At 52.8% G+C, this 461,373-nt stretch carries 340 protein-coding genes and 6 pseudogenes; 182 read left to right on the top strand and 164 right to left on the bottom strand.

What is annotated here, in order from left to right; genetic code table 11:
* Positions 1-315: 315 nt before the first annotated feature.
* From KTH_RS14430 to KTH_RS14405, 6 genes are all read left to right on the top strand, one after another.
* Positions 316-702 (top strand): MerR family transcriptional regulator, encoded by a 387-nt coding sequence (locus tag KTH_RS14430; protein WP_111325925.1) that lies wholly within the window; start codon positions 316-318, stop codon positions 700-702.
* Between the two features lie 75 nt (positions 703-777).
* On the top strand, positions 778-1,611 hold the full coding sequence (locus tag KTH_RS14425) for an NAD(P)-dependent oxidoreductase (RefSeq protein ID WP_137686069.1): 834 nt from the start codon (positions 778-780) through the stop codon (positions 1,609-1,611).
* A gap of 294 nt (positions 1,612-1,905) precedes the next feature.
* Positions 1,906-2,259 (top strand): hypothetical protein, encoded by a 354-nt coding sequence (locus KTH_RS14420; protein WP_137686068.1) that lies wholly within the window; start codon positions 1,906-1,908, stop codon positions 2,257-2,259.
* 294 nt (positions 2,260-2,553) lie between these two features.
* Entirely contained in the window at positions 2,554-2,856 is a 303-nt protein-coding gene (locus tag KTH_RS14415) for a hypothetical protein (protein ID WP_111326964.1), read from the top strand.
* Positions 2,857-2,868: 12 nt separating this feature from the next.
* A complete protein-coding gene (locus KTH_RS14410; protein ID WP_497618324.1) occupies positions 2,869-3,012 on the top strand; it encodes a hypothetical protein in 144 nt (47 codons plus the stop codon).
* A gap of 88 nt (positions 3,013-3,100) precedes the next feature.
* Positions 3,101-3,232 carry a hypothetical protein gene (locus KTH_RS14405; protein WP_497618326.1) on the top strand — a complete coding sequence of 44 codons (132 nt, stop codon included), beginning with the start codon at positions 3,101-3,103 and terminating at the stop codon, positions 3,230-3,232.
* A gap of 171 nt (positions 3,233-3,403) precedes the next feature.
* On the opposite strand, the gene KTH_RS14400 is transcribed toward KTH_RS14405, so the two are convergent.
* Both KTH_RS14400 and KTH_RS14395 read right to left on the bottom strand, forming a co-directional pair.
* A complete protein-coding gene (locus KTH_RS14400) occupies positions 3,404-3,775 on the bottom strand; it encodes a hypothetical protein (RefSeq protein WP_137686066.1) in 372 nt (123 codons plus the stop codon).
* Positions 3,776-5,396: 1,621 nt separating this feature from the next.
* On the bottom strand, positions 5,397-6,323 hold the full coding sequence (locus KTH_RS14395) for an SDR family oxidoreductase (RefSeq protein ID WP_497618329.1): 927 nt from the start codon (positions 6,321-6,323) through the stop codon (positions 5,397-5,399).
* Between the two features lie 316 nt (positions 6,324-6,639).
* Between KTH_RS14395 and KTH_RS14390 the strand changes: the two genes are divergently transcribed.
* Positions 6,640-7,482: a helix-turn-helix transcriptional regulator gene (locus KTH_RS14390; RefSeq protein WP_497618330.1), complete on the top strand. Its 843-nt coding sequence runs from the start codon at positions 6,640-6,642 to the stop codon at positions 7,480-7,482.
* 364 nt (positions 7,483-7,846) lie between these two features.
* Here the strand turns inward: KTH_RS14390 and KTH_RS14385 are convergent, their stop codons facing one another.
* Complete coding sequence (locus KTH_RS14385) at positions 7,847-9,382, bottom strand: DDE-type integrase/transposase/recombinase (RefSeq protein WP_497618331.1); 1,536 nt, start codon at positions 9,380-9,382, stop codon at positions 7,847-7,849.
* A 391-nt stretch (positions 9,383-9,773) separates the two neighbouring features.
* Here KTH_RS14385 and KTH_RS14380 point away from each other — a divergent pair, with 391 nt between their 5' ends.
* On the top strand, positions 9,774-10,292 hold the full coding sequence (locus tag KTH_RS14380) for a hypothetical protein (protein WP_497618332.1): 519 nt from the start codon (positions 9,774-9,776) through the stop codon (positions 10,290-10,292).
* Between the two features lie 1,731 nt (positions 10,293-12,023).
* On the opposite strand, the gene KTH_RS14375 is transcribed toward KTH_RS14380, so the two are convergent.
* A complete protein-coding gene (locus tag KTH_RS14375) occupies positions 12,024-12,542 on the bottom strand; it encodes a hypothetical protein (protein WP_497618332.1) in 519 nt (172 codons plus the stop codon).
* A gap of 391 nt (positions 12,543-12,933) precedes the next feature.
* On the opposite strand from KTH_RS14375, the gene KTH_RS14370 reads away from it, so the two are divergent.
* Positions 12,934-14,469 carry a DDE-type integrase/transposase/recombinase gene (locus KTH_RS14370; protein ID WP_497618331.1) on the top strand — a complete coding sequence of 512 codons (1,536 nt, stop codon included), beginning with the start codon at positions 12,934-12,936 and terminating at the stop codon, positions 14,467-14,469.
* Positions 14,470-14,833: 364 nt separating this feature from the next.
* On the opposite strand, the gene KTH_RS14365 is transcribed toward KTH_RS14370, so the two are convergent.
* On the bottom strand, positions 14,834-15,676 hold the full coding sequence (locus KTH_RS14365) for a helix-turn-helix transcriptional regulator (protein ID WP_497618330.1): 843 nt from the start codon (positions 15,674-15,676) through the stop codon (positions 14,834-14,836).
* Positions 15,677-15,992: 316 nt separating this feature from the next.
* Between KTH_RS14365 and KTH_RS14360 the strand changes: the two genes are divergently transcribed.
* Positions 15,993-16,919, top strand: a complete 927-nt coding sequence (locus KTH_RS14360) for an SDR family oxidoreductase (protein ID WP_497618329.1) — start codon at positions 15,993-15,995, stop codon at positions 16,917-16,919.
* A gap of 1,621 nt (positions 16,920-18,540) precedes the next feature.
* Positions 18,541-18,912: a hypothetical protein gene (locus KTH_RS14355; RefSeq protein ID WP_137686066.1), complete on the top strand. Its 372-nt coding sequence runs from the start codon at positions 18,541-18,543 to the stop codon at positions 18,910-18,912.
* A gap of 171 nt (positions 18,913-19,083) precedes the next feature.
* On the opposite strand, the gene KTH_RS14350 is transcribed toward KTH_RS14355, so the two are convergent.
* The 4 genes from KTH_RS14350 to KTH_RS14335 form a co-directional block, all read right to left on the bottom strand.
* A complete protein-coding gene (locus tag KTH_RS14350; protein WP_497618326.1) occupies positions 19,084-19,215 on the bottom strand; it encodes a hypothetical protein in 132 nt (43 codons plus the stop codon).
* Between the two features lie 88 nt (positions 19,216-19,303).
* Positions 19,304-19,447: a hypothetical protein gene (locus KTH_RS14345; protein WP_497618324.1), complete on the bottom strand. Its 144-nt coding sequence runs from the start codon at positions 19,445-19,447 to the stop codon at positions 19,304-19,306.
* A 12-nt stretch (positions 19,448-19,459) separates the two neighbouring features.
* A complete protein-coding gene (locus KTH_RS14340; protein ID WP_111326964.1) occupies positions 19,460-19,762 on the bottom strand; it encodes a hypothetical protein in 303 nt (100 codons plus the stop codon).
* 294 nt (positions 19,763-20,056) lie between these two features.
* Positions 20,057-20,410: a hypothetical protein gene (locus KTH_RS14335; RefSeq protein ID WP_137686068.1), complete on the bottom strand. Its 354-nt coding sequence runs from the start codon at positions 20,408-20,410 to the stop codon at positions 20,057-20,059.
* Between the two features lie 294 nt (positions 20,411-20,704).
* Between KTH_RS14335 and KTH_RS14330 the strand changes: the two genes are divergently transcribed.
* Both KTH_RS14330 and KTH_RS14325 read left to right on the top strand, forming a co-directional pair.
* Positions 20,705-20,986 (top strand): hypothetical protein, encoded by a 282-nt coding sequence (locus tag KTH_RS14330; RefSeq protein WP_497618333.1) that lies wholly within the window; start codon positions 20,705-20,707, stop codon positions 20,984-20,986.
* Between the two features lie 65 nt (positions 20,987-21,051).
* Positions 21,052-21,405, top strand: a complete 354-nt coding sequence (locus KTH_RS14325; RefSeq protein ID WP_497618334.1) for a hypothetical protein — start codon at positions 21,052-21,054, stop codon at positions 21,403-21,405.
* Between the two features lie 265 nt (positions 21,406-21,670).
* Here KTH_RS14325 and KTH_RS14320 read toward each other — a convergent pair whose 3' ends face one another.
* The 10 genes and pseudogenes from KTH_RS14320 to pcaD all read right to left on the bottom strand — a co-directional run bounded on the left by KTH_RS14320 (position 21,671) and on the right by pcaD (position 30,354).
* Complete coding sequence (locus tag KTH_RS14320) at positions 21,671-22,456, bottom strand: MFS transporter (protein ID WP_497619598.1); 786 nt, start codon at positions 22,454-22,456, stop codon at positions 21,671-21,673.
* Positions 22,457-22,498: 42 nt separating this feature from the next.
* Positions 22,499-23,014: an MFS transporter gene (locus tag KTH_RS14315; RefSeq protein ID WP_497619597.1), complete on the bottom strand. Its 516-nt coding sequence runs from the start codon at positions 23,012-23,014 to the stop codon at positions 22,499-22,501.
* A gap of 195 nt (positions 23,015-23,209) precedes the next feature.
* A complete protein-coding gene (locus KTH_RS14310) occupies positions 23,210-23,668 on the bottom strand; it encodes a MarR family winged helix-turn-helix transcriptional regulator (RefSeq protein ID WP_497619596.1) in 459 nt (152 codons plus the stop codon).
* A 313-nt stretch (positions 23,669-23,981) separates the two neighbouring features.
* Complete coding sequence (locus KTH_RS14305; RefSeq protein WP_497623241.1) at positions 23,982-24,866, bottom strand: AMP-binding protein; 885 nt, start codon at positions 24,864-24,866, stop codon at positions 23,982-23,984.
* 387 nt (positions 24,867-25,253) lie between these two features.
* Positions 25,254-25,511 (bottom strand): condensation domain-containing protein, encoded by a 258-nt coding sequence (locus tag KTH_RS14300; RefSeq protein ID WP_497619594.1) that lies wholly within the window; start codon positions 25,509-25,511, stop codon positions 25,254-25,256.
* Positions 25,498-26,249 (bottom strand): annotated as a pseudogene (locus tag KTH_RS14295) (condensation domain-containing protein). The gene KTH_RS14300 and the pseudogene KTH_RS14295 overlap by 14 nt, the downstream one beginning before the upstream one ends.
* 46 nt (positions 26,250-26,295) lie before the next feature.
* Positions 26,296-26,688 carry an IS1 family transposase gene (locus KTH_RS14290; protein ID WP_497618926.1) on the bottom strand — a complete coding sequence of 131 codons (393 nt, stop codon included), beginning with the start codon at positions 26,686-26,688 and terminating at the stop codon, positions 26,296-26,298.
* A complete protein-coding gene (locus tag KTH_RS14285; protein ID WP_497618928.1) occupies positions 26,685-27,044 on the bottom strand; it encodes a helix-turn-helix domain-containing protein in 360 nt (119 codons plus the stop codon). Before KTH_RS14285 ends, KTH_RS14290 begins: the two co-directional genes overlap by 4 nt.
* A gap of 991 nt (positions 27,045-28,035) precedes the next feature.
* Positions 28,036-29,415: an IS4 family transposase gene (locus KTH_RS14280; protein WP_497619592.1), complete on the bottom strand. Its 1,380-nt coding sequence runs from the start codon at positions 29,413-29,415 to the stop codon at positions 28,036-28,038.
* Positions 29,416-29,565: 150 nt separating this feature from the next.
* Positions 29,566-30,354: a 3-oxoadipate enol-lactonase gene (pcaD, locus tag KTH_RS14275; protein WP_497619590.1), complete on the bottom strand. Its 789-nt coding sequence runs from the start codon at positions 30,352-30,354 to the stop codon at positions 29,566-29,568.
* Between the two features lie 193 nt (positions 30,355-30,547).
* On the opposite strand from pcaD, the gene KTH_RS14270 reads away from it, so the two are divergent.
* A complete protein-coding gene (locus tag KTH_RS14270; RefSeq protein WP_497619588.1) occupies positions 30,548-30,934 on the top strand; it encodes a winged helix-turn-helix transcriptional regulator in 387 nt (128 codons plus the stop codon).
* Positions 30,935-31,033: 99 nt separating this feature from the next.
* On the opposite strand, the gene KTH_RS14265 is transcribed toward KTH_RS14270, so the two are convergent.
* Entirely contained in the window at positions 31,034-32,236 is a 1,203-nt protein-coding gene (locus tag KTH_RS14265; protein WP_497619586.1) for an MFS transporter, read from the bottom strand.
* Positions 32,237-32,407: 171 nt separating this feature from the next.
* On the opposite strand from KTH_RS14265, the gene KTH_RS14260 reads away from it, so the two are divergent.
* Positions 32,408-32,800: a winged helix-turn-helix transcriptional regulator gene (locus KTH_RS14260; RefSeq protein ID WP_497619584.1), complete on the top strand. Its 393-nt coding sequence runs from the start codon at positions 32,408-32,410 to the stop codon at positions 32,798-32,800.
* Positions 32,801-34,035: 1,235 nt separating this feature from the next.
* Here KTH_RS14260 and KTH_RS14255 read toward each other — a convergent pair.
* The 4 genes from KTH_RS14255 to KTH_RS14240 form a co-directional block, all read right to left on the bottom strand.
* Complete coding sequence (locus tag KTH_RS14255; RefSeq protein ID WP_497619583.1) at positions 34,036-34,971, bottom strand: NADP-dependent oxidoreductase; 936 nt, start codon at positions 34,969-34,971, stop codon at positions 34,036-34,038.
* Between the two features lie 24 nt (positions 34,972-34,995).
* Positions 34,996-35,829 (bottom strand): NmrA/HSCARG family protein, encoded by an 834-nt coding sequence (locus KTH_RS14250; protein ID WP_497619581.1) that lies wholly within the window; start codon positions 35,827-35,829, stop codon positions 34,996-34,998.
* 396 nt (positions 35,830-36,225) lie between these two features.
* The gene (locus KTH_RS14245) at positions 36,226-36,582 is read right to left on the bottom strand and encodes a leucine zipper domain-containing protein (RefSeq protein WP_497619579.1); all 357 of its coding nucleotides are present in this window, start codon (positions 36,580-36,582) and stop codon (positions 36,226-36,228) included.
* A gap of 400 nt (positions 36,583-36,982) precedes the next feature.
* Complete coding sequence (locus KTH_RS14240; RefSeq protein WP_497619577.1) at positions 36,983-37,867, bottom strand: LysR family transcriptional regulator; 885 nt, start codon at positions 37,865-37,867, stop codon at positions 36,983-36,985.
* A gap of 230 nt (positions 37,868-38,097) precedes the next feature.
* Here KTH_RS14240 and KTH_RS14235 point away from each other — a divergent pair, with 230 nt between their 5' ends.
* The 4 genes from KTH_RS14235 to KTH_RS14220 all read left to right on the top strand — a co-directional run bounded on the left by KTH_RS14235 (position 38,098) and on the right by KTH_RS14220 (position 40,491).
* The gene (locus KTH_RS14235; RefSeq protein WP_497619575.1) at positions 38,098-39,375 is read left to right on the top strand and encodes an MFS transporter; all 1,278 of its coding nucleotides are present in this window, start codon (positions 38,098-38,100) and stop codon (positions 39,373-39,375) included.
* 176 nt (positions 39,376-39,551) lie between these two features.
* Positions 39,552-39,671 carry a hypothetical protein gene (locus tag KTH_RS14230; protein WP_497619573.1) on the top strand — a complete coding sequence of 40 codons (120 nt, stop codon included), beginning with the start codon at positions 39,552-39,554 and terminating at the stop codon, positions 39,669-39,671.
* A gap of 37 nt (positions 39,672-39,708) precedes the next feature.
* The gene (locus KTH_RS14225) at positions 39,709-40,161 is read left to right on the top strand and encodes a hypothetical protein (protein WP_497619571.1); all 453 of its coding nucleotides are present in this window, start codon (positions 39,709-39,711) and stop codon (positions 40,159-40,161) included.
* A gap of 153 nt (positions 40,162-40,314) precedes the next feature.
* On the top strand, positions 40,315-40,491 hold the full coding sequence (locus KTH_RS14220) for a hypothetical protein (protein WP_497619569.1): 177 nt from the start codon (positions 40,315-40,317) through the stop codon (positions 40,489-40,491).
* Positions 40,492-40,616: 125 nt separating this feature from the next.
* Here KTH_RS14220 and KTH_RS14215 read toward each other — a convergent pair whose 3' ends face one another.
* The 8 genes from KTH_RS14215 to KTH_RS14180 form a co-directional block, all read right to left on the bottom strand.
* A complete protein-coding gene (locus KTH_RS14215; protein WP_497619566.1) occupies positions 40,617-42,215 on the bottom strand; it encodes an MFS transporter in 1,599 nt (532 codons plus the stop codon).
* Positions 42,216-42,245: 30 nt separating this feature from the next.
* The gene (locus KTH_RS14210) at positions 42,246-44,075 is read right to left on the bottom strand and encodes an amidohydrolase (RefSeq protein ID WP_497619564.1); all 1,830 of its coding nucleotides are present in this window, start codon (positions 44,073-44,075) and stop codon (positions 42,246-42,248) included.
* 36 nt (positions 44,076-44,111) lie between these two features.
* A complete protein-coding gene (locus tag KTH_RS14205; protein WP_497619562.1) occupies positions 44,112-44,792 on the bottom strand; it encodes a hydrolase in 681 nt (226 codons plus the stop codon).
* A 286-nt stretch (positions 44,793-45,078) separates the two neighbouring features.
* Complete coding sequence (locus KTH_RS14200) at positions 45,079-45,990, bottom strand: glycosyl hydrolase family 18 protein (RefSeq protein WP_497619560.1); 912 nt, start codon at positions 45,988-45,990, stop codon at positions 45,079-45,081.
* 255 nt (positions 45,991-46,245) lie between these two features.
* Complete coding sequence (locus KTH_RS14195; protein WP_497619558.1) at positions 46,246-48,801, bottom strand: hypothetical protein; 2,556 nt, start codon at positions 48,799-48,801, stop codon at positions 46,246-46,248.
* A gap of 90 nt (positions 48,802-48,891) precedes the next feature.
* Positions 48,892-49,416, bottom strand: a complete 525-nt coding sequence (locus KTH_RS14190; protein ID WP_497619556.1) for a hypothetical protein — start codon at positions 49,414-49,416, stop codon at positions 48,892-48,894.
* 55 nt (positions 49,417-49,471) lie between these two features.
* The gene (locus tag KTH_RS14185; RefSeq protein WP_497619554.1) at positions 49,472-50,008 is read right to left on the bottom strand and encodes a hypothetical protein; all 537 of its coding nucleotides are present in this window, start codon (positions 50,006-50,008) and stop codon (positions 49,472-49,474) included.
* A gap of 243 nt (positions 50,009-50,251) precedes the next feature.
* Positions 50,252-51,349, bottom strand: coding sequence for an HBL/NHE enterotoxin family protein (locus tag KTH_RS14180; RefSeq protein ID WP_497619552.1), 1,098 nt, complete (start codon positions 51,347-51,349; stop codon positions 50,252-50,254).
* An 887-nt stretch (positions 51,350-52,236) separates the two neighbouring features.
* Between KTH_RS14180 and KTH_RS14175 the strand changes: the two genes are divergently transcribed.
* On the top strand, positions 52,237-52,734 hold the full coding sequence (locus KTH_RS14175) for a hypothetical protein (protein ID WP_497619550.1): 498 nt from the start codon (positions 52,237-52,239) through the stop codon (positions 52,732-52,734).
* Here the strand turns inward: KTH_RS14175 and KTH_RS14170 are convergent.
* A complete protein-coding gene (locus KTH_RS14170) occupies positions 52,731-52,868 on the bottom strand; it encodes a hypothetical protein (protein WP_497619548.1) in 138 nt (45 codons plus the stop codon). The two genes, KTH_RS14175 and KTH_RS14170, sit on opposite strands and share 4 nt — an antisense overlap.
* Before the next feature lie 424 nt (positions 52,869-53,292).
* Between KTH_RS14170 and KTH_RS14165 the strand changes: the two genes are divergently transcribed.
* From KTH_RS14165 to KTH_RS14150, 4 genes are all read left to right on the top strand, one after another.
* Positions 53,293-53,823 carry a dihydrofolate reductase family protein gene (locus tag KTH_RS14165; RefSeq protein ID WP_497619546.1) on the top strand — a complete coding sequence of 177 codons (531 nt, stop codon included), beginning with the start codon at positions 53,293-53,295 and terminating at the stop codon, positions 53,821-53,823.
* 765 nt (positions 53,824-54,588) lie between these two features.
* Positions 54,589-55,020 (top strand): NUDIX domain-containing protein, encoded by a 432-nt coding sequence (locus KTH_RS14160; protein ID WP_497619544.1) that lies wholly within the window; start codon positions 54,589-54,591, stop codon positions 55,018-55,020.
* 333 nt (positions 55,021-55,353) lie between these two features.
* A complete protein-coding gene (locus KTH_RS14155; RefSeq protein WP_497619542.1) occupies positions 55,354-55,626 on the top strand; it encodes a hypothetical protein in 273 nt (90 codons plus the stop codon).
* 1,113 nt (positions 55,627-56,739) lie between these two features.
* Complete coding sequence (locus KTH_RS14150) at positions 56,740-57,153, top strand: VOC family protein (RefSeq protein WP_497619540.1); 414 nt, start codon at positions 56,740-56,742, stop codon at positions 57,151-57,153.
* Between the two features lie 266 nt (positions 57,154-57,419).
* Here the strand turns inward: KTH_RS14150 and KTH_RS14145 are convergent, their stop codons facing one another.
* On the bottom strand, positions 57,420-58,436 hold the full coding sequence (locus KTH_RS14145; RefSeq protein WP_497619537.1) for a zinc-dependent alcohol dehydrogenase: 1,017 nt from the start codon (positions 58,434-58,436) through the stop codon (positions 57,420-57,422).
* A 448-nt stretch (positions 58,437-58,884) separates the two neighbouring features.
* Here KTH_RS14145 and KTH_RS14140 point away from each other — a divergent pair, with 448 nt between their 5' ends.
* Positions 58,885-59,955 carry a LacI family DNA-binding transcriptional regulator gene (locus KTH_RS14140; protein ID WP_497619535.1) on the top strand — a complete coding sequence of 357 codons (1,071 nt, stop codon included), beginning with the start codon at positions 58,885-58,887 and terminating at the stop codon, positions 59,953-59,955.
* A 1,095-nt stretch (positions 59,956-61,050) separates the two neighbouring features.
* The gene (locus tag KTH_RS14135) at positions 61,051-61,815 is read left to right on the top strand and encodes a thioesterase II family protein (protein WP_497619533.1); all 765 of its coding nucleotides are present in this window, start codon (positions 61,051-61,053) and stop codon (positions 61,813-61,815) included.
* A 72-nt stretch (positions 61,816-61,887) separates the two neighbouring features.
* On the opposite strand, the gene KTH_RS14130 is transcribed toward KTH_RS14135, so the two are convergent.
* The 3 genes from KTH_RS14130 to KTH_RS14120 form a co-directional block, all read right to left on the bottom strand.
* The gene (locus KTH_RS14130) at positions 61,888-63,087 is read right to left on the bottom strand and encodes a cytochrome P450 (RefSeq protein ID WP_497619531.1); all 1,200 of its coding nucleotides are present in this window, start codon (positions 63,085-63,087) and stop codon (positions 61,888-61,890) included.
* A gap of 62 nt (positions 63,088-63,149) precedes the next feature.
* The gene (locus KTH_RS14125; protein ID WP_497619529.1) at positions 63,150-64,994 is read right to left on the bottom strand and encodes a non-ribosomal peptide synthetase; all 1,845 of its coding nucleotides are present in this window, start codon (positions 64,992-64,994) and stop codon (positions 63,150-63,152) included.
* A 106-nt stretch (positions 64,995-65,100) separates the two neighbouring features.
* A complete protein-coding gene (locus KTH_RS14120) occupies positions 65,101-83,748 on the bottom strand; it encodes a non-ribosomal peptide synthase/polyketide synthase (protein WP_497619527.1) in 18,648 nt (6,215 codons plus the stop codon).
* 493 nt (positions 83,749-84,241) lie between these two features.
* On the opposite strand from KTH_RS14120, the gene KTH_RS14115 reads away from it, so the two are divergent.
* The 9 genes from KTH_RS14115 (at position 84,242) to KTH_RS14075 (ending at position 95,170) form a co-directional block, all read left to right on the top strand.
* A complete protein-coding gene (locus tag KTH_RS14115; protein ID WP_497619525.1) occupies positions 84,242-85,231 on the top strand; it encodes a phosphotransferase enzyme family protein in 990 nt (329 codons plus the stop codon).
* Between the two features lie 50 nt (positions 85,232-85,281).
* A complete protein-coding gene (locus tag KTH_RS14110) occupies positions 85,282-86,493 on the top strand; it encodes an MFS transporter (protein ID WP_497619523.1) in 1,212 nt (403 codons plus the stop codon).
* Between the two features lie 857 nt (positions 86,494-87,350).
* The gene (locus KTH_RS14105; protein WP_497619521.1) at positions 87,351-87,926 is read left to right on the top strand and encodes a LuxR C-terminal-related transcriptional regulator; all 576 of its coding nucleotides are present in this window, start codon (positions 87,351-87,353) and stop codon (positions 87,924-87,926) included.
* Between the two features lie 473 nt (positions 87,927-88,399).
* Positions 88,400-89,167 (top strand): thioesterase II family protein, encoded by a 768-nt coding sequence (locus KTH_RS14100; protein ID WP_497619519.1) that lies wholly within the window; start codon positions 88,400-88,402, stop codon positions 89,165-89,167.
* 79 nt (positions 89,168-89,246) lie between these two features.
* The gene (locus KTH_RS14095) at positions 89,247-90,593 is read left to right on the top strand and encodes an NAD(P)/FAD-dependent oxidoreductase (RefSeq protein ID WP_497619517.1); all 1,347 of its coding nucleotides are present in this window, start codon (positions 89,247-89,249) and stop codon (positions 90,591-90,593) included.
* 71 nt (positions 90,594-90,664) lie between these two features.
* Positions 90,665-91,945, top strand: coding sequence for a cation:proton antiporter domain-containing protein (locus tag KTH_RS14090; RefSeq protein WP_497619515.1), 1,281 nt, complete (start codon positions 90,665-90,667; stop codon positions 91,943-91,945).
* 327 nt (positions 91,946-92,272) lie between these two features.
* Positions 92,273-93,718: a sensor histidine kinase gene (locus KTH_RS14085; RefSeq protein ID WP_497619513.1), complete on the top strand. Its 1,446-nt coding sequence runs from the start codon at positions 92,273-92,275 to the stop codon at positions 93,716-93,718.
* Positions 93,715-94,371, top strand: a complete 657-nt coding sequence (locus KTH_RS14080) for a response regulator (protein ID WP_497619511.1) — start codon at positions 93,715-93,717, stop codon at positions 94,369-94,371. Before KTH_RS14085 ends, KTH_RS14080 begins: the two co-directional genes overlap by 4 nt.
* A gap of 412 nt (positions 94,372-94,783) precedes the next feature.
* Positions 94,784-95,170: a response regulator gene (locus KTH_RS14075; RefSeq protein WP_497619509.1), complete on the top strand. Its 387-nt coding sequence runs from the start codon at positions 94,784-94,786 to the stop codon at positions 95,168-95,170.
* A 104-nt stretch (positions 95,171-95,274) separates the two neighbouring features.
* On the opposite strand, the gene KTH_RS14070 is transcribed toward KTH_RS14075, so the two are convergent.
* Both KTH_RS14070 and KTH_RS14065 read right to left on the bottom strand, forming a co-directional pair.
* A complete protein-coding gene (locus KTH_RS14070) occupies positions 95,275-96,690 on the bottom strand; it encodes an acetamidase/formamidase family protein (RefSeq protein WP_497619507.1) in 1,416 nt (471 codons plus the stop codon).
* Positions 96,691-96,708: 18 nt separating this feature from the next.
* Complete coding sequence (locus KTH_RS14065) at positions 96,709-97,749, bottom strand: TauD/TfdA family dioxygenase (protein WP_497619505.1); 1,041 nt, start codon at positions 97,747-97,749, stop codon at positions 96,709-96,711.
* Between the two features lie 499 nt (positions 97,750-98,248).
* On the opposite strand from KTH_RS14065, the gene KTH_RS14060 reads away from it, so the two are divergent.
* The 3 genes from KTH_RS14060 to KTH_RS14050 are packed head-to-tail and all read left to right on the top strand — an operon-like array spanning position 98,249 to position 99,161.
* Positions 98,249-98,467: an MbtH family protein gene (locus KTH_RS14060; RefSeq protein ID WP_497619503.1), complete on the top strand. Its 219-nt coding sequence runs from the start codon at positions 98,249-98,251 to the stop codon at positions 98,465-98,467.
* Between the two features lie 36 nt (positions 98,468-98,503).
* On the top strand, positions 98,504-98,797 hold the full coding sequence (locus tag KTH_RS14055; protein ID WP_497619501.1) for a hypothetical protein: 294 nt from the start codon (positions 98,504-98,506) through the stop codon (positions 98,795-98,797).
* A gap of 28 nt (positions 98,798-98,825) precedes the next feature.
* Positions 98,826-99,161, top strand: a complete 336-nt coding sequence (locus KTH_RS14050) for an MbtH domain protein (RefSeq protein WP_497619499.1) — start codon at positions 98,826-98,828, stop codon at positions 99,159-99,161.
* Positions 99,162-99,236: 75 nt separating this feature from the next.
* On the opposite strand, the gene KTH_RS14045 is transcribed toward KTH_RS14050, so the two are convergent.
* From KTH_RS14045 to KTH_RS14020, 6 genes are all read right to left on the bottom strand, one after another.
* Complete coding sequence (locus KTH_RS14045; RefSeq protein WP_497619497.1) at positions 99,237-99,815, bottom strand: LuxR C-terminal-related transcriptional regulator; 579 nt, start codon at positions 99,813-99,815, stop codon at positions 99,237-99,239.
* 248 nt (positions 99,816-100,063) lie between these two features.
* The gene (gene ltaE / locus KTH_RS14040) at positions 100,064-101,116 is read right to left on the bottom strand and encodes a low-specificity L-threonine aldolase (protein ID WP_497619495.1); all 1,053 of its coding nucleotides are present in this window, start codon (positions 101,114-101,116) and stop codon (positions 100,064-100,066) included.
* Positions 101,117-101,135: 19 nt separating this feature from the next.
* Complete coding sequence (locus KTH_RS14035; protein ID WP_497619493.1) at positions 101,136-102,368, bottom strand: ATP-grasp domain-containing protein; 1,233 nt, start codon at positions 102,366-102,368, stop codon at positions 101,136-101,138.
* Entirely contained in the window at positions 102,343-103,395 is a 1,053-nt protein-coding gene (locus KTH_RS14030; RefSeq protein ID WP_497619491.1) for a PLP-dependent cysteine synthase family protein, read from the bottom strand. The genes KTH_RS14035 and KTH_RS14030 overlap by 26 nt, the downstream gene beginning before the upstream one ends.
* The gene (locus tag KTH_RS14025; protein WP_497619489.1) at positions 103,373-104,308 is read right to left on the bottom strand and encodes a GHMP family kinase ATP-binding protein; all 936 of its coding nucleotides are present in this window, start codon (positions 104,306-104,308) and stop codon (positions 103,373-103,375) included. Before KTH_RS14025 ends, KTH_RS14030 begins: the two co-directional genes overlap by 23 nt.
* Positions 104,305-105,834: an argininosuccinate lyase gene (locus KTH_RS14020; protein WP_497619488.1), complete on the bottom strand. Its 1,530-nt coding sequence runs from the start codon at positions 105,832-105,834 to the stop codon at positions 104,305-104,307. The genes KTH_RS14025 and KTH_RS14020 overlap by 4 nt, the downstream gene beginning before the upstream one ends.
* 446 nt (positions 105,835-106,280) lie before the next feature.
* On the opposite strand from KTH_RS14020, the gene KTH_RS14015 reads away from it, so the two are divergent.
* From KTH_RS14015 to KTH_RS13980, 8 genes are all read left to right on the top strand, one after another.
* The gene (locus KTH_RS14015) at positions 106,281-107,414 is read left to right on the top strand and encodes an acyl-CoA dehydrogenase family protein (protein WP_497619486.1); all 1,134 of its coding nucleotides are present in this window, start codon (positions 106,281-106,283) and stop codon (positions 107,412-107,414) included.
* Positions 107,411-108,910 (top strand): amino acid adenylation domain-containing protein, encoded by a 1,500-nt coding sequence (locus KTH_RS14010; protein ID WP_497619484.1) that lies wholly within the window; start codon positions 107,411-107,413, stop codon positions 108,908-108,910. The genes KTH_RS14015 and KTH_RS14010 overlap by 4 nt, the downstream gene beginning before the upstream one ends.
* Positions 108,894-109,160 carry an acyl carrier protein gene (locus KTH_RS14005; RefSeq protein WP_497619482.1) on the top strand — a complete coding sequence of 89 codons (267 nt, stop codon included), beginning with the start codon at positions 108,894-108,896 and terminating at the stop codon, positions 109,158-109,160. The genes KTH_RS14010 and KTH_RS14005 overlap by 17 nt, the downstream gene beginning before the upstream one ends.
* Before the next feature lie 57 nt (positions 109,161-109,217).
* The gene (locus KTH_RS14000) at positions 109,218-115,736 is read left to right on the top strand and encodes an amino acid adenylation domain-containing protein (protein WP_497619480.1); all 6,519 of its coding nucleotides are present in this window, start codon (positions 109,218-109,220) and stop codon (positions 115,734-115,736) included.
* Positions 115,729-118,434 carry a type I polyketide synthase gene (locus tag KTH_RS13995; protein WP_497619478.1) on the top strand — a complete coding sequence of 902 codons (2,706 nt, stop codon included), beginning with the start codon at positions 115,729-115,731 and terminating at the stop codon, positions 118,432-118,434. The genes KTH_RS14000 and KTH_RS13995 overlap by 8 nt, the downstream gene beginning before the upstream one ends.
* Before the next feature lie 16 nt (positions 118,435-118,450).
* Positions 118,451-121,813, top strand: coding sequence for a non-ribosomal peptide synthetase (locus tag KTH_RS13990; RefSeq protein ID WP_497619476.1), 3,363 nt, complete (start codon positions 118,451-118,453; stop codon positions 121,811-121,813).
* A gap of 537 nt (positions 121,814-122,350) precedes the next feature.
* Complete coding sequence (locus KTH_RS13985) at positions 122,351-123,745, top strand: serine/threonine protein kinase (RefSeq protein ID WP_497619474.1); 1,395 nt, start codon at positions 122,351-122,353, stop codon at positions 123,743-123,745.
* A 361-nt stretch (positions 123,746-124,106) separates the two neighbouring features.
* A complete protein-coding gene (locus KTH_RS13980) occupies positions 124,107-125,240 on the top strand; it encodes a hypothetical protein (protein WP_497619472.1) in 1,134 nt (377 codons plus the stop codon).
* Positions 125,241-125,366: 126 nt separating this feature from the next.
* Here KTH_RS13980 and KTH_RS13975 read toward each other — a convergent pair whose 3' ends face one another.
* Positions 125,367-125,615, bottom strand: a complete 249-nt coding sequence (locus KTH_RS13975) for a hypothetical protein (protein WP_497619470.1) — start codon at positions 125,613-125,615, stop codon at positions 125,367-125,369.
* An 83-nt stretch (positions 125,616-125,698) separates the two neighbouring features.
* Between KTH_RS13975 and KTH_RS13970 the strand changes: the two genes are divergently transcribed.
* The 3 genes from KTH_RS13970 to KTH_RS13960 all read left to right on the top strand — a co-directional run bounded on the left by KTH_RS13970 (position 125,699) and on the right by KTH_RS13960 (position 129,770).
* On the top strand, positions 125,699-126,043 hold the full coding sequence (locus tag KTH_RS13970; RefSeq protein WP_497619468.1) for a hypothetical protein: 345 nt from the start codon (positions 125,699-125,701) through the stop codon (positions 126,041-126,043).
* A 95-nt stretch (positions 126,044-126,138) separates the two neighbouring features.
* Positions 126,139-128,352: a flagellar export protein FliJ gene (locus tag KTH_RS13965; RefSeq protein ID WP_497619466.1), complete on the top strand. Its 2,214-nt coding sequence runs from the start codon at positions 126,139-126,141 to the stop codon at positions 128,350-128,352.
* 287 nt (positions 128,353-128,639) lie between these two features.
* Positions 128,640-129,770, top strand: a complete 1,131-nt coding sequence (locus KTH_RS13960) for a hypothetical protein (RefSeq protein ID WP_497619464.1) — start codon at positions 128,640-128,642, stop codon at positions 129,768-129,770.
* Between the two features lie 295 nt (positions 129,771-130,065).
* Here KTH_RS13960 and KTH_RS13955 read toward each other — a convergent pair whose 3' ends face one another.
* The 3 genes from KTH_RS13955 to KTH_RS13945 all read right to left on the bottom strand — a co-directional run bounded on the left by KTH_RS13955 (position 130,066) and on the right by KTH_RS13945 (position 131,548).
* Entirely contained in the window at positions 130,066-130,278 is a 213-nt protein-coding gene (locus KTH_RS13955; RefSeq protein ID WP_497619462.1) for an RNA polymerase sigma factor, read from the bottom strand.
* A gap of 721 nt (positions 130,279-130,999) precedes the next feature.
* Positions 131,000-131,203: a hypothetical protein gene (locus KTH_RS13950; RefSeq protein ID WP_497619460.1), complete on the bottom strand. Its 204-nt coding sequence runs from the start codon at positions 131,201-131,203 to the stop codon at positions 131,000-131,002.
* 21 nt (positions 131,204-131,224) lie between these two features.
* On the bottom strand, positions 131,225-131,548 hold the full coding sequence (locus tag KTH_RS13945; RefSeq protein WP_497619458.1) for an ATP-binding protein: 324 nt from the start codon (positions 131,546-131,548) through the stop codon (positions 131,225-131,227).
* A 579-nt stretch (positions 131,549-132,127) separates the two neighbouring features.
* On the opposite strand from KTH_RS13945, the gene KTH_RS13940 reads away from it, so the two are divergent.
* Positions 132,128-132,814 (top strand): dienelactone hydrolase family protein, encoded by a 687-nt coding sequence (locus KTH_RS13940; protein ID WP_111324658.1) that lies wholly within the window; start codon positions 132,128-132,130, stop codon positions 132,812-132,814.
* A 564-nt stretch (positions 132,815-133,378) separates the two neighbouring features.
* On the opposite strand, the gene KTH_RS13935 is transcribed toward KTH_RS13940, so the two are convergent.
* On the bottom strand, positions 133,379-133,756 hold the full coding sequence (locus KTH_RS13935; RefSeq protein WP_497619455.1) for a winged helix-turn-helix transcriptional regulator: 378 nt from the start codon (positions 133,754-133,756) through the stop codon (positions 133,379-133,381).
* Between the two features lie 136 nt (positions 133,757-133,892).
* On the opposite strand from KTH_RS13935, the gene KTH_RS13930 reads away from it, so the two are divergent.
* From KTH_RS13930 to KTH_RS13900, 7 genes and pseudogenes are all read left to right on the top strand, one after another.
* Positions 133,893-134,492: an NADPH-dependent FMN reductase gene (locus KTH_RS13930; protein ID WP_497619453.1), complete on the top strand. Its 600-nt coding sequence runs from the start codon at positions 133,893-133,895 to the stop codon at positions 134,490-134,492.
* A gap of 516 nt (positions 134,493-135,008) precedes the next feature.
* The gene (locus tag KTH_RS13925; RefSeq protein WP_497619451.1) at positions 135,009-135,959 is read left to right on the top strand and encodes a quinone oxidoreductase family protein; all 951 of its coding nucleotides are present in this window, start codon (positions 135,009-135,011) and stop codon (positions 135,957-135,959) included.
* Positions 135,960-136,077: 118 nt separating this feature from the next.
* On the top strand, positions 136,078-136,428 hold the full coding sequence (locus tag KTH_RS13920) for a MarR family winged helix-turn-helix transcriptional regulator (RefSeq protein ID WP_497619449.1): 351 nt from the start codon (positions 136,078-136,080) through the stop codon (positions 136,426-136,428).
* 553 nt (positions 136,429-136,981) lie between these two features.
* Positions 136,982-137,623, top strand: a complete 642-nt coding sequence (locus KTH_RS13915) for a hypothetical protein (RefSeq protein WP_497619447.1) — start codon at positions 136,982-136,984, stop codon at positions 137,621-137,623.
* Between the two features lie 96 nt (positions 137,624-137,719).
* Positions 137,720-138,134: pseudogene (locus KTH_RS13910) on the top strand (zinc ribbon domain-containing protein); the annotation flags it as partial.
* 829 nt (positions 138,135-138,963) lie between these two features.
* The gene (locus KTH_RS13905) at positions 138,964-140,322 is read left to right on the top strand and encodes an FAD-binding oxidoreductase (RefSeq protein ID WP_497619445.1); all 1,359 of its coding nucleotides are present in this window, start codon (positions 138,964-138,966) and stop codon (positions 140,320-140,322) included.
* Positions 140,323-141,881: 1,559 nt separating this feature from the next.
* A complete protein-coding gene (locus KTH_RS13900; protein WP_497619443.1) occupies positions 141,882-143,000 on the top strand; it encodes a hypothetical protein in 1,119 nt (372 codons plus the stop codon).
* Between the two features lie 808 nt (positions 143,001-143,808).
* Here KTH_RS13900 and KTH_RS13895 read toward each other — a convergent pair.
* From KTH_RS13895 to KTH_RS13885, 3 genes and pseudogenes are all read right to left on the bottom strand, one after another.
* Entirely contained in the window at positions 143,809-143,955 is a 147-nt protein-coding gene (locus KTH_RS13895) for a hypothetical protein (protein WP_497619441.1), read from the bottom strand.
* Positions 143,956-144,201: 246 nt separating this feature from the next.
* A pseudogene (locus KTH_RS13890) lies at positions 144,202-144,303 on the bottom strand (NAD-dependent epimerase/dehydratase family protein); the annotation flags it as partial.
* A gap of 35 nt (positions 144,304-144,338) precedes the next feature.
* Positions 144,339-144,653: a DUF8691 family protein gene (locus KTH_RS13885; protein WP_497619439.1), complete on the bottom strand. Its 315-nt coding sequence runs from the start codon at positions 144,651-144,653 to the stop codon at positions 144,339-144,341.
* Between the two features lie 658 nt (positions 144,654-145,311).
* On the opposite strand from KTH_RS13885, the gene KTH_RS13880 reads away from it, so the two are divergent.
* From KTH_RS13880 to KTH_RS13860, 5 genes are all read left to right on the top strand, one after another.
* On the top strand, positions 145,312-146,223 hold the full coding sequence (locus KTH_RS13880; RefSeq protein WP_497619437.1) for an NAD(P)/FAD-dependent oxidoreductase: 912 nt from the start codon (positions 145,312-145,314) through the stop codon (positions 146,221-146,223).
* 28 nt (positions 146,224-146,251) lie between these two features.
* Positions 146,252-147,982 carry a peptide ABC transporter substrate-binding protein gene (locus tag KTH_RS13875; protein ID WP_497619435.1) on the top strand — a complete coding sequence of 577 codons (1,731 nt, stop codon included), beginning with the start codon at positions 146,252-146,254 and terminating at the stop codon, positions 147,980-147,982.
* An 81-nt stretch (positions 147,983-148,063) separates the two neighbouring features.
* The gene (locus KTH_RS13870; RefSeq protein WP_497619433.1) at positions 148,064-151,978 is read left to right on the top strand and encodes a non-ribosomal peptide synthetase; all 3,915 of its coding nucleotides are present in this window, start codon (positions 148,064-148,066) and stop codon (positions 151,976-151,978) included.
* Complete coding sequence (locus KTH_RS13865) at positions 151,975-153,849, top strand: condensation domain-containing protein (RefSeq protein WP_497619431.1); 1,875 nt, start codon at positions 151,975-151,977, stop codon at positions 153,847-153,849. Before KTH_RS13870 ends, KTH_RS13865 begins: the two co-directional genes overlap by 4 nt.
* Positions 153,773-165,112 (top strand): amino acid adenylation domain-containing protein, encoded by an 11,340-nt coding sequence (locus KTH_RS13860; protein WP_497619429.1) that lies wholly within the window; start codon positions 153,773-153,775, stop codon positions 165,110-165,112. The genes KTH_RS13865 and KTH_RS13860 overlap by 77 nt, the downstream gene beginning before the upstream one ends.
* A 93-nt stretch (positions 165,113-165,205) precedes the next feature.
* On the opposite strand, the gene KTH_RS13855 is transcribed toward KTH_RS13860, so the two are convergent.
* Both KTH_RS13855 and KTH_RS13850 read right to left on the bottom strand, forming a co-directional pair.
* A complete protein-coding gene (locus tag KTH_RS13855; protein WP_497619427.1) occupies positions 165,206-165,373 on the bottom strand; it encodes a hypothetical protein in 168 nt (55 codons plus the stop codon).
* A 40-nt stretch (positions 165,374-165,413) separates the two neighbouring features.
* Positions 165,414-166,970 (bottom strand): hypothetical protein, encoded by a 1,557-nt coding sequence (locus KTH_RS13850; protein WP_497619425.1) that lies wholly within the window; start codon positions 166,968-166,970, stop codon positions 165,414-165,416.
* A 1,544-nt stretch (positions 166,971-168,514) separates the two neighbouring features.
* Here KTH_RS13850 and KTH_RS13845 point away from each other — a divergent pair.
* Positions 168,515-169,848: pseudogene (locus tag KTH_RS13845) on the top strand (thioester reductase domain-containing protein).
* A 220-nt stretch (positions 169,849-170,068) separates the two neighbouring features.
* Here KTH_RS13845 and KTH_RS13840 read toward each other — a convergent pair.
* Positions 170,069-170,491, bottom strand: coding sequence for a nitroreductase family deazaflavin-dependent oxidoreductase (locus tag KTH_RS13840; RefSeq protein WP_497619423.1), 423 nt, complete (start codon positions 170,489-170,491; stop codon positions 170,069-170,071).
* Positions 170,492-170,774: 283 nt separating this feature from the next.
* On the opposite strand from KTH_RS13840, the gene KTH_RS13835 reads away from it, so the two are divergent.
* Positions 170,775-170,966 carry an Lrp/AsnC family transcriptional regulator gene (locus tag KTH_RS13835; protein ID WP_497623239.1) on the top strand — a complete coding sequence of 64 codons (192 nt, stop codon included), beginning with the start codon at positions 170,775-170,777 and terminating at the stop codon, positions 170,964-170,966.
* Here the strand turns inward: KTH_RS13835 and KTH_RS13830 are convergent.
* From KTH_RS13830 to KTH_RS13800, 7 genes are all read right to left on the bottom strand, one after another.
* Positions 170,955-171,998 carry an ornithine cyclodeaminase family protein gene (locus KTH_RS13830; protein WP_497619421.1) on the bottom strand — a complete coding sequence of 348 codons (1,044 nt, stop codon included), beginning with the start codon at positions 171,996-171,998 and terminating at the stop codon, positions 170,955-170,957. The two genes, KTH_RS13835 and KTH_RS13830, sit on opposite strands and share 12 nt — an antisense overlap.
* A 68-nt stretch (positions 171,999-172,066) precedes the next feature.
* Positions 172,067-173,128 (bottom strand): 2,3-diaminopropionate biosynthesis protein SbnA, encoded by a 1,062-nt coding sequence (gene sbnA / locus KTH_RS13825; protein WP_497619419.1) that lies wholly within the window; start codon positions 173,126-173,128, stop codon positions 172,067-172,069.
* Positions 173,129-173,214: 86 nt separating this feature from the next.
* The gene (locus tag KTH_RS13820) at positions 173,215-173,964 is read right to left on the bottom strand and encodes a response regulator transcription factor (protein WP_497619417.1); all 750 of its coding nucleotides are present in this window, start codon (positions 173,962-173,964) and stop codon (positions 173,215-173,217) included.
* Between the two features lie 466 nt (positions 173,965-174,430).
* Positions 174,431-184,006, bottom strand: coding sequence for a non-ribosomal peptide synthetase (locus KTH_RS13815; RefSeq protein WP_497619415.1), 9,576 nt, complete (start codon positions 184,004-184,006; stop codon positions 174,431-174,433).
* Positions 184,007-184,055: 49 nt separating this feature from the next.
* Positions 184,056-188,300, bottom strand: a complete 4,245-nt coding sequence (locus KTH_RS13810) for a thioester reductase domain-containing protein (protein WP_497619413.1) — start codon at positions 188,298-188,300, stop codon at positions 184,056-184,058.
* The gene (locus KTH_RS13805; RefSeq protein WP_497619410.1) at positions 188,281-190,269 is read right to left on the bottom strand and encodes an AMP-binding protein; all 1,989 of its coding nucleotides are present in this window, start codon (positions 190,267-190,269) and stop codon (positions 188,281-188,283) included. The genes KTH_RS13810 and KTH_RS13805 overlap by 20 nt, the downstream gene beginning before the upstream one ends.
* Positions 190,259-191,524 carry a condensation domain-containing protein gene (locus KTH_RS13800; protein WP_497619408.1) on the bottom strand — a complete coding sequence of 422 codons (1,266 nt, stop codon included), beginning with the start codon at positions 191,522-191,524 and terminating at the stop codon, positions 190,259-190,261. The genes KTH_RS13805 and KTH_RS13800 overlap by 11 nt, the downstream gene beginning before the upstream one ends.
* Positions 191,525-191,841: 317 nt before the next feature.
* On the opposite strand from KTH_RS13800, the gene KTH_RS13795 reads away from it, so the two are divergent.
* The 16 genes from KTH_RS13795 (at position 191,842) to KTH_RS13720 (ending at position 235,145) form a co-directional block, all read left to right on the top strand.
* Positions 191,842-200,568 (top strand): type I polyketide synthase, encoded by an 8,727-nt coding sequence (locus KTH_RS13795; RefSeq protein ID WP_497619406.1) that lies wholly within the window; start codon positions 191,842-191,844, stop codon positions 200,566-200,568.
* A gap of 66 nt (positions 200,569-200,634) precedes the next feature.
* On the top strand, positions 200,635-205,335 hold the full coding sequence (locus KTH_RS13790; RefSeq protein WP_497619404.1) for a type I polyketide synthase: 4,701 nt from the start codon (positions 200,635-200,637) through the stop codon (positions 205,333-205,335).
* A gap of 6 nt (positions 205,336-205,341) precedes the next feature.
* Complete coding sequence (locus KTH_RS13785; protein WP_497619402.1) at positions 205,342-214,251, top strand: SDR family NAD(P)-dependent oxidoreductase; 8,910 nt, start codon at positions 205,342-205,344, stop codon at positions 214,249-214,251.
* A 31-nt stretch (positions 214,252-214,282) separates the two neighbouring features.
* Positions 214,283-215,140: a 3-hydroxyacyl-CoA dehydrogenase family protein gene (locus tag KTH_RS13780; RefSeq protein WP_111324073.1), complete on the top strand. Its 858-nt coding sequence runs from the start codon at positions 214,283-214,285 to the stop codon at positions 215,138-215,140.
* A 20-nt stretch (positions 215,141-215,160) separates the two neighbouring features.
* A complete protein-coding gene (locus KTH_RS13775; RefSeq protein ID WP_111324072.1) occupies positions 215,161-215,412 on the top strand; it encodes an acyl carrier protein in 252 nt (83 codons plus the stop codon).
* A 16-nt stretch (positions 215,413-215,428) separates the two neighbouring features.
* The gene (locus tag KTH_RS13770) at positions 215,429-216,565 is read left to right on the top strand and encodes an acyl-CoA dehydrogenase family protein (RefSeq protein WP_111324071.1); all 1,137 of its coding nucleotides are present in this window, start codon (positions 215,429-215,431) and stop codon (positions 216,563-216,565) included.
* A gap of 18 nt (positions 216,566-216,583) precedes the next feature.
* Entirely contained in the window at positions 216,584-217,642 is a 1,059-nt protein-coding gene (locus KTH_RS13765; protein WP_111324070.1) for an HAD-IIIC family phosphatase, read from the top strand.
* A 65-nt stretch (positions 217,643-217,707) separates the two neighbouring features.
* Positions 217,708-218,712, top strand: coding sequence for an ABC transporter ATP-binding protein (locus KTH_RS13760; RefSeq protein ID WP_111324069.1), 1,005 nt, complete (start codon positions 217,708-217,710; stop codon positions 218,710-218,712).
* Positions 218,681-219,469 carry an ABC transporter permease gene (locus KTH_RS13755; RefSeq protein ID WP_111324068.1) on the top strand — a complete coding sequence of 263 codons (789 nt, stop codon included), beginning with the start codon at positions 218,681-218,683 and terminating at the stop codon, positions 219,467-219,469. The genes KTH_RS13760 and KTH_RS13755 overlap by 32 nt, the downstream gene beginning before the upstream one ends.
* 43 nt (positions 219,470-219,512) lie before the next feature.
* A complete protein-coding gene (locus KTH_RS13750; protein WP_111324067.1) occupies positions 219,513-222,914 on the top strand; it encodes a non-ribosomal peptide synthetase in 3,402 nt (1,133 codons plus the stop codon).
* A 3-nt stretch (positions 222,915-222,917) separates the two neighbouring features.
* Positions 222,918-223,679: a thioesterase II family protein gene (locus KTH_RS13745; protein WP_111324066.1), complete on the top strand. Its 762-nt coding sequence runs from the start codon at positions 222,918-222,920 to the stop codon at positions 223,677-223,679.
* 140 nt (positions 223,680-223,819) lie between these two features.
* Positions 223,820-225,634, top strand: coding sequence for a fatty acyl-AMP ligase (locus KTH_RS13740; RefSeq protein WP_497619397.1), 1,815 nt, complete (start codon positions 223,820-223,822; stop codon positions 225,632-225,634).
* Entirely contained in the window at positions 225,627-225,839 is a 213-nt protein-coding gene (locus KTH_RS13735) for an MbtH family protein (protein ID WP_497619395.1), read from the top strand. Before KTH_RS13740 ends, KTH_RS13735 begins: the two co-directional genes overlap by 8 nt.
* 21 nt (positions 225,840-225,860) lie before the next feature.
* Positions 225,861-229,229 carry a non-ribosomal peptide synthetase gene (locus KTH_RS13730; RefSeq protein ID WP_111324063.1) on the top strand — a complete coding sequence of 1,123 codons (3,369 nt, stop codon included), beginning with the start codon at positions 225,861-225,863 and terminating at the stop codon, positions 229,227-229,229.
* Between the two features lie 35 nt (positions 229,230-229,264).
* Positions 229,265-231,739 (top strand): type I polyketide synthase, encoded by a 2,475-nt coding sequence (locus KTH_RS13725; RefSeq protein ID WP_111324062.1) that lies wholly within the window; start codon positions 229,265-229,267, stop codon positions 231,737-231,739.
* Between the two features lie 811 nt (positions 231,740-232,550).
* Complete coding sequence (locus tag KTH_RS13720) at positions 232,551-235,145, top strand: winged helix-turn-helix domain-containing protein (RefSeq protein ID WP_497619392.1); 2,595 nt, start codon at positions 232,551-232,553, stop codon at positions 235,143-235,145.
* 430 nt (positions 235,146-235,575) lie between these two features.
* On the opposite strand, the gene KTH_RS13715 is transcribed toward KTH_RS13720, so the two are convergent.
* A complete protein-coding gene (locus KTH_RS13715; protein ID WP_497619390.1) occupies positions 235,576-236,925 on the bottom strand; it encodes an MFS transporter in 1,350 nt (449 codons plus the stop codon).
* A gap of 769 nt (positions 236,926-237,694) precedes the next feature.
* Entirely contained in the window at positions 237,695-238,378 is a 684-nt protein-coding gene (locus KTH_RS13710) for a hypothetical protein (protein WP_497619388.1), read from the bottom strand.
* Between the two features lie 264 nt (positions 238,379-238,642).
* On the opposite strand from KTH_RS13710, the gene KTH_RS13705 reads away from it, so the two are divergent.
* The 7 genes from KTH_RS13705 to KTH_RS13675 are packed head-to-tail and all read left to right on the top strand — an operon-like array spanning position 238,643 to position 255,003.
* Complete coding sequence (locus KTH_RS13705) at positions 238,643-239,848, top strand: hypothetical protein (RefSeq protein ID WP_497619386.1); 1,206 nt, start codon at positions 238,643-238,645, stop codon at positions 239,846-239,848.
* Positions 239,849-239,868: 20 nt separating this feature from the next.
* Positions 239,869-243,876, top strand: coding sequence for a DUF6603 domain-containing protein (locus KTH_RS13700; protein WP_497619384.1), 4,008 nt, complete (start codon positions 239,869-239,871; stop codon positions 243,874-243,876).
* A complete protein-coding gene (locus tag KTH_RS13695; RefSeq protein ID WP_111324056.1) occupies positions 243,876-246,059 on the top strand; it encodes a hypothetical protein in 2,184 nt (727 codons plus the stop codon). Before KTH_RS13700 ends, KTH_RS13695 begins: the two co-directional genes overlap by 1 nt.
* 16 nt (positions 246,060-246,075) lie before the next feature.
* Positions 246,076-250,092 carry a hypothetical protein gene (locus KTH_RS13690; RefSeq protein WP_111324055.1) on the top strand — a complete coding sequence of 1,339 codons (4,017 nt, stop codon included), beginning with the start codon at positions 246,076-246,078 and terminating at the stop codon, positions 250,090-250,092.
* Positions 250,093-250,105: 13 nt separating this feature from the next.
* On the top strand, positions 250,106-253,555 hold the full coding sequence (locus tag KTH_RS13685) for a beta-propeller fold lactonase family protein (RefSeq protein WP_497619381.1): 3,450 nt from the start codon (positions 250,106-250,108) through the stop codon (positions 253,553-253,555).
* Positions 253,556-253,568: 13 nt separating this feature from the next.
* A complete protein-coding gene (locus tag KTH_RS13680; RefSeq protein ID WP_497619379.1) occupies positions 253,569-254,597 on the top strand; it encodes a hypothetical protein in 1,029 nt (342 codons plus the stop codon).
* Between the two features lie 19 nt (positions 254,598-254,616).
* Positions 254,617-255,003 (top strand): hypothetical protein, encoded by a 387-nt coding sequence (locus KTH_RS13675; protein WP_497619377.1) that lies wholly within the window; start codon positions 254,617-254,619, stop codon positions 255,001-255,003.
* A gap of 1,199 nt (positions 255,004-256,202) precedes the next feature.
* Here the strand turns inward: KTH_RS13675 and KTH_RS13670 are convergent.
* Positions 256,203-256,349: a hypothetical protein gene (locus KTH_RS13670; protein ID WP_497619375.1), complete on the bottom strand. Its 147-nt coding sequence runs from the start codon at positions 256,347-256,349 to the stop codon at positions 256,203-256,205.
* Positions 256,350-256,861: 512 nt separating this feature from the next.
* Between KTH_RS13670 and KTH_RS13665 the strand changes: the two genes are divergently transcribed.
* On the top strand, positions 256,862-257,806 hold the full coding sequence (locus KTH_RS13665) for an NAD-dependent epimerase/dehydratase family protein (protein ID WP_497619373.1): 945 nt from the start codon (positions 256,862-256,864) through the stop codon (positions 257,804-257,806).
* Between the two features lie 156 nt (positions 257,807-257,962).
* Here the strand turns inward: KTH_RS13665 and KTH_RS13660 are convergent, their stop codons facing one another.
* Positions 257,963-258,535 carry a TetR/AcrR family transcriptional regulator gene (locus KTH_RS13660; RefSeq protein ID WP_497619371.1) on the bottom strand — a complete coding sequence of 191 codons (573 nt, stop codon included), beginning with the start codon at positions 258,533-258,535 and terminating at the stop codon, positions 257,963-257,965.
* A gap of 66 nt (positions 258,536-258,601) precedes the next feature.
* Positions 258,602-259,726, bottom strand: coding sequence for an NADH-quinone oxidoreductase subunit D (locus tag KTH_RS13655; RefSeq protein ID WP_497619369.1), 1,125 nt, complete (start codon positions 259,724-259,726; stop codon positions 258,602-258,604).
* A gap of 231 nt (positions 259,727-259,957) precedes the next feature.
* Here KTH_RS13655 and KTH_RS13650 point away from each other — a divergent pair, with 231 nt between their 5' ends.
* Positions 259,958-260,146, top strand: coding sequence for a hypothetical protein (locus KTH_RS13650; protein WP_497619367.1), 189 nt, complete (start codon positions 259,958-259,960; stop codon positions 260,144-260,146).
* 58 nt (positions 260,147-260,204) lie between these two features.
* Here the strand turns inward: KTH_RS13650 and KTH_RS13645 are convergent, their stop codons facing one another.
* On the bottom strand, positions 260,205-260,399 hold the full coding sequence (locus tag KTH_RS13645; protein WP_497619365.1) for a hypothetical protein: 195 nt from the start codon (positions 260,397-260,399) through the stop codon (positions 260,205-260,207).
* Positions 260,400-260,476: 77 nt separating this feature from the next.
* Entirely contained in the window at positions 260,477-261,154 is a 678-nt protein-coding gene (locus KTH_RS13640) for a TIGR03560 family F420-dependent LLM class oxidoreductase (protein ID WP_497619363.1), read from the bottom strand.
* A 128-nt stretch (positions 261,155-261,282) separates the two neighbouring features.
* Here KTH_RS13640 and KTH_RS13635 point away from each other — a divergent pair, with 128 nt between their 5' ends.
* Both KTH_RS13635 and KTH_RS13630 read left to right on the top strand, forming a co-directional pair.
* Positions 261,283-261,621, top strand: a complete 339-nt coding sequence (locus KTH_RS13635) for a helix-turn-helix domain-containing protein (protein ID WP_497619361.1) — start codon at positions 261,283-261,285, stop codon at positions 261,619-261,621.
* 70 nt (positions 261,622-261,691) lie between these two features.
* Positions 261,692-261,916: pseudogene (locus KTH_RS13630) on the top strand (MmyB family transcriptional regulator); the annotation flags it as partial.
* A 295-nt stretch (positions 261,917-262,211) separates the two neighbouring features.
* Here KTH_RS13630 and KTH_RS13625 read toward each other — a convergent pair.
* Positions 262,212-263,051 (bottom strand): helix-turn-helix transcriptional regulator, encoded by an 840-nt coding sequence (locus KTH_RS13625; protein ID WP_497619359.1) that lies wholly within the window; start codon positions 263,049-263,051, stop codon positions 262,212-262,214.
* Between the two features lie 108 nt (positions 263,052-263,159).
* Here KTH_RS13625 and KTH_RS13620 point away from each other — a divergent pair, with 108 nt between their 5' ends.
* Together KTH_RS13620 and KTH_RS13615 are read left to right on the top strand one after the other, a co-directional pair.
* Positions 263,160-263,315 (top strand): hypothetical protein, encoded by a 156-nt coding sequence (locus tag KTH_RS13620; protein ID WP_497619357.1) that lies wholly within the window; start codon positions 263,160-263,162, stop codon positions 263,313-263,315.
* 58 nt (positions 263,316-263,373) lie between these two features.
* Positions 263,374-264,291, top strand: coding sequence for an SDR family oxidoreductase (locus KTH_RS13615; RefSeq protein WP_497619355.1), 918 nt, complete (start codon positions 263,374-263,376; stop codon positions 264,289-264,291).
* 775 nt (positions 264,292-265,066) lie between these two features.
* Here KTH_RS13615 and KTH_RS13610 read toward each other — a convergent pair.
* The 5 genes from KTH_RS13610 to KTH_RS13590 form a co-directional block, all read right to left on the bottom strand.
* Positions 265,067-265,930, bottom strand: a complete 864-nt coding sequence (locus KTH_RS13610) for an NAD(P)H-binding protein (RefSeq protein ID WP_111324084.1) — start codon at positions 265,928-265,930, stop codon at positions 265,067-265,069.
* A 143-nt stretch (positions 265,931-266,073) separates the two neighbouring features.
* Complete coding sequence (locus tag KTH_RS13605; RefSeq protein ID WP_111324042.1) at positions 266,074-266,901, bottom strand: MerR family transcriptional regulator; 828 nt, start codon at positions 266,899-266,901, stop codon at positions 266,074-266,076.
* A gap of 791 nt (positions 266,902-267,692) precedes the next feature.
* Positions 267,693-268,646 carry an alpha/beta hydrolase gene (locus KTH_RS13600; protein WP_111324041.1) on the bottom strand — a complete coding sequence of 318 codons (954 nt, stop codon included), beginning with the start codon at positions 268,644-268,646 and terminating at the stop codon, positions 267,693-267,695.
* Positions 268,647-269,351: 705 nt separating this feature from the next.
* Entirely contained in the window at positions 269,352-270,635 is a 1,284-nt protein-coding gene (locus KTH_RS13595) for an MFS transporter (RefSeq protein WP_111324040.1), read from the bottom strand.
* Between the two features lie 516 nt (positions 270,636-271,151).
* A complete protein-coding gene (locus tag KTH_RS13590; RefSeq protein WP_497619351.1) occupies positions 271,152-272,186 on the bottom strand; it encodes a MarR family winged helix-turn-helix transcriptional regulator in 1,035 nt (344 codons plus the stop codon).
* Between the two features lie 200 nt (positions 272,187-272,386).
* Here KTH_RS13590 and KTH_RS13585 point away from each other — a divergent pair, with 200 nt between their 5' ends.
* The 5 genes from KTH_RS13585 to KTH_RS13565 all read left to right on the top strand — a co-directional run bounded on the left by KTH_RS13585 (position 272,387) and on the right by KTH_RS13565 (position 275,974).
* Positions 272,387-272,518, top strand: coding sequence for a hypothetical protein (locus tag KTH_RS13585; protein WP_281279012.1), 132 nt, complete (start codon positions 272,387-272,389; stop codon positions 272,516-272,518).
* A 147-nt stretch (positions 272,519-272,665) separates the two neighbouring features.
* Complete coding sequence (locus KTH_RS13580; RefSeq protein WP_111324083.1) at positions 272,666-273,451, top strand: ATP-binding cassette domain-containing protein; 786 nt, start codon at positions 272,666-272,668, stop codon at positions 273,449-273,451.
* Complete coding sequence (locus tag KTH_RS13575) at positions 273,452-274,246, top strand: ABC transporter permease (protein ID WP_281279011.1); 795 nt, start codon at positions 273,452-273,454, stop codon at positions 274,244-274,246. It abuts the gene before it with no gap.
* A 138-nt stretch (positions 274,247-274,384) separates the two neighbouring features.
* Positions 274,385-275,563: a cytochrome P450 gene (locus KTH_RS13570; RefSeq protein ID WP_111324038.1), complete on the top strand. Its 1,179-nt coding sequence runs from the start codon at positions 274,385-274,387 to the stop codon at positions 275,561-275,563.
* A 96-nt stretch (positions 275,564-275,659) separates the two neighbouring features.
* The gene (locus KTH_RS13565) at positions 275,660-275,974 is read left to right on the top strand and encodes a hypothetical protein (RefSeq protein WP_137686320.1); all 315 of its coding nucleotides are present in this window, start codon (positions 275,660-275,662) and stop codon (positions 275,972-275,974) included.
* A 557-nt stretch (positions 275,975-276,531) separates the two neighbouring features.
* On the opposite strand, the gene KTH_RS13560 is transcribed toward KTH_RS13565, so the two are convergent.
* Entirely contained in the window at positions 276,532-277,881 is a 1,350-nt protein-coding gene (locus KTH_RS13560; RefSeq protein WP_497619346.1) for a family 43 glycosylhydrolase, read from the bottom strand.
* A 503-nt stretch (positions 277,882-278,384) separates the two neighbouring features.
* On the opposite strand from KTH_RS13560, the gene KTH_RS13555 reads away from it, so the two are divergent.
* Positions 278,385-278,567, top strand: coding sequence for a hypothetical protein (locus tag KTH_RS13555; protein ID WP_497619344.1), 183 nt, complete (start codon positions 278,385-278,387; stop codon positions 278,565-278,567).
* Positions 278,568-278,696: 129 nt separating this feature from the next.
* On the opposite strand, the gene KTH_RS13550 is transcribed toward KTH_RS13555, so the two are convergent.
* From KTH_RS13550 to KTH_RS13525, 6 genes are all read right to left on the bottom strand, one after another.
* Positions 278,697-279,617, bottom strand: a complete 921-nt coding sequence (locus KTH_RS13550; RefSeq protein WP_497619342.1) for a CPBP family intramembrane glutamic endopeptidase — start codon at positions 279,615-279,617, stop codon at positions 278,697-278,699.
* Positions 279,618-279,694: 77 nt separating this feature from the next.
* A complete protein-coding gene (locus tag KTH_RS13545; RefSeq protein WP_497619340.1) occupies positions 279,695-280,441 on the bottom strand; it encodes an ABC transporter permease in 747 nt (248 codons plus the stop codon).
* Positions 280,438-281,403 (bottom strand): ABC transporter ATP-binding protein, encoded by a 966-nt coding sequence (locus tag KTH_RS13540; RefSeq protein ID WP_497619338.1) that lies wholly within the window; start codon positions 281,401-281,403, stop codon positions 280,438-280,440. The genes KTH_RS13545 and KTH_RS13540 overlap by 4 nt, the downstream gene beginning before the upstream one ends.
* A complete protein-coding gene (locus KTH_RS13535) occupies positions 281,400-281,813 on the bottom strand; it encodes a GntR family transcriptional regulator (RefSeq protein ID WP_497619336.1) in 414 nt (137 codons plus the stop codon). Before KTH_RS13535 ends, KTH_RS13540 begins: the two co-directional genes overlap by 4 nt.
* Before the next feature lie 289 nt (positions 281,814-282,102).
* Positions 282,103-282,912 carry a sugar phosphate isomerase/epimerase family protein gene (locus tag KTH_RS13530; protein WP_497619334.1) on the bottom strand — a complete coding sequence of 270 codons (810 nt, stop codon included), beginning with the start codon at positions 282,910-282,912 and terminating at the stop codon, positions 282,103-282,105.
* 222 nt (positions 282,913-283,134) lie between these two features.
* The gene (locus KTH_RS13525) at positions 283,135-283,305 is read right to left on the bottom strand and encodes a hypothetical protein (RefSeq protein ID WP_497619332.1); all 171 of its coding nucleotides are present in this window, start codon (positions 283,303-283,305) and stop codon (positions 283,135-283,137) included.
* A gap of 88 nt (positions 283,306-283,393) precedes the next feature.
* Between KTH_RS13525 and KTH_RS13520 the strand changes: the two genes are divergently transcribed.
* From KTH_RS13520 to secY, 3 genes are all read left to right on the top strand, one after another.
* Positions 283,394-283,633, top strand: a complete 240-nt coding sequence (locus tag KTH_RS13520; RefSeq protein WP_497619330.1) for a hypothetical protein — start codon at positions 283,394-283,396, stop codon at positions 283,631-283,633.
* Between the two features lie 75 nt (positions 283,634-283,708).
* Complete coding sequence (locus tag KTH_RS13515; protein ID WP_497619328.1) at positions 283,709-284,956, top strand: hypothetical protein; 1,248 nt, start codon at positions 283,709-283,711, stop codon at positions 284,954-284,956.
* 178 nt (positions 284,957-285,134) lie between these two features.
* Complete coding sequence (secY, locus tag KTH_RS13510; RefSeq protein WP_497619326.1) at positions 285,135-286,463, top strand: preprotein translocase subunit SecY; 1,329 nt, start codon at positions 285,135-285,137, stop codon at positions 286,461-286,463.
* Here secY and KTH_RS13505 read toward each other — a convergent pair.
* From KTH_RS13505 to KTH_RS13495, 3 genes are all read right to left on the bottom strand, one after another.
* The gene (locus KTH_RS13505) at positions 286,453-286,614 is read right to left on the bottom strand and encodes a hypothetical protein (protein ID WP_497619324.1); all 162 of its coding nucleotides are present in this window, start codon (positions 286,612-286,614) and stop codon (positions 286,453-286,455) included. The two genes, secY and KTH_RS13505, sit on opposite strands and share 11 nt — an antisense overlap.
* An 82-nt stretch (positions 286,615-286,696) precedes the next feature.
* The gene (locus KTH_RS13500) at positions 286,697-287,104 is read right to left on the bottom strand and encodes a nitroreductase family deazaflavin-dependent oxidoreductase (protein ID WP_246046471.1); all 408 of its coding nucleotides are present in this window, start codon (positions 287,102-287,104) and stop codon (positions 286,697-286,699) included.
* A gap of 374 nt (positions 287,105-287,478) precedes the next feature.
* Entirely contained in the window at positions 287,479-288,912 is a 1,434-nt protein-coding gene (locus tag KTH_RS13495) for a zinc-binding dehydrogenase (protein ID WP_497619322.1), read from the bottom strand.
* A 190-nt stretch (positions 288,913-289,102) separates the two neighbouring features.
* On the opposite strand from KTH_RS13495, the gene KTH_RS13490 reads away from it, so the two are divergent.
* Positions 289,103-289,468 carry a winged helix-turn-helix transcriptional regulator gene (locus tag KTH_RS13490; protein ID WP_497619320.1) on the top strand — a complete coding sequence of 122 codons (366 nt, stop codon included), beginning with the start codon at positions 289,103-289,105 and terminating at the stop codon, positions 289,466-289,468.
* Between the two features lie 157 nt (positions 289,469-289,625).
* Positions 289,626-289,751, top strand: a complete 126-nt coding sequence (locus tag KTH_RS13485) for a hypothetical protein (protein WP_497619318.1) — start codon at positions 289,626-289,628, stop codon at positions 289,749-289,751.
* Between the two features lie 118 nt (positions 289,752-289,869).
* Here the strand turns inward: KTH_RS13485 and KTH_RS13480 are convergent, their stop codons facing one another.
* From KTH_RS13480 to KTH_RS13455, 6 genes are all read right to left on the bottom strand, one after another.
* Positions 289,870-293,250: a Swt1 family HEPN domain-containing protein gene (locus KTH_RS13480; protein ID WP_497619316.1), complete on the bottom strand. Its 3,381-nt coding sequence runs from the start codon at positions 293,248-293,250 to the stop codon at positions 289,870-289,872.
* 19 nt (positions 293,251-293,269) lie between these two features.
* Positions 293,270-296,041 carry a DUF1156 domain-containing protein gene (locus KTH_RS13475; RefSeq protein WP_497619314.1) on the bottom strand — a complete coding sequence of 924 codons (2,772 nt, stop codon included), beginning with the start codon at positions 296,039-296,041 and terminating at the stop codon, positions 293,270-293,272.
* Complete coding sequence (locus tag KTH_RS13470) at positions 296,020-299,526, bottom strand: helicase-related protein (RefSeq protein ID WP_497619312.1); 3,507 nt, start codon at positions 299,524-299,526, stop codon at positions 296,020-296,022. The genes KTH_RS13475 and KTH_RS13470 overlap by 22 nt, the downstream gene beginning before the upstream one ends.
* A gap of 810 nt (positions 299,527-300,336) precedes the next feature.
* Positions 300,337-300,474 (bottom strand): hypothetical protein, encoded by a 138-nt coding sequence (locus KTH_RS13465; RefSeq protein ID WP_497619310.1) that lies wholly within the window; start codon positions 300,472-300,474, stop codon positions 300,337-300,339.
* Between the two features lie 128 nt (positions 300,475-300,602).
* A complete protein-coding gene (locus KTH_RS13460) occupies positions 300,603-301,103 on the bottom strand; it encodes an arsinothricin resistance N-acetyltransferase ArsN1 family A (RefSeq protein ID WP_497619308.1) in 501 nt (166 codons plus the stop codon).
* Positions 301,104-302,120: 1,017 nt separating this feature from the next.
* On the bottom strand, positions 302,121-303,131 hold the full coding sequence (locus KTH_RS13455) for an MFS transporter (RefSeq protein ID WP_497619306.1): 1,011 nt from the start codon (positions 303,129-303,131) through the stop codon (positions 302,121-302,123).
* A 597-nt stretch (positions 303,132-303,728) separates the two neighbouring features.
* Between KTH_RS13455 and KTH_RS13450 the strand changes: the two genes are divergently transcribed.
* A complete protein-coding gene (locus tag KTH_RS13450) occupies positions 303,729-305,000 on the top strand; it encodes a hypothetical protein (protein ID WP_497619304.1) in 1,272 nt (423 codons plus the stop codon).
* Positions 305,001-305,515: 515 nt separating this feature from the next.
* On the opposite strand, the gene KTH_RS13445 is transcribed toward KTH_RS13450, so the two are convergent.
* Positions 305,516-306,184, bottom strand: a complete 669-nt coding sequence (locus KTH_RS13445; RefSeq protein WP_497619302.1) for a HAMP domain-containing protein — start codon at positions 306,182-306,184, stop codon at positions 305,516-305,518.
* A gap of 233 nt (positions 306,185-306,417) precedes the next feature.
* Here KTH_RS13445 and KTH_RS13440 point away from each other — a divergent pair, with 233 nt between their 5' ends.
* The 3 genes from KTH_RS13440 to KTH_RS13430 all read left to right on the top strand — a co-directional run bounded on the left by KTH_RS13440 (position 306,418) and on the right by KTH_RS13430 (position 308,602).
* The gene (locus KTH_RS13440; RefSeq protein WP_497619300.1) at positions 306,418-306,654 is read left to right on the top strand and encodes a hypothetical protein; all 237 of its coding nucleotides are present in this window, start codon (positions 306,418-306,420) and stop codon (positions 306,652-306,654) included.
* Between the two features lie 328 nt (positions 306,655-306,982).
* Complete coding sequence (locus KTH_RS13435) at positions 306,983-307,492, top strand: Lrp/AsnC family transcriptional regulator (protein ID WP_497619297.1); 510 nt, start codon at positions 306,983-306,985, stop codon at positions 307,490-307,492.
* Between the two features lie 582 nt (positions 307,493-308,074).
* Complete coding sequence (locus tag KTH_RS13430) at positions 308,075-308,602, top strand: HAD family hydrolase (protein WP_497619295.1); 528 nt, start codon at positions 308,075-308,077, stop codon at positions 308,600-308,602.
* Positions 308,603-308,660: 58 nt separating this feature from the next.
* Here the strand turns inward: KTH_RS13430 and KTH_RS13425 are convergent, their stop codons facing one another.
* The 3 genes from KTH_RS13425 to KTH_RS13415 form a co-directional block, all read right to left on the bottom strand.
* Positions 308,661-308,987, bottom strand: a complete 327-nt coding sequence (locus tag KTH_RS13425) for a hypothetical protein (protein ID WP_111324021.1) — start codon at positions 308,985-308,987, stop codon at positions 308,661-308,663.
* Between the two features lie 1,053 nt (positions 308,988-310,040).
* A complete protein-coding gene (locus KTH_RS13420; RefSeq protein WP_111324020.1) occupies positions 310,041-310,439 on the bottom strand; it encodes a VOC family protein in 399 nt (132 codons plus the stop codon).
* 478 nt (positions 310,440-310,917) lie between these two features.
* The gene (locus KTH_RS13415) at positions 310,918-311,892 is read right to left on the bottom strand and encodes an amidohydrolase family protein (RefSeq protein ID WP_497619292.1); all 975 of its coding nucleotides are present in this window, start codon (positions 311,890-311,892) and stop codon (positions 310,918-310,920) included.
* A gap of 193 nt (positions 311,893-312,085) precedes the next feature.
* On the opposite strand from KTH_RS13415, the gene KTH_RS13410 reads away from it, so the two are divergent.
* From KTH_RS13410 to KTH_RS13395, 4 genes are all read left to right on the top strand, one after another.
* The gene (locus tag KTH_RS13410; protein WP_170142727.1) at positions 312,086-312,640 is read left to right on the top strand and encodes a TetR/AcrR family transcriptional regulator; all 555 of its coding nucleotides are present in this window, start codon (positions 312,086-312,088) and stop codon (positions 312,638-312,640) included.
* Positions 312,641-313,456: 816 nt separating this feature from the next.
* The gene (locus tag KTH_RS13405) at positions 313,457-314,029 is read left to right on the top strand and encodes a PadR family transcriptional regulator (RefSeq protein ID WP_497619290.1); all 573 of its coding nucleotides are present in this window, start codon (positions 313,457-313,459) and stop codon (positions 314,027-314,029) included.
* On the top strand, positions 314,013-314,993 hold the full coding sequence (locus KTH_RS13400) for a BtrH N-terminal domain-containing protein (protein ID WP_497619288.1): 981 nt from the start codon (positions 314,013-314,015) through the stop codon (positions 314,991-314,993). The genes KTH_RS13405 and KTH_RS13400 overlap by 17 nt, the downstream gene beginning before the upstream one ends.
* Positions 314,994-315,102: 109 nt before the next feature.
* Positions 315,103-315,324: a hypothetical protein gene (locus KTH_RS13395; RefSeq protein WP_497619286.1), complete on the top strand. Its 222-nt coding sequence runs from the start codon at positions 315,103-315,105 to the stop codon at positions 315,322-315,324.
* A gap of 248 nt (positions 315,325-315,572) precedes the next feature.
* On the opposite strand, the gene KTH_RS13390 is transcribed toward KTH_RS13395, so the two are convergent.
* Together KTH_RS13390 and KTH_RS13385 are read right to left on the bottom strand one after the other, a co-directional pair.
* Positions 315,573-317,672 (bottom strand): WD40 domain-containing protein, encoded by a 2,100-nt coding sequence (locus KTH_RS13390; RefSeq protein ID WP_497619284.1) that lies wholly within the window; start codon positions 317,670-317,672, stop codon positions 315,573-315,575.
* A 397-nt stretch (positions 317,673-318,069) separates the two neighbouring features.
* Positions 318,070-319,908, bottom strand: a complete 1,839-nt coding sequence (locus KTH_RS13385) for a hypothetical protein (RefSeq protein ID WP_497619282.1) — start codon at positions 319,906-319,908, stop codon at positions 318,070-318,072.
* Positions 319,909-320,682: 774 nt separating this feature from the next.
* Between KTH_RS13385 and KTH_RS13380 the strand changes: the two genes are divergently transcribed.
* From KTH_RS13380 to KTH_RS13360, 5 genes are all read left to right on the top strand, one after another.
* A complete protein-coding gene (locus KTH_RS13380; protein ID WP_497619280.1) occupies positions 320,683-322,737 on the top strand; it encodes a hydantoinase/oxoprolinase family protein in 2,055 nt (684 codons plus the stop codon).
* A complete protein-coding gene (locus KTH_RS13375; RefSeq protein WP_497619278.1) occupies positions 322,734-324,488 on the top strand; it encodes a hydantoinase B/oxoprolinase family protein in 1,755 nt (584 codons plus the stop codon). The genes KTH_RS13380 and KTH_RS13375 overlap by 4 nt, the downstream gene beginning before the upstream one ends.
* A gap of 97 nt (positions 324,489-324,585) precedes the next feature.
* Complete coding sequence (locus KTH_RS13370) at positions 324,586-326,097, top strand: ECF transporter S component (RefSeq protein WP_497619276.1); 1,512 nt, start codon at positions 324,586-324,588, stop codon at positions 326,095-326,097.
* 181 nt (positions 326,098-326,278) lie between these two features.
* Positions 326,279-328,033, top strand: coding sequence for an ABC transporter ATP-binding protein (locus tag KTH_RS13365; protein WP_497619275.1), 1,755 nt, complete (start codon positions 326,279-326,281; stop codon positions 328,031-328,033).
* Positions 328,026-328,874 carry an energy-coupling factor transporter transmembrane component T family protein gene (locus KTH_RS13360; RefSeq protein ID WP_497619273.1) on the top strand — a complete coding sequence of 283 codons (849 nt, stop codon included), beginning with the start codon at positions 328,026-328,028 and terminating at the stop codon, positions 328,872-328,874. The genes KTH_RS13365 and KTH_RS13360 overlap by 8 nt, the downstream gene beginning before the upstream one ends.
* A 67-nt stretch (positions 328,875-328,941) precedes the next feature.
* Here KTH_RS13360 and KTH_RS13355 read toward each other — a convergent pair whose 3' ends face one another.
* Positions 328,942-329,100, bottom strand: coding sequence for a hypothetical protein (locus tag KTH_RS13355; protein ID WP_497619271.1), 159 nt, complete (start codon positions 329,098-329,100; stop codon positions 328,942-328,944).
* Between the two features lie 495 nt (positions 329,101-329,595).
* On the opposite strand from KTH_RS13355, the gene KTH_RS13350 reads away from it, so the two are divergent.
* From KTH_RS13350 to KTH_RS13340, 3 genes are read left to right on the top strand one after another with little or no spacing between them, the layout of a single operon-like run.
* Entirely contained in the window at positions 329,596-331,191 is a 1,596-nt protein-coding gene (locus KTH_RS13350; protein WP_497619269.1) for an ArnT family glycosyltransferase, read from the top strand.
* Positions 331,192-331,211: 20 nt separating this feature from the next.
* Positions 331,212-331,700, top strand: coding sequence for a GtrA family protein (locus KTH_RS13345; protein WP_497619267.1), 489 nt, complete (start codon positions 331,212-331,214; stop codon positions 331,698-331,700).
* Positions 331,691-332,683 carry a glycosyltransferase family 2 protein gene (locus KTH_RS13340; protein ID WP_497619265.1) on the top strand — a complete coding sequence of 331 codons (993 nt, stop codon included), beginning with the start codon at positions 331,691-331,693 and terminating at the stop codon, positions 332,681-332,683. The genes KTH_RS13345 and KTH_RS13340 overlap by 10 nt, the downstream gene beginning before the upstream one ends.
* 409 nt (positions 332,684-333,092) lie before the next feature.
* Here KTH_RS13340 and KTH_RS13335 read toward each other — a convergent pair whose 3' ends face one another.
* The gene (locus tag KTH_RS13335) at positions 333,093-334,631 is read right to left on the bottom strand and encodes an exo-alpha-sialidase (RefSeq protein WP_497619263.1); all 1,539 of its coding nucleotides are present in this window, start codon (positions 334,629-334,631) and stop codon (positions 333,093-333,095) included.
* Positions 334,632-334,636: 5 nt separating this feature from the next.
* Positions 334,637-335,176 carry an RNA polymerase sigma factor gene (locus tag KTH_RS13330; protein WP_497619261.1) on the bottom strand — a complete coding sequence of 180 codons (540 nt, stop codon included), beginning with the start codon at positions 335,174-335,176 and terminating at the stop codon, positions 334,637-334,639.
* Between the two features lie 229 nt (positions 335,177-335,405).
* On the opposite strand from KTH_RS13330, the gene KTH_RS13325 reads away from it, so the two are divergent.
* Positions 335,406-335,537, top strand: a complete 132-nt coding sequence (locus tag KTH_RS13325) for a hypothetical protein (protein WP_497619259.1) — start codon at positions 335,406-335,408, stop codon at positions 335,535-335,537.
* Between the two features lie 299 nt (positions 335,538-335,836).
* A complete protein-coding gene (locus KTH_RS13320) occupies positions 335,837-337,018 on the top strand; it encodes a glycoside hydrolase family 76 protein (protein WP_497619257.1) in 1,182 nt (393 codons plus the stop codon).
* 306 nt (positions 337,019-337,324) lie between these two features.
* Here KTH_RS13320 and KTH_RS13315 read toward each other — a convergent pair whose 3' ends face one another.
* Genes KTH_RS13315 through KTH_RS13300 form a run of 4 tightly spaced genes read right to left on the bottom strand, consistent with a single transcriptional unit; the run spans position 337,325 to position 339,972 of the window.
* A complete protein-coding gene (locus KTH_RS13315; RefSeq protein ID WP_497619255.1) occupies positions 337,325-337,948 on the bottom strand; it encodes a biotin transporter BioY in 624 nt (207 codons plus the stop codon).
* Between the two features lie 23 nt (positions 337,949-337,971).
* Entirely contained in the window at positions 337,972-338,979 is a 1,008-nt protein-coding gene (gene bioB / locus KTH_RS13310) for a biotin synthase BioB (protein ID WP_497619253.1), read from the bottom strand.
* A 56-nt stretch (positions 338,980-339,035) separates the two neighbouring features.
* Positions 339,036-339,410 carry a hypothetical protein gene (locus tag KTH_RS13305; protein WP_497619251.1) on the bottom strand — a complete coding sequence of 125 codons (375 nt, stop codon included), beginning with the start codon at positions 339,408-339,410 and terminating at the stop codon, positions 339,036-339,038.
* Entirely contained in the window at positions 339,391-339,972 is a 582-nt protein-coding gene (locus KTH_RS13300; protein ID WP_497619249.1) for an RNA polymerase sigma factor, read from the bottom strand. Before KTH_RS13300 ends, KTH_RS13305 begins: the two co-directional genes overlap by 20 nt.
* A gap of 453 nt (positions 339,973-340,425) precedes the next feature.
* Here KTH_RS13300 and KTH_RS13295 point away from each other — a divergent pair, with 453 nt between their 5' ends.
* The 5 genes from KTH_RS13295 to KTH_RS13275 all read left to right on the top strand — a co-directional run bounded on the left by KTH_RS13295 (position 340,426) and on the right by KTH_RS13275 (position 346,150).
* Positions 340,426-341,142 (top strand): YceI family protein, encoded by a 717-nt coding sequence (locus KTH_RS13295; protein WP_497619247.1) that lies wholly within the window; start codon positions 340,426-340,428, stop codon positions 341,140-341,142.
* Between the two features lie 320 nt (positions 341,143-341,462).
* A complete protein-coding gene (locus KTH_RS13290) occupies positions 341,463-343,289 on the top strand; it encodes a cellulose binding domain-containing protein (RefSeq protein ID WP_111324002.1) in 1,827 nt (608 codons plus the stop codon).
* 524 nt (positions 343,290-343,813) lie between these two features.
* On the top strand, positions 343,814-344,071 hold the full coding sequence (locus KTH_RS13285) for a hypothetical protein (protein WP_497619244.1): 258 nt from the start codon (positions 343,814-343,816) through the stop codon (positions 344,069-344,071).
* Positions 344,072-344,267: 196 nt separating this feature from the next.
* The gene (locus KTH_RS13280; RefSeq protein WP_497619242.1) at positions 344,268-344,642 is read left to right on the top strand and encodes a YybH family protein; all 375 of its coding nucleotides are present in this window, start codon (positions 344,268-344,270) and stop codon (positions 344,640-344,642) included.
* Between the two features lie 518 nt (positions 344,643-345,160).
* Positions 345,161-346,150: an alpha/beta hydrolase gene (locus KTH_RS13275; protein WP_497619240.1), complete on the top strand. Its 990-nt coding sequence runs from the start codon at positions 345,161-345,163 to the stop codon at positions 346,148-346,150.
* Between the two features lie 211 nt (positions 346,151-346,361).
* On the opposite strand, the gene KTH_RS13270 is transcribed toward KTH_RS13275, so the two are convergent.
* The 6 genes from KTH_RS13270 to KTH_RS13245 form a co-directional block, all read right to left on the bottom strand.
* Positions 346,362-347,144, bottom strand: a complete 783-nt coding sequence (locus KTH_RS13270; protein ID WP_497619238.1) for an SDR family NAD(P)-dependent oxidoreductase — start codon at positions 347,142-347,144, stop codon at positions 346,362-346,364.
* Between the two features lie 66 nt (positions 347,145-347,210).
* Complete coding sequence (locus KTH_RS13265; RefSeq protein WP_497619236.1) at positions 347,211-347,942, bottom strand: SDR family oxidoreductase; 732 nt, start codon at positions 347,940-347,942, stop codon at positions 347,211-347,213.
* A gap of 119 nt (positions 347,943-348,061) precedes the next feature.
* Entirely contained in the window at positions 348,062-348,481 is a 420-nt protein-coding gene (locus KTH_RS13260; protein WP_497619234.1) for an SgcJ/EcaC family oxidoreductase, read from the bottom strand.
* Positions 348,482-348,649: 168 nt separating this feature from the next.
* Positions 348,650-351,781: a winged helix-turn-helix domain-containing protein gene (locus KTH_RS13255; protein ID WP_497619232.1), complete on the bottom strand. Its 3,132-nt coding sequence runs from the start codon at positions 351,779-351,781 to the stop codon at positions 348,650-348,652.
* 327 nt (positions 351,782-352,108) lie between these two features.
* Positions 352,109-352,423: a putative quinol monooxygenase gene (locus tag KTH_RS13250; RefSeq protein ID WP_497619230.1), complete on the bottom strand. Its 315-nt coding sequence runs from the start codon at positions 352,421-352,423 to the stop codon at positions 352,109-352,111.
* A 261-nt stretch (positions 352,424-352,684) separates the two neighbouring features.
* A complete protein-coding gene (locus KTH_RS13245; protein ID WP_497619228.1) occupies positions 352,685-353,035 on the bottom strand; it encodes a nuclear transport factor 2 family protein in 351 nt (116 codons plus the stop codon).
* A 206-nt stretch (positions 353,036-353,241) separates the two neighbouring features.
* Between KTH_RS13245 and KTH_RS13240 the strand changes: the two are divergent.
* From KTH_RS13240 to KTH_RS13230, 3 genes and pseudogenes are all read left to right on the top strand, one after another.
* Positions 353,242-353,316, top strand: a pseudogene (locus KTH_RS13240) (WYL domain-containing protein); the annotation flags it as partial.
* The gene (locus KTH_RS13235) at positions 353,305-353,685 is read left to right on the top strand and encodes a WYL domain-containing protein (protein ID WP_497623236.1); all 381 of its coding nucleotides are present in this window, start codon (positions 353,305-353,307) and stop codon (positions 353,683-353,685) included. The pseudogene KTH_RS13240 and the gene KTH_RS13235, both read left to right, overlap by 12 nt.
* Positions 353,686-353,868: 183 nt before the next feature.
* On the top strand, positions 353,869-355,899 hold the full coding sequence (locus KTH_RS13230; RefSeq protein WP_497619226.1) for a tetratricopeptide repeat protein: 2,031 nt from the start codon (positions 353,869-353,871) through the stop codon (positions 355,897-355,899).
* A gap of 72 nt (positions 355,900-355,971) precedes the next feature.
* On the opposite strand, the gene KTH_RS13225 is transcribed toward KTH_RS13230, so the two are convergent.
* Together KTH_RS13225 and KTH_RS13220 are read right to left on the bottom strand one after the other, a co-directional pair.
* Entirely contained in the window at positions 355,972-356,667 is a 696-nt protein-coding gene (locus tag KTH_RS13225) for a hypothetical protein (protein WP_497619224.1), read from the bottom strand.
* The gene (locus KTH_RS13220) at positions 356,636-357,016 is read right to left on the bottom strand and encodes a PadR family transcriptional regulator (protein ID WP_497619221.1); all 381 of its coding nucleotides are present in this window, start codon (positions 357,014-357,016) and stop codon (positions 356,636-356,638) included. Before KTH_RS13220 ends, KTH_RS13225 begins: the two co-directional genes overlap by 32 nt.
* 441 nt (positions 357,017-357,457) lie before the next feature.
* Here KTH_RS13220 and KTH_RS13215 point away from each other — a divergent pair, with 441 nt between their 5' ends.
* Positions 357,458-358,060 carry a YdeI/OmpD-associated family protein gene (locus tag KTH_RS13215; RefSeq protein WP_497619219.1) on the top strand — a complete coding sequence of 201 codons (603 nt, stop codon included), beginning with the start codon at positions 357,458-357,460 and terminating at the stop codon, positions 358,058-358,060.
* 469 nt (positions 358,061-358,529) lie between these two features.
* On the opposite strand, the gene KTH_RS13210 is transcribed toward KTH_RS13215, so the two are convergent.
* Positions 358,530-358,658 (bottom strand): hypothetical protein, encoded by a 129-nt coding sequence (locus tag KTH_RS13210; RefSeq protein WP_497619217.1) that lies wholly within the window; start codon positions 358,656-358,658, stop codon positions 358,530-358,532.
* Positions 358,659-358,698: 40 nt separating this feature from the next.
* On the opposite strand from KTH_RS13210, the gene KTH_RS13205 reads away from it, so the two are divergent.
* Positions 358,699-359,709: a GlxA family transcriptional regulator gene (locus KTH_RS13205; protein ID WP_497619215.1), complete on the top strand. Its 1,011-nt coding sequence runs from the start codon at positions 358,699-358,701 to the stop codon at positions 359,707-359,709.
* Positions 359,678-360,271 (top strand): DJ-1/PfpI family protein, encoded by a 594-nt coding sequence (locus KTH_RS13200; RefSeq protein ID WP_497619213.1) that lies wholly within the window; start codon positions 359,678-359,680, stop codon positions 360,269-360,271. The genes KTH_RS13205 and KTH_RS13200 overlap by 32 nt, the downstream gene beginning before the upstream one ends.
* An 89-nt stretch (positions 360,272-360,360) precedes the next feature.
* Here KTH_RS13200 and KTH_RS13195 read toward each other — a convergent pair whose 3' ends face one another.
* On the bottom strand, positions 360,361-361,152 hold the full coding sequence (locus KTH_RS13195; RefSeq protein ID WP_497619211.1) for an amidohydrolase family protein: 792 nt from the start codon (positions 361,150-361,152) through the stop codon (positions 360,361-360,363).
* Positions 361,153-361,938: 786 nt separating this feature from the next.
* Between KTH_RS13195 and KTH_RS13190 the strand changes: the two genes are divergently transcribed.
* Positions 361,939-363,495: an NB-ARC domain-containing protein gene (locus KTH_RS13190; RefSeq protein WP_497619209.1), complete on the top strand. Its 1,557-nt coding sequence runs from the start codon at positions 361,939-361,941 to the stop codon at positions 363,493-363,495.
* A gap of 54 nt (positions 363,496-363,549) precedes the next feature.
* On the opposite strand, the gene KTH_RS13185 is transcribed toward KTH_RS13190, so the two are convergent.
* From KTH_RS13185 to KTH_RS13170, 4 genes are all read right to left on the bottom strand, one after another.
* The gene (locus KTH_RS13185; protein WP_497619207.1) at positions 363,550-366,750 is read right to left on the bottom strand and encodes a lantibiotic dehydratase; all 3,201 of its coding nucleotides are present in this window, start codon (positions 366,748-366,750) and stop codon (positions 363,550-363,552) included.
* Positions 366,751-366,769: 19 nt separating this feature from the next.
* Positions 366,770-368,077, bottom strand: a complete 1,308-nt coding sequence (locus tag KTH_RS13180; protein WP_497619205.1) for a lanthionine synthetase C family protein — start codon at positions 368,075-368,077, stop codon at positions 366,770-366,772.
* A gap of 148 nt (positions 368,078-368,225) precedes the next feature.
* Positions 368,226-368,435: an FDLD family class I lanthipeptide gene (locus tag KTH_RS13175; protein ID WP_497619203.1), complete on the bottom strand. Its 210-nt coding sequence runs from the start codon at positions 368,433-368,435 to the stop codon at positions 368,226-368,228.
* 403 nt (positions 368,436-368,838) lie between these two features.
* Positions 368,839-369,009: a hypothetical protein gene (locus tag KTH_RS13170; RefSeq protein ID WP_497619201.1), complete on the bottom strand. Its 171-nt coding sequence runs from the start codon at positions 369,007-369,009 to the stop codon at positions 368,839-368,841.
* 468 nt (positions 369,010-369,477) lie between these two features.
* Here KTH_RS13170 and KTH_RS13165 point away from each other — a divergent pair, with 468 nt between their 5' ends.
* Both KTH_RS13165 and KTH_RS13160 read left to right on the top strand, forming a co-directional pair.
* Positions 369,478-370,050: a hypothetical protein gene (locus KTH_RS13165; RefSeq protein ID WP_111326728.1), complete on the top strand. Its 573-nt coding sequence runs from the start codon at positions 369,478-369,480 to the stop codon at positions 370,048-370,050.
* Positions 370,051-370,112: 62 nt separating this feature from the next.
* A complete protein-coding gene (locus KTH_RS13160) occupies positions 370,113-370,550 on the top strand; it encodes a hypothetical protein (RefSeq protein ID WP_111326726.1) in 438 nt (145 codons plus the stop codon).
* A 303-nt stretch (positions 370,551-370,853) separates the two neighbouring features.
* Here KTH_RS13160 and KTH_RS13155 read toward each other — a convergent pair whose 3' ends face one another.
* Positions 370,854-372,149: an MFS transporter gene (locus KTH_RS13155; RefSeq protein ID WP_497619199.1), complete on the bottom strand. Its 1,296-nt coding sequence runs from the start codon at positions 372,147-372,149 to the stop codon at positions 370,854-370,856.
* A 172-nt stretch (positions 372,150-372,321) separates the two neighbouring features.
* Between KTH_RS13155 and KTH_RS13150 the strand changes: the two genes are divergently transcribed.
* Positions 372,322-372,930: a PadR family transcriptional regulator gene (locus tag KTH_RS13150; RefSeq protein WP_497619197.1), complete on the top strand. Its 609-nt coding sequence runs from the start codon at positions 372,322-372,324 to the stop codon at positions 372,928-372,930.
* 339 nt (positions 372,931-373,269) lie between these two features.
* Here the strand turns inward: KTH_RS13150 and KTH_RS13145 are convergent, their stop codons facing one another.
* Positions 373,270-373,851 carry a hypothetical protein gene (locus KTH_RS13145; protein WP_497619195.1) on the bottom strand — a complete coding sequence of 194 codons (582 nt, stop codon included), beginning with the start codon at positions 373,849-373,851 and terminating at the stop codon, positions 373,270-373,272.
* 639 nt (positions 373,852-374,490) lie between these two features.
* Here KTH_RS13145 and KTH_RS13140 point away from each other — a divergent pair.
* Positions 374,491-375,894, top strand: coding sequence for a GH12 family glycosyl hydrolase domain-containing protein (locus tag KTH_RS13140; protein ID WP_497619193.1), 1,404 nt, complete (start codon positions 374,491-374,493; stop codon positions 375,892-375,894).
* 424 nt (positions 375,895-376,318) lie between these two features.
* Positions 376,319-376,918 carry a hypothetical protein gene (locus tag KTH_RS13135; RefSeq protein WP_497619191.1) on the top strand — a complete coding sequence of 200 codons (600 nt, stop codon included), beginning with the start codon at positions 376,319-376,321 and terminating at the stop codon, positions 376,916-376,918.
* A gap of 107 nt (positions 376,919-377,025) precedes the next feature.
* Here KTH_RS13135 and KTH_RS13130 read toward each other — a convergent pair whose 3' ends face one another.
* The gene (locus KTH_RS13130) at positions 377,026-377,235 is read right to left on the bottom strand and encodes a hypothetical protein (RefSeq protein ID WP_497619189.1); all 210 of its coding nucleotides are present in this window, start codon (positions 377,233-377,235) and stop codon (positions 377,026-377,028) included.
* Positions 377,236-377,383: 148 nt separating this feature from the next.
* On the opposite strand from KTH_RS13130, the gene KTH_RS13125 reads away from it, so the two are divergent.
* Positions 377,384-377,794 (top strand): PPOX class F420-dependent oxidoreductase, encoded by a 411-nt coding sequence (locus KTH_RS13125; RefSeq protein WP_497619186.1) that lies wholly within the window; start codon positions 377,384-377,386, stop codon positions 377,792-377,794.
* 225 nt (positions 377,795-378,019) lie between these two features.
* Here KTH_RS13125 and KTH_RS13120 read toward each other — a convergent pair whose 3' ends face one another.
* From KTH_RS13120 to KTH_RS13105, 4 genes are all read right to left on the bottom strand, one after another.
* The gene (locus KTH_RS13120; RefSeq protein ID WP_497619184.1) at positions 378,020-378,970 is read right to left on the bottom strand and encodes an ABC transporter permease; all 951 of its coding nucleotides are present in this window, start codon (positions 378,968-378,970) and stop codon (positions 378,020-378,022) included.
* A complete protein-coding gene (locus KTH_RS13115; RefSeq protein WP_497619182.1) occupies positions 378,967-379,899 on the bottom strand; it encodes an ABC transporter ATP-binding protein in 933 nt (310 codons plus the stop codon). Before KTH_RS13115 ends, KTH_RS13120 begins: the two co-directional genes overlap by 4 nt.
* 56 nt (positions 379,900-379,955) lie before the next feature.
* Positions 379,956-380,360, bottom strand: a complete 405-nt coding sequence (locus tag KTH_RS13110) for a GntR family transcriptional regulator (protein WP_111325103.1) — start codon at positions 380,358-380,360, stop codon at positions 379,956-379,958.
* A 260-nt stretch (positions 380,361-380,620) separates the two neighbouring features.
* Positions 380,621-381,796, bottom strand: coding sequence for an MFS transporter (locus KTH_RS13105; protein WP_497619180.1), 1,176 nt, complete (start codon positions 381,794-381,796; stop codon positions 380,621-380,623).
* Positions 381,797-382,078: 282 nt separating this feature from the next.
* On the opposite strand from KTH_RS13105, the gene KTH_RS13100 reads away from it, so the two are divergent.
* The 3 genes from KTH_RS13100 (at position 382,079) to KTH_RS13090 (ending at position 385,129) form a co-directional block, all read left to right on the top strand.
* Complete coding sequence (locus tag KTH_RS13100; protein WP_111325100.1) at positions 382,079-382,672, top strand: TetR/AcrR family transcriptional regulator; 594 nt, start codon at positions 382,079-382,081, stop codon at positions 382,670-382,672.
* Between the two features lie 650 nt (positions 382,673-383,322).
* Positions 383,323-383,940: a TetR/AcrR family transcriptional regulator gene (locus tag KTH_RS13095; protein WP_111325099.1), complete on the top strand. Its 618-nt coding sequence runs from the start codon at positions 383,323-383,325 to the stop codon at positions 383,938-383,940.
* 238 nt (positions 383,941-384,178) lie between these two features.
* Positions 384,179-385,129, top strand: coding sequence for an NAD-dependent epimerase/dehydratase family protein (locus tag KTH_RS13090; RefSeq protein ID WP_111325098.1), 951 nt, complete (start codon positions 384,179-384,181; stop codon positions 385,127-385,129).
* A gap of 240 nt (positions 385,130-385,369) precedes the next feature.
* Here KTH_RS13090 and KTH_RS13085 read toward each other — a convergent pair whose 3' ends face one another.
* Positions 385,370-386,239 carry an SDR family oxidoreductase gene (locus KTH_RS13085; protein WP_111325097.1) on the bottom strand — a complete coding sequence of 290 codons (870 nt, stop codon included), beginning with the start codon at positions 386,237-386,239 and terminating at the stop codon, positions 385,370-385,372.
* A 231-nt stretch (positions 386,240-386,470) separates the two neighbouring features.
* On the opposite strand from KTH_RS13085, the gene KTH_RS13080 reads away from it, so the two are divergent.
* Positions 386,471-387,163 (top strand): hypothetical protein, encoded by a 693-nt coding sequence (locus tag KTH_RS13080; protein WP_111325096.1) that lies wholly within the window; start codon positions 386,471-386,473, stop codon positions 387,161-387,163.
* A 611-nt stretch (positions 387,164-387,774) separates the two neighbouring features.
* On the opposite strand, the gene KTH_RS13075 is transcribed toward KTH_RS13080, so the two are convergent.
* Positions 387,775-388,221 (bottom strand): MarR family winged helix-turn-helix transcriptional regulator, encoded by a 447-nt coding sequence (locus KTH_RS13075; RefSeq protein WP_111325095.1) that lies wholly within the window; start codon positions 388,219-388,221, stop codon positions 387,775-387,777.
* A gap of 113 nt (positions 388,222-388,334) precedes the next feature.
* On the opposite strand from KTH_RS13075, the gene KTH_RS13070 reads away from it, so the two are divergent.
* Positions 388,335-388,700: a VOC family protein gene (locus tag KTH_RS13070; RefSeq protein ID WP_111325094.1), complete on the top strand. Its 366-nt coding sequence runs from the start codon at positions 388,335-388,337 to the stop codon at positions 388,698-388,700.
* Positions 388,697-389,593: a DNA-3-methyladenine glycosylase family protein gene (locus tag KTH_RS13065; protein ID WP_497619176.1), complete on the top strand. Its 897-nt coding sequence runs from the start codon at positions 388,697-388,699 to the stop codon at positions 389,591-389,593. The genes KTH_RS13070 and KTH_RS13065 overlap by 4 nt, the downstream gene beginning before the upstream one ends.
* Before the next feature lie 258 nt (positions 389,594-389,851).
* Here KTH_RS13065 and KTH_RS13060 read toward each other — a convergent pair whose 3' ends face one another.
* Positions 389,852-390,316: a MarR family winged helix-turn-helix transcriptional regulator gene (locus KTH_RS13060; protein ID WP_137686313.1), complete on the bottom strand. Its 465-nt coding sequence runs from the start codon at positions 390,314-390,316 to the stop codon at positions 389,852-389,854.
* A gap of 83 nt (positions 390,317-390,399) precedes the next feature.
* On the opposite strand from KTH_RS13060, the gene KTH_RS13055 reads away from it, so the two are divergent.
* Both KTH_RS13055 and KTH_RS13050 read left to right on the top strand, forming a co-directional pair.
* Complete coding sequence (locus KTH_RS13055) at positions 390,400-392,652, top strand: LLM class flavin-dependent oxidoreductase (RefSeq protein WP_111325091.1); 2,253 nt, start codon at positions 390,400-390,402, stop codon at positions 392,650-392,652.
* Positions 392,653-392,684: 32 nt separating this feature from the next.
* A complete protein-coding gene (locus KTH_RS13050) occupies positions 392,685-393,584 on the top strand; it encodes an LLM class flavin-dependent oxidoreductase (RefSeq protein WP_497619173.1) in 900 nt (299 codons plus the stop codon).
* 131 nt (positions 393,585-393,715) lie between these two features.
* Here KTH_RS13050 and KTH_RS13045 read toward each other — a convergent pair whose 3' ends face one another.
* Positions 393,716-397,135, bottom strand: a complete 3,420-nt coding sequence (locus KTH_RS13045) for a tetratricopeptide repeat protein (protein WP_497619171.1) — start codon at positions 397,133-397,135, stop codon at positions 393,716-393,718.
* Positions 397,136-397,667: 532 nt separating this feature from the next.
* Here KTH_RS13045 and KTH_RS13040 point away from each other — a divergent pair.
* Positions 397,668-398,717, top strand: coding sequence for a hypothetical protein (locus KTH_RS13040; RefSeq protein WP_497619169.1), 1,050 nt, complete (start codon positions 397,668-397,670; stop codon positions 398,715-398,717).
* 104 nt (positions 398,718-398,821) lie between these two features.
* Here the strand turns inward: KTH_RS13040 and KTH_RS13035 are convergent, their stop codons facing one another.
* Positions 398,822-399,757, bottom strand: coding sequence for an NADP-dependent oxidoreductase (locus KTH_RS13035; RefSeq protein WP_497619167.1), 936 nt, complete (start codon positions 399,755-399,757; stop codon positions 398,822-398,824).
* 12 nt (positions 399,758-399,769) lie between these two features.
* Positions 399,770-400,702, bottom strand: coding sequence for a TIGR03560 family F420-dependent LLM class oxidoreductase (locus tag KTH_RS13030; RefSeq protein ID WP_111325087.1), 933 nt, complete (start codon positions 400,700-400,702; stop codon positions 399,770-399,772).
* 429 nt (positions 400,703-401,131) lie between these two features.
* Between KTH_RS13030 and KTH_RS13025 the strand changes: the two genes are divergently transcribed.
* The 4 genes from KTH_RS13025 to KTH_RS13010 all read left to right on the top strand — a co-directional run bounded on the left by KTH_RS13025 (position 401,132) and on the right by KTH_RS13010 (position 403,649).
* On the top strand, positions 401,132-401,710 hold the full coding sequence (locus KTH_RS13025) for an RraA family protein (protein ID WP_497619165.1): 579 nt from the start codon (positions 401,132-401,134) through the stop codon (positions 401,708-401,710).
* Positions 401,711-401,891: 181 nt separating this feature from the next.
* Positions 401,892-402,233, top strand: a complete 342-nt coding sequence (locus tag KTH_RS13020) for an ArsR/SmtB family transcription factor (RefSeq protein WP_497619163.1) — start codon at positions 401,892-401,894, stop codon at positions 402,231-402,233.
* Positions 402,220-402,717, top strand: a complete 498-nt coding sequence (locus KTH_RS13015) for an SRPBCC family protein (RefSeq protein WP_497619161.1) — start codon at positions 402,220-402,222, stop codon at positions 402,715-402,717. The genes KTH_RS13020 and KTH_RS13015 overlap by 14 nt, the downstream gene beginning before the upstream one ends.
* A 125-nt stretch (positions 402,718-402,842) precedes the next feature.
* Positions 402,843-403,649 (top strand): alpha/beta fold hydrolase, encoded by an 807-nt coding sequence (locus tag KTH_RS13010; protein ID WP_497619159.1) that lies wholly within the window; start codon positions 402,843-402,845, stop codon positions 403,647-403,649.
* 147 nt (positions 403,650-403,796) lie between these two features.
* Here the strand turns inward: KTH_RS13010 and KTH_RS13005 are convergent, their stop codons facing one another.
* Positions 403,797-404,750 (bottom strand): GlxA family transcriptional regulator, encoded by a 954-nt coding sequence (locus KTH_RS13005; RefSeq protein ID WP_497619157.1) that lies wholly within the window; start codon positions 404,748-404,750, stop codon positions 403,797-403,799.
* Between the two features lie 169 nt (positions 404,751-404,919).
* On the opposite strand from KTH_RS13005, the gene KTH_RS13000 reads away from it, so the two are divergent.
* From KTH_RS13000 to KTH_RS12980, 5 genes are all read left to right on the top strand, one after another.
* A complete protein-coding gene (locus KTH_RS13000; protein WP_497619155.1) occupies positions 404,920-405,576 on the top strand; it encodes a DJ-1/PfpI family protein in 657 nt (218 codons plus the stop codon).
* Positions 405,577-405,601: 25 nt separating this feature from the next.
* Positions 405,602-405,916, top strand: coding sequence for a hypothetical protein (locus KTH_RS12995; RefSeq protein WP_497619153.1), 315 nt, complete (start codon positions 405,602-405,604; stop codon positions 405,914-405,916).
* Positions 405,916-406,290, top strand: a complete 375-nt coding sequence (locus tag KTH_RS12990) for a DUF3817 domain-containing protein (protein WP_174843949.1) — start codon at positions 405,916-405,918, stop codon at positions 406,288-406,290. The genes KTH_RS12995 and KTH_RS12990 overlap by 1 nt, the downstream gene beginning before the upstream one ends.
* Positions 406,291-406,292: 2 nt before the next feature.
* A complete protein-coding gene (locus KTH_RS12985; protein ID WP_497619150.1) occupies positions 406,293-406,727 on the top strand; it encodes a hypothetical protein in 435 nt (144 codons plus the stop codon).
* A 114-nt stretch (positions 406,728-406,841) separates the two neighbouring features.
* Complete coding sequence (locus KTH_RS12980; protein ID WP_497619148.1) at positions 406,842-407,621, top strand: VOC family protein; 780 nt, start codon at positions 406,842-406,844, stop codon at positions 407,619-407,621.
* A gap of 120 nt (positions 407,622-407,741) precedes the next feature.
* Here the strand turns inward: KTH_RS12980 and KTH_RS12975 are convergent, their stop codons facing one another.
* Positions 407,742-408,461 carry a B3/B4 domain-containing protein gene (locus KTH_RS12975; protein WP_497619146.1) on the bottom strand — a complete coding sequence of 240 codons (720 nt, stop codon included), beginning with the start codon at positions 408,459-408,461 and terminating at the stop codon, positions 407,742-407,744.
* A 519-nt stretch (positions 408,462-408,980) separates the two neighbouring features.
* On the opposite strand from KTH_RS12975, the gene KTH_RS12970 reads away from it, so the two are divergent.
* Positions 408,981-409,409, top strand: coding sequence for a VOC family protein (locus tag KTH_RS12970; RefSeq protein ID WP_111325076.1), 429 nt, complete (start codon positions 408,981-408,983; stop codon positions 409,407-409,409).
* A gap of 107 nt (positions 409,410-409,516) precedes the next feature.
* Here the strand turns inward: KTH_RS12970 and KTH_RS12965 are convergent, their stop codons facing one another.
* Positions 409,517-410,374, bottom strand: a complete 858-nt coding sequence (locus KTH_RS12965) for an SDR family oxidoreductase (RefSeq protein ID WP_497619144.1) — start codon at positions 410,372-410,374, stop codon at positions 409,517-409,519.
* A gap of 266 nt (positions 410,375-410,640) precedes the next feature.
* Between KTH_RS12965 and KTH_RS12960 the strand changes: the two genes are divergently transcribed.
* Positions 410,641-411,021, top strand: a complete 381-nt coding sequence (locus KTH_RS12960) for a DUF4180 domain-containing protein (protein WP_497619141.1) — start codon at positions 410,641-410,643, stop codon at positions 411,019-411,021.
* Between the two features lie 99 nt (positions 411,022-411,120).
* Here the strand turns inward: KTH_RS12960 and KTH_RS12955 are convergent, their stop codons facing one another.
* From KTH_RS12955 to KTH_RS12930, 6 genes are all read right to left on the bottom strand, one after another.
* Entirely contained in the window at positions 411,121-411,723 is a 603-nt protein-coding gene (locus KTH_RS12955) for a hypothetical protein (RefSeq protein WP_497619138.1), read from the bottom strand.
* Between the two features lie 309 nt (positions 411,724-412,032).
* Positions 412,033-412,680 carry a GntR family transcriptional regulator gene (locus KTH_RS12950; RefSeq protein ID WP_497619136.1) on the bottom strand — a complete coding sequence of 216 codons (648 nt, stop codon included), beginning with the start codon at positions 412,678-412,680 and terminating at the stop codon, positions 412,033-412,035.
* A 7-nt stretch (positions 412,681-412,687) separates the two neighbouring features.
* Positions 412,688-413,212, bottom strand: a complete 525-nt coding sequence (locus tag KTH_RS12945) for a peptide deformylase (RefSeq protein WP_497619134.1) — start codon at positions 413,210-413,212, stop codon at positions 412,688-412,690.
* Positions 413,199-414,347 carry a threonine synthase gene (locus KTH_RS12940; protein WP_497619132.1) on the bottom strand — a complete coding sequence of 383 codons (1,149 nt, stop codon included), beginning with the start codon at positions 414,345-414,347 and terminating at the stop codon, positions 413,199-413,201. The genes KTH_RS12945 and KTH_RS12940 overlap by 14 nt, the downstream gene beginning before the upstream one ends.
* Positions 414,348-414,662: 315 nt before the next feature.
* Positions 414,663-415,400 carry a hypothetical protein gene (locus KTH_RS12935; protein ID WP_497619130.1) on the bottom strand — a complete coding sequence of 246 codons (738 nt, stop codon included), beginning with the start codon at positions 415,398-415,400 and terminating at the stop codon, positions 414,663-414,665.
* Between the two features lie 12 nt (positions 415,401-415,412).
* Positions 415,413-415,991 (bottom strand): NADPH-dependent FMN reductase, encoded by a 579-nt coding sequence (locus KTH_RS12930; RefSeq protein WP_497619128.1) that lies wholly within the window; start codon positions 415,989-415,991, stop codon positions 415,413-415,415.
* 162 nt (positions 415,992-416,153) lie between these two features.
* On the opposite strand from KTH_RS12930, the gene KTH_RS12925 reads away from it, so the two are divergent.
* Positions 416,154-416,735 (top strand): TetR family transcriptional regulator, encoded by a 582-nt coding sequence (locus tag KTH_RS12925; protein ID WP_497619126.1) that lies wholly within the window; start codon positions 416,154-416,156, stop codon positions 416,733-416,735.
* Positions 416,736-416,785: 50 nt separating this feature from the next.
* On the opposite strand, the gene KTH_RS12920 is transcribed toward KTH_RS12925, so the two are convergent.
* Positions 416,786-416,998: a hypothetical protein gene (locus tag KTH_RS12920; RefSeq protein WP_497619124.1), complete on the bottom strand. Its 213-nt coding sequence runs from the start codon at positions 416,996-416,998 to the stop codon at positions 416,786-416,788.
* A 136-nt stretch (positions 416,999-417,134) separates the two neighbouring features.
* Here KTH_RS12920 and KTH_RS12915 point away from each other — a divergent pair, with 136 nt between their 5' ends.
* From KTH_RS12915 to KTH_RS12905, 3 genes are all read left to right on the top strand, one after another.
* Positions 417,135-417,644, top strand: coding sequence for a DUF6624 domain-containing protein (locus tag KTH_RS12915; protein ID WP_497619120.1), 510 nt, complete (start codon positions 417,135-417,137; stop codon positions 417,642-417,644).
* 193 nt (positions 417,645-417,837) lie between these two features.
* Positions 417,838-418,812: an ATP-binding cassette domain-containing protein gene (locus tag KTH_RS12910; RefSeq protein ID WP_497619116.1), complete on the top strand. Its 975-nt coding sequence runs from the start codon at positions 417,838-417,840 to the stop codon at positions 418,810-418,812.
* Positions 418,809-419,657: an ABC transporter permease gene (locus tag KTH_RS12905; RefSeq protein ID WP_497619113.1), complete on the top strand. Its 849-nt coding sequence runs from the start codon at positions 418,809-418,811 to the stop codon at positions 419,655-419,657. Before KTH_RS12910 ends, KTH_RS12905 begins: the two co-directional genes overlap by 4 nt.
* Before the next feature lie 74 nt (positions 419,658-419,731).
* On the opposite strand, the gene KTH_RS12900 is transcribed toward KTH_RS12905, so the two are convergent.
* The 5 genes from KTH_RS12900 to KTH_RS12880 form a co-directional block, all read right to left on the bottom strand.
* Complete coding sequence (locus tag KTH_RS12900; RefSeq protein WP_497619108.1) at positions 419,732-420,028, bottom strand: hypothetical protein; 297 nt, start codon at positions 420,026-420,028, stop codon at positions 419,732-419,734.
* Positions 419,973-420,827, bottom strand: coding sequence for a hypothetical protein (locus KTH_RS12895; RefSeq protein ID WP_497619106.1), 855 nt, complete (start codon positions 420,825-420,827; stop codon positions 419,973-419,975). The genes KTH_RS12900 and KTH_RS12895 overlap by 56 nt, the downstream gene beginning before the upstream one ends.
* Before the next feature lie 226 nt (positions 420,828-421,053).
* Entirely contained in the window at positions 421,054-421,824 is a 771-nt protein-coding gene (locus KTH_RS12890; RefSeq protein WP_497619103.1) for a 3-hydroxybutyrate dehydrogenase, read from the bottom strand.
* A complete protein-coding gene (locus tag KTH_RS12885; protein WP_111325063.1) occupies positions 421,821-422,540 on the bottom strand; it encodes a response regulator transcription factor in 720 nt (239 codons plus the stop codon). Before KTH_RS12885 ends, KTH_RS12890 begins: the two co-directional genes overlap by 4 nt.
* A 12-nt stretch (positions 422,541-422,552) precedes the next feature.
* Complete coding sequence (locus KTH_RS12880; RefSeq protein WP_497619099.1) at positions 422,553-424,367, bottom strand: PAS domain-containing sensor histidine kinase; 1,815 nt, start codon at positions 424,365-424,367, stop codon at positions 422,553-422,555.
* A gap of 111 nt (positions 424,368-424,478) precedes the next feature.
* Between KTH_RS12880 and KTH_RS12875 the strand changes: the two genes are divergently transcribed.
* Positions 424,479-425,789, top strand: coding sequence for an MFS transporter (locus tag KTH_RS12875; protein ID WP_497619096.1), 1,311 nt, complete (start codon positions 424,479-424,481; stop codon positions 425,787-425,789).
* 38 nt (positions 425,790-425,827) lie between these two features.
* Here KTH_RS12875 and KTH_RS12870 read toward each other — a convergent pair whose 3' ends face one another.
* Entirely contained in the window at positions 425,828-427,234 is a 1,407-nt protein-coding gene (locus KTH_RS12870) for an MFS transporter (protein WP_497619094.1), read from the bottom strand.
* A gap of 157 nt (positions 427,235-427,391) precedes the next feature.
* Positions 427,392-428,294 (bottom strand): AraC family transcriptional regulator, encoded by a 903-nt coding sequence (locus tag KTH_RS12865; RefSeq protein WP_497619092.1) that lies wholly within the window; start codon positions 428,292-428,294, stop codon positions 427,392-427,394.
* Positions 428,295-428,503: 209 nt separating this feature from the next.
* Here KTH_RS12865 and KTH_RS12860 point away from each other — a divergent pair, with 209 nt between their 5' ends.
* Entirely contained in the window at positions 428,504-430,024 is a 1,521-nt protein-coding gene (locus tag KTH_RS12860) for an alpha-glucosidase/alpha-galactosidase (protein WP_497619090.1), read from the top strand.
* Positions 430,025-430,358: 334 nt separating this feature from the next.
* The gene (locus KTH_RS12855; protein ID WP_497619087.1) at positions 430,359-431,150 is read left to right on the top strand and encodes an alpha/beta hydrolase; all 792 of its coding nucleotides are present in this window, start codon (positions 430,359-430,361) and stop codon (positions 431,148-431,150) included.
* 53 nt (positions 431,151-431,203) lie between these two features.
* Here KTH_RS12855 and KTH_RS12850 read toward each other — a convergent pair whose 3' ends face one another.
* Together KTH_RS12850 and KTH_RS12845 are read right to left on the bottom strand one after the other, a co-directional pair.
* The gene (locus KTH_RS12850; RefSeq protein ID WP_111325056.1) at positions 431,204-431,599 is read right to left on the bottom strand and encodes a VOC family protein; all 396 of its coding nucleotides are present in this window, start codon (positions 431,597-431,599) and stop codon (positions 431,204-431,206) included.
* A 340-nt stretch (positions 431,600-431,939) separates the two neighbouring features.
* Complete coding sequence (locus KTH_RS12845) at positions 431,940-433,214, bottom strand: MerR family transcriptional regulator (protein WP_497619084.1); 1,275 nt, start codon at positions 433,212-433,214, stop codon at positions 431,940-431,942.
* 516 nt (positions 433,215-433,730) lie between these two features.
* On the opposite strand from KTH_RS12845, the gene KTH_RS12840 reads away from it, so the two are divergent.
* The 3 genes from KTH_RS12840 (at position 433,731) to KTH_RS12830 (ending at position 436,001) form a co-directional block, all read left to right on the top strand.
* Positions 433,731-434,414 carry a TMEM175 family protein gene (locus KTH_RS12840; RefSeq protein ID WP_111325054.1) on the top strand — a complete coding sequence of 228 codons (684 nt, stop codon included), beginning with the start codon at positions 433,731-433,733 and terminating at the stop codon, positions 434,412-434,414.
* 323 nt (positions 434,415-434,737) lie between these two features.
* The gene (locus KTH_RS12835; protein WP_497619081.1) at positions 434,738-435,286 is read left to right on the top strand and encodes a hypothetical protein; all 549 of its coding nucleotides are present in this window, start codon (positions 434,738-434,740) and stop codon (positions 435,284-435,286) included.
* A 433-nt stretch (positions 435,287-435,719) separates the two neighbouring features.
* Positions 435,720-436,001, top strand: coding sequence for a hypothetical protein (locus KTH_RS12830; RefSeq protein WP_497619079.1), 282 nt, complete (start codon positions 435,720-435,722; stop codon positions 435,999-436,001).
* A gap of 100 nt (positions 436,002-436,101) precedes the next feature.
* On the opposite strand, the gene KTH_RS12825 is transcribed toward KTH_RS12830, so the two are convergent.
* The 7 genes from KTH_RS12825 to KTH_RS12795 all read right to left on the bottom strand — a co-directional run bounded on the left by KTH_RS12825 (position 436,102) and on the right by KTH_RS12795 (position 444,808).
* Entirely contained in the window at positions 436,102-436,938 is an 837-nt protein-coding gene (locus tag KTH_RS12825) for an ABC transporter permease (RefSeq protein WP_497619077.1), read from the bottom strand.
* A gap of 11 nt (positions 436,939-436,949) precedes the next feature.
* Positions 436,950-439,295 (bottom strand): ABC transporter permease, encoded by a 2,346-nt coding sequence (locus KTH_RS12820; protein ID WP_497619075.1) that lies wholly within the window; start codon positions 439,293-439,295, stop codon positions 436,950-436,952.
* Positions 439,279-440,238 carry an ATP-binding cassette domain-containing protein gene (locus KTH_RS12815; RefSeq protein WP_497619073.1) on the bottom strand — a complete coding sequence of 320 codons (960 nt, stop codon included), beginning with the start codon at positions 440,236-440,238 and terminating at the stop codon, positions 439,279-439,281. The genes KTH_RS12820 and KTH_RS12815 overlap by 17 nt, the downstream gene beginning before the upstream one ends.
* 251 nt (positions 440,239-440,489) lie before the next feature.
* Positions 440,490-440,846, bottom strand: coding sequence for a DUF2690 domain-containing protein (locus KTH_RS12810; protein ID WP_497619071.1), 357 nt, complete (start codon positions 440,844-440,846; stop codon positions 440,490-440,492).
* Positions 440,827-440,976 (bottom strand): hypothetical protein, encoded by a 150-nt coding sequence (locus KTH_RS12805; RefSeq protein WP_497619069.1) that lies wholly within the window; start codon positions 440,974-440,976, stop codon positions 440,827-440,829. The genes KTH_RS12810 and KTH_RS12805 overlap by 20 nt, the downstream gene beginning before the upstream one ends.
* A 284-nt stretch (positions 440,977-441,260) precedes the next feature.
* Positions 441,261-442,076 (bottom strand): sugar phosphate isomerase/epimerase family protein, encoded by an 816-nt coding sequence (locus KTH_RS12800; protein ID WP_497619067.1) that lies wholly within the window; start codon positions 442,074-442,076, stop codon positions 441,261-441,263.
* A 215-nt stretch (positions 442,077-442,291) separates the two neighbouring features.
* Positions 442,292-444,808: an APC family permease gene (locus tag KTH_RS12795; protein WP_497619065.1), complete on the bottom strand. Its 2,517-nt coding sequence runs from the start codon at positions 444,806-444,808 to the stop codon at positions 442,292-442,294.
* Between the two features lie 228 nt (positions 444,809-445,036).
* Here KTH_RS12795 and KTH_RS12790 point away from each other — a divergent pair, with 228 nt between their 5' ends.
* From KTH_RS12790 to KTH_RS12780, 3 genes are all read left to right on the top strand, one after another.
* Positions 445,037-445,507: a P-loop NTPase family protein gene (locus KTH_RS12790; RefSeq protein WP_111325045.1), complete on the top strand. Its 471-nt coding sequence runs from the start codon at positions 445,037-445,039 to the stop codon at positions 445,505-445,507.
* A gap of 68 nt (positions 445,508-445,575) precedes the next feature.
* A complete protein-coding gene (locus KTH_RS12785; protein ID WP_111325044.1) occupies positions 445,576-447,432 on the top strand; it encodes a tetratricopeptide repeat protein in 1,857 nt (618 codons plus the stop codon).
* A 454-nt stretch (positions 447,433-447,886) separates the two neighbouring features.
* Positions 447,887-448,054 (top strand): hypothetical protein, encoded by a 168-nt coding sequence (locus tag KTH_RS12780; protein WP_170142850.1) that lies wholly within the window; start codon positions 447,887-447,889, stop codon positions 448,052-448,054.
* A 62-nt stretch (positions 448,055-448,116) separates the two neighbouring features.
* Here the strand turns inward: KTH_RS12780 and KTH_RS12775 are convergent, their stop codons facing one another.
* Both KTH_RS12775 and KTH_RS12770 read right to left on the bottom strand, forming a co-directional pair.
* Positions 448,117-450,537: a tetratricopeptide repeat protein gene (locus KTH_RS12775; RefSeq protein ID WP_170142849.1), complete on the bottom strand. Its 2,421-nt coding sequence runs from the start codon at positions 450,535-450,537 to the stop codon at positions 448,117-448,119.
* Positions 450,538-451,138: 601 nt separating this feature from the next.
* The gene (locus KTH_RS12770) at positions 451,139-451,882 is read right to left on the bottom strand and encodes a class I SAM-dependent methyltransferase (protein WP_111325042.1); all 744 of its coding nucleotides are present in this window, start codon (positions 451,880-451,882) and stop codon (positions 451,139-451,141) included.
* 220 nt (positions 451,883-452,102) lie between these two features.
* Between KTH_RS12770 and KTH_RS12765 the strand changes: the two genes are divergently transcribed.
* The 5 genes from KTH_RS12765 to KTH_RS12745 all read left to right on the top strand — a co-directional run bounded on the left by KTH_RS12765 (position 452,103) and on the right by KTH_RS12745 (position 455,666).
* On the top strand, positions 452,103-452,498 hold the full coding sequence (locus tag KTH_RS12765) for a Het-E N-terminal domain-containing protein (protein ID WP_111325041.1): 396 nt from the start codon (positions 452,103-452,105) through the stop codon (positions 452,496-452,498).
* Between the two features lie 511 nt (positions 452,499-453,009).
* Entirely contained in the window at positions 453,010-453,165 is a 156-nt protein-coding gene (locus tag KTH_RS12760) for a hypothetical protein (RefSeq protein WP_170142848.1), read from the top strand.
* A 98-nt stretch (positions 453,166-453,263) separates the two neighbouring features.
* The gene (locus tag KTH_RS12755; protein WP_137686305.1) at positions 453,264-453,725 is read left to right on the top strand and encodes a hypothetical protein; all 462 of its coding nucleotides are present in this window, start codon (positions 453,264-453,266) and stop codon (positions 453,723-453,725) included.
* Positions 453,726-454,642: 917 nt separating this feature from the next.
* Positions 454,643-455,200, top strand: a complete 558-nt coding sequence (locus KTH_RS12750) for a hypothetical protein (RefSeq protein ID WP_111325039.1) — start codon at positions 454,643-454,645, stop codon at positions 455,198-455,200.
* 31 nt (positions 455,201-455,231) lie between these two features.
* A complete protein-coding gene (locus KTH_RS12745) occupies positions 455,232-455,666 on the top strand; it encodes a hypothetical protein (RefSeq protein ID WP_111325038.1) in 435 nt (144 codons plus the stop codon).
* On the opposite strand, the gene KTH_RS12740 is transcribed toward KTH_RS12745, so the two are convergent.
* Together KTH_RS12740 and KTH_RS12735 are read right to left on the bottom strand one after the other, a co-directional pair.
* Positions 455,653-455,808, bottom strand: coding sequence for a hypothetical protein (locus tag KTH_RS12740; protein WP_497619057.1), 156 nt, complete (start codon positions 455,806-455,808; stop codon positions 455,653-455,655). The two genes, KTH_RS12745 and KTH_RS12740, sit on opposite strands and share 14 nt — an antisense overlap.
* A 159-nt stretch (positions 455,809-455,967) precedes the next feature.
* On the bottom strand, positions 455,968-456,432 hold the full coding sequence (locus KTH_RS12735) for a hypothetical protein (RefSeq protein ID WP_111325036.1): 465 nt from the start codon (positions 456,430-456,432) through the stop codon (positions 455,968-455,970).
* A gap of 320 nt (positions 456,433-456,752) precedes the next feature.
* Between KTH_RS12735 and KTH_RS12730 the strand changes: the two genes are divergently transcribed.
* From KTH_RS12730 to KTH_RS12715, 4 genes are all read left to right on the top strand, one after another.
* On the top strand, positions 456,753-457,031 hold the full coding sequence (locus KTH_RS12730) for a hypothetical protein (protein WP_111325035.1): 279 nt from the start codon (positions 456,753-456,755) through the stop codon (positions 457,029-457,031).
* A gap of 98 nt (positions 457,032-457,129) precedes the next feature.
* Positions 457,130-457,504, top strand: a complete 375-nt coding sequence (locus tag KTH_RS12725) for a VOC family protein (protein WP_111325034.1) — start codon at positions 457,130-457,132, stop codon at positions 457,502-457,504.
* Positions 457,505-457,650: 146 nt separating this feature from the next.
* Positions 457,651-458,676 carry an NAD(P)-dependent alcohol dehydrogenase gene (locus tag KTH_RS12720; RefSeq protein WP_497619051.1) on the top strand — a complete coding sequence of 342 codons (1,026 nt, stop codon included), beginning with the start codon at positions 457,651-457,653 and terminating at the stop codon, positions 458,674-458,676.
* A gap of 39 nt (positions 458,677-458,715) precedes the next feature.
* Positions 458,716-459,741: a zinc-dependent alcohol dehydrogenase family protein gene (locus KTH_RS12715; protein WP_111325032.1), complete on the top strand. Its 1,026-nt coding sequence runs from the start codon at positions 458,716-458,718 to the stop codon at positions 459,739-459,741.
* 51 nt (positions 459,742-459,792) lie between these two features.
* Here the strand turns inward: KTH_RS12715 and KTH_RS12710 are convergent, their stop codons facing one another.
* Complete coding sequence (locus tag KTH_RS12710; protein ID WP_111325031.1) at positions 459,793-460,692, bottom strand: NAD(P)/FAD-dependent oxidoreductase; 900 nt, start codon at positions 460,690-460,692, stop codon at positions 459,793-459,795.
* Between the two features lie 71 nt (positions 460,693-460,763).
* Entirely contained in the window at positions 460,764-461,210 is a 447-nt protein-coding gene (locus KTH_RS12705; RefSeq protein WP_111325030.1) for an RrF2 family transcriptional regulator, read from the bottom strand.
* Positions 461,211-461,373: the final 163 nt, after the last annotated feature.

Genomic DNA, 461,373 nt, shown 5'->3' with positions numbered 1-461,373 from the left:
GCAAGCTCTCCATGAGACAAGGAGTGGAGAAAGGAACGTGCTTTGAACGCTGAAGCGGGGAGGGCAAAGGGGGAAGCATGAGCAGGAACTGAGCTTCTGTTTCTCTCCTCCTATGGCTTTAGGGAAGGCAAAAAGAACCGCGCCAAAGCGTTGATGTATCAAGACTATCGCTATCATCTTCGTATGTAGATTGTGTTGAGCAGCGGTATCTGGATTTCAGACGTGTGAACCCCGGGGAGAAAGGTCCTTGACAAATCCTCGCTCACGGTCTATCATATCAACATGACGTTAACGTAACATGTGAGTGGGTGAGCGATGAACGATCGGATGCGCATAGGTGATGTGACGGAACGAGCAGGGGTCACTGCGCGCACCGTCCGCTATTACGAGAGTATTGGGCTGCTCCCTCCTGGTGAGCGTGAAGGCCGTGGCCAGCACTATTACACCGAGGAGACGCTGTATCGTCTGCGTAAAATTGATCAGTTAAAGAAGCTTGGACTCAGCCTGGATGAAATACGTGACGTGATTGATCTCTATTTCACTGATCCAGGTGGAATACAACCAAAACAGAAAGTCCTTGCCATCCTGCGCCAGCATCTGGCCGAGGCAGACCGGAAGATTGGAGCGTTACAACAATTTCGTGCTGACTTACAGGCCACTATTGAACGCTTCGAGCGCTGGCTTGAGGAAAGAGAACCGTAACGAGGCTTTTTTTTATCCAAAACATGACGTTAACGTCACATTTTAAGTGCAAATCATTCAGGAGTATTGAGAAAGATGAATGAAACGATTGGATGTATTGGACTCGGCAATCTAGGGTTGCCACTGGCAAGGAATCTCCTCAAAGCCGGGTATGCGCTGCGGGTGTATAACCGCACGGCGAGCAAAGCGGAACCTCTGGTTGCTCAGGGTGCACAACAGGTGAGTCGACCCGTTGACGCGGTGACAAGCGGAGGAATTGTTGTGACCATTTTGTGGGGTGATGCGTCAGTGGAAAGCATCGTCACGAGTGAGGGCTTTTTAGAGCAATTGGGACCAGGTGGTATCCATCTTGCGATGAGCACGATATCGCCTGAAATGACAAAGAAGCTGGCGGCGATGCATGCGCAACATGGCAGTGTCTATGTTGAGGCTCCCATCTTTGGAGGATCTGAGGCCGCTGTCGCCCAACGGCTCTGGATTCCGTTTGCGGGTCCGCAAAGAGCCAAAGAACGCGTCCGACCACTCCTGAAGGCGATGGGGGGGCAGGGTATTGTTGATTTTGGCGAAGAGGTTGGTGCGGCAACGCTTGTCAAACTTGTGGGCAACTTCCTGATTGTTTCCGCAGGACAATCTTTGCGAGAAGCGCTCTCGGTGGCTGAGAACAATGGAGTCGATCCGAAAGCAGTACTTGATATGCTGACGACGGCCCCCACGCTATTCCCCTCTCCTATCTATCAGGGGCATGGGAAGAGAATTGTCGAGGATACCCAGGCTGCGCCTTTCAGGCAGAGTAAGATTCCGCTGAAGGACGTGACTCTCTTCACGAAGACTGCACAACAGGTAGAGTTGTCTACACCCATTGCACACCTTTTGTCTGATCTCTTGAGAAGCGATGAGGCAAGAGCGTAGACGCTTCCTTCAGCCCATCCCTTAATCTTCTCAACATGTTGACGGGAAAGAGGGATGAGTGCTTGCCTTCTTAAGGGACCTTTTCCGGGAGAGAGAAATGAGCGTTAGCCGACAGTAATAGGAGGTGTAGATCTGCTCCTCCAGTTGCCTGACCGAGCGTATGTCGTTGAGTCCTATCACGGCCCGCTTGCCATGGCTCCACCTGGGTGCAATGGGATTGAGGCAGGGACTTTGGATGGGCAGAAACAACGGCAGAATGCGCACAGGAGTGCCTGAGGGTTTGACCTGCCGGTTGTGTTGGCGAATCCAGGTGCGCACGAGCTTACTGGAATCTCAGGAGCACTCTCCCAGATCAGCGGCCAGGCGCGTTGGCCCGGGGAGGATGGCAAGGATGAGGGCACAAAGTGGAAGCAGTGGACGTTTCTTCAGCAGCAGTATGTGTGGGGCGTCTTGAGAGGAGGCAGAGGGAGCGGGAAGATCATCGAGGGGGGGAAGGGGAACGGGAAAGAGGAGGGAGGGTTGCGGTTTCACAAAAGCGGGAAGTGGGAGGGATGGCAGGAGACAAGAGAGGGAAAGCGGGAAAAGGGAGGGAACGAGCCGGGAAAGAGGGGGGAGGGTTGCGGTTTCGCAAAAGCGGAACGTGGGTGAGATTGTTGGTGCAGTAAAAGCAGAGAAGGAAAAGGCGGGAGCGAGCCAGCAGAGGGAGGAGAGAGGGAGTGACCCAAGCAGGCACGCCGTCGCGGTTGTGTCTGGGAGGTGGAGCCGGTGGAGGATGAGGGGTGTGGTGGTTTGGAGCGTGTCCCCCACCACTCGTCTTTGCGGCGTCGTTGAGTTCGCGAGCGCATTGGTGTTGTGGTGCTGGGCTCCATGCTCAGACACGGCTTCCCTCCCGCAGGTTCCTCCGAAGCGGAAAGCGGGGTCCGTCTGCCCGGCCTGTTGAGGATGCCAAAAATCGGAACAAAGCCGGAGCAGGTACCTGTCCCGGGAATGGAGCAGCAGGTCCGGGTTTGGTGGAAAGAGGGGGGGGTGTTGCATCTTGTGGGGGAGCGTGCGATAGGGCATATGTTTCCGTTGCGAGAGAGGGATCAGGATGCTGTGGAAGCATATCTTTCATCCTCTGGGGAGCAGGTTGGTGCCAACGCAGATGACGAGGAGGAGACGTCATCGCAGGTTGCGGTCGTGCGTGACGGGGGGCTCTCTTCATCCGCTTGCGCGGAAAGTTTGCTTCCGCGTGGCATGAGATGAGAGGGTGCTGGCATGCGCTTTCAAGAGGAGGTGATGGACAAAAAGCGCTTTCAGAAGCTGGTGGCTGGAAGCGGGATCATCGGAGGAGGGTGGGACGGAACCGGGAGAGAGGGGGGAGGGTTGCGGTTTCGCAAAAGCGGAACGTGGGTGAGATAGTTGGTGCAGTAAAAGCAGAGGAGGAAAAGGCGGGAGCGAGCCAGCAGAGGGAGGAGAGAGGGAGTGACCCAAGCAGGGACACATAGGAGTGGAACAGCTTTTTGTGCTGATTGCTGAAGTGTTGAAGAAGGGATTGGTGAAGCTTGTTGGACGAGCGTCCTTGCAGAGTAAGAAGAGAAGCAGTGTGCATCGCGAATCGGGTAGAGGCAGCCTCTGGTAATGTGCAGAGAGCTGCTCGTTTTATTACCAGGCAGGAATGGGTGTCTCTTTGAGAAGAGACGCGAAGAGTCTGCTGGATCGGAGAAGTGGAATGGAAAGAAAGGCTTGTGGGATGATGTTGCCTCTTTAGCGCCGCTGGTTGGAGCTAAAGAGGAGCAACATGGTTTAACCTCTATGGCCAAGGCCAAATTTTTCTGGTGTGGCGGCGACTCTTTCTCCTTCGAACAGAGAAGTAATAGCCGAAGACGCTACCAAGAATGATGCTAGAGATCGTTGTTGACTGGAGGAGAATCGGTTCACGCGTGAGCATAAAGACAGAGAGAAGCAAGATGGCGATGGCAAGAGCCCCCCCTCCTAAAAGGCAGCGCATAAACGCTTCGCTGTTAAAATTCTTTTTAGGTGTTGGGGGTACTTTTTTCGGTTTGCGCGAAGACGCGGATTTCCTCTGTTTTTTTTGAGGAGAAAGGGAACTGTTTCTCCTATCTGTAGAAGAAGAGGTATCAAACTGGTATAGAATGTCGTTATACATGTGGTGGTCATCCATATGCCACCTCCTTTGTACTAAACGAGGGGAGCAGCACTTCTAACGCAAGCTCCCCGGACAACGGGACGCTACAGATGCGGCAACATCTGTAGCTTCTTTTTTCCTCAAAGACGATTTTTCCTGTATTCGAAGAAGAGCTGAACCCTCACGGAGGTAAAAAAATTGGGCTTGCTTGCCAGGAAGTTGAGAAGAGTAAAAAAAAAGACTGGGGAGAGTTTTCCCCGCTACCTCTCCGATCAGTAACAACATGTGACGCTTGTGAAATAATAACGTATAGGAATAGCTGTGAAAATAGGATAAGTACTTTCGTAATGATTATGTACTTACTTATCTTTGAATGAGATAGTAATGCTACAGAGTTTTATTAGAAAAAGGTGCTTGCTAAGCTGACATATCCCATTATGTACTATCTCATTGCTTTCACAGTACTTCCTCCCTCAACAATACTGCCTAAAACGGAAGAAGGAAGAGATATTCAAAGCCTTTCTCCAAAAAGTCCTCTGCTTGACGTCAAGCAGAGGGGCATGAAACCTGTTTGCTATCGCAGTGTATACGCGAGATTGCAGAATAAGAGTACAGAGGTTATAACCGATAATCCTGAAGGAGTCTCTCCTTGAGATGAGGGAGAGCAGAATCTGGAAGAGAAAGGAGGTCTGGCAGAAAGAAGTTAGCGAGGCGAGACTCCTCAGACCAGTGGCCCTAGAGTCTCTTTGGGCCGCTGCACTCTTCACAGAAGAGCGGATCTAGCTTTGCGGGCTCTGTGTGAGGGTGTGGTGCATCTTCAGGCGAGCCAGGGCCGGCCAGGTCGAGCAGGATGAGCTGCGTTGTCTGTGCGTGGTCCTCAGACCGGAGAGGTGCTCAGAGGGATGCCGGGGAGGGAAAGAAAGTGCTTGGTGTACTTGTCCGATTACGTGTCTCCCTCCTGTTTCCCTTGCGTGCGGGATGCTCCTTGAGCAGGCATCGTTGTTGCAAACGGATGCCTGCTTTTGCGCGAATCGACTGCGCTGAGCATGGAAGCACGAGGTTCGCGCAGAAAAGCGCAACAGGGGGAAGGGGCTTCATCAGCCGGGAGAAAGGATCTGCTGTGTCAGGTTCGTGTGGAAAAAGAGGGGAGGCTCAGGGGAGGTTCGCGCAGAGGGGATTTGGCAGTGGCGTGCCAGGCGCTCTCAGCAGAACCAGGGTTGCAAGGGCTCAGTGAAGACGTTGAGGATTGAAACATGTCGAGATGTGCGCGGCCGCGCTGCCTCTGCCACGTGGCAAGGGCTCAGTGAGGTTGTTGAGGATTGAAACGTTTTGGGATAGGGCCATCCTTCTACGACCAATTCTGTTGCGACGGCAGGGGGTATTGAGGGTGATCGCTGTTGTGAAACGCGGCTCGAAGCGCACGAGCGTATTCGCTTCCTTGCGTCTGACCCCTCGCATCTCTGCTTTGACCTGGGTTTGGAGGGGGAGGACCCCGACCGATATGCAGGATGACCCATATGGAAAGGATCCATTGCGAGAAAAAAGTGACTGGAGAAGAGGGGGAGGAGGGAAGAGGGAGCCGGGGTTTTCCGTGGCCCGGCAGCACGGACATGGAAAAGAACAAAGAGTTTCTTGAGCAATTCCGTGTGTGAAACGGTCAACGCGATGTTGAGCATGGCTCGTTCGTGAAGTAGTAATCGCCGTCGAGATCCGCCAGGAGAGCAGGTTGTACAGGATGCCACCCCACCCATTGTTGGGTCAGTGTGCTCGAGGCTGGGTTGTCTTGTGAAAAGAAGTGCCCGAGGAAGCCGAAGTGTGCGCTGGCCTCCTCGAGAGGCAGGGAGACGACCGGAACATTGAGGCGGCGACCAATGACGCTGGCAATGGCGCGTACTGGTATCCCTTCGTCGGCAACTGCGTGCAGCACTGATCCCGCTGGGGCCTTCTCTAGCGCTAATCGGAACAGATGTGCGGCATCAAGCCGGTGCACAGCGGGCCAACGATTCGAGCCGTCGCCTGGGTACGCCGATATGCCTTTGGTACGAGCAAGGCTGATGAGGGTCGGGACAAACCCGTGGTCGCCCTCGCCATGGACCGTCGGTGCAAGTCGCACGATTGACGTGCGCACGCCGCGCTTGGCCAACGCGATTGCCGCGTTCTCCGATGCGATACGGGGTGCGGTTGACCCGGCGTCGGCCACGTCCTTCTCCGTCCCGAGCTGCCCCTGCGGGAGAAAGAAGGTGAGCATCAATGTTCCCGAGGTGATCACGAACGGCTTGTCGGAGCCCTGCAGTGCAGCTCCGATGGTCTCGACTGCCCGCAGATCTATTTGCCCGGCAGCCACGTAGTCGGAGAAGTCGTGCATATATGCGAGGTGGATGACGCCGTCGGATGCCGCGGCTCCGCTTCGTAGACTGTCCAGATCATCAAGCGCCCCTCGGTGCACATCTGCACCGATAGCGGCAAGCGACGCAGCACTTGCGTCTGAGCGAGCGAGACCGAGGACCTGGTGCCCGGCAGCTAAAAGCTCACGGACGACGGCCGAGCCGATATAACCAGTGGCGCCAGTAACGAAAACTCTCATAGGAAAATCCTCCATCAAGAAACGTAGGGGTACGGCTTGGGTTGTGTGGCCACACGCATCACGTCAAGCGATACCCTATGACTGGTCGTGTGTTCAAACGGCGCATGCGCCGGGACGAGCAGCAATGAAGCCAGGACCTATCCCGACGACACGCGTTCCTTGCGCCAATACGCCTCGATACAACATCCTTGCAGGAAACGTTGTTTTCACCATATCGGAAGTGTATACGACGAGTGATCCCAGAACAAGATGAGTGTTGATCCTAGGAGTGAGACTCCTATGGTTCCGCAAGAAGGCGGATACAAGAGAGAGAGGAATGATGGGACGAGAACAAGAGACCCAGCGCTTGCAAGAACTGGGAGATTTTCTGCGCACCAGGAGGGCTTGGTTGGCTCCCGAAGACGTGGGCATGCCGAGAGGAAGCAGACGGCGAGCCCCAGGACTCAGACGCGCAGAAGTCGCCCAATTGGCAGGCGTCAGCGTGGACTGGTATACCTGGTTGGAGCAGGGACGCCCAATGAACGTTTCGACGCAGGTCTTAGAAAGTCTCGTGCAGGCCTTACGCTTGAATGCCGATGAGCGAGCGCCCCTCTTCTTCTTAGCGCGCCAACAACCTCCTCCAGCGAGGGCCATGGAGCCTGAAACCGTGAGTCCGGCGTTACAGCTCTTCCTCGATCATCAAGGTCTCAGTCCAGCCTTTGTGACAGGACGACGATGGGATGTGGTGGCCTGGAACGAAGCTGCCCGCGTCGTCTTTGGCGATTATGAGCAGATGAGCGCCCACGAACGCACCTCTATCTGGCGAATGTTCACCTCACCAATGTATCGGCAACTGCTTGTCGATTGGGAAGGGCATGCGCGACGGCTCTTCGCCCAATGGCGTGCCACGTGTGGTCGCTATCCTGGTGATCCCTGGTTGACAGAGTTGATCCAAGATCTGATGATTGCCAGCCCTGAATTTCGGGCCTGGTGGCCCGATCATGAGGTGCTCAGTGCGTCAGAAGATCACAAAATATTCAAGCATCCACAAGGAGGCTCTCTCGTGTTTGAGCTTGTCACGTTTCAGGTGTTTGACGCCCCAGATCTCACAGTGACTGTATACATCCCGTTGGACGAAGCAGATACACCAGCCAAGATCTCCCAACTGCTCTCTTCGTGATCAAGCGTCTCAAGTGGGTTCTGAGCAACCTTCCACGGTCAGGAGGTCATTGATCAGCCATCCTGCACGGGTTGAGCACAGAACGTGCCACGAGACCCTGCTCAAAGCGCAGGTTCCCTCAATTTCCAGGTGCCGATCAGCGCGATCCGCCGACTTTCGCCACAGTCTCAGATAACGGATCAGGGATGTTCACCATTCGGGGCATTTCCCACAAAGAGTTCCATACCCTACCAGAATCCCTTTATGACACCTCAAACAACGGTGGCTGGAGAACCAGCATGCGGCTTTTGCGTTTACGGCGACGAGACCGAGGCGGATCACGGATGATCACAAACCATTCGACATCGCCAGGTTACCACAGCTCTCATTGTGCAGACAGGGACCGATGATCATAGAGACGCGGATAGCCGACACGGGGAAAATGGTGATCATCTGGTGCCCACTCCACTGAGTGCCGTGAGAGCCGCTCCTGGTTGGAGTCAAGCATGAGCCCATCTTGCAAGCTATCGACCTGGACAGTTTCTTCGGCCAGATTCCGCTCACCATAAAGCAAGAAGTTGCGAAATCGCGCATAACCCGCCTTGTTCAAGCGTCGGGTTTCGCACATGGCAGAGAATGCCTGCTCCCCCAGCTCTGGCTCTGGTTGCACTCCATTCATCCATTGGAGGACAGCAGCAGGACTATGGCAACCATCGTCGCGCTTTTCATGAGCGAAAGGTCGCTGGTAGTTGTCGTCACGCATCCATTTATCATGAGCGGCAAGGAAATCTTCCCTGGTTTGTGCGCTTTCAAACGACCAGTCCGCCATGCGTCTTTGCATACCAAACGCCGCTGCTCTGGAATTTTGATAGGGACGCCCTTGCTTGATTTCCCTTTTCTCGATGTCAAGGTGCTCACACGTCCAGCGCGTATCGTGGGAGGTGAAAATCGTTCCATTGTCCGAAACGAGCGCCTCTGGAAGCCCAAAGTGGCGTATGGCATCATACACAACCGCAAAGAAAGCCTCGTTCTCTTGCTTGCGAGAAATGGCCGAGGCGAGCATGGCCCTTGAGAAGTTCTCCAGCACGCTAATACAATACACCATTCCTCCGCCTAAACGATGCATATCAAGGTCACGAACGTCCACAGACCAGAACTGCTGTCTCCGTTTGGCTCTGAATGGCATAGCAGCCTTTGGTCGTGGTTTGCGCGGCACTTGGAGATGATACCGTTTCCTCTTCATCGAACGATATCGACCACACGTGCTCCGCGAGAGTTTGATGCCCATCTGCTCCGGGGCTGCACTGACCCGATACGCGCCAATGTTCGGGTTTTCCGACCGCTTTTTGATTGCTTGGATCGTTGAAATAGCCACTTTCCTGGGGTGCTTGCGTGCGTGTGATTTGTCAGGCATTCCTGCGAACTGTTCTGCGGCAAATCGCCTGAGAATGGCGTGGCTGGTCGTTCTACTCACATCGAGATACTCAGCGATTGATTGAGCGTTCCCCCCGTCTCCATGCGACCTGATAACGGTTCGCCGTCGCGTCTCCCCATCCTCGATTTCTGAAGAGCGAGGAGAGCGGCGTTCTGTGGTTGTGGGTTTGGATCCAGAGGCTCGTATGAGCTTCATTGTCGCAGGAGCAGGCTTGCGATTGAACATCATAAAACAGATCGTTGCAATCTCATGAGGATGAAAGGCCGGGTATTGAGCGTGGAGGTCTATGATTTCCTGTCGGATATCAGGAGGAAGCGAACGTTTCTCTCCTTTCGGAACTGGCGGCGGTGGCCCTGCTGGGAGTCGAGAAGCCATTCCCGCTTGGCCAAAGAGATTGGCGCGATAGGAGCTGGTGCGTGGCGAAACGCCTGTTTCCGCACCTCGCTCCTTTGGGGTCTGGCCCCACAGGACGACGGGTCTTATCACTTCGTAATTCCTCTACGCCGTATCTTTACGGAGTGGTCGGATCTGTTGCCAGCCATGGGTTGGTTCGTGACGCTCATACCGACGTTGAGGCATGGAAGATCCCTCTTCAGAGAGGCGAGATGGGTTGAACTCCCTCTGAAGAGGATAGTTCATGGTTTCTCTTGTCCAGACAAGGAACCTTTGTCCACATCCGAATTTTTCTCGCAATGGATCCTTTCCATATGGGTCAACCTGCATATCGGTCGGGGTCGAGCTCTTCTTGATTGGGTGGAAGGGCCTGACCCGAGAGGCAGAGGATTTCAGGGAATGGGCAGCACAAGCAGGGATCGTTTGGTCCCTGGACAACAGGTGAGCCAGGGAAAGCGTCTGCTGATGCATCCAACAAGCCGACGTGGCGTTCCGCAAGGAAGTGGTATTCACGGGAGTTGCGCCTTCTTTCAAACGACAGGAGGAACTGACACGGATGCTGGTGTTGTGTCTGCTTGCGCAGGGGTGGCATGAAGCGGGGCCTGTGGTTGCCCCTGTGGGTGTGGCTGCGGTGGAAGCGACCTGGCTCTGTTGGGCGGAGGAGGGGAGCCCAGGCGGATGTGTGGCGAACGAGGAGCAGGCGCTCTGCCAGGTGGTTTTCCGGGTGTGGGTCTCTCTCATTGCGGCAGAGGAGGGAGAGGTCAGGAAGAGGAAGGGGGAAGCGGACGCAGCAGAGAAGAGGTGTGTATGTGCTGGAGAGGATGAGCGTGACGAGAGGGAGGCGGTGCCGGTGCGTTGCGGATCACAGGAACAGGGGAATGTTCCCATGAGGTCGAAACCAGCAGACAGGAAGTGTGCGTGCGGCCAGGCGGATATGAGTGATGGTCAGGAAGAGCGGTGGGGCGTGTGCCTGTGCGGGTGTTGGGAGCTGCATGGGGAGTGAGAGGCGCTGTGCTGACGGGGCGCAGCGAAGGAGTGCCGTTGCCTGCTCAGCGCAGATTGAGCTGGAGAGGGGGAGCAATCCGCGCTGGGGGCGCTGCACTGGCCATCCGCTGTCTGAGGACCCTGCATGCAGGAACAGAGGGCAGCGGAGGGCTGTCTGCCCCCCGTTGCTCGGGCGGTGATGTGCGTGAGTCGCGCGAGACTTCCTCGGTTGAGCGCCCCCTTTTCTGTCGTGCGAACGTGTTCTGCGTGTGAAGGAGACGCTGTGGAAGAAGAGAGCCTCTCTTTCCTCGTTGAGAGGTGTGAGCAAGGGTCGTTTGCGACCGGAAGGCGCTGTGTAGGGTGCTTTTGCCTTCTGATCTGCGGAGCGGTTCCCAAGAGAGCGATCCGAGAGAGGAGCGAGCGAGGCTGAGCTGTTGAAGGGGAAGGTTGTTCCTGGTGTTGCGGTGTCGGAGTGCGCTTGAGTGTTGCTGTCTATCGAAGGCGATCATCCTGATATCCGGAACAGAGATGTCTAAAAGGAACATTGCCCTACTCTCTTGTAGTAAAAGGAACTTTGGCTTCTTGTCATTTTGACTTGTAGTAATCGGTACTTTGCTGTTACTGCGTAACAAGCATGTGTTCCCTGGATGGTAGTAAAGCGAAAGAAGCAAGAGCTGCCGGGGTGGGTTGTTGAATTGCTCCGGGTATTGGGTGGTACGGTGCGCTGTGCAGGGGGTTTGAGCGGGTCTGGAGCGTTCTCCGTGCACCCTGTTCAAGGCACCGTGTCTTTGTCTCTCCTTCTGGCGGGCTGTTACTCCTACTACAATATGATGGCACGGGTCGGTTGTTCCCGCGGTGCCCCCTATGTTACAAGAATTACTTTCTGAAAGTAATTCTTGTAACATAGGGGGCACCGCGGGAACAACCGACCCGTGCCATCATATTGTAGTAGGAGTAACAGCCCGCCAGAAGGAGAGACAAAGACACGGTGCCTTGAACAGGGTGCACGGAGAACGCTCCAGACCCGCTCAAACCCCCTGCACAGCGCACCGTACCACCCAATACCCGGAGCAATTCAACAACCCACCCCGGCAGCTCTTGCTTCTTTCGCTTTACTACCATCCAGGGAACACATGCTTGTTACGCAGTAACAGCAAAGTACCGATTACTACAAGTCAAAATGACAAGAAGCCAAAGTTCCTTTTACTACAAGAGAGTAGGGCAATGTTCCTTTTAGACATCTCTGTTCCGGATATCAGGATGATCGCCTTCGATAGACAGCAACACTCAAGCGCACTCCGACACCGCAACACCAGGAACAACCTTCCCCTTCAACAGCTCAGCCTCGCTCGCTCCTCTCTCGGATCGCTCTCTTGGGAACCGCTCCGCAGATCAGAAGGCAAAAGCACCCTACACAGCGCCTTCCGGTCGCAAACGACCCTTGCTCACACCTCTCAACGAGGAAAGAGAGGCTCTCTTCTTCCACAGCGTCTCCTTCACACGCAGAACACGTTCGCACGACAGAAAAGGGGGCGCTCAACCGAGGAAGTCTCGCGCGACTCACGCACATCACCGCCCGAGCAACGGGGGGCAGACAGCCCTCCGCTGCCCTCTGTTCCTGCATGCAGGGTCCTCAGACAGCGGATGGCCAGTGCAGCGCCCCCAGCGCGGATTGCTCCCCCTCTCCAGCTCAATCTGCGCTGAGCAGGCAACGGCACTCCTTCGCTGCGCCCCGTCAGCACAGCGCCTCTCACTCCCCATGCAGCTCCCAACACCCGCACAGGCACACGCCCCACCGCTCTTCCTGACCATCACTCATATCCGCCTGGCCGCACGCACACTTCCTGTCTGCTGGTTTCGACCTCATGGGAACATTCCCCTGTTCCTGTGATCCGCAACGCACCGGCACCGCCTCCCTCTCGTCACGCTCATCCTCTCCAGCACATACACACCTCTTCTCTGCTGCGTCCGCTTCCCCCTTCCTCTTCCTGACCTCTCCCTCCTCTGCCGCAATGAGAGAGACCCACACCCGGAAAACCACCTGGCAGAGCGCCTGCTCCTCGTTCGCCACACATCCGCCTGGGCTCCCCTCCTCCGCCCAACAGAGCCAGGTCGCTTCCACCGCAGCCACACCCACAGGGGCAACCACAGGCCCCGCTTCATGCCACCCCTGCGCAAGCAGACACAACACCAGCATCCGTGTCAGTTCCTCCTGTCGTTTGAAAGAAGGCGCAACTCCCGTGAATACCACTTCCTTGCGGAACGCCACGTCGGCTTGTTGGATGCATCAGCAGACGCTTTCCCTGGCTCACCTGTTGTCCAGGGACCAAACGATCCCTGCTTGTGCTGCCCATTCCCTGAAATCCTCTGCCTCTCGGGTCAGGCCCTTCCACCCAATCAAGAAGAGCTCGACCCCGACCGATATGCAGGTTGACCCATATGGAAAGGATCCATTGCGAGAAAAATTCGGATGTGGACAAAGGTTCCTTGTCTGGACAAGAGAAACCATGAACTATCCTCTTCAGAGGGAGTTCAACCCATCTCGCCTCTCTGAAGAGGGATCTTCCATGCCTCAACGTCGGTATGAGCGTCACGAACCAACCCATGGCTGGCAACAGATCCGACCACTCCGTAAAGATACGGCGTAGAGGAATTACGAAGTGATAAGACCCGTCGTCCTGTGGGGCCAGACCCCAAAGGAGCGAGGTGCGGAAACAGGCGTTTCGCCACGCACCAGCTCCTATCGCGCCAATCTCTTTGGCCAAGCGGGAATGGCTTCTCGACTCCCAGCAGGGCCACCGCCGCCAGTTCCGAAAGGAGAGAAACGTTCGCTTCCTCCTGATATCCGACAGGAAATCATAGACCTCCACGCTCAATACCCGGCCTTTCATCCTCATGAGATTGCAACGATCTGTTTTATGATGTTCAATCGCAAGCCTGCTCCTGCGACAATGAAGCTCATACGAGCCTCTGGATCCAAACCCACAACCACAGAACGCCGCTCTCCTCGCTCTTCAGAAATCGAGGATGGGGAGACGCGACGGCGAACCGTTATCAGGTCGCATGGAGACGGGGGGAACGCTCAATCAATCGCTGAGTATCTCGATGTGAGTAGAACGACCAGCCACGCCATTCTCAGGCGATTTGCCGCAGAACAGTTCGCAGGAATGCCTGACAAATCACACGCACGCAAGCACCCCAGGAAAGTGGCTATTTCAACGATCCAAGCAATCAAAAAGCGGTCGGAAAACCCGAACATTGGCGCGTATCGGGTCAGTGCAGCCCCGGAGCAGATGGGCATCAAACTCTCGCGGAGCACGTGTGGTCGATATCGTTCGATGAAGAGGAAACGGTATCATCTCCAAGTGCCGCGCAAACCACGACCAAAGGCTGCTATGCCATTCAGAGCCAAACGGAGACAGCAGTTCTGGTCTGTGGACGTTCGTGACCTTGATATGCATCGTTTAGGCGGAGGAATGGTGTATTGTATTAGCGTGCTGGAGAACTTCTCAAGGGCCATGCTCGCCTCGGCCATTTCTCGCAAGCAAGAGAACGAGGCTTTCTTTGCGGTTGTGTATGATGCCATACGCCACTTTGGGCTTCCAGAGGCGCTCGTTTCGGACAATGGAACGATTTTCACCTCCCACGATACGCGCTGGACGTGTGAGCACCTTGACATCGAGAAAAGGGAAATCAAGCAAGGGCGTCCCTATCAAAATTCCAGAGCAGCGGCGTTTGGTATGCAAAGACGCATGGCGGACTGGTCGTTTGAAAGCGCACAAACCAGGGAAGATTTCCTTGCCGCTCATGATAAATGGATGCGTGACGACAACTACCAGCGACCTTTCGCTCATGAAAAGCGCGACGATGGTTGCCATAGTCCTGCTGCTGTCCTCCAATGGATGAATGGAGTGCAACCAGAGCCAGAGCTGGGGGAGCAGGCATTCTCTGCCATGTGCGAAACCCGACGCTTGAACAAGGCGGGTTATGCGCGATTTCGCAACTTCTTGCTTTATGGTGAGCGGAATCTGGCCGAAGAAACTGTCCAGGTCGATAGCTTGCAAGATGGGCTCATGCTTGACTCCAACCAGGAGCGGCTCTCACGGCACTCAGTGGAGTGGGCACCAGATGATCACCATTTTCCCCGTGTCGGCTATCCGCGTCTCTATGATCATCGGTCCCTGTCTGCACAATGAGAGCTGTGGTAACCTGGCGATGTCGAATGGTTTGTGATCATCCGTGATCCGCCTCGGTCTCGTCGCCGTAAACGCAAAAGCCGCATGCTGGTTCTCCAGCCACCGTTGTTTGAGGTGTCATAAAGGGATTCTGGTAGGGTATGGAACTCTTTGTGGGAAATGCCCCGAATGGTGAACATCCCTGATCCGTTATCTGAGACTGTGGCGAAAGTCGGCGGATCGCGCTGATCGGCACCTGGAAATTGAGGGAACCTGCGCTTTGAGCAGGGTCTCGTGGCACGTTCTGTGCTCAACCCGTGCAGGATGGCTGATCAATGACCTCCTGACCGTGGAAGGTTGCTCAGAACCCACTTGAGACGCTTGATCACGAAGAGAGCAGTTGGGAGATCTTGGCTGGTGTATCTGCTTCGTCCAACGGGATGTATACAGTCACTGTGAGATCTGGGGCGTCAAACACCTGAAACGTGACAAGCTCAAACACGAGAGAGCCTCCTTGTGGATGCTTGAATATTTTGTGATCTTCTGACGCACTGAGCACCTCATGATCGGGCCACCAGGCCCGAAATTCAGGGCTGGCAATCATCAGATCTTGGATCAACTCTGTCAACCAGGGATCACCAGGATAGCGACCACACGTGGCACGCCATTGGGCGAAGAGCCGTCGCGCATGCCCTTCCCAATCGACAAGCAGTTGCCGATACATTGGTGAGGTGAACATTCGCCAGATAGAGGTGCGTTCGTGGGCGCTCATCTGCTCATAATCGCCAAAGACGACGCGGGCAGCTTCGTTCCAGGCCACCACATCCCATCGTCGTCCTGTCACAAAGGCTGGACTGAGACCTTGATGATCGAGGAAGAGCTGTAACGCCGGACTCACGGTTTCAGGCTCCATGGCCCTCGCTGGAGGAGGTTGTTGGCGCGCTAAGAAGAAGAGGGGCGCTCGCTCATCGGCATTCAAGCGTAAGGCCTGCACGAGACTTTCTAAGACCTGCGTCGAAACGTTCATTGGGCGTCCCTGCTCCAACCAGGTATACCAGTCCACGCTGACGCCTGCCAATTGGGCGACTTCTGCGCGTCTGAGTCCTGGGGCTCGCCGTCTGCTTCCTCTCGGCATGCCCACGTCTTCGGGAGCCAACCAAGCCCTCCTGGTGCGCAGAAAATCTCCCAGTTCTTGCAAGCGCTGGGTCTCTTGTTCTCGTCCCATCATTCCTCTCTCTCTTGTATCCGCCTTCTTGCGGAACCATAGGAGTCTCACTCCTAGGATCAACACTCATCTTGTTCTGGGATCACTCGTCGTATACACTTCCGATATGGTGAAAACAACGTTTCCTGCAAGGATGTTGTATCGAGGCGTATTGGCGCAAGGAACGCGTGTCGTCGGGATAGGTCCTGGCTTCATTGCTGCTCGTCCCGGCGCATGCGCCGTTTGAACACACGACCAGTCATAGGGTATCGCTTGACGTGATGCGTGTGGCCACACAACCCAAGCCGTACCCCTACGTTTCTTGATGGAGGATTTTCCTATGAGAGTTTTCGTTACTGGCGCCACTGGTTATATCGGCTCGGCCGTCGTCCGTGAGCTTTTAGCTGCCGGGCACCAGGTCCTCGGTCTCGCTCGCTCAGACGCAAGTGCTGCGTCGCTTGCCGCTATCGGTGCAGATGTGCACCGAGGGGCGCTTGATGATCTGGACAGTCTACGAAGCGGAGCCGCGGCATCCGACGGCGTCATCCACCTCGCATATATGCACGACTTCTCCGACTACGTGGCTGCCGGGCAAATAGATCTGCGGGCAGTCGAGACCATCGGAGCTGCACTGCAGGGCTCCGACAAGCCGTTCGTGATCACCTCGGGAACATTGATGCTCACCTTCTTTCTCCCGCAGGGGCAGCTCGGGACGGAGAAGGACGTGGCCGACGCCGGGTCAACCGCACCCCGTATCGCATCGGAGAACGCGGCAATCGCGTTGGCCAAGCGCGGCGTGCGCACGTCAATCGTGCGACTTGCACCGACGGTCCATGGCGAGGGCGACCACGGGTTTGTCCCGACCCTCATCAGCCTTGCTCGTACCAAAGGCATATCGGCGTACCCAGGCGACGGCTCGAATCGTTGGCCCGCTGTGCACCGGCTTGATGCCGCACATCTGTTCCGATTAGCGCTAGAGAAGGCCCCAGCGGGATCAGTGCTGCACGCAGTTGCCGACGAAGGGATACCAGTACGCGCCATTGCCAGCGTCATTGGTCGCCGCCTCAATGTTCCGGTCGTCTCCCTGCCTCTCGAGGAGGCCAGCGCACACTTCGGCTTCCTCGGGCACTTCTTTTCACAAGACAACCCAGCCTCGAGCACACTGACCCAACAATGGGTGGGGTGGCATCCTGTACAACCTGCTCTCCTGGCGGATCTCGACGGCGATTACTACTTCACGAACGAGCCATGCTCAACATCGCGTTGACCGTTTCACACACGGAATTGCTCAAGAAACTCTTTGTTCTTTTCCATGTCCGTGCTGCCGGGCCACGGAAAACCCCGGCTCCCTCTTCCCTCCTCCCCCTCTTCTCCAGTCACTTTTTTCTCGCAATGGATCCTTTCCATATGGGTCATCCTGCATATCGGTCGGGGTCCTCCCCCTCCAAACCCAGGTCAAAGCAGAGATGCGAGGGGTCAGACGCAAGGAAGCGAATACGCTCGTGCGCTTCGAGCCGCGTTTCACAACAGCGATCACCCTCAATACCCCCTGCCGTCGCAACAGAATTGGTCGTAGAAGGATGGCCCTATCCCAAAACGTTTCAATCCTCAACAACCTCACTGAGCCCTTGCCACGTGGCAGAGGCAGCGCGGCCGCGCACATCTCGACATGTTTCAATCCTCAACGTCTTCACTGAGCCCTTGCAACCCTGGTTCTGCTGAGAGCGCCTGGCACGCCACTGCCAAATCCCCTCTGCGCGAACCTCCCCTGAGCCTCCCCTCTTTTTCCACACGAACCTGACACAGCAGATCCTTTCTCCCGGCTGATGAAGCCCCTTCCCCCTGTTGCGCTTTTCTGCGCGAACCTCGTGCTTCCATGCTCAGCGCAGTCGATTCGCGCAAAAGCAGGCATCCGTTTGCAACAACGATGCCTGCTCAAGGAGCATCCCGCACGCAAGGGAAACAGGAGGGAGACACGTAATCGGACAAGTACACCAAGCACTTTCTTTCCCTCCCCGGCATCCCTCTGAGCACCTCTCCGGTCTGAGGACCACGCACAGACAACGCAGCTCATCCTGCTCGACCTGGCCGGCCCTGGCTCGCCTGAAGATGCACCACACCCTCACACAGAGCCCGCAAAGCTAGATCCGCTCTTCTGTGAAGAGTGCAGCGGCCCAAAGAGACTCTAGGGCCACTGGTCTGAGGAGTCTCGCCTCGCTAACTTCTTTCTGCCAGACCTCCTTTCTCTTCCAGATTCTGCTCTCCCTCATCTCAAGGAGAGACTCCTTCAGGATTATCGGTTATAACCTCTGTACTCTTATTCTGCAATCTCGCGTATACACTGCGATAGCAAACAGGTTTCATGCCCCTCTGCTTGACGTCAAGCAGAGGACTTTTTGGAGAAAGGCTTTGAATATCTCTTCCTTCTTCCGTTTTAGGCAGTATTGTTGAGGGAGGAAGTACTGTGAAAGCAATGAGATAGTACATAATGGGATATGTCAGCTTAGCAAGCACCTTTTTCTAATAAAACTCTGTAGCATTACTATCTCATTCAAAGATAAGTAAGTACATAATCATTACGAAAGTACTTATCCTATTTTCACAGCTATTCCTATACGTTATTATTTCACAAGCGTCACATGTTGTTACTGATCGGAGAGGTAGCGGGGAAAACTCTCCCCAGTCTTTTTTTTTACTCTTCTCAACTTCCTGGCAAGCAAGCCCAATTTTTTTACCTCCGTGAGGGTTCAGCTCTTCTTCGAATACAGGAAAAATCGTCTTTGAGGAAAAAAGAAGCTACAGATGTTGCCGCATCTGTAGCGTCCCGTTGTCCGGGGAGCTTGCGTTAGAAGTGCTGCTCCCCTCGTTTAGTACAAAGGAGGTGGCATATGGATGACCACCACATGTATAACGACATTCTATACCAGTTTGATACCTCTTCTTCTACAGATAGGAGAAACAGTTCCCTTTCTCCTCAAAAAAAACAGAGGAAATCCGCGTCTTCGCGCAAACCGAAAAAAGTACCCCCAACACCTAAAAAGAATTTTAACAGCGAAGCGTTTATGCGCTGCCTTTTAGGAGGGGGGGCTCTTGCCATCGCCATCTTGCTTCTCTCTGTCTTTATGCTCACGCGTGAACCGATTCTCCTCCAGTCAACAACGATCTCTAGCATCATTCTTGGTAGCGTCTTCGGCTATTACTTCTCTGTTCGAAGGAGAAAGAGTCGCCGCCACACCAGAAAAATTTGGCCTTGGCCATAGAGGTTAAACCATGTTGCTCCTCTTTAGCTCCAACCAGCGGCGCTAAAGAGGCAACATCATCCCACAAGCCTTTCTTTCCATTCCACTTCTCCGATCCAGCAGACTCTTCGCGTCTCTTCTCAAAGAGACACCCATTCCTGCCTGGTAATAAAACGAGCAGCTCTCTGCACATTACCAGAGGCTGCCTCTACCCGATTCGCGATGCACACTGCTTCTCTTCTTACTCTGCAAGGACGCTCGTCCAACAAGCTTCACCAATCCCTTCTTCAACACTTCAGCAATCAGCACAAAAAGCTGTTCCACTCCTATGTGTCCCTGCTTGGGTCACTCCCTCTCTCCTCCCTCTGCTGGCTCGCTCCCGCCTTTTCCTCCTCTGCTTTTACTGCACCAACTATCTCACCCACGTTCCGCTTTTGCGAAACCGCAACCCTCCCCCCTCTCTCCCGGTTCCGTCCCACCCTCCTCCGATGATCCCGCTTCCAGCCACCAGCTTCTGAAAGCGCTTTTTGTCCATCACCTCCTCTTGAAAGCGCATGCCAGCACCCTCTCATCTCATGCCACGCGGAAGCAAACTTTCCGCGCAAGCGGATGAAGAGAGCCCCCCGTCACGCACGACCGCAACCTGCGATGACGTCTCCTCCTCGTCATCTGCGTTGGCACCAACCTGCTCCCCAGAGGATGAAAGATATGCTTCCACAGCATCCTGATCCCTCTCTCGCAACGGAAACATATGCCCTATCGCACGCTCCCCCACAAGATGCAACACCCCCCCCTCTTTCCACCAAACCCGGACCTGCTGCTCCATTCCCGGGACAGGTACCTGCTCCGGCTTTGTTCCGATTTTTGGCATCCTCAACAGGCCGGGCAGACGGACCCCGCTTTCCGCTTCGGAGGAACCTGCGGGAGGGAAGCCGTGTCTGAGCATGGAGCCCAGCACCACAACACCAATGCGCTCGCGAACTCAACGACGCCGCAAAGACGAGTGGTGGGGGACACGCTCCAAACCACCACACCCCTCATCCTCCACCGGCTCCACCTCCCAGACACAACCGCGACGGCGTGCCTGCTTGGGTCACTCCCTCTCTCCTCCCTCTGCTGGCTCGCTCCCGCCTTTTCCTTCTCTGCTTTTACTGCACCAACAATCTCACCCACGTTCCGCTTTTGCGAAACCGCAACCCTCCCCCCTCTTTCCCGGCTCGTTCCCTCCCTTTTCCCGCTTTCCCTCTCTTGTCTCCTGCCATCCCTCCCACTTCCCGCTTTTGTGAAACCGCAACCCTCCCTCCTCTTTCCCGTTCCCCTTCCCCCCCTCGATGATCTTCCCGCTCCCTCTGCCTCCTCTCAAGACGCCCCACACATACTGCTGCTGAAGAAACGTCCACTGCTTCCACTTTGTGCCCTCATCCTTGCCATCCTCCCCGGGCCAACGCGCCTGGCCGCTGATCTGGGAGAGTGCTCCTGAGATTCCAGTAAGCTCGTGCGCACCTGGATTCGCCAACACAACCGGCAGGTCAAACCCTCAGGCACTCCTGTGCGCATTCTGCCGTTGTTTCTGCCCATCCAAAGTCCCTGCCTCAATCCCATTGCACCCAGGTGGAGCCATGGCAAGCGGGCCGTGATAGGACTCAACGACATACGCTCGGTCAGGCAACTGGAGGAGCAGATCTACACCTCCTATTACTGTCGGCTAACGCTCATTTCTCTCTCCCGGAAAAGGTCCCTTAAGAAGGCAAGCACTCATCCCTCTTTCCCGTTCCCGTCCCATCCCCCTCGATGTTCCCGCTCCCAAATAGACATGGCACCTCCCAACACCCCTCACACGAAGCTGCTGCTGAAACGCTTGCTGCTTCCACCTGCTGCTGTCGCCCTTGCCATCAACACATTCGCCACGCTCCCCGGCTCAATGACGCTTGCTGCTTCCGCTCCCACCGATACCCGTACCACCAATGACAAGATCATTCGCCTGCGCTCCTCAGTGCAGGGCCTGCTCCCACCCATCACGGTCCGGGTTCCCACCTTCAACACAACGCAGAAACTGGTACACTTGCATAACATGCTTATACTCATGCCAATATGAGGAATAGCTTGTATTCAACACTTTCAGACGAGAAGAAACAATGGTGTCCTCGTGTCTGAATCTGCATGGCGGTATACGACGAAAGCTCGCTGGCTTCAGCAACGCGCCATCTGCTCCGCCTGCATCCCAACTGGTCGCTGCTGCGGTCGGCTGCTTCCCCAGCATGGTCTCAACGTGGCGCAATCGCTTCGCTCACCCTCCCCCCGATGTCCTTTCGGGGCGCTGCTCGCGTCCTCACTCCCCCCCGGCAACCTCGTCGCTTACGCTGCTCTCAGCGGGGGCGCCGTCGGCTCCTGCAACTGCGTGAACAACCACCAGGCGGCTTGCAACGGGTACCTGGCCCCCATACCTTGCTCTTCGCGCGAAGCACCGTGACCCTGAACTGGCGGGCGGGCCGGTCCTTGTTCCAGCCACATTGATCTCTCGCATCTTGCGCGAAGAGGGGGTGTTCATCGCACCTGAGCAGCCTCTGAGGCTGCCCAGGCCCCACCACACGCCGTTGGAGGACGTGCAGATCGATACGCAAGGATGCTGGTCTCTCCTCATCGGAGGCAATACGCCTGGCATCGGGAAGAGGACGTGATGAAAGCATGTCCTTTGGTTCCCGGGGCCAGATAATCCTGATCCTTAAGAACAGTGAGGACAGAGAACGAAGAGATAGGTGTCAAACGTGCAGCACTTGACTCATCTCTGTCTTCTTCTCCCCATCTCATCATTCACCGGAGTTGTCAGGTCTTCTATTTTCGTGTTCCTCATAGGTATTCCTTCTCCACGTTTGCGCAACCGCACATCTTTGAGAAAAATCGTGATGATGAGAACCGCAACCCCTACCCCCAACGTGATCAGAAAAATGTGACCGAGACTCACCACGAGTCTCTGCCTTGCCGCCGGAGATACGTGAGAAGTTTGGGCCGAACGGGCCACAAGCGCGCCCAGCACCGCGGTGCCAAGTAACAACCCCATGGCACAGTTGATTGTCCCCGTCCCGGTTCCCAGGCGCTCTACAGGAATGGCATTCTGTCCTGCTATCGTGTAAATCGGCTGGAGGATACCAATGCCCAGACCAACAACGATCATATTTGCTGTAGCTGACAAAACGCTCGTTGTGATGTCCATGCGTGTAAGCAAGAAGAGCCCAACCAACAAAATCAGCGCGCCGATGATTGCCAGGATGTGATAGCGTCCTATCCTGGCAATCATCTGGCCGCCAATCATTGCACTAACAGCTAAGGGGAGAAACATGGGGGCAAGCGTCATGCCGGAATTTGTGGCCGTCTGACCGAGTACGCCCTGCATAAACAACGGCAGGTAGAAAATCATGGCGTAGATGATCATGCCAAGCGTCAACGCAAGCAGAAAACTGGCCACGAATACGTGATTGCGCAAGAGGTCAGGAGGCAACAGTGGCTCTTTCGCTCGGCGTTCGAGAACAAAGAACACCAGAAACAGAAGAGCAGCCACAGCCAGCACGCCAATGACCAGCGGCGAACTCCAGGGAGAGGTCGAACCGCCCTAGGTCAAAGCCAGTAAGAGACAAATGGTCGCGGCTGCCGCCGTGATCGCACCTACGAAATCAATGCGGAGCCAGGCCTCCCACCCACGATACGCTCTACGAGGCGCCGAGAGCCTGGAGGGAAGCCACACAGCGAGGAGCACCAAGGCGAGGCCGCCTACCGGCATATTCATGTAGAAGACCCAGCGCCAGCTTGCATGGTCCGTCAGCCAGCCACCAAGAGCAGGAGCGACAATCAGTACCAGTGAGAGGACGCTGGCAAAGAGACCTTGCCAACGTCCGCGCTCCGCAGGTGGAAACAGATCAGCGACGAGCGTAAAGGCCAATGTCTGCATGAAACCCGCTCCCAGCCCTTGCAGCCCACGAAAGAGAAGCAGTTGGATCATGGTCTGAGCAATCCCAGCCAGTGCCGATCCGAGCAAGAAGAGACCAATACCTGTCAGGACGAAGCCTTTCCGGCCAAACTGATCGGAGAGCTTGCCCACAAGAGGAACGACAGTGGTAGATGTGAGCAAATATGCTGTCATCACCCAGGAATACTGATCAAAGCCATGCAAGGCCCGGCAATGGTGGGCAACGCGGTGCTAACAATCGTCGCATCCAAGTAGAGAGGGCGAGCGTGAGCAAGAGCCTCTCACAAAGAGACACAGGGCCAACCCCGCGGATGACACATTTCAGCGGCTTCATGTGCCATGAGGTCAGGGAGACGATCAGTCATGGAAACCCTCCTCAAAGAGACCCTCGCTCTCTGCGAGAGCAAGGATGGTGGTGAGTGTGTTGATAACGACACTCAGTTGAGCATCATCCAGATCATTGAGGATGGCGTGTAAACGCTGCTGTCCCGCTCGTTGGCATCCCAACAAGGCTTCGCCAGCTTCGGTCAGACGCACGATGGCCCGACGACGATCATTCGGATCGTCGCTTCGTTCGACGAGATTGGCCTGAACAAGCTTAGCGACCTGCAAACTGGCAGCCGATTGACCAATATGCAAACGGTCGGCAACCTGGCCGATGGTCGCGGGCGCAAGATGAAACAGGACGAAGAGTAAACGAATCTGGGGCAAACTGAGCCCCAGGTCAGCCCAGTCCTGTGTCAGGCGTGCCAGCACGGCCTGAACCAGGCTTTGGAAAAGCACGTGGGCCTGGTCGACGTGTTCATCATGAGTCATGGATGTTTCTCCTTTCTCAATAATATGCGCATAAATAATAATTTTACATATGCCAATAATATTGGCAATGTCAATGTAAATAACCAAACCTGCCAGAACGCACGTGATGATGGCATGGAAAAGCAATGTGGGCCGAGTGCATACAGGCAAAAGTACAGCAATCATTCGCCTCTGTCGGCGTTTACGATGAAAAGAAAGGGAGAATGAAAATCGTCCGAAAGACGAAAAGCTCATATTTCTGGAGAGGGACGAAAGAAGAAGGAGCAAAGAGGTATGTTACCGGGGATTGTTGGCATCATTCTTTCTCGGCCTATTACGCTCTCTTGCCTCTTGCTATCTCGTTGCACAACCTGTGGGCACCTCCAAGATTGATAAAGCTAACTTGTTGCCCTGTTAGTTGCATCCAGTACTGAAGCGTTTTTACCGCCAAGTGCTCTCCTCCAGTAACACCAAGCCGAATGGTAGAAGGAACTAGCCAACGTGAGATGTAGAACACGTTCATTACCTGCTTCCAGTAGGCAGGCGACGTCATCAACACTGTCACTCCTAGTCGTTCGCCCAAAGAGAGTAAGTGTTCAGGCGAGAGGTGCAACGGCAGGGGATGAATCGCAACGGCTGCGCTACAGGCGAAAGCCGCACATATTTCTTCCAGGGAGGCATCAAAGCTGAGTGAATGAAAACATAATATTCGATCTTGGGACGTTAGCCCACATTGTTCTGCAAAGGCAATAATATGATTGACAAATGCCTCTTGCTGAACCATCACGCCTTTAGGATACCCAGTTGAACCAGAGGTGTAAATGATATAGGCCAGATGAGCAGGCTCGAACTGAGCGGCCGGCTCACTCTCCTGCTTATCTACCAAGTGAGGCTGATTACGATCAAGAGAAAGGACGACAAGATCGGTTTGTGGGATGCGATCCAGCAAGTGGAGCTGGGTAATGAGCACACTCGCCTGAGTATCTTCCAGAAGGAAACGTAAACGCTCCGGAGGGTATGCAGGATCAAGCGGAACATATACCCCTCCCGCTTTGAAAATGCCTAGTAACCCTATGAGCGCCTCTATCGAGCGCTCCACACATAGTGCAACACGCACCTCAGGAACAACCCCATAGGCTTGCAAGGCTTGAGCCAGTTGATTAGCTTGCCTGGTTACCTCATGGTAAGACAGTTGCTCTTGCTCGGTAATAACCGCTATCGCATCAGGTGCGCAAGGTACCTGTTAGTGAAAAGTTCAATAAAAGACGTGTGCGGGATACTCCGTTTCGTTGCATTACAGTAGAAGAGCAGATGCATCTGCTCTGGGTGTGTCAACAGCGCCGCTTCGTAACAGGGCGATCAGGGTGGATGACAAGGCTTTCCAGCAACGTTTGCCAGTGTGTAATCAGTTGACCAATCGTAGCTTTCATGAAAATTTCGCTACTGTACTCCACCTCGTATACCCTGCTCGGTCTCTATTAGCGAAAATGTTAGGTCAAACCTGGCTATGGGCAAATCAAGTTCTAGCGGGCGTATGCTTAGATCAGCAGCTTGAACCTCTTCCTGCGAAGCATGCTGCGAGACGAATAGCGCTTGAATAAGTGATCTATATATATATTAGGTCCCGCCCAGGATGTACTTCTTTCACTAGTTGTTCAAAGGACAAATCTTGATGCTGTTGAGCATTGAGCACCATAGCACGTACATGTGTCAGCAAATTCCGAAAACCAGGGTCACCAGAGATATTGACACGTAAAACGAGTGTATTTATAAAGAAACCAATGAGATCCTCCATCTCTGCTCGTGGACGCTTTGAGACTGGCAGGCCTATCACAATATCCTCCTGAGCGCTATAGTGATGCATAAGGCACAGAGGTTAGCAAAAAGGTCATAAAGAGTGTTACCTTCTCTTGCTCACTCAACGCCTTCAGGCGCGCAACGAGCCTCAGTGCCAATTCAAACAAGCAGTGAGCACCTTGAAAGTTCGGGATAGATGGACGAGGGAAATCAGTGGGAAGCTCCAAGACCGCAGGCATACCAGCCAACTGCTCACGCCAGTATGTTAGCAGATTCGCGAAGGTTTCTCCTTGCAAACGTTCACGCTGCCAAAGAGCAAAATCGGCGTACTGAACAGGCAGCTCAGGCAGCCATACAGGCTGTCCAGTACGGTAGGCCTTGTAGTACGTCGTGAGTTCGCGTAGGAAGATTGCTGTTGACCAGCCGTCAAAAATACAGTGATGCACGGTGACAAACAACAAATGATATTCTGGTTCAATTTTAAACAGATATAGGCGCAGCAATGGCTCTCCCTGAAGTTGAAATGGCTGTTGTGCAATCTGTTTTGCCTGCTGAAAGGCAACGATGACCTCAGTTCTGGATCATATACACCAAGATCAATAGAAGATAAGGAAAGATCCGCAGGGGGTGTGATCACTTGAACAGGGTTCCCCTCCACGAGAGCAAACTTCGTTCGCAATATCTCGTGACGGTTGATTGTCTCACGAAAGCTCCTGTGAAGTACAGCTACCTCTAGAGGGCCGCTGAGGCAAAGAAGGAGGGCCACATTATTGAGCGGGCGCTCCGGGACAAGTTGATCGAGCAGCCAAAGACGTTCTTGGGCGAACGAGAGTGGCAGTGTGCGGGAGTGGCTAATTCAGGAGAGGTAAACGTCCCCGATAGGAAGGATGGGTGAGATAGATGTGTTGCCGGTGGTTATAGTAATAGACAAAGAGCCGCACGGCCTCACGTAAGGCGCGCAGCGAGCGGCTAAAACACCGACTGCGGCGGGCAAGTCGCTTCAGATAGGTACGCAGGTTCGCATTCACGCTTTCGACGGTGAACGTCTCTTCCTTCCCTACCGAAAGGACGTGTTGGCCGCCTTCAGGCCAAATCGCTTCTTGATAGGCGGCGTGTCCATCACTGGCGTAGCGGTGAGCAGGAGGGAGCGAATCGATGAAGCTTTGCAAACAGGCGAGACTGCGAGTCTGGCTGACCAGGTGGCCTACAATCAAGCCACTGCCACGCTCGACCGCCAAGATCACGTAGACATCTTTTTTTTCTGCTGAAGATAGGTATACAGTTCATCGAGTTCGAGCGTCTCGATGGGGCCAGCAGGAGCGTCTGCGCGAGGGAGAGCCTGAGCAGCTTGGCTGATCCAGTTGCTCACGGTTTGATGATGAATCCCCAAAAGGCGGCCAATGGCACGAAAACTGGTGCCTTCCAGATACAGTTGGAGAGCCTGTTTGCGCAGAGAATCGCCATAGCCATGAGGCTTACGATCCAGCGTGAAATAGTGCTGGCAATGCTGACAGCGATAGCGTTGTGACCGGGTGTGATTGAGGCCACTCTTGATGACATACTGTTCCTGCTGACAAGAAGGACAGGGGGGATTCTTCATGTTGCCATTGTATCATATCTCTCTTAGCTTCGCCACTCCTCAGTGTGCCGCCTTGTTGACGACGTACAATCTGGTGGGGGCTGCAAGATTGTTTCCCTTGTCTGACAAGCAATTCTTGCAAAAGCGCACGCTTCGCTGCTGAGATCTCTTTTATATGGCAATCATCCATCTCTATACCCTCCTTTTATTTGTTGGTGGAACCATATGCTTGCTCCGACGCTCCGTCATAGTGTAGTAGTGGTTACTACTATTTACGTCACGTAACACACGTTCTCAAGCCGTCCCATGCTCTGCCATCCTCCGGTGTAGACACGCACGAAACGTGAAGGCAAGAACACACTCATTGCTGCTGGTGTTATGCAATCCTCCCCCAGGGGAAAACACTTTTCGTCCTATTCGTTCACGTTTAATGTTGCTTCAATAAAACACATGACGCTTTCCCCCTGTGGGCGTTACGAATGACGGAAAATGAAGTCAGTCTTTTCGTGCATCAGGCTCTAGCAGCCAGTGCTTCTTTTAGATAGAAAACACATTGTTTTCCGCCATTCACGATGCCTACAGGTGCCCAGGATCATTCGGCGAGGCTTCCTTGCTCCAACAGCTTTCTCAGTTGACCGACGCGCTGGAGAGCCTGAGTGTTCAGCGTTAAGAGCATATCAAGAACTTCGACTGTATAGCCCCCACTGCCTTTTGATCCTGTGGGACGAACTCGAAAGTTTTCGTCTGTTACTTTTTTGTGAGGAAAACGAAAACTCATGAGTGGGTGAAGCACTTCCTCCAGATAGCGGAGCGATCGCGCCACGGTTATCCGTAGTTTTCTGGAAGCGGAAAGATAACACGAAGCCTCCTCACAAGCTCGATGGACGAGCGAGGGCAAATGAAGCACGTTTGCAATAGCGTAGCGAAACGCGGGTGGCAAGTACTGACTGTTAGTATCAACATAGAGCCTTTGACACTCCCCAGGCCTGAAGGGCTGTCTTGTATACACATTTTACAAACGGAGGTGAGAAGCGAGATGAAAGCCCTCAAGCAGGGTCTGAACCCGGAGCCAACCCGCCCACAAGGTCTTCCAGCCTGCTGGCCCATCCCGGCGACGAGCCAGGTAGCCCCCCAGGCGAGCGACTTCTCGCCAGAAGACCTGGATGGTCATCCTGGCAGGGTCAAGGCCTGCTTGCGTGGCCACCACCGTCAGCACATCAGCGTCGATCACTTCACAGGCGAACCGATCAGGTTCACTGCGGGCAAGATCTCGCCGTTGCAACAAGCGAACGGCGACTGGCGAGAGCAAGCCCAGCAGCCGGAAGAAGCGTTCACCTGTTTGGAGTTGACGTTGTTCCAGGCGGCAGCCCGTTTTGAGGCATTGATGAGAGTCTTCCACGACCCATCGATGTCCAGACCAGGTGCCTCGCTCCCATGCCTCTTGCAGGGTCGCGGTCGGCACAGAGGTCAGCACAACCCATTCCAGAGGCTCTTCTCCTGCTGGAGGTTGCTCCTCCCAGAGGCGAATGACCCACAGAGGGAAGGGGTGTTTGTTCGCACGCGGCTCGTTGCGTGGCGGCAACCCTGTCATCGGGCCAAAGGAGATCTCAAGGAGCGTGGTGCGAGCCTGTCGGCCATGCGTCGGTGGAACCTCGAACGCACGACGCTGCCGACTGGGCCAGGCGCGGACCTGTTCCAGCAGATACCCCACCTCTTCCTCCTCGTTTTGGGCTCGCCGGTTCTGAGTCGCTCGGACCAGAAAAGGGGTGTGGGTTTCTCGAGAGGCATGGAAGAAGTCGAACAGGTCGGCCCCACGATCCCCCACATGCACGATGCTGGTTGTGTCGGGAAACGTGCCACCCTGTCTGAGCAGGCGCATCCACCCGTCCGTTTCTCGGTCCTGGCGAAAGCGATGCTGGCTGCGGCGTTCGCTCTTTGGGGCGGGAGTACGGACAAACGCTTCTTGCGAGGCACACCCCACAACGGCTCGGCTTTGGGGCACAACCGCCAGCATCGTTTGCAGGAAAAAGCCTTGCCCTCGCTCATTGCCGACCTGCCCCAAACCACTCACATGAAGACGATGACTCAAATCGACCTCGGTGGTATCCTGAAGCAGCAGAACCACTGGGTGCTGAACGATCTCTTCTCGCGTGTGCTGAAGATGTGGCTGCATCAGCGCTTCAAAGGAGACGTCTTCTTGATCCAACAAACGGTACAAGGCAATGACTTCTTTCCAGCCCTGCATCTGGGCAGGCAACGAAGCCGAAGCATTGGCAGCCATCTGCGCAGCCACCCGAACAGCTCGCCGGGTTCGACGTGCATCCTGCAGGTGACAAGCTCCAAACGTGCGTTCTGCCCACAGCTTCGGGTTCAACATCTCTTCACTTCTCATCGTCCTATGCTAGCAGTTCTCATTTGTGTATAAAAGACAGATCTGAAGCCCAGGAATCTTCTGGCGCGCTCAAGATAAGAATTGAAGGAACGAGCAGCTTCTGAGCCCCTCTTTTCCTACGAGGAGGCTTCAGAAGCTATCTCATATCTACTATTTTGAGAGCAAGAAGGAGAGCACCGCCTTCATAAACTCAGCAGTCTGCTCAACGTTCGCCATATGTACAGCCGGCAGCATGACCAGTTGTGCGTTCGGAATGGCCTCTGCAATCTGCTCTCCATGCTCGGGAAGCGTCACGGTATCGTTTCGACCGGCAATCACCAACGTCGGCACGGGGATCAGTGCGTTGGTTCGGCGCATATCCATATCGCGGACCGCTGCATAGTTGCCAGCGAAGCCCTGCGGATCCATAGAAAGGAGCATTGAGCGGAATGGCTCGACGACAGGGCTTTCCAACAAATGTGTGGGGAACCAGTTCTTGAGAAACCTGTTAGCCGTCTCCTCACGCGTCTCCTGTTTTACCTTGACAATCAGCTCATCCCACTGGTCGGCTGGTCCGAGATAGGGAGAAGTGTTGCTGAGAATCAAGCGGCCTATTCGCTCAGGCGCATGAATTCCGAGCCACTGACCAACCATTCCGCCAAGCGAAAGCCCCAGAAAATGCACCTGATTGAGTTGCAATGCATCAAGCAACTCGATGGCATCGCGCCCAAGCCGATCTATCGAGTAGGCACCTGGCGGGACATCAGAGGCGCCATGCCCTCGCATGTCATAACGAAGCACACGGAAGTGCTGTGTTAGCTCCTCTATTTGCCCATCCCACATATTCAGCGTGGTACCGATTGAGTTTGAGAGCATCAATACCGGCTTGTCTTCCGGCCCATCCAGACGATACGCGGTACGATAGCCATCACCGGTTTTGATAAAAGAACGATCCTGCATAGTACTCTAGCTCCTTTTGATATTTTCTTTAAGACATCAGGTAGTGCAGAGGTCATGCCTCTACAGCTAATCTCGCCAATGGCCTTGTTACCATCAGCGCTGAGAGAAGCATAACACGGGATAGGAGCAAGAACAAGTAGTGACTTTTTTATGATATAGTAACAAAAATGGAACCATCAACGAGGGTACTCTTATGAGCAACGAACCATATATGGTTTACGGGCCGCCACGTTGCCCTACTCAGGTCACGGTCGATATTATTGGCGGCAAATGGAAAACATTGATCCTGACCTTTCTGCTGTCTGGTCCGCGCCGCTTTGGCGAGATTTGTCGCTTCTTGCCACAGGCAAGCAAGCATATTCTGACGCTGCAACTCCGTGAGTTGGAAGCGGATGGCGTTATTCAACGAAAAATTTATCAGCAAATCCCGCCAAAGGTTGAGTACTCACTGACTCCTTGTGGTGAGACGCTCAGGCCGCTCCTGCTGCTTATGGCTGAATGGGGAGAAAAACATCTCAATAGTAAAGCCCACACAGAGGATTTGTTGGAAACAGCAAGTAGTCAGGCAAATCGAAAATAAAAGCGGCTATCCTGTCCTCTACAAACGGGACAGGATAGCTCTCTCTTCCATCAGCTTCAATATGACAACATGACGTCAATACATGCACTCTCCAAGAAGTCATACCGATTTGACGTCTTCTCGAAGTGCCTCATGCTCCTTGTTGATCGCCCCTTTACGATCGCGATACCAGGCATAACAGCTCACCAGAATGCCAAGCACCGTAATTGCAGCACCGACCGGATACATGGATCGCAGCCCAAGCCCGCTGTTCATCACCTGCCCACCAAGCCAACCCGCAAGCGCAGCCGCAAGCTGATAGGCGGAGGCATTCACCGCAATCGCAAGCGTCGGTGCAGCAGTTGCGGTTGTCAGCACGCGTGTCTGCATCCCGGGGATAACCGAGAACGCCAGTGCACCGACGACGAAGATCAGAACGGCACTGAGAACCATATTCGTGCTCACCAGCCACAGAAGCAGGAGTACCGCTGTAAGAATGGTAAGCAGGCTGATCTGCGAAGGCATCAGCGCCTTATCAGACAACCAGCCGCCCACAAAGTTCCCCACAGAGGCACCAACTCCATACACCAGCAACAGGATAGCAACAGCATCAGTCGAGAATCCCGTAATGGTGGTAAACAAAGGAGCAAAGTATGTGAACACTGTCAGCACCCCTATATTGCTTATGGCAGTAATGGCAATCGCAAGCTGCACATCACGGCTCCGAAACACCCGCAATTCGGATACAGCAGAGGTGGGAGACGCAGCCGATTGATCACGCGGCACCAACAAGAACACCAGCAATAGACCAAGTGCGCAACAGATAGCGATGGCAATAAAGGGCGCTCTCCACCCAAAACTATTGCCAATAAAGGTGCCAATCGGTGCCCCCAGGATGATCGACAGGTTCATCCCGAATGCAAGCCGTGATACGGCTGAAGCCTGTTTCCCGGGCTCTGCCGTCGATGCAGCAATCACAATGGCATTTGCAAAGAACGTCGATGTGACCAGCGCAGTGACAACACGGGCCACAAAAAGGATGGGATAATTTGGCGCAAATGCTGAAGCCAGGTTTCCAAGCACCGCGACCACAAGTAGCGAGACAATTAAGGGCTTACGTGGAAACCGTGTGGTCAGTGCGGTGAGCGTCGGGCCGCCAACAATCATCCCTATTGCGTATGCCGTAACCAGCAAACCAGCCGCTGGAATGGATACACTCAGATCTTTTGCTATATCCGGGAGAATGCCTGAAATGACAAATTCACCTGTTGTGATACCAAAGACACACAGGACAAGGGAGAGGATAATGATTCTTTTCTCCATATCCTTTCACACCTTTCATCTTTCCTCTATAGACTCTCACTGGATAGTGGATACCCGCCACCTACCAGAATCGATTGATATACCTATAGAGGGTACAGGCATCGTTACGAAAACACAAGAACGCACAAAATTGTGATATAGTATCAAAAAACATACCTGGAAGGACACGCAATGGAAAACAACGCTCCTCAATACAGTTGCTCTGCTGAAGTAACTCTTGACGTGATCGGAGGCAAGTGGAAAGGCATTATCCTCGCTCTGCTGGCCGAGCAACCCCGGCGCTTCAACGAACTCAGGCGCGAGCTTCCAGCAATCACCCACAGGATGCTCACACTTCAACTTCGAGAGTTAGAGGCTGATGGGATTGTGCATCGTGAAATCTATCAGCAGATACCCCCGAAGGTCGAGTATTCCTTAACAGAGTTTGGCGCCACCCTGAAGCCGATCCTACTTGCGCTACAGGCATGGGGAGACCGCTATATGGATCAGGTGATTGAGAAGAAGGCCCGAAAGGCTCCGCCCGTCTGTCTTTCGAAACCGGAGGCGCTCAACTCGAAACTATGAGACATCGACAACGATTGTCGGTTTAGCATAAGGTTTCCGATACAGGACGGACCACTCTGTTATGATATCTGTCTGCATCAGAAGCAAAAACAGCAATACGTACATTCACAGCTCAGACTTGCTTCACGCGACTACTATCTGAAAAAATGGCATAACCTCACTTGTTTCATCTATAAGCGCGGTTAATATTCTCTCACGGCTCTGGCATCAATACCAGAAACCTGCAAACCCGTCTATATCCTGCTATTTCTCCTTGCTACAAGCGTCACCATTGAAGCTGCCTTCCTTAATACAGGATGACATATCCAAATAGCAACCTCTTTCAGAGGCTGTATGTTTTGCTTGAGCTGTTCCGTTTCCTTATACCGTCTCTGAACTGCAAGCACCATTTCCAGATTATGTACATATTGTGCAATCTCGGGGTATCTCTTTCCAGAGCCATTCAGCAAGTGTGACAACTTCTTCGCCTGAAGACGGAGGCTTCTCAGGAAAAGCGGCACCTACCGGAGTACGTGAGCTCCTATGGCTGTGCCCCAACCAGGAAAGATATGAGTCTGTTTTTGGCTGTATTCACGTCGCGGTCAGCAATAGAGCCAGTGAGGACAGAGGTGAGTACGAACACGCAAGGTTTAACGAGGAAAGCCACCAGGAATCGCTTGGGGGGACGTGGAGAGGCGATCAGCCAAACAGTGAATCGTTGTGGTAGGAACGATTTGAGATCGGCCCTAAAAAGCAACCTCCAACGCATTTTTGTTGTAAAACATTTTCCTTTTTCATACTGCCCTTTAGCCATCTCAAGCATATTGTTATAGATCTCATGAGATTTAGCAAGGAACTGCATAAACAATCGTTGATATGCTTTATTATATGTATTAAATGTCTTCATTTAACACTATTCTATAGCAATAAGTAGAAGGTCCTTGACGGTGAAGAGATTCGGCACCACGAGCACTACCTGGGACGGCGTATCAAGCGCGGTCTATTCCGTTCGCACATTGGCACGCTCATCAATGCCAATGTGAACGGAGCCTACAATAGTATCAGGAAAGTAGCCCCTGCGACGTTTCTGCCAGGGGGTAGAGGGTGCGCAGTGCATCCCGTACCGCTCCGTGTGAGTGGGTACAAACGAGCCTGCTAGCATTTGCTAGTGGTTCTCGATACTGTCATGAGGCAATTCACCCCATGCATGAAGACAATGGGACTCTTGCCTCACATTCGTAGAACTTGAGAAAGAATCAATGTATCAGGAGCACAATGCGTCCGCGTCCGTGTCCTGTCTCGCTGAGTGCATGCGCCTGCGCCGCCTCGTGCAATGGGAACGTACGGGCTATCTCGGTCTTTACCCCTTCTTCGGTCATGAGCCGGGCAATTGTCTGTAACAGCTCAGTTGAGGGCCAGGGGAAAGAGGGTTTGTTAGACATTGCTCGAATACCCAATCGCGTCGCCTCTTCCTGCGAAGGCTCTTCCAGCAACGAAACCAGAATTCCGCCGGGTTTGACGACCTGCATAGAGCGAGTCAGGGTCTCGCCTCCGATTGTGTCAAGCACAACATCGACATCGTGAACGACATCTTCAAACCGCGTCTTCGCGTAATTGATGACTGTCTGAGCGCCCAGAGCACGCACAAACGCCTCATTCTGCGCCGAAGCCGTCGCGATAACCTCGGCGGCTCCTTTCCACCGAGCAAACTGGACCGCAAACAGGCCCACACCGCCAGCCGCACCATGAATCAGAACACGCTGCCCTGCTTGGAGTTTAGCGTTCTCAAACAGCGCCGAGAAGGCCACTGTTGCCCCACCTGAGATAGTTGCTGCGTCCACAAAGCTCAGTCCCTCTGGTTTGAGGGCCAGATTCTCGACGGCAGCGGTCGCGTACTCGGCGTAGCCGCCTTTACTGGTACGACCAAAAACTGCCTGACCAATGCGAAACGTCTCCACGCCCGGTCCAACCTGCTCAACCACCCCCGCGATAGCGCTCCCGGGAATATAGGGAAAAGTGAGCGGCATTCTCCCCTGAAAGAGGCCACGCCGAAGCTTCCATTCCATTGGCAACACACCCACTGCATGAACCCGAATCAGCACTTCACCCGCCTGCGGTTCCGGACGCGGCACCTCTTCCAGTTTAAGCTGCTCAGGCCCACCATATTGAGAAACACGAATAGCCCGCATCATTAAGTATCCTTTCTTGTCAACACGTTAGCGCATTGGCTGAAAGCCCATCTGCTGTAACCATGCTTCCAGCGTCATCAGTGAGGGATATATCTTGCGAAGAGAGGCGATATCTGCCTGAAAGCCCGACTCGTTAAACCACTCATACATACGCTCACCTCCCGACGGAAGCTCCACAAAACGGGTCGGTTTTCCGGTGATACGCTCGATGGTTGCCGCGATCTGCACTGGCGTGAGTTCATCACCGGCCAGTCCTACTTCTTTTCCCAGAAAGCGCTCAGGCTGATCGAAAGCGAGGGCAGCAAATGCTCCGATATCATCAGTAGAGACCATCTGTAAAACAGTATCTGCATAGATGCCCAGGGATAGTTCATAGGAGCCATCAGGCTGCGTCGTTGTCAAGAATGGAAGGTTGCTCATAAAGAAGACCGGGCGCAGGATGGTAGCAGGCAGCCCAAGTGCTCGAATATGCTGCTCAACTTGCCATTTGCTCTCGAAATGAGCGATACCACTTCCACGCTCCACCCCATCAGCTGATGAGTAGACCAGATGAGAAACTCCCATGTCATGCGCGGCATCAGCAACAGCCTTGCCCTGACGCGCCTCCGCCTCCAGGCCCTCCTCTAAAAATGTCTGAACACTAAAAACACCGTGCACACCCTCCATCGCCTGCCGCAATACAGCCGGGTCATTCAGATTGCCCTGTACCAGTTCAACTCCCCAGGCCTGCAACTGCTGTGCTTTAGCTGACTGGATATCACGCACCAACGCCCGTACCTGCCAGCCACGCTTCTGTAAATGGTGGACCGTCCCGCCTCCCTGTTTTCCTGTTGCTCCTGTTACCAATATTTTCTTATTCATCTCTTTAAATTCTTCTCTCTATTATTCAACTTTTGTTTGCTCAAGAAGATAGACATACTCTATCATCCGGGAAGAGCTCTGTATATGTCCCTTCGGGCGGTATTCTTCCTGGAAAAAGCAGCAAGCAGACACGGCAAAATGACCAGAACGCCACCCTGTCTATTTTGCCAGGGTGCGCTGTGGCTATTGAACTCTAATACACTATTTGGGGCATGTGAAAAGAAGAGCTGTATTTCTCCTCTCCTCATGCAGGTTAAGAGGAGGAATACAAGAAAGTTTTTTTCTGCGGCATAGTTCTAAGACGGCTCTGGCGCGACGAGTGTCCTCTACTCGCGCCAAGATGCGAGAGATCCGTGCGGCCGGAACGAGGGACACGGCTCGTCCGCCAACTCAGGATCACACTGCTTCGCGCGAAGAGCAAGGTGTGGGGGCCAGGCATCCGTTGCAAGCCATCAGGAGGCTGTTCACACAGTTCCAGGAGCCGACAGCGCACCTACAGAGAGAAGCATGAGGGTCAAGGCTGCCGGGGAAACAGGGACGCGAGAAGCGCACCGAAAGGCCATCCAGGGGAGTGTAAGCGAAGCGATCCCACCACGTTGTGACCTGACTTTGTGAGCAACCAACCGCATCAGTGATCTGCCGCAGCGACCAGTTGGACGCAGGCGAAGCACGGCACACGGCTGAAGCCAGCATGCTTCCACAGGATGCCTCATACAGATTCAGGCCGAAAACAATCTTTCTCTCATCTAACACTTGTATATTCAGACATCAAGATTTCATTCTTTTCTTTACACGTGATACTTGTTGTACAATCAGCACAGGAAACCACGCCGTGCCGAAAGCGGGAAACTATACACTCTCCTCTGGGTGTGAATATTCACAATCTGCCTGGTGCTTCCCATCCACAAGGGGAGTGAATCATACAACAGGGCCTTCTGGCTCATTCTGGTAAAAGCCTTAATTCAACCGCACTCCAGACTGATTAACAGAGCGTCACCTGCGGGTACACTGCCATCATTATTGCTTGGACTGTCATCCAGCCTCTTGCCTCACGGGTAAGGGACAAGCCTCCAGCTTCAGCCGGGGTACTTGACATACCTGTTCGCTGCTAGCGCTGACACGTTTCGCCCGGCCGTGGTACTTTTTGTATGCATTATTTCTGAAGATGGGTGCGCAAGAATGCCAGAAGCTCTTGTTGGGGACGGCCAAGATGGCATTCTTCGGGAGGAGAAACAAGGCCAACTGGCACACGTAAATCAACTCCCTGGAGCTTGCGTACAACTGTTTGACTGGGAGGTGGAGTCACTGCGATATCGGGAAGCAGTGCGATCCCTAATTCCCCTTGAACAGCGTGTTTGAGTATTTCTATACTTCCCATCTCGATACCAGAAAAGGGATTGATTCCCAGGGAGAGCAAGGCTTTCTCAATTACAGCACGATACCCACAACCACGGTCCGTTAAGAGTATTCGCTGACCTTTCAGATCTGTAGCCTCAAGAGGCTCTTTGTTGACCAGAGAATGGTGTGCTGGAAGTAATACTCGCAAATCCTCAAAAAAAAGTGGTTCGAAGGTTAACCCTGTCTGCGCTTCAGGGGGAGAGCTGATAGCAAAATCAAGCTCGCCAGCCTGTACACGCGGATTCACGAGGGCTGCATTGCCTACCTCCAACGCCAGTCGGAGTTTTGGAAACGTGCGCGAAAAGGTGATTAGCAATGGAGCCAAACGAAGGCTCGCTGTTGGTTCGATCGCTCCGAGGCGGATCTGCCCGGCTTCCCCTGTAATAATCTCTCGCATCGTCTGTTGTAACGCTACCGCGCGCTGCCTTAAAACCGCAGCTTGTTCCCATAAGACCTTTCCCGCCTCGGTCAACTGCATCTGTTTCCCCTGACGAGCAAACAGTTTTACGCCAAGCTCAGCTTCAAGTTGTTGTACATGAACCGTGATTGTGGATTGAGCATACTCAAGTTTCTCGGCTGCTTTTGCGAAGCTCCCTTCCTTCACGATAGTGAGGAATGTCTCTAGCTGGCGCAGTTCCATCCATTGCCCCCTTCTTCCTTCAATTTTTTTGAAGGATGCGTTCGTTTACTTTATGTTGACAAATATATGCTCTCCCTCTATGCTTTTCAAGAGGAAAGCGCGTTTCCGCATTCTATCCAGACAGGACACTGTTTGTGAGCAAAGCTCTTGGAGCGTGAGGTGTGGAAACGCCCGGTCCAGTAATGTGAACACCTATGAGTCGCTCACGATTGTCAGGAGAACAAAAATATATGGAAACATGTGAAAACAAAGTGAAAGTTGTCCCTGAGGAGACAGGTAGACCGGAAATCATGATGATAGGTAGAGCATTAAAGAGGTCTTCTGCTGTTCCTCCTCCCTCTTTGTCACATCTGGTAGTGATAATGCTGGCCATTACATGCGGTGTTGCTGTTGCCAATGTCTATTATGCTCAGCCACTTCTGGCTTCGATGGCACATGATTTCGGGATTCCCGAGGCATCCATTGGCGTTGTGATTACCATTACACAGCTCTGTTATGCGTCGGGATTGCTATTGCTTGTGCCTTTAGGTGATCTTGTGAATCGTCGTCTGCTGATTGTGTGCCAATTACTCCTGTCTGCATTGGCTCTGGTGGTGGTAGCTAGCCCCTCCATTTTTCCTGTGTGGTTGGTGGGCATCGGAATCGTCGGCCTGCTGGCTACTGTGACACAGACTGTAGTTGCCTGCGCGGCGGCTCTGGCTGCTCCTGCTCAACGAGGTCAGGTGGTTGGTCTGGTCACAAGCGGTGTCGTGATCGGTATTCTGCTGGCACGAACAGTCGCTGGCACGCTGGCTGATCTTGCCGGGTGGCGTTCGGTCTACATCGTCTCCGCGATATTAGCGCTGCTTATGGCAGGCATTCTGTTCCGAGCCCTCCCATCCGATAAAACGGCGAAAGCCTCTCTCTCTTATCCACAATTATTGCGCTCAGTCTTTGTGCTCTTTGGGCAAGAGCCGCTCTTACGTATTCGCGCCATCATCGCCATGCTGATTTTTGCCGCATTCAGTACCTTGTGGACTTCAATGACCCTTCCTCTCAGTGCTGCACCATTTTCCTTTTCGCACACCGTGATCGGAGCATTTGGCCTTGTCGGAGTGGCTGGCGCATTGGCGGCAAAGCGTGCAGGATCGCTTGCAGATCGCGGTTTAGAGCAATGGACGACAGGCATAGGGCTGGCTCTGCTGCTTGTATCCTGGTTACCCATCAGCTTGCTTAATCATTCTCTGCTGGCTGTGATCGTTGGAATCATCCTGTTAGATCTGGCAGTGCAGGCAGTCCATGTAACGAACCAGAGCATGATCTACCGTCTGCGACCAGAGGCGCTCAGCCGACTTGCGGCCAGCTATATGATCTTCTACTCGATTGGGAGTGGAACCGGCTCGATCGCCTCAACGCTGGTCTATGTTCGTGCCGGTTGGATTGGTGTGAGTGTGTTGGGAGCAGCAATCAGCGCCGTTGCCCTCCTCTTTTGGGCGTTGACGCGCTCTCGGGCCCGAGGATCGAAATAGAACAAGACAGCGTGCCCTGGCGCGGCCATCAACGGGCTCCGCCGCGCCAAAGGCACTGCTATCCCCGATCAGCAAAGCTGTCAAAGCTACTATCACTTGAGTGTCAACGCGATACAACCAACCAGTTTGCACGAAAGGCCATGGTGCCAGCATGAACGTTGCGTTTTTACGACAAAGTGGAACAGCTCTCCTCTTCTGCATCTACTGTAGCAGGACATCGCCCCTACACGGATGAGGATCAGTGGAGTTTACAGCAGCTTCTGTCGTTACAAGACCGGGGGCTCGCGCTTGCTTGAAGAAATCAAAGTGTGTCTGCAAAAGCAGCCGGAACGTTTGCAAGAGACACGCGCCATCCAGAAGAAGATCAGACAAGAGAAGCGCAGCCAGTTGGGCGCAGGCCTTCAGGCCCTTGAACAAGGAGCTGCTCGGAGGAACACCTTCGAGAATACAACGCAACCGAACAACACGCACACGCAGCTTCTCATCAAACATATTGGTCTTCAGTGGAAGTGGCAGGGCCATCCACGCTGGATCAGCCTGATCCAACATCAACTGTTGATCCGCCAGCAGGATAAAGCTGACCTGCCGATCATTCTTGAGGCGCTGTATAATCTCCTGCTCAACTGGCTGGGTAGTGGCCGCCTTGACCTCCAGATTGCGGCTGGTTTGTTGCGGAAAGATCGTCGCACGAGCCTTATTCGTCGCCTGAATAATCTTCGCAACTCCGACACTGTCGGCATTCAATCAGCGAATGATTCCCTGTCCGCATCAGCGCCCAGAGATTGACCCATTGCTCTTCTCACAGAACTCTGAGCAACAACTTGAAGCAACAGGTAGCGCGGTCGGTTTCCACGCCGCTTCACGCGTCACTGGCTTCCTGCTCTTCCAGCCGAGCTCCTTTCCTGTTGTATCTCTTCAGAAGAGAGAGGAACGCATTCAATGAAACGACTCTCATTTCTTGATCGCTGGCTCACCATCTGGATTGTGCTCGCTATGGTGCTTGGGGTTGCACTCGGCTCGCTCATTCCCAATGTTGCAGCCCTGGTGAACCGCTTTCAGTTCGGCACCACCAATATTCCGATCGCCATTGGTTATTATATATACATATATAAATAAAAGTCTCCTGCTCCGTTTTTTCACTCCTTGCTTTATCAGAGCCATAGACTCTTTAGCTGATTGGTCAAAAATGCACAAAAAAAAGAGGTAGGGCCATTCCCTTGCCTCTCTTTTCCTTCCTGGCCCTATTTGGGCGGCGGAGGTTGGGCAATAAAATGCGACACCTGTTCAGCAGAACGGAATAGCAGAGTATGCTCAAAAAGGGCACGATCAGAAGCAACCATTCGCTCATGTTGACGCAGATGTTCGATCCAGGAGTTCACAACAAAGCTCTCTAGATACCGCCCCGGCTCTCTGACATCCCGAAACAATCCCCACCGATAAGCGCCATCACGCAGACGGATCCGCTTCAACTTGTACAGGCTGCGTACAAAATCGTCTTGCTGGCTCTCATCAGGGTGATATTCGATCAGCACCAACACCGGCCCATCTTCGTATTGAGCCCGGGGCACCACATCCGGCTGGCTCTGGATTGCAGCAGGGGTAAAATCTAACTGTTCGTTCGCCGTAAAGCGCCAGCGTAAGGTGACAAGCAGGCTCAAGCACAGGCCTACCGCTGCGATGAACAAAGTGAGGGGGTTGCTCAAAATGCTCGCCACTACACCCCACAAAGTACTTCCCACTGCCATTCCTCCCTGAAAAACCAGCGTATACGTCCCAATAGCTCGCGCGCGAACCCAGGCGGGGGCTGTTGTTTGGGCCGCAACGTTCAAGCTGGATACACAGGCAATCCAGGTAATTCCTCCCAAAAACAAGGTGATACTCAGGATCGACATGCTCTTAATCACAGCCAGTGAGATGGTCGCCAGCGCAAACAGTAGTGACATGATGCTCAAAAGCGTGTCTAGCGAGAAGCGATGCCGCAGCCGAGGCAAAAAGAGGGCCCCAACCACCGCCCCGATTCCCAGTGCCGCAAGCAGCGCGCTATACCCTAAAACGCCCTGCCCTAAATCCTGTTTCACTACTACAGGCAACAACGCCCACAACGCACTGGCAAAGAGAATAAAAGCAGCACTTCGTACCAGCACAATCTGTTGTGCAGGCTCATACACCTCATAGCGCAAGCCTGTACGAATCGCCCCTAGCACATGCTCTGCTGGTAAAGCGCTCTGTCTTTTGTCGGTGGCAGGACGCCAGAATATGAGCACCAGAATCACCCCAACAAACGAAAGCATATTGAGCAAGAAGACCGCCGCCACCCCGAGCAATGCCACCACTACCCCACCAAGAGCTGGCCCTACTGCACGAGCCAGATTGATCGAGAGACTATTGAGCCCAACAGCAGAAGAAACCTCCTGCTGAGGGACGAGTTCCGGGATAATTGCCTGCCAGGCCGGGTTGTTCAACGCTATCCCCAGGCCTAGCAGAAAGGTTAATATCAGCAAGAGCCAGGAGTTCATAAGCTGAAAGAAGGTGAGAACAGTCAATAACGCCGTCACCAGCAACATTGCTCCTTGCGTCCCCAGAAGCAGCTTCCGCCGATCCACCACATCAGCAAGAGCGCCTCCCAGTAGCCCGACCAGAAAGATAGGCAGGCTGGTTGCCGTCTGCATCAATGCAACCAGCAGAGGCGAAGGGGTCAATGAGGTCATAAGCCAAACTGCTCCCACATTTTGCATCCACGTCCCAATATTGGAAGCCAGGGCAGCAATCCACAAGGCCCGAAAAACAGCGAAATGAAAGGGGCCCCAGGCCGAAAGGCCCCCTTGCTGAGTACCAGACATACACATCAACTCCTGGCATCGTGCCAACAACTACAAGACAAAGCAATCACACCCCAAATCACACCCCCGTCTCTGCAAACAGGCATGGTGATGGTGTCGCTCAACCCTACGCGAGAGACGAGCACTGCTCACTGATGTGGGCTGAGTATAGCCACCATATATCTGTGTCGGGGCCCAATCAGGACTCACGGGAAGCGCGGGAGGAGCCAGATGACGAAATGCTCCTGCTCCATAGACCACTTTACCTCCAACGATCGTGAGGAGCGACTCAATCCGCTTGATCCTTTCCTCTGGTATCGAGAAAAAGTCATCAGAGAGCACAGCGAGATCCGCAAACTTACCGACCTCAATTGAGCCTTTCAGATGCTCTTCCTGCGAAAACCAGGCGCTTCCAAGTGTATAGCGCTTGAGTGCCTCCTGGCGGCTGAGCCGATGTTCTTCAGGATAGAGTGTCGTTCCTCCAACTGTTTTCCCTGTCACCAGCCAGTAGAGGGAAATCCAGGGATTATAGGATGCAACGCGCGTTGCATCCGTCCCCGCGCCTACCGGAACCCCCATTGCGAGCATCGTCTGAAGCGGAGGTGCATGTGCTGCCTCTTGCTCTCCATATCTCTCAAGAAAGTATTCCCCCTGAAATGCCATACGATCCTGAATAGCAATTCCGCCACCAAGCGCACGCACCCGCTCAATATTCTCCAGCGTAATCGTTTCCGCATGGTCAAAGAACCAGCGCAGACCTGTAAAGGGAAACTCTCGATTCACCTCTTCAAAGACGTTCAAAAAGCGTGTGATCGACTCGTTATAGGTAGCATGCAGCCGGAACGGCCAACGATGTTGCACCAGGAACGAAACCACTGCCTTAAGGTCGGTTTCCATGCTGGACGCCAGGTCCGGACGAGGTTCGGGAAAATCTTCAAAATCGGCTGCCGAAAACGCCAGCATCTCCCCGGCCCCATTAACATGGTAGAACTCATTCCCGGCACCAGGATTGGTCATTGCGGTCCAGCGGGTAAAATCGTCTAATTCCTTCCCTGGTCGTTGGGTAAAGAGGTTGTAGGCAATACGCAGAGTGAGGAGCCCCTTTGCATTCAGATCTTCGATGACGGCATAATCATCCGGATAATTCTGAAAGCCCCCACCTGCATCCACAACACTCGTTAACCCAAAACGATTCAGCTCACGCAGAAACTGGCGTGTCGAATTGATTTGATCCTCATAGGAAAGCTTTGGTCCCCTTGCCAGCGCCGTATATAAAATCATCGCGTTCGGTCGGGCAAGCAACAGGCCAGTCGGATTCCCATTGCGATCGCGTTGTATCTCTCCTCCAGGTGGATCTGGCGTCTCTTTGGTGTAACCACAGGCGTGCAGAGCTGCCCGATTCAGCAACGCACAATGATACAGGTGCAGCACAAACACCGGAGTATCAGGGGCAATAGTGTTCAGTTCTTCCAGGGTTGGCATCCGGCGCTCCACAAACTGAAACTCGGACCAGCCGCCCACAACCCGAACCCACTGTGGCGGCGAGGTGCGCTCCACCTGCTTTCGCAGCATGTTAAGCGCATCAGAGAGTGAAGGAACCCCATCCCAACGCAGTTCGAGATTATAATAAAGCCCCCCGCGAATTACATGAATATGGGAGTCATTCAATCCCGGGATAAGCGTTCGCTTCCCTGCATCGATTACCTGCGTTGATGTGTCCCGATGTTTCAAGACATCTTCATTGCTTCCCACAGCCAGGAACCGACCATCTTTGATCGCCACCGCTTCAGCCGCTGGCAGCCTCTCATCCATCGTGGTAATGGCGGCATTCGTCACGATGAGATCTGCTTTCTCCTGTCCAACTGATGCATTGGCCCTCATACCTCTCTCTCCTTTCGCCTCTCAGAGCCAGAGGCATTAATGGGATCGGCCACGCGTTTTCGCTGAGACAGACGCAGCTTCGCTGGCATGTTCTCCGAGGATCGCCTTAGCATAGGTAATCCCGATGCCATAGGCTCCAGCATGCTGCTTCGCGATCCCCATCACCGCATCATAGGTCTGTTCCCGCGCCCAATCTCGCTGAAATTCCAGCATCACCTGTAGCCAGGTAACAGGAACAGCACCAGCCTGGATCATGCGCTGCATCGCCATTTCGTGGGCAGTATCGCTGGTTGCTCCACAGGCATCGGCCACTACATAGACCTCATAGCCTGCTTCAATTGCCTGAATAGCAGGAAAGACAATACAGACCTCAGTCCATAACCCTCCCAGAATGAGTTTCTTTCGCCCTATCTTCTTTACCTCGTTGAGCACGTTCGAATCTTCCCAACAATTCATGGTGGTGCGATCAATTGGCGTCTGGTTTGGGAAAATCTCCAGTAATTGTGGAAACAGCTTTCCACTAAAGCTCTCTGCTGCCACCGTTGTCAGAACGGTCGGCACCTGAAACACGCGCAGCGCACGGGCCAGCCCTACCGTATTATTCAGCAGCGTCTGATCGTCGATGGAATGGACAGCAAAAGCCATTTGCGGCTGATAGTCAACCAGGATCGCCGTACAATTCCCGGGAGTTAGCAAACTATGAACTTGATTTGGCATCTATTTTTGCACCTATTCTCCGGTTTTCAAAGAGGATAAACCTCATGACAATACATACTCCAAAATGGAATGTGTTGCTGAAGCCCGCAGCCGCGCAAGAGAGGAAGAAAGCGCCTTAAAGAGGAGAACATATCTCCTTCTCGCTCTCCTCTCACCGCGACACGTCTTTCTCCATTGAGAGAGAACCGTTTTTGTAGGTTCTCTCTCATCTGACAAACGGTTTAGCACAACGAACTATATGAAAAGCGAAGGGATAGTTGGTTGACTTCTTCTCTTCCTTATCTTCTCACCTTCTCTTCGCGGCCTGCTGCACCGCTTTTTTCTGCTCTTCACCCTGTGTGCTTTGATCCTTCAGCGCGTTCTGAAGCGCCGTCGCATACTCTTTGACAGTTCCCTTCTTATGCTTTTTGATCCACTCATACTGCCAGAGAAAGCCTCCTGAGATGCCCGAATACGTTTTTCTCAGGTTTTTGAGATCTGACAAGATATCATTTGGTGCTGCCTGATATTCTATGGTGTACCCCGGAACAAGAAAAGCCTGGGCATCGGTCACAACCTTCTTGACCTCTTTCTCCCAATCAGCGTAGTTGGCTCTACCATATAACTGCAAGTTCCACCAGGCAAATAGAGGCTTCTTTGATGAACTTGTTTGCTTGAGAATATCGAGCCAGTAATTTCGCTCTGTGTATGGAGCTGCGGTGACCGTCAACCCCTGCTTCGCTCCCCAGTTTACAAGGTCGACTAAGGTCGTCTTGCACTCCTCATAATCGTTCTCGATATCGATATCAAACCCATCTATTCCAAGCGTGTTCTTCCACGTCAGAAACTGCTGCTTAAACTTCGCAGGATTTTTCTTGATTGCCTGGAAATCTTCCGTTTTCCATCCGCCAATAGAAAGCAACACCTTTGATACTTTCTTCGGCTGCTTCATGGTTTTGATAATATTCGGCAGAAACGATTGTGTCTTTGCCAGCGATATATTGTTGTACCAGAAGGAACCATCATTATGGACATGTAGAAAGGCTAAAATGATCGTTCCAAAGCCAGCATCGCCCAGTTCCTTAGCAGCAGCTTCCATCTCCTTTAATTGGTCTGGCGACGGATTTTCTTTATCAAAGATATCTTGCACATACAGGGCTATTTTTTGAGCTTCAGCTTTGCGATTCTCTCCCTCGTTTTTCTGTGTGTTTACTGACACTGTTTCTTCCTTTCTTTTGACACATACACTGAACGAGAGCACTATTTCGCCGAGAATCCCGGTGCTGAGCATTCTCGCTTCCAGTGCCTCACACAGCGTCGCTACCAGCTTGCAACTCACTTGCTGGCAGCGAGAAGCGCTCCATACACACGTCTCCTCGCTGCCACTCTCGTTCCAATCAAGAAGGTCTTGCTGGTGAGAGCCTATACTTTTCCTTCAGACAGAGTCCTCTCAGGAAGAATCAACCCAATCCCCTCACTCACTCTCTTGAAGCATCTGAAAGATCACTTCTACCTCTTGCTCCATTTCTTGCTCACTACTCTTCCCCTTATCCCCGGCTGAAACCACCCATTCCAGACGAAGAGCTGAGAGCTGATCGAGGGGAAGGTCATTCTTATTCCCACTGAGTCGAAGATTCCAGGTAGTAAATGGCGTTGGTTGATAGTAATACTTCTGCTGGCTGACCTCTATTTCGCCATCTGTTGTAATGATCCGATCCAGTCCAAGTACCGTATCCCGAATCACCTTTGCATTAGGAGGATCGCTCTGCTCCTTCGGTCGGTATTCAAAGACCAAGCGCCAGGGAGGAACGGCAAAGGTATAGTAGTCTATGCCTGCATTCTGGTACTTACGATCCATCGACAGCCCGGCAACTTCCAGGTAGAGCTTGAGATGTTGCTTGACTTTAAGAGGAACACCTTCGAGAATACAACGCAACCGAACAACACGCACACGCTGCTTCTCATCAAACATATTGGTCTTCAGTGGAAGTGGCAGGGCCGTCCACGCTGGATCAGCCTGATCCAACATCAACTGTTGATCCGCCAGCAGGATAAAGCTGACCTGCCGATCATTCTTGAGGCGCTGTATAATCTCCTGCTCAACTGGCTGGGTAGTGGCCGCCTTGATCTCCAGATTGCGACTGGTTTGTTGCGGAAAGATCGTCGCACGAGCCTTATTCGTCGCCTGAATAATCTTCGCAACAGCACTCTCGAATTCACCGGCGCTCTGGAGGGCAGAAGGCGATTTCTCTGGCTGAGAGAGCGTCTCATAGGCAAAAGCAGACCGATATGCCTGGAATGCAAGAAAACACCAGACCGAGAGGTAGAGACGGCTCTGGAAGAGGCATTGCAGCAACAGCGTGTTATTCTTATTCTGCTCATTCAATTCATCAATATACTTCTGTAAGCGGCCCGATTCATTGGTATGCACCCGTTTTTCCAGGAGCAGCAGCAGTTCTTCCTGCTCAGCCTTAATCACCTCTGCCTGCTCTGCTAACCTCGCTTTGCCGTAAATGGCTAACTTCTCCAGTTCCTTCTGGTACGTCCCGACAATCTGTGGTGGACGGGGAGGACCAGGATCGTCAAGGATGAATTTCATCACCGCTTTCATGTCCACAACGAATGCATCCCAATCCGCCAGTCCCCCAATTAAATCGACCGTTGCTGGCGGCACTTCAGGAAGTCTGGTCTCCTTTCCTTTGATGACCTTTCTAGCATTTTCAATCTGCTTCATCATGACCGCAAGCTTCTTCAGCACATCAACGATCTTCGCAATGATCTCTTTCAATTGCTTCAATTTCTGAGCCAGCTCGTTTGTTTTCTTTGCCGCTTCCACCACTTTCTTGCCTGCCTCTACCCCTTTCGCTGCTGCCGCTCCACTGGTGGCACCACCCGTCACCGCCGCAGACGCTGCCGCTGCCGCAAAATCAAAGACCGCGCTCGCAGCAGCAATCAATGCTTCCCGCTTTCGCGCCTCCATCCATGTCTTAATATCTTTCTGAAACTGCTGATCCAGTGCTTTAATTGTCTTCTCCTGATCCTGGAATTTCTTTTTCATATTTTCCAGGTAACCTCGCTTTTGCTTTATCTCTCCCTGAATCGTCTTCAGCCGCTGGTCATATTTTCCCACAACATCCTTACTTTTCTCCAGCATCAAATTTCCTGCTGCTTTTCGATCGGCAACCGATTTCGCCGTATTCATCACTGTCTGGTAATAGCCTTCATAGGTTTTCAGAGCTTTGAGAATCGCTTCGACTTCTTCCTGCTGCGCCTGCTGCGAAAGTACCGGCACAAGGATGGTCTTCGTAGCAGCAAAGGGGGGATAGTTTGCCAGGAAGTTTGAGCTATGCAAGTAGAGGTCCTGGGCATCTTTGTCCTTACCCGCTTGATACAGAGCACAGATCCATTTGACGAATGCCTGACCGGCTTTCCACTCCTCCTGCTTCTCACTGGCACAAACAATCGCTGCGAGCTGAAAGAGGGTACTCGCAAAGCGAAAAAGTGGCTCTCCCCATTTCATGTACTCTTCGAGTTCATATTCCTTCAAGGTTTCCTGCTGGATCTTCCCATTGGCATAGGAGACCTTCACTCCCAGAGCAGTAAAGTCTTTCTGCTCCAACTTCACCGATTTGCTTCCCGCCTGAATCGTCAGGCTTCCTGTCAACTGCTGTGTATAAATTGAGTGCTCCGTATCGGGGTTGTTCTCAGGGAGCACCAGCGTTCCTCCCGCTTCCACCTCGATGGTGCGGCTACAGATCATCACATGCACATCCTTATCGATTTGGGGCACCGTTTTGGGAATCACCAGCCGATCCATATAGAGCACAATAGCGACAATCCCCGCCGCTTTTTGCTTCTCTTGCAGATATCGCTCATAGACTGGTTTGAGATTTCCTTCAAGCTGACGAAACACCAGGAGGCCTTCATGACTCCGAAAGATCTCCTCTGTTCCTGGAAGCTGATACTTCTTGACAAGCTCCTTGTAGTTGAGCGTAGGAGTTGTTGTCGTGGAAATGGTCGCAATGCTCATGCCAATCTCCTTCTCCATCTGCGACGCAATAGTCAGGAAAGGAGAGTTCCGGATTCGAGAAGCGGAACTCTCCTGCTTGCCCTTACAGTACTATCCAACGGCCTTGAGTAAGGCATCAATTGTGGGATACCAGGTAACCCCGGATGAGTAAGCATCATCGCGATACGCTTTCGCCTTGTCCCTCAGTGCTTCCCACTGCCTGATCGCGCTTTGTACTGCCAGCTTTGTGAGAATCTTGCTGATCTCCTTCACCCCCTTACTATTGAGGGTGTTAAGAAGGGTGTCAAAGTCCTTACATAGCGTACTCCAAATCCCCGCCATCGCTTCCAGTTCCTTCAGCGCCTTCCCAATAAGCGAATTCACCTGAGTGATGCTTGCATCAACCGCTCCCGATATCGTCAACGCTCGAAAAACTGAATTTTTCTCACTTTGAGCCTTTTCAAGATTCGCTCTACACGCATTCAGCTTATTGATGGCGTTTTTCACCTGTTGCGTGTATGCCAACGCTCCAATAGTCCCGGAGCCAACCAACTGAAGCCCTTTCCAGAAGCTCGGTTTCAGTGTTTCTAACGCCTTTTGGTTCTCGGCCTCTAACTCTTTTTGTGCTTTTTCCACCTCTTTATTCAAATTTTCTAATTCCCGGCTTTGCTTTGCCAGCTCTGTTTTATATTCACTTTCCCTTTTTTACGAGCGCTCCCTGGTCCTTTTGTGTCACACTTAAGAACGCCTGAACTCCATTATACACTTCTTCTGCTGCATTCTTAAATTTTTCTGCTTCTTTCCTCCTATCTTCAAGAATTTCCTTAATTTCGCTCTTTGCATCCTCCTCCTTCTTTTTTCCATCTTTCCATTCCTGAATTATATCAAGGATACCTCCATAGTAATCCTTCGCGTCATTCCCATACCCGACAATATCTCCAGCCAGGAAAACACTCTTATCATAGGTTCCGTTCTTCGGCTTCAAAAAGTCGCTACAATGTGTATTGATCCCCTGATATGTCCCTAGTAACAAGTTATGCTTACTGTTGACCTCTGCTTCTGAAATCCCAAGAAAGTTTGCCAGCAATTTGGCTGTATTCGGTAGGCTCCGCCCCTCATACAGGTAGATCAACAGGTTCGTAAATTTACCCTCTTGCAGCGGCAAATAATCCACCGAGGGACCAAGAATTTCTTTTTTCGTTTGCGTTTGGGTTTTCGTTTGAGCCATGATCTTTCCTTTCTTCATCCTTTTGTTTCACAGATTGTCTCTACTCGGGCACCGGTTTCATTTCAACCCAATGCCTGATGAGCAGACGAACGGACGAGATTTTTTACTTCATGCAGTCTCTTCCAGACCGCTCCTCCGCTTCCACCTCCAATATGCTTCATGAACAGCAAGAATGACGCCCTACTTAGCATCGGAAGGAAGGCTTCAAGCTCTCTGTCCTTGTTGCGACTAACATAGTCCCCCTTACCCGACAGCCTTGAGCAGGTCATCAATCGTGCTATACCAGGTCGCCCCATGTGAATACGCATTTTTGTAATACTTCTCTGCTTTATCCTTAAGCGCCTCCCACTGCCTGATTGCGCTCTGGACCGCCAGCTTCGTCAGAATCTGGCTAATCTCCTGCATCCCCCTACTGTTCAGCTTGCTCAGGAGAGTATCAAAATCCTTACTCAACGTACTCCAGATCCCTATCATCTTCTGCAATTCTGGTAATGCCTTTCGCAAGTTATTCTGTGCGTGCGTAACAGTTGCCACAATCATTCGCGAGAGCGTCAGTGCTCTAAAGTACTTGTCCTGCTCATCCTGGGCCTTCTTTAACTTTTCCTTTGCTTCGCTTAGCTTCGCTATGGCATCTTTGACCTCCTGTGTATACGCGTATACCCCCAATCCCCCAACACCTACAAAGCGTAATGCCTGCCAAAAGCTCGGCTTCACTTTCTCAAGCACAGCTTGATTCTTCTCTTCTATTTCCTTTTGTAGTTTTTTCACTTCTTCATTTAAATCAGCCAACTTCTTATTCTCCTTCATCAGTTTTTGATTATAGTGGCTTTCATCTGACTCCAGAGCCTTTTGGTCTTTTTGCGTAATGTCCAGGAAAGCATGCACTCCTTTGTACACAGCTTCAACGTCTCGCTGATATTTTTGAGATTCCTTTTTCCTCGCTTCCAGAATATCTTTCACTTTCTGCTTCTTTTCCTGTTCCTTACTCGGTTCTTTCCTCCACTCATCAATCAATTGCAAGACTTCATTGTAGCTCTTCTTCGCTTTTTCACTATAGGCCACAATATCTTTTGCAACATTCACACTTTTTTCGTAGGTTCTATCCTTACCCCCAAAATCTTCACAATGTTCCCTGATTGCCTTAAAGTCATAAAGCAAGGATGAGTGATAATAGAGGATTTCATTCTTTGTTGTCTTCATAAAAGAAGCCAACGATTCTGGTGTGTTGGGCAATTTCATCCCTTCATAGACGTAGGTCAGCAAATTCGGAAGTTTGCTCTCTTGTAGTGGCAAGGCCTCAACTGTGGGGCCAAGAATGACTTTCGTTTGTGTCAGTGTCATAACGTTCCTCTTTTCTTCTCGCTTCTACCTCATTAACCGAAAGCGAGCACTATCCATCGGACCAAACCAGAATAGCTTGCAGTGCTCTCAGCAGGGAGCAGCCTCCGAGGTGCCCGAGAGAAGAGGATCTGAAGCCAGTCCCACCAAGCATACGCATTCTTAGATAGCAAGAAATGACATGCGCCATCAAGGACATCCGTACATATGTACTACAAATCTCTCTTATCTCTGGACCATGTTGCAACAAGAAGCGCACCAGTGACAATTGCAATTTGAGCGCTTCTCATCCCCTCATTTCATCCAGGCACGCTGTCGTAGCCGCTCCTCGCAGAACAGACAGAATCTTCTTCAGGCAAGGAAGCCGAGACGCTCATAGACCTCTCCTTGCTCTGTTTTCCTCCTCAACTCTTTTCTCTCTACGCTCATCTCCCCTCTTTTCGTTTCGTTGAAAAGCTATGACCTGACATGCAAGAGAGACGCCGCGCTGCAACAGACACGCACCAAAATAGGATGCTAAAACGCGTAGCTTCGCTTATACCTCTTTTTTTATGTAAAGGATGCAGCCTTTTCGTCGAGAGGCCTGTTGATCCACTGCTCACAATTGGTGATTTGCGTCAGGCGTTAGACAGCGTTTTCTCCGATACGCACCATTGGGAAGCGCGACAGCGCTATTCCCTTCCCCTTCTCTTACTCCTGCTTCCTCATTCCCACTCCCTCTTTATTTTTGCTTCTTATCTCTCAATTCTCTTCTCTCCTTCTCTATTACCACCAATATGACACCGCACACACATCTCGTGCCTTCCCCTTCTCTTGTCCACTTCTCTCCCCTTCCTATCCTCGCTCACTTCACTTTTCTGAATGCTCAAGCATCTCTCGTGTCTCTTCCTATGGCTCGTCAGCATCCTCGGTTCGCACCTCGTCGTCGTCACCAGCACGTGACACCCGCCTCTCAGGGAGCATCATCGCCCCTGCGGCTGCTCGAAGCAGAACTCCACCGGCTCACTCAGCGGACGCGGGATCTGAAGGCTGCGTTGCAGCAAGCTCACCACCGCATCCAGCACGCCGAACAGGAGGCCCAGGCTCAACGCGACGCACAGCTTCTCGCGCTTCGTGAGACCGTGCACACGCTCTATGAGCGCCTGCACACGCAGATCCAGCAGGAGCACGCCTTCTGGCAATCCCGCCTGCGCCGGCCACTGGCCAGCACATGGCTCGCCTTCTTCTTCGGGAGCATCATCGGGGATCAGGGGAAGCCTGAACGCCCTCTGGGAACCCGCATGCGGGCACGCAGCACCCGGGGAGCGACCGGGACCATCTCTCAACGTCCGTTCTGGCCAGAGACGAACGCTGAAGAGCTTCCCATGTCTCTCCCTCCCAGATGCTAGCGAGAGCATGCGTGCTCATACTCCGGCGTGAGCCCCACTTGCATCTGCACAACCATCTCGTGTCCGCTCGTCTCGCGCACAGCGTCGCGACCATCTCGTCTGCCCACCCGGGTCCCTTTCTCCTGATCAGCCAAGCCACTGCTTCCTGTCTCCTGGCACAAGCAGCACTGGCATCTGCACGCTGGTCTCCTGCGTCCATCCCTCTCCAGAACCGGGCAGCATCCCTGTCCGGCTCTGGAGAGCCTTCCCTCCTCAACAAGACACCTCACCATATGAGACTTGAAAGGGGTACGCACTCAAATTGAGCAAAAGAAGTTGGTGTCATCGCCGAGATCGAGAGTGGGCCTCTTATCTTTTCCAGGAATGGGTGCTGACTGTAGGGAGCGAAGAGCAAGATCGGAGAAGTTTTTTTCGAGGGGAACGGGTAAGATTGGGAGAAGGAAACATCCACTTATACTCTGGAGGTGTTATGGGAAACGTTATTATCGGAACGACAATGCCTCTAGACAGGTTTATGCATGACCGCACGGATGTGCCGCGTGAAGAAAGGATGTAAATATGGCTAAGTTAGTGTTCGGAATGAACCAGTCCCTGGATGGCTACGTTGACCATATGAAGTTTGCGCCAAGCCCCACGCTCTTCCGCCACTTCATCGAGGAGGCTCAGGGGCAGGCAGGCAGTATCTACGGCCGCCAAATATATGAAATCATGCGTTACTGGGATGACGATCATCCTGAATGGGATGCAGAGGAACACGCCTTCGCGGCGGCGTGGCGGAACCAGCCGAAATGGGTCGTCTCGCGCTCATTGAAGTCGGTCGGCCCCAATGCCAGGCTTGTTGAGGGTGATCTTGAGCGCGCGATCCGCGAGCTGAAGGCCGGACGCGACGGGGAGATCGAAGTTGCTGGTCCGAACTTGGCGCATAGCCTCACCGAGCTTGGCCTGATCGATGAGTATCGAATCTACCTGCACCCCGTCGTACTTGGTCACGGCAAGCCATATTTCGCCGGCCCCCGACCACCGCTCCGCCTTATAGCTCACGATCGGATTGGCGAGGATGTGATCAGGTTGACCTATGTCCCTGCTTAATCTCGCGACTCGCCAGATGGAAATCGCCACTGAAGTCTGGTCTCGGGTTGAGCCCAAAGCGACGGGGACGACCCGCTTTTCAATACGAGGTTCCATAGCAATTGAACCTAGAAAGAAAATAACTCGCCGTTGAAGAATCTTTCCCTCTAAAGACTCGTCATGACTGGGAGTTGTACAGTATCTCGCAGCAAGGTTTGGGCTAGTTCTCACCACTGATGGTATTTCGTAACTCAGAAACCTCCCATGTATGAGCTAAAAAAACGTGTTTGGGAGAGCGGATGAGATCGGAGCGGCCAGCAGGCTCGCAGCGAGAGCGACAATGATAGTGGACGTGTAAGTCAAGGGGACCAGCCGAACCATGGTGGACCAGGGAGACGAGAGGAGGGCGAGGACGCGTGAAAAAAACAGAAAGACCCGACCCCAAAAGCGTTCCATGCTACTGCGTTTGCCCAATTCCTTCCTCCCTGGGCCTGCGGAGGATCGGGAAGGCACCAACGATACGTCAGATGCACAGCCAAGCGGCACAAAGCTAGCAGATGCAATGCATTGATGAGGGTGGGGCATCACTATGCAAGGCTGGACCGCGCCCTCGCTTGCGCTCTATGATATGCTGGTGGGACCACGGGTGCCGCTTGGTCGATGATCATAGGTATCATAAGCTGATCTGCCTTCAGGCGAGAGCAAGCCTCGTTTCTGATGAGCTTATCCTGCTCGGTCAAGTTGGAAGCACCCTCATCTAAAATAGAGACAGAAAGAGCATCCAAAATGGAGCAAAAGATTCGGGATCACCATATTGCCGTGGTGCTTGTCATAGATCAGCAGGGCCAGCTGTTGATGCAGCACCGTGATGGCACTGCAAATCCGTGGCCGCACAAATGGGGCCTGCCGGGAGGCGGAATTGAGCCGGGCGAAACCCCGGAAGAAGCGGCCCGCAGGGAGCTGGAAGAGGAGACAGGCCTCAAGGTACATGGCAATCTCAAGCTGTTCTGGGAGAGCATCCTTCCTGCTAGCCCACTGCCAGGAGTTTATCGTCAATGGCATGTCTATTCTGTCCAGACCCAGGCCTGCCAGGAAGATATTGTCCTGGGTGAAGGGCAGGCTATGGTTTTTACGCCGCTCGAAAGAGTGCTTGACCTGGATTTGATTCCTACTGTAAGACTGATTATAGAGCGCTTTCTGGAGCAAGCAAACCAGTAGGTAACCACGAGGAAATCTCTTCTTAACCTATGGCCAACAGGATCATTCCCGCCAGAATCACGCGCACGCTCCCCAACCTTCGCCAGCTCTATTTCTCCGCCAGGAACGGATTCCGTGCAAGCCCGCGCCGGCGTGCTCGGCGGTGCCATAGATCCACCAGCGGATACATGAACACGCGTGCCTGGCGTGCGGCTACTCGATCCGGCAACGGTCGAGAGGATGAGTGTCGTCCAGACCGACAAGACACGGATGTATGGGCTTCCACCAGAACTTTTTCTTCCGACAGACCGCTCCTTCTACATGTCGCTCGGGTTCTAGCGAGCCTGCCCACCAATGCCCTGGGTCGGACCCGCCTCGTTCGGTCACTCCGGCTCCGGCGGATCGGTTGCCTATGGCGACCCCGATGCCGGAGTCGGCATCGGCTATGTCACGAATCCGTGGTCATTCCGGGTTGGCAAACCACGGGCGGCAAGCCTGGCCGAGGCAGTCAAGACCTGTCTCCCGGTGACGGTTACCGCACCCGACACACAGATTTCCCTGGATCCTTTTTGGCCTATCGTTATGCTGGCTGGAACAGAGAGACTATCGGATTTGACAAATGATTAAGGTCGTTTCAGATGTTTTCCTCATTCCCATCTCATACACCTTCTACGCTCAATACCCTGGACTTTTTCAAAAGAAGCTCAGGGTATGCTTGCACATCGCTCTTATTCCCCCTATTTCATTATCCGGGAGATATCTCGAATTCATCGCCACCTCGGTCCTCGGGCAGAAGCACCATGCCCGATACTTTCCATATTCTGGTGTTTTTCACTCCGTCCTGACCTTCACTTCGGGCTATGTCTGCCTCTGTCTCCTCGAAACACGGACGAAAGGGGCAATGCACGATGCAAGCAAACAGTGGACTCCCTCTTCCTTCCAGAACGGCAACTGCTCTATCTATTCTGACAATTGAGTTGCTCACCACGCCTACCGTGAGTAGCATAAGCGTACCTTCTTGTATCTTGCACGATCAGAGCAGCAAGGAGTTCGATTGTCACATGATACTTTTCACTCCTGCTCAAGAGATGCATCAGAACCAATAAGAGCACACTAGCCAACACTGCTCACCATACTCTGAGAAGAACAGCAAATCTCCCTCATCCGTAGCCCCACCATCAAACAGCTCACTGAAACGTTTCTGAAACATATCGAAATCCCCCAGGAGCAGCCCTTCCCACTTGATAGCAAGGAACATATTTCCAGTTTGTGGGAACTTCCAATTTTTAGTCTCGCTTGAACCTCAATAGCTCTCGCTCCACATGTGTGGCACAAGCGTTTAGCGAAGCCAAACATCACAACCGATCTGAGTTTCAATCCCTTCATCGGAGACATTAGTACTGTTCTGATGTTCCTCACAAGTTCTCAGTTCTTCTGAAAATGAACTTCAATCCTTTTGGCCTCCTTGAAAACAAGAAAGTTGTGTAGAAAGTATTCCATATGATATACTCAACATATGTGGTTAGTTCTATTTTCTCCTCTTTACGGAATTAGCTGCTCAGGCCCTGAAAAAGATTTAGAATAAATCACATATATGTTACAAGAATAAGGCACATTTCTCCCTTCAAAAAATCCAGAGCTGTTCAACGAGAACAAGAAAATCTGGCGAGGAATCGCGGCACCTGGTGGCAGGTGCGTGTATGATCGAGATTGGGAACAAAGCATACAAGGAGAATCAAAATGAGTCTTCCTATTCTAGGGGTTGATAATATCCTCTTTGCCATCGGAGATCTCACGCAGGCACGAGCCTTTTATGAAAAGGGCCTCGGATTTCCAGTAAAATTTGTAATAGCAGAGGCTGGCGTGATCGCCTATCAACTGGGAAAAGAGGAACCAGGGCTCTTGCTACGTGTCCAGGATATTGATCCCGCCCCCCCACGCACCACACCTCGTGTATGGCTGGAGGTAGCCGATGCGCGTGCTGCTGCCCGACAGCTAGAGACCACCGGTATTCCATTGCTCAAAGAGCCCTGGGAGGTGAGCACTGGATGGATTGTTGAAATTGCCGATCCCTGGGGCAATGTGATTGGATTGACAGATTATCTCAAGGCGCCGCAAAAAGCAAGAAAAGCCTTTGGATCTGAAGAGGGGTGAACAAAGGTGTTTTGCGCGGCGGCGTTTCGGACGCTACAAGGTGATCGCTTTTCTCACAGTCCTCTTCGGCAATGCAATCATTGACACTCCCCGGGGCACAAGCCCGGGGATTCTTCTTTCAGCCAGCGTGCTTGCGAGCCGCCGCAGTGCGACGCCCTGTAGAGGCACGCAGCCCAGAAGCGTTCGACGAGGCTCCCTACTTGCTCTGCACGCAGTACAGAAACCGGGGTGTGCCGAAAGCAGAAAAACATCCAATGTGTCGGATATCATTCAGGAAGCGATGTCCAATCAAAGATTACCCCCATTGCGCTTTCTCGCTTCTGCAAAAGCAATGCATAGGCTTCTGGTGCCTGGGATGGAGTATATCGATGCGTTATTAGATCAGCAACACGCATATCACCGCGCTGGACATAGGTAAAAAACAATCGCGCCATCTGCTGATGATCCCAGTAAGCATGATCCGTTGAGAGCGCAGGAGGATTCGTATCATGGGCACCTATAATCTGCAAGCCTCGGGTAATCACCGCCCCGGTCAAATGCTGTCGGGAGGGCATCCCGGTATCACCAAGCAATACCAGCCGACCAAAGCGACACAGCAGCCCTTGAGCCGCCTCAAAGACAGCAGCCACCCCGGTCACATCATAGACGACATCTGCGCCCCGTCCCTCGGTCAGCTCAAGCACAGCCTCTCGCGCATTTGCTGCATCCATTGCCAGTGTCGTTGTAGCCCCGTGCGCCTTTGCCATCGTTAACCGCGCTTCAGCCATATCGATCGCAATAATATGGCGTGCCCCAAGCAAGCGCATATACTGTACTACCAACTGACCAAGCAGCCCTAAACCGATTACTACCACGCTCTCGCCAAGCACCTGGGAGGCTCTACGCACCCCATTTTGCACAATGTTCGCCAGACCAAACCAGGTCGCTTCCTCGTCTGAAATCCCATCCGGGACAAGGTAAAGGTTAGAAGCTTCTGCCAGCATATACTGCTGATGCGGCTGACGCAAGGCCACTCGCTGCCCTGGACGCACCCATGAAACCTGTTTACCGACCTCCACAACGGTACCAACCAGGCTGTATCCGGGAGCAAAGGGATAGCGCACCCAACGATCCCAATGTGAATCGGCTTCAAAGTTTCGGCTTAAACAGATCGTCTCTGTTCCTGTACTGATAAGGGACTTGCGTGCCTGAACAAGCACCTGAGCAGAGCCGGGCGCTGCAACCTCGGCATTTTGAATTTCAACTTGATTTTGTCCGGTAAAGAGAATACGTACAGATCGCATAGATTTCCTTTCTCATGATCCACTACTTATGAGCTCTCTACAGAAAGTACGTTCGACAGGATCTCCTTTTCTGCTTCCAAAGAACATCAATCATCCGGGGATATACCGGGCCGCGACAGACAGGCTCTTGCCAATAGAAAAGCACAACAATGCAGTCTTCCGATGTATTACCAACCAACTCACTACCACCCCAGCTCTTTTTCTTCTCTTTTTTACGCGAAGCCTTCCGCCTTTACAAAATGTTATCGATAACATATCCTACAATAGGAAAACAAAGCATAGGTTATCGATAATATCGAGTGTACAGAATTTCACTTTTCCTGTCAAGTCAGAGAATACAGGCAACAGAAAAAGTATCGGCAATAATCAGAGAAACACTCTATACAGCATAGCGCGTTTTTCTGTGAGATAAGCCTTCAATATAAGCCTACAGAATGAGACAGCATCTATGAATAAGAAACAAGTCACCTTAAAAGACGTTGCCCGGCTCGCCGGAGTCTCCACAGCAACTGTCACCCGAGTCCTCCGCAACGAGAGCCTCGTGACAGAAAAAACGCGGAAACGGGTCGAGCAGGCAATTCAGCAGACAGGCTACCGAATCAACATAGTTGCCCAGGGCTTACGGGCCCGGCAGACAAAAACAATCGGGCACATTCTTCAGGGAACAGCCCCCAATCCTTTTTTCATCGGAGTCGCACTGGGAGCTGAACAAGAGGCGCTATACCATGGCTGGTCGATTCTGGCCTTCAATGTTCAACACGATCCAGAGCGCGAGCGGTTAGGCATCGAGACCTTTATCCAGCGGCGTGTAGATGCAATTCTCTTCACCACTCCACTCTGTGAAGAAAATGTCCGGATCGCTTTAGAGGCGGGATTGATGGTCATACAGGTAGAGCGTCCTACAACGTTGTCTACACCAACAGTCACGGCTGATAACTATGCGGGCACAGTTGAAGCCATTGAGCATCTCATTGCCCTGGGGCATCGCCGAATTGCGTATCTTGGTGAAATCCCTCCCGGTCCAGCCGAACGCAAAGCCCAACCTCATCAGAACAGGATTGAGCACGAGCGCTTCTCTGGCTATTGCGACACTCTTGCACACCATCAGATCCCACTCGACACTGAATTGATCGTACTGGACCGCTTCTATACATCCGCCGATAATGGGCTTTTAGCGGGATATCATGCAATGCAAAAGCTCCTTCGGAGCGGGAAACGACCTGATGCCGTCTTTGCCACCAGTGATATTATCGCTGCCGGGGTCTTACAGGCACTCTACGCAGCACATCTCTCTATCCCTGAAGATATCTCTGTTGTTGGGTTTGATAATACCTATAGTCCATATCTTTCCCCCCCACTCACGACGGTTGAGCAGCCTATGGAGCAAATGGGAAGGGCCGCGGTGCAGATGGTGATACACCACTTTCAGCAGCACCAGCAGGAAGAGCCAACTCACATCCGGCTTACTACTCGCCTGGTTGTACGCGGCTCAACTGGACCCCGAAAACGTCTTTCGTGAAAGGAGCAAAATAACATATATTTACCATCGCGTCCCGCCATTTTGTCGCGAATAATCAGCCCTTTTTCTACCTCGCCGACACAGTTTGGAACGCCTTTGCTGTAGCCACAGAGAATGGGAAGAGTACGTAGCCTGTCGCAGCGGACAGGGCTTTACCAGGATGCGCCAATCTCGTGAATGGCAAGGATCGGGCCCATTGGAAGCGAGCAGGTAGTATTTGAGACCCACTTCCCTAATTGTCCGGTGTATGGCTTCCGCTTTCAGCATAGGGAACCGGGCTGTGCCGAAGGCGGAAAACCATACACTCCTCTGGACGTGTCCTTTCACGATGTGTTTAGCGCTTCCCATTCATGCTGGCGATGAATCACACAACACCCGATAATCCTGAATCCGGTCTTCTTGCCTGCCAAACATAAAACGTTTCCGACATTGCCGCCGTCGAGCAGACGGTCTGGCTATGGGGAGAAATGGCCAGGGTCACAGAGGTGGCAAGCCGGCTTTTCCATCAGTTTCCCACCGATCTGGTGGAAACGGTGATCTGGAAGGTGAGGCAGACAGCTAGGCCTTGGGACATCTGCTGCTTGATCTGGAGCAGTTCACGCCCTCATGTACACTCCTTTGACCCTGCTCCCACCTTGATACTCCATTGCTTGTACCCGCACGGCTTCCTGACCCCCTTCTGCCTGAACCAGAGACAACGCGGGCTGCAACCATCTCACGCACGCCCCTCCATTCCTGGTCCGACGTTTGATGCCTCGACGTTTCCAGATCCACAGCCTGAACAGTTGCACCGGAATCTGTGAGCAGTGAAACAAGAGCTGGCCAGCGCCTCCCAAAGCAGTGTTGCGGAAAAGGGAGGCATCCCGCATCTCTCAGAACCGGCGACTTTCTCTTCTCCCGGAGCTCCCCGAGAACAATTCCTCCTTCTTTTACCTATATTTATAATAAGCTACTTTTAATTTCATTGTATCAAAAACATTTTCCAACCATTGACTTATAAGATATTCTATATTATATTGTAATTAACAAATTATTCTATTTTACCTCTTTTCAGAAATATATCAGCAATTGACTCTTCAAGGGAGGGTAACAGTCATGGCATCCGAGTTTAACCCCTGGATCATCTGTCCAGAACCTAACCCACACGCCTCAATACGTCTGTTTTGCTTCCCCTACTCTGGCGGTGGAGCCTCCGTTTTTACGAGTTGGGCTGAGTATCTCCCTCCGGAGATTGAAGTATGTGCAATCCAGCTTCCCGGCCGGGAAAATCGCTTCGGAGAGCCGTTCTTTGAGAGTCTCTCCTCTCTTGTGCAGGAGCTAGGGCCATATTTTGAGCCTTATCTCGATAAGCCATTCGTCTCATTCGGCCATTGTATGGGCTCGGTTATCAGCTTCGAAATAGCTCGCTACCTGCGGAAGCACTACAAGAAGCAGCCCCTTCACCTGTTCGTTGCCGCCCACTGGGCCCCTCAGTGTATGCACGTCATTCGACCTATCCACAATTTAAGTGATGAAGATTTTATTAAAGAGCTTCATCTCCTCAAAGGCACGTCTGAAAGGGTACTACAGAATAAAGATTTGCTACAGCTCATGCTTCCAATGCTAAAAGCTGACTTTACCCTGGGTGAAACCTATCAGTACGTCCATGATGAGCCTCTTCAAAGCTCGATCTCCGCTCTGGGAGGTACAGAAGATAACCGGGTGAGCCCTGATGATCTTCTCCCCTGGAAGGAGCAAACAACCGGCTCCTTTTCCAGCTATATGTATCCAGGAGGGCATTTCTTTCTCCATACAGCGCGTCAGAAGATCCTGCAAACCATTTCACAGGCCCTCCAGAGCTACATTGAGCATCTGAAATAATCCCTTTACCTCCTCAGAGCAGTGGCGGAATGCATAGATCCAGCTCTTCTGTGCATTCCTCTTTTCATGTCCCTACAACCAGACCGGCAAATTGGCAGGGCCACGCAACCCCAAGTTATCCCGCCAGGCAATCTCCCCGTCACTCAACCTCAGATGGGGAAAGCGCCGGAAGACCGTCTGAATCACGATCTGCCCCTCAAGCCGCGCCAGAGGAGCCCCGAAACAAAAGTGACTCCCCCAACCAAAGGCAATATGCTTGTTATTCTGCCGGCAGATATCAAACATATCTGGATCCGGGAAACGCTCAGGATCGCGGTTTGCCGCTCCCACCATCGCAATGACAGCCTGCCGTTTCCGAATAATTTTTCCCCCGAGCTCCATATCGGTAGCGGCCAGCCGCGCCGTGTGCTGACTGGGGCTCTCGTACCGCAGCAACTCTTCAACCGCCGACACGATTAACTGCGGCTCAGTCTGAAGTTTCTTCAGTTGCTCGGGATGCCTTAAAAGCACATAGATACCATTCCCGATCAGGTTAATCGTCGTCTCCAGGCCAGCAACCAGTGTCAGAACGACATTCGCCAGAATCTCTTTCTCTGTGAGACGATCACCACTCACTTCCGCCGCAATCAGCCAGCTAATCAGATCCTCACGCGGCACACGACGTCTCTCCTTGAGAATCGCTAGCAGATATTCGCACATCTCCTCCGTGCTCCTGACCATTTGTTCGATGCGATCAGGATTGTGCTGAAAATTACCCAATATCTGTCCGAAATCGAGCGACCAGCGGGTAAGCGTCTGCCAGTCTGAAGCCGGCACACCCAGGATTTCAGCAATCACAATCGCCGGGAGCGGATATGCCAGGTCGGTAACGATATCCATTTGTTCCTGACCCTGTACCCTGTCTAACAGGTCATCGGCCACCTTCTGAATATGGCCGCGCAACTTCTCAATCCGTCGCGGGGTAAACGCAACGGATAAGAGCCCGCGTATCCGCCTGTGATCCGGGGGATCAAGGAAGATCACCTGTTTCACCATCAGGCGGGCAAGCGGAGTCAGTTCCTCTAAACCAAGCGCAGTGAGATAGTCCGGCGTCGGCGTTCGATCAGATGAAAAGCGAGTCAATACCGTTACGACATCCTCATATCGTGTTACCAGCCAGGCATGTAAAAACGGATCCCAGTACACCGGATCTGTGCTACGCAGTTTGTGATAGAGCGGGTACGGATTCGCAAGCACCTCTGGCTCCATAAGATAACTGAGACTCAGTGGCATTTCATTCCTGTTCAGATCGGGGTACATTGCTCTTATTCCTTCCTCAAAAAAAAGGCTCGCTCTTACTTCTTCTGACACATTTCGTCGACTAATGCCGCCAGCTTTTGAACGGTTGCCGACGCAAAGATTGCCCGCAAAGGAATATCGATCCCAAATTCGCGGGAAAGTCGAGTGATGATCTGGGTACCCAACAGAGAATTCCCCCCTAGAAGAAAGAAGTTATCCTGGATCGATAAACCCGTCAGGCCCAGAAGTGACGAGATGATCTCCATGACTTTCTCCTCCGTCGGGGTAACCGCAAGCGAGGAGGCTGTATCCTGTAAGATGTTTGCTTCTTCTGGCTCAGGAAGGGCAGCAAGATCAATTTTTCCGTTGGGCGTGGTTGGTAATGCCTCCATCTGGATGAAAAATGAGGGAATCATATAATGAGGCAGGCGCCTTGCAAGCGACCTCCGTAGCCTGGAAACCTGAGGCGTGCTGTCCTCTTGGGCCACCAGATACGCGACAATACTCTTTCCTTTTCCCTGCACATCACGCACGGTCACAATACAATCTCTGATCTCTGGCTGCCGATTCAGGGCCAGCATAATTTCGTTGAGTTCCACGCGGTAGCCCGCCACCTTAACCTGATGGTCATTACGCCCGATGAACATAATTTGTCCATCATCCATCAGAAAGGCTATATCGCCTGTTTTATAGAGCCTGGAACCAGGGATGTCGCTGAAAGGATCGGGGACGAAGCGGGCAGCGGTCAGTTCTACACGGTTCAGGTAACCAAGCGAAACGGAACTCCCCCCGATATAGATTTCGCCTGTAACTCCCACTGGCACTTCTGCAAGCCGCTCATCAAGGATGTATATCCGCGTGTTCTTGATCGGCTTGCCAATAGTAGGGATGTGCTCTGGCTGCTCAAGAGGTGGAACGATCCCCGATGTTGCCACTACCGTCGTTTCGGTTGGTCCATAGTTGTTTACTAACACAAACGGCAGCCCCGGTCGAGGATGATGCGTAAGCACATCCGCCCCTGTCAGCAGCGTGTGCAACCGCGTAAAAGAGGGCCAATTAGCCTGAATCAGTTCCCCGGCGAGCACTGTTGGCACAAACGCAATAGTGATATTATGCTTGATAAGCCAGTCGCGAAGCAGGGCCGGAACCGTACGCACATCATCTTCCGCAAACGTGATACAGGCGCCAATGCTCAGATACGGCCAGAGCTCCCAGACCATTGCATCAAAGGCTGGCCCGGCTACCTGTGAGGCACGATCTTCAGTCGTCACCTGAAAAGCTGTGATATGCCAATCAACCAGGTGTAAAAGGTTGCGGTGCGTCACCTGTACGCCTTTGGGGTAGCCAGTCGAGCCAGATGTATAGATAACATAAGCAACCTCATATATAAAGCTGGCAATCTCGGGATCGCTTCCATTATACTGCCTCCACAGCGCTCTATCCGCATCCAGACAAATACTTCGCGCCTGCTTCTCCGGTATGCGCATGAGCAGCTTCTCCTGCGTCAGCACGATACGTACGTTAGCATCTTCGAGAATAAAGGCCAGCCGTTCGGGAGGATACGAGGGATCCAGAGGCAAATAAGCACATCCTGCCTTGAGAATAGCCAGAAGCCCGATAACTGTTTCAATACTTCTCTCTATACATAGAGCAACGATCTCTCCTCTTCTCAGCCCCTGTGCCTGCAAGTAGCGGGCAATCTGGTTGGCTCTGAGATTGAGCTCCCCATATGAAATCATCTGCTCATCCTTTACAAGGGCTATAGCATCCGGCGTGACTGTTGCCCATTCTGTCACCAGCCGGGTAATGCACTCAGGGAACCCCTGGTGCTCATGGGTTTCGCTCGCTACCTGTTCTGCTGTAACAGCCTGTAAAGAATATTTCCCCCCGATACTGTTCATAGGTGTATCTCCTTTTCTGCCACGATTGAGCCTCTATTGCCTCATTTCCAGAGTGACCGCTCAGGTGCACCACTGAGAAGGAACGCGATACACCTGAGCAGACATATTACTGCTTCAGCACCGCATCAATACTTCGTCGAAGCGCTGTTGCCAGATGCTGTACAGCAGATCCTACAACAATTCCTTCGTGGTCGCCGGGAACAAGGTGCACGTCAATTCCTGCCGAGGTGAAATGCTGCCAGCCTCCCGCTAGCTCTGGAGCAGCCTCGCCCTGAGACAGTCCGTACGCTTCTGCATCCTCAAGCTCCAGGAGCTTCACGCTCTCCGTCGCCCTGAAGAAGGTAATCCTTCCACTATAGGTATGAGGCACATAGGTTCGCGCTGCATAGCTGCTCATTACGATCGTTGCAAGGAAGCGCCGCGCCAGCTCTACGTCAGCATCCGCTGGCAGCATATGGATCTTTATCATTTGCTGGCAGATATACTCCAGTTGCTCTGCTAGCGAGAGCCGTTCGAACTCGCTCATCTGCATCGCGTTCAACGCCTCAAGCATCCCTTTTGCTCTTGCAACAAGGACTGCATCATCAAGGGCTGGCTGCGGTGCCGCTGTTTCGCTGCGCGGAACGGCGCTATCGATAAGAGCCAGGAAGGCCACTTCCTCACCCTGCTGTTCGAGCTGTCGGGCCATCTCAAAGGCAACAATTCCGCCAAACGACCAGCCACCGAGCAGGTATGGCCCATGTGGTTGCACTGAGCGAATTGCTTCAAGATACATTGCAGCCTGTTCCGCAATGGCCGGATACTGCCCGGTTTTCGACCATTCGGGCAAGCGCAAGGCGTAGAACGGCTGCTCAGACCCGAGCAGGCGCGATAGGTTCGCGTAACAGAACGCGGTTCCGCCAGCAGGATGGACACAAAACAGAGCCGGGTTGCTCCCCTGCGTTTGCAGCGGCACCAACACCCGATCAGTGGACGATCCGGCTGTCCGATTACGCAGGGCAGTGGCAAGTTGGGCCACGGTCGGTAGCTGGAACAGCATCTCCAGCGCAATATCCTGCTCGAACTCCTGCCGAATGCGGGACATCAAACGGATTGCAGTCAGCGAATGCCCGCCCAGATCAAAGAAGTTGCTTGATACTCCGACCGGCTGTATCTGCAAAACCTCTTCCCAGATGCGCATGAGCCGGAACTCAATTTCATCCCAGGGCGGTACAAACAATTGAGCGTTGCTTTGCTGCAATTGCTGTTGCAGCCCCTCTGCCTGCATCCGCATCAACTCCCGCCGGTCGACCTTACCATTGGGAGTGAGAGGCAGGGCCTCCAACCAGAGGAAGTACGACGGAACCATATACTCGGGCAGCCGCTCCCGCACATACTGCCGCAATTCGTCATCCGCCGGCACCAGGGCAGGATCTTCGCCCGTCATGCAGGCAACCAGGTAGCTCTCGCCCGTCTCTGCCTTGCGCAGGATGACCACGCATTCATGCACCTGCTCATGTCGGGCAAGCACTGTTTCAATCTCTCCCGGCTCGATACGGAAACCACGTACCTTGAGCTGCTGATCGCGGCGTCCTACAAATTCCAGTCGTCCATCAATCAGATACCGGACCAGATCACCGGTTCGATAGAGACGCGCCCCGGGCTGCTTGCTGAACGGATCAGGGACAAAGCGTTCTGCCGTCAGTTCAGCCTGTTGCCAGTAGCCCCGGGCCAGACCGTCACCGCCAGTGTAGAGCTCTCCTACAGCGCCAACCGGTATCGGCTGCATCTCTTCGTCCAGAACATAGACGGTTGTGTTGCTGATAGGCCGCCCTATTGGCACTGTCTCCCCTACCTGATCTTCACTCACCATCGGGTAGCAGCAGGTGAAGGTCGTATTCTCGGTCGGCCCATAGCCATTAATAACCGTTTGCCGACCACCACCCTGCCTCAAGAGCTGGCGCACTAGACCCACATTGAGAACATCGCCGCCGGCCAGAACGGTATCTACTTTCGCCAGTATCTCTATCTGCGACTCAACCATTTGATGGAAGAGCCCGGCAGTAAGCCACAGAACATTGACTGCATACTGCTGGAGCACCCGGGCCAACTCATCCAGCGCAGGAAGCTGCGGCTCAAAGACGACCAGACGAGCGCCGGTCAGCAGAGTTCCCCAGATCTCCAGGGTTGACGCATCAAAGGCCAGTGGTGCGAATTGCAGCAGAATGTTCGTTTCCCGTAACGTCAGGAAGCTGTTCTCTTTCACCAGGCGGATAATCGCGCGATGAGGAACACCCACTCCCTTCGGCGTGCCTGTAGAACCCGAGGTATACATCACGTATGCCAGTTGAAGCGCACTGGCCGCTCCATCAACAACCTCCTCTTCAAAGTCCTCCTCCTCCAATTGATCCAGGCAGAGTACAGGTAGATGCAGGTGCGGCAATTGAGCCTCAAGGGCAGAGTGCGTGAGCAGGAAACGTACCTGAGCATCGCGTATCTGCCAATGCAGGCGCTGTACTGGCAACTGAGGATCTAAAGGCACATAGGTTCCTCCGGCCTTTAGAATACCCAGGAGCGCAACGATCATATGCAAAGAACGCTCGAGGTAGAGCCCTACGGAAACTTCCGCTTCAACGCCATAGCCACGCAGTACCCGAGCCAGCCTATCTGTCTGCTGATCAAGATACGCATAGCTCCACTGCTCATCGCCATACACCAATGCAATCGCATCAGGTCGTAAAGCGACCTGCTCGGTAAAGAGTTGCGGAAGCGTAGCCTCGGCAGGATATGCGCTCTGCGTAGCGTTCCACAGGGAAAGCTGTTGCTGACGCTCTTCTTCCGTCAGCAGGTCGAGCCATTCGTACCGCTCTTCCGGCTGCTCGGCCAGCGCAGTCAGAACGCATCGATAGTAGTGGGCCAGCGCCTCTACCTGCTCTCGCGGCAACTGCTGCGCGTCTGCGCGTAGGTTCAATTGCAGGAGATCTGTCTCAACATCCAGACTGAAGTTCGCAATCAAGGTAAAGTTCGTCTGCTCGAACAGAGCGCCCTCAATGACCTGAACCTGTGCTTCCTGCTTGAGTTGCTCATACACATGGAAGTGCGTATAGTTAAAGGCCACTTCAAAGAGCGGCTCTCCTCCATGCTCCTTCTGCATCTGAGCCAACGGATAGCGCCGATGTGGCAGGAGTTCGCGCTCGGCTGCAAAGGTCTCCTCGACCAGCTCCAGCCAGCTTCCCCCTTCCAACTTCAGACGGAAAGGCAGCGAATTGAGGAAGAGCCCAAGGACCCGCTCACCATCCTGCGTCTCCGGTCGCCCGTTGAGTACCAGGCCCGTTACGCATTCTCGTTCCCCTCCGAGTGCCTGCAACACCCGCATATGCGCTGCCAGCAATACGCTCTTCAAGGGGACTGCGGCCCGGTTCGCTACCGCTCTGAGCCCCTGTACCAGCTCGGCAGATACGGATACTGCAATATCCACGACCCGTTGCTGCTGCTCTTCAGGCGTTGGCACCCGCCAGCGTGGCACCTTCACCCGCGGGATCTCTGTGAGCTGTTTCCGCCAGAAGCGCTGATCCTCCTCGCTCTGTATACTGTGCAACTCCTGTGCCACAAAGTCGCGGAAGCTTACCTCGGGCTCCGTCAGCTCTTCTGTTCTACCAGCCAGTTCGGCAGGATAGCCCCGCATGAGTTCGGTCAGCAACGAGGCCACACTCCAGCCATCCAGAATCGCATGGTGGAAGCTCACGGTAAGCTGGAACGAGTTTTCGCTGCGCCAGTGAATCTGCCAGCGCAACAATGGTGCGCTCTCCAGCACAAAGGGACGCCCTTTCTCTGCCTCTAGCCAGCGTTCTATCACTGCTTCTTGCTGCTCAATCGGCAGATCGCGTACATCTTCGACCTGTAGAGGCTCCTCGACCTGACGCCAGACCAATTGCATTGGCGCTCCATAGTGGCTCAGTTCAAAGGATGAACGCAACACCGGGTGGAGCCGATGTAGCCGCTGCATGACTCGCCGCAGCTTCAATTCATCAAACGGCGCTTGCAGATGGGCCGTGAAGATGTCATGATAGATCGCCGATTCAGGAGCATACTGACTGTGGAAGAGCATTCCCGCCTGCAACATCGTCAGCGGGTACGCATCTTCTACTCCCTCTGGTAGTCGGCTTCGCTCCTCCTCCGAAAGCAGGCTCAGCGGCTCTGTCCGCTCAAAAGGCTCTGGCTGGAGCTCGTCATGAAGCACATGTTGCGCCAACTGAGCAATTGTCGGGTACTGGAACAGATGCGGCACTGAAATCGCTAACCCCTGCTGTTGCGCCTGCGAAACAACCTGAATACTGCGGATCGAGTCGCCGCCCAGGGCAAAGAAGTTATCGGTCACCCCCACCTGGTCCAACTCAAGCACTTGCTGCCAGATAGAGGCCAGGACCGCTTCGACGGCTGTGCGCGGTGCCACAAAGGTCTCTGCCACCTGCTCACGACTCCGTTCGGGCGCAGGGAGGGCCCGCCGGTCCAGCTTCCCATTTGAAGTCATGGGAAAGGCATCCAGCAGTACAAAGGCCGCCGGGACCATGTAGGATGGCAAATGTTGTTCCACATATTCCCGCAACATGCTGATCGAGAGGCTGGACGTTCCCTCCAGCACCGCCGGGATTACATAGGCAACCAGGTATGCATCCGTCTCTCCCCGGGCCAGTACCACACACTCGCGTACCAGCGGGTGCCGCACAAGCACTGCTTCGATCTCGCCGAGCTCAATACGGAAGCCCCGAATCTTGACCTGTTGGTCAAGACGGCCCAGATAATCGAGGGAGCCATCCGGCCGGTATCGTACCAGATCGCCGGTCTTATAGAGCCGCTGCCCCGCCTCCCTGCTGAATGGATGGGGGATAAAGCGCTCGGCAGTCAGCTCCGGGCGATTGAGATAGCCATTCGAGAGGCCCGCCCCGCCGACATAGAGTTCTCCAGCCACGCCAATCGGCACTGGTAGCAAGCTTTCATCAAGGACATACAAGCTGAGATCAGGGATAGCGATTCCTATCACGCTGTTCCCTTGCACATCCGCTTCAGTCAGTGGCCGATAGGTGACATGAACGGTTGTTTCCGTGATACCATACATGTTGACGAGTTGTGGTTGTTGGTCTCCGTGGCGAGCGAACCAGGGTGCCAGGCTCCGCATATCCAGGGCCTCACCACCAAAGATGACCAGGCGTAGCGCCAGATCCTTCATTCCCTGCACTTCCTCGGCGTGAATAAGCTGGCGGAAAGCCGACGGCGTCTGGTTCAGGACAGTGACCCCTTCACGATAGAGCAGCTCATAGAAGGCTTCCGGTGAGCGGCTTTGCAGATAGGGAACAATCACCAGCCTGCCGCCATAGAGGAGGGCTCCCCAGATCTCCCAGACCGAGAAATCGAAGGCATAGGAATGGAAGAGCGTCCAGACATCTCCAGCATGGAAGTGATACCAGTCCTGCGTAGCGGCAAAGAGGCGCTCCACATTCGCGTGCGTGATTTTTGCCCCTTTCGGCGTCCCGGTTGATCCTGATGTATAGATTGTATAGATGAGATTCTCTGCCGCCAGGTTGCTCTGCGGCTTCTCATCACTCTCTTGAGCAATTGTCGGCCATTCTGTATCCAGGCAGACCAAGCACGCCGGCTGGTCCGCTAAATGCTCCACAAACTGCTGCTGTGTCAGCACAAGCGTTAATCGGGCATCATCTATCATGAAGCGAAGCCGCTCCTGTGGATAGGCAGGGTCAAGCGGGATATATGCACCACCAGCCTTGAGGATACCAACCAGACCAACAATCAGCTCCAGCGAGCGTTCCATACAGAGACCTACCAGCACATCAGGCCCGACACCATGCCGCTTCAAGAACTGCGCTATCTGATTGGCCCGCCTGTTCAGTTCAGCATAGGTCATTTGCGAGCCCTGAAGGCAGAGCGCAACTGCATCAGGAGTCATCTGCGCCTGACGCTCAAACAGTTGCTCAATGGTCTCTCCATCGGCATGGGCAAAGCTCGCCTGATTCCACAGGGCAAGCTGTTGCTGACGCTCTTCTTCCGTCAGCAGGTCGAGCCACTCGTATCGCTCCTCAGGCAGTTCGGCTATAGCGATCAGCACCTTCTGGTAATAGCCGGCTATCGTCTCTACCTGTTCCTGAGGGAAGCGCAGCGCATCGGCTCGGACGTTCAATTGCAGCCCCGTCTCTACATCCCGGCTGAAGTTTGCAAGCAAGGGAATATTCGTTTGCTCAAACATCTCTCCATCCAGTACCTGGATTTGGGATTCCTGTTTGAGCTGCTTATACACATGGAAGTGCGTGTAGTTAAAGGCAGCCTCAAAGAGCGTCTCACCACCCTGTTCTTTCTGCATCTGGGCCAGCGGATAGCGCCGATGCGGCAAGATCTCCCGCTCAGCGGTAAATGCCTCCGTTATCAGATCAAGCCAGCTTCCCCCCATCAGCCGTAAACGCAGTGGCACTGTATTCAGAAACATGCCGAGCACTCGCTCGCCGTCCCGCGTCTCGGGTCGCCCATTGAGCACTATACCGGTCACACATTCCTGCTGCCCTCCTAACCCACGCAGCACTCGCAGATGAGCCGCCAGCAGTACGCTCTTCAGCGGCACAGCACAGCGTCTGGCAACCTCTTCAAGCTGCTTTTCCATCGCTGGCGATATCGGCACTGCCACATCCACAATACGCTGCTTCCGCTCTTCAGGCGTTGGCACTCGCCAGCGTGGAAGCTGTATACGCCACTGCTCAGCCAACTGCTCACGCCAGAAGCGACGGTCGTCCTCGTTTTGCAGACTTTGCATCTCTTGAGCTACAAAATCACGGAAGCTGACAGCCGATGGTTCCGCCGTGATCTCTTGTCCCAGTAATGCAGCCTGATACCCCTGCAATAGCGCAGTCAGCAGAGTTGCAGCGCTCCAGCCATCCAACATGGCATGATGGAAGCTCAGCGTTATCTGAAACGATTCTTCAGCACGCCAATGGACCTGCCAGCGCAACAACGGGGCCTGATTCAGAGCGAAGGGACGCCCCTTCTCTTCCTCCAGCCAGCGAGCGATCTGCTGCTCCTGCACATTGGCTGGCAAGTTCCGCAGATCTTCAACCTGCAAGGGCAGCAGCACCCGACGCCAGATCAGTTGCATCGGCGAGCGATACCCGGCCAGTTCCACAGAGGTGCGTAAGGCCGGATGCTCCTCATGGAGCCGTTGCAGAGCAATCTGAAGCGCCTGAAGGTCAAACCGTGCCTGCAAATGGGCCGTGAAGATGTCATGATAGATCGCCGATTCAGGAGCATACTGACTGTGGAAGAGCATTCCCGCCTGCAACATCGTCAGCGGGTACGCATCTTCTACTCCCTCTGGTAGTCGGCTTCGCTCCTCCTCCGAAAGCAGGCTCAGCGGCTCTGTCCGCTCAAAGGGCTCTGGCTGGAGCTCGTCATGAAGCACATGTTGCGCCAACTGAGCAATTGTCGGGTACTGGAACAGATGCGGCACTGAAATCGCTAACCCCTGCTGTTGCGCCTGCGAAACAACCTGAATACTGCGGATCGAGTCGCCGCCCAGGGCAAAGAAGTTATCCGTCACCCCCACCTGGTCCAGCTCAAGCACTTGCTGCCAGATAGAGGCCAGGACCGCTTCGACGGCTGTGCGCGGTGCCACAAAGGTCTCTGCCACCTGCTCACGACTCCGTTCGGGCGCAGGGAGGGCCCGCCGGTCCAGCTTCCCATTTGAAGTCATGGGAAAGGCATCCAGCAGTACAAAGGCCGCCGGGACCATGTAGGATGGCAAGCGCTGCTGTATGTAGTCACGCAAAACAGGTACGGAGAGCGAAGAGGGATTCTCGGCATGCTCAGGTATCACGTAGGCAACCAGTCGGGCATCTGGCTGGTCATCGCTCCGCGCCATGACAGCGCACTCTCGTACAAGAGGATGCTGAGCAAGGATTGCTTCGATCTCGCCGAGCTCAATACGGAAGCCCCGAATCTTGACCTGTTGGTCGAGACGACCCAGATAGTCCAGGGTGCCATCCGACAGGAAGCGGGCCAGATCCCCCGTCCTATACATCCGTTCTCCGACCTGCGTGCTAAACGGGTTCGGTACAAACCGTTCGGCTGTAAGTTCCTCTCGCCTCCAATACCCACGAGCCAGGCCTGTCCCGCCAATGTACAGCTCACCCGGCACGCCGATCGGCACTGGCTGCAAGCGTTCATCCAGAATATAGATCTGTGTGTTGGCAATCGGGCGGCCAATCGAGAGCGGGCCTTCCACCTGCTTGACCTGAGCAACCGCAGACCAGATCGTGGTTTCGGTCGGACCATACATATTCCACAACGAGGCACAGCGGGGAAGGAGTTGCTCCGCCAGATTTGGCGGGAACGCCTCACCACCACAGAGAATCACTAGATCGGGATCTCCCTGCCAGCCTGCCTCCAGCAACAGCCGCCAGGTTGAGGGCGTCGCCTGCATCAGTGTCACGCGATGTCTGCGCAGAAGCTCGACCAGCGCTCGTCCATCCTGCGCATCCTGGCGTTCTGCCAGTACCAGCCGCGCCCCACATAGCAAGGGGAGATAGAGCTCCAGACCCGCGATATCAAAGGAGAGACTGGTAACAGCTAGCAACGTGTCCTGAGCGGTGAGGCCAGGCTGTGAGTGCATCGAATAGAGAAAGTTCAGCAGCGCCCGGTGAGCAATCTGCACTCCTTTGGGCTGGCCAGTCGAGCCGGAGGTATAGATCATATACGCGGCCTGTTCAGGATGCTGCCCTGCTGATTGCGGAACATGCTCTTCCAGCGGCTCAACAAGCGTCGACCATGTCTCACTGTCCAGACAGATGACCGCTTCCAATTGAACTGGCAGGTGCTCACGCAGATGCTGTTGGGTCAGCAAAATGGGAACCCGGGCATCTTCTAGCATGAAAGCAATCCGCTCCGCCGGATACGAGGGATCAACTGGCACATACGCCCCACCCGCTTTCAGAGTGCCGAGCAGCCCGATCACCAGCTCAAGGGAGCGCTCCATACACACACCAACGAAAGTATCTGCCCCTACACCTCTGCTCTGTAACAGGCAGGCAAGCTGATTCGCCCGTTCATTCAGTTCGGCATACGTAAGCTGCTCATCCCGGAAACAGAGGGCAACTGCATCCGGAACTTGCTTGACACGCTGCTCAAACTGCTGATGCAGGATGTGAAGATCCGCGAATTGCTCATCTGTGCTGTTCCATTCAACAAGCTGTTGATGAAGCTCAGCCTCACTGAGCATCGGTAGCTGCATGATCAAGGCATCTGTTTGGGCCACAATAGCCCGGAAGAGGGTACAGAGATGCTCCAGGATACGCCGCACAACACCCTGTTCGAAGGCCGACGGCTGGTAAGTAGCGAGCAATTCAAGCTTGTCCTGCTCAAAGGAGCCCTGGATCAGCAAGGGATAATTTGTTTGCTCGACGATACGAATCTCATGCAGCGAGAGTTCGGGTGTTGGCTTTAAAACCGATGGCTCAACCGGATAATTCTCAAAAATCAGCAGAGTATCAAAGAGCGGCTGGCCTGAAGGCATCTCACTCCAGCGCTGCACCTCACTCAACGCCGTGTACGCATACTGCCGACTCTCTACCTGCTGCTCCTGGATCTCCCTCAGCCATGCTCCCACTTCTTTCTCTTCCTTCACCCCTATCCTCACTGCCAGCGTGTTGATGAAGAGCCCTACCATTGTCTCCACTCCCGCCAGCTCCGGCGGCCTCCCCGCTACCGTCGTCCCGAAGAGCACATCTTCTGACCCACTGTACCGGCTCAGCAAGACCGCCCAGGCTCCCTGAAGCAGGGTGTTGAGCGTAACCTGCTCGCGCCGCGCCCAGCGCTGGATCTCGGCCGTCTCCTCTCGGCTCATGCGCACTCTCTGCGTTTCTACTCGCTTCTCCGTCTCAACAGCGCTCTTTGGCTGCAAGACCGGTAATTGGGTTGGTTCACTCAGTCCTGCCAGATACCTGCGCCAGTACGCTTCAGCGACTCCCTGATCCTGCTCCTGCAACCAGCCCACATACTCCCGATATGGCGCCACCGGCTCCACTTGAGGCTCTGACTCTTCGTAGTACTGAAACACCTCTTTGAGCACCAGCGAGACCGACCAGCCATCCAAAATCAGATGATGGTGGCTCCACAGAAACAGATGCTCTTCCTCGCTCACTCGGATCAACGTGAACCGCATTAACGGCGCTTGTGTTATATCAAAGCCGTACTCACGATCTTCCTGCAGTAAGGTCTGAAGCTGTATCTCCTGTTCACTCGAGCTAAACTGACACCAATCCAGCAAGCGCCAGGCGGGCTGCACCGCTCGCATCACAAACTGAATCGGTCTCCGCAAGCCTTTCCACCAGAACCCTGTTCGCAAGCTCTCATGTCGCCCAATCACCTCCTGCCACGCCCGCTCAAACTTCTCGCGCTCCAGTGAGCCCCGGAATGTACAATACATCTGCTCGACATAGAGGCCAGGCTCTGCCAGCGTGTGGAACAACAACCCCTCCTGCAACGAGGTCAGCGCATAGATATCCTGCACTCCACTCGGCAGGCTCTCCCACAACAGGTCACACTGCTCCTGGGTCAACCGCGCCAGCGGATAATCTGAGGGCGTCATCCCTCCTGCCCCCTCTGCACGGCTCTGCTCTATCAGCCGCTCTGCCGCCTCCTCAAATCCCTGCGCCAGCCGCTGGATCGTCTCTTCTGCATACTCCTGCTGACTGTAACTCCACTCCATCCGCAAACGCCCGTTCACCACCATCCCATCAACCATCAGTCGATGGCTTCTATACCCCTGCGGGCTGTGCTCAAGAGCAGCATCTACCTGGGAGACATGGAACAACGCGAGCTCCTCTCGTAGAGCGTCAAACTGTCCGAGATAGTTGAAGCTGATCTCCGCCTGCGGCAACTCCGCAAACTTCTTCCTCACCTCCTCCTTCGGATGCAGGTACCGCAACATCCCATATCCCTGACCCTTCCCCGGAATACTCCTCACCTGCTCCTTCACTCTCTTCAACTCCTCTCCCTCTCCCTTCACTCCCTCCACATCCAATAACACCGGATATATCGTCGTAAACCACCCCACCGTTCTCGTCACCTCTATCCCTTCCTCCCTCTCCTCTCTCCCATGCCCCTCCACATCCACCAGCACCCTCCGCTCTCCCGTCCACGCTCCCACCGCCTTCACCAGCGCCGTCAACAACACCTCCTGTGGCTTCATCCTGTACACCTCTCCCACCTCCTGCAACACCCCCTTCGTCCTCTCCTCATCCAACTCCCTCACCACCTGTCGGCTACTCTCCTCTCTCGCCCTCCCTGCTCCCTTCTCCACCGGCAACCCCTTCACCTGCTTCCGCTCCTCGCTCAACCAGTACGTCAGCTCTCCCTCCAGCTCTCCCCTGCTCACCACCCGCTCCAGCGACTCCGCCCACCGCTGATACGAACTGCTGCGCGGCAAGCTCGCCGGCTCCTTCCCTTCTCCCATCTGCTCATAGGCATAGTGCAGATCCGAGAGCACCAACCGCCAGGATACGGCATCGATGATCAGGTGATGGCTCACACACAGCAACTCTTCCTCCTGCTCCTGCCGCAGGCTCACCAGCCTCCACAACGGCCCCTCACTCAGCTTCAGACTTCCCTGCGCCTCCCCGATCATCCTTCTGCGCTCCCGCTCCCTCTCCTGCCCCTGAAGCCCGGTCAGATCCACATACAGCAGCCCTGCCTCCCCCTCTTCGTAAGTTTGCTTCCATTCCCCCGCTTCCTGCCGGTATCGCAACCTCAGACTCTCATGCTGCCCATACACCCACCTCCACGCTCGCTCCAACCGCTCCGCTTCCAGTCTCCCCCGGCTCCGCAACAATAGCGACTGGTTGTAGTGATGCGGCTCCGGAGATCCCTGCTCAAAGAACCAGCGCTGGATCGGCGTCAGCATCACCTCCCCGCTCGGTCGCTCCTCAACGGACTGCTCCTCAACTGGCTTCACCACCGCTGCTAGCTGTTCGATCGTCTGGTACTGGAACAGCTCCTTTGGCGTGAGCGTGAGCCCGGCCTGGGCCGCCAGGCTGATCACCTGGATCGTCAGGATCGAGTCGCCACCCAGGGCAAAGAAGTTATCATAGATCCCGACCTGCTTGACACCTAGCACCTGCGACCAGATCCCCGCTAATGTTTGCTCCTCTGGCGTTCTTGGCGCGACGAATGCTTCTTCCAGATCCGGACGGATACTCTCAGGTTTGGGCAGGGCTCGCCGATCTACCTTGCCATTCGATGTTAAGGGCAGCCGCTCCAGCCAGACAAACCCGACAGGGATCATGTATTCAGGTAAACTCTGCTGTAAACGTGCCCGCACGTCATTAACGGTCAGCGGGGTCGTGTTCGCCTGCGCGACCAGGTAGGCAATCAGGCGTTTGTCGCCCGCTCGCTCCTCTTGCACCGTGACCACAACATCTTGCACCTCGGGCAGACCAGCCAGTGCCGCTTCGACCTCTCCTAACTCGATACGATATCCTCGTATCTTGACCTGATGGTCAACGCGCCCGACAAACTCAAGGATACCGTCTTCTCGATAGCGAACGAGGTCACCGGTACGATAGAGACGCTCCCCGGGCTTATCACTGAAGGGGTCAGGTATAAACTTCTCGGCTGTTAGAGCTGGACGATTCAGGTAGCCACGCGCTACGCAGATGCCACCAATGTAGAGTTCCCCGGTCACACCAACCGGCACAGGCCGCAGGTATCGATCAAGGACATAGTGCTGTACATTTGTGATTGGCTTACCGATCGGCATAGCTCCGCTGCTCGGCGCCGACGGCTCAATCTCGTAAACTGTAGAGCCTACAACTGTCTCCGTTGGCCCATACTCGTTAAAGATTCGCACATCGGGAGCATGCACACGCCAGAAATCAAGGCTCTCACCATTTAGTGTCTCGCCACCCGTAATAAAGGCCTTTGTTCGCTGCTGCACTTTATCAGGTGAGAGTAAGCTCGTGAGGAGCTCAAAATGTGAGGGCGTTAGCTTCACATGGCTGAGTTGCTCGCTTGCCTGGAACGTGTGAGCCAGCGCCTCAACATCATGTGTATCAGGCAGCAAGGTAACAGAGGAGCCAACCAGCAGAGGAGCAAAAAGATCGGTCAGCGTGAGATCGAAGGTCAGGGAAGAATGGACAAGCGTGCCGTTCCCCTCTCGTGTATGATAAAACTTGCTGGCCCAGCTCAGGTAGTTCACGATACCCTGATGGGGAATCATTGCTCCCTTGGGCCGGCCTGTCGAACCGGAAGTATAGATCACATAGGCCAGGTTATCGGGCTTCGTCTCACATTGCGGCTTCCGGGCACTTTCTTGAGCAATCAGCCTGCTCTCCCGATCCAGACAAATTACAGACAGGTTTTCAGAAGCAGGCAGCTTTGCAAGCAGGCGCTCCTGAGTCACAAGCAGTGTAATTGCCGCATCCTCAAGTACCAGAGCCAGCCGCTCCTGCGGGTGAGTGTGATCTAGAGGAACATAGGCACCTCCGGCCTTCAAAATGCCCAGTACGCCAACCAGCATCTCAATAGAGCGCTCGACAAAGAGGCCAATCAGCATATCAGGCCCAACGCCGCGCTTTTGCAGGTAATGAGCCAGTTGATTTGCCCATTGATCGAGCTCGGCATAGGTAATACGCCTCTCTTCAAAAGTAGCTGCCACTGCATCAGGGGTAGCCTGGACCTGAGCCTCAAACAGCTCATGCAGCCGCCGATCGGGCAGAGGGCGCCCGGTTTCGTTCCACTCAGCGAGCATTCGGGCAGCTTCGACCTCCGTGAACAACGAAAGCATCGATACTTGTTGCACGTCCGCGGTCATAGACCTGAGTATCTGTTGTAGATGCCGCAACATCTGAGCCGCCATAGTCGGGGCAACCCGGTTGGTATGGTACATAATGCTCAGTTGCAAGCAGTCTTCGAGCAGGATTCCCTCTACATCAATCGGGAAGTTTGTCTGTTCAAAGGTCTCGGCCACCTGCATCTTGAGTGCGTTCCTTGAGGCAAGCAGGTCAGGATCAATCGGGAAGTTATCAAAAATCAGGATGGTGTCAAAGAGCGGCTGGCCTGAAGGCATCTCACTCCAGCGCTGCACCTCACTCAACGCCGTGTACGCATACTGCCGACTCTCTACCTGCTGCTCCTGGATCTCCCTCAGCCATGCTCCCACTTCTTTCTCTTCCTTCACCCCTATCCTCACTGCCAGCGTGTTGATGAAGAGCCCTACCATTGTCTCCACTCCCGCCAGCTCTGGCGGCCTCCCCGCTACCGTCGTCCCGAAGAGCACATCTTCTGACCCACTGTACCGGCTCAGCAAGACCGCCCAGGCTCCCTGAAGCAGGGTGTTGAGCGTAACCTGCTCGCGCCGCGCCCAGCGCTGGATCTCGGCCGTCTCCTCTCGGCTCATGCGCACTCTCTGCGTTTCTACTCGCTTCTCCGTCTCAACAGCGCTCTTTGGCTGCAAGACCGGTAATTGGGTTGGTTCACTCAGTCCTGCCAGATACCTGCGCCAGTACGCTTCGGCGACTCCCTGATCCTGCTCCTGCAACCAGCCCACATACTCCCGATATGGCGCAACCGGCTCCACTTGAGGCTCTGACTCTTCGTAGTACTGAAACACCTCTTTGAGCACCAACGAGACCGACCAGCCATCCAAAATCAGATGATGGTGGCTCCACAGAAACAGATGCTCTTCCTCGCTCACTCGGATCAACGTGAACCGCATTAACGGCGCTTGTGTTATATCAAAGCTATGCCTCTGCTCTTCCCAGCGCAATGTATACAGATGGGTCTCTCGCTCGCCCGCGTCCAGATGCTGCCAATCCAGCAAGCGCCAGGCGGGCTGCACCGCTCGCATCACAAACTGAATCGGTCTCCGCAAGCCTTTCCACCAGAACCCTGTTCGCAAGCTCTCATGTCGCCCAATCACCTCCTGCCACGCCCGCTCAAACTTCCTCAAGTCGAGTCGACCATGTAAGAAACAGCACATCTGCTCGACATAGAGGCCAGGCTCTGCCAGCGTGTGGAACAACAACCCCTCCTGCAACGAGGTCAGCGCATAGATATCCTGCACTCCACTCGGCAGGCTCTCCCACAACAGGTCACACTGCTCCTGGGTCAACCGCGCCAGCGGATAATCTGAGGGCGTCATCCCTCCTGCCCCCTCTGCACGGCTCTGCTCTATCAGCCGCTCTGCCGCCTCCTCAAATCCCTGCGCCAGCCGCTGGATCGTCTCTTCTGCATACTCCTGCTGACTGTAACTCCACTCCATCCGCAAACGCCCGTTCACCACCATCCCATCAACCATCAGTCGATGGCTTCTATACCCCTGCGGGCTGCTCTGTGCCTCAACAGCGACCTCGCTAATCTGGAATAAGGAATTCTCTTCCTGCAAAGAATCGAGCTGTCCGAGATAGTTGAAGCTGATCTCTGCCTGCGGCAACTCCGCAAACTTCTTCCTCACCTCCTCCTTCGGATGCAGGTACCGCAACATCCCATATCCCTGACCCTTCCCCGGAATACTCCTCACCTGCTCCTTCACTCTCTTCAACTCCTCTCCCTCTCCCTTCACTCCCTCCACATCCAATAACACCGGATATATCGTCGTAAACCACCCCACCGTTCTCGTCACCTCTATCCCTCCCTCCCTCTCCTCTCTCCCATGCCCCTCCACATCCACCAGCACCCTCCGCTCTCCCGTCCACGCTCCCACCGCCTTCACCAGCGCCGTCAACAACACCTCCTGTGGCTTCATCCTGTACACCTCTCCCACCTCCTGCAACACCCCCTTCGTCCTCTCCTCATCCAACTCCCTCACCACCTGTCGGCTACTCTCCTCTCTCGCCCTCCCTGCTCCCTTCTCCACCGGCAACCCCTTCACCTGCTTCCGCTCCTCGCTCAACCAGTACGTCAGCTCTCCCTCCAGCTCTCCCCTGCTCACCACCCGCTCCAGCGACTCCGCCCACCGCTGATACGAACTGCTGCGCGGCAAGCTCGCCGGCTCCTTCCCTTCTCCCATCTGCTCATAGGCATAGTGCAGATCCGAGAGCACCAACCGCCAGGATACGGCATCGATGATCAGGTGATGGCTCACACACAGCAACTCTTCCTCCTGCTCCTGCCGCAGGCTCACCAGCCTCCACAACGGCCCCTCACTCAGCTTCAGACTTCCCTGCGCCTCCCCGATCATCCTTCTGCGCTCCCGCTCCCTCTCCTGCCCCTGAAGCCCGGTCAGATCCACATACAGCAGCCCTGCCTCCCCCTCTTCGTAAGTTTGCTTCCATTCCCCCGCTTCCTGCCGGTATCGCAACCTCAGACTCTCATGCTGCCCATACACCCACCTCCACGCTCGCTCCAACCGCTCCGCTTCCAGTCTCCCCCGGCTCCGCAACAATAGCGACTGGTTGTAGTGATGCGGCTCCGGAGATCCCTGCTCAAAGAACCAGCGCTGGATCGGCGTCAGCATCACCTCCCCGCTCGGTCGCTCCTCAACGGACTGCTCCTCAACTGGCTTCACCACCGCTGCTAGCTGTTCGATCGTCTGGTACTGGAACAGCTCCTTTGGCGTGAGCGTGAGCCCGGCCTGGGCCGCCAGGCTGATCACCTGGATCGTCAGGATCGAGTCGCCACCCAGGGCAAAGAAGTTATCATAGATCCCGACCTGCTTGACACCTAGCACCTGCGACCAGATCCCCGCTAATGTTTGCTCCTCTGGCGTTCTTGGCACAACCTTCCCGTTTATGGTCACCGGGAGCTGATCCGTCCAGATAAAGCTTGCGGGCACCATATATTCAGGCAGCTTCTGTAGAAGATAAGCGCGCAAGTCCTCGGAAGTTGAGGGTATGATATTTGCTTCAGCGACCAGGTAGGCAACCAGGCGTTTGTCGCCCGCTCGCGCATCCTGCACCGTGACCACGACCTCTCGCACGTCGGGCAGGATCGCCAGCGCTGCTTCGATCTCCCCTGGCTCGATATGATACCCCCGCACCTTGACCTGTTGCCTTGATCGCTCAGGCTGGAGAGGAACAATTTCACCAGTTTTTAAGAAGCGAACCGTCTCACCTGTATTGTAGATATATGCCCCTACTTGCTCGCTAAAGGGATGGGGAAGCAGGCGCGTGGGATCAACCATCTCATCCGTACTGCCAATATACAATATCCCCGTTGCGCCGACAGGCACAGGCTGCAAGCTCTCATTGAGTATATAGCGTTCCTGACCGGTTTCCAGCAAATGGTGAAGAGGGTGCTTCTCGGGGAAAGACAGCCGTGCTTGCCTCCATTGCGCAAACAATTGAACACACTCGGCCTCGGAAAGCAGGGGCACGGCCTGAATACGCTGTTCCGGCTGAGCAACGATCCCTTCTAACAGGGTTTGCCAGTGCTCAAGCAGACGTCTAATTGTCTCCTGCTCGAAGATATCCGTGCGATATTCGAGGGCACAAAGCAGGCCTTGATCTGTCTCCATGACGATTAACGAAATGTCGAACTTTGCGACAACTGTTTCCTGAGGAAGAGAATGGATTTGGAGCCCACCCACCTGAAAAGTCGGCAATTCCTGCTGTTCCGCAAACATCACCTGAAAGAAGGGAGAGTGATTCAAGCTCCGCTCTGGCTGAAGCTCCTCTACGAGCTTTTCAAATGGCACATCCTGATGTGCATAAGCTCCGACGGTCTTCTCTCTCACCCGTGCCAGCAATTGCAGGAAAGTCGGGTTATCAGCGACATCTACCCGAACGGACAGCGTGTTCGAGAAGAAACCAATGATACCTTCTAACTCGGGCAGCGTACGATTAGCGGTCGGAATGCCAACCACAATATCTGTCTGCCCGGAATAACGGGCTAACAAAACCTGAAATGCGGCCATCAAGACCATAAATTGGGTGGCCTGCTCCCGCTGCCCGAGTACCTTCAATTGCTCATGCAGAGCCGCCGGAAGCAGGTGTTTTTCATAGGAGCCACGCGGCGATAGCGTTGCAGGTCGGGGATTATCTGCAGACAGATGCAGCGGCTTCAGATCACGTAACTCATCACGCCAATATGCGAGCGACGTTTCTAGGGCGTCACCCTGCAATCGTTGCCGCTGCCATTGTGCAAAATCTGCATATTGTATGGGGAGCTCGGGCAGTAAAGGTGCCCTCCCTTCAAGCAACGCCTCATAGCAGGCCACCATCTCCCGCAAGAAAATCTCCTCAGACCACCCATCCGAAATAATGTGATGGAACGTCAACAGCAGAATATGCTTCTCCCGCTTCAAACGAAGTAAGCAGGTGCGCAGCAATGCCCCACCGCTGAGGAAGAAAGGCCACTGTGCCTCCTGCTGGATCAGCTCCCTGACCTGCTGAGTCTGCTGCACTGGCGTCAACAGTTCTAATTGAACCAGCGGGAGGTGATACTCAACGGCAGGCGCAATCACCTGAACAGGCTGCCCGTTCTGCACCGGAAAAGTTGTACGTAGGCTTTCGTGGCGCGCGATAAGCATCGCTATACTCCGCTCCAGAAGTGGCACATTCAAATGACCGTTCAACTGAATGGAGTAGGGGATATTGTACGCTGTACTATTTGGCTCTAACTGGTCCAGTAACCACATCCGTTGCTGAGCGAAAGAAAGGGAGAGAGGCTCGGTCTCTTTTCTGGGAGGGATATGCTGCCCTTCAAGCTTACTCTGAATACCTTTTTTCTTCAATCTTTCTTTGAAAAGTGCCGCACGCTTTGCAGACAAGTCACGAGTTGTCATTCTCATCCTCACTTTATGCATTTTCAACGCGACAGGTGTATGACTCTAGTTGTGCTTTTTGAGGTGTAAGGTTGTTGATGTGCTCTCACTTTCGCCCGTTGCAGTGCAAGGGCCCGGACCAATACAGAGCGGACAAGCCGTGAGCACACGCTGCTCCCACTTCCGCATCTGCTTCAAAAAAGTCAACAATTGAAGAGGTATGCTTTCCTGCGAAAGGCTCGGAACACCTTTACTGTTGCTCTTTATTAGCAAAAAGTATAGCCTTGAGTGCTTTAGAAAAACAATCGACGCCAAGGGTATTTTTAGAGTGTAATAAATCTACCTCAGTATTCCTCCCACTTATCCTCTGAGGGTATATTCTCTCTCTTCTAGCAGCCAGGAAAATCCTCTTCTTGAGGTATTGTTTTCTTCTTATACTAAAACTATACTTATATTCTACAGCAAAACCCCTAAAAACAACTTATCTAAGATAAAAATATCAGGAGAGCAAAGTATGTTACAGAACACTTTTCCAGTTCAGGCATCTATCCTTTCGGCTGAGGCACTAACCGAGCAGCTTCTCAGCCGGTATGCACTGCCCACACCGTTGCAATGTTACCTGCTGTATCAGGGCGACTACGACATCTATAGTGTCACAACCCCAGAAGCAAAATATATTCTGCGAATTTCCAGCAAGGAGCGCACATTCGAGGAAGTAGAAGCGGGCGTTCGAGTCCTCGTAAAGCTTATTCAGGCTGGCATCCCATTTGCCGCACCACTCAAGCAACTCGACCACACCTATGTACAGACGCTTGCCGCCCCCGAAGGTCCCCGCTATGCTGTTCTCTATGATTTTGCCGAGGGAGAACCGCCAGGGAACGCGATCACCGAAGAGCAGGGCTATTCCTACGGGCAACTCATAGCCAGGCTTCACAAGGCAAGCGATGTGCTTCCACAGACCGAGAAAAGCCCTCATCTGAACGAAAGCCTGCTCATCAAACAGCCTCTAGAGATTCTCCTCCCTTTTCTCCAGCATAGTCCGAATGATCGCCACTTTCTCGAAGATCTGGGCCAGACCCTCACATCTATCCTCCAGACACTGCCCCGCCAGACACCAGTATATGGCATCTGTCATGGAGATGCCCACAAAAGAAATATCCTATGTCGCCCGGCCCATGAACCGGTGTTGATCGATTTTGAGTGCTGTTATAGCTGGCGTCTCTATGATGTAGCTACCTTCTGGTGGTCACTCAGTCACACCCCTTTAGCTCAGGGTCAAATAGTCTGGCAGGCATACTTACAGGGCTATCAAAACATACGTCCCCTCTCCTCTCGGGAGACCGATGCGCTTCCTTTTGTTGTGCTAGCACGCGAACTCTATGCACAGGCCTTTATGTTCAAAAAAGTCCTGCTCGGGCTCCGGGGAAGAGGCTGGCTCAATGAAGCGTATCTGGAGCAGCGCCTAACATTTATCCGCCAATGGCTCCAACAGCATATAGCGTAGTAGCATCCAGAGAGTGGGGAACAGAGCGTTGAAAATGAAGGAGTGATACCATGATCAATCGAAACTTTACCCTCCTGATTACCGCCCAGACAATATATTCCATGGGGAATCAGCTCTTTGGAGCGACAATGCTTATCTGGGCATTTTCAATCATTGCCCAGAGCACCTCTGTCGGTATTCTCACCGCCCTACAATATCTGCCGACCATCTTCATAGGCCCGGTCGCAGGCATTTTTATAGATCGCTGGAACCGTCGACGAGCAATGATTATAACCAATTTCGGGCAAGCAGCAGCCCTCCTGTTTCCGCTTCTCGCGCCAGTCTCGCTTAAGCTCCCGGCAATTTACCTCAGCGCATCTATCATCTTTACGTTCTCCAACATCGTATCAACTGCCCGCTCTGGCCTCCTACAGGCGCTTGTCGAACAAAAGAAATACCCACAGGCCGTCTCGATCTCTCAAACCTCACTGACGCTCTCGTCTATCCTCGGCTTCTCGCTTACAACGCCGCTTTATACAATAGGAGGTCCCTACCTCATTCTGGGAATCATCGCTGTGATGTTCCTGCTGCCGACCCTCTGCTTATTAGCCATTCGCGCACCAGAAGTAGTGCTTCATCCATACAAACATGAGCCAGCCCCCCAGGTAAAGATCGGAGTGAAAGAGATATATCAGGACTTACAAGCAGGCCTACGCTTCATCCTGAAAACGCGTACTATCCTGATTATCTGCATCGTCACTTGTGTGGGGCTCCTCGGCATGGGCGCGATCCAGCCTTTGAACATCATCTTCCTCACCAAACACCTGCATATGAACAGTGAATTCGCCGGCATTGTGTCGTCGGTCCTGAGCATCGGGATGCTCACAGGGCTCACCGGAGGGGGCTTCATTGCAAAATGGCTCACCCCTCGCTACATCTTCGCTGGCAGCGTTGCTCTTCTGGGCATCTGCATTGCAATCTACTCTTTACAGACCAACTTTCAGATTGCAATGGTCGTCAATTTTATTATGGGTATTCAGCAAGGCGGCTTGCAGCTCGGGTACTTGTCGCTCCTTATCGGTACCACCCCACCGGCCATGATCGGACGAATCCAATCGGTCATTCAGATGTGTGTGGCCAGTATGGGGCTGATCTCGGCTGCCCTGGCAGGCTACCTCGGCCAGTTCCTTCCTGCTAATGTCATCTTCATAGGCTGTGGTGCTCTTGTTGGCAGTGCCGGTTTGCTTGCCTGGCTCTTGCTCGGCCTGCATCGAAAAAAGTAATTCAAGCCTAAAAATTACGGTGACGTCGAAAAAGCCCATCTGCTTCTCTTTTACAATGAAGATACTCTCTTCTGTTAAAGAGATAGCAGTATTTTTTCCACTTATTCTACTACCTAAAGTTTAACAACCTACCAGTAATCAGTAACTCCTAACATTGACATTTACGGCATAAATATGATAATCTATTATAGCATCGCCTATCCCTAAAGAAGGCATTTGTACTTTCCCAAGCACACTATTCCTGATAGCCACTTACAGAAGAGGTTATCCCTAACCCTTCATGAAGAGATATGTTCGCGTCATTGGCTCGAGATGCACGGAGGAGAGATTAGTATATTTCGATTCATCAACCTGAGTATCAAAATGCATCCCCTCTTCGCAAAATAGTTCACGCAGGGAATTCTGTTGCAATCAACGTTCCTCTCAGGATGTCAGGATAGAGGGCTAAAATTCCCCATCATAAACATATCTACTGTCTGATCAGGTAAGAGAGCTTCTTTGTACTGATCCCTCCATTCTTGCTGGAATTATGAGCGATACACAATGCCGCAACGTACGCAAGTAAAACAGCAGAACAAAACAATAGCATTTCTAGAGATAGAGAATGTATTCTATGTAACATTCAGGATACTGGATATGTCTCTGACGAAGCCTCAGTACAGGCAGAAGGGAGGTATAGCGTGAGCAGAAGCTCTCACTAGCTCTTCAAGAGTAGCATCCACATAGCCAGTAGCAAAGTGTGTCACACAAAATGCGCGTCACCGAGAACCAGCTACAGCATCAGTCTTCTGGCTCTGAATACCAAACGCCATTTTTCATGAGTACGCGGCTAAATGCGATAAGGAGATTGAAACTCTATGGGCCTAGTTGTTCTCATCGCTGAACCACATGATATTCTACGTGCAGGCATACGGGCAATATTCGCAGAGGATACGAGGGTAGAAGCTATTCTGGAAGCAGTCAATGAAGAAGAGGTTACAAGACATCTGCGGAAGGGACCACACCTGACAATTATCAACCAGCAGTTGATTCAGAATATGTCGTGCCTCCCTCCTGATAAATTTGTCGTGCTGACCCATCAGCCAGATCTAGAAATGCTCAAAGATGCCTTCAAATATAAGGCACGCGGCTATCTCTCCGTGAATACGCCCGCAGATATCCTACGTGCACTTCTCCACCCGCTCGAAGGTGCATTCTTTATCGGGCCAATGATCGCCCCCTGGATTATGAATCACATCATAGAAAACAGCCATTTTGCTATACAGGACGACTTACTGACCCCACGAGAAAAAGAAGTGGTTGGCCTCCTTCGTGAAGGCATTGACCGCTCCAGTATCGCACGCAAGTTAAACATTGCAGAAACGACCCTAAAAACACATATGAAGAATATTTCCAAGAAGACGCGCTCCTTGGAAAATGTAGAGAGGTACTAGGAAAGCAGAAAGCCATCAGCCAGTACCATTCTGTGTCCCTCGCTTCGCGCTGGCAGCGTTATCTGAGCCATACCTTCCTGCTAGCATCAGATACCTATACTCCTGCTCAAGCAGCGGGGGCACGTAACTCTTCTGGGATACCTCTTGCTTTGTCCCAGCTCATATTGACGCCCATCAATTCATATCAACCATAAACTCCAGGGCTTTTTTCTCATTTACATCTACTCCACAAGGAGAGCTCTCTCCCCTTCCAGAGTAATTTCTCTCCTCTTTTACCAATAAATTGCCGTTTTCTTCTACTTCTAAAAATATCCCCTATGAGGATAGCTTTTCAACTTTCTCTCAATATATACTTTTTCATGTCAGCAAATAGCGTTTTGCTTTCCTATCGGAACATCAACCGTAGGGCAGCTTGAGCCACACATTGGCTTTTCCCTGAGCAACCAAAAGAAACGTCTTTCAGAGGTCCCAATATGTTGAATACAACAACAGTTAACACATGGGTCAGATACTGGCAGCCTCGACCAGGAGCCAGATTACGCCTCTTCTGCTTTCCCTATGCCGGAGGAAACGCATCTATGTATCGTTCCTGGTCCGAGCAGCTTCCACCCGAAGTAGAAGTATGTCCTATCCAGTTGCCCGGTCGCGAAAATCGCCTGCTGGAGGCTCCTTTTACTGATCTCTTCTCACTCATTAACGCTCTCGGACCAATAGTACAGGAGCTGCTTGATAAGCCCTATGCCTTCTTCGGGCACAGTATGGGGGCAATCATCAGCTTTGAGCTTGCCCGCTTTCTCCGTCAAGCAAACAGGCAGGGACCGGTACATCTGTATGTCTCCGGCCATCGAGCGCCACACCTCCCGGACCCCGGTGCTCCTACCTATCATCTGCCAGAAGCAGAATTTATCAAAGAGCTCGTACGGCTGAATGGGACCCCCCAGGAGGTACTGCAAAACGCCGAACTCTTACAGTTACTGATCCCGCTCTTACGTGCAGATTTTGCGATCAGCGAAACCTACCAGTACATTGAAGATGCGCCCCTGGCCTGCAAGATCACAGCGTTGGGCAGTACACAGGACAGTGAAGTCTCCATCGAAGAGCTACAGGGCTGGAGCAGACAGACAACCAACGCTTTTCAGCAGCACATCTTCCCAGGCGACCATTTCTACATCCACACCCGGGAACAGGCCCTTTTGCAATTCCTGAGCTCCCGACTTGTAGAAGATGCGCTCTCAGTCTGAGAGCGGAGGCTCAGCGCTCGACGAAGCAGATAGATCCCCTTTATGGGACAATAGATTATGAAGTAAAGGAGATAGCACCATGAGCAGTTTTGATTTCGATATCGGTATTATTGGTGGCGGCCCGGCTGGCGCTTCAACTGCTGCGTATCTGCAAAAAGCGGGACTTTCCTGCGTCATCCTCGAACGCGAGCTCTTTCCCCGCCCCCATGTTGGCGAGTCCCTTGTTCCCTCTTCTACCCGCGTTTTCAAGGAAATTGGCTTTATGGACAAAATGGAACAAGGAGGCTTCGTCAAAAAATATGGCGCAGCCTGGACCTCGGCAGGCAGGGGGCCCGTGTATTCCGATAGTTTCGATGGCCTGGAAGCAGACTGCTATGCAGGCATTCGCTTTGATGAGCGAGAACAGCCCGGCGTTGATCGGAACTATACCTTCCACGTCGATCGTGCTAAATTTGATTTGCTGCTTCTCCAGCATGCCCACGAGCTCGGTGCGACGGTCTATGAAGGGGTGCAGGTCCGAAGCGTCGACTTCTCAGAAGCAAATCAACCACGGATCATCTTTTCACTTGGGAAACAGCAGATGAGTTTACGGGTCCGTTTGGTCGTTGATGCAAGCGGACGCAAAACCCTGCTTGGCAATCAGCTCAAGTTGCGCATTCAAGACCCAGTATTCGATCAGTATGCACTTCATACCTGGTTTGATAACTATGATCGCACCATCCTGAGTACCGACCCGGCACAGCAGGATTTCATCTTTGTCCACTTCTTGCCCGTCACCAACACCTGGGTCTGGCAAATCCCCATTACCGAGAGCATCACCAGCATTGGTGTCGTCACCCAGAAGCGCAACTTTGCCAGGTCACGCCAGGAGCGAGAACAGTTTTTCTGGCAGTGCCTGGAGAGCCGACCCGAGCTGGCAGCAGGCCTGCGCGCCGCCGAACAACTGCACCCTTTAAAGGAAGAAGGCGACTACAGCTATGCCATGAAACAAATCTGCGGGGATAACTTTGTGCTGGTTGGCGATGCCGCGCGCTTCGTTGATCCCATTTTCTCAACCGGGGTCAGTATTGCCCTCAATAGTGCCCGCTTCTCCAGCGCAGATATTATTAAAGCTGCCGAGATCGGGGACTTCAGCAAAAAGAGCTTTACAACCTATGAGACAACGCTTCGACGGGGAACAAAAAACTGGTACGAGTTTATTTCCGTCTACTATCGGCTGAACGTCCTCTTCACAGCCTTTATTCAGGATCCTCGCTACCGTATCGATGTCTTAAAACTCCTTCAGGGTGATGTCTATGATGAAGAAGAACCTCGCGTTCTTAAAATGATGAAAGATATTGTCTCAGAAGTTGAACGCAATGAGAATCATATCTGGCATCAGAATCTTGGGGAGTTAACCTCACATGCGTTTGCTCCCGCCTTCTAAATACCCCTGGCAAGAAGAGGGGGGATCTCCCTCTTCTTGTCCTGTACATCAAACCGAGAAGGAGGACCCAGATGTTCACAGGGCAAATTCTCTTGCAGCTTATTGTCATTCTGCTTACCGTGCAACTTTTTGGCATTCTTATGCGGTTTATTGGTCAGCAATGGGTGATCGGTGAAATGCTTGCAGGGCTGGCGCTTGGCCCGTCTCTTCTGGGTGGCCTCTTCCCGGGGCTTCAACAGCAGTTCTTTCCCCCCCAGAGCCTTCCTATCCTGCAGGTCTTAGGCGATATTGGCCTGATCCTCTATATGTTCTCTCTGGGAACGCGCACCGATATCCAGGAGCTTCGAGCGCAGAGCCGTACCGCAGTATTCGTCTCTCTCGGCGGTATTATTTTTCCCCTGCTCTCGGGCTGCATACTCGGCTATTTTCTCTTCCCGACAATGGCGGGAAAGAATGCCTCTGCGCTCTCCCTCTCGCTGCTGATGGGGGTTGCCATCTCTATTACTGCCTTCCCGGTCCTGGCAAGAATTATCATGGAAAAGAAGCTGCAAAATACCAGAGCTGGCATGCTGGCACTTGTCTGTGCTTCTATAGGTGATGTTTTCGCCTGGTGCTTATTAGCCGCTGTCGCTGCTATCTCCCGCGCTCAGAGCAGTGTCTCCATCGTCCTTATTCTGGCATATACGGCCCTCTTCATTGGCTGTATGCTCTTCGTCGTTCGCCCTCTCCTCAAATTTGCCATAAAGCAGCTTAAATCGCCACGGCTACTCGCGGTACTAGCCTTGATTACGCTGTTACTGGCCTCCTTTACCACCGATAAAATAGGGATCCATCCGATCTTCGGTGCCTTTCTCACCGGGCTCATTCTTCCCCGCACGATCGAATTTACCCGGCAAAGTCAGAGCATAGATCAGATTAATAATATGCTCTTTCTCCCGCTCTTCTTTGTTGTGAGCGGCTTACATACACAATTTGGCCTCCTTCAGGGTCCTCACCTATGGCTCCTCTGCCTGCTGATTTTCCTGATTGCGTGTCTGGGCAAAATCGGCGGCAGCATCCTGCCCGCCCGCCTCGCAGCCGAGTCTTGGCGAGATTCGTTCATCCTGGGTATCTTGATGAATACACGAGGCCTGGTCGAGCTTATCGTTCTCAACATTGGGCTCGAACTCGGAATACTTTCTCCAGCACTCTTCTCAATCATGGTTCTCGTGGCACTAGCAACGACGATCATGACCTCTCCTGGCCTTCAATGGACAGGACTTCTACCCAAGACGCGCCTTGCAACACTCGTAGAGCCGAATGGTTCATACGACAGGCAAAGCGAGCCCGTCCAGCAGAACCGGGGTGACTGACATACATGAACTGCCGGGCTCTCAGTTCAAACTCCCTTCGTAGCGCTATCTCATCTATCGCTACGCATGCTGTGATTCCCCGGCAGTATAGAGACTGCTATAACCTGGAGCAGCAAGATCACGAATTACTTCTAGCAGAGGATGTTATGCTCCTACTTGGGTCATTGCTATTTATACTTATCCCTCTATAGTGCAGGTAGTGTTGCTGGAAAGGTTGTGTTTATGCTTTGCGTCACTCAACTAAAAGAAATACAGAAATTGATGCCGTCTCTCTACAAGAAGTTTCTCTCCCTCCTCAGAAGAGGAAAAAGCAGTATCAAAACCCAGATGATCTACACCTACATCTGGGTAACTGTTGCTGTAATCTCTCTCCTGGGGCTGCTCAGTATCAGACTTGCTACTTCCCTCAAAATCACTGAAGATTTCCCCCTCAATACCAGGGAGATGATGCAAAACCAGGCTCTGCAACAGGCGCATATCTATGCTCAGGCGCTCTCTATCCGGAATGCAACGACGCTTGATGCACACGATACCGAGCAGTATAGCCGCTTTTTTCTGCCACCGGAGATGCAAAACGTTTCTGATACATTGCAGCCGCTTTCTGATAAAACTTCCTTTGTGATCTTCATCTCCTCCGATGGCACAATCGTTGCGACCTCTTCTCCACAGCACTACCCTCTGAAGAGTTCTATTTCGGCCACCCTTCCCTCTCAGCTTCGGTTCATCCAGAAGATACTGGCGGGCAAAGCGCCCCATTCGGTGGCAACAAATGCCCGAGAGCAGATATCGTACGCGGCCGTTCCGGTCTGGAATCAGGACCATCAGCTCATCGGCGCAGTCTATGTTCAGAAAAGCTGGAATTCGCTGCTTTCCCCAATCAGGGAGAGAATTATCTTTTGCATGTTCCTCAGCACTTTTCTCTTTTTCTTCACTGTCATTCTGGCAATTCCCTTCATCGGGATCTTCTTTGGCTTCAAAACAACTCAAGGTATTATCAAACGAGTCAATTCACTTATAAAAGTAACCGACCATGTCAGCCGCGGCAACTATAATCAACAGGTTTCTATCTCCCGGCTCGATGAGCTCGGCCAACTGGAACAACAATTTAATCATATGGCCCAACAACTGGAAAAAAGCATAGAGGAACAGCAAAAGCTCGCCAGACATAACGCCCGCCTTGAGGAGCGAGCCCGCATCTCCCGGGAGCTCCACGACGAGATTTTGCAGGATCTTTTCTCTCTGCGTATCCTGGTTGACGGTCTATACCGCATACAGGAGGAAAAGAAGCTACCAGAACATATAGCCGTCATTGAGCAGACCATTGTTCATATGACCCGCGAGATCCGGGCGCTCCTGCTAGATTTGCAGCCTGTCTGCCTTGAAGCAGGCGGCCTCTCGCCTGCCCTGAAAAACCTTGCAGATCTCTACCGCCGCAAACTGGATTGTACCATCACAACCAGTATAGAGGAACTCCAGCTTTCCCCGGAGATCGAGCATATGCTCTTACGGGTAGCACAAGAAGCTATAGCAAATTCAGTACGGCATGCTGATGCTTCTCTTCTTTCTTTGAAATTAGAGAAGCAGTATAATATAATACTATTAACCATCTGGGACAATGGGAAAGGGTTTAACTATGATGAAGCACTATACAAAGGATTTGGTTTAAGACATATGCGTGAAAGGGTACAGAAATTGAATGGTGACCTTTATATAGAATCTACAACTGCCGGTACACGTATTCAGGTTACAATCCTTACAGGGGCAGAAAAGTGATTCGTTTAGCAATCGTTGAAGACCATACACTAGTCAGACAGGCTCTTCGGACCTTGCTGGAGCAGCGTCCTGATATTCAGGTGATCGGGGAATACAGTGATGGGAAGCAGACGCTTGCTCAAATCCCACAACTACAGCCTGATGTGCTGCTCCTGGATCTGCTCTTACCAGATATGGATGGAGTCGAAATCATCCAACAGATCAAAAAGTTTGAGCTGCCTACACGCATCATCGTGTTGACGTCCCATTATAACGATATCCATATTTTGCAGGCAGTCAAAGCGGGGGCAGATTCCTGTTTATTCAAAGATAGCAGCCCGCAGGAGCTTATTGAGACCATCTCTTCTGTTGCGCAGGGCAAGAGCTCTATTCCTGCAACTGTCTCCAGCCGCATTCTCCGGGCCATTTCTGGACAAGAAAAATCCCCTCTTAATGCTCTCACCCCGCGAGAAAGAGAAGTGCTGATCTGCCTCGCTCATGGCTATTCAAACCGGAAAATTGCAACTGAGCTTGTAATCAGCGAGCCTACTGTGAGAACACACATTACCAGTATTCTTACTAAGCTACAACTTGCGGATCGTACGCAAGCCGCTCTTTTCGCCTTACAACAGGGTTTAGTTCGCATTGAAGACGTTTTGGGCTTCCTGGATTAGTCGAAAGGGAATGATTAAGAGTGTGTATATATTTGATCGCACCTTTCCACCTCTTCCACCCGGAAAGGAGCTCTCTGATCTATCCAGAGTGTATATATGGAGCAGTATCTATCAAACAAGCTCGGCTGATATCTCAACAAATTGATGATTCAATATCAGCGATATGTTAGCTGAGAGGAGATAGAAAACCTCTATAATCAATAATAGAGGATGCTCACAGAACAGAGCACTATCCTCTCTGAAAAAGATGGACTACAGGGTGCTGCTGTTTGGGACCTTTATCCTCATCAGAGTTTATCTTTATCGGAGCAAAAGGGTTTCTCAGAAAGGAACCAACAGGATGCTAGTAAAGAAGAAAAACACTTTGCACAATTACACAGACAATAGAACCATGACGAGAAGAAAAAGGGTTATGATTGTTGATTCGAGCGACATTTTCCGCATCGGACTCAAAGCTATCTTACATGCTGATGACAGTGATACAGAGATCTATGAAGCAACCACTTACAAGGAATTTGAGGACAATTCCTTCCACAACAACATCGATGTCCTGGTCATCAACCAGACGCTCATTCAGGATTTTGAGCGCCTTCCTGGCGCTGAAATTGTGGTCGTTGCTGAAAACCCTGATCTCTTCATTCTCACCTCATCATTTCTGCATGGGGCAAAGTGTTACCTCTTAAAAAGCTCCACCTCTACGCTCTTCAAAGCGGCTGTTAAGCTCTCAGAGCCCGACTTTTTCATCGATCCATCCTTGCAGGCCTGGGCAGCCAGAAATCTGCGTTGCTCTTGCCTCTAGGGAGCTCACAGCGCGGTCGAGTAAAGGAGGTAGACGTTGCCAGCAGAAAAAAAACATCCCTTTCCTGCTCTTTGTGTCAGCGAAAGGGATGTGACTTTGCTGGCTTATTCCTGCGCAGGATACACTTCAATCGCGCTGCAGATTGGCACGCCACTGAGACCGGGCAGAAAAACAATGGTTATTCTTCCCCTCGAATCAGCTCGTAGCGTCCATTCCTGAATGGTTACAGCTCCTTTCCCGCCGGCTACTGCATATATATCAAAGTTTCGCAATACCAGCCTGCTATTTATCATCACATCAAAACATCGCTTCTTTGCCTGCTCCCAGAACGGTTCTATAAAGTGAAGCCGCACCCTATACGGCTCCCTGGCTTGCAGACCAGGCAGAACGTAACTTATCTCTCCCGCCCGATAAGTCTTATATACAGCGTCAGGCGCAGCCTGCACGACCTGTTCTGTGGTTACGGGCTCCGCATATGCCCCCGTTTGCCCTCCCCCATAGAGGCCACCTCCGTAGCAGTATCCATCCGGCCGAAAAAAGTCAACCGCCTCTCCTCCGACATTGATATGATACGCGGTGGGATAGATAGGCCGACTCACGGCTTGATGAGGCAGAATGGCATGCACGCCACGTACGCCATTGACGATCTGTGTAATTCGCAGATCCACAACGACGCTGGCCAGGGCCAGGGCATCGGAGCGATGGAGCTGATATTCACTTTCAAGCAGGTCTAACATGGCATTCAAGGCAATCTGAATAGCCTTATTCAGGTCCTCATCAAAACCAAAGGTGATCCAGCCATGCGGCGTACAGGCCCGGGCAGTCTGTAAGTGCAGATCCGGGTGAAGGACAAGCGTAAGGTCTACCAGCTCCATCGGGCATTCAATCGCTGACCCGCCTACCTCTCCATCTCCCTGTAACGCATGCCCATCTCCGACCGAAAACAGCGCCCCCTCAACCGGAATAGGGAGAAAAAGGGAGCTGCCCACAACCAGCTCTTTACAATCGATATTTCCCCCCCAGATACGAGGCGCAGAGGTTGAATGGATGCCCGGGGCCGCTGGCGGCATCCCCAGAACCCCCATAAACGGGCTCAAACGCACTCGTTGCCCGAATTGATTGTATCCACAGCAGTTCTCTGCATCGAGCTGCCAGGTCGACAGAGCCTGCTGTCCGGCAACCCCAAGACTCTGCGTAAAGGCATCATCTACGGAAGCGCTGACAGTCCAACCCCAGGAGCCAACTCGTAGCTCATTGATACGCACTTCCAGCGTCATGCCTAGTTTGGCCCCTCGCACCGCAATCGGGCCACAGAGAGCATGCCCAAGATCCCGCTCCTTGTCCAGCGGGAAGATCTGTTGCCACATTCCCAGGGCAGCAGGGGGGCCCTTTGCCCAGGCCGCATCAATCGTGCTGAGACGAACGGTATCGCCTGAATCGACCGTCAGGATAGGCGCAAGCTCCGCAGAGAAATGCCCGTGCAGTGTCCGACGCTCCGGCTTGATTTCGTAGGTCGCCATCGCTCTTCCTCTCAAGCATTACGACATATGCTCAAGCTCTCGTACCGGTAAAGGGAGTAGCCCCTCAAGCGAGAACTCGATAGAGACCGGTGTGCATATATGCCCTCCATCCAGGCGGCTTTTGCGAGAACGGCGGAAGTCTTCAACAACGAAAAGACGCTGGAGCCAACGATCATGCCCATCATAACGCGGCGTAAAAGCGCTGCGCGTATGGGCCGCGGTACGATTATCAACGATTATCAAATCTCCGGGCTCCAGAGCGTGTTGTATCAGCACCTGTTTCAGGGCCTCCTTAAATATCTGCAGGGCAGCATCAGCAACGGGTGTCAGGGCCTCAGTGCTGAAAAAGTCAATGCACAGGTCAGGCTCAAAGTAGTCGCCCGTGAGGATCGGCAGCGGGGCAGAATAGAGAGGCGCAGACCCATTGTGCATAAAAGAGGGAGCAAGGCGATTCCGGTAGAGCGGCTGCCGCAACAGCTCAAGCACCCTGCTGGAAATCCTATTTATCGCTCTTCGGACTGAAGCGGTGCCCGTCTTCGCCTGCAAATCGTGATCTGGCCGTAAACAGTAGAGTCCCACATAATCGGGCTTGTAAGGGTGAAAGGCGTTCTCGGTATGAAACTCAAGCAGGACCGAGCCGGTATTCTCCTGTTTCTGTTCCTGACCCGGCACAGGGCAGATATTATGGATGATCTCGCCATCTTTCTCATCTGCATAGGCGATAAACTGTCCTAAAAAAGACATCAGGAATAGCAGACAACATTCACTTACATGGGTAGACTTGGGACAGATTTTGCCATCCTTAGGAGTAGGGGGCAGTGAGGCATCAACCGGCAAATTCCTGAGCAGAAGCGTGCCATAGTCGTTCGAGTTCTTCCTGAAATCGACCAGCGCTTTTGCAATGCGTACCGGAATATCTCTTTTGGCAATCTCAATCTCCAGTAAAAAATCACTGTCTTTTACCGGGAACGTCGAAAGCGCCGCAAACGGTTCAATCGCCTTCTCAACCTGGGTACGCTCCTCATCTGTGAGGGTGAGCATAAACTGATTCTTTTCCATTGTAACCTCCTCAAGGTTTCAGAGCACGAATATGCACACTGTCAACCTCTGTTCATCAAGCAGAGCAATAGAAAACAACCCATATTAGGAATGCGACTGCACTATTGTAGAACAGAAAGGGACAGTAATAGATAATAACATATTATATATGCAAGTATAGCTCAATTGCGCTTTACCATACAATAATATGAAGGGGTATTTTCGGGGTAATATTTTTATAGCTCAGAACAGCATGATATGTATGCAAACAGGGTATAAAATTATAGAAGGAAATGCGTTAAAAATACTCCAGATGAAGGATTGTTTTTCCGGGGCATCAAAGGTACACTAAAACCAGATATACAGACATCTGCGCTCCTGCATAGCACAAAGCTTTTCTCTTTGTCGGGCCTTCGTTCCCTTTAGAGCGCAGATAGCGCCCATATCTTCCTTGCCGCTGAAATAAAAGCTATTTTCAAACATTCGCTGTTGGTTTGTGCACTGATGAAAGGTTGAAACGATGAGTTACGAGGAAAAAGAGGATACCAGGCTTTACAAGGTGGTTGTCAACCACGAAGAGCAGTATTCTATCTGGTTCGCAGAGCGGACCCCGCCAGCCGGCTGGCGAGAAATCGGGTACCAGGGACGGAAGGAGGAATGCCTCTCCCACATCAAGCAGATCTGGACTGATATGCGTCCTCTCAGTTTGCGAAAACACATGGAAAAAACAGCCTCATAGCCACGCAGTTTGTACCATTTTTCAGGGAGGGAAACCATGCGGAAATATTGTAAAGCATATCATTTACGGGATCTACGCCTCTTCAGCGGCTGGACCGAGAAGAGATCCGAGGGAGAACCAGAACTGACCGATGATACCATTTGCTATCTCTGGGATGATCTCACAGTGGTGAGAAGCCCTGTACAGGAGCAAGAGCCCCTTTTTGCAGAGGTTACTCCCGAATGGGAGGCATTCTGTCGGAATACCCTGAACTTTGCTATTCCTGAAGATCTGCGCTATGCCTATCAACAGGCGGAGCGAGGCGAGTTGCTCTATAACGGCAAAAAGTAACTGGTATTCATGAAAGGAGATTGCTTCAGTGGATGATCTCGTACAGCGCCTCTCTCAGGGAGCCCATCCCGTTACTGTCGGCGGCCCCAAACCTTCGCTTCAGGAGCTGCATCAGCGCCTGACCGATATCGGCTATGCCTTTATCAAATTTACCGAGACCCGAGGCGGTACAGACCTTGGCATTCGCATCGATCAGAGCGCAACAGATACCAGTCAGGCGAATTTCGACCAGGGAACCGGCACCGTCCATATCGAAGGAACCCTGACACTCAATTATGTCAGGGTCCGCTGTATTGCCGATATCGACCTTGCTACACTGCGCGGTACCGGCCACCTGGTCGCTCTCGCGGACACCCACGCTTAACCCTGAGCCCACGAAGGGGACACAGGCCAACACCACACACTGTATCCCCTTCGTGGTACCATCTTATGTTCTACCCTACAGATGCGACGCTTTGGTACTCTCTTCTCGCTTCCTGATGATATTCTTGATATGTGTTTTGAGCGTTGCACTGCTAATACAGAGCATCTGCGCAATAGTGTTGCGGTCGATTCCTTCGCGCAGCAATTTGACAATCTCCCTTTCTCTTGGCGTCAGGATCTTCTCCTGAACATCAAAGCGTGCATCCTGCGTGAGACGATCGATAATCTCTCCTGTCAGGGCAGGCTCGATCAGGAAGGTTCCCTCCTCCTGCTGCAACACAACACGCAACAGATCGGGCAGGGTATTCTCCAACAGATACCCTCTCGCCCCTTGCTTCCGAGCCGCCTGGAATAACACCATATCAAGTTCGGGAGCCAGCACGATAAAACGGCCAGGTGGAAGGGCTGTTATATCTCCAATGAGAAGCTGATTGATGATCACAATGTCTATTTTGTTTGTCCTGAGCTGTGCCTGCAATTCCGCTTTTGTCGCAGCTTCATAGATGTGCACTACATTTTTCTCCATACTTAACATTGCTCTCTGACCTTTACGAAAGATGTCTCGCGGCTCTGCAATCAGTACGCTTATCTTCATTTTTCTCCTTTCAATGCCACTATGCGCCACAGGAGTATAAACGATGATAGAGTAAAGATAAATTCCCTCTCGAAAGTAAATAGAGAAAATTCTGCTTTTCCCTTTGGAGGTATCATCACTTTTCCTATCATCACAACCTGCTCACGCCCGCCCAGCGGCTGTTGTTCGCTCTTGGGCACAATCGGAGCAATCAAAGGGTGCAGCCTCAAAAGACAGACACCTGGCCTTTTGAAGCTGCCCGGCTCTCTCTATCTCTGAGCCGCTTCAAGATCAACCGTCAGTATGGTACGAATAATCTCCAGAGCCCTATCTACATCATCTGGCGTATTCCCATAGTGAAATACAGCGCGGAGCCGTCCGTATCCAAGTTCCCCGAGCCGCAGGCCACGATGGGCTGCTGTTTCTATAAACATTTGATAGCTGCATTGTTGGACTCTGAAAAGGACAATGTTAGTCTGAACTGTCTCCAGGTCTACCTGAACACCTGGCAGCTCGGCCAGCCCTTCGGCAAAGCGCCGCGCATAGAGATGATCTTCATGCAATCGCTCAACCATATGATCGAGAGCGAACAGCCCGGCAGCCGCAATGATCCCGGCCTGCCGCATCCCACCACCAAGCATTTTTCGCACTCGGCGCGCCCGCTGTATCAACGCAGCGCTCCCGACTAGCATGGAGCCGATCGGAGCAGCCAACCCTTTTGACAGACAGAATTGTAACGAGGTCGCATAGCGGGCAATTGCTGCCGGGGGCTGGCCGAGCGCAATTGCAGCATTAAAGATACGCGCCCCGTCCAGATGCAGTGGAACCTCCCGCTCCCGGGCAAACTGCGCCACCTCCTCCAGGTACTCCAGGGGAAGGACCGTACCGCCACAGCGATTATGCGTATTCTCCAGACAGATCAACGCTGGAAGGGCGAACTGCGGGTCCTCAACATCATCTGGAAAGCCTTTCGCCAGATCACTGAGCAACAGCCGCCCGTCCGGTTGGGTAGGGATGGGCTCATAGATAATCCCGCCACAGACAGACGCGCCACCGGCTTCATAGATGAAAATATCAGACTCGTTCCCAACAAGCACTTTGCCCCCCCGTGGACAGTGAGCCATAAGTGCCGTCAGATTAGCCATTGTTCCGCTTGGCATCAGACAGGCTGCCTCTTTGGCAAAGATCTCCGCTGCCCGCTCTTCCAGCTTGCGCGTTGTTGGGTCTTCGCCATATACGTCATCACCCAGTTCCGCCTGCATCATCGCCCGGCGCATCGCCTCCCCGGGCAGTGTAAAGGTATCGCTTCTCAGCTCAATCATGCTGCATGCTCCTCTACGCTTACTCATCAATCACCAGTATCAGGCGCTCCAGCGCCGCATCAAGCGCCCGGGCAACCGCTTCAGCAGTGGGTGCATGGGCAATCACATATCCCAGCCGCTCATAGGCACTCCTGGGCGGTAAAACGCGATCACCAACCCGGGCCGTCAGTGTGATCGTCCTGACATGCTCGACGGCCCGCGCCTCGGCAAGCCCCTCTATTGCTCGCAACCGCCCCTCTTTTCGGGCCAGCAGAAAGCGAATCCCCGCATACCCATGCTGCTGCCCATCGGGTAGGCGAGGAGTGCGGCCTGTAGCAGCCTGCAACTGCGCTTCCAGCATATCCACGTTTGTTACCAGACGCATTAATTCGGGGATCATGCCCCCGGCCAGTCGTGCGTTTACCTCGACCGGAATACATCCTTCTCGCGTCAACTTGACCTCGGTATGGGCAGGCCCTGAACGAAGCCCCAGGGCTGTGAGCGCCGTACGGGCCGTCGCAACCATCTCCTCGCGCACCTCGGCAGGCAGCGGGGCTGGGAAGATATGCTGTTCCTCGACAAAAAAGGGAAAGCCAGTCACTCGCTTCTCCGTCACGCCGATACAGTGAACCGTTCCATCCAGAGAGAAGGTCTCGACACTGTATTCAGGCCCATCCAGAAATGCTTCTAGCAAGGCGGTCCGGTCCGTCGGTTGCCCTCGTACATTAATGACGGTATCTAAGATCAGCCGGGCCTGACGCATGGCTTCCGCTTCATCCTGACAGAGCAGCACTTTATCTGAACCAGTGTCGTCAGCAGGCTTCACAATGCAGGGAACTCCTACCCATGGCAATTTCTCAGCCATTTCTTCTAGTGCCTGCACAGTAACAAAACGGGGTTGCCGCACCCCACTGGCCTGCAATACCTCACGCGTCAGAGCCTTATTTCGACAGCGGCGCACGGCCTCCGGCGGATTACCTGGGAATCCATAGGTTGCGACAATACGGGCGACCGCTTCGAGATAAAACTCACTGGTAGTTGTCACCCCACAGACCTGCGCAATATCAACTCCTCGCTCAATAACGCGCAGCAGGGCATCAAGATCGTTTGTATTACAGACAAGGATGGGACACACAATTGCTTCCAGGCCCCGATAGCGCTCCGGTTTGTTTGTCAGGAACAGAGGCACCAGACCCATTTGCAGCACTTTCTGCAAGAAGACCATACCCGTTCCTGTAGTGTTCGACTCAATGACCAGAAGATACTTCTGCACGCTTTTTCCCTTTCGACAACTCCATATAGGACCAGGATTCCACCACTGCATCAGCCGGAACCAGGCGGGGCGCGGCTGGAAGCTCCAGATTCTTCAAGCCCTTCTGCTCTCTATACTCTTCGCTATAGATGGTGGTAAAGTAGCGGTCACCTCGATCGGGGAGAAGCGCCACAATGTGCGTCCCATCGCGCTCTGTCTGGCTTAACCAGCGGGCCACTGCATAGACCGAACCAGAACTGTTGCCAGCAAAAATCTTCTCCTGCCGCGCCAGCTCCACCGTTGCTCCGAAGGCCTCGGCATCGCTTAACCAGTGTACTTCGTCAATAACCAAGACGTCCACATTGGCCGGATGAATGCTATTTCCCAGTCCTCCCTGTAAGCGTCCCGGCTTATCTGGCTGTCCGAAAATCACGCTGCCCACCGCGTCAACCGCAACGACCTTTAGCGCTGGATTCTGCCGCCGCAGTTCCCGCGCTGTCCCACAGAGAGAACCGCCACTCCCGACGCTCCCAACGACAATGTCTACCGTATCAAGCTCGTCCAGCAATTCCTGCGCCAGTTCCTGATAGGCATACGCATTTTCCGGGTTGTCATACTGACGCGGCCAGAACGCGCCCGGATACTGCTGAAGCAACTCGCGCAGTTTTTCCAGCCGAGCGCTCTGCCAACCATGGCCGGTCATCTTCTCAACTATATGAACTGTACAGCCAAGTGCTTTCAACTTTATAAACGTTAGCGGATCGATGCGCGGGTCAGTGACAATATGCACCTCAAGACCCAGATAGGTTCCGACCAGAGCCACGCCAAGCGCCATTGTCCCCGAGGAGCTCTCAATGATCGGTGCATGCTCGGCCAACTCTCCCCGGCGCTTCGCCTCCAGAATGATGCGTTTCGCCACGCGATCCTTCATTCCAAACGGGTTTAACAGCTCTAGCTTGGCATAAACAGGACAGACCGAGCGCTCATCCAGGCGCAACCGCACAAGAGGCGTTTTCCCAATACAATCAACGATCGTCTCTCGCAACACAACAGAACTCCTTCTTTAATGCAGGAAAATTCACCGCTTGCAGAAACAATATCTTCTCAGTCAAGGCGGAGAGGTAGCGATAGGCCAACGAAACCTGATGGTGATAGCTCGGGTCATTGCGGGCGAGCAGCAAGCCAATACAGGTACCACTATGCGCAACCACCACGCCCGGGCAACCAATCTCTTCGCTAATCCGCAAGAAGTCGTTGAGCGTGCTTTTGGGATTGAGCTTCTGATTGAGGATAGCGCTTCGAGTCGTGATCTGCCCTATCGTCCGTATATCGCGCCGCCGTACAGCGGTTGCCATATGGGTCAAGAGCTGCTGATACTCCCATTCATCCGCGGTTGTAAACGGCTTGGGACGAGCATTAAATGCCAGAGTGTCTATTTCGCTCCCCTCATCGATGCCCACAATAGTAAGCGGCGGCAGAAAACCCAGAAATTGTCGAAGGCACCCCTCCCGGTGATAGAAGGCGACAATTCCCGGATACATGACCCCATCCGAGGGCTCTATCTCGCTCATGAAGGTCGCCAGCAAAGGCAGGGGAATTGTTACCCGGAAACAAGAGCAGATGGCCCGAGCAGTGGCAACCAGATCAGCCGATGAACTGGCTAACCCCTTTCCAATCGGGAGCTCGCTCTCTATCCTGAGGGTTCCTCCCATTGGCAGCGAGAAGTAGTCAAGCAATTTTTGTGCCATGCGCCTCGACTTCTCTTTAAAGGAGGGATAGACAACGACCTCCGTATCATCGGGGTTCGCCACAAAGGTTGCATGAGCATAGCGCTCAATGGGCAAGGTAACCAGAAAATCGCGCCGCTCGCTTGCATCACGTCCTTGCAGGAGTTCGCCAAAAGTGCCAAAAGCCCTGCCCGTTCCCACCTGGACAGATGGGCTCTGTTGCTCGACTTTCACTCTATTACTCCTTGCTCTCCGAGAGACAATAATTCATTCACGCGCTGATAGGCCTGAATAACCTGCATTTTGAGGTCACGCCAGCCTGTACGAACAGCCGCTATCTCTTCTTTCTGCAGTGCAAGTAACCGGGTGACAGCAGCCGGAGAGGCAGAGCCAGCCGACCGTTTCTCTCTCAGGTTGCTCTCGGGATCGAAAAACTGAACCAGTACAGGACGAGAAATAGTTACTGTATAGCCATGCTCACGCCCCACTTCTTCCAGAAGCGCCGGCTCCCCTTTCAGAGGCTCCTGCCGCCGTTCCAGTGCTCTCGCAATATAACTACCCGCAATAACCTGAGCGGTTCGATAGGGGATGTTATACTGAAGCGTGAGGTAATTTGCCAGGGCAAAGCCTCCCAGAAATTCCTTCTTGCATGCCTGCTCCATCTGTTCATGACGAAACTCGACATGCTCAAGAAAGAGTTGAAATAGCTGGAGCGTTACCTGTACCGTGCTGAAAAGGGTTTGCAGGAAGGCTCCCGCCTCCTTTGAGACCTCAACCAGATTAGTATAGGCTGTATTTCGCTGGCCGAGCAGAAAATCGACATAGAGTGCAGATACATGAGCTGTTTTTCCGCGGATACGTTCCAGAATAGGAAAATTTTTCTTCTGCGGCATCGCAGAAGAGATAGCAGAGAGCCTGTCTGGAAGCGTGATAAAGCCATATGCGCTACTCCCCCAGGCAATGAAATCTGTTGCAAAGCGACTGAGCTCAGAGCAGAAGGCAGCCAGCTCTCCCGCTAGCTGTAGACTCCAGGCACACGAGGCCACCGCCACCAGCCCATGACGTTGAACCCGCTCACAGCCCAGATAATGGGCCAGCACCTCTCGATCCCAGGCCAGCGTCTGCCCGGCCATCGCGCCTGCCCCTAGCGGTGAGGCGTTGATATCGTGATACACGTTGAGCAGCCTCTTCAGTGTACTCAACAGGTGCTCAGTGAATGCGGCAAGATAGAAACCCGGGCTGATAACCTGCGCCGCCTGATAATGTGTATATCCCGGCATAAGCACTTCGACATGCTCCTGGGCTCTCGCGTGCGCCGTTTCAAAGACCGCAAGCAGAAACTCTACCGTTTCAAAGAGCTGATTCCTCGCGAAGAGCAACTGTGCGCCAGCCTGCAAATCGTTCCGGCTCCGGTCAACATGCCAGTACCGCTGCTTCCCTGTCCAGGAAATATGAGCGCAGACAAACTGTTCTATAGCGAATGCAATATCCGACATGTTCAAAGCCTGGTCGGCTACCAGCGTCTGCGGCGAAATCTGGTGCAGTACAGCTCCGATCTCGGTAATATCCTGCGCATCGAGGAGTCCCAGCCGCCTGTACTCAAGTAGAAGCGCCTTCTCAATCCAGATATAAAAAGGCAGGAGATGCCGCAACTCATATTGAAATTGAGGAGTCAGAACGGCATCATGGAGCAGCGTATCAGGCCCCTCCTGAATTCGTCCTGTCAGCTTTCCCTGCCCGGCTTCGTTCTGTCTTTCCATCCCGCGGTTAAACCTCATTTCTCATAAGCAAAAGCCAGTGACGCACAAACCTGATACAATATTCAGGTGTGCTAAAAGAGAAAAAAGAGAGGAAACACCAGTTTCAAAACAAGTATATCTGTATCGCTCTATACCACGCAATACTTTTATGTATGATTTATCAGCTAAAATTCTCCCCTCCGGGAGTATCACTCTTGTTCATTGATGTACCCCTCTTTTCCCATTTCTTCTACTTCTAAAATATCCCCGTTGCGTATTGTATTTTTATGTTCCCTGCATTTATACTTCCCTTAGCCAGTGATTAGCCAGAGCAGGCTATCGAGAAATATTGCACCCAATAGAGAAGAAACACAAACTATACAGCAGCATGACATGATGACATTTTCCTGAGTTCAGAAAAAGAAACGGGCACATAGCAGCGTTTCAGGTTGATTGGAGCAATACACATGGATTTTTCCTGGACACCCGAACAAGGGCGCCTCTATAAAGATATCCTGCACCGGGTCAGGGAAAACATCTCGCTTGAACAAGCAGATCGCTTCTGGACCCGCACACAATGGGAGCTCTGCGGAGCATTTGGCTTACTCGGGCTGAGCGTTCCTCAACATTACGGAGGAAGAGGCTATGATTGCCTGACCACGGCCCTGGCTATCGAGGCATTTGGTCGGGCCTGCCCTGATATGGGCCTGGTCTTCTCGGCCGCTGCTCACCTGTTTGCCTGTTGTATGCCGCTTGCTGAACACGGCAATGAAGAACAGAAGAAGCGCTGGCTCCCTGGCCTCTGTTCAGGCGAACTGATTGGGGCCAACGCAATTAGCGAGCCCGAAGCCGGCTCAGATGTCTTCGCGATGAAGAGCAGGGCCATTCGCGACGGCGCTTCCTATGTACTTCAAGGAGTCAAGAGCTACGTCAGCAATGCTCCCGTTGCCGATATCTTTGTTATCTATGCCTCCACAGAACCGGCTCATGGCTACCTCGGCATCACAGCATTCGTCGTAGAGCGCGGCACACCCGGCCTGGAAGTCAGCGAACCCTTTGCGAAAATGGGCCTGACAACGACCCCCGCCGGTCAGGTGACACTCCATAATTGTCGCATTCCTGATACAAACCGAATCGGAGCAGAAGGCCAGGGAGCGCAGGTTTTTCGCCACTCCATGCTCTGGGAACGCGCCTGTCTCTTTGCTGCTTACCTCGGTCAGATGGATCGCCAGCTAGAGCAGACGCTTGAGTTTGTTCGCTCACGCCACCAGTTCGGCCAGGCCCTGAGCAAGAAACAAGCGGTCACCCATCGACTCGCTGACATGAAGCTTCGGCTTGAAGCGGCGAGGCTCCTGCTCTATCGCGCCTGCTGGCAGCAGGCGCTGGGAGAAGATGCAACGCTCGCTATCTCTCTCTCCAAGCTGGCAGTCAGTGAGGCGGCAATTCAAGCGTCTCTTGACACACTGCACCTTCACGGGTCAAAAGGCTTTAATTGTGAGGCCGGTCTTGAGCGCATGCTACGCGATGCTATCCCTTCTACGCTCTTTTCCGGCACATCGGAAATTCAACGAGATATTATTGCACGTGAGTTAGGCCTATGAATTTGCACCATCTCCTGCTCGAATCTGCCCGCAAGTGGCCCGACAATATCGCCGTCCAGGACGCGCAGAAAAGCTACTCCTACCGTGAAATGGACACGCTCGCCGGACAATTAGCAAGCGCGCTGGCTGCGCGTGGCGTGCATCCAGGGGACCGTGTCGGCATCTGGCTGGAAAAATCAGCGCTCACGCTCGCCATGATGCAGGGAGCACTTCGTCTGCACGCCGTCTATGTCCCGCTTGATCCGCTCAGCCCTCCAGCGCGAATTGAGGCTATTATTCGTGATTGCGGTATTCGCATGCTCTGTACTTCGCCTCAGCGGGCCGAACTCCTCTCTTCCCGCAAAGAGCTGGCAGAGCTACGCTATCTTTTTCCCGAAGAAGCGATGGCAGCGGAACGAGCGCTGATCGCCATTCCCGCAGCCGATGATGACCTTGCGTACATCCTCTATACCTCTGGCTCGACAGGAACACCGAAAGGGGTCTGTATCAGCCACCGGAACGCGCTTTCCTTTGTCAACTGGGCCATCGAGGAGCTCCGGGCGACATCTGCCGACCGCTTCAGCAATCACGCGCCCTTCCACTTCGATCTTTCAGTGCTGGATATCTACGGCGCTTTTGCGGTCGGAGCAGCGGTCCTGCTAATCCCCGAGGGCATTTCCTATATGCCAGTTCAACTGATCGAATTTTTGCAGACAGCAAAACCTACGATCTGGTACTCTGTTCCTTCTGTCCTCACACTGATGCTGGAACAGGGAAACCTGCTGGAACACGAGCTGCCTGCATTGCGCGTCCTGCTCTTTGCAGGCGAACCATTTCCGATTAAGCATCTTCGACGCCTCTATCAGCACTGGCCCGGAGTTCGCTTTCTGAACCTCTATGGCCCGACTGAAACAAATGTTTGCACCTTCTATGAGGTGACACATATCGCAGATGATGAAACAGCCCCGGTTCCCATTGGCCGCGCCTGCTCTGGCGATCAGGTCTGGGGCCAAAAGGAGGATGGCACTCCGATTCAACCGGGCGAAACAGGCGAGCTGATGGTCTCCGGCCCTACGGTCATGCTTGGGTACTGGGGGAAAGAGCCACATGGCAAACGTCCCTACCCGACCGGCGACCTTGTCACCCTTGAACCTGATGGGAATTACCGTTACCTCGGGCGGCGCGACCATATGGTTAAGGTACGCGGCTACCGCATCGAGATCGGCGATATTGAAGCCGCTCTTCTGGCCCACCCTGCTATTTCTGCAACTGCCGTCCTCACCTATGGGGAGGGCATCTCGGCCCGGCTGGCTGCCTTTATCAGCTGCAATGAGTCCGAACCGCCATCCCTGCTGGAGCTGAAAAAGCACTGTGCGCAGCGGCTCCCGCGCTACATGATTATTGATGAGGTTCATCCCCTCCCGTCATTACCATTTACCCGTAATGGCAAAATTGATCGCCTTGCTCTCAAGACCATGCTGACACAAAGGAGTGAAGACCATGTTACACAGAGATGAGATTATCAAACGCCTGCAAATCTATGTTGAACAGCAAGTATTGGACGGCCGCTCACATGGCGTTGATGAGGATACGCCACTGCTGGAGTGGGGAATCATCAATTCGATGGAGATGGTTCGCTTGCTTGCCTTCCTGCGTGAACAATTTCAGGTAGATATCCCGCCCGATAAAATGGTTGCAGCGCATTTTGCCAATCTGGCCTCTATTGCAGATCTGGTTCTGAAAACAGCAAGCGAGCAACGGGTATAGTGCCCGCTTGCTCACTTCCCGAACTACACGTATCTGGAGATAGATGAGGAGGTAATCATGCATGCAGCACGTCATGAGCCCATTGCTATAGTTGGTATAGGCTGCCGTTTTCCCGGGGCGGACAGCCTTCAGGAATACTGGAAACTTCTGCGCTCAGGGGGAAACGCGATTCGAGACGTGCCCGAACAGCGCTGGTCAACCCAGGCGCTTGCGCAATTCGAGCAGACAAAACCGGGGTCCCTGACGAATTTCCGCGCCGGCTTCCTTGAACAGATAGACCGTTTTGACTGGCGGGCCTTCCGTCTCTCTCCCCGCGAAGCCAAACATATAGACCCTCAGCATCGCCTCTTGCTTGAACTTGCATGGGAGGCCCTCGAAGATGCCGGAATTCCCTTCTCACAGGTCGCAAACAGCGATACCAGCGTCTATCTCGGCATCAGCCGCGACGACTTCCAGGCCCTGCTGATGCGCCGCTGGTCGCAGATCAATGACTATACGGCAACTGGAAGCATCAACGGTTTCGCCGCTGCCCGCCTTTCACACTTTTTTGGCCTGAAAGGCCCGAGTATGACGCTTGATACCAGTTGTGCTTCCTCGCTTACGGCACTCTCACTCGGCTGTCAGAGCCTGTGGGCTGGTCACGCCAGCCTCGCGCTGGTTGGGGGCGTTAGTTTGATGCTCGCCCCAGAGAGCGCGATTATGGTTTCACGCACCGGTCTCCTTGCCACCGATAGCCAGACCAAAGCCCTTGCCAGCGACGCAGACGGCTTCTCGCCTGGTGAAGGAGCGGGCCTTGTTGTGCTCAAGCCACTCTCGAAGGTGGGGCCCACCGACAGAGTGTATGCCCTCCTGCACGGTGTTGCCATCAACCACAACGGGCGCAACGAGTGGATGACAGCGCCAGATCAGCAGGCCCAGGAAGCCCTACTCTCTGCTGCCTATGCAGATGCAGGGATAGAGCCAGCCGAGATAGACTACATAGAACTTCATGGAACTGGCTTTAAGCGTGGCGATCAGATCGAGACCGATGCGCTTGAGCAATTCTTTGCTTGTACTACCAGAAAACACGCCTGTCTGATCGGTTCGGTAAAAACAAACATCGGCCATCTGGAAGCTGCATCGGGCATGGCAAGCCTGATAAAAGTAGCCCTTTCTCTCTATCATCGTGAGATACCACCTACACTCAACATCAAGGAACTCAATCCCGGGCTCGCGCTGCACAACCTTGCCCCCGCCAACCAGTTGCAGCCCTGGCCCCAAAAGGAGGGCACTCCGACCGCTGGAGTAACAACGACAGCGCTCAACGGCACAAACGTGCATGCCGTGCTCACCGCCCATGCCGCGCGCACGCCCGGAGAGAGCAAACAAGAGGGCCCTCAGCTCTTTCTTCTCTCTGGACATACACCTGAGGCACTTTCCGCCCAGATCGAGTCCTACCGCCACTTCCTCCCGGAACAGCCAGCCCACTCCTGGCAGGATATCTGCTATACGGCCAGTGTACGCCGTGAGCATCACCCATACCGAACCGCTCTCATTGCCTCTTCACCGCAAGAGGCCGCGGCCCGCCTGGAACTTCAACAGCCCCCGAAACGCTCCTCCCGCTCGAATCACCTGACCTTCCTTTTTACCGATACCGGGGTTATCGAGCCAGAGGAGCGTACTCGTCCGGCCTATCAACAGGCGTTAGCCGAGTACAATCACATCTTTCAGCGTCTTACCGGTACATCACTTTCAACCTACCGGAAACGTGAGCCAGAGCGCGGACGCCGCATTGAGCAGCTTTTTCAACAACTCGCCCTGGTTGCTCTCTGGCGCTCCCTGAACATCGCTCCCGACGTGGTCGCCTGGTCTGGTTCAGGGCAGCTCGCAGCGGCCTGCGTAGCAGAAGCGCTAACGGTACAGGAGGCTCTACAAATCTGCCTCGCGCAGAACGCTCTTCCTTCCAGCAAGCGAGCTTCTCGCCTGCCTCTCTCGCCGCTGGAATCACTGACGCAGCCCGAGGAGCACAATCATCTGGTTCTGACATTCTCGTCTTCTCCCCTGACCCAGGACGGGGCCCCCTCTACCCTGCTCTCGGCACAGCAGACTCTGGAGGCGCTGGCACAGCTCTATACGTACGGTTATCGCATCAACTGGCAGCCCCTTTATCCTGACGCCTGCTCGCTGGTCAGCCTACCACCCTATTCCTGGCAGCGTGAACGGCTCTGGCCCGAGTGGCTGGATCTTGAGACAATCAATTACCCGCCGCAACAGTCAGGCGATACGCCATCCCAAACAGAGCCATCGTCAGAGGCCTCTCTCGAAGAGGCACTTATTGCGCTCTGGACCGAGGCTTTAGGATATCCTGAGCTGGACCGCGACGCAAACTTCTTCACTCTTGGCGGTCACTCGCTGCTTGCCGCCCAACTGCTGGCCCGCATCCAGCAGCGCTTTAACATACAGCTCACGTTGAGCCAGCTCTTACAGGCACCAACGCCGGCCCTCTGCGCCGCCACCATTGCCCTTTCTCGCGAGCAGCCAGAAGAGCAGCAGCCCCTTCTGGTCACAGCCGATCCTGCAAATCGCTATGCTCCCTTCCCGCTTACGGAGGTACAGCAGGGGTATTGGATCGGTCGGAGTGAAGCCTTTGAAATCAGCAACGTCGGCAACCACGCCTATGTTGAAGTAACCGCTCCAGCGATCGATTTCGCCCGGTTCGATGCCGCTCTTCAGGCCCTTCTGAAGCGACACGACATGCTACGCGCCATCCTGCTGCCCGATGGTCAACAGCAGGTTCTCCCTGAAGCCCCACCCATGTTGAGCCGGATTATCGACCTGAGCCAGCTCGCGCAGGCAGAGCAGGAGGAGATGTTGCTTCATTTCCGCCAGCAGATGGATCATCAGATCCTGCCGCTGGACCGCTGCCCTGCTTTTGAGTTGTTTGTTATCCGGCTGGATAATACCCACTTCCGCCTGCACCTCAGCGTGGAGTCCATTTTCTTCGATGCCTGGAGTATGAACCTCCTATTGCATGAGTTCCTGCACTTCTATCATTACCCGGATAAGCCCCTGCCGGAGCTGGAGCTGACCTTCCGCGATTACATTTTCGCCGAACAGGAATTCCGACAATCCGAGCTATATCGGCGCTCTCAGGCCTACTGGAATGAGCGTATCCCGCAGTTACCCCAGGCTCCTGAACTACCCCTTGTACATTCCAATCAGACGCTGGCCCATCCACGCTTTGTCCATCGCAGCGCAAGGCTAACTCGGGAGCAGTGGCAGCGCATCAAGGCCCGCGCCGCACAGGCCGGTATGACAAACTCAAGCGTCCTGCTCACAGCCTTTGCTGCTATCATCGCGGCCTGGAGTAAATCGCCTCGCTTCAGCATCAACCTGAGCATTTTCAACCGCCTGCCCCTCCATCCACAGATTCATGAGATTGTCGGTGATTTCACCTCACTCATCATCGTCGGTATGGATCTCTCTCAGATGCAAAGCTTCGAGCAAAAGGCACGGGAGATTCAGAAACAGCTCTGGGAAGATCTCGACCACCGCTACTATAGTGGCATACATGTACTGCGTGAACTGGCACGCCGCAAAGGAGATGTGACAGGGGCTGTTATGCCGATTGTCTTTACCAGCTTTCTGATCCAGGATACGGCCAGTCCCTATCCTCCGCTCTGGCAGGAGACACTGTATTGTGTCACACAAACCCCTCAGGTCTGGCTCGATCATCAGGTACATGAGACAGCTGGCGAGCTGATCTTCCACTGGGAATCGGTTGATGAGCTCTTCCCGCCCGGCCTCATTGATGCCATGTTTGAGGCGTACTGCCAGCTTTTGAACCACCTTGCTGCGGAGGATGACGGGGCATGGCAAGAGGTACCGCGCCAGCTCGTCTCGCCTGAGCAACTGACCGAGCGGCAACGCGCCAACGCAACCGACGCCCCTGTTTCCGATGGGCTTCTTCATACACTTTTTATCGAACAGGCCCTCAAGCAACCAGACGCCCTCGCGGTGATTACGCCTGAACGAAAGCTGACCTACCGACAGGTCTATACAGGAATGATGCAGCTCGCCACGCAGCTTCGGACGCTTGGAGCCTCTCCCGATCACCTGGTTGCAGTGGTGATGGAAAAAGGCTGGGAGCAGGTTGTTGCGGTGCTGGCTATCTTACAGGCAGGAGCGGCCTACCTGCCTGTTGATCCCCACCTGCCAACCGAGCGTCTGCACTATCTCCTGAATCATGGAAAGGTTACGCTGGCCCTTACTCAATCCCGGGTCGACGAAAGAGGAGACTGGCCACCGCATGTTCAGCGCATCCAGGTTGATACGCTGGATCTTGATCTACCCGCGGTTCAGCCGTTGGACTCCATCCAGTCACCCGAGAACCTGGCCTATGTCATCTATACATCTGGCTCTACAGGCCTGCCTAAGGGAGTAATGATCGATCACCGCGGAGCGGTCAATACGATTCTCGACATCAATAGCCGTTTTAAGGTCAGGAACACTGATCGCGTCTTTGCCCTTTCCGCACTGAACTTCGATCTTTCGGTCTACGATATCTTCGGCTTGCTGGCCGCTGGAGGAGCAATTGTCATTCCGCCCGACGGCTCGGAGCGTAACCCTGCGATCTGGCTGGAGATGCTTCAGAACGAGCAGGTGACGCTCTGGAACTCTGTTCCCACCCTGCTGCACATGCTGGCCGAGTTTACCGAAGGCACTACAGAACTTCGGCGTACCGCGCTTCGCCTCGCTCTCTTAAGCGGCGACTGGATACCGCTGGTTCTCCCGGAGCAGCTCCACAGGCAGCACCCCGATCTGGAGATCATCAGCCTGGGCGGGGCTACAGAGGCCTCTATCTGGTCAATTCTCTACCCGATTAACGGTATAGAGCCAGACTGGAAGAGCATTCCTTATGGTCGCCCGATGCTCAATCAGCGCTTCCACGTGCTCAACCACGATCTTGAGCCTGCCCCCACCTGGGTTCCTGGCGAACTCTACATTGCGGGAATCGGGCTGGCGAAGGGCTACTGGCGCGACGAGGAGAAGACACAGGAGCGCTTCTTTACGCATCCTCGCACGGGCGAGCGGCTGTACAAGACGGGCGATCTGGGCCGCTATCTGCCGGATGGCAACATTGAGTTCCTTGGTCGGGCAGACTTTCAGGTCAAGATTCAGGGCCACCGCATTGAACTAGGGGAGATTGAGGAGACCTGCATACAGCATCCCGAGGTGCAGGCAGCTATTGCGACTGCTGCTACCGATCCAAAAGGCGAGAAGCGCCTTGTGCTCTACGTTGTCCCACAGCAGAAAGAAGAGGCGGCTCAAGCCTTCACACCTGAGTTCCATAGCGATAACGCAAGACTGCCATTCCAGCGCCTTGAAGTCGCTTTTGGTCAGTCGAACATCCGCCAGGACAAGCATTTTCCGGTGATTCAGCTCACAGCCAATCGAGAGCTCGATACCTACCGTCAGCGGGTAAGCTATCGCTCCTTCCTGTCGCGGCCCATCCCGCTTTCACAGTTCAGCGACTTTCTTGCTACTCTGAGCCAGGTTGAGCTTGAAGGGCTGCCCAAATACCGCTATCCCTCAGCGGGCGGCATCTATCCCGTTCAGCTCTATATTACTGTCAAACCCGGCTGTATCGAGGGGCTCGAAGCAGGTGTGTATTATTACAACCCGCAGAAGCATCAGTTGTATCAGCTCTCGAAGCAGGATATCCACGCTCGCAAGGTACACGGCCTGGTCAATCAACCAATCTTTGATTCGGCGGCCTTCTCTCTCTTCTTGATTGGACGGATGCAGGGTATTCAAGAGCACTATGGAGCACGTGCCCATGATTTCTGCCTGCTCGAAGCAGGCTATATGAGCCAGCTCCTGATGACAGAAGCCCCTCGCTATAACCTTGGCCTCTGTCCGATCGGTGATCTTGATTTCACCGCGCTTCAGGGGGCCTTCGCTCTGGAAGATCAACAGGTACTGTTACATACCTTGCTTGGTGGCTCCATCGACCCCGCCTCTGCAACCGGCTGGTCACTCCAACCTTCAACCAACGGTGCCCGGGCCAGTGTTCCCGACCTGCGCGAGAGGTTGCACACATTCCTGAAGCAGAAGCTACCACAATATATGCTCCCTGCAAGCATCATCCTGCTTGACACGCTTCCGCTTACGGCAAATGGCAAAGTCGATCGGAAGAACCTGCCCACCCCGGATTTCCAGCGTCCAAGCCCGAACGGATCTCACTCGCTCCCCACGACCGGGGTCGAGAAGCAGATAGCCTCCGTCTGGCAGGAGCTCCTTCCCGCGGCAACCATCGGCATCCATGACAGCTTTTTCGATCTGGGTGGGAACTCGCTCTTGATGGTTCGCGCCTATACACGCCTGCGCCAGCTCTTCCACACAGAGATGTCTATTGTGGAAATGTTCTTTCAGCATCCGACAATTCAGACGCTGGCAAACGCGCTCACCAATGTACAGCCACAGCAGGACGAACCAGGCCAGCACATTCAGGAGACTCACAAGAACGCGATGCGGCAACAACGCAACGCGCGTAGACGGCACCGCCTGGAAGAGGATAAGAAAGAGTATGTATGAGGAATTGAACAGCACTGAAACCGATATCGCCATTATTGGTATGAGTGGCCGCTTCCCGCAGGCGCCGAATCTCAAGGCCTTCTGGCACAGCATCCAGGATGGAGCGGTAGGTAGTACTGAACTCTCTGAGGAGTCGCTCCGGGCTGCCTTGCACCAATCCCTGGGCTATGTCCCTGAAGAGCTTCTGACGCGCTGGCTGCAAGACCCGCTGTATGTCAGAAGAAGCTTCTCCCTTGAACATATCGATCGCTTTGACGCTGCCTTCTTCGGCTACTCTGCCTCTGAGGCAGAACTACTGGACCCACAGCACAGGCTCTTCCTGGAATGTGCCTGGGAGACGATGGAGGATGCAGGCTATGACCCCGAGCAGTACAGCGGACTGATTGGGGTCTTTACCAGTGCCGAACCGAGCACGTACCATCATATGTTGCATACCAGCATCCTTCCGGCCGACCGCGATTTCCTCACGCTGTTAGGCAACCAAACCGATTATTTACCGGCGCAGGTTGCCCACAAGCTGAATTGTAAGGGGCCGAGCTTCAGCATTCAAAGTGCCTGCTCATCCTCGCTGACCGCGCTACATGTGGCCTGCCAGAGTCTGCGAGCGGGTGAGTGTGATATGGCACTGGTCGGCGGTGTGGTGGCCTACGCAACCCAGAACGTTGGCTACCACTATACTGAAGGGGGGCTCTCCTCCCCTGATGGTCACTGCCGCCCGTTTGATAGCCAGGCGCAGGGGACAGTACTTGCTCTGGGAGGCGTTGGCGTCGTGCTTCTCAAGCCCCTCGCGGAGGCAATTGAGGAAGGTGACAATATTCATGCTCTTATCAAGAGCTCAGCAATAAACAATGATGGCGCACTTCGAACGGGGTTTGCCGCTCCAAGCATCCGGGGTCAGATGCGCGTTGTGGCTGAGGCCCTCGCTGTTGCCGAAGTGGAACCGGAATCTATCCGCTACCTTGAGGCTCACGGAACCGGAACCCCACTCGGTGATGCGATAGAGGTCAGTGCGCTTACGCAGGCATTTCGTCGGAAGACGAAGAAAAAACAGTTCTGCGCGCTTGGCTCGCTTAAAGCCAACTTCGGGCATCTGGGGGCAGCCTCCGGCATCGCTGCTGTTTTGAAGGCGGCGTTAGCCCTTGAACAGAAAGTGGTGCCGCCGCTCGCTCAGTTCTCGTCGCCCAATCCACAGCTCAACCTGCCCGAGAGTCCCTTCTTCATCCCGACCGCGCCTCAGCCCTGGGAAGAGAAGGAGTATCCGCGCCGCACAGGTATTCACTCGGTCGGCATCGGGGGCAGTAATGCCCACATGATCCTTGAGGAAGCACCGTCCTGGCATCCCGAACCATCCAGGCGCTCGCTCTACCTTCTGCCTCTCTCGGCACGAACTCCGAGCAGCCTTGAGACGGCAACCCGGCAGCTTTTGACCTGTCTGAAAGAGCCAGCTCAACACGATCTGGCCGACATCGCCTACACGCTTCAAGTCGGGCGGCGACACTTTGCACATCGTCGCATTGTGCGCTGTCACACCCATGAGGAGGCAATTGCGGCGCTGGAAAGGCCCACACCAGATCTAGCCGGCCAGGTACAGGAAGCTCCACAGGTTGCGTTTCTCTTTCCGGAAAGCTCGCCGGCCACTTCGTTCGACATTCCTTTATATAAGAGTGAACCTGTCTATCAGGAGTGCGTCGATACCTGTCTTGCATTCTTGCGGTCGCGCTTTGAGCTGGATCTGCGCACCTTCTTGCCACCAAACACGCAATACCATGCGCGACTTGTCAGCTTCGTTCAGACCTATGCACTGGCACGGCTCTGGCTCTCACGTGGTCTGCAACCAGTGGCAATGGCTGGCGAGCAACATGGGGAATATGTCGCGGCCTGCCTCTCGGCTACCCTGACCCTGGAAGAGGCGCTTACCTTGCTTGTCCTCTATGATCGGTCGGAAGCACTGCTCCAGGCGGCCCGGGCTATCCCGGCTCGCCCGCCGACTATTCCCTATGTCTCTTCGCTGACCGGGACATGGGTGACGGGCACTGGAAACGCAGTCACCTGGCTTCATCAACCGGGGCAGTCCTTCGCGCAAAGCATTCGCACGCTGCACCAGAAGGCCGATACATTATTTGTCGGGATTGCGCCACAGGAGCCACTGCAAATCCGGCCGGCCCTCTCGCTCCATCTTGCCAATGATCTGGAGGCAATGGGCCGACTCTGGCTGGCAGGCTGTCCCGTTCGCTGGAACACGCTCTACCTTCAGGAGCAGCGCAGGCGCGTCTCCCTCCCAACCTACCCCTTTGAGCGCGAGCGATACTGGATCTATCCGCCGCGTTCAAGCAATCTTACGGAAACCCAAAGCGGTACTCAGGTACAGCAGCCTCGCCCGCCACTCTCAACGGCTTATGTCGCGCCACGCAACGAGATCGAGCAAACGCTTACCACGATCTGGCAGGCGCTTTTCAAGTTGGAGACGATTGGCATTCATGACAGCTTCCAGGAACTGGGCGGTCACTCGCTGCTGGCGATGCGGTTGGCTGCTCGCATTCGTGATGCTTTTCCCTTTGATTTCCCGCTTTCTACCATTTTTACAATGAGCACCATCGCTGAACTCTCAGAATACATTGAAAACCAGCTCCTCCAAAAAGTGGAAAGTTTATCAGAAGCAGAAGCGCAACAGCTTATCCAGAACATGTCTCGTTCTTAACGAAGGAGGTAATTCTATGTCTCAAATGCACAACCGCCAGACAAGAGAGGCGCAACTCTCCCCGGCTCAACGGGAACTCCTCAAACTCTGGAAGCAAGGAAGCAGGAAGACAAACGATACGCCGCCACATATTACACCTCGTACCGAGGAAGGCCCCGCTCCTCTCTCATTCTCACAGCGGCGGCTCTGGTTCCTCGATCAGTTAGAACCGGGCAATCCCTTCTACAATATCAGTGTAGCCTTCCGCCTTGTCGGCCCCCTGCATGTCGCCTTCTTGAAGGAGAGCCTGAATCACGTCATCCTGCGCCACGAAATCCTGCGCACAACCTTCACCATTGCCGATGAGAAACCGCTTCAGCAGGTTCATGATTTCGTGCAATGTCCCTTCCAGGAACTTCACCTCTCCTCCGACCACAGTCAGACGGAGATACAGCGCCTACTTCGTGAGGAGGCACGCACCCCCTTCGATCTCCAGAAAGGACCGTTGCTGCGTACAAACCTGCTTCGCTTGAGCAAACACGAGCATATCTTGCAGATCAGCATGCACCATATCATCTCGGATGGCGGCTCGATGGACATCTTTCTTGCCGATATGGCACAGTGCTATAACGCGCTTGTCGCCGGGAAGAAGCCTGCACTCGGTCCACTCCCAGTACAATATGCCGATTATGCAAGCTGGCAGCAAGCCGAATTTACCGAAGAGAAGCTTGCTCCTCTACTCACCTACTGGAAGAATCGCCTGAACGACATCTCGCCACAGTCGGGGCTGCCAACCGATACCCAACGTTCGGCAACGCAGCAGTATCGCGGCTCGCTCCTCGAAATGCAGCTTCCCACTTCCCTTACCGAAGCACTCAAAGCGCTCTGCACGCAAGAGAAGGTCACACCCTTTGCCGCGCTTTTAGCGAGCTTCCAGGCCTTTCTGGCACAGTACACCGGTCAGAATGATATCGCGGTAGGCACGGATGTCGCGGAACGCGAACATGCCGAACTGGAAGAGGTCATTGGCTTCTTTGTCAATACGATGGTTGTGCGTACTACGATCAACCCGAGGCTGACGTTCCGCGAGCTTCTGCACCAGGTCAACCAGCAGCTTTTAGAGGATCTCTCGCACCGCCATCTCCCCTTCGATGTGCTGGTTGCGGAGCTTCAGCCCAGGCGCGATATCAGCCATAGCGCCCTGTTCCAGATCATGTTTACCCTTCAGAATACCCGCATTGACACGATATCCCTGACCGATCTTCGCCTTGAGCGTCTCGTTGTGGATAGCGAGATCTCGCGCTTTGATCTTATTGTTGATCTCTTCGATACCGGCCAGGACATTCGCGGGATAGTCGAATATAACACAGACCTTTTCCACAAAGAAACAATCATGCGTCTCCTCGACAGCTGGCAAACCTTTCTTACAGCGGCTCTCGCCACCCCGGAACGCCAGACAGGACAGCTTCCCCTGCTCAATGAGGCGCAGCGACATCGCATGCTTTTTGAGTGGAATACCACCTCACCACGCATTCCCTACCCGGAACAGTGCGACTTTCCCATGCTCTTCGCCCATCAGGTTGAGCAAACTCCCGATAGCATTGCGGTCATCTGCGAAGAGGAGCAGGTCACCTATGCACACCTGAAACAGCGAGCAGACCAGTTGACAGCACTTCTACAGCGGCATCGTGTCGGCCCAGAAAGTGTGATTGGTATATATCTTGAACGCTCGGTACCAATGCTCATCTCTTTGCTGGCAATCCTACAAGCAGGGGCCGCCTATGTACCGCTGGAACCGGAGTACCCTCCTGAGCGGGTGCGCCTCTTGCTCGAAGATACCAGCGCCTCCGTTATTCTCTCAACGCGTGAGCTCCTTCAAACCAGACAACTGAACGAGCAGGGCATACCAGTACTCTGCATTGAGGAACTCTTCGAACAACAACCATCCAGCCCGCAAGCGCCAGCCTCACCTCACCCGGATCAGTTAGCCTATGTCATCTTTACCTCTGGCTCAACAGGCCGCCCAAAAGGCGCGATGCTCTCGCACAGCGGAATGATAAACCACCTCTACGCCAAACTCGATATCCTGCAACTTGGGAAGCAAGATCGCGTAGCCCAGAGCGCCTCGCTGAGCTTTGACATCTCGCTATGGCAGTTTCTTGCCCCGCTGCTTGTTGGTGGTTCAGTCTGCATCCTCACCCCAACAATAATGCATACGCCCTTCATGCTCACGCAGGCCCTGCGCCGCTTCAATATCAACACGCTGGAACTCGTTCCATCCCAAATCCGTATGCTGCTTGAGGATGGAGAGCAGCGGAATGACAGCGAAGCGCTCCCCCTGCGCTGGCTCATCTCAACAGGAGAGGCGATACCTCCCCTACTTTGCCGCCAATGGCTACAACGCTTCCCTGTTGTGCCGATCATCAACACCTACGGTGCTACAGAGTGCTCCGACGACGTCACACACAAAATCATCAGCGAGCTTCCCGATGAGCGAAGCGTGAACGTAGCGGTAGGCCGGCCTATCGCCAACATGCAAATTTACATCCTCAATGATGATTTGGAGCCGGTTCCAGTGGGTGTCACCGGACACATCTACATCGGCGGTCAGGGAGTCGGGAGAGGCTATATTCATAACCCTCAGCGCACTGCGGAAACCTACCTTCCCGACCCCTTCAGCAAACAGCCGGGTGCTCGCTTCTACAAAACTGGCGATATCGGGCGTTACTGGCATGATGGCTCAATAGAGTGCCTCGGGCGCGATGATACACAGGTAAAGGTTCGCGGCTACCGCATTGAGTTGGGGGAGATAGAGACGCTGCTCTTGCAGCATGAGTATGTGAAGGAAGCTGTAGTAGTGGTACGCAATGAGGCAGATGACAAGCAAATTGTGGCCTACATCGTCCCACATGTCACAATGCTCTCGCCCCAGCTCTTGAGGCAACACTTACAGCAGAACCTCCCTGCGTATATGCTCCCTTCCCACTTTGTGCTGCTGGAACAGCTCCCGCTCAATGCCAACGGCAAGGTTGACAGGCGAGCGTTACCAGCTCCCACATCTACATATACTGAGGAGGAATATGTTGCCCCGGAGAGCCCGGCTGAAAAGCTGATCGCGCAAATCTGGGCTGACTTGCTGGCGCTTGAGCGCGTTGGCCTGCACGACAACTTCTTTACGCTCGGTGGTCACTCCATCCTGGCTACGCAGATAATATTACGCATTCGATCGATTTTTGAGGTTGATCTTCCTCTGCGTCACTTCTTTGAGCGACCGACCGTTGCAGGAATTGTAGAGGAGCTTGCCTTACTCTATGAGGATCGAGAGACAGTGAACGAGATAGCCTCTATCTATCAGGAGGTCGCACAACTTTCAGACGAGGAGCTTGAGCATATGATATAACCGATGGGGGTGAGTGCCACTCCAAAACAACAGTTCACGCACTCTCCTTCACAACGCTTTGCCTCTCTTGCATTTTCTCTTCTTCAGGAGTCTTTTTCTGGAGGCGGGGAAAGAGTAGGAGGGGCTTTTCTCTTGAGCTGAGAGCCTTCCGCCTATCTGGACACCCGATTCTGAATCTCACTAACATCTACGCCATCAATTAATAGAATAGAGAGAAGCAATAAAGAAGGATCACACAGACAAACACTTTTTCTTCTGTATGTATCCTTTTCTATCCTTATATCCTATTCTTAGCGATAGACATTCATTGTAATTGCTAACTCAATATGACACTCCTCTTCTGTCCTCGGATGACGTGCTCTTGTTTGCTTCAGATAAATTTCTATTCTCTTTATCCAGATATCTACTTCAACAACTTGCAATTCCATAACTTATAGCTTATCCTGGATAACAAGAATTAGAAAGTGAAATAGTAGCTGGAAACAAATAGCCAAAACTACTCGCCTGTAGTAGAGAAGATGCAAAGGAGTGCTCATCATGGACCGAATAGGTACTATTTTGGGGAACTATCAGCTGACTCAATTACTCGGGCAGGGAGGCTTTGCAGAGGTCTACCTTGCCAGACATCTTCACCTCAAAACGCAGGTAGCTATCAAAATTCTCTATGGGAAATTGTCAACGCAGGATATACAGGCGTTTACTAAGGAAGCTCAAACCATTGCAAGTTTGCAACATCCTCATATACTTCGCGTCTTCGATTTTGGCTTTATGCAATCCCTTCCTTTCCTGGTAATGGATTATGCTCCGGGTGGTACCCTGCGCGATCGCCACCCCGAAGGATCTCAGCTTCCACTCGTAATCATTGTTCGCTATCTTCAGCAGCTGGCCTCAGCATTGATATATGCACACAAAAGGAATTTGATTCATCGAGATGTGAAACCCGAAAATATGCTTGTTGATAACAACGGTGCTCTTATGCTCGGTGATTTTGGTATTGTGACAACTGCCCATAGTACTACCTCCATGAAAACCATAGATAAGAGCGGAACCGTTCACTATATGGCTCCTGAGCAGATTCAAGGTCATCCTCATCTTGCAAGCGACCAGTATTCTCTGGCAATTGTCATCTATGAGTGGCTTTGTGGACAACGCCCCTTCACAGGGAATAACCCTATCGAAATTGCAATGAAGCAACTAACTCAGGAACCACCAGAACTCAGGACGCTCAACTCGGCGGTTCCAGCAGAAATCGAGGAGGTCATATTACGGGCGCTCAGGAAAGATCCGAAACAACGCTTTCCCGACATTCTTGCATTTGCTCACGCATTTGAACAGGCCAGCCAATCCTATCAGGGAACGTCTACCAGGCCCGTCACGCCTCAGGGCCCGCAGACTGCCACTCCCTCGCCTCTCCCAACCCAACCAGTTCTATTTTCTCCCTCAGCGCAACAACCTGGAAATAACGCTCATCAAGAAATTCTTGCCTCCTATGACGAAGCCATCCGGAATGCGCATTACGGCGTCTCAAAAGAACGACTTATCCGGGAAAAACTCAACTATATTAAGAGCGTCGCCCATTCTCCACAGGAGATCCTGACCGCTTATGACGATGCTATCAGGAATATGCACTACGATACCTCAAAAGAACAACTTATCCGGGAAAAACTTAACTATATTAAGAGCGTCGCCCATTCTCCACAGGAGATCCTGGCCGCTTATGACGATGCTATCAGGAATATGCACTACGACACCTCGAAAGAACGACTTATCCGGGAAAAACTCAACTATATTAAGAGCATCGCCCATTCTCCACAGGAGATCCTGACCGCTTATGACGATGCTATCAGGAATATGCACTACGACACCTCAAAAGAACAACTTACCCGGGAAAAACTTCAATGGTTAACATCTTTGAGAAAAAAGGAGAAATAAACCTCTAGCTGCATCATATGCTACTCCAATAGTGATTCGTTTGGTCATCTATATAGTCGAGGGTGTGTCTAACCGGGAGTTGCCTCAATCACATCGCGAAGCCTTTGCGTTGGAACCCATACCTGAAGATAATAGACTCTCTTGCTTCATACTCTAGAAGAATGGCGATACTACCATAAAAATATCTTTTTGTCATTTTTACTTCATTACATCAGAAAAATATAAAACATGTGAATATGACTCTCCGCATCCATCAATAGAGATTACTCATTTTAGCTGTTCAGTACACTGTACTTTGTATGTTCCAATATGCAAATAAGTCACCAGTTCTGCTATAAAACATCTGAAAGGAAAGATCACCATGACTCTCAGGAGCTTCTTCGATCTCGGGCCTACTATTGCTGGCATGGAACACAAAGATGACCCGTTTGTGCTCCAGCGAGCAGAATGCTACCTGCTTCAGTGCGCTGCCGATGCTGGTCTGCGCCTTCCCACTACCCCACAAGAGCTTGAGAGGTGCACGGGCATTCAGGAACACGATGCAGAAACATTCAGTGATCTGCTCACCATCTTTAGCACTTTCAAGCAGCATTGCGCTGAATTCCTCACCTCTCTCTTTCCAACCGGAAGCACTCTCGCAACGGACGTCATCACCTATGCTCATAAAGCGACCATGTTTTATACAGAACTGGGCACTATCATTGAAGCGTACCAATACGCTTCAGCAGAGGACAAACAGCACAAACCGCTCCAGAGGCTTCAGAGGCTACTCAGAAGCTTGAGCGAGAATGTGCCTCAGTATATAGAACGAATCAGCACACTTTGTACGCAATACACCCGCTTCCTCAGTGTGATTGAGCAGGACGAATTTGTCTTTGTGCCTCTCTATGGGAAGTATCTTCTCCGCTACCGCCCGGAGATAGGGCACCTTGCAGACGTCTATGAGGAGCTTGAGAAGCTAACGAGAGAGCTGGTTCAGGCTCACAGAAACTATGTGCGAAGCCATGCCAGGACGTTCCAGCAAGCCGAAGCGTATGTCTGGCTTCCATTGCTCAAAATCTCGGTTCCTTTGAGCATCATGTGCGCAGGTGAACACGCTTTACAATGGCGTGACAGCATACAAACCAATCAGCAAAAGATAGCATCAGCCTCGCAGCAGGAACGCCAGGCCGAGCGCTTGCTTCACTGTCTGGAGCAGGCCGCGTTGTGCCTACGGATGTTCCGAACAGACATTCTTGAAGCAATCACAACTATGAACCGGTTGCGTACGTACTGGCAAACTCTCAATGACCTCATCTCTGAGCTGCATACAACGCTGGAACAGGAGCCCGAGACGCTTTGTAATCATATATGCAGCAAGGACATCGAGATCCTGATTGCAGCCTGGAAACAGGTTGAAGAAAAAGCCGAACGGTACTGTAAGGTCGCGCACATTGAGCTCGTACCATTAGAGGCAATGCAATTCTCCTGGAGCGCGGGACCCAGTATTGCTTAAAGAGCCCCAGGAGAGCCGCCGTATGCCTCTCTCCTCCGGATGACGTTCTCAGCATGCTCTTCAGCAACTTGCAAAAACGCTCTCACACGAGTCCGGGAGACTTCTCAGGCAGTGAGAAGTCTCTATTCACCATGCAATATGCCGTAAAATGTACAGAGTCATGTCTACTTCTTGCTCAGGAATTAAATCGATATAGGCAATCTGACGGTATTCATCTGCTCTTCGCGCTACGGAAGCCCAGCTCTCAATCATATACTCGACATTTGCTGCAATGAGCCGTGCGATCAATTCCTGAAAATGCTCATCGATCTGGCGAACAATCTCTGTCAGTTCGTCATCAAGTGCATGCCAGCTTCCACGCAACTTCCCAATCACAGTTAGCCATGCAACTGCGCCTAGCCACAGAAGCCACTCAACGCAACACCGTCCAGAGCCAGCTCAAGGAACTTGTCCAGACTATGTATACTGAGGTTCAACCCTTTCTTACACGGGTCAACGACCTCACCCAGGAGATAGAGACGTTCCGCCAGAATTGCCAGCGCTTAAAACAGCAACTTGAATCTGCATTCCAGGCGCATCGCTCACAGTTCCCTCGTGCAGGAAACGCTGATGAGGAGAGTGAGCGGGTCAGGCAACTACAAGCACAAGCCCTTGCACTCAACAGTGCCTATGAAAAAGAGCGGGCTCAGACCTCCCAACAGGCACGATATCACTACGATCACCCGCTTGATCTCTATCTGGCAGTCCATCAAAACCCTCAGCTTGCCAGCGAAGCTCAACGTCTACAAGAAGCCTCAACCTAATTTCTCTTCGAGCTGATCATGATAGGCGCTTTTATGGGGGCCTTGATGTCCCTGACCACCTATCACAAAACAGTGCTTTTACTACTCATCCAGATATGAAACGGGTCGAGATCTATGCAGATATCGTCCGTATTCAGCCCGCATCAGCGTCTCTTCCAGTGAATACCCGTACGGTGCTTATTGTTGCCCGCATGCTCGAAGTCAAAGAGGAAAGCATCATTGTGCTTGATGAGCGCAGCGCCGGCTTCTTCCTCTATGCCCAGAAGGTTGAAGGAACCCTCCATTTCTCGCATGAAGCTAACCCCTCAACGATCGCGTGGACCCTGGATCACATCCCTGTGCAGAGCGTCGGCGTGGAAGTCTACACCGAAACCGGAACCATTGGTCATGACCCCATCAACCGGCTCAATAACGAGATGGTCCGCTGGCTCCGTCCTACCCGGAATCTGCTCACCACCCAATTCCAGCTTGCCGCAGCACTCTTTACCGGGCATGTACAGGAAACTCATGATCTGCTTGACTGGATTCTCTTTCTCACCAAAGACATCAGCGATGGCAAGGATCTCTATCGTCAGGCCGAAACGCTCCTCGCACGCCTACTCTTGCTTCCCAGCACGGCGGTCTTTGTGCCTCCGCTTTCACTCGAAACCTATCAGCAGGAGGCCACGGCACTCTTTGGCACAGTGAAATCCTATGAACAGGAGTATGCCCGTTTCCAGGATATCAATTCGGACCTTGCAGACCGACAGGCCGCCGTTCGCCTGATGATCCAGCAGAATAACGCAACAATCGATGCGCACCACCAGCTCATCACTCAGGCCCAGAATCTCTTAAGCCAGGCACAGGAGCAAGCTGAGCAGGCCAAACAGAAGTGCGAAGATCAACAATATCAGACAAAACTTGCTAAGATCGAGTTCGAACGTGGTCTGGAAGAGTGGCAAGCCGAACAAAAGTGGAACGCGATGCGTCGGATGTTCCTGGCTATTGGAGATTTTGCGATCAGTGTGGGAACGGCTGCTGCTACTGGCGGCGGTAGCGCTGCCGAGGCGATTGCTAGCGGCCTTGATGCTCTCAAAGCCATGCTTGAACTCGTCGGGGAGACCAATGCTATCTATAAAGAAATGGCACGAGTACTTGAGAGCATGCAACATCTGGAAGGGCTGGTGCAGGAACTCGAGAATCTGATGAAAAGCCTCCTGACTCTGACCTCAACCGATCCAGATGCTATCATCGAATTCCCTGACTTTTCGCTCCCGAATCTGGATCACATTTCCGGCCAGGCCGAATGGGATGTTTTTCTTGCCGCAACCGATATCTACCTTCAGCAAGCACTCGATAAAAATATTGGTGGGGCGATGGCCTACAAATTGGAGTCCACGAAACTGGGCATCTATGGCAAAGCGTTTCTCGCCAGTCAAGCGGCTGTCGTAAAGGCGGCTCAAGAGCTCTGGCAACTGCTGGTTCAGGCACAAATCAGCCAGAGTCAGCAACAACCACTGGAAGATTACCTCAATGAATTGGAAGAACGCGAGGAGCTTCATACTGCTCTGCTGCAATTGCTCTTCCAGCAGCAACTCAATCAGAAATGCTGGCTTTTCCTGGCATTGCAGAATCTGATCTGGGCCTATCAATATGAGACGATCATTGACCGATTGGAGGTCCCTCCCATCACAGCGAGTGCCCTGGAACTGGAACAAGCTCTTGCTGATGTCGTGGTGAGGCTCAACAGAATTCTAGAAGAACTGAATCCACCGCCTCAGGCAGCTGATCCCCGACAACTTATTGAGGAGATAGAGGCTGAGCATAGCAACTATGATGGCGTTGTGGAGACATTCAAGCAGCATAAAGAGGTGACGATCAACGTTCCGCTGCACGATTTCAGCTTTCGGGGTCTGGACCGAGTACGAGTCAAACGCTGGCGCTGTGTCTTACAGGGGGTCCCAGTCCCCAAAGGAAGGCGTATCTCTTTGAGTTTAGAGAGCTCCGGTATTCATACCGATCGCTGGCAGCATGAGGCCTATCAGTTTGTCGCACGTCCCTCGATCCGCAGGTTCGTTTATGAGGAATGGCATTCAGGCGCAAATAAGACCATTGTCGATGATGTGCTTGGGGTAGAGCATGCCATCTTCGTTGATGGTGAGGTTGCGGAAGAGTATAAGAGCCATTATGCCCGTCCAACATCTTTCACCCAATGGACGCTGCGCCTCGATGATACAGAAGGCATCGTGGATCTCTCTACCTTGCAGTCCCTTAAGCTCCTCTGGCAAGTGGAGGCTGTGATTACTAATCCCACTGCTGCACAGACCTAAAACAATAGGCACAGCGAGAAGAGGCCTACAGAAACATCTTCTCGCTGGATACAGCAAGAATTCCTGTGAATTCTTGCTTGTCCTGCCTTGTCTGGCAGCAGATATTGATAACGCCATTCCTGATCTTGAATCAGGAGTGTATGAGGGAAAAGGCGGAAAACAGGAGGATGTTCCACTCCATGTCCTTTACACAAAGCGATGCGTTTGGGTCCGCTTTCAACTCAGGCAAAGTTGCTCTTTTTGCCAGGACACATGTTTACATAAATCATCAGGAAAAGGTGACAGGAATGATACAACGTGCACAGAGACCCTGGTTTGCTCCTGCTCTTGCCCAAGAAGAAAAAGCAGAGCAGCATTTTCCCCTCGAAAAAGAGGAGATGCTGGCCTTACAGGCAGCTCTAGAAACGGGTCGATATCTTCCCCGTTCGTTCGTCGAGCTTATCGCCTTGACATTTGAGCTCACCCCGGAAGAAGTCATGAATCCCATCGAAAACTATTCAACCTATGGCCCGTTTCTCCTTCCATATGGAGGCCCCTTCGCCTATGTCTTTGGTGGTATCGCGAGAAACAGCGAGACGTTCCTGACCCAAACCTTTCCAGAATATCTCCACCTGGCACGCGATGTGGTCGTTTACAGCACACGCATTGAGCAGCACTACGAGGAAATGGATCAGCTCGCACAGCAGGCGATCAACGCTCCCGATGCGGCACAACGTAGACCACCTTTTGAGCAACTACAACTGCTGCTTCAGATGATGTATGATGAGATCCAACCCTTTGCGCTTCACGCCGCTGAGGTGGAACAGCAAACCACTCTGCTGACCCGCAGCTTTGAGGAGTCTCAAGAGCTTCTGGAGACACGACAACGGGAATATAGCAACTTTATCCGACCTTCCAGCGGGATGAACTCCCTGGTAGAAGAGGGAAAGACGCTTCAAACCCGGGTAGTCGCCTTTAATGCGACCTATCAGCAAGAGGTTACACACGCATCACAACAAGCACACTATCAATGGGTTGAGCCATTAGGCGTGCTCGCTACACCCACTGATACGCAACGTGCCAGTGAGGGGCAACGGTATATGCAGGAAATGATGCGGCTGATGCAGGCCTATTATAATGCGGCCAACATCGAGCGTGCAAAGGCTATTGCAAACCTTGCGACTCATAAAACAGAGCTTTTAATGTCATCTGTTAGCGTGGATGTGGCCGTTGCTGTTCCCGCCATTCAGAAACTACGTGGCCTCTGGACCGCTTTACAGCAGGATATCGCCGTGTTGCAAGCACATCTGGAAGAGAATCTCGATGAGGAAAACTGGCGGTTGATTGATGCCGAAGTACGCCAGGCAATTCTACAGTGGAAAGATCTGGGTCAGCAGGCTCAGCGCTATCTCGATATTGCTACGATTCAGGTGACATAAGCAAGGTCAAACATTGTTCACCCTCTCCAGAGAATGGGAGAGCACTTCTTTAAAGCGTGAGGACATCTCTTAAGTTGGATGTCCTCATAACGGAAAAACTGTCCGACCTCGGTCCTTCGCTGTATCCCGCATAGAATACCAATAGCAGATAAACAGGATACCAGGAGCGATGAAGGTCGAGAAGAAAGCTGCAGCAATTCGTATTCGCCACGCACAACTCATTCACCCAAATATGAACTTAAAACTCTTAATAATCTCCATACATAAATTCCCTTTATTTATCGAAAATATGCTACTACTGCAATGCTGATCTTAACGCCGCACTTCGATAGGCTCGTACCGAATGAGGTGATAAACAGAGCGCCTGGGCAATTTCCTCATCCGTATACCCATCGAAGAAGCGCATCATGATAACCGCCCGCTGCATTTCGGGTAGCGCTTCCAGGCATTGATGAAGCACTTCATAGGTCTCCTGAACAGTGGCATCGTGTGCGTGCCTCAAACTCATTTCTCGTTTGATTTCTCTCTCTGAGCTGCTCCTTACAAAAATCAGCCCGGAGATGTTCCACAATTTTGTACAGGTAGCCAGTCACATTCTGTATCTGGTTTGTCGGAGTTCTCCCTCCCTTATGAAGAAGCAAGCGAACCGCGGCATCATGCGCTAACTGGGCAAGAGCACCGTCATCGACACACGCCACCCCTTCCTGTTTCTTTTTCAGCCAACCCCATGCCTTCTCGAAGGCAGCTTGATATTCTAATGAATTAGAATGAATCATGCTTTTCTCCTATTCTTCTTCTTGCAGAGTTTCTAAACCCTTCCTCGCTTGCTCCTTCTTCCATCTCTCTCTGCTACCCTTACGACGGCATTTTGAAGCACAATAGAGAGATATAGGATATTTCTCCTATAAAATCAATTAGAAATGTCATAAAGATATTTAAAATGTATTGAATGTTACAGAAGAAATACTGAAATGGCGTGCTCCATACTATGTGCACATCTTCGCCAGATGAGAGCAGATCACAGAAAAAGACAGGATGGCACAACACAACTCCTTCTGTTCTGAATCAAGAGGCTCGCGTTCCTCTCTCTGAATACTTCGGTTCTGGGGAGACCTCCCCCTCCAGAAGCCATCCTGTCTTTGTTCCGGTTTTCGCTCTTTCACCGATCCACAACACGTCTTTGCTTCCCCGCTTTTTGCGTTTTGGCCCCCTCCAGCCTGGCGCAGCAGCTAGCCTGTCGAGTGCTCCCGCTCTCCCAACGCCTGCTTTCCACTCTGGCACACCCGATACTCCTGCGCCTCATCCATGAGGATCTGTCTCACCAGCTCCCGATCATGCAAACGCGAGACAATCCGATGGTCTCTCCCCTCCAGCGCCATCCGATTCGAGGTGATCACCGTCGGCAGCATCGCGTTGTAGCGGTGATTGAGCACCTGAAAGAGCTTCTCATTGGCTCAGGGCGTCCGCTGCTCCGCCCCCCAGATCATCGAGCACCAGCAGCTCCACCTCCCGGACGCGCGCAAACAGCTCATCATAGGTTGTCGGCGCATTGGGCGCAAATGATCCGGCACCGTCAGAAACACCTCTCGTTCCCCGGCCGCCAGCCGCTCATGCGCAATCGCCACCGCCAGATGCGTCTTGCCACAGCCATTGGACCCCAGCAGGACTAGCCATCCCCCTGGCTGTTCGGCATAGGCGAGCGCCGCTGTATAGGCCTCTGCCGCTCCCGGCACACTCGCATCAAAGCGCTCAAAGGTCGCTTGCCTGTACCTCGGCACTGCGCACAGCGCTCCTCTGCGGCCCCCTGCACAAGCGAGAGCACCCTCACCTTCGGCGGCCGGGTCTGCCATGTTAAGCGCGCCACCAGCGCCCCCAGCGATTCCAATCCGTGATCTCGTCGTTCCATCCTCATGCACTCCTTCTCTGGGGTGCTTCACGTTCACGAGCGCTCTACGATTGCGCGTCTGTTCCTTTGACTCCTGCTGGTCCCAAACGTGCACCCGGTCATCGCTACCCATACAGCCACAGGCTCTTCTCCCGCCGTTGGCACAGAGCGCGACGGAATGGTCTACGAGTTGTTTGTCAGCACGCTTCCCTCCTTAGCGTTTGAAGTGGCGACAGGGGAGCAAGAACCACATTACACAGCAAGTTGCCAACAGCATTTGTGGGCACTGCTAGAATGCATTTGGACCAGGATATGAGCCGCGAGCCTGTTCAACCCATCTCAAGAGAAGACGTGCAATACTTGCCGGACTTTGCTCCAACAAAGTGCGAGCAATGCGGGCGTTTTTTAACCTGTTTTTCTGGTAGACTTAGAACTATGAAACGAGCTTTTTAAGATGAGTACAGGAGACAGTATGAGAGCATTTCAAAGTGAGGGAAGAACGATCAACGCCTATCTGGCCGAGCCTGAACATAGCAGCGGAGCAGGGGTCTTAGTCTTGCATGCCTGGTGGGGGCTGACACAGCCGTTTCGACAGATCTGCGATCGGCTCGCGCAGGCTGGCTTCGTTGCGCTTGCCCCCGACCTTTATCACGGCAAGACGACCACAGCAATCGAGGAAGCCGAGGCATTGGTCAATGCGCTAAATCAAGAGAAGGAGCGGGTGCGCGACGATATTGCGGGAGCAGTGCAGGTTCTGCTCCAACACGTTGCGACATCTCCAGCAGGTGGGCGGGAGCAGGACAAGCTCGCCGTCGTCGGCTTCTCGCTGGGAGGTGCCTACGCGCTCGACCTATCTATCAAGGAGGCCGAAAAGATCGCCGCAGTTGTGACCTTTTATTGCGCCTACCCTGGACTAGAATATAGCCGTGCCCGGGCTGCGTACCTCTGCCACTTCGCGGAAAATGACCCTTTCGATCCGCCTGAGGCGTTTGCGGAGATGGAGCAGGAGATCAAGGCTGCGGGCAGGCCGCTCACCAGTTATACGTATCCTGGAACGACACACTGGTTCTTCGAGGAGAATCGCCCGGAGTATGACGCCCAGGCTGCTCATGTGGCTTGGGAGCGGACTATTGAATTCTTGCACGAGCAGCTTGATTAAGCACTCCGGGCAACGCTGGATTTGGCTCTGCTGCGCAAAATCAAATCCAGCAAGCATTCATGTCCTTTGGAGCAATCTTGTCCAAAAAGGCTAAAATGATTGGCTAACCACACAAGCGCTTGAGATAAAGATAACGAGATACAACCCGGTAATCAGGTATCCCGATCATCATTATCTCTATATCTACTATATTACCTCAGTATAGGAGTAATTTCCAGATTACTGCGAAAATATTCTCTGCATGAACAAAAATCCCCATAGGAGTGATTCCCTATGAGATTCGCAATTCTACCACTTAGTGCAGATTCAAGCAAGCTGTTGTGTAAAAGCAAGCAAATATCCTTAGAGATCCTTGTGGTAAAGCAGGTTCACAAAACTGTCCGTTTTGGGGTGACATGCCGCATGTCTCTATTGAGGGAAGATGTCGCTTACCCTATGCAAGGAGAACACCACCAGAAGAAACATTCCATCCAATGGCGCAGGCAAGCAGCCTGGATACCTGCCATCTGCGGATATGAAACATAGAGCCCCACAACCTCAAATGGATAGCAGCCCTCTACCCGCTCACTTGGCCTCTTCCTCAAGCATAGGGAACTCGGCAGCATGAGTCTGGGCCCACTCGATAAGCTCACATAGCGTTGGAAGCAGTGTTTGAGCCAGTGCCGTAAGTGCATACTCGACACGCGGAGGAACAGTCGGGTAGACCGTCCGTGTGACAAAGCATTGTTTTTCTAACCGCTGCAACGTTTGACTGAGCATCTTGTGCGAAATCCCACTCACATCACGCTTCAGCTGGCTGTAGTGCCTGGGCCCGTCCGCCAGGGCCACAATCACCAGCATAGTCCACTTGTCGGCAATCAGATCGAGCAAGCGCCGGGATGGGCAGCGCATACTCCATACGTCAGATCCAGCAATCTTCCTGAGCAATTCTCCCGTTTTCATGACACTCACCTTCTGGTAAGTTATGCACACAAAAGTGCGTTCTTGTCTCAAAGCTTTTACTCTCTTATAGTGAGTATAGCACAAATAGAGAGTTATAACTCTGCTCGCTCATTCTACCAACAAAAGGAGAGAAAATTTGAGTACGAAACCCCATATCTTGGTGATTTTTGGGAGTACACGGCAGGGTCGCAGAGGTGAAGCCGTGGCAAACTGGCTTATGGATCGCCTCACATTGCGCACCGATGCAACTTTTGAGTTTGTTGATCTGCGTGATGTCTCCCTTCCTTTCTTTGATTCCCCTGCCTCGCCAGTGCACGGACATATCGCGCCAGAAGCTGAGCAGTGGGCAGTACAGGTTGAGCAGGCCGATGGCTTTATCTTTGTGACCCCCGAGTACAATCATGGCTATTCGGCAGTTCTCAAGAACGCCATTGACCATCTATATTCTCAGTGGGCACATAAGCCTGCTGCTATTGTCAGCTATGGTGGCTTCGCCGCAGGGTATCGAGCCGCAGAGCAGTTGCGCCAGGTCCTCATTGAGCTCAAAATGGTCCCTATCCGCGAGCAAGTAGGCGTCTCTCTGGTCCCCAACTGGGTTCCCAACGTCTCTGATGCCTCTACTTCGCCAGGTGGAGCATTTCTCAACCGGTCTTTCAATGGCATGATGACCGAGTTGCTGTGGTGGGCTACCACCCTTATTCCGGCTCGCGAACGTGATCGGCTGTCTCAAGACTAACAAGGCATTCGAGCACGATCAGCTCAGGGTGCCGGTGTCATCAGGAGCTATAGAATGGTTGAGCATGAGCCGGTTCCCACGGACAGCCACTATCTGCACAGCTAAACCGAGATCCATTTCTTCCATATAGAGTAATAGGGCACACTGGTGCAACAAACGGTTTGTTGCACCACATTTGTTTTTGCGCTCTTTTTCAGACAATACAAGACAGATTCTGAGAAGGCTGGAGTGAGGATTATACCCTGCTGGTTGCCGGTCAAGAGTCCGTGGTTGAACCACATCGAGCCAAAGTGGGTTCACGGTAAACGCGCCATTGTTGAACCTGCACGGGTTTTGCCCACGAGATACGCACCGAGGCTGTAGAAAACAGAAAACAAAGGACACTCCCTCCTCGACCTTCAGAAAGGATTGACTACTTCCTCTTCTTCGCCTATAATAAATATATCAATTATTAACTGGTTAATCATAGACGGGTTAAATATCATCCACGCATAAGAAAAAGAAAGGGATGTGCCGATGAAAGCTGCTGTCCTGCATACGCCTGGGAATCCTCCTCGCTTTGAAGAGTTTCCAGAACCAACAAGAAGGCAAGACGAGGTACTTGTACAGGTCAAGGCTGCCGCGTTGACCAACCTGAGCAAGATGAGAGCAAACAGTGCCCCCCGGTTTCCCGTTGTGTGTGGGGCGAATGGAGTAGGCCTGCTTGAGGACGGGACGCGAGTATACTGTGGCGGGTGTCGGCTCCCGTACGGCATGATGGCTGAGCGCGCCGTTGTCCCTCGCTCCGGGTGCATCCCCGTTCCTGATGAGGTAGATGACCTCACCGCTGCCGCCTTGCCGAACGCTGCCATGGCTTCTTGGCTGGCACTGGTCTTTCGCGCACAGTTCCAACCTGGGGACAGTGTCTTCATCCTCGGGGCAACAGGCGTTTCTGGCAAACTCGCCATCCAAGTTGCCAGGCATCTTGGAGCCAGACGCGTGGTGGCAGCCGGACGCAATGAAGTGATCCTCTCTACATTGGCAGACCTTGGGGCCGATGCTGTGATTTCCCTCAATCAGTCGGATCAAGCACTGACAGAGGCGTTCGTCAGCGAAGCAGATCACCACTCGTTTGACATTATCCTTGATTTTTTGTGGGGACATCCCGCTGAGGTGTTGATGAGAGCTTTGACCCGTCCAGAGTTCCAGGGAAAGGCATCGCGTATCCGCTTTGTCTCCATCGGGGAGATGGCCGGATCGACCGTCTCCGTTCCTGCCGCGGTCCTGCGCAGTTCAGGGGTGGAAATCTCTGGGAGTGGTGAGGGCAGCATTGCGCGACAGGCAATCTTTGAGACCTTTCCCCAGATGTTTGCGCTCGCCGCACAGGGAAAGCTGCGCATGGATATTGATCCGGTCCCCCTTGCCGAGGTGGAGAACGCCTGGCAGCGTCAAGACACTCCAGGCCGTCGCCTGGTTTTCCTCCCGTGAGGCTGCTATGAGATCAGAAGAAGAGCACGTACCGCAGGAACAAGAAACCGAGAATCCCTTTGTGGTTCTCACCCATCTGCATCGAGATATGTCGCGAGCATTCTCCAAACAGATAGGAATGAGCTTTTCTCGCCTGCTCGTCCTGCATGAACTCTGGCATACAGGGGAAATCAGCCAGACGGAACTGGCGAGCCGCTTGAGCATGGAAGGAGCATTGCTGACCCGGTTCGCCAAACAGATGGAGGCAGCTGGCTTGATCACTCGCCGGGTCGATCCTCGCGACAATCGTTTTACCCTGGTCTCCCTTGCGCCAGCAGGTCAGCAGGTCCTTTCAGAGATGGGGACCCATGCAGATACCTTCGAGGCGGGACTTCTGGAAGGGGTGAGCAAGGAAGACCTCGCGAGCATGGTGCGAACCATGAAGCAGATCCAGGACAACCTCTCCCGAAGGCTCGAACACGATGGATGAGGTATTCATGGCCCTCTCCGGACAAGATCACTTGTCTGCTCGCTCGGCGCTTTCTCGCTTCTTGCTACACTGGATCAAGCTCCCGTTGAGGCGTTGTGTATAACGTTTCCTGAAGGCGGTGGGGATGCAGCGGCCTTTATCCTCAACTCACAGCAAAAGAAAATGGCCCCGCAGGGAGACCTTCCCCACGTGGCCATTTGATTATCAAGCCATCACCACCCCCGTCCCCTTGCAATCAGGGCATATCGTTCCTTTGTCATCTACAGTTCCGCTACCGCCGCACATATTGCACGTATCGTCCTTGTACCGCTCACCGCTTTCCTGGTTCTTCATTTCTTCCATGATATTTCTCCTTTCCTGCATTTGTTGGCTATTTTATGATTCACACCACTTTCTACAGTTTTGATTCTACCTTCTTAATAGATATATTGCAATACATAATCATACTATTTTTACGAAAATCCTTCACATTTGACTAGCCTTTCCTGTTGATTGACGTTCTCTGGTAAAATAGCGAAAACGGTCTTTTATATCGTAAATCAAGGAGTGTCGCATGCAAACGTGGGACGAACTTGTAGCGCATTTTCAAACGGTGACTGATGGGTTGGGAAAGCGAATCGATGAGGAAATCTTTGAAACGGTAGTCGTGTTGAATGCCCTGGGGATCCCAACCGTGCAATCCTGCGGTGGACATCTAGATCAGCGAGGGCTGTTGTTGCCCTGGGTAGACATTGACCCGCCCGATCCAAGCCTTGAGGAACTCCGCCGGCAGGAAGAAGCACTTGTAGATGCGATAAAGGGGTACTATAAGGATATCGACAAGATGAGGGAAACCGGGACCAGCCCGGAACAGATTGAAGAGGTGAGAGGACAAGCGCTCGCCCTGGCTCCGACTCTCCACAGTCTTCAACGAGAGATGCGTAGGATGCAATTGGAGCCTCGCAAAAAATTAATGCACTACCTGAGTCTCTTTTATAAGCAGCGGCTGGTTCCCTTTGACCGCCACCTCGTTCTGATAAGTAAGGTAAGGACGCGCCTTCAGAACCAGGGAACAGCCGATTTCTTTATCACAGAGCCTGAAGCAGTGCAGAGGCAGAAACTTGAGGAGTACCAGGCCGAGATGCGTGAGTTTACGACATTTCTCAAACAGCTCTATTTTGCGCAGCACGCGTCAACACCTACTCCTGTAGGATAAAGAAGTGAGGCCGCGTCTCATTGGGACGCAGCCTTTTCCCTGGTGTGCTATTCCAGGCCGTGAAATACCTTAATGGGAACAAACTTCACTGCATAAAAGAAGGGCAAGCATGCCAGTCAGAAGCAGCGCAGAGCCAACGCAGTTTTCTCACAGTGGTCGTTTGCCCAGTTGCAGAGCCTGATCGCCTCCAAAGCGCTCAGACAGGGAGCCTGGCAATCATGGTCGACGCTGATTCCACCTCGCAGGCATGCCCGATGTGTGGGCATACTGCTAGAGAGAACCGACCGGGCAAGGGGTTGCGCTTTGTCTGTCAGCGCTGTCGGTACAGCTTGCATGCGGATCTGGTGGGGCCCGAAATCTGGTACTGAGAACGCTTCTCGTCCGGCAGGACTGGGCGAGAACGGGGCAGTTGTCACTTGTCCCTGATGTGTCGGACAAGGAAGCCAAAGCAGAGCGCCTGCACCGGTTCTCTGAGTTGTGGTGGAGTTCAGACACAAGCCTCCCCCTTTAGGGGGGTCATTGACAGGTGAACATTCCTCCCTCCCTAACCGTGCCGTTCTCCCTGCTTCGACTCGGGACGATAGCCAAGCCTTTCGAGAAAGAATGCTGATTCCTTCCTATCGACGGAGAAAGGGAATGCGACAAGCAAAATATTCCGGCAAGTTGGCAGTATATGCGAGCCGGCGTCAACAGGTCGAGATCGTGTTCACCACACAACACGGACTTTTCCGACTCCAAAGGAGCAACCACATCTCCTTGCGGGTCTGCATATCAGGCAGGCGGTCAGCATAGTGAGGCCCTTCACCAGTCTATGGCTTCATACCCGGCTCAGTCCCCCCTTGTTGGCCTTCGCTGACATGTTCATCTCGGTCCCTTTTTCATTGGCACCCATTATTCGACTAGAAAGAGCATCCAATCAAGGACAGGTTGAGACTACCACGTCACGACTGAAACAAAACAGGACGTTGCTGCTGGAAGCAGAACGTCTCTCATGATGGAGCAGGGGATCGTCACCATGTTAGAAGTTATAAACCCCATCATCTTCCTTTCTCTTCTCACCATACAGTGGCTCTCTCCACATTCCGAGCACGTCCTCCCAACTCACGCAGCTCCACATTCAACACGTTGGCTCAGCTCTCAACCGCAGATATCTCCATTGAGGCAAAGAAACCGCTGTTTTCTGTCACATTCTTGCTCTGTATTCTGTCAGAAGAGTAGAAAGCCAAACACAACAGATAAAGCAGAAACGAAAAGCAAATCAAAGACAGCCTGTTTTAAAAACCGTATGACCTGACGACAGTATGTCATTTTGAAAGAGCTGAGAAAGGATATATTCTTCCATGAATACACAGCTACTCACCGCGTTTCAGCAGCGCATTACAGGAAAGGTGATCCTCCCTGAGCACCAGGCCTATGAGGCCGCACGACATGTTTTCAATCAGAGCGGAAGCCCGGCTGTCATTGTCCGCGCCCACACCACGCTCGATATTGTGGAGACGCTCCGTCTCGCACGTGAGCAAAAGCTTCCCCTCTCTCTCCGCAGCGGCGGTCACGGCTTGAGCGGTCACGCCACCAATACCGGCGGCATTGTCCTGGATCTTGCAGCATTCAATCAGGTTACAATCCTTGATCCTCAGAAGCGCCTTGTCCGCATCGGCACAGGAGCACATTGGGGAGACGTAGCACGTATCCTGGGTGAGCATCACCTTGCCATCTCTTCAGGCGATACTAAACAGGTTGGCGTTGGTGGCCTGACACTTGGTGGCGGTATCGGTTGGCTGGTGCGCACCACTGGTCTCGCCCTCGACGGCCTGCACGCAGCCGAGGTAGTCACAGCAGATGGTCGCATCTTGCGTGTCAATACGAAAGAACATCCCGAACTGTTCTGGGCTATTCGGGGAGGTGGCGGCAATTTTGGCGTCGTGACTACCTTTGACTTCGTTGCAACCCCCTGTACAGCGGTGATTGGTGGAGCAATCCACTACGAGCCTACCGAAGCAGAAAGCGTGCTCTCTGGATGGGTAGAGGCCATGCGCTCAGCCCCCGAGGAACTCAACTCAACGCTTGTGCTCTTCTCGGGGTTTGGATCTCAGGTTCCGCCACGCATCTCCATTCTTCTCTGTTACGCTGGAGAGAATGAAGCTGCTGCGCACGCAGCTATTGAGCCACTACTTCATCTGGGAACGGTCCAGGCACAGGATATTCACAAGAAACCCTATGATGCAATGCTGGAAGACGCAACGGCACTTCCTCCGGGCCTCAAGCTGGTTGGGCATAACGGCTTTGTCAAAGAGCTGACCCAGGACGTTCTTTCCACACTGGCAGCCAACTACGGTCGCCCGGGCAAGCCAATTGCACAGATTCGCTACCTCGGTGGGGCAATGGCCCGGGTTGCTCCGCAGGAGACAGCTTTCGTCCACCGTGATAGTGAGGCACTCGTGATCGTGCCCGCATTCGCACCAACCACTGTGCCAGAAGAGCAGGCTCAACAGATCAGGCAAGCCGCCTGGAGCCCACTCGCAGCCTTCAGTCATGGGGCGTACCTCAATTTCTTGAGCGAGGCTAGCGAAGCCAGCCTTGCAGCTGTCTATCCTCCTGAGACTGCGGCTCGTCTGGCACAAATAAAAGCCCACTACGATCCGGACAATCTGTTCAATCAGAATCAAAACAGCAAACCAGTAGAAATCACCCTCCGGTAAAGACGAAACCGTGCGGAGCAGCTTTCAGAACGGCTTTTCTTTATGCAAGAGCTTCTGCACAAGCTGCTCTCGCTGTCTCCTCACGCATGTTCTCTCATCTCACCACCCTCACAGGAGATCTTCGTCTGCGAGAGAAGGGCTGACAGCCAGCAGGAACAGCCTCCACTCTCCCGCTCCCTCTCTCTTTTTTGCGTTATAGATCTCATCACCTGATTTGCTGATTTTGTTCGACTTTGCGATATTTTCTCAGGAAGAATAGATACGCTATGATTGTCCATATCGCCACAATGATGGGCGCAGTTTCGGTGAAAGGCGTATAATATAGGGCTTCGACATTCGTGCTTATGATCGCAAGACAAACCAGGATGAGAGCAAGAAGAAGGCAGATCATCTCTATTATGCTTCGTTTTCCAGGGTGTCGATACATCTGTCTCTTGCGTGACATATATGCACATCCACACACAATCATTAACATTCCCGTGAGCAAGAGCCGGGGGGTTCGTACTCCTGCGGGAAGGATGAGAATACCCAAAACGATGCTCACCCATGAACCCCAATACCTTACTTTCTTCTGCTTGGCTCCCGGTTTCATGCTTTTCGCCTGGGAACTTTGCATTCTTTTATCTGATTCGTCCATTGTTTTCCCTTCTATGAAGCAGTATGTCAGGCTGTACGAATCCAAATAGCAATTATTACAAAGAGGGCTTGAGCCAGTTCGTAGCACTTGTAGCTCTGTCCAGGCACGATTGTTCCTTTCTGATTGACAGAGCTCTATGACAGAAAAAGATTTCCTTATGAAGCTCTCTCCACAAAGTAGCTTACCTGGATTTTTTGCCTCTAAGCAAGGGTTTTTGACACAAATATTGCAGGAGCGGGAAAAAACTTGCCCCCCTGCACAGTGAGTAGTCCATACTATACTTCTCAGCCATGCTTACAAGCACTGTTTCAACTGCTGCAAGCTCTTGCTCTATGGGTTCGAGGAACTTTGCTGAGACGACGTTCGGATTTTCTGGAATATGGCCCTATACTTCCGCAATAGTAAGCTTCGACCAAGCAAGAGAAGATCCCGGACATTTCCTCAGCTCATGCAGGAAAGAGCTTGAATTTTTCGGTATACCTACGGCTTTGTCATGGGGTTTAGCACTTTAGAACACTTGAAAGCATACATACCACATCAGCGCATAAGCTTGCCAGCGCTGAATTGCTCCGTCTTTGCACACACATTCTTGATTTTAATCTCGCACATACTTAGCGAGGATGAAGGGAAAATGTACATCTTCACCCCCTTGCATGGCGGGGACAAGCATAAACATTGCAAAAGCACCAGCTTATCCGCTCCATTTCGAGCGGGAACCTGCACTGTTCATCAATTTGCTCCTCAAAGCACATCAAATCGTCCCCATTCATTGCCCGGCTTGAGCAGGCCACGACCCTGCAACAGCCCCGCGTAGAAATGAAACAGAGAACCTGGCTCCAAGCAATTTCCGGAGGCAATTTTTTTCTGGTGCAATGCTTGGCGAAGTATTTACGCAAAGCGCAGTAAAAACAATCACATTTGCTTGAGGATTGATCTTGTAGGTGACGTCCGTAACCAGGAACAAGACTTAGTTCAGGAATTTAAGGTTGTTGGTCATGCAACACCATTTCGGCGTGTCCAAGAGCCCAACAGGGCATCACATGCTTATTTCGGTCAGCGAATTCTTAAAGAAGGGCAAGTTTCCTTTGTACATATGAGGACGCTGGATTTATCCAACCATCCTAAAAAAGAAATATACGAGATCCGCCCCACAAAAGGGCACCGAACGACCTTGCTATATCACGATCTACGCCGTATCGATGAATGCATAGGCAAAATACTTTATGATTTTATTCGAGGGTATACTGCTTACCTCGCTAAATACGGGATTATAGCCACCTCAAAAGAACGGCTCTTTCAGCCTTTTACTCCACCTAAAGGTCTGGATCAGCTACCTCTCGCTTTGTTGCAAACAATTTACGTCTACGATAACCGCTTACAGCCAACTCATTCCCTTCAGGCCTATATCGATCTACTTTCAGAACTTCGACCTGATTTGCGCTTTCGTTCTCTCGATAGTTTTGATACTCTTCAAGATGGCGCTGTGCTAGTCATACAAGATTGCCGTAAGGAAGACTTCGAAGAAGATGGAGTCCTTTATGGGCATTTTAATGATCCATATCTTACTCTCTATGAGCAGTACCCATATATACCCAAACAATCCTTCAACGTTAATCTGAATGGTGATGAAGGAGCGAAAGCCACCTATTTCAAATACCCTCTTCTTCCCAAAGATAAGGAGCAACTAAAACTCTTCAAGCAAAAAATTGAAATGGCTCTTTCTCAGCTCTATCTCAAAGATGTCATTCTCAACCAACGAAACGTTCAGAAGCGTTTATCACTCATTCCTACAGGCTATATCTTTATTCGAAAAGAGAACAGTCATGAAACTCTTCTATACATCGATAAAGAGGAGCTACGATTTATTTGTTTGGATGAACCAGATGGTCCTGACCAACGTGATGAGCTGCTTCAGCAATTTGGTATATGCTGGGAAGAGATGTATAAACAGATGCTGCAAAAATATCACAAGTTAAAAGACGGTGAAACTGTCAAACATCTTACACGCTACGATGTTATCATTGGTCCGGGATTTTTGTAGAACTTGAAGGCCTAAATGAGCGAGCTTTGTATAACTATGACGAAATTACAAAACGGCAGGCTGAGCTTGAAAAACGCTTTCCTGTTAACGATTTTAAACTAGCTCCATACTATGAACGTTTACGATCAAAGAAGATGGCCTCTTATCAGGACCTGGTTAGCAAAGGATTGCTAAACGGTGAACACAAATCTATTGAGGAAGCAGAGATAAAAGCATTGGAGTTCTATCGCCGACTTGAACAGTATGAGACGAGACCAGACGAAGATAGGCCTCTAAGGCGTTTGTATCAGATGTCTGGGGGACCAATTGATGCGGTATTGACAGTAATTCAATAACGAAGCACATGCCGCAACATGGTTCTTTGGATCGCGATAATACTCCACCTCACTGGCTGCCGGGTTAGAAGTATCCACTCCCCCTGAAGTCATATTCAGCAATAACTGTACTTGATGTTATAGACACATATCCTTTATTTATTCACTTAAAAGAGACGAAAACTGTACAAGAGAGAATTACTATTTGCATCTCTCACTTCTGAAGAATGGCTCGATTTTCCAGAAGCAGGATCGTTCCCCTTCTGCACACAGCTCAATCGGCTCTTTGTCTCAGAGGCCAGTCGGGGAACACCTCGTGTCCGTTGTTTACGAATAGTTGCCCTCACTCGTTGCCACAGCGTACCTATGAGGAACGGATCAAGCCGCTCGCACCGGGTGAATGGTGTACATCGTTGTTGTCAATACGCAAGCATGAGCTCCAAGCTCGTCCTTAGGTAATTTGCCAGGGTGCTTTCATCAGAGTGTTGAGGGTCCTAGCGGGCACGCTCCTGACCGTACAGCAAGGTCCGGGCAAATGGCGCAAGATGCCCTCGGAGGCGATCCGCCGCATCAGCCTTGCAGTCAGAGGTATCGATCCTGACATAAATAGAAGTAGCGAAGACTGGAACTACTGTCATCATCTCATCCTTTTCTTTTTTGAAAAGGCTATCATGTCTCCTGCCGTCCTCATAACGCCCAGTTGAACGTTTTCTAGAATTTTTCTAGTGTAGTAGTATCTCTCTGCCAAGCTTATGCAACACTCTTTTAGTATTCTTCTCATATATCCTGTCACTCATACTAAAGTGCCTGCATTTTCCTTACTATTCGCTGATAAATTCACGATAGCAGTATTTATCCTGATTACTCTGATATCAGCAGATACTTCTTGTTCTGGTCAGCACTCGAACCTGATAACCGGCGCCGAGCAGTTGAGGGATCAAGTGGCGACCAAGCACGCCTGTCCCTCCTGTGACTAAGACATGTTGCATATTTACCTCTCTCATATCTACTTTGAAATTTTCTTCTATTCGCCCAGGATTTGCTTGTCTGGTAAGAAACGATAGCTCTGATCGTTGTGCTCCTTGTCCTTCTCAGAAGCAATTTCTTTTTCAGCTCTCCCTTGCAATGAAGCTACCTCTTGTGTCTGGAGAGAGAGCAAGGTCAAGCCCAGACTGTTGATTTTGAGCAGAACCTGATAGAGTGCTGCTTGATCGATCAAGTAACCATACAAGATCGTTGTGCCAGAGACCTGAGGAAGGATCTGAAGATCCTCAAACCATCCTTGCCAGGACGAATCCAGCTGTTCTTTGATACCAATGGAGCATCGAATGTTTAGCACTTGCCTCCTTTCGTTGAATTTGTAGGAAGCATAAAGCGCCAGGGGGTGAGTTGCCTTCACCCGATCGGATGATTGTGAGAGGGTGAGGGAAAAGGATTAGAGCGAAGATAAGCGACGAGCTACAAAGCTTGCCTCTACACGATTGTGGACACCCCATTCGCGATGGAGGCTATTCACCCTATTGACCGAAGCCACCAGGGCTCTTGCAATCTCTGGATTGGGCTGCCCGGCAACGAGGAGACGCAAAACTCAGGCTCTACCCCGATCCGTACTGCTTGCTTGTGGCTCTTTGCCAGAATAATTGGGGGGGTGCGCTGGTTTGATGAATCTCTTCACCTGCTTGAAACGACATCTGTCGAGAGGAAGCAGATGCAGAATGGCCCAGATGGTGTAACAACTTACCCTGGGTAGCAAACCGTTCATCAACCAATCTATTTTAGAAATCACAGACGAGCCGAGACCAGGTAGCTTGATCGCAGGTATAGAACAGGGCTGTATTTGTGGTTGAGGTGAAATGTTCCTTTGTTTTCGTACCTGGTTGACAGAAAGCGAAAAATTCGGTATGCTCTCCTTGTTGATACATCGTATCAATATAGAGATGGTGTACACGGCCATCAGATTGATCAGATTTGCGTCATTGAAATGGAGAATGGAACCAATGGACTATGAAGTGATTATTGTTGGCGGTGGAAGTGCCGGGTTGAGTGCGGCTCTGGTGCTTGGCCGATCGCGCAGGAAGGTTCTGGTCTGTGATGCTGGCAATCCACGGAATACCCCGGCAGCGGCTGCCCACAACCTGTTATCTCGTGATGGGATTGCGCCGCTAGAGCTGCTGCGTCTTGGGAGAGAACAGCTTACCCCCTATACAAGTGTGGAATATCGCCAGATCATGGTACAGGAGATTACGCCGCTTGAGCAGGGTTTCAAGGTGCGGCTGGATGATCTATCGGAGATTACCACGAAAAAAGTGCTTCTAGCAACCGGTATGGTTGACGAACTGCCTGATATCCCGGGAGTTCAGCAATTCTGGGGAAAAAGCGTGATCCATTGCCCGTACTGTCATGGATGGGAAGTTCAGGATCTCCCGCTTGCCGTCTATGCTCACGGTTCGGTAGCGGTGGCAGCCTCCCTGATGATTTTGCAGTGGACGAAAGATGTTGTTCTCTGCACTGGTGGGCCGGCAGAACTTAACGACGAGGAGCGTCAGCACCTTGAACGTGCTGGTATTCCCCTCTATGAGGAGCCAATAACCGCACTTGAGGGGAGCGATGGCAGACTTGAGCGCATTGTGTTTAAGAATGGCGATGTATTGACGCGCAAGGCGATGCTGCTTCATGCCCATATGCATCAACGCAGTAACCTCGTTGAGCAACTTGGATGTGAGTTGACGGAGCATGGATCTATCAAAGTCGATGAGATCAGGCAAACCTCCATCCCAGGTATTTTCGCGGCAGGAGATGCGGCAACGCACTTCACTATCCTGGCGCATGCCGTGTCTCAGGGGACACTGGTTGGCATGTTCATCAATACCATTTTGCAGGGCGAGGCAACCGGCTATCGCTTCATGTAACTGTTAGAAAGGAAAAGAGCAAATCCTTATGCAAGGACATACGCTTGAACGCATGTCGTTGACTATGCTTTTCCTTGTGCTCTTGCTGGCCGCCTGTGGCGGGGCTGCCAGCTCATCACCGACGGCACAGGGGAAAGCACCCGATGACAAGCAGATATTTATCAGCCCGCTCCCAGGAGCTTCTCAGGTCGATACGTTTGACCCTGCTCGTACACGGTCTATCTGGATGATCAATCCTTTGCGCATGATCTATACCGGTCTGGTGACTCTTGATGAACAGGGAAGCGTACGTAATCAACTGGCCGTTTCAGCTCAGGTCAGCGATGACGGTCTGAGCTATACCTTTACGCTGAAGGATGGCGTGACCTTTAGCGATGGAGCCCCGCTGACCTCCAACGATGTTGTGTATAGCCTTGATCGGGCGCTGCAACCCGCCACAAAGTCGCCAACGGCTCTGAGCACTCTTTCCATGATTCGCGATGCCGACCAGCTTGCAAGCGGAAAACTGAAAACGCTGATCGGGAACAGTTTGCTGACGCCTGATGAGAAGACGGTTATCATCAAGCTGAACCGAAAAACGCCTTCTTTTCTGAATGCCCTTTCGTCTATGTGTGCCTTTGTACTTCAGAAGAAGGTTGTCGAGCGCTATGGCTCTGATTCCTTTGGTCGGGCAGAACATGTGCAGCAAGGGGCGGGTATCGGCCCCTTTCGGCTGGCACAGTATGAAGAGGGGGTGAAGGTTGAGCTGGTGCCTGATCCTCGTTACTACGGGGAACAGCCACAACTGAAGAAGGTTCTCCTTCCTTTTTATAAGAATCCGGGCACGATCTATAAGGCATATGAAGCCGGACAGCTCTCGTTTACCTTTGTTCCTTCTGCTCAGACCGAACAGGCAAAAGCGCTACCCCAACAACAGTATCATCAGCAACCGCAACTGTTGACGCGCTATTATGCACTCAACTATCTGACAAAGCCATTCGATAACATCAAGATCAGGCAGGCGTTCGCCCTGGCGCTGAACAAAACCCAGATAGCGGAAAAGGTGTATAAGGGAACGGTTCAACCAACCAATCACATTGTCCCGCAGGGAATGCCCGACTACGACAACGAGACAGGCTCTGTTCCATCTAAGACTGAAGGAGATGAGCAGCAGGCAAAGAAGCTGTTGCAGGAAGGGATGAAGGAAGCAGGAATAACTTCCCTCCCGGAGATTACCTTTACAGTGGCAACCAGTGGCTATCCCGATTACCAGAACGAGTTCGCGGCTGCCCAGCAGATGTGGCAGAAGGTGCTTGGTGTGACGGTTAAGATCAACAATGTGGATAGCAGCCTGCATCTGAAAGAGGTGACAGCCAGCGTCAATAATCCTCGGGGATTGCAGATGTGGCCCGCTTTTCTGTCGCTCTCCTATGCGGACCCTCATGAGGCAACAACGGCCTACTTCGGGAAACATGCGCCTGGCAATACGATGAACTACGGCGCAAACTTCTCCGCGACTGTAAAGCAGCAACAGGACGTACAGGAGATGCTTGAGCGGGCAGACGTGACGACAGAAATCGAGGAGCGGATGAGGCTATATCATACCGCCGAGCAAAGGTTGCTTGAGGATACGGCCATTATTCCTGTCTATCAATATATGAATGTCTATCTGCTGAAGCCTTGTATCCAGGGCTTTACCGCGAATACAGTAGGCCTGGTGTCTCCGGAAACATGGGGAAAGGTCTTTGTCTCCAATACCTCACCCTGTGCCAGCGCGTAGCGAACAGACTGCAAGTGGATCGCATGGCGTAAGGAGTCCTCTGACGCATGGCGATCCCTTGCGAAAGAATGTGAGAAAGAAATGCCAATTGATATTCTGAAGAGTATACAATACAGTGTTGCCTCTCTGCTCCAGGTGTCAGAGGAACAGCTTTCCCCTGACCTCCCGCTGACACAACTGGGCCTGGAGTCAATCAGCGCTCTTCAACTTCAGAGCCTGATATGGCAGGAGTTCGGGGTGCAACTCCCTCTGCTGTTCTTTCTGGGGGAAACAACGCTCCAAACTCTGGTTGAGCGAGTGGTGCAGGAGCAGAGAGTCCATCAGGTTGCCACATTGCTGACTGCCGATCCCCAGCAGCGCTATGAACCTTTTCCCCTGACAGAGATTCAGCAAGCATACTGGGTCGGGCGGCAACGGGGCTTTGTGCTTGGCAACGTCGCAACCCATTTTTATCAGGAGTATGAACGGGAAGGCCTGGACATTGAGCGGCTTGAATATGCCTGGAATCGGCTTGTTGCACAACACGACATGTTGCGAACGGTGATCCAACCTGATGGGATGCAACGCGTTTTAAAGGAAACGCAGGTGCCTTTGTACCACTTTCGCGTATATGACATGCGAGATGAGGCACTACAAGAGCAGCAGCTACAGGATGTTCGTAATGAGTTGTCACATCAGCAGTTTATCACGGAGGCGTGGCCATGTTTTGATATTCGACTCAGCCGGCTCACTGAGCGGCGTTACCGGATACATCTGAGTTTCGATGCGCTCTTTCTGGATCTGACCAGCTTCTTTCTTCTGATGCGGCAGTGGAGCCAGCTCTATCAGCAGCCAGATCTGATGTTACCGACAGCGGCTATCACTTTTCGTGATTATGTTCATTTTCTTGAGCAGGAGCGACTTACAGAGCGGTATCAACGGGCGGAGGCATACTGGACTGAGCGCATTGCCACACTTCCTCCCGGGCCTGAATTGCCATATTGTAAGGCATTCTCGGCGGTTGAGCAGCCACACTTTACACGACGCGCCGAGGTGCTGGAACGGGAGCGCTGGCAACGCTTAAAAGCCCTGAGCGCCGGGTATGGGATTACGCCATCGGCGACGTTGCTGGCGGCCTTTGCTGCACTGCTTCAGCGTTGGAGCCGCAGTCCTGCCCTGACGCTCAATGTGACCCTGTTTCATCGTCCGGCTGTCCATCCTGATCTTGAACAACTTATCGGGGACTTTACTTCCACCAGTTTGCTGGCGGTGGAAACCAATACGGAGGACTTCGCTTCATTTGCTCGGATCGTGAACCGTCAGCTCTGGCAAGATCTGGAGCAAAGCAGCTTTAGCGGTGTGAGCGTGCAGCGAAGACTGGTGCAGCAGCGTGATGATCTATTCACAATTGCAACTCCCATTGTTTTTACCAGTGGTCTGCATACTCCCCAGTTCCTTGATGGTCCTTTCCCAACACAATGGCTCGGAGAGCAGATCTACGCAATCAGCCAGACACCACAGGTTGTGCTGGATCATCAGGTATTTGAGCGTGATGGAGCGCTTTTCTTTCACTGGGATGCGCAGGAAGAAGTCTTTCCGCCGGGCTTCCTTGATCGAATGTTTACCTGCTATTGTGCTTTACTTATCGCTCTTGCGGATGACGAGGCATACTGGCAACAGAAACAACTACCTTTGCTCCCGGACGAAGATAGAGAGCTGCAAGAACAGGCAAACCAGACACAGGGTGTACTCCCGCATCATTTGCTACAGCAGCCCTTTTTCGAGCAGGCGCAACGCTTTCCCCACCGTCCCGCGCTTTATACCATGCGTGGAACAGTGAGTTATACCCAACTGGCCCTACGAGCCCGGCAGCTTGCGGCTCATCTTCGGCAGGAGGGCGTGCGAAGCGGGGACCTCGTAGCAATTGTACTGCCCGCTGGCCCGGAACAGATCGCTTCAACGCTGGCGGTGCTCGCAGCAAGCGCTGTCTACGTGCCGCTTGATGCGCAGTGGCCCGCGCTCCGGCTGCAACAGGTTTTGCTGCAAGCAGAAATTTCAACGGTTCTGACAACAGAAACGCTTGTGACGGCCCTTTCATGGCCTGAAGGGATACGTGTGCTGGCAACGGAAACGCTCCCGGTTTCAGAGAGCGTACCCGTGCTCCCTGACGAGCGGACGCCTCAGGACCTTGCTTATATTATCTATACGTCTGGCTCAACGGGGACACCAAAGGGCGTGATGATTACGCATGAGGGAGCAGTCAATACGATTCATGACATCTCGACGCGCTTTGCTGTCGGGCCAGATGATCGGATATTTGCGCTCTCCTCCCTGAGTTTTGACCTATCGGTGTATGACATCTTTGGCCTGCTTGGCGCGGGTGGGGCGCTGGTACTGCCTGAACCAGAGCTACGGCGCGATCCTGCTCACTGGCTTGAGTTGATTCAGCGCCACAGAGTCACGATCTGGAACAGTGCCCCCGCCTTGATGGAGATGCTGCTGATGTACGCAGAAATTCGGGCGGAAGAGGTGAGAAGGGCACTTCAAAGTGTGCGGCTGGTGCTCCTGAGCGGCGACTGGATTGCATTAAGTTTGCCGCAGCGTTTGCGGGCGTTAGCTCCACAGGCGCAGATAATCAGTCTGGGTGGTGCAACTGAGGGCTCTATCTGGTCGATTGCCTATCCAATTACCGATGTACACCCCGATTGGAAGAGCATTCCCTATGGTCGGGCGCTGCGCAATCAGCATATGTGGGTTCTCAACAAACAGCTTGAACCGTGTCCAGTTGATGTACCGGGACACATCTATATTGGTGGTGCAGGGGTAGCTCTCGGGTACTGGAAGGATGAGGCACGAACGCAAGAGCGCTTTCTTGTGCATCCTGAGACGGGGGAGCGCCTCTACTGGACAGGTGATATGGGAGTGTGGCGCAGAGAAGGCTATATTGAGTTTCTGGGACGAGACGATCATCAGATCAAGCTTAGAGGGCATCGTGTGGAACTGGGAGAGATTGAAGCCGTGCTCAAGCGTCATGCAGAGGTTATTCAAGCCGTTGTTGATGCACCAAAAACAAGAGATGGGCAACGTCGGCTTGTAGCCTATGTCCAGAGTGAGGGGCCCTGGGAAGAGGTGCATGCACAACTGAAATCCCATGCACGGCAGTACCTCCCGGAGTATATGCTTCCGCTACAGTATGTTGCCGTCCAGCATTGGCCGGTGACTGCAAACGGAAAGCTGGATCGGAAGGCGCTTCCTGATCCCTTTTCCGGGTCAAAGATGGAGGCGAAGAGGATTTCAGCGCGAACTGCTCCAGGAGCAGAGCGTATCCTTGCTGTCATTCGGCGGGCACTGAAGCTGCCTCATTTTGATGCAGAGCGTAGCTTTCTGGCGCTTGGGGCTACCTCCCTGCAACTGATACAGGTTGCGAACGCTCTGGAACATGAGTTACAGCTTCGTCTCCCTATCATTGAACTGGTAGAAGCACCCAGCCTGATGGCTCTGGCTCATACATATGTCGAACGGCTGACGAATAGTCACAGCTCTTCTGTGAGGAGTGGACCCGGTATTCCGCTCTTACAGGATGTGCCAGAGGAGGTGTACCCCGCTCCTCTGTCATTGAGCGGCTTGAGTCGCTGGTGGCAGCTCCTGCGTGAAGCGATACCTGAAGCGGTGCAACTGCATATATCGCTCCCTGAGGATACAGGGGATGGCATTTGCGCAGGAAGCTATCTCTATGATGCAACCACCCATGCTTTGTGCCCGCTTCAAGAGAAAGTAAATGTACCACAACGTGACTGCTCGTTTGCGATTTACTTTGTTGCCAGCGAGGCTCATCATACCACCCGGGCATTGATGGAGGTCGGGCGCTGGACTGAGCGCATGCAACGAACGGCCTTACAACTTGGCTGGCGGGTTGATGAGCCTGATGAACTCCCTGATCAGTCGCCGCTTCTGCATGCACTGTTTGTCTACACCGAAAATGTTGTGTCAGATGCATGGGAGGAGGGAAGTCTGTGACTCTGGATCATGTGCTACATGCAGTGCAACAACGTGCTATTCAGCTCTGGGTCCAGCATGGCGAGCTTCGTTTTCGGGCTCCGAAGGGTGCTATGACGCCGGAATTGCGGGCAGAGATCCAGCGCTGGAAGCGGGAATTGATAGCTTTTCTTGAGCCACGACTTCTTTTATCTCGACCGGAAGCACGCTATGAGCCGTTCCCGCTGACTGATATGCAACTGGCGTATCTGTTCGGACGAACGGGTGCATGGGCCTATGGGAAAGTCGCACCTTATTACTACACAGAAATTGATGCCTATAATCTGGATCCGAAGCGACTTGAGCGTGCTATTCGGCGGCTGGTAGCACATCATGATATGTTGCGCGCGTTTGTGACTCTGGATGGTCAGCAATGTGTCGCAGAACGGGTACCTCCTTATGAGCTTCCTGTCCTCGATCTGCGCGGAAGGTCGGCGGCAGAGGTAGAGGAGCAGCTACGTATACGCCGGGAGCGTCTTTCGCATCAGGTGCTTGATCCGCATCGCCCCCCGCTTTTCACATTCTGTCTGACCCGACTTACTGATCAGCAGTATCGTCTGCATTTTGGACTGGATCTGCTTTTCTGTGATGCCTATAGCGCATTACTCCTTTGTCAGCAGCTTCGAGAGCTTTACGAGCGACCGGAGACGGAGCTTCCAGAAGCCGGCTTTCTGTTTCGCGATTGGGTTGAGCATCTGGAACGGCAAAAAGAGCAGGAGCGTTATCGCAAGGCCTATGCCTACTGGATGGAGCGGCTGGAACACCTGCCAGCAGGGCTGGATCTGCCATTGCGGCTTGTAGAGGGGCCAGCGCGGTTTCAGAGGCAGCGGCAGGAACTGGCAGTGTCACGCTGGCAACTGCTGAAGCGTCTGGCGGCACAGCAGGGGTTGACGCCTTCCGGGCTACTGCTTGCTGCCTTTGCAGAAGTGCTGATGGCCGGCATGAAGCGGCGGCACTTTCTGCTGACGTTGACGCTGTTCAATCGACCGAGCATATACGCAGGGATTGAGCGGCTGATAGGGGATTTTACCTCGACGTTGCTGATAGAGGTTGATGGGCAGGGCGCAACCTTTCTTGAGCGGGCGCGGTTACTTCAGCGGCGGCTCTGGCGCGATCTGGAACATGCTGCTGTTCCCGGTACGGTGGTTTTGCGCGAACTCGGGAAGCTGAGAGGCGAAACCATGATCGTACCCATTGTCTTTTCAAGTGGCATCTACGATCAGGGGGGTGTCAGTGGTGATGCCTCGCAGCTTCTCACAGCGTTTGGCAAGACGGTGTATAGCATCAGTCAGACGCCGCAAGTGGCGCTGGACCATCAGGTATTCGAGCGTGATGGAATGCTCTGCTTCAACTGGGATACTGTTGAGGCTGCCTTTCCCCCGGGCTTGCTTGATCGGCTGTTCAGCCGCTATTGCCGCCTGTTAACGCTCCTGGCCGAGGACAAACGGTCCTGGCAACAGAGCGAGTTCTCTTTTCTACAGGAAGAGGTCCTATGGACGCCTGCCTGTAAACAGCAACCCGCGCCGCGCCACAACGCTGAGCCACCTGTAAACGAGCTGGAAAAGACGCTGTATGCCATTTTTTGTGCTGTGCTTCAGCGGGAGGAAATAGGGGTGCAGCAAAACTTTTTTGAGATAGGGGCAAACTCGCTCTTGCTAGTGCAGGCGCAGGGCCAGATCTGCCGCCAGCTCGGGCGTGAGATCTCTGTCCTGATCCTGTTTGAATATCCCACCATTCGCAGTCTGGCCGCATTCCTGAGTCAGGATCAGGTGATAGATGAGGCGGCCCATACTGGTCAGCATCGTGCCGCTCGCAGACGGCAAGCACTTCAATATACCCGAAAGAGAGGATAAAATGTCATATCAGGACTCAAATAACTCCAATGCTATTGCGATTGTCGGGATGGCATGCCGTTTCCCGGGCGCTCAGAATCTACATGAGTTCTGGCAACTCCTGCGTGATGGCGTTGAGGCCGTCACCACGTTTACCGAGGAAGAATTGCGGGCCAGTGGAATTGCCCCCTCCGACTATACCGCGGAAAACTATGTCCCGATTGGCACGGTCATAGCAGATCAAGACTGCTTTGACGCCGCTTTCTTTGGCATGAGCGCAACGGAAGCAGCCTTGCTTGATCCACAGCATCGACTTTTTCTTCAATGTAGCTGGCACGCGCTGGAAGATGCCGCTCACCTTCCCGAACATTTTCAAGGCGCTGTAGGAGTCTTTGCGGGAAGCAGCCTGAGCGCGTATCTGCATAAGAATCTACATGAGCGCTTTGACCCCTATACGCATGCAAATCCAGCAGAGATGTTACAGGTTTCCATAGGAAATGAGCCAGACTATCTGGCAACGCAGGTCTCCTATAAGCTTGATCTGAAGGGGCCTGCTATCTCTGTGCAGACGGCCTGTTCAACCTCGCTGGTTGCTGTCCATCTGGCCTGCCAGAGCCTGCTGCTGCATGAGTGTGATTTGGCGCTAGCAGGTGGGGCAACGCTACGCGTGCCGCAGAAGCAGGGCTATTTCACGTTGGAAGACGGCCCATTCTCACCTGATGGACATTGCCGGACTTTTGATGCGGAAGCAGCAGGTACGCTGTTCAGTCAGGGTGTTGGCGTTGTGGCACTGCGTCGCCTGACTGATGCGCTGGCTGATGGCGACCATATCTACGCTATCATTCGTGGGACTGCAATCAATAATGATGGAGCCGGAAAAGTCGGCTTTACTGCCCCCTCGGTTGAAGGGCAGGTACGGGTGATTACCGAGGCACTGGCCGTCGCTGAGGTAGAACCGGAGAGCATTTCATATATAGAGGCGCACGGAACGGCCACACCCCTGGGTGACCCGATCGAGGTTGAGGCATTAACGCGGGTGTTTGGCAGACAGGCCGAGAAAAAGTGTTTGCTGGGTTCGGTAAAAACAAATATCGGGCATGCAGAGACCGCGGCAGGTATCGCAGGGCTGATCAAGACGGCGCTTGCTCTCCATCACAGACAGATCCCGCCCAGTCTGCACTTTAAGCGTTGGAACCCCCGTATTCAGGCGGAACAGACCCCCTTCGCCGTGAATACCGAACTCGTTGAGTGGCAGCATCATGATACTCCCCGGCGCGCGGGCGTCAGCTCGTTTGGTTTCGGTGGGACAAATGCCCATGTTGTTCTTGAAGAGGCACCGGAGTCCCGGAATACACAGCATGACGACTCACCAGAACTCTTTGTGTTCTCTGCGCGTACGCGGTCTGCCTTGCATAGAACGGTTGAGCAGTTTGCGGAGCATTTGACAGACAGCACACAGGCATACGGTGATATTGCCTGTACCTTACAGATGGGGCGAAGAGCGTTTCGAGAACGAAGCTTTATTGTTGCCTCCGGTCGTGAGCAGGCATTAGAAGCGCTCAGACAGGAGTCCGGGGCGCTCTGGGTACGAAGTGCACTGCAAGAACAACCAGAAGTCGTGTTTCTGTTTCCGGGTGGTGGCTCACAACATATTGCGATGGGAAGCGCGTTATATGCGCGTGAAACGGCCTTTCGGCACGAACTGGATCGTTGTGCAGAGATGCTCTATCCGTATATTCAGCGAGATATCAGGCAAGCTATCTATCAGACAGATAAGCACGGATTGCTTGATCCAGCAGTGGCGCTCCCTGCTCTCTTTGCCGTTGAATATGCGCTGGCCCGACAGTGGATGGCCTGGGGAGTAGAGCCTGCTGCGATGATTGGACATAGCCTGGGTGAATATACCGCTGCGACGCTGGCGGGTGTCATGAGCCTTGCAGATGCACTCAAGCTCGTTGCTGCACGCTCTCAATGGATGGCAAAGATTGCACACGGGGTCATGGCAACGATCCCCCTTCCGTATGAGGAAGTGCGCGTGCTCGCGCAATCCCTGGATATTGCGGCGGTGAATGGACCCGCTCTCTGTGTAGTCTCAGGAACCGAAGAAGAGATTGCAGAACTTGAGCGGCAGCTTCAAGCCCGAGATGTTCAGATGAGAAGGCTTCCGCTGGCTGCGGGCGCTCATTCTCGGTTGGTTGAGCCGTTTATGGCTTCGCTGGAAGAGGTTGCGGCAAGTCTTACATTGCGACCGCCTCAGATTCCCTATATCTCGAATGTGACCGGGACATGGGTTACTGCTGAGCAGGTGACACGGCCTGCCTATTGGGCGGAGCATCTGCGTTGTCCGGTGCAGTTTTCGCAGGGATTACAGGCGCTCCTGACAAGCCCCCGGCTCTTTCTGGAAGTCGGACCAGGAACGACGCTGACAACGCTGCTCAGGCAGCATCCCGAACAGAAAGCGGCAATTGATAGTATCGCATCCATGCGACATCCGAAGAGCGATGATGATGATTATGTCACGCTGCTCAATGCTGCCGGGCGGCTCTGGTGTGCGGGGGTTCCCTTGCAATGGGAGGCGCTCCACGGTGAGCGATGGCAGCGTGTCTCGTTGCCACTCTATCCGTTTGAGCGTGAACGGCACTGGATCGAGCCAGAGCAAGACGCGCCAAGCCGGATCCTGGTACAGGTGCCAGCATGGAAGGAGACTGCCCCTGTTCCGCTTCTTCCACCAATTCCACAGGAAAGTGTCTGGCTGATTGTCGGGAATCCCCATGGGCTCGGTGAGGAGCTTTTACGGCAGATTCAGCCAGCTCATGCCCTTCTGGTGCAGGAGGGAGACGCCTTCGGTGAGCATGAGGCTGGTTTTACGGTGCGTTCCGGACATGCTGCTGATTTTGAGCAGCTCTTTCAACGGCTCACGGAACAGCAGATCCAGCCGCGCTATCTGCTTTATCTGCCTGCTCTTGCTATCGAGGGGCAAGAAGCGATGAAGCGCCTGCTTGTAGACTTTGCCTCGCTCCTTGCCTCACAGGGACGCAGCAGTAGCGCGACCTGTACGCTCCTTGTCGCGCTACGGGGAAGTCAGAAAGTAGAGAGCAGTGATAGGATGCAGGCACTTTATACGCCGTTGCATGCGTTGAGTCGGATCGCACAACAGGAATATCCATTTTTACAGGCTCGTACAGTGGATCTCCCTGTAATGGCTGCTGACGCTGCTGCACGTCTGCTGATAGCCGAGGCAGTACGTGAGACCGAGGACACAGAAGTTGCATATCGTGGGCGGAGGCGTTGGGACCGGCAATGGGAGACACTAGAACTGCCTGTGGCATCGCTTCGTTTACGAGAGCAGGGCGTCTATCTGATTACCGGTGGCCTGGGAGATATCGGGTTGCAACTGGCGCAGCGTCTGGCACTGCGGGCCCCTGTGAAACTGGCGTTGCTTGGTCGGCATACAGTGTCTGCTGACGCGAAGAATGCGCAGCGCACAATGCAGATAATACAGCAAATACGGGAAAGCGGGAGTGAGGTCTTGCCAGTGACGGCAGATGTGGCCGATCTCCACGCATTACAGGAGGCTCTGGATCAGGTCAGGCGGCACTTTGGAGCGCTTCACGGTGTTATTCATGCGGCGGGCGTTATCGGGCACGAAACCTTTGTCCCGCTGGCAGATCTTTCGATGAACGAGCTAGAAGCCCAGTTTCAAGCGAAGGTAAGCGGCACGTTGAATCTTGACTGGCTGCTCTGGGACGAGGTACTTGATTTCCGTGTCTTGATCTCATCGGTTGCTACTACTGTTGGCGGCGTGGGATTAGGAGCGTATGCAGCGGCCAATGCATTTCTTGATGGCATGGCACAGGAAACAAATGGGCGCTGGCTCAGTATAGCCTGGGATGGTTGGCTGCTTGATAAGCCAGATGAAGACACAGCATTTTCTCGCGGCTTGATGCACCATGCAATGCGGCCTGACGAGGCGCTTGATATGTTTGAACGGATTCTGGCTCATGCAGGATCGTTTGGGTTGTCATCTGTAGCGGTCTCACCCTCGTCTCTCTCGCAACGAATGAAGCGTCGGGCGGAGAAGCGGCCCTTACCTGTGCAACCGATAAAAAGCAACGCCATACATGATACAAGTATTCCTCCTGCAAATGAGCTTGAGCGAGCCATGTGCGTCCTCTGGGAGGAAACACTAGGAGTATCACCAATCGGTCGGCATGATGATTTCTTTGAGCTAGGTGGCCATTCTCTCCTGGCTTCAGGCCTGGTTGCTCGCATTCGGGAGCGTTTCGGGATCTCGTTCAAGCTCAGCGATTTACTGCGTGCAACAACCGTTGCAAGACTTTCCGCCGCGCTGGCTGAGCTGCTCGAAATGCATGAGAGGAAGGCCGAAGTTCAGGTAGAACCCACAATCAACGCGGCACAACAGTCGGAGCCATTTCCGTTGACGCAGGTACAGCATGCGTACTGGGTCGGACGTGGTTCCACTTTTGATCTGGGTAATGTGGCCAGTCATGTCTACTTTGAGTTTGACTGCCCATCGCTCGATCTGGAGCGCTATACGCGGGCCTGGAATCGGCTAATTCAGCGCCATGAGATGCTGAGGATGGTTGTCTTGCCCGATGGGAGACAGCAGATTCTTCCGACGGTACCAGCATATCAAATTGCGGTGGAAGATCTTCGGGGGGTGTCAGATGAAGAGCAAACGGTCAGGTTGAATGCCAGGCGTGAACAGCTCTCTCATCATATGGTGAATGTGGAGCGTTGGCCACTGTTTGCCATTGAGGCGACGCGCCTGAACGAGCAGATAACGCGTCTTCACCTGAGCCTCGATGTGCTTATCTGTGACGCTGCCAGTTACGGTCTCTTACAGCAGGAACTCGCGGCGTTGTATGCTGATCCTGAACGAGAGCTTCCACCGTTGCGCTACTCCTTCCGGGACTATGTTTTAGCGGAGCAGGAACAGCGTGCATCGGCAGCTTTTGAGGAGGACGCACGTTACTGGCTCGCCAGGCTGGATGAGTTTGTGCCGCCACAACTGCCTTTGCAGCGTAGCCCGGCCTCGATCACACTGCCCCGTTTTGAGCGTCGAAGTGCCCGTTTGGAGGCTGCGCTATGGCAACGGCTGCAAAAGCAAGCCGCTCAGCTCGGCGTGACCTCAACTGTCTTCGTGCTGACAGCTTTTGCTGATGTACTGGGATACTGGAGCCGTTCAGCGCGTTTTACGTTGAATCTTACCCTGTTTAATCGCCGCCCGGTCCATCCAGATGTAATGAGGCTGATTGGTGATTTTACCACGTTAACACTGCTTGCGATCGATCATCGTGCTGGTGATGATTTTCAACACCGTGCAACGCGGCTTCAAGCGCGGCTCTGGGAGGATCTTGATCATAGCCTGTTCACGGCAGTGGATGTGTTACGCGAACTGTCGCGGGGTGAGGAACAGGTCAGCATGCCGGTCGTTTTTACCAGCACACTCGGGCTAACAGAGCAGTCTGCCCCGTCGGATTGGCCGGGTAAGCAGGTATATGCGTGCAGTCAGACACCACAAGTCTGGCTCGATCATCAGGTCTTTGAGGTTGATGGTGCGCTGCTCTTCAATTGGGACTCTGTTGAGGGCCTCTTTCCTCCTGGTTTCCTTGACGATATGTTTGAGGTCTATTGCACCTATCTGCGGCAGCTTGCAGAGGAGCAACCTGTTGAGTCGTTCGTGCCTCAGACATTCCTGCGCATCTGTAAGGAGACGAACGCGACACAGGAGCCGTTTGAACCGGAACTGTTACATATGGCCTTTCTGCGTCATGCCAGGCAGCAACCCGAGCGTATTGCTGTGCGTACATTGGAACGTGCCTGGAGTTATGGACAGCTTGAGCGCTGGTCTGGTGAGATTGCCCGCCGTTTACAGGAGCGTGCTGTGCACTCCGGGCAGCCGATCCCGGTGCTGATGGAAAAGGGCGTAGAGCAGATTGCGGCTATATTGGGAGTATTGAGAGCAGGTGCGGCCTATGTTCCCATTGATCCCTTTCTGCCTGGTGAGCGGATTGCGCGGCTGTTCAAAAATCTGGGGGCGACAGTCGCACTGACACAGCCTCGCTTTCGGGCTGAACTTCCTGTAGTGGAACACCTCCTTGAGATAGAGTGGATGGAGTTTGTGCAGTGCGAACGTGATGGCGTTCTACGAAAGCCAGAACCGATAGCCACGCGGCCCGATGACCTTGCCTATATCATTTATACTTCTGGTTCGACCGGTGAGCCAAAAGGAGTGATGATTGAGCATCAGAGCGCTCTGAATACCATTCTCGATGTAAACAGGCGCTTTGCTTTGACGGCTGAAGACTGTGTTCTGGGCCTTTCGGCGCTCAATTTTGATCTCTCCGTCTGGGATATCTTCGGGTTGCTGGGCACAGGTGGCTCGCTTCTCCTGCCTGATCCTGAAGGAGTACGCGATCCTGCTCACTGGCTTGAGTTGATGCAGCGCCACAAAGTGACCATCTGGAATACTGCACCGGCGTTGATGGAAATGCTGGTGATGTATCTTCAGCCGCGAGAGCTCGCCTCAAGCTGGACCGAACATCTGCGCCTGGTGTTGCTCAGTGGCGACTGGATCGCCTTACATCTGCCGGAGCGTGTTCGTTCGCTCTTCCCCCGGGCGCAGATAGTGAGCCTGGGAGGCGCGACTGAGGCTTCTATCTGGTCGATTTGTTACCCTATCGAGCAGGTAGAGCAGAACTGGAAGAGCATTCCCTATGGCAAACCAATGCAGAACCAGCGCTTTTATGTGCTCAATGAACGCTTACAGCCCTGCCCGTGTTTTGTAACAGGACGGCTCTATATTGGCGGGGTTGGGTTGGCACGGGGCTACTGGAATGATCCCCAAAAGACGGCAGAGCGCTTTATTATCCATCCGGAAACCGGTGAGCGGCTCTATGAAACAGGGGATCTGGGGCGCTATCTGCCTGATGGCACGATTGAGTTTCTGGGACGGGAAGATTTTCAGGTGAAGATCAACGGGCACCGTATCGAGCTTGAGGAGATCGAGGCCACACTGATGCAACATGAAGCGGTGAGCCGGGCTGTTGTGACCGTGATGGGCGAGCGCTTCGGCCTGAAGCAACTGCTCGCATATGCACTCCCGGAGCCGGTTGCAGATCCTGAGGGTGAAGAAAAGCAGAGGTGGCAGGAACTGATCCAAGAATGGGAAGCGGTAGTGCAGAGCTTACCTGTTCCACAGGGGAGTACTGGGATCACGGCAACGCTGGCCCGGCTGGAAGAAGTGCTACTCTTTTCTGTCTGTCAGGCACTGCGGGATCTTGGAGTGTTTACCGGGAGAAATGAAAGGTATACATTTGAGGAACTGATGCAACGGAGCACGATTCGTCCCCGCTATCGAAAATGGCTTCAGCGCAATATACACCTGCTGCACGAACGCGGCTATCTACACGTGCAAGGAGACATGATTCATGCTGAGGAGCCGCTTCCAGTGGTTTCATTGGATGAGCTATGGCAGGCATACCGGGATGAGGCTGCACGAGCCGAGGATGATGCGCTACGAGACATGGCCTGGTTGGACAATATCGCGCCTGTGGTCCCGGCTCATGTCAGAGGGCTTGCCGATGTGCTGACGGAACGGCTGCACTCTGCCGAGGTATATGCAACCGAGGAAATGGCGAACAGCTACCGCTTTTTCCACTACTGTAATCAGATGGCTGCGGAGGTCATGAGGCGCTATCTTGAACGACGCCCGACAGAAAAGCCGCTGCGCGTTCTGGAAATCGGGGCCGGATATGGCACGACAACGCGTTTTCTGTTGCCTTTGTTCCCACCCGAGCAGACAACATTCGTCTATACCGATATCTCCCGGTACTTCCTGGAGCATGCTCATAAACAGTTTGCTGCGTACCCATATGTCGAGTATCGTTTGCTCAATATTGAACAGAATCCACAGGTGCAGGGCTTTGATCTGCATGCGTTTGATATTGTGATCGCGTCCAGTGTGCTGCATGCAACGGCTGATATCGCGGAAACATTGCGCCATATACAGTCGTTGCTGGCAACTGATGGCGTACTGCTGCTGATCGAAGAGACGCGTTTCCACCGTGCCTTTGATCTCAGTATGGGACTTCAGCAGGGCTTTGATCGCTTTGAGGATCGCGATACACGGCAGGAGCATCCCTTGCTCTCCCGTGAACAATGGCGACAGATAGTGCAAGCGCATGGGTTTGAGTTGCCTGTGATTCTGAACAGGCAGGGTTCAGTGACTGACTTTTTCGGCTTTGATGTGATTCTGACACGTAACGCCCGGGCGGTCAGGCCACTTGATGCCACTTCTCTGCGCGATTTTCTGCGTGAGCGGCTTCCTGAGTACATGGTACCAGCATATATTATTCCGCTTGATATACTGCCGCTTACTCAGAACGGGAAGGTTGACAGGCGGATGCTACCTGTACCACATCATATCCAGCGGGATCACCAGAGTCGACCGCCGCAAAGCCTTATTGAGCAGTGCCTGGCCCACCTCTGGATAGAGCTATTGCATATCGATAAGGTCTCGCTGGATGATAGCTTTTTCCGTATGGGAGGCGATTCGCTCTCGGCTGTCCGTCTGGTATCTGGTATTCGAGATACGTTCAAGGTTGAGCTATCATTGCGCCAGATCTTCGCCTGTAAATCGCTGGAAGCGCTGGCTGCGACTATTGAGAAGCGCATGGGAGAGCAACATGTTTCTGTCTCTCAACTGGTAACCACAGAGGAAGACGAGCCGTTCCCCCTCGCCGATTTGCAGCAGGCGTACTGGATCGGACAGCAACATCTCTATGAGTTGAGCTACAATTCCGCTCATTTCTATATTGACTTTGAAACGCGCGGACTGGATGTGACCCGCCTTGAACGAGCATTGCAGCGGCTTGTTGCGCATCAGCCAATGCTGCGTTGTGAGATCCTGCCGGATGGTCGCCAGCGAATCAGGCCGGAGGTGGAACCCTATCGTGTGCTGGTGACAGATCTTCGCGCCTTGAGTGCCGATGGACAGCAGCGCGCTATCACTGCCTTACGGGATAGAATGATTCAAATGGGACCGAGGAATGAACAGCAATTACTCTTTGAGATCCGTGTACAACAGCTTGATGAGCAGCGTAGCCGGGTGCATCTCTGTTGTAGTTTGCTGATCGCCGATGGATGGAGCTTCTATATCTTCTTTTATGAGCTTTTCCAGCTTTACAATGACGAACAGCTTGAATTGCCGCCCTTGGAGGTGACCTTCCGCGATTACGTGTTAGCGCTTCAGCAGATGGAACAGGAGGAGCGGTACAAGCGGGCCCGGCACTACTGGCAAGAGCGAATCAAGGAGTTTTCGGAGGCTCCTCAATTACCGCTGGCCTGCGATCCTGCCAGTGTGACAAATCCGCAGATGACACGGCGCAGCTTCTCACTCGATGCCGCTCGCTGGCGGCGCCTGAAAGAGCGTTGTGGTTATTATGAGGTAACTGTCTCCGCAGTGCTGTGTGCTCTCTATGCCGAAGTGCTGGCGCGTTGGAGTCAGGAGCCCCGCTTTACCCTGAATATGCTCTACTTTAATCGGCAGCCGTTGCACCCCGGACTGGATCGAGTGCTTGGCCCATTTTCCTCGACGATGCCGATTGTTGCCGATTTGAGGCAGCGTGAGCGCTTTGTGGAGCGGGTGCGTCACTTTCAGATGCAGTTTGCTGAAGCCTTAGAGCACAGTCTGTACTCGGGTATTCGCGTCTTGCGTGACCTTGTGAGCCAGCGAGGCGGGACGCCACGGCCTCTTTTGCCGGTCGTCTTTACCAGTACGGTTGGTTTTGACTCGGCGTATAAGCACGTTCCAACCGACATGTTGACTATAGAGGATGTCTTTGAGAGAGTACGCACCCCGCAAGTCTGGCTTGATCAACAGGTGCTTGAGGAGGATGGTGAACTGCTTGTAAACTGGGACGCGGTTGAGGCCATTTTCCCGGCTGGAATGCTGGACGAGATGTTCGCAATGTATCAGGAGACTCTGCTACGACTGGTCGATGATGCGGATACCTGGGAAGCGCAGGAGCTGATCCAGAGAGCGGTGAGCAGCCCACCGCAGCGCAGGCCCTCCCCTGTTCATGGAGAGCTCAGGAGTGGTAGCAAACGAAAAGTTCAGAAGAGAAGAGATGCCGATGCGCTAGAGGAGCAGATTGCATCTCTATGCACGAAGCTGCTTGATGTGCCATCTCTTGGTGTCGACGAGAACTTTTTTGAGCGTGGTGGGAACTCGCTGTTTATTGTGCGCCTGCTGGTTGCACTTGAGCAACAGCTTCATTACAAGGTTCCAGCCGCGGCGCTCTTCCAGTCACCTACAGTTGAGGGAGTAGCTCAGGAGATACGCAATCGCTATATGGAGAAGAACGTTGATCCGGTTGTTCTCCTGCGCTCTGGTGAGGGTGCACCGCCACTTTTCTGTGTGCACCCTTCGGGCGGTGATGTGATGTCCTATCTTGAGCTGGCTCGCTTGCTTGATGGAAAGCGTCCCTTTATCGGGCTGCAAGATCCTGCTGTTTATGGAGCACATGAGGCAGCAGACTTACAGGAGATGGCAGCACGATATATGCAGGCACTGCGCCGAATACAGCCGCATGGGCCATACCTGCTTGGTGGTTGGTCAATGGGAGGAATGATCGCCTATGAGATGGCCTGTCAGCTTCAGGCAGAGGGAGAAAAGATCGCGCTTCTGGCGTTGATAGACTCACACGAGCCATCAATGGTCGTCCGCCAGTACCCGTGGAAAGGAGAGGATCGCACGCTCTTTCTGATGCTTGATTATGTACGCTCACTTGAGCTGTTTCTTGCCCATAGTAGAGAGGGTACAACGGGGGAGCGTTTCAGTGTGGCCGAAGCGGACTTCTTACGGCTTTCTCCAGATGAGGCGCAGGACAGAGTAATTCAGTGGATGAAACGAGTCGGGCTGGTTCATTCCAGGACCGCAGATGAGGACGTGGCACGGCGGATAAAAGTTGCTTGCCACCATATTCTGATGCTGCGTAAGTATATTCCTTCGCGGTTCCGCGGAGAGATGGTCTTGATTCGTGCTGGTGAGCGATCTCCAGTCAACTCACAGGTAGGAGTTGGTGTTGATGACAACTTTGCCGATCCCTATCTTGGGTGGGGATCATATGTACAGGGAAAGATAGTCATCCATACAGTGGATGGGCATCACTACACGCTGGTACGTCGCCCCGCTGTAGAAGAGCTTGCCACTATCCTGCGGCAGTACCTCTCCGACAAGACGATCAAGACAAGCTAGCGCTCGATCAAGAGCAAGGGGTTCCCTCATTCTCACAGGGGACCCCTTTGCTATGCAGCGGGGACAGAGCATGAATGCTGAGTCTGACGGGTTTTACGTTGCCTTCAGAGTGGGGAGGATGTTCCGGTTCTGGACCATACGACATCGACGAATATGCAAGGCGAGCAGATGATTGCCCTGCAAGCCAGTATTCGCTGCATGTAGTACGCCACTGCCATTGGGTGCCTCCAGAAGCTGCGTGAGGAATTGAAAAGAAGACATCAATCTCCTCTACTTAATGATCCTTCACTCCCATTATACACTATTTAGCATTTATAGTGCTTTTATCCTCATTTGTTACAAGCAAACGATCAATAATTTTATCCAGAGCAGCCTGTTTTCGATCCTCATCAGCGTAGATTGCACACATGGTCTGTGCAACAATAGGCTGATAAGTAGTATTCAATATTTCTAGAGATTTCTCAAATTGTTCTGCAACATGCATCTGAGTATTTGCACTTAATTTTCCCAGAATTGTTGCAAGAGTTGTTCCAATACCACCAATAGAGCCTAGAACAGCACTATAGGTAAATTGCTGGAAAAACAACATTACAACAGAAAGAACTAGACAAAACACGCATGCTATAGCCCCTAAAATATTGATAAATCTCACGACAGCAAATGCTTCATCAGCTTGTTTCTTACTGCTATTAAAAAATTCATTGATTAAGGACTGATGGTCCTTAGTAATTCTCTCGATTTGAGTAGACGCTCTCCTCGTTTTTACATTCATTGATGAGCCAGACAATACATCTTTTTTCGTACTATCTTGCTCCTCCTCTGGCTCGAGTAGTGCTATTATTTGCGCTAGTTTTTCCCTTATTTCTTGAGCTTCCACATTCTGTTTATCCTGCTGTGTAGATAGCAAGCCCTTAATAGAGGTGAGCCGCTCATTATCCTCTTGCAAAGTAATATACTGTTTTTCCATATTACTTTCTAAAACATCTAACTTTTGCATTATATCGTTGTTCCCATCTATTATTTCTTCCACATACCCTACACTTCCTGCATTTATTTTATTCTCTAACGAACGTATCACATCTCCTTGCAAAAGGGTAAGCTGTTGGCTTAGGCTCTCTTTGAGAGAATCTAATAAGAAAATGCTTTTTTGTTCTATAGTCTGAGATTGTTCACGAACAATTCTTTCCCTAGTTTCTTCAAACACTTCTTCTACCCGTTGCCATTCAGTATGTTGAGCGATCCCAGGCATTAGTTCTTCGATAAGTATTTTCTTTAATTGCTCCATAGTCTGAGACTGTTCATGAACAAGGGTTGCAGAAAGCTTTCCAATAGACTCTTCCAATTGCTGTACATTTACACCTAGCTGACGCTCTACTTCATTTAGGTGGTTCTCACTTTCCTGATGAAAATCACGAGATTGTTTTATCAGCCGGTTATAGAGCTCTATTGTTTGCATTTCAAGAGTGTGACGCAAATGATCATTGCTGGCCTCAATTATTTGCTGCAAATCTCTCTCTTCTTTGCCTGAAGAGGTATTTAGTAATAACGTCTTTTTATTATCATCAGATTTTTGATATCCTATCTCCCAATCCCTACACTCCCATTTCTCAATATAATTTAAAATATCAGCCAGATAATACACTTTCGGATATCTTTTACCACTTCGATCTATCAGCGTATCAATATCATTTTGTTCTTGATACTCATTTCCATGGCTTAACGAGAGAATCCACCCCCATTTTTGTAAGCGCACATCATCTAGAGGGACACGAGTAGCAATCACATTAGCTCCATCTTTTCTTACTGAATGAAGCACAGGTATGTTTACATCCAAAGCAATCTCTTGAAAATCTGTCATATTTTTCCTCCTAACTTACTCATTTGATACAAATATCTCTCTTCTCTTTTTAGAAACGCAAGAGATTTCTCACTTTAAAATATCCTCTACTACTACATGCCATATGTGTTAGTTAAAACACACTATAAAGGGCAAAGAGCTGCAATATAATAACAATGGTTCAGGAAGCTTGCCTTCGTCAAGTATCAGAGATACATTTATCATTAGCAAATTAAAAAGATCTTATTTGACGCGTAATGCTGGCTCTCCCGCTACCCAATGCACTTCATCAGCAATGAAGAAGACTATCTCCTCGCCAGTGAGCGGCAAGAAGAGCAAGTTCGAAAAGAACAAAAAGTGATGGAAGAAATGCAGGAAACAGTCAAACGGAATACGGGCCTTCTGGCTCTCAAAGTAGCTCGCCACTTACAAGCGTCCATTGCACAACGGCACAATCCCTTATGCTCTGGAAAAAAGCATTCTTCTGGCTATTGAGGCCTTCAGATACACGCCTACGGAGGACGTTTATTCCGTTCTACGCGATGGATTGGCCTTACTACCACGCCTTGTTGCTCGTCATCGCTGTACTGGAGAAGTAGATCACTGGCTTTTAGCGCCAATGGATATGTCTTCACCGCGACAGGTATCGAGATCCTCTGGACCTGTCATTACGATCTCTATCAACTCGAACAAGGATATATGAAACCAAGCAGTGTACCTGATCAGCAAGCGATAGCCGGAAGTATGATAATGGTACTGAGCGCAAACAGCGAATATCTCCTGACAGGCAACAGTAACGGCTATGCCTGTCTTCTTGAGACTGCTTCTGGACAGCCACTTGTATTCTTCAAACTTCAGAGAGCCATTTGCACCGCCCTTCTGCGCGAAACCACAACAACGCGGGCGATCATCGTCGAGCAAACAGACTGCTATTGGGTACCCCCAGAAGCCGCGTTAGGCGCGCAGACATGTAAGCACTTGCTCCGTTGTTGTAGGGCTCAACATGCTTTTCTTGCCATCGAGTGGTCTCTTTCTCTCTATGTCCATTGCATCACAAACCATGTATCCTTGAAATGATGGGCGTTCAGGTCACATGAATATATTGCTCCATGCACGGAAACAGAAAAAACGAGTGATTTCGATGTTTGAATCATTGCTCAGGTTACCGCGCATCAGTATGGATGCAAATTTTTACCGCATCGGAGGGAATTCACAGTAGCGGCCCAGGAAGCTCCCGTCTTCAGGCGGGAGAGGAATGGGTCTGCTGCAAAGGCTGCTTAAGCGTGCCAAAGCGAGAACAGCAGCGTCTCCCTCTCAAACATGACAAATGTTTCAGAATGCTTGACACGATCTTCATCGGATGATACGCTTCATACCATGGAGCGAGAGCGGACGCACAGAGAACGAAGAACGCTTCTCGCCCGGTCCTGCCGGACGAGAACGGAGCACCTGTCAATTGTCCCTGATGTGTCGAACAAGGAAGCCAAAGCAGAGCGCCTACACCGGTTCCCTGAGGTGCGGTGGAGTTCAGACACAAGCCTTCTCCTTCTGGTGGAGGTGATTGACTGCTTGCGACAACGGCTATTCTACAACTTCGGCGCATGTTTCACCTGGATATCCCCCTGCGCTCACTCTTTGATGCCCCGACCTTTGCCGATCTGGCACGTCATATTGACTTGCTCAAACTTGGTCTTACGCCGAAGCCGCAGGAAGGCACAGAGTATGCATGGTATAAAGATGCCGTTTTAGATACATCGATCGTTCCTGATGGCACGCTTGATCTTGAGGCTGCCCTTGCGCCGCGAGCTGTTTTCCTGACAGGCGCTACCGGTCTGCTTGGTTCAGCTCTGCTGTTTGACCTTCTTTGCAATACAAAAGCAACGGTCTACTGTCTGGTGCGAGCTGATTCACCGGAACAGGCTCGCAAGAAGCTTGAAACAAAGCTTGCTCCTTATACAGCGCTTGCCGCGGTCGATCACTCTCGCATTGTTCCGGTGATCTGGCAAAGCCGGAATTCAACCTTAGCATGAAGCAGTTTCAGCAATTAGCCGGACGGGTAGATGTCATATATCATAGCGGGGCCGCACTTCAGTACACAGCCTCATATCAGGATCTCAAGCCCATTAATGTGAAAGGAACGCAGGAGGTGCTTCGCTTTGCCTGTGCAGGACGGCGCATCAAACCTGTGCATTATGTCTCTACCCTGTCTGTTTTCCCGACATACACTGCGGATACGCCCCCAATGCACGAGGAAACATCTATAGAGTTTGGCTATGACGGTCTGGAAGGGGGATACGCTCAAAGTAAGTGGGTTGCAGAGCGCCTGATCATGCAGGCTCGAAAACGTGGGCTTCCTGTCACTGTCTACCGGCCCTCGCGGATTGTCTTCCATAGTCATCTGGGATTATGGAACCAACACGATTTTCTGGCGCGGGCAACACTGGGAATCCTGCAACTGGGCTCCGTTCCCGATATTACCGGTGATTATAATCTGATCCCTGTGGATAGCGTTAGCCGTGCTATTGTAGAGCTTTCCCGCCAGCCGGACACCCTGGGGCATACATTCCACCTCACTAATTCCCAACCGACGAGCCTGGAACACTGGGTAGCATGGCTTCGCTCATTTGGCTACTCGCTCCGGTCTCTCCCTTATCATGCCTGGTATGATGAACTGATCAATCAGGCGCAGCAAAATAGTGAGCTTATCCTTGCGTCGCTGCTGATGTGGTTCCCGTTGCCTTCAGAGATTAAAGATCGCCATGTCACCTACCCTGGTTTTAAAACAGTCATTGAAAATCAGCAGACAATGGAAAGGCTCAGGCGCTTGGGTATAGAGATACCTTCAGTTACAGAGCGAATGCTGCATCGCTTCCTCACTTTTGTGCAGCAGAAGAAGTGACTTCTCAGGGCAAGATCAGGGTAAGAACGGTCGTCGTCAATGGAAGCAGGATCTCTCGCTCTTTTCTCTGGCAATGTTTGAACTTGTTCGAGCAGCGAAGGCAGGAAACTCGCCTTCGCTGCTTCGCCATTTCTATCACACTTGTTGATAAGGCCTGTACATCACGAGAGAGCGGAACTGTGAGATACAGTAGCAGTATTGACCTTCAGGAGGCATTCATTCAACTGTCTATTCGCTCCAGCACAATCACTGGGATCTTGCGCTCAGTATTACGTTGGTATTCAGCAAACGCCGGCATCTGATCCGCCATCTGTGTATAGAGTCGGGAGCGTTCCGGCTCTTCTGCTATCACTGCTCGTGCCTGAAAACGCTCGGGACCTACCTCCACTGTTACGATGGGATGAGCAAGCAGGTTATAATACCAGTCAGGGTGAGAGCTACTCCCATTGTTAGATGCAATGAGAATAAACCGATCACGGTCGGTTGTATACGCCAAAGGTGTTGTCCGGGGCTGATTACTCCTGGCTCCAAGAACGGTAAGCAGAAGGAGCGGGACGTCAGCAAACTTCCCGCTGACCTTTCCTCCATTGGAGCGAAACTCCTCTATCAATCTCCGATTATATTCCTTCTGATTACTCATCATGCTTCCTTTCCTGAATATGTGCCCGTCTCTCTTCGTCCACATAGGCACCACTGCTTTATACACAGTTTCTGTATGGCTTATTTCTACATTCTCAGAAGAAGCAAGTGGATAAGCCTTCATGTTATTGTTCGTCTCTTGTCCGGAATAAACAACGCTCGCTTCTTCTGGACTTCAGGATAGCAGAGAAAAGATGGCTGGTAAATGACAAATAACAGGAAATATACTGCATTCACAAAACAACAAAAGGAAAAAAAGCCCGATGACTTTATGATCAAAAAGGCTACTGGATAGCACCGTCTGGAAGATTCTACGCGAACTTCAATACGACGCCCGGATCTCTTTCAATGCGTTGAGGCAACACGCTGGCCTGTCTACTCCTGATGTGGCGGAGCGCGTACGTAAAGTTGAAAGAGGCTGGTATTCTGACGGGCCGAAGTCCCTGGTCTTCTGGCCTTCTCAAGGTTCACAAGGGTAGCTTTCTCCCTGAACCAAGCTGACAGGCATGTCGATATACATGAGCAGCGAGAGCTACATCTTCGATGGCCAGGCCAAATGGATTCACCAGACAGATATCTTTTTTCGTTTTTCTCCCTACCTTCGTCCCGCACACCAGCTCTCCTAACTGGGCATCTACTCGGCGGCAGCGCCTCTCATCCTGCGGGAACGCTTCGTCAGGTCCAATGAGTTGCCCACTTCGATACATACGCCCGAGCAAACGCCGCGTATCAGCGCGCACCAGTTCCCAATCATCAACAATCACCGTATCCGCTTGCAGCACCACTTCCGGCAGAACATCATCCAGGGAAACATGTACGACAATCGCCCCGGGCTGTAACCACTCATACTGAATATATCCTTCCGTCACCGTGGTTGCCGGGATCACCACCTGTGCCGGGCGGATTGCCGCTTCTGCCGAATGCATCTCTTTCAACACAACGCCACGCCGATATAACTCGGGCTCTAACATATGCTGAACTCGCTCCACCTGTCCCGGGATCAGATCATAGACCAATAGAGTTCGTAGTGTGGGCAAATATCGCAGCATCAGTTCCAGATGCCGTTGCGCAATCACTCCAGCACCAATCACAGCCACTGTTTCCACAGGCGCTCCCTGTAGCAGTAAAATGGCCAGCATACTGACACTGGCGGTACGAACACTGGAAAGATATGCCGCTTCCATCACACACACCACCTGTGCTGTAAGCTCATCATATAACAGAGTAAGCCCACTGGCTCGAGGGATTCCACGACGTTGAGGATTCGCAATATTCCCGTTGATCACTTTTGTGCCAGCAAATTGAATCTCTCCCCCGACATAGGCAGGCATATTCAGGCTTCGCACATGTTCCCCTTCTCCATTCACCCACCCCAGATACGCTTCATCAGGTAGAATCGTCTGACCACTCCCATGTAACTGAAATACCTCGCGCATGATCGCAGTACTATCCAGGTCAGCACACACCCGCATCACATCCTCACGCGTGAGATATAAAAAACTGTTTCGCATATTTCACCTCTTTCATCAAAAAAAATAATAACAATCTCATTTCATCTGACTGGCAACAGAGCGTGAACCTATTCCCGGGATCTCACAACGCCTTTGCCCGGATCAACAGCCAGGCATGAAGGCACACAACGGGGCTGAGTCAGTAATGCTCCTGGTTTGTTATTCAGATCAAGACCGTTCTGTTGAATCCACTCATCATTGTAAATAGTGTTCAAGTAGTTTTCTCCCCCATCCGGGCAAAGGCAGACAACATGCTCCAGCTCAGCAGCCGCAGCCAGATAACTCGCACAGGCAAAAAGTACAGCCCCACTGGAACCACCGAGGAATATATCTGCCTCTCTGGCGAATAGCCGGCAGGTCGCAAAAGCCTCTTCATCCGAAACAAGGCGATACTGGCTATAGTGATGCGACTGAATGAAGTATGACCGTCTAGATGCTCCGATACCGGTTAGCTTGCGAGGAGCTGATACTGTATCAAAAATCACAGAGCCATAAGCATCGACCGCAATAATTCGGGTTTCCGGGCTCACCGCCGCAAAATAGTCCCCGATACCTGCCAGTGTCCCGCCAGTAGAGACCGCAACAAAAAGAGCATCAACCTGACGATCCATTTGTTGATAGATTTCTGGCGCAGTGGTGATAGCGTGGATACGAGGGTTGGCGGGATTCATATATTGATTCGTCCAGACATACCGAGGATGCATATCGCAGAGCTTTCTTACTCGTTCCAGACGGGACAGGAGATAGCCACCACTTTCATCAGGCTCCTCAACAAGCTCTAGTTGGGCTCCGAAGCGAAGCATTTTAGCAATGTTCTCCTCGGTTGTTTTTGGGTCAATGACAGCAATAAAAGGGTACCCTTGCTGCTGACAAAGATACGCCAGAGCGACGCCTAAATTGCCAGAGGTTGATTCAATAATCACGCTATCAGTTGTGAGCTTGCTTTCCTCTGCCAACGACTGTAGCAACCCCATTGCAGTTCTATACTTGACAGAACCGGTCGGGTTGGCTCCCTCTAATTTGAGATAGACGCGCTGACGTTTCCCATATATAGTTATGTCGACAGCCTGTAAAGGCGTATAGTTTTCCGTATGACCATCATGAGAATCTCTATTGATGAAAGCTTGCATGCCTCTCTCCTTTGTTTTGAGGTGTCCTTTCCTTCAGCTTCTCCACGCTCTATCACTGTTTCAAGCACAAAAAACTGGTTCTGGCCTTACGCCAAAAGTTTGAGGGATTGAGCACAGGCAACCGCCTGAGTACGACTCTTTACCTGCAATTTGGAGTAAATATTGTTCATATGCCTCTTCACGGTTCCTTCCGCAATACAACACTTCTGGGCAATTTCACGATTAGAAAAGCCTTGAGAAACATATGCGAGGATCTCTAATTCACGCTCGGTGAGTAATGGTGCATCTTCCACAGAAAAGTCTTCTCCACGCCTCCACTCATTTTCCCCGGGATACCCTGTAAAAAAGATTTCCAGTATGTCCTGTACCATCCCCATGAGCGCCTTCATGTTTGAAGCATGCTGCTGTAAAGTGATCTGTAAAAGGCGTCGCTCCTGGGGGAGGAACGAGAGACTGATACCCATTAAGGAATTCGAGGCAAGGAGATGAGTACGCTGTGCACCTTGCTGCTCAACATATGAAGGGGAAGAGCCTGCAAAGAGCTGTAACGATGGAAGGCCAACGGCTGCCAGTTTTCTATTATATTCCTGAAAAGCATCTTTCATCTGCTGTACCAAAACCTTGCTCTCCAACCAACCACACAATTGAATACTTATTGTGATTGAAATAGAAGATGAGCTTGTTTTTGCCTCTGACACCTCCACTGCCCTTAAAGACACGTCCAGGCTCTCCAGAGAAAAAAGATTGCAGAGCCGAACGAATAAATGAAAAACCGGCACAGGCAAAGCTCTTCGCCGAGAATCAGAAAACTGTACAGGGCTTCCGACATATTGCATATCTCTCTCCTTCATCTTCGTTAACCTGTGGAGGGAACAGGCTCTCTTTTCTCCGTACGGTGCTGACCGGTGGCTCTGAACTATGCTGTGGTGATTTCTCACAACCAAATCCTTGAACAACGTCGCGAAAAGGCCCGCATATTTTTCGTTTGAGTCGCAAACTCAAACCACCGCATCAGTCAGAACCAGCCTCCCCCTTCAGACACGGCGCTCTTGAATAGAAGAAAGTGTACAGGGTTTAGTCCTCTGTTGTCTCCACCAAACTGTAGGGTTTTTTAGCAAAAAGTTCGCGCCCCCCATAGAGGGGGGAACAGAGGGGCTGGCAAAGAGCTATTACGAACACATCCCCCCACCCCCCCTCTCTCCTCAGTCAGGGACGTTTAAACAGCAAAAGGCAAGGCCATGATAAGCCTTGCCTTCCTGGTGGTTATTCTCTCAGTTTCTTTCCACAGATGGGAAACGAGTATCAGTCATCCAGCAGCCTGAGATGCTCTTCCAGGGTTCTCTCGGGATAGTTGATGACGCTCTGAAGCAAGCGCTCATACCAATAAGCTAAACGAGCAATCACAGCTTCCGGAAAAAGATTGCTGTTATATTCCAGTGCTCCGTTAATTTCTCCGTTCTCCTCCCCTAATGAAAGAAACAATTCTACTCTGGCAACGGCTGATCGGAGATCAACAGGCTTCATTTCAAGCCCTATCAGTGTGGGGGGCTCCTGATAAGGAGCGGTGTGCAGGGCAAACATAGCACTATACAGCTTTCGAGCAGAAGGCCGAAGCGCGCTCATAACAGCATCAAAAGGGACATCCTGATGCATATATGCTTCTAACGTGACGGCTTGTACTCTGCGGAGAAAAGCATAAAACGATAATTCTTCTGTGAGTCGTGTACGTAATACAAGAGTATTGATAAAGCAGCCAATCAGCGCCTCAACTTCCACGCGTGTACGGTTAGCAACAAGCGTCCCAACAGCAATATCTTCTTGCTTTGTCCATTTCCTGAGCACCATCTGAAAGACAGCAAGCAATAACATAAAGAGAGTCACACCCTCACGGCGGCTGAACAAGCGGGCTGCCTCGCTCAGAGAAGGGGAAAGGCGAACAATAAAGGCCGCAAGGGGAGGATCCCCCTGCACCATATTCGTGGACAAGGGCAGGGGAGCCAGATCAGCGAGCTGCTGCTTCCAATACCCTAATTGCTCTTCCATCATATGCTGCTCTAAGCGACGAGTATGCCAGAGCGCATAATCAGCATATTGCACGGGAAGCGCGGGCAGCGATGGGGTGCTTCCTGAAACCAGTGCATTATAGAGTGTACAAAATTCCTGTAGGAATATATCAAACGACCACCCATCAGAAATGATATGATGCATCGTAACAAGCAGAATATGTTCATCACTACGCAAGCGAAGCAGTGACAGGCGAATGAGTGGACCCATACTCAATATAAAAGGCCGTTCTATTTCTGCTTGCAACGTCTGCATCACAACAGACTCCTGAGCAGCGCCCGGCTTATCACTGAGATCAAGCAGGGTGCAGGGCACATGAAGTTGTGCAGCAATGCGTTGAACCGGTTTTCCTTTCACCGTCGCAATGGTTGTACGCAGTACCTCGTGACGCTGCACCATGAGCTGAAGTGCTTGCTGGCAGTATGCCTCCTGCAATCCCCCCTTTATATGGAGGGCCAGAGGAATAGTATAAGCAGATGATCCAGGGTCCATACGATCTAGAAACCAGAAGCGCTGCTGAGCAGGCGCAAGCGGAATAAGCTCGGGACGCTTTTCTACCCGTAACACATCATCATATTCTGTTCCTGTATGATGCAGTGTCCGTATCTGCTCAGCAAGCGCTGCGACCGTCGGTGCTTCAAAGAGAGAGCGTATAGGGAGCTCAACGTGAAACACTTTGCGGATACGTGCAACGATCTGAATCGCGAGCAATGAATGTCCTCCGAGACTGAAAAAGTTATCAGTCACACTGATTCGTGGGAGGTCCAGCACCTCTGCCCAGAGAACTGCAAGCATCCGTTCCAGCTCACTTCTCGGACCGACATACTCGGTTTTCAGCATGTCTCGATCTCGCTGCGGCTCGGGGAGCGCTTTTTTATCAACCTTTCCGCTTGTGGTAAGGGGTACATGACTCAGTACCGTAAACGCTGAAGGGATCATATAATCAGGCAATCGGTGTTGTAGCCAGTTCCGTATTTCGTCCACAGAGAACTGCTCTGGGTCACGCAGTACAATATATGCGATGAGTTCAGCACTTTCACCAGAAGCAGTATAGGCAAGCACAACACATTCTTCTATATCTGGATGCTGCTGTAACACAGCCTCAACCTCTCCTGGCTCAATGCGACAGCCACGAATCTTTATCTGATCATCAATGCGTCCGAGAAACTCAATACATCCATCGGGCAAATAGCGGGCCAGATCGCCAGTACGATACATCCGCGCCCCCTGCTCCTCGCTGAATGGATCAGGAAGAAACTTCCAAGCGGTTAGTGCTGGCTCATTGATATAACCACGAGCAGGAGCAACACCACCAATAAAAAGCTCTCCTGGCACGCCTATCGGAACCTGTTGTCCGTAACGATCCAGCAGATAGATACGAACATTGGCAATTGGTTTTCCTATCGGCACCAGCTTCCGCCTATCAGTTCGTAGACAATCCCAGAAAGTAACTTCAATAGCCGCTTCAGTAGGGCCATAGAGGTTATGGAGTGTTGCCGTTTGTGTCTGGAAAAAGCGCGATTGCACAGAGGCTGGAAGCGCCTCACCACTACAGAAGACCCGGCGTAAACTTTTGCATGTTCCTGCTTCGGGTTCCTCAAGGAAGAGTGCCAGCATCGAAGGCACAAAATGAACTATTGTTATCTGCTGACCTCGAATCAAGGAAACCAGATAGGCACTATCCTTGTGCCCTTCCGGACGAGCCATCACCAGACATGCACCGGCTAACAACGGCCAGAAGAATTCCCAGACAGAAACATCAAAACTAAAAGGTGTCTTCTGAAGCACCTTGTCTTCCGGGCTCAGCGGATAGGTTTGTTGCATCCAATACAAACGGTTACAAATCGCGCGATGCGAGTTCATCGCTCCCTTTGGGCGACCGGTCGAACCAGAAGTGTAGATCACATACGCCAGATTCTCCGGCGCCACCCTCACCTGCGGATTCGTCACCGGCTGCTCCGCTATCCTCTTCTCTCTCCTCACGCTCCATACCTCCACTCCACACATCCTCTCTAGCTCTTCCCCTCCCTCATCTACCAGCACCACCCTCGGCTTCGCCTCCTCCACCATCCCTCTTATTCTCTCTAACGGATACTCCGGCTCCAGCGGCATATACGCCCCTCCCGCCTTCCAGATCGCCAGCATACTCACTACCTGCTCAATGCTTCGCCTCATATATACTCCCACCAGCTCCTCTGCTCCCACTCCTTGCCTCCGCAACAGATGCGCCAACCGGTTCGCTCGCTCGTTCAACTCCCGATAACTGATCCACTCCCCCTCCAGGCTGACCGCCTTCGCCTCCGGCGTCCTGCTCACCTGCTCCTCTATTAACTCATGCACCAGCTTCACCCCATACTCTACCCTCGTCTCATTCCACCTCCGCATCTCCTCTCGCTCTTCCTCTCCCCTCATCTCTATCCTCCATACCTCCTCCTCTCCTCCCTCTACCATCCTCCTCACCACCTCCCTGTAATGTCTCCACATCCTCCCTATCGTCTCTCCCTCATATAACTCACAATTGTACTCTATCACACCCTCTACACCCTCCTCTCCCTCCCGCAACGACCACGCCTGATCAAACATCGCCGTCTCTCCCTCTATCTCCCGCTCTTCACCCCTCACTCCACCCTCTAACCTCAACTCCTCTCTCTCCCTCCCCTCCAACGCAAAGAGCATCTGAAACAACGGCGCATAGCTCAGATCCCGCTCCGGTCTCACCGCCTCCACCACCTGCTCAAACGGCACCTCCTGATGCTCATACGCCTCTATCACCCTCTCCTTCACTCTCCTCACCACCTCCCTCAGCTTCCCCTCTATCCTCGCCCTCACCACCACTGTATTCACCAGAAACCCTATCACCCCCTCCATCTCCTCCTGTCTCCGGTTCGCTATCGGCGTCCCCACACTGATATCTTCACTCCCGCTGTACCGCGCCAGCACCACCATCAACGCTCCCAGCAACACCATAAACGGCGTCACCCCCTCTCGCTCACTGTACTGCTGCACCTTCCTGTACAGCTCTCCCTCCAACCGGAACCGCTCAACCGCTCCTCGATGCCGCTGCACCGCTGGCCTCGGATGATCCGTCGGCACACTCAGCAACGGTGCCGCCCCCGCTAACCTCCGCTTCCAATAGGCCAACTGCTCTTTCGCCTGCTCCGTCTCTCCCCATGCACGCTGCCAGCACGCATACTCCGCCATCTGATAGCCCAACTCCTCGCTCGTCTCCTCCTCTCCACGCACCCGCATACGATACCCCTCCTTCAGCTCTCTCACCAACCTCGGCACCGACCACCCATCAATGATGCTGTGATGCGCCACCAACAGCAACACCGTTTCTTCCTCCCTCACCTCCACCACATGCGCCCGAAATAACGGTCCTCGCTCCAGATCAAAGGGCCGCTCACGCTCCTGCCTGATATATGCCTCCACCTTCTCCTCTCGCTCCTCCTCTCGCTCCTGAAGCACGCTCACCCTCGTCAAAAAGGCTCCCGGCTCTTCCGCAATTCGTTGGACCGGACCCTCTCCCTCTTCGGGAAAGCTCGTACGCAGGCTCTCCTGACGCCGAACCAGCCGGTATAAGCTTGCAATTAACGCCTCATGATCCAGTGGCCCATACAGGCTCCACGCCAGCACAATCGTATAGGCCGATTGTCCCGGAGTCAGCCGATCCAGAAACCAGAGCCGTTGCTGCGCATACGACAATGGCAACCTCTCGGTTCGTGATACCCGCTTTAACACAGGCAAGCCCTCGGCGCTGGAAACAGCTTTCTGATGCTGTATATGTTCTGCCAATCCTGCAATCGTTGGCGACGCAAACAAATCTCGTACTGAAACCTCTTTTTGTAGAGCGCGCTGGATACGACTCACCAGGCGCACAGCAAGCAACGAGTGGCCTCCGAGCGCAAAGAAATTATCCTCGATTCCTACCTGTGTCACACCCAGAACCTCTCTCCAGATCTCGACTAAGGTCGCCTCCACTTCTGTTCTCGGCGCAACATAACTCGTCCCGGTCATCTGCCGGCTCTTTGCCGGGGCAGGCAGCGCTTGCCGATCAACCTTCCCATTACTCGTCAGCGGCAGTTTATCCAGCAACACAAAGCCGGCGGGCAACATATAATCTGGCAGGTATGCTTTCAAGAAATTGCGCAGAGATCCATCTGACAGAACAGATCCGCGCTTCGCAACAACATACGCAATCAAGACCGGAGGAAGGCCACTTTCCTCATAGGGATGAACAACGCACTCAGCAATTTCTGGATGCCGCATCAGCGCCTGCTCGACTTCTCCCAGTTCGATCCTGAACCCGCGAATCTTTACCTGATGATCGCTTCGCCCCAGAAACTCAAGGGAACCATCGGAGAGATAGCGCACAATATCCCCTGTTTTATACATTCGCTGACCGGGTTGTGGGCTATAGGGATTCGGACAAAAACGCTCTCCCGTTACAGCCGGGTTATTTATGTACCCTCTGGCCAGGCCATCACCACCGATATACAGTTCTCCTGGCACACCAACAGGCACCGGTGTGAGTGAACGATCTAACACATATAGCTCAACGTTATCAATTGGTCTCCCTATAGGCACAGATAAAGCATTGCTCCATGAACGCTTCAGATCCAGAGGATAGGTCGTTGCAGTAATTGTCGCCTCCGTCGGGCCATAGGCATTGTATAGCTGTATCCTATCGCCTATCAGCTTTTGCCAGCGAACAACCGCTTCAGGAGGAACCTTCTCGCTGCCAATCACAAGCAAACGCAGAGAAGACGATAGGGAAACGCTCATATCCTCCTGAACCAGATACTCAATCAATTCCTGCCAGTATGGTACGGGAAGATTCAGCACCGTTAACGCCTCCTGCTCTATCCATCGCAACATAGTAGCGGGAGCGGTTGAAAGGTCCCGAGAGCACATCACGACTGTAGCGCCACAGGTCAGAGCAGGAAAGAGTTCTTCGCAGGCAACATCAAAGCTGAACGAGGCAAATTGCAATACTTTATCAGTTGCCTGGAGCCCATATCGCTTCGCAATGGCGACACAATGATTCACAAGTCCTCGATGTGGAATCATTACTCCTTTTGGGCGACCGGTCGAACCAGAAGTGTAGATCACATACGCCAGATTCTCCGGCGCCACCCTCACCTGCGGATTCGTCACCGGCTGCTCCGCTATCCTCTTCTCTCTCCTCACGCTCCATACCTCCACTCCACACATCCTCTCTAGCTCCTCCCCTCCCTCATCTACCAGCACCACCCTCGGCTTCGCCTCCTCCACCATCCCTCTTATTCTCTCTAACGGATACTCCGGCTCCAACGGCATATACGCCCCGCCCGCCTTCCAGATCGCCAGCATACTCACTACCTGCTCAATGCTTCGCCTCATATATACTCCCACCAGCTCCTCTGCTCCCACTCCTTGCCTCCGCAACAGATGCGCCAACCGGTTCGCTCGCTCGTTCAACTCCCGATAACTGATCCACTCCCCCTCCAGGCTGACCGCCTTCGCCTCCGGCGTCCTGCTCACCTGCTCCTCTATTAACTCATGCACCAGCTTCACCCCATACTCTACCCTCGTCTCATTCCACCTCCGCATCTCCTCTCGCTCTTCCTCTCCCCTCATCTCTATCCTCCATACCTCCTCCTCTCCTCCCTCTACCATCCTCCTCACCACCTCCCTGTAATGTCTCCACATCCTCCCTATCGTCTCTCCCTCATATAACTCACAGTTGTACTCTATCACACCCTCTACACCCTCCTCTCCCTCCCGCAACGACCACGCCTGATCAAACATCGCCGTCTCTCCCTCTATCTCCCGCTCTTCACCCCTCACTCCACCCTCTAACCTCAACTCCTCTCTCTCCCTCCCCTCTAACGCAAAGAGCATCTGAAACAACGGCGCATAGCTCAGATCCCGCTCCGGTCTCACCGCCTCCACCACCTGCTCAAACGGCACCTCCTGATGCTCATACGCCTCTATCACCCTCTCCTTCACTCTCCTCACCACCTCCCTCAGCTTCCCCTCTATCCTCGCCCTCACCACCACTGTATTCACCAGAAACCCTATCACCCCCTCCATCTCCTCCTGTCTCCTGTTCGCTATCGGCGTCCCCACGCTGATATCTTCACTCCCGCTGTACCGCGCCAGCACCACCATCAACGCTCCCAGCAACGCCATAAACGGCGTCACCTCCTCTCGCTCACTGTACTGCTGCACCTTCCTGTACAGCTCTCCCTCCAACCGGAACCGCTCAACCGCTCCTCGATGCCGCTGCACCGCTGGCCTCGGATGATCCGTCGGCACACTCAGCAACGGTGCCGCCCCCGCTAACCTCCGCTTCCAATAGGCCAACTGCTCTTTCGCCTGCTCCGTCTCTCCCCATGCACGCTGCCAGCACGCATACTCCGCCATCTGATAGCCCAACTCCTCGCTCGTCTCCTCCTCTCCACGCACCCGCATACGATACCCCTCCTTCAGCTCTCTCACCAACCTCGGCACCGACCACCCATCAATGATGCTGTGATGCGCCACCAACAGCAACACCGTTTCTTCCTCCCTCACCTCCACCACATGCGCCCGAAATAACGGTCCTCGCTCCAGATCAAAGGGCCGCTCACGCTCCTGCCTGATATATGCCTCCACCTTCTCCTCTCGCTCCTCCTCTCGCTCCTGAAGCACGCTCACCCTCGTCAAAAAGGCTCCCGGCTCTTCCGCAATTCGTTGGACCGGACCCTCTCCCTCTTCGGGAAAGCTCGTACGCAGGCTCTCCTGACGCCGAACCAGCCGGTATAAGCTTGCAATTAACGCCTCATGATCCAGTGGCCCATACAGGTTCCACGCCAGCACAATCGTATAGGCTGATTGTCCCGGAGTCAGCCGATCCAGAAACCAGAGCCGTTGCTGCGCATACGACAATGGCAACCTCTCGGTTCGTGATACCCGCTTGAGCGCGAACTGTGTATCTTTCCCCTGGCTCTTCTGTTGCCTCTCGATAAAGCTCGCCATAGCACGAATAACTTGCTGCTCAAAGAAAAGATGGAGCGGGAAGACAATCTGAAACGCACTGTAGATTCGGGCTACTATCTGAGTAGCGTGAAGGGAATGCCCCCCGAGCGCAAAGAAACGATCCTCGACCCCTACCTGTGCCACACCCAGAACCTCTCTCCAGATCTCGACTAAGGTCGCCTCCACTTCTGTTCTCGGCGCAACATAACTCGTCCCGGTCATCTGCCGGCTCTTTGCCAGGGCAGGCAGCGCTTGCCGATCAACCTTCCCATTGCTCGTGAGCGGAAAGCTATTCAGCAGCACAAAGCCGGCGGGCAGCATATATGAAGGAAGCCGTTCCTGAAGCCATTGTTGAAGCTCTTCCAGAAAGTGTTCATCCTGCTGCCCCCCACGCGGTATCACATAGGCTACGAGTTCTTTTTGTTCGGGGATATCTTCTCGCGCTACGACCAGGCTCGTTTTCACCCCGTGATGCATGGCAAGTATCCCCTCAATCTCACCAGGCTCAATACGAAACCCGCGAATCTTTACCTGGTGATCGCTCCGGCCAATATACTCGAATGTGCCATCAGAAAGCGTGCGCACCAGATCACCCGTCCGGTAGATTCGAGCGCCAGGAGTAGACGAGAATGGATCTGGAAGAAAACGCTCCGCTGTCAACTCTGGCCGGTTGAGATACCCCGGTGATACGCCCTCTCCTCCGATATAGAGTTCTCCCACAGCGCCAGCCGATACCGGTTGCAAGTTTGCATCCAGAATATAGGCCGTCGTGCTGGCGATAGGATACCCGATATCGGGCATCTTCAAGTCTTTCTTCTTCCCGGCTGAAACGGTACCTGCCGTAGCTACAACCGTACATTCGGTAGGGCCATAGTGATTCACCAGACGGAAGGGCAAACCGGGTTCAGGATAAAGGCGGAGTTTATCCCCACCGGTGAGCAACGCACGCAATGGCACACGTTCCGGCCAGGAAAGTGCGAGTATTGTTTCTGCAAGCGGCGTGGGAAGAAAACAATAGGTAATGCGCTGTTCTAGAAGCCAATCCCGCAAGAGGTGCGACGAAAGGCGCGTCTCTTCATCAGGAATATGCAGGCTGGCCCCGACAACTAAATACGGCCAGATTTCCCAGACACAGGCGTCAAACGCAGGGCTGGCAAGCTGAGTGGCACGATCCTCAGGAGTAATCTCATAGGTCTGAATGTGCCAGCGAAGCAGATACAGCAGGTTCGCATGGGAAATCTGTACGCCCTTTGGCTTACCGGTAGAACCGGAAGTGTAAATTACATAAGCAAGTTCCTCCAGTTCTCGGCTTACATCCAGATTGGTCTTCGGCCATACAGCTCTTCTCACCACCTCCACATCAACCGTACTCACTCCCGGCAGGGCTTCCCCTCGCGTAAGCACAACCTTTACGCCGGCTTCTTCCATCTGTAACACGTTTCGCTGTGGAGGCGCCCCCGGATCAAGCGGCACATATGCCCCGCCGGCCTTCCAGATCGCAAGCAGGCTCACAATCAGATCAACCGATCTCGGTAAACAAACCCCTACCAAACTCCCTCTCCTGACTCCACGTTCTCGTAAGCAATGTGCCAGTTGGTTCGCCCGCTCGTTCAGCTCCCAGTAGCTCAGACTTTCCCGCTCATCGCTGACCGCAAGCCTCGCAGGAATACGTTCTACCTGCTCTTCAATCAATTGATGTACACAACGTTGAGCGCGTTCGGTCTGCTCATCTTTAATCACTCCCTCCTGGCGCAGAAGATGTTTTAGCAATTCCTGTTTTTGAAGAGAGAGCTGTTTCGATCTATCAGCCATTGGTTTTTCTCCTCATACTTCTCAACAATCTAATAGATCACGATTGTGTTTACAAACCATGTGAACAATCTCGGAGTATGTTCCCGGGAGCTGGTATCAATCCTTCATCTATCAGATAGTGAAGATACGTGCCTGGCAAATCAGCATCCACAGATGGGTAAACAATCGACGATCCTTTGAGCCTTTCTAGAGTCCGCTCGCACCCAAAGCGATTCCGTCTCCGCGTTCGATGAACAAACATGTTTGCGTCGGAAGCCGCCCCCTCCTCAAGCAATTGCAGAAGAAGCTCCGCATCTGGATCGGGCTTTACCTTCAGTGCTTCAATAATATCGGACTTCCAGATACTCAATGGAACCAGCTCCACCTGATAGCCAAAAGTACGCAGCCAATGAAGGACTTCCTGCCAGGGAATCAGTTCAGGGGAAACCAGATGAAAGACATCTTTCTCGGTATTCTGCTGCTGAGAGAGGTATACAATTGCTTTGCTTACATAATCAACAGGCAGGATCTCCATATACTCATCAAGCATAGGAGCTTTCCCCAGACGAAGACATGTCATAAGCAAACGCAGCCACACATCGCCACTGTTGCTGACACCAGTCTCACTATGTCCGGTAATAGTTCCGGGACGATAAATAGTAACGGGCAGTCCTCTTTCACGATACTGGAACACAATCTGCTCTGCCACCCACTTACTCAGGCTATATCCGTTGGCTGTTGCTATAGCTTCGGAACGACAACGCGGAATGATATGCTCCTGGAGAATCGTTTCATCATAGACATCAAGATCAAAAACGGAAACCGAAGAGATATAATGGAGCGGCTTTACACGTGTTCTGCTCGCAAGGCGTAGCACTTCCCTGGTTCCAAGCACATTGGTTGCTTTCAAGGTCTGATAGGGATAGAAGAAATTAACCTGAGCCCCATTGTGATAGATCACATCAAGGCTTTCGGCCAGTCGATCAAACTCAGCAGAAGGAAGCCCGAAACAGGGCAGCGCCAGATCCCCTTGAAGGGCAATAATCCTCGAAAGATCACACTGACGCGACAACGTGCGAGAGCTCAGGTTATTCAAAACTCGCTCCCTTGCCTGTGCAGGTGTAGATGCACGAACCAGACAATACACAGTAGCCTTTGTCCTCTGCAACAGCTCAGAAAGCAAAAAAGCACCTGTAAAGCCAGTCGCTCCGGTCAGCAGAATGGCTTTTGGCTCTTCTGGCGCCGCGACATGAGCAGGCAGCCGAATCTCCTCAGCAAGGACTATCTCTTTCCATAACGCCTCGGGGCCTGATGCATCTTCGTTTGCCGCTTGCCGATGCAGTTGTTCAATTGCCTCTGCCAGTGCCGCAATGGTAGGCTTTTCCAGAAGGTGCCGGACAGAAAGCTCTATCTGGCAGGCCTGATTAATGGCAGCGATCAACTGCGTAGCAAGCAGCGAATGCCCTCCCAGTTCAAAGAAATCATCATAGACCCCGATTTCCCGCAAGCCAAAGAACGTCTGCCAGAGAGTACATAGACGCTGTTCCAGCTCCGTACGAGGCGCTACATATGCTGTCTGCATCACTGTCGAACACTCGCCCTGAAATACCGCAGTATCTTTCACAGGAGAGGTAACCGAGTGTCCTGCATAGAAACCGGACGGCGCATCAAGCCAATACCGCTTTCGCTCAAAAGGATATCCGGGGAGAGGAACACGCTTTCGTCGCTCATCCGCATAGATTTTCTGCCAGTCGACATGTACGCCCGCCATCCAGAGTTTTCCTAGCGTTTGCAAGAGAAAATCAGTGTCCATAACGCACTGTTCTTCCCTTCTCATGGAGGCCAGAAAAAGATGAGGCGTATTGTCTAACTGCCTTTGTGCCGATACTTTCAGTACCTGTTCCGGACCAACTTCCAGCAGAATAGCCCCTTCAAAGCCCCTCAGAATGGTTTGCAGGCCAGCCGCGAATTGCACGGTCTGTCGGATATGCCTGACCCAATACTCCGGGTTGCTTGCCTCCTCTGCCATAATCCATGTCCCTGTGACACTCGATATATAGCGTTTTAGCGGAGGGCGAAAGCGAATACGCTGTACAGTATGGCGAAACTCGTTCAGTAGCGGGTCCAGCATCGGGGAGTGAAATGCATATACTGATTCCAGCAGATGACATTGTACGCCGCGTTCGCTCAGCAGAGCACGAAGTGTTTCAACCCGTTCACATGGTCCCGCGACGACACACTGAGTCGATCCGTTCTGTGCAGCAAGTGAAAGTTCAGCGGGAAGCAGAGGAAGCACTTCGTTCACAGATGCAGACACTGACAGCATACAGCCACCACCCGTTTTCTGCACCATCCTGCCATACAGAAGAGCCAGTTCAAGTCCTTCTTCCAGCGTTATGACACCAGCCAGACAGGCAGCAACATATTCACCTACGCCCCATCCAAGCATTGCATCCGGCTGTATGCCCCAGGTCATCCATAGCTGAGCCAGCGCGTATTCAAGCATAAAGAGGAGTGGCTGTGTGATCTGTGGCTCGCGCAGTCGCTCCTCCAGCCGGGAGGACTCATCAGCAAAAAGAAGAGCGCGCACATCTTCCCCCAGAAACTTCTGAAGCAGGACAGCCACCTTATCAACGTGCTGACGAAACAAAGCCTCTTCTTGATACAGGGTGCTGCACATCCCACCGTGCTGGCTTCCCTCTCCCGGGAAGAGGTAAATCACGGAGCGGCGTAACCCATCATCGACATGAGTTAAAAGCGTCGCTGGATTCTTGCCCTGTAACTCCTGAATCGCATCTATCCTATCACAACACACACATATACGCCTGTAGGGGAAATGCTTGCGTCCGACCTGAAGTGTATATGCTATATCTGCCAGCTCCTGTTCAGGGTGTCTCTCAATGTGGCTTGCGAGCTGAGCAGTGACTTCCTCTAAAGCGGAAGGCGTTCGAGCACTCAGAACCAGAAGTTGAACAGGCCGAGAAAAAGGGGCTGGATCGGCTTCAGGAGCCTCTTCCAGGATAACGTGAACATTTGTGCCTCCGACTCCCAGAGAGTTGACACCTGCACGACGCGGAAGCGCAGGCGTTTCCCACGGCCTGTACTGGGTGTTGACATAGAAAGGGCTTGTCGCAAAACCAATTTGAGGATTGGGTTGCTGAAAATGCAGACTGGGGACCATGCTTTTATGCTTCAGCATAAGAGCAGTCTTGATGAGACCTGCAACCCCGGATGCATGATTCAAATACCCGATATTGCTTTTCACAGAACCAAGTGCACAATAGCTCTTTTCTGCGGTCCTGCGTTGGAACGCTTTTATTAATGCAGTCAGTTCCAGTGAGTCACCCAAAGGGGTTCCAGCCGCATGAGCCTCTACGTAACTAATGGTAGCGGGATCAACACCCGCCAGAGCCAGTGCTTCCAGAACTGCTGTTGCCTGCCCATCCACACCCGGTACAGAATAGCTGGCTCTGGATGCTCCATCATTCGTGATTGCCCCTCCTTTAATGACGGCATACACCGTATCTCCATCTCGCACAGCATCCTCCAGCCGCTTTAACACCACCGCTCCCAGGCCATCCCCGAAGATGGTTCCTTGAGCTCGGGCATCAAAGGCCCTGCAATGCCCATCTGGTGATAACAGACTGGTTTCTTCGTAAAGATACCCCTGATCAGGGGCTGGATTCACGGAGACCCCTCCCGCAAGCATCATGTCGCATTGATAGCTCATAAGGCTCTGGCAGGCCATATAGATGGCGACAAGCGAACTTGAACAGGCCGAACGAATATTGAGACTTGGCCCTTTCAAATTCAACTTATAGGAAACTCGTGAACTGATATAATCGCCGCTGTTCAGGTAATCAATGGCGTTTCCGCCGATTGCTTTTTCTATATGGGGATGCGCATGAATATGAAGCACATAGGCATTATCACCTGAGCCAATATACACCCCGACTACTCCCGAACAGGTTTCCGGATTATAGCCAGCGTGCTCAAAAGCATGCCAGGCACACTCCAGGAATAGCCGGTGTTGCGGGTCCATAACCTCAGCCTCCCGAGGCGTGTAGCCGAAAAACGAGGCATCAAAAAGCTCTCTCTTTTCAAGCAGCGAGGCAGCCCGCACATAATTCGGCTGTGCGAGTTGCTCCGGATCAACCCCGGCAGCAAGCAATTCCTCATCTGTGAAAAACGTAATCCCTTCTCTTCCTTCACAGAGGAGCTTCCAAAAGGCCTCGACATCTGGCGCTCCCGGGAAGCGACAGGCCATGCCAATAATGGCAACGCCATCTAGAGATTCATGGGAGGGTTCCATCATGCTGTCTCCTCTCCTTCATCAGTGCTTTTCGTTTCTGCAAAGCCTCATTTTGCCGCTCTGCCCGCGTCGCAATCTGTTGTTCTTCCTCCTGTTCCTGCTGTTTCTCCTGGCATTCCTGCAAAAACACAGCTAATTCCCTGATAGTCGAATATTTCAAGAGATCAAGCACCGCGATAGGGAGCTTGAGCAGACTTTGAATCTCGTTGTGCAGTCGGATCATCAGGAGCGAATGCCCACCACGATCAAAGAAATTGTCATGGATGCTGATCTGCTCAACTTGTAACAGGCGGCACCAGATAGCGGCTATCTCTTTTTCCAGGTGGGTACGAGGAGCAGCCTCCACTCCTTGAGAGCAGGCCTCTTCTTCCTGTGGAAGGGCTTCATAACAAACGGCCCCATCAGAATCAAGCGGTACATCCTCAAGCAGGACAAGCGATACAGGTCCAAAGGAAACGGGAATATATTCCTGTAGTATGGCTTGAAGAGCAGGTTTGAGCGTCGCCCACTCAGCCTCCTTTTCTGGAACAACATAGACAACAAGTCGTTGTTTCTCACGCACAACGATAACAGCCTGATAGACCTCCCTGTGCTCCATCAGCAAAGTGGCAACAGCAGCAAACGAGAAACGCTCATTGCGAACTTGAATTTCCGGTCCGATCAGTTCAAGTCTTCCGTCTGGAAGTACTCTGGCCCTGTCGCCAGTTTGAGAGAAGCGTGTTCCCGCAATCATCACAGCGGTTTCTGATCGCTCTCCCGCAACGTATATCTCGCCAATAGCTCCCAGTGGCACCTGTTGCTTCTGCTGGTCCAGAAGAAGAAGCGGAACAAGAGGATAGCCAATAGGAGTGCAGCGACGCGGGGGTTTCGTTGCATCCAGCACATACAATGTCTGCCACGTTCCCGCCACGCCATAACCATGTATGATCTCTATGCCCGGCAAACGCTGCTGTAGCTCCTGTAACTTCTGCTCGGGAAATGTTCTACTCTGAGTCAGAAGCAGTTGCAGAGGACAGAGATATCCTTGACGACTCAGGCGCAGAAGCGCGGGCAAAAAATGTTCAGGAAGATAGGCACCGGTTATCTGATGTGTAGCCAACCACTCGCAATACGTTTTCCCCGGGAACCGATACGCTTCAGGAACAAGCCAGGCAGTCCCTCCACCAGTTAACGGGAGTAATAGTTCATACAGAAAGGTTGGTGAGGAGTGCAAGGACCAGACTCCCATGCTGACAGCTCTTTTTCCCCAACCATGCTGGACAGCATGCTGAAGGAACCGACAGAGCTGGCTTTGCGTTTGGTCTAGTGAAGGATACCATGCCAGAATATCCGTCTTTTCGCGTTCCTGAACCGGAAGCGGCGCAGGAGGTGCTATCAACTCATCTATACAGAGGCACGGAATATCACTGAAGTGGCCTCGCATCGCTTGTTCACAGATAACACATCTGATAGAAGGCATTCCCGCTCTTTGCGAAAAGGGTGGCTTTTCTTCTAGCGGAACAGAGCTGCACCCTGCTCTCAGGATTGCAAGCATCGCTATGACAGCAGCAAGTGACCGTTCCAGGACAAGCCCGATATATGAACCTGCCTGTATCCCCATTGCCAGCAGATGCTGTGCTACCCTCTCGATTTTACAGGAGAGCTCGCGATATGTATAGCTCTTTCCTTCATAGACAAGCGCAGTCGCGTCAGGGGAACGTTCTACCTGAGAAGCAAAAAGCTCATAGAGAGCATTGGCAGGAATCTCATCTTCTGGCGGGAACGCCAGCGGAGAAGCAAGCAAAGGAAGATCCTGAAGACGCTGTTCAGGATTGTCTACCAGGGCGGCCAGAAGCATGCGATAGCTCTCCATCATCTGCTCGATACTGGCTCGTTCAAACAGCTCACCATTGTATTCGAGCGAACCCTTCATCCCTTGCTCGCTCTCCTCTAACAACAAAGTAAGCTCAAATCTGGCTGTTTTATTCTCCATAGAAAGCATTGTCCTCTACTTCAAAGGGGAGACAGACAAGTCCGGTCAATTCCTGTTCCCGATAGGCGTTCTGAAGCGAAAACAAGACCTGAAACAGGACGGTTCGACCGGGGTCGCGCACCGGCCGCAATGCTTCAACCACTCGCTCAAAAGGGATATCCTGATTGCTATAGGCATCCAGTGCATCAGCCTTAACCCGCTGTAAGATGGTTCGGAAGGTCGGGTTCTCCTTCAAATCGGCACGTATAACAACTGTATTGACAAAGTTGCCAATCAGCGGCTCAAAGTCGGTCCGTGTCCGGTTGGAAACGGGCAACCCAACTGCAATATCTTCCTGTCCAGTGTAACGACTTAACAGGACCTGGAAAGCTGCCAGCATCAGCATCACCAGTGTCACCCCTTCGCGCTGACAAAGCGCAATGAGCTTCTCATGCAGGGCAGCATCTAGCGTGAAGGAAAAAGTATGCCCGCTATACCCCTGCCTTGCGTGGCGAGGATGATCTGTCGGCAATGCCAGCGGTGCAGGACTATCAGACAGACGCTGAAGCCAGTAGTGGAGCTGTGCATTCCCGCGTTCCCCCTGTACCCGCTCCTGTTGCCATTGCACAAAATCCGCATACTGAACAGCGAGGGGAGGCAATGGAGAAGGCCGCTCATTCACAAAAGCATCATAGAGCTGTGAAAGTTCTTGTGAAAGAATCCCCATTGACCAGGCATCGGCGATAATATGGTGGAGCGAGAGGAAAAGAATATGCTCATTCTCCCGGGTCGCAAAGAGATATACGCGTAGAAGCGGACCGCTTTCCAGATGAAAGGGCTTCTGTTTATCTTTCCGAATTGTCCGGATAATTTCCTGCTTCTGCTCCTGCTCTGAGAGGTTGACAAGCACTACAGGCTCTAACTTGAGCGTATAGGCCGGGCCAATGTGTTGCACAGGCGAGCCATGAACAACAGGAAAGGTCGTCCGCAAAATATCATGGCGTCTGATCATCTCATTCAAGCTGGCCTCCAATGCATCCACATGCAAATCTCCCAGAAGGCGAAGACCGGTAAGCATATGAAAATTGCTACTGGTTGGCTCTATCTGATGTAAAAACCATACCCGCTGCTGCGCAAAGGAGAGAGGAACAGTCTGTTCACGCTGAATAGACTTCTGCTCTGTCTGAGCGGTAAGCCCCTGTTGCTGCAACAGGCGTTGAAGGAGTGCCTGTTTCTCTGCGGAGAGCTTCATTCTTCCATACCGGGAGGATGCCATACTTGCTCCTTATCGTCTCTTTCCAATCATCATGTCAACGCTATATTGCCTCATTACACACTTTTCAAGTGTATGCCCTTCTCTTCTCCTCTGTCATGTGCCAAAAGATGTATTTCTACTGCCCGATGCTCTGAAACACAGGCAAGCGAAATGCTGAATGTACCTTTCGATACATGACTTTCCCTGAAGACTTGTTTAGACTTGCAGCAGAAAGAGTGCTTCTCACCCGGAAAAGTCAAAATGAACGCCAGCCTTCTCCTGTACAAAGCAAGCACACCTGGCTGGTGATATCTGGCAGAGTTAATAAGGAAGTATCAATGCGCAAAGCAAGCTTTCTCACAGAAGAGACAATCCAGGCCAGGCTGCAAGCGGAACTTGCACAGCTTCTGGACATTGATATTGCGGAAGTCGATATACATGATTCTTTCGCGAGTTATGGGCTGGTTTCGGCTGATGCGGTGCAGTTCGTCAGCTTACTGGAAGATTGGTTAGGAGTCAGTCTTTCTGATACACTCCTCTACGACTATCCAAATATAGCCGGGCTTACTCAGTACCTGATGACGCTAGAGACGCCACACACCGCAGCTCGCACACCCCGTGGAGCATCAAATGAACCGATCGCAATTATCGGTATCGGCTGCCGCTTCCCTGGCGGAGCAGATACACCAGAAGCTTTCTGGCGGCTCCTCTCTCATGGCGAGTGTACCGTAACAGAGGTTCCCCCTGAGCGCTGGAGTCTTGAAACATTTTACGACCCGGATCCCCAGGCTCCTGGCAAGATGTATACCCGCTTTGGAAGCTTTATCTCTGATATTGATAGCTTTGATACCAGCTTTTTCGGCCTCTCGCCTCGCGAAGCCTCGCGAATGGACCCCCAACAGCGACTATTGCTTGAAGTTGCCTGGGAAGCGCTGGAGCGCGCCGGTATCTCTCCTGAATCGCTCCAGGAGAGTCAGACCGGCGTTTTTATCGGCATGATGAGCAACCAGGAATACATGCAGCTCCAAATTCAGCACGGAAACGGCGACCATCTCAATGACCCCTACTTCGGGCTGGGCAGCGCGGCCAGTGTTGCCGCCGGGCGTCTCTCTTATCAGCTCAACTTAAAAGGGCCCGCGTTGACTGTCGATACGGCCTGTTCATCCTCCCTGGTGACTACCCATCTCGCATGTCAGAGCCTGCGGGAATATGAATCTGATCTCGCTCTGGTCGGAGGTGTGAACGTCACGCTGCTTCCAGAAAATATTGTCAATTACTGTAAAATGGGGATGCTTTCAGCCGACGGGCGCTGCAAAACCTTCGATGAGTCGGCCAACGGGTTTGTACTGGGAGAAGGCTGCGGGATACTTGTGCTCAAGCGCCTCTCGGATGCGCTCGCAGATAGAAACCCTATCCTCGCGCTTATTCGCGGCTCTGCTGTCAATCAAGATGGGCGCAGCAATGGCCTGACCGCACCGAACAAACACGCACAGGCCGCTGTCATTCGACAAGCATTGGCAAACGCAGGCATCACCCCTCAGCAGGTGCAATATGTGGAAGCTCATGGTTCCGGGACTGCATTGGGCGATCCAATCGAGGTCGATGCATTGATGTCGGTGCTGGGAGAGGAGCGTCATTCAGAACATCCCCTCCTGATCGGCTCGGTAAAAACCAACATCGGTCACCTGGCCGGAGCAGCAGGTATTGCAGGGCTCATTAAGACGGTTCTCGCTCTCCAATACCGTGAACTTCCCCCTCACCTCCATGTACAAAAGCCCAATTCGCGAATCAACTGGCAAGCATACCCGATCGAAATAGTACAGCAAAGGCGGGCCTGGCCTGAAGGAGCGCATATAGCAGGGGTCAGCTCTTTTGGCTGGTCCGGGACCAACGCACATGTCATAGTAGAAGAAGCGCCCATGCCGCCAGAAACCGAAGCACCTGCCACCGCACAATTGCTTCTGCTTTCTGCCAGAACCACAACAGCCCTGGAACAGGCAACAGAGCGCCTCACCACGTACTTACAGCAGCACCCCACCGCTCTTCTGGCTGATGTTGCCTACACCACGCAGGTAGGTCGTACCTCCTTCCAGAGGCGGCGGGCCATCATTGCCAGAAATAGAGAAGAAGCCCTGCGTACACTGACGGAACGCTCCTTCCTGACCGGTTTTCCTTCAGACAAGGGGCATCCAATCGCATTTCTCTTCTCACATCAAGAGTACCTCTCACTTGAACAGAGTACGGAGTTCTATCAGAACGAACCTGTTTTCCGCTCCATCATTGACCGCTGCCGCACGTATCTTCTGCATACCTTCAACAGAGATATCCAGCAGTGCCAGAAACAAACCCAATCCTTCATTGTGAAATATGCGCTTGCCGTACTCCTGCGCTCGCTAGGTGTCACGCCATCGGCTCTGTTCAGCTCAGGAAGGGATGAGTACATTGCGGCATGTCTCTCCGGGGTGCTCTCGCTTGAAGATGCTCTCAGGTTGAACATGGCACAGGACACAGAAAGCCCGGACCTTCTTTCTCAGCTTCCATGTCACCCGCCCGAGATTCCCTTTATCTCTTCCCGCACCGGAGACTGGATCTCGACGGAACAGGCTACTGATCCTGAGTACTGGATCACATGCGGACAGCAAACCGTTGATGAGATCAGACAGTCTCAATACAGCAAGCGATACTTCCTTGTACACATTGGAGGCCAAACCGAGCAAGATACTGCTGAGACGTCTATAGTGGCGCTTCTGCACTCGGCTGATGATCACCTCTCTGTTCAGGAGACTGTACTTACCTGCCTGGGTAAACTCTGGCTTGCCGGGGTTTCAATCAACTGGTCTGCTCTCCATGCAGGAACGCAACGAAGGCTGCTCTCATTGCCTACCTACGCTTTCGAGAAACAGCGCTGCTGGATAGGGAATCGCTCTGAAGAACGGCTCCCACAATCCGGGAAAAGAGAACTCGCCGATAGGTTCTACCTCCCTGAATGGATTCAACGTCCGGCGCCCCGGGCAAACGGGCTGACGGAAAGTGGCCCCTGGCTTCTTTTTCATGATCAAGCGGATCTGGGCAAGGCAATTACACAGCAACTCCTCCGGGAAAATCAGTCAGTTATCCAGGTTTATGCGGCTACACACTTCCATCGGCAAAATGACTATATGTATTCCATCCGCTTGGCATGCCAAGAAGACTACAGCAGGCTTTGTCAGGAGTTGCAAGACAGTGGTTTGTTCCCTGCAACAATTATTCACTGTGGAGGCTTTTCCAGACAGGATAGCGAAATGCCCTCCAGAGCTTCCTTTCAAGCCCTGCAAACCAATGGCTTCTATAGTGTGCTCTTCCTGGCGCAGGCATTACAGGCATACTCGCACCCTGTTCGGCTAAACATCATTACCAATCAACTTCAACCCGTAACTGATCGGGACCATGTGCATCCAGAGCATGCCCCCTTACAGGCAGCCTGTAAGGTGATACAACAGGAATACCCCGCTCTTCGTTGTACGCATATCGATCTGGCAGGCAATGCCTTACAGTATCAAAGCGACGAAGATACGATCAGGCAGCTTCTCATAGACTGTTGCACTGACAGTCCAGATCAAAGCATTGCATATCGAAACCAGCAACGTTGGGTCCAGCAGTATCGCCCTATCCATCTGGAAGCACCTCTGTATCCTGCACACCTACGAAAACAGGGCGTCTACCTTATCACCGGGGGGCTGGGCGGTATCGGTCTTGCTCTGGCAAAGTACCTCGCCAGAACAGTACAGGCTCGACTTGTCTTGCTCAGTCGCTCGGCTTTACCCGCACGAGAAACCTGGCCAGACCTGCTTCGCAGTGAAGACAGCACGAGTAAAACCGCACAGCGACTTCAACATCTGCTTGAGCTGGAGGCCCTCGGTGCAGAAGTCCTGCTACTTCAAGCCGATATTGCTGATCCGGCACAGACACAAGCAGCCATACAACAGACGCTTACCCGATTCGGTACACTGCACGGAGTCTTTCACGCGGCTGGCAACGTGGAGCAAGAGGCCCTCAAATCGATCCAGCATCTGACCCGGGCCGATTGCGAGCTTCATTTTCAAGCAAAGGTGTACGGAACCATTGCGCTCTATCAGGCACTGCAAGAAGTGCCTCTCGATTTCTGCCTGCTCTTCTCTTCTATCTCTGCTGTACTGGGTGGTCTGGGCTTTATCAGCTATGCAGCCGGAAATTGTTTCCTGGATAGCTTCGCCCGGCGCTATCGAAGTTTGGAACAGCCGTGGATCAGCGTCAACTGGGATACATGGCTAACGGACAGTATGAAAACAGCCTTCCAGGGGAAAGCACTTCTTAGCTATGCAATGGAACTCGATGAGGGACTTGATGCCTTGAATCGCATCCTGGCCTCTCCAGTCGCTCCCCGGATCGTCCACTCAACAGGGAAGCTTCAAGAGCGACTTCAGGAGTGGCTGCCACCTGTCAGCGAAACGCCTCCCTCACAGACTCCAACCATTGTCAGAGATTACGAGCGCACGATCACCACTATATGGCAGGAAGCACTTGGCCTGAACGAAGTCAACCCTGACGATAACTTTTTTGAATCAGGGGGGAACTCTCTTATTGGCATACAGGTTATCAACAAGATCAATAAAGCGCTGCAACTCCAACTACCCAATGTTGCGCTCTTTGAAGCGCCCACGATCAACGCCCTTGCCCGCTATGCTCGCAACACTCAACAGACAGCGACAACGGAAAGCAAACAACCGCAAAAAGCCAAACGCGCCACCCCCCAACAAAATGGTATCGCTATTATTGGCATGGCCGGGCGCTTTCCGGGCGCCAACTCTATTGAACAATTCTGGGAGAATTTGCGTAACGGCGTGGAGACTATTTCTTTCTTCTCAAAAGAGGAACTGGCAGAAGCCGGTGTCCCTGACCATCTGCTTCAGCATCCTGATTATGTGCGAGCACGCCCGATACTTGAAGACATCGCATCTTTCGATGCCGCATTCTTCGGCTATACACCCCGAGACGCAAGTTTACTTGATCCACAACACCGACTTTTTCTTGAGTGTTGTTGGGAAGCGGTTGAGCATGCGGGCTATGACACCCAGACGTATAAGGGGTCTGTCGGTGTCTTTGGCGGTTCCGCTATGAGTACCTACCTGCTATCGCATGCAAACACCATCCTGGGATCAATCGATGACTATCAGCTTGTCATCAGCAACGACAAAGATTCCCTGACAACAACCGTTTCCTACAAACTCAATCTCAAAGGGCCAAGCGTTGCGGTTCAGACCTTCTGTTCTACCTCTCTGGTCGCCGTCCATCTTGCCTGTCAAAGCATCCTTGCCAATGAATGTGATATGGCTCTGGCAGGAGGCGTCTCGGTTCGCGTCCCGACAAAGAGAGGCTATCTGTACCAAGAAGGCGGAATGGAGTCCATTGATGGACATTGCCGTACCTTTGATGCGAAAGCCACAGGAAGTATCTTCGGGGACGGCGTTGGCATTGTTGTCCTCAAGCGCCTTTCTGATGCTATCGCAGATGGAGACACCATTCATGCCGTCATCAAAGGCAGCGCGATCAACAATGATGGCTCATTGAAGGTCAGCTATAGCGCTCCAAGCGTGACCGGACAGGCAGAAGCAATCAAGGCCGCTCTGCTCAATGCAGACGTCTCCGCGGAGAGTATCAGCTATGTCGAGGCACATGGAACAGCCACAGAACTCGGTGACCCGATCGAAATTACAGCCCTTACAAAAGCGTTCCGCACAGACACAGAGCGTCAACAGTACTGCGCGATTGGCTCTGTGAAAACAAACGTAGGTCATCTTGATCGCGCCGCGGGCGTCTCCGGTCTCATGAAGACAACGCTGGCACTGGAACATGAAGAGATCCCCCCGAGCCTCCACTATCAATCACCAAATCCTGAGATCACTTTTGCCAGCAGTCCCTTCTATGTCAATTCCCGGCTGACTCCGTGGCCGCGCAGCAGTCGTCCACGAAGAGCGATGGTCAATTCGCTTGGTATGGGTGGAACGAACGCCCATGTTATTCTTGAGGAGGCGCCCATGCAGACGCCTTCATCGGCTTCTCGCTCCTCGCAGCTCTTTGTTCTCTCTGCCCGCTCGGAATCTGCCCTTCAGCAGAGTATCAGCAATCTGCAAAACTACCTGGAACGCCATCCAGATGCGAAGCTTGCAGATGTCGCCTATACCCTCCAGGTTGGGCGCAGACGTTTTGAACATCGTTGCACCTTCGTCAGTGGGACGCAGGCGGGAGCGTTACAGGCGCTCTCCACAGGAACCGGTCTCCATATACGGAAAGAACAGCGTACCGGACGCCCGCTCATTTTGTGCTTCCCGGCAACGGATCACTATCAGGATATCCAACTGCTTTGTGCTCAAGAACCCGCTTTTCAAGCCCACTTCGACCGAGGATGGGAAAGCGTGTGCTCCCTGACCGGGTCCCAGAGAGAGAAGCAACCCACCGGACAGGTTGCCCTTTTCCTGGCAGAATATGCGCTCGGACAAGCCCTTCTTCAATCAGGCATTACTCCTCAAGCCGTATTTGGCTCTGGCATTGGAGAATATGTAGCGGCCTGCCTGGCCGGGGTGCTGACACTTGAAGACGCTTTGTCTCTGGTACTGGCAGAAACCCCACAGGCTCTGGCAGAACAGGCCCGGAATATCGAACTCCATACGCCGAGTATCCCTTTCTTTTCAAGCAACAGTGAAACCTGGCTCCGTGATGGTCTTGCAATTCCTTCCTCCTACAGAGGAGCCCTGACAAAGCAAAACGTGTCCCTATCAGCCTCACTCCTGCAATGGATACAAGAGCCTGATTCGGTGCTTCTGACAGTAGGCACCGCCCAAAATCCTGAGCTTACCTCTTGCCTCAAGCAGGTTGATTCTCGCTTGCTTCCAGATATGCTGACAGCCATCCAACCGGGAAATGCATCCTTTCTTGCAATGCTCGGGCAGCTCTGGCTTGCCGGCGTCACAATCGACTGGGAACGCTTCTACAGTCAGGAACGGCGCCACCGACTGCCACTGCCAACCTATCCATTTGAGCGCCAGCATTACTGGATTGAAGCGGCACCGGCGCAGCCAGAGGTTTCAGCACAGCGCACAACAGAGCAAAAGCAGCCACTCAAAGACTGGTTTTATCTCCCCGGCTGGAAACAAGCACCGCCGGCTCGCATTGCTCGAAGGCAGGCACGTGAACAACAAGCCCACTGGGTGTTCTTTATGGACAATTGCCAGATCGGGAAACAGCTTATCACGCACCTACAGCTTCTTCCAGAGCAGGTCACGTGTATCTGGGCCGGTCAGGCCTTCCAGAAAAGAGAAGAAGGCATATATAGCATTCATCCGGGTGAGCGGGCTGATTACGAAATGGTCCTGAAGGAATTACAGGCGCAGGGAAAAACACCTGCTACCATCGTTCATCTCTGGTCACTCAATCGCGAAGAACGAGCAATAGAAACAGAGCTCAGAGAAGGCTTCTCTAGCTTGCTCTTCCTCGCTCAGGTGCTTGGCGACCTGGGAATTCAATCCTATTCCCTGAATGTACTTTCAAGCACCATTTATGCTATCACCGGACGAGAAACAATCCGCCCGGCCCTCGCGACACTCTCAGGCCCCTGCCGCGTGATTCCTCAGGAATATCCGAGCGTCAGTTGTCGCAACATTGATATAGAGTTGCCAGAGCCAGGAAGTCAGCAGGAGACCACGCTGCTCCATCTGATCAGCGCCGAACTCAGCAGTGAGACAGGAGAAAGCGTCGTTGCGCTGCGTGATAAGACGCGTTGGATACAGAGCTTCGAGCCGCTAGAACTCCCGGAAACGCAGCCGGATACCGTCAACCTGCGTCAGAATGGCGTGTATATGATAACCGGCATCGGTGGGCTTGCTCTGAGCATGGCAGCATACCTGACACAGAAGTTTCATGCCAAAATAGCACTTATCGGACGCAGCATGCTTCCTGCTCGTCAGGAATGGCCCCATATCCTTGCCAGCCAGGGAGATACATCCGGCATAGGCTGGAAAATTCGCACGGTTCAGTACTTAGAGCAAGCAGGCGCAGAGCTTCTCTTCCTTCAGGCCGATGTCTCAGATGAAGAACAGATGCGTGCAGCCCTTACTCAAACACTCTCAACCTTTGGCACACTACATGGCATCCTGCATACTGCCGGCGCGCCGGGCGTTGGTCTGATCCAGATCAAAAAACCTGCCGATGCGGCAACAGTGCTCGCTCCTAAAGTGGTGGGAACAGAGACACTCTTACGAATCATCAAGGAAAAACCAGATCTTTCGCTCGACTTCCTGGCTCTCTTCTCATCTATCACCTCGATTACGGGAGGCCCCGGGCAGGTCGATTACTGTGCCGCAAACGCGTTTCTCGACGCCTGCACCCGTTGTTCATACCCGCAGATAGGAACTCTTGTCTCGCTGAGCTGGAGCGAATGGCAATGGAACGCATGGGAGGCGGGTTTAGCAGGATACGATAGCGAAACACAGAACTTCTTCCGTACGCAACGCCAGATCTTCGGGATCACAGCGGAGGAAGGTGCAGAGGCTTTTGTGCGTGTCCTGGCATCTTCGCTTTCTCATGTTATCGTCTCACCTCAGCCATTCCAGGCACTGCTGAATCTCAGCACAACGCTTACAACCAGGACTGTGCTCCAGCGAACCCAGAAACAACAACAGAATCGGGTGAAACACCCGCGACCCAATCTCAGCAGTTCCTATGCTCCGCCAGCGACAGATCTGGAACGCCAGATTACCGCAATCTGGGAAGATCTACTCGGTATCGAAGCCATCGGTGTCAATGATAACTTCTTTGAGCTCGGTGGCAACTCTCTTATCGGCCTGGATCTGGTGACGCGCCTGAAAAAAGGGCTGAAACTGACAAACCTTGCAGCCTACATCATCTACGAAGCGCCCTCGATTCATGCCCTGGCACAGGTCATCCCGCAGGAGCAGGCTGAAACGGTCAGTGTCATACGCTCCGATAGAGGCACACGCAGGCGGGAGGCGCTTCGCCGTCGCATGCATGGAGGAGGACAAAAGAGCGAATAGCCCTCCCCAAGACACACATCTCATCGTGACACAGTTATTTCTCCACTGGAGAGGAGAGAGCGCAAGATGACAAATGATTCGTCCTACGATACAGCCTTAGCCATCATAGGCATGTCAGGAAAGTTTCCAGGGGCTGCAACCCTTGAAACGTTCTGGCAAAACATTGCCGGAGGGATAAAATCCATCCGCTTCTTTACTGATGAGGAAATGCTGGCAGCCGGAATTGATCCTGCTGAATTACGTAAGCCTGATCTGGTGAAAGCGGGAGGCTTCCTTGAAGACGTCGAGTACTTTGATGCAGCCTTCTTCGGGTATACGCCACGTGAAGCCGATATTATGGATCCTCAGCATCGGCTTATGCTGGAATGCGCCTGGTCCGCGCTGGAAGATGCAGCCTATGTACCAGACACCTATCAAGGGCTGATTGGCATCTTTGCCGGTTCGGCCACCAGTACCTATATGCGCCACAATATCTATGCTGATCCGGCACTCTTTGAGAACATCGGACAGGCACAGGTCAATGTCGGCAACGACCAGGATTCTCTGACAACGACTATCTCCTATAAGCTCAATCTCAGAGGGCCCAGTATTGCGGTACAAACCTTCTGTTCAACCTCCCTGGTCGCGGTCCATCTTGCCTGTCAGAGTTTGCTCAATGGTGAATGTGATATTGCACTTGCCGGTGGCGTCGCGATCAACCTTCCCCAGGAAAGCGGATATATCTATGAGGAAGGGGGTATTCTCTCTCCCGATGGGGAATGCCGCACCTTTGACGCGCAGGGGCAAGGCAGCGTTATGGGAAACGGGGCAGGTTGTGTCGTTCTCAAGCGCTTCCATGACGCCTTGAACGATGGCGATCATATCTATGCGTGTATTCGAGGAACCGCTATCAATAATGATGGGGCAGCACGAGTCAGTTATACCGCTCCCGGACTCGATGGACAGGCAAATGTTGTCGCTGAGGCCCTCGACAATGCTGATATAGATGTTGAGAGTATCGGTTATATCGAAGCCCACGGCACTGCAACTGCCCTCGGGGATATGATCGAGCTAGGGGCACTCCTCAAGGCATTTCGTGGAAGAACGGACAAACAGCGGTTCTGTGCCCTGGGTTCAGTGAAACCAAATGTGGGCCATCTGGACCGCGCAGCAGGAGTCACCGGTCTGATAAAAACCGCGCTGGCTCTTCAACATCAGCAGATTCCACCCAGCCTGAACTTCGAGCAAACCAGCCCTGATATTCAGTTAGAACAGAGTCCTTTCTTTATCAATACAACCCTGCGAGCCTGGCCCGCTGCCGATGCACCTCGCCGCGCAGGCGTCAGCTCCTTTGGCGTAGGCGGGACGAATGTGCATGTCATTCTGGAAGAAGCTCCAGAACATGTAAACGCGCCGTCAGCTCGTCCATTTCATCTCCTCTCGCTGTCGGCACGCACCGAGACCGCGCTAGAAGCGATGACGAAACAACTGGCAACTCATCTGAGCAAATATCCGGAACAGAACATAGCAGATGTCGCCTATACCCTACAGGTAGGACGAACAGTCTTTCCATACCGACGCGTCGTGCTCTGTGAGGAAAGAGAAGATGCTATCCAGGCCCTGCAAACCGGCAATTCGGCACAGGTCTTGACCACCCGGGACCCTTTTCGGGAGCGCAAAGTTGCTTTCCTCTTTCCCGGTGTAGGCGAACAGTATGGCGAACAGGCAAAAGCGCTGTATCGAGATGAGCCAGATTTCCGCGAGGCCGTAGAACGCTGTTGTTCTTTCCTCCGAGCCAGCTTCGACCTGGATATAAGCGAGATTTTTATGCAAGAGCAGCCGCCACACCAACCAATGTCCTCGCACATTGACTTTCGGGCAATGGTAGGACGCTCCAGGCGCGCTACAAACTCTTCGCTCTCTCGCACAGCTATTGCTCAGCCGGCGCTCTTTGTCTTTGAATATGCCCTGGTATGCTTGCTTCAACGGTGGGGGATTCAACCTGTTGCCCTGCTTGGCTATAGTCTGGGAGAATATGTAGCAGCCTGTCTGTCCGGCATCTTGAGTCTGGAAGACGCTCTTACCCTGGTTGTGCAACGTGCCCGGGCCATTGATGAGCTTCCGGCTGGCGCAATGCTTGCAGTCAATGCACCAGAAGCTCAGGTGCAGCGCTATCTCTCTTCCCACATCAGTCTCGCCGCCGTGAACAGCCCGATGACATGCGTGCTTGCCGGTTCTCCTGATGCAATCGAGTCTCTGGAGCAACGTCTGCATGAACAGGAAATTGCGTGCTTTCGCATCCAAACAACCCACGCCTTTCATTCCTTTATGCTGGAACCACTGCGCCCTATTGTCACAAAGTACGCCCATAGCGTGCGACGGTCAACACCCCGAATTCCTCTGATCTCGAACGTCACTGGCACCTGGCTGACAGATGAACAGGCGCTGGATCCAACCTATTGGGCCGCACATATGTGTCAAACAGTGCAGTTTGTCAGGGGTGTAGAACAGTTGCTTCATGATCCTGAATGGTTGGTTCTCGAAGTCGGCCCCGGCCAGGGTCTCAGCTCCTTTGTGAAGCAACATCCCGCATGTGGTTCGGCACGTCTGCCGCTGATACATCCTCTCCTGCCAGCCGCCTATGATCGGCAACCCACGCAAGCGTTCTTGCTGAAAACGCTTGGCAAGCTCTGGCTCGCCGGCGTGCCTGTGAACTGGGCAGGCTTTCATGCCCACGAACAGCGCTACCGTGTCTCATTGCCTACCTATCCTTTTGAAAGACAACGTCACTGGCTCACACCCGCCAAATCACCCTCGTCTCCAGGCCCCTCCATTCAGGTGATGAGTGTCGATCAACTGGCGCGACTGGAACATATCTCTGATTGGTTCTATCTCCCATCCTGGAAACAAGGTGCTCCCCAGCATCCCTTTACAAGGAGCAGAGAAGATGCTCCTCGCTGGCTTCTCTTTGCCGATGCGCAGGGTATCGGTGAGCGTCTCGCGCATATCTTACGTCATCACGGGCAAGCCGTTGCTCTGGTCAAACCGGGCGAAAGATTTGCAGTTTTACAAGATGGTTCCTATCGTCTCAGTCCGCCTGATCGCGCTGATTATGAGCAGCTCTTTCAGTCCTTGCCTGCTGTGCTCGGTGGCCTACCAACCGATATCGTTCACCTGTGGACGGTAGGCATGCCGGAGAAGCCTCTAGACTACGGCTTTTATAGCCTTTTAGCGCTGTCCCAATGCCTGGGCAATCTCGATGAGCAACCCTGTATGCTCTCAATCGTCTCTGACGAGACACAGGAAATTATGGAAGGGGAACGCCTCTGTCCTGCAAAATCCGCCGTTATGGGAGTCTGCCGGGTGATTCCCCAGGAGTATACCCACATTCGGTGTCGGACAATTGATATTGTGCTCTCCGAGACGCAGTCCAAAATCGCTCTCCTTCTGACTGAGCTAACAAGTGACTGCTCAGATCAGGTTGTCGCTCTTCGGGGAGGCAAACGGTGGCTGGAAACCTTTGTGCCATATCCTCTCCCCGAACCGACACAACCGATCTTCAGGCAGAACGGTGTCTACCTGATTACAGGCGGCTTAGGTGGGCTTGGTCTGGCAATGGCGGAGCGACTGGTGCAACAGTATCACGCGCAGGTGATCTTGACCTCCCGTTCGGCATTACCGCCCCGCCAGGAGTGGGAACGCATGCTCGCACTCCCGGATGAGACAAACAAGCGCAAGATCAGCGCCCTTTTACGCATGGAAGCGCACGGCGTTCAGCCTCTTGTCCTCTCTGCGGATGTCAACAATGAAGAACAGATGCAAAGGGTATTTCAGCGCATTCTGGAAACGTATGGCATGCTGCATGGCATCCTTCATACCGCTGCCGTCCCCGCCATCGGCCTTACACAGTTCAAAACGGCAGAAGCAGCAGCGCATGTGCTGGCTCCTAAAGTCAGCGGAACACTCATCCTGGAAAAACTGATCAGGCAAGATGTTCCCTCGCTCGACTTTCTTCTGCTCTTTTCCTCTATGTCCTCGATCACCGGGGGAGGGCCAGGGCAGGTCGATTATAGTGCTGCCAATGCCTTTCTGGGCACCTATGCGAAGGCGCAACGACATCAATACCCGCAAACGCTGGCTGTCGACTGGGGCGAATGGCAATGGAACGGGTGGGAAGCTGGACTTGAGGGCTATGATCCAGCAGCACAAGAGCTCTTCAAACAACATCGCCTCCATTTTGGCATCTCGTTTGATGAAGGCTTCGCCGCGCTCACGCGTCTTCTGGCTCAGGATCAGCCCCATGTTATTGTCTCAACGCAGGAATTTTGCACCTTCGCAGAGCTCAGCAAGGACTTCACAGCAAGTACCGTCATACAATACGAGCGAGAAAAGCAGCGAAAAACAGAGCGCCACCCCCGCCCGGCACTCAGCACATCGTACAGCGCCCCACGAAACAAGCAGGAGCAACAAATAGTAGCCATCTGGGAAGATATGCTCGGTATCACCCCTATTGGCATTGATGATAATTTCTTTGATCTGGGTGGCAACTCCTTAACAGGCGTTGCGATGATAGCCCGCTTGAAGAAGGCCTTTTCTCTTGTTCGTCTCCCTGCGGCCGCGCTCTATGAAGCTCCCTCCGTCAGCGCAATGGCTCAATACCTGCAACAGTATTCTTCAATGCAATCAGAGACGAAGGATCATGCACAAAACGAGTGGGACGAGCGCGGTATGAAGCGTCGAGCAGGGTTGCGACAGCGTCTTAACGAACGTCAGCAGCAAGAAAGATGAGATCTCATGACCAGTTCAGTATATTACACCGAAGAATATCAAACGGCCCTGGCTCTTATCGGTATGTCGGGGCGCTTCCCTGGAGCTCAGAATGTTACGGAGTTCTGGCAGAATATCTCACAGGGACATCAATCCCTGCGTCCGCTCTCAGATGAAGAGCTTCGCGCGGCGGGGGTTGATCCGGCGCTACTTCGCGATCCGAACTTTGTTCGCGTGGGGGCGATTGTCGAGCAGGCAGATACCTTTGACGCAGCCTTTTTCGGATATTCACCACGCGAAGCTGAAATTATGGACCCACAGCATCGCCTCTTTCTTGAATGTTGCTGGGAAGCACTCGAAGACGCTGCTTGTGATGTATCTACCTATCAAGGTCTCATTGGCGTTTTCGCGGGAAGTGCCGTCAGCACATATATGTTACGCAATCTGTTACCGAATAAAGAGTTGATGGATTTAATCGGACAGATGCAGCTCGATGTCGGCAATGATCGGGACTCTCTCTCCTCTACAGTGGCTTACAAGCTTGGGCTTCGTGGCCCGGCACTGGCAGTGCAGACCTTCTGCTCGACCTCATTGGTCGCCACACATCTGGCCTGTCAGAGCTTACTGAACTACGAATCTGATATTGCACTTGCTGGCGGCGTCAGTATTGTCTTTCCACAAGAGACAGGCTACCTGTACGAAGAGGGCGGCATCCTCTCCCCTGATGGAGTCTGCCGAACGTTTGATGCACGGGGCCAGGGCAGCGTTATGGGGAATGGTGTCGGAGTCGTAGCCTTAAAGCGGCTGCACGATGCTCTGGACGATGGCGACCATATCTATGCGATCATTCGGGGTTCGGCAATCAATAATGATGGCAGCACCCGCGTGAGCTATACCGCGCCGGGCGTCGATGGAGAAGCAAACGTTATCTCGGCAGCCCTGAGTTATGCCAACCTCTCCGCCGAAAGCATCAGCTATATGGAAGCACACGGCACGGCGACAGTGCTTGGTGATGCCGTCGAAATAGCAGCCATGCAGAAAGCGTTCAACCGCCAAACCAATAAGAAGCGCTTCTGTGCTATTGGCTCTGTCAAACCCAATGTAGGCCACCTGGATCGCGCCGCGGGCATCACTGGATTGATCAAGACCTCTCTGGCGCTCCATCATCGCCAGATCCCGCCCAGCCTTCATTTCGAGCGAACAAGCCCGGATGTTGATCTTGATAACAGCCCGTTCTATGTCAACACCACACTCAAGCAGTGGGAAAGCACGGATCATCCGCGACGTGCCGGTGTAAGTTCTTTCGGGTTGGGCGGAACCAATGCCCATGTGGTACTGGAACAGGCTCCAGAAGTGGTCTCTTCCCCTCACTCGCGCCCCTGGTCCCTGCTGCTGCTCTCAGCAAAAACTGAGACAGCGCTTGATGCCATGTGCAGAAACCTTGCTTCCTTCCTGGAAACCCATCCGGACCTCAACATAGCAGATGTGGCCTACACTCTTCAGGTAGGACGGAGCACCTTCAACTATCAACAGGCGCTTCTCTGCACCGATAGCATGGACGCCCTTCAAGTACTGCGCGACCGCCCTTCAGATCGGCTTCTCCGTCAGCATCAGGTGCATCGGAATCGTCCTGTTGCGTTTCTCATACCAGAAAAAGCGCATTACCCGTTCGCCTCTCTCCAGGTGCTCTACCAGGAAGAGCATGCATTTCGAGTTGAGGTTGAGCGCTGCTGCCGCTGTGTGCAGGAACAGTCTGGCCTGGCTCTTCAAGCACTTTTTGAAGGGCATGAGCAGCAGCTATCTGCTTCGGGACAGGCAGCCCTTCACTTCATTGTAGAATATGGACTTGCCCGGCTTCTCCAGCAAGGGGGCATACAACCGGCCTGCATATATGGATCTGAACCTGTCGCCGCCTGTCTCTCTGGTGTCTTATCTCTGGAGGATGCATTACGACTTGTCGTACAACGCGCTCGTTCTCTGGAAACAGGCGCATCAGTACTCTCTTCCGAGCAGGCAGCCAAAATGATACAAGGCATTTCATTGCAAAAACCCACTATCCCTTACGCTTCTCATCTCACCACAACCTGGATCACGGCAGAGCAAGCAACAAGTCCCCGGTACTGGCAGACGCTCCTGTGTCTGGAAGAGCACACCCCCCGGGAATGGAAGCAACTCCTCTCAGAAAGCGAATGCCTGTTCCTGGAGGTGGGACCGGGCCAGATGCTGGAAGCGCTTCGGCCTGGCGGAGAACTCAATGAGGAACTCCGGTTTTCCATCTTACCAGCAGATCCAGAGCAGTCCAGCCAGCGCCACCTGCTCATTACCCTCGGCCGTCTGTGGTTGGCAGGCATTTCTATCAATTGGCAGGGCTTTTATGCACAGGAACAGCGCTGCCGTCTCTCTCTTCCAACATATCCCTTCGAGCGTAAGCGCTACTGGCTCGCTGCTCCCGGGGCCCCGGCAGATTCGCCTGAAAATCTACGAAAGCCCGAGATCAGCGATTGGTTCTCTCTTCCCACCTGGGAGCCCGCGCCTCTCGCCGCCCAACAAGCAAAGAAAGCCACCTACTTGCTCTTCCTTGATGAGAACAAAGTCAGTGAAACGCTTGCGCGCACCCTTGAGCAAGCACACCATACGGTCATACGGGTCTATGCGGGAAACAGCTTTGAGCAGCTCCAGCCTCATCGCTTCCAAATCAATCCACGTCAACCAGAGGATTATATCCACCTCTTTCGTACCCTCACCGAGCTGCAATGCATGCCTGACAGCATCCTCCATGCCTGGAGCCTGACGGAAAAGCAGAGGGATGGATCAAGCCCTGAACAGGAACATTTCCAGACCGTGCAGCACAGGGGTTTCTATTCGCTCCTTTTCCTTGTGCAGGCCCTGAACAGCCTGTTCTATGAAAAAGAGCTACACCTTCTTGTGCTCTCAAATGCCCTTCATCTTGTTCGGGAAAAGGATCATATCGAGCCAGAAAAAGCGACGCTCCTGGGCGCGTGCATCGTGATCGGGCAGGAATATCCTCATATCATTTGCCGCTGCATTGATCTTGATCTGGCAGATAAACAGATCAACGCGTTCCTTGCTACGGAATGCCAGACTCGCCCGACAGAACGTGTTGTAGCATACCGGAATGGGCAGCGCTATACACGAACCTATAGGGCCAAACAACTTTCTGCTCCCACAGGCAATAGCCTCTTCCGTACCCGAGGGACCTATCTGATCACCGGTGGCCTGGGAAGAATCGGCCTGCTGCTGGCCGAACACCTGGCACGAACCGTTCAGGCCCGTTTGATTCTCGTGGGCAGAACCGAGTTACCCGCACACGATACATGGGCCGATTGGCTCAAAACGCATGATGCACAGGACACGCTCAGTCAGAAAATAAGAAGGCTCCAGGAGATCGAAGCATATAGCAGCACGGTGCAGTATTACGCGGCTGATGTCGCAGATGAGCGGCAAATGCAGCGTGTTGTTCAACAGGCGACCGCATTGTATGGCCCCCTGCACGGTATCTTTCATACCGCAGGCATCACTCCTGATACTGCCTTTTCTGAAATACAGACGACCGGGATACCACAGGCCGAAGAAGTGTTTCGCTCAAAGGTGCAGGGCCTCTATGTATTGGAACGCGTCCTGAAAGATCAGCCGCTTGATTTCTGCCTGCTCTTCTCATCTATTGCTGCTATTCTGGGAGGCCTGGGCTTCGTTACATATGCGGCCGCCAACAATTTCATCAACGCCTTTACCGAACAGCACAATCAACACGCTGCAACTCGCTGGATCAGCGTCAACTGGGATACCTGGCGTGTGGAGGAGAGAGAGCAGCATGCGATTGGCAGTACGGTTGCTGCATATGCTATGACTCCCACTGAAGCAATCCAGGCCCTGGAATATACGCTCACCTGTCAGGACAGCGTGCTTATCAATTCGACTGGCGATATCCATACACGTATTCGTCAGTGGGTAGAAATGGACAGCTTCCATCGACGAGAAGCTTCTGCGCCTGAAGCAGTCGCTGTAGCGACAAGTGCTGGAGACTATGAGCGTCAACTTGTTGCAATCTGGCAACAGATTCTTGGCCTTGATGAGATCGGCCTTGACGACAACTTCTTCGAACTTGGCGGCAACTCGTTAATCGCGCTTCAACTGATTGCTCGCATCAAGAAAACCTTTCGGGTACAGATCTCGGTTGTCACCTTGTTTGAGGCCCCCACGATCAACACCATGCTCAAGTATCTCCAGGCCAGTGCGGAGCCCCGGGGAGAAAACAAACAGGATATCCTCAAATCACGGCGTCAGCAGGCACGGGCGACAACAAAGCAGCAGGACATCGCCATTATTGGCATGGCCGGGCGTTTCCCCGGTGCCAGCACGGTCACGCAATTCTGGCACAATCTTTGTCATGGCATAGAATCCATTACCTTCTTCAGCGAAGAAGAGTTACTCGAAGCCGGGATTGATCCTGAACAACTCAAGCATCCTGCCTACGTCAAAGCGCGCCCGATTCTGGAAGATATCGAACTCTTTGACGCGGCCTTCTTTGGCTATAGCCCGCGCGAAGCCGAATTGCTGGATCCTCAACACCGGCTTTTCCTTGAATGTGCATGGCAGGCTCTGGAAAATGCAGGCTATGATCCGCAGCGCTATAAAGGGCTGATCGGAATGTTCGGGGGCTCCAATGTAAGCACTTACCTCTACTGTGCGCTTGCCAACATCCCCCATATCATTGAAGAGGTGGGCGGCTACCAGATTGCCATGAACACCGATAAGGATTCGCTTACAACCAGCGTCTCCTATAAGCTCAACTTGAAAGGACCCAGTGTCTCTGTCCAGACATTTTGCTCGACCTCTCTCGTTGCCGCCCATATGGCATGTCAGAGCCTTGCTCAGGGCGAATGTGATATTGCATTAGCCGGTGGCGTTTCCATCCGTGTCCCCTCCAAAGAAGGGTACATCTATGAAGCGGGAGGCATGGAATCCCCTGACGGCCACTGCCGTACCTTTGATGCAAAAGCGAAAGGAAGTATGTTCGGCGATGGAGCTGGCATTGTCGTGCTAAAACGCCTGGAAGAGGCACTGGCTGACGGTGACACGATCTATGCGGTCATTAAAGGGTCTGCCATGAACAATGATGGCTCCCTCAAAGTGAGCTATACTGCCCCCAGTGTCATAGGTCAGTCTGAAGTCATCATGGCGGCGCTGGAAAGAGCGGGCGTCTCGGCAGACAGCATCAGCTATGTCGAAGCACACGGAACAGCTACCGAGCTAGGAGATCCCATCGAAGTCGCAGCGCTGACCAAAGCATTTCAATCGCATACCAGGAGAACAAACTATTGTGCTATTGGCTCGGTGAAAACGAATGTAGGACACCTGGATAGAGCCGCAGGTGTTTCAGGATTAATCAAGACAGCACTGGCACTACAACACCGCGTCATTCCACCAAGCCTTCATTTTGAGAGTCCGAATCCGCAAATAGATTTTGTTCACAGTCCATTCTACGTGAATACCACGTTATGCGGCTGGCAGACCGACAAGCTCCCCCGAAGAGCTGGCTTGAATTCGCTTGGCATGGGCGGCACCAATGTACATATGGTGCTGGAAGAGCCGCCATCGCTTCCTGAGCGTCCTGCCTCTACTGAACCCCAACTGCTTTTGCTCTCAGCCCGCAGTGCTCAGGCGCTCGAACACGTCAATGATAACCTCCTGGCTTATCTACAGGAACAGGGTGATACGCTTGATCTGGCAGATGTTGCTTATACCTTACAGGTCGGGCGGAAGATATTTGAGCACCGTCGTATGTTCGTCTTTACAGATCGCTCCGAGCTGGTAACGGCTCTGGAACAAAAACAGGCAAATAAGGTCTTCAGTCACGCAGAAAAGCGAACTGAGCGTCCGGTTGTCTTCCTCTTTCCAGGTGTCGGCGAACAATATAGAGGACTGGCCCGGGACCTCTATGAGCATGAACCGGTTTTTCGTGAGGTCGTTGAGCAGTGCGCCCGCATCCTGGAACCGATCCTCGCCACTGATATTCGGGCTTTCTTTGTCAATCCCGAAGGGCACTCGACAGCCAGTAGGCCGGCCCTGGCAGGACGTGCACCGGTACGCACTCCTGATCCTCTGGCAAAAACAGAGGTGGCACAACCCTTTACATTTGTGGTGGAATATGCGCTTGCCCGACTCCTGATGCATCTAGGAATTACGCCCGCGGCGATGCTTGGCTATAGTGTCGGTGAATATGTTGCCGCCTGTCTGGCCGAAGTCCTCTCGCTTCAGGATACCCTGACGCTGGTAGCACGGCGGGCACAATGGATCGCACAGCAGCCAGAGGGCGCGATGCTTACAGTGATGCTTTCTGCCGAAGAAGTACAGCCATACCTTGAAGCCGGGCTTGATCTTGCGGTCGTAAACGGGCCACATGTGTGTGTGCTGTCTGGCACAATTCCTGCAATTGAGCGGCTGGAAAAGGTGCTTCAACGCGAAGGGATTGCAGGAAGACGTATTGACGCCACTCACGCCTTTCATTCTCGGCAGCTCTGGCAGGTGCAAGAAACACTGACAGCTCTCGCAAGCACCATGCAACACAAGCCAGCAAAAATCCCCTACCTCTCAAATGTCACAGGAACCTGGATTACTGCCGAGCAAACAGCCGATCCCACCTACTGGGCCCGGCACATGTGTGGAACCGTTCAGTTTGCTGCCGGTCTTGAGCAACTCTTACAGGAACCTGATTGGGCCCTGCTGGAAGTGGGAGCCGGACAAACCCTCGGCTCTTTCCTAAAGCAGCATCCCGCCTGTAGTCCGGCACAAAGAACACTCATACTGAGCACGTTGCCCTCGCGTCATGAGCAGCAATCGGCACAAATTGCCTTTCTCTCAGCATTGGGAAAGCTCTGGCTCACCGGAGTCTCTATCGATTGGGAACAGCTCTCAACCCGGCCACGAAGGCGCGTTCCACTCCCTACCTATCCTTTTGAGCGTAAGCGCTACTGGTGTCTTCCACCAAAAGCCACCCTATCGGGGCGCAACGCACCAATACAAGACAAGGATCCATTACGCAAACAGCCCGATATCACAGATTGGTTCTATCTCCCAACCTGGAAACAGGCACTACCCGGCATCGCGGGAAAACAGAGCACAGATACCGCTGCCCGCTGGCTGCTCTTTCTGGATAGTTGCGGCATTGGAAAATATCTCTCGGATCAATTACAGGCAGCCCACCAGGAGGTCATCACCGTCTCCCCTGGCTCAACCTTCGATCGAGAAAACCCGAATGCCTTTCGTCTGGTTCCCGAAAACCCCGAGCACTATAAAGCACTCTTTCGGGCGTTAGGCCAGCAGAACAAACTGCCCCGGCACATTGTCTATCTCTGGTCTGTTTCGCCCGACTCCCGCGGCGAGGCGACCGCTTCTTCATCTGACTTTTACAGGGTCCTCTCTCTGGTTCAGGCAGTGGGTGATCAAGGTCTTGAAAGCGGCAACTTCTTCATGGTCTCCAATGGCATACACAGCGTTACAGGGAATGAGCGTCTCTTCCCTGAAAAATCGCTCATCATGGGATTTTGCCGCGTCCTTCCACAGGAGTACCCTCAATATGCCTGTTGCAATATTGATATTGACCTGACAGAGCGAGCTCCTGAACGGCTCGCCCATATGCTCATGAACGAACTTCAGACGGGCATAACCGAAGGTGTGGTTGCATTGCGGGGCTCGCGCCGTTGGGTCCAATCCTTTGAACCTGTTCAACTTCCTTCCTGTGGGGCGAACGAAGCCGGTCTGCGTCAGAAAGGCGTCTACCTGATTACAGGCGGCCTGGGGGGGATCGCGCTTGGAATAGCGACCTATCTGGCTCGAACTGTTCAGGCCAGGCTCATTCTTGTCGGGCGTTCAGAGCTGCCGCCGCGTCGCGAGTGGGAGCAAATCCTGTCAAAGGAAGATCCAAACTCCCGTCTCTGTGACCGCATTCGCCAGATTCTTCATCTGGAAGAGCTTGGAGCAGAGGTTCTGATTCAGAGAGCAGATGTGACCGATGAGGTAGCCATGCAAGAGGTAATAAGCAAGACGCTTGCCAGGTTCGGCACGCTGCACGGCGTTCTGCATACTGCCGGCTTGCCCGGTGTGGGATTGATGCAATTAAAAAAACCAGAGGTTGCCGCCAGTGTGCTGGCCCCCAAAGTGCAGGGGACACTGGTTCTCGAACGCGTTCTTCACGCTATCCCTCTGGATTTTCTGGTCCTCTTCTCTTCCATGAATTCGACGACAGGAGGAGGCCCCGGGCAGGTCGACTACTGTGCAGCAAATACCTTCCTGGATGTCTACGCACAGGCTCGGATGGCGGAGGGAAAGCGGGTCATTGCTATAGATTGGGGAGAATGGCAATGGAATGCCTGGGCCGCCGGACTGGATGGCTATGACCCGGCAGTACAGGAATTTTTCATTGAAAATCGCCGACGCATCGGTATCTCTTTTGAAGAAGGTGCAGAGGCGCTGACGCGAGTGCTTGCCCAGCGATTTCCTCATATTGTTGTCTCTACCCAGCAGTTCCACGCTCTAATTGAAGCAAGTAAAGATTTCACCAGCGCGACGGTATTGCAGCAGGCCCGGGGAAATCAAGCACGCTATGAACGACCTACACTGGGGGTTGAATACCTTGCTCCCGCTTCTGAGTTAGAAGCAGGAATAGCAGATATCTGGAGCGAGCTGCTAGGAATAGAGTCCATAGGTGTGAATGACAACTTCTTTGAACTGGGGGGACATTCTCTTCTGGCAACACAACTCATCTCACGACTACGACGACACTATCAGATCGAATTACCACTCGCCACCATTTTTGAGGCTCCTACCATCGCAGATCAGGCCGTCGTCATTGAACTGGCTATGATTGACGAGATCGAGAGCCTTGACGCACAGAATCTCGAATCGACCATCTCATAGCATCAAGTTGAAACGTCTGGAGGAAACAACCATGCACATTCGTACCGTTGGCGTTATAGGGGCCGGAGTCATGGGCACCGGTGTCGCCCAGAACCTTGCACAAGCAGGGTTGCACGTTTTGCTCCTCGACCTCTCAACAGATATCTTGCAGCAAGCAAGAAAGGAGATCTTTCACAATATCCGCCTCGCACAGCTTCTCAAACGAGGTGCCGGGGCAAAAGAAGATACTGCAACCATCATTGATAGAATTACCTTTACGACTGAATACACCCCGCTTCAAGATGCTGATTTCGTGATCGAAAACGCAACCGAGAAATGGGAAGTCAAAAAGCCCATTTACGAACAGCTTGACACTGTCTGTCCTGCACACTGTATCTTTGCCGCAAACACATCCGCGATCTCGATCACCCGGATCGCCTCGGCGACCAGACGGCCTGGCAATGTACTTGGCATTCACTTTATGAATCCCGTCCCGATGAAGCCAACGGTAGAAATGATTCGCGGCTTCCACACCTCAGAAGAAGCTCTCACCAGCGCGGGTCAACTCCTGACCGCTATGGGGAAAAAGTGGGTGCAGGTACAGGATATGCCTGGCTTTGTCTCAAACCGCGTCCTGATGCTGACCATAAATGAAGCGATCTACCTGCTACAGGACCAGGTGGCCAGTGCAGAGGATGTAGACAGGGTCTTCAAGGAATGTTTTGGGCACACAATGGGGCCACTGGAAACTGCGGATCTCATCGGCCTCGATACCATTCTGTACTCAGTAGAAGTGCTCTATGAAAGTTTCAACGATAGCAAATATCGCCCCTGCCCGCTTTTAAAAAAGATGGTTGATGCAGGGCTATATGGACGAAAAAACGGTCAGGGCTTTTACACCTATAAATAAATGTACAGGAGAGGAACCACATGGAAGCAACACGCGCAAAAATTCGAGCATTTCTTGCAAAGTTCTTTCAGCATGCAGATCTCAAGGATAGCGATGACATTTTTGCTCTGGGCTTTGTCAATTCGCTCTTCGCGATGCAGCTTGTGCTTTTTATCGAGTCGGAATTCCGCGTTACGATCGAGGATGACGATCTTGATATTAATAATTTCCGTTCCATTGATGCTATGGCCCAACTGATTGAGCGCAAAACAACGTCACACCTCGCCATGTAGAAAGGCTGAGAGCAGCATGCAGACCACCCTTACAGATCAACAACAAAGCGCTCAGGCTCGCTTTAAAGCATTTGTTCGCACAGAGATTCTCCCGCACGCCGATCGCATCGATCAGGAGGAGTATACTCCACGAGAGTTGATCAGCAAGATGGCACAACAAGGCTTTTTCGGAACATTCCTTGCAGAGGAATGGGGCGGCACCGCAATGGATATGATCACTTCAGGCATTCTGCATGAAGAAGTCGGCTATGGCTGTTCCTCACTTCGAAGCCTGTTAACTGTGCATAGTATGGTCTCCTATGCAATCCAGAAATGGGGGAAGGCACACCTGAAAGCCAGGTGGCTCCCCCTCCTGGCCTCCGGTGCGCGTCTTGGAGCTTTTGCTCTGAGCGAACCTCATGCGGGCAGCGATGCCAAAAGCATCGAAACCACCGCAACGTTACAGGGCGGTTCCTACCGGCTGCAAGGGCAGAAAAAGTGGATCACGTACGGACAAATCGCTGATGTCTTTCTTCTGTTCGCACAGGTCGAGGGCAAGGTTTCGGCTTTCCTGGTAGAACGTGACACGCCAGGTCTCTCGATCATTCCTATTCGCGGCATGCTCGGTACCAGAGGCTCTATGCTGGCAGAGCTGCACCTTCAGAATTGCCGGATCCCGGCAGAAAACCTTATCGGAGGCACGGGGTTCGGTCTGGCCTCTGTTGCCACTTCCGCGCTGGACATCGGGCGATATAGTGTTGCCTGCGGGAGTGTTGGAATCGCGCAAGCGGCGCTGGATGCAAGCCTCCGTTTCGTCCACACCCGCAAACAGTACGGGGCCTTCCTCAAAGAACACCAGCTTATCAGAGAAATGATTACAAACATGCAGACAAATGTCAGCGCGGCCCGTCTCCTCTGCCGTCATGCAGGCTACCTCAAAGATATTGGCGATCCCACAACGTTGATGGAAACGTTTATTGCCAAATATTTTGCCTCAACAGCAGCGGTCAAGGCAGCAAATGATGCAGTGCAGATACATGGCGCACTGGGTTGTAGCAACGAATATCCAGTGCAACGCTATCTGCGAGATGCTAAAATTATGGAGATCATTGAAGGAAGCAATCAGATACAGCAGATACATATTGCCCAGTACAGCTACCAGCAGCATAGGTAGCGGCGAAAGGATTTCGTGATGTTGAAACAGGATGCAAGCATACAAAAAAGAAAGCAGCAAACCATTAAATGCGTTGTCTGGGATCTTGATAATACTCTCTGGGATAACGTTCTCCTTGAGGATGGCGCTATTTCTCTGCGTCCCGAGGCCCTTGAGGTTATAAAAATACTTGATAGCCGGGGAATATTGCACTCTATCGCCAGCAAGAATGACCATACGACCGCAATGCAAAAATTAGAGGAGCTTGGCATCAGTCAGTACTTCCTTTATCCTCAGATTCATTGGGATGCAAAGTCATCTTCATTGAAAGCGATTGCCTCCGCGCTCAATATCGGCCTTGACACACTCGCGTTTGTCGATGATCAGCCCTTTGAGAGAGAGGAAGTGGCGTTCTCTTTACCAGAAGTGCTCTGCATTGATAGTGCCTGCCTCTCCACTATTCCCGATCTGCCCGCGATGAAGCCCCGCTTTATTACAGAGGATTCTCAGAGACGCAGACAGATGTATCAAAGCGACATTCTGAGGAAAGAAGCGGAAAAGGAGTTCACGGGAACGAATGAGGAATTTCTTGCAACCCTGAATATGGTTTTTACCATCTCTCGGGCTCGTGAAGCTGATTTACAGCGTGCAGAGGAATTAACGGTCCGAACTCACCAACTGAATACGACAGGGCGCACCTATTCTTACGATGAGCTGAATCAGTTCCGCCTCTCTCCCGATCATCTCCTGCTGGTTGCAGAGTTACAGGATAAGTACGGGACCTATGGAAAGATCGGTCTGGCCCTGATTCACTGCCAGCAACATGCCTGGACGATCAAGCTTCTGTTAATGTCATGCCGCGTTATGTCCAGGGGCGTCGGCACTATCTTGATGAGTTATATCATGCAGGAGGCCAGGAAGGCAGGTGTTCACTTACTGGCCGATTTTCTGGTTACTGAGCGTAACCGTATGATGTATGTCACCTATAAATTCGGCGGATTTCGGGAGCGGGAGCGTAATGGCGACATGGTCTTGCTAGAAAATGACCTTTCTCATATCCAGGCATTTCCGGACTACGCAACTGTTCGCGTTGAATAGCAGAAGCCGGCATAGTGTGGGGGATTCTCTCTTTCATACTATGCCATCAGAAGAAGAGGAGCCGTATGGAGACAACACCAAACAAACCGGCTATCATAATTGAGCAGATCAGCAAGACCTATTACAAAGGCAAAAAGCAGGAGATCAACGCGGTCAGGCCACTGAATTTGACTGTTCCCGCCGGACAAATCTTCGGCTTTCTTGGCCCAAATGGGGCAGGAAAAACAACCACCATTAAAATGATCTGCGGCTTGATTCGTCCAACGACCGGACACATCTATGTCAATGGTTACGACGTCATTCGCGAACGCTGGAACGCAATGCGCCAGATCGGTGCCGTGCTTGAAGGAACCCGTAACATCCACTGGAGACTTTCTGCATGGCAAAATCTTCTTTACTTTGGGCGCCTGAAAGGATGCTATCCTCGGGAGATCAAACAACGCGGCACTGAACTGCTGCATGACCTGGACTTATGGGATCGTCGCCACACCGAAATACGTGAGTTCTCCCGTGGAATGCAGCAAAAGGTCGCCATTGCCTGCGCACTGATCGCAGATCCGCCCGTTATCTTACTTGACGAACCCACGCTTGGACTGGATATTGAAGCGGCCCGTGTGGTGAAAGAGTGGATATGGAAACTGGCACATGAACGCGGCAAAACGATTGTCCTCACCACCCACCAGCTCGATATTGCTCAGGCGCTCTGTCACCGTATTGCGATTATACAGAAAGGGAGCATCCTGGCAGATCAGCCACTCGATGTACTGCTTGATAAACTTGGCCCCGGAGAATTCTACAGTATAAAAATCAAGGGAACCCTTACCAGTCAGCAGAGACAGGATTTCCCCGCTTTCACAATTGAAACCGAGGACGAAAATACGATTCTCTCAGGTAGACTCGAAAATCAAACCATGCTTCAGGAGACCCTTGCACGCCTTATTCAGCTTAACTTGAACGTGCTTTCGATGAGCCGTGAAGAACCAAATCTGGAAGACATCTTTATTGATCTGATTGACGGTGCCAGGAAAGGGGACACGCATGAGCATCATCTTACAAGCGCTCTACAATGAGATTCATCGGCGCCTGATCCTTTTATGGAGCTATAAGTTTAACGTTTGTATGCAGGTGCTGGAAATTGTTTTACTCTACATCGGGATCAGCTTTTTTGTTGGGGGCGGTCGTCTGGAGGCACCGCAACTGGCGAACACATTACTCGGGTATGTCATCTGGTTCTATGCTCGTATCATGATTTTAAGCACTGGCTCTGAACTGATTGGGGAGGCTCAGGCCGGTACGTTAGAACAGACATATATGAGCCCGGTTCCACCAGCTATCTTGATGATCGGACGCATGCTTGCGATCCTGGTCGTAGCCACCATTATGTTTATCATACCGCTCTGTGGCATTGTTGTTGTCTTTCATATCCAGTACAACTTTCACTGGGAGGGCATCCCTGTTCTGCTGCTCACCCTGAGCGGGCTATTTGGCTTCTCTCTTGCGATCAGCGGGGCCGCGCTTGTGTTCAAACAAATCGATGCTCTGGCCGACCTCACCCAGAATCTGATGCTCTTTCTCACAGGCGCATTACTACCGGTTGCGCTCTTCCCCGATTGGCTGGCAGCGATCGCCAATACCCTTCCAATCACACAGGGCATTATTGTATTGCGCTCAGTCATGCTCAATAATAAGACGCTTGCAGCAGTCTGGGGAGATGGAAGTCTGATCGCTCTCCTGATCAATTCTGTCGCTTATATCATTCTCGGGAGCATTATCTTCTTCTGCTGCGACGCTATTGCCAGACGTAATGGCTCCTTAGGCCAATATTAACGCATGAACTTGAGTCTCCACAGAGAAGGAAGCAGAGCTACTTATGTCACTACGCGATGAACTTGCAAAACGCAAACAACAGTTATCGCTCTCTCAACAAGCCTCACTGCAAAAGCGCTTGAAAAGAGAAGAGAGCCCTGGCCCTCAGAGAGAAGCCATACCGAAACGGCCTCCCTCTCCCATCGTCAGCGCCTCTTCTGCCCAGAAACGTATCTGGTTCCTGCAACAATTGGACCCGAAATCGCCAGCATACAATGAGCATATAGCCCTTCGTTTTCAGGGCCCCCTCGATGAAGCCATAGTCGCCCACGCCCTGCGCACTATGCAGCATCGACATGAGATGCTACGCAGCCATTTTCAACTTGATATCGAGCATATTCAACTGGTTGTCTTCTCCGAAGAGCAAGCACCTTTTCCCTTTCATCTACTCTCCTGTGAGCAATCAACCCGTGAAGAACGAGAGTCCGCCGCGTATGCATACATCAGTAATGAGTCTCAGCGGCTTTTCTCTCTGACAGATGGTGTCCTCTGGCGCACAACACTGATTCGTCTGGACCTGGAAGACTATATCTTGCTAACGGTACTGCATCATAGCATCTGTGATGCATGGTCTATTGCTCTGTTTAACCGCGAGTTCCTTCACCTGTATGAGACGTTTCGGCAGGGGAAGGTATGCCAGCTATCACCACTGACCATTCAATATACCGACTTTGCTCACTGGCAACAGCAAGCCTTTGAACAGGATAAGCGGTTTCAACAGCAGCTCGCCTACTGGAAAAAACAGCTTGGTGGCCCTCTTCCTGTGCTTGAGTTACCCACCACACGACTCCGACCCGCCATACAATCAACCAGCGGGAGCCGCTATCCTATCACTCTTCCATACGCTTTGTACCGGCAACTACAGGCATTCAGCCGCCAGGAAGGGGCAACTCTCTTTATGATCCTGCTGGCGGCCTTTGCGCTCACGCTGTACCGATATACGCATCAGGAAGAGATCATTATAGGTACCCTTATCGCTGGACGAACTCGTCCTGAGTTTGAGCCTATCATCGGGTTGTTTGCAAATACCCTCGCGCTCAGACTTGATCTGCATGGCAACCCGAGCTGCCAGGAATTGATAAGGAGAACTCGGAACGTTGCGCTCGAAGCCTATGCTCATCAGGATATCGCCTTTGAACGCCTGGTTGAATACCTGCAACCCGGGCGCAGTACAAGCCACACCCCCATTTTTCAGACCATGCTTGTGCTCCAAAATGTTCCCCCTGTACATAATGGAATCGAGCATGTTCAGATTACGCCCCTTGAGGAGCTGGAACATACAACAGCCAAATTCGACCTTATGCTAAACCTTCGGGAAGGCCCACAGGGGATATCCGGCTATCTGGAATATACAACGGATCTTTTTGACGCCGATTTTATCGCCACTTTGTGCAATCACTTCTCCCGCGTGCTCTCTCTCATGGCAACAAGCAGCTCTCAGCATATTGCCTCGCTCCCCCTGCTCTCCGAGCCCGAAAGGGAGCGATTGCTTTCAACCTGGAACAGTACCACCCGGCCATATCCGTATCACACTGGCTTCATCCAGTTATTTGAAGCTCAGGTTGCAAAAACACCTTCCGCCCTGGCTGTTATGGATGGAGAGATACGCGTCACTTATGCGGAACTGAATAGCCGGGCCACTATCCTTGCCCATCATTTGCGGGCCTGCGGTGTCGGAACAGAGGTCATTGTAGCTCTTCTGGCAGCCCGAAGCTGGAAGTTTCTCGCCGCGCTCCTGGCAATCTTCAAGGCGGGAGGAGCTTATCTTCCACTCGACCCACATGCTCCAGCCAGCAGGCTTGCTCTCCTTCTTGAAAACAGTCAGTATGTCCTCACCACGCCCGAGTTGTTCCCGCAGCTTGAAGCGGTACAGCGTGAAAAACAGGCAATGACCATACTGGATATAGAAGCGCTTCTTTCCACCGCCCCATCAGGCAGAGCTCCCTCGGCTCAAACCACGGGTGAGCAATTGGCCTATGTGATCTATACCTCTGGCTCAACAGGCCAGCCTAAAGGAGCCATGCTAACGCAGCAGGGAATGATCAATCATCTCTACTCGAAGATTACGGATCTCCACATAACAGAGACAGATAGAGTAGCCCAAACGGCCTCGCACTGTTTTGACATCTCTATCTGGCAATTCCTCGCGCCGCTGCTGGTCGGGGCTCAGGTTCACATTTTTGAGGACTCGCTTTTACGCGATCCACATACCCTGTTTGAGCGGGTTCAACAGAATCAGATCACGCTGCTGGAACTTGTTCCTTCCCTGCTTGAAATAGCGCTGGACGTGTGGCAACGGCAAGGACCGAAACAGTTCCCATCTCTGCCATCATTACGCTGGTTGCTGCTGACAGGTGAAGCGCTGCCCCCCGCATTGACCCGTTCCTGGTTTGAACACTACCCTCACATTCCCCTCCTCAATGCATATGGACCTACTGAATGTTCCGATGATGTCGCAACAATCGGACTGACTGAACCTGTAGCAACCTCAACCATGTATACACCCATTGGACGCCCGATTGCCAATACACAGCTCTACGTCCTTACCCCACAGCTAGAGCCAGTTCCCGTTGGTGTCAGCGGAGAATTGTATGTCGGCGGCATTGGTGTCGGACGTGGCTACTTGAATAATCCGGCACGGACAGCCGAAGTCTTTTTGCCCGATCCATTCAGTCACCGGGAAGGTGCCCGCCTGTATAAAACCGGGGATAGAGTCCGATGGCAGGCCAATGGAACCCTTGAATACCTGGGGCGCCTTGATGCTCAGATAAAATTACGCGGGTATCGTATCGAGCCAGGTGAAATTGAGGCCATTCTTTCCCAACACCCCTCGGTCCGACAGAGTGTGCTGACGCTCAGAGAAGATGAACCCGGGAATAAATGCCTCGTCGCCTACATTATCCCTGCTCAGGGATGGCAACCCGAGCCCGAGCAGCTTCGCCAATTCCTGCGCCAGCGCTTACCATCGTATATGCTCCCCGCTTTCTTTATCTTTCTGGAAGCTCTCCCATTGAACGAGAATGGAAAAATCGACTATCGAGCGCTCCCGACCCCTTCACAGGTTGACCTGCCCCTCACGGCACTGGAACAGGTCCTGCTTACTCTCTGGCGGCAGGTCCTGGGAACCGAGCAGGTCGGCATCCATGACAACTTCTTCGATCTGGGCGGGCAGCCTTCACAACTCCCACTTCTCATGACCGGCATCTATGAAACCTTTGAGGTAGAGCTTCCACTACTCTGGTTGATAGAGCATCCAACGGTAGCACAACTCAGCCGGGTAATTGAGCAGGAATGTCAGGAGTACGGACGGATGAAAGCGATCGCAGAGCTCTTCCTGAAGGTCTCATGCCTCTCCGATGAAGAAGTGACAGGCTTCCTGCAAGAGCATAAAGAGAGGATTCCATAATCTATGAGAACCAGCACCCAGAATACAAAGTGGCTTCACTGCCTCAAGCCGAACCCGCATGCCTATTTACGGCTGTTCTGTTTTTCTTATGCTGGTGGCAGCGCATCTACATTCTATGGGTGGGAACGTATGCTACCTCCCGAGATCGAGGTGTGCGCCATTCAGCTCCCGGGCCGGGAGAATCGCCTGCGAGAGCCTCCTATTACCAATATGCAGACCCTGATCACCTCCCTGGAAGCAGCATTATCCCCCTATCTGCAAGACCCATACGCCTTTTTTGGCCATAGTCTGGGCGCATTGATCTGCTTTCTTCTGGCCAAACAGCTACCCGGGGCACCGGAATGTCTCTTTGTTTCCGCTCACCGGGCTCCGCATCTTCCTCCCAGGCATTCTTTTCTCCATCGTCTCTCAGATGCGGAGCTAATCGAGCAGCTCCGCACCTATCAGGGAACACCGGAGAGCGTCCTGCAAAACAGTGAGCTCATGTCTCTGCTATTGCCATCCATTCGCGCAGATTTTACCCTGTTTGAAACCTATCAGCATAAGAATGGACCTGCGCTCACCTGTCCTGTGATTGCGTTTGGCGGCGAACATGATCCTAAAGTCAGCCGTCAGGAGCTTCTGCTGTGGCGTATGTATACAAGCAATACCTTTGAACTCCATATGCTCCCCGGCACCCATTTCTTCCTTCAGGACAACAGGGCTGCACTGTTGCAGAGCATAACTCAAGCGCTTATCCCGATATTGAATCGACTACATATATAGAAAAACGGAATGGGCTTCAAGGAGCAAGGAAAATACACACTTTGATACATGACAGCCGGTGCGTTTCCTTTCTATACTGGGAAAGAGGCAATAGCACCGTGCTCACCTGCTAAATTGCTGCAACGAAGGGAAAAGAAAAAATGTACACACCAGAAAGACAGGCGTTCCCGAATACAGACATTACAAATCTGGTAGCACTGATGCGCTGGCGAGCGACAGTACAACCCGATGACATCGCCTGTACCTTTATGAACTTTAAAGCAGACGAAAAGAATGACGACATTACGTATCGACATATAGATGCGCAGGCGAGGGCAATTGCAGCACACCTTCAGGCATTGGGCCTCTCTGGAAAATCAGCAATCCTGCTATATCCGTCAGGGCTTCCCTATATTACTGCCTTCTTTGCCTGCCTCTATGCCAGGGTCCTGGCAATACCTGCCTACCCTCCGCATTCGGAACGCTTTGTTCCTCGAATTCAAGCTATCGTACAGGACAGTGAGGCAACTATCATCCTCACGACAACCCAGATTAAAGCAAATGTGAAACGCTGGTTCGCGGGTGTTCCTGCACTGGAACATCTCCAATGGTTGACAACAGACGATATCTCCATACAGGCCGCCGGGAGCTGGAAAGAGCTCGACATAGAAGCCAGGACACTGGCGTTTCTCCAATATACATCTGGCTCTACCTCGGCTCCAAAAGGCGTTATGGTCAGTCATGGAAACCTGCTGCATAATCTGAAGGGTCAGGCCAATCTCTGGCATATCCCGGATGAACCCGGCTGCTACGTCTCCTGGCTCCCTATCTTTCATGATATGGGCCTGATTGCCGGAATACTGCTCCCCTTCTATCTCGGCTCCAGAGTTTACCTGATGGCTCCTGCCTCCTTTCTACAACGCCCCATGCGCTGGCTTCAGACGATATCTCGCTATCACGCAACGCACAGCTTTGCCCCCAACTTTGGCTATGAACTCTGTGCCAGAAGAAGTACACCGGAATCACGCGCAGGGCTGGACTTATCCAATTGGCGCGTGGCAATGAACGGCGCGGAACCGATCCATCACGATACATTGGAGAACTTCTTGCGGGTCTTTGCGCCCTATGGCTTCCGTCGTTCTGCTTTTGCTCCCGCTTACGGGTTGGCTGAAGCGACCCTGGTCGTTTCCAGTATCTCCGCACAAGCAATCAGCTCTACCAAAACAGTGAATAAGTCAAAGTTTGAACAGCGGCAAATCGTGGAAGTTGAGCCAACAAGCAGCAATATCCATAGAGCAGTGAGCTGCGGTCGTGTGCTTGATGGGCAAAAAGTTCGGATTGTTCACCCTGAAACGAGAACAACCTGTCCTGACGGGATCGTCGGGGAAATCTGGGTTGCGGGCCCGAGCAATGCGCATGGCTACTGGCAACGTCCGACAGAGACCGAAACAACCTTCCATGCCTACCTGACAGAGAACAACGAAGGTCCCTTCCTCCGCACAGGCGATCTTGGCTTTCTCCAGGACGGCGAACTCTTTCTCGTCGGACGCCTGAAAGATGTCATCATCATCCGCGGACGCAATTTTTACCCTCAAGATATCGAAGTAACTGTTGAAAATGCACATCCCGCTATACGCCTGGGCACCTGTGCAGCCTTTTCTATTGAGGAGGACAATCAGGAGCAACTGGTTATTGTGGCCGAAGTCGATCACCGCTATCAAGCCAAAGAGGGTGAACCTGAGCAGGAAAAGTTGATGCAACCGAGCACGATTCAGAAGCGGATTCGAGAAGCAGTCGCCCTGGAACATGACGTACAGGTCGCCCATATTGGCTTACTCAAAGTAGGGGGAATTCAGAAGACATCGAGTGGCAAAATCCAGCGGAGCGCCTGCCGGGCCAAGTTTCTGGATGGTAGCCTCTCTCTCTGGAGTGGCCTGAAGCAGCAAGAAAAGAAGAAGGAGAATATCTATGGATGAAACGTTCGGCACAGAGACCTATAGAGTTGTCGTCAACCATGAAGAGCAGTATTCCATCTGGCCCACCACATTAGAGATCCCTCGCGGATGGCGGGATACAGGCAAACAGGGAACGAAAGATGAATGCCTGACCTATGTCAAAGAAGTCTGGACCGATATGAGGCCTCTGAGCTTGCGCCAAAAAATGTCACAACAAGCACAATAACAGACAAACAGAGAGGGCAGCGTGTCAATCAAAGACGAATTAGCAAAGAAACGAGCAAACCTGAACGAGAAGCAAGCCGCATTACTGACCAGGCGTCTCCACGGTACTTCTCACCCCCAGGAGGCGCGGTATGCTGGCATCCCCATCAGACCGAAGGGGGAAGCTATTCCTGCTTCCTTTGCTCAGCAGCGGCTCTGGTTTCTTCTCCAGCTCGAAGCAGACAGTGCAACCTACAACGAATTTACAGCAATGCGTATCAAGGGGCAGCTCGATATTGCAGCCCTCAAAAAGACGTTGGGCGAAATTCAGCACCGCCACGAGATCCTACGCACTTCACTTGTTGCAAAAGACAGGCAGGTACAGCAGGTTATTCATGCCCGGGCGGATCTCTGCTTGCGGGAAGTCGATCTGTGTGACCTCCCTGAAACGCTTCAGACCGCACAGCTTGAACAGCTTATTACGACAGAAATTCGCACACCTTTTGACCTTACGAAAAGCCCGCTATGGCGAGTAGCACTCTTCAAACTATCCGAGACCGAGCATTATTTTCTCCTGATCATGCATCACACCATCTGCGATGCATGGACGTTGCAACTTTTCCTTGATGAACTACTGACGATCTATCCCGCTCTGCAAAGTGGCCAGCACTCACCCCTTCCCATCCCGGACATCCAGTATGCGGATTATGCTTTCTGGCAACAGCAAACACTGACCGACAGCAAAATTGAGCAACAACTTTCCTACTGGAAGCAGCTATTAGATGGTCCTCTCCCTACATTGGATCTTCCAACGGACAGACCACGATCGGCAATACGGAGTAATCGAGGCAAACGTACCTATTTCACCTATCCACTCGAACTGTACAGGCGCTTGCAGCGTTTCAATCGGGAGGAGCATGTCACCCTCTTCATGACGCTCTTTGCCGCATTTAGCATTTTACTCTCTCAGTATACCCGCCAGGACGATATTATTATTGGCACATCGGTAGCCGGGAGAACCAGGCCAGAACTTGAGAAACTGGCAGGTCTGTTTACCAATACGCTGCCCCTGCGTACCATCCTGGACAGCCAGTGTAGCTTTCGAGAAGTCGTACGGGATACTCGGACGATGGTGCTGGAAGCCTTCTCACACCAGGATGTCCCGTTCGAGAAAATCGTGGCTGAACTCTGCCCTGAACGCAATTTGAGCCATAACCCGCTCTTTCAGGTGATGTTCTTGCTCCAAAATGGACCTGTAGCTCGAAAAGATCCGCCAGGCCTGACCTTTATACCTCAAGGGCTGGATAACCAGACAGCCAAGTTTGACCTGGAACTGGATATACAGGAAACCCCGCAAGGCCTTATGGGATACATGGAATACAGCACAGATCTTTTCGATGAGCGCACGATCAGGCAAATAGTAGGCCATTACCAGCACCTCCTACAGCAGATAACGGAATATCCAGATCTATCACTATCCCGGCTTTCCTTGCTTTCTGCTGAAGAGAAACATATCCTTACGACACGAAACAGAACCGAAACGGCTTATCCTGCTGATCGCTGTTACCATGCCCTGTTTGAAGAGCAGGTACGTCGAACCCCGGAGGCGCTTGCCATTCGAGACGGAGACGTGCATCTGACCTACCAGGAGCTGAACCAGCGAGCGGAGCACCTCGCCCGCTTCTTGCGTCAGGCCGGGGTAGGACCAGACAGGCTGGTGACGCTGATTGCTGAACGTGGCTGGAAACTGCTCACCGCCATACTTGCCATCTTTAAAGCAGGAGGAGCATACCTTCCCCTTGAACCGTCCTATCCTGGGGAGCGCCTGGCGTACATCCTTCAACAGAGCGCCTCCCAATTGGTGCTTACCACCTCTGAGCAGCTCCCATCTCTCCAGCAGTACGCCGTACCAATACACAATATTGACGCCCTTCTTCAACAGGCTCCACCACCGAGCAGCTCTCAACCTCAGAGCGAACCGAAGCAACTTGCCTATGTCATCTATACGTCAGGTTCAACTGGCCGGCCAAAGGGCGTGATGATCGAGCAGAGAGCCATGATCAATCATCTCTTTGCCAAGATTCGTGACCTTGAGCTCAAGCCAACCGACCGTGTAGCCCAAACAGCATCCCAATGCTTCGATATCTCTGTCTGGCAAATGCTAGCACCTCTCCTTGTGGGTGCCAGCGTTGAAATCTTCTCTGATGAAGTAACACATAATCCGGTCGAACTCTTCCGACAGATAGCCCAACAGCGAATAACCATTCTCGAAATTGTTCCAGCACTGCTACACACAGCACTGCGTTTCATAGATCCTTCTCTCGATCTCTCAGCGCTACGCTGGTTGATTCTGACCGGAGAAGCGCTGGCTCCTGATCTGGTTCGGCACTGGTTTGCCCGTTACCCTTCTCTCCCTATGCTCAACGCCTATGGCCCAACCGAGTGCGCCGATGATGTGACCCACTACCCGATTACTGCGCCGCTTCATGAGCAGAGAACAGTCACACCAATAGGCGCGCCAGTTGCCAATACACGGCTCTATATCCTCAATCAGGCGGGCGAACTCGTTCCAGACGGGATTATTGGTGAGCTCTATATAGGAGGTGATGGTGTTGGCAGGGGATATTTGAACAGTCCAGGACAAACAGCCGAAGCATTCCTTCCCGACCCTTTCAGTATCAGGGGAGGAGAACGGCTCTACAAAACAGGCGATCTTGCCCGCTGGCTCCCTGATGGGACACTCGAATATTATGGAAGAGTCGATACACAGGTGAAGATTCGAGGATATCGCATAGAACCGGGAGAAATTGAAGCAGTGCTCCATCAACATCCTGTCGTACGCCAATGCGTTGTTCTCGCTCAAGAAGATCCCTCTGGTCAGCAACAGCTTGTGGCTTTTATCACCTGTGAAAAACATCTGGTAGCGCCAGAGCCTACCGAGTTCTCCCATTTTCTGCAAGGGCGTCTGCCAGACTATATGGTTCCTTCATTCTTTAGCATACTTCCAACGATTCCCCTCAATAAAAATGGGAAAATAGATCGTCACGCTCTCCTTGCGCTTAGCCGGGAGACACCTCTGCCGCAGGAGCAGATTGAACAGCCGCGTACCCCACTGGAAGAGGTGATACAGCTTATCTGGTGCGAGGTTCTCGAAAAAGAGCAGATTGCCCGGAACAAGAGCTTCTTTGAGCTCGGGGGACATTCGTTGCTGGCAGCTCAGGCAATGGCACGCATAGGAGAAATATTCGAGCTCGATTTTCCCCTGCGCTGGCTCTTTGAGGCTCCAACGATCGCCGGACTGGCGCAAACAATGTTACAGGACTCCACCCGGCGCAAGCGGATCGAGAAGACTGCTGAGATTGTTTTGCAGGTGCTCAATATGCCCGATGAAGCATTCAGCGACGACGTATAGGGCATAGCGACGCAAAGAGAAAAAGGAGAAGGCTCTTGGAACCTATTGCCATTGTTGGAATCGGCTGCCGTTTCCCCGGTAACGCTAATTCACCGGAAGATCTCTGGACATTACTCAAAGAGGAACAAGATATCATTGAGGATATCCCGCAGGATCGGCTTGCCCAGATGCTCCCGGCCCATGCCACAGAGGCGCAAAGAAAACTTCTAACACGCCAGGGCGGCTATTTAACCGATATTGATAGATTTGCGGCTTCTTTCTTTGATATTGCACCAAAGGAGGCAAGGTATATTGACCCACAGCAACGTCTCCTGATGGAAGTCGCATGGGAAGCGCTCGAAGATGCCAATCAGGTGCTTGATGAGGAACTGAAAGCCCAGACCGGGGTATTTGTTGGCCTCTGGACAAATGACTATGAGACCTATATGTACAATACCCATCAGCCAGTAAATCTCTATATGACCACAGGAGGAAGTCACTACGCCGCTTCGGGACGCCTTTCATATGTCCTGGATGCACGCGGCCCCAGTATGACAGTGGATACAGCCTGTTCTTCCTCTCTGGTTGCACTTCATCTTGCCTGTCAGAGCTTACGGGCAGGTGAATGCTCATTGGCTCTCGTTGGAGGCGCGAACCTCATCCTCCAACCATATATTACGCTGGGATATGCACGCTCAAAAATGCTTTCACCAGACCATCGCTGCAAATTTGGTGATACGCAGGCAAACGGATATGTACGAAGTGAAGGCGTTGCAGTCGTTCTGCTCAAGCGGTTATCCCGGGCAATCGAGGAACAAAATACGATTTACGCGGTTATTCAGGGAAGTTCGATCAACAATGACGGGCAAGAAAGCGGGTCACTCGTTGCTCCCAGTCTGGAGGGACAGATTAGCCTTCTTCGCACGGCCTATCGGGTAGCAGGCATCTCTCCGGGACAAGTCTGCTATGTTGAAGCACATGGCACCGGCACCAAAGCAGGCGATTATGCGGAACTTCATGCGCTCGGCACCGTGCTCCGAGAAGGAAGAGCACCAGATAATCACTGTCGTATCGGATCAGTTAAGACAAACATCGGGCATACTGAAGCCACTTCAGGGTTAGCAGGCCTGATTAAAGTTGCTCTTTGCCTGAAACATCGGGCTATTCCTGCCAGCCTCCATCATCAAACACCTTCTGAGCGCATTCCCTGGCATGGCTTGCCACTCAAAATACAGCGCCATTTTGAAAAACTTCCGTCCGAAGAAGAATGCCTCTATGCAGCGGTCAACTCATTTGGCATCACAGGCACCAATGTTCATGTGGTTTTACGCACACCACCCGCGGGTAACACTGCTCCAACAGCGGAAACTCCTCGCCATTCGCTCCTCTTACTCTCTGCCCACAACAAGCACACCCTGCATATGCTGATAGATCACTATAGTGCTTTCCTTCAATCGGTCAGGCAAAACCAGAGCATCTCACTTGATGATATCTGCACTTCAGCCGGCCTGGGTCGCAAACATATGCCGTACCGCATTGCCCTGATAGCCAGCTCTAAAGATGATGCCATTGCGCAGCTTCAAACCCTCAATGAGGATAAAGAGGGAGTCTACATCAAGACCGCGCGCTTACCTCCGGTTTTCGTGTTCGGGGAAAGCGATGCAGATTTCCAGGTATTCAATTCGTTAGAGCAGGACCCTATCTGTTGGGATATATGCACCCGGTGCCATGCCCACCTGCGCAAATACACAAACTGGTCCCTGCTGGACCTGCTTTCAACCAACAGAAAGAAGTATCCTGTATGGAGTGCCAGCATGAAACGCGTTGTCACTTTTGTTTCCCAAGCGGCCTTTATCGCTCTCTGGCACTCCTGGGGCATCCCGCTTGAAATGACTATTGGGTATGGAGTTGGAGAGCTGGCTGCAAGCTATGCTACAGGGGAGTTACAGCTAGAAGATGGGCTCTTTCTTGCCTTTGCAGGGAAAAGACGCACGTCTCACATGCCTGAGCTCCTTCGCTCCTCTTCTTCCTCTGGTCTAGTCAAAAATGCTACCAATGGGGTATCTCAAAAAGATGCGTTTCAGTCCCTGGTAGCACCTTATCATGTTACAACGGAAACACCTGTTCAGGATATGGTGCATCCATCTGACACAACCGCTTTTGATACGTGGAATACAATCGCAGTTGAGCAGCCGCATAGCGAGCACACTCATAGTCCAGAGGAGTTGCTTGGCACTATAAATGAACTCGTCGCACTCAACTATTCTGTCTTTATAGAAGTAGGTTCGGGGACGCATTCTCAGCTCTCATCCATACTTCAAAATAGTTTGAAAGCGCATATGAAAACCGGGCATTTGTTGTACTGGCCATTGACAAAAGAAGACCAACGGCTCAACACGCTCCATCTTTTGAGATATCTTTATCTCTCTGGATGCTCAGCCGACTGGAAAAGATTTTTTAAAGGGAGGAGAGATATCCAGCTCCCTAAATATCCCTGGCATCGTGAACGGTTCTGGCTGGAAGAATACTAGCAGGCAAGCAGTAGAAAGAGAAAGGATAGCCAGCATGCCTGCTCACAAGACAGTACACGCCAGAGAAAAAGAGCCCCGGCCAGGCTTTTCTGATCGGGGCTTTTCTCTCTGTTACGGGCACAGGTAGCATCTTCACAAAGGAGCTGTGCCCGTCTCTATCCAGAATCAAAAAAGGGTGTGATAAACCTGTTTCCTTTTCTATGAGATCCATTCTACAAAAGTTCGCTAAACGATTACATGAAGCACCGTACAGATTTTATATATACTGATTTCATAACCATATTCTTATGCTGAACACTCGAAATAAAAAGAGCATTCCAGTCTTGACTTCATTGTTTTTCTGTGCTACGCTGAAATTCCACATAGAGAAAGAAACACATTCCAGGCCCTTAGAATGTCCATTGAAGCATTTCTCAAATTCTTTCTCTACGGTTCTGTTTTTTTCAGTAAAACGGTATAGTTTTCCACAAATGCGAAGAAGCAATATGTATAGAGACCGCAACACCTCCATATACATATGTGCTCTCTTATTTCCAGATGTATGGGGAAGCATTTATAGAAGGAGCTTATGACCATGCAAGATGCCTCTCGAACACCTTCTATCAAGCATCTGAGGCACTCAAACAATCCGGCCCAACAGAATTATTTCTCCTCCCTCATTCCTTTTCAGCCTCTTTTGACAAAGATTCGTCCTCCATCTTTACCGCTAAAGCATGTTTCTCGACCTTTTCTCGTTTCAACCCTTAATCACAACATCACACAATATAAACTGACCCTCCTTACCTCTTCACCAGGTTTTGGAAAAACAACGTTGCTCAGTGAATGGTGTGCAGATCCTCCGGAGACAGCTCTTCCATATGCATGGCTTTCGCTGGACGAGCGTGACAATGATCCAAAACATTTCTTTGCCTACCTGCTCTTTGCCCTTCAATGTGTCCATCTGGTAGAAGACTTCAACCACCTCCTTCCTCCATCACCGCATGAAGCGCTTTCAGAGACCAATCTTTCCTACTTGCTCAATGAGATCACCATCTCGATTCCGTACGATTTTGTGCTTATCCTCGATCAGTATCACTGTATCACCTCTACAGCCATTCATAAAGCGATCCTCTTCTTGCTGGAGTACGCACCCGCAAACGTTCATTTTGTGATTGCCGGACGAACACCGCCGCCCTTCCCTCTGGCTCGTCTGCGTGCTCAAGCTCGCCTCATAGAGCTTGGTGACAAGGAGCTTCGCTTTCAACTTTCAGAGGCATCCCAATTCCTGAAAGAGAAGATGCAGGTCTCTCTTTCAGATGAGCAGGTCGCAACGCTAAATCAACGCACTGAGGGCTGGATCACCGCGCTACAACTGGCGGCCTATGCTCTGAGGAAACAGGAAGGAGAGGGCATAGATCGGTTAATTCATTCCTTCTCAGGTAACCATCACTACATACTTGACTATCTTACTGCCGAGACCTTCCATCAACAATCTACAACCATACAAACTATTTTGATGCAAACCTCTATCCTGGATCGTCTCAACCCATCGCTTTGTGCAGCAGTTATCGACGAGAACGATGGTTATGCAATCCTGGATACACTGGAAAAAACCGGCCTTTTTCTGATCCCGATTGACGGAGAAGAAGGCTGGTATCGGTATCATCGCTGTTTCCGAGATTTCCTTTATCACCTGCTTACCCGGACTTCTCCGGACATACTCCCTGAACTCCATTACCGCGCCAGCATATGGTTTGAACTTCAAGGAGAGTATCCCTCTGCGATAGAACATGCACTGGCAGCCAGCGATTTTGAACGCGCAATCGCCCTTCTCGGTCAGGTTGCCTCACATCTGCTCACGCAGGGACACTTTCTCTTACTGCTCAACTGGCTGATTGCGATTCCCGATGAATATATTCTGGCGCATCCACTGCTTTGCCTCGTCTATATTTGGTCGATGATTTTTCGAGGGTATACATCCAATGTCGAAAAATATTTACGCTCCGTCAAACTCTCCGCGGCGCCGCAGTCTGCCTCTTCACCGAACAGAAATGAGAAGATTGATGAAGCATACTGGCAGGCTGCCAGCGCGGCGGTGCATTGTTACCTCGCCAATATTCAAGGCAGGATTCATGATGCGATAGAGTCGGCCTCATATGCCCTCAAGCATCTTCCCGTCGCCGATTTCCCGATGCGTGTGCAGGTTGTCATGGTAGCAGGGGTTACTGTCTGGCTCACAGGGAAAGAGGCAGAAGCAATTCCCTATTTTGAACAGGCATATCGGGATAATCTTGCTGCCGGTTCACTCCCCTTCGCTTGCACCAGCGCCTGGGTTCAGGCAAAACTCTATATCATTCGTGGCTACCTCCATCAGGGCATGGAGCTGCTTCAACAGGCCCTTCAAATCATAGAACAGCTTTCCCCTAACGCGACAGAAGAATCCTTGCTTGCTACAGGAATGCTCTGGCTCGGCATTGGCAACATCTATCGGTATTGGAACAACAAAGAGTTATCTATCCACTACCTGACAAAGGGCCTTGAACTCTGTAGCCGTTGGGACGGAATCGGTCTGGCAGGGCCAGCAATGATTGATGGCATGCTCACGCTCGCCCTTTTCCGGCTGGAACAGGGACAGGAGAAAGAGGCGCAGGAGATTATCTACCAGGCAGAGCAATATGTGCATAAGTATAGCCTGCATTTCTATACCCCGCTCAGCCTCCGCATTTTCCAGAAACGCTTTAAACCAGAAGGTGGGGCCCAACTTACTCAGTTTATTCTTTCAAAGGTGCCAACCAGTTTTCTTTATGAACTGGATCAAATGGTTGATATTCGCTTCTTCCTTCAACAGAAAGAGTATGATCGGGCTCTCAACATATTGGCCCCACTCCTTGAGCAGGCCCAGGCAGCCAACCGCCGAGCAATAGTGCTGGAACTTCGCCTGCTTCAGGCACTGGCATATGAGGGCAAGCGAGATAGCATGCAAGCAGGGCAGGCACTCTGTCAGGCGCTCGCTGATGGCGCTTCAGACTATTTTATTCAACCCTTCCTGGCTCAGGAACAAGCCATGTATGATCTATTAGTAAAGGTTCTTGATCTGAGAAACAAGACACCTCAACCAGATTGGCCCGCCTTTCCACTCGACTATGCACTTAATATTCTCGATGCCTTCAAGGCTGACAAACAATCTATACCAGCACAACACGAGAGCGGGAAGGCCTTTCAAGAAAAGACATCTATTGAGCAACTAACGCCGAAAGAACAGGAAGTGGTAAAATTAGCCATTCAGGGGTACTCAAATTCGGAGATTGCCCGAAAGATGTGTCTGGAGGTGTGCACGGTCCGCTGGCACATGAAGAATATCTACGGAAAACTTCAGGTACATAACCGCATCCAGCTTGCCCTCAAAGTTCAAGAAGCCGAGCTCTAAACAATAGCTTTGCACTTTCATACTGATGCCAGGGCGTAAGGTATATCCCTCCCTCTTTATGCCAGGGCATCAGAATATGTTCGGGACGTGAGCAAGCAACGAACTGAAACTGTGTACTTCATTGCATAGTTCTATGGCTCCAACATGATACCCCTGCATATCTCTGCTCGCTTGCAACAATTTGTTATGGTGGTGCTGCGAAAAGCCATACCAGCTTCTCCTCATCTTGAAAGCCTACACCTTTTTCGTGTATGACTCCTGTTTGCACAAAGCGACTGTCAACGTCAAGCGCAAACAATATACGTTCTGGTAAACAATTCGTCCAACATCAGCCAGACAGTAACGCTGGATTATCTGCACTCGTTTCCCATATCCTCCAGGATGAAAGGCGAGAGCACATTGAGCAGGAATGACACTCTCGCCCTCTCGCCTATGCTTCTTTGACCAGACAAGAGGTATCTACTTCGCGTCGCTCTTTGAGCCACCATGCTGATGCAAACGAGATCAGACTTAATGCCACTATATAGAGCGCCACTGCCTGCCACGAGCCCTCGCCAATCGAAATGCTCACTTGCGGCAAGCCTAAGGCCCCCAGATTTGTCTGGCCATTCAACAACAACAATGCCACAATAGGAGCTAGCCCGCCTGCAAACGGCGCCGCCAGTTGATACCCCAATGACGCCCCACTATAGCGGAAACGCGTCTCAAAACGTTCCGCTATCAACACTGCCAGTGGTGCAGACAGCCAGGCGTTCAGCACACACAATGATAGCGCGATAGCCAGTTGTACCAGAACAGGATTGCCACTATTCAGCAGCCAGAAGTAGGGAAACGCAAACACCCCCATCAGGACACAGCCAGTCAGGAACCAGAAACGACGCCCATATCGATCTGAAAGAGAGCCAAACAGTGGAATGGTAAAGAGTTCCAGGCCTGCACCAAGCATAATCGCATTCAAAATCATGCTGCTGTCCAGTTTCAGAACCGCCGTTCCATATGTAATCACAAAGACACTGAACAGGTAGAAGGGAGCCTGATCGCCAAAACGTGCGCCAGTACTCAGCAGCACTTCTGGCCAGTTATATTTGAGCACCTCCAGCAGGGGCGCTTTTGCCGCAAGATTCTGCTGCTTCACCTGCTCGAAAAGCGGTGTCTCGGTAATTTGAAAACGAATAAAGAGACCAACCAGAATCAGCAAGGCACTGACAAAAAACGGAATACGCCAGCCCCAGATCAGAAATTGCTCTCCCGTCATCATGCTCACGATATTTACAATACATGTCGAGGTCACCAGACCAGCCGGGCCCCCCATCTGAGGCCAACTTGTCCAGAAGCCCCGGCGCTCTTTTTCCCCATATTCCAGCGCCAACAGGACGGCGCCACCCCATTCGCCTCCAACGCCGAGCCCCTGGCCGACTCGAAGAAGCGTTAGCAGCAACGGAGCAACAATCCCAATCGCATCATAACCCGGCAGAAATCCAATCAGCAGTGTTGAAATTCCCATCAACAACAGAGTAGTCACGAGCGTCGATTTCCGACCGATACGATCACCCAGATGTCCGAATAATGCTCCTCCAAAAGGTCGCGCTACAAATCCAGCCAGAAATGTTACCAGTGCCAGAAGCGTTCTTGTCAGGGGATCCGTTTCAGGGAAAAACAATTGAGGGAACACCAGTGTTGCCATCGTCCCGTAGAGGAAGAAATCATACCATTCAATAGCGGTACCAAGCGTACTTGACAGCACAACCGCCGTCATCGGTCTCCGAGCCTGTTCTATCACAGAATCCCTCCATGCTGATTGGTATCAGCCACTTCAACCTTTAGCTCATCTATATATAGTATAAGAAAAGAAAAAATTGCATAAAGTCAGTAAATAAAATGGTAAGAGTTGTAAGAACTATATACAAAGCGAAACCGGCATTCTATGTGCTCACCACAATACAACCTGTGGATACTTCTGCCTTCAAACAGAGAAAGGAAACAGGTCTTCCTTTCCAGGGTCTCGGGTGGGCCGGAGTACACTTTGACCCTTACGCTACATTCCTGTCATAAAGAAACAAGCTCGTGACATGAAGCATACGCACCCGGCTGAAAGCAACTCCAGCGCAAGTGGCTCTTTTGCGCCGAACCATGCAAGAGGACATGGATTATTATAACGAAGCCAGCTTGCTGACCGCACAAGATCAGCAATGGAAGGAGAAGTGCATAAGCTAACGCATATAGAACATCGTCTGCATACCCGGCTGCCAGCGCCGTTGACGTGTTCCGCTCGTGTCAGGGCAACAGAGTCGCTCAAAGCACCAATAACAGGACAGAGTGGTCAGGAAGGTGTCCACCCTGTCCTGTCATGATCGGCGATCTTTGTCAAGCCCATCTACCAGCGGCGCCTATAAAACCTGAGCACACAAATCACGTTATTTCGCGCTCCGAAATGCTTACCCTGGCGCTGATAATACGCTAAACCCTCTCAGTTCTTTTTCTGGCCCGTCACCAGCTCACATATATCTCTCCATTTTCGCCTCAATCTCCCATTCCCATAGAGATAAAGCCTAGCAGGCAGAAAGCCCCATCGGATAGCCCTGCTTACACAGCGTTTCAGCGGTTGCTTGCATCTGCTTGAGCCACTTCTTCTCCTCCTCAGTACGAGCCTCATTCAGAAGCTGTTTCGTGTAGATGTTGGTCATCTGCATGGAAAGGCCAAACGTTTTTTCTTTCGATTGACACTTCTCTTTGCAGAGATCTTTCCAGTTTTTGAGGAGAAGTTCAAACATTTTCCAGTGATATTCTTGCTCGTGCACCAACATCTCACTGACACTATATTGGACAACAGTAAAGCGAGCAGCTTCAGCAAGCATAAAAGCAAGGATCTTTACAGGCCCTTCTGTCAACGCCTTAATATCACCCAGTGCCCATTTTCTGCCCTGCGCAATAGCATCCTCAATCCCCGACTCGTTCAGTATCTGATCCTTTTCACTGTAGTTAATCAGGTCTTTCGGGATCTCTTTCCAGTTCCCAACCTTGCCCCCCTTTTCGGCATTTAAGTGAGAGATGTAGGCGTCAGCCGTTTTTATCCGCACCAGAAGTTTGCTTTCTTCAGAGGTTGCGACCTTGATATCAAGATTCTCCCCCTTTTCAGACACATTGAATTGCTGCCTGATTGTACTAATAAAGCCATGATAATCCGCTATTTCAATCCAGGAAGCACCAGGAATTTGAACAGCATATCTGTACATTCTTTTCCTCTTTCTTTCTTACTCACTTTTATTGTAACATATGAAAAATCAAGCATGCACACATAGAAGCAGCTCTATACTATGATTATTACCATAATGGATACATATAACTTTATCAATATAAAGAAATAAAAGTGAAATTTCTTGATTTTCATAAATACGAGGTGATATTATTGCAATAGATCAGGGTAAAGATGGAAGAAGGCATGTCAACACACATAGTCTGCATAAATATGCACACATTGATGGAAGTGAGGAGATTTCATGCTTCATTATCTTACAGATGTATTGGGTATCGAGGGTGTTGTTGATCGTCTCTATGGAGTGAAATGGATACCAGGCAAGGAAAAAGAATGGAATTTCGCTACGTGCTCCCCTTCTAATACAGAAGAGCCAGGAATCTACCTTGCTTTCCATCATCGAAATCTGGTTAGCCAGATTGATTATTTCGGCAGACAGCCAGGCGGTCCAGGGGTTATCTATCCTGTTCCGCCAAACCCTCCGAAGAAGCTACAACAATTTCTTCAAGCTCAGGGATTAGAGGTTTCTGATGAGAAGCTCAAAGATATCGCTGGGTTTCTGGCATATGTACTGAATTGTCTCAAGCTCATCGAGCAAGTGGATACCCTGGGACTGCTTCCTGCTCTGCGAGAGGGTCGTTTCCCTGTGTTCATTATCCCGGCAGCTCAGCAGAATCGTACACTACCCCTGGAGAATGAGCACGCGGTCTGTCAGCTTACGCAATGGCTCCTCTCTGCTGAACACGCCAATATTGCAGGCCCCATCTCTGATCTGTTGTACCAGCGTTATGCCTCGCTCCCTCAATCGCAACGCCTTGACCGTTTTCTACAGGACCTTCAAGAGTTCCCCTTGCGCTCTCTTTTCCTGGACAAAAGTCAATTTTCATCTGGCTATTTCAATGCAAAGCTCAAACTGAGTAAGAATTTCTGGCTCGACTGGCTGGCTGGAAAAAAGATAGACATTTATATCCAGCAAACTGAGAATCAAGGGATCAAAACCCGAGAGTATTTTCTTCTGGCCCTGCTGATGCTGCTCTATCCTGTTTCTCCTCCGGGCCCGGGAACAGGAGCTATTATTGAGTTCAATGCCCGTCGCGAAGGGCATAATGTCCCTGAACAGCCTGACTTTCGTCCGCCCGCAATAGGACTCGTACATCAGCTCGTTCACGCGCGGTATTGCTGCGCAGGCGCTGCGCCCGGCTATGCACACAACCATTTTACGACCACCGCCGCAGAACTCCTCTTTACCGGTATAGAGCCGTTCAACCAGATTTCAGAGGGGGAAGCAACAACCTGGAAGTACGTTTCAGAGAACAGCATTCGCTCCTCGTGGAACAATGTAAAAAACCCTGATGCCTCGAATATATGGGCACATCCAGAACAGAGGACAGCCTTTGAACTAGCCGGAAAGAATCTCAAGCAGAAACGAGAAGCACTCAGGCTTATTTAAGTAAGGAAAGCAGGGGAAATATGTCGCTGGAGAAGATACAACAGGCCCTTCTGGACCTGCAGCAGCAGAGAACGCTTACACTCTCGGATATCGCCCGGCTTGTTCCAGGCGCCGCTCTGACATTAGAACTGCTCCCACGTATTGAGGCGATACAGCTTCCAGGTGTCCAGATTCGGCTTGAGCAAGAACGGCTGACCCTAACCGATACCATCACCTGGGGCAAAGTGAACGAGATCGCGGCCACGATCACGATAACATATGATCCTGCCAGTCCACAACAATACCTGATCGCATGCTCTTTTCAAGTAAAGCAGACACTGGCGATACCAGGAATAAGCTGGCTTGCAATGAAGCGTTTTCAGATAAGCGGAGAGAGCATCCCTCTTTCGCTCGCCTCCTCGCTTGCCTCTCAGGCAGACATCGCAATAGAGACAGATCTAGTGGTAGATGATGTCTCATTGCCGCTTCGAATAGCCTCTGACCCTACAGCAGGAATTCAGGTGCAGCTCAGGCAGGAGGCAACACTTGACGCTGGAAGCGCACTCAACCTCGTGACCGGTCCCCAGAAGGACATTCAGGTGCCCGGGATTGGTCAGATTGCCTTACACCAGTTTCAGGTTTGCTTTGCACCACGTCGTACCCCGGTCGTCTCACAAATCAGTATCGAGATGGGTAGTCCTTCAGAGAGCCAGGGATGGGAAGTGCTCCCCTCGGTACAACTCGAAGAATATCGTATCGGAATCACCATTCTTGACCCACTGGGAAGCCGACGCATCAGCGGACTTGTCGCAGCCAGCATGAAACTTGGTCGGAGTTCTTTCGCAGTCACTGCCCAAAGAACAGAAACCGGAAGCTGGTTCTTTCAAGGTGTCATCGAGCAGGTCAGTGGCGAACTGTTACAGGATCTTGGCGATCAGTTCGGCGTGACAATACCAGAATCCTTGAAACGGATGACCCTGAAACATTGTGCGATCACGTTTGATACCAGTACAGGCACCTTTTCCTGTGCCCTTGAATTAGATATCACGCTTGCAGGTGAGACCTTCGCTCTGACCACAACCTTGCGCTTGAAACGGGTAGCGGGAAAGTATCAGCCCGAAATTCGAGGCACACTTCAGCTCGATAACGCTACACTTTCAATCGAATATGAAGAGCAAAAGGTGATCGGCGAGTGGAAAGATGAGCAGAACCCCCTGACGCTTGAGAAACTTGCTTCTGCCCTGAAGGTTGACCCATCCGAACTGCCAGATATTCCCTCTGAATTGACGCCCGACCTTTCGAGCGTTCGCCTGATCTATGACCTGTCGCAAGAGAGTGGCATTGCTCTGAGCGTCACATCTCCACATTACGGAAAAGCAGTGGTTGTCATCTTTCAAGATACAAATACGAAAAAAAGGCACTTCTTCTGTGGCATAGAAGCCGGACTGCCTGTCAAGCTCTCTGATCTCCCTTTGCTCGGGACGATCCTTGACCGAGAAATAACCGTCTCCATCGAGAAGATACACCTTTTGCTTGCCACTGTTATCATAGGCGAGCAAATGGCTGAACGGGTGAACAAGCTTATTGGGGAAGGCTACCCACATGTGCCAGCAACAGGCATAACCGCTCTCCTCTGCCTCTCGGCTGAAGCACACTTTGGCGAACTGGTGGTCCCTCTTACCTTACAACTGGGAGGACAACGGCAGACGGTAGCAGAGTATGCTGAAGCGATGCTCCTTCCCGGCAGATACGGTTTGGCTTTCTGGGCCTACGGAGAACAACAGACAACAGAGCTCATTACGCTGAGTACAACAGCAGATACCACTCTCTGGCTGGATGTAGAAAAGTCCTTTGGACCACTCAAAATCCAGAAGCTTGGTATGCAGTATACTGGCGGCAAACTGGCGATCCTTGCTAACCTTGCCCTTACCGCTGGTGGATTAACTATCAGGTTGGAAGGCTTTGGACTCAGTTCTCCTCTGAAACAGTTTGCACCACAATTTCTCATTCGGGGATTAAGCGTCACTGCCCAGGAAGGACCTGTCATCGTCAGCGGAGGATTAATCGGCACACTCGATCCGGTGAATTTCGTTGGCGAACTGATAGTTCAGACAGCAAATCTCTCGATTTTTGCTCTTGGTGCCTACACACAGGTACAGGACCATCCTTCCTTCTTTCTCTATGCAGTGCTGAACTATCCAATAGGTGGACCAACGTTTTTCTTTGTCACTGGCTTAGCAGGTGGCCTGGGCTTCAATCGAAAGCTGGTGCTGCCTGACGTTGAACATGTCGCATCATTTCCATTGGTAGAGTGGGCTAAAGGAAATGGCGATGTGCCATCACCACAGCCCGGCGAAGACATCGGAAAGAAAGTCAGCGAGGTCCTGGATACACTCATCAATAAAGGCGTCATTACTCCGGGCCTGGGTGATTACTGGCTGGCTGCCGGCATCCACTTTACTTCATTTGAGGTCATCGACTCGTTCGCATTGGTTACCCTGAGCATCGGAACCGACGTTGAAATTGCATTATTGGGGCTCTCAACGCTAACACTTCCACCACCCAAAGCCGGAGGCTCTCAGGTAATCGTTGCCCAGATTGAGCTAGCCTTGAAAGGGAGCTTCTCGCTCCATACCGGTCTACTGGCTCTATCAGGACAACTCACATCAAACTCCTTTCTCTTCTCACGGGATTGCCGTCTGACCGGTGGCTTTGCTTTCTACAGCTGGTTCTCAGGATCTCATGCAGGTGAGTTTGTAATAACAGTTGGTGGATACAACCCGCATTTCACCATTCCGGCTCACTATCCACAGGTTCCCCGCCTCGGGATCAATTGGCAAATCAGCACAGAGCTAAGCGTGAAAGCGGAACTCTACTTCGCTCTGACATCCTGTGCAGTCATGGCAGGTGGACGGCTGGAAGCCCTCTGGCAAAGCGGAGGAGTGAAGGCATGGTTTACTGTCTGGGCTGATTTCCTGATGCTCCTGCAACCATTTCATTACTATATCAGTGCAGGGATCTCCCTTGGAGTCTCTTTTGATATAAACCTGCTGATAACGCGCAAAACCATCACGATTACAATTGGCGTTGGCCTGGAAATCTGGGGCCCTGATTTTACAGGCAAAGCGGTTATTGATCTCGCCCTCATCTCGTTTACCATTCACTTTGGTAGCAGCGGACGACAGACAGACACCACAATCTCATGGAATAAGTTTGTACAGCAGTTGCTTCCACAACAAAAAACAACCACGAAGCTACTTACTGCCGGTCCAGATGCTCAATCAACAGCGGATCCTTCGATCTTGCATATCAATGTCACAAAAGGACTGACGAAAACACTCACTCAAGATACCTTTGTCGTCAATCCCGGAGAGTTTGAATGCACCGTTACATCTGCAATCCCGGTGAAAACGCTCCAATATGACTCAAAACTCTCACTTGCCCCTGATACGATGCAACCACAGAGAGAGGGAAGCGTTATTCAACCGAATACAGAGTTTGGTGTTGGTCCGACCGGAACGGAGAGTTCAGCATTCCAATCAACATGCACGGTACGCATTGAAACCAACCAACCAAGCACATTTTATCTGGTACGCATACTTCAGAACATCCCGAAATCACTCTGGCAGAAACAGCATTTCAATCAGCAGGGAGTCCCGCAGATTCAAAACCCGCTTCAGGATACAACGCTTACTGATGTGCTGGTTGGCGCCCGAATCCTGCCTTATGTCGATGCCCCTCGGCACACACTCCCGATTGCGCTGTCTATTCTACAATACACTACTGAACAGCCTCAATCTTTCTGGTGGAATGTTCCTTCTGTGGCAAAGAAAGACCCTTTTCGTACCGAGACTGTTGTAGAGACGATCAAGAGTGCAAAGGCGCTGACCAACCGCAACGCGTTACTACAAGCAATGGAAGCGGATAGACTCCTTGTCTCTCCCAACCTCCAGGTTGACGCGTTAAGCAACCCCGCAACATATGATCTGTTCGCACCCCCATACTTGCGTTTGCTTGGAGAAGAGAAGCCAATAGAAGGGCGAGTGTAATGAGTAAGGACGAGAAAAAGGTTGCATTTATTCAATATGATCTGCCTGCCTTAAAGGCGGGAAAGTATACCATCCAGGTCGAGCAGGCATTGAATACAGAGGCACCCAATCAGTTCGCACATGCAAGCACCATAATCGTGAAAGGGGAACGCTTGTCTTTCTCTGCTGACGATATCAGCGGTGTGTTTCCGCCCAACCTGGCAACCGGTGAATTTGATGGTGTTTTGCCTCATGTGGTCCTCAAGCGCTGTACCTTGCCCTGGGAACGAGCCTCTGACCTTCCCTCTGAAGAGGCTCCCTGGCTTGCCGTCTTCCTGTTCACAGATGAAGAAGCAGCCAGCGTGAAAATAGCGAAAGCGACCCCTCTGGCGCTGCTACCACAGGGACAGATAATGCAACAACAGGATACAACCCTGAGCAAGAAAGAGAATATTCTGAACCAGAATGGAGAGCACTTTCAGGGAACACTCCCCGCTGGCTATCTGTCGTATCCCGATTGGGCGCTTGAATACGGCGAATCCCCTGATGACGCCTGTATGGTGATCGATATTCCGGTAGAACTCTTCAGTAAGGTTGCTCCTGCAAAAGAAGATCTCCCCTATCTGGCCCATATTCGGCAGGTTGATACTATGCACGGGCCAGATAGCAATCAACATCTCCTCAAGTATGCAATTGTCCGGGGAAACCGGGTCCCTGCAATCGATACGCTCTCACATGCGTTTCTGGTATCGCTAGAACGCTTTGCTGAGTATCTCCCGGATGAACAGGGAGCAAAAAGCGGCAAAATACCCGCTGACACAACCTATATCCGCTTGCTCAACTATCATTATTGGCGCTTCACAGCCAACTCACGCGGCGCGATGCTTCGTACACTGCTCGAGAATCTGAACAAGACAACAGACGGGAGACAGAAACTGACCACGCTTCAGGTGCCGTTCGAGGGAATACCACCAACCGAAAGCGAGGTGAAAAGCGCGCTGGATAAACAGCAAGCAGGAACCACAACCGCGCAAGACGCCCGGGTACTTCTTCGGAATGCACTGGTACAGGGCTATGTGCCGCTCAAGCATCATCTGCGTCACGGAGGCGAAACGGTTTCCTGGTATCGCGGACCTCTGGCCCCCTCTACTGTCATGCCAACCTTGAAGACACCACTTTCTGGCCCCGACGCCGCAAACGCCTACAATCCCCTGACCGGCCTGTTTGATGTCTCTTATGGCATTGCCTGGCAACTGGGACAGATGCTCGCATTACAGAATACCGGTTTTGCGAACGAGCTGTATCGGTGGCGACGAACAACCCACTTCTCTCAGGCACTTTCTGCCCAGATGCAGGCGTTTGAGGCAAACCTGAACGGGGAATCTATCTTTAGCAGTTTTCTCCAGGCGCACAGGCAGTTTGCAGCAACGATTCCAGATGAGGTGTCACAATGGCTGGCACGCCTCCGCCTGCTCTACGGGATACCTTTTCACTATCTTGTGCCAGATGAACGCATGCTTCCAATTGAGTCATTGCGCTTCTTTTTCCTTGATCAGAACTGGCTACAGGCACTCATTGACGGCGTATTGAGCATCGGGCGCGTCACCCGGGATGGACGGCCTCAACTTGATTGCTGCGATTATACCGAGTTTCATGGGAAGATCGCAGCGCGTATACACACAATCCGTCCGAACCGACGCCCTTTCACGACCTACAGAAATGAAACCCAGCAGTGCACCGGGTTTCTTTTACGGTCAAAAGTTGTTGCGGGATGGCCCAATCTTCAAGTAAACGGCTATGCGGATCAGAAGGGAACAGAGGAAATTCCCATCTTGCGTTGGACGAAGCTATCTGAGGATACCATGCTCTGTCTTTTTGATGGGGTTGTTGCTCTGGTCGCGCTTCATGAACCACCTGAACAAATTCATGCAGGGGTAGAGGGTGACCCGGGGCACTATACGACAACGCTTCGAGCAGTAACCGCAGGGCAGAAACAACCTGGACAGCAGCTTGATGGACAGACAGCACTTCCTACCCGCAGTGATAATCAGACCCTCAAGCTCGATGTAGCTCAGCGCACACTCAAAGAGACATTGAATAACCCTCCATTTGACCAGAAGCTCGACAAGGTAACATCGGCAGAATTTGCGCTTGAGCTGGTCAAGGGCGTGGTAAAGGTTGAATATTACAATAGAAATGTATAAAAGAGGAGAAGAGAAAATGGCTGGACTGCTGGTCCCGGTCGATGTGGCGGCCTTCTGTGTGGGAACAGTCGACGAGGAGACAACCCGCAAGTTTTCCGGGTTGACCGCAGCCTTTGATAAAGGACATCTTGGCATGGGCGTACCCGGGTTTCTGGGTTCTGATGTCACATGTGATCTACGCGATTCTCCTTATGACTATCTGGAGAGCGGAGTGCATCTGCACTGGGCGCTTCCCGACGCGCTGACGCATGCAACAGTGGATACAACAGGAGAAGTGTGCTTTCCGGCAGCTCCCAATCGCTGGCTTGTGACCCGGCTGCTAATTCAAGGGACAGAGCCACAAGCAAAAACGTGGATTATTGAAAGTGATGCACTCTCAGAAGAACAGCCAGCAGGGCAAAAGGTGATTACGCTGCCAGTTCATAATGACCCGGAACAGCCCTTTCGCTATGTAGGGAAATATACTGAATTCACTCCGACCTGGAAAGAGCCGGATCCCGCAACGGGAGCAACTCCCTTTGAAGCAGCGTTTGGCAGCCCCTTACATGCAGCCGCCAGCGGTGATATTGCTTTTGCGGCTTTTTATCCCAATTGCCGAAGCGTTTTTGGTTTTTGCGATACCCTCAAAGACCTATCCTTACAGGAAGGACAGAAAGCACTTCTCTCGTATGTCGTGATCGGGTGGTTTAGCAGACGTGAATATGACCCCTGTTACGCTTCTGCTTCCATACATCAGGAAAAGCTGTCAACCTTGCAAGAGCAGCAATCCTGGACATTTACCGAGGAAGAGCCTCCTGCCTATACACTATATCATGGCTTCATTCAGGGTCTCTCCTGGAATCCTCGCACGACCTACGTCGAAAGCTACGATCAACCCCTGTCAGTAGTCGCAGATGTGGCCGTCGGAAACACACCAGCCGAAGCCTTTTCCGCGTATTTCCGTGGGCAACAGTTTTTACAGACGGCTATTGACGAGCAGCTCTTTACTGCCTTTCAGGTTGGCGCCTTGCAAGAGTTACAACGCCCACAACCTGATCAACTGGCTCAACTGTACCGCGCGCTCCATACGCTGCAATTCAGTGCTACAGCCTCAGGCAAACGCTACACCATCGAACAGGAAACGGATACACTGCTTCCACTGCGCCTGGCTGAAGCGCTACGCCTGCTGAATGCCTATCAACAGGAAAGTGACAGTTATTATGCTGAACTGATGCAGTATCTCTGGCAGCTCTTCGCTGAGTGGTTTCGCTACTTTCATGTGGACATTCAAACGCAGCAAGCCGCATTTCAGGCAGTGCTGAAGCGGTATCAATCACTCTCTAACCTGGAGAAGAAGCAGCAAGAAGCACAGCAGAAGGCTGACAATCAGAAGAAGCTGGTGCAGGATATGCTCACTGAACAGCAACACTTGAAAGAGCTTCCTGCACCGATGTACTCAGCACCTGCCGAACCAGTGCTTTTACTTGGGGGCAACGGGCTTGAACGTGCCCAGCGTTATGGTGGAGATGGACGGTATCATGAGAAGGGCTATCTGGCATGCCGGCAAACGGATCAGGTCTTGACAGCGGTCACCATCCAGGGACAGACCTGTACAGCCACTCAGTTCGCTGCGCTCAGGCTTTCCGAAAACCTGCCTTATCCCGATACCTGCACGGCGCTCTTGCGTGAAGCCTGTCTACTTGATACGGCGTTAATGGCTGCCCGAACAGGCACAGCAGAAAGCGACCTGACAACGGCACTGGATGCAGCCCTTCGTGCACAGCCGCAACATATCTACACTTTTACCGGAATGCTTCCCTCGCCCGTTGGCGTACGCCGCTGGATGGGAGCGAACCCCTGGCTCCCAATTTTCCTGCTCTGGGAGGTAGAGTATGAGCCGCTGACTGCAACTGTCCAGGAGAATCAGCCACTCGACTATGACCCTCAGCTTTTTACTGGCAATTATACTATTGACCCCGAAACAGGAACCATTAAGTACAAAACGAATCCTGCTCATCCCGTTAACCCGAGCAAGCCAATATATGCGCAGCGCTATCGAGGATCGACTGTGCTTTCCTCACAAGCGACGCTCAATTTGCAGGAGCTGCTGGCTGCCCATAGCGACACTGAACCACTCAAGAAAATGCTGGATCATCTGAACGCGACACCAATTCAGACGCAGGCACTCAGCGGATTTGCCGCTGCGCTGCTGATGCGTGAGCAAAGCTTGCAGTTACGGATCCAAGAGCCTCCACAACAAATGCATGTCCCGGTTCCGATGCAAAATCTGACCAGGGCTCTGATACAAAAGAAGATCCGTGCGACCACAGCTCCGAACTTTAACAGTTTCTTTAACCCTTTGCGAGCAGGCTATATCAGACTTTCCTCGTTGCTGCTGGTGGATGCATTTGGACAACAGCGAACAGTGCTTGATCGCAATCGTCGCATTGCCGCCCGAAGCCTGTCACTGGCAGAAACATTGAGAACTACGTTTCAGGATCAGACAGTACCGGATGTTGCATTTTGTCAGCCTCGCCTTGCTCAGCCGTCACGTCTTCTGTTCCACTGGATCGCTGCGAACAGCGTCTCCCTGAACCAGACGAATATACATCCCACAACCTCCCCTATCTGTGGTTGGCTACTTCCTCATCGCTACACCAACAGTATTGCTCTCTACAATCAACAGGGCTCACCACTTGGCACCTTGTTTTTGAATGGGGATCGCAGTAAGGTCCGATGGCAGCCAGCGCCCGGCGAGGAGCGCTTTCTTGACCAACCACTTGAGCAGGTGATGCGATATGAAAACCCGTTTCTTCGTGATGTCAGCCTGATGTTACAGAAGAGCACACCCGCTTTCTTTCAGGCGTTCTGGGAAACACTCGATAGAGCCTGCAACGCGCTTCATCCACTCCCCCGGCCAGATATAGCACTCCCCAATCTGGTAGAGCGTCCGCTGGCCCTGGTTCAGGCCTCCCTGCGTCTGGAGCTCGAAGGAGAACCGGCCTGTAATCAGGATTGGGCAACGCTGGTTGATGGGCAATTCATCGAGACAGATAGCGGGATTACAAAGGTTCAGTTCCCGGTCATTCTCGGCCATCTCGAGCACCTCACAGATGGATTGATCGGCTATTTCAAGTCCGGGCAAACCACATTTGACCTTTCGACATTCTATTCAGAGGCCGCCAACCCGGACGCGACCTCGGGCGTCATCCGTCCCTCACAAACGACAGTCCTGTTAACGCCCAGGCATGCAGGTGAGAGCGAAGAATGGAAGCTATTACTTCTGATTGATCCTCACCTGCCAGTACATGCCACAACCGGCATTCTACCTGCACAGCAGGTACAACTTCCAGCCGAACACACCACAGCCTTACAGAGGCTGTCGATGACCTTCTTTCGCGCGCCGCTTCTGTATGGAGCCAGTGCGCTCACCCTTCCCCTTGCGCCTCAGGAAGGCTACCAGTGGTCCTGGATCGAAGAGGTCATTGAGGGTCAAACAAAGAAGTGGACAGTACAGCCAGATATCCACGCGGACAATGATAGTGCAGTCTGGGCCTATACCCCACAGCATATTACAGAAGGCTGGCTGCGCTTAAATCCTCAACTCCTCCTTTTCTCATTGCTTAATCCAGGCGGTCAACCCGTCGCGCAGCGGGCAAAGGCAAATACACTGACCCTTACGCTCAAGAACAAGTGCAAAAGCAGCATTGTCTTTCAACCCGGCCAATTACTTCCCGAAGGAGAGAACAATTATGGATCTATCCTCTACCTCCATTTTGGGGGGTTGGTGGAGAGCCAGAACATACCTGAAATACGGTGGAAAGCCGAGGGATGGGCCTTTCAGCGCTTCAATGATACACGCTATGGCAATTACTGGGCATTCACCCCGGTTGCTGGAAAGCCCATCACGCTCCAACCTGAGGAGGGCATTACCCTCACGCTGGAAAACGTGATCGTCACCAGTAGGAACGCTCAGGAACATGTGTATGTCGACTTCTATAACCTCGATGGTCTCAACAATGGCGTGTACGACATTCTCATTGCTGTTCAATAACAAAGGAGAAAACATGGAACAGGAAATAACCACTCTGGAACCACAGTTAACCTGTGAACTGCGGAATCATAGGGACCACGACAAGAATACCATCTATATCACGACGGATAGCACTTACAATCAGCTTTCCCTTCGGATCACGACAAATGTTGAGGCAACCTTCAAGCCTGCCTCACATCACGTTCCACCAGATCAAGGAGGGTCTGCGGATGGCTCTATGCTCTACCTGGATCTTTCCAGCCTGAATCTCTCCACGTCTGAGTTTCAGAAACTTGAGGCATCGGCTGCGGAATGGTCATTCCAGGCCTACCCGGATCAGCGCACGATTGGTATGACTCCCACTGTCCTTCAGACCCTGAAGCCGGGACCAGGGAACCAGATTGATATTACACTTGCCTCACTGACACTCTCTTCCCCTCCACAGGGAAGCGTTGTCTATCCTGTTGTCACCTACTTCCATGTTCCATCTATTACTGATGACGAGATCGGGCAGTTTGACACCTTATCCGCCACGCTTCAGGTGCCGCCTGACACGCACAAACGAGAGTTGCAGCGCGATATTCAACTGAGTACAGACACGAACGCGATTATTACCAGCGATGAGGAGCATACAGTTGCGAACTTCTTTACGCTCGCCTTTGGACCGGGTCCTGAGGGAAAAGAGGTCAAGGCTGGCCCTGCAACCGCATTCGTACTCACCTTTGTCTATGGCACAGGCTACGGATATGGAGCCTTGACGGATATTCAGCATGCGCGCGATATCAAGGTAACTCGTGGCCTGAATGCAGACGAATGGCATATTGAGTCTGACACAACCTTACAGAACCCTTCATGGAAGCTAACACCTCCTGTTGGAAAGCCAATCATTGGGACCGGCCCTCAATCCAACGTCGCCTTCGACGTCACGAATATTGTCACCCTTTTCCGTGCCGGGCCCACTTCACTTCTGCTAACCTATCAAGGCATACCTGGCTACCAGGACGGCTCTTTTATCCTGCCACTCTATAAGATCCCGCATGTACAGATCAGTTCATTGCAGGTTGAGCCGAATCCGACCTATCTGACCGAGCAAAAGGCAGAGGTCACAGTTCGTTGGCAGACAAAGAATGCAACCTCACTCTTCCTTGCACCACTTTGTCAGGATGTCACCAATCTCACCAGTATCCCGGCCGAAATCTTCACCACAACCCCCTTTACCCTGACAGCAAAAGGCCCGTATGCAGATCGCAATAATGTGGCCTATCGCACGGTCGAAGCAGTGGTACTCCCACGAATCAACTCGTTTACAGCATCTCCACGCTCCATCTATTACAAAGACTTTCCCTGTGATGTCACCTTTTCCTGGGCGGTGGACTCAAACGAGCGCATCAAGCTTGTGAGCAGCCGCGAGGGCACAGGTGGCGACACCTATGAGCCAATTGGCAGCGTCACGAAGTCCATTCAGCAGCCTCAGATGATGACGCTGATTCCCATTTCGCAACATCAGGAGACCGTTCAGAATCGGAAGCTGGTCCTTTCTGCCTTTAAAACACAGCACCAACGCTATCCACTCGCGCAAAAGGCACGTCTGGTCGCAGCATCTCCAACCGCGCCGCTTACAGCTCTGGCCCATGAGCGTCAGATCTCATTTATTGACAATGCCCTCTATCAGCCGATTGGAGAGCCGCTTGCAACCGGAGACACACCCCATCTGGCCTTCGCGCCTGACGGGAGCTTTGTCTTCGTTGCCTCAGGAGATGGACAACTTACCCTGATCCATATACAGGAGACGCAAACGCGTCCTTATTACACTTTTCAGCCTGCTGCGTTGCCAGATGTCAGCGATAAACCAACGGCTGTCGCGATTTCGCGGGATGCGAAAACGCTGTTTGTGACGACACAAGATGCCCACCGTGCGGGCAAGCTGATCATTCTGGTACAGGAGGGAAACACATACCACAAACAGGGCGAAGTCGCGGTCGGGAAAGAGCCAACAGATATCGCGCTTGACCCATCCGGTGCCCGAGTCTACGTTTCTAATGCCGGCGAGAACACCATTTCGATCATTGGTGTAGATGCAAAGCGAAACTATGCGCTGACCAGTACGGTTGGCAATATCGGACAACAGCCGCGTGGACTTGGCATTACCCGTGATGGTCAGATCTTGCTGGTAGCCTCCGCAGATGGGGTGTTTGCTTTGAGTACTTCCTACCCCGATGGTTCACCACGCCAGCATCTTCCAGTAGAAACACCTGTCTCTTTTGCGATGATGGCAGGTGGGAGATATGCCTTTGTCTCGCTGGAAAAGAAGAACGCGCTTGCCTTGATCGCATGTGGTACCTTGCCAAAAGATTGCAAGGTGCTGGAAGAAAACATTCAGGTAGGGGAGAAACCAACAGGTGTCACGGTCACACTTGACGATGGATTGGTACTGGTTACCAATACTGGCGATGCTTCAATGAGCGTGTTGACGCTTGCGACCTATGAGGCAGAAACGACTTCCATTCCCTCGGTCGAAAAACCAACCGGAGTCGTTGTAACACCAGATGCAAAGCAGGTCTATTCCTGGCATAACGCACTGATTCGAGATATCTTGCACCCGAAAGATATTCCCGGTCTCTCCGTCCATGACCGAATTTCAGGAATCAGCATGATCCATCTGGAAACGACTAATCTGATCACCTGTGCCGTTCATCCTGACAAAAATCGCCAGTTCGCCTTCGCGCTTGAAAAGGCTTCGACGGATCTCCTTCTTATCGATACCGGAACGTTTGAAACGCAGAGGGTACCGCTGGAGGGAGGACATCAACCGCTTCTCCTCGACGTTTCTGCAAATGGAGAACGCCTGTTTCTTCTATGCGACGATAAGCAACGCTATTATATGCAAGTTTTCGACATCACCGGACAGACACCGAAAAAGCTTGCAGAGAAGGAACTTTATGAGCATCCATCCACCAAGGGGTTCAAGTCTCTCTGTGTGCTGGCCGATGGCTCTCAAGCGTTTGTAACGGAATCAAGCGTTCCTCTTCTGCATCAGATCTATTATGAGGAAGGAAGCTATCAGGTAAAGAGTCATGAGCTTGAAGGGAGACCCGAGGCTCTGACTGCGCTCCCCGATGGGGCTCGTCTCTATGTGTTCAGTGTGAAGGACACAGACCCGGGTGCAGATGCGAACATGAATATGATCTCGGTCATCAATCCCAGGACCATGCATATCAGAACGGTGCATCTGGGTATTGAGCAAAAGGTTGCATCCATTCAGTATGTAGTTCCCTCACCGGATGGGACAGCATTGTTTGCAACTGATGCCAGCGGCGTGCGAATCGTTGACCCGGTTTCGCTTCGCCTGAGTAGAACGTACCTCTGGCCTGGAGCCACTGTCATTTCGTACGGGATCGCAACGCAGCCCGATGGTGCAGAGATATTCGTCACCGATAGGGGCGGCTCTACTGTGTTCGTGTTACGTCAGGTGCAACCAGAGTAAAAAGGAGCAGAAGATGACACAGACAAGCGGCATTTTTTTGCGCCAGTATATGGGCCAGACAGAAACCTCCGCCCGAGCAGGATGGGCCAGCAGTCCCGATATCATCCCTAATGGGACTTCTCCCGGAGACCCACAACAGTTTGCACGCGAATATGATACAGATTTCGAGCAGCAGCTTCCAATGACACGCACGAATTATATATACTTTCGCGGCAAAAATCTAACAGACGGGCAGGCAAGCGCAAATGTTTACCTCTACTATGTCGAAAGCTCATTGATTCTCTGGCCAAATCAATGGAAGGGAAAAGGTGATCCTTCCATCGTCAGACAGGACGGGACCCAGGCGAATGATACCCTTCTCAAAGCGGAAAAGAAGGGAGAAATCGTCGTGTCTGAACCCCTGCTCTGGACACCTCCCCATCTAGAGTGGGGAAAGCACTACTGCATGATTGTCTGGATCGGGCAAGATGGGAAGAAGCCTCCCGACTTCGCAGGAATGCCTTCTATGGATGATACTCAGTTTCAGGCTTTCCTGGTTGATAACCCGTTTGTAACCCGCAATACAGTCACATTGACTGAGGCTCCACCTGACTATAAATATACGACACAACTACAGGGCACAACCGACGACTTGCTGCTTCATATCACTGTCGGGTTTCCTCAATTTCCCTCGGGCAATTACTCAATCAGCATTCCCGGTGTGAAGTGGCAGGGAAAAGACAACCTGTACTTTCAAGGCGCGATCCCACCGGATGGACAGAATCACACATACGAGATTGAGCTTCCCCAGAACTACAACACCTCCATTGTTATTGAGTACGATAAAAGCAGTGGAACGATCCCCGTTGGCGCCGCTGTTAAGATCGATGCCATACAACCAGTATCATCCTTCTCTCAGGCACGATTCTATGAGCGTTTCCCGCATCTCACCCTACCGTTAGTGTACTACGCTGCGGGCCATACTGCCTTTTCTACATGCATTCCAATTAAAAAGGGGTTCGTGCTGGGACAACAACGATGGGTACATAAGATTGAACAATAAGGGCTCAGGAAAGGAGTTTATGATGTCTGAGGGCGAGTTAAAGCCTGCCATCGTCTTGAAAGAAGCCATCAATGTCGGGAATACAGAAGCTGCAGTGACGTTTTCAATCTGTTTCAAACAGATCCCCGCTGATGGTGCATATTCCTTGTTCGTGCCGGGACCAGATGCGCAGAACACGATTCAGATTCCACTCAGCACGCTTCCACCAACATCGAAGCAATCTATTGTCTCATTTCAAGTACGGTATCCAGCACAGTTCACAACGCATCTGGAGCTGTCCTATTGGTTTGGAACTACTATCCCTCCATGCTGTGGAAAAATCGATGTGACGGTATCTGCCACTGTAGAGAAAGCGGCCAGATTTCAGGAACACATCTTGCTTGAGCGCTCGATGCCGATACGATAGGGCCACTTTCTCTGACCCTGAAACATCAGCATCTCTTGCTCCTCACGATCCACTTCCGGATCTTACAGCATGTCGCGGGCCGCCTTAACCTGGCCTTCAACGCCTTCTCTCCCCGCCTTGAAGCGATGAGAGAAGGCCGGGATCCCCGCATTTCAAGGAAGAGAAACGCTCTGACTCCTTCACCATTCCGCAAGTCCCGAGCGGAGGAATGCCAACAGACTGAAAGGTGGAGAAGCCACGCGGCGTCAGCCTCGGTTCCCGGGCTCTTGAAATTATCCGCGGATCGCAGGATTGCGACGCTGAAACGCTATGGATAGATCAATTGGGCGCTCCCGGGTGCGAAATCTGGCACTCTTGTAGAACAGCTCACCTTCAGAATAGCATCGTTCTCACCTGACATACTGCGGCTGGCGAAATAAGCCGTCAACACCAGAACGCAGTTAGAATATGGGCTACTCAAAGCAAGCTATCTCATTGATCGAGCCAGAGCAACGCCAGAAGAAGTACGACGGATGCAGCGTTTTCTTATGAATGGTGATCAGACCCGATCAGGGAAAATGAGCCTTAAGCGGAGGATTGGCTGAGTCTCTTCTAGCTAGAAAGAGGCGCTGATAGCATACAACGCCTGTCAGCTTTTCTCTTCGCCTTCATCTTGCAAGAGAGCTTCTATCTGTTTTTTCGCCTCAGCTGGAAGTCCATTGCTTCTCTCGAAACAATAGGAGCTCTTCAGGAAAAGGGAGGCTAGCTACCCAAAGAAGTTGCCCTCGGGCATCTCCCTCTGAGATACCGTTCCGGTCAGTACACCGGATATAAAAAGCGGGACCACCTGATTGGAGAACAGGCAGCCCCGGGGAACCTCTAAGATGAACAATGAATCCCCTTTCTCTACCCTTGTTGCATACTCATTTCTCGCCATCTATGTTCATCTCATATTCTATAGTCCCTTTTTCCCCGCAAATTTTATTCTAACACTATCCAGATACGTGGTTCTCGATCCTGTAACTACTTTATCTTATCTACAATGGTTGCCGTTATAAGAAAGATCCCGATGCTGGTGATGTCAAGCCCAATCCAGGCAACTGGATGTGCAGCTATGATACACAGCAAGAATGATAATGGTCGCCAGGGAAACCATCCCAGTCAGAAGAAAGAAGAGGTTTCTATGACCGCTTGGTGGAGCCTCTACTTTACCCGCCGTTTCAACGAGCCGCCTGTTCACCAGTCCGTTCCTGCTGATATGCAAGGTTCTGATACCCTTCATAGGTTTCATACACCATATTATCCGGCTGCAAAAATCTGTCATTTCGCTCGTTTGGCATCATCAGATCCTTTCCTATGTGTGACATAGACTCCATCTCTCAGGTTGTATCCCTGTCTGTTCATGAGCCGGTCCCGTCGGCCGGAACCAACGAGGAAGTCTCGTCAGAGGCTTCTGGACAATGTGCCACGATAAGTCGTCGTGCTGTGGCAATATACATGCATACAGGTAAAAGAAGAGGCTCCGGGCTTCAGGGTGTCAATAGATGAACTTGATTTTATTACTCAATCTGGATGCTGTTGGGAAAGGTTGGGAAGAAGGCGCACATTTTCCCCCTTGCCAGGACAAGCCTCCGTCAAACTGCATAGGTTAGCGTTCAACAATCCACGCACCTCCTGGCACAAACTGCCTGTCGTTTTCAGATCAGCTTCAATCTCGCAGATATCACCCGTGAGAATCACGAACACGGGTGATGGTTTTCCGTTCCTTCTCCTCTATACTTCTCTTCAGAGACAACAGAAACGTTGAATCTGGTCTCACTGCCGGCAGAAACATGCACCTGATGAGAAAAGATACGACACAGATTCTAAGGAGAAAAATATGCATACAGCAAAAGAACTGCACGTCATTTTCGGCACCGGCCCGGTCGGGTTCTCCCTCGCTGAGGAACTCCTTGCCCGAGGAAAACAGGTTCGCCTGGTCAACCGCAGCGGCAAAGGAGCGGTTCCCAGAGGCGCAGAACTGGTCGCAGGAGACATTTCCAGCCTCGCGGTGGCTCGCGAGCTCAGCGAGGGGGCGGCAGTGATCTACAATGCCACGCATGCCCCCTACGAACAATGGCCAGAGGTATTGCCTCGCCTTCAAGAGAATATGATTGAGAGTGCGGCGACTCACGGGGCAACACTTGTTGTCATTGACAATCTCTATCTGTATGGGGAAACACATGGACAGCCCATGACAGAAGCAATGGCTCACAGAGCCACATCCCGCAAAGGGCGTCTTCGGGCCGAACTGATGTGGGGTTATCTGCAAGCGCATCAAGTGGGCAAGGCCCGCGTTGTCATCGGGCGTGCGGCTGACTTCTTCGGTCCACGAGCGCTCAATTCATCTCTGGGACAATATGTTTTCCCTGCGGCCCTCTCGCAACAGCCGGTTCTGGTTCTGGGGAATATCGATCTTCCTCACAGCTACAGCTATATGCCCGATATTGCTCGAAGCCTGATCATTCTGGGAGAGCGCAATGAGGCTCATGGAAAAGAATGGCTCTTACCAGTTGCTCCTGTCACCTCAACGCGTGAGGTCATCCGGCTCATCGAGCAGGAACTGGGCTACCCGCTGCACCTCTTCTCGGTTCCGTCCGTAGGCTTCGCGCATGAACAGGGCATTTTCGACCAGGCTTTTGCCGAAGAGTACAGCGAACTCTTCTACCAGTATACTGAGCCACAAATTGTCGATTCGAGCGCCTTTGAACAGGCTTTCGGCTTGCATGCCACACCGCTGAAAGAAGCGCTTACGACTACAATCCGCTGGTATCAGACACGCTAGGACAAACGCGCAGAACGGTACACAGAGAACTCCACGACAGACATCCTCTGTGTACCTTTTTCCCTTCTGCGCTCTTCTGAGAAGCGATTGCCCCTGAACTGCAATATCCTCTTCTATGTGTGGCATAACCCGAATATGGACAAACAGGTATTCTATTTAACTGCGCGGAAGTAGTCCCCGAATAAAAAGAGCAAGAGAGCTTTTCAGATACTCTAATGCCTCTCCCTGTGATCTCATACCCCCAAGCCAGCTTGTCAGGGTCATATAATAGATCGAGAAAAAATTAGCGCTTGCAAGTTGCACATCGATATCAGGAGCGACCTCACCCCGCTCCTGAGCCCGCTCGACCAGTATCGCCATTTTTTCCAGAAAAAAGCCGAATTGTTCGATATGTGAGCTATGCAGGCGGTCCGCATCATGAAAGAGAACCTCTTTAATATAAGCATAAGCATCATCGGGCCGCTGCTCATACAGATGAAAGAAGGCCGTAAAGATATGCAGCAACGAGTCAAGTAAGGAGGCCGCTTCAGGCAGCGTCGCAAACTGCTGATCAGTGGTCTGCCGAATCACATCGCCATAGACCAGCAGAAGCAGTTCGGATTTCTTCTTCACATAAAGAAAGAGCGTCCCGGTCCCGATTTCAGCCCGCTCCGCAACCTCAAAAGTGGTCGTCTCTGCATATCCTTTCTCTGCAAAGAGTTCTCGGGCGGCTTTCACAATGCGTTCCAACTTTTGCTGTTTATTTTTTTCTCGTAATCCCATTCTCCCCGTCCTGTGTGAAGATTCCAGGCGGGCCTAGCGGTCAACATCTCCCATGATAACATCTAAGCTTCCCAGAATCGCAACAACATCACTCATTTTATAGCCTCGTAGCAACTCTGGCAATATCTGAAGATTGGTAAACGATGGGCCGCGCAGCTTGACACGCCAGGGAAATTCACTCCCATCACTGATGAGATAAACACCAAGCTCTCCCTTGCTGCTTTCAACAGCGAAATAGGTTTCACCGCGTGGTGGGCGCAGCATCACAGGGGTTCGGGTCGAGATTGGCCCCCCGGGCAGCTTCTCCAAAGCGGTCCGGCAGAGCCGAATACTTTCGCGTATTTCAAGCAGGCGCACATGATTTCGAGCGTAGCTGTCACCTTCCTGGCCCGTTTGTACCTTGACCGGAACCTCACGATATGCCATATAAGGCCGATGCTTACGCAGGTCCCATTCCACGCCACTCGCACGTAGAATCGGCCCTGTCATCCCGTAAGCAAGCGCCCGCTGTGGATCAATGTAGCCTACTCCTTTTGTGCGTATCTGAAAGATCTCGCTTCCCTCAGCCAGCTCTTGCATCTCATCTATCTCACGTTCAATATAGTCAAGGAACTCTTCACATCGCTTCAGCCAACCGGACGGAAGGTCATGAAGTACTCCTCCAACACGCATATAGTTCACGTTGAAGCGACTTCCTCCAAGCGCCTCAAATAAATCCAGAATCAGTTCGCGGTGACGGAAAGCCCATAGAAACGGCGTTGTCGCTCCCAGATCCATCACAAAGGAGCCAACCGCTACCAGATGGCTAGCGATACGTTGCAGCTCATTCGTGAGCAATCGAATATACTGCGCCCGTCGTGGAGGCTCAATACCCATAAGCTGCTCAACCGCGCCGACATAGGCCGTCTCCTGGATCATCGGGGATAGGTAATCTACATTATCCATATAGCGAATGCCGGCCATCACAGTTCGATTTTCAAGTATTTTCTCAATGCCACGATGCAGATAGCCGATCACCGGGGTACAACTTGTAATGGTCTCTCCTTCCAGCATCAGCATCAGCCGCAAGACGCCGTGTGTGCTCGGGTGCTGCGGCCCCATGTTCAATAGCATTTCTTGCGAAGAGACTGGATCAACGTTTTCTACTGGCTTGCTCATATGTCCTTCCTCCTTTAATGACTGTAGTCATAAATGATTACAGTCATATTATAGGCACGACAAAGGCAAGATGCAAGGAAGCCAGGATACTATTTCCGTCCTCTCAGAGACATGTATGAGCCGTTGTGCATCTCTGAGAGTCAGAAGGTGCAGAATTTCCAGAGCAGCCACGCGCCTTCCGAAAACAGCATCGTATACGGGATTCGTAGCAGGGGGAGGAAAGAAGGGTATGTGCAGATTTCTAAGACAACAGGCTGTGAGCCAGGTGAACGAAATATTTCGAGCGTCTTTGAACAGGCCTTCGGCCTGCATGCCACACCACTGAAAGAAGCGCTTGCGACCACGATCCGCTGGTATCAGATCCGGAGAACCTGCATACCATCTAGTGGGAACAGGGGGAAGGAAGTTGAGCAGACCTGACATACTGTCCGCTCGACGTCCACTCCATAATAATTTCTCATAAGGTTGCCTGAAAACATCAGGCATTCGCTATAATCTCGCGAGCGAAGAAACGCAATGAATCCAATTGCAGGGTATCAGGAAAGCTGAGAATTACTTCCTGCACACCAACATTCTCCAACTCAGCGAGCTGCTTGCGAATAGTTTCAGGGCTTCCCATAAGGACACACAAACCCATTCGTTTGAGAAGGTTGAAAAACTCTGGTTGGACCATTGCCCTTGCCTCCTCATCAGTTTCTGCGATAGAACAAAATGCGGTGATAGTACGATGAATATGCTCATAGGCTCGTCCTACAGCCTCACAATGTTGCTTGAGCACCGCGAACTTTCGCTGGATAGTTGGCACATCTCCATTGATATTGCATGCATCTCCTCCATAGAGGGCAACCAGCTAAGCGTAACTTGCTCACCGCTTCCCCCGATCAGCAAAGGAATATGTGGCTTCTGCACTCCTTTCGGTTGATTAATTGCCCCGTGCACCTGATAATACCTTCCCTCAAAAACGGCTTCCTCTTGTGTCCACATTGTTCGTATCACCTGTACCGCCTCACGAAGTTGACGCAAACGAGTGTTGATATTGGGATAATCACATCCATAATCGCGGTACTCTCGCTCATACCAACCCGCACCTATCCCGAAGGTCAGCCGACCATGCGAGAGTACATCAACTGTACTCGCCATTTTCGCCAGCAAAGCCGGATTCCGATACCCGTTGCACGTTACCAGTTGCCCTATCCGAATCCGCTGAGTATCACGGGCTATGGCGACAGTTGTTGTCCAACATGCAAAGGTAAAGGCCTGTGACGGAGATGGAACTGTGTAATAGTGCTCCGCGCGCCAGATGGATGTAAACCCTACCTCCTCAGCTACTTGAGCAACACGAGTCACTGCCTCATAGGCTTCTATTGGATCGTGCATCGCAGCCAGTTCCATTGCCCCTCCATGAGGTAGAGCAACGCCGATTTGCAAAGTCTTAGAGCAGATCCCTCTTTCTATTGATTTCCGTTTTCTGCTTTGTTAGTATAGGCAGGGACATGCTGCTTAGCCAGCGTGTCATAATCCTATGATGCAGACTGGTAGGATAAGGAACCAAAACTATGGATGAAAGAGAACGTCGGGAAGCTCTGGCCGCATTCTTACGCTCACACCGTTCCCGCCTTCAGCCCGAGGATGTTGGGCTACCCTCCCGTCAACGTCGCCGTACCCCGGGTCTGAGACGAGAAGAGGTGGCTGAACTGGCAAATATTGGTGTTTCCTGGTACACGCTACTTGAACAGGGACAGGATGTTCATCCTTCACAACAGGTCCTTTCTAGCCTGGCTCAGGCTCTCCCCTGCAGAAGAACGACATCTTTTTCTTCTGGCGCATGGAGAGATCCCTGTTCAGAAAACTCACATAGAGGAGCCTGTAACTCCTGCGATGCAACGCGTTCTTGACGCGCTCTCTCCCCATCCAGCGTTTCTGATCGGGGTGCGCTGGAATGTGCTTGCATAGAATCGAGCTGCCGAGCTTATCTTCCGCTTTCATGAGCCATGCCTTCCCTATTCACGCAACATCATCTGGCGGTTCTTTCAGCGCGGGCAAGCTTCCCATCAGCAAGAGTGGGAACAACAGACACAAAGTCTGGTGGCACAATTTCGAGCTGATTTCGCTCACAATTCAGATGATGCCCTATTTCAAGAGCTTATCGAGGCTCTTCAACAGAGCAGCCCACTGTTTCGTCTCTGGTAGGATCAGCAAAATATCTACCCTTTATCCGATGGGCTGCGTCGCATCCAACACCCGACGCTTGGCTTGCTGGAGTTCGATCACCTCTCTTTCCAATCCCTGTTTTCCAGTGCTCGCCTCAAGATCTATTCAGCAACACCCGCAACAGCTACCAGACTTGCACAAGCCCTCTCTTCCATTCCCGACGAAGATAGGACGCTCAGCTAGCGTTCTCATATCATTCTGGCAACAAAAAGAAAAGGGGGCGCGTCTGCCCCATTTCACATATCCACAAAATAGAGGAAAAATAGACGCTTGATCACGAAGAGAGCAGTTGGGAGATCTTGGCTGGTGTATCTGCTTCGTCCAACGGGATGTATACAGTCACTGTGAGATCTGGGGCGTCAGACACCTGAAACGTGACAAGCTCAAACACGAGAGAGCCTAATTGTGGATGATTGAACATTTTGTGGCTTTCTGACGCACTGAGCACCTCATGATCGGGCCACCAGGCCCGAAATTCAGGGCTGGCAATCATCAGATCTTGGATCAACTCTGTCAACCAGGGGTCACCAGGATAGCGACCACACATGGCACGGAATTGGGCTAAAAGCCGTCGCGCATGCCCTTCCCAATCGACAAGAAATTGCCGATACGTTGGAGAAGTAAACATTCGCCAGACAGAGTTGCGTTCGTGGGCGCTCATCTGCTCATAATCGCCAAAGACGACGCGGGCAGCTTCGTTCCAGGCCACCACATCCCATCGTCGTCCTGTCACAAAGGCTGGACTGAGACCTTGATGATCGAGGAAGAGCTGTAACGCCGGACTCACAGTTTCAGGCTCCATGGCCCTCGCTGGAGGAGGTTGTTGGCGCGCTAAGAAGAAGAGGTGCGCTCGCTCATCGGCATTCAAGCGTAAGGCCTGCACGAGACTTTCTAAGACCTGCGTCGAAACGCTAATTGGGCGTCCCTGCTCCAACCAGGTATACCAGTCCACACTGATGCCTGCCAATTGGGCGACTTCTGCGCGTCTGAGTCCTGGGGCTCGCCGTCTGCTTCCTCTCGGCATGCCCACGTCTTCGGGAGCCAACCGAGCCCTCCTGGTGCGCAGAAAATCTCCCAGTTCTTGCAAGCGCTGGGTCTCTTGTTCTCGTCCCATTATTCCTCTCTCTCTCTTGTATCCGCCTTGTTGCGGAACCATAGGAGTCTCACTCCTAGGATCAACACTCATCTTGTTCTGGGATCACTCGTAGTATACACTTCCGATGTGTCGAAAACAACGCTTGCGCGACAAGAGCATGATATCGATACCTATTCGGTCAAGGAACGCTTGTCAAAGGGCGTGATGCTGGCTGCATCGCTTGCCGGACCGACGCGTATACAGGCAACGATACAAGTAGTCATACAGTATCACCTGACTTAATGTGTAGGGGGTCACACGATCAAAATCCTACCCCTACGTTATGATGGAGGAATTTCCCATGAAAGTTTTTGTTACCGGCGCAACCGGATATATTGGCTCGGCTATCGTCCGCGAGCTTTTAGCTACCGGGCATCAGGTCCTCGGCCTGGCTCGCTCAGATGCCGCTGCCACATCGCTCGCATCTATCGGTGCACAGGTACATCGCGGTTCCCTCGATGATCTTGACAGCCTGCGCAGCGGAGCAGCGGCATCCGACGGCGTCATTCATACCGCCTACTTCACGACATCTTCCGATCTCGCGAGGGGCGGTGAAGCGGATATGCATGCTATCAAGGCGCTTGGTGCAGAACTTGCTGGCTCCGGCCGCCCATTTGTCGTGACCTCCGCTACTGGTCTTCTCCAACCGGGCCGTCTTGGGACGGAGGAGGACGCAGCATCTCCTGGCTCAGTTGGGGGGTATCGTGTTGCCTCGGAAGAAGCGGCGCTGGAACTTTCCTCGCGTAGTGTGCGCGTGTCAATCGTACGACTGCCGCCAACGACACATGGCGAGGGCGATCACGGTTTTGTCCCGACCCTCATCAGCGTTGCTCGTACGAAAGGCATATCGGCGTACCCAGGCGACGGCTCGAATCGTTGGCCCGCTGTGCACCGGCTTGATGCCGCACACCTCTTCTGCCTGGCACTGGAGCAAGCCCCGGCAGGATCAGTGTTGCATGCGGTCGCAGACGAAGGGGTGCCAGTGCGCGAGATCGCAGGCGTCATTTCCCGCCGCCTGGGCGTTCCGGCTGTCTCTCTGCCTCTCGAGGAAGCGGGCTCACACTTCGGCTGGATCGGGCATATCTTCTCACTGGACCTCCCGGCATCGAGCACGCTGACCCGACAACGGTTGGGATGGCACCCCGTGCAACCCGGTTTGCTGGCGGATCTCGACGGCGATTACTACTTCACGAACGAGGCATGGTCAAAATTGCGTTGACCGTTTCACACCAGGAGTTTCCAGGAAAACGCACTGTTCTTTTTCATATCCGTGCTGCCGGGCCACGTAAACCCCCGGCTTCCTCTTTCCGCATCCTCCGGGTACTTACTCAATGGCAAACATATTGTCTCTCTTCTGCTTGAAAAGCGACTGGGAGTCAAACCATCTCCCATTGTCCGTTCATTGCAGCCCGCTTCTCGCTATATTGCAGCAACGGTGCTCTCCTTGAAGGACGAATATGCAGGCATACTACCAGAGAGAACCGACCGAGCAAGAGCGTGCTCTTTGTCTGTCAGAACTGCCAGTACGCCTTACATGCTGATCTGGTGGGGCAAGAAATATCGCGCTGAAAGCGCTTCTCGCCCGGTCCTGCTGGGCGAGAAAGGGACACGTGTCACTTGTCCTTGGTGTATCGGAGTCAAAGCAGAGCGTATATGACGGTTCTGTATGGTTTACCACCTTCGGCACGGTGCAGTTTCCTGTGCTGCGGTTGAGTCCAGACACAAGCCTCCTGCTTTCGCGGGAGGTCATTGACTTATGTCATCTGGCGTTGCACGAATACCAACCGCTACACCCAGATGAGTTGGCTTCCGGTTGGCTCCACGACCTTCATCGTAAGGTATTTCCTTTGGTTACCGGAAAACCGGAGAAGCGGTTGTGAAGCCAAATCCCCGTTTCTCGTTGATGTTTCACAGAGCGTTTGATTGTAGCACGCGATACCCCGACGGTTCGACCCTACCAGTAGAGCCACTGCACTTCCACCAGAACCGAAGCATCATCTCGCCGATGAGATCGCCGCCGAAAGCGCGGCCCGCAAGGACATCGGCGGTCGGCCGATGATACGGGCAAGAGTCGGGTCAACCCGGTTAAATTCGCCCCGTCGGCTCGCTTGGAAGAGCCCCACATACATATCAGCCCTCTCCTCTGAGAGACCGTGGGCGATCAGGCTATCCCGATACTGCGCATCCGGTACCACGATCCGACGGATTGGGCGGTGCGTCAGCTCCGAGGCAATAGCTGCGATGCCGTCCAGGTCGATAGCTTCGGTGGCTGTCAGATCAGGAGTCACACCGTCAAGGGACTCCTCGCTGAGGGCAATCGCCGCCGCTTCGGCCAGGTCAGCGTGAGCAGTCCAGGAAACCGGCCCATCCGCCGGAGCAACCAGCTCCCCCGTCTTCAGGGCGTCGCCGAGCAACATGAGCACTGATGCCGCGTAGAAACCGTTACGCAACGCGGTAAAGGCCACACCTGAAGCCCGAAGTGCTGCCTCGGTGGCGGCATGATCAACCATAGGAGGGAAGAGCGATGTTGGGGACGAAGCCATATGGCTTGTGTAGAGAATCCTGCGGGCGCCGGCCAACTTCGCTATGTCGATAGCCGTGCAATGCTGGCGAACTGCTGCCTCACCGAGGCTGTCGCATGACACGATGAGTACTTGCGATGCCCCCTCAAAGGCATGGGCGAGGCTTATAGGGTCGTTGTAATCTCCCCTGCGGACGCGAACGCCCTGCTCTTTCAGTTCTTGCGCCTTCTCCGGGTTGCGAACACTCACACCGATTTGCCCGGCGGGAATACGAGTAAGCAGCCGTTCCACTATCGCTCGACCAAGCTGGCCGTTGGCTCCAGTTACAATAATCATGATAACCTCCTGTTTCTCTTTGATGTACTTCTCACTCTGTCTATCCAGTGGAATACTGTCATCAGTATGTACTCTTCTCTTTTCGAACGTATGTACTTTCCTGTTCGCTCCTTTCATTGCTCAGAGATCAGACTGCCTCTCGTTTATCCCACTTTCTCAACTGGAAACTGAATCTCGGTGAGCGCGTCGTCAAGATTGTCTCCCCGGCGCAGGCGAATCTTGCGGCGTGGTCCAACAATGGTGTAGCCATTGTTCTCCATCCAGGTTCCCAATGCTTGATAGGCCGAGAGCACCAGCGAGGGTGGTCCATAATGGAGTGTACTCGCCATATAGGGAACAGCAGGTAAAGAGCAGCGTGTCAGCCGCCCCTCACTCCGTATAATCAGAGGATTGACCACTCTCGGGTCAACAGGGGCGACAATCTCCACAGAACTGAGAGGCTGTTCGTCCTCGCTCTGAGCATGAAGGACAAGCAGATGATCGATAGGATTGACTCCATAGCGTTTCAACATAATGGAGATTTCGTCAACCCAGTGCGCCTGATACACCAGATCAGCCGTTGTCAGGCGGAGAGAGACTCCGGTGATCGGCTTGACCGCTTTGAGCACGACTTCATAGCTCGGCAGAGAATTGCCCTGCTCAATGGAGCGCAAGCGTGCTTCGATGCGCACGAGTTGCTCCCGTTCCTCCTGAATCTGCTGCTGGAGTTGTGCCTGCCTGAGCTGCAACATCCCTTGCAAGGTTTCAGAAGAAATGCCTTCGTCCAGAATCCTGGCGATCTGTGTAAGTCCCAGTCCAAGCTCTTTGAAGGCCAGAATGCGATGCAGACGTGGCAACTGATCCATCGTGTAGAACCGATAGCCAGTATCAGGATCAACATGAATCGGCCTGAGAAGTCCAATCTCGTCGTAGTAGCGCAGGGTGGTCATCGAGACCTCAGCGAGTTTAGCAAAATCGCGAATCTTTAACATCTCATCTCTTCCTATCCGTTTGCAAGACCAGGTGAACAACTCTTGTTAGCATCTTACAACTTTCGGGTAGGATGAAAGTCAAGAGGGGAGCATGAATAACACAAAACTTCCATACCATCTTCACTTCTCAGGATCACCCCAATTCCATCCAACAAGCATTGGACGCATTTTCCAGATGAGCCGCAAACAGCAATGCGCTTACCTGAGTCCCTCTTGGAGTTGTCCTGACTGGAAGCAGCGAGGATCTCCAATCGCTGGAGTAGCGCATCAGCATGCATACCTGTCTATTGCAAAACCTCTTTCACCCCTATCGAGAAATCCACACGCATTTTCTGGTACGAGCAGCTCAGAACCCCAACCGAGAAGGTCGGCCTCCTGCTAGAGTGATGACGCTTTTGTCCCCGCAATGAACCACGGCCAACAAGCAGCCCAAATCGTCTGGCCAGTGAAGCCGTTAAAGCGGATCTGCTCACGGTCGTCGCCGCACAGGCCAATCTTTCCAGCATGACCGCAGCGTCTTTTCTGGAGAGAAGTTACCCGCCAGTGCGGCTATCTCACGATGGCCCAGCAGGCTGAGAAACGCTGTGGGCGAGATGAATATGGATTCAACCCCTGCTTGAGGGCTTTCATCTCGCTTCTTGTCTCCCCTTATAATTTGTGTATAAAAGTCAGGCCTCCAGCCAGGGGGATACTTGACTATTCGATTTTCCTTTGACTGTTATAGCCTGATAAAAACGATTACCCTCGTTCGCCAGGCCATCTGATCCCTTTTTGAAAACCACAAGCCTTTTCTATTGAATACGAAGGGCGCGTTTCAATGCGGTAAGCTGGTCGCGAGCTGCGATCTGAGTTACCTGTGCATCAGCAACCATTCTGAAGCCGTGGTAAGCCCCGGGATAGATATGAAACTCCGTTGGCACTCCTGCCCGGGTGAGACGACGCGCAAACTCCAGATCTTCTTCAAGAAACAGATCCAATGCACCCACATTTATGAATGTAGGAGGAAGACCCTCCAAATCTTCAGCACGGGCTGCTGCGGCATAGGGGGACACATCGGGTCCACCAGGTTCCTGACCTAACAGAGAAGTCCAGCCAAAGCGATTCGCCTCACGGGTCCAGATAAATTCTCCAGTATACGGATGTGGTTCTGCCATGATGCAGGTACGATCGTCAAGCATGGGAGCAATCAGAAGCTGGAATGCCAGAGGAATTTCACCCCGATCACGAGCAAGCAACCCAAGCGCAGCAGCCAAGCCTCCCCCTGCACTACTCCCTACAAGGGCAATGCGGGCCGGATCGACACCCAGTTTGCTTGTATGGGTATGCAGCCACTGTAAGGCGGCGTAACAGTCCTCAACAGGACCGGGATGATGTGTCTCAGGAGCCAGACGATAGCCTACCGAAACTGCCACACATCCAAGAACCGATACGACTTTCTTCACCATAAGATCTTCTTGCTCTGGAGATCCCATAACATAACCACCTCCGTGCATCCAGAGCAAGGCCGGCACAGGCCTTATCTCTGTTGTTGGCTGGTAGAGTAGTACCCGTACCTCGGGCGCACCTTCTGGACCGGGCACAAAGTGTTCAGTCACCTCTATACCAGGGAACGAGGGAAGATCAGAAAACCTCTGGGTCTGGGTCATAGTCCGCACTTGCTTGATGATTGCTTCATTCAATTCTATGGAGGGAAGCTGATCAAGTAGAGCAACAAGCTCAGGATCAACAAGGGGGCGGGTTGTCATAATAGAGTCCTTTCACATCCAAAAACACAGTCACCGGTGACTTATAAGCAAGCACCAGTACAGACAAAAAAAGGATCGATGCAGCGAGCGACAAACAGAGCACATTGTATCTGACGAAGGCTCATCTACTCTATATTGCTCACAGCAGTTTTTGTCTCGATATACCTCGTACTTTATAAATAGTTCTTTCGTTGCGAATTTATGAATGATAGCGATAAAGACTATAGCATTTTTGTCAAGGAATGAGTGTACTCTCTTCAGGCTAAAAATTCCTCGCTTCACTCCCAATTCAGAATAGAAGATATAAATAGCACAACACCATTAAAATTTTTTATAAACCTAATCATTGCTCAAAGCATTTTTCAGCTATAAGTGCTATTTCCGCAAAACAAGACAGAGAGCTTTTATTATATATCACCTTGGAACGGAACAACAACATCTTCCGGAACCATGGCATGAACATACAAGTCAAGCCATGACATCGGAGCCATCGCTTCCGTCTCCGCTCACCACGCCTGCTCGGAGAAGAAAAGAGCCATCACTTTTGTGATAGCCCTTTCTCTTGCGTACCATCAGGCCCGCTTCCGTCTGGGAGGAGATTCAGTACTCCTCCATACGCGACACGGAACGGCCGCGGGATGAGCATCCTTCACCTCTCCTCGATGAGCCAAGAGCGAGCACACCTCACGCGCCTCCGTTCCTTTTTCAGTCCTCTTCGCTCGCCTCCTGTTCATTGTAGGTTTGCTCTTTTGCCTTCCGTCTCCGGAGAAGCGGCAGAGCAATCCAGAGACAGAGCATGGCGAGGACAATACTGAATGAAGCTGAAGCATATGCTTGAAAAGGTCCCCATGCAGTGTATACGAAACCGCCAAGCAATGGCCCGACAACCCATCCAAGCGATTGCAACGATTGCGTCGCTCCACTCACACGACCTTGCTCGTGCCGTCCAACCATTTCAGAGATGAGACCTCGCAGAGCGTTTTCAACAAGGCTCCCGGAACCTGCAAAAAGCATCACCCCGACCAGCAAGAGAAGTGGGGTGGCGAAAAACGCGATGGAGCCAAGTATAAGGTAGCTGATACCAACCAGCACAAAAGCAATGAGACCGAGCCGGATGTTTCCCAACATAGCAAGGAACCAGCCAACCAACACACCCTGTACGAGAATATCTACCGCTCCAACCAGAGTCACAACGAGACCGGCCTGCGTTGCATTGAAGCCAAGGCAGTCTTTCATTAAGACTGTGAGCGTCGTCTGTAACATGCTCACCGGGAGCGCATACAAGAACCAGGCCAGCAAGAGCCAGCGCACATTTGCCCAACGAAATGCGGACACCAGTTGTTTCAAGGGATTGAGTTCGCTCACAGAAATGGAGGTGATACGATGCTCTTTGTCCAGACTCTCCGGGAGCAAGAAGTACCCCCAGACGAGCGTAAGCAGGAGCAGACCAGCGGCAACAAGAAAGGGAGCGCGATCGTTGAGCGTGGCCAACAGTCCACCAACAGCAGGACCCATGAGAGAACCGATGCTTGCCGCAGCACCCAACCAGCCGAAGTACTTACCACGGGCCTGTGGTTCTGTGATATCAGCGATATAGCCGAACAAAATGCTGATGTTGCCACCTGTCAGGCCATCGATGATGCGCCCGAGGAAGAGCAGCCAGAGCGCTCCGCCCAGACCGAAGATGAGATAGCCGAACGCGGAACCAAGCAGACAGATGAAGAGTATGGGACGTCGCCCGAAACGGTCAGAAAGCACACCCAAAACCGGCGCAGCGATCAACTGGCAGATTCCATAAACTGCGGTAAGCCATCCCATGATGACAGCAAGATTCGTCGGATGAGCCAGGTACTGTAACGTGAGAAACGGAACAAGAGGGATAATAATCGTCATCCCCATAGTGTTCAGGAGTGCGATCACGAGAAGCAGTACAAGAGACATGCGACCTACAGGTGTGTTCGAGTTCGTAGAACGAACAGACTTATGCATAGAGAAGCTCTACCTTTGCAAAAAAGTTTATCCTACTACTTCCAGGCGAAGCAGTAGCATGAACCTTTTCAAACAAGCTTGAGCTGTCTCGCGCGATGATACGCTGCACACCTGTTTACGAATGAGTATTACGGAGAAAAAGAGATTATGGGTGTCCACAAAGCGTGGATATGGGAGAGTTTGTCTCTTTCCTCGCCGTGCGCCCTATGCGACGCGAACCCATTCGCACAATGAGCAAGAATGCTGACAATGAGTGTTTGTTAGAGAGGATGTCAACATTCCATCCTTGCTTCATTGATATATTTGCTGTTTGCTTTCTGAAAAGTTGTGATCACTCTATCACAAGCCATTTCTGTCTGTCAAGCATTGTTTCTTTCGCCCTCTTAGTATCTTATTGCCTCTATTATAACACCTGTCATTCCTTGTCGTAAAGAAGGGTCATCATCCCTGGCCTTAGAGCATCATTCCCCCTATCTGCGTCCACAAGGGGGGTTGGATGTGCTGACCCCCAAAGCCTCAATCAGAGGTGATAGTGACCATGCTTCCGGAGCTTATAACTTCGATGCTGTAATATGGGGCCGTTGGCTCGAAACCATCGCTTTGCAACCACACATTGTTGCGCATAGAGGATTGACCATCGAGGACAAATGTGGAGCCCCCACCTTTGAGAATCGCTCGTACGGCGACGCCGGCAGGCCGTCGAAGCATGATTTCTGATCCTCCTCCACTGATCCGTATAGGAACCACATCAGAGGGCACAGGAAGCGCCAGGTGAACCTTGCTTCCGCCCCCCTTGATCTCGAAGGAGGCGAGCTTGAGATTGCCCAACTCGGCGGTGATATCTGATCCCCCACCCTGGATCACAATCTGCCACGGGATGGCGGCATTGAGCGTGAACGCGGCCTCACGCTGCTCTCCAACCAACCCCAATAGACGCCGTGGATAGCGGAGCGTGACTACTCCGTTTTTGGTCACAACGTTTGGCACCGCTCCCTCAAAGCGGGCCTGGTAAAGTTCGCCTATCCCTTCGCTCGCACGCAAGACCAACTGAATAGAGGTGGGAACAACAAGCCGGGCACTGGAGAGACCTTCAAGCGGCGCGGAGAAGATTTTCTCCTCACTTGAGGGAGCTTCTTGCAATCGGAGAATTTCCTTCCCGGTGCTCGTGTTGAGGCGCGTGAGAAACGCGAGAAGAAAAGCAATCTGCTCATCATCGTAATCCGATACCAGTTCCTCCCATGTCTTCCCAAGAGCATCAAACATAGGGCTAAGCCTGGCCATGTCGTCCTTGTCTCTTTCGAGGCGGACAATGACTCTGCGGCCATCGTTCGGGTCACGTTCCCGGCGCACAAGCCCGGCCTCTTCCAGCCGGTTAAGGATCCTGGCAGTTGCGCCTGTCGTCATTCCCAGAAGCTCGGCGAGTTGACCAGCAGAAACGTCACCGGCCAGATCCAGAATGTCCAGTACCTGAATGTCTGTGTCAGCCGCCATCTCGGTCCGAGTCGCAGCCACCCGGAAGAAGGAAGCACCAAAGCCATTGATCTTCCTCAATTCTTGCTTGAGTGCTCCGAGCATCTCCCTTCGATTTCTCTGAGAACCTCTTGACAATGTCTGTTCCTCCGTGTATTCTTTATTTAAGTGATTGAGTCACTTAAATTTTCAAGTTTTTACTGATTAAATCAGATGACGTAATTAGTATTCACTAATCTAATCAGTAAAATACAGTATACCATGCAAAGGTCTCACGTGCCATGACGATCTTGAAACGCGAGCATAGTGCCAAGCGTCCGGCGACTGTAACGCTTGGCGTCATCGACCGGGCCGGGACCACGGAGGTGATTTTTGCGTTCCTGGTTCTGGCGGCACAGGCGAGACCACGATAGTTCAAATTCTATCCTCATTGATGAAGGCAGTAACCAACCGAGAACCGAAAAATGAGGAGAGAGCATCACAGAACTCTCCTGGCAACGGAAAGTGAAGAACAAGTTATGCAAACGAAGGGCAATGGACAACAACTCTCTGTCTCGAAGATGCCTGTTCTAAAGGAGAAGATTGTGCAAAGCACTGCTATTCAGGTTACAGACATACAGAAATCATACAAAAATCTGGATGTTTTAAAAGGGGTGAATTTCGCTGTGGAACAGGGCAGTATTTTTGCCCTGCTTGGCTCCAACGGCGCAGGCAAGACCACGCTGGTCAAAATCCTCACCACGCTCCTCAAACAGGACAGTGGAACAGCCATCGTCAATGGTTTTGATGTCGCCTCAGAGCCTGCCCGCGTCCGGCAATCCATCAGTCTCACCGGGCAGTTTGCCGCTGTGGATGAGATGTTGACCGGGCGAGAAAACCTCATTCTGATCGCTCGACTTCGACACCTCAAACAGCCACGTCAGGTGGCTGATGAGTTGTTGGCCCGCTTTGGCTTAACCGATGCTGCCAACCGCAGGGCATCAACATATTCAGGCGGGATGCGCCGCAGGCTTGACCTGGCCATGAGTCTGGTGGGAACACCGCCGATCCTGTTCCTTGATGAGCCAACCACCGGCTTGGACCCCGAAGCCCGCATGGAGGTGTGGAAAGAGGTGAAGACGCTTGCCGATGGGGGCACCACCGTCTTCTTGACCACGCAGTACCTGGAAGAGGCGGAACAGCTTGCTGACCATATTGCGATTCTCCATGAGGGCAAGATTCTTGCCAGTGGCACGCTCATGGAGCTCAAAAAGCTCTTTCCCCCGGCTCAGGTGGAGTATGTGGAAAAACAGCCGACCCTGGAAGAGATTTTTCTTGCCATCATTGGCAAAAAGGAGTACCGATAAATGGAAATGTCACCGAGAACTCCCCCGCAAACCCGGATCCAGAACCACTTTTTCAGCGATATGAGCGTGATGGTTGGCCGTTCGATGCGCCACATTTTCCGCAGCCTGGATACCATCATCACAGTCACGATCACGCCGATTGCGATGATGTTGCTCTTCGTGTATGTCTTCGGAGGTGCTATTCAAACCGGGACAGGGAACTATGTCAATTACCTCTTACCCGGGATCGTATTGATGGCGATTGCAAGCGGGGTTTCTTACACCGCGTTCCGCTTGTTTACTGATGTGCAGAAAGGGATCGTGGAGCGCTTTCGCTCGATGCCAATAGCCCCCTCTACCCTGCTGTGGGGACATGTGCTGACCTCGCTGGTCTCCAACGCGATTTCGGTGGCGGTCATCGTGCTTGTGGCGTTGATCATGGGCTTTCGTTCGTCGGCGGGTCTTCTGGCATGGCTTGCCGTTCTGGGTATCCTTGCGTTGTTGACGCTGGCTCTAACCTGGGTCGCGGTGATCCCTGGACTGACCGCCAAATCGATAGACGGCGCGACCGCCTTTTCATATCCCCTGATCTTCCTGCCCTTTATTAGCTCGGCGTTTGTGCCAACACAATCGATGCCATTTGTCGTCAGGGTCTTTGCCGAAAATCAGCCAGTGACGGCGATTGTGGAAACCATTCGGGCGCTGCTCACTGGACAGCCTGTGTCTCAGTCGATATGGATAGCGCTTGCCTGGTGCATCGGGATTCTGGTTGTGGCCTACTTCTTTGCGATGAGGGCATACAAAAAGCGCATGTGAAAAGAGGTCACACTATCGCTACTCTTTATCATCGACGATTTCATTCCTACGATCTGACATCGATGTGACATTCAGAAATTATTAAACAACACTGTTCCCTTTGTGGGATATGTCCTACCGCAGAAAGAAGAAAGAAAGATGCAAACAAAATCAAATAGGGAAGAGCTTACTGCCCCGTATGAATGGTATCGGCAGATGCGTGAGACACAGCCCGTGTTCTTTGACCAGAAGATGCAAGCATGGCATGTTTTCCGTTACGCAGATGTAGAGCGTGTTCTCAGTGATCACACGGCATTTTCGTCCGATCAGAACCGTTTCATGCCAGAAGAGTACCGCGATGCAAACCCATTCACTTTGAGTATTATACGCATGGATCCGCCGCGCCATCACCAATTGCGCCGACTCGTATCGCAGGCCTTCACTCCACGCCGCGTGGCTCAGATGGAGGCGCGCATCACAGAGATCACCAATGCCTTGCTCGACCAGGTTATAGCAAAGGGGGAAATGGATGTGATCCAGGACCTGGCCACCCCGCTGCCAATCACGGTCATTGCAGAGTTATTAGGGATTCCCACTGAGCAGCGAGAGCAGTTTAAGCAGTGGTCCGATGCCTTTATCTCAGGCGACGGGGAAGCGACAGCAGAGGATCAGCAGGCAAGCATACAGGCAGCAGGGAGCATGGCCGCCTACTTTACGCAGCTCTTTGAGGAACGGCGCGCTCATCCGCAGGATGATCTGATAAGCGCGCTATTGCAGGCGGAAGTGGATGGGGAACGGCTGAGCAACGAAGAATTGATCGGGTTCTGCGTACTGCTGCTGGTGGCAGGCAATGAGACGACAACCAATCTGATCGGCAACGCGATCCTGTGCCTGGATGAGTATCCGGAAAGTATGGAGCTTCTGCGCGCCAATCGCAACCTGGTGCCGGGGGCGCTGGAAGAAGCCCTGCGCTACCATTCGCCGGTCAAACTTCTGCCGCGCTGGAGCGTGAGCGAGACGATGATTGGTGATCAGCACATTGAAGCGGGTCAGGTGCTCCTTACCTGGATCCACTCAGCAAATCGCGATGAGACGCAGTTCCCCGATGCCGATCAGTTTCTGATCGAGCGTGAGCCCAATCGGCACCTGGGCTTCGGGCGCGGTATCCACTTCTGCCTGGGGGCTCCTCTGGCGCGTTTGGAAGCGAAGATTGCGCTGAATGCGATGCTCGACCGGCTGCCAGGCTCCTGGAACGTGCCTGATGAGCCATTGTCCTTGGTCAAGAATATGTCTACATTTGGCGTAAAGAAGCTGCCCCTGGTCTGGGAAAAAGAATAGAACGAGTATTCTGGCAAGCAGGCCCCCCCTCTCCGATGAACTGAGAGGGGGACAGTTCATTGTGTTATCGCAAGCTGCTTCAGGAGAAAATACACTGTGATGCCACAAGAGGAAACATATGAACAAACAGGCTTAATCTACGGCAGATATGGAGGCGATCAGGTATACGACGAGGCACCCTATGAACCAGGAATGAGCGAAATACCAGTAGCGAAAGTGTATCAGGAATCACATCACAATCAGAATGTGCTACGCCTCATAGGGCTCGTCATTACAATGATAAGCTTGCTTGCGTTCGCTGTAATCTGCCTGGTTCTTGTCGGTGGCATAGGAGGATTGATTAGTTTCTGTGCTGCATGTGTCGCTACCCCCTTTATTGTGGCCTATGCAGCAATCGACAAGATAAAGTGAGCGCTTTGCATGGGTGGCAGTGATGCCCATACTGAGCCCTTCTTGATAGAGGCCATTGAGAAACAAAGGGACGAAAAGCCACGTTCAATGAGAGCACTTCCCCGGCTTGTTTGGAAAGATAAGCCGGTCTTTTCCGCCGCTGCACTGCAATAAGAATATGCTCTCCATACTTCCTTTGCACATAAGCCTCTAAAGAAGGGCTCTCTGCTAGCCTGTTCAGGTTCATGGCTCCCGCCCGGGGCGCAACACTCAACTCACTTATGCGGAAAACCTGAATGAGAGCTGTTGTCAAACCCCAAACTCAGCAGACATATTATGTAGCCTACTTTGAGATGACGAATCTACCGGAAGGAACGACTGAGGTGCATGTCCAATCTATCATTGATGCGCTTAGTGGAAAACCTACCCCGCTGAATTTCACTCTGCCGGTACACCAGCCCTGACCGATAAGCAAGGAAGGCTGAGCGCTCCTCGATCCTCTCTACTCAGAGAGAAACATGCAGGCCAGAGCGTAAGTGCATCGACTCCACTTCTCTGGCCTCTGTATTCGCCTTCTGTTACGGTGCCCAGGGTGAAACCAGTGCCCAGGTGACGTCCGGAGTATAACTTGCAGGATTATCCCAGGAATACAGACCGCTATTGCTTGCAATCCAGAGTTCACCGTTTATATGGCGAATGTAACGATCAGGATAATTGTAGGACAAAAAGGAGATGCCGCTTCCTGATAGCCCGCGTTGTGCACAGAAGGTGGCATCAAGCGCAAAGAGCCTTGAGCCATCGGGAGCATCCAAATGGATCCGATAGGAGCTATGGCGCAGATAGTGGCCAGGATAATTCTTTGACTCGAAAGAATAGCATCCGGCATCAGCCAATCCCGGCACAATCTTAAACGTCGCATCCTGTTTATCAAGCAGTGGGCTACTCGCGTTCATAACAGTCGTTACGCCCAATCCGTCCCTGTGACGGATAAAGTTATCGGTGAAACCCGGAGTCGTCACCTGGATGGACTGGAATACATTGGTTGTCAGTGAGGTGCGCAAGGGGCGCGTCTCCACACCTTGAGAGGTCATCGTCACCGGCTGAATTGTCCCATTCGCTCCATAGAACATCCGATCGATCGCGACCTTGCGTTGTGAGAAATCGTTATTTTCATACCGATGATACACAATATACCAGTCATCAGAACCAGGATACCGAAGAAAGGCATGATGCCCCGGCCCCTTATATACATCATTTGAAGAAAGAATAGTTCCGCGATGCGTCCAGGGACCAAGCGGAGAAGAGCTTGTCGCGTACTGTACATTATAGCTGCTGTCGCAGTAACAACCATTCGAGTAGGAGAGGTAGTAGACACCATTCCGCTTATGAACCCAGGATGCCTCCGTGAAGTTCAGGGGCGTCTGCACGATCTGCCCACCATTCAGTGAGACCATGTCCCCGTTCAACCTGTAGATGCCCATTTTTCCCTGTCCGGCGGAACCTCCATAGTACAGATAGGCTTGCCCATCATCATCGATAAAAACCATCGGGTCGATCGACTCAACGCCGCTCAGACCTGCTGGCACAAGCGGTTTTCCAGTATCAGTACATGGCCCCTTCGGACTGTCACAGACCGCGACACCTATCTGCACATCCGCTGCAAAATAAAAGTAATATTTTCCATTGCGATACACCATGTCTGGCGCCCAGGCTCGCGTATCCGCCCAACTCACCTGCGAACCAACATCAAGAATAACACCCTCATCGACCCAGTGCGATAGATCAGTAGACGACCATGCATGAAAACGGTTGTTGTCAAAACCCGAGGGATAAATCCAGTAGCGCCCCTCGAAAATCTTGATACTCGGATCTGCCTGATTTCCGGGAAGAATCGGGTTCCCGGTCGTTGCAGCGCTGGCGTTTGGCACCAGAAGACCACTCCCTATCATCATGGAAAACAAGACTATTCCTACCACAAACAACAAGATGAACGGCTTCCTGATGGATCTTTCCTTCATACGAGCCTCCCTGCTCTGTATTCAAAAGGGTCTAACGCTCAGGAATAGCACTGTGAGATCTGGTCAGAGCATATGCCGGTTCCACTTTTCTCCCACTATATGAGGAGAAGAAGCTGAGGAAAAACAGAATACGATCTTTTCATTGTTGATACTACCATAACACAGAAAAATTCTTTTTACAATAGAACTCAAGCTCTATACACTTTTTATCTATCCGCCCTTTTCCATCAACTGCCACCTTCAACAATGCTTCTGATCAGGCTGAAAAGTATCGAGGTCATGGTCATCATGCTCAACAAATTGCGCTACTGATATAAAGAGATACTATACTCCGTTGATACAGCATATCGATAGAGCTTTATCCGAAAGCGTCAGAAGGCCCTGACTTGAGCCGCGAGGAGTGTCAAGTATGGGTGTATCTCAGACATTTCGGCGATCAGGGACCTGAAGGGGCAGGCAGTGAACAAGCGATGCAGGGGAGAAAGCTGGAGTTCACAACAGAGAAAGCGCCTTCGCTCCAATCTCCCTCGGCGCAGGGCTTCAATCAAGGAACACCAAAAATGGGTGAGTATAACAACGCCTGTAAGCCTGCATAGATGCGCCGAAATAGAGCTTGCACACAAAGCCCTCTAAATAGCCGAGGGCCACAGACGCATTGGCTACAAGACTCCCTTCGAAATACAGAGGTAGCAGAAGCATTCGCCTTTGCTACCTCATCTTTCACTTTATTTCAGTTGAGAAGTGGTGTACTCTGACGTCGAGACGTCCTCAAGAGATTGTTGACGGTATCCCAGACGTCCACGAGTTACAATGATGAGGATCAATGCAACCACGCTAAAACTAATGAACAGAGCCATATTATCGTGCTGCCGTATCCACTGCATGGAGAAAAGGCTTGTTGCCGCTGTCATACCAAAGGCGTCAAGGGATGCATGTAGCAGAATCGCGATGAACAGATTTCCTCTGGTATGGTTAAACACCCAGGTCATAAGAACAGTAAGACCAATAGTTCCAAGTATAGCCACCGTAATCTCAAACCAGCCTGCACCTGCTCCCCATTCAGTGAGGTATAAGGGGAGATGCCAGCATTGCCAGAGAATGCCGAGAAGAATGCTTCCCCACACAGGGCCACATTGCCGTTGCAGGTGAGGGAGCGCAAACCCACGCCAGCCCGGTTCCTCCGCCAATCCACTCGTCACGATTTGCAAAAGCAAGGCAAGCGGGAACACCCAGAAGATCTGAGGAACGACAGGATGAAGTTCTGCCTCTGCCCCTGGCTGCAAGAGAAACCCTGTAGTGACAATGATAGGAACTCCAAAAACCGCCAGAAGATACCATTGCCAGCCTATATGTTTCGGGATAAAACGACGCAACAAGCGACCCACACCGGGCTTGCCTTCAAGGGCAGCCGTCATAAGAAAGCCGGAGAAGAATGGTCCAAGAAATGCCCCGGGAAGAATACCTAACTGGGTAAGATGAATAGGGAGCAGGCCTATCCCATCTAGAGACAATACATATGGCAACCAGGAAAGCCAGGTGAACATGTAGGTCAATGTAAAGTAGCTGATCAGTGGATAACGCTGTAAAAGTCGCCGAAAAGGGTTTGTAGATGGTACAACCTGATAAGAGGATGACGGTGTCTGCACAAAAAACTCCTTATTCTGTATAAAGGGGTGATGTGGAAATTCTACCATTCGGAATATCCACTCCCCCACCTGATCGCTTAATAGGCTTTACGACGAAACACGATGAGGGCAAGGAGTAACGGCACAACCGCTACTACGAAACAGACGATATATTCCTTCAGCGGGAAATGACCTGTGATATAGGCACTCTGACTCCCCCAATAGTGCCAGAGGCTCCAGTTCTGGCCCCCAGGCAGACTCATCGGCAGCAGCGTGAGTGCAAGCACAACGAGCAGTGTGAATATTACTGGACGCAGGCTGTCAGGCGATAGGATCGAGAAGCAGAGTGAGACGCCCAGAGGAAACAATGTTCCTAACCAGAGCAGTCCGGTTGCTGTAAGCAAGTTGAGAATATTCTGCGCATGTCCCAGTAGCAAACAGACGAGGACAACAGTAAGAGCACTCATCAGACCGACAATCAGCAAGAGTCCCGCACTTACCCCATACTTGGTCAGCAGAAGCCGATCCCGGCTGATTGGCTTACTGAGCAGAAAGAAGAGCGTTCCTTTATTCACCTCGTTCGCAATCAGTCCACTCCCCAGGAGAATAGCGAATAAACCCAGGATGGCAGGTCCATTCATCATAAACCAACTTTGCCAGACCAATGCCTCAAAGGTATCTTTAAGAGGCTCTTGAGCCACGCTCTGAAACATGGGAACCATATGCTCATCAGTTGCTGATGGGAGAAGGGAGGAGAAAAGAATATTTCCTGCTGACCCAAGAAGAGCTAGCAATAAGAAGGTGATCACTTTCCAGCGAGCTTCCAGTAACTCTTTCGCCTTCATGCATTCTCTCCCTTCATATATTCCAACAGCAGCTCATCGAGGCGAACCGCGACCACTTGTAGATCACGTAGCGTATATGGACGAGCCTGAATCGTCTCAATCAGGGTATCGGTATTTCCCTCAACACGCAAGCGCACCGCGCGGCCTTCCCGCTCAAGCGCTCGCACTCCCGGGAGACGACCCAATACGGTTATCTCTTCCGCTGGCGGCTGCTCTTCATAAATCAGGCACAGCATTTTCTGTCTGTCGCGAAGCGTATCAAGCTCCTCGCTCAGAACAATCCGCCCCTGATGCAGCACTGCTACCCGATCGGCAATCGCCTCTACCTCAGAGAGAATGTGCGAAGAAAAAAAGATCGTTTTCCCTTCTGCCGCAACATCTTTGACAAGCGTGGAGAGAAACATCTGACGAGCAACCGGGTCAAGCTCCGTCGTTGGCTCATCCAGAATCAACAGATCGGGATCATTGCCCAGCGCAAGACAGAGAGCGAGCTGAGCCTTCATCCCCTTCGAGAACTGCTTGATCGGCTTCTGCAACGGCAATGCAAATAGCCGAATATAGTGATCTACTCTTTCCTGCTTCCACTGCCGGTACAGGTCACGAGAAAGACGACATAATTGAGGAATGTTTAGAAAGTCATAGAGGCTGTTCGTCTCGCTTACATAGCCAACACGCTGACAGATCTCTTGATGATGACTGACCACGTCATATCCGAGCACCCGGGCGCTGCCGCTGGTAGGTCGTCGGAACCCGAGCAATATTTTAATCGTGGTTGTTTTGCCTGCCCCATTAGCACCTAAAAAGCCGAAAATCGATCCGGTTGGCACTTCCAGGCTCAGATTATTCAGTACCTGACTTGTCCCATAGGAGACGGTGAGATGATCAATCGCAATTGCAATATCGCTAGATGACATCGAAGGGCCGGTACTCCTCTGCTGCATCTCCGCTACATAGTCATTCATTGCTTGTCTCCTTGCCATTGCGTTTCAGGAAAGAACTCGCCAACAGCACTTTCAAAATGGGTCCGCAATACTTCCGCACTCACCCCAAGCTGACTGGCATCGTGAACAACTCCACGGAGACGCTCAAGCAGTGCATCCTGTTGCCGTTCTCGTAGAGCCTGCTGAGCTTCACCAAGTACCGTAGTGCCCTTTCCTGCCCGGCTCTCGATCAGGCCCATGCGCTGAAGTTCGTTGTAGGCCTTCACAATCGTATTGGGTGCAATTGATAACTCACTTGCCAGTTCACGCACGGAGGGCAACGAATCGCCAGGGGAGAGTGTGCCGACTTCCAGGGCGTGCTGAATCTGTTCAACCAATTGCACATAGATAGGTACACCACTACGGATATTCACATGCAACCAGATCGCCACGTTCTTCTGTTCCTAACATATTAATGTATCACTACATTGATACATTGATACAATCATACCATCGCCACTCTGATACTGTCAAGAGGCTGGATATCTCCGGACGCAAAACGAAAAGCTCGTCACTGTTCAGACGCCGCGGGATACCTTATCCAAATGCCTCACTGGAATCGACGACAGCATGAGAGAATTATGTTAGCGACTATGTATCATCCTCGCTTCAGTTGGGAGTTATAGTTCCATATATCCAGCATCGGCGAACCAACGACCTCCACCCGAAAAGACACAGGCTTCAATCGCGTTCAGTTTGTGAGGACCACATCCACTGTGCTCGTATCGTCTCCAGAGCAGGTCCTGCTTCGGTTGCCATATCCTTCCAGTGACACTCTATTGAGATGCGCTGATCATAGCCGCACTGCTGAAGCACTGAAAAATAGAGGCGAAAATCCTCTCCATGTACTCCTGGAGCACTACGTCCCTCCAGTTCAGCGACATGCACATGTGCCAGATAGGGAGCGACCGCCGCGATACTTGCAGGTGCTTCCCGATTACTTGCCATATGATAAGTATCGACCAGGAGCCCCGCACCAGAGGTCGCAATGCTGGCAACCAGCTCACCACCCTCGGCCACTGTATTGATCACATTTGTTTCCTGATAGCGTAGAGGCTCTAACGCAATACGCACCCCATGCTCTTTCCCCCAATCACTCCAGATAGCGAGATAATCCGCAATCTGCTGGATTGCCTCCGCTCGCTCATATCCCTCCGGGCAGGCTCGGGCCCTCCCACTTCCAAATACAATCACCCGAATTCCTGCCTCCTCTGCACGCCGCAGCACGGTCCGCACATAGCGCTCCACCCGCTCCCGATCGACAGGCCGTTCTGGTGTTGCAAGCAGCGGAAAGTTTCCAGGGAAAAAGACATTCGCCACCTCAATCGGAAAGGGAAGCACACGACGCGCCTCGCATAACTGTTCTGCAAACGCCTCCTGTGGGCGCTCGGGCATCAGAAAATGTTGTACGTTTTCTTCAAGATAGTCAACATTGAGTGCTGGAAATGCAGCAACCTGCCGAAATGAAGCACAGATACCAAACTTCATCATTGCTCCTTTCAATCCCGCTCAATCGAGAGCGACCAACAAGCGCACTTCCATAATCTCCGGGCATCGCCATTTCTCCGCACAGAGAAAACGTTTACTTGATAATCCTTCTACAGCATACCACAACGGCAGGAGACGTACCATCACGATGATATGCATGCTGCTTGCAATGAAGAGAATAAAAGGTTTGACACTCCCCAGACCTGAAGGCCGGGGATTCTTCCTTCATTCAGCATGCTTGCGCGGCGCCGCAGTGCGACGACGCGTAGCGGCAGGCTGTCCAGAAGCGTTCGACGTTCCTTGCGGAGCGTCGGTTCCCGTCTGCCTGACGGTACCCTGTAGAGCCTTCTGCAAGATATTCAAGAACGTCCTGCCGCTGCTGGCTTCCTGCGCCATCCATCCCCTTGGCTGAAGCCAGCGGCCTTCTGCCGCTTTTGGTAAGGAAGAGCAGCCTGTGAGAAAAGGAGGATCTAGAGCCTGGCGAATGAGAAAACGGAGCGACGCAGAACCGGCCTTCCCTACAGAGCCATCCGGAAAAACAGGTGCCGAAGCTGATAGGCAAAGGAGCAAGCGCCTCTCGCTCTTCGATCCACTTTTCAGCATTCCCCGGGCTTGTGCCCTGGGGAGTGTCAAACGCTACGACTCGGCTCTTTATCAGCTCGACACTGTTCCGAAAGGCTTGCAGCATGAGCAAGAGAAACTGCCGACACTCCCGACAAAATAAATGGGCACATCCATCATCTCTTGCGCTATACTATCAGCATGTTCGATTCATGAGTTCGGGAGGTTTTTCACGACTGTGGCACATCAGCAAAACCAGCAGCAGAGCAGAAGCCATCTATCCCTGAACACACTTGTTGCAGGCTTCCTCATTCTCCTCTCTTTCCTGATCTCACCTTTCCTTTTGCTTTCAGGCTTTTCATCGGGCCTTACCACGCACCGGATCATCCATCCGGCAAAGCCCAAAAGCCAGAGCGAAATAGCACACGCTTCACCTGAGATCAGCAGAGATATCCAGCAATGGCGCACATTACTGGCTGCCCTCCCTCGTATTGAGTATCGCTCGGAACTGCTCGTCCCTAATTATGCGGAGGATCGAGCACTACGCGAAGCGCTCCTCACCCCCCTGGCAGAGTGGCAGCCCGATCCGGACGATCCACAACATCATTTCTATCGCGCCTCGAATAAGTTGCTTATCTCGTTTCGCTCCCCAGGAGACACCACAACCGACAAGCTACATGCCTTATCACCGGACACCTCAAACGAACGAGCGCTGCTCACGGCTCGTGTTCTCCTGGGGCTCTGGTGGAACCGTTTCAATGATGAGCGATATAGCAGTAATGGGTACGTTGTGGTGCGCACTGATGAGCTTCTTCACTGGCGCGGGGTTCAGAAACACCAGCGCAAGGCGTTCCCGGGCGCAAGCAAACGCTATAGCGATGGGTTTCAATGGAAACACAAGCAACAGCTTGTACAGGATATCACGCTTTTGAGTCAGTGCTATGTACAGGGCTCCCATCTTACCATCACCGAAGGGAAAGCGGTGCATCACACCGTCAACTCGCCCTATCTTTCCCTGATGCCTATCAAGGAAGCAGAGAAAGCCATACCACAAGGATATGCGATTGCGCCTGGGAGCTGGCTTGTGGACTATCTTCAACAGAACAACTGCTATTTTGCATCGCTTGATCGTCAGGTTTTCCAGCTCAATCCACAGAGCGAGCGTATCACCCTGAGGCTTGCGCTCTACCTTACCGAGCAGTGGAGGCAACAAAAGCGCAACAAGACAACCACACCGTTCGTTCTTGCCGATCTGCTGGCTGCAAGCAAGGTTCCCATTGATCGCCCGAATATAACGACACGCTTTGCGCCTCGCGTTGAAGCTGCATTACAGAAATTGTATACAATGGGATTGCTTCAGGAGCCGCCGCGCTGTTTAACTGACATCGATAAAAGCAAAACCCGATGGGGTAACGAGTGGTTGGCCTCCCAATGGCTCCTGTTCCCGGAGAAACATCTATCAGGAAATCACTTGCGGGGGCCATAAGCCCCCACTCCCCTCCGTTGAAATCCCCACTTCCTCCCGTTGAAATCCCCACTCCCCTCCGTTGAAAAAAGACGCACAAATACCCTTCACAGGCCCTCAATCCTGCCGCCCTCTTCGCTCCATTTCTCCGCTATGCTGAACACTATCCAGATACATCGGCATACAGAAGGAGATTTCTATGTGGCAAAAACTACGCCTTCTCTGGGGCATTCATGATATTCGCCGTAAGTTCCTTCTTACCTCGGGACTACTCCTTGTCTTTCGCGTGCTCGCACACATTCCCGTCCCCCTGACTGCTTACCAGAGAGAACAGCTACTGGCTCTTATGCAGAATACGCAGTCCACTCAGGGCCAGCTCCTCTCGTTTTTCAATCTCTTTTCCGGGGGAGCACTGCAAAACTTCTCGCTGGTAGCGCTCGGCATCTACCCTTACATTACAGCGACTATCGTTGTCCAATTGCTAACGCCTTTGATTCCTGCGCTGCAACGCATGCAGGAAGCAGGAGAACGAGGGAAGCAGCAGCTCATGCAGATGACGCGCCTGTGCGCCGTACCACTGGCCTTCCTGCAAGCGCTCTCACAAACAGCGCTCCTTGCAAATATAGGCGTTCTAGATCCAGCAACCTTCAACCTCTTTGGTGCACACTGGCTCCAGACACTTGCTATTTTGCTCTCCCTGACGGCAGGCACCATTATCCTGATCTGGCTTGCCGAACTGATAACTGAGCATGGCATAGGAAACGGAACCTCTATTATTATCGTCGCAGGTATTCTCAGCTCGCTCCCCGGTAGCATTCAGCGAACCATACTTTCGCTCTTCACCTCGGGAGGAAATGGCAGCTCTGTTGTCACGCTTGCTGCGCTCTTCCTTCTCCTGCTCCTCCTGCTGCTCTCTATGGTCTATATGTATTCAGGTCAACGACGCGTTCCTGTTTCATACCCGACCAAACGCAACAAACTTCATGCCTTCAGACACACGACCTTTCTGCCAATGCAAGTCAACAGTGTAGGGATGATCCCGCTCATCTTCGCTCAGGCTTTTCTCCTCTTCCCCCATACGATCGGTCAGCTCCTTGCTGGAAGTCAGCTCCCGTGGGCCCGAGAAGCCGGAAGATGGATCACCCTGTATCTCAGCAACCCAACAACGTGGTACTACTGGCTGATCTATGCTGTGCTAACCGCGGCCTTTACCTACTTCTATACCTATGTGCAGTGGCAACAACAGAACATCGCGGAATCTCTCCAAAAACAAGGAGCGATCATTGAGGGATATCGCCCGGGCGAAGCAACGAACCGCTATCTTTCCCGGATACTCTCACGTATAACTTTCGGTGGAGCACTCTTTCTCTGCTGTATGGTTGTGCTACCAACCTTCTTCCAGATAGGAGGGAATATCCCGGTGAACAGTTCCTCCCTGCTCATCGCTGTAGGAGTCATACTAGACACGCTCCGTCAACTGAATGCTCAGGTTGTAGCAAGAAACTACAGCGGGTTTCTCAGCGAATGAAGAAAGGCCAGGTGATACCCGCTTGTGCGTTTTCCCGCACAACTGAGATGTGAGAAATCTCCATATCCAGTTCATACCAGGGGAAGACGCTCTTTCCCTTGAGATGGGGAGTTTTCGCTTCTGGCCGCTTTGCCATCCACCATATATGCATGAACATAGAAATGCATATGCGCTTTCTCTAATACAAAAAAGGCTGCTGACCCATTCCAGGTCAACAGCCCTTTCAGCTTGCTCTATTGATGCCGTTCGAGCACAAACACCGGGATCTCTCGTGTTGTCTTCTTCTGATACTCAGCATAGGGCGGAAAGACCGTTACAGCATGCGCGAAGGCACGTTCTCGCTCCTCGCCACTCAAGAGCCGGGCCGTTGCTGTAAAGGTTTCCTGCCCTACCTCAACGGTCACCTCAGGATTCGCCAGTAAATTATAATACCAGAGAGGATGTTTCGGATCTCCCCCCTTCGACGCGACTGCCAGATAGTGTTCTCCATAGGGCACGGAGATCAACGGATAGACGCGCGGTTGGCCTGTTTTCGCGCCCTTAATAGTTACCAGGAGCAGGGGATATCCATTCTGCTTCACAGTGCCGCCACTTTCGCGGAACCGCTCCACGATACTTTGATTATATGTCACAAAATCCATATCTTTTTCTCCATTTATGAGCATATTCACATCACGCCAGAAAAGGCCGACATCCTCTCTGACTATCCAGAGAACAGTGCTCGCATCCCTGGATAAAGCGCAAGAAAACCTCTGCGCTCAGTTCTATAAAACAGAGAAACAAGCTACTTTATTCCTTTCCCGATACTATGGAGCTCTTTCTACACCCGAGATACCTTGAATCTGTCCCTACCTTTACAGGACATACAGATTACAGAACAAACGGTACACGTCCTATACATATCCCCTGACAGCAGTATCCGCGGCTTTCGGACGACATGGACCCAATGCACACCAAATGGGAAGGCCCATGCTCATTCAAGGACCTTCCCCCCATTGACACCTTTCAGCAGGATCTATTCTTGCTCAACATCTCTGGATAATGCATGCTCGTCTGCAATCTGAAGGACGATCCGACCACCTCCATGCGCCTTTGCACTTAGTTCATGCGCCTGCCGCACCTCTTGCAGAGGAAAGACTGTCGTTCTCGGAGTCTGAACGGAGCCCTCATCGATAAGTGCAGCAATAGCCTGCAAGATTTCGCTGGTAATAGTTGCCAGGAAGAAGATGCCCTGCGTCCCATGCTCTTCCATCAGCTCCGGCGCCGGTTGCGAGACAGCAGAGACCAATGTTCCCCCTCGCCGCAATACCCGTACTGATTGCTCTGCTGTCTTCCCGCCAACCGCATCAAAGATAAGATCAACAGCATCAGTGATAGAGCCAGTTATCTCTTCAGGCGGGACCTTTGTATAATCGATCACTTCGTCAGCACCAAGCGAGCGAACATAATCTTGATTTTCAGAAGATGCAGTCGCGAGCACATATGCTCCCTTCAGATGAGCAAGCTGGACTACAAACGAACCGACACCGCCAGCAGCCCCCAGAACCAGGACACGCTGACCGGCCTGCAATTTCCCATAATCGAAGAGTCCCTGCCACGCCGTCGCGGCTCCGGTCGGTATACTTGCTGCATCAAGAAAGCTCAGTGCTGCCGGCATCAGAGCTAACGAGCTGGCTGGAACCGTGGTATACTCGGCATAGGACCCCTGTTTTCCATTAATAGCGGTGTATCCATACACTTTCTGTCCCTTCTGAAAGCCTGTCACTCCGGGACCAACCTCCTCAACGATACCTGCAAGATCTCCACCTGGAATGTACGGGAACTGGAGCGAAAAAAAAGCCTGAACCAGCCCCTGACGCATTTTCCAATCCACAGGATTTACTCCTGAAGCCAGAACACGCACCAGCACTTCCCCCGCTTGAGGTACCGGGCGAGGTGCTCGCTCATACTTCAGCTCGTCTGGTCCACCGTACTTATGGACTCGAATGGCTTTCATAATTTTGACATCCTGTTCTCCTCCAACCGGATACATCTCATCATCGGCATGATCCCAGACTCGAAGTTTTCCCGGTTCAAGACGAATATGAGCCAGCTCAACACCTTCAAGTAACTGTGCATATCTGTCTCTATCCTCTGCCCGCAGATATCGTTTCACAATTCGTTGCAGAATCTCATCAATATTACCGGTATCAAGCTGTACCTCACCACGCACCTCGATTCCTCTGTTGATACCACCATTCTCAAAAACAAGGATACTAGCACGCGGGTCGCGCTTGAGATTGCGGTACTTTACATCCTTATAAGTGATGATATGGAAACTGCCATCACGCCACTCAAACCAGACTGGAGACAACAATGCTTCTCCATCTGGCAAGTAGGTTGCCAGGACCGCATTCAGCGGCAATTCGAGGAAATCGCCAAGCTCATGCAACTGTATTTTGCTACTCATCTATTTTTCACTCCTTCAACAATGAGATCTTTTTTTAGTAAAGAGATAGTGTATCTCTCTCGCTTTCCTGTAATTCGTCTCTCGTACGAACACAGTGCAAAGCATAAGGCATCTCTGAAATGTTGACAAGTACGCACAATATTGTGGTATAGTCACAAAATGGTTACTTACAAGGAGAGAAAAACCTGTCATGCGCGAGCCAATTCATACCAAAAACTATAGATGCCTTGTAGAAGCGACTGCTGACGTTATTGGCGGAAAGTGGAAAACCGTCATCCTCTATTATCTGCTTGAATCTCCAAAACGCTTTAACGAACTCAAGCGGTTGCTTCCTGGAATATCACAACGGATCCTGACTCAGCAATTGCGGGAATTAGAACTTGATGGCATTATCCATCGAGAGATCTATAAAGAAGTTCCTCCCCGCGTAGAGTACTCAGTGACAGATTTTGGCTTCAGTCTAAAACCAATTATTCTCTTAATGCTCAACTGGGGAGAGCAGTATATGCAACATTTTGGAGGATATATCGAAGCCTGCGAGCACGAGAGGCTGTGATGATTTCAGGCTCATATAAATGATTTGAGAGCGCATCGGGCAGATAATCACAACAAGCAATCCAGACCGACAACCGGAGCCACTCCTGTGGCTGACGTGTAAACACATCTCAGCCGGTTTTGCGCCTGCTTTTCTGCCTACGAGCAGACAAATCACGATGCTTCGTATCGCGGATGTCAGGCATACTCTGGCAAGCCGCCCGCGTGGAATCATCGCGATTCTGGATCGAGCAGGGCACAATCTGCCCGCAGTGTCCCCACTTATTCCCGACTCTGATGCATAAGTGACGACATCAGGTGCGGAAGCCCGGTAAAAGAGGAGATGCCCGACACTTCTTTTAGCAGCCTTCCAGGCATCCCCTCTTCTACTTTTGCTGGAGAAACTCTTTCAGCGAACCGTCGCTACTCTTCCTCAAAACCTGACTGCGGGTGGAATTTGAGTGTACGGCAGTTCTCCTGAACAATGCGTTGAATATGTTCGGGCACACCATCGGGAATCTCAGCCTGAATTTCCAGCGTCACCGTGACCCGAGATCCCAGAAGGCCCGCCAGATGGGTCACGACTTCCCGCATAATGGTCGCCGCATCTCCAGCCATGCGCAACGGATCCAGATCAACAGTACCATGAAAACGGCGTGGAAGCTGTTCCTCTGGCGGTTCCGGGAGCACAGGCACTGAGACGCTCCCCGGCCCTGTTGGTGGCCAATCATGTCCGTTCGTTTCTCCTCTGGGAAGATATCCGTTATCACCGACCGGTTTCGTGCCACCATTATCCTGCTGATTCCCACCGGGCTCCACTGGCGGCTTCATGCTTCGCGCCAGATCGCTGGCAAGCTGTGCCTGTGCCACTTCTGGCTTCACAAGCACTGCGTCAGAGTTGAGCCGAATTTCCGCTAGCTCGCCTGCTTTGAGCCCCTTATACCGGTTCGTCTCCGCCTCCCAACTATCCGCGTAGGCGAAGGTTTCCTCTACCCATTGCTTCGATGCTACCCCATCCTGAATCGCCGCTTTCAGGATATCGCTGTTCTTCAGACGCGGCAAATAAATAAAGCAGGCGAAATTCTCGGCAAGCCGCTTGACACTGATATGGTCATTCTGCCACAACGGGATTCGGTCCAGTTCGTGGCGCAGCGTCGTCCCGGCCCATTCTGTCAGCAGCAGTCCCTCAGCCCGAAGCTTGCGACTGGCGGTCTCGGCAAGTCTGCCGACCTGTTGAGGCTGAATGCGCAACTCCGTCAATACATCAGGTTTACGCGGGTCTGGCTGATCGGGAACCAGCAAAAACGTATAGGTACCTGGCAAGCGCTGATTGATCGTCTCATCGGCGTCTTTGAGCCGCGTTTCTGCTTGCTTCTTCTGGTACGCGTCGAGATTCAGCGTTTCGCTTTCTTCATAAATAGATTTCCAGGCGCGATAGCGGCGCACGGCCTGTTGTAGTTCCTCAAGGCGCAAGCGATCGGGTGCAAGGAAGATCAGCGTGTTGCGATAGCTTCGACGCGCATTCCCTCGCATATTCAGTATCGTCGTGGCCTCCCGGCAGGCCGGGCTCTCCAGGTCAGCGCGCCCATGCACAAACTGCGGCTTGAGCATAACCAACCGCACAGCAGTATCATCATCAGGGATGTCGCTGCTGGAGGCCGGGCAGACATGCACTCGTGAGAAATCACCCCGATTGTTCTGCTCCAGCTTCAAGCGGCGCTCGATCTCTTCCAGGACGGCATATTCATCCTGCTGGGAGGCGCGATCCTGTGCCAGACGTGTCACGCTCGGCTGGGTCTTATACCAGTAGCGTCGTTCATTCTGATACAAATGAGTTGCATGATCGCTCAGACGACGCAGCGCATCGCCAAAGGTCGAAACCTGCTCGCCGGGCTGCACGCACCCGAGATTGATAAACGTATCTTCCAGCCCCCGATTGCCGTTCTGGGCAAGAGGAGCAGATCCCAGATAGATCGTTCGCGCGACACGCCTGCATGCTGAATAGCGTCCCAGGTTCGGCGTTTCCCGGTCGATCTTGAGGGGAAGCGAGTTCGGTCCATCAATGTCTTTCTCAATGACGGGAACCCAGTTGTCTTCCAGATAGTGCGTGAGCTCATACTGCACATTCGGCTCATCAATCGGCACATTCGCTGGCAGAATCAGCAAATTGGTATCCTGCCGCTCCCAGAGCGAGTGCACTACAGCAGCCATTAAACGCAGCACTCCGCGAGTTCGCTGGAATTTTTCCAGACTTGACCAATCGTTATACAAGCGATCAAATAGTTCCGGGTGAATGGGATAGCAGCTCTTGATCCGACGCTTGTACTCGGCCTCGCGACAATGAAGCGGAAATTCCTGCGCTTGCTCGCGATAGAACTCCACAAAGCGTTTCGCAACCGCATCACGCGCCGGGTAATAGGCGGGATTCATTGGCTGAAATAAGCGACGGCGCACAATCTCAAATCCCTCTTCGGCGTTGGCCGGACGCCAGGGCGATTCCACCCGCCCAAAGATATTTCGTAAGCGGGCAAGGGCTTCTTTCCCTCCCTCGCCTCCGGTCTCGATATCAGAAGCAGGCAGAGTCGCCACAACCAGCGTGCCGGGCGTTTCCCGGGCAGCTTCTGTGAGAGCCTGAGCAAAGCTCATGTTCGCGTCGAAGGAGCCAGAAGGCAGAGTGGGATCACTATAGGATTGGCGCACATAGGTGATCCATTCGTCGATCAGAATCAGGCAGGGAGAAGCCGCCGTAAAGAGCGCACGCAACACATTTGAGCCGGGACTGACCCGACGCTGATCGGCTTCGGCCACCATCTCGTAGCCTTCCTTGCCAAGCAACTGATGAGCCAGCTCACCCCAGAGCGTGTTCACCTTACAACCATCAGGCTTAAGCTGCGCCTGCCCGGGAGAGAGCTCATATCCAACCAGCACGGCCCGCTTGACACGTGGAATATGCTCGATTCCCACTCTTTCCAGCAGATCCTCTATACCCGGCAGTTCATGCGCTGGCGTCCCCGAAAAGAGGTGATAGAGGGCGAGCAGTGAATGGGTCTTGCCACCTCCGAAGTTCGTCTGAAGCTCAATAACCGCATCTCCACCTTTGTTCGAGAGCCGGTGCAGGGCATCACTGAGCAGGCGGGTCAGTCCTTCGGTCAGAAAGGTGATCTCAAAGAAACGCCGCGGATCTCGATACTCTTCCTCTCCCTCAGCGCGGTGCACCTGCCCGAGGTTCGCCGCAAAGCTGCTTCGCTCGTATTTTCCAGATGCGACATCAGGATGCGGTGTCACAATCTGACGCCAGGGAAGCAGCGACGCGACCGGTTGCCCCTCAATAGGCGTAATAGCGGTTTTCCGAAACTCACGGCGTGCCTGCTCTTCATAACGAAGACGAAGCACGTCCTGTTTCTGCTGCTCGATTTTCCGGGCGGCATCCGCAGCCGCAATCGCATTGAGCAAGTGGTGAATCGTATCCAGCGCCCGATACACATCATCGCTGCTGAAGGATTTCTGGTGCGCCCAACGATTCCGTACATCTCGGATCTCACCGACCCAACTGCGCTCGGCAGGCCTAAGCGTCTTGCCAAAGACATCGAACCAGTTATTCAACATAATCGTGAGTAGCGCTGTGGTGTCGAGATGAGCGTCCTCAGCATCCTCTGTTTGCTGAAAACTCTTCAAAGATTGTTGCGCCTGCTGCCACCATTGCTCTTTATAGACTGTATACATTTTATGTTCAATGTATGGCTTCAGCGCCTCATTAAGCACATCCAACGCTTTTCCAACACGCTCATGATTGCTTTGCGCCATAATCCATCTCCCTCATTTCTTACATCAGAGATTGTTGCTTTATCTGCTCTCCGGGGGCTTTGCTTTCAAGGTGACGAATCTCACTCCAGGATGCCACAAGACTGTTAAAGGCCATCCCTTCCTGAGCCCACCCCTTGCGTTCACAGAGGTTATACAGGTGGTAAGCGAGATCGCGGGCCAGTTCCCCCTGTTCTCCGACCTGTCGCAACAGTGCACTCGTGGACCTCTCTCCCTCCTTATCCAGCGAATCAATAAGCCGGAGCATAATCGTCCAGACACTGTACTGATGCGCTTGTGTGGGGTTCCACTCGGTCGGGAGTTCGTCGGCTCGGAGCAAGCGCACCTTGCCGCCAGTTGCCTCCACAATGCCCGCCTCTTTCATTGCTTGCACAGATGTATTCTTGGCCTTTGAGAGCGTCTCGGCCTCTCCATAGAGCCCGGGCTTCATGGCGTTGTTCTCATACCAGGCAATGGCCCACCGGGTCTCGGGATCATATTCGCCTTCTTGCTCCGTCAGGAACTCATCGAGCACCTGATTGATCAGTTGCAGCGCGGTGCGCACCTTGAGCGACGTTCCATCTGCCTCAACGACCTTGCTATAGCGCGAATAGATCGCAATCCCCGGGCCGATACTGGCCTGCGCAAGGTCAACCGGAGCAATATTACCCGATTGCAATTCTTTCAATGCATGCGGCAGTTCGCGACGGAGCGCGTTCAAAAATTCGCGGCGCGAGGCAATCGGCGCGTTGACCTCACGTGGCCGACAGACCAACACAATCGAGGAGGCCAGCGCATTTGTCCCGTGTCCCACGGTACGATTGGCAAGCTCGGTCCGCATCGGCCAGGTGCCGGTAATCATAAAACCTGCGCGAATCAGCCCCTCAAGCATGGTCTCCCACCCGGTTGAGGCGTGCACGGTTCCATTGCCCTGCTCATCTTCTTCGGCTTCTCCCTGTTTGAAGGCATAGTAGACCGTCAGCGGGTAGTCAGGATGCTGCACCTCTCGCATTTTCTGAAAGGCCTTGCCCAATCCCACCTCAAAGAAGCGCTGGGCAGTCCGCTTATCACCACCGAAACGATACGGCGTTGCAACCAGTTCCTCCGCTTTGGGAACCAGCATCGTGCCAAACAGCTCGGGATAGATCGGCTGGAGCGAGCGACGAAGCCAGATATAGAAGAAATCAGAGAGGTCGGCATAGCCGATATTATCATAGTAGGGCGGATCGGTCGAAATAACGGGCTGTGTAACGCCATTCACGATGCTGGTCGCATCCTGTTGCTTGACGGAGCCTTCAACGTCATATGCAGATATTTCAATTGCCTCAGCAACCCAGTCAACAGCACCCAGAAAATTCCCTGTGGATTCGCTGAACGGGTTTGCCTCCGCAAAATCCCAGACCATCGGGAGCGCCTGTCGAGCAAACGTGTTCCGAACTTTTACATAACCCGTATCCCAGGAACAAATACTTGAATTTCTATCAGCCAGACGATCCACAGCAAGTGCCAGATAGGTTGCAACCGCATCAGCATAGGCCTGAATATCCCGATCATCGCGGTCGCTGGTCCGTTGCGCATCACGCACCATTTGCTCGCGCGCCTCCTGCACCAGATCACTGAAGGTGGCCAGGGCGACGAGTTGCCGATTGGTGAAGAGATCTTTATGCTTCGTCATCCCATAGAGCTGCACCCGGAACCCAAGCGCCTGTTCGGGCAAGCTGGTATCAGGGATATCATATGGCGGCTCGACATCTGCTTTCTGGATATGGTCCTCTGTCGGTGCAAGATAGACGCGGCCCGTCGGTCCTTCGACAACAATGGCCATCAACTGCTCGCCCATACGTCCCTGCTTCCCTTCCTCACGGATATACTCGAAGGGCAGGGGGGTGCCACAAACAATACAGGTTCCTCCTCCTCTACGATTGACCGTCCCGTCCTGCGGTTCCCCTTTGCCGGTCTGCACGGTATACCGGATGCGTGGGGGGGTACATCCCTGATCGATGATCGGTTCAACCCGGGCCTCTTTCCCTTTTTTCTTCGAGAGCCACCATTTGCTTGCCAGAGGCGCTTGTATCCCACAGGCCGGATTCGGGCAGGTAACGGTCCGCGCCCAGAGCCAGGCAATCACATTTGCCTCCTGATGCCCGTATTCAGCGGGGAGTTGAATCTGTGGATAGAGATGACCGATACGCTTCTGTGCCTCCCTGCGCATCCACTTTCCATAATAGCGGATATCGTGAGCAAGACCGCGCGCACCCTGCCACTCCGCAGAAATATCAAAATGCTCGTCGGGATTGATCGGCGGCCGTCTGGCAAACTTTGCCGGTAGTTCCATCATCGCTTTATTCAAAAGCACGGCAACCGGGTTCAGGTCGCGAGCATGCGCGCGCAAGCCCAGGCGCTGCGCTTCGAGCGGGATTGAGCCGCCTCCCGCAAAGGGGTCCAACACAGCCGGCAAGGTCTCGCCCGCATACTTCTTGATCTCTTTGCGCGCCTTTTCCAGCACGTCAGCATTGTTGCTGTTCTCCCATAGCACCAGATCCTCAATCAGACGGAACAGACGATCACGCTCCTGCTTCTGAATTTTCTCGGTGGGGAAGAGCTCGGGATGCGCCGAGGGATCATCCACCAGCGAGGCAAAGAGCACAGCCCTGCACGTTGCCAGTGGCTTACGAGACCACCAGAGATGTAGCGTTGAGGGATGGCCATGCCGAATCGATTTTTCCCGAATAGAGGCTTCATTTATTTTCGTTAACGGGATATTGACCTCTATTAACTTCCTTTTATACGACATACGGGGGGAACTCCTCGAATCATTGCTTTCAGGTTATAATTGACGCTTGTTGCCTTGAAATCAGGCTTGCGTTCAAAGGGGCGCTGAACATACCAGGTCGTGGTGCGCTCGCCGTCAACCTCCACAATAGCAAGGAAAAAATCCTCAGGCTTATTGAGTGCGGTTAGAATCTCGTTCTTAGTGACGGTGATCGTCTCGGCTCCCTTCTGGCGGCCTTTGACCTCGATAAAGCGTAACTTGCCACTCCCGGGTATGCGCGACTCAATGTCGTATCCGCATTTATCACTTGAAACATCGCGTGGAATGTAGCCGTTCTCCTGCTCGATTGCCATAACCGTTTGCATCGCAATGTGCTCGACGATGGCCGTATCATGGGAGATGTTCGGAGAAGGCTGCGCTTCAAAGTGCTTGCGAAGCAGCCCAACAGGCAAAATCAGGGCACAGCCAACGACCACCGGCGGAAGCACAGAGAGATGCTCTGCATGCTCAAGCTCGGCCAGGCGTTGATCTCGGCGCAGTCTCAGTTCTTCTGCCCGCTGCCGGGCCTGCTGTGAGTTCTGGCGGGCATTGGGCTTGCCCTGCTCCTCTTTCTCCAGCAGATCGACAGAACGAGCATCCCAGTACATCGCCTCGCGAGTCAGGCGCTCATGAACGGCCTGCCTGGTCTTGCGGATATGTTCTTTCCGTCGCTGCTCGACTTCTCGAAAATGATGGGGGACAAGGTGTTCGATTGCATACGCACGCACCCGCTCCTCAAGGTCGGCGCGAAGCCAGGGCTGTGCTTTCAACTCCTCAGCAACAGAGAGTTCCTCATCCTCTAAGGCGCGATAATCCAGAAAAGGCGCATAGCCAGCCGTCCGAATCTCACCGGCCCGATTGATTTCCAGGAAATGAAGCTGACGAGAGACAACGTGATGTCGGCCCGACGCATTGGAAGCCGCTTCCTGAATAGTATGCTCCAGATAGAAGAGCACGCGCGGCTCCTCGCTCTGGTCCAGTGGATCAACCAGCACAGCGCCCTGCTTGAGGAGTCCCTGATAGCGTTCGAGCAACAGGTGAAGCGTGGCATCAAGCAACGGATGACCCGGGTAGATCAGTTCCGCGGGCGGCTTGCCTGGCAACGTCAGCAGCTTCTTCTCAAAGGCAATCCGCTCATAGGACTCAAGAATCATGTTGCGGGTTGCCTGACCCCACTTGCGCAACGCAAGCGGAACATGGCGTATCTGATAGCGATGTGGCTCATACTGCGAGCAGCGCACCCCGAAATGCTCGCATGCCGCAAGAAAAAAGGCCTCGATAAAATGTGGTTGCAAACGACGGGCGGCCGCACGTTCCATTTCCTCACGTACCTGACGCACGCGGGCAACATCCATCACCTCGTGCACCAGCGCTCGCTGTTCCAGCAATTCCAGTACATGGCGATGATCAAGCGCACTCTCGACCTTCTGAAACGTCCGAGCGCGCACAGCCGGATCATTCCCATAGCGAATCGCTTCGACAATCAAATCTTTGAGCGAGCGATCAGCAAAGTGCAGTTTCCCCAGGACATCAAATACCTTGCCCCCAAGCGCCTCATTCTCACGCTCAAGCTTCTTGAGCAATGTATGGAAGACTTCGCCCTCCCGCGTCTCATGGGCAACCAGATTCCAGAGATGACACACTTCTGTCTGACCGATACGGTGAATACGCCCAAAGCGCTGCTCAAGCCGGTTCGGGTTCCACGGCAGATCGTAGTTGACCATCAGATGGGCGCGCTGAAGATTAATGCCCTCTCCGGCCGCATCAGTTGCGATCAGGATCAAAATATCTTTGTTCTGAGTAAATGCATGCTGTGCAGCAAGGCGCTCTTCTCGTCGCATACCGCCATGAATCGTCACCACCGCTTCGGGCCATCCGAGCAGGATCTGAATGCGGTCAGCAAGATAGTTCAGGGTATCTTTGTGCTCGGTAAAAAGAACCAGCTTATGGCGATGATGCTCATTGTCGAACATGGCATCGCTCTGCAACAGGTTCGCCAGTTCCTCCCATTTGCGATCGGTGCCACTCCGGCGGACGCGCAAAGCCAGCTCCTCAAGCCGCGCCAGGCGGAGAATCTCAGCTTTGAGCTCGGCGATCGTGCGCGCAGCAGAGGCCTGATCGACAACCAGATCTTCCGTTTTTTCCAGCTCCGCATCAGGCAACTCTTCAAGCTCTTCCAGCTCATCGCTCTCGAACAGCGGGAGATCACGCGACAGAGCCAGTGGAGCAGTCTCATCGGCATGCATCTGAAGCGCATCATCCAGGCGCTTTTGCAGCCGCTCTTTTCGCCGCCTGAGTGATTGGTAGATCGCCTCGGGAGATGACGCCAGCCGCCGCTGAAGGATGGTCAAGGCAAAGCCGATCGTCCCTCTTCGGCTCTTCTGTTCCAGGCTGTCGGCGCGATCAAACTCATTCTTTACGTAGTCGGTCACTTCCTCATATAGCTGCTTCTCGGGCCCGGAGAGCGTATAGTTGACGACATACGCCTTCCGCTCGGGAAACAGCCGTGTGCCCTCAAAGGTAAACAGCTCTTCCTTGAGCATATGGCGCATGAGATCCGAGACATCAGGCGTTTCGTGGCTCTCGCGATGCGTGCCTTCAAAGCGATCGTGATCGAGCAAGCGCATAAAGAGGGAAAAGTCCTCAGCTTTTCCGTTGTGGGGAGTCGCCGTCAGAAGCAAAAAATGGCGCGTCCGCTGCCCGAGCATGTCACCAAGCTGGTAACGACGGGTATATTTCACCTCGCCACTAAAGACGGTCGCAGACAGTTTATGTGCCTCATCGACAACAACCAGATCCCATTCGCACTGCTTGAGCAGCTCCTGTGTTTCCTCGTTACGAGCGAGCATGTCAAGGCGAGCTATACATAAGGGCAGATCCTGAAAGATATTGCCGGAAAAAGAGTTCTCCAGCCGATCCCGCGTCAAGATCTCAAATCGCAGGTCAAATTTCTGCTTTAGCTCATCCTGCCATTGCTCAACAAGACTGCCAGGCGCCACAATCAGGCAGCGATGCAGATCACCACGAATAAGGAGTTCTTTGAGTAGAAGTCCAGTCATAACGGTTTTTCCTGCTCCAGGGTCATCAGCAAGCAAATAGCGCAGAGGATGTCTGCTCAACATCGTACTGTAGACAGCAGTAATCTGATGCGGCAGAGGATCGATCAGCGAGCTATGTACCGCGACAAGTGGATCAAAAAGGTGGGCAAGGTGAATTCGATAGGCCTCGGAGATCAGACGAAAATGCGCTCCATCCGCGTCAAATTTCCAGAGCGTATCGGTCGAAATAATCTCAAGCGCTGCTGCTTCCCGCGTATACAATAACTGTGATCCCGGCTGTCCATTGGCGTCTTTAAAGGTGATTTCAACAGCAGAACCGTATGATTTCACGTCAATGAGCGTCACAGTCTTCTGAGGAAGCAGCCCCTTTATCTGCATCCCCGGCCTGAGTTCCTCAAGGAGAGCCATTGATATCCTTCTTCTTTCTAACAAAACAATGGCAGTAAGGGTATACAACGGCATGATTACTTTAACAGACTAAACATGCAAGCCAATATGAAACGATTACATTCTAACACATCCTACTGAAGTGGATCAGGACCACAGCAAGCGTTGCAATGGTATATGCAGAATAAATTCTAGAAAGTGCTCATTGGTACCGGAACCAGCCGAAGGGGCAATAGAGGCCAACGCAGTTGTTTTTCGTTCTGCCAGGCGGGTTGACTCAACAATTGGAGACAGAAAACGAAAAAGTTGACATGTAGAGCAACAGGGGTTTTCGCAGAGGAAGCAAAGAGGCTCACACAGAGCAAGAGATGTGGAATAGCACGAGGAACGGACACGAGTCCGAGCAGCGCGGCTCGATACAGTGACTTGCGGTATCCTTCTACAGATCGTTCGCTCTTAGACCGCATAGCAGTTCAGAGATAGAACACGCTAAAAAAACAGCCCTCACATCGCAGAGGCCCCGTTCTGACTCCTCTGTGCGAGGGGAACAGAGCCACTATCTCACAAGAAGCATATCTCATGTGGAATAATTTCACAAGTCAGAAATATGTTCTCTGGGAAGAGAGTTGCTAGTGGCTGAGGCATAGAACAGCGGAAAGAGAGGTAAAAAGGGAAAGAAACTGCTTTTCCGGAGTAAGAAAGGAGAGTTGCGAGAGTATCGCAACCAGCGAAAAAATACCCCTCCTATTCCGGTAAAAAGCCGAGAACACGAAACAGCGCATGCACAGAAGCCTACCATACCCCTACACTCAGAAACGCCCTCACACAGGGCTACACACTACCAACGAGCACTGAGAGGGAGCGCCAGCCAGAACGGTTCACCATTTCCCGAGCAGGATGCAGATGCGCAGCAGTAACCCGAGAGGACAAACACCAACGATGGCCACAGGTCACAATGTTCTCTATCATGAATGACGTTCCTTTTTTCTATCCAGTGACCAAATGGGCTTGCAGATGAGAAGGTAGCTTTCTGTTCCCGGCATCACCCGCATCTGGCATGACGCGCCTGGTTCCAAAAGGATACAGTCCTCGACAACTTATAGAAGATTGGATGAAAGAAGCCGCTCAACAATCACAACATCACGCCATATCCCGTCAAGCTTGCCATGCTTCTCATATATCCCCACCTCACGGAAACCCAGCGAACGCAAAAGGCCACGGCTGGCCATATTCTCGACAAAAACCCGCGAAAGCAGCTTCCAGAAGCCCGCCCGTTCACACGCCTCTATCAGTGTCGTCATGGCAAGGCGTCCCGCTCCTTTGCCCCGCCACTCTCGACGCACATAGACCGAAAACTCGGCAATTCCAGCGTAGCAGGCACGGGGGCGATACGAGGATGTTGAGGCAAAGGCGATAATTTCCCCTTCCTGCTCAACAACTACAATTGGATGGACGCCATCAAACCAGGTCTGGACTATGGTTTCAGTACGATGTTCCGTCTCAAACGTTCCGACCCGGTCATCAATGCCCTGATTATAGATCTCCGCGATCGCCGCGGCATCCGCTACCGTTGCACATCTCCCTTGCATCTGTTTCATTTTCTCCTGTTTTCTTCTGGTAGAGTTGTTTTGTCGGTCAGAAGCAACATCATATGGCGGAGTAACTCCAGCGAGAAACGAATCTGTACATGTTGCTCAAAAGGAATGTGTTCAAAGGCCGTTCAGACAGATAGGTGGGGAGCTGTGCAACCTCGCGTAACAGAGCCCCGGACGTCTCCCGTTGTTCCGCGTGCGCCCCTCCCTTTTCGTTGCGTTTCGCAACCATTCTAGTGGACAGGCCATTCGTTGTCAAACACAATGATGTATTCTCCCGACAGGGTTCCCTGCTTCCTGCTATGCTCTTTATCGTAGAATTACGATGAAGGAGATGTGACATGGAGTGTTCACCCTGTCAGCCAGGGTGTCAACGAGAGGCATCGCTTCCCGACTCCTCTCCCCAGACACAGAAGGAACAGCTCGCCATCAGGAGCCCGCACAAAAATACCCCTATACTCAGACAGATGCGTTTCCTCTTTTGCTGTTTGCAGTACATCTTCCTTTTCCTCTATATAATAAAATAAGTTTTAAACCTTCTTCAGCAAGACTCGAACCAGTATCTCCTTGCTCTATTGCACTGGTTCCCTCCCGCCCGAAAAACGTTTTGCTCTTCTCCTGGCCGGTGAAAAAAGCTCCTTTGTTCCTGAATAGAATTGTTAAAGGGTTCGTCTGAGCACTGAGAGAAGCTCCTTCGCTGCGTTTCTATAATAGCCATTGGAAAAGATATCCTCGGCTGAAGCCGGAAACATCTGACTCCCGGTCTACCCAGAAAACCATAACGCGGCTGCATCCATGTAAGTGCCATAAAGCTGGGGAACAGAGATAAATCATATTTTGTCTGACTTCAGATGTTTATTTTTCAATGTCGCAACAAAAAGCAAAAGAAGCATGAAAGAGAATATCCCGATCGTCCATTGACTTCCTAGATATTGGAGCAGACTACCAGTAATAAATAAACCAAAGGAGTGTGCTCCGAGGTCAACGAGTCGAAGGAGACTTATCACTCTGCCTCTCATTTCATCAGGAACGGCTTTCGCTGTATAAGGCAGACAGTGTCACATAATAGAGTGGGTCTATTGCATAAAAGAGAGCCGTGATTCCTGCTAAAAGAAATGTATTTATTGCAAATGCATATAAACCGAAAATCAAGAAGGAAAGCAGCGTTATCCCTAAAAGAAGTGCTCTCAAATGAAAATGACTATATATTTTTGTAGATGCTAAAGAACCTACAATTCCTCCACAGGCGCCAATCGTAAAGATAATACCGACAAATGAGGCGGAAGCATGTTGTTCTTTTGCAAGAATAACGATGAGCAAATATAACCCTGAAGAAAGAATGATCCTTCCTGCTGAAAGGAGTTTGAAGAAGAGAAGGACCGGTTGGGACCAAAGCCACAAGCCTGCCCTTTTGATTTCTTGATGTATTGCTTTTCGGTCAGTCGAGTTTTCTGTCCTGAGAGGTACATTTATAAAAAAAATGGAAAATGCATTGATAAAATAAGAAAGCGAATCAATAAAGAATGCCATAAAACTTCCTACTGCCTGATACAAGAGTCCTCCTAAAGGTGGCCCGATAAGCAATGCAATATGTTCGGCGATACTGGTTTGCGCAGAGGCAAGTGGAAGCTGTTCTCTTGAGACAACTTTTGGCAATGACGCAAACCTGCCTAAATTTGCAAAGACAAAAAAAGAGCCCTCAATAGCACTGAGTATATAGAGCTGAATGACAGATAGGCTATGAAACACGAGTGCAAGAGTGATACATCCCATTGCTACCCCACTCCCAAGATTTGCTAAAACCATGACGGTTTTTCGATCCCATCTATCAATGAATGCCCCGGCTGGAAGTGCCCAGAAAACATAGACAAAACCTCGTATGGCAGCAACCCCTCCAGCTTGAGCAGAAGAACCTGTTAAAGCCAGAACAACGAGAGGGAGTACAATACCAGTTCCTTCTGTTCCAATCCAGGAGGCAAGCTGTCCACTCCATAGAAGCATGAAGTTACGCTGTTTCCAGAGTGATTTATTCATAAAGCTACTCCAAATGTGTAATATGCCATTGATTCCATACTGGTGTTCTTCGGGAAAAACGTCCAGGTTATGGTATTTGTGCTCGCCCCTCATCATTGATGGGGAGAGAAAACATGCTTTACAAGAGGAGGCAGCACCTGGCAGACAGAAAATTTCTGATGGAGTTTCCAGCTCCTCTGTTCTTATCTTACCGAAAAAATCACTTTTTTCACCAGAATTTCAACAAAGTATGGAATATTTCTATTTTTATTCAAACGCTATATGTAATGGCGATAGCGAGGAAAAAGAACTCTCTGATAAGCGATCCTTCTTCTGGCACGGAGCAAGACGTTGGGGTTGAATTGCCAAAGAAGATCTTCATGCTCGCCTCACAATACAGCATCAAAGATTCTGTCAGGCATGTTCTTTGCATCAGTCGGCTCTACATGCCGTAATTCCTGAACATCGCAAGCAGGATGACATGAACAGGAAAATTCAGCGCAACAAAACTCACATGAGCAGAGATATAGTAATTAGAAATGTTTTTTATAACTACAGAACACTGGATAAAATCTTTTTAAAGCCTTTTTTCTTTCCTTCATGAAGAAAGGGAAATGTATGCGGAGATTCTGTCATCACCTGGGTGTGTTCTTGCTTCTCTTCGGTATATTGGGCTTCCTGCTTCCTCTCACTGCCGGGCAAGCTCACGCCGCGGGTACCCCGAACCCTCAAAAAGTGGATTATGCCTATGTTTACAACAATCAGCTCTACCTCTCAAAACATGGGAACGTGCCACAACAGGTCACGCACTTCACCTATGAACACAAACACCCGCTTATGATTTACTTCGATCAACTGGTCTGGCTCTCCGATGATCGCTATGTTGCCTTTAAGCTCAAAGCGACGGATAACGGTGGAGGCGGCGGAGGCTGTGGATATACCAATCTGATCGGGCGCTATGGGCAGCTCTTCATTTATGATACGGTGACCCAAAAGCTTGTTACCATTTCGCTTCCGGGTGATCCTCAGCCAGCTTCCGGGCTCTATGATGGTAACTGGGCCTTCCTGTTCCAGCAGGATAACAACCCATTCCATCAGGACAAAAACCATCTGCTGGCCTGGCATCGTCAAGGACTCTACATCATCGACCTGACCAGACTCTCTACGCCTCAGCAGGCAGTACATCAGCTCGTACGAGCCAGCGATTTACCCGGCGTGGAGAACAACTATCAAGCAAGGCCGATGCGCTACACCAACAATAACCTGTACTATGAAGCCTCAACGCTGCTCGATGGTCAGAGCGCTCATCCCAAACTCCATATGGAGATCTATGCCGTGAGCCTCAACAACCCAACCCGAGCCAATAAAGTTGCTGATGCCGGCACTGTGCCTCTCTGCCTTCCCTCACCAGATGGCCGAGAAACGAATATATTCCAGGAACCCGGTTGGGACGTTTCGGCATTGGGTACCATCGCCTGGCAACACATTGTACAGAAATCGGATAAGAGCTACAGCAGCAGCATCCAGATGAAAGATCCCGACCAGAAGGTGACAACGGTTTTCACTCGCTTGCCGTCACAGGCTTTTACCCATAGCATTCGGCTTTCCTGGTCTCCTGATGGTGGCTTCCTTCTGGCCAATACACGGATGTATGATGGTCCTCCGGTTCTTGCAACCATCTCCATGCGCAACCCGGATACAACCTTCTTTTCCTATCAAGGGCAGATCGAAGGTGATGTCTCCTGGCAGCCAGCTAACGCAAAGTTCACACTCTCCTTCCCTCTGGCCCCCTCCAGTAATGGAGATGTGGTCGAGTACACGCTGAATAATGTGTCTGGTACGCACTGGCAGGTTCCGGCCAATAGCTTCGCCTGGGGCCAAACTGCCTGAGGCTTCCCGGACCTTGACATCACACAGACAGCGAGGTGGCAAACCCTTCCTCGCTGTCTCCTCTGCCCGACGCCATCGCAACCGGTCACCTCAAGGACTAAGGGGAACGTCCTGCCGCTGCTGGCTTCCTGCGCCATCCATCCCCCTGGTTGAAGCCAGCGGCCTTCTGCCGCTTTCTGGTAAAGCGGGCAATGCGGTTCCTGAAGAAAACATAGAAGCTGGTTTCTGTCGAGAGAGGATACAACTATTGGGCCTTCGCTCAAACCTGCGTACGCTGGCCCTTCGAGCCGCCATCAGAGCGCTTTGTCAGCCTGAAAGCCTCGCTGAAGCATGGGAACCACACAATTTTTGCAAGCAAGGCCGTGCCGGCACCGGATGAGCATACCAAATACCTCGGAGTAGAAGGCGTTCTACACTAAAATCAGGGTCGTCATGCCAGGAGCACAAGTATCCCGGAACACCTCAAGACTCCCTCAAAAGGCGTTGTTCTACTGTTTCCTGGGTGGCAGCCTCTTCTACATGACGTCAGCCGTGCGTCCAAAGAGCGCCAGCTTCTCCCGAAGCTCAGACGTCTCTGGAAGAGTGTTTTGCATGCCTTCAGCCAGCAAGCGTAACGAGAAGAGCTGCTGTGAAATCGTATCGTGCAGTTCACGGGCAAGGCGTGTGCGCTCCTGCAAGCGCACATTCTGGGCAAGCAGGTCCTGTTCGCGCTTTCGGCTCTCCTCCAGATGAGATGCCATTTCGTTAAATTGCGCTTCGAGAATGCCCACCTCATCCTTGCGCCGGACAGGGATGCGCATCCCATAGTCCCCATTGGCCACAATGATGGTTGCCTGCCCCAGATCGCGTAGGCGCTGTACCAGTTTACTGGAAGTGAGCAGGCCAAAAAGCCCCCCTAAAAGGGCGTAGATCAGGAGAGAAATGCCCAGCGTGATCGCGCTGGCAGGAACAAAGGCTGAAGAAAACCACCATGTCCATATAGTGTCTCTGGTAGAAGGATAAGGACCCCAAACAGTGAGCCAGTTCGCTGCAACAACACCGAAAGAGATGAGCACAGTTACAAAGAGCACATTGGTCCACATATATGCACTTGCCATACGCACCCGCAAGCTTGAAAAGCCCAGAGAGGGCATAGCATCGCTGTTTGACGAATACTGTTTCCGGTGAGAAAGCAAATTGGACATTGTCTATCATCTCTCCCTGATCCAACGGCAAAACACGTATTGAGTGCTTCTTTCTCAGAAGGCATGGTTACTGACAGTATAGCACTCCAGTATCGAGGATTGGATCACCCTGACGGGGGAAAGCACCACCTACTTTTTGGGGGAAACAGCTTACTTCCCCTGCTACAGCTTCTGATATTTTGAAGTTCCTTTACAACTTGATGCAAATAATACAAACAGGAACAGGTCTGCTTTTGTTTCCACTTCTGCTGCAATTTGTTCCTGCCCAACTCATGGCTCGTTTTCAGGCAGTCACATCACTGGTGCCAGGTCTGGCAAATATCATGGTGGTAGCGTTCGTAAGCTATCTTGCGAGCATACTGTACCATACTCATTTCATCCTGTTTGGCCTCACCTGGGGTCCGATTGACACGCTTTACGCCTGTGGGAGTCTTCTGATTATCCTGGCCGGGATTCTTTTTATGAGATGATACATAATACCTTTGCCGAAAAAGGACGAAAGTACAGCACCCCCTCCTGGTACTTGATAAGCAGAAATATCATTATAACACACTACTATCTCAAAACACATGTATAAATATAATATCACCGTATTCACAAACAAAACTTTTTCAGGAGTACCTCGCCTGAGATACCAGTAAGGGTTAGCGCTGCATATGCCAAAGGTATTTCTGTATCACATAGGAACAATTTCCGCTCGCTTCTTCTGAGCTTCAAGATAGCAAGAAAAAGGGACTGGCAAATCACAAAGAGAAGGAAATATACTCTCTGTAGAAAACGACGAAAGGAAAAAGCCCGATGAGCTTACGATTAAAAAGGTCACTGGATAGCACAGACTGGAAGATTCTACGCGAGCTTCAACACGATGCCCGGATCTCTTTCAATGAGTTGGGGCGACGCGTTGGCTTGTCTACTCCTGGTGTGACTGAGCGCGTACGCAAGCTGGAAGAGGCTGGTATTCTGACGGGCTATGGAGCAAGAGTAGACCCCGCCAGGGTAGGGTTGCCAGTGGTAGCCTTTATTCAACTGCGCTGTAAAGCAGGTGCCTGCCTCTTCAAAACGGGAAGTGCAAAACAATTTCCTGAGATAATGGAGATGTACAAAACAAGCGGAAGCTACTGCGCTCTTCTGAAAGTTGTCGTCTCCTCGATGCAGCATCTAGAAGCCTTGAATGAACGACTGGCAAAGCACGGAGAGCAGGTCACCAACATCGTGACTTCCAGTGTGCTCGAACATCGAATCATTGACTGGGAGCATCCGCCGGAAGATCTTCTGCCTCCAAGTAATCAAGACTGGCAAACACCGTAGAAGGAAGCCCTTATGTCCTTCTCAAGGCTCATGTACCCAAAAGATCACAGTTCCTCGTAGAACGTGAAAAGTCATCATATCCTGATTTTTCCTGTAAGAGAGAATTTGCATTTGTTTTTATCAGCTCCCCCATCTGCTTCGGGAAGACGGCTTTCCCGCATCTGAGATTAGTGAGGGTTGCTGTCAGCCGCAAAGGAGTTCTCTGAAACGTAGTGGTTCAACGAAGGATCGTACAAACGCAAGCAAGAGAAAGGCCGATGTACGATCCTTCGCGTTGTTTGTTTTAATCGGCATACCCCTTTGCAGACAGTCTTCCCGTCGTTCCGCTACATGCCTCCTGGAACTGCTCCCCACCCGCGAGCACGTTTGCTTCATGCCTCTTTCCCCAGGCTCAGGAGGAGACGGGCAAAGACACGGAAGCCCCTTTCTACTCTTTTCTGTCTTCTTTTCTCCTCTCTCAAACGTGGACGGAGAAAGGAAGGAACGCTTGTCGGCACCCGAGCAGCATACCTCTGCAATTGTAGGATCAACAGCACCAGACGCTTAGATCGCTCAGTGATGAACACCAAGTGAAAGGAACCAATGATGATCCGCGCTGTGATTATTGACCTTGACGCACTTATCTCTAAGGGGAGCATCACACCGTTACCAGGCGCAGCCGAGCGCCTCGCACACATTCGTGCACAACAGCTTCCCATCGCCATCACCACTAACCCGAATAAGCTCATCGCACATACCGCCGAGCAGCAAGCGACGGCTCCCGACAGCTTCTCTGCTGCTGCACGGGTCGCGGCCTCCATCAAGGAGATAAGCCATGCCCTCGATTTGCAGCAAGTCCCCTGGTTCCTCTCCCTGGGCGATCCAACCACCCAGGAAACAATGTCCGCGCAGACCTATCAAGCCACCATCGAGCAGATTAAGCAGGAAATGCAATCGCTTTTTCCTCAGGGAGCCCTCTATGTGAGCCAGGTCACCGGACCAGCCCCGGCCATGCTCCTCGCCATCACGCAGCACTTCCAGGTCCCTCCTGCTGAATGCCTTTACATCGGGACCAGTGCCATGGATAAACAAGCGGCTAACGCTGCCGGGCTGCCGTTTGAACTCGTATGAGACGCGTGTGCCTGTCACTCATCCTCATAGAGGCGACAATCACGAGCATAGTAACTCATCAGGGAGCTTCCTGGCTCCCCTGTGCTTTATGCACCTCGGTTCGATCCGGCATGTTCCCTCGATGGTAGAGCCAGAATGCGGGATGCGGGGAACGACCAGGTAAGACAATCTCGCATTTCTGGGCACTCACCACAACCTTCGCTGGTTCCTCCAACAGGGCAGGGTCAGTATGCTCAAGCCAGGCCACCACTTCCAGCGTCGAACGATAACGCAGCGAAAACACCCGTTCTCCTAACACATCCTGATTCACCTCAATCAGGTTTGTTGGAAAGCGACTCTGCACCGCCTGTAAACAATTACGCAAAGTATCCTCAAACTCCATCATGTTACTCACCCTTGTTCTTCTTCCCCTGCCCGATAAAGAGCAGCTTCCTCATCCCGTCTCTACAACGGAACATGGTGACCATTGTAGAGCAGAGACATCCTCTTTTGTAGTGCACGAACGCGGTTCACAGGCGGTTTCAGACATGCGATGACGACGAAGAGCGTTGTGGCGCGGTCTCCTCTCCTGCCCCAAAAGAAACTGCTCGCCGATAGAAGCATCTCCTTTCCGGTGAGCCGAGCTACACCTGCAACGTATCCCCTCTGCTGACCATCACCCTCACCACTACGAAACCTTCGCTGTTGAGTCCTCTTCCCCCTTCACAGGAGCGGGCCGCGCAGTGAACTGCCACACGCGTCGAACGAAGAACGCTTCTCATCCGGTCCTGCTGGACGAGAACGGAGCACGTGTCGCCTGTCCCTGATGTGTCGAACAAGGAAGCCAAAGCAGAGCGCCTGCAACGGTTCTCTGAGGTGCAGTGGAGTTCAGACACAAGCCTCCTCCTTCTGATGGAGGTGATTGACGGAGGAAACTGCTGCCCACTACGTTGCTCATCCTGCTTGCTGGTGGATGCCCCGCAAGCAGGGCCGCGGGACCACCCTGACAGAGTGCGTTCCAGCACCCTCCTCCCCTGTTCGCCCAAAGCAAAAGCATTCTTTCAGCACTTACGCCTCTGCTGATGATCATCGTTCAAAATTTGTTCGAGCGAGTCATGCGCGAAGAGCTGGCACAGCACATTGATACCTTTTTGGGAGAATGTCTACTCAGGTGCCGAGGGTAGAAATTCCAATCAGTAGGCCGAGATTGCTACCATCTGGCAGGTCACTCTTTTTATCTGTTGTTCCCTGAGATGAAGAGCATTTCATTGCGGGCATAACAGGTGATACGCAAAAACCGGGAAATTGGTGCTCAGAATAAAATATTATAATTTTCTACCAGGAACATCCTCAATGAGAGAAAAGCGGATAGAATAGATCACTGCCCCAGATCCCCGACCCGACTCAAAAGGCCGACCGAAGATCCAGGGCTCTAAAAGTCGAAAATACTTCCGGCCCATTACTCAGAACCAGCTTCGATCCTCTCTCTTATGGGTTTATAGAGTTCAATAACATTGCCATCCGGGTCACAAAAATGTGCCACGCGTGATCCCCATTCAGGCATGTCTGTTGGAAGGGTAACAAAGTCAACGCCCTTTTCTCGTAGGGAGTGAACAACCTCGTCAACATCGTCTACTTCAAACTGCAAAATGGAGAGAGGGAAGGATGATAGAGCCTGTATCTCAGATCCAAGCACAGGGGCCATCCGTTTTCGGGCAAAAAGTGCCAGATTTTTTTCTTCAAAATAGGCATATTCCAGAGTATCATTATGCCAGCCGGAAAATCCCAGAATATCTTTATAGAATGCCAGACTTTCAGAAAATTTGTTGACCAGTAATCTAATTGCGTGAAATTCCATCTATTATTTTTCCTTTATGATCAGAGCATAACTATTCCTCTTTTGCATTTTATTCTGTGAATTTATCCCATGATATTCATAGACATACCCTGCCAGATCTTGTACTGCAAGAATGCACAAAAGGAACTATCTTCCCTCTGGAAACAGCACACAACAAGATACCTTGCTTTTGGGAAAAGCAAGAATCCGGCCTACTTGCTCGTCTCTTCTTCATTACTCCACCATGAGAGGCTTCAGCATCAAGAGGGAACTGCCTTACAAGCACCCCAATCGGTCCAGCAAAATGCAAAGGGTCATTCTCTATTATAAGCGATGCTTCACGCAAAACATCCTGCTTCCAGTACCTATGCTCCCTTTGCTGAGAAACACTGACTTCAACCGACGATTCACCCCCCCCTATCTGGATAGCACATCCTGCTTACTCATTGGAGGGAACTGAGGATTTTACAGGTATCCTCAGCTTCCCGCATATAGCCCCTTACAGCACAGAGAGTTTGAGCAGCCTTTCCGCATTCCTATGGGCAATTTTCTCTCTATCAGCAGGACTGAGAGGGGCATTCTCCAGAAATGCTCTGGCATGATCGCCGGCCTGGAAAGGATAATCGACGGAGTACAGAATACGATCAACCCCAAGAACCTGGAGACACAACAAGAACGGAGGAAGCGTAAACATTCCGCTGGGAGTAACGTACATATTCTGGACAAAATAGTCCTTCACAGGTCGCTGCAAGCGTTTAGTCACCGGAGTTAGTCCAGCGGAGAAGCGATCCAGGTAGAAAGGGATCATCTCTCCCCAATGACCGAGGACAATTTGCAGACGGGGATAGCGATCAAAGACCCCGGCCAGGACCAAGCGTAGCGCGTGAATCCCTGTATCCAGGTGCCAGCCCCAACCAAAGGTTGCAAAGCTCCCACTCACAGCAGGCTCGAAACCAGCGTAATAGGCATCCCATACCTTCTGCGGTGGAGGCGCGGGATGCAGGTAGAGCGGAACGTCAAGAGCTTCAGCCGCCGAGAGAAGCGAGTCAAACGCAGGATCGTCCAGGTAACGCCCCTTTGTATGCCCGTGAATCATTGCCCCCCTCAAGCCAAGAGTCTTCACTGCTCTCTCCAACTCAGCAGCAGAAGCCTCTGGATCAGGCGTAGGTAGAGTAGCCAACCCCACAAAACGCTCAGGATGGGCGCGAACCACCGCCGCAAGTCCATCATTAATCGTTCGTGCCAGCGCGACCGCCTCCGCGGCAGGAATCTGCTGTATCCCTGCGGCAGGATGAGAGAGCACCTGCATATCAACGCCCATCGCTTTCATCGCTTCCAGGCGACCACTCCCCACATCCTCAAGCTGCGCGGTCGGCGGCTCATAGAAATTCTCTCCAGAGGCCGGGAGCAAGCGCGCCACCGCCTCCTTAATCTCAGCGAACTGAAAATGTTCTTCAAACGCAATGATTTTCATCAATATCCTTCTTCCTAAAAGCAAGTCTCACTTACGTTTTGAAGTATAGCAGATGGCGAAGCAAAAAAGCAAGTGTCACTTGCTTTTTGTTTTCTCACCTGCTATACTCCTGAGCATGAAGAACAAAGAAGACACCATACCCATGAAAAGCAGTGGCCGAACAAAATCTCGTCCTGGTGGGAGAAGCGCACAGGTGAGAAAGGCCGTCCTGACTACCACACTCGATCTGCTGAGTCAACGAGGCTATGAAGCCATGACAACCAGGGATATTGCCGCTCATGCCGGAGTCAACGAAGCTTCATTGTTTCGTCGCTGGGGCACTAAGGCCGCGATCGTCGCGGAGGCCTTACAGAACTACAGCGCCACAGAGACACCCACGCCAGACACTGGCGCCCTGCGCACCGACTTGCTAGCATTGTTGCGTGGGATTATCGCCCGTATCCAGACCCCCTTAGGCAAAGTCATCGACCAGATCGTCGTAGGGCAGAATACGCAGCCCGAGTTAGAAGAAGTGCGTCGGGCCTACTGGCGAGATCGCTTCAAGCGCGCAGAAGCGATCATCCAGCGAGCAAAAGATCGCGGCGAACTTCCCGAGGATATCGATGCCCACTTTCTGGTGGAAGTTGCCATCGGGCCAATTGTCGTGCGAGCCAACGCCACAGACCAGCCACTGGACGACCAGCTGCCAGAGCAGATCGTAACGCTGATCCTCTCCAGCATCCAGCAAAAAAGCACCTCCTCCAATTAAGCTGAAGCACGCCGCTCGCAGCATACCACACTCAGTCCAACAAGCAGAGCTGGCCAACAGAATCAGAGCAAGCTGAGGATACATGTAAAATCCTCAGCTTACTTCTATTGCGGAAAAGAGCCGAATTCTTGCTCTTCCAGACAGTACATTGCCAAATTCAGGCGGTGATATGCGTCAAACAGGCAATGGATATGGTCCTGTAGCACCTTCCCGCCACTCATTATTGAAAGGCGAGGTTGTGGCAACCTTTTCTAGAGTCTGTCAGGAACTCGATACCAAAACGATGGTAAAAGGTCGCATGATGACCAGAAAACCGTATCCAGGCGATGTCACAGACGACGAATGGGCCTTTGTTGCCCTGTATAGACCTTGTACCCGAAAATGCGGAGCAACGTCAGTATGAACTAAGAGAAGTCTTCAACGGGTTGCGCTGGATAGTGCGCACAGAAGCATCCTGGCACAGGATACCACATAACTTGCCACTCTGGTACATTATGTAGCAGCAGACGAGGCGCTGGCTGATAGTCTGCTGTTTTGAAGCGCTTGTGCACGATTTATGTATGCTGTTGCGAGGGATCAAAGGACACAAAGGGCAACCCGCGCCGCCATCATTGATAGCCGAACCCTGCATTCCACTCCCGAAAAAAGTGCGCTCAGTTTCGGATGTACAACTTCGAGCAGATCCTGAGGGCAAATGAAGATGAAAACCGATCATAGCCTTTCCCGGCACCAGAACAAGCAAAGATCTGCCTCTTGTCTTTTTATTTCACCCATGTTATATTTCACATATGAAATAGTAAGGAGAAAGAGGTCTCCATGCATCCAATTTCAAATGTCGAATTCATGCTGCTGCAAATGATCGCGGAGTGTCGTCAAGCTTCAGGATACGACATCAAGAAGTTAGTCGATCAACGCGGTTATCGGGAATGGGCAAATATAGGCACGACTTCAATCTATGCAGGGCTAAAGAAGCTGAGCGATAAAGGTTGGATCGTAACCGAGCAATCCGACGGGAAATCCGGTAAGGGGCCTATGCCGACCCGTTTTACCCTCACCGAAGCCGGCATTGTCAAGCTAAAACAGGAAATCCTGGACAGCCTGTCATCTGCGCGAGAGCGCGACAGCCGCTTTGATCTCGGTGTGGCCGCTTTGCCCTTTGTCGGGAGGAACGAGGCCATCGAAGCTCTGCAAAAGCGACTGGATTTTCTTCGAGAGACTTCCCAAAAAATAGAGCAGAAGTATGAAGCGCAAGGCGGCATTCGCTTGCCGTTGAACGTAAGGGCGCTGTTCTTACATCCGATAAGCCTCATCGAGAGCGAGCGCGCGTTTGTTGCCAGGCTTGTGAAAGAGTTGCTGGAGGAGACAGCAGAATATGAGCAAAATCATTGACGGTTTCGTTCCCTATCAAGGCGAACATTGTGAAACAACAGCGATGGGCAATTTACTACAATTTGCGCGGCTCCATCTGTCGGAACCGATGCTGTTCGGACTCGGACAAGGGCTCGGCTTCATCTATTGGGATTCAAAGGGGATGGACTTTCCATTCATCGGAGGAAGGATAAAACCGGATGAATTGACAGCCAATCTCGCCGCCCGGCTCGGGTTGACCCTACGAATTCAAGAAACGTCATCCGTTGATAAAGCCTGGCGGAACGTACAGAGCTGCATCGAACACGGGATTCCGGTCGGGCTGAAACTGGACTCCTATTACCTGGACTATTTCACAAACAAAGTACACTTTGCAGGTCACTATGCGGTCCTCTACGGTATCGATGACGAATACGCATATATGGCGGACACCGGACAACAGGGTAGCCTGGTGAAGACACGTTTAACCAGCCTGGCCGCGGCCAGGAACGCAAAGGGACCCATGAGCTCCCGTAATCGTTCTTTTACGCTTGACCCGGTCGAGGCCTTGCCGCCACTCGTTCCAGCCATACGCACAGCCCTGACCAGGAATTCGTATGACTATTTGAACCCGCCCATTCGCAATATTGGGAACAAAGGCATCATCAAAATGAGCAAGGAAATTTTGAAGTGGCCTTCCCGTAGCAACAATATCGAACATGATTTCTGCCTGACCGCTTTGCTGATGGAGCGTGCTGGAACCGGCGGTGCTTTGTTTCGAAATCTATACCGGGATTTCCTGAAAGAATGCGTCGAGCTGTTGGAAGACCCAAAAATCGAACAAGCCTACCATTTGTTCACAGAAATCGCTCCGATGTGGGTCAGCGTTTCTGCTTCGATCGACCGTGCGGGAAGAACAGGGAACCAACAGGAGCTACAGCAGGCGTCCAGACTCTTGCTCGAAATTGCGAATAAAGAACGTGCGGCTATGGAGCTACTGGCCTGATAATAGGGCCCGATCCCCCGGAACAGAGACTTCAACACACAAGTGACATGGATTCGGCTGAGGCCCGGGCCTTCTGCTTCTCAGCCGAATCTGCAGGCCCTGCCCTTGAGTGTCTCCCTCTTCAGCCTCGCAGGTTGGTACTCCACGCGAGAATATGCGGTGGGGAGCGGCAGGGCCACCTGTTCGCGTCACACAGAAGCAGTACAGCCGGAAAGCCACGCACCAGGAAGGCATCAAGGATGATCCCGATAGTAGTGGTACCCGGTTGATACAGCTATTGGAGCCGAGGACAACGAATCAGCGCAAGAACGGCTCCATCCGCTTCATATGAAAGCCTCGCCATACTACGTCCTGAGCCACGGATAACATCCGTATACCAGCACTCTGCTCCATACATGTTATATATCGACTATCACTATACCTCGTATGAATCACCATTCTACCATTGAGGCGAACAAGAAGACACGTCCCTGGCTCAATACATAAAGTGACATAAGAGCATGCTACCTGATATACAGTCTATTGTAATAGAAATATGCGCTAACGCTGATTCTGTGCCAGACAATAGAAAGGAGCACTTCAGACCGATTGAAGAACCAGAATGGAAAGCTTCTCCATCCCTACCGCAACAACACCTCCTCGTGTTGCTGAAGCGGCCAATGGCATGCTTTCCAGAGCAAAGGGCTGGCCGACTTGTTTGCCAGGCAGCGGTTGTACCTGCCAGAAACGCAAGAAGTGGTCGGCAGAAATCGTCCCCAACCAGGAAGAGTCCGGGGACCAGAACAACTCAACGACTTCTCGGGCGAACCCGGTAAATTCAGCCAATAACTGCCCATTCTGCGGATTCCAGAGGCACACGCGTGCATCTTTCCTGCCTCCAGAGGAAGCCAGAAAACGACCATCAGGGCTCCAGCGCAGCGTATGCACCTCATCTGTATGCGCCTCCCATTGGTGCAGCGAGGTTCCCTGCTCGGCCTGCCACAACGAAATCATCCGATCGCTTGCGGTCGCAATCAGACGCAGGCTCGGCGACCAGCAGAGCGCCCTGACACCACTTTTCCCCGGAACCTTCCAGTGATGAAGAGGCTTCCCATCTCTCCCCCATAAACGTACCGTACGATCTTTCCCCCCTGAAGCAAGGAGCTGACCATCAGGCGACCAGGCCACTACATAAATATCACTATGGTGACCATGCATGGTACGAAGCTTTGATAGTTGCGCGTTCTCTCCATCTGTCCGCTGCCAGAGACAAATACTGGCATCTATAGAAGAAGAAGCCAGAAGCGAGCCATCAGGCGACCAGCTCAGCGAATGGACGCGCTTCTCGTGGCCGGCAAATGTTCCTAGCGGTGTACCAACCCGATGCTGTACCAACCAGAGCCAGACATTACCATCATGATCGGCTGAGGCAAGATGCAGCCCGTCAGGAGCCCAGCTTACCGCACTGATCGGGGCAATATGTCCCGGCATACGACACAGGATCACCGCATTTCCAGGCACCAGATTTTGTTTTTGGGCTGGAATAGCCGGGAATTCCCCGCTCCTGGAAGATGGGCGTCCATTCGGCCACTCGCGCGGCGAAAACTCACGCGGAAGTGGTGAGACCTCGCGTAAACGTGGCGAAAACTCTCCAGGAAGTGAACGCGAACGCGGCGAAAATTCCTGCTGACGCGGCGAAAATTCCTGCTGACGTGGTGAAAACTCTCCTGAGTTCAAAAACCGGGACACCTCTCCGGGAAGCGAACGCGAACGCGGCGGGAGCGGCTGAGAGGAGGAATGCTTTCTCTCCATATTCCTGGTAATATAGGGGATAACCTGCTCGCAAGCAGCCGCAAAGGTTTGCGCAAACTGCCGCACATCGGGAAATTGCTCGTTCACCTGTCGGCTCATAGCCCGCAACAGTGTCTGATCCAGCGGATTTGCAAACGGCAGCAAAGGAGCAACTGATTTCGGATCAAGCCAATGAGGCGCCACCGCCTGCCCGGCACGCTCCGCCAGCACAACAAGAAACTTACACAGCATCAGCCGCGCGACCATCGCAAGTGCCACCTGATCTTCTGCCGGTGACATGCCATTTTGCAGTGAGTCAAAGGGGCCAGACATTGCCCGTGCTGTCCCTACCAGGACCGAATAATAAAAATCGCTGACCTGCAAGAGCCCGGGAGCGACCAGCAAGCAGTTCTCTGGCTTGAGCCGACCATGCACAAAGGTATGATCGTGAGCGAACTGCAACGCTTCGGCGATTTGCCTGATAATGGTCACGATTGTGGCGGCAGACAAGCTGCTGGTGGTCTGTAAGTATCGAGCCAGGGATCCACCTTCCTCAAACGTCGAAACCAGAGCGATAAGAGCATGTGACTCCAACCACTCTGCATGGAGCAGCGGATGAATATGGGGGTGACGCAGCGAGAGCAGCGGCTTCAATAATGACTGTGCGCCTGGTACAAAATGATGCAGGATACGTACCACCACCGGGGAGCGTGTCCGCGACATTCCATCCCCCTCGTGAGGCACAGCCAGATACAGGCTGGCAGTTGTATTCCGTCGCAAGAAGCGGACAACTCGCCAGCGCCCAACTATTGCGCCCTCGACCAGGAAGCCACACAGAGGATGAGGACAAAGCAATATCCCCTCCCCTGAAATCGGGTGACTTCCATGCGGATTCAAGCAATTACTCATGGAACTCTCTTGTCCCTTCACAAGAAGCGGCCCAGGAAGCCCACGGCACTCAAGCCGAGGAGGCATGGGCCTGCTGCAACGGCGTCAGAAGCGTGCCAGGGCGAGAACAGCAGATGTTTCCTCTCAAAAAACGACAATTTCTTCAGCATGCCTGGCACGCTCTTCCTCAGATCATACAATCAACGACACGCAACAAGAGCCGGTCGCGCATTGAACTGATATACGCGTCGAACAGACGACGCTTCTCGTCCGGCAGGACTGGACGAGAACGAGGCAGTTGTCACTTGTCTCTGATGTGTCGGACAAAGAAGCCAAAGCAGCACCCCTGCAAAGGGGTGCTGAGGTGCGGTGGAGTCCAGACACAAGCCTCCTCCTTCACATGGAGGTGATTGACAAATTAGTGTGGTGACCTGGTCTCCCGATTATCGGGCCGTGATACTCGTCCTGAGGATCGCTCTTCACGGATATACACGTTGAACTGCTGCCACAGCTCTTGCAACTGAGATAAGTGCATGGTCAGACCGCGTTCAACAGTTGAGAGGGTTTCATCTAGCTGTCCTGGTGAGGTGTTGCCATTCTGAACCCCCTGCCGCGCCTGCTTCACAGTATCTAGCAGCCCGTGCATGCGTCGTCCGGCCAGATTGATTGATTCGCGCATACGGCGGAAGCTGATATCAAGCCGATTCTGCACACGAATGAGGGAAAGCAGCGCACGACCTGACGCCAGAGAACTGCGTTTTGTGGAATTGAACTCCGACAACTTCCCTTCCGCCATTTCGTCCAGTGCGCGCTGCAACAGCTCCGTTTCCTGCTCGTACACCTGTACCTTTTGCATCTCCTGGCGCCAATTGCTCATACGCTCAATCAGCAGATTTAAACTCATAGATACAGGAGCAAGCGGCCCATCGACGTTGGCACGAGCATTAAAATCTCCCTGGGCAAGCCGCGCATGGGTCTGCTGAATGTGCGCAATATTCGCCCGCAACTCCTCAAGCTCTTCAGCGCGTGAAGAGGCATGCAGGAGTTCATGCTGACTGTGTTTATACGCTTGTTGCGACTGATCAAGTGCGACCTTCAGGCGCTCGTTCAGGACCATATTATCAACCAACGTCAGCATCTGGCGCACAACTGGCAACAGGAACAGACCCGCACAGACCAATAACACCTGTGAAATCTGCTTCTCGTCACGCAAGGCAATCCCGACAATGAGCAACACTGAAGTAATCAAGGTAAAGAGCAACGGCGTAATCGCACGAAGTATAGCGTTGACCGTTGAGCGAATGCGGGTCGTGGTTCCCTGACGCTCCGGGCCCTCTTGCATCGATTGGGCAAGCTCATAGGGATAGATCAGGATAGCCCAGATAATCAAGAAACGGGAAAGCGACCAACCGCCATCAACCAGCGCACCGGAGTAATAAGCGCCAGCCGACTGCATATACCCATAGATAGAGTCAGTAATAGCACGTGCTGCCACCCCTGCGGCAAACGCCGTCAAACTATGCGTCAGCACTCTTGAGCCAAAGGGGTTAAAAAAGAGCAGAACGGCAACGACACCAATACAGAGGTCAAAGGTCGGCAGCGTCAATGCCATCGCCTTGACCAGGAATTCACCTTTGAGATTGGCGATAGTGGGTCCGAGGACAAAATACCAGGAAATCGCAAAAACCGAAAGGACCATCGTTCCGGCATCAACCAGCAAACGCGTGCGCCCTGCCACAGAACCACCACGTGGTAGCCATAGCGCGATACCAATCAGGAAGCATGGCTGACTGATGAGGAAAAGAACGTCAGCAATCGACGGATATGGAGGATAGGTCAACGTCGAGTCATACCAGACCCAGAAGGCCTGTCCACAGGCGTCGAAAAGCCCGGAAAGCCCGATAAAGATCACGGCACCCCAGGCCCGAAACGCAGCATTTGTGTTCTCCGGACGTATCCCCAGACGCCGCAGCTCTCGCAGAGCAAATAGAGCAAACGGAATGTTGAGGAACTCGCCGATCCAGATATAAAGGTCGTCCAGCACGATCCAGACACGATTGTTCATCGGCCCGGTTCGCCACACCGTATAGGCCAGCAGGAGAATCACATGCGTCACCACAACGGCAACAATCACCCAGGGGAAGATGGTCACTAGCTTCGGACGCGCTATCGGTTGTGGAGCTTCACTTGCTTCTGTTGAAGATGCCGCCCGCGACCGAGAGCCATTTCCCCTATACATCATGGATGTATTTTTCATACTTTCGCCTCACAGCTTATCAGTTCATAACAAGGGATAAGTCCTATTTTCCCGGTTCCATACTCAAAAATAGACATGCAAACCAGGATTCTGGTTCCGCGCTTGTCTGTTTTTCTCATCAAAAACAAATGTACTTCTCTACATCAATCGTTTTTTCTACAGAAAAATCAGGGCGTGCCTCCACTTTCTATCAGCACAAGATTTTTCTTTTTATAGTGAAATGTGTCATATTAAGAAGGTCCAATATTTTCGCTATCGAATCTTCCATAAAGGCTCATCTCAGGAAAATAGCATATACTCTGCTTGGTTGTCAATAATAATGCATTCTGGTAGTAATATTCTTCCTCTAGCAATATAATCCTACTCTATAATGCACAGCTTGATTAAAAACAGAAAACTTCCTTATAGTCTCTCCATTTCTCCTATAAAAAAGATACCCACCGACACCATTCGGGACAATACCACTTGCATTTTCTTTACCAGTAGTGTAATTTCTTCCATATAAGATGTTCTCACTAAAATCCCTGACGCCCTTATTATTGATTCCGGCTCAGATGGTTGCAACCTGCCTCTTCATGCTTTGCCAGCAGACAGCAAGGCAGTTTTAGCGTCATCCAGGATGGCGCACAACGAGTATTCATATGAGGTAGAGTGTATAGCCAATGGAAAAGGCGCAATCGCTTTCTCCAATTGGCTTTTTCTCATAGCATATGAATACTCATATATTTTTAGTAAAAATAAATCTGGTATTTTCATATCACGACAGGAGAATACATGAGTAAAAGAGCGGCTGTCGACATCGGGGGTACATTTACCGATCTCGTTTCTCTTGATGAGGAAACCGGCGAAATAATCCTCGGCAAAACATCAACCACCCCCGCTCACTTTGAGGAGGGAGTTATTACCGCCATTACAGACGCCCAACTGCAAGGCGTTCACTTTCTGGCGCATGGCACCACCGTAATTATCAACGCTTTGACCGAGCGCAAGGGAGCGGCTACAGCGCTGCTCACAACACGCGGATTTCGCGACATCCTCGAAATCCAGCGCGCAAACCGACCGGACCTGTATAATCTGGTCTATGCCAAGCCCAAGCCCTTCGTTCCGCGGCGCCTGCGCCTGGAAATTACCGAGCGCATCAACTACAAAGGCGAGGTCCTGACTCCCCTTGTGAAAGAAGATGTGCTGGCCGCCGTGGAGGAGGCACGCAAGCAGGGCGCAGAAGCCATTGCCATCTGTTTCCTGCATGCTTACGCCAATCCTGCCCACGAAAAACAGGCCTACGAGTTGATCAAGCAGGTATGGCCCGAAGTTGACGTGAGCGTCTCCCATGAGCTGGCCCAGGAGTGGCGCGAGTTTGATCGTAGTAGCACTACCGTGCTGGACGCATATGTCAAACCAACAGCTCGCCGCTACCTGCACGCGCTCGAAACGAAGCTACAGGAAGTGAACATCCCGCAGCAAGCCTGCTACGTGATGCAGTCCAACGGCGGCGTCACCCGTTTTCGCATGGCCAGTCACACCCCGATCCATCTGGTTGAATCGGGCCCTGTTGGTGGTATCATCGGGGCAGCCGCTATCGGTAAGCTGATTGGCGAACCGAACTTGATTACGCTCGATATCGGTGGCACAACCGCTAAATCCTCACTTATTGAACAGGGGACGGTGAAAGTCACCAGCGATTATTTTATTGAGCGCACCCCGACCAGTGCCGGTTATCCTATCAAGGTGCCAGTTGTCGACATCATTGAGATCGGTGCCGGTGGCGGTAGTATCGCCTGGATTGATCCGGCAGGCGCTCTTAAAGTGGGTCCACGCAGCGCCGGAGCTGATCCCGGTCCCGCAGCCTACGGACGCGGTGGCACGGAGCCAACTGTTACTGATGCCAGCATCCTGACCGGACGCATCAACCCGCACTACTTCCTCGGGGGCAAACTCAAGCTTGACCTCGACAACGCCCGCAAAGCAATGGCTCGCATTGCCGATCCGCTCGGCGTCAGTATTGAAGAGGCCGCTCTTGGCATTATTCGGATAGCAAACGCTAATATGACGCATCTGCTCAAGCTGGTCTCGGTGCGCCAGGGACGTGATCCGCGTGAATTCGCGATGGTCGCCTGTGGTGGTGGTGGCTCGCTGCATGCCGCAACGCTGGCGAAAGAGCTCCATATCCCTCGCGTCATCGTGCCTCCCGCTCCCGGTCACTTCTCCGCGTGGGGTATGCTCATGAGCGACCTGCGCCATGACGTGGTGCAGACACGCCTGCTGCGCACCTCACAGATGGAAATGAGCACCTTGAACGAAATCTTCCAGGAGCTTGAGCAGCGGCTGTACGCCCTCTTTGCCGAGGAAGGACTTCCGGAACAGGAGATTCTCTTTGCCCGCTCGGCAGATATGCGCTATCTCGGTCAGGAGCATACGGTGAATGTTCCTATCCCCAATGGCCTTCTGACTGAAGAGCATCATCATAGCCTGGAGAGCCTGTTCCATGATCTGCATGAGCAGCGCTATACCTTCCGTCAGGCATCACAGATCGAGATTGTACATCTTCGCCTGACCGGCTTTGGGCGGGTCCGCAAACCCGAGCTGCGCAAGATCGAGCGCCAGAGCGACATCAAGCGTGCCTTCAAGGGAGTACGCCTTGTCGACTTCGACGACTCCGGACAGCACGAGACCTCCATCTACGACCGCGCTCTGCTTGGAGCTGGCGCAAAACTGGAAGGCCCCGCTGTGATTGAAGAGACCGCCTCTTCAACGCTGGTCCTGCCCGGTCAGCAAGCAAGCATCGACGAATATGGCAACATCATTATCGAGACTGGAGGCGAGGCATGATCAAGCGCAGCTCTACAAACCCCTTTACACTTGAAATCGTCAAAGATACGCTGGTGGCGATCGGTGACGAGATGTTCGTTGCCCTCCAGCGTACTTCAAAAAGCCCGATTATTTATGAGGTGCTCGATTTCGCCTCGGGCCTGACCGACGCAAAAGGCCAGCTCATCACTCAGGGAAATGGAATCACCGGTTTCCTGGGGACATTGACCTTTGCCGTGCGCTCTGTCCTCGACAAGTTCGGCACTGACGCCATTCATCCGGGTGACATTTTCATCACCAACGACCCGTACAGCGGAGGCGGAACACACCTCTCCGACGTTACGCTGATCGTTCCGATTTTCTATGAAGGAACATTGATCGCCTTCTCTGCCAGTAAGGCCCACTGGACCGAGGTTGGCGGCAAAGACCCCGGCTCCTGGACAACCGACTCAACCGAGGTCTATCAGGAAGGGCTTCAGTTCCCCTGTATCAAGCTCTATGAGCAGGGAAAGCCCCTGCAAAGCCTTATTGACCTGATCGCGGCCAATGTTCGCCTGCCAGATATGACGCTCGGCGATATGTACGCCCAGGCTGCCTCGTTGCGGCTCGGGGAGCGCCGGGTACAGGAGCTTTGCCAGAAATATGGTCAGGATGTGGTTCAGGAAGCCATCGAAGCGCTCCTGGATTATGGCGAACGGATGACCCGTCTGGAACTGGCAAAACTGCCCAAAGGCACCTATGAGGCCGTCGATTACATCGATGATGACGGTATGGGCAGCGGTCCGCTTCCTGTGCACGTCAAGGTCACCATCAGCGATGATGAATTTATTTGCGACTTTACAGGCACGCATCCTCAGGTAGCCGGGCCGATCAACTGCCCGGAGGCCGGGTTACATTCAGCCGTGCGCACGATTTTGAAGGCAATTACGAACCCGAATATCCCGGCCAATGAGGGATGTTTCCGCGTCCTCAAAATCATTTGCCCACCCGGCACCGTGCTGAATGCACAGAGGCCCGCGCCCGTCTCCACCTACTGGGAGGCACAGGACTTCGCCACCGATCTCATCTGGAAAGCGCTCGCTCCGATTGTACCGGACCGCCTATCCGCCGGACACTTTCTCTCGGTCTGTGGTATCGTCGTTGCAGGCACCCACCCCGATACCGGTGAGCTCTACCTGCTGGTGGAGCCGGAAACCGGTGGATGGGGCGCAGGAGCCAACAAAGACGGTGAGTCCGGTCTGTTCTGTGTTGGCGATGGCGAAACCTATGTGATCCCGGTCGAGATCGCCGAAGCACGTTACGGGCTCCTCGTTGACCGCTACGCGCTCGATACCGAGCCAGCAGCGGGAGCGGGTCGCCATCGTGGAGGCCGTGGCTGCATCCGCGAGTATCGTGCCCTGACCGATGATGTCACGGTAACAGCCACTTTTGGCCGTCACAAGTATCTTCCCTGGAGCGTCAACGGCGGACAACCAGGCTCACGCAACGCGATCCATTTTCTCCATGCTGATGGGAGCGAGCAGATTGTTGGCAAATGCGCACGCCATCCCCTCAAGCGCGGCGAAGTGGTTCGCTTCGTGACGGGAACTGGCGGCGGTTGGGGCTCTCCCTACGAACGACCGGTTGAACAGGTTATTGAAGATGTACGAGATGGGTATATCTCCATTGAACAGGCAAAACAGGACTATGGCGTTGAGCTAGATACACAGACGCTCCAGGTGCTTGCCCTGGCTCCTGAGCGGCTACAGGCAACAAAGCAGCATTCCCATTAAGGATGGTCATAGTGCGCTGTGAGTTTTTCATTCCTCATGGCGCACTTGTATCATATATTTTTCATTCATTTTAGAAAAATGAGAGGATAAGTGGTTCATGCAACATGAACTTGTTCAGCGCAAACCCATTATCAGCGCTCGTATCGCCGCCATCGCTGTTCTTTTCGGGGCGATCAGTGGCGCCTTTTCTGCGCTTCAGATCTCCGTTCCCGTACCCTATCTGCCCGGCGTAACAATGGACTTCGGTGGGCTCTGGCTCACGATTGCCACCATGCTGGGCGGACCCATTGCAGGCGCAATCGTTACTCTCGCCGGCTCTATTGCTGACCCCCAGGTCAACATTGCGGGCTGGCCCGGTTATCTTATTCACGTCCTTATCTTCGCTGCATTATATCCGCTTGTCTACCGCGTTCGCATTCCTGTTCTACGTATTGTGCTCTTTATCGTTGTAACCGCCCTTGCACTCTTCGCCCAGGAATGGTACTGGATCTTCCTTTTCAGCCAGGTGTATGGACTGTATCCCTTTGTCGTCATGATCGCGATGCAATTTTCAGTCTCTTACTGGATCTTCCTGGCAGTGTATGCGGTCGTTCCGGCAATCTTACTGGCAGTCGTCCCCAAATTTGTCGCCCCTGAATGGCGCTGGCCCTGGCAGAAAGAAAAGGAGGAAGAGGATCTCGATAGTGAGCTTACCTCTGTCGAACCTCAAACAGCCACTGTGAAGCCAGAGACCTCAAAAGAGGAGAGCGCTCCCGTTGAGCTCGTATCGACCAAAAAGGAGGACAGCGAGCAGGCGACAGCAAGCCCTGCACCGGCTGAAACAGTGGCAGCAACCGAAACTGTTGAGCAGGTAAACCAGGAGCCACCAGCAGTGGAGGTGAAAGAGAACTCAGAGACCGAAACCCCTGCACAAGCGCCTGCTCAGACCGCTACCAAAGAGGTAACGGAACAGCCAGAAGAAAATGGGCTAGAGGAACAGCAGACCGTCGCTGAAGTGAAAACCGAGGAGCAGCAGGCTTCCGTCTCTGATGAGCCTACAGCAACTGCAACTACTGAAGAACAGCAGACCGTCGCTGAAGTGAAAACTGAAGAACAGCAGATTTCCGATGAGCCTACGGTAACTGCAACTACCGAGGAGCAGCAGGCTTCCGATGAGCCTACGGCAACTGCAACTACCGAGGAGCAGCAGGCTTCCGATGAGCCTACGGCAACTGCAACTACCGAGGAACAGCAGGCCCCCGTCTCTGATGAGCCTGCGCAGCCCGAAGCGGAAGTAACCGAGACGGCAACTGCTCCTGTAATCGTCGAAGAGGGAAAGACCGAAGTGGCAAACACTGAAGAGCCACAGCCCTCCGCTGAAGTCACGACAGAGCCTGCTACGGTTGCCAGCGAAGAGCCAGAGGAAAAAGCAGGGCAAGCCGAAGAGCAGCCTGAAGTGGCGGCAGAGGTTCCCGTTACCGAGCCAGCGGCCCCCACTAAGAAGGTCACAGCCAAGCGCAAGCCTGCAACCCGCAAATCCACAACCCGAACAAGCAATAAGGGAGGAACAGGGAACAAATCTGGCAAGCGTTCGCGCTCCAGCAAGAAGAACTTGCCAGAAAATCAATAGCCCGTCTTCACCTTACAATCAAACTTACTAATATACAAATACAAAAATAGATACAGATAGATGCAGAGCGAGGAACGCAGAGCTCCTCGCTCTTGCCATAGCAGAGAAGCTCTTAAAGAACGCCTGCCGTACTGCCGATGGCAACAGCAGCGTGTTCAGGCGTCATAAAAGGAGGCCCCGCGTGGGAGAAGAAACCCCAACATATCCGTTACAATATGAACGCTTCTCATTTGCGTACGGACAGGACGCACAAACGAAAGCCGTTGAAAACATTGATTTAAAGCTGCCTGCTGGCCGCGTTGTCCTGATTACCGGTCCCAGTGGCGCAGGCAAGACAACCCTCTGTCGCGCCGGGAATGGGCTCATTCCTCAGGAGTTTAAGGGGAAGATGCAGGGTCGGGTGATTATCAGCGAGAAATACACGGCGCGTAAGTACGGCGTCAGTGCGCTCTCTAAACTGGTTGGGGTCTTACAACAAGATCCGGATACACAGTTATTTCTTCCTACAATTGAAGATGAGATCGTTTTTGGTCCCTGTAACTATGGCCTACCAGCGGAGGAGATCAGGCAACGCTCCGAGTATTTACTTCAGCTAACACGACTTACTCCGCACAGGAAAAAGAACCCGCACAACCTTTCGGGTGGACAGAAGCAGGTATGTGCTCTTGCCGCTATCCTCGCCTTTCAGCCAGAAACGCTGATTCTCGACGAACCGACCTCCAATATTGACCCACAGGGCAGCGAAATCGTGCTGGAACTGATCGCAAAACAGGCCCGGGAAGAGGGACGCACCACGCTACTTATCGAGCACAAGCTTGAGGAAGCGGTACATATGGTCGATGAGATGATTCTGCTGGATCAGGGAAAAATTCTGTATCGGGGCCCGGTGCGCGAGGTGTTGGAACACGTCGAATATATCGACTCAGTTGGCCTCAATGCCCCACAGGTGACACTGCTTGCGGCGCGATTGCGTTCGGCAGGCTGGAAGGTTGAGCGCCTCCCACTGGATAGCGAAGAGGCTGTTGAGGTACTCGGACCACTCATCGACCGCGAGAAGCTGCAACAACAGCCCGAGCTCCCGCCACGCCACAAGTCACGCCAGACCGAGGAAGTTGTGATTGACATTCGCGGCCTCAAGCACACCTATAAAGATGGCACTATCGCGCTTCACAATATCGATCTACGTATTCAGCGAGGCGAGTTTGTGGCGATTCTGGGTCAGAACGGTTCTGGAAAGACAACGCTCGTCAAGCATCTCAACGGCCTGCTGAAGCCAACTGAGGGCCTCGTTACCATCGTCGGACAGGACACCCGAAAAGCAAGCGTCAATACCCTTGCGAGAACAGTGGGCCTGATTTTCCAGAACCCGGATAACCAGATCTGTAAGATGAAGGTGTATGACGAGATTGCCTTTGGTTTGAAGAATATCGGTGTCCCCAAAGAGCAGATCAGCGGACGTGTCAGACAGGTTGCAGAAGAGTTGGAGATTGTCCATCTCCTTGATAAGAATCCCTTCACGCTGAGTCTGGGGGAGAAACAACGCATTGCTGTGGCGGCAGTATTGGCAATGCAACCGGATATTCTGATCCTGGACGAGCCAACCACCGGCCAGGACTTCAAGCGAGCGAAGGAAATCATGGATATGGCTGTGCGCCTGCACGAAGCGGGCAAGACGATTCTCGTTATCACCCATGACATGAATCTTGCAGCCGAATATTGTGAGCGCGTGGTTGTGCTGGCAGGCGGCAGGGTACTGCTGGATGCGCCGACCCGGGAAGCTTTTCAAAACGACGCAGCGCTACGAGAGTCATCATTGCGACCTCCTCAGGTCACCTTACTGGGTAGAGCGCTTGGCTATCCCGGCACCTGGCTGACAGTTAATGAAGCCTTTACGACGCTACAAGGCATGCAGAGAGGAGGAGAGCAGAGTGCTTGATCTGGCATATCAGAATAAAGAAACCATCGTCCATCACCTTGACCCACGAGTCAGAATGCTAGCCTGGTTCATCATCAGCATCGTGTTGATTACCTGGAATGACCCGCTCTTCCTCTTGCTCCTGCTCATCATCACACTGGGCTACGGGCGGGTAGCGGCTATTCCGGTCAGGCAAAGCCTGCGCCTCCTGCTCCCAACGCTGCCATTTGTGCTGCTGATCCTGATCACAAATGTGCTACTCTGGCGTCCTGCCTCACCGGAAAAGGCTCACCTCCTCTTCTATATCATACCGCAGGGCGGACCACTGCCAGCCATCCCGTTCTACTGGGAGACCGTCGTCTTTTCTATCGGGGTCATTCTGCGTATCATGGTCTTGATGATCAATGTTTTCATTTTGATGAAAACGGTTTCCCCGTCAGAAATCGCCCTGGTCATTACGCGCCTGGGCATTCCTCCCGAGATCGGAATGACGCTTTCTATGACCATCTCTTACATTCCTGCGATGATCGATCAGGTCACCGCGGTGATAGAGGCACAGCAATCGCGTGCCTGGCGCATTCAGACCGCAAACCCGATTTCACGCATGATGGCCTACATGCCCATTATCATGCCGATCTTCTTTCGCTCGCTCCATTCAACCGAAGCAATGGCGGCAGCGATGCTCTCGCGCGGCTTCGGCTATAACACCAGAGGCCGCACGGAACTCAACCCTATCAGGTTCTCGCGCCTTGACTGGCTCGTTACCCTGGTTCTTGTGCTCTTTCTTGCCACAAGTATTGTCCTGGGTATTCTGGGGATCACCCAGTTTACTACCACATTACGACTACTCGGCATCGCGTAGCCGAACAGAAGCAGCGGAGAAAGAGACATTTTCCGCTGCTTTCTTCAGCTCTCTGAAGCCTCGATATTCAAGCAACGTCACGGAGCAGGTTGCTGCCCCCACGCTTGAGCCTCCTGAAGATAAGAGCCTCGTACTGCTCGACGCTCTCGCTTACATCGCCAGGCATAAGCTTCGTCACGATACCGCTTGCCAGGAACGCCATTGTACCCGTCAGGCGATTGCCCACAGCAACCCGTCAGGACGCGTTACGCAGGCTGAGACCGTGATCTATCCATGACGTAGATCGATCCCCTCATCTATTCTGCCGCTTTCGCAGGCCACTGCTTGCAGCAAGCATAGAAGCAATCCCAGCATCGCAACAGGACAAATCTTACTCCAGGGAATACAGGCCTGCTTTCCCAACTATGCTAGAGGAGGGGCCTAATATGCAAATAGAGAGTGGCAGGTTGGGAGGGTGAGCTGAAAAAGAAGGTATCTGTCCTTTCTGATGGATACTTTCCTGATAAAAAGATGTCACAAAAAAGCTCAAGCAACGACTATGTAGATTGAGATAGCGAGCCGAGGTGTGACAGGAAAAGGGATGGGGTCGAGAAATGAGGTTTCCTGTCTCGGGCTTCAAGAGAAAACAAAGAATTGCCTGTCTACGAACTGATTCTATGACGGGAGAGAGACCTTTTGTCATGATGTATAGATGTTTATAAAAATGTGAGAGAAAGGTTTTATGGATTTACGTATGCAACATCCACGGCGAAATAGTATTGCGCCTGCGCTCCTTTTGCTCCTCTTCTGTCTGCTGGCAATAGGAACGGTTTTTTTACAGGCCGATGTCTATGGGCTGACTATTGATGAGCCGCTGCAAGATGCCTATGGGCGCTCGCTGCTAAAGTGGTATACCACGTTCGGCCATGATCAGAGTTTTATCACCGGCTATGACCAGGCCCTGCATATGCCTGAGCATGGGGCATCGTTCGAGGTACTGGTGGCACTCGTACAGCACTTTACCCATGAGCAGTGGCACACGCGAGCAGTGGTGAACGGGCTGGCAGGAGTTGCCGGGATCATCGGTATGGCGCTCTGTGGGCTTGAAATCGGAGGCTGGTGGATTGCCTTGCTGGCCGCAATCAGCTTATGGCTGTATCCGCGCTTCTTTGGCGCTATCTTCAATAACTCGAAGGATCTGCCCTTCGCGTCGGTCACCTGTTTTGTGCTCTGGGCTGTATTATTGCTGGTTCGCTCCTGGGAGAGCAGAAAGCGGCTGTCCCTCTGTCTGCTTGTCGGGTTTCTGATCGGGCTGGCAGCATCGATTCGGATCAATGCTGTTGTCTGGTACCCAATTCTTGCCGTGTTGCTGGCAGGCTGGTGGCTTCTGCATGGAAAGAAGCTGCTCAAGGAGAGGCGTGTGCTCCCCGTGCTTGGTAGCCACATCATTGCGGCCGTACTGCTCGGCGGCACGTCTTTTCTCGCGATGATACTGCTCTGGCCCTATATTGCGCTCGATCCTGTGCATAATCTTGTGCGAGCTTTTCAGGTCATGAGCCAGTATCCCTGGAATGGGACCGTTCCTTTTGCCGGGCAAATCTATCCTGCATCGCAGCTTCCACGAACCTTTGTCCCGACCTGGCTGGCAATTTCCTCGCCGCCAGCCATGCTTTTCTTTGCGGCAGTTGGTTGTTTCTTTCCCTGTCTCTGGCTGCTGCGTCGGCGGAAGCTGGAAGGACGCACGGCTGCTCTTCTGCTTGCATTTGGAGCACCGCTGGCAGCGCTGGTGTTGATGCGTCCAACCCTCTACGACTCGATCCGCCAGTTTCTCTTTCTGGTGCCGCCGTTATTGCTGCTCGCAATGCTTGGTATCAAATGTCTCTATGATGTGTTGATAGCGCGCGCCTATAAGCTTGCAGCCGGGGTTTTAATCCTGCTGGTGTTGCTCTCGCACGCCCTGGTGGGAAAAGAGATGCTTGAGCTGCATCCTTATGAATATATCTACTTCAATCAATTGGTAGGCGGGGTAGCTGGAGCGAATGGAAAGTATGAAATGGATTACTGGGCAACCTGTACAAAACCCGCTATAAAGTGGCTCGGAGAGCATTATGCTGAGTATATGCCAGACCGTGAGGTGATCTTTATTGCAAGCCCGCAATGGGGACAGATAAGACCCTTTGTGCCAGGCAATTTCCGCTATCGACAGAAAACGCCGGATTTCTACCTTGCGTCCACACGTTTCAACTGGGGCAGGCAGTACCCTGACTATTCGGTCATCCATACCATCACAATCCAGGGATATGACGCCTGTGTGATCAAAGTGAGACCCACAAAATGAAGATAGGACTATATGAATACATGACGATAAAACGAAAAGCAATATATCACTGGATCTTCTCTGAAACTGCTCGCCCGCTCCGTTTTATCGGGATTGGTGGAGGATGCGGGCTCTTACAGATGGCGTTACTTGGCCTCTTTACCTACTGGGGGATACATGCCTTGCTTGCGACCTGTATTGCTTTTTTCCTCTCTGCCCAGGTGAATTTTCTCTGTAGCTCGGTGTTTACCTGGCATGATCGTACCGAGGCCAACGCATCCCCACTTCTCTGGTTTCAGCGCTGGCTAACTTTTCATGGTACGATCGCCTGTAGCGGTGTGCTCAACGCATCGCTCTTCTGGCTTGCACACCGCTTCGTTCCATTGATGGTCGCCTCAGCGTTTGGTATTGCGGGTGCCGCGCTGCTCAACTTCTGTATCTTCCACTACCTTGTTTTTCGCAAGCAGCCCCTTAAGCCCACATTTGCAACCAGAGCAACACTCAGAAAGGAGCAAGCACGATGGCAATAAATGAGCAAACAAGAACAGCCGTCCAGTATCAGCAGCAGGTAACACCAGTGCACCCGACGTTCTCTGTTGTCGCTCCTGTCTTTAACGAAGAAGAGACTCTTCCGGTTTTCTATACACAGATTACTCGAGTTATGGAGGAGGTAGGCGAGCCATTCGAGCTGGTTTTTGTCAACGATGGTAGCCGTGACCGCTCCTATCAGGTACTGCGAGAGCTGCATCAGCAGGATAAGCGAGTACATGTCCTGGATTTCTCGCGCAACTTCGGACATCAGATGGCGATCTCGGCAGGGCTTGAATATGCTCACGGCGAGGCAGTGATCATTATCGACTCAGATTTGCAGGACCCGCCGCAGGTGATTCCCCGTTTGATCGAGCGATGGCGCAACGGGGCCGAAGTGGTATACGCGCAGCGGACGACACGTAAGGGGGAAACGCCTGTAAAGCTGCTCACGGCCTCGCTGTTTTACCGGGTGCTTGCCCTGCTCACGGATGTCTCGATCCCACGTGATACCGGCGATTTTCGCTTGCTGGATCGACGCGTTGTGCGACAACTGGTCTCGATGCGGGAACATCATCGCTTTATGCGGGGCCTCTCGGCCTGGGTTGGTTTCCGTCAGGAAGCAGTTCTCTATGAGCGAAAAGAGCGTTTCGCAGGGAGCAGCCACTATTCAATGCGCAAGATGCTACGACTTTCATTTGATGCTATCACCAGTTTTAGCTATGTTCCGCTGCGGTTGGCCAGCGTCATCGGTGGCATTGTATTGCTGCTTGGCCTGCTTGGTCTGATGGGTATCGCGCTGTTCTACCTCTTTACTCATTCCTTCGGGCTGCTTGAAATGGCCCTGGCGGCGACAACCTTTCTGGCAGGCTTGCAAATGCTCTTCCTGGGCTTGATCGGGGAATACCTGGGACGAATGTACGACGAGCTCAGGGGCCGCCCTCTCTACATTGTGCGCGAAACATTGTTCCCTGATGTTGATTAACCGGTAGAGGGGAAAGACATTTCCCCTCACTGGCTCCCCCCATCTCTCAGCTCCTGTCATCTGCCTCGCACCTCTTTTCTTGGAAGCGATCGGTACCAATCGCCGGCAGGAGGGAAGCTTACTGAGCATGGTGAGCGGCCTATCAAGCTGAAGAACGCAAGGTTGAATGCTTCAAAGCAGACGAGTAGTCATCCATACTACCTGGCGCACGATCTCCCTTCTGTACCACTTGCTTCCAACAATCGCAGAGTCTCAAAGAGCAATAGCTTTTCTCCAGACGAGATAAACCGTCACTTCTTCCAGCCTTAACCTTTCAAGGTGGGCACGCGTGATACCAGACAGCAAGAAAAAAGAGCCGGGAAACCTTCTAGAAGATAGAGAGGCTTTCCGGCTCTTCAGTCTGCTTCAGTTATCTGGGAGGGTCCAGGCGTGAGAGTTGTTGCCAGGTTTCCCCGCCATCCATTGTCTGATAGACGATAATCGTCTGCTGCTTATCTCTGAGCAGGAGAAGACCGCTTCCGGAAGCAAAGAGCTGGCAATCAAACAGGGTACTCTTCTCTGCATCGGCTGGTAGCGAGAGCGGATGAGAGTCCCATGCACCATAGTGCTGCGTGGACAGCAGTAACTGTTCCTGTCCGTTATCGAGATCCTGTCGGGTCGCCGCCTGGGTCGGACTGAAGAGGTCAGTGAAAACAGGCCTGCCTTTTGCATCGCGCGGGTATGTGCCAAGCAGAGCGGGGCTACCCCAGGATGCTCCACCGTCATGAGTGGTATAGACAAAGAGCACAAAAGTAGATGTATTCTCTACATTGAAGCTCATAAGAAGATAGCCATCCTGCTCAGTGAAGAAAGAAGGGCTTGTCTTCAACTCAGGAAGCACGTCGGGCGATGGAAGTTCCAACGGTAATGACTTCCAGGTTTTACCACCATCAGTGGTCGTAAACAGGAGCTGTGATTTTGCCTTGTCCTCAAGGGTATGGAAGACGAGGAAACCCCGCTCTTTATTCAAGAATTGGATCTGTGGTTCTGTTCTTCCATAAATGGTGGGAAGCCCTTGCGTCTCTTGCTTCTTCCAGGTTTTGCCACCATCACTGGTAGTGAAAAGGTACAGGGTACCTAACGCTGTGCCCTCCGCGTCCTGGTTCCAACCCTGGGATACGTATTCCGGTGCCGCGATTATCCAGCCATAATTTTGATCAACAAAGGTCACTTTCGCTGTTGAAAAAGGAGAGGGAAGTTTCTCCCAGTTGGTGCCGCCATTGATAGTGCGATAGGTTGTCCAGGATACTTTGTCACCTGTAATATTTTTTGTCGTTATCCAGGCCACCATCTCATCAAGAATATACAGAGAGATCTCGTTGGCTTGCTTCTCTGCAAACTGCATCGGTTTCCAGGTCTTGCCACCATCTTCCGTACGATAAGCGATAGAGGAAGACAGGGAAGAAGTAGAAGTCCCATACTGGAAGACCTGCCAGCCTATCTGTCTATTCACCATGTACAAGTGATGGCGAACTCCATCAAGCGTCATCCCGGTTTTTCGGAAGCTCTGTGTGCCCACCTGGGCAGTTTGCGGCTGTCTCATGCTGATCAAGAAAGCGAAGGTGCCAGCCAGAATGCCAATAAGCAGAACAGCAGCAATCATATTGAGGACCAAAGTAGATCGGTTGAACCGTCGCTTTTTTCCTGCGCTCTGTTCTCGTGTAGGTGATATAAATTGCCTGAGGGCATTCGCTTCAACATCTTGCAAGGGGCCTTCAAGATGGCGTTCGCTTCTCTGTTGAACGAAGGGAGCATTCAACAGACGAGCATGTACGCGATCGATTGATTGCCTCTCTGAATCAGAGTATCTGTAGTGTTGTTGGAGCTGTTCTATCAGTTCCGAATATTGCTTCTCCTCCGGAACGAGATCATGCTGTTTCCTGGAACAATTACGCTGATGCGGTTCCATACTTCCTACTCTCCTTTCTGCCTGGCTTGATGAATGCGGCGTAACTGTTGAATGGTGCGAGAGAGTTGCTTGCGTACGCTCTGATCACTCCGATTGAGAAATACTGCTATCTCAGCTGTTGCCAGATTGCAGCCATACCGGAGAAATAAAAGCTGTTGCTGCTTTATCGAAAGTCGTTGAATCGAGTCGTAAAGCTCGTTATACACTTCCTGATGGAGAAAAATGCTCTCAGGATCTCGTTCATCATGTATTTCATTCGTAAATGTAGCAAGCGTGATGGTACGGTATCGCTGCTTAAGTCGGTAGCTATCGACTACTTTGTAATAGGCGACTCGTTTAAGCCAATAAAGCGCTCGTGGCCCATCCCATTGCATGATTTCCGGATGCTGTAATGCGCTCATAAACACCTCTGCCAATATATCTTCAGCTTCTTCGCGTGACGGAACATGCGAACGTAATAAAGCGAAAATGACCGGGGCATATTGTTCAAAAAGGGAGGACAGGGCATCCTCCGGCTGATATACATTGACTCCTTTATTTTGCATGCATTGCCCTTTCGTAGAATTGCGAGAGCAAGGGTGTTCCATATTGTATCATTGTGCATGCTGGCTGTTCTTTCTTTCTCAGGAAAAACAGAAGGATCAGAACAGAGTGCATTGATACTTCTCTCTACCATTAACAGAGTCGAAGAAATAGCGAAAATGTGACCCATCCCACCATGAAATAGAGGCCAATAACGAGAACAGACAGCAACGAATCGTCACAGAGGTGGGCATGGTTACCGATGTCGTCGGTCTGACCATTACAAAGTTTATCCCGTATCAGGTCATTCGACAGCTTCAGATGGTGAGCAACTTCTTGCTGCAAGCTGTCAGAATGCAGAGACATTCCGCGTTGCACCCCTGAAGCAGGCCAGCGCTTATATCAGACATGCTTGTACCAGCATACTCGAAGGTGGTCCGCGCTTTTTTCACAGAATCCAGGCGCAAACCTCATCGCATCCGCATTTCAAGCAAACAGCCATTAAAAAAGGGTATAATACTAGAAAGGGGAAGTCACCGCGCTTGCAGGGAAGGAACCCGCTCTGCACGAAGGCATGGACGCTTGAAGCAAAGAGACAGCCTCAAGAAACCGCAGCGCTCGCCCCTCCTCGCTGGCAGTGTCGCCCCTCTTCGTCGTTTTGTTCACCCGAAGGAGGTTTTCAAATGAAACGGAAAACAGTCATCAAGCTTCTGCTCTCCGGCTTCGCCAGCCTGACCCTCTCCGGCCTGCTCAAGGATGAGATCAAGACCGTCAGCGCCTCCACCCACAGTGTTACCCTGGACCGAGCTTTAGCCGCCTATAACGCGATGCAGAAGTATTTCTACAAGCAAGATGGCTCATCCCTCTATCTGGAACAGTATCCACCTGCTGCAAACGATCGCCCATACAGCTATGAATGGCCATTCTCTCAGGCCCATGTCGCCACTATTGATCTGCTGAACATACCAGGCGAGACAGGCCGGAACTTTCGAGAGGCCGTCCAGGATCGTTCACGCGGGCAGGAACACTACTGGAATCCCACAGGAGCCACCAATGTCGCTGGCTATGATTCGTATCCACGCTCTCCCTATGGCGACGGTGGCGACAAGTTCTATGATGATAACGAATGGGTGGGTCTGGCCAAAATTCAGCTCTATCTGATGACAAAAGATCAGGCTGCCCTGAAACGTGCAAAAGAGATCTTTACGCTGGTGGTTTCCGGTTGGGATACTGATCCCTCCCATCCTGCCCCCGGTGGCGTCTTCTGGACACAGGCAAGCTGGAGCCAGGATCGCAATACCGTTTCCAATATGCCCGGAGCGGAAATGGGCCTGCGTCTGTACCAGATTACCGGTGAGCGCTTTTACTTTGATTGGGCCAAAAAGATGTATGACTGGACAAACGAGCACCTGCTTGCACCAAACGGGTTGTACTGGGACAATGTCCACATGGACGGCACGATTGACAAAACACAGTGGAGCTACAATCAGGGTGTTCCCATTGGGGTTAACGTCCTGTTCTACCAGATCACAGGAGACAGTGTCTATCTGCAAAGGGCGAAGGACATCGCAAACGCCGCCCTCGACTTTTATGGCAGCGAAAACCGCCTCTACAAACAACCGGCCTGCTTCAATGCCATCTTTTTCAAGAACCTGCTCTTGCTCTATACGAAAACGCATGAGCAGCGCTACCTGCGTGCGATGCAGGCCTATGCAGACACCGTCTGGAATCAGTATCGCGACCCAAACACAAACCTGTTCCACATAGAAAACCAGCAGGCAACGTCGCTCTTAGAGCAGGCCGCCATGACCCAGATCTACGCAGTTCTGGCCTGGGATCCCGCTCAATACCACCTGCTCTACTGAGCCAGACACGAAAGCCTCATAGCACTCTATGGGGCTTTCCCTCTCTACCAGATCATCCGTGCTTCCATTCGCTTATCTACCCGCTGGCAAGATCCCGAGTCCTTTCAACAGGCATTCGAGCGCCTGCATCGTGATCTCAAGAGGGCTGACGAGCAAACACGCTGATCCGGCTTTGCTCCTTGCTTGAGCGCTTCTCAGTCCTGATGGCTTCGCTGCTCATTCAATCAAGGCACAAAAAAAGAAGGGCCGAGATGCACCCTGCCAGCATCACCACCCATCCCCTGCATCTCAGCCCTCCCAATCACACTAGAACATTTCCCCTCTCAACGTTTCCCCGCGAAACCTGCGCACAAGCGACCAGGAAAATGGGAGTAGCAGACTGGCCACGACCATCTTCAGGACATCACCGATAAGGAACGGAAGCGCTCCGGTAATGATCGCCTGCAAGACGTTGCCATGCAACCAGACACTCAGCCATGCCACACCAACCACATAAATGACCACCATGCCCGGAAGCATCGCCAGAAACGAGGTCCTGTACTGACGATCTAACCGCCGCTCACAACACCACCCGATCACAAACGCTGCCAACGGATAGGACAGCAGATATCCCGCTGTCGGTTGCGTCAGCAGATACAGAACACTCCCCCCATTCGAGAAGACCGGAAGACCAGCCACACCCTCTGCCAGAAAGAGCAACACCGCTGTTGCTCCACGCCATTTCCCCAGAGCTGCACCCAGGAGGACCACTGCAAACGGTTGCATACTGAACGGTACATATGGTGAAAAGAGATAGAATTTGATCTGCGAACAAAGCACTAACAGGATGCTTCCCAACACCACCAGCGCTATATCACGCGTATACATCATCGCACGCGAACGCCTCACCGGAAGCACATAATCTATAATCGTTGTAGACGCTTGCATCATGCTGCTTTTCTCCTTGAAATACATCAAACTGCTGTTACACAGGCCTGTTCGGCATGTTCCTCAATCTCAAACCCCATATCCTCAATCATTTGCCAGGTTTCGCGATAGTTTTGCCCCGGCTCAGTCAGATAGCCAGAGACAAAGACCGAATTCGCCGCATAGAGCGCCAGCGGTTGCAGCGTGCGCAGATAGCTTTCACGTGCCGCCGAGAGTCGCACTTCCTGCTGTGGATTATACAGACGTATCAGGCAGAGAATCCGCAGACAATCGTATGGCGTGAGCGTGCGCTTTCTATGCTCAAACGGTGTTCCCTTGATCGCGAACAGGAAATTGACCGGGATCGATTGCGGCTGAAGCTCTCGCAGCGCCTCCGCGATATCAAGGATGTCTTCCTCACTTTCTCCCTGCCCGAAAATAGCCCCCGAACAGAGCTGTAATCCGGCATTACGAGCAGCGTGCAACGTATTCAAGCGATCCTGATAGGTATGCGTCGTGCAGATGGACGGGTAATAGTTCTCGTTGGTATTCAGGTTATGGTTATACTGCTCAACGCCCGCCTCGGACAGGATACGCGCCTTCTCCTCATCAATCAGCCCCATGCTGCAACAACAGGCAATCCCGACTTCCTGACGAATCTTGCGCACCACCTCGGCCACGAAATTAATCTCACGGCGCGTCGCCCCACGCGTACTGATGACAATGCAGTAACGGCGGCATCTGGCCTTCTTCGCCTCGTGAGCCTTCTCAAGGATGCGTTGCATCGTCACCATCGGGTAGCGCTCGATCTCCGCTGTCGAGACTCGTGACTGCGAGCAATAATGGCAATCTTCCGGGCACAGGCCACTTTTCGCGTTGATCAGCATATGCAGGTGCACCCTCCGACCGCAAAAGTGCGACCGCACCCGATACGTTGCGCTCAAAAGCCGCAAGATCTGAGTATCAGGACAGTGCAATACATCACGCCCCTCTTCACGCGTCAACTGTCCACCTTGCAGCACCTTCTGCGCCAGAATATCGAAATCTCTCATCATACCTTCCTTCAACCGGACATGCATATGTATGTTCTATTATGATGGTCGGCGGTTGCTCAGCAAGCGGCACGCTGTATCCCTTCCCTTTTGAAGGCCATATATGCGATGCCTCCCCCAACACACAACAGCGTCGCAACCAACGCGGCGATTCCCAGATGCGGCAAGCGCTTTGTCGGCACTGCCAGTTCACCCCGCCGCGGAAAGAGAATGATCTTTCCCGTCGCGCGTGCCGCCTCATACCGTTGCGCCCGAAGCTCCTCAAAGCGCTGCCAGACACGAGTAAGTGCCTGATCATCTTCTATCGGAGCATAATACTCCTCCAAATCGGCGAGAAGCTGCCGCGGGGCTGTCTGCGTCCTTCGATGTACGAGGCTCTCACCCCATTGCCTTCCCCGCTTGTCATTCCTGTACTCACTTCCGTTTCCGGCCATGTGAATTCTCTCCCTCATTTCGTGCATAGAAGGTCCGTAGTTTATCCAGCGTTCGCGAAAGCATCGTGCGGATAGTCCCCTCGCGTTTGTGCAGTGTCGCCGCTATCTCCATATGGTTCAGCCCATATCCAAAGCGGAGCTCAAGCAGTTCCTGCTGCACGCTTGATAGCTTCTGTATATTAAGATGGAGCGAACGGTGCGCCTCCTCACGGAGCGTCACGGCTTCGGGCATCTCTCCTTCATCTTCCGGCATCTCGCTTGCCTGTTCCAGCATCACCAGTAATGGACGCCGAGCCAGCCGCTTCCGCACATCCTTCACTTTGTTCCGCGCCACTGTCCACAACCACGCCCGTTGTTCATCCTCGGTCCTCTCCGCTAGCGTCTGCTCATGTTCCAGAACAGCAACAAATATTTCGAGAAGCACATCCTCCGCATCAGAAATATCAGGCAGATGACGACGGAGATAGGAGAGCAGCCGAGCAGCATAGAGCTGATACAGAACCGCAGGCAACGATGTATCCTGCCCGGTGATACGCTCTTGACTGAATTGATAGGGTCGCATCTCCCTCCTCGGAAAAGTCGTTTGTAGGTGCTTGCATATACTGCAACGACACAGGGCCAAAAGTGTTACATAGTTTTGGCCCTTTTTTTCAACATCGGGAAAATAGTGGGGAATTACCCTGATGCGCGACCTCAAAAAAGCGACAGAAGCATAACAGCCTGGAACGTTTGAAGCGGTCGCACTCTATTCAGCAATTATCAGCAGGTGAGACAAACAAGGAGCGCCTTCCGCAATGCGTTCTTCACACAGAAGAGAGAGCGGCACTTCTCGACATAGATATGCAATGGCTTCATTGCAACTCCCTGACTACGTTTTATATACTAAGGAAAGAGAATATACTGCGTTTTTCCAGGCGCAGATTACACGAAAGGAGTTTCATTTTGTTATGCGTCCAGGCTCTTCGAGTGCCGCGATAGAGCTCCATATTCTACCTCACAAGAAAGGATTCTCTCTATGCGCCGACCACATTGGATAGCGCTTTTCTCCCTGCTGATCTCTGGCCTGCTCTTTGCAGCCTGTGGAGGTTCTACCCAGGGCAACAATAGCACCACCGACCCACAAACGACACCCACCACTCAGGCAACATCCACCGCGCAAGCGACACCGTGGACCACCACGACACCAGGCGCGAATCAGGAGCTATACACGATCGTCGCTCCGCCGACCGAAGCTTCTTATGAGGTTCAGGAACAGTTTCTCGAACAGAACCTGCCCACAACAGCTATTGGAAAAACGAACTCTGTCGAGGGCGGTTTTCTGATCCAGCGCGGGGATAAGCCCATAATCAACGACATGAAGATCACCATTGATCTACGCACGCTTAAGAGCGACCAGGAGCGGAGGGACAACGCGCTACGTCAACGCTGGCTGGAATCGAACACGTATCCCTACGCAACCTTCGTCGCCAAAAATGTCCAGACACTTCCCGCAGGCGCTACTGAAGGGAAAACGCTCACCTTTCCCATTACCGGCGATCTCACGATCAGGAATGTGACACGTCAGGAAACCTTTCAGGTGACGGGGAAATTGGAAGGCGACACCATTACAGGAAAGGCCACCACCAAAATCCTGATGAAGAACTATAACTTTGAGCCGCCGAGCATTGCGGGCTTTCTGACCGTTGAGGACGGCGTCACACTGACGATCAACTTCACCGCGAAGAAAGGCTAAACAGTCAATCAGGGTACCCTGTGACCTGCTGTGCCATCGCGCAGCAGTACCCTCTCCTCCCACTTCCGCGTATGCCTCGCTCCCTCATATTCTTTCATTTTCTCTTCCTGCATAGTATATAGCAAATCGCTCAAATCGCTCTTTCATTTTACTCGCCAGACAAGAAACTGTTCAGGCCTCGCAAAAGGTGAAAGAGAACTGCTTTACCAGTGAATAAAAACTGAGTAGATATATGGATTCAGGAAGCATCACCACATTTTATACTAATAAGGTGTCATGTAGTTTCTATACAGAAGAGAGATGGTGAAAAGGATTTTACCATGTGCAAAAAGCAGAAAACAAGGTTGCTCCTCCTTCTGACAGTCGCTCTCTTGATTGTGGGCGTATCCGTCATTGAACCATCGCGAACGGCCTCTGCCGCCGCACTGGCCACTATCAATGGAGCAAAAAAGTATCAGACCATCGATGGGTTCGGCATTTCTGAGGCATTCGGTGCAGCTTCCGATATGCATGGAGCGAGCGGGCTTTCTCCCGCCAATCAACAGAAAGTGCTTGACCTGCTCTTCAGCCCAACGACAGGCGCGGGGCTGAGCATCCTGCGCAACATTATTCCCTCCGACACCTATCACACCATCTTGCCAACCAGCCCCGGCAGCCCGACGGCACCACCTACCTATAAATGGGATGGCAACGACTGGGGTCAGGTCTGGCTCTCGCAGCAAGCGTTGCAATATGGCGTGAACCAGATCTACGCCGATGCGTGGAGCGCTCCGGGCTTCATGAAAACCAACAACAACGAGTCCAACGGCGGCACGCTATGCGGTGTGCCGAACGCGACCTGCGCAAGTGGCGACTGGCGACAGGCCTACGCGAACTACCTTGTACGCTACATTCAGTATTATCAAAGTGAGGGCATTCCTCTGAGCCATGTGGGCTTTGTAAATGAGCCCGACTTTACCGCCAGCTATTCTAGCATGACTATGTCCCCCGAACAGACAACCAATTTCATCAAGGTCCTGGGCCCTACTTTGAGCAATGCCGGACTCAAAACGAAGATCGTTTGCTGTGAGCCAATGAGCTGGAACACCGAGCAGAGCCATGTCAACGCGATCATGAACGATCAGGCAGCCAGCTCCTATGTAAGCATCTTTTCCGGTCATGGCTATGCCAGTCCCGCTTCAACAGCCCTGCAAAACACTGGCAACAAGCACGTCTGGGAAACCGAATGGTCAACCTTCAACAATTGGGACACTGCCTGGGACAACGGTACAGAGTCCTCGGGATTTACATGGGCGCAACGGATTCATACAGGCCTCACGAATGCTAACCTCAATGCGTTCTTCTTCTGGTGGGGAGCCGCGACAAAGAACGATAACGAGTCTCTTATCTTGCTCAACGGCGATAGCTACTCCATCTCTAGCCGGCTGTGGGCCTTTGCCAATTACAGCCGCTTCATTCGCCCCGGAGCAACGCGCCTTGATGCAACAAGTGACGCTGCTGGCCTGAACCTGAGTGCTTTTCTCAATACCGATGGAACAATTGCTGTCGTTGCTCTCAACACTGCAACCTCTGCTACGTCGGTCTCGTTCTCGCTCCCCAACACAAACATTTCCAATGGAACAGCGACACCGTATCTCACGAATGGCAACAATGGGACAGCACAGCAAACGGCGATTCCTATCAGCAACGGCTCTTTTAGCGCAACCGTTCCCGCCCGCTCGCTTGTGACCTACCAGATCAAAGGGTCATCTCAGCAACCCACACCAACCCCCTCAATCACGCCAACACCATCGCAGACGCCAACCGTTACCCCATCGCCAACCGCGCCCCCTTCACCTGTGCAGGTTTCCTATCAGGTTGTCAACCAGTGGCCCGGTGGCTTCACAGCCAGCATCCAGATCACGAACAATGGCACAAGCACTATTCAGAACTGGAAGTTGCAATTCACCTTCCCGGGCTCTCAGAAAATCACCAACCTCTGGAATGGACAGGTCACCCAATCAGGCAATCAGGTGACGATTACCAATGCCAGTTACAATGCAACGATTGCGCCAGGTTCGTCCGTTACCATTGGCTTCAACGGTACATGGACAACAGATAATCCCGCTCCGAACTCGTTCATCTTTAACGGCATACCTGTCTCCTGAGAGCAGAAGCCAGGCAAAGAGAAGGCGACAGCGAGTGTATCTTGCTGTCGCCTTTGCTCATGTGGCAGTTCAAATCCCCTTCTCGGGTCTTTCGGCTTTTTGACTGCCGGGGTTCTAGCTCCGCTTCAGAAGCCAGTTGCCAGGCCGGTTTGCGGGAACCTCTGTTTTTTGCCTCATTTTGCAGGGAAAAAAGGCGCCTTTTTGGGTTGGAAATGTGTGACCGGGCTTCTGGAACCGTGCGGATACCTCTGCACGAGATCACGGGAGCTCCAGGTCCCCGCAGAATGTGTCATCATGTGCCAGAGACAAGCCGTTCTCCCGAAAAATATCCTCGATACCAATTAATGTACAAAATGGCCGAATGCAAGAGCTACGAGCCGCATTGAGATGCTTCCCTGTGCGCTCACAATCCAGGGGAATGCAAGTATCCACATCGACGCTTTTTCGACTTTCGCGTAAAGCATTTTGCGGACGTCTTCAAGCGACTCCCCGACTTCAGAACAGATTGCTCAAGGAGGGATTGCTTGAGCGAGAGCCAGGTGCAGGAGAAGCCTGAAAACGGGCTTCCTTTGTCGCGCCGCCTATTCTTCCCAGAAGCGAGCCTTGGGGAATTCAGCATATTCCTTCCATCTTCGCCTGATAAAAGTCCAGGTGGTGCCGCTCTTTTCATCTCATTCCCTGATATCCCGAAGCCCGATTCCTACACCTCTTCACTCCGGCGATGGGCTTTCCTCTCTGACGCGAAAGTTCACCGGGAGAGCGACAAGATTCCGCAGCGATGATCCCTTCGTTCCCGGTACGATAGAAGAGCAAAATGCAAGAAGTTTCTGCTATTTACACCAGCTATACTGGAATAGCAGAACCGGCTATCCCGGTCTGTAGCACACAACCTATAGGCCATTCACATCAGGAGAACAAGGAAGCCGTACCTACTCCATCCAGACATCTTTTACCCGAAATGTGAGAAAGGTGAGGTCGATGCCAGAGCACTCAAATGAGACCCAGATTCGCACACTGGTCGAAAACTGGGCAAGCGCCATTCGAGCACAAGACAGGGAAGGTATGCGAACCTGCCATACTGATGATATCGTGCTTTTTGATGTTATTCCTCCACTACAGATCCAGGGAGTAGAAGCTTATCAACAGCAGTGGGAACTCTTCTTTGATGCTGACCCCGGAGGCCCGGGATCGTTTGAACCCATTGATCTGCATATTCTTGCTGGCGAAGATGTAGCTTTTGCCCACACCCTGCTTCGAGTTGCTAATAGCACGGCGCGTCTCACGCTTGGTTTCCGTAAGGTGAACGGTACATGGCTGATTGCCCATGAGCACCATTCTTTTCCCTGGGAATAAGTACGACTCTATCATATGGGCATAGTTCAGAAGGCTTCATATCTGCCTGACCCACGCTTTGAGCTGGTGAATCTCCTTGTGGGATACGAGGACAATCAGCATTCAACGACATTCTCTGCTTTATACCGCATTTGCTTCTCTGCTACGGTTCAAGGAGGCATTGAACAACTTATGTATGCATAGCATGTCTTGCAGCATATTGAGATAGAATTATCTCGCAAAGATAGCACAATAGCTATTTTTTGTTACAATCACTTCACATCTACACAAAACCAACACGCAGAAAGCGCTCGTTCGCGGCAGGGTTTCAGCCACTTACTCACTGTTACATCACAGAAAGATATTTCGTATCTTCTTTCGATGCTGGTAGCACGGGGCCTTTAAGTAGCTTTCTGGCAAAGGAGTTCGTCAGCATTCCTGGAACTTCCCTGTCAATTTGTTTGGGCCCCTTGCCAGCAGCGCCAGGAAGCACATTCACGATCTCAGGATGAGAGCATCTCAGCTCACAGGAGTCTTTTATGAAAACAGCTCTCAAGAGCCGTGTCGAACAGCTTGATCCTCAGATTGTTGCTTTTCTTACCGGTCTGGAGTCCCAGGGAGGCCCGCCACTCTACACCCTTTCGTCCACTGAGGCCCGAAATGTCTTGCTCTCCTTACAGCGCTCTGTCTCACCTCCGCTGCCTGCGGTAGATGTGGAGCAGCGAACCCTTCCTTGTGAACCAACTGGCACCGTCTCTTTACAAATCATTCGTCCACAAGGAGCACAGGGTGCCCTGCCCGGCGTCATCTACTTTCATGGTGGCGGGTGGGTCCTCGGCGATATTGAAACGCATCGTCATCTTGTCAGCCACATCGCTACCAGAGCTCAGGCAACCGTGCTCTTTGTCGACTATAATCGCTCTCCTGAGGCCCAATATCCGACTGCCATTGAACAGGCATATGCGGCTACCAAATGGATTGCCGAGAATAGATCGGCAGTAGGCGTCGATAACTCGCATCTGGCAGTTGCAGGCGATAGTGCCGGGGGGAATATGGCCACTGTCACCTGTCTGCTAGCTAAAGAGCGTGGGGGGCCTCACATTGATTTCCAGGTTCTTTGTTACCCGGTCACCGATGCTCGCTTTGACACGTCCTCCTATCAGCAATTTGGGGATGATGGCTATTGGCTCACACGACAGGCCATGATCTGGTTCTGGGACAGTTATGCTCCCTCATCACAACGGAACGAGATCACCGCCTCTCCCCTCCGCGCCTCTCTGGAGCAATTACGCGGTCTGCCTCCCGCATTGGTTACCACCAATGAGAACGACGTCCTTCGCGATGAGGGAGAGGCTTACGCGCACAAGCTCATGCAGGCTGGAGTGCCTGTCATCGCCACCCGTTATCTCGGGGCCATTCATGATCTCTTGCTGCTTCATCCAATTGTTCGCACGCCTGTCGCACTTGCAGCTCTTGAGCAGGTATGCGACACATTGCGCACCATCTTTGCACAACCATCTCAGGCCTAAGCCAGTCTCAGGCCCATCACCACATCTCTCCCCGATGGTGATGGGCTCCTTCCTTATGGAACCGGGGCATCTTCTATTTCCCCTTTCCTGCTTGCAGAAGCTGTCATTATCGGGCCACGATGAGCAGGAAGAAGAGGGCACAGCCTGACCCGTTGTTCCCTCTTCCACACCTCAGCACTGAAAAACCGACTTTGCCAGAGACATACGGAGATCAAGCGCCACCGCTCACACGGACCACTTCACCATTGATCTGCTGATTGCGGCCCGAGGCCAGGAAAACCACCAGTGACGCCACATCCTCCGGTTCAGCGAAGCGGCGCGTGGGAACCTGCTGGACCGCATATCCTAGAATTTCCTCTGGCATCGAGTTCCTGGTGCGTTGTGTCAACACAACTCCGGGCATGACAATATTGGTCAGAATATTCAATGGCCCTACCTCGTGAGCGAGCGTTTGCGCCAGACCGTGGAGACCGGCTTTAGAAGAGGCATAAGCCGCCATTCCAGGGATTCCATTCTCCACAACCGTTGAGGAAATGTACACAATTCGTCCCCACTGCTGTGTTCGCATTCCGGGAAGCACGTATTGAGTCGTCAGATAGGCGCCCTCTAATCCTGTCCGAATCGCGGGTCGCCAGCGTGCGGGCTCAACAGTTTCAAACAGTGGATCTGACGCATCATTTGTCGTTTTTGTCCCATCAATGGCAAGCATATCCGCTGCATTATGAACCAGGATATCGATCGTTCCCCACTGCTCGTTGATCTGCCGTATTGCCTGATATATCGAGTCATCATCGCCTAAATCATAATGCACAACCAGTGCTTTACCTCCGGCTTCCCTGACGCTTGCTGCCGTTTGCTCCGCCCCTTCTCTATTCTTCTGATACGTCACGGCTACCTGCGCCCCCTCTTGTCCAAACGCAATCGCGGTCGCTCTTCCTATCCCTGCGGAACTGCCGGTGACCAGTACTGTTCTCTGTTGTAGCTGTAAATCCATGTGTAATCTCCTTTTTTCTCCAAAGCATGCACTTTATCAGGTTATGGAATGAAACAACAAGCTGAATTACCAGGGAAGTGATCCATTTTCATCAAAAAATCCGCCCGTCGGTCCATCATCAGCTATGGTCGCGAAATGCACCGCCACCCGCGCAGCCTGCTGTGGCGTCCGAGATCCCCGGGGGTTCCTGGCAGTTGCTGTAGGTCCTGGATCAACGGCGTTCACCTTTATTCCTGTGTGCTCTAATTCTTTGGCAAGAAAAAGGGTGAGCGCATTGACTGTCGTCTTTGATGAAGCAAGGGACACTGGAAACGCTTGCAAGATTTCAGGAGGCACCTGACTCATTCGGCTGAGCGAGGCCATCCCACTTGATATGTTGACAATGCGTCCAGCGCTGGAACGACGCAACAACGGGAGCATCGCCTGAGTTACAGCAAGCAGTCCAAATACGTTGGTTTCATACAGAGCGCGTACCTCTTCAAGAGGAACGTCACTCGCGGGTCTCCATGTTGAAGGAGCAATAGCCGCGTTGTTGACCAGGATATCAAGCCTGCCATACGTTTCCGAAAGCCAACGCGCTGCATTTTCGATGCTCTGCTGAGCGGTCACATCCAGATACAGGGCAGAAGCAAGCAGACCATCAGCGTTGAGCCCCCTCGCGGCCTCTTCTCCTCGGGCGTTATTGCGTGCTCCGATCAGAACCGTGATCCCCTGTTCTCCAAGTTGACGGGCAATTTCCAGACCGATGCCTTGATTGGCTCCTGTGACGAGCGCAATCTTCTTTGACTGAGAAGACATTGCTGAGAGATCCTTTCATCAGTACCCGGAACCGGGGAGTCAGCCGCTCGTGGAAGAGTCCCACGTTAGCGGCTGTGACTCTCTGGTGTATGCCTTTTTTTCAGGCAGTGATACAGGTATTACTGTCTCGGCGGCATCTGCATGATGCGGGTGTTTTGGAGAGCCGCAAAGAGCCATTTCCCCTGCTCTTTGACCGCAATGGCCGTCTCCATCGTGGCGCGATCCGGGGCCAGCTCGGTCTGTCCGGGAAGCAGCGTATTGCCCAGGACATGAAGCAGTGCGACATCAGGGCGCAGAAAACGAATACTGGTAATAGTTGCTACGAGTTGGCTTCCCTTGAGGAATGTTTGAAACATGTGCTGGTGCGAAGCGCTAATCGCGTGCCTTCCCTGCGTGTTGGTGCCGGTGACATCGACATAGCTTGCATCTTCGGTGAAGACAGCTCCGTACGCCTGCCCATCTCCGTTGTTCCATGCATCGATAAGCTGCTGATACAGTGAACGAATTGCCTGCTCGTCAATTGTTGCGACGTTTTCCATTGTGTGTTTCTCTCTTTCTCTATCTCTGTTCTCAGAAGTGGATGGACACGTTGTCGCGTCCTTCTGAGAACAAGTATAGAAAGAGAGAGGGTGATTCAACATCAACCTGTGGGAGTATCGTTGTGGGTGATTCAGAAGGGTGAAAGCCCGGCTCCATATCCGGAGGAATCAGAGCAACCGGTATTGATGAGCGATATCACAGGCCTCCTGACGCGTATTCACCCCTAGCTTGCGGTAGATGCTTCTTATCTGTGTCTTGATCGTATTCAGAGAGACCACCAGCTCGCGGGCAATCTCTGGATTAGAGCGCCTCTGCACCAACAGGCGAAGGACACGTAGCTCCTGTGGAGAAAGCAGCTCAACGAAGGAGTTCTGCGCGGAATGTGGCTCCTCTTGTCTCCGGGGGCGCCCGAAAGCGAGCAGCAACTTGCGCCCATAGGCAACAAGCGCTGTTTCACGGATCGAGGATAGTGCCGTTTTCAAGAGATTCTCCATCGCCTCCCCTTCATCCAGGAAGAGCCGTTGATAGTCCTCCGGTTGCGCCAGTGCCAATGCTTCTTTCAGCGTAAGCGTGGCCCGAGAGATGTCTTTCTGCTTGAAGTGGGCCAGCGCCTCAAGCAGCAGGATTTCCAGCAGGCTACGCCCGCGCCCCTGAGCCTCCGCTGTCGCTTTCCAGGGGGCAAGCAGGTGAAGCGCATCATTGCCCTTCCCTTGAGCGAGCTGAAAACGAATGAACAGAAGCGCCTCCTCTTCACGCCGTATGAAGGGAAGGTCATCATTCTGTTGCATATAGGTAACAGACCAGTGCTCTACGGGACTCAGGTTGCCCAGGGCCAGTTCAATTCTGGCCTGACAGGCACGAACTTCGCGCAGGAACTGCCGCGAATGAACCAGAGCCTCGCATTCCGCAAGCGCCTCCAGGGCTTGCTGTGTTTCTCCACGCGCATAACAGAGACGCGCCAGGAGCAGTATACCGCCTGCCAGCAGGTGAACCTCTTCTGCCGGGGATCTACCCAGTTCTCCCGCCTTTTGCAAGTACTGGCTTGTTGCATCCAGATCATTCCACTCATAGGAGAGCTGCGCAAGGCCATAGAGGGCCTGCCGCTCGTAGAAGCTTTCTTTTACCCCCGTCTCTCTGGTCAGTTGGAGTTGAACGAGATCCTGGCGCTCGGCTCCTCGAACAAGGACCTGCGAATAATAGCGAGCAGCCTGATGCAGCTCACCTTTGCCAAAACTGGCTTCTGCTAACGCGAGCGTTGCCATCAATGTGGCAGGCAGCGATTCCACCTCTTCACAGAGCAGGCGAGCCTGTAAAGCTGTCTCTCTGGCCTTGATGACCTGACCGGAAAGTGCTTCTTCCAGTGCGATCAGGGTAAGCGTGGGAGCACGCCATTGACGATCCTCTTTGGGGAGCAAAGTCAGCGCCAGCCGGGCCAGGTGGAATGCATGCAGGAAATCGCCATGAAAGAAGCTTAAATGCGCACGCAGTACCAGTGCAGCCCCACGCTTGTTCTGATTCGAGGTCCCCTCAAGTCCTTGCTCGGCTATCTGGAGCGGCCTTTGCATGCTCTGGCGGGTCTGGGACGCGCTGCGGTCGGACGTGAAGTACAGCGCCATCGCGTACACCAGACTGAGATTCGGGTGAGTGCGCAACAGTTCTTCCGGGAGGCGGGCCAGCCAGCGGCGCAGAGTATGATACTCGTTACGCCAGCTTTGCGGGAGCAGAAAGCGCTCGATCAGCCCGGCAGCGTGTTCAAATGCTTCGGCCTTCAAAGCGGCCTCGATCGCATCAGAAAGAAAGCCTCGTTGCTCATACCACTGACTCGCTTTGAGAGAAACGTCCCGCAAGACCGTCTCTCCTAGCTGCTTACGCGCCTCGGCATACATCGCTTCAGCAAAAAGAGCATGATAGCGATACCACTGTCTCCCCATATCCAGCGTGGTCAGAAACAGTCCTGCTCGCTCGATCGCGGTCAGCAATGTCTCGCTCTCCTGCCTCTCCAGCACTTCATCACAGAGGGAGCCAGTCAGACGGCTGAGCATGCTGGTCTGTAGCAGGAAGCGCTGCACCGATTCCGGTTGCGAGATAAGGACCTCATTCACGAAATAGTCCAGCAGTAAGTTTTGATGGCCCGCCAGATCGGTCAGGTGGCGCTCAATCTCCTGCGGATTGGCGTGTCCCTGCAAGGTGAGCAGGAGCAGACGCAGCCCCACAGGCCAGCCCTCCAGGTGGGCAGTGAGACGCTGAACCATCTGCTCAGAGAGAGGACGCGTCAATTCTTGCTCCAGAAAAACAGCCGTTTCCTCGGGAGAAAAGCGCAAATCGAGGGCCTTGATTTTCTGGATACCGCCTCTGGCATGCCAGCGTGCAAGTGAGAGCGGGGGATCACTGCGACTGATCACAATCAGATGCAGGGAAGAGGGCAGGTGTTCAATGAAGAAGGTCAGAGACGTATGAATATCCGGTTCATTGATCACATGATAGTCATCCAGGATCAGCAGGTACTCACCCGGGAGATTATCCAGTTCATTCAGCCAGTGTGTCAAGAGCGTGATGAGCGATGGCTGCTGCGAGCCAGCAAGTTGGGCAAGAGCGGTGAGGCCAAGATCAGGCTGAAAGCTCTGACAGGCCGTAAGCACATAGCGCCAGAATTGCACCGGATCAGTATCCTCTGGCTCCAGTGAAACCCAGGCGACAGCCGGGAAATGCGGGTCTGCCATGCGCAAAGCGACCCATTGTCCAACCAATGTCGTCTTGCCAAAACCTGCCGGCGCCTGAAGCAAGGTCAATTGATGGCGCCGTCCCACATCGAGTTGGTCAAGCAACCGTGAGCGCTCGATGATCGAGGGTGGCAGCTTTGGCGGGCGAAGCCTGGAGGTGAGCAGTGGCATACCTGGAACGGGCTCAGCCTGTGCACGGTGTGAAGCCGCGGCTTTTCTATCGTCACGTGGAGTTGCCCGGGGTGTTTTCTGCTTTGGAGAGGGCTGGAAGGACTGAGCGATCTGTTCTAAGCGAGCAATCGTCACAGCAGCAGTACGTCCCACATAGCGCTTGGAGCTCTTCTGAGGAGTGTAGTGATAGGCATACCAGTAGCTTTCACCCCGTGCTCTGGGCTCCTTGAGGAGGCTGAGGCGGCCATACTGCCCCTGAAAAGAGAATGAGGTCTGATCGGCAAGCCAACCTCTCCATGCTTCCTCATCATCTCGGGTAAAATGCAGACTGAGTTGGCCATGAGTAAAGAGGTCATAGGTATCGCCTGTCCCTGACCAGAGGAGCACATAGATGGATGGTTTGGGCATAGCACTGACCTTTCAATTGATTTCACCCCCAACACTATTTCACCCCCAACAGTGGTGATTATAGCATAGAGCGCATCAACGAAACAGTACCTGATTGTTAGAAAAGGACATGCCTCTCAAGAAATCAAGCGATCTGACCAGCACTATACCTTTCAGCCTCTCTGTCCTACCTCCTCAATACATGCACCTCTCTTACAAGCAAGACCCTGTCAGCCCTACCCGGCAACAAAACCGGGTCCCCGCTGAGATGAAGTGAGAGGGACGCTTCAGAGCATCAAAGAAGCGCTGCCTCCGTTTTTTGTCAGGTATGCGCTTCTTGTTGATGTTTCATCCATTCTCTTTACGATCGGCCCGTAGTGGTTCCCAGATTGTAATGTCCCGTTCCTGCTCCAGGAGAGTGGGAAGCGCCTCATGCCAGGCCTGACGATAGGGGCGCAGCAATTGGACCCCTATGACGTCCTCATGGCTCTCCCAGGTTTCATAGAGCATGAAGCGATTATCTGACGCCGGATCGTGATGCAGAACCGCCTCATGGAACATGGGCTCGCTGCGCATGGCGTCAAGCACTCCATTGAGCAATTCGAGAAATTGTGCGCGCCGTTCAGGCACGACGTGAAATATAATAACATACGTTACTGGCATACAGCTATTCCTCCGGAGTTTGCCGTGTATCGGTCAGGCCCCTTTCGGGCTTTGCTACCGGCCACGGCGTCACTGTACAATACGATGAAGAAGATCGTGTGCGGCGCGATACTCGACATCCGCCACGTTGCAGCCAATCTCGGAACGGTCTGCACAATTGATGGGGAAGGCAGGTCAATTCATTGATTATTCGCTGCACAGGTGCGTTCCATCATCTTCGAGTAGAGGACGATATGTCGTCCTCTTGCCCAAAGCTCAGCCTTAGAACTGATAATCGAAACGAATCCGACCATCATCGCTCAACAGCAGGAAGTCGAACCCGGATGCGACCGCTGCACCGCCGCCAGCCGGCACCATTTCCCAGGTGAACTTCACAGCATCGTGATGACTTTCCACCTCGCTGGATAGCCTGAAAACAAAGCCTCCCTTTTTCACAAACTCTTCATACGCTTCCGCAATCCGCTCTTCCAGAGCGTCGTAACCCGAACACGCCCGTTGCGAGTAGATATGTGCGCCATCCTCTACCCAGAGTTCAGCAATAGCTTTGCGACGAAGTTCGGCATCAGATTCATTCCAGACAGCAACATAGCGGTTCACAAGCTGATTACTCATGATCAAAATCCTTCCTTATATAAAAACAATGTGTGGTCCACCACAGACAGAACGAAGAGCAGCCCTGCCCGATACACGGCATGTGCCGAGCGCTTCTTCCGTCTCAATGTGGCTTCCATATTCTTGAGTGTACTCCGTAAAAGTGGTAGAATTGACCCTCATTAAAAGATTTTTTTCCGAGGAGAAAAAAAAATGGTGTAGTTTCTCATCAGGGCATCTGGTACACAATTGGCTACTGTCACCTGCGACAGGCACAGCGCCTCTTTCGTCTGGACCGTATCGAGCAGATCGAGCGCACCGACAATCCATTTACTCCGCCAACAAACTTCCATGCGCTTGAAGCGGTACACCAGGCACTGGCATCAGTTCCGCGTACATGGCAGGTAGAAGTATTGCTCCAGACAACGCTGGAACAGGCACTACGGCTGACGCGTTATCCAGAGGCCGTGTTTGAAGAAAGGCAAAACGGGGTCATCTTGCGCATTGATGTCGAGGATCTGGAATGGGCGGCTCGTTTCCTTGCCGGCCTGGGCATCCCGCTGGTCATCCATCACCCTCCCGAGTTGCGGGAGGCGCTCCGTCAATATGGGCTCTCCCTGATCAGCTACGCAGAGCGTCTCGAAACCGAAGAGCCAGCGCAAGAGCAGTGACATGCGTCCTTTCTCCTGCAATACGCGCTCTCTGGGTCGCGCCACCAACGCCCCTCATCCAGTTCTCCATTGAACGCCCTTTCCCTCCCTTTTCTTTACTTCCACTTCCGCATTGCTTATAATAGCAAAAACGGGAAAAGACGGAAATGATGTATCCGCTTCCTTCAAATTCTGGAGCAGGGCATGAATGGACAGAGTGACTTCTTTTCAGGACGCCAGATCGGCAATTATCGAATTATAGCGCCACTGGCACAGGGTGGCTTCGGCATGGTCTACCAGGGCCAGCATATCTATCTTACCCGGCGTGTTGTTGCGATCAAAATCATGAGGCAGACGTTAGGGGAAAGCGAGCAGGCACAGTTTTTACGCGAAGCCGAACTGCTCGAACGCTTGCAGCACCCCCATATTCTCACTGTCCTTGATGCCGGCTTTTTTCAGGGTCAGCCCTACATGATTACGCCGCTGATGACCGGGGGCTCTCTTCGTCAGCGGCTCAAGCACCCGCTTTCGCCCACGCAGGCCCTTCAATATATCAGACAGATCGGGCAAGCGCTCTACTATGCGCATCAGCAGAAGATGATTCACCGTGACCTCAAGCCCGAAAACATCTTTCTTGCCGACGAAGAAACCGCTCTTCTGGCCGACTTTGGCATTGCCTCGCTCCTCAGCACACAGAGCTATGTTGCCACGAGTATTGCAGGTACTCCTGCCTATATGGCCCCGGAACAATTCCGGGGAGAGGTCAGTCCGCAAAGCGATCAATATGCTCTGGCCTGTATACTCTATGAACTGCTCACGGGACGAAAGGTCTTTGAGGCCACTGACTTCATCTCATTGGGCTTCAAGCACACAACCGAGCCACCAACACCCCCACGCACACTCAATACTACTATTCCGCTGCATCTTGAACAGGCCATCCTGAAAGCGCTGGCGAAGAATCGTCATGACCGTTTTGCGCATATAGCAGCCTTCCTTGCGGCGCTCGAACAGCCAGAACCAACCATCCAGATTCAACCCGCAGACAGCGTGTATCCGGTCGCTGCTTCCCCGAAGGACGACCCCGCCTTCAAAGCAGGCGAGCACCTGTACGCCGAAGAAGAATATGCAGAGGCGCTCCAGGCCTTTGCGCAGGTTCTTAGCCGTCACCCTCGCTTCCCCGATGCATGGATTGGCAAAGGGAAAACACTTCAGGAACTTGAGCGATACGAGGAAGCACTGAACGCCTTTGATAAAGCGCTTCTCTTCGATCCTGAGCATGCTTCCGCCTGGTTCCACAAAGGACTACTTTTCGCCGAACTAAAGCGGTTTGAAGAGGCAGTACACGCGTATAATGCGGCTCTTCGTCTTCACCCTTCTGACGCACTCTGCTGGTATCATAAAGCCAATGCGCTGTTTTATATGGATCGCTTTGAGGAGGCGCTTCGGTCTGCTGAAGAGGCGCTTCGGTTCAATCCAGATCACGCCCTGTCCTGGAATACCAGGGGCAGCGTTCTCTACTGTCTACAGCGCTATGAAGAAGCGATCGCCGCCTATGAGGAAGCCATCCGCCTCAAGCCATCCTATTCTTACGCCTGGAATGGCAAAGGGCAGGCGCTGAACAAGCTCGGACGCTACGAAGCGGCTCTTCAAGCCTATGAGGAAGCCATTCGCCTTAAACCATCCTACACCTATGCCTGGAACGGCAAAGGAGAGGTTCTTTTCTCTCTGAATCGCTATGAAGAGGCCCTTCAGGCGTGTGCAGAAACGCTTCGCCTCGATCCCGCTCAGGCCTCAATCTGGAATATCAAGGGCGACGCCTTCCTTGCTTTAGAGCGCTATGAAGAGGCTCTTCAGGCCTACAACGAAACGCTTCGCCTCGATCCCCGAAACGCCACTGTCTGGCATCGAAAGGGGCTTCTCCTGCTCAATCTACAGCGCTATGAAGAGGCCCTTCAGGCTTACAACGAAACGCTTCGCCTCGATCCCCAGAACGCCACTGTCTGGCAACAGAAAGGGCTTTTTCTCCTCAAGTTGCGCCAGTATGGGGAAGCTCTTCAAGCATACAACGAAGCGCTCCGTCTCAATCCGCACGCAGCCTCAGCCTGGTATCAGAAAGGCTTGCTATTCGTCCAGATCAACAGGATTGAAGAGGCAAAAACGGCTTTTGAGCAGGCCCTTCAGCTTCAGCCAGACCATGTAAACGCGCGGATGAGCCTCGATGCCCTTCTGTCATAAGCAAGAGCGCACTCACGCAGCACATCCGCCTTTCCAGTGTCATCTGCAACATGAGTGCGCCCGCAAAGACCTCTACCACGACATCAAAAGAAGAACAAGGTCAGTCGCACCAATTGCCAGCACCAGATTCAGGAACGCCCGGACATGCTGACCGGCCAGAATCTTCTGACTTCTCGAAAGCAAGCTGATATACAACCCGATAAGCAGGAGAGCCAGCAGAATAAGACCAAACGTCACGGGCCAATGCCAGCGCAAAAAGACAGCATCAATATCGCCTCCAGCCATTTTCACCCCTCCCATGACCAGTACACTGATCCCGAGAAGCAGGCCCGTCATGATCCCCTCACGCCCAACCTGGGTACGGACACGCGGTATCATAAATCCCATCATCCGAATCAACAGGTAGCTGATCCCCATCAAGCAAAAGTTAACCGGGTACAGCAGGGTGAGCCCGAACGGCGCCAGGCCTGTCAACAGATGCATCACAAGGGCACTTGTCGCAACGACACCGCAAACCAGGACCAGACCTCGAAAGACAGGGAAAACACTTCTCCAGAAACGAGGTTGCGTCTCCTGGGCCCATGCAGATGCCAGCACCGTGGGATTCTTCCCAACAACCGCTTCAAGGGACTTGCCATCCTGGACGGCCTCCTCTAAATGCTGTCTTAATTCAGCCGACATCTCGCGAATTCTTGCCTGTTCAACTCCACGCAACTCCCAATACGTGACACACGCCTCAATAAGAGAGGAAATTTGTTGTTGTGTCATGTGATCCATCTTCTGCATGACTTTCTTCTCCTTGCAAAATGCCAGTCACCGCTTGAACAAAGGTTTCCCATTCAGCTCGCCACTGACGCAACTGGCGAGCTCCTTCCGGTAAAAGACGATAATACTTTCTTTTCGGCCCCTCAGGTGATGCCACCAGATAGCCTTCAATATACTTAAGGTGTTGTAAGCGACTCAGTAAGGGATAGATACTTCCCTCGCTAACCAGATCAAGTCCCTGTTGGGCAAGTTGTTGAACCATCTCATATCCATAACAGGGCCGTCTGGCAATGAGAGCCAGCAAACACATATCCAGCGTCCCCTTAAGCAATTGTGTTGATCGCTTTTCCACACTTTCCCTCAGTTCACTCACTATCTTGCACTACAAGTTAGTAAAAGTATACCACAGCACTATCTTGTTTTGCAAGATAGTGTACAGCGAAAAAAGAGAAGCTGGCGGTTCTTGCTCACAAAGCAGGCATTTTCGGAGTGGAGCACCCGGAATGGCCCTCATCCCTCCCTTTTGCACCTATGAATGGTATCGGTCGGCGAGGAGCAATCCAGAGAACGGGAGACTACGGAGCATACTCGGCGTTCAGATCCCCCAACTCGATATGACCCTATGGACAGCGTCAGCCTGAGAGCATAGCAGTGCATCTTCTCAGATATAGCAACAATCCATATCATCCAAATTCAGGAATAAGTTTGTCCTCATCTCCCTGTACAATGAGGGAGAAAAGGACAGCGACACAAGCGTTTCTGACAGCTTCAGACAGGGAGAGATAGAATACATATGAGTTCAAGAACAGATAGCCCGGACAAGACGCTTTCTTATCCTATCATCACCTGCGAAACACAGCACGATTGGAAGATGTGGCTCGAAAAGCATCATCATGCCGTCAAAGGGGTATGGCTCAAACTCGCGAAGAAATCAACCGGTATCCCATCTGTCACACGCGAAGAGGCTTTAGATGAGGCTCTCTGCTATGGCTGGATTGACGGTCAGGCCAAACCATATGACGCATGCTATTGGCTACAAAAGTTTACACCCCGGACGCGCCGCAGCACCTGGTCAAAACGCAATCGGGACAAGGTTGAGGCTTTACAGGCCGCCGGTAGAATGCAACCTGAAGGCATCAGGCAGGTAGAACTCGCGAAGGCAGACGGACGCTGGCAAGCCGCCTATGATCGCCCCAGTGAGGCTACCGTGCCAGAAGACTTTCAGCGCGAACTGGACAAAAATCCGCAAGCCCTGGACTTCTTTTCCACTCTCAATAGCAGGAATCGCTATGCCATCCTGTTCCGCATTCAAACAGCGAAGAAAGCCGAAACGCGAGCCGCTCGCATCCGCACCTATGTTGACATGTTGGCTCGCAATGAAAAGCTCTATCCTTAATAAGTCTCGTTTCAAGAAAACTGGCATCCCTAACAGACCGAGAAGAGGCAACGCAGCAGAAGAGCGCCTCTTCTCAACCGGTATGCTATGCGAAAGAGGACCATGACAGGATACAAAAGTCAGCAGGCTCAATGTCGAATGGAGAGAAACCGTTTCAGGTACGCGGCCTGCTGAGGCAACTGATCGGCAAAGCGAAGAGTATCCCCGTTTGGCAACCATCATCCCCCCTCTAGCGATAGCAAGCATATCCGCAGTGCACCCTCTTCACAATGCAAGACCAAAAAGAAACAGGCAGTTTTACAACCAGCCCCGGTCAGAAGCTCTCAAGAAATGTTACATGAAAATGAGGTATCCAAAAATGTTACAGAGGTTGCTTAGCTTGTTTTAATATACAAAAAGCAGGCACTTTTTACGCTTGGTCCGAAGCCAAAGGGACAGCAGTCCCTCAGTATCATAAATACGGAAGAGTTCAACGACCATCTACGCCACCATTATAACGCAACTGTCGGGACACATGGACCAGTACAGGGAAGTGATTGGCCATATCCGTCCGCTTGCAGGCGTGATTTGCCTCTACAACATGATCGAAAAAGATCATATACTTTCTTCTATAGCAGTGGAATCGAAAGGAGCAAACGGTGAAGGCATCTCACGAGAGGACACAGAACGTCTTCTTCTTGCTGGTACCCGGCGTGCATCTGCTGGATATGGCAGGACCCGCCCAGGTCTTTGATGCAGCGCGGGCACTTGGGGCCCCATATCGGCTCTTTTTCTGTGGCACAAGCACAGAGGTACGTAGTGCGCAGGGTGTGGTGTTCTCGCAGCTTGCCTCGCTCCCGCCGTGCCACGAGGACGATCTGATCATCATTCCGGGGATGCGGAGGCTGGATTTCCGCTTTCCCCTGTTGAATGATGAAGCCCGCTCCTGGCTTCAGCGGGCCGCATATCTGGGAGTACAGATTGCTTCTGTGTGTACCGGCGCCTTTGCCCTAGGGGAGGCTGGTTTGTTGAACGGGCGTCGTTGTACCACGCATTGGCGAAGAGTAGAGCAGCTTCAACAGCTCTATCCTGAAGCGCATGTGCTTGACGCTGTCTTGTTTGTGCGCGCTGGCCCGATTGTAACCAGTGCAGGCATTGCTTCGGGCATTGACATGGCGCTCGCATTGCTTGAACACTCCCGAGGGCCCGTTTTCGCGGCCCAGGTTGCCCGTGAACTGGTTGTCTATATGCGGCGAAATAGCATGCATGCACAGACGAGCGTCTATCTGGCGTATCGCTCGCATTTGCATTCCGATATCCATCGCGTGCAGGAATACCTGCTAGAGCATCCAGCGGAAAGTATCTCATTGAAGCAACTGGCTGCTATCGCCCGGCTGAGCGTGCGCAGCCTGACGCGCGCCTTTAAAGAGGCTACCGGCATTACGCTGATCCAGTATCAACAACAATTGCGGATGGAGCTTGCAGCAACCTATTTGCAGGCCACTGATTCCACTGTTGAGGAGGTCGCAACGAAGTGTGGCTTTGAAGATGTGCGTCACTTTCGGCGTCTGTGGCGCAGGCAATTCGGCGCTCCTCCCTCGCTTTCCCGACAGTTGTATAGAACGGAGAAGAAAGACTATGACGAGAAACGTCGCCATTCTGCTTTTTGAGCAAGTTGAGCTGCTTGACTTTACCGGTCCCTTTGATGTCTTCGCAGTTGCCGGAAATAATCAGGATGCACCTTTCCAGGTCTACACGATCGCAGAAGAGGCTCGCCCGATCATAACGCGGTATGGTGTGAGCGTGAACCCCGCCTTTACGCTCGAAAACTGCCCTACTCCTGATATTCTGGTGGTTCCCGGTGGAAATGGTGCACAAGCTGTCTTAGAGAACCCCCGGCTGCTTGCATGGATTCGTGAGCAGCATGAGCGTGTCGAGTTGCTTCTGTCGGTCTGCACGGGAGCGCTCGTACTGGCAAAAGCTGGCCTGCTGAAGGGACTGAGCGCAACAACCCACCATAGCTTAATTGAGAAGCTTAGAGAGCTTGCCCCTGAGACAACGATCTTTCCCGAAAAGCGCTATGTGGATAACGGTAAGATTGTCCTCTCTGCCGGGGTATCAGCGGGCATCGATATGGCGCTCTATGTGGTCGCTCGTCTGCTCGGCGAAGAGAAGGCGCAGGAGACGGCGCGGCAGATGCAGTACGATCACTGGCAGGGACCAATCTTCTAACGAAGACCTGGGAGCGACATTTCTTCTATCGCTCCCATATCCCTTGATCCATACACTCCCGAAGGAGCGGCAACTATTATAATACTTCATCAGTTCAGATGAAGCAGTTCGGCCAGATTCTCCCCGAGTACACGCCTCCGCACCGCTGTATCGGCGGTGGCTTGCTCCACAATCGTTCGCGCTATCAGCGGATGGCCAAACGGAGCATCAGAACTGAAAAGCGTCCTCGTTGGTAATTCATGAATAGCGATCCTGGGACCAAGAAACGTGATTGTTCCCGACAGATCAAGGTAGGTCTGTGGCACTTCTTTTGCCAGCGCAATGGTCTCGCGCCAGTACATGCCTCCCATGTGACCAAGAATCAAAGGAACGCGTGGATATCGCCTGGAAAGAGCAACAAGCTGATGAATATCGTCCAGGTTCAGCGGCGGAAGCGTATGCACCCAGAGCGGAAGATTGCCATACTCTGAAGCGCACGCGAATATCACCTCAAGCTGATGAACGGACCCCGATTGCATGGTAAATTCCCCGAACCCTCGAAAGCCAGCGGGGAGGACATACTTCTCAATCCATGTAGCCGTTTCCTCCTGTGTCAGTCCAAGCGGAACATTGGCAAAACCAGTGAAATGCTCCGGGTACTGCTGAATGACCTGAGCAACTTCACTTACTGCCTGCTGGAACGGTTGTAGACCGTTGTTCACTTTTCCAGCAATGATCTCGTTAAAGATACGTAGCTCCTGATTCAAGGTCTCCAGATCATGTGCCCGTTCCGGGTGAACCCGAGTGGTAAAGAGCAAGGTACGCTCGACTCCCGCCGTTTCCATCAAAGCAAGATGTTTCTCAACAGGTAGAATGAGATGCGCATGACCATCAATTATCATAGAAGTTCCTCGCTTTCATTGAGCAAAGCAAACTGAATTCGATATATATCAATTGCCCTCAACCGTTGATGAAAGGCTCTGAATCACCCAAACAGCCTCATCAAACACAATATTGATCCGTTTGAGAGCATAATATGCCTGGCTTTTGCTGCTCCGGGCAAAGGAGGAGATGCTTTTCAGCCATTACAGCCCGCACACAACAGGCGCAACCGCCTTCTCTGAGCAAGAGCCGGCACGATTGCGGATCGCCTGCCCCACCGCATCCTCAGAGATCACCGACATGCTTCAGCTTGCTATGCCCATGTACAAGCTTTTTCATTCGCTTCAGCTCCTCCTGCAGTGCATCGTACACTCTCACATTAGTGTGAGAGTCAAGCCCTTTTGACAGCGGAGATGAAAATCATACTGCACTCTCATCGAAAAGAGAGGACGAGATCATATATATTCCGGAGCGGAAAAACGATCGCCGCAACAAACCCGGTAAAGGAGCGTGAGGAGAAAAAAGACGTCCGGGAACGAGATGTTGCCTCGGCGCCTTCTGGCCCCCACCTTTGTGAGAATGACCAGAGCAGCTAACGTACCATATAAGACATGTTCACGCTTCTTATGAAATATCAAATCGATAGCCCGTCGTTCTCTCCTGTCGATCTGAAACAGCTTTAATTCACCAACGAGCACTTCTGAATAGCAATATTCAGGTAGCGCATCCAATTGCGTGATGTATACGTAACCAGATAAGAATGAGGCTCTACACGCCAAAGAGAACAAAATGGGAGGGTAGCACTCTTGTCAGTAAAGAGATCAAGTCAAGCGCAACCAAACCTGCTCTTGAAAAAGGCACGGCAGGAGAAAGGCTGGACACAGCAACAAGTAGCTGACCTGATAGGCGCCCCACATTCCTTTATGGTTAATCGTTGGGAGAACGGAACCGTATTCCCCAGCCTCGATTACTGTACAAAGCTCACAGCGCTTTTTCACAAGAGTCAAGAAGAACTGGGTCTACAACGTTCCCTGTACGCCACCCATCGCAACAGTCAGACAGGCCCCTGGTATGATGATGCTATTCCGTATCATCTCGTCCGTACCCTGATAGGGCGTCAGCAGGAGGTAGCTGAAATAAAACAGCACTTGCTGCATTCGGAACAGGAAACCAGAGTTGCACTTCATGGCTTGCCCGGCGTTGGCAAAACAGCGCTGGCCCTGGAAGTAGTTCACGATACCGAAGTCAGAAACCACTTCGAGGATGGAATTCTCTGGGCAAATCTTGGCCCTCACGCTGACCTCGTCTCGCTCTTCGCACATTGGGGAAAACAACTCGGAATGTGCCAGGAAGCGCAAGCCGCATTACAGACAAAGGAGGATTGGCTTCAGGCACTCCATCATACGCTGAGCACGCGTCACATGCTTATCGTCATTGATGATGCCTGGACCATCGAAGAGGCGCTTAGCTGTCTTGTAGGAGGCATGACCTGTCGCTATCTCCTCACTACCCGCAGTCCCGCTGTCGCGCACCATTTTGCCAGCGTCCAGACAATGGGCGTGTCAGAACTCAGCCTGGAAAACGGAATCCAACTTCTCAGTCAACAGGTCCCGGAACTCGCCCTGAGAGAACCAGAGGCGATCAAAACGCTGGCTTGTCTCACGGATGGTTTACCGCTTGCGCTCACGCTTGTCGGGAACCAGCTTCAGGTTCAGGCACAGCAGAAGCGTCGCCTTCAGAAGACCCTGGAGCGCTTGAGCCACGCAGAAGAGCGCCTTCAGCTCAGACAGCCCCAGGCCGGCCTGGTTCAGGACTTTCGCTTTCCCGATACTCCATTATCAATGCAAGCGGTCATTCGCCTGAGCGAAGAGCAGTTACCCGTAGAGGCCCGTTTGCTGCTCTATGCACTGGCTGTTTTTGAACCCAAACCGAACACATTCTCAGAGGAAGCCGTGCTTGCCATTACGGCCGGAACTCCAGCCATGCTTGATTGTCTGGTAGATGCCGGACTTATCGAGAGTATTTGGCCTGATCGCTACCAGATACACCGGACAATCACCGACTACGCCCGCACCCACCATCTCTACGACAAGGCCGCCCGTCATATGCTCTCTTATTATTTAAAGAACGCAGGCCGCTATAAGGAGGATCCAGCCCTGCTGGAACAGGAGCTCACCAACATCTACAGCGCCCTCACCTATGCGGCCCGATATGGGGAAAAGGCAACCTTTATTCAGGGTATTCTGGTATTTACCGAACCATTACAGCGACAAGGGCTACAGATTTCAGAAGAGCAGCGACAGCAACTAGAAGGCTTAGCTTCTACGCTGAACCATCTGCACACGCTTGCTCTGCTTCTGTAGAGCCCCCTGACGCTGAAGTACATGGAGCGACCAATCAGCCCGGAGGCGCTGCGCCTACCGCCTCATGGGCCGTCGCTTGATACTCTCAAGAGTATGCCGCCAGAACGCATGCAGGCGGCGCTCTCGCTGCGGGTCCAGGTCCAGCAAGCGAATCTTATGCATATGTGCCAGGCTTTCGAGCAGGATTTCTTCTGTCACCCAGAGTTGCCCCCTGCCTGCCAGGTCACGTACTTGATCGCCAAGCTTTCGGAGTGCTGCCGCAATCGATCCCATCTCTCCCTGCTCGGTACTCTTCCCATGCGTCAGAGAGAGCAACAACGCCCGCTGTTCCGCGACATTCGCAGGCGGGTGGGGCTCCCAGGGGGCCAGAAGTTCACAGCACTGACGCCGATGCGGGCGATATTCAGCGCTAAACGCGTAGGTCTCGGTGCGCATACGGAGCCATTGCAGGCACTGATCGATATCATAGCCCCAGTTGGTGAAGAACTGATGCAGCGAAAAGACAGCGATCTCCAGCGGATCAAGGGTAAGACGTTGTGCGTATCGTGCCGCGATAATATTGCTGATGATCGCGCTATCAAGACAGAATACCTGCTCCAGCAATTCGATTGCCTCGGGCCCACCATAGCGCTCCACTTCCCGCTCATATGGATCGAGCGCATACGACTGGATCACACCAGCGTTCACGAGGTGTCGACAATACTGCAACATCGCCATCAAGAGCGGCTGGATCGCCGGTTCGTCACAGGCTCGACAACGCACACGAAGATGGGGCAGAGGATCGGCATAGCGGATAAAGAACCAGGAGTCAATCAGCTTCTGTTCCTGCACCATCTGGATCAACGTTCGTACAGGGCCCGCGATCAGTTCATCATGCTGGCCCGGCGCTGCATAGAGCTTGACATAGACCCAACGCTCCCCGGGGAAAAAGCTGCGCTCGACCCGCGGGATCACCCGGCGAGGCGTCAGAGGAGCGGTCTGTGCGGCTGGTTGAGCAGCACGGAGCAGCGGGACCGCAAACTCCGAGAAGTAGGGAGCGCTCTGCTCATCGCGCAACCAGAGATGTTCAAAGTCGGGGAGCAGCTCTTGAAGCGTGAGCTTACGGTCCTGTTGTAGCTTGCCAAGCTCATCCCGCAACTCGGCGAGCATGACCGGGTGCTCCAGATCGAGCAGCAGACGATTATCGAACTCGGCCAGATAGACATAGCGCGGCACCCGCCACCGCTCGCGCCAGCGCTGCAAGCCCGCAAACCAGCGCTCTTCCTCGCTGCCCGTCCCCTCCGGTTGCACCGTGTCGGCCCGAAGCTGCCACTGCGCGGGACTGAGCACCAGCCTCGCATGCGGGCCCACCCGATATGTCACGCGCGGTAGGAAGGGCGATCCGCTCAGCCTGCCCCAGTCGAAGGAGCTCAGGCAGGGAACTCCATCCATGCTCAGCTCGCTCAGGAAGCGGCACACGTTGGGTGCAAACCGTGTGTTCAACATATGATACTGACAGACAATTACCTGCTTGCCAAGCCGCTGCGAGCGAAGATAGAAGCGCCCGTTGCGCACCCCCACGACCAAATCATTGAGCGAGATCACCCGCTCGGGAGGCACAGAGGGCGTCGTCCCGACCACAATTTCATAGCGCCGCAGTGGAGGCCGAAGCGCCACATTTGCAACCCGAGCATTACGCGGCTGATAGCTCAACTCAGCAAAGATAGTCTCGGGTAGAAGCGCCTCTTCACGCTCGGTCAACTGCTGTAGATGCCGCATCCCCTCCTCATCCAGCAGATCAAAGAAGCGTCCAAACGTGCGCCCGGCATTGGGAGAGCCGCAATTCTGTCCGATGACCGCGCACCACTCGCCGTTGTCCAGCGCCTCACGCGACGCCGCATGCACCTGTAGATAGATTTCCAGCGAGAGCGGGGCCTGTTCCGCGACCAGAGACCAGCGCTCAAGTCGCTTCAGCAGCGCTTCGGTCAGCTCTAGCTCCATGCTCTGACTGTTCACTACTTCCGTAACCAGCTCGTGCAGCAGTTCATCACGACTACGGGTGTCAGGATAGGTCGGGCCAGCTCGCAGCGGATAGGAGCGCGGCGGCTGATCGTAGCCGGCTGGCGCATCGAGGCCCATTTCCGGGTTCAGGAGATCAAGCAACGGAACCTCAACTCCCTCCCCATAGGTTTCAAGAAAGAACAGACGATACTCTCTGAGATGAGGCAAACCTTCAGGGAAAGGCGTCAGGCGAAGCAGGAGTTCAGCGGCTTGTGCGGCAGCCATCCCGATCTGTTGATGAAGCTCTGTCCGCTTCAGATGCAGTGCCGCATCAACCTGAAGCAGGGCTTTCTCCTGCTCCTCAGGAAGGAGACGCTTTTGAACTGTTTCGAGCTGGTAGAGCTGTTCTACGGTAGCAGCGTTTCCGGCTGCATCAAGCGCCTTCGTCTGCTGCAACACGTCCGCCAGGCCATCCCTGAGTGCTTCAACCCCCTGAAGATTGGCAAGCTTACGGATAAGATAATCAGCCGGGCGAGCATCAGTCAGGGGAGGATGCAGGTCGCTGATTAAAAAGTGGTGCTCCCAGAGCTGCCACAACAAGCGCTCGACCTGCAGTGGCTTCGCCTGAGGAAAGGCCCGAAGCAGTGCCGCCTGCAATTCTGTATAAGGAATGGGCTGCGCCGCCAGTTCCAGCGCTTTAAGCACAACGGAGGTGGCCCGTAGCGAGATCGAGCGGTTATCTTGTTGCCCATACGTATCTGCGTAGGGCAGGCGCAGGCGTCCCCCCGCAAGATAGGCCGTCTGATTCGCTCTCACCCTGAGCTGCGTCACAACCTCCTGCACTTGCTCCGTATGCTGAATCAGCGCAAGCAACCAATCCATATCGGGTCTGGCACGAAAGCCTTGCAATGGTGACGAAGCCAGCATCAGCCGGGTCTCCTCAGCGAGAGTTCCAGTCGCGATGCCTGAGAACAGGCCAAAGGGCGTCGGGCGCGTGCTCATCCGAATCAGGTAACGCAAGAGCCCGGCATAGACGCGTTTCACCGCCGCTGGCTTCGCTTTGGGCAGTCTCTGCAACGCCTCCCACAATGAAGAGCTTGCCACCGCTAACGCCAGCGCGTGTTGTGGCTGCTCGAAATGTTCTCGTAGAAGCTGATAACAGGCCTCTCTGTCTCCTGCTGTCGCGGAAAGACGAAGAAAAAAATCAGCGGGCAGGGCGGGGGTGCGCAACATATAAAAGCCTGCTGGCGTATAGAAGCGCGTTTCTTCTGGCATACCTTTTCTATCCTTTCCCTCACGAAATGAGCAAGAGACGATCCCAGACAGGAGGAATCTCGGTGGCGGCAGCGAGCAGCGCCATCGCTACCCCGGGAGCACCAACCAGCCAGGATGGCTGATCGACGGCAGTTCCGGGCCGCTCTATATCCTGGAAGCCAAGAGGCAGGTCTGCATCGAAGCAATCAAGAATCTGTTGCACCAGTACAGGGATATGATCTCTGATACTGGTATTGTCGCATTCATGAGCAAAGCGCAGGCAGATTTGCAGCAACCCGGCGTACCCATGACAGAGCGTCGGAGAGAAAAGAAAGCGCTGTGCGAGTGGCCGACGCACAACAGCCTCCACGCTCTCGATCGCTACTCGGCAGACACGCTCATCATCCAGCGCATGCCCGGCCAGCCAGAGACTCCGTGCCACGCCCGGCGCACCATAACACCAGCCAGCCCGTGCCCCTGGCAGCTTTCCCCAGGCAGCAGGAGAATCTGAAGACTCAACCGGAATGACAATCGGCCAGTTGCTTCCCCACTCATCACCTATTTGATGCTGAATCAGCCAGTCAGCAGCGCTGGCAATAGCTTCGCGGAGCCCGGGATACCGATATCCAGCGAGCCAGGTGAGCGAAAGTGCCGCGAGTGGCCCGGGAAGCCCGTGTGCCAAACCACAGTTAAAATAGCCCTGAGGATGTATAGCACGCAATCCTGACACGACAAGAGCTTCGGGGGCAATATACCAACGCTCATCCCCGAGAGTTTGGCCCGGCTCTGTCAGCCAGGTCAAGTAGTCCAGCAGGCGTGTAATCATCTTGCCTGTCAGTTCATCGGTAGATCTATCCATGATCAGATAGGTGAGAATACCCGCTGCTCCGGAGATTACATCATAGTCATGCTCAGTCACCATTTCTGCGTTACGACGCCATTGTTTCTGTCGATCGATCTGCTCATAAAGCAGTTTCCTCATACTGGCAAGCGTCTTTTGATACCGCCTACCACCATTACTCAATAAGAGCAGCGTTGCCATCAAGGACGAGGTGCCTGAGAAGAGGCCAGGAACCTGAATCGGCGCTTCCCGGGTACTCGTTGCGGCATACTGAAGCAGGCGCTCTGCATGCTGTCCATGTTCAGGATACAGAGGCGCAAGAAAACCGTGCAGCAGCGCCACCCCGGAAACACCCGACGATAGAGAGGGAGCAAACCAGAGAATGGGTTCAGTCGACTGCTTACTTGCTTGCAAAGACAGCCGATAAATAACATTGGGATCTTCCATCCGCCGAGCGACGAAGCGAGCAACCTTCAAGGCCTGTTGCCGCAATGGTTCATCAAGCACAGGCCTCCAGGCGCGAGACCGTATATTCGTGGGAGAAGTATATGTCAATGGAGGATCTACTGATACCATACCTATTACCTGATTCAGCGCAGAACAGAGCGACCACCGGCTTTGCAGCCAGCGCCGCTCTTGATGCTTAAGGATACGATCAATTTCCGATGTAGCAACTTGGGCAGGTTGTGCCAGTGCCACAAGAGATACAGGAGTTATAGCAGGATGTACACACTGTGCAGTCACTGCCGCTGAAATTCACCTGATCGCTTGTCTCGGCCACCGTGACCCGCACATCTAGCTCAAACTCATCGTGCTCAGCCACACTCTCAAACGTTGGCATCTCGATCATTGTGCCTTGAACCATTGTGTAACCTCCTTTGGCTTAAAAATGAACTTCTTTGTATGGGGTAGCGTTTCTTCATAGAAGTGGTTCAAAATGCATGCATGCTTTCTTGAGTACCCCATAGTAAATAGATAAGTGCTTGCCCTGTCAGTATGCAATATCACACACTACTGTGATATATAGGTGATATATTGTACAGGATGCAAGCTCCTCTCTCTGCAACCAGAGACCGGTACGCCTTCGCAGGCCCCGATACGCTCAGCGGCATCGCAAATGGTTCCGCTACCAACGGGCGAATGCAGGAGGCACTGCCTGATAAAGAGCATGCCCGCAGCGGGAAAGAATCAAGCAGGCACCGACCCTTCGATCGGTGCCGCTTCAGGATATCATCCGTGCTTAACAGATAAGCAAGGGAAACTGTGCCTTAGCAAGTAGCGCAAGAGTTGTAGCAGGATGTACACGCAGTGCAGTCACTGCCACTGAAATTCACCTGATCGCTTGTCTCGGTTACTGTGACTCGCACATCCAGCTCGAACTCGTCATGCTCCTCTGTAGCCTCAAACGTTGGCATTTCGATAATTGTGCCTTGAATCATAAGGTGTAACCTCCTTTGGCTTAAAAATGAACTTCTTTGTATGGGGTAGCGTTTCTTCATAGAAGTGGTTCAAAATGCATGCATGCCTTCTTCAAAACCCCATAGTAAATAGATAAATGATAAGCCTACCAGCATGCAATATCACATGCTACTGTGATATATGGGTGATATATTATACAGGGTTGCAAGCGCTTCTCTTTCTGCCACAAGAAGGAGATTTCAGTGCGTCCTATTTGCAGGCTATCTACCATCATTTACCGCTTGTGTCATTGAGACACTCCCTGCAAGCTAAAAAGCTTCTTCCTTTGACAACAGATGTAGAAATGCCATATACTCTCCTACAGAGAAGATAGATCCTGATACGCGAACGACGCAAGAGCCACATAGACCGCTTGAGAAGTGTTCCCGGCTGGAATCACAGCAGCAATACGGCACAAAGCAGAACAGAGGCCAGAGGAGTTTCACACGATGGCACGAAAACAAAAGCTCCAGGCAAGTCAGGTCGAACTGTTACTTGATGATCTGGCAGGGGAGCTCCTGCAACGAGGATGCACGTCACCGATGAAGATTCTGGTCATCGGAGGCGCTTATATGCTCCTTCGGATGGGAAACCGCGCCTCAACCGGCGATGTTGATATCTTCCCCCTGAACTTTGCCGCAACCTTTCAACCAGACGAGCGAACACGCCTGTTTCAGAAAGCAATCAAGGCCGTCGCTCGCCGCCACAGTCTGCAACAGGAATGGCTCAATGATGCAGCTTTTGGTGTCGTGGGGGAGCTCCTTCCTCCGGCATTACAGTTAGAGCTCTGGAAAGTATTTCGCGAGATACTCGAAGTCTACCTTCCACCGGCAGACTTCATGCTCGCGATGAAGCTGTTTTCGTATCGCGATCAGGATTACGCCGATGTCGAGGCGCTCACGATGGCGCTCCAGATAGAGACTCGCGAACAAGCCCAACGCCTCCTTGATCGCTATATTGATCGGCCTACACAGGAAGAGTATCGAACGCCTGAGACACTCGACTTCCTTTTCGAGGACTAACCGCTCGCTTGTCCCGGGTCCCGCTAATCGATATAATGAGAAATGAGAGGAGGGAAGAAAATATGTTTGCCGAAGATATACCGCAGACCATCAGCAGAGCATATCAGGAAATTCTGGAAGGTGAAGCTCCCTGGGTCGCGATCAGCGAGTTCGCCCATAGCTGGTTTGGCTATTATCCGCAACGCCGGGAAGAGCTGGTCAGAGAGCCTATAGAGCCTGGCGAGACGCAGGAACTCAGGCAGTGGGCAGCGTTCTGTGCGGCCTCGGTGGAATATCTCTGCCAGAAAGACCAGATCGCCTGTCCTGACTGGGTACATAATCCACACTTTTCCCTCCCGGAGCCATTTTATACGCACCCGCTGGCCACACGGAAACCACATATCCGGGAGCGGCTGGAGCAGGAAGCGCCGCCCGCCTTCGCAAAACGCAATGTCTATTGCACGAACCGCGTCTATGCCAACAAATACGAAGCGCCTCCGGTACGCCGCCGCACGGCATAAGCAAGCCAGTGGCTATCTCGCAAAACAATACGGGCCATGCGCATGGAATCCCTGGTAGTCAATGCGGCCAGGATGTGCCGGCTAACTCGCCCTGCGGGCGCTCAAGAGCGCAGAGCCTCCTGAAATCAGCCTGCAAAGAGAGTATGAGCCGTCGCAATTTGAGAGGCACAATAGAGAGCCTGTTAGCACTCATTCTTGTTACGCAAGCGATAGGTAAAACCATTCCATATGCCTCCAGAGCCATTGGACTATAGAACGCAGGACAAAAAGCGACCATGCTCACCTCACAGGTATGTTTGGAACCTATACCTCATTTTCCTGCTGAAGAACATCTTGAACCGGAGGCGCCGACACCTCTCGCAACGTCCGAAGACGACGGAGTTCCGGCCAGATCAATGCGACAATAAGTACAACAATAATAGTGCCTATGCCACCACCAACGACAGAGAGGGTAGGACCAAACAACTGAGCCATCAGGCCCGATTCAAAGCCGCCAAGCTGACTGGAAGCGTTGACAAAGAGCCCATTCAAAGCAGCGACACGACCACGCATTTCATCCGGCGTACGTGTTAAGGCAAGTGTCTCCCGAATAACCACGCTCAGGTTATCCAGCCCTCCCAACAGGAACAACACCAGGAGAGAGAGCCAGAACGAGCGCGAAAGGCCGAACAGGATAGTGGCCACCCCGAACCCGATGACACTCAAAAGCAGGGTGAAACCTGCCCGCTTCAGTGGTGGCCGATGAGCCACAAAAAAGGCCATGCACAAAGCCCCGATCGATGGCGCCGCTCGCAACCAGCCTAATCCCTCCGGGCCAACGCGTAGAACCTCATCGGCAAAGACCGGCAACAACGTGGTTGCGCCCCCAAACAGCACAGCAAACAGATCCAGCGTCATAGCCGCCAGCAAAATCGGCGTATGTCGAAGAAAGGATACACCTTCTCCCAGTGAACGCCATATCGCGTGTCGCTCTTTCCTCTGCTGGTCGCGCCTGTTCAACGGGCGGACACGGAGAGGGAGCAGCAGGAGCGCAAAAGTCAGGGCCATGACAGCATGAAGCACATAGATGAAAGCGCTGCTCGATATCCATGCCAGCATCACCCCCCCAAGCGCGGGACCAATCACAGTAGCAAGCTGCCAGGAACTACTACTCCAGGTTGCCGCGTTCTCAAAGACGTCCTCCGGCACGATTTGCGCTAAAAGTGCCGTAGAAGCCGGAGTGATAAAAGCGGTTGCACTACCAATCAACAGCAAACAAACATAGACAAGCACAAGAGCTCCATGCCAGAGCGAGACAGCAGCCAGGCCGAGCGAAGCGATAATCAGGACCGCCTGCGCCAGCACAAGGATCCGCTTACGGCTATATCGGTCAGCGGCAAATCCTCCATACGGCAGAAGAAGCAGTGCAGGAAATAGCTGAATCAGGCCCACCAGGCCTAACAAAAATGCCGAATGCGTTCGCTCATATAACTCCCACCCGATGGCAAGGGTCAACATTTGTTCTCCCACCGAGGCCACAAAAGAGCCTATCAACAACAACCGATACTCGCGAAAGCGTAAAGCCTGATACGGATCACGCGCCATCAATGGAAAATGCATAGCGTATTTCTCTCTTTCCGAATTGAAATCCTACCTCGCCCCACCCTGATATATCTTTCAATAATATATCTTTCAGTAATATATTCTGGCAAAATATAATTGTCAAGCATATACTTCTATGTTAGAATGGATCTGCGACGATGGAGAATTTCTGTGGAAAGGATCTTTTACGATGAAAGAACAGACAACCTACCCCATTACATATGCCGTACTGGCATTCCTTGAGCGATGGGGGCCAAGCAGCGGCTATGACCTGAAACGAGGCTTCGATCATGCCCTTATCCCCTTCTTTGGCGCAGTGTACAGCCAGATCTATCATGAATTGCGCCGTTTACATGAACTGGGGTGGGTCGAAATGGAAGTAGAAGCAGATTCCTCTCGCCCCGCGCGTAAACGCTACACCATTACACAAGCAGGCCGAGAAGCGCTGCGAGACTGGCAAACCCAACCACTGGAAAAGCCTCAACTGCGGGACGAACTTTTCCTCAGAACCCTTTTCGGACAAGTCGCACCTCCGGGCGCACTTGCGGCCCGTTTTCGCGAAGCCATCGCATACCATGAACAGCAGCTTGCTCACGCTCAAGCCGAAGTACAAAGACATAGAGATGCACTTACGCAAACGCCTGAAACAGGTACAGAGCGCCTCGCACATGAACAGTACCTCGCATTGGTTGTCCTGTTCGAGCAACGATTTGAAGAAACATATTTGAACTGGCTTCAAGAAACACTTGCATTCCTCGAAAAACAGGAACAAACCTCTTCAGATGCCGAGAAAGCATAGTATTCTGTACAAAGCAGTGGTTTAGATCGCGACCGCTAAGAGGCAAGCATTGAGCCAATTCCGCTCGGCACCCACCGGCTTGCCTGTCGAGGCAAGTCGTCAACAAAGGGGAGCACACAACCGGGCATCTCAAATATATTCCGATGGGGGCAAGCGCTTCAAGCATTATTCACAGGGGGTAGATTTTTCTATCCGCGGAGGAGATTGACAGGGCTTTCCGGGCGCTTCTCTGTGGGACGAACAGCACACGCTAAGCCATTCATCTCAGAAAAGGGAAACTGTACTACATGAAAAGAGGCAGCAATGCATACTGCCTCTTCCCCGACCTGAGAGCGCCACTCACCGCCTGCCAGCAGGAACAAAGATCGGTTTCGCCTCAACCTGAACGCTCTGAAGCTCTCCTGAAAATGAGCTTTCCCGTACATGATGAATACAGAATTCCAGAGCGGGCCCCATTGTCATCTGTCTTTGCCAGAGAATGCTTTGTTGCTCGGCTCGGCCAGCCTGTACCAGCCGGTAAAACTGCTCGTAGCTCATCCCGGCAGGCTTACTCAACCAGGTAGCAGCACGAATCTCAGCCAGTCGTGCAAGCTCCACATCGCTCTCTTTCAGGCGGTAGAGCCCACCAGTTCCATTCCCTGCCAGACGCGCAACCTGATGATGTGGCTCCAGACAGCTTCCCGTGACGGCAGCTTCATCCAGCGGATCCAGTGCCGCCGAGTTCTTGACAAGATACCAATCCTCATATACTTCACTTTCCGCGGGCATCCAGGGGAGAGCCGCCATTTCCAGTACCAGCGATCCCCAAAAGCCCTCTGGCCTGCGCTCCTGCAATATCTGATGAAAAGCAATCAGCTTTTCCTGATACTCCTCCTTTACGACCTGCTCGGCCCGTTGATGCCAGAAAACATATGCCAGCATTCGTCCACGTCTCCTTTCATGCTGCTCTTCTTGACACTATACTGGAGAAAACTGTACAGGTCCACTTTTTGCCAAAAGAGAAGGACTCTCGGAGCAAGCCGCTACGATACTTCCTGCCACCTCTGGATCGCAACAACACAAGCCGCTCCACACGCAGCACGTTCAGCATGGCCATAAACGTGGGTCCGCTGCTCGCAGGCATCTGACAACCATCAACACAGATGCTGTCGGGATCACGAAGTCTTATGGTTGCTGTACATGCTGCGCTTTCGCGGAGGGATATCTTGAGGGACAACATGGCACAGCAATTGTGAGTCTCTATCTGATAGTCCTCAAAAAGAGCAGCACATTCCTGAAGATCTTGACCCGTATATTCCATAATTCGAGTGTTTAGAAACACAACAGTGTCAGCAGGATAGATAACCCAAAGGTCATCAGAAATGCATCACCATTTTACACGATCAGAGATGAACCTTCAGTTTTTTATCAGTCAGGCGGAATCCTGGTATTAGCGGAACCTCTATGGTACAACAGAGAAGAGAGGCAAATCCTCTCACTGGCAGTAGTTCATCAATACGTCATGAGGGCATGATGTCTATGGAAAGACAGCTTTTTGACAGACAGACAAGGAGGTTCCCTATGACTATGCGAGTAGGCTCGGGCGTACGCGTGCTTATCGTTCTCGCGCTGGCTCTGGGCTTCCTCTCGATGACCTCTCTACCGGCCAAAGCGGCGGAAGTGTGTACAGTTGATGGCACGATCGACAATCTCGGGAAGTACTGGCTCAACAACAACCTGTGGGGCAGCAATACAGGTTCGGGCACCCAGTGCACCTGGGATACATCCATCTCTGGCTCAACTCTGGCATGGGGAACGCGCTGGAACTGGACCGGCGAGCAGAATTCTGTGAAATCGTATGCCAGCGCGGTGCTTGGTTGGCACTGGGGCTGGAAGAATCCCAATACCGGCTTGCCTGAGCAGGTCTCGCAGAATACCAGCGTGGCGAGTAACTGGAGCTTTACCCTGACCGGCAACAGCGATAACCGGATGAATGTCTCCTATGATCTCTGGTTCCATCCCACCGCAAATCCTGGCAATGTGAACCCTTCTGATGAGCTGATGGTCTGGCTATACAAGTCAGGCTCGATCCAGCCAGTTGGCTCGCGTCAGGCAACCGTCACTATCGGCGGGACGACCTGGGAACTCTGGCGCGGAAACGCTGGCTGGAACGTCTTCTCGTTCGTCAGGACATCAAGCGTCACCTCGGCCTCGTTGGATCTGCGCGACTTTATCAATGATCTGGTAACACGTGGCTGGATGGACCCGAGCAAGTATCTGATCAGTGTCGAGGCGGGAACTGAGATCTTTACAGGAAGTGGTCAGCTCGATACAACCGCGTATAGCGTCGAGGTTGGCGGAAGCAGTGGCGGGAATCATCCGCCAGCCGTGAGCCTGACAAAGCCCGCCAATGGGGCCAGCTTTACCGCCCCGGCCTCGATTGATCTGGCCGCTGATGCGAGTGATAGCGATGGCTCTATCAGCAAAGTCGAGTTTTACAGCGGGAGCACGCTGCTGAGCACAGATACCAGCGCCCCCTACACCTACACCTGGGGGAACGTGGCGGCTGGCTCCTATACGCTGACTGCGAAGGCCTACGACAACACCGGAGCCGTTACGACGTCAGCGCCGGTAACGGTGACAGTGGGTAGCTCAGGTGGTGGCGCGACCTGCTCAGTGAAATATAGCGTGCTGAACCAGTGGGATACAGGGTTTACGGCACAGGTCAGTATCACCAACAACGGCAGCAGCGCAATCAATGGCTGGCGGCTAGGCTGGACCTGGGCCGGCAACCAGCGGATTACCAACGCCTGGAACGCTACTACCAGCCAGAATGGCAATCAGGTGACGGCAACCAACGCCAGCTATAACGCGACCATTGCGGCTGGTGGCGCGGTGAGCTTCGGCTTTAATGGCTCCTACAGTGGCTCGAATCCTCAGCCGAGCACGTTTACCCTGAATGGCAATCCCTGTAGTGTCAATTGATTGTACGCTTGAGTTCAGGAGGGCGTTCGCGCTCTCCTGGGCTTCTCCCCGACCGATCTCCAAAAGAACCGCATCGGCCTCCTGGATGAAAAAGCTCCCCCTGGCCCCGCTTGATCGTTTATCCTCGGAAGAGCGCGAGGCGCTCGTGGCCGTGGTTCCGGCTCTTGCTCGTATGATTAAGCCGGGAAGAACTGCCCCCTCACGGCGAAGAGCAACACATCAGGAAGAAAAGGAATGATCCAGGGAAGCCAGAAAGAGAGCTGTTGGCCGGCTCCAGCAGACATACGTTTTTGTCTCCGTGTAAAACGAAAAAATGGCAGGTGCTCGCTTGTTCTCCCTGTTCTTTCCACGTACAATGTAGGGTAGCATGAAAAAAGGTATAGCTCATTTCTGCGTGGAGAAAGAGCACATGAAAAAGGACGCTATGGGACAGCAGCCGTCTGAGAAAATGCAGCAATGGGAGCAGATGAAAGAACGAGTGTCGAGGATGGTCGATAGACTGGGCAAGCCGGTTGATAAAGGTATTGCCGAGACCATTATTGTGCTCAACTTGCTCGGGATTCCGACAAGACAATCATGTGCGGGACATCTGAAATGGGGAGTTGGAGCACCCTGGGTAGACATCGAAAGCAAGGATAAGAAGATTCAGGAGCTGATGGAAAAGGAGCGCTCTTTCATCAAAATGGCGAATAAACGACGAGAAGAGCAGGGAGGGAAGATAACGAACGAGGTCGCAAAGCTATACACACGGGCGCACAGGTATTCGCTTCAGGCGAAAAAAAGGCACGCCGTTATTCATCAACGTTTGCTTGATTTCCTGGCCACGTTTTATCAGGATCGAATCGTCCCCTATGATGTCCAGCTTATCGCCTATTTACGAGGAAACAGCACGATGTTGGAGAGTCATGGCGCAGGGCTTCAGGATGTCACTCCTCTACCACTCCGAAAGGAGCGTCTGGCTGCCTATCAACAGGAGATGAGGGACTTCACAGCCTTTCTAAAACAGCGTTTTTTTGAAGGGTAGCGCTCAGGAAAAGAGGAGCCAACAGCCCTGACGATATCTCTAACGCATTCTCTATTGAGCGATCCCACTTCCCAGGGGGCTTGAGAGGGGGTGCAAGCAATCGAGCATCATCCGCTTGCCTGCGCATTTGCTCCCTCCCCTGCTTCCCTGCCGACAGGTGTTCCTCTTCTTCCATATTCCATCGTGCAGCCGCCTGCAAAGCGAGGCAACCCTTCAATGAGTACTGTTACATCTCCGGCATCTCCATCATTCGTAGGGCGACCAAAAACGCGATAACACAGACAGAAATTATGCAGCCTTACCAGAGGACTCGTCATTGCACAACACCCCTTTTATCGAGCACAACCGATATTCAGAAAATCGCTCTTGACAGAGCTATCATTTTTATAGTAACTTATTTAATAGAAGAACAGAGAAAGTGAAGAGGTGAGGCACAACAAGACTTCACCTTGAAAGGATACATTGATGACTTTGGCTGAACAATTTCAGAAGTTATTGAGCCAACCGAATAACGCGATTGTGGCAGTGAACAGAGCTGAGGGCGGCCCGCAGATCACACCAATCTGGTACGTATGGGACGGTGAGAGCTTCTATTTCAGCACCACAAAGGATCGGGCAAAGTACCGGCTTATTCAACACGATCCCGCCATCTCGCTGCTCGTTGAGGACGGTCCCACCTATATCGCGGCCTATGGCAAGGCTGAAGTGCTTGAGGACAACCCGGAAGCTATAGCCAGAAAAATCCTTGAAAAATACGTCCCCGCAGACAAGGTCGAGGAATATCTACCGATGACGCAGGCACCCGGGCGAATTATCGTCAAGCTGCACCCGGATAAATTCGTCACCAGCAGTCAAGTGCTTATGCAGAGGGCATAGTTCATTTATAGCTAAAATCGAAGAAAACAGGTTTTCCGGCTTCCAGAAAATGTATAAGGAGGATGTGGCTTCACGCTACATCCCCTCTCGTATTCCATACACACAAACGAAACGATAACTTTCAGCAAGCCTGTCAGAAGCTGGAAGCGGAAAGAACAACCTCCGCTCAGCCTGGGTCCAAGCCCTCGCAGGGACAGACTGAGACACCCCCGATCTTTCCAGGCTTCAACGCCGCACCCGCCAGTAAGTCACTCCTGTACAGAGCGCTGCCAGAGTCAGCAATAGAGCGGTCGTAGCCAGTTGCAGCGGCCAGAAATGTTCATTGAAACGATGATACTTCACCAGTTCATGGAAATTTTTTTCATTGCATTGTCTGAGCGCTTCGCCGGTCAGCTTGTCGTCCGGGCAGGGATTATCCAGTACATTGATCGGTGTTTGACCATCCGCGCCGACCGTTTCCCGCGAGAGAATCAGATCATCGAGCCTATCATTCAGTATACCCACCACCTCCCCGTGCACTATTTTCCAGTTGTATTCAAGCTGACTTGAAGGAGGAAACAGGTAAGGATATCCATTCCAGATGGCGATTTGCAGAGGAATAAGCAGCACCAACGTGATAACCATCGCAGGCAACACGCGACGAACGATGGCTCCAATCATGACACCAAACAACAGGCCAAAGAGTACATTGGCAACCAGAACGCTTCCTCGTATCATGAAAGTTGACCAGGGAGAAAACGAAAACGTAGCATCTTGAACAAAGCTCCACCAGGTCGCCACGAGGGAAATCGCCCCAAACCCAAGCACAACCGCACTACCAAGCAGCATGAGGTTCGTACTCAGCCAGCGCGTGCGCGACATACTCTGCGTCCAGACAAACAAATGAGTACGCTTCTCGTATTCTCGCGCCAGCAAAGGTGCCCCAAGAAAGATCCCCACCACAAAGGGCAGTAGAGGGAACGACTGAAAAACAAGGCTATACCATGTCCGTGTAGTCAGCCCGGGCAAAACCACAAGGTTACAATCCCCTTTCTGCAAACAATGCGCTTCATTGGGCTGCTGATATACTGCATTCATTGTAGAAACATTCAATGCAAACAACGCCATCAAGATCAAAAGAGCAAGAATACCGAGTACAAGCATCCAGCGATAGTGCCGCCAGATCAGCCAGATCATGAGAACACCTCTTTCTGAAATGATGGGAGTATCGATGATGCATGGGCCTCCCAACTGCTTTCTTGCGTGGCGAGGTAGGCAAGCACAACCGTTTCGAGCGCAAGATCCTGCTGTTCCCAGGCAGGATGGCTCACGGCCTCATCCGTGCGCAGCAAGACGGTACTCTGTCTGCCGGTATGACTTGCCTGAATCACAGGATATGCTGTTGCAATAGCATCAAAACTCTCCGATGGCCCGATCAGTAACTTGTGCTGCTCCATAATATGCTCGATGCTGTCAGCCAACCTCACCTGTGACGCCGCAAGGATGATCAAGTAATCACAAAGTGCTTCGAGATCTGCAAGCACATGCGAAGAGATGAGGATGGTAAGAGAGCGCTCAAAAGCTAGCTCCATGATCACTTTACCAATTTCATGTTTTGCCAGTGGATCAATGTTGGAGAATGGTTCATCAAGGAGAAGCAGTTCAGGGTCTTTTGCCAGCGCCATAATGATTGCTACCAGAGCCTGTTGTCCACCTGAGAGCTTCCCGATCGTTTGTTTCAGGGGGAGCTTGAAGCGATCAACCAGGGAACGGGCAAGGGACTCATCCCAGGCCGGGTTTAGCTTTCTCCCTGCGATGAGGGTTTCACTCACGGTAAACTGGCGATACAATGAACATTCTTGAGCGACAAAACCAATATGCGGAAGCAGCATCGCCATATTGTGCGATGGTGTGCCAAGCATTTCTATGCTTCCCGTGCTCGGCCTGAGCAGCCCGGCGGCAAGGTGCAGCAAGGTGGTTTTACCTGCGCCATTGTTTCCAACCAGTCCCGCGATACATCCCCGAGGAAGCTGGATATTGCAGTTGCGCAGGGCCCAATGCGCGCCATACCGTTTCCCGAGTTGCTGAGCATGCAGGGCATTACTCACGACTTTTCCCCTATCCATTTGATATGATCCTCTCATCAAGGCTATAGAGACTCTAGCATGGATGAATACGCTTGCTAGGTGAGAGAAGGCTTATCCCCCTTCTGGAGCTGGCGAAGCGTGTCGGCAAAGAGAGCAGTGATATCCTCACTCTCCAGCCCTGCTTCAAACGCCTTATACAACCACCGCCGCAGTTCATGTCGCAGGGCTTCCTGTAGATCAGGATCTGACGAGTTTGCCAGGCTCTTCTGCACAAACGTTCCTAACCCCGGCCGACTCTCTACCAGCCCCTCATGCTCAAGTTCTCGATAGGCCTTGAAAACAGTGTTAGGATTGATAGCAATCTTTGAGACCACTTCTCGTACGGTTGGTAACTGATCTCCCGGCTTGAGTAATCCCAATCGTAAAGCTTGTTTCACTTGCTGCACCAACTGCATATATGGCGCTACGCCAGTGCGCTTCTCCAGATGAAACTCTATCATGTTCGGCCTCGTACCGTGCAAAACAACTAATGTACTAAATTGCTATGAACATAGTAGAAGTATAGCAGGGGAAAAAGCAGGGTGTCAAGGACAGCCGCTCAAAGTATCAGGGAAGCCATGCGGAGCATAAATCCGATTCAGGATAGGTTGCCTGTTCTCACAGAAACATGCGTCAGGACAGGCAGCCAGAAGTATTGAGAAATCCACCGCAAAGCAGAGAAAGCTTCCAAGCAGCCACCCCGCTTTGCGGCAGCAGGCAATCACGAAGCAGCCAGCCTCAAACGTTGGCCACTCCTCAGAACGAGGATCAGCACAAGCGCTTCGAGGATGCTCGATACAATGGCCAGGTACTCTACCCCGGCAGTACTGAGCACCAGTCCCCCCACACTTCCAGCACCCGCAATCCCCAAAAACATGACCATCGAGTTCAAAGAAAGCACAACGGTTGCCGCCTGAGGTTCGATTGAGACCAGATAACTATTGAGTGCGGGAGCACCGAGCCAGCTTGCCAGGCCCCACAGGAAGAAGAGCGCCACTACAAGGATATTGACCCCGACCGATTTCGGAAACAGCATCAACAGAGCGAAACTCAAGGTGTTGAGAATAAGGAAGCTATAGACGCCAATAAGGACCTGCCGTATTCCAAGACGATCGGTCAGATGACCACCTATCAGGTTGCCCATAACAGAAGCGATGCCAGAGCCGAAAAGCACTATGCTTAACGTGGCAGCATCAAAGGTGGTCAAGCGCTTCAAGAACGGCATAACATAGGTGAGCAGCATGTGACCGGCAACCAGCCCAAAGAAGGTAATCCCCAGGGCCTGCAACACCTGCTTTTTCCCGAGTAACTGAAAGCGTTCACGCCAGGTCACCATGTTCTCGACAGGGGGGATGTGAGGACACAGGATACCCAGGAATACGGTCACAATCGCGCCAAGCAACGCAACCAGTCCAAATGACATCCGCCAGCCGAAAAGGGTCCCTATCCAGCTTCCAAGCGGCAAGCCAAGCACCAGCGCACTTGTTGTACCGGCCAGAACAAGCGACATCGCACGCGCTCGAAGCTTTCCTTCAACCAGTTGGGCTACCGTTGCCATTGCTGTCGGCGTATAAAGCGCGGCCGCAAGCGCAGCCAGGAAACGGGTAAGAAAGAGCCACATGGCAGAGGGAGCAAAAAAAGCGAGCAGGTTCGCCAGGGAGAAAAGCACCATTGCCCCCAGGAGCACGCGCTTGCGAGGCAGATGCACCGTCACAGCGGCTAACAAGGGCGAGCTTAACGCATACGTCAGGGCGAACACAGTCACCAACTGCCCGACAACTCCCTGAGAGACCTTCATTTCTGCCGCAACCGTCGGCAACAGGCCAGCTACGAGATACTCATCAGTGCCAATGGCAAAGGTACCTAGCGCTAAAACAAGTATAAAGAAAAAAGGCACGTCTATTCCTCTCTTTCCAGAATAAAGCTTAGATATAGAGATACAATGAGTTATGTGCTGCTCTCAATGAGTAAAGGAAGGCGTTCACCCCCTTGACCGGCGACAGGCTCTCCTGTTCCGGGACACATTGGCTTCTGGCTATCTGCCGAACTCCTGTTTATAATAGAAGGACATCGCTCTGAAGAACAATAAGCAGTCAAGCAGCTTTGTCCCCTAAGCGACAAACAAGGGGATCTGTCAAATAGTGTCAGGAAAGAACGAAAACCAGAGAGGATAGCACGTATGGCAACCCGCCCGAAGACAATCGATCGCCGCGTAAAGAGAACGCGACAGGTACTCCAGCAAGCGTTCATGGATCTCAAAGCTGAAAAGGGGTTTACCGCTATCAGTGTGCAGGAAATAGCGGACCGAGCGAATATACATCGCGGAACATTCTATACGCACTTCCCCGACAAATACGCATTGCTCGATGCGATTCTTCAGGAGCGCTTTCGCACCCTGCTCGCCAGGCAGCTCCCTTCAGAGGAGCCATTGAGCCGAGAAAATCTACACCAGTTGATCTATGCTGTGCTCACGTATTTCCAGCGCGTATACCATCGCTGTCACCCCCTGCGGATTATTGATTCCTCCCTTGAGCGAACTGCTCAGCAAGAACTCTTCAATTTCCTGCTGATGCGGCTCAAACAGGAGCAGAAGGAATGGCGTGTCCCCCCGGAGATGATAGCCCGAGTGATGAGCTGGACCATTTGCGGAGCAGCCGTTCAGCTCAGTAAAGAGGATGAGACTGCATCCTTAGCACAGACAACGCACGACATTCTCTCTATCGTCATGGAGGGAGTAGATAATCTGGCCCTTATGCGTCACCAGCACAGGTAGGAGAGGGGTAGCGTTCCCTCTTCGTCTGAAGACGCGTGTGCCTGACGGGAAATATGAGCCCTTGCAAAGCAAAGATGCTCGGCTTCTCTCGTTGCTGCTCCCTCTTTTGCGAGGAACAAGGGGATTCTACAGGAAGCATACAAAAGCGCATCAATGCAGCGCTCGGCTTTTATATGCCTGCGGAAACGACCTTGCTTTCATCCACCTCATACGTTATACTGGTAGAGAGGATATTTTCCGGAGGAACCGCTTATCTCTGACACACGATGACACATTCTGCGGGAACCTGGTGCTCCCGCACTCTCGTGCACAGGTATCCGCACGACTCTAGAAGCCAGGTCAGCACATTTCTAACCCCAAAAAGGCGCTTTTTCCACCCGCAAAACGAGGCAAAAAACGGAGGTTCCCGCAAACCGGCCCAGCGACAGGCTTGTGAAGCGGTACGAGAACCCCGGCAGTCTAAATACCTTTTCTCCCTATCACGGGATTTGAACCTACCGTATTGTTCCTGCATCTCGGCCAGTAGCACAGCGTCTAAATACCTTTTCTCCCTATCACGGGATTTGAACGATCGATATCGGCTTGACTTTTGCCAATTTCTCTGGTATCCTTGTTTCTAACAAAGTTAGATTTTTGAATGGAAGTAGAAAATGACCCTGAAACAACGTCGAGAGCGCGAAAAACAGGCTATGCGGGATGGCATTCTCGCAGCCGCGCGCCACATCGCTCGACAACAGGGCTGGTCTGCGGTTACGATTCGCAAGATTGCGGAACATATCGAGTACAGCCCGCCGATGGTGTATGAGTATTTCGCGAACAAAGAAGATCTCCTTCAGGAGCTGGTTCGCGAAGGTTTTCATCTGTTGACGACAAGCATGCAGCGGGCATGCTACGCCACAGACGGTGAAGCGCTCTCACCTGAAGCACAATTAAATAAAATAGGGGATGCATACTGCCAGTTCGCCCGGGTCTATCCCGAACTCTATCAACTGATGCATGGTCTGGGAGTTGCGCTAGATTCACAGGAGCGAGTCCAGGCCGCTCAGGTATCATGTAAAATTGTTCTGGATACACTTATGCGGTGGGCACAAAGCAAGAATGTCACGCTGAAAAATCCCGAGGAGGCAGTTGAAGCGCTCTGGGCGCTCCTTCACGGATTAGTCACCCTGTTTATTGTTGATAGCTCTCAAAAAGAGGACGACCGAGCCGAACGCCTGGCCAAGCAAACGCTTCAGAGCCTGCTACAGGCATGGAGTTCCTCCGCCTGAGCGAGAGCCCTTTTTTGTTTATCCATTATCTAACTTTGTTCGATTTTCTATCGTCGTTCTATCCGTCACTCGAAGGGTGCGGGCACATCTGGCTGTTATCTAACTTTGTTCGATTTTCTTCCATTGTTCGGATAACAACTCAAAAGCCCGTCTCACATGGGGCCCCCTGAGAACGGCTGTCATGAAGGGTGAGGAGCCTTCTCACAACATCTCATTTACCAGTGAAAGAGGGAAAAAGATGAACAAATCACAGGAACTACACGTCATTTTCGGCACCGGCCCGGTCGGGCTCACTCTCGCTGAGGAACTGCTGGCCCGAGGCAAACAGGTTCGTCTGGTCAACCGCAGCGGCAAAGGAGCAGTTCCCGCCGGGGCGGAGCTGATTGCAGGCGACGTTTCCAATCCCACTGTGGCCCGTGAGCTCAGCCAGGGAGCCGCAGTCATCTACAATGCCACCCATGCGCCCTATGAGCGCTGGCCTGAAATACTTCCTCGTCTCCAGGAGAACATGATTGAGAGCGCGGCAATCCACGGGGCACGATTAGTTGTCATCGACACGCTGTACTTATATGGCGAAACGCATGGACAACCGATGACGGAAGAGACACCGCATACCGCCACATCTCGCAAAGGGCGGCTGCGAGCCGAACTTGCCTGGGGCTATCTGCAAGCACATCGGGTCGGCAAGGCACGCGTTACCATCGGGCGGGCCGCGGATTTCTTTGGCCCCCGCGTGCTCAATTCGTCTCTGGGACAATACGTCTTTCCCGCAGCCCTCTCGAAACAGCCAGTTCTGGTATTAGGAAACAGCGATCTTCCGCATAGCTACAGCTACATGCCCGATATCGCCAGAAGCCTGGCAACGCTCGGGGAGCGCGACGAAGCTTTTGGGAAAGAATGGCTCTTGCCTGTTGCCCCGGTGGTCTCGACGCGCACGATCATTCAATTGATTGAACAAGAACTGGGCTATCAGCTTCAGCTCTTCCCCATTCCGTCTATTGAATATGGCCAGGAGCAAGGCATTTTCGACCAGACCTTTATAGAAGAATACAGAGAGCTCTTCTACCAGCATACTGAGCCGCAAATTGTCGATTCAAGCGCGATTGAACGGGCCTTTGGGCTGCGCGCGACGCCGCTGAAGGAAGCGCTTGCGGCTACGATTCGCTGGTATCAAGAGCAGGCAAAGTAGGGACGCTCTCCCGGTCCGCAAAATGACAAACATTCGTCCATTCATACGGTATTCATATTCACAACCGGGGAATACGTCTCTCAGCAAGGGGCAAGAGAGAAGCGGCAGTTCACGGGAACGGTTTCCCTGGACTGCCGTCGGGCATAGTGTCGCTTCCCACCACAGAGTGAGAAGCGACTATTGCCCTCTTCAGCAATATCGTATTGCTATATTATTTGCCTGCTCCCCTTCGTCGTCTTCCTACAGCCCATGTTCTGCTATGTGCCTGCCCCAATGCGGTCGGCGGCCATCGAGGTCAGTGAAACCATACTCCTCAGAGAGATCCCAACTGCTCAGACTCTGGCCGGTTTTCGCAAAAACATCGGGATCGGATGCTAAGGCGACGACGGCGCGTCCGATAAAGCCGGGCGTTTCAGAAGCGGCAAAATGCGGATCAGTTTTAATCACCTCCTGCCAGTTGGCTTCTGTCACACCCCGTTTTTCCAACATCGCCTCAGAGCGCAAATAGCCGGGCGTCAGGGAAACCACCGCGACATGATATGGTCGCAACTCGGCGGCCAGCGCTTCAGCCAGATGGACATTTCCTACCTTTGCCAGACTATAGTACAGGTTGCCCCGGTAATGATATCCCACGCCATCCGTCACCTCAACGATTAATCCCTGCTTGCGTGCAACCATAAGCGGCGCCCCATAATAACTGCTTCTCAGATGGGTGAAAAGCGCTCGCTCCTGCATGAGCAACCCATGCGAGAGAGGAGTTTCCCAGAACGGCTTTTCCCAGTACTGCATAGAATTTATTCCCCAGAGATCATTGACCAGGATATCAAGCTGTCCGTTCTGCTCTTCCCCGACCCGTTGAAAGAGCTGGCGCACCTCTTCATCAACGCTGTAATCTACTCTGACGGCAATACCAACACCGCCACGCTCGGCGATTAACTCTACGGTCTCCTCAATTGTTTCAGGCCTTCCCATATCGGACGGCTGCTCGCGCGTACTGCGACCAGTGACATAGACGGTTGCGCCCGCTTCCCCAAGCATCAGCGCAATTCCGCGACCAGCACCACGAGTTGCCCCGGCAACAACGGCTACTTTGCCAGCTAAGGGTTTCATGCGTTCCCCCACTCCTTTCTAATCAATGTAGCTGCACGTAGTATAGACACTGAAAGATGCCATCTTCTGTCATCTTTCGCTGGCAGGTCGGGCAAGTGTTCTTTTCCACAGAGAAAAGTTCTCCTGCCAGAATATCGAAGTGCTGGACAGGCGCTCTGAAGTTTGTTAGACTGAGACCTCATCAGCATACTCATTTTTGCGTAGTTTTACGTAGTAGAAGAGGTTCGACCCATGTTCCAGCTTCCCGACCTGCCCCATAGCCTGCAACTGATGGGGTTTCGCTCTGCCTTTGTTGTTCCCTTCTGGTCAGCGAGCGTCACAGTTCCCGAGGAGCATGCCGCCCATCTTCAGCACGCTATTGATACCGTTGCTGAAATGCTTCCTCGGCTCCGTCTTTCTGGCTACTTCTTCAACGAAAATGCGCATCTCACTTATCAGATAAACCGTGTTCCCGGGCCAGCAAATGAGGTGCTTTCCGATCAGGAGCTGAAGGAACAGCTTGCCACACTGGAAGCGCTTCTCGTCCGGCAGGCCATTCCCTGTACAACACGGTACTATACAAGGCCGCCACAGGACGAACAAATCTGCATTCTGTTTGGTTTAGGGAAAGGCTTCTCAGGTGTTCATTTCTCAAGGGAACAGGTCTGGCAGGTCCTGCAACGCCACCACGCCGGTGAAGGAGGCTATCAGCACGTCCGGATTTATGCAACAGGCGGCGGAGAAGCAACCTATGAAGAACCTGCCCTCTTGATCCCCAGCCCAACCGAAGCCGATTTCCATTGGATCTGCATGTCACTGCTCGTCTTCTGGCAAGAATGGGCTACCGTCTATGACAAAGAGCAAGCGAGAGCCTACCGCCTCGTGACGACGCTTGAAGACGTCCGCGAAGCGCTTTATACAAAACAGGAGGCAGCTTCTCTTTGAGCGTTTCGTCTTTAAAAAAAACGGGCAGACCTTCATGTATACAGCAGTGATGTGTAGCTTCTCGTAGATGCTGCTGTTTCATTTCTAGCTACGCTCTGTCGGCCCTGTTCATAATCTTGCTTGCACCTATCTCCATATGTTATACTGATAGAGAGAATATTTCTCGGAGGAACCGCTTATCTCTGACACACGATGACACATTCTGCGGGAACCTGGTGCTCCCGCGCTCTCGTGCACAGGTATCCGCACAGCTCTAAAAGCCCGGTCAGCACATTTCTAACCCCAAAAAGGCGCTTTTTCCACCCGCAAAACGAGGCAAAAAACGGAGGTTCCCGCAAACCGGCCTGGCGATAGAGGCCTCTGAAGCGGTACGAGAACCCCGGCCGTCTAAATACCTTTTCTCCCTATCATGGGATTTGAAACCATATGGCGATAATGATAAGATAGAGCCAGCCTTTGCTGGGTCTAAACACCTTTTCTCCCGATTAAGGGATTTGAAGCCCGATCTGCTCAGGATCGATATCCAGATAGATAGGTCTAAATACCTTTTCTCCCTATCACGGGATTTGAACAAAAGGCTTTCTCTCGGTTTTCAGGGTTTACATCTGCTCTCAGGCACGGTCGCTTTCTTTTCTGCTCTCCTTTTCCAGAATGTCGGCAAAGCCCTGTAGCGCTTCCATCACCTGCTGTTGTTGCTCCTGAGAAAGCAGCCCCGTCATTCGTGCCTCAATGGCTCTGACCCGCCGGTGAGCTTCCTGTACCAGTTCTTCAGCTTTCGGGGTTATATATGCCTGTAATACCCGTCCGTGTTCGGGATGAGAACGCCGCACCAGTAAGCCCGCTTCCTCCAGATTCACAATGATTGCGTTCATCGTTTGTGGCGTCACAAAACAGCGGCGGGCCAGCCCTGCCCCCGATAATCCCGGCTGCTCCTTGAGCACACTCAGAGCCGCATATTGCGGAGTGGTCAGCCCGATCTCCCGCAACGCGGCATCCATCTGCATGCGTAAGGCATGCTCTGCCCTTTTCAATTGATACCCTACTTGATGTTCCAGCATCTTTCTCTCGCCTTCCTCACAAAAGGTTGCTTGACAATTATATCAGGGTCTGATATAATGTCAGCACACTGATAGTAGTATAGCAAAGAACACTACCGTTGAGGAGAGAGTTTATGGCTCATATTCTCGGTCCTGACTTTCTGGCCTTACAGGTGCGGGATCTTCAGGCATCCCGCCGTTTTTATACCGAAGTCCTGGGATTGCGTGAGGCCCCTCAGAGTCCGCCCAATGCCGTCGTTTTTGCTACTTCTCCCATTCCCTTTGCTATTCGTGAGCCATTGGTCAATCTGGACGACGTTCCTCGCCTGGGATGGGGTGTCGCTCTCTGGCTTGCCTGCGATAATGCAGATGAGCTTTGCGCCTCATTGGAAGCAGCCGGAAGCCCCATCGTACAACGCCCGTTTGATGGTCCCTTTGGTCGTACCTTCTCGTTTGTTGACCCGGATGGCTATACCATTACAGTTCATGGTGGAAAATGAAACAACTCATCCTTGAAGCTGCTGGCCCCTATTCGCTAAAGGCCAGTATTCGCTTTCTTGAGGGCTTCACCCCTGCTACCTATCAGAATGAGATAGCAGATCATCTGCATCTGGCATTTACCGTTGATGACGGAGAAGATATAGCGGGTGTCTGCGTGCGGGGCCAGGATCAACATATTCTGGTTGACCTGTATGGGAATGCTGACCCTGAAGCGGTACGCCAACAGGTCACACGCATCCTCTCACTGGACGTCGACGGTCGTGGCTGGCCCCTGGTTGGAGACCCGGTTATGAAGAACCTTCAGGAGCGATTTCCTGGCCTGCGACCGGTCTGCTTCTATTCCCCCTATGAGGCGGCGGCCTGGGCCTTAATCAGCCATCGCATACGCATTGCTCAGGCAGCAAAGATAAAAGCACAGATGGCGCGAGATCTGGGTTCCAGTGTCGACATTCACGGCCATATCGAATATGCCTTTCCCGCTCCTTCCCGCCTGCTCACACTTGATCGCTTTCCGGGCCTGACAGAACGAAAGATCGCCTATCTTCAGCAGCTTGCCCGGGCGACGATAGAAGGAAAGCTGAATGCCCACTTCCTCCGCTCGCTTCCATCTGAGCAGGCACTTGAGCATCTGAAGCAGTTGCCGGGAATCGGTGATTTCTCAGCACAGCTCGTGCTTCTGCGCGGCGCCGGGGAGCCCGACTTTCTCCCCACGAACGAGCCACGGCTTGCTCGTGCCTTTGCGCTGGCATATGGAGAGAACGCGCAGGCTATCGAGCAGGTAGCGGAAGCATGGCGTCCTTATCGAACGTGGGGTACCTTTTTGCTGCGCGTGTTTCTGGAGGAGACCACTCACGAGATAGCGCAAGGCCACGAAGAGAGCCATAGAAAATAAGGCAGGCTCTCCCTTCTACAGCAGTGGAAGCGGCTTCTCCGGCGAGAAACTCCGTGAATAGGTTCACTACCACGCCCGAAGAACAGACGAGCATGCTGGATAAGCCCATTGCCGTCGAGGTTTCCGAGAAGCACCGGAGCCCTCATCCCTGCCGCCAGCCAACGAAGAGAAGCTCATGTTCCAGAACAGCGCACTCGTCAGCATGCACCTTCTGGAACAGAGGGCACTTCTCCGGACGACTCCCGACCCTGAAGTCAGCTATGAGCGATGCGGCTTCTCCAACTGCTTGAGAATACGTTCCGAGATGCTCCCAAGCGCTTCCAGTTGCTCCGGGGTCAGCACATCCATCACATAGCGCTGGACCGCCTGCTCATAGCAGTCTCTCGCTTCTATGGCCAGCTTGCGCCCGAGCTCAGTTGCTCGAATGACCGTTCCCCTGTTATCTTCGGGGCACTCCCCTCGTGTGATCAGCCCGCGAGCCTCCATACGCCGGAGCTGATGAGAGAGGCGACTTTTTTCCCATTCCAGGCCACAACGCAACGCAAGCGCCCGCACCGGCTCTTCCGCTTTCTGACTGAGAAGCGAAAGAATCTCAAAGTCCGCTTCAGAGAGACCGGTCTTCTGTGCCAGTTCTTGATTGAGCTGCCCGGCCAGACGCAGACGCATGCGCTGATAGCTGGTCCAGACAGCTTCCTGTTTCTGAGAAAGTTTTTGCTTTGCCATATCTGTATTATACACGATCTGGTTGACATATCAACTTTCCTGCATTATAATGGTTGACATATCAACCAAAGAGGATAGGTAGTATGCATTATGGTCATCTATTGAAGTTCGGGACCTTCATCACGCCATCCGCTCAAAAGCCGGAGCGCGTCGTTGCGCTTGCGAAACAGAGCGAAGAGCTTGGCTATGATCTGGTCACCTTTCAAGATCACCCATATCAACCCGCGTTCCTTGACACATGGACGCTGCTCTCATGGATTGCAGGACAGACGGAACGTATTCATCTTGCCGCCAATGTATTGAACGTCCCCCTGCGTAACCCGGCGCTGCTGGCCCGTTCAGCGGCAAGCCTTGATCTATTGTCTGCCGGACGACTGGAAATCGCGCTCGGTGCCGGGGCCTTCTGGGATCAGATCAAGGCAATGGGAGGCCAACGGCTGACGGGCGGACAGGCTGTTGAGGCCCTGAGTGAAGCCGTTGAGATCCTTCGCGGGCTCTGGGATAGCGAGGATAGCCCGCTCCGCTTTCATGGCAAACATTACCAGCTCAAAGGAGCACAGCGAGGGCCGACACCGGTTCATGATATTCCTATCTGGATAGGAGCGTATGGGCCGCGCATGCTGCGCCTTGTCGGGCAGAAGGCTGACGGCTGGCTTCCCTCCCTCGGTTATATCAAGCCAGAGGCGCTTCAGGCAGCGAACACGATAATCGACGAGGCAGCGCGAGAGGCTGGAAGGGATCCCCGCGAGATCCGCCGACTGCTCAACATCTCCGGCACGTTTTCAAACACGCGCAAGGGCTTCCTTCAGGGATCAAGTCAGCACTGGGTTGAAGACCTGCTGCCCCTGATCGTGAACGATGGCATCGGGACCTTCATTCTGATGGCTGACGATCCCCGCACAATGGAACAGTTCGCGCTTGAGGTTATTCCAGCATTGCGTGAGGCAGCTCACCGAGCGTTGCCCGATGCCTTTTCCACATCGCGAATACGTTCCGCGGCGGCGCGGGCCAAGCGCTACCCCGGAATCGAGTATGACCGCGTGCCTGCCTCGCTGGTTGATACCGCGATCGAGCCGGGAGACGTAAACTATGCGCGCGTCAAGTCAACCTATATGCGCGGTGGCGCGCCCGGGATTGTGTTTCAGGTGAGAAACGTCGAGCAGGTGATTGAGGCGCTGGCTTTTGCCCGCTCACATCCCGCTATCCCGCTCGCGATTCGCAGTGGAGGGCATGGGATCAGCGGTCGCTCGACCAATGTTGGCGGCATTATTATCGACCTCTCTCGACTCAACAAGATTGAAGTGCTCGACGCCGCAACGCGCCGGGTCCGCATCGAGCCAGGAGCCCGCTGGATGGATGTAGCCGCCGCGCTAGCTCCCTATGGGTGGGCCCTGAGTTCGGGTGACTACGGTGGTGTCGGGGTTGGTGGTCTGGCAACCGCGGGAGGGATTGGCTGGCTTGCGCGAAAGCATGGTCTGACCATCGATCATCTGAGAGCGGTTGAAATGGTGCTTGCAGATGGCTCCGTGGTACGCGCCAGCGACAAGGAGAACCCGGAACTCTTCTGGGCAGTTCGGGGTGCGGGATCGAACTTCGGCATTGTCACTTCCTTTGAATTTGAGGTGGACGAGGTCGGGCCAGTTGGTTGGGCGCAGTTGATCCTCGATGCCCGTGATACCGCGAGCCTGTTGGAGCGCTGGGGCGCGATCGTCGAGGCAGCACCACGTGATCTGACCAGCTTCCTCATTATCAGTCCACCGCGCCGGGGACAACCAACAATCGCGTACGTCATGGCGCTTGTTGACTCCGATCAGCCCGAGATTATCATAGATCGACTTCAACCTATCGCCAATCTTGCGCCGATGTATGACCAGAGCGTCTTTATCACGTCCTATGCCGAGATCATGGCAAACGCTCAGGATACCGAGCACCACGGACAGGGAGAGCCGGTTTCCCGTTCCGCGCTGGTTGAGCATATCACGCCCGCGTTCGCGAAAGCCGCAGCAGAGCTCATCAACAGCGGAACGGTCTACATTTTCCAGATCCGTGCTGTGGGAGGTGCGGTCGCAGACGTTGATCCCGATGCAACCGCCTATGGGAACCGCTCGGCGAACTTTTCTGTGACGGCCTTTGGTGTCAATCGTCATCTCCTGAATGCACGATGGGACAGCCTCGCCTCTCATTTCAGCGGGCTCTATCTGAACTTTGAGACAGACACACGCCCTGAGCGGCTGAACGATGCCTTTCCACCGCGCACGCTGGCACGCCTGCGGGAGCTGAAGCGGCGGTATGACCCCACAAACGTCTTTCGCGATAACTTCAATATCATCCCGTAGAGAAAGCAGCCAGAAATGCAACGGAGAAAACAATGACAGATTACGGTCAGGATCTACTTTTCGGAACCTTTATCACGCCGCTCGCGCAGCCTGCGCAGCATGCGGTAGAGCTTGCCATAGTGGCAGAGCAGGCCGGACTCGATCTGGTCACCTTTCAGGATCATCCCTATCAGTCCCAGTTTCATGATACGTGGACGCTTCTGTCTTATGTCGCGTCGCGTACGCAGCGGATTCATGTCAGCGGTAACGTGCTGAACCTGCCATTGAGACAGCCCGCAGTGCTTGCTCGCAGTGCAGCCAGCCTCGATCTCCTGAGTGGAGGACGTTTTGAACTCGGAATCGGAACGGGCGCGTTCTGGGATGCCATCGAGAGCATGGGCGGGCGACGCCTGACGCCCGGCGAGGCCGTGAGCGCATTGGAAGAGGCCATTCAGATCATGCACGAGCTCTGGGCGACCGACAAACCGGGGCGTGTGCAGGTAGACGGTTCCTATTATCAGGTCAATGGGGCGAAACGTGGCCCGAAACCGGCACACGATATCGGTGTCTGGGTTGGCGCGTACAAGCCGCGTCTGCTGAAAATGACGGGACGGATTGCAGATGGCTGGCTTCCCTCCCTGAACTACCTGCCCGGGGGCCTCCCCGACCTTGAGGAGATGAACGCCTCCATTGATGAGGGAGCGGCTTCTGTCGGTCGTGATCCATCCAGTATCCGGCGGATGCTGAACATCTTCGGTCGCTTCGGGCGCTCAGGCCGGGCCTTCCTCAGTGGACCGCCACAGCAGTGGGCCGAACAGCTTGCGGACGTCACCCTGACATATGGCATCACTGGCTTTATCCTTGTCGCTGATGATGCGCCAACAATCGAGCGCTTTGCAGCGGAAGTGGTTCCGGCAACGCGAGAACTGGTCAGAGCTGTGCGAGGCCGTTAAGAGGTGCCAACTAGCCTGCCCGACAAGCAGATATGCTCGACAGAGCCCCACAAGAGCGCGCCCTTGAGCCCCTCCTGACCTCCAGCAGGGGCGCTCAGGGCCGCTGTTTCGTTATCGGGTATGCACTCCAGTTATTCTAACTCACCCTGCCCCTCTAAAGCCGAAAGCAATACAAAATAGTTCCAGATCAACCTCTGAGTTTCAGGATGTTGTTTGCCCAGGAGGCGAGTCGCCATTTCAAGCGCCTCCTGAAAGAAACAGTCCGCCTGCTTATACTTCCCTTGCATGAGATAGATTGTGGCAAGATTACCCAAAGCGCTTGCTACCGCGGGATGCTCTCTCCCATACACCCTCTTTCGGATCTCCAGCGCTTCCTGCAATAGCGATACCGCCTCTTCATACTTCCCCTGCTTATAATGCACCCTTGCCAGATCGTTCAAACTCATCGCTACATTTGGATGCTCCCTCCCATACTCCCTCTTTCGGATCTCCAGCGCTTCCCTATACAGCGATACCGCCTCTTCATACTTCCCCTGCTTATCATACATCAGTGCCAGAATATGCAAACTGCTCGCTACATTTGGATGCTCCCTCCCATACTCCCTCTTTCGGATCTCCAGCGCTTCCTGCAATAGCGATACCGCCTCTTCATCCTTCCCCTGCACATCATACACCCTTGCCAGAATATGCAAACTATTCGCTACCTCTGGATGCTCCCTCCCATACGCCCTCTCTGCTATCTCCAGCGCTTCCTTACACAGTGGTAACGCCTCTTCATACTTCCCCTGCTCCTGATACACCACTGCCAGATTGTTCAAACTGCTCGCTACATGTGGATGCTCTCTCCCATACACCCTCTCATAAATCTCCAGCGCTTCCTTACACAGTGGTAACGCCTCTTCATTCCTCCCCTGCTCCTGATACACCACTGCCAGATTGTGCAAAATGCTCGCTACATGTGGATGCTCCCGCCCATACACCCTCTCTGCTATCTCCAGCGCTTCCTTACACAGCGGTACCGCCTCCTCATTCTTCCCCTGCTCCTTATACACCACTGCCAGATTATGCAAAATGCTCGCTACCGCTGGATGCTCCCTCCCATGCACCCTCTTTCGGATCTCCAGCGCTTCCCTATACAGCGATACCGCCTCTTCATACTTCCCCTGCTCCTGATACACCACTGCCAGATTGTGCAAACTACTCGCTACATTTGGATGCTCTCTCCCATGTACCCTCTCATAAATCTCCAGCACTTCCTGCAACAGCGATACCGCCTCTTCATACTTCCCCTGCTCCTGATACACCATTGCCAGATTGTTCAGAATGATCGCTACCTCTGGATGCTCCCTCCCATGCACCTTTTCATAAATCTCCAGCGCTTCCCTATACAGCAATACTGCCTCTTCATACTTCCCCTGCTCCTTATACACCAGTGCCAGATTGTGCAAACTCATCGCTACATCTGGATGCTCCCTCCCATGCACCTTTTCATAAATCTCCAGCGCTTCCTTACACAGTGGTAACGCCTCTTCATACTTCCCCTGCTTCTGATACACCGCTGCCAGATTGTGCAAACTGCTCGCTACATGTGGATGCTCTCTCCCATACACCCTCTCATAAATCTCCAGCGCTTCCTTACACAGTGGTAACGCCTCTTCATACTTCCCCTGCTTCTGATACACCGCTGCCAGATTGTGCAAACTGCTCGCTACATGTGGATGCTCTCTCCCATACACCCTCTCATAAATCTCCAGCGCTTCCTTACACAGTGGTAACGCCTCTTCATACTTCCCCTGCTCCTGATACACCGCTGCCAGATTGTGCAAACTGCTCGCTACCCTCGGATGTTCTCTTGTATAGAAATGTTCGGAGATCCTCAACGCTTCCTGCAACAGCGATACCGCCTCTTCATTCCTCCCCTGCTCCTGATACACCGTTGCCAGATTGTGCAAACTGCTCGCTACCTTCGGGTGTTCTCTTGTATAGAAATGTTCGGAGATCCTCAACGCTTCCTGCAACAGCGGCCTCGCTTCATTGTAGGCTCCCATATAATACTGATGAAGACCAAGCAGCTGGCTCCATTGAAGCACCTGTTCCTGTTCCCCTCGGTCGCGTGCATCCTGAAGCATCTTGAACAGATGGGCTTGCAGCGCCACCAATTGCAGCGGAGCCTCTTCATGCGTGCGTACTCCCACCGCAAACAGCACAGCGCAGATCTTCTTCCGGGCCTGCATTGATGGCGCCTGCTCTTCCTCGGATGTCTGAGATGCTACGACTTTCTCGGTGCTACTTCGTCCCTGAGCCAGCACAAACCAGGCAACCAACCGATGGATGCGAACTGCTTCCTCTCCTCTCGCTCTTTCCAGCAACCCGAGGTCAAGCAGCCGCTGAAGCGCATCCACCCCCAGCATTGCCCGCTCTTCGTCCAGGTCCTCTTCACCCAGAACAGCGGCATCCAAGAGCAGTTGTTCAGGAATGGGCATACCGGGAGCACACCAGGCCGCACACAGCAGCATTTCTTTCGCCAGGTCGTCACAGGCCTCTTCCTGCAAGCGCTCATAGCTCACGGCAAATGTGCGAGCAACATGCTGTTCATGCCGTGTCAGCGAGCGTTCCGCTCCCCTCCCTTGCAAGGAGGCATGGGCAAGCGTTTGCTGGCGCAGCTTCTGCACATATTGCTCTGGCGTGATGATGTGCCGATACATGTGCAGATAATGCCCGGCCAGACTCAGCGCCAGCGGATGATCTCCAAGTTCCTCGGCAATCTGGTTCGCCGCTGCTTCGGTGAGGTTGGTGCTGTATTTGCGCAACAGTTCAATACTTTCGGCGCGCGGAAGCTCCGCAATGGGCACGGTGATGATTCCCAGACCCGCAGACCATTCCTGTTTGCGACAGGTTATCAGAATGCGACAGCCTCCACTGTTGGGCTTCCACTGCTCCAGAATGGCTTCATCCTCACAGTTGTCGAAGATCAGAAGGCGCGGAAGGGCCGTTTGCCATGCCCGCCGAACCCACTCGACCTGCTCGCTCGGAGGCAAGGATGCACAGAGCAGCGCCGCTGCAGGAGGCAGCGCCCCTTTGCATTGCAGCACCTCAGTGCTCATGTTCTCCGCTTTGGAGCAATCCAGCCAGAAGACCCCTCCCGCAAAGTATGCCCCATAGCGATAGACAAACTCGCTGGCTAGCTGCGTCTTGCCAATCCCGCCAATGCCAGTCGTGGCCGCAACACCCCGGTAACTGATCGCTACCGCATGCTCTCCCTTGAGGCAGCGGGCCAGTTCTCGCAATTCATCCTCGCGTCCGGTAAAGAGCTGATTGCGCAGTAAGGGCATGTGAGAACCGGCAGGAATAAGGTCCGGCGCAGGGGGCGGAATGGTGTCTAGCGGGAGTTCCTCAAGCTTTTGTCGGGCGGCGTGCAGGGTTGCCGCGTCGGGTTCCATATTGGGCGGTATCACGTTTGTGATGTTCACGCTTGCTTGCCCACCGCCCTGGGTAATGGCATTCAAGGAGCCACTTATATATTGGTTCATCCCTGAGAGGTGCTCATCCATCGCTTTTCATCCTTACCGTGGCTTACGGGAAACGCTATCGTCTCCTCGCGCCTGTATGTGGTCATTTTGCCTGATCGCTTCGTCCTCAACGGTGCCTGAGGCATTACCGCTTGTAGTACGGCAATCGCTTCTAGAAAAGAGATCACATCGAGAAAGGCTCTTCGGAAGGGAGTCATCCCTTCTACTCTCTAGAACGTATTTTACCACCCTTTTTCACATGTCCTCTCTATAGTAGCATATATGCCTCACCTCTTTGCTTTTGTCTCCATGCTGCAAAGAGAGCAAACAGCCCTGTTCTGCCTCCCGAGCTTCCCTCCCTGAACTACCAGCCCGAAGGCCTCCCCGACCTTGAGGAGATGAACGCCTCCATTGATGAGGGAGCGCAAAAGAAGACTCATCCACGCTTTTTATCTCTACATTTTATGGAATACAGAGTTCTTGCATCTTGCAATCTTTTTGTTTATCATGTGATAAGCAAACCACTGTCCGCAGCACATAGCGTCTTTTCAGCCGCAGAACGAGGAATATTATCGTGAAAAAGATATCTTCATCTCGTCAGGATCTTCAAGCGCTCTGGTGGGGAATCGCATTCAGTCTGCTGTTTACCGGTATTATCTGGGGGACAGGCTTTGCACTTCGAGCTTTTCCGCATCTCCCAAAGCCGGCAAATGATCCCTCATGGTATTATTGGAAACTGCCCGCGCCCACGATCGCAGCCGAAGTGACTGCCTGGGGTGGATATCTGCTGCATCAACTCTTCAGTTGGGGCGTTATCTGGTATGCGCAAACTCGGCGCCTGCACTATAGCCATACATTGCATACGGTCAACAAAGTGGCGCTGGCCGGGAATGCCCTGTTTATCCTGCTTCATCTGCTCCAAAGCCTGCTCTGGTACGATGGCCTCGCCGCCAATGTTTCCGTCTTCAGCTCGCAGGGGTCAGTCATCGTCTTGCTTGTCTGGGTCCTGCTGATGGAGAATCCCCGACGCGGGCTCTTCTTCGGGAAGAAGCTGCCATTGCAGCAGCGCGTGATTCAGTTTGCCCGGAAATATCACGGCTACTTCTTCTCGTGGGCCATCATCTACACATTCTGGTATCACCCGACCGAGAATACGCCCGGCCATCTGGTTGGCTTCCTCTACATGTTCCTGCTGATGCTTCAGAGCAGCCTCTTCTTCACGCGCGTTCATATCAATCCATACTGGACATTTGTGCAGGAGATTCTGGTGCTGGCTCACGGAACACTCGTCGCGCTTATGCAGGCGAACGGGCTCTGGCCAATGTTCTTCTTTGGCTTTGCCGCTATCTTCATCATTACACAGATGCATGGCCTTCGTCTCAAAAGCTGGATCAAATGGGGGCTCGCGTTGCTGCTGCTTGTGGGGGCAATCGTAGTGTACAGTATGCGTGGGGTCCAGCGGCTCTGGGAGCTTGTCGCGATTCCGCTGATCGATTATCTGGCGGTCCTTGTGCTTTTCCTGCTGCTTGGCCTGATTGTCTGGCTTACGGGGTGGCGGCGTCCTCGACCGAAGCAGCAGCCCGCCGTTCAACCTGCCCCAGATCACCTGGAACGCCTGCCTTGAGAGACAAACCTGCAAGGTGTCGCTGCTCTCCGAGATCGATACGGGACTTGCAGCAACACCTTTGCTTCTAGCGATCGGTTGGCACGGCGATACACATCGACACGCTATGGTATCTCCAAAATAATTCTGCCGCTTCCATGACCGCTCTGGCTCTCTCTCTGCGCCTGTTGCACCTCGCTGAGGGAAAATCGCTTCCCCACCACCGGCTTGAGCCGTCCTTCCTCGATCAGATGGGCAATCTGCTGTAAGAGAGCGCCCGAAGGCTGAGAATGAGCCATCACCGCCCGCACGCCATGTTCCCGGGCCAGTTCTTCGGGCGGCTGAGTCGTCACAGAGACCAGCGTTCCACCGCGTTTGAGTGCGGCAAACGAGTGAGGCAGCGTGGCCCCACCAACGCCGTCGAACACCAGATCAACGTTCTGCACCACCTGTTCGGGCATGGTCGTCGTATAATCGATCACCATATCAGCACCCAGAGAGCACACAAGGGCAAGGTTCTTTGTAGAGGCAGTGCCAATCACCTGCGCCCCCTTCCATTTTGCCAGTTGCACCACGAATACCCCGACGCCGCCCGCAGCCCCGACAACCAGCACACGCTGCTCAGAGGTCAGATCACCATAGTCAAAGAGCACGCGCCACGCGGTTGTAGCCCCGACCGGAATCGTGGCGGCCTCGGTAAAGCTCAGGCGTTGCGGCTTGTGAGCAAGCACATCAGCGGACGCTATGACATATTCTGCATAACCTCCCTGCGCAACCTGCCCGAAAACCTCCTGACCAACCTTGAAGTCGGTGACCCCGGGACCAACCGCCGCAACGACTCCCGCAACCTCAATACCTGGAGTATAAGGAAAGGTCATCGGCATGAACGCCTGTAGCATTCCCTGACGAATCTTCCAGTCAATCGGGTTCACGCCGGCCGCATGAACGCGCACCAGCACCTCACCTTCGTGTGGTTGCGGACGCTCTACCTGCTCAAGCCTGAGCTGTTCCGGCCCTCCGTAGTTCGAGACACGAACCGCCTGCATCGTGTGTCCACCCATGCTCATACCCTCCTACCCGATGAACTCGCGGGCGAAACGACGAATCCCGTCCAGATCCTGCAACACAGGAAACCGAAGCGTCAATTCCTGAACGCCCGCCTGTTCTAACGCAGCAATCTGCTTGCGAATGGTATCGGGACTCCCGGTCAGCCCACCACCGAACGCTTTTGCCGCTTCCGGTACCTTCGCCTGAGCCTGCTCGTCGGTATCGGCAATGACACACACCGCAACCGCCGCCCGTCGAATACTTGCATAATCCCGCCCGATCTCCTCGCAATACTGTTTCAACAGCTCGAACTTATGCGCCAGCGTCGCCGCATCACCAAAGACATGCCAGGCGTCTCCGTAGCGTGCAACCAGCTTGAGCGTCTTCTTCTCTCCATTGCCACCAATCAGCAAGGGGATATGGGGGCGCTGTACGCCCTTTGGCTGATTGATCGCGCCATGTACCTGATAGTAGGTTCCCTCAAAGGTCGCTTCCTCCTGTGTCCACAGAGCAAGCAAGATCTGAATCGCCTCCTCTAGCTGGCGAGCGCGCACGGCGGCGCTTTCAGGGTAATCGAAGCCATACGCACGGAATTGAGACGCGAGCGGCGGAAAACCAGAGCCGATCCCCACTGTCAGACGACCGTGACTCATGACGTCAATGGTACTCGCCATTTTTGCAAGTAGGGCAGGGTTGCGCAATCCGCTATTCGTGACCATTTGCCCGAGTCGAATGCGACTGGTATCCCGAGCAAGGGCTGCCATTGTGGTCCAACACTCAAAAAGGAAGTTCTCACGATCAGACCAGAGGACGTCGGAGAGCCAGAGCGACTCGAATCCGACCTCTTCAGCGATGACCGCAACCTCTGTCATTTTCTCGTACGCCTCTATTGGATCACTGATTCCCGCGAACTCCATCATGGTGCCCTGTGGCAGTGCTATACCAAATTTCATTGTCATTGAACGGATCACCCCTTCTCATGCTATTTCCCGCGGCTAACTTGCGAGAGCGTTCATGGGACAAGTATAGCAAGCAGCAAGGCTGCTTCTCATCGTCCATTTGACGAGTTGTTCCACTGCCCAAAAGGTCAGAGCCATTCAAAGGCGGGGGGTCTCTCTGTATGACATGCCAGGCCGTTATGTCCTGCTCACGAAATCCGAAAGGCACGAAGCAAAGAGGGCTGTTCTGGCGCTCTCCGGGAGACAAGAAGCTGACCCCCACCGACAGTACAAGCCACCCTGAATCCATCCGTAATGACAAGGGCACAATGCACCTGTTCCCTCCCTTTATTGCCCCATAATTCAGCCAGCAAGAGGAGGGCTCATTGTATTCCATTCTCAGTAGCGATATACTCAAAACAGAGAAGTGAAGAAGAGGAGAAATGCTTGATGAAACAATTTCCAGAGTGGCTGAGCGCGACCCTTGCATCTGATGCCAGCGAAGGGAAGGGAGTTCTCCCGGAGAACATCCTTCCTCTGCAAGCGAACTCACTGGTTGTGGGTCCGGCTCATGTGCTGCTGATGAATCGAGACGATAATCTATCGGTTCACAAGGCGTTAGAGCAGCCCCCTGCGCCCGGGACGGTCCTTGTCGTGGCCGGGGGTAGCACATCACGTACCGCAACGTTGGGTGGCTTGATGGCACTGAGAATGCAGAAGCACGGCATCGCTGGCCTTGTCACTGATGGGTTGGTCCGCGACTCGCGAGAAATCCGTGAAATGGGCTTTGCAGTCTGGTGTCGGGGCGTCACGCCAATTGCACCGAAGAAAACCGGACCGGCTATCGATTGCACAGCGGTCTCAATTGGCGGCGTCACTATCCGAAATGGCGATCTGGTTATCGCTGATGATGATGGCGTGGTCATCTGGCCACAGGAGCAGATAAAGACGCTTCTGGTCAAGGCGGAAGCACGCCTGAGATATGATAATGAGCGCCTGGCACGTATCCAGAACAGCGAAAGAAGATAACAGAGCGTCTATCTTTTTCCCTCCTCCCCACACAGCAAAGAGCCGAGCAAGGCGAACAATCCTCCCCCTTGCTCGGTAACCAGCACATGAATATCCCTCCCGGCTACATCTATCGAAACTTTATCAAAAATTGGCTTTATAAAGACTTGACTTAATTAAGTATATGCCGTATAATAAAGACATGGACATCTTCGTTGCACTGGCTGACCCAACAAGGAGAACGATTCTGGAACTTCTTGCTCGTCGTGGCGAATTACCGGCCACAACGATTTATGAGCAGTTTTCCACGAGTCCACAGGCGATCTCACAGCATCTCAAGGTCCTGCGTGAGACTCGATTGGTACAGATGGAAAAACACGCTCAGAAGCATGTATACCGCCTTAACCCGGAAGCACTGACAGAGTTCGAACAATGGGTTCAGCGCACAAAAGGGCAATGGAGTGAGCGGTTTGATGCGCTTGACCGTTTGCTCGAAAAAGAGAAAGCGCAAATGAAGGAGAAAAGCCACCATGACAACCCATGAAACACGTGTTATTGCGGAACCAGGGAAACAGGAGTTCTTTATTGAACGCACATTTGATGCTCCACGAGAACTCGTTTTTCGCGCCTTCACCGATCCTGAACTGTATGTCCAATGGCTCAGTTCAAAGGAATACAGCATGACTCTTGAGACCTTTGAACCGAGAGATAATGGAGCATGGCGCTACACCCACACCGACACGAATGGGGAAATCTATGGTTTTCATGGCGTCTATCATATGGTCCACGCACCCGAACTGATCATTAATACCTTTGAATTTGAAGGGATCCCGGAAAAGGGACACGTGTGTCTGGAAACAGTACGCTTTGAAGAGCTACCCGGAGAGAAAACACGGCTCACTTCTCAGAGCGTTTTCCAGTCAGTCACAGACCGTGACCTTATGCTCAGCCAGGGCATGGAAGGAGGGGTTCACTCGGCCTATGAGAAGCTGGCGGCTCTTCTGGAAAAGCTGGTGAAGGGTAAATAGCATTCATCTGCCAGTGTGGCTGTACTGTCAGTGCTAAAGCTATTCTGACAGTGCAGCCACCTTCATTTGTGTGCTCCTCCGGATCACAGATTCGTCCTCTACAATGCGTTGAAAGGACACCTTTGATGAAGACAGTTCAATCAGCAGATGGCACAACGATTGCATTCGACCAATCAGGAAGAGGGCCGGCCCTTCTTCTTGTGGGCGGAGCATTCGAGCAAAGAGCAATGGACTCAGAAACCTCGCGACTCGCAGTTCATCCTCTGCTCACACAGCACTTCACCGTATTCCATTATGATCGTCGAGGGCGAGGGGACAGCACAGATACATTTCCCTATGCAGTTGAGCGCGAGATTGAAGACATTGACGCCCTCATCGCTGAAGCAGGAGGTTCCGCATTTGTCTTCGGTATCTCTTCGGGTGCTGCCCTTGCGTTGGAAGCAGCCGTCTCGTCTGATAAGACGATCAAAAAGCTGGTTCTATACGAGCCCCCATATAACTCTGATGAAGCCGCCCGAATGGCATGGAGAAACTACAGGAAGCAATTGCAGCATGTGCTTGCAGAAGGAAGCCGAGGCGATGCTGTGGGACTCTTTATGACATTACTGGGCATGCCCCCTGAGATGCTCGAAGGCATGCATCAGCATCCGTTATGGCCGATGTGGGAAGCAGTGGCTCCTACGCTGGCATATGATGCAGCAGCTTTAGGAGAGGATGCCTCACTTCCCCTTGAGAAGGCAGCCCGCATCACTATTCCAACGCTTGTACTGGATGGAGGGGCAAGCGAGTTCTCATTCATGCACGCCACTGCGGTCACCCTGGCCCGCGCTATCCCCAAAGGACAGCACCAAACCCTGGAACATCAAACCCATGAAGTTGACGTTGAAGCGCTTGCCCCCATTCTGGTGGAATTCTTCAACGCAGACCAATAGCGGACTCTTATTGGCACAGAGTGATTGCCATCCCATCTACACATGATGCGGCAGACTTCGCAGCAAGTACGTTATCGGGGGTCAAGCGCGGGTTGAAGGCTCACAGCGACACAAGCAGAAGGAACAGGGCCAGAATGATGTGATCGGTCAGCGGAGTGCTGCCGTCCCTCGGAAAGCGTGACGGTACGCCTGGGGACTAATACCAACAAGCCGCTTGAACTGATCGCGAAAATGAGTTGCAGACCCGAATCCAACCTGACAGCCAATCCATTCAATCGGGTGGTCAGTCGTTTCCAGCAAGGTTTGTGCTCGATAGACACGCGCGCGATTCAGCCATTGCAACGGCGTTGTGCCTGTCTGCTCACGGAAACGGCGGCTGAGGGTTCGGGTACTCATCATCGCCTGAGCCGCGATATCTTCTAGCTTGAGATCAAGATGGCAATGCGCTTCCATCCAGCGTAACACCGGTTCGAGCGTTATTCCATCTGGCGCAGGGGGTTCATGCACAATAAACTGTGCTTGCCCTCCGTCGCGTTCTAACGGCATCACTGATACTCGGGCGGCATCAGCAGCGACCGCGGCCCCATAATCCTGCCGAATCATATGCAGGCACAGATCAAATCCGGCAGCAGCTCCAGCAGAAGTCAGAAATTGTCCATTATCGACGAAGAGCACGTTGGGATCAACCTTTATCCGGGGATAGCGTCTTGCTAACGCGTCTGCTGCCGCCCAATGGGTCGTAGCCCGCAGTCCGTCCAACAGCCCCGTCTCCGCCAGAAGAAACGCGCCCGCACAGATAGACGCGATCCGGGCTCCTCGGGCTGCCGCATTATGTAATGCAAGCATCACCTCATCAGGCAGGGGAGAAATTGGAACCGCCAGACCAGGCAGGATAATCGTATCGGCTTCGGTCAGCAAATCTAATCCTCGCGGCACACGCAGCGTAAATGTTCCCGCATCAACCTCGGCTGAGGGTGCACAGATACACACCTCATACGCGGGCTGTCCATCTGGCAAACGCGTTCGCCCGAACACCTCAAGCGGCATGGACAGATCAAATGCGATCACTCCAGCCAGAGCAAGAATAGCGATTGTATGCATGCCTCCACTATATCATCTGCCCGTTCTATCTGACAACATCCGGAAAATACCAGTTCTCTTTGGCTTGATTCCGGCGGTTTCTGTCTATCTCGCCACTGTTCAGTCAGAAGAGCAGGCTCTATAGTAGAGATGATGAAGATTGACACAGCGAGATGAAAGGATTTCTCCTATGCTACACGCCCAAATCGTGCTGTTTGACGGCTTTGATCCCCTTGACGTGATCGGCCCCTATGAAACGCTCTGGGCAGGAGGAAAGGCCGCCCTTGATGCGCTCTCCGTAGAACTGGTTTCAGCGGAAGGACCACGTGAGGTCGTCAGCGGATCAGGAGGCCTTGTTCTGCATGCAACAGCCATGCTTGATCCCGAAAAAGCCGATATCATCATTGTGCCAGGGGCAGCAGGACCGCTCAACGAGCCCGAGGATGGGAGTCAGGTTGATACCATTCCCGTTCTACTCGCTCGCGCGGTAGAAACGAACCTTCCAACACTGATCAAGCAAGCGCTCGATAGATCCGGGGTTATCGTTGCGACAGTCTGTGGCGGCTCGCTGGCACTGGCAATGGCCGGATTGCTTGAAGGCCGTCCCGCAGTAACCCACCATCAGGGCATGCGTGCCCTGGAGGCAAGCGGAGCAATCCCGATACAGGCACGCGTCGTTGATGATGGTAATCTGGTGACCGCAGGCGGCGTCACATCTGGTCTCGACCTCGGCTGCTATCTGCTTGAACGCGTGCTCGGGCCACACATCGCGCATGAGGTAGAAACGCTTTTCGAGTTTGAGCGACGTGGCACAGTCTGGCGCAAAGAGGGAGTAGCCTCACTGTAACGACGCATGGAATGAGAGGAAAAATATGGCACAGATAGACACCTGGAACATCAGCATTCCCACCTCCCTCAGTGTACAAGCTGTCGTTCCGGAACTTACCGAAAAGGAAGGTCTTGTTGAAGGGATCGCACAGGACAAGGGAGAAAGCGTACCTTTGATAGACCAGCTTCTTGAGTGCAACCGGCTTACATGGAAGCAGTCAAACACAAAGCCGATGCGTCTACATCGCATGTTCGATGTGACCGGAGACACCCATGCCGGGACAGCAAAGGCAGGGAAACGACCTGCTTCAGCCGTTACCGGAACTCGACCTTCCACGAAGAAAGAGGGCCAGCAGTGATGAACGCAATCCAGCACCCTGACCGCATCGCTCGTCGCATGCACATTGTGCGCCTGGCAGCATTGGCAGATCTTGTACTCCTGATCGCGCTTGTCACAGCAGCGCTCACGGGGCAGCGCGAGATAGTCCATATTCTGGGCCCGCTGCATGGTATCAATTACCTTCTCTTGCTTGCCATCGTGAGCGTAGGGGCACTTGATGGCCTCTGGAAATGGTGGTTTCCGCTCGCTGTTTTACTCACAGCCGGCCCACCGGGCGCATTCGTCGGTGAATGGCTCATTCATCGATCGATTCGAGAGCGGAGCGTACAGAAGAGCGATACACCTTCTATCTTACAGGAAGAGCACCACAATGATTGGAAGGAGCAAGGGTAGGCATGTTCTTTTCCTGGTTGATACGTTATGGGCACGTTGCAGCGGCTACACTCTGGGTAGGCGGCTATGCGCTGCTGGCATTTGTTATCATCCCGCTCATCGGCAAAGGAGCAAGCGAAGTACTCACACGATTGGCAGTCACAACCCTTCGGGTTCTTACCTATACAGGAACCCTCACAATGGGCTTCGGACTTATTCTCATCACAAGGACCCGTGGCTTCCCGCATCTCTTCGGAAGCGCATGGGGAAGCCTCATTATTACAGGGTTTGTGATCGCGCTGGTGCTGCTCGGTCTTGGCGATGGAGCACTACGTCCAGCCATTCTGGCAATCCCCGGAACAGGAGACAATACCCGGGCTCGACGATTTGCTATCATCGGATTTATTCTCGTTGTGCTGGCAGTCGGTGTCATGACAGCCGCGCCGCTTGTTGTATAAGCCTGCTATCAAACGAGATGAGCAGCGCCTTGATTACCATTTCTGCTCCCATCAAAAAGAAGAGAAAAGAGACTCCTTATGCAGGAGAATCTCTATTTCTACAGGGGGCAAGATATGCCACGTTTTCTACGTTTTGAGGGCGGTCATATAGGCGTACACAATATGGGGGAAGCAGTTGACTGGTACTGCCGTCATTTCGGCATGCATGTTTTATGGAGCAGTGAGAAAGAGGGGCAAACTCTGCTTGCGTTTGGCGACAAGAACGCCATTCCGCTGGTACAGGTTCGAGGCGGAACACAGATCAATGTCTGGGGTGAGGAGATCGAGGGCGCACGGGAAGCCAATGTCCGTCTCTGTCTCGCAACCCTCAACCTCGCCGCGACACGTGAGAAGCTACAACAGGCAGGCATCCGGGTCACAGAGATCACGACAGGCCCGGACCGGCTCCCCTGCTTCGATCTCTATGATCTGGAAGGCATCCGCCTGACAGTCACTGCGAGTGAGACGCAGAAGGAAAGCACATCATTATTCTGCGGCTACGGCCTGCCACGCTTCGGGGTCCGCAACCTGCAAGCAGCGATCGAGTGGTACACGAACTATTTCAATATGGGGGTTCTCAAGTCTTCCCCGGATGACGGCAGGGCACTTATGGGTATCGACAAGGGTGAGTTCTGGATAGAAGAGCTGCCCGCCGACGCCTTCCACGGAAAAACACCGCTGCTCGCTCGGCCCTACTTCTTCACCGAAGATATCGAAGAAGCACATCAGTTCTGTCGTGAGCAGGGCCTTGCCCCCTCTCCGTTGTATGGCTTCACCGAAGGCCTTCGCCTCTTCTCCTTCTATGATCCCGACGGAAACCAGCTCAATATCTGGAGCTACCCGCCTGAGGCATAACCGGAACATGGGGAAAGAGAGGGCTATTCTCCTCTCTTTCCTGCTGATCTATCATATGGGCTGACAAGGCCCGTTTTCCACAGCACAACGTCAAGAACCTGAGATCCGCTGAGCAGGGCTTTATGCCTTGAGCAATTCAGTGGAGACAGTACAATCAGGGAACCAGCGATGCAAATAGGACTTTAACTCATCGCCGGCAGCCAGCAGCGTCTCTGTCGGATACGGGGCAAGGCGATCCAGCACAAAATACACGTTCTGGGTTTCTTCCGTCAAGCGAGTACGGCGGCATTGTCGCCAGTTCCAGCGTCGGCAGGTCACCCCGGTACTGTCAACCCAAATCACCTCTCCCGGGTCTGGATAGGTGACCTCTTCATGTCCTGCCTGCATGGTCTGAAATGGCTCATCGCCGCGGGCATAGGTCAAATGGAGATCACTCGTCAGCTTACTCCAATCCTCTCCCCCGATCGGCAACACATACTTCAGGCTCAGCATATTGTACAGGTCAACCAGCCCATTGATGAGGGGAAGGTCATCACCTTTTACAGTTCGCATAAGCAAGGCTTCCACCGAACTCGGATACTTCTTCGGCTTCGCTCCGAAGCGGCGATAGGCATCACGCCATGCCGCGATATGCGGATGCTCAAGCACTGTGCTCGGTGTCAGGGTAGAGCGACACTGCTGTTCAGCGGCACGCAGAAGCGCCTCGCTCTCCGGAGTCGAAGGGAAATTCTGGATTCCCTCCACATACACAATAAGCGCCTGATACTCAGGGAACTGTTCAAAAATCTGCTTATCAACAACAAGATGATAATGCACAACAACCTCCATTCGACGACTCATCAAATCCGAACATGGCTCTTAGCATATCGAAATCAGATCAGAGCTACAAGAGCCATTTGTCCCCCAAACAGGCAGACCAATAAGCGAGAAGCCTCAATACCCTCTATCGCGGGCAAGTCAGCGAATGTATGATTCACCAACCTTGTGAGCGCAAAGGATCGAGCAGATTGGAAGCAAGCATGCAGTGTTTGAGACCCTGTTTGTATAGTTTGCACAGGAAACTGAACCGTGCCGACGGTAGAAATCCATGCACTCCGCTGGACGTGACCGTTCACGATGTGTTTGGAGCTCCCCATTCACGAGGGCGATGAATCACACAATACTTGAAGGGACATGAAAGATTCCTCCTCCAGATGAGTGTTTTTTCTTGTTGATTCACCCTCTCCCGGAGGAGCCTTGCTGTTTTGCGATCCGTCCCCTGTTATGGACAGAACCTTTGAGAAAAGGACCGTTTCTGTCCGCAATTTATAGTATACTGAAAACAACGAAGTGAGAAGAGCCACGAAAGGAATAGTATTTATGAGCAACGGTACACGTTTACGGGGTTTTGCGACTGTCAATTTCTATGCCGCCGATCTGGAAGCAGCCAAACAATGGTATACGAGGTTTCTGGACACTGAGCCATACTTTCACGTGCCCGGCTATATCGAATTTCGTCTCGGGGACTATCAGCATGAGTTCGGCATCATTGATAGCCGTTATGCCCCTCCCGGCGCAACGCAGGGCCCGGCAGGCGCAATCATCTACTGGCATGTTGACGATATCAAGGCGACGCTGGCAAAACTCCTCGATATGGGAGCAACCCTTTATCAGGATATCACCACACGAGGAGAAGGCTTTATCACCGCTTCCGTGGTCGATCCCTTTGGCAACATTCTCGGCATTATGCAGAACGCCCACTATGTGCAGGTGCTCAACGAGCGCAAAGCACAAGAGCATCAGCAATAAGAGCCAGGACGCGAGTTCATCCTTCCCGATAGAAGGACAGCCCGCTCTCCCGGCTCTGAAAGGGCAAGCACCAACGCAATGAACGCGTCACAGCTTTCCCTTGTTTCTCATCCATTGACGATGGTACCGCCGTTCACATGGAGTACCTGCCCGGTCATATAGGAAGCGTCATCCGAGGCAAGGTACACATAGGCGGGTGCAACCTCTTCTGGCTGTCCGGCCCGCTTGAGCGGCACATCAGAACCAAACGACTCAACCTGCTGAGGCGGGAATGTAGACGGGATCAGCGGCGTCCAGATGGGGCCGGGAGCCACCGCATTCACGCGGATGCCTTTCTCAGCAAGCCCCTTTGAAAGAGAGCGAGTAAAAGCGACAATTGCGCCTTTCGTCGCGGAGTAATCAAGCAACTGGGGCGCTCCCTGATAGGCCGTGACAGAGGTTGTGTTGACAATCGCGCTTCCGGCCTTGAGATGTCGCAACGCTGCCTTCGTCATATAGAACTGAGAGAAGATGTTTGTGCGGAATGTGCGCTCCAACTGCTCGGAGCTGATTTCCTCAACGCTGCTCTTGACATGCTGTTCACCGGCATTGTTTACAAGAATATCAAGCTTCCCGAAAGTGGAGATGGTCTGTTGTACCGCGTGCTGACAGAACTGCTCATCTCCGACATCGCCAGCAATGAGCAGGCAGCGTCTCCCTGCCTCTTCGACATCGTGAGCAGCTCGCTTCGCGTCCTCATGCGCATCAAGATAGACAATCGCGACGTCGGCTCCTTCTTTCGCGAAGAGCACAGCAACCGCATGCCCGATACCGCTATCACCGCCAGTGATCAGCGCTACCCGATTCTGTAACTTGCCGCTGGCTCGATACTCGTGGCCCTTTGTCTCGGGACGCGGCGTCATCTTTGCTTCACTGCCGTGAGGCTGCTGCTGCTGTGCTGGAAATTGTTTCTGCTCCTGCGACATTGAAAACCTCCCCAAAATGGATGAGAGCTAGAAAGTGTATTTGTAAGAGCGTCTGTATGCATAGACACGATGGAGGAATCGCGAACGTTGCACATTGCCAGTGCTGGCGCCCTGTCTCGTCGTGGAATGAGGGGCAATGTATGCCTCGTTTCGCGCCTTTTTGCAGATCAGTTGATTGACCCGAACAAAGGTCATGTGTTACGCTCCTCAAGAGAGGATCTAAGCCGAAGAAGCGAGATTTTCTACATCATTTTCAAGGGGAGAATATGACCGACACAGTGACTACCATACAAGGCGTGCCAGCGCTCGTCTGCGCTCCAGAGGGAGAAAAGCTGAAAAGCGAACAAGATGCGCTGGATCTGATCGGAGAGACATGGGGCACTCGCGCCCAACTGATCCTGATTCCGGTGGAACGGCTGACAGAAGATTTCTTCGAGCTCAAGACGCGGCTTGCAGGAGAGATCATCCAGAAATTCGCGAACTATCGCTTTCGCGTTGCGATTCTCGGCGATATCTCGCCCTATGTCGCGCAGAGCCGCTCGTTTCGTGACTTTGTATATGAGGCCAACAAGGGCCATCAGCTCTGGTTCGTGACCGACCTGCAAGAGCTCGAAGACCGTCTGAAAAAGAACGATCTCGCTCACTGAACGCCGGGCAGAGCCACCGTCCCCCCTGCTGGCAGAGCACAGGATCTTTCTCGCAATGCCTCTCTTTACGGTGGCCCACCTGCCCCGTCCTTCCCTCCCTCACCCGTTCTTGATCGTCAGCGTGTCAAGCATCGGCAAAAAGACCTGCTTTTGATACTGCTCAAAGGCGCTCTGTGCGGAGCCGCAGGCAGCCAGAAAAACACGCTGATCGGGAAGCTTCGTCACCAGCATTACCGCTTTGAGCGTGACATCACTCCCATTCAATGCCTGCGTTGTTGCCGTATAGCTTCGCTGTTGCCACTCTTTGCCCGCAATCGTAACCGTTGTTGCCGTCGGGACCTGCTGAAAATCCTTCAGTTGCGTTTTGAGATCGAGGAGCTGCTTTTCAATGAACTGCTGTGCTGTCGCTGTAGTATCAACACTTCCGATGGTGATTGTGCTATCGGTGCGAGCATCGTACATATCTTTATCGGGAGTGGAATGGAAAGCCACCAGGCGCCTGTTCGCGTTCTCTTCTTGTGACCATCCTTGCAGATATTTGACGGTGAAGTCTTTACCGGTATAGACGAGCGTCGGCTTCGGCAGCGTAGTCGTCTCAGGAGAAACAGGATCGCCGCAAGCGCTGAGAACAAGACAGCATAGCAAGCCACAGAGCAACAAAAGAATGAAGGCTTTCCGCCTTTGCGTGGTGGGTTGCATCATGGACCTCTCTATACACACCAGAAATAGCAAGCAGACTTGCAAAGGACAATGGGTATACCAGAAAGTGAGAGACACCTTCGGCATGGGCACGCCGCTTCTCAGCTCTCACTTTAAGGATTAAACAGTTTAACATTTGCTAAATTATATTCAGATTGTAATCAAAAAAGCGAGGTCGATGCAAGCGAGGAGGCTTCTGTTTCTGCCTGTTGAGCCGTCTCTACCAATATGAAAGGCTCTCCCTTCGATTTCCCAACCAAAGAGAGAGCCACAACATCACATTGAACGACGTCCATCATACGCACGCGAATACTAGAGCCAGTCAAGCCGCTGCAACAGCATATCCATACCGGATCGCCAGTTCATTTCCAGCACCTCAACAGCTCGTTCTAGATCCTGTTGTCGTAGCGCCTCGATGATCTCAGCGTGTTGTTGTACCGAAACTGGAATCACCTCGGTCTCACGCATAAAGGCCCATTCATAGCGGTAGGCCACCTGCTTTTGCGCGTCGATCAGCCTCAGCAGCCGCCCATTGGGACAGTGCTGTAACAGGGTTCTATGCCAGCGTGTATCCAGCTCGATACGTCGCTGTGATACCTCCGCCTCTTCTGCCAGTTCGGCATTGAGGCGTTCCAGCTCGGCGCACTGCTCGGCATGCACCAGACCCGCGGTGCGCAGGGCGAGACACTCAAGCGTCCAGATAATCGGGTAGATTTCTCGCACCTCACGCGCCGTAAGAGGAACCACTGTAAACCCACGAGCGGGATCGGCACGCACAAACCCCTCCTGCTCAAGACGAAAGAGCGCTTCTCGCAAAGGGGTACGGCTCACCCCGAGCTCGTTTGCCAGCCAGACTTCTTTCACGCGGCTCCCGGGCGCAAGCTCGCCTTTCAGCAGCCGTTCAAGTATCAGTTCGCGCACTTCCTCACGCCGAGGGCGGCGCTGTCCAATCGTCTCCATATCTCCTCTAACGAGCATAAGGACTTCGCTCACGATAGCGTTTTTCAAACTCCTCACGTGTGCACATCGTCCTGATATCTGTCATTCTATCCAGAGCGAGTATACCATCCAGATGATCTATCTCGTGCTGCAAGAGTTCCGCAAGGTCGCCCTCCGCATGCACGGTGTGCCATGCACCCTGGAGATCCTGATAGCGTACATCAACCTGCTGATAACGCCAGACCTGACAGAAGATACAGAGGAAACTCAGACAAGCGTCCCAGACCACCATCTGTTCTTCACTATGCGCGATAATAGCTGGATTGATGAGCGGCCAGGGCTGTTCCAGATGCAGGAATATGACACGTAAGGGAACACCAATCTGAGGAGCAGCAATGCCGCGTCCATAGGTTGTGGTCGTCCGCCAATGTGTCAGAGTATCCTGTAAATCGGTGAGCAGCGCCGCAATCTCTGGCGCCCCGGGATCGGCAACAGGCTCCGAAACCACGCGCAGCCCCGGATCGCCCAGTTGTAGCACATTACGAATCGCCATCGTTTCTCCCTCCTGTGATAACCAGAACCGCGGTTTTCCCCTGAAGTGACTCCTGCCTTGCCAGTTGGAACAGTGCCGCCAGTGAAGCCGCAGAGGTCAGTTCAGCGACAAGTCCGGCCTCGCAGGCCAGCAGGCACCGAGCCTCTTCCATCTCGGCATCAGACACGGCAAGCATACTGCCAGAACTGGCATCCAGCTCGGCACGCAAGCGCAGGTAGTTTCGCGGCTTTTTTACATCAATCGAGGCGGCAGCAGTCGGACCACAATCTGCACCGGCCTTCACTCCATGATAGCGGCTGACGACTGGTTGAACTGTTTCCGCCTGAACTCCGAGCAGGCGCGGAAGGCGATCGGTCAGCCCGAGACGCCGCAATTCACGAAAGCCCTTTCCGATCGCCCCAAGTGTACAACCATCTCCCACAGGAGCAACCACCATATCAGGAACCTGCCAGTGAAGCTGTTCGCCTATCTCCAGCGCGACGGTCTTCTTCCCCTCGACCAGAAATGGATTACAGGCACAATTGCGGCTATACCATCCCTGCTCCTGCCCTGCCGCCTCGGCCTCAGCGTATGCCTGATCGTAGTCGCCATCCGAAATATGAATGATTGCTCCGTAACGCTGCAACCAGCGCAAACGCGTTGTGGACACAGCATGCGGCACAAAGACCTGACAGGCAAGGCCAAGATGCGCACAGAAGCCCGCCAGCGAAATCGCGGCGTTGCCCGCCGAGGCACAGTACAGCGTCCTGTACCCCTGCTCCAGAGCCATCGTGACCCCGACGGCGGTCGCTCGATCTTTCAGGCAGCGGGTAGGATTGCGCGTCTCGTCTTTCAGATACAACTGCGCCAGCCCCAGACGCTGAGCCAGACGCGGCGCAGCCACAAGGGGCGTTCCTCCAGCAGGGAGCACCGGCCCCACCGCATTCACAGGCAACAGGGGCAGGAAACGGAACAGATCAGGCCGCTGCTTCTCCCTCTCCTGCTCGAAAGCGGGAGCGATCGCGTCATAGTCATAGAGAACATCCAGAATCCCGGGATCATCATCAGCCGCCCCACAGTGCGGGCAGAGGTACGCAGACGGCGTAAACGGCTGTACCCGACCACAACGAAAACAACGAAGTCCGGTCGCAAACATGGGCTCTCCCTTTTCCGATTGTATACAATTTCTTTCTTATTGTATACAATTTTGGCGCGAGAAAAACAAGCCCCCTTTGACTGAAATGACGGCTTCCTCTTTGAATGAAGGTTGCCTGTACACACTTGATACAAGCAACCTCCACACCTATGCAGTGAAGTGAGAAGCCCCGTCCGCTTCCGGTCACGCAAGCCGTACACGAGTGCTTCAGGCCTGGCGAGCCCCCTTCGCACTGCTCTCAGAGCGCGAACAGTGCCCTTTATCAGGATCGTAGCTCCTGATGTCATATTCCCACTTTCTCCTGAAAGGATATGATTATCTCCTCATTTTGCTGCTTTCCGACCAGCGCTTTATTTCCCCTTTTGCTGCATAGTTTTCCGCGACCACATGATAATATGCGGAATGATTGGGGAATGTGATTGGCTCTACGTGGCGACGCGAGCGAATAACGGCTCCGTAGTGTGCCAGCGATTCCCACTCTGCGACATTGACAAAGCGAATATCCGTGCCGGAAATGGGATGGGACGAAAGCAGGCTTGTAACCTCCTCAACAGGCTCCCGCTCGTACAGTCCGGGCCCAAGAGACCCCTCTACCTTCCCCATACCCTCAACAATAGTCTGCCACTGCTGCCGTAAAATGGCCTCCTGTCCCGCGGGAACCTCAAAGAGCGCTATCAGTGAGAAGGTCTGACCGCTCTTTGTGGTCAGCTTTGGCTCGGAGGCTCCGCTATGAAGATGATAGACAGCCGGATAGGTGGGAAACGAGAGACCTCTTTCTCGCTGCGTGGCCGCGTTATAGTGGGCCAGAGATTCCCATTCTGCGATATGCACAAAGCGAAAACGCGCTCTGCCAGCGGGCCGCGCCCTGAGCCACTGAAAGTTCAACTCGGATATCAGTCGCGCTTCAACCTCGTCGTCAACCTCATACAGCCGCGAGGCGAGAAAACCCGTCGCGTGCGCCAGCGCTGCACTCATCTTCTGCCACTGCTCCCGTACCAGCGCTTCCTGTCCCTCGGGAGCCTCAATCGGTTCAATCACGGTTACGATACTCATGTCTTTCTCCAATCACTGAACAATTTCTGCGGATATCTTGCGCAACGGCTTAAGTGCATTCCCCCAGGCAACAAGCTGATCAAGCATCATGTTGACCGCTGCCTCCTGATGGGAACGTGGCTTCAGCATTGTGTAATTCTCAAAGTCTGTGCGCAGCGAGAGGCTGACCTGAGCCTGTACATCCGCGATTTGCAATTCGCTCATAATCAGCCGCAACTGCTCGACCGCAAGCCTCCCGCCGGCAGCCCCATAGCTGACGAAGCCTGCCGCCTTGTTGTTCCATTCGCGATACAGGTAATCAAGCGCGTTCTTGAGCGAGGCAGGAGGCGCATGATTGTACTCGGGAGTCACAAAGATGTAGGCATCGAAGGGCGCTATTCTGGCAGACCAGGCCTTTGTATGGGGTTTCTCATAAAACCCGGTTACAGCGGGCCGCACCTCATCCAGCAGCGGCAGGTTAAATTCTTTAAGGTCAACCAGTTCAACCGCGATATCGGTTCGGCGGCTCGCAATCTCATAGACCCAGTTGGCAACCGTCTCTGAGTTCCGAAATGGGCGCGTGCTCCCAACAATAATCGCTATCTTGAACATACAATGCTTTCTCCTCTTCAATTTCTTTCACAACAGGTGTTGCATAGACAACGCGTGTTCGCTATAATACTACCGCGTCATGGACGAGGCATTCAAGGGGCAAATGAGCATTTCTGTCGCATAGACAACAAAGGCGTACACATGTTGTGAAAGTCAGGGAAAATGATGACACAGGGAGACAAACATATGGACCCGCGGGTGAAGCGAACCCGGAAGCTCTTACAGCAGGCATTTCTGGAACTGTTGCAGGAGAAAGAGTTCTCCTCTATCAGCGTGCAGGATATCACGGAGCGAGCAACGATCAATCGTGCCACTTTTTACGCACACTTTACTGATAAGTACATGTTATTGGACATAACGCTGCGGCAACTGTTTCAGGATGCCATCACAAGCAAGCTCCCCGCATCGGCGCAGGGAGACAAGTACAATCTGCGCCAGGTGATCGGCATAGTGCTTGGCTTTCTGAATGAGTTTTATAGCCGCTGTGACCCGGATAACCTCTACAAAGTGGAACGAATCGTACAGGAAGAGGTCGAGGTGATCCTGCTTCGCTGGCTCAAACAAACCGCCATAACCGATCCCGGAGTGCGGAGGGAAACGATCGCCACCGCGATGAGTTGGGCTATCTGCGGCACCGCAATCAAGTGGTGTCTTGATAAAAAGGGGCTCTCGCACTCAGAGATGGTACAGCATATCTTGCAGGTACTCATGGAGATGGGAACATATGTGCGGAATCTGGCATAGTTTGTTAAGGGCAGGTGAACGGATTGCCCCGCTTCACCCGCTCTCGATTGTTACCGGGCCTCTTCAAGCACCTCACTGCGCTGCACTACCGCCGCTGCATTCGCTTTGATGTCGCGACCAAACCAGGCAGCATAGAGCCGCTCAAAAGGATACGGTTTGATCGCGGCCTGCATTCGGCGAATCGTCGCTGTCGACAGCGGGAGCAGCATCGTATAGCTATGCACATCCCAATGATGCTCACTCTGTTCGAGCCATAATTCCACTCTATTTTCTTCCCAGCGGCATCAATCGGAGATAGCATTCTACCACAAGTTCCCCTGAGGATACATGATATAATCTCAAATAAGGAAATGGCATCTGTGATGTATTGGCATCTCTATGGAAAGAAGGAGACAAAGCATGCACCAGGAGCTACAATCCCTTTTTGAGACGGATCAGGCAGAGCGCAAACAGCATCCTGAGTTCGGCACTCCCGCGTACAAACAGCTACGCGAAAACGACGCAAAACGACGCCAACGTGTGACCGAATTGATTGCGCAAGGAGCGCTACAGGCCCCAGAAGACTTTTATCATGCCGCGATGATCTTTCAGCATGGCGAGACGCTTGACGACATCTGGCAAGCACACGAGCTGGCGCAGAAGTCCGCGTCGCTGGGCTTTGCGCGGGCCCGCTGGCTTATTGCCGCCTCGCTGGATCGCTGGCTGATGTATCAAGGGAAACCGCAAAAATACGGCACGCAATTTACCTCGAATGGCACGCGCTATCGCCTCTGGGATGTAGACCCCGCGACCACCGATGCCGAACGACAGGAGTATAACGTCCCTTCCTTGCAACAGCAGTATGAGCGGGCTAAGCGCCTGACGCGAGAAGAGAAGCAGCACCAATCGAGAAAGCGCCCCGATGGCTGAAGGAAGCGCTAAAACACAGGCAGGAAGAAGAAGCAAACAACGATTCCGATCGTTAACACACCACCGGAAGCGCCTTAGCGTGTTCTCTCCTCGGGAAGCGAAAATGCCTGCATAGAGCAAAATCGAAGAAGTTTTCTCCGCCTGGGTCGCGTATAATACAACAAGCGCTCTCAATGAAATAGATCAGGAAGGAATGCTTGTGATACACACGACTCACGCTATCGAAGTACGAGACGTACGAAAGGCGTACGGGAAGACAGAGGTCTTAAAAGGTGTCGATCTACACGTCGAGCGGGGAACCGTCTTCGCGCTCCTCGGGCCAAATGGTGCGGGCAAAACAACAACCATTCGCATTCTCGCGACCCTGCTGCACGCGGATTCCGGCACCGTTGAAATATTCGGGCATGATGTGCGACGGGAGGTTGAAGCTGTACGCCACCGCATCAGCCTCACCGGACAATTTGCCGCCGTCGATGAAGAGCTGACCGGGCGAGAAAACCTTATCCTCATTTCCCGCTTGCTTGGATATTCACGAACGGATGCCAGAGCGCGAGCCGCGGAACTGCTCTCAGTCTTCGGTCTGGATGAGGCAGCCGATCGTCTGGTCAGCAAATACTCGGGTGGGATGCGACGTCGGCTTGATATCGCCGCCAGCCTCGTTGTCACCCCGGATCTGCTCTTTCTCGACGAGCCGACCACCGGACTTGATCCACGTAGCCGCAATCAGGTCTGGGATATCGTCAGCGCTCTTGTCTCTGCGGGCACAACCATTCTCCTCACCACCCAGTACCTCGAAGAGGCCGACCGCCTGGCAGACCGCATTGCGGTCATCGATCATGGCAAGATCATTGCCGAAGGAACCAGTGGAGAACTGAAAGCCTCTGTTGGCTCCGGGATACTGCATATCCGGCTCCATAAAGCCGAGCAGCGAGCCGCAGCAGAGCAACTGCTGACCCGCGTCCTCGATGTCACGCCACATCTTGAAGCCGACGCCACCGCTCTCTCAGCGCGCGTTTCGGCCCCTGAAAGGGCAACAGAAGCCTTAACAGCGCTGCTCCATGCGGGCATTGAGCTGAGTGACTTTTCGCTCGGTCAGCCCAGTCTTGATGAAGTCTTCCTGTCCCTGACAGGGCATGAGGCCACCCCAACAGAGGAGGAACCACAATGAGCATCACGCAAACAAGCCCACTGGCTCGCATCGATAACCAGAAGTTGCATGCAGCGCTCGCAAGCAGCGCTCGCCCCCGCCGTGCCAGCGCGTTGACCGCCTCGCTTCTGTTTGGCTGGCGTGCGTTGCTCAAGATCAAGCACGTGCCCATGCAGCTTTTCGATGTCACGGCCTTTCCCGCAATGCTGACGCTCATCTTCACCTACATGTTTGGTGGGGCCTTAGCAGGCTCGACAGGTGAGTATCTTCATCTCTTCCTGCCGGGCATTCTGGTCCAGACGGTCACCATGATCACTATGTACACGGGCTTTACCCTCAATACAGATATATCGAAGGGCATCTTTGATCGCTTCCGTTCTATGCCCATCTGGGGGCCGGCCACAATCGTCGGGGCGCTGCTAGGCGATGCTGTGCGCTACTCTATCGCGGCGCTGATGGTCATCATTCTGGGGCTGATAATGGGATTTCGGCCAGATGGCGGTGTGCCGGGGGTCTTGCTGGCGGTCCTCCTGATCCTCACATTCTCATTCAGCTTGAGCTGGATCTGGACAGCACTCGGCCTGATCCTTCCCACCCCGAACTCGGTCATGGGTATCAGTTCTATGATCATGTTCATCTTCACATTCGGGAGCAATATCTTTGTGGACCCAAAAACCATGCCGGTCTGGTTGCAGGTGGCCGTTAACCTGAACCCGATCAGCCATCTGGTGACAGCGACGCGTGGCCTGATGCATGGCACCTCTACCGTTGATCAGATTGCCCGGGTCTTGCTGGCCTGTGCTGTGTTGATCATCCTGTTCGCACCGCTCACCATGTACTTCTATCGCAACAAAAAGGTACGGTAAAGCAGCACAAAGCCCGAGGGACCTTCAGGCCTCCTCGGGACTTCATTCCTGTCGTGTTCAGGTGGAAGCGGCTGCTAACTTTGCCGCATCACCATCTCTTGCATAGCATGCTCCTGTACCGGCTCACGCTCTGCCCTGAGCATGGACCAGCCCCGGAGAACCGCTACCGCCATACCAAGCACACCCAGACTCATCGGAAAGGCATGCAACAATGTGACCTGCAACCACTGATCTGGCTGCGAGAAAAACGACCAGAAACCATAGAGATAGTGGGTACCAATACTGATCTGCCCCGATTGCAGAATAAGAGAGTGATCATGCGTCCAGTAGACGATATCGCGGGCGGCGAAGAGCAACAGAAGCACTGCCATAAGCGCCGTCACAACGGAGAACAGGGAAAGCAGCAAACGAAATGGAGCCCGACGTATCTTTTTCTGAAGCGCCAGCAGGAACAGCAATGTTCCCACACTCATAAATGGGAGAAAGCCTACGAGCGCCCCCATACCAACCGCGATAGGGTCTCACCAATCCCAGTAGCTTGCAGGAGTGGTCAGCAGGCGAAAACCAAAGAGACTGATAGGAAGCACCACTTGCAAACCAACAATCAGAAGCGCGATGTTCCGTCTTCCCCGCCTCACCATACTGCGATATTGGAGAAGAGAGAGCAATCAGCGCCGGATAGGGGAAAAACAGGGCAAGGCCAAGCAACAAGCACGCAAGAAGCGCAGGAACCAGTAACTGTCTCTTTGGGGCCTTCTCTCCGGTCTTTGCCACACTCTGCATCCTGTCCAGAATGAAGCGAGCGGCAAGGAAAAGAGGTACCAATACAATGAGCAGCCTCGCAAAGACGTCGAGCCAATGCCACGGTGAGGAGGCCAGCGGCATGAAAATGAACGTTGTCTGCGATGTTTCCCAGATAAAGAAGAAGGTGAGCGCCCAGGAAAACGATATCAGAAACAGGGCTATTGGAGCCAATCTGTTCTTCAATAACAGATGCCTGGATGCATACTGCGGATTGAGATGCGCCATCAGACAGCCCCCAAAGAGGTTGATGAGTGTCCGCAGGCTCACGGGCTGCATTCTCAACGCCGTCAGCAATTCCCGCTCGTATTGTTCGCGCCACGCGCGGGGGTAGCAATATTTCACAATCCATGCGACAAATTTTTGCATTGCATACGCCTTTGCTGATTATCTATCCCCGTGCTGCCTCTCAATATTCCCGTCTTGAATGGAGCATATTCTATCCTCTCAAGGAGGCCATACATCTTTCATACTTTGTAAGCATTTTCCCTTTCCAGTACTATCATCTCCCAAAGGGAAGAGGGAGAACGAAAACGAGCATAGTACACGTTCTTGTCCTCCCTCCCTTCTGGTCGCCACCTTCCCGGCAGCTCGCTCAATGGGCAGTCCAGCCGCAGTCAATCACCTGGGAGCTCCCGGTAATAGCCGAGGCCGCATCCGAACAGAGATAGGTCACAAGCTGCGCCACCTCTTCCGGCTCTAACAGCCGTTTGATTGCTCCCTCCGCAACCATCACTTTCTCAACAACTTCCGCTTCCGGAATATGGTGAACCGCCGCCTGACTCTTGATCTGCTTTTCCACCAGCGGCGTACGTACATAAGAAGGGCAGATCAGGTTACAGGTCACGCCATATGGGGCGGCTTCCAGCGCTGTCACACGCGTAAGCCCGAGCAGCCCGTGCTTCGCGGCAACATACGCGGACTTGAACGCCGATGCCCGCAACGAATGCACCGAACCAATGTTTATAATTCGGCCCCATTTCCGCTCATACATTGAAGGAAGCACCGCCTGAGTCAGCAAAAAAGGGGCAGTCAGCATCACCTCGATGATAGAGCGCCATTTCTCCTCAGGAAACTCGGTAATCGGCGCAACGTGCTGAATGCCCGCGTTATTCACCAGAATATCTATCTGTCCCTCGGCTTCCAGCGCCTCCTGAACGAGCCGGTCAAGCTCTTCTTTACGTGCAAGATTGGCGCGACAGAAGCGAGCGTTTGGCAATGCATCTGCCTCGCGCTGGCCCGCCTCCGCATCCAGATCACAGAGCGTCACTCGCACGCCCTGTTGCGCGAGATCACGGGCGACCGCTAAACCAATCCCGGAAGCAGCGCCAGTCACCAGCGCTACCTTTCCTTCCAGACTCTTCATTCTGCTCTTCTCCTTTCTTCATCCTGACAGGCAAGATAGTATCCAACTCCCGGTTCAGTGACGAAATAGCGCGGGTGCGAGGGGTCGGCTTCCAGTTTGCGTCGCAAGCGACCGATGTACACCCGAAGATATTCATGCTCTTTACGATACTCCGGCCCCCAGACTCGCCGCAGCAGCGCCTCATGGGTAAAGAGCTTGCCCGGGTTCAGCGCCAGCGTTTGCAGCAGCCCGAACTCCGTCGGCGAGAGCTTGACCAGCGTCCCGTTACGCCAGACGCGCTGTTGCTCGAAATCAATCTCGATCTCTTTTAAGCGGAGCCTCTTGACCGAGGGCGGCGTGTCGGCCCAGTGGTTTCGACGCAAAACGGCTCGAATCCGTGCCAGCAGCTCCCCGACGCCAAATGGCTTGGTTAAATAGTCATCGGCGCCCAGATCCAGCGCCGTGATCTTATCCGACTCCTCACCGAGGGCCGTCAAGACGATAATAGGCACGGTGCTACTCTGCCTGATGCGCCGACAGACCTCCAGGCCATCCATCACCGGCATCATGACATCCAGCACGATCAAGGCAAAGGTGTTGCGCATAAAGAGGTCAAGCGCTTCCAGCCCGTTACTGGCAAGCGAGACCTGAAACGAGCGCATTTCCAGATTCTTCTTGATGAAATCCAGGATGCCGGGCTCATCGTCAACAACGAGAATATGTTTGTCGTGTAGCACAGAGAACCTCCTTCAGTCCTCAACGTTGACCGGGCGCGGTCGCAACAGACGCGGCGGGAAATAGATATGAAAGGTTGCTCCGGGCTTTCCATCCGCACGATCCGCCGCCCAGATCGCGCCTCCATGCGCCTCCACAATCCCGCGACAGAGCGCCAGACCGAGCCCGACCCCTTTGCTGCTGCGCCGATGTCCGCTATCAATCTGATAAAAGCTCTCAAAGATTCGCTCCCTTTGCTCCAGCGGAATACCGTGCCCATCATCGATCACGCTGAGATAGAGGCCCGCCGGTCTACCGTCCTGCTCCTCTGCCTGAGCGTGGGCCCTGATCTCAACGCGCGCCTGCTCGCCTGCATAACGAAGCGCGTTTTCCAGCAGGTTATGCAGCACGACCTCGATGCGCTTCTGATCGACATAAAGCCACGGAAACCCCGGCTCAAGCTGAAGCTCAACCCGCTGATAGCGCGGATTGTCGAGCACCTCGTCAAGCAGCGCTTCCAGCGAGCCGAAAGAGGGCGAGAGCTTGAGTGTCCCGGCCTCAAGCTGCGACATGTCCAGCAGACTCGTGATAATCTCTGCCATATGATCGCCCTCGGTTACGATGCCTTGCAGGAACTCAAGCTTGAGCGCCTCATCCATCTCAACATCAGTTTCCAGCAGACTGGTCGCATAGCCTTTCATCGTGGTCAGAGGCGTGCGCAGCTCATGCGAGATAATCGCGAGCAGGTTTCGCTTGATCTGTTCGGCGTCGTTCTGCTGTGTCACATCGTGCAGAATCTTGCCCCGCCCGATGAGCTGCCCGGCGAGATCATACACATAGAACAGGCGCATCCGTAGCTGGCGGCTCCTCTGCACGAACTGCCCAACCCGATTATAGAAACCGCGCACCCGGAAATCGAACCGCTGTGGGCCGCTACGCTCTTCGGCCCGTTGCAAGGCTTCCGTGTAGCTTCGAGGATCTTCCAGCATGGCATACAACCGCTCGGTGAGCCCCGTCGTCGTACTTCCAGCGGGCAAGCCTACCAGCCGGTAAAAACTCCGATTCGCGTAGACAATCTGTCCGTCCGGGTCTTCCAGCAAAACGCTGTCCTCAAGGCTGCTCATGATCGCTTCCAGCGTATGGAGTCGCGCCTGACTCTCCTGATCACTCTGTCGGAACAGCGTATGAATCTCATCCTCCATCGTGGAAAGAGCGCTGATCAACTGCCCGATCTCATCAACACGCCCCCGCTCCTTTTCCAGCAATGGCCCATCGGTTACGCGGGTTGTCTGGTCCGGTCGAATCAGCGAGACGGCTTTTGCCAGCCGCGTCAGTGGTCCGATCACCCACCCATACGCCACGAACCAGAAACAGCTTGCGCCCACAATAAGCATGACAAGCGCGATGAAGAGGCTATTCTGAAAGCTGATGATCACCGTGTGCGCCGAAGCCGTCGGGCGCTGTACAAAGACCATCCAGGATGTTCCCGCAACCGGAGCAGAACTATATGTATCCGGATGCGGGGCGGCTTGCCCATCCACAGACGCAATCGGTCGTCCTCCTTTATCAAGCAGCCAGATCGAGATATCACCATCCTCTGCCAGCCGACGGCGCAGTACAAGCAGGCGATCCGTCATGGCCTGTGGTGAGCGTCTCGTCTTCGCGTCGGTTGCCTCGACCTCAAGCGCGACCAGTCGTGCAAGCATGCGATCCGTTTGGAGCGCGTCTTTTTCCAGGGTATCGCGCAGGAAGAAATAAATCTCAATGCCGCCCAGGAGCAACGGAAGAACAAACAGGCTGTAGAAAATCAGGAGTTGGAGATTAATGCGTCGTTCCAGAATGTGCAACATGCTATCCTCATTCTCAAGCGAATCGTGCTATCTGCATGCTTTTAGAATATCGTTTATAATAGCATCTATTGTACCTTATTTATTGCCAGTTCTCCGCAAAAAGGAGGGTCAATGATATTCTGGAATATCCCCGCTTTTCTCCGTACCATACAATCGCAGCGTCATATGTTCCCTGTGATCTGCGCCTGCTCACTTGGCACCGCCCTTGTATGGTATGACTTCTTCCTGTATGCCTTTTTCTCAGCAACTATCTTTCCGCGTCTCTTCTTCCCGACGCTGGACCCCTATTCAGCAATCATTGCCGCCTTTACCACAAACTTTGTGGGCTTCGTCGCCCGCCCGATCGGAGGCGCCTTCTTCAGCATCTTCGGCGATCGGATCGGGCGCAAGTCAACTCTGGTTATGACGCTCCTGCTGATTGGCTTCTCCTCAATGCTGATCGGCGTACTGCCTGATTATCAGCGCATCGGTCTGCTGGCTCCCATCGGTCTGGGATTGCTCCGCTTTTTGCAGGGAATTGGCCTGGGAGGCGAGTGGAGCGGGTCGGTTCTCCTCTCGCTGGAACACGGCGACGAGAAACACCGCGCGTTCTGGGGAAGCTGGGCACAGGTTGGCGTTCCGATCGGGCTGTTGCTCTCGACCATCTCCGCCATCGTTTTTCGGCATCTCTACCCCGACGAGGCATTTACGGCGATCGGGTGGCGCGTGCCCTTTCTGCTCAGCACTATCCTGCTGACCATCGGGCTCTACATCCGCCTGCGCATCCCGGAGACGCCGCCCTTCGTCCAGCTCCTGGCCAGCAAGCAGATTGCCTCATCACCGCTGCTGGAGGTCGTTCGGCGCTACTGGCGGCCCATTCTCCTCTGCACCCTGCTGCGCTCAGGCGAAAACGCGCCGTTCTACATCTTCACCACCTTTACCTTTACCTATCTCGGGCAAACATCATCGCTCTCACCCGAACAGATCTATTTCTTTCTTGCCATCGCCTCCCTGGTCGCCCTGATTACAATTCCGCTCTTCGCGCTGCTCTCGGACCACGTCGGGCGCAGGCGCTGGTACGCGCTCGGCTCGCTGCTGATGGCCGTCTTCGCGTTTCCGTATTTTCTCCTGCTGCAAAGCCTCAACCCCTGGCTGATCGTCACTGCATTCGTGCTCTCGCTGGGCCTCTGCATTGCCTGGCTCTATGGACCCCAGGCCGCCCTGATCGTCTCCTGCTTCGAGACACGCCTTCGCTACAGTGGCGCCACTCTGGGCTATCAACTGGCCTCGTTAACCGCCGGCGGCCCGACCCCGATTCTGGCAACCTCGCTGATCGCCGGTTCGCAGTCTACCGATTCCACCTTTTTCACCTCTATCGCACTCTTTATTGTTATCATGTCCATTATCTCGTTTCTGTCGGCGTTGCTGCTCCGGCAGGCGTAGTATGGGGGACGCTCTGTTATGGCGTCCCCGCTTCCGGCTCAGGCCTCGTGTGGCTCTAAACGCGAGACTGGCGCTTCCTCTATTGTATAGGCTTGCGTATCGGAGATATCGGCCTTGCTCAGCTCCTTGAGACCCCATGTCGAGGCGAACGAGATCAGACTGAGCACAACCATATAGATCGCCACGGCCTGCCACGAGCCGGCCCCGATCGCAATAGTCACATGATTAAGTCCGAGCGCTCCAAGACTTGTTTTCCCGTTCAGCAGCAGCAGCGCGATGATAGGAGCCAGACCACCGGCAAAGGGTGCCGCCAACTGATAGCCCAACGATGCGCCGCTATAGCGCGAGCGGGTGCCGAAACGCTCCGCGATCAGCGCTGCCTGCGGGCCATACACCCACGAATGGAAGATAAACAACGAGAGCACGATGGCCAGTATAATGAGGAATGAGTTCCTGCTATTCATCAGCAAAAAGTAGGGAAAGGCAAAGAGTGCCATCAGCACACAACCAAGCAGATACCAGAGACGACGCCCGTAGCGATCAGAGAGATAGCCGAAAAGGGGTATAGTGAAGAGCTCCAGCACCGCCCCAAGCGTGATCCCGTTCAAGACAACGCTATTGTCCACTTTCAGAGTGGCGGTTCCATAGGTGATGACGAAGACGCTGAAGAGGTAGAATGGCGCCTGCTCAACAAAGCGAGCACCCGCACTCAGCAATACTTCGGGCGTGCTATAGCGAAAGACATCCAGCAAGGGCGCCTTTGCCTCGCGCTTCTGCTCCTTCACCTGCTCAAACAGCGGCGTCTCCATCACTTTGAAGCGAATATAGAGACCAACCAGCACTAAAAGGGCACTGACCAGGAAGGGAATGCGCCAGCCCCAGATCAGGAATTGTGGCCCTGTCATCGCGCTCACAATGTTCACCACAAACGTTGAGACGACCAGCCCGATCGGTGCCCCCATCTGAGGCCAGCTCGCCCAGAAGCCGCGCCGCTCCTTATGCCCATATTCAAGCGCCAGCAGGACGGCGCCGCCCCACTCGCCGCCAACACCAAGCCCCTGCCCGAGCCGAAAGAGCGTTAACAACAGCGGAGCAACTATCCCGATCGCATCATAGCCCGGCAAAAACCCGATGACCAGCGTCGAGATCCCCATCAGCAGGAGGGTTGCTACCAGCGTCGATTTTCGCCCGATTCGATCACCCAGATGCCCGAACACCGCTCCGCCAAAGGGTCGCGCCACAAAGCCGACAAGGAACGTGACCAGCGCCAGCAGGGTTCCTACCAGTGGATCCGATTCCGGGAAGAAGAGCTTCGGAAAGACAAGGGTGGCCATTGTTCCATAGAGGAAAAAATCATACCACTCAATCGCGGTTCCCAGGGTGCTTGAGAGCACAACCGTCATCATCTGACGTTGCATCGTTTTGTCTTGTTGCGTCTTTGCCATAGATCCTCCGTGCTGACCGTACAGCGTCAGCCGCTTCAACAGATGATTCATCTCTAGCAAGTATAAAAAGGAAGGTGTAAATATTGCGTAAACAGGGAAATGGAGGATATAAACAAATACGTAAACAGGAGGAGACAGAAAGGGGCAGTCTCGTCGCTTATGGGCGACTCCCGGGACGCGAAAACGGGCGCATCTGTCGTCGGAACTCTCCGGGGCTGAGATACATATGGCGCCGAAAGACCTTACAGAAATGATTGGCGTTGGCAAATCCCGTCTCGCGGGCGATCACTTCCAGCGTGAGATCACTCTGCAAGAGCCGTTGCGTGGCCTCTTCCAGGCGCACCTGCATCACAAACTGAGCTGGCGATAGCCCGGTGTTCCGCTTGAAATAGTGGCTGAAATGACTGCGACTCATGCCATATCTTCGCGCAAGCTGTTCCACCTCGATTGGCTTCCAGAGCGTTTGCAAAACGTACGAACGGACATTCTGCAAGAGCTGCTCCCGCACATCGGGCGCATAGCTCAGCGAATGGGCCAGCCGCTCATACTCGATCAGGAAATGAAACAGAGCCAGCTCTTCCGCGAAGACGTCATGAAAGGTGCCATCGTAGATCCCCTCAAGCAACTGAACAACCCGCGCAAGCACCATACTCGAAGGATCCAGTTGCATGATGGGGCCAACGCTCGCGATGCGCTGCATCAGGCGCTGCACAACATAGGGATGACGAATAATCAGCCAGCAAAAGACCCATTCGGGCGAGTCAGGAGGCAGATAATACCGGCTGTCCGAGGGAACAACCGCCAGAAAAACAGTCTGTGGGAGGATTCGGGTGACGGTCTGTCCTTCCGCATAGCAGCCCTGTCCGGCCAGCGTGTACTGAAACACCACAAATGGGTGAGCAGCATCGCCGCCGCGCTTCCTGCCATCCCAATTATAACAATCGCTCGCCGTGCGCTTCTCCAGCGCCACGCCATACACCTCCGCCCCATAGCGCGGGGTATACAAAGCGCCCTCCTGCGATGCCTGAAGCCGGCGCAAGCGCTGCAACAGTTGATCCATCAACCCGCTCCTTGACTGGCAGATGTCCGCTGTTCAAAACTATACCATACAAGCTTCTCTTTTACCATCAACCCGACGTTCTCAGCCATCACAAATAGACCATCCAGCGCAAAAAGAGACCATTGTGCAAACAGTGCACTGCTGACTATACTGAGAGAGAAAGGCTGAAACGAGAGCAAGAGCGTTCTTGAAGAGGAGGAAGTACTCGCATGAAAATCGCAGTTATCGGCGCTGGCTCGATCGGTTTTACCCGGAAGCTTCTCGGTGACATCCTGACCGTCCCCGAACTGGCAAACACGACCTTCGCGTTCACCGATATCTCACAGCGCAATCTGGATATGGTGACGCAGCTCTGTAAGCGCGATATCGAGGCCAATCAGGTGCCCGCCACGATTGAGGCGACCACCGACCGTCGACGCGCTCTGGAAGGGGCAGACTATATCCTCTGTGTGATTCGTCAGGGAGGGCTCGACGCTTTTCAGACAGATATCGATATCCCCCTGAAGTATGGTATTGATCAGTGTGTCGGCGATACCATTTGTGCGGGCGGGCTGATGTATGCGCAACGGACTATCCCCGTTTTGCTCGATATCTGTCGCGATATTCGGGAGGTCGCCAGTTCGCATGCACTCCTTCTCAATTATGCGAATCCAATGGCAATGAACACCTGGGCCTGTAACCAGTATGGCGGCGTTCGGACGATCGGTCTCTGTCACGGCGTTCAGCATGCACATGCCCAGATCGCCAGTTGCATCGAACACTGGGCGAAGAAAGAAGGCCTGCTTGCGGAACATGAACAGGTGAAGAGTCAGGATGTAGCGGTCATCGCGGCTGGCATCAATCATCAGACATGGTTCCTCAAGGCAGAGTGGCGCGGCATCGATATGATCCCTCGTATGCTTGAACTCTTTGAAGGACATCCCACATACCCGCAAACTGAGAAGGTGCGTATCGATGTCTTGCGGCGCTTTGGCTACTACAGCACCGAGTCGAACGGACACCTGAGCGAGTATCTCCCCTGGTACCGCAAACGCCCCGCCGAGATTCCGCAATGGATCGATCTCTCCGACTGGATTCATGGCGAGACGGGCGGCTATTTGCGGCATTGCAGCGAGCAACGCAACTGGTTTGAAACTGATTTCCCGCGCTGGCTTCAGGCTCCGCCAATGGAGTTCACCCCGGACCATCGCAGCTCAGAACACGGCTCCTACATTATTGAGGCCCTGGAAACGGGTCGCGTGTACCGAGGACACTTCAACGTGATCAATCAGGGGCACATCTCGAACCTGCCTGATGGCTGTGTTATCGAGATTCCCGGCTATGTTGACGGCACCGGGATCAATATGCCCGTTGTGGGGCGGCTCCCGCTGGCCTGTGCCGCGACCTGCTCCGCCAGCATTCGCGTGCAAGAAATGGGTATGGAGGCCGCTGTCCACGGTGACGTGACGTTGCTCAAGCAGGCCATGCTTCACGATCCGCTGGTTGCCGCCGTCTGCAACCCTGAAGAGGTCTGGCAGATGACCGATGAGTTGCTTGTTGCTCAGGCACAATGGCTCCCTCAGTATCGCGGTGAGATCGCCGGGGCACAGCAGCGCCTTGAAGAAGCGGAACGCAAGGGAACCCGTGTCAGGCCGCGCTCCACGCATGGAGCAGCCCGACTCAAAGCGCGCACTATTGATGAGCTTCAACAGGGAATGCGTCCGGCTCTTGCCAGTGAAGAGCCCGTTTGAAGCGCGGTATATGATGCTTCACTTCTGTAGCATGCAAAGAGCCATGCAGCAGACTCCGAGCGGGAAACCATAGCCTGCCAGCTCCCTGCATATGCGTGCAGGCAAGCGAATACAACACTCTCAAAGAACAGGAGAAAGCGAGGCGCCCCGGTGAAAGCAAGCAAGTGACCCGCTTCTCTGGAACAACGAGTCTCGCTTCAAGAAGCTTACAGGCGCGAGCGGGTTTTCTCCTGTTCCCTCTTTACAAGCGGGTTCGTACGCGATAGAGTTTTCAAACCAGGCTTTTAAGATGATCTTTCGACAACATATCCGACAAAGAAAGCGGGTTTAACCAATGCAGATATCCCTGACACAGAACGCTCTTTTTCCGCTCTGGGCGTCCCCTTCTTCTGAAATACCAGCACAGGATATGCCAACTCTTCAGGCGTTTCTGCCATCGCCGGAGCGAGCAACCGGTGCCGTGGTGATCGTCTGTCCCGGCGGAGGCTATAGAATGCTTGCCGATCATGAAGGCGCTCCCGTCGCGCAATGGTTAGCTCAACATGGTCTGACAACCTTCGTCTTGCGCTATCGACATGCCCCCGCCTATCACCATCCGATTCCCCTGCAAGACGCTCAGCGAGCCGTTCGCTTCGTGCGCCATCACGCCCTTTCCTGGGGACTTGATCCCGAACGAATAGGGATGCTCGGCTTTTCGGCGGGAGGCCACCTGACCAGCATGGTCGCGACGCACCCCGAGCCCGGGCAACCGAAGGCCGCAGACCCGATCGAGCGCCAGTCCTCTCACCTGAACGCTCACGCCCTGATCTATCCGGTAATCAGCACCACCATGAATCCCGAGATCTTTGAAACGCTTCTGGGAAGGACGCCCGATGCGAAACAAATGGACCTCTTCAGCAGCGAGAACCATGTCACGGCACAGACATCACCGGCCTTCCTTGTCCATTCGACCGAGGACGGCTATATCCTCGTCGCGCACTCAGATCGCTATGCCGCGAGCCTGCAACGCGCAGGCGTGTCATACACCTACGTTCGCGATAACCTCGGCGATCACGGCTTTGGCCTTCAGGAGAACTGGGGCCCACAGTGCCTTCAGTGGTTCCGTGCCCTGGGATGGAGCCGCTAACAACAGCGCGGACCGCGTTTGCACAGACTTTTTGCCTCACGCGGTCCGGATCGCTATTTGTTTGCTGCTATGGGCTGATTGATCTCCCAGAGATTGCCTTCTGGATCGGCAAAGTGTGCTGTTCGCAGTCCCCACGGCTGATCGGTTGGAGGGCGGAAGAACGAAACCCCTTTTGCGGTCAATTCCTCATAGGCTGCATCCACATTCTTTACACTGGCAGCCAGCAGACCACGAGGAGCGCCATCAAGCCTTAACGCCGAAGCATCGGTATTGAGCAGATCAGCAGCGCCCTCCGCCGAGAGCAAGATCAGGCAGCCCGCATTGAGACGGAAGGTCGAAGATGTAGCATCTTCCTCCAGAAGCAGAAGTTCGAGTGTATCACGATAAAATGCTGTACTTCCTGCCAGATCACGTACAAATACCACCGTTGCAATAATATCTTCAAACATGGGTTTCTATCCTTTTTCCTCTTTTCGATCAATCCATAGTTCCACTGCATCTCTATTTGACAGTCTACCCGAGGAGGCGAGAAAACGCTTCTTCTATCCTGCTCTTTTTGGCTCACCAGCCGCCTTCTCCCGTGAAAGGGCAAACAAAAGCGCTTCCCTTCCCTGAGTGATAGCAACCGCTTTACCGGAAAAGGTGCCCGGGCAGACAAGCTCCCTCTGTGTCGCTCCTCGGACTCTATATATAAAGGAAGATATCCACCCCGATCAATAGAGCATCTCGCAAACAGACAGAGCCGTTTCACAGAAGTACCCGTCCGCTGGCTCCTCTTGCTACTCGAGCCTACTCGGCCTTCTCAATCACGCCTCGCAACAGAGACAGGTCAGCTCTGGTGATAAATAAGCCGGGCACCTTCTGCAAGGGAACAGGCACGACACTATACGCTTGCATATATCGCTCAAGCAGAAAACGCGGACAATCAAGCAGCGAGACAGCCGCCGAAACCGAAACCCATTCCTCACCATGCTCATCCAGCCAGAAGGCAACCGGCTTTTGTTGGGCCAGCGTGAGCAAATCAGCCAGACGGAGAAAAGAGGCTTTCCCCTGCCTCGGAAACCGATAGAACTGGAGAGAGGAGCGGAACGCGCTGGCAAGCACCCACGACGCTGTAACACCGAGCGACCATGCACAGGCCTCAATCGAGAGATAGTCACACCCCTCAAGACAGATCCTTCGCCCCGGAAGCCGCACGGCAAGCTCCGCACGCTGGATCAACTGCGCGCTCCCCCATCGCAAAGGAGCCGCTGGCAACACCCCCTGAATATCGACTCGAAGCGCATCTTCATAGGCGATATATCGCGATCCATCAATACTATAGATAGTCATCGGCGTGGCAGCGATTCTTACTCTGATCCGTTGCACAGAGCGCTCGAAGAGCGTTGCCAGAAACGTGATTGCAATATACTTCTGCCCTGTCTCATCACAAACAAGCGCGGGACGAGTGGCCCGTTCTTCACGCTCGTGCAACTCCTTGATCGTTTCCAGATCACACTTTCTCATGTACAGCGTCGAGCCGGAGGAGCGCATATACAATGGCGCACCCGCCCGCTGGAGATAGGCATACACTTTCTTCCCACTTGTATCGAGCAGGGCTGCCGCTTTTGAGATCGGCAGAAACTCCTCTGAATTCTCAGGCAGAATGGACGTACGCCTCTGCAATCCTTCAATGTCCGCCAGACGCAGAAAGACTCCCCTGCATAGAGGGAATGTTGTTGTCTCAAAGCCATAGCGTTTCTGATAGCATCTCAGGAGAACAGGTGATATCCCTAACAGGCGCGCCGCAGCCTGTACAGAAATATATTCGATCTCATCCATCGTGACGCAGTCGCGTTGCTCTCCATGCCTGCGTAGTTGCGCGAAGTAGTCACACAGCCGCCTCGCATCCTCTTCGCGAAGATACAGCGACGAGAGTTTCGGGAATCTATGTGGCACCATGTGAAACGAGAAAAGCAATCTCCGAAGCGTCCTGTGGCGTATCTGAAGTAGATGAGCCAGCGCATTTAAAGTGATATAGTGTCGCTGCCCATCGGTGAAAGAGATAGGATCTGGTACACGCATCCTGACGAATCCTCCCCAACCTGATTCCTGCACGAATCACAACAAAAGCTGGTCCCGTAACCGAATAGCTCATCTATAGAGTTTGAGTAGCATCGCTTCCTTTTTTCTGCTCTTTCAGCTACAGGGCAAGCATAGCATGATCTCTTTCTTTCTGTCAACGTTTCTCTTTTTTCCAGTATTTTTCTCCTTTTCTTGTTCGAGCTACACGTCAACAGAGGAGGCAGGCCATTCCAGCGCTCGGCACCGCCAGTACATCCCGGCATCCATCCAGCACAAAATAGGACTCCACAGTCCTGATCATCGATCGCGCAGGACGCGAATGGATCGTGAACAGCCAAAAACGGCATATGAGCTCGTACATCTGCATATTCACCCTCTTTTTGCCTGAACTCATACTCAGCCTATGTTATAATGCGATGGAACAGATGCTGTTTGAACAGAAAGGCATGTGGCCCCTTTACCGCGTGCTCTCACACGAACAGAACAACCGCTAATTCGTATTCTCTGGAATAGTACATGAAGTTAGAGAAACAACAGATGGCCGACCCCGAGAAGTGGTATAGCAAGGATCGCCTGGTTGCGCTCAGTGACGGCATTTTTGCCATCGCGATTACGCTGCTGGTGATTGATATCCGGCTTCCGGAAGGGCTTGACCCGCGCAACCATGCCCTGATCACCGAGAAGTTCTTTGAGCTCTTCCCCCAATTCCTCAGCTATATTGTGAGCTTCCTTGTGATCGCGAACTACTGGATGGCGCATCGGCGCCTGATGGCAAACGTCGAGCACATCAATGATAGACTAACAAAGGCGCATCTCATCCTGCTTTTCATTATCGCGCTCATCCCCGTCTCAACCAATTTCTTCGGCACGTATTATGGCGTTCCTATCCTGACTGTCTTCTATACACTCAATCTGGCCTTTTGTGGTATCGCCTCTGTATTCATCTTGTTCTATACGCGGTTCCATCGCAACCTGGCGCCTGAAGATCCGACCATCTTGCGGCACATGGATCATCGCCTCCGCAGCGCATTGGTTCCGCCAGTCGTTTTTGTCGCTTCCCTGCTCTTCCTGTTCTTTCCTGATGGGGCCTACTATCTGCCCTTCTCGTGGATGCTGATACCAGTGTTTGCCTATCTCGTACATCTTCCCTGGACTCCACGAAAACCCCGACCTGCCACCAAACCGCAAGCAAAAAAATAGAGCGCATTCCGGAGCAAAATCCCCTCCTGAACAGAGCCGGGAGGGGTCTTTCTTTTCTGCGCGCATCCTGTCGCCGTTGTTCCCTGGTACAGGAGGAGCTTCCCGAGCTGCAAGCTTCCTTCTCTACACGCAAGCTGATTGCTAGCTCCTTTGCAACAATGTCCTGAGCGCAAAAGACAACATGTATGAGAAGCGAAAACGCAGATATATACAAAAACAAGGATTTTTTAGGGCTTGCAGCCAAAAGCCCTTGTGCTTTGTCGCTTCTTCCGTTATACTGCTGAGGTATTTCAATCTTTCCATCTAGAAAAGGCAGATTGCCCATGAAAATCAAAAAGGTCACTATCCTCTTATTTGCACTGCTCCTGTGTTGTCTTCTCGCCGCCTGTGGAGAGACTTCATCCCCAGCCCAATCTTCACCGACAGCACAGCCCACCACCGCAGCACCAACCCCAACGCCCTCGCCGACACCAGCCAAACCGAAGACCGCCGACGAGATCCTGAAGGCGTTGAAAGCACAGGGTCTCAAGATCGGAGAAAGCTTCACCTATACCGAGGAAAACGACCCGAACAAGCTTCTCGGCAGGCCGGGCCAGTATACCAGCAAGGTGAACTTCAAAGATACCTCACTTGAAGCGACCACGAACAGCGGCGCTGAAATCAGCATCGATGAAGGCGGCTCTATTGAGGTATTTGAGAATGAGCAGACTGCACAGAAGCGCTTCCAGTACTTGCAGGCTCTCTCTCAATCGGGGAGCGCACTGTTCGCTGAGTATGAATACATCCACGGATCGGTCATACTGCGCGTCTCCAAAACGTTCACGCCGACGCAGGCAAAAGCCTATGATGAGGCGTTGAAGAAGGTCCTTTAAGCGCCAATCTGTCATACAGCAGGGCTATGAAGCGTGTATTTTTTGCATGGCTCATAGCCTGCCTCCACATAACTGACCACTTTCCCGGCCCCTGAGATTTTCTGCACAACAAACGAGAATGCTGCATTTCACCCCGGCTTCACCTGTATTCTTCTCTCAAAAAGCGATCATCTCCAGCAGACGAGCATGTGAAACTGATACGTCATTCCACCCGTATGCGTATACAAGAGCAGCGTACAGCAAGCACTTTTTAGATGAAAAAGAGACATATTCCAGTTCATTCATTCTGAAATGGTCTTTTTTTCGGGCACGCACATTTTCAGTACCGCCATTGGACACGGCTATCCAGACACAAGGCAGTTCCGGCTCAGATAGAACAACGAACATCCGGATACGTCCCCGACCCCCTCGTAGCAGCAAAGGAGAAAAATGGATGATACAAGCGCAACAGGTCCCATATTATATAGGCTTTGGATTTCTGATTTTCTTTCTTGCTGGCCTGTTTTTGCAAGTCCGTTATGGAGAGGCAAACACAAAAGAGAACACCTTTCTCTGGACCTACAGCGCCGTCCCTTTGGTCGTGTTTCTCCTCTTTGTGCTCAGTGAGGCATATCTTCATATATCGTGGTCTATCGTGGCATCACTGCTCGCGGGCATCATGCTCGTTGTTTGTGGGGTCAATCTCCTGGCGTTTTACAAGCGGAACAAAAGCTGATCGAGAAGATAGGGCCAGCTTCTCGGCTGGTCTATCCTCTCTCTCCGGTATACAAGTCCTCCTGTTGCTCATAGCGAACAGGAGCACCCACGGCTTCGTGTCAATCACCGATATTGCGAATAAAGCGGGCCTCCTGTCGCACAAGGGGAAGCTGCAACCCGAGCAGCACCAGCGCCACCACCAGCAAAATCAACTTGCCAATCCACCAGTTATCAGGATTGAGCGCCTGATCATGATAGTACCAGCCGAACAGTAGGTAGAGCACCACATCATGCTTCTGTCCCCCACTCGTCATGAACTGGCAGGCAAGCAGGTTGATAAGCCAGAGGGCCACAGGAAGCAGGTATCCGGCAATACTGCTCACGGTCAGATGGACGGTACAGAGCCCGATCGCAATCAGCAGGAGCATCGAGGGGAACACTGTTCTCAGCATCTCCCACATGCTCGTCAGCACGGTGACATCCGCCGGCGGCTTGCGCAGCAGCAAATAGGCTCCCCAGGAGGCAAGCAACATCAAGATCACCAGATAGAGCAGAACAATACAGAGGCGCCCGAACAGCACGACCAGCGAAGGACGCCGGAGCACCAACTGCGCCAGTGTTCCCTGTTGCCATTCACGAGCCAACAGACCAAGCGTGAGAAAGAGCGATAGGGGTGGAAGAAACCGCTCAAGGTCGTTGCGGAGTGCCACCACATAATCAGGGCCGGGGTCTTTTTCCTGAAGCGCGGCTATTTGCTCGGCAGTTAATGGCGGACCATCAGCTTGCCGTTGCATATAGAGAGGGACATAGGTCAGGCGAGCAAGCGCCAACGAGCCCACGATCAGGAGCAAGGGGACCAGCCAGCTCCATCCTACAGACCAGCGCAATTCATACAATAGCGTCTTCGCTCTGAAGAGGCGCCCGGGCATCAGCGGTGAGACAGGTGTATGAAGCATTGCAAGCACTCCTATTCGTTACGCACGCATTGCAGCGGGTCCGTACTCTCCTTACTTGCTGATCTCCCCGAACAAATGTAGGGACCAGCTTCACGCGTAATATCCCGCCCGATGTACTGTCCAAGCTGCTGGAGGAAATCGAGCGTTTTTTTCTCCCCTGGCTGCTGCGCATAGTGCTGAAGAAACCGAGTCAGCTTCTCATGCCCGATCTCCTGCTGTACATGATAGAGATAGAGGGCACTCGAATCACACATCTCTATTCCCAGATCCTTCATCTCCTTCTGGAGCTTGTTTGTGAGGGCAGGATCTTTAAACTGGCCAGCACCCGGCAGGGTATTTTCATGAAAGCGCTGGCAGACATCCATTGCTTTTTGCAGGTAGCCATTGCCAAGCACTTGGTCGGTTATCACCGTCGCACTATATCCCGAAAGCATAGTATTTATTCTCGAATTCCCTGTAAGCATAAAAGTAGGTTCTGGATTCTGAATACTTTCATCGCCTCTTGTTGCCATATACTGCATTTCTGGCATTATTCTATTCCACCACCACTTTACAGCAATAGAGTCCCCTGCTTTTCGATAGACAAAAGAAGCGGTCAGCGGGCCAGGCACAAAAAGCATTCTTGACTCTGGAACGAAGGCCAATCCCTGACCGATCAATGGAGTTTCCAGGAAAGGCACAACAACGACATCCCAATGCTGCTCTTTCTGCTTGTCGGGCGCTAACCAGCGATCGAGCGCGATCAGTTGCCGCACATACGCCTTATAGATCTGCTCCGACTGCATCTGCATAAAGGAAGCACGATAGAAGAGCGTCGCCTGATCAAACGAGCGTTGCTGAGCGTCAGCCAGGGCCGCAATGGCAGCATCGGGAAAACGCATGCGTGTCTGCTGCACCACTTCAAGCCACTGTCCATCCGCCGAGCGCCGCACTGTCCCCAGGGAGCTCAACACCTGATAGGAGGCCGGAAAGCGAACATGCAGCGTATCAAGTGGCAACCGGAATGCCTGCTGTACGGCTTCTTGCGTCCAGAGCAGCGGATACCAGTTTGAGCCAGCGCCTTCCAGAAACGCAAGCCCCTGCCCGATATAGCTCATAAAGGGAAGAGGGTTCACAGAATCCGCCTGCTTGCCGCCTCCTGTCATCCCATATACATTGCGTCCAAAGACCAGCGAACCACGATAGTGCACAGTCAGGGTAATCGGCTCTCCTTTGGCAGCAGGCGTATGGGCAAGCTCAACCTGCGTCCAGCCGGCAGATGAGTGAAATGGGAGTGAAGCTGATCCCTGTGTGAGCTGTTGAATCGTCAAACCTCGATTCAAAGCGAATGGAAACGAGGTCAGGCCGCCCCGTTCTGGCGTCACCGTAAACGTGCTGGTGCCATCGATGGTCCCGGCCTTCGGGTCAATCGTTGCCGAGACATGAAACTGAGATACACGCGCGGCAACCGGCTCAACAGGATTCTTCCCCAAACTTCGATATGAGGCACTCGTTTGCTGTACATTCAGCAAGCCTGGCACCAGGAGCGCCACACACAGCACCAGGAGCACCAACGGCATCAGACGATCACCGAGCCGCGCCATTGCCTGTGGCTCACGCAAGGGGAAGCACAGCACCGCTAACGCCAGCGCCGCCAGCGCCAACCCGGCCATCACGCCAGTTTGTGCCCAGAGCAGTGCCCCATCTGGCCCTGTGCCGATGCTTCCCGAATAATAAAGCGTGGTAGCGGTCAGGTTCAGCGGGTCGAGCATCGAATGCACAGAGAAGAGAAAGTGATAGATGACCAGAGCAGAGGTAAGCACAACGCCAAGCAGCGGGAAGGGCGCAAGGCAGATACCAAAAAGCGCAACGCCGACAACCAGGGGAATACGGACAGCATAGATTGCGGCCAGCAGCAACCAGGGATCAAGCGAGACAACCGTTTTCAGGACCACGCAAAACATCATCCAGCCAACAAGCAGCGCCAACCAGCCAATCAGGCAGGACAACAGGGAGATTGCCAGCCACTTACCTACCACATAGCTTGTTGTTGAGAGCGGACGCGTCCAGAGCAGTGCGGTAATCTTGCGTTGTCGATCACGCCGAAATAGCAGCAAGCAGAGAAACGGAAGCAGAAACAACAGGATACCGAGGGCGCCTGTTCCCTGCCGGACCGTTTCTTGATAGTATTCCACATCAGGGTTATGGCTCATATTCCAGTTTATCACGCCCATATAGAGGCAGATGATCAGGGCGCAGAGCCAGCTTGCCACAGAACTCAATTGTAGCCGAATCTCATACCGACAGACAGAGAGAAGATTTCTGGCATGAAGCAGCGGACCACGCACGAGATGTGCGCGCTCAGCCTTCAGAGACATGCTGTTCTTCATACAACGTCGTCGCTCCTATCAATAAGAAGTAGCCATCCTCAAGGGTGGGTTCAGCGGGTATCGCAAAGGGCGAAGGGCGCGGACCCTCCACACGAGCAATCACTTCATTCGGTGCGGCACTCCCATCGGTAATCGGCGTGAGCGAAGCCACCAGAAGCTGACCGCTCTGCCGCAGCGCATTCACCTGTTCCAGTGTGGTACGCCAGAGCCAGCACTTTCCTCGGGCCAGTTGTGCCAGCTCACTCACCGAGCCCTGAAAGAGAAGCTGTCCCTTTTCCAGCACCGCCAGCCGTCCCGCAACCGTTGCCACATCGCCCACAATATGCGTTGAGAGCAGAATGGTCTGTCCGCCCTGTGCGCCAAGCGTGCCAAGCAGCATCCGAAAGCGCTGCTGCTCCACCGGATCAAGGCCCGTCGTTGGCTCATCCACAATGATGACCGGTGGCTTGCCCAGGAGAGCCACAGCCAGCCCGAGACGGCGGCGCATGCCTCCACTGAGCGACCCCACACGCGAACGGGCGCGATCCCGCAGATTGACCGCTTCAAGCGCCTCGTCAACATGCGTCGAGATCCGGGTCAGTCCTTGCAGCTCTGCCATGTAACGAAGCGTCTCGCGCACCGTCAGTTGCGGATAGAAGCCCTGTTCCTGGGGCAGAAAGCCAAGCAGCGAGCGAATCTGCCAGCGCTGACGACGGCTCTCATATGGACCAATCGTGATGGTACCAGAGGTGGGTTCTAGCAGAGTTGCCAGCATGTTGAGCAGGGTCGTTTTGCCTGCTCCATTACGACCGAGCAACCCGAAGACCCCCGGCTCAATCGTCAGTGAGACATCCTTGAGCGCCCATTTCTTCCCATACTTCCGGGAGACATTCGTCAGCGTAATAGGAAACTGGTTGGAAGTGGAGGGAGCCGCGACCGAGAAGGAAGCCATCGGAGGATTGAATCCTTGAGCAGGGGGAGGCTGAAAAAGATTCCCGTTCAATAGCATATCTCCTTTCAAGCAAATGTATTTTCCCTTATTGTAGCAGATATGTCTCTTGCAGATAACATCTTAGGAGAATATTATGCCCTTTTTCTTATTCAAAGGAGAGAGTGAGAAGAATGATTCTTCTCACCCTCTTGTCGTTCCAGAGCATTTCTCTCTTGTCACACGGAAAAATTCTCCCGAGCAGGAGAGAGGTCCTAGACCCAGTCAGTGCACCAATCTCCATCAGCTAAGGAGACACAGGCTCTCGCTGCAAGTGTATCGGTATAGAGCTGGTCACTCCAGGAACCATCTGTTGTCCCCCAACCACTATACGTATTTGAGCGAGTCACAGAGCCATTCGCATTTCTTCGCTCAACCCACAGACTCCATCCCAGGATATAGAGGCTATTTGTGAAGCGAGCCCAATTTGTTTTACAGTTCCGGCTAAATCGCAGCGAAATCGTCTTTCCACCACCATACGCCTCTGTCACTGTATAGGCATTACTGCCGCAAGCAGCACCATCGAGCCCCTGGACGCTATTCGGATCGGTGTTATCCACAGGTACTCGCATTGTAACAAGCTGGCAGGTGAGGACGAAGCGATGCCGCATGGGCCCCCGGCACAGAGGAAAAGGTCAACGTAAGTGCCAGAAAAGCAACCAACAAAGCCACCAGGAGCGGGCGGGTGTGCTTTTGAAACATAAAAATAACCTCCCTGTTTTCTGTGTAAAAAGCACAAAATAGAGTCCTGGATGCATCCATGCTTAAAAATATTTTTTGCTAGCATTAGTAGTATAAATACAAATATTACAAAAGTCAATATAGCTTGTTTTAAATGCAAAATAGTAAATAAAAACATTAAAAAAGGCATAAATATTATTTGGAATAACATGAGTCAAAGAGGATTGAGGCATATATTCATGCAACAATCCTGCCCTCGTCAATCGATAGGAGGAGAAGAAAGAAAAGCATCCAGGCAGAGGTCATTAATCCCTCAGTAAGTTCCTTATATAGTGGAGACTGCGCTGAAGCCGCGCAACTTCAACCTCGTTCCGCTGATCGATGGCGCGTGCTTCCAGGCTCAAAGCGCCATCGAAGCCGGCCTCGCGCAATTGCTGCATAAAGCGCCGAAAATCAATCTGTCCCTCCCCCGGATGGAGATACTGCCGCACCTCCTTTGCACTCAGATGACTGGCATAATCTTTCAGATGCACATGGCATACCAACTTTGTCCGCCAGAGCCATGAGGCGCTAAAAACAGCATCAAGCTGATGATGCCACGCCAGAAACTCCGTATCCAGAGCCACAGCAGCGCGAGGATCGTGGTCAACCACGCGCTTGACATTGGTCAGTGGGTCCGCATAGGTGCAGGGAATCGTCTCGATAGCCAGCGCAAGCCCATACTGCTCAGCAAGATCGAGACAACGCGGAAGGAGCCACAAATTCAGCTCTAACTGTCTATCGGAAAACGGCATTTCCCATAAATGGAGTACCACTGTACGCACACCAAGCAACTGCGCGAAGAGGCAATTCTGCTCAAAGCGCTGCACTCCCATCTCGCGCTCGCTTGTATCACTGCTTCCAAAACAGTCACCGATACTTTTTTCAGCGTGAAGCACCGGAAATACCAGCGCACTGGACCGCAGGAAACGAGCGACGCGCTGTATATCCTGATACCAGCGCGGATAGAAAATCACTTCCAGCCCGTCTGCATCCAATGTGGGGCCATAGCGCACAATAGCTTCATGACTGAGCGGATCAGATGTACGGGTAAAGGCTCCCGTTGAACACAATACTTGCATATGTCTCCCGATCACAAAAAGACAACAGAACGGAGAAACTCAGTAGAAAGAGGAAAGAAGCGGGACATCTACATTACAAGCATACACTCTTTTCTCACGCCTGGCAACCGGCCAGCTTCTCAGAGAGAAAGGCTTGTTTCCACGTTCGAGAAAAAAGGCAGCCTCGCCGATGTATCCGGTGAAGCTGCCAGAGAAGCGCTACGGAGAAGCCGTTTTCAATCTCGTGGCACAAAGCGAGGAATGGTTGTCACAACAATGCCAGGCCGCGTCTGGAGCGCCTTTTTGATCCGAAAAGCGGTCTGATTGTGCAACGGGTATTCCCACCAGTGCTCTACAACAAACTTTGGTAGAATCACAGTAAACGTATCTGTCGGATAGAGTTCACGTAACGTATCGACGTAGGCCAGCAGCGGACGCACCAGCGACCGATATGGGGACTCGATCACGACCAGCCGTGTTTCTTCCTCCTGCGAGAGGTAGCGTTGCAGTTGGAGCCAGCTATCTCGTATCTCCTCAATATCTTGCTCCTCAACCCCGACATGAACCGCTGTCACCGGTGAACAGATCGAGCGAGCATAGGCCAGACATTGCAGCGTGCTCCGGTCCAGTCCCGTGACAGGCACGATAAAACGGTGCGAAAACTGCTCCGGGCGTACTGGCTCACACTGCTGAGGTGGCATGATATCGGTGACCACAATGTCCGGGCTCGAATAGAGCGCTCCCTTCACTGCCAGGATATCCAGATGATGATGCAGCCGTTCTCGGAAAGAGAGAGCATCCGATTCGTGCAAGACGACCGTCAGCGTATCGTTGGGATACTGCGCTTGCAGTTGCTCCAGGTAGGCAAGCAAACAGCGTGAAAACGAATGGCAGGCTGGTTCAACCAGAGACAGGGGAACGCGCTCATCCTCGCTCAACGAGCTCTGCCACGTGTTCCAGCACTCAGATAAGGCGGCGGCTCGCTTCCTGTCAAACGCCACATGGACCGCCGTGACCTGCGGCGTGATCGAGCGAGCATATGACACACAGTATTGCGAGATCGCATCTAACGCCATCACAGGAACAATAAAGCGATGACTGAGCGTCTTAGGCCGAAGCGGAATCTCTGTGGTGCGTTCTCGCTGAACACGCAGGTAATGCTGACGAATGCTGAGAAACAGCCAGACAAACAGCGGAATACAGACGACGACGATCCAGGCCCCTGCCAGAAACTTCGTCACACTGATCACCAGCGCAACCAGCAGCGTCACGCTGGCCCCGAGACCATTCATCAGCATGTGATGCAGCCAGTGACGATCACTGTGACGCCGCACCCACCAGTGACGAACCATCCCGCTTTGCGAGAGCGTAAACGAGATAAAGACGCCGACCGCATAGAGGTTAATCAGGGACGTCGTATCGCCCTCAAACACCATTAAGAGCAGCGAGGCAACCGTTGCCAGAAACACGATGCCGGTCGAGAAGGCCAGACGATCACCACGAAAGGCAAACTGATGAGGTAAGAACAGGTCTCGCGCCAGCAGGGAAGCCAGCCGCGGGAAATCAGAGTAGCTGGTGTTGGCAGCCAGCGCCAGGATCAGCAGCGTCGCGATCTGGAAAATCGGGTAAAAAAAGAAGAGAGGGCCATTGAACACCCGCTGTGCAATTTGACCGATAACGGTCGGGTTGCCTGTCGGGCTGACTTCGATCCGATAAGCCATCGTGAGCGCTGTAATCCCGAGGAAAAGCCCGCCCAGAATGATCGCCATCCAGGTCAGCGTAATCGACGCGTTGCGCGTTTCGGGTTTCTTAAAGGCCGGGATACCGTTCGAGATCGCTTCTACGCCGGTCATTGCCGAACAACCAGCAGAGAAGGATTTCAGGATCAGAAAAAGCGATAGTGGTTCGACCGCCGCAACATACGGAAACGGCCCGATCAAGGGGCGCTGTTCAATTACAAAGGATTTGACCACGCCAACCACAATCATCAGCAACGCGCTCCCGATAAACAGGTAGGTCGGCGCGGCGAAGATGGAACCGGATTGGCGGATCCCACGCAGGTTAATGATCGTAATCAGGATAATCAGCGTCACATCGATACTGACGATATCAAAAGCCGATGACAGGATAGGAAACAGAGTCGCAAGCGAGAGCACTCCTGCCGAAACGCTCACCGCGACTGTCAGCACATAGTCAATCATCAACGAGGCCGCAGCGACAAGCCCGGGCACTGTGCCCAGATTCTCCCTCGCGACTATATACGAGCCTCCCCCTGAAGGATAGGCTGGAATTGTCTGGCGGTAGGAGAGCGCCACAACGCACAGCAGGCCGACGATAATACAACTGATCGGCAGCATCACCCATAGATGGCCCGAGCCCGCCGCGATCAAGGATGCCAGCATTGCTTCAGTCGCGTAGGCCACAGACGAGATCGCGTCGGAAGAGAGCACGGCAAGCGCCTTTACTTTCGTCAAACGCTCGGTTGCGGCCCGGGCTGTCGGGAGCGGCGGACCAATGAATATCCGCTTTAGCCATCCCCAGGCGCTATGCGGTTCCTCTGTTTCCTCGGTTGCTTCAAGCACTCCATAGTGCAACCGCCGAAACGCATGCTGATGAGGAAGCACGATCCGCACCCGCATATCCCCCGGACGGCTTCCCTGCCGCAACTCCGGGCGCATCAGCAGCGACGGATCTTCCTTATCAAAGAACATCTCTGGCTGGCTGTTCTTTTTCTCTCTATTCTGTTCAGTCATAGGACGTATCCTCTTTGCTTCTCCGTTCGTATTGGTGAAACGCCGCAGGCCAACAGAAGGTTACCAGAAGCGCTGGCAAGCCGCTTCATCCCCCGGGGCAACCGAACCCGGTTCCCCTCGGAAGGCAGCTCTCTCCGGAGAAGAGGTGATAGCCCTTTTTGTGCATTGCTTTGAATTTCTGCTGTGAGGATCGTATATGCCAGTAGAAGATGAAAAGGAGAACAGATTATGGTGCTTGACGACTGGAACGCAATTATCAAGCAAGCGGAGTCTCGGCGATTTATTGGAAGAGAAAAAGAGCTTGAGACATTTCGTTATCACATCAATGCATCCAATTACTTGATATTCTACATCTGTGGACAGGGCGGCGTCGGCAAGACAACGCTCATGAAGCGATATGGTGAGATGGCTCACGAGTTCGGCTTTCTGGCTGTGACCTCCGACGAGCAACAGAAAACGATTCCCGAGCTACTCGGCCATTTCGCTCACCAGCTTGCCGAGCACAATATCCATCTCAAGAAGTTTGAGAAGCGCTACAAAACCTATCAGCAGAAGCGAGAAGAGATTGAAAACGACCCGAGCGCTCCTCAAGGAATCATCGGGATGCTTGGGCGTGGAGCCGTGAAAGTCTCATTTACCCTCGGCGATGGCGTTCCTATGCTGCGCAAAGGGCTGGAATATCTACCACAGGAAAAATAGAGGATCAGGCTTCGCTCTGGCTCGAATATCTGGTCAAAAAACTGGGCAATAAGGACGAAGTCGCACTGATGCGGGATCCTGAGGGCATACTGAGCCCCCTCTTCTTTGAGGATCTCAAGGAGACGCTCGACAAACATCATAAAAGGGTGCTGCTCTGCTTTGATAACTTTGAGCAGACGCGGAAAGAGCTACAGGACTGGCTCCTCAAGCTTCGTGAGTATAAGCCGCAAAGAGTCAGACTGATGATTGCCAGTCGGAGTGCTCCCGGCACGCGGTGGGACTACCTGCACCGCATTACACAAACGATCCACCTCAACGCCTTCACAGATATGGAAGCTGAAGCGTTCTTGAACAGCTACCAGATCTTTGATGCTCAAAGACGTGCTGAAATCAAGGAAGCTTCTGAGCGTCTGCCTGTCATGATGAGCTGGATGGCAACAGCGCTCTTGGAGAATGAGGATAGTGCGGTTCCGGTAAAAGATCTCATTGACCGCTATCTTCGTTGGGATACCGATAACTCATTCAGACGCGTGCTGCTCACCCTCGCCTTCCCTCTGACCTTCAATCAGGACATCCTTCAGGTGCTGTATCCGGAGGTGCCTGCTGACAAGATAGAGTACCTGTTCAATCAGGTTATCGAGCAACCATATGTTCAGGAAAAAGCCGAAGGCAAGAGCTATCACCCGATTATACGAACGAAGATGCTTGAGCACATCCATCATCTCAGCCCACAGCTTTTCGCGGACACACACACTCGTCTGGCCCAATACTATGCGCAGCAACGGGAAAAATACCCACGGCAATGGAGAAGCAAGACCTGGCGTACGCTCACCCTCTCCTATGTCTATCATTGGTACTGTGCCGATCCCGAAAATCACTGGATTGATATCATGAACCTCTTTGCCATTGCGCTCTATGAACAAAAATCATTTGCGCAGGAAATACTCCAACGCTGCCAACCGAAAGAGCTCGAGAAGCACATACCGCATACACAGCACAAGCTGATACACTCTCTTCTCAAGAGCATGGAAGAGGCCGGGGAGCAGCCGTATTATACTTCCGAGATGCTTCATACTCTCTCCCGAATGCAAGAACTGTCTTCGCACGCACACGCCTGCCTTACGGCCTGTCTTGGAATACGAGCCTATGGAGAGGTCAACTATGCGCAAGCAATCGACTACTTTACTCAGGCCATTGCCAGCATGCCGGAAGAAAATCTACTGCTCTTCGGTCGTGGTCTTTCCTTCTACTTCCTCCAGCAATATGATAACGCTCTCTCTGACTTCAACCTCCTCCTCTCCCTTGAGCCCAACGATACAGGTGCTCTCCTCTTGCGCGGCCTGTCATTCTACTACCTCGAGCAATATGATAACGCCCTCTCTGACTTCAACCTTTTCCTCTCCCTCGAGCCCAATCATGCAGGTGCTCTCTTCTGGCGCGGTACTCTTTATAGAGAAATGGGGGAATATGAGAAAGCGCTTCATGACCTGAACGCAGCTATAGCTCTGGGATATAATTGCTATCAGGAACGAGGCTTAATCCACAGCTATCTAGGAAAATATGAAGAAGCGCTCGCTGATTATACGCAAGCGTTAGCAGACGATCCCGGTGAGGCTGGCATACTGTATAATATTGCGGTAGTGCTCGTTCGATACAAAGGGCCGGATGAAGCAGCACAGGCGCTCTCCGAAGCACGGGCTGCTCTGTTACAACTTCAGCAGGAGGAGAAAGGAAGCGCTCTCTACGGCCTGGGTGGGCTTGAAGCGCTTCAAGGAAACCACGAACAAGCCCTCTCGCTGTTACGAGAAGCGTTTCAAGAACCAGATACAGAACCTCGCGATTGGGTCCGCCACGATATCGCCTGGCGGGATCTCCGCAACCACCCGGATTTTCAGAAGCTCGTTTATGATGAGCCAGCATTATAAATCAGTGCAGGCAAAGGCTTCCGAGGGAAGATGCCAATAGCTCTTCTCAAGGAAGCCTTTCTTCTTTTCTCCTCATAAAGCGCCCCGGTACAACAAACACCTATCGAGAAGCAGAAAACACATCCGCATAGAAGCATACAAGCAAGGGATAACATCGCCTGGATACTGTATTTCTCGCCTGAGGCATGGTATACTTGTTATGAGACGAAAGGAAGCGAGGAAGCGCACGAAAACATCACCACATAGCACTATATTCGGTGTCGTGAGGATTCTGGCACTGGCGCTGAGTGCATTTCCTTTCCATGCCGTTGACTTCTCTGCACCTGAGATTGATACACATCTATCTACCGCAAAAAGTCAGGCTTGTTGATCGTCGTCTCTCGATGGGTTAGCGCCGGATCCGATAGGCGTTACCAGCAGTATGGATCACTGCCACGAAAAAGGAGGGAAACCTATGCCTCATTTTGAAGCAAGCACACAATGGCACGATGAAGCCCTTCACGTATGGAGCCGCATACATACCATTTCCTTCACCCTCTCTGATTATGACGGCGACGACAACGACGATGATGATGTTGATGAAAGTGAAGAGTCTAACAGTGATAAAAGACTTCTGGACTAAGTTAATTTCGTTTGAGTGAGTAATGCTCACTCAAACCTTCTATTCTAGAGACAAACCAGCATCTATTGAATGTCCTTTTCATCATTTTGCCTCAAATTATATTGCTTCTTTAATGTGTTCGCCTCATCATCCCTACCTCGTTTTGCTAGAAAAGTCGTATAATTGAGAGCAACTTGCATTGTATCTGGATGGTTTGTACCTATCAGTTTCTCACTCAAGCTGATTGCTTCCCTGTACAGGTTTTCTGCCTCTGTATCCCTCCCCTGCATATCATATACTATTGCCAGATTATTAAGGCCTGTCACTACATCAGGGTGCTCTTTCCCATGCACCTTCTCCCAAATCATTAGTGCTTCCTTGTGCTGTTGCTCGGCCTCTTCATATCTTGCTTGCATCCTGTAAAGCAGGCCTAGATTATTTAAACTCCTTGCTATCGAGGGATGCTCTTTTCCGTATATTCGTGCTCGAATCTCCAGTGCTTCCTTGTATATTTCCTCAGCTTCCGTATATTTACCCTGGTCTCTGTACACTGATCCCAGATTGTTCAGACTCGTCGCAACCGAAGCATGCTCTTTCCCATATTGCTGCCTTTTTATCTCCAAAGCTTCCTTATACAATCTTTCGGCCTCTGTATATTTTCCTTGCTCTCTATACAACCGCCCTAAATTATGCATACTTTTCGCTACTGAAGAGTGCATACTTCCATATATATTTCTCCGAATCTCCAGTGCTTCCTTGTAGAGCTTTTCTGCTTCATCTTGTAATCTCTGTAATTTATAGACCAACCCAAGATTATTTAGTATAGTTGCCACGGTGTGGTGCGTTCTTCCATACACCTTTTCTCGAATGCTGAGAGCTTCCTTGTAGTATTGCTCTGCCTCCGTATACATTCCCTGTTCTTTACAAACCAACCCCAATTTATTCAGGGTTCTCGCGATTGACGGATGCTCTCGCCCATGTACCCTCTCCTGAATTTCTAATGCCTCCCTATATAATTTTTCCGCATCACGATATGCCCCCATACGATACCAATGGGTACCTAGCAAAACACTCCATGAGATAAAGTTATCCTCTTCATTTCGGTCTTTTGCATCTTGAATGAACTTCATAGCGTGAGCTTGTAAGGGTACCAGCTTTAATGGAGATGCCCCCGCATTGATCCTCTCCACTTCTTGAAAGAGACTATGTGCTATTTGCTCACGTGCTGTTCTTCCCTCGTTCCCTGATTGCCCATCTTCGTCTATATTCGCCAGTACAAAATAGACAACCAGTCGATGCATACGCACAGTATTCTCTTTCATTTGTTCCAGCAATCCCAGATCGAGCAAGCGCTTCAAAGCATCTTCAGCAAGCAATACTTGCTCTTCATCCGCCACTGCTTTGTTATCAATGACCGCCGCTTTCAAGAGTGTTGTCGGAATTGGTACTCCGGCAAAGCACCATGCCGCACATGCCAGAATCTCTTTTGCCACTGCATCACATGTTTCCTCTCCAAGCCGCTCATAGCTCATGGCAAACGTACGGGCGACATGAAGTTCATGCTCAGTTGGAGAATAATGAATGCCCCTTCCCTGTAAGGACCGATGCTGCAATTTCTGTTGCCGTACCTGCTGGATATATTGACTCGGAAATACTACATCTCGATAGATTCGCAAGTAATTGCCTGCCAGGCTCAAAGCCAGAGGATGATCACCTAATTCTTCAGCAATCTGTCCGGCCTCTTCTGCGGACAGGTCGGATCGGTATTTCCACAATAGTGAAATACTTTCCGCCCGTGGCAACGCTTCGATAAGCACAGTCTTAACTCCCCATTCTGGAGACCACTTCTGTCTGCGACTGGTGACAATAATATGGCATCCTCCACCGCGCGGCTGCCATTGTTGCAATATCTCCTCATCCTCACAATTATCAAAGATCAACAGACGCGGCAGGGAAGTTTGCCATGCTTGCCGAATCCATTGCACCTGTGTTTCTGGCGGCAGCGTTGCACAACGTGTCTCCACTTCAGGCAGGAGCGCCCCACGACATTGAAGCACTTCCGCGAACATGTTCTCAGGTCTGGAACAATCGAGCCAGAATACACCACCTGCAAAATATGGCCCATACCGATAGACAAACTCAGTTGCGAGCTGTGTCTTACCAATTCCGCCAATTCCTGTAGCAGCAGCAGGTCCTCGATAGCCTATCGCAACAGTTTGCTCTCCCTTAATATGGCGAGCAAGCGATTGTAATTCGCGTTCACGTCCTGTGAAAAGTATATTTCGCTGCAATGGCATACGAGATCGGGCAGGTAAGCGTTCTGGTGCAGGCTCCGGAAGCTCGTCAACGGGCAGAGTTGCAAGCAACTGCTTTGCAGACTCCAAAATAGCTGTATCCGGCTCCAGATCAGGCGGTAACGATGGCATGTGTTGCAAAACCGAAAGCTGAGCGGTCCCACCTCCCTGTACAATTGCATTGAAATTGCCAGTAATTCGCTGTTCCATGCGTGCTTCTTGTTCGTCCATGAACAGGTCTCCTTACACCGATACCTCGTATGTTAGAGACTGGCCGACTTTCACAGTAGCATGACTTTCCTCCTGTACCGGAGCGTGGTAGCCTCCGGCAGACTTCCACACCCTTTCTAATAGCGCTTCGTGTTCTCCCCTACAGGCTTTTATCCCATCCAAACATAGCTGTTTGCTCTGTTAAAAGTACCTGGAATACGAGGCTTGACTACTCTATCTCTTACTCACAAATAAGATATGCTTCTATTACTATATATATACGATTTTTCTTTTTCTTTCCATACTCATGCCAGGCTGCCAGCATTTATTCTTGATATTTCTTTTCCTCTTGCTACATAACCAACTCGCAGTGCGAAAGAGAGGCAGCTTCTTTTTTCAAGCTGGAAGATTTCCTGTGGAAGGGGTTGCATTCTCCCCATGATTTTATGCAACTGAGGGACATGAGGACTTTAGCTCTCAGGGGATGCTCTCTTCTTCTGAAAAAGGGCTCAGCGCTGAGCATTCAGACAAAGGAAAGTGTTTCATAGCTCAGTCTGAGCCCGGACATGGCATCCTCACGCAACCGCGAAGGCGCGTCGCTTTATTGCTTCTCGTTCTTGCGAGCGGAGATCAACAGGAACATCGGGCGGCGCGTTTCGTCGCGCATTTCAGGCTGTGCCTCCTGCATCTCTTTGGTTGGCCCCGGCTCGGCAACTCTGGTAATCGTAAAGCCCACATCAAGCAGCGTATTCATATAAGTTGCAATCGTGCGGTGATATTTCACCACATCATTCTCTAAAAAGCGGGCCTGGCGCAGTCCTTCATCCTGATAACGGTCGACGGGCCAATGCAGACGCTCACCGTTCGGCCCATAATACCAGTCCTGAGCTGGCAACGCGGTAAAAATCGGGTGCTCAACCGAGAGGACAAACGAGCCTCCTGGCATAAGACAGTGATACACTTTCTGGCAGACACTATCAAAGTGCTGCACATAGTGAAATGCGAGCGAGCTCAAGACCACATCAAAGGAGTTCGCCGGGAAATCAATATCCTCAATAGCTACCCGTCGATACTCAATGGCGTCATCGTGGGTCATCTCTCTGGCTCGCTCTAGCATCTTCTCGGAGATATCAACCCCCACTACATGGCGCGCATGCTGTTCTCGTGCATAGCGACAATGCCAGCCAAAGCCACACCCGAGATCGAGCACGTTTTTCCCTTGCAAATCGGGGAGAAGAGAGCGAAGAACCGGCCATTCACCCGCTGCCTCAAGCCCGCCCACCGAGCGAGGCATTCGGCTATAATTCCGGAAAAATCCAGGATCATCATATTTGTTCTGTTTCATAGAACCAATGCCACCTCTTTTTTTCTTTTTCTGCTTCCCACCATGTATGGTGACAAGCGCGCCTGTCGCTTCTTGCTTCAGGCACCGTAGACTATCGTATCACTTTTGGTCAAGCGCTTCCTCCCTTACCAAAGTCCGGCCCTCTCTTTCATAAAGAAGAGAGAACTACGTCTATAGAAAGAGAATGCAATTTCTACTTCTATAGAGGAGAGAAAAAAGGATGGATGTCGTTACACAGGCGTTAGTAGCGGCCCTGACCGCGCTTGCTTCAGGTATAGGCCAGAAGGTGATTGATGAGGGATATAATGCCCTGAAAGCGCTCATCAAAAAGAAACATGGCGAAAAGAGCGATGTCAGCCAGGCGCTGGAGGCGCTTGAAGCGAAGCCGAAGTCGACGGGACGCCAGGCAACGCTACAGGAAGAGCTGGAGGCGATCCATGCCGATCAGGACGAAGAGCTTGTGACGGCCGCACGCCAGCTTCTGGCGGATATCAAGCAGGTGCCACAGGGCGCTCAGATGGTTCAGCAGATCACCGGAAATTACAATGCCGTCGTTCAGGGAGGAGGGAGCGCTACCGTCCACGTGAACCAGCACCCCAAAGACCAACAGGCATAAGGAATCACATAGCAATCATCCTGGCAAAGCCAAAGAGAGAACATCTCGGAGAAAGCTGTGCTCTTGTTGAATGGAGCACAGCTTTTCTCTCCGCATAACGAGAGCGTATCCCCTTTTGTCCGACCTCTTCACACACAGAAAAGCGCTCACGAGCAGGGTCGCTTGCTATCGACCGCCGCCGATCTCAAGAAGCACGCTCTTCGTGCAGGAAGCAACAGGCGCGAGCAGCCATAAGACACCCTACACATCCATTGTTCTTGCATGCTGTATCTCTTCCACCCTTACCTGCACCGGGGAAAGCGCATCATTGCATTATAAAGCCAGAGAGCAGGCAGCGATCCTGTCAACAGAAAGCATTCCAGCAAACAACAGATCTCTTTTCTCTACAGATGAAGATAGACATAAAAGGAAGGAATGCATAGTACAAAAAGAAGCAGCTCGTAGAGCAAATGTATTATGTCAGAAAGATCTCTCGCAACCAGGGCAGGAAAAGCAAGCGAAGCAAGGAAAGATGGATAGTCAGAAACATCAGCGATACAGAAAAGTGATTCGTTCGTTCAAACCAGTAGACCGGGTTTCAACCCGGCTGGGACCGCTCTCCATGAGCGATACCAGCGGAAGCCCGACGTGTGAGGGTGTGCATCTCGGCACGCGGGCTTCCCCGTAACAGGCAGAAGTTGCCTGTTGTCATTGTAACACAGGTTTGCAGAACAGCAAACGGGTTGCAGCAAGAAGTAGATGAAGCTCAAAGAGGAGAAAACGGCCATGCTTGTACAAGACATCGATGGCAATGTTGTAGAGGTAAAGCGGCATCAGAACGGCCTGTCGGTCAATGATATCCCGGCACGCATTCTCTTCGTTGCCCCACTCCTTGACGAAGACCCACTGATCGAGATCACAGCACCAGGAGGGATTATCGTTCAGATGCAGCCACATCAATATGCGGATCTCATCGGGCCCATTTCCAAAGAGGAACAGGGCTGGATCTGCGCCACACTGGACAAGCTGCTTGCCGATCAGGCAGAGGAAGAAGCCGAACTGGACAAAGGAGCACCTGTCGTAACGCTGGACACGCCTATCTATTGTGGTGGTCCACACTCGTTCTCGATCCCGCAGACCAACCGGGCCACGCTTTCCGAATCAATCGGAAGACCTCATCTCTATCTGCTGAAAGGGCTCTGCACCGCATGTGAAGGCGGGCGAGCAACAAGCATAGAACAACAATAACCACGACACGCAACGGGAGACGATAGCCCATCATTTCCACGCACACACACACAAAGGGGGTCTGCAAATACATTCCTTGCCACCACCAAAAGCAGACCCTCGCCCGCCCATCGTAAAAATACACCCCCTTTGCATTGCCGGGACCACCAACCAAAAGCAGACCCTCGGTATATCACTCAAGCCGCTCTCTGAGCCTTTTCACGGGCTTTTCTCTTCGCTTGTACTTGCTTTTTTCTCGACAGCCGGGGGAATCCAAAGCAGACCCTCGGTATATCACTCAAGCCGCTCTCTGAGCCTTTTCACGGGCTTTCCTCTTCACTTGAACTTGCTTTTTTCTCGACAGCCGGGGGAATCCAAAGCAGACCCTCGACGGCCAGGGGAAAATACACCTCCTTGCATCACTCGGAGGCTTTCAGGCAAACGGACAAAGCACACTGGGTCTTGTTACTCCCAGGCGGTTGAGTACAGTTTCGCTTTCGCTATGTTGCCAACGCCATAAGCAGGCAGCCAGGGACAAGCGGCTTCTGGATTTGCATTCTGTCCCGCTTTTTCAGTATGCTGAAGAAAGAGCGATCGATCTGATCAGCCACCTTAGCAGCTTTCTCTACTCATTATGAAGGGATGTCATGCAATGTCATCTCAGATGGTGTTCTATCCGGTGGCAATAAGCGCCCCCTCCCTGAACGGTGCTCCTGGAGAGGGCAAACATTGAGCGCTCTGTCCATCGCTTCTATCAGTCCGAGAGGTGCAAGATGTATGCACAGAGCAGGCTTATTGCACGCAACAGGTTGCAGGCTCTTGAAGTATCTCGCATCTTCTACGCAGTACGCGGCGTTTTGCCTCTTATTCGACAAAACAAATACTTGAAAAACAGTTTGCACTGACAGTACAATACAAGAGAACGGAAGGGGAACGTGATGCGAGCACAGGAGATAGAGCAGTATCTACAGGCGTTAGATCAAGCTTTAGTAGATCAAGGGATCATCACTCCTTTGCCGGTGTTATTGCTTGGTGGAGCTTATATTGCTATCACCGTGAATACGCGTCGAGCAACGAATGATATTGACGTATACCCTTTCATCGGAAGCGAGCGCGATCAGGCAACCGGCATACCCCTGGCCGTTGCACTTCATCAGGCGATCCAGATGGTGGCTGAACGTCTGCATCTGCATCCACTCTGGTTCAACACCATTCGTCTGGGTGCCTTACAACCCTCCGGGTATCTGCCCCAAAAGCGCCGGCCGTGGCGAAAGTATCGAGTCCTTGAAGTCTCCCTTCCCGAGCCCGAGTATGTGCTGCTTCAGAAGCTACTGGTGCATCGCCAGAAAGATCGGCCTGATATCAGCGCACTCTTTCGGCTGCTCGGGATCACGGATTATGCTTCAGCGCAGGCGCTTCTTGATCGGTATATCTCTCAGGGAGAACAGCAACAACGCCGCTTACCGCTCCTGTTGCGTTCCTACTTTCGAGAATGATGGGTCAGCATGATGAGAAAGGAGTGTGTCCATGCCGATGCGGTTAGGAGAGCCCTTACAGACAATAGCGCGTGTCTATGAGGACATCTGTGCTGGTGAGGAGCCGTGGGTTGCGCTGGGTAATTTCTTGAATGATTGGTTTCTCTATGCCACTGACAGGCAACGGGACCTGATCGCGGAAAGGCCACGCTTCCGGGCTCATCCGACACTTATAGAGCGCCGTTGGGCCTGTTTTCTGGCAGCAACCGTTGAATACCTCTGCCAGCTCTACGCGCTACCCTGCCCTCGTTGGGTCTTTGAGAGTCCAGAAGCACAGGCACTGGATACGCCGTGGTACGATGTTCACTATCTCGACCCCGAGATTCAGCAGTGGCTTGAAGAAACAACGCCCGAACCGTTTCGCCGCCGAAACATCTATTGTGGCGGTCAGCTCTTTCTCGACAAGCGGGAAATTATCGCCCTGTAGCACGTCGCAGGGGCGCAAAACCGGCAAGCGTCTTCGGCCCCCAGAGCAAGGGTGACAGAAGCACCATTGTGATGCTTCCACTCAACACTGGATCGTAATGCGAACCATACACAGGAAAGAAGAACTCGCTGACGTTGATCATGCAATGAAAGAGTATCACGGCAATCCTGGTATTGTTCGAGATCCAGAACATCACAATGCGCAGCCCGATCGCGGAGAGACACTGACCCACAATCCAGACAGGCGGATGGATTGAAAGCCAGGGAACAAGGTGAAAAAGCGCCCAGGATCAGGGCAGATGTCAACGCGCTCCACCTCGCTTGCAGGCGGGGCGCAGCATACCCCATCTAACCGACCTCCTCGCAGAGTGCCGTAAGCAAGAAGAGCCAAAGAAAGGCAGAACCAGCAAAACGGGGAGAGATGGAGCGGGCAACGACCTTCCCAGAAGGAGCATCACCCCATATGCAAGCGCCATGAGACACGGATTGAAGAGCAGAACAGGCACATACCAGATCGGGCGCGTGATGATTTTCGCATCGAACCCCCACACAAACAGCCGCTTTATGCTTCCGGTCCGCTTCTCTCGGGACAGCAGCGTCGCCAGCATCGGGCACACGGCTTGAAGGGCGCTGGCCGGGAGAGGGAACGGCAGTGGCAGGTGATCCACGAAAACGCCAGGCAGCCAGAATGGAAGAGCCAGCGCGAAGACAAGAACAAAGAATGCCAGCAACGACCTTGTATCTTCTTGATTGTGGTGATGCACCATATATGCACTACTTTCTCCCTACCGATTTTCATCTTCATGTACTTGCCTTGCAGAAGAGATACGGAATAACATTTCAACTCTCTATGGAGAGGCAAATATGATAAAACTGAATACGCTTATCCAATATTGCTCAACATCTCCTTCACATCGGTTCACAGCATCTTCTATCATTCTACTATATCTACCTTTTGTCACTTGACAAATGAGCAAGATATGCGTTAGATAAAAGGAAAGCGGTACCGGATTCAATACATAAAAATCGCTGTATCCTGCCACAATCTCTTAGAAGGCAGTGCACAACCTGACAGGAGGGAGAGGAGATGTCATTGAATCAGCTTGATATTACGGTTGTCATCGTCCATGAGGGATACGAGATCCCACCGCTACACCGCAAAGACGCCGTCAAGCAGGCGATCTACTCGGTCTACCGCGTCGATACCATCGACCTCGACTACTATTTTGATCAGGGAATGGACCTTCTAACCATCCTTGATTATTTGCACAAAGAGCCACTCTATCGCGCCATCGACTCCTCAGAAAAACGCGCCTATACTCAGGCGACAGAGTGGGCAAAAGAGAGGGGCTACAAAATCTTCTAAAGGCCTGCTTGCCTGATATTGAGCAAGATCAAAGAAGCCGCCGACTGATTGAGACGCTATACTGAAACCAATAGAGCAATGGAAAGGATAAAGAAGCCATGTTCACCAAATTTGGAGCCATTTCAGTTGGCGTCAACGATCAGGATAAGGCACTCGACTTCTACATTAACACGCTTGGTTTTGAAAAGATCATCGATACCCCGATGAGCGAAACTGAGCGCTGGCTTGAAGTCGCGCTACCCGGAACCCAAACGCATCTCATCCTCGGTCTGCGTGGTCAAAGCGTCCCCGACAGAACAGGGATGACAGGCTTCATCCTGTACACAGACGATATTGAAGCAACGTACAAAGAGCTCAAGAGCCGAGGAGTGACCATTACCCATGAGCTTTCTAACGAGCCGTGGGGAAAATGGCTTCAGTTCGCCGACCTTGATGGAAACGAGTTCGGTGTCTTCGCTCCCCCGGCTCGCTAAAAGCGCTTCGCATTCCAACGGCCAGCCTTCTGACAGGAGGCTGGCTTTTTTGGGTTGTCTGCCTTGCACTATGTATCGGTATTGGCGTCTGAAGCGGTACAATAAACAAGAGAAGAAAGATATAGCTGTTAGAAAGGACCAGGAGCATGAGAAATCAAGCAGCAGTACTCTATGCGCCCCATGATATTCGGCTGGAAGAAAGGCCGAAGCCCGTTCCGGGGCCTCACGAAGTGCTGGTTGAAATCAAAGCTGTGGGCGTCTGTGGCTCTGATGTCCACTACTACGAGCATGGGCGCATTGGCTCTTTTCTTGTTCAGAAGCCGCTTATCCTGGGTCACGAATCGGCAGGCACGATTGTTGAAGTAGGCGAGGGAGTTGATAGGGCCAGGATCGGGCAGCGGGTGGCGATCGAGCCGGGTGTTCCCTGTCGAATGTGCCGGGAATGCCGTCACGGTCGCTATAATCTCTGTCGCAACGTGCAGTTCTTTGGCACACCTCCCGTTGACGGCGCCTTTACCAACTACGTCACGATTCCCGCTGATTTCGCGTATCCGCTCCCTGATAAGATATCATTCGAGGAAGGTGCCCTGATGGAGCCTCTTTCGGTCGGGTTATGGGCCTGTCGCAAGGCGCGGCTCCAGGGAGGCGATCGCGTCCTGATTACCGGAGCCGGTCCTATCGGTCTTGTATCGATGAAGGTTGCTCTGGCGCTCGGTGCAACCGATGTGATCGTGACCGATGTGTTTCCTCAGCGGCTGGAGATAACGCGAACGCTTGGTGCAACACGAACCGTGAACGTTGCGCAGGAAACGCTGACTGATGCCAAGCTGGATGCTGATGTGCTGATCGAGTGTTCGGGGAATCGCAGCGCTCTCCAGAATGGGATACGCTCGCTTCGGCCTGCCGGGCGGGCCGTCGTTGTTGGTATGGGGCCAGGAGAGGAAACAAGCATTCCGCTGGCGTTCATCCAGAACAATGAAATCGAGCTTACAGGCATCTTCCGCTATGCGAACACCTACCGGGATGCGATCGCACTGGTAGCCTCGGGTCACGTCGATATCAAGTCGATCATCACCAGCTACTATTCACTGGAACAGACGGAGCAAGCGCTACAGGCCGCGAAAAATGATCCGGCAAATATCAAGCCCATTGTTGTGCCAGAACGGTCGTAGCGCGTTGTCATCTGCATTCGGGAAAGGAGAGCCCAGAGCATGCGAGCCGTGATTATCGATACACCGGGAACCATTCGGGTAGGCAGTGTGCCCGATCCCACGCCCGGCCCGGAAGAGCTGGTCATCAAGGTGGGAGCCTGTGGTATTTGCGGTACAGATCTTCATATTGCAGATGGGGAGTTCCCGCCGACACCATACCCGATCATCCCCGGGCATGAGTTCGCCGGGGAAGTTGTGGCAGTCGGAACCCGGGTCCCCGAGATGATGGGGGAGACCTTCACGATCGGGACACGCGTTGCGGTTGATCCCTCCCTTTTCTGCGGGCATTGTGCCTTCTGTCATGTGGGTAAGGGAAATCTGTGCGAGAACTGGAATGCGATCGGGGATACGGTCAACGGCGCGTTTGCCGAATATGTCGCGGTGCCTGCTGCCAACGCCTACCCCATACCAGAACGCGTCTCATACCGAGAGGCCGCACTGATCGAGCCGGTATCCTGCGCGGTCCATGGTATCCATCGCCTGCAACCGAGTCTGGGAGATAGCATGTTGATCGTTGGCGCGGGGACAATGGGCTTGCTGCTGTTGCAACTGGCACTGCGTGGGGGCGCCTCACGAGTCGCGGTGCTCGATCTCAACACGGAACGGCTTGCGCTGGCGAAGAGGCTCGGCGCCTATCAGACAGCCAACAACCTCATTGATATTCTGGCACTTGAGCCTTCGGGCTTTGACTGCGTCATTGATGCAACAGGCGTGCCACCCGCGATTGAAAGCGCTCTACAAGCGGTGAAACGAGGCGGTAAGTTTATGATTTTTGGCGTTGCCCCGAGTGAAGCCAGAGTCGCGCTCTCGCCGTTTCGCATCTACAATGACGAGATCACGATTGTTGGATCGATGGCTGTGCTGCACTCGTATCAGCAAGCCGTTGATCTGGTCAGCCGCGGCGCAATTGACACAAGCGTGATGCTGACAGAGGCCTTTCCCCTCGAAGACTTCTCGAAGGCACTTGACCGTGTCCGCCGTGGAGAGGGTCTGAAAACGCAAATTCTTCCCAACGGCGAGCTCTGATCCGTACTATAAGAAGAACAGCCGGAATGCCCTGGCTGTTCTTCCCTTCCCTCAATGAAAAGCACGCTCGGTCAATGTGGCATTGATATGCATCGCGGCCTGGCTCCCCTGCGCGGCGGCAAGAATCAACTGTGCAGGGCCTTGCAGTGTCGCGTCACCCGCAGCATAGACGCCGGGAACGCTGGTTCTCCCCTGCGGATTGGTGACAATTCCGCCCATTGCATTCATATCACACCCGAGCTGAGAAGCAAATGGTGCAGCCTGCGACAGTTCTGTCAGGACAAAGCCGCCGACACAGTTTCTCTCTTCTCCGGAGGCAAAGACAACGCGCTCCAGATGCCCGTTCGAGCCAATCAATGCGCTAATGCGGTCCTCCACAACCTGGATCCCATGCTTGTGAAGTAGCTGCTTCTGCTCATCCTTTAGAACTGTATGACCATTCGTGCATACGACAAGATCACGGCTCCAATTCCAGATAGTTTCTGCCAGATGGAAGGTTCGCTCTCCCTCAGCGATGAGGACAAGGGGTTGATCCCGAAGCTCCCAACCATCACAGTACGGACAGTTGAACAGGCTCGTTCCATAATAATCGTAGATGCCATCAACGGCAGGAAGCTGTTCTTTCAGCCCGGTCGCAAGAAGAACAATTCGCGCCTGAAGCGGCTCCTGATCGTCCGTAAGCACTTCAAAGATGTCGCCCTGCTTGCGAACAGCAGTGACATGCGCCCACCGCATTTCGACCGATGGATATGCGCTTATTTCCCGATGCGCGGTCGCCCGGAACTCGCTCGGCTTGATCCCATCCCGGGTCAAAAAGCCGTGCGACTCATGAGTTACCGCGTTCCGAGGTCGGTTATCATCGAAAACAACAACGCTCCTTCGCGCACGACCAAGTACAAGGGCAGCGCTCAACCCGGCCGGTCCGCCTCCAATAATGGCACAATCAATCATGCGAGATATCCTTTCCTTTTGAAAGACTTCATGGACTCTTAAAGTCGATAATATAGAGAAAAAAAAGATGCTCATGTGGGCATCTCTTGTTCCCGCAACATCTGTTCCAGATGGCGAGGCAAGCCTGATCGGCGCTCGATCAACTCAATGAGCTTGCGTCGCTTGAGGTAATCTTCCATCAGGTGCTCTGCATCTGTCATTACACCTTGAATCAAGCAGGTCTGATGATTGAGCCCATCGCCACAGTGAAACAGTGAAGCAGTCCCTTCGATTGCCTGAATGACATCCAGAAAAGAAAGATCGGCTCTGTTGCTGGTCAGTCTGTATCCGCCATTGATCCCGGACGTGGACTCGATCAGGCCTGCCTTCACCAGCCTGCTCAGAATTTTAGAGAGATAGGCCGGGGACACTCCCTGAAGCTCCGCCAGTTTCTGAACGCCGATTGTCGTTCCGGGCGAGAGCGCCACAAAATAAAGCATGGTATGCAGCGCATAATTGGTTGCCTGCGAGTATTTCATTGTGACCCCCTCTTGACTATGATAGGCTCAACCTGTGAATAGACTATGACAAAACATGCTCTCTGATGACCCCATCTACGACAGATCAATCTCAGGCAGCGTCTCTGATAGAGCTTCCGCCTTGATAGAATTTGCTCTGTGATGGACTCAGTGAGTCTATTAT

The sequence above is a fragment of the Thermosporothrix sp. COM3 genome, assembly GCF_059696735.1.
This window is presented reverse-complemented; position numbering and strand designations above follow the sequence as displayed.

Excerpts from the sequence above, each read along its gene's own strand:
- KTH_RS14430 (WP_111325925.1), top strand. The coding sequence starts at position 316 with ATGAACGATCGGATGCGCATAGGTGATGTGACGGAACGAGCAGGGGTC.
- KTH_RS14425 (WP_137686069.1), top strand. The coding sequence starts at position 778 with ATGAATGAAACGATTGGATGTATTGGACTCGGCAATCTAGGGTTGCCA.
- KTH_RS14415 (WP_111326964.1), top strand. The coding sequence starts at position 2,554 with ATGCCAAAAATCGGAACAAAGCCGGAGCAGGTACCTGTCCCGGGAATG.
- KTH_RS14410 (WP_497618324.1), top strand. The coding sequence starts at position 2,869 with ATGCGCTTTCAAGAGGAGGTGATGGACAAAAAGCGCTTTCAGAAGCTG.
- KTH_RS14400 (WP_137686066.1), bottom strand. The coding sequence starts at position 3,775 with ATGGATGACCACCACATGTATAACGACATTCTATACCAGTTTGATACC.
- KTH_RS14395 (WP_497618329.1), bottom strand. The coding sequence starts at position 6,323 with ATGAGAGTTTTCGTTACTGGCGCCACTGGTTATATCGGCTCGGCCGTC.
- KTH_RS14390 (WP_497618330.1), top strand. The coding sequence starts at position 6,640 with ATGATGGGACGAGAACAAGAGACCCAGCGCTTGCAAGAACTGGGAGAT.
- KTH_RS14365 (WP_497618330.1), bottom strand. The coding sequence starts at position 15,676 with ATGATGGGACGAGAACAAGAGACCCAGCGCTTGCAAGAACTGGGAGAT.
- KTH_RS14360 (WP_497618329.1), top strand. The coding sequence starts at position 15,993 with ATGAGAGTTTTCGTTACTGGCGCCACTGGTTATATCGGCTCGGCCGTC.
- KTH_RS14355 (WP_137686066.1), top strand. The coding sequence starts at position 18,541 with ATGGATGACCACCACATGTATAACGACATTCTATACCAGTTTGATACC.
- KTH_RS14345 (WP_497618324.1), bottom strand. The coding sequence starts at position 19,447 with ATGCGCTTTCAAGAGGAGGTGATGGACAAAAAGCGCTTTCAGAAGCTG.
- KTH_RS14340 (WP_111326964.1), bottom strand. The coding sequence starts at position 19,762 with ATGCCAAAAATCGGAACAAAGCCGGAGCAGGTACCTGTCCCGGGAATG.
- KTH_RS14330 (WP_497618333.1), top strand. The coding sequence starts at position 20,705 with ATGGCACCTCCCAACACCCCTCACACGAAGCTGCTGCTGAAACGCTTG.
- KTH_RS14325 (WP_497618334.1), top strand. The coding sequence starts at position 21,052 with ATGGCGGTATACGACGAAAGCTCGCTGGCTTCAGCAACGCGCCATCTG.
- KTH_RS14310 (WP_497619596.1), bottom strand. The coding sequence starts at position 23,668 with ATGACTCATGATGAACACGTCGACCAGGCCCACGTGCTTTTCCAAAGC.
- KTH_RS14300 (WP_497619594.1), bottom strand. The coding sequence starts at position 25,511 with ATGCATCACTATAGCGCTCAGGAGGATATTGTGATAGGCCTGCCAGTC.
- KTH_RS14285 (WP_497618928.1), bottom strand. The coding sequence starts at position 27,044 with ATGAAGAATCCCCCCTGTCCTTCTTGTCAGCAGGAACAGTATGTCATC.
- KTH_RS14280 (WP_497619592.1), bottom strand. The coding sequence starts at position 29,415 with ATGAGAAGTGAAGAGATGTTGAACCCGAAGCTGTGGGCAGAACGCACG.
- pcaD (WP_497619590.1), bottom strand. The coding sequence starts at position 30,354 with ATGCAGGATCGTTCTTTTATCAAAACCGGTGATGGCTATCGTACCGCG.
- KTH_RS14270 (WP_497619588.1), top strand. The coding sequence starts at position 30,548 with ATGAGCAACGAACCATATATGGTTTACGGGCCGCCACGTTGCCCTACT.
- KTH_RS14265 (WP_497619586.1), bottom strand. The coding sequence starts at position 32,236 with ATGGAGAAAAGAATCATTATCCTCTCCCTTGTCCTGTGTGTCTTTGGT.
- KTH_RS14260 (WP_497619584.1), top strand. The coding sequence starts at position 32,408 with ATGGAAAACAACGCTCCTCAATACAGTTGCTCTGCTGAAGTAACTCTT.
- KTH_RS14255 (WP_497619583.1), bottom strand. The coding sequence starts at position 34,971 with ATGATGCGGGCTATTCGTGTTTCTCAATATGGTGGGCCTGAGCAGCTT.
- KTH_RS14250 (WP_497619581.1), bottom strand. The coding sequence starts at position 35,829 with ATGAATAAGAAAATATTGGTAACAGGAGCAACAGGAAAACAGGGAGGC.
- KTH_RS14240 (WP_497619577.1), bottom strand. The coding sequence starts at position 37,867 with ATGGAACTGCGCCAGCTAGAGACATTCCTCACTATCGTGAAGGAAGGG.
- KTH_RS14235 (WP_497619575.1), top strand. The coding sequence starts at position 38,098 with ATGGAAACATGTGAAAACAAAGTGAAAGTTGTCCCTGAGGAGACAGGT.
- KTH_RS14220 (WP_497619569.1), top strand. The coding sequence starts at position 40,315 with ATGAAACGACTCTCATTTCTTGATCGCTGGCTCACCATCTGGATTGTG.
- KTH_RS14215 (WP_497619566.1), bottom strand. The coding sequence starts at position 42,215 with ATGTCTGGTACTCAGCAAGGGGGCCTTTCGGCCTGGGGCCCCTTTCAT.
- KTH_RS14210 (WP_497619564.1), bottom strand. The coding sequence starts at position 44,075 with ATGAGGGCCAATGCATCAGTTGGACAGGAGAAAGCAGATCTCATCGTG.
- KTH_RS14205 (WP_497619562.1), bottom strand. The coding sequence starts at position 44,792 with ATGCCAAATCAAGTTCATAGTTTGCTAACTCCCGGGAATTGTACGGCG.
- KTH_RS14195 (WP_497619558.1), bottom strand. The coding sequence starts at position 48,801 with ATGAGCATTGCGACCATTTCCACGACAACAACTCCTACGCTCAACTAC.
- KTH_RS14185 (WP_497619554.1), bottom strand. The coding sequence starts at position 50,008 with ATGGCTCAAACGAAAACCCAAACGCAAACGAAAAAAGAAATTCTTGGT.
- KTH_RS14180 (WP_497619552.1), bottom strand. The coding sequence starts at position 51,349 with ATGACACTGACACAAACGAAAGTCATTCTTGGCCCCACAGTTGAGGCC.
- KTH_RS14175 (WP_497619550.1), top strand. The coding sequence starts at position 52,237 with ATGGCTCGTCAGCATCCTCGGTTCGCACCTCGTCGTCGTCACCAGCAC.
- KTH_RS14165 (WP_497619546.1), top strand. The coding sequence starts at position 53,293 with ATGGCTAAGTTAGTGTTCGGAATGAACCAGTCCCTGGATGGCTACGTT.
- KTH_RS14160 (WP_497619544.1), top strand. The coding sequence starts at position 54,589 with ATGGAGCAAAAGATTCGGGATCACCATATTGCCGTGGTGCTTGTCATA.
- KTH_RS14155 (WP_497619542.1), top strand. The coding sequence starts at position 55,354 with ATGCCCTGGGTCGGACCCGCCTCGTTCGGTCACTCCGGCTCCGGCGGA.
- KTH_RS14150 (WP_497619540.1), top strand. The coding sequence starts at position 56,740 with ATGAGTCTTCCTATTCTAGGGGTTGATAATATCCTCTTTGCCATCGGA.
- KTH_RS14145 (WP_497619537.1), bottom strand. The coding sequence starts at position 58,436 with ATGCGATCTGTACGTATTCTCTTTACCGGACAAAATCAAGTTGAAATT.
- KTH_RS14140 (WP_497619535.1), top strand. The coding sequence starts at position 58,885 with ATGAATAAGAAACAAGTCACCTTAAAAGACGTTGCCCGGCTCGCCGGA.
- KTH_RS14135 (WP_497619533.1), top strand. The coding sequence starts at position 61,051 with ATGGCATCCGAGTTTAACCCCTGGATCATCTGTCCAGAACCTAACCCA.
- KTH_RS14130 (WP_497619531.1), bottom strand. The coding sequence starts at position 63,087 with ATGCCACTGAGTCTCAGTTATCTTATGGAGCCAGAGGTGCTTGCGAAT.
- KTH_RS14125 (WP_497619529.1), bottom strand. The coding sequence starts at position 64,994 with ATGAACAGTATCGGGGGGAAATATTCTTTACAGGCTGTTACAGCAGAA.
- KTH_RS14120 (WP_497619527.1), bottom strand. The coding sequence starts at position 83,748 with ATGACAACTCGTGACTTGTCTGCAAAGCGTGCGGCACTTTTCAAAGAA.
- KTH_RS14115 (WP_497619525.1), top strand. The coding sequence starts at position 84,242 with ATGTTACAGAACACTTTTCCAGTTCAGGCATCTATCCTTTCGGCTGAG.
- KTH_RS14110 (WP_497619523.1), top strand. The coding sequence starts at position 85,282 with ATGATCAATCGAAACTTTACCCTCCTGATTACCGCCCAGACAATATAT.
- KTH_RS14105 (WP_497619521.1), top strand. The coding sequence starts at position 87,351 with ATGGGCCTAGTTGTTCTCATCGCTGAACCACATGATATTCTACGTGCA.
- KTH_RS14100 (WP_497619519.1), top strand. The coding sequence starts at position 88,400 with ATGTTGAATACAACAACAGTTAACACATGGGTCAGATACTGGCAGCCT.
- KTH_RS14095 (WP_497619517.1), top strand. The coding sequence starts at position 89,247 with ATGAGCAGTTTTGATTTCGATATCGGTATTATTGGTGGCGGCCCGGCT.
- KTH_RS14090 (WP_497619515.1), top strand. The coding sequence starts at position 90,665 with ATGTTCACAGGGCAAATTCTCTTGCAGCTTATTGTCATTCTGCTTACC.
- KTH_RS14085 (WP_497619513.1), top strand. The coding sequence starts at position 92,273 with ATGATCTACACCTACATCTGGGTAACTGTTGCTGTAATCTCTCTCCTG.
- KTH_RS14075 (WP_497619509.1), top strand. The coding sequence starts at position 94,784 with ATGATTGTTGATTCGAGCGACATTTTCCGCATCGGACTCAAAGCTATC.
- KTH_RS14070 (WP_497619507.1), bottom strand. The coding sequence starts at position 96,690 with ATGGCGACCTACGAAATCAAGCCGGAGCGTCGGACACTGCACGGGCAT.
- KTH_RS14065 (WP_497619505.1), bottom strand. The coding sequence starts at position 97,749 with ATGGAAAAGAATCAGTTTATGCTCACCCTCACAGATGAGGAGCGTACC.
- KTH_RS14060 (WP_497619503.1), top strand. The coding sequence starts at position 98,249 with ATGAGTTACGAGGAAAAAGAGGATACCAGGCTTTACAAGGTGGTTGTC.
- KTH_RS14055 (WP_497619501.1), top strand. The coding sequence starts at position 98,504 with ATGCGGAAATATTGTAAAGCATATCATTTACGGGATCTACGCCTCTTC.
- KTH_RS14045 (WP_497619497.1), bottom strand. The coding sequence starts at position 99,815 with ATGAAGATAAGCGTACTGATTGCAGAGCCGCGAGACATCTTTCGTAAA.
- ltaE (WP_497619495.1), bottom strand. The coding sequence starts at position 101,116 with ATGATTGAGCTGAGAAGCGATACCTTTACACTGCCCGGGGAGGCGATG.
- KTH_RS14020 (WP_497619488.1), bottom strand. The coding sequence starts at position 105,834 with ATGGAAAGACAGAACGAAGCCGGGCAGGGAAAGCTGACAGGACGAATT.
- KTH_RS14015 (WP_497619486.1), top strand. The coding sequence starts at position 106,281 with ATGGATTTTTCCTGGACACCCGAACAAGGGCGCCTCTATAAAGATATC.
- KTH_RS14010 (WP_497619484.1), top strand. The coding sequence starts at position 107,411 with ATGAATTTGCACCATCTCCTGCTCGAATCTGCCCGCAAGTGGCCCGAC.
- KTH_RS14005 (WP_497619482.1), top strand. The coding sequence starts at position 108,894 with ATGTTACACAGAGATGAGATTATCAAACGCCTGCAAATCTATGTTGAA.
- KTH_RS14000 (WP_497619480.1), top strand. The coding sequence starts at position 109,218 with ATGCATGCAGCACGTCATGAGCCCATTGCTATAGTTGGTATAGGCTGC.
- KTH_RS13995 (WP_497619478.1), top strand. The coding sequence starts at position 115,729 with ATGTATGAGGAATTGAACAGCACTGAAACCGATATCGCCATTATTGGT.
- KTH_RS13990 (WP_497619476.1), top strand. The coding sequence starts at position 118,451 with ATGTCTCAAATGCACAACCGCCAGACAAGAGAGGCGCAACTCTCCCCG.
- KTH_RS13985 (WP_497619474.1), top strand. The coding sequence starts at position 122,351 with ATGGACCGAATAGGTACTATTTTGGGGAACTATCAGCTGACTCAATTA.
- KTH_RS13980 (WP_497619472.1), top strand. The coding sequence starts at position 124,107 with ATGACTCTCAGGAGCTTCTTCGATCTCGGGCCTACTATTGCTGGCATG.
- KTH_RS13970 (WP_497619468.1), top strand. The coding sequence starts at position 125,699 with ATGTATACTGAGGTTCAACCCTTTCTTACACGGGTCAACGACCTCACC.
- KTH_RS13965 (WP_497619466.1), top strand. The coding sequence starts at position 126,139 with ATGAAACGGGTCGAGATCTATGCAGATATCGTCCGTATTCAGCCCGCA.
- KTH_RS13960 (WP_497619464.1), top strand. The coding sequence starts at position 128,640 with ATGATACAACGTGCACAGAGACCCTGGTTTGCTCCTGCTCTTGCCCAA.
- KTH_RS13955 (WP_497619462.1), bottom strand. The coding sequence starts at position 130,278 with ATGAGTTTGAGGCACGCACACGATGCCACTGTTCAGGAGACCTATGAA.
- KTH_RS13940 (WP_111324658.1), top strand. The coding sequence starts at position 132,128 with ATGAGAGCATTTCAAAGTGAGGGAAGAACGATCAACGCCTATCTGGCC.
- KTH_RS13935 (WP_497619455.1), bottom strand. The coding sequence starts at position 133,756 with ATGAAAACGGGAGAATTGCTCAGGAAGATTGCTGGATCTGACGTATGG.
- KTH_RS13925 (WP_497619451.1), top strand. The coding sequence starts at position 135,009 with ATGAAAGCTGCTGTCCTGCATACGCCTGGGAATCCTCCTCGCTTTGAA.
- KTH_RS13920 (WP_497619449.1), top strand. The coding sequence starts at position 136,078 with ATGAGCTTTTCTCGCCTGCTCGTCCTGCATGAACTCTGGCATACAGGG.
- KTH_RS13915 (WP_497619447.1), top strand. The coding sequence starts at position 136,982 with ATGCAAACGTGGGACGAACTTGTAGCGCATTTTCAAACGGTGACTGAT.
- KTH_RS13905 (WP_497619445.1), top strand. The coding sequence starts at position 138,964 with ATGAATACACAGCTACTCACCGCGTTTCAGCAGCGCATTACAGGAAAG.
- KTH_RS13895 (WP_497619441.1), bottom strand. The coding sequence starts at position 143,955 with ATGATGACAGTAGTTCCAGTCTTCGCTACTTCTATTTATGTCAGGATC.
- KTH_RS13880 (WP_497619437.1), top strand. The coding sequence starts at position 145,312 with ATGGACTATGAAGTGATTATTGTTGGCGGTGGAAGTGCCGGGTTGAGT.
- KTH_RS13875 (WP_497619435.1), top strand. The coding sequence starts at position 146,252 with ATGCAAGGACATACGCTTGAACGCATGTCGTTGACTATGCTTTTCCTT.
- KTH_RS13870 (WP_497619433.1), top strand. The coding sequence starts at position 148,064 with ATGCCAATTGATATTCTGAAGAGTATACAATACAGTGTTGCCTCTCTG.
- KTH_RS13860 (WP_497619429.1), top strand. The coding sequence starts at position 153,773 with ATGAGGCGGCCCATACTGGTCAGCATCGTGCCGCTCGCAGACGGCAAG.
- KTH_RS13855 (WP_497619427.1), bottom strand. The coding sequence starts at position 165,373 with ATGTCTTCTTTTCAATTCCTCACGCAGCTTCTGGAGGCACCCAATGGC.
- KTH_RS13850 (WP_497619425.1), bottom strand. The coding sequence starts at position 166,970 with ATGACAGATTTTCAAGAGATTGCTTTGGATGTAAACATACCTGTGCTT.
- KTH_RS13840 (WP_497619423.1), bottom strand. The coding sequence starts at position 170,491 with ATGATGAGTAATCAGAAGGAATATAATCGGAGATTGATAGAGGAGTTT.
- KTH_RS13830 (WP_497619421.1), bottom strand. The coding sequence starts at position 171,998 with ATGCGAAACAGTTTTTTATATCTCACGCGTGAGGATGTGATGCGGGTG.
- sbnA (WP_497619419.1), bottom strand. The coding sequence starts at position 173,128 with ATGCAAGCTTTCATCAATAGAGATTCTCATGATGGTCATACGGAAAAC.
- KTH_RS13820 (WP_497619417.1), bottom strand. The coding sequence starts at position 173,964 with ATGCAATATGTCGGAAGCCCTGTACAGTTTTCTGATTCTCGGCGAAGA.
- KTH_RS13815 (WP_497619415.1), bottom strand. The coding sequence starts at position 184,006 with ATGGCTGATAGATCGAAACAGCTCTCTCTTCAAAAACAGGAATTGCTA.
- KTH_RS13810 (WP_497619413.1), bottom strand. The coding sequence starts at position 188,300 with ATGATGGAACCCTCCCATGAATCTCTAGATGGCGTTGCCATTATTGGC.
- KTH_RS13805 (WP_497619410.1), bottom strand. The coding sequence starts at position 190,269 with ATGGAGAATAAAACAGCCAGATTTGAGCTTACTTTGTTGTTAGAGGAG.
- KTH_RS13800 (WP_497619408.1), bottom strand. The coding sequence starts at position 191,524 with ATGGCATCCTCCCGGTATGGAAGAATGAAGCTCTCCGCAGAGAAACAG.
- KTH_RS13795 (WP_497619406.1), top strand. The coding sequence starts at position 191,842 with ATGCGCAAAGCAAGCTTTCTCACAGAAGAGACAATCCAGGCCAGGCTG.
- KTH_RS13790 (WP_497619404.1), top strand. The coding sequence starts at position 200,635 with ATGACAAATGATTCGTCCTACGATACAGCCTTAGCCATCATAGGCATG.
- KTH_RS13785 (WP_497619402.1), top strand. The coding sequence starts at position 205,342 with ATGACCAGTTCAGTATATTACACCGAAGAATATCAAACGGCCCTGGCT.
- KTH_RS13780 (WP_111324073.1), top strand. The coding sequence starts at position 214,283 with ATGCACATTCGTACCGTTGGCGTTATAGGGGCCGGAGTCATGGGCACC.
- KTH_RS13775 (WP_111324072.1), top strand. The coding sequence starts at position 215,161 with ATGGAAGCAACACGCGCAAAAATTCGAGCATTTCTTGCAAAGTTCTTT.
- KTH_RS13770 (WP_111324071.1), top strand. The coding sequence starts at position 215,429 with ATGCAGACCACCCTTACAGATCAACAACAAAGCGCTCAGGCTCGCTTT.
- KTH_RS13765 (WP_111324070.1), top strand. The coding sequence starts at position 216,584 with ATGTTGAAACAGGATGCAAGCATACAAAAAAGAAAGCAGCAAACCATT.
- KTH_RS13760 (WP_111324069.1), top strand. The coding sequence starts at position 217,708 with ATGGAGACAACACCAAACAAACCGGCTATCATAATTGAGCAGATCAGC.
- KTH_RS13755 (WP_111324068.1), top strand. The coding sequence starts at position 218,681 with ATGAGCATCATCTTACAAGCGCTCTACAATGAGATTCATCGGCGCCTG.
- KTH_RS13750 (WP_111324067.1), top strand. The coding sequence starts at position 219,513 with ATGTCACTACGCGATGAACTTGCAAAACGCAAACAACAGTTATCGCTC.
- KTH_RS13745 (WP_111324066.1), top strand. The coding sequence starts at position 222,918 with ATGAGAACCAGCACCCAGAATACAAAGTGGCTTCACTGCCTCAAGCCG.
- KTH_RS13740 (WP_497619397.1), top strand. The coding sequence starts at position 223,820 with ATGTACACACCAGAAAGACAGGCGTTCCCGAATACAGACATTACAAAT.
- KTH_RS13735 (WP_497619395.1), top strand. The coding sequence starts at position 225,627 with ATGGATGAAACGTTCGGCACAGAGACCTATAGAGTTGTCGTCAACCAT.
- KTH_RS13710 (WP_497619388.1), bottom strand. The coding sequence starts at position 238,378 with ATGTACAGATATGCTGTTCAAATTCCTGGTGCTTCCTGGATTGAAATA.
- KTH_RS13705 (WP_497619386.1), top strand. The coding sequence starts at position 238,643 with ATGCTTCATTATCTTACAGATGTATTGGGTATCGAGGGTGTTGTTGAT.
- KTH_RS13700 (WP_497619384.1), top strand. The coding sequence starts at position 239,869 with ATGTCGCTGGAGAAGATACAACAGGCCCTTCTGGACCTGCAGCAGCAG.
- KTH_RS13695 (WP_111324056.1), top strand. The coding sequence starts at position 243,876 with ATGAGTAAGGACGAGAAAAAGGTTGCATTTATTCAATATGATCTGCCT.
- KTH_RS13690 (WP_111324055.1), top strand. The coding sequence starts at position 246,076 with ATGGCTGGACTGCTGGTCCCGGTCGATGTGGCGGCCTTCTGTGTGGGA.
- KTH_RS13685 (WP_497619381.1), top strand. The coding sequence starts at position 250,106 with ATGGAACAGGAAATAACCACTCTGGAACCACAGTTAACCTGTGAACTG.
- KTH_RS13680 (WP_497619379.1), top strand. The coding sequence starts at position 253,569 with ATGACACAGACAAGCGGCATTTTTTTGCGCCAGTATATGGGCCAGACA.
- KTH_RS13675 (WP_497619377.1), top strand. The coding sequence starts at position 254,617 with ATGATGTCTGAGGGCGAGTTAAAGCCTGCCATCGTCTTGAAAGAAGCC.
- KTH_RS13670 (WP_497619375.1), bottom strand. The coding sequence starts at position 256,349 with ATGTCACACATAGGAAAGGATCTGATGATGCCAAACGAGCGAAATGAC.
- KTH_RS13665 (WP_497619373.1), top strand. The coding sequence starts at position 256,862 with ATGCATACAGCAAAAGAACTGCACGTCATTTTCGGCACCGGCCCGGTC.
- KTH_RS13655 (WP_497619369.1), bottom strand. The coding sequence starts at position 259,726 with ATGAGCAAGCCAGTAGAAAACGTTGATCCAGTCTCTTCGCAAGAAATG.
- KTH_RS13645 (WP_497619365.1), bottom strand. The coding sequence starts at position 260,399 with ATGGTCCAACCAGAGTTTTTCAACCTTCTCAAACGAATGGGTTTGTGT.
- KTH_RS13635 (WP_497619361.1), top strand. The coding sequence starts at position 261,283 with ATGGATGAAAGAGAACGTCGGGAAGCTCTGGCCGCATTCTTACGCTCA.
- KTH_RS13625 (WP_497619359.1), bottom strand. The coding sequence starts at position 263,051 with ATGGGACGAGAACAAGAGACCCAGCGCTTGCAAGAACTGGGAGATTTT.
- KTH_RS13615 (WP_497619355.1), top strand. The coding sequence starts at position 263,374 with ATGAAAGTTTTTGTTACCGGCGCAACCGGATATATTGGCTCGGCTATC.
- KTH_RS13610 (WP_111324084.1), bottom strand. The coding sequence starts at position 265,930 with ATGATTATTGTAACTGGAGCCAACGGCCAGCTTGGTCGAGCGATAGTG.
- KTH_RS13605 (WP_111324042.1), bottom strand. The coding sequence starts at position 266,901 with ATGTTAAAGATTCGCGATTTTGCTAAACTCGCTGAGGTCTCGATGACC.
- KTH_RS13600 (WP_111324041.1), bottom strand. The coding sequence starts at position 268,646 with ATGACAACCCGCCCCCTTGTTGATCCTGAGCTTGTTGCTCTACTTGAT.
- KTH_RS13595 (WP_111324040.1), bottom strand. The coding sequence starts at position 270,635 with ATGCATAAGTCTGTTCGTTCTACGAACTCGAACACACCTGTAGGTCGC.
- KTH_RS13585 (WP_281279012.1), top strand. The coding sequence starts at position 272,387 with ATGACGATCTTGAAACGCGAGCATAGTGCCAAGCGTCCGGCGACTGTA.
- KTH_RS13580 (WP_111324083.1), top strand. The coding sequence starts at position 272,666 with ATGCCTGTTCTAAAGGAGAAGATTGTGCAAAGCACTGCTATTCAGGTT.
- KTH_RS13575 (WP_281279011.1), top strand. The coding sequence starts at position 273,452 with ATGGAAATGTCACCGAGAACTCCCCCGCAAACCCGGATCCAGAACCAC.
- KTH_RS13570 (WP_111324038.1), top strand. The coding sequence starts at position 274,385 with ATGCAAACAAAATCAAATAGGGAAGAGCTTACTGCCCCGTATGAATGG.
- KTH_RS13545 (WP_497619340.1), bottom strand. The coding sequence starts at position 280,441 with ATGAAGGCGAAAGAGTTACTGGAAGCTCGCTGGAAAGTGATCACCTTC.
- KTH_RS13540 (WP_497619338.1), bottom strand. The coding sequence starts at position 281,403 with ATGAATGACTATGTAGCGGAGATGCAGCAGAGGAGTACCGGCCCTTCG.
- KTH_RS13530 (WP_497619334.1), bottom strand. The coding sequence starts at position 282,912 with ATGATGAAGTTTGGTATCTGTGCTTCATTTCGGCAGGTTGCTGCATTT.
- KTH_RS13525 (WP_497619332.1), bottom strand. The coding sequence starts at position 283,305 with ATGGCGCAGGAAGCCAGCAGCGGCAGGACGTTCTTGAATATCTTGCAG.
- KTH_RS13520 (WP_497619330.1), top strand. The coding sequence starts at position 283,394 with ATGAGAAAACGGAGCGACGCAGAACCGGCCTTCCCTACAGAGCCATCC.
- secY (WP_497619326.1), top strand. The coding sequence starts at position 285,135 with ATGTGGCAAAAACTACGCCTTCTCTGGGGCATTCATGATATTCGCCGT.
- KTH_RS13505 (WP_497619324.1), bottom strand. The coding sequence starts at position 286,614 with ATGCATATATGGTGGATGGCAAAGCGGCCAGAAGCGAAAACTCCCCAT.
- KTH_RS13500 (WP_246046471.1), bottom strand. The coding sequence starts at position 287,104 with ATGGATTTTGTGACATATAATCAAAGTATCGTGGAGCGGTTCCGCGAA.
- KTH_RS13495 (WP_497619322.1), bottom strand. The coding sequence starts at position 288,912 with ATGAGTAGCAAAATACAGTTGCATGAGCTTGGCGATTTCCTCGAATTG.
- KTH_RS13490 (WP_497619320.1), top strand. The coding sequence starts at position 289,103 with ATGCGCGAGCCAATTCATACCAAAAACTATAGATGCCTTGTAGAAGCG.
- KTH_RS13485 (WP_497619318.1), top strand. The coding sequence starts at position 289,626 with ATGCTTCGTATCGCGGATGTCAGGCATACTCTGGCAAGCCGCCCGCGT.
- KTH_RS13480 (WP_497619316.1), bottom strand. The coding sequence starts at position 293,250 with ATGGCGCAAAGCAATCATGAGCGTGTTGGAAAAGCGTTGGATGTGCTT.
- KTH_RS13475 (WP_497619314.1), bottom strand. The coding sequence starts at position 296,041 with ATGTCGTATAAAAGGAAGTTAATAGAGGTCAATATCCCGTTAACGAAA.
- KTH_RS13470 (WP_497619312.1), bottom strand. The coding sequence starts at position 299,526 with ATGGCTCTCCTTGAGGAACTCAGGCCGGGGATGCAGATAAAGGGGCTG.
- KTH_RS13465 (WP_497619310.1), bottom strand. The coding sequence starts at position 300,474 with ATGATAGAGAACATTGTGACCTGTGGCCATCGTTGGTGTTTGTCCTCT.
- KTH_RS13460 (WP_497619308.1), bottom strand. The coding sequence starts at position 301,103 with ATGAAACAGATGCAAGGGAGATGTGCAACGGTAGCGGATGCCGCGGCG.
- KTH_RS13455 (WP_497619306.1), bottom strand. The coding sequence starts at position 303,131 with ATGAATAAATCACTCTGGAAACAGCGTAACTTCATGCTTCTATGGAGT.
- KTH_RS13450 (WP_497619304.1), top strand. The coding sequence starts at position 303,729 with ATGCGGAGATTCTGTCATCACCTGGGTGTGTTCTTGCTTCTCTTCGGT.
- KTH_RS13445 (WP_497619302.1), bottom strand. The coding sequence starts at position 306,184 with ATGTCCAATTTGCTTTCTCACCGGAAACAGTATTCGTCAAACAGCGAT.
- KTH_RS13435 (WP_497619297.1), top strand. The coding sequence starts at position 306,983 with ATGAGCTTACGATTAAAAAGGTCACTGGATAGCACAGACTGGAAGATT.
- KTH_RS13430 (WP_497619295.1), top strand. The coding sequence starts at position 308,075 with ATGATGATCCGCGCTGTGATTATTGACCTTGACGCACTTATCTCTAAG.
- KTH_RS13425 (WP_111324021.1), bottom strand. The coding sequence starts at position 308,987 with ATGATGGAGTTTGAGGATACTTTGCGTAATTGTTTACAGGCGGTGCAG.
- KTH_RS13420 (WP_111324020.1), bottom strand. The coding sequence starts at position 310,439 with ATGGAATTTCACGCAATTAGATTACTGGTCAACAAATTTTCTGAAAGT.
- KTH_RS13415 (WP_497619292.1), bottom strand. The coding sequence starts at position 311,892 with ATGAAAATCATTGCGTTTGAAGAACATTTTCAGTTCGCTGAGATTAAG.
- KTH_RS13405 (WP_497619290.1), top strand. The coding sequence starts at position 313,457 with ATGCATCCAATTTCAAATGTCGAATTCATGCTGCTGCAAATGATCGCG.
- KTH_RS13400 (WP_497619288.1), top strand. The coding sequence starts at position 314,013 with ATGAGCAAAATCATTGACGGTTTCGTTCCCTATCAAGGCGAACATTGT.
- KTH_RS13390 (WP_497619284.1), bottom strand. The coding sequence starts at position 317,672 with ATGAGTAATTGCTTGAATCCGCATGGAAGTCACCCGATTTCAGGGGAG.
- KTH_RS13385 (WP_497619282.1), bottom strand. The coding sequence starts at position 319,908 with ATGAAAAATACATCCATGATGTATAGGGGAAATGGCTCTCGGTCGCGG.
- KTH_RS13380 (WP_497619280.1), top strand. The coding sequence starts at position 320,683 with ATGAGTAAAAGAGCGGCTGTCGACATCGGGGGTACATTTACCGATCTC.
- KTH_RS13375 (WP_497619278.1), top strand. The coding sequence starts at position 322,734 with ATGATCAAGCGCAGCTCTACAAACCCCTTTACACTTGAAATCGTCAAA.
- KTH_RS13370 (WP_497619276.1), top strand. The coding sequence starts at position 324,586 with ATGCAACATGAACTTGTTCAGCGCAAACCCATTATCAGCGCTCGTATC.
- KTH_RS13350 (WP_497619269.1), top strand. The coding sequence starts at position 329,596 with ATGGATTTACGTATGCAACATCCACGGCGAAATAGTATTGCGCCTGCG.
- KTH_RS13345 (WP_497619267.1), top strand. The coding sequence starts at position 331,212 with ATGACGATAAAACGAAAAGCAATATATCACTGGATCTTCTCTGAAACT.
- KTH_RS13340 (WP_497619265.1), top strand. The coding sequence starts at position 331,691 with ATGGCAATAAATGAGCAAACAAGAACAGCCGTCCAGTATCAGCAGCAG.
- KTH_RS13335 (WP_497619263.1), bottom strand. The coding sequence starts at position 334,631 with ATGGAACCGCATCAGCGTAATTGTTCCAGGAAACAGCATGATCTCGTT.
- KTH_RS13330 (WP_497619261.1), bottom strand. The coding sequence starts at position 335,176 with ATGCAAAATAAAGGAGTCAATGTATATCAGCCGGAGGATGCCCTGTCC.
- KTH_RS13325 (WP_497619259.1), top strand. The coding sequence starts at position 335,406 with ATGGTTACCGATGTCGTCGGTCTGACCATTACAAAGTTTATCCCGTAT.
- KTH_RS13320 (WP_497619257.1), top strand. The coding sequence starts at position 335,837 with ATGAAACGGAAAACAGTCATCAAGCTTCTGCTCTCCGGCTTCGCCAGC.
- KTH_RS13315 (WP_497619255.1), bottom strand. The coding sequence starts at position 337,948 with ATGATGCAAGCGTCTACAACGATTATAGATTATGTGCTTCCGGTGAGG.
- bioB (WP_497619253.1), bottom strand. The coding sequence starts at position 338,979 with ATGATGAGAGATTTCGATATTCTGGCGCAGAAGGTGCTGCAAGGTGGA.
- KTH_RS13305 (WP_497619251.1), bottom strand. The coding sequence starts at position 339,410 with ATGGCCGGAAACGGAAGTGAGTACAGGAATGACAAGCGGGGAAGGCAA.
- KTH_RS13300 (WP_497619249.1), bottom strand. The coding sequence starts at position 339,972 with ATGCGACCCTATCAATTCAGTCAAGAGCGTATCACCGGGCAGGATACA.
- KTH_RS13295 (WP_497619247.1), top strand. The coding sequence starts at position 340,426 with ATGCGCCGACCACATTGGATAGCGCTTTTCTCCCTGCTGATCTCTGGC.
- KTH_RS13290 (WP_111324002.1), top strand. The coding sequence starts at position 341,463 with ATGTGCAAAAAGCAGAAAACAAGGTTGCTCCTCCTTCTGACAGTCGCT.
- KTH_RS13280 (WP_497619242.1), top strand. The coding sequence starts at position 344,268 with ATGCCAGAGCACTCAAATGAGACCCAGATTCGCACACTGGTCGAAAAC.
- KTH_RS13275 (WP_497619240.1), top strand. The coding sequence starts at position 345,161 with ATGAAAACAGCTCTCAAGAGCCGTGTCGAACAGCTTGATCCTCAGATT.
- KTH_RS13270 (WP_497619238.1), bottom strand. The coding sequence starts at position 347,144 with ATGGATTTACAGCTACAACAGAGAACAGTACTGGTCACCGGCAGTTCC.
- KTH_RS13265 (WP_497619236.1), bottom strand. The coding sequence starts at position 347,942 with ATGTCTTCTCAGTCAAAGAAGATTGCGCTCGTCACAGGAGCCAATCAA.
- KTH_RS13260 (WP_497619234.1), bottom strand. The coding sequence starts at position 348,481 with ATGGAAAACGTCGCAACAATTGACGAGCAGGCAATTCGTTCACTGTAT.
- KTH_RS13255 (WP_497619232.1), bottom strand. The coding sequence starts at position 351,781 with ATGCCCAAACCATCCATCTATGTGCTCCTCTGGTCAGGGACAGGCGAT.
- KTH_RS13250 (WP_497619230.1), bottom strand. The coding sequence starts at position 352,423 with ATGCCAGTAACGTATGTTATTATATTTCACGTCGTGCCTGAACGGCGC.
- KTH_RS13245 (WP_497619228.1), bottom strand. The coding sequence starts at position 353,035 with ATGAGTAATCAGCTTGTGAACCGCTATGTTGCTGTCTGGAATGAATCT.
- KTH_RS13230 (WP_497619226.1), top strand. The coding sequence starts at position 353,869 with ATGAATGGACAGAGTGACTTCTTTTCAGGACGCCAGATCGGCAATTAT.
- KTH_RS13225 (WP_497619224.1), bottom strand. The coding sequence starts at position 356,667 with ATGACACAACAACAAATTTCCTCTCTTATTGAGGCGTGTGTCACGTAT.
- KTH_RS13215 (WP_497619219.1), top strand. The coding sequence starts at position 357,458 with ATGAGTTCAAGAACAGATAGCCCGGACAAGACGCTTTCTTATCCTATC.
- KTH_RS13210 (WP_497619217.1), bottom strand. The coding sequence starts at position 358,658 with ATGATCTTTTTCGATCATGTTGTAGAGGCAAATCACGCCTGCAAGCGG.
- KTH_RS13200 (WP_497619213.1), top strand. The coding sequence starts at position 359,678 with ATGACGAGAAACGTCGCCATTCTGCTTTTTGAGCAAGTTGAGCTGCTT.
- KTH_RS13195 (WP_497619211.1), bottom strand. The coding sequence starts at position 361,152 with ATGATAATTGATGGTCATGCGCATCTCATTCTACCTGTTGAGAAACAT.
- KTH_RS13185 (WP_497619207.1), bottom strand. The coding sequence starts at position 366,750 with ATGCCAGAAGAAACGCGCTTCTATACGCCAGCAGGCTTTTATATGTTG.
- KTH_RS13175 (WP_497619203.1), bottom strand. The coding sequence starts at position 368,435 with ATGGTTCAAGGCACAATGATCGAGATGCCAACGTTTGAGAGTGTGGCT.
- KTH_RS13170 (WP_497619201.1), bottom strand. The coding sequence starts at position 369,009 with ATGATTCAAGGCACAATTATCGAAATGCCAACGTTTGAGGCTACAGAG.
- KTH_RS13165 (WP_111326728.1), top strand. The coding sequence starts at position 369,478 with ATGGCACGAAAACAAAAGCTCCAGGCAAGTCAGGTCGAACTGTTACTT.
- KTH_RS13160 (WP_111326726.1), top strand. The coding sequence starts at position 370,113 with ATGTTTGCCGAAGATATACCGCAGACCATCAGCAGAGCATATCAGGAA.
- KTH_RS13155 (WP_497619199.1), bottom strand. The coding sequence starts at position 372,149 with ATGCATTTTCCATTGATGGCGCGTGATCCGTATCAGGCTTTACGCTTT.
- KTH_RS13150 (WP_497619197.1), top strand. The coding sequence starts at position 372,322 with ATGAAAGAACAGACAACCTACCCCATTACATATGCCGTACTGGCATTC.
- KTH_RS13145 (WP_497619195.1), bottom strand. The coding sequence starts at position 373,851 with ATGCTGGCATATGTTTTCTGGCATCAACGGGCCGAGCAGGTCGTAAAG.
- KTH_RS13140 (WP_497619193.1), top strand. The coding sequence starts at position 374,491 with ATGACTATGCGAGTAGGCTCGGGCGTACGCGTGCTTATCGTTCTCGCG.
- KTH_RS13135 (WP_497619191.1), top strand. The coding sequence starts at position 376,319 with ATGGGACAGCAGCCGTCTGAGAAAATGCAGCAATGGGAGCAGATGAAA.
- KTH_RS13130 (WP_497619189.1), bottom strand. The coding sequence starts at position 377,235 with ATGACGAGTCCTCTGGTAAGGCTGCATAATTTCTGTCTGTGTTATCGC.
- KTH_RS13125 (WP_497619186.1), top strand. The coding sequence starts at position 377,384 with ATGACTTTGGCTGAACAATTTCAGAAGTTATTGAGCCAACCGAATAAC.
- KTH_RS13120 (WP_497619184.1), bottom strand. The coding sequence starts at position 378,970 with ATGATCTGGCTGATCTGGCGGCACTATCGCTGGATGCTTGTACTCGGT.
- KTH_RS13115 (WP_497619182.1), bottom strand. The coding sequence starts at position 379,899 with ATGGATAGGGGAAAAGTCGTGAGTAATGCCCTGCATGCTCAGCAACTC.
- KTH_RS13110 (WP_111325103.1), bottom strand. The coding sequence starts at position 380,360 with ATGATAGAGTTTCATCTGGAGAAGCGCACTGGCGTAGCGCCATATATG.
- KTH_RS13100 (WP_111325100.1), top strand. The coding sequence starts at position 382,079 with ATGGCAACCCGCCCGAAGACAATCGATCGCCGCGTAAAGAGAACGCGA.
- KTH_RS13095 (WP_111325099.1), top strand. The coding sequence starts at position 383,323 with ATGACCCTGAAACAACGTCGAGAGCGCGAAAAACAGGCTATGCGGGAT.
- KTH_RS13090 (WP_111325098.1), top strand. The coding sequence starts at position 384,179 with ATGAACAAATCACAGGAACTACACGTCATTTTCGGCACCGGCCCGGTC.
- KTH_RS13085 (WP_111325097.1), bottom strand. The coding sequence starts at position 386,239 with ATGAAACCCTTAGCTGGCAAAGTAGCCGTTGTTGCCGGGGCAACTCGT.
- KTH_RS13080 (WP_111325096.1), top strand. The coding sequence starts at position 386,471 with ATGTTCCAGCTTCCCGACCTGCCCCATAGCCTGCAACTGATGGGGTTT.
- KTH_RS13075 (WP_111325095.1), bottom strand. The coding sequence starts at position 388,221 with ATGCTGGAACATCAAGTAGGGTATCAATTGAAAAGGGCAGAGCATGCC.
- KTH_RS13070 (WP_111325094.1), top strand. The coding sequence starts at position 388,335 with ATGGCTCATATTCTCGGTCCTGACTTTCTGGCCTTACAGGTGCGGGAT.
- KTH_RS13065 (WP_497619176.1), top strand. The coding sequence starts at position 388,697 with ATGAAACAACTCATCCTTGAAGCTGCTGGCCCCTATTCGCTAAAGGCC.
- KTH_RS13060 (WP_137686313.1), bottom strand. The coding sequence starts at position 390,316 with ATGGCAAAGCAAAAACTTTCTCAGAAACAGGAAGCTGTCTGGACCAGC.
- KTH_RS13055 (WP_111325091.1), top strand. The coding sequence starts at position 390,400 with ATGCATTATGGTCATCTATTGAAGTTCGGGACCTTCATCACGCCATCC.
- KTH_RS13050 (WP_497619173.1), top strand. The coding sequence starts at position 392,685 with ATGACAGATTACGGTCAGGATCTACTTTTCGGAACCTTTATCACGCCG.
- KTH_RS13045 (WP_497619171.1), bottom strand. The coding sequence starts at position 397,135 with ATGGATGAGCACCTCTCAGGGATGAACCAATATATAAGTGGCTCCTTG.
- KTH_RS13035 (WP_497619167.1), bottom strand. The coding sequence starts at position 399,757 with ATGGGTGGACACACGATGCAGGCGGTTCGTGTCTCGAACTACGGAGGG.
- KTH_RS13030 (WP_111325087.1), bottom strand. The coding sequence starts at position 400,702 with ATGACAATGAAATTTGGTATAGCACTGCCACAGGGCACCATGATGGAG.
- KTH_RS13025 (WP_497619165.1), top strand. The coding sequence starts at position 401,132 with ATGAAACAATTTCCAGAGTGGCTGAGCGCGACCCTTGCATCTGATGCC.
- KTH_RS13020 (WP_497619163.1), top strand. The coding sequence starts at position 401,892 with ATGGACATCTTCGTTGCACTGGCTGACCCAACAAGGAGAACGATTCTG.
- KTH_RS13015 (WP_497619161.1), top strand. The coding sequence starts at position 402,220 with ATGACAACCCATGAAACACGTGTTATTGCGGAACCAGGGAAACAGGAG.
- KTH_RS13010 (WP_497619159.1), top strand. The coding sequence starts at position 402,843 with ATGAAGACAGTTCAATCAGCAGATGGCACAACGATTGCATTCGACCAA.
- KTH_RS13005 (WP_497619157.1), bottom strand. The coding sequence starts at position 404,750 with ATGCATACAATCGCTATTCTTGCTCTGGCTGGAGTGATCGCATTTGAT.
- KTH_RS13000 (WP_497619155.1), top strand. The coding sequence starts at position 404,920 with ATGCTACACGCCCAAATCGTGCTGTTTGACGGCTTTGATCCCCTTGAC.
- KTH_RS12995 (WP_497619153.1), top strand. The coding sequence starts at position 405,602 with ATGGCACAGATAGACACCTGGAACATCAGCATTCCCACCTCCCTCAGT.
- KTH_RS12990 (WP_174843949.1), top strand. The coding sequence starts at position 405,916 with ATGAACGCAATCCAGCACCCTGACCGCATCGCTCGTCGCATGCACATT.
- KTH_RS12985 (WP_497619150.1), top strand. The coding sequence starts at position 406,293 with ATGTTCTTTTCCTGGTTGATACGTTATGGGCACGTTGCAGCGGCTACA.
- KTH_RS12980 (WP_497619148.1), top strand. The coding sequence starts at position 406,842 with ATGCCACGTTTTCTACGTTTTGAGGGCGGTCATATAGGCGTACACAAT.
- KTH_RS12975 (WP_497619146.1), bottom strand. The coding sequence starts at position 408,461 with ATGAGTCGTCGAATGGAGGTTGTTGTGCATTATCATCTTGTTGTTGAT.
- KTH_RS12970 (WP_111325076.1), top strand. The coding sequence starts at position 408,981 with ATGAGCAACGGTACACGTTTACGGGGTTTTGCGACTGTCAATTTCTAT.
- KTH_RS12965 (WP_497619144.1), bottom strand. The coding sequence starts at position 410,374 with ATGTCGCAGGAGCAGAAACAATTTCCAGCACAGCAGCAGCAGCCTCAC.
- KTH_RS12960 (WP_497619141.1), top strand. The coding sequence starts at position 410,641 with ATGACCGACACAGTGACTACCATACAAGGCGTGCCAGCGCTCGTCTGC.
- KTH_RS12955 (WP_497619138.1), bottom strand. The coding sequence starts at position 411,723 with ATGATGCAACCCACCACGCAAAGGCGGAAAGCCTTCATTCTTTTGTTG.
- KTH_RS12950 (WP_497619136.1), bottom strand. The coding sequence starts at position 412,680 with ATGGAGACGATTGGACAGCGCCGCCCTCGGCGTGAGGAAGTGCGCGAA.
- KTH_RS12945 (WP_497619134.1), bottom strand. The coding sequence starts at position 413,212 with ATGGCGATTCGTAATGTGCTACAACTGGGCGATCCGGGGCTGCGCGTG.
- KTH_RS12940 (WP_497619132.1), bottom strand. The coding sequence starts at position 414,347 with ATGTTTGCGACCGGACTTCGTTGTTTTCGTTGTGGTCGGGTACAGCCG.
- KTH_RS12935 (WP_497619130.1), bottom strand. The coding sequence starts at position 415,400 with ATGAGTATCGTAACCGTGATTGAACCGATTGAGGCTCCCGAGGGACAG.
- KTH_RS12930 (WP_497619128.1), bottom strand. The coding sequence starts at position 415,991 with ATGTTCAAGATAGCGATTATTGTTGGGAGCACGCGCCCATTTCGGAAC.
- KTH_RS12925 (WP_497619126.1), top strand. The coding sequence starts at position 416,154 with ATGATGACACAGGGAGACAAACATATGGACCCGCGGGTGAAGCGAACC.
- KTH_RS12915 (WP_497619120.1), top strand. The coding sequence starts at position 417,135 with ATGCACCAGGAGCTACAATCCCTTTTTGAGACGGATCAGGCAGAGCGC.
- KTH_RS12910 (WP_497619116.1), top strand. The coding sequence starts at position 417,838 with ATGCTTGTGATACACACGACTCACGCTATCGAAGTACGAGACGTACGA.
- KTH_RS12905 (WP_497619113.1), top strand. The coding sequence starts at position 418,809 with ATGAGCATCACGCAAACAAGCCCACTGGCTCGCATCGATAACCAGAAG.
- KTH_RS12900 (WP_497619108.1), bottom strand. The coding sequence starts at position 420,028 with ATGGCAGTGCTTCTGTTGCTCTTCGCCGCCCGCGATATCGTCTACTGG.
- KTH_RS12895 (WP_497619106.1), bottom strand. The coding sequence starts at position 420,827 with ATGCAAAAATTTGTCGCATGGATTGTGAAATATTGCTACCCCCGCGCG.
- KTH_RS12890 (WP_497619103.1), bottom strand. The coding sequence starts at position 421,824 with ATGAAGAGTCTGGAAGGAAAGGTAGCGCTGGTGACTGGCGCTGCTTCC.
- KTH_RS12880 (WP_497619099.1), bottom strand. The coding sequence starts at position 424,367 with ATGTTGCACATTCTGGAACGACGCATTAATCTCCAACTCCTGATTTTC.
- KTH_RS12875 (WP_497619096.1), top strand. The coding sequence starts at position 424,479 with ATGATATTCTGGAATATCCCCGCTTTTCTCCGTACCATACAATCGCAG.
- KTH_RS12870 (WP_497619094.1), bottom strand. The coding sequence starts at position 427,234 with ATGGCAAAGACGCAACAAGACAAAACGATGCAACGTCAGATGATGACG.
- KTH_RS12865 (WP_497619092.1), bottom strand. The coding sequence starts at position 428,294 with ATGGATCAACTGTTGCAGCGCTTGCGCCGGCTTCAGGCATCGCAGGAG.
- KTH_RS12860 (WP_497619090.1), top strand. The coding sequence starts at position 428,504 with ATGAAAATCGCAGTTATCGGCGCTGGCTCGATCGGTTTTACCCGGAAG.
- KTH_RS12855 (WP_497619087.1), top strand. The coding sequence starts at position 430,359 with ATGCAGATATCCCTGACACAGAACGCTCTTTTTCCGCTCTGGGCGTCC.
- KTH_RS12850 (WP_111325056.1), bottom strand. The coding sequence starts at position 431,599 with ATGTTTGAAGATATTATTGCAACGGTGGTATTTGTACGTGATCTGGCA.
- KTH_RS12845 (WP_497619084.1), bottom strand. The coding sequence starts at position 433,214 with ATGCGTGTACCAGATCCTATCTCTTTCACCGATGGGCAGCGACACTAT.
- KTH_RS12840 (WP_111325054.1), top strand. The coding sequence starts at position 433,731 with ATGAAGTTAGAGAAACAACAGATGGCCGACCCCGAGAAGTGGTATAGC.
- KTH_RS12835 (WP_497619081.1), top strand. The coding sequence starts at position 434,738 with ATGAAAATCAAAAAGGTCACTATCCTCTTATTTGCACTGCTCCTGTGT.
- KTH_RS12830 (WP_497619079.1), top strand. The coding sequence starts at position 435,720 with ATGATACAAGCGCAACAGGTCCCATATTATATAGGCTTTGGATTTCTG.
- KTH_RS12825 (WP_497619077.1), bottom strand. The coding sequence starts at position 436,938 with ATGCTTCATACACCTGTCTCACCGCTGATGCCCGGGCGCCTCTTCAGA.
- KTH_RS12820 (WP_497619075.1), bottom strand. The coding sequence starts at position 439,295 with ATGTCTCTGAAGGCTGAGCGCGCACATCTCGTGCGTGGTCCGCTGCTT.
- KTH_RS12815 (WP_497619073.1), bottom strand. The coding sequence starts at position 440,238 with ATGGCTTCCTTCTCGGTCGCGGCTCCCTCCACTTCCAACCAGTTTCCT.
- KTH_RS12810 (WP_497619071.1), bottom strand. The coding sequence starts at position 440,846 with ATGCGAGTACCTGTGGATAACACCGATCCGAATAGCGTCCAGGGGCTC.
- KTH_RS12805 (WP_497619069.1), bottom strand. The coding sequence starts at position 440,976 with ATGTTTCAAAAGCACACCCGCCCGCTCCTGGTGGCTTTGTTGGTTGCT.
- KTH_RS12800 (WP_497619067.1), bottom strand. The coding sequence starts at position 442,076 with ATGCAAGTATTGTGTTCAACGGGAGCCTTTACCCGTACATCTGATCCG.
- KTH_RS12795 (WP_497619065.1), bottom strand. The coding sequence starts at position 444,808 with ATGACTGAACAGAATAGAGAGAAAAAGAACAGCCAGCCAGAGATGTTC.
- KTH_RS12790 (WP_111325045.1), top strand. The coding sequence starts at position 445,037 with ATGGTGCTTGACGACTGGAACGCAATTATCAAGCAAGCGGAGTCTCGG.
- KTH_RS12785 (WP_111325044.1), top strand. The coding sequence starts at position 445,576 with ATGCGGGATCCTGAGGGCATACTGAGCCCCCTCTTCTTTGAGGATCTC.
- KTH_RS12780 (WP_170142850.1), top strand. The coding sequence starts at position 447,887 with ATGCCTCATTTTGAAGCAAGCACACAATGGCACGATGAAGCCCTTCAC.
- KTH_RS12775 (WP_170142849.1), bottom strand. The coding sequence starts at position 450,537 with ATGGAACAGCGAATTACTGGCAATTTCAATGCAATTGTACAGGGAGGT.
- KTH_RS12770 (WP_111325042.1), bottom strand. The coding sequence starts at position 451,882 with ATGAAACAGAACAAATATGATGATCCTGGATTTTTCCGGAATTATAGC.
- KTH_RS12765 (WP_111325041.1), top strand. The coding sequence starts at position 452,103 with ATGGATGTCGTTACACAGGCGTTAGTAGCGGCCCTGACCGCGCTTGCT.
- KTH_RS12760 (WP_170142848.1), top strand. The coding sequence starts at position 453,010 with ATGGATAGTCAGAAACATCAGCGATACAGAAAAGTGATTCGTTCGTTC.
- KTH_RS12755 (WP_137686305.1), top strand. The coding sequence starts at position 453,264 with ATGCTTGTACAAGACATCGATGGCAATGTTGTAGAGGTAAAGCGGCAT.
- KTH_RS12750 (WP_111325039.1), top strand. The coding sequence starts at position 454,643 with ATGCGAGCACAGGAGATAGAGCAGTATCTACAGGCGTTAGATCAAGCT.
- KTH_RS12745 (WP_111325038.1), top strand. The coding sequence starts at position 455,232 with ATGCCGATGCGGTTAGGAGAGCCCTTACAGACAATAGCGCGTGTCTAT.
- KTH_RS12740 (WP_497619057.1), bottom strand. The coding sequence starts at position 455,808 with ATGATCAACGTCAGCGAGTTCTTCTTTCCTGTGTATGGTTCGCATTAC.
- KTH_RS12735 (WP_111325036.1), bottom strand. The coding sequence starts at position 456,432 with ATGGTGCATCACCACAATCAAGAAGATACAAGGTCGTTGCTGGCATTC.
- KTH_RS12730 (WP_111325035.1), top strand. The coding sequence starts at position 456,753 with ATGTCATTGAATCAGCTTGATATTACGGTTGTCATCGTCCATGAGGGA.
- KTH_RS12725 (WP_111325034.1), top strand. The coding sequence starts at position 457,130 with ATGTTCACCAAATTTGGAGCCATTTCAGTTGGCGTCAACGATCAGGAT.
- KTH_RS12720 (WP_497619051.1), top strand. The coding sequence starts at position 457,651 with ATGAGAAATCAAGCAGCAGTACTCTATGCGCCCCATGATATTCGGCTG.
- KTH_RS12715 (WP_111325032.1), top strand. The coding sequence starts at position 458,716 with ATGCGAGCCGTGATTATCGATACACCGGGAACCATTCGGGTAGGCAGT.
- KTH_RS12710 (WP_111325031.1), bottom strand. The coding sequence starts at position 460,692 with ATGATTGATTGTGCCATTATTGGAGGCGGACCGGCCGGGTTGAGCGCT.
- KTH_RS12705 (WP_111325030.1), bottom strand. The coding sequence starts at position 461,210 with ATGAAATACTCGCAGGCAACCAATTATGCGCTGCATACCATGCTTTAT.